General features: G+C 45.3%; 483 protein-coding genes, 7 pseudogenes, 8 riboswitches and 2 other annotated features (2 of these 500 only partly in view). Of the genes and pseudogenes, 222 read left to right on the forward strand and 268 right to left on the reverse strand.

The features are described from left to right. The 3 genes from LCM00_RS00265 to LCM00_RS00275 all read left to right on the forward strand — a co-directional run. Positions 1 to 163 carry the 3' portion of a helix-turn-helix transcriptional regulator gene (locus LCM00_RS00265; protein ID WP_101547618.1) on the forward strand. Its footprint begins 53 nt before the window's first position, so 163 of the gene's 216 nt are visible here — the last part of the coding sequence; its start codon lies beyond the left edge, outside the window; its stop codon occupies positions 161 to 163. Continuing rightward, positions 132 to 542 (forward strand): permease, encoded by a 411-nt coding sequence (locus tag LCM00_RS00270; protein ID WP_318247583.1) that lies wholly within the window; start codon positions 132 to 134, stop codon positions 540 to 542. The genes LCM00_RS00265 and LCM00_RS00270 overlap by 32 nt, the downstream gene beginning before the upstream one ends. An 85-nt stretch (positions 543 to 627) precedes the next feature. Further along, on the forward strand, positions 628 to 1263 hold the full coding sequence (locus LCM00_RS00275; RefSeq protein ID WP_224896750.1) for an FMN-dependent NADH-azoreductase: 636 nt from the start codon (positions 628 to 630) through the stop codon (positions 1261 to 1263). A gap of 47 nt (positions 1264 to 1310) precedes the next feature. Here the strand turns inward: LCM00_RS00275 and LCM00_RS00280 are convergent, their stop codons facing one another. Continuing rightward, entirely contained in the window at positions 1311 to 1937 is a 627-nt protein-coding gene (locus tag LCM00_RS00280) for an FMN-dependent NADH-azoreductase (protein WP_224896751.1), read from the reverse strand. Between the two features lie 703 nt (positions 1938 to 2640). On the opposite strand from LCM00_RS00280, the pseudogene LCM00_RS24815 reads away from it, so the two are divergent. From LCM00_RS24815 to LCM00_RS00375, 19 genes and pseudogenes are all read left to right on the forward strand, one after another. Then, positions 2641 to 3033, forward strand: a pseudogene (locus LCM00_RS24815) (PAS domain-containing protein); the annotation flags it as partial. Between the two features lie 48 nt (positions 3034 to 3081). Continuing rightward, positions 3082 to 3576, forward strand: coding sequence for a methyl-accepting chemotaxis protein (locus LCM00_RS24820; RefSeq protein ID WP_263623246.1), 495 nt, complete (start codon positions 3082 to 3084; stop codon positions 3574 to 3576). Positions 3577 to 3799: 223 nt separating this feature from the next. After that, complete coding sequence (locus LCM00_RS00300) at positions 3800 to 4456, forward strand: helix-turn-helix transcriptional regulator (protein ID WP_224896752.1); 657 nt, start codon at positions 3800 to 3802, stop codon at positions 4454 to 4456. A gap of 39 nt (positions 4457 to 4495) precedes the next feature. Continuing rightward, positions 4496 to 5572, forward strand: coding sequence for a PTS sugar transporter subunit IIC (locus LCM00_RS00305; RefSeq protein WP_224896753.1), 1077 nt, complete (start codon positions 4496 to 4498; stop codon positions 5570 to 5572). Continuing rightward, positions 5569 to 6228 carry an L-serine ammonia-lyase, iron-sulfur-dependent subunit beta gene (gene sdaAB, locus LCM00_RS00310; protein ID WP_224896754.1) on the forward strand — a complete coding sequence of 220 codons (660 nt, stop codon included), beginning with the start codon at positions 5569 to 5571 and terminating at the stop codon, positions 6226 to 6228. The genes LCM00_RS00305 and sdaAB overlap by 4 nt, the downstream gene beginning before the upstream one ends. Before the next feature lie 26 nt (positions 6229 to 6254). Then, positions 6255 to 7127 (forward strand): L-serine ammonia-lyase, iron-sulfur-dependent, subunit alpha, encoded by an 873-nt coding sequence (gene sdaAA, locus LCM00_RS00315; RefSeq protein ID WP_224896755.1) that lies wholly within the window; start codon positions 6255 to 6257, stop codon positions 7125 to 7127. A 253-nt stretch (positions 7128 to 7380) separates the two neighbouring features. Beyond that, the gene (locus LCM00_RS00320; RefSeq protein WP_224896756.1) at positions 7381 to 8433 is read left to right on the forward strand and encodes a hypothetical protein; all 1053 of its coding nucleotides are present in this window, start codon (positions 7381 to 7383) and stop codon (positions 8431 to 8433) included. 13 nt (positions 8434 to 8446) lie between these two features. Continuing rightward, the gene (locus LCM00_RS00325) at positions 8447 to 9163 is read left to right on the forward strand and encodes a class I SAM-dependent methyltransferase (protein ID WP_224896757.1); all 717 of its coding nucleotides are present in this window, start codon (positions 8447 to 8449) and stop codon (positions 9161 to 9163) included. Between the two features lie 10 nt (positions 9164 to 9173). Further along, positions 9174 to 10064, forward strand: coding sequence for a phosphotransferase family protein (locus LCM00_RS00330; protein ID WP_224896759.1), 891 nt, complete (start codon positions 9174 to 9176; stop codon positions 10062 to 10064). A gap of 109 nt (positions 10065 to 10173) precedes the next feature. Then, positions 10174 to 11121, forward strand: coding sequence for a Gfo/Idh/MocA family protein (locus LCM00_RS00335; protein ID WP_224896762.1), 948 nt, complete (start codon positions 10174 to 10176; stop codon positions 11119 to 11121). Positions 11122 to 11144: 23 nt separating this feature from the next. Next, positions 11145 to 11273 (forward strand): hypothetical protein, encoded by a 129-nt coding sequence (locus LCM00_RS24560; protein WP_263623177.1) that lies wholly within the window; start codon positions 11145 to 11147, stop codon positions 11271 to 11273. 58 nt (positions 11274 to 11331) lie between these two features. Next, positions 11332 to 12255 carry an aminoglycoside phosphotransferase family protein gene (locus LCM00_RS00340; RefSeq protein WP_224896764.1) on the forward strand — a complete coding sequence of 308 codons (924 nt, stop codon included), beginning with the start codon at positions 11332 to 11334 and terminating at the stop codon, positions 12253 to 12255. Continuing rightward, entirely contained in the window at positions 12255 to 12701 is a 447-nt protein-coding gene (locus LCM00_RS00345; protein ID WP_224896765.1) for a GNAT family N-acetyltransferase, read from the forward strand. The genes LCM00_RS00340 and LCM00_RS00345 overlap by 1 nt, the downstream gene beginning before the upstream one ends. A gap of 150 nt (positions 12702 to 12851) precedes the next feature. Continuing rightward, positions 12852 to 13253, forward strand: coding sequence for a GNAT family N-acetyltransferase (locus LCM00_RS00350; RefSeq protein ID WP_224896767.1), 402 nt, complete (start codon positions 12852 to 12854; stop codon positions 13251 to 13253). A 59-nt stretch (positions 13254 to 13312) separates the two neighbouring features. After that, a complete protein-coding gene (locus LCM00_RS00355) occupies positions 13313 to 14554 on the forward strand; it encodes an MFS transporter (protein WP_224896769.1) in 1242 nt (413 codons plus the stop codon). 60 nt (positions 14555 to 14614) lie between these two features. Then, entirely contained in the window at positions 14615 to 15094 is a 480-nt protein-coding gene (locus LCM00_RS00360; RefSeq protein ID WP_224896771.1) for an NUDIX hydrolase, read from the forward strand. A gap of 16 nt (positions 15095 to 15110) precedes the next feature. Continuing rightward, positions 15111 to 15605, forward strand: coding sequence for an NUDIX hydrolase (locus tag LCM00_RS00365; protein ID WP_224896773.1), 495 nt, complete (start codon positions 15111 to 15113; stop codon positions 15603 to 15605). A gap of 62 nt (positions 15606 to 15667) precedes the next feature. Continuing rightward, positions 15668 to 16036, forward strand: coding sequence for a hypothetical protein (locus LCM00_RS00370; protein WP_224896775.1), 369 nt, complete (start codon positions 15668 to 15670; stop codon positions 16034 to 16036). Between the two features lie 235 nt (positions 16037 to 16271). After that, a complete protein-coding gene (locus LCM00_RS00375) occupies positions 16272 to 16733 on the forward strand; it encodes an SRPBCC family protein (RefSeq protein WP_224896777.1) in 462 nt (153 codons plus the stop codon). A 770-nt stretch (positions 16734 to 17503) separates the two neighbouring features. Here the strand turns inward: LCM00_RS00375 and LCM00_RS00380 are convergent. The 3 genes from LCM00_RS00380 to LCM00_RS00390 all read right to left on the reverse strand — a co-directional run bounded on the left by LCM00_RS00380 (position 17504) and on the right by LCM00_RS00390 (position 20642). After that, on the reverse strand, positions 17504 to 18421 hold the full coding sequence (locus LCM00_RS00380) for a nuclease-related domain-containing protein (protein ID WP_224896779.1): 918 nt from the start codon (positions 18419 to 18421) through the stop codon (positions 17504 to 17506). A gap of 74 nt (positions 18422 to 18495) precedes the next feature. After that, positions 18496 to 20070, reverse strand: a complete 1575-nt coding sequence (locus LCM00_RS00385) for a histidine kinase N-terminal 7TM domain-containing diguanylate cyclase (protein ID WP_224896781.1) — start codon at positions 20068 to 20070, stop codon at positions 18496 to 18498. A 146-nt stretch (positions 20071 to 20216) separates the two neighbouring features. Further along, a complete protein-coding gene (locus LCM00_RS00390) occupies positions 20217 to 20642 on the reverse strand; it encodes a VOC family protein (protein ID WP_224896783.1) in 426 nt (141 codons plus the stop codon). A 154-nt stretch (positions 20643 to 20796) separates the two neighbouring features. On the opposite strand from LCM00_RS00390, the gene LCM00_RS00395 reads away from it, so the two are divergent. The 10 genes from LCM00_RS00395 to LCM00_RS00440 all read left to right on the forward strand — a co-directional run bounded on the left by LCM00_RS00395 (position 20797) and on the right by LCM00_RS00440 (position 31636). Then, positions 20797 to 22083, forward strand: coding sequence for an MFS transporter (locus LCM00_RS00395; protein WP_224896785.1), 1287 nt, complete (start codon positions 20797 to 20799; stop codon positions 22081 to 22083). Between the two features lie 389 nt (positions 22084 to 22472). Continuing rightward, positions 22473 to 22868, forward strand: a complete 396-nt coding sequence (locus LCM00_RS00400) for a MarR family winged helix-turn-helix transcriptional regulator (protein WP_224896787.1) — start codon at positions 22473 to 22475, stop codon at positions 22866 to 22868. Between the two features lie 31 nt (positions 22869 to 22899). Continuing rightward, entirely contained in the window at positions 22900 to 24498 is a 1599-nt protein-coding gene (locus LCM00_RS00405) for an MDR family MFS transporter (RefSeq protein ID WP_224896790.1), read from the forward strand. A gap of 117 nt (positions 24499 to 24615) precedes the next feature. Continuing rightward, a complete protein-coding gene (kynU, locus tag LCM00_RS00410; RefSeq protein WP_224896791.1) occupies positions 24616 to 25887 on the forward strand; it encodes a kynureninase in 1272 nt (423 codons plus the stop codon). Positions 25888 to 25900: 13 nt separating this feature from the next. Further along, the gene (gene kynB, locus LCM00_RS00415; protein WP_224896793.1) at positions 25901 to 26524 is read left to right on the forward strand and encodes an arylformamidase; all 624 of its coding nucleotides are present in this window, start codon (positions 25901 to 25903) and stop codon (positions 26522 to 26524) included. A 15-nt stretch (positions 26525 to 26539) separates the two neighbouring features. Next, positions 26540 to 27238 (forward strand): tryptophan 2,3-dioxygenase family protein, encoded by a 699-nt coding sequence (locus tag LCM00_RS00420; protein WP_224896795.1) that lies wholly within the window; start codon positions 26540 to 26542, stop codon positions 27236 to 27238. Positions 27239 to 27324: 86 nt separating this feature from the next. Beyond that, positions 27325 to 28350 (forward strand): serine hydrolase domain-containing protein, encoded by a 1026-nt coding sequence (locus tag LCM00_RS00425; protein ID WP_224896798.1) that lies wholly within the window; start codon positions 27325 to 27327, stop codon positions 28348 to 28350. Positions 28351 to 28583: 233 nt separating this feature from the next. Then, complete coding sequence (helD, locus tag LCM00_RS00430; RefSeq protein WP_224896800.1) at positions 28584 to 30905, forward strand: RNA polymerase recycling motor HelD; 2322 nt, start codon at positions 28584 to 28586, stop codon at positions 30903 to 30905. A 123-nt stretch (positions 30906 to 31028) separates the two neighbouring features. Next, entirely contained in the window at positions 31029 to 31376 is a 348-nt protein-coding gene (locus LCM00_RS00435; protein WP_224896802.1) for a hypothetical protein, read from the forward strand. Between the two features lie 68 nt (positions 31377 to 31444). Beyond that, complete coding sequence (locus LCM00_RS00440; RefSeq protein ID WP_224896804.1) at positions 31445 to 31636, forward strand: hypothetical protein; 192 nt, start codon at positions 31445 to 31447, stop codon at positions 31634 to 31636. A gap of 35 nt (positions 31637 to 31671) precedes the next feature. On the opposite strand, the gene LCM00_RS00445 is transcribed toward LCM00_RS00440, so the two are convergent. Beyond that, positions 31672 to 33048 carry a dipeptidase gene (locus LCM00_RS00445; RefSeq protein WP_224896806.1) on the reverse strand — a complete coding sequence of 459 codons (1377 nt, stop codon included), beginning with the start codon at positions 33046 to 33048 and terminating at the stop codon, positions 31672 to 31674. A 222-nt stretch (positions 33049 to 33270) separates the two neighbouring features. On the opposite strand from LCM00_RS00445, the gene LCM00_RS00450 reads away from it, so the two are divergent. The 13 genes from LCM00_RS00450 to paaX all read left to right on the forward strand — a co-directional run bounded on the left by LCM00_RS00450 (position 33271) and on the right by paaX (position 47024). Further along, positions 33271 to 36684, forward strand: a complete 3414-nt coding sequence (locus tag LCM00_RS00450; protein ID WP_224896808.1) for a hypothetical protein — start codon at positions 33271 to 33273, stop codon at positions 36682 to 36684. A 145-nt stretch (positions 36685 to 36829) separates the two neighbouring features. Then, positions 36830 to 37585 carry a TraR/DksA C4-type zinc finger protein gene (locus tag LCM00_RS00455; RefSeq protein WP_224896810.1) on the forward strand — a complete coding sequence of 252 codons (756 nt, stop codon included), beginning with the start codon at positions 36830 to 36832 and terminating at the stop codon, positions 37583 to 37585. A 488-nt stretch (positions 37586 to 38073) separates the two neighbouring features. Then, entirely contained in the window at positions 38074 to 38502 is a 429-nt protein-coding gene (locus LCM00_RS00460; RefSeq protein WP_224896812.1) for a hypothetical protein, read from the forward strand. A 253-nt stretch (positions 38503 to 38755) separates the two neighbouring features. Next, entirely contained in the window at positions 38756 to 40090 is a 1335-nt protein-coding gene (locus LCM00_RS00465; protein WP_224896814.1) for a phenylacetate--CoA ligase family protein, read from the forward strand. Between the two features lie 18 nt (positions 40091 to 40108). Then, a complete protein-coding gene (gene paaA, locus LCM00_RS00470) occupies positions 40109 to 41065 on the forward strand; it encodes a 1,2-phenylacetyl-CoA epoxidase subunit PaaA (protein WP_224896816.1) in 957 nt (318 codons plus the stop codon). 15 nt (positions 41066 to 41080) lie between these two features. Continuing rightward, positions 41081 to 41446, forward strand: coding sequence for a 1,2-phenylacetyl-CoA epoxidase subunit PaaB (gene paaB / locus LCM00_RS00475; RefSeq protein WP_224896818.1), 366 nt, complete (start codon positions 41081 to 41083; stop codon positions 41444 to 41446). Further along, positions 41385 to 42242, forward strand: a complete 858-nt coding sequence (gene paaC / locus LCM00_RS00480) for a 1,2-phenylacetyl-CoA epoxidase subunit PaaC (protein WP_224896820.1) — start codon at positions 41385 to 41387, stop codon at positions 42240 to 42242. The genes paaB and paaC overlap by 62 nt, the downstream gene beginning before the upstream one ends. 16 nt (positions 42243 to 42258) lie before the next feature. Further along, positions 42259 to 42759 (forward strand): 1,2-phenylacetyl-CoA epoxidase subunit PaaD, encoded by a 501-nt coding sequence (gene paaD / locus LCM00_RS00485; protein ID WP_224896822.1) that lies wholly within the window; start codon positions 42259 to 42261, stop codon positions 42757 to 42759. A 36-nt stretch (positions 42760 to 42795) separates the two neighbouring features. Then, positions 42796 to 43104: an EthD family reductase gene (locus LCM00_RS00490; RefSeq protein ID WP_224896824.1), complete on the forward strand. Its 309-nt coding sequence runs from the start codon at positions 42796 to 42798 to the stop codon at positions 43102 to 43104. A 13-nt stretch (positions 43105 to 43117) separates the two neighbouring features. After that, positions 43118 to 43891 (forward strand): enoyl-CoA hydratase/isomerase family protein, encoded by a 774-nt coding sequence (locus LCM00_RS00495; protein ID WP_224896826.1) that lies wholly within the window; start codon positions 43118 to 43120, stop codon positions 43889 to 43891. A 71-nt stretch (positions 43892 to 43962) separates the two neighbouring features. Beyond that, positions 43963 to 44826, forward strand: a complete 864-nt coding sequence (locus LCM00_RS00500) for a 3-hydroxyacyl-CoA dehydrogenase (protein WP_224896828.1) — start codon at positions 43963 to 43965, stop codon at positions 44824 to 44826. Further along, entirely contained in the window at positions 44823 to 46022 is a 1200-nt protein-coding gene (locus LCM00_RS00505; protein WP_224896830.1) for an acetyl-CoA C-acyltransferase, read from the forward strand. Before LCM00_RS00500 ends, LCM00_RS00505 begins: the two co-directional genes overlap by 4 nt. A gap of 126 nt (positions 46023 to 46148) precedes the next feature. Beyond that, positions 46149 to 47024 (forward strand): phenylacetic acid degradation operon negative regulatory protein PaaX, encoded by an 876-nt coding sequence (gene paaX / locus LCM00_RS00510; RefSeq protein WP_224896832.1) that lies wholly within the window; start codon positions 46149 to 46151, stop codon positions 47022 to 47024. Between the two features lie 177 nt (positions 47025 to 47201). Here the strand turns inward: paaX and LCM00_RS00515 are convergent, their stop codons facing one another. Continuing rightward, positions 47202 to 48713, reverse strand: a complete 1512-nt coding sequence (locus tag LCM00_RS00515) for a glycine betaine uptake BCCT transporter (RefSeq protein WP_224896834.1) — start codon at positions 48711 to 48713, stop codon at positions 47202 to 47204. A 536-nt stretch (positions 48714 to 49249) separates the two neighbouring features. Here LCM00_RS00515 and LCM00_RS00520 point away from each other — a divergent pair. From LCM00_RS00520 to LCM00_RS00590, 15 genes are all read left to right on the forward strand, one after another. Then, the gene (locus LCM00_RS00520; protein WP_224896836.1) at positions 49250 to 50239 is read left to right on the forward strand and encodes an NAD(P)H-dependent flavin oxidoreductase; all 990 of its coding nucleotides are present in this window, start codon (positions 49250 to 49252) and stop codon (positions 50237 to 50239) included. Between the two features lie 175 nt (positions 50240 to 50414). Further along, entirely contained in the window at positions 50415 to 51422 is a 1008-nt protein-coding gene (locus LCM00_RS00525) for an ABC transporter substrate-binding protein (RefSeq protein WP_224896838.1), read from the forward strand. 19 nt (positions 51423 to 51441) lie between these two features. Beyond that, positions 51442 to 52464: an ABC transporter permease gene (locus LCM00_RS00530; RefSeq protein ID WP_224896840.1), complete on the forward strand. Its 1023-nt coding sequence runs from the start codon at positions 51442 to 51444 to the stop codon at positions 52462 to 52464. Next, the gene (locus LCM00_RS00535) at positions 52448 to 53242 is read left to right on the forward strand and encodes an ABC transporter ATP-binding protein (RefSeq protein ID WP_224896841.1); all 795 of its coding nucleotides are present in this window, start codon (positions 52448 to 52450) and stop codon (positions 53240 to 53242) included. Before LCM00_RS00530 ends, LCM00_RS00535 begins: the two co-directional genes overlap by 17 nt. 161 nt (positions 53243 to 53403) lie before the next feature. Beyond that, positions 53404 to 53802: a thioesterase family protein gene (locus tag LCM00_RS00540; RefSeq protein ID WP_224896843.1), complete on the forward strand. Its 399-nt coding sequence runs from the start codon at positions 53404 to 53406 to the stop codon at positions 53800 to 53802. 55 nt (positions 53803 to 53857) lie between these two features. After that, on the forward strand, positions 53858 to 54964 hold the full coding sequence (locus LCM00_RS00545; RefSeq protein WP_224896845.1) for a Leu/Phe/Val dehydrogenase: 1107 nt from the start codon (positions 53858 to 53860) through the stop codon (positions 54962 to 54964). A 34-nt stretch (positions 54965 to 54998) separates the two neighbouring features. After that, positions 54999 to 56063 carry a pyruvate dehydrogenase (acetyl-transferring) E1 component subunit alpha gene (pdhA, locus tag LCM00_RS00550; RefSeq protein WP_224896847.1) on the forward strand — a complete coding sequence of 355 codons (1065 nt, stop codon included), beginning with the start codon at positions 54999 to 55001 and terminating at the stop codon, positions 56061 to 56063. A 2-nt stretch (positions 56064 to 56065) separates the two neighbouring features. Next, positions 56066 to 57061, forward strand: coding sequence for an alpha-ketoacid dehydrogenase subunit beta (locus LCM00_RS00555; RefSeq protein ID WP_224896849.1), 996 nt, complete (start codon positions 56066 to 56068; stop codon positions 57059 to 57061). A 39-nt stretch (positions 57062 to 57100) separates the two neighbouring features. Beyond that, on the forward strand, positions 57101 to 58267 hold the full coding sequence (locus LCM00_RS00560) for a dihydrolipoamide acetyltransferase family protein (protein WP_224896851.1): 1167 nt from the start codon (positions 57101 to 57103) through the stop codon (positions 58265 to 58267). After that, a complete protein-coding gene (gene lpdA, locus LCM00_RS00565) occupies positions 58267 to 59697 on the forward strand; it encodes a dihydrolipoyl dehydrogenase (RefSeq protein WP_224896854.1) in 1431 nt (476 codons plus the stop codon). Before LCM00_RS00560 ends, lpdA begins: the two co-directional genes overlap by 1 nt. Positions 59698 to 59798: 101 nt before the next feature. Continuing rightward, positions 59799 to 60914, forward strand: a complete 1116-nt coding sequence (gene hppD, locus LCM00_RS00570) for a 4-hydroxyphenylpyruvate dioxygenase (protein WP_224896856.1) — start codon at positions 59799 to 59801, stop codon at positions 60912 to 60914. A 28-nt stretch (positions 60915 to 60942) separates the two neighbouring features. Further along, positions 60943 to 62034 carry a histidinol-phosphate transaminase gene (hisC, locus tag LCM00_RS00575; RefSeq protein ID WP_224896858.1) on the forward strand — a complete coding sequence of 364 codons (1092 nt, stop codon included), beginning with the start codon at positions 60943 to 60945 and terminating at the stop codon, positions 62032 to 62034. Between the two features lie 3 nt (positions 62035 to 62037). Next, positions 62038 to 62658, forward strand: a complete 621-nt coding sequence (locus LCM00_RS00580) for a flavin reductase family protein (RefSeq protein ID WP_224896860.1) — start codon at positions 62038 to 62040, stop codon at positions 62656 to 62658. A 4-nt stretch (positions 62659 to 62662) separates the two neighbouring features. Further along, entirely contained in the window at positions 62663 to 63580 is a 918-nt protein-coding gene (locus tag LCM00_RS00585) for a fumarylacetoacetate hydrolase family protein (protein WP_224896863.1), read from the forward strand. 29 nt (positions 63581 to 63609) lie between these two features. After that, positions 63610 to 64746 carry a homogentisate 1,2-dioxygenase gene (locus LCM00_RS00590; protein WP_224898110.1) on the forward strand — a complete coding sequence of 379 codons (1137 nt, stop codon included), beginning with the start codon at positions 63610 to 63612 and terminating at the stop codon, positions 64744 to 64746. Positions 64747 to 65161: 415 nt separating this feature from the next. Here the strand turns inward: LCM00_RS00590 and LCM00_RS00595 are convergent, their stop codons facing one another. Next, the gene (locus LCM00_RS00595; RefSeq protein ID WP_224896865.1) at positions 65162 to 65908 is read right to left on the reverse strand and encodes a metallophosphoesterase family protein; all 747 of its coding nucleotides are present in this window, start codon (positions 65906 to 65908) and stop codon (positions 65162 to 65164) included. Between the two features lie 101 nt (positions 65909 to 66009). Next, positions 66010 to 66861: a DegV family protein gene (locus LCM00_RS00600; RefSeq protein WP_224896867.1), complete on the reverse strand. Its 852-nt coding sequence runs from the start codon at positions 66859 to 66861 to the stop codon at positions 66010 to 66012. A gap of 211 nt (positions 66862 to 67072) precedes the next feature. Between LCM00_RS00600 and LCM00_RS00605 the strand changes: the two genes are divergently transcribed. From LCM00_RS00605 to LCM00_RS00620, 4 genes are read left to right on the forward strand one after another with little or no spacing between them, the layout of a single operon-like run. Next, entirely contained in the window at positions 67073 to 67840 is a 768-nt protein-coding gene (locus LCM00_RS00605; RefSeq protein WP_224896869.1) for a 3-hydroxyacyl-CoA dehydrogenase, read from the forward strand. Between the two features lie 46 nt (positions 67841 to 67886). After that, entirely contained in the window at positions 67887 to 69038 is a 1152-nt protein-coding gene (locus LCM00_RS00610; protein ID WP_224896871.1) for an acyl-CoA dehydrogenase family protein, read from the forward strand. A 28-nt stretch (positions 69039 to 69066) separates the two neighbouring features. After that, positions 69067 to 70215, forward strand: a complete 1149-nt coding sequence (locus LCM00_RS00615; protein ID WP_224896873.1) for a thiolase family protein — start codon at positions 69067 to 69069, stop codon at positions 70213 to 70215. Between the two features lie 41 nt (positions 70216 to 70256). After that, positions 70257 to 71816 carry a fatty acid--CoA ligase gene (locus LCM00_RS00620; RefSeq protein WP_224896875.1) on the forward strand — a complete coding sequence of 520 codons (1560 nt, stop codon included), beginning with the start codon at positions 70257 to 70259 and terminating at the stop codon, positions 71814 to 71816. Between the two features lie 39 nt (positions 71817 to 71855). Here the strand turns inward: LCM00_RS00620 and LCM00_RS00625 are convergent, their stop codons facing one another. The 4 genes and pseudogenes from LCM00_RS00625 to LCM00_RS00640 form a co-directional block, all read right to left on the reverse strand. Then, entirely contained in the window at positions 71856 to 72560 is a 705-nt protein-coding gene (locus LCM00_RS00625; protein WP_224896877.1) for a DUF421 domain-containing protein, read from the reverse strand. Between the two features lie 53 nt (positions 72561 to 72613). Next, positions 72614 to 73504, reverse strand: coding sequence for a manganese catalase family protein (locus LCM00_RS00630; protein ID WP_101547681.1), 891 nt, complete (start codon positions 73502 to 73504; stop codon positions 72614 to 72616). Positions 73505 to 73525: 21 nt separating this feature from the next. Then, entirely contained in the window at positions 73526 to 73741 is a 216-nt protein-coding gene (locus LCM00_RS00635; RefSeq protein ID WP_224896879.1) for a YuzF family protein, read from the reverse strand. Positions 73742 to 73914: 173 nt separating this feature from the next. Beyond that, positions 73915 to 74183: pseudogene (locus tag LCM00_RS00640) on the reverse strand (ATP-binding cassette domain-containing protein); the annotation flags it as partial. 243 nt (positions 74184 to 74426) lie between these two features. Here LCM00_RS00640 and trhO point away from each other — a divergent pair. Next, positions 74427 to 75392, forward strand: a complete 966-nt coding sequence (gene trhO / locus LCM00_RS00645; RefSeq protein ID WP_224896881.1) for an oxygen-dependent tRNA uridine(34) hydroxylase TrhO — start codon at positions 74427 to 74429, stop codon at positions 75390 to 75392. Positions 75393 to 75469: 77 nt separating this feature from the next. On the opposite strand, the gene LCM00_RS00650 is transcribed toward trhO, so the two are convergent. Further along, positions 75470 to 76018 carry a pyridoxamine 5'-phosphate oxidase family protein gene (locus LCM00_RS00650; RefSeq protein ID WP_318247585.1) on the reverse strand — a complete coding sequence of 183 codons (549 nt, stop codon included), beginning with the start codon at positions 76016 to 76018 and terminating at the stop codon, positions 75470 to 75472. 106 nt (positions 76019 to 76124) lie between these two features. Here LCM00_RS00650 and pdxR point away from each other — a divergent pair, with 106 nt between their 5' ends. Continuing rightward, positions 76125 to 77501: a MocR-like pyridoxine biosynthesis transcription factor PdxR gene (pdxR, locus tag LCM00_RS00655; RefSeq protein WP_224896885.1), complete on the forward strand. Its 1377-nt coding sequence runs from the start codon at positions 76125 to 76127 to the stop codon at positions 77499 to 77501. Positions 77502 to 77532: 31 nt separating this feature from the next. Here pdxR and arcA read toward each other — a convergent pair whose 3' ends face one another. Beyond that, positions 77533 to 78762 carry an arginine deiminase gene (gene arcA / locus LCM00_RS00660; RefSeq protein ID WP_224896888.1) on the reverse strand — a complete coding sequence of 410 codons (1230 nt, stop codon included), beginning with the start codon at positions 78760 to 78762 and terminating at the stop codon, positions 77533 to 77535. A 430-nt stretch (positions 78763 to 79192) separates the two neighbouring features. Here arcA and LCM00_RS00665 point away from each other — a divergent pair, with 430 nt between their 5' ends. From LCM00_RS00665 to LCM00_RS00680, 4 genes are all read left to right on the forward strand, one after another. Continuing rightward, positions 79193 to 80047: an HD domain-containing phosphohydrolase gene (locus tag LCM00_RS00665; protein ID WP_224898112.1), complete on the forward strand. Its 855-nt coding sequence runs from the start codon at positions 79193 to 79195 to the stop codon at positions 80045 to 80047. Between the two features lie 15 nt (positions 80048 to 80062). After that, positions 80063 to 80383 (forward strand): 8-amino-7-oxononanoate synthase, encoded by a 321-nt coding sequence (locus tag LCM00_RS00670; RefSeq protein ID WP_224896889.1) that lies wholly within the window; start codon positions 80063 to 80065, stop codon positions 80381 to 80383. Between the two features lie 623 nt (positions 80384 to 81006). Beyond that, positions 81007 to 82197: a glycine C-acetyltransferase gene (locus LCM00_RS00675; protein WP_101547689.1), complete on the forward strand. Its 1191-nt coding sequence runs from the start codon at positions 81007 to 81009 to the stop codon at positions 82195 to 82197. Between the two features lie 46 nt (positions 82198 to 82243). Continuing rightward, complete coding sequence (locus LCM00_RS00680; RefSeq protein WP_224896891.1) at positions 82244 to 83191, forward strand: L-threonine 3-dehydrogenase; 948 nt, start codon at positions 82244 to 82246, stop codon at positions 83189 to 83191. A gap of 57 nt (positions 83192 to 83248) precedes the next feature. Here LCM00_RS00680 and LCM00_RS00685 read toward each other — a convergent pair whose 3' ends face one another. After that, complete coding sequence (locus LCM00_RS00685) at positions 83249 to 83989, reverse strand: arylamine N-acetyltransferase family protein (protein WP_224896893.1); 741 nt, start codon at positions 83987 to 83989, stop codon at positions 83249 to 83251. Positions 83990 to 84325: 336 nt separating this feature from the next. Between LCM00_RS00685 and LCM00_RS00690 the strand changes: the two are divergent. Next, positions 84326 to 84505 (forward strand): annotated as a pseudogene (locus LCM00_RS00690) (Rdx family protein); the annotation flags it as partial. A 67-nt stretch (positions 84506 to 84572) separates the two neighbouring features. Here LCM00_RS00690 and LCM00_RS00695 read toward each other — a convergent pair. Continuing rightward, positions 84573 to 84944 carry an Hsp20/alpha crystallin family protein gene (locus LCM00_RS00695; protein WP_224896895.1) on the reverse strand — a complete coding sequence of 124 codons (372 nt, stop codon included), beginning with the start codon at positions 84942 to 84944 and terminating at the stop codon, positions 84573 to 84575. A gap of 96 nt (positions 84945 to 85040) precedes the next feature. Here LCM00_RS00695 and selA point away from each other — a divergent pair, with 96 nt between their 5' ends. After that, entirely contained in the window at positions 85041 to 86465 is a 1425-nt protein-coding gene (gene selA, locus LCM00_RS00700) for an L-seryl-tRNA(Sec) selenium transferase (protein WP_224896896.1), read from the forward strand. A 23-nt stretch (positions 86466 to 86488) separates the two neighbouring features. Here the strand turns inward: selA and LCM00_RS00705 are convergent, their stop codons facing one another. Then, entirely contained in the window at positions 86489 to 86632 is a 144-nt protein-coding gene (locus LCM00_RS00705; RefSeq protein ID WP_101547694.1) for a small acid-soluble spore protein P, read from the reverse strand. Positions 86633 to 86742: 110 nt separating this feature from the next. On the opposite strand from LCM00_RS00705, the gene LCM00_RS00710 reads away from it, so the two are divergent. Beyond that, positions 86743 to 87003 (forward strand): hypothetical protein, encoded by a 261-nt coding sequence (locus LCM00_RS00710; protein ID WP_224896898.1) that lies wholly within the window; start codon positions 86743 to 86745, stop codon positions 87001 to 87003. Positions 87004 to 87075: 72 nt separating this feature from the next. Here the strand turns inward: LCM00_RS00710 and sspO are convergent, their stop codons facing one another. Then, entirely contained in the window at positions 87076 to 87225 is a 150-nt protein-coding gene (gene sspO / locus LCM00_RS00715) for a small acid-soluble spore protein O (RefSeq protein WP_101547696.1), read from the reverse strand. A 331-nt stretch (positions 87226 to 87556) separates the two neighbouring features. Here sspO and acnA point away from each other — a divergent pair, with 331 nt between their 5' ends. From acnA to LCM00_RS00765, 10 genes are all read left to right on the forward strand, one after another. Then, positions 87557 to 90265: an aconitate hydratase AcnA gene (gene acnA / locus LCM00_RS00720; RefSeq protein WP_224896901.1), complete on the forward strand. Its 2709-nt coding sequence runs from the start codon at positions 87557 to 87559 to the stop codon at positions 90263 to 90265. Between the two features lie 132 nt (positions 90266 to 90397). Then, positions 90398 to 91447 carry an S-methyl-5-thioribose-1-phosphate isomerase gene (mtnA, locus tag LCM00_RS00725; RefSeq protein ID WP_224896903.1) on the forward strand — a complete coding sequence of 350 codons (1050 nt, stop codon included), beginning with the start codon at positions 90398 to 90400 and terminating at the stop codon, positions 91445 to 91447. Between the two features lie 84 nt (positions 91448 to 91531). Then, complete coding sequence (locus LCM00_RS00730; protein WP_224896905.1) at positions 91532 to 91948, forward strand: hypothetical protein; 417 nt, start codon at positions 91532 to 91534, stop codon at positions 91946 to 91948. A gap of 24 nt (positions 91949 to 91972) precedes the next feature. Then, the gene (locus LCM00_RS00735; RefSeq protein ID WP_224896907.1) at positions 91973 to 92485 is read left to right on the forward strand and encodes a peroxiredoxin family protein; all 513 of its coding nucleotides are present in this window, start codon (positions 91973 to 91975) and stop codon (positions 92483 to 92485) included. Between the two features lie 136 nt (positions 92486 to 92621). Further along, positions 92622 to 92753 (forward strand): FbpB family small basic protein, encoded by a 132-nt coding sequence (locus LCM00_RS00740; protein ID WP_022543828.1) that lies wholly within the window; start codon positions 92622 to 92624, stop codon positions 92751 to 92753. Between the two features lie 56 nt (positions 92754 to 92809). Next, entirely contained in the window at positions 92810 to 92953 is a 144-nt protein-coding gene (locus tag LCM00_RS00745) for an acid-soluble spore protein N (protein WP_009790921.1), read from the forward strand. Positions 92954 to 93125: 172 nt separating this feature from the next. After that, on the forward strand, positions 93126 to 93362 hold the full coding sequence (tlp, locus tag LCM00_RS00750; RefSeq protein ID WP_224896909.1) for a small acid-soluble spore protein Tlp: 237 nt from the start codon (positions 93126 to 93128) through the stop codon (positions 93360 to 93362). 157 nt (positions 93363 to 93519) lie between these two features. Next, positions 93520 to 95883, forward strand: a complete 2364-nt coding sequence (locus tag LCM00_RS00755; RefSeq protein ID WP_224896911.1) for an AAA family ATPase — start codon at positions 93520 to 93522, stop codon at positions 95881 to 95883. Further along, the gene (locus LCM00_RS00760; protein ID WP_101547703.1) at positions 95858 to 96292 is read left to right on the forward strand and encodes an acyl-CoA thioesterase; all 435 of its coding nucleotides are present in this window, start codon (positions 95858 to 95860) and stop codon (positions 96290 to 96292) included. The genes LCM00_RS00755 and LCM00_RS00760 overlap by 26 nt, the downstream gene beginning before the upstream one ends. 8 nt (positions 96293 to 96300) lie before the next feature. Continuing rightward, positions 96301 to 96591, forward strand: coding sequence for a hypothetical protein (locus tag LCM00_RS00765; RefSeq protein ID WP_224896913.1), 291 nt, complete (start codon positions 96301 to 96303; stop codon positions 96589 to 96591). A 40-nt stretch (positions 96592 to 96631) separates the two neighbouring features. Here LCM00_RS00765 and LCM00_RS00770 read toward each other — a convergent pair whose 3' ends face one another. Beyond that, a complete protein-coding gene (locus LCM00_RS00770) occupies positions 96632 to 96922 on the reverse strand; it encodes a HesB/YadR/YfhF family protein (RefSeq protein ID WP_101547705.1) in 291 nt (96 codons plus the stop codon). Between the two features lie 236 nt (positions 96923 to 97158). On the opposite strand from LCM00_RS00770, the gene LCM00_RS00775 reads away from it, so the two are divergent. Continuing rightward, complete coding sequence (locus LCM00_RS00775; RefSeq protein WP_224896915.1) at positions 97159 to 97419, forward strand: hypothetical protein; 261 nt, start codon at positions 97159 to 97161, stop codon at positions 97417 to 97419. A 720-nt stretch (positions 97420 to 98139) separates the two neighbouring features. Beyond that, on the forward strand, positions 98140 to 98724 hold the full coding sequence (locus LCM00_RS00780) for a GNAT family N-acetyltransferase (protein WP_224896917.1): 585 nt from the start codon (positions 98140 to 98142) through the stop codon (positions 98722 to 98724). A gap of 247 nt (positions 98725 to 98971) precedes the next feature. On the opposite strand, the gene LCM00_RS24745 is transcribed toward LCM00_RS00780, so the two are convergent. After that, on the reverse strand, positions 98972 to 100108 hold the full coding sequence (locus LCM00_RS24745) for a two-component system sensor histidine kinase NtrB (protein WP_224896919.1): 1137 nt from the start codon (positions 100106 to 100108) through the stop codon (positions 98972 to 98974). Between the two features lie 318 nt (positions 100109 to 100426). Further along, positions 100427 to 101014, reverse strand: a complete 588-nt coding sequence (gene plsY / locus LCM00_RS00790) for a glycerol-3-phosphate 1-O-acyltransferase PlsY (protein WP_224896921.1) — start codon at positions 101012 to 101014, stop codon at positions 100427 to 100429. Positions 101015 to 101274: 260 nt separating this feature from the next. On the opposite strand from plsY, the gene LCM00_RS00795 reads away from it, so the two are divergent. After that, positions 101275 to 101532, forward strand: coding sequence for a type B 50S ribosomal protein L31 (locus LCM00_RS00795; protein ID WP_224896923.1), 258 nt, complete (start codon positions 101275 to 101277; stop codon positions 101530 to 101532). 58 nt (positions 101533 to 101590) lie between these two features. Here LCM00_RS00795 and LCM00_RS00800 read toward each other — a convergent pair whose 3' ends face one another. Continuing rightward, positions 101591 to 102070: a DinB family protein gene (locus LCM00_RS00800; protein ID WP_224896925.1), complete on the reverse strand. Its 480-nt coding sequence runs from the start codon at positions 102068 to 102070 to the stop codon at positions 101591 to 101593. Between the two features lie 198 nt (positions 102071 to 102268). Between LCM00_RS00800 and LCM00_RS00805 the strand changes: the two genes are divergently transcribed. From LCM00_RS00805 to LCM00_RS00855, 11 genes are all read left to right on the forward strand, one after another. Continuing rightward, complete coding sequence (locus tag LCM00_RS00805) at positions 102269 to 102589, forward strand: DUF3243 domain-containing protein (protein ID WP_009790936.1); 321 nt, start codon at positions 102269 to 102271, stop codon at positions 102587 to 102589. Between the two features lie 226 nt (positions 102590 to 102815). Continuing rightward, entirely contained in the window at positions 102816 to 104249 is a 1434-nt protein-coding gene (locus tag LCM00_RS00810; RefSeq protein ID WP_224896926.1) for a phospholipase D family protein, read from the forward strand. A 210-nt stretch (positions 104250 to 104459) separates the two neighbouring features. Continuing rightward, the gene (locus tag LCM00_RS00815; RefSeq protein WP_224896928.1) at positions 104460 to 106175 is read left to right on the forward strand and encodes a glycosyl hydrolase family 18 protein; all 1716 of its coding nucleotides are present in this window, start codon (positions 104460 to 104462) and stop codon (positions 106173 to 106175) included. A 96-nt stretch (positions 106176 to 106271) separates the two neighbouring features. Beyond that, positions 106272 to 107573: a purine/pyrimidine permease gene (locus LCM00_RS00820; protein WP_224896930.1), complete on the forward strand. Its 1302-nt coding sequence runs from the start codon at positions 106272 to 106274 to the stop codon at positions 107571 to 107573. A gap of 125 nt (positions 107574 to 107698) precedes the next feature. Beyond that, a complete protein-coding gene (locus tag LCM00_RS00825) occupies positions 107699 to 108550 on the forward strand; it encodes a GNAT family N-acetyltransferase (protein ID WP_224896932.1) in 852 nt (283 codons plus the stop codon). A 209-nt stretch (positions 108551 to 108759) separates the two neighbouring features. Then, positions 108760 to 109173 carry a CoA-binding protein gene (locus LCM00_RS00830; protein ID WP_224896935.1) on the forward strand — a complete coding sequence of 138 codons (414 nt, stop codon included), beginning with the start codon at positions 108760 to 108762 and terminating at the stop codon, positions 109171 to 109173. 350 nt (positions 109174 to 109523) lie between these two features. Then, positions 109524 to 111503, forward strand: a complete 1980-nt coding sequence (gene parE / locus LCM00_RS00835; protein ID WP_311224397.1) for a DNA topoisomerase IV subunit B — start codon at positions 109524 to 109526, stop codon at positions 111501 to 111503. Further along, entirely contained in the window at positions 111500 to 113935 is a 2436-nt protein-coding gene (gene parC / locus LCM00_RS00840) for a DNA topoisomerase IV subunit A (RefSeq protein WP_224896939.1), read from the forward strand. The genes parE and parC overlap by 4 nt, the downstream gene beginning before the upstream one ends. A 238-nt stretch (positions 113936 to 114173) precedes the next feature. Further along, positions 114174 to 115619 carry an alanine/glycine:cation symporter family protein gene (locus tag LCM00_RS00845; RefSeq protein WP_224896941.1) on the forward strand — a complete coding sequence of 482 codons (1446 nt, stop codon included), beginning with the start codon at positions 114174 to 114176 and terminating at the stop codon, positions 115617 to 115619. A gap of 368 nt (positions 115620 to 115987) precedes the next feature. Next, positions 115988 to 116758: a hypothetical protein gene (locus LCM00_RS00850; protein WP_224896943.1), complete on the forward strand. Its 771-nt coding sequence runs from the start codon at positions 115988 to 115990 to the stop codon at positions 116756 to 116758. A 77-nt stretch (positions 116759 to 116835) separates the two neighbouring features. Continuing rightward, a complete protein-coding gene (locus LCM00_RS00855) occupies positions 116836 to 117312 on the forward strand; it encodes a staygreen family protein (RefSeq protein ID WP_224896945.1) in 477 nt (158 codons plus the stop codon). Positions 117313 to 117845: 533 nt separating this feature from the next. Here the strand turns inward: LCM00_RS00855 and LCM00_RS00860 are convergent. After that, on the reverse strand, positions 117846 to 118217 hold the full coding sequence (locus tag LCM00_RS00860) for an rRNA methyltransferase (RefSeq protein ID WP_224896947.1): 372 nt from the start codon (positions 118215 to 118217) through the stop codon (positions 117846 to 117848). Positions 118218 to 118511: 294 nt separating this feature from the next. Then, the gene (gene htpG, locus LCM00_RS00865) at positions 118512 to 120383 is read right to left on the reverse strand and encodes a molecular chaperone HtpG (RefSeq protein ID WP_224896949.1); all 1872 of its coding nucleotides are present in this window, start codon (positions 120381 to 120383) and stop codon (positions 118512 to 118514) included. Positions 120384 to 120629: 246 nt separating this feature from the next. Between htpG and LCM00_RS00870 the strand changes: the two genes are divergently transcribed. The 6 genes from LCM00_RS00870 to LCM00_RS00895 all read left to right on the forward strand — a co-directional run bounded on the left by LCM00_RS00870 (position 120630) and on the right by LCM00_RS00895 (position 125967). Beyond that, the gene (locus LCM00_RS00870) at positions 120630 to 121625 is read left to right on the forward strand and encodes a glycosyltransferase family 4 protein (protein ID WP_224896951.1); all 996 of its coding nucleotides are present in this window, start codon (positions 120630 to 120632) and stop codon (positions 121623 to 121625) included. A 46-nt stretch (positions 121626 to 121671) separates the two neighbouring features. After that, complete coding sequence (selD, locus tag LCM00_RS00875; RefSeq protein ID WP_224896953.1) at positions 121672 to 122721, forward strand: selenide, water dikinase SelD; 1050 nt, start codon at positions 121672 to 121674, stop codon at positions 122719 to 122721. Between the two features lie 119 nt (positions 122722 to 122840). Then, positions 122841 to 123746 (forward strand): phosphate/phosphite/phosphonate ABC transporter substrate-binding protein, encoded by a 906-nt coding sequence (phnD, locus tag LCM00_RS00880; RefSeq protein ID WP_224896955.1) that lies wholly within the window; start codon positions 122841 to 122843, stop codon positions 123744 to 123746. Positions 123747 to 123757: 11 nt separating this feature from the next. Next, a complete protein-coding gene (phnE, locus tag LCM00_RS00885; RefSeq protein WP_224896957.1) occupies positions 123758 to 124513 on the forward strand; it encodes a phosphonate ABC transporter, permease protein PhnE in 756 nt (251 codons plus the stop codon). A gap of 15 nt (positions 124514 to 124528) precedes the next feature. Further along, a complete protein-coding gene (gene phnC / locus LCM00_RS00890) occupies positions 124529 to 125281 on the forward strand; it encodes a phosphonate ABC transporter ATP-binding protein (RefSeq protein ID WP_224896959.1) in 753 nt (250 codons plus the stop codon). Between the two features lie 38 nt (positions 125282 to 125319). After that, positions 125320 to 125967, forward strand: coding sequence for a polysaccharide deacetylase family protein (locus tag LCM00_RS00895; protein WP_224896962.1), 648 nt, complete (start codon positions 125320 to 125322; stop codon positions 125965 to 125967). A 21-nt stretch (positions 125968 to 125988) separates the two neighbouring features. Here LCM00_RS00895 and LCM00_RS00900 read toward each other — a convergent pair whose 3' ends face one another. The 7 genes from LCM00_RS00900 to LCM00_RS00930 all read right to left on the reverse strand — a co-directional run bounded on the left by LCM00_RS00900 (position 125989) and on the right by LCM00_RS00930 (position 133800). Further along, positions 125989 to 126504, reverse strand: coding sequence for an NUDIX hydrolase (locus LCM00_RS00900; RefSeq protein WP_224896964.1), 516 nt, complete (start codon positions 126502 to 126504; stop codon positions 125989 to 125991). A 98-nt stretch (positions 126505 to 126602) separates the two neighbouring features. Next, the gene (gene mnmH, locus LCM00_RS00905) at positions 126603 to 127649 is read right to left on the reverse strand and encodes a tRNA 2-selenouridine(34) synthase MnmH (RefSeq protein ID WP_224898114.1); all 1047 of its coding nucleotides are present in this window, start codon (positions 127647 to 127649) and stop codon (positions 126603 to 126605) included. 216 nt (positions 127650 to 127865) lie between these two features. After that, positions 127866 to 129287 (reverse strand): FAD-binding domain-containing protein, encoded by a 1422-nt coding sequence (locus tag LCM00_RS00910; RefSeq protein ID WP_224896967.1) that lies wholly within the window; start codon positions 129285 to 129287, stop codon positions 127866 to 127868. A gap of 292 nt (positions 129288 to 129579) precedes the next feature. After that, on the reverse strand, positions 129580 to 130674 hold the full coding sequence (locus LCM00_RS00915; RefSeq protein WP_224896970.1) for a branched-chain amino acid aminotransferase: 1095 nt from the start codon (positions 130672 to 130674) through the stop codon (positions 129580 to 129582). 187 nt (positions 130675 to 130861) lie between these two features. Continuing rightward, positions 130862 to 131458 (reverse strand): branched-chain amino acid aminotransferase, encoded by a 597-nt coding sequence (locus tag LCM00_RS00920; protein ID WP_224896972.1) that lies wholly within the window; start codon positions 131456 to 131458, stop codon positions 130862 to 130864. 158 nt (positions 131459 to 131616) lie between these two features. Next, positions 131617 to 133011, reverse strand: a complete 1395-nt coding sequence (locus LCM00_RS00925; RefSeq protein ID WP_224896974.1) for a flavin monoamine oxidase family protein — start codon at positions 133009 to 133011, stop codon at positions 131617 to 131619. 162 nt (positions 133012 to 133173) lie between these two features. Then, positions 133174 to 133800, reverse strand: a complete 627-nt coding sequence (locus LCM00_RS00930) for a flavodoxin family protein (protein WP_263623179.1) — start codon at positions 133798 to 133800, stop codon at positions 133174 to 133176. 241 nt (positions 133801 to 134041) lie between these two features. Between LCM00_RS00930 and LCM00_RS00935 the strand changes: the two genes are divergently transcribed. Next, the gene (locus LCM00_RS00935; RefSeq protein ID WP_224896976.1) at positions 134042 to 134578 is read left to right on the forward strand and encodes a ribonuclease H-like YkuK family protein; all 537 of its coding nucleotides are present in this window, start codon (positions 134042 to 134044) and stop codon (positions 134576 to 134578) included. Between the two features lie 4 nt (positions 134579 to 134582). Here LCM00_RS00935 and LCM00_RS00940 read toward each other — a convergent pair whose 3' ends face one another. The 11 genes from LCM00_RS00940 to LCM00_RS00990 all read right to left on the reverse strand — a co-directional run bounded on the left by LCM00_RS00940 (position 134583) and on the right by LCM00_RS00990 (position 147524). After that, a complete protein-coding gene (locus LCM00_RS00940; protein WP_224896978.1) occupies positions 134583 to 135047 on the reverse strand; it encodes a CoxG family protein in 465 nt (154 codons plus the stop codon). A 79-nt stretch (positions 135048 to 135126) separates the two neighbouring features. Continuing rightward, a complete protein-coding gene (locus LCM00_RS00945) occupies positions 135127 to 136482 on the reverse strand; it encodes an aspartate aminotransferase family protein (RefSeq protein WP_224896980.1) in 1356 nt (451 codons plus the stop codon). A 31-nt stretch (positions 136483 to 136513) separates the two neighbouring features. Next, entirely contained in the window at positions 136514 to 137977 is a 1464-nt protein-coding gene (locus LCM00_RS00950) for a CoA-acylating methylmalonate-semialdehyde dehydrogenase (protein ID WP_224896982.1), read from the reverse strand. A 129-nt stretch (positions 137978 to 138106) separates the two neighbouring features. Further along, positions 138107 to 138334, reverse strand: coding sequence for a hypothetical protein (locus tag LCM00_RS00955; RefSeq protein WP_224896984.1), 228 nt, complete (start codon positions 138332 to 138334; stop codon positions 138107 to 138109). A gap of 24 nt (positions 138335 to 138358) precedes the next feature. Further along, entirely contained in the window at positions 138359 to 139813 is a 1455-nt protein-coding gene (locus LCM00_RS00960; protein WP_224896986.1) for an NCS1 family transporter, read from the reverse strand. Positions 139814 to 139957: 144 nt separating this feature from the next. After that, positions 139958 to 141370, reverse strand: a complete 1413-nt coding sequence (gene hydA / locus LCM00_RS00965; RefSeq protein WP_224896988.1) for a dihydropyrimidinase — start codon at positions 141368 to 141370, stop codon at positions 139958 to 139960. A gap of 30 nt (positions 141371 to 141400) precedes the next feature. Continuing rightward, positions 141401 to 142672: an NAD-dependent dihydropyrimidine dehydrogenase subunit PreA gene (gene preA, locus LCM00_RS00970; RefSeq protein ID WP_224896990.1), complete on the reverse strand. Its 1272-nt coding sequence runs from the start codon at positions 142670 to 142672 to the stop codon at positions 141401 to 141403. After that, positions 142665 to 144044 carry an NAD(P)-dependent oxidoreductase gene (locus tag LCM00_RS00975; protein ID WP_224896992.1) on the reverse strand — a complete coding sequence of 460 codons (1380 nt, stop codon included), beginning with the start codon at positions 144042 to 144044 and terminating at the stop codon, positions 142665 to 142667. Before LCM00_RS00975 ends, preA begins: the two co-directional genes overlap by 8 nt. 70 nt (positions 144045 to 144114) lie before the next feature. Continuing rightward, positions 144115 to 145005, reverse strand: coding sequence for a nitrilase-related carbon-nitrogen hydrolase (locus LCM00_RS00980; protein ID WP_224896994.1), 891 nt, complete (start codon positions 145003 to 145005; stop codon positions 144115 to 144117). A 298-nt stretch (positions 145006 to 145303) separates the two neighbouring features. Next, positions 145304 to 146119 (reverse strand): adenosylmethionine decarboxylase, encoded by an 816-nt coding sequence (gene speD, locus LCM00_RS00985; protein ID WP_224896996.1) that lies wholly within the window; start codon positions 146117 to 146119, stop codon positions 145304 to 145306. 226 nt (positions 146120 to 146345) lie between these two features. Then, entirely contained in the window at positions 146346 to 147524 is a 1179-nt protein-coding gene (locus LCM00_RS00990; RefSeq protein ID WP_224896998.1) for a M20 family metallopeptidase, read from the reverse strand. A 156-nt stretch (positions 147525 to 147680) separates the two neighbouring features. Between LCM00_RS00990 and LCM00_RS00995 the strand changes: the two genes are divergently transcribed. Then, positions 147681 to 149090, forward strand: a complete 1410-nt coding sequence (locus tag LCM00_RS00995; RefSeq protein ID WP_224897000.1) for an aldehyde dehydrogenase — start codon at positions 147681 to 147683, stop codon at positions 149088 to 149090. 638 nt (positions 149091 to 149728) lie between these two features. On the opposite strand, the gene LCM00_RS01000 is transcribed toward LCM00_RS00995, so the two are convergent. The 4 genes from LCM00_RS01000 to LCM00_RS01015 all read right to left on the reverse strand — a co-directional run bounded on the left by LCM00_RS01000 (position 149729) and on the right by LCM00_RS01015 (position 155032). Then, positions 149729 to 150721, reverse strand: a complete 993-nt coding sequence (locus tag LCM00_RS01000) for an LLM class flavin-dependent oxidoreductase (protein ID WP_224897002.1) — start codon at positions 150719 to 150721, stop codon at positions 149729 to 149731. Between the two features lie 55 nt (positions 150722 to 150776). After that, positions 150777 to 151745, reverse strand: a complete 969-nt coding sequence (locus LCM00_RS01005) for an LLM class flavin-dependent oxidoreductase (protein ID WP_224897004.1) — start codon at positions 151743 to 151745, stop codon at positions 150777 to 150779. Between the two features lie 43 nt (positions 151746 to 151788). Then, positions 151789 to 152172, reverse strand: coding sequence for an IDEAL domain-containing protein (locus LCM00_RS01010; protein WP_224897006.1), 384 nt, complete (start codon positions 152170 to 152172; stop codon positions 151789 to 151791). A 277-nt stretch (positions 152173 to 152449) separates the two neighbouring features. After that, positions 152450 to 155032, reverse strand: coding sequence for a DEAD/DEAH box helicase (locus tag LCM00_RS01015; RefSeq protein ID WP_224897008.1), 2583 nt, complete (start codon positions 155030 to 155032; stop codon positions 152450 to 152452). 187 nt (positions 155033 to 155219) lie between these two features. On the opposite strand from LCM00_RS01015, the gene LCM00_RS01020 reads away from it, so the two are divergent. Next, positions 155220 to 155477 carry a YpbS family protein gene (locus LCM00_RS01020; RefSeq protein ID WP_224897010.1) on the forward strand — a complete coding sequence of 86 codons (258 nt, stop codon included), beginning with the start codon at positions 155220 to 155222 and terminating at the stop codon, positions 155475 to 155477. A gap of 65 nt (positions 155478 to 155542) precedes the next feature. Here the strand turns inward: LCM00_RS01020 and dacB are convergent, their stop codons facing one another. The 22 genes and pseudogenes from dacB to LCM00_RS01125 form a co-directional block, all read right to left on the reverse strand. Continuing rightward, positions 155543 to 157027 carry a D-alanyl-D-alanine carboxypeptidase/D-alanyl-D-alanine endopeptidase gene (gene dacB, locus LCM00_RS01025; protein WP_404802130.1) on the reverse strand — a complete coding sequence of 495 codons (1485 nt, stop codon included), beginning with the start codon at positions 157025 to 157027 and terminating at the stop codon, positions 155543 to 155545. Between the two features lie 167 nt (positions 157028 to 157194). Then, the gene (gene ileS / locus LCM00_RS01030; protein ID WP_224897014.1) at positions 157195 to 160260 is read right to left on the reverse strand and encodes an isoleucine--tRNA ligase; all 3066 of its coding nucleotides are present in this window, start codon (positions 160258 to 160260) and stop codon (positions 157195 to 157197) included. 59 nt (positions 160261 to 160319) lie between these two features. After that, positions 160320 to 160556 (reverse strand) — a binding site (T-box leader). 22 nt (positions 160557 to 160578) lie between these two features. Next, a complete protein-coding gene (locus tag LCM00_RS01035; RefSeq protein ID WP_224897016.1) occupies positions 160579 to 160908 on the reverse strand; it encodes an MGMT family protein in 330 nt (109 codons plus the stop codon). A 29-nt stretch (positions 160909 to 160937) separates the two neighbouring features. Continuing rightward, positions 160938 to 161747: an endonuclease I family protein gene (locus LCM00_RS01040; RefSeq protein WP_224897018.1), complete on the reverse strand. Its 810-nt coding sequence runs from the start codon at positions 161745 to 161747 to the stop codon at positions 160938 to 160940. Then, on the reverse strand, positions 161744 to 162706 hold the full coding sequence (locus tag LCM00_RS01045) for a S8 family peptidase (protein ID WP_224897021.1): 963 nt from the start codon (positions 162704 to 162706) through the stop codon (positions 161744 to 161746). The genes LCM00_RS01040 and LCM00_RS01045 overlap by 4 nt, the downstream gene beginning before the upstream one ends. A gap of 145 nt (positions 162707 to 162851) precedes the next feature. Further along, positions 162852 to 163925, reverse strand: a complete 1074-nt coding sequence (locus LCM00_RS01050) for an undecaprenyldiphospho-muramoylpentapeptide beta-N-acetylglucosaminyltransferase (protein ID WP_224897023.1) — start codon at positions 163923 to 163925, stop codon at positions 162852 to 162854. Between the two features lie 110 nt (positions 163926 to 164035). After that, positions 164036 to 164791: an exodeoxyribonuclease III gene (locus LCM00_RS01055; protein ID WP_224897025.1), complete on the reverse strand. Its 756-nt coding sequence runs from the start codon at positions 164789 to 164791 to the stop codon at positions 164036 to 164038. 24 nt (positions 164792 to 164815) lie between these two features. Next, positions 164816 to 165352: a G/U mismatch-specific DNA glycosylase gene (gene mug, locus LCM00_RS01060; protein ID WP_224897028.1), complete on the reverse strand. Its 537-nt coding sequence runs from the start codon at positions 165350 to 165352 to the stop codon at positions 164816 to 164818. Positions 165353 to 165456: 104 nt separating this feature from the next. Continuing rightward, positions 165457 to 165894, reverse strand: a complete 438-nt coding sequence (locus tag LCM00_RS01065; RefSeq protein ID WP_224897030.1) for a peptidylprolyl isomerase — start codon at positions 165892 to 165894, stop codon at positions 165457 to 165459. Positions 165895 to 166262: 368 nt separating this feature from the next. Next, positions 166263 to 166733 (reverse strand): annotated as a pseudogene (locus LCM00_RS24825) (methyl-accepting chemotaxis protein); the annotation flags it as partial. A gap of 294 nt (positions 166734 to 167027) precedes the next feature. After that, a pseudogene (locus tag LCM00_RS24830) lies at positions 167028 to 167567 on the reverse strand (protoglobin domain-containing protein); the annotation flags it as partial. A 188-nt stretch (positions 167568 to 167755) separates the two neighbouring features. Then, positions 167756 to 168274, reverse strand: coding sequence for an HD domain-containing protein (locus LCM00_RS01075; RefSeq protein ID WP_129612220.1), 519 nt, complete (start codon positions 168272 to 168274; stop codon positions 167756 to 167758). 119 nt (positions 168275 to 168393) lie between these two features. After that, positions 168394 to 168591 carry a hypothetical protein gene (locus LCM00_RS01080; RefSeq protein ID WP_224897034.1) on the reverse strand — a complete coding sequence of 66 codons (198 nt, stop codon included), beginning with the start codon at positions 168589 to 168591 and terminating at the stop codon, positions 168394 to 168396. Between the two features lie 207 nt (positions 168592 to 168798). Beyond that, complete coding sequence (locus tag LCM00_RS01085; RefSeq protein ID WP_224897036.1) at positions 168799 to 170868, reverse strand: transglycosylase domain-containing protein; 2070 nt, start codon at positions 170866 to 170868, stop codon at positions 168799 to 168801. 92 nt (positions 170869 to 170960) lie between these two features. Next, complete coding sequence (locus LCM00_RS01090) at positions 170961 to 171701, reverse strand: STAS domain-containing protein (protein WP_224897038.1); 741 nt, start codon at positions 171699 to 171701, stop codon at positions 170961 to 170963. A gap of 157 nt (positions 171702 to 171858) precedes the next feature. Then, positions 171859 to 172839, reverse strand: a complete 981-nt coding sequence (locus LCM00_RS01095) for a ring-cleaving dioxygenase (RefSeq protein ID WP_129612216.1) — start codon at positions 172837 to 172839, stop codon at positions 171859 to 171861. Positions 172840 to 173182: 343 nt separating this feature from the next. After that, on the reverse strand, positions 173183 to 175420 hold the full coding sequence (locus tag LCM00_RS01100; protein ID WP_224897040.1) for an AAA domain-containing protein: 2238 nt from the start codon (positions 175418 to 175420) through the stop codon (positions 173183 to 173185). 114 nt (positions 175421 to 175534) lie between these two features. Continuing rightward, positions 175535 to 176755 (reverse strand): MFS transporter, encoded by a 1221-nt coding sequence (locus LCM00_RS01105; RefSeq protein ID WP_224897042.1) that lies wholly within the window; start codon positions 176753 to 176755, stop codon positions 175535 to 175537. A gap of 115 nt (positions 176756 to 176870) precedes the next feature. Beyond that, positions 176871 to 177803 (reverse strand): CAP domain-containing protein, encoded by a 933-nt coding sequence (locus LCM00_RS01110; protein ID WP_318247586.1) that lies wholly within the window; start codon positions 177801 to 177803, stop codon positions 176871 to 176873. A gap of 102 nt (positions 177804 to 177905) precedes the next feature. Continuing rightward, positions 177906 to 179177, reverse strand: a complete 1272-nt coding sequence (locus LCM00_RS01115; protein WP_224897044.1) for a LysM peptidoglycan-binding domain-containing protein — start codon at positions 179175 to 179177, stop codon at positions 177906 to 177908. A 135-nt stretch (positions 179178 to 179312) separates the two neighbouring features. Next, positions 179313 to 179585 (reverse strand): hypothetical protein, encoded by a 273-nt coding sequence (locus tag LCM00_RS01120; protein WP_224897047.1) that lies wholly within the window; start codon positions 179583 to 179585, stop codon positions 179313 to 179315. A 47-nt stretch (positions 179586 to 179632) separates the two neighbouring features. Then, positions 179633 to 180064, reverse strand: a complete 432-nt coding sequence (locus LCM00_RS01125) for a hypothetical protein (RefSeq protein WP_224897049.1) — start codon at positions 180062 to 180064, stop codon at positions 179633 to 179635. Positions 180065 to 180382: 318 nt separating this feature from the next. Between LCM00_RS01125 and LCM00_RS01130 the strand changes: the two genes are divergently transcribed. Then, complete coding sequence (locus LCM00_RS01130; protein ID WP_224897052.1) at positions 180383 to 181345, forward strand: 3'-5' exonuclease; 963 nt, start codon at positions 180383 to 180385, stop codon at positions 181343 to 181345. Between the two features lie 53 nt (positions 181346 to 181398). Continuing rightward, on the forward strand, positions 181399 to 182301 hold the full coding sequence (locus tag LCM00_RS01135; RefSeq protein WP_224897055.1) for an aldo/keto reductase: 903 nt from the start codon (positions 181399 to 181401) through the stop codon (positions 182299 to 182301). Positions 182302 to 182369: 68 nt separating this feature from the next. Here the strand turns inward: LCM00_RS01135 and LCM00_RS01140 are convergent, their stop codons facing one another. The 3 genes from LCM00_RS01140 to LCM00_RS01150 form a co-directional block, all read right to left on the reverse strand. Further along, the gene (locus tag LCM00_RS01140; RefSeq protein ID WP_224897057.1) at positions 182370 to 182867 is read right to left on the reverse strand and encodes a hypothetical protein; all 498 of its coding nucleotides are present in this window, start codon (positions 182865 to 182867) and stop codon (positions 182370 to 182372) included. A 209-nt stretch (positions 182868 to 183076) separates the two neighbouring features. After that, positions 183077 to 183223 carry a lmo0937 family membrane protein gene (locus LCM00_RS01145; protein WP_224897059.1) on the reverse strand — a complete coding sequence of 49 codons (147 nt, stop codon included), beginning with the start codon at positions 183221 to 183223 and terminating at the stop codon, positions 183077 to 183079. Between the two features lie 72 nt (positions 183224 to 183295). Continuing rightward, on the reverse strand, positions 183296 to 183442 hold the full coding sequence (locus LCM00_RS01150) for a hypothetical protein (RefSeq protein WP_224898175.1): 147 nt from the start codon (positions 183440 to 183442) through the stop codon (positions 183296 to 183298). Positions 183443 to 183556: 114 nt separating this feature from the next. On the opposite strand from LCM00_RS01150, the gene LCM00_RS01155 reads away from it, so the two are divergent. Beyond that, positions 183557 to 183760, forward strand: a complete 204-nt coding sequence (locus LCM00_RS01155) for a DUF2188 domain-containing protein (RefSeq protein WP_263623181.1) — start codon at positions 183557 to 183559, stop codon at positions 183758 to 183760. 30 nt (positions 183761 to 183790) lie between these two features. On the opposite strand, the gene LCM00_RS01160 is transcribed toward LCM00_RS01155, so the two are convergent. Next, a complete protein-coding gene (locus tag LCM00_RS01160) occupies positions 183791 to 184210 on the reverse strand; it encodes a hypothetical protein (RefSeq protein ID WP_224897061.1) in 420 nt (139 codons plus the stop codon). A 132-nt stretch (positions 184211 to 184342) separates the two neighbouring features. Here LCM00_RS01160 and LCM00_RS01165 point away from each other — a divergent pair, with 132 nt between their 5' ends. Further along, complete coding sequence (locus LCM00_RS01165; RefSeq protein ID WP_224897064.1) at positions 184343 to 185017, forward strand: hypothetical protein; 675 nt, start codon at positions 184343 to 184345, stop codon at positions 185015 to 185017. A gap of 48 nt (positions 185018 to 185065) precedes the next feature. On the opposite strand, the gene LCM00_RS01170 is transcribed toward LCM00_RS01165, so the two are convergent. Next, complete coding sequence (locus LCM00_RS01170; protein ID WP_224897066.1) at positions 185066 to 185911, reverse strand: LysM peptidoglycan-binding domain-containing protein; 846 nt, start codon at positions 185909 to 185911, stop codon at positions 185066 to 185068. 274 nt (positions 185912 to 186185) lie between these two features. Between LCM00_RS01170 and yhfH the strand changes: the two genes are divergently transcribed. Both yhfH and pepF read left to right on the forward strand, forming a co-directional pair. Continuing rightward, complete coding sequence (yhfH, locus tag LCM00_RS01175; RefSeq protein ID WP_224897068.1) at positions 186186 to 186320, forward strand: protein YhfH; 135 nt, start codon at positions 186186 to 186188, stop codon at positions 186318 to 186320. 147 nt (positions 186321 to 186467) lie between these two features. Further along, positions 186468 to 188285: an oligoendopeptidase F gene (pepF, locus tag LCM00_RS01180; RefSeq protein WP_224897071.1), complete on the forward strand. Its 1818-nt coding sequence runs from the start codon at positions 186468 to 186470 to the stop codon at positions 188283 to 188285. A 35-nt stretch (positions 188286 to 188320) separates the two neighbouring features. Here the strand turns inward: pepF and LCM00_RS01185 are convergent, their stop codons facing one another. Beyond that, a complete protein-coding gene (locus LCM00_RS01185; protein ID WP_224897073.1) occupies positions 188321 to 189571 on the reverse strand; it encodes an erythromycin esterase family protein in 1251 nt (416 codons plus the stop codon). A 148-nt stretch (positions 189572 to 189719) separates the two neighbouring features. Here LCM00_RS01185 and LCM00_RS01190 point away from each other — a divergent pair, with 148 nt between their 5' ends. Together LCM00_RS01190 and LCM00_RS01195 are read left to right on the forward strand one after the other, a co-directional pair. Then, on the forward strand, positions 189720 to 189911 hold the full coding sequence (locus tag LCM00_RS01190) for a hypothetical protein (protein ID WP_224897075.1): 192 nt from the start codon (positions 189720 to 189722) through the stop codon (positions 189909 to 189911). A 14-nt stretch (positions 189912 to 189925) separates the two neighbouring features. Then, entirely contained in the window at positions 189926 to 190162 is a 237-nt protein-coding gene (locus LCM00_RS01195) for a transcriptional regulator SplA domain-containing protein (RefSeq protein WP_224897076.1), read from the forward strand. Between the two features lie 544 nt (positions 190163 to 190706). Here the strand turns inward: LCM00_RS01195 and LCM00_RS24835 are convergent. Then, positions 190707 to 191012 carry a cold-inducible protein YdjO-related protein gene (locus LCM00_RS24835; protein ID WP_404802136.1) on the reverse strand — a complete coding sequence of 102 codons (306 nt, stop codon included), beginning with the start codon at positions 191010 to 191012 and terminating at the stop codon, positions 190707 to 190709. On the opposite strand from LCM00_RS24835, the gene LCM00_RS24570 reads away from it, so the two are divergent. Continuing rightward, entirely contained in the window at positions 190974 to 191108 is a 135-nt protein-coding gene (locus tag LCM00_RS24570) for a hypothetical protein (protein WP_257990973.1), read from the forward strand. The genes LCM00_RS24835 and LCM00_RS24570 overlap by 39 nt on opposite strands. A 190-nt stretch (positions 191109 to 191298) precedes the next feature. On the opposite strand, the gene LCM00_RS01205 is transcribed toward LCM00_RS24570, so the two are convergent. Further along, positions 191299 to 192132 carry a manganese catalase family protein gene (locus LCM00_RS01205; RefSeq protein ID WP_224897078.1) on the reverse strand — a complete coding sequence of 278 codons (834 nt, stop codon included), beginning with the start codon at positions 192130 to 192132 and terminating at the stop codon, positions 191299 to 191301. Between the two features lie 294 nt (positions 192133 to 192426). On the opposite strand from LCM00_RS01205, the gene LCM00_RS01210 reads away from it, so the two are divergent. Continuing rightward, positions 192427 to 193653 (forward strand): MFS transporter, encoded by a 1227-nt coding sequence (locus tag LCM00_RS01210; protein ID WP_224897080.1) that lies wholly within the window; start codon positions 192427 to 192429, stop codon positions 193651 to 193653. A gap of 242 nt (positions 193654 to 193895) precedes the next feature. After that, entirely contained in the window at positions 193896 to 194936 is a 1041-nt protein-coding gene (locus LCM00_RS01215) for a class I SAM-dependent methyltransferase (RefSeq protein WP_224897083.1), read from the forward strand. Positions 194937 to 194975: 39 nt separating this feature from the next. Here LCM00_RS01215 and LCM00_RS01220 read toward each other — a convergent pair whose 3' ends face one another. From LCM00_RS01220 to LCM00_RS01235, 4 genes are all read right to left on the reverse strand, one after another. After that, positions 194976 to 195134, reverse strand: coding sequence for a hypothetical protein (locus LCM00_RS01220; protein ID WP_224897085.1), 159 nt, complete (start codon positions 195132 to 195134; stop codon positions 194976 to 194978). Between the two features lie 152 nt (positions 195135 to 195286). Continuing rightward, on the reverse strand, positions 195287 to 195394 hold the full coding sequence (locus LCM00_RS01225) for a YjcZ family sporulation protein (protein ID WP_224897087.1): 108 nt from the start codon (positions 195392 to 195394) through the stop codon (positions 195287 to 195289). Between the two features lie 94 nt (positions 195395 to 195488). Then, the gene (locus tag LCM00_RS01230) at positions 195489 to 195770 is read right to left on the reverse strand and encodes a hypothetical protein (RefSeq protein ID WP_224897090.1); all 282 of its coding nucleotides are present in this window, start codon (positions 195768 to 195770) and stop codon (positions 195489 to 195491) included. Between the two features lie 157 nt (positions 195771 to 195927). Then, a complete protein-coding gene (locus LCM00_RS01235) occupies positions 195928 to 196581 on the reverse strand; it encodes a phospholipid phosphatase (protein ID WP_224897092.1) in 654 nt (217 codons plus the stop codon). A gap of 275 nt (positions 196582 to 196856) precedes the next feature. Here LCM00_RS01235 and LCM00_RS01240 point away from each other — a divergent pair, with 275 nt between their 5' ends. Further along, the gene (locus tag LCM00_RS01240) at positions 196857 to 198074 is read left to right on the forward strand and encodes a NupC/NupG family nucleoside CNT transporter (RefSeq protein ID WP_224897094.1); all 1218 of its coding nucleotides are present in this window, start codon (positions 196857 to 196859) and stop codon (positions 198072 to 198074) included. Between the two features lie 49 nt (positions 198075 to 198123). On the opposite strand, the gene LCM00_RS01245 is transcribed toward LCM00_RS01240, so the two are convergent. Then, entirely contained in the window at positions 198124 to 200052 is a 1929-nt protein-coding gene (locus LCM00_RS01245) for an endonuclease MutS2 (RefSeq protein ID WP_224897096.1), read from the reverse strand. A 533-nt stretch (positions 200053 to 200585) separates the two neighbouring features. Between LCM00_RS01245 and LCM00_RS01250 the strand changes: the two genes are divergently transcribed. Together LCM00_RS01250 and LCM00_RS01255 are read left to right on the forward strand one after the other, a co-directional pair. Further along, the gene (locus LCM00_RS01250; RefSeq protein WP_224897098.1) at positions 200586 to 202070 is read left to right on the forward strand and encodes an aldehyde dehydrogenase family protein; all 1485 of its coding nucleotides are present in this window, start codon (positions 200586 to 200588) and stop codon (positions 202068 to 202070) included. 197 nt (positions 202071 to 202267) lie between these two features. Next, the gene (locus LCM00_RS01255; protein ID WP_224897101.1) at positions 202268 to 202867 is read left to right on the forward strand and encodes an SCO family protein; all 600 of its coding nucleotides are present in this window, start codon (positions 202268 to 202270) and stop codon (positions 202865 to 202867) included. Between the two features lie 166 nt (positions 202868 to 203033). Here the strand turns inward: LCM00_RS01255 and LCM00_RS24575 are convergent, their stop codons facing one another. Next, on the reverse strand, positions 203034 to 203168 hold the full coding sequence (locus LCM00_RS24575; RefSeq protein WP_009793811.1) for a hypothetical protein: 135 nt from the start codon (positions 203166 to 203168) through the stop codon (positions 203034 to 203036). Positions 203169 to 203477: 309 nt separating this feature from the next. On the opposite strand from LCM00_RS24575, the gene LCM00_RS01260 reads away from it, so the two are divergent. After that, a complete protein-coding gene (locus tag LCM00_RS01260; protein ID WP_224897104.1) occupies positions 203478 to 205097 on the forward strand; it encodes an ABC-F family ATP-binding cassette domain-containing protein in 1620 nt (539 codons plus the stop codon). A gap of 108 nt (positions 205098 to 205205) precedes the next feature. Here the strand turns inward: LCM00_RS01260 and LCM00_RS01265 are convergent, their stop codons facing one another. Next, complete coding sequence (locus LCM00_RS01265; RefSeq protein ID WP_224897106.1) at positions 205206 to 205343, reverse strand: YuzL family protein; 138 nt, start codon at positions 205341 to 205343, stop codon at positions 205206 to 205208. A 104-nt stretch (positions 205344 to 205447) separates the two neighbouring features. On the opposite strand from LCM00_RS01265, the gene LCM00_RS01270 reads away from it, so the two are divergent. Next, positions 205448 to 205693, forward strand: a complete 246-nt coding sequence (locus LCM00_RS01270) for a YkuS family protein (RefSeq protein ID WP_094769008.1) — start codon at positions 205448 to 205450, stop codon at positions 205691 to 205693. Positions 205694 to 205761: 68 nt separating this feature from the next. On the opposite strand, the gene LCM00_RS01275 is transcribed toward LCM00_RS01270, so the two are convergent. The 3 genes from LCM00_RS01275 to LCM00_RS01285 form a co-directional block, all read right to left on the reverse strand. Beyond that, complete coding sequence (locus LCM00_RS01275) at positions 205762 to 206925, reverse strand: D-alanyl-D-alanine carboxypeptidase family protein (RefSeq protein WP_224897109.1); 1164 nt, start codon at positions 206923 to 206925, stop codon at positions 205762 to 205764. A 248-nt stretch (positions 206926 to 207173) separates the two neighbouring features. After that, positions 207174 to 208160 carry a glycine-rich domain-containing protein gene (locus LCM00_RS01280; RefSeq protein ID WP_224897111.1) on the reverse strand — a complete coding sequence of 329 codons (987 nt, stop codon included), beginning with the start codon at positions 208158 to 208160 and terminating at the stop codon, positions 207174 to 207176. A gap of 76 nt (positions 208161 to 208236) precedes the next feature. Beyond that, positions 208237 to 209454, reverse strand: a complete 1218-nt coding sequence (locus LCM00_RS01285) for a DHH family phosphoesterase (RefSeq protein WP_224897113.1) — start codon at positions 209452 to 209454, stop codon at positions 208237 to 208239. 167 nt (positions 209455 to 209621) lie between these two features. Here LCM00_RS01285 and LCM00_RS01290 point away from each other — a divergent pair, with 167 nt between their 5' ends. After that, positions 209622 to 210077, forward strand: a complete 456-nt coding sequence (locus LCM00_RS01290; protein WP_224897116.1) for a cupredoxin domain-containing protein — start codon at positions 209622 to 209624, stop codon at positions 210075 to 210077. Positions 210078 to 210473: 396 nt separating this feature from the next. Here the strand turns inward: LCM00_RS01290 and safA are convergent, their stop codons facing one another. Further along, complete coding sequence (gene safA, locus LCM00_RS01295; protein ID WP_224897118.1) at positions 210474 to 211097, reverse strand: SafA/ExsA family spore coat assembly protein; 624 nt, start codon at positions 211095 to 211097, stop codon at positions 210474 to 210476. Between the two features lie 184 nt (positions 211098 to 211281). Between safA and LCM00_RS01300 the strand changes: the two genes are divergently transcribed. Further along, on the forward strand, positions 211282 to 212331 hold the full coding sequence (locus LCM00_RS01300; RefSeq protein WP_224897120.1) for a hypothetical protein: 1050 nt from the start codon (positions 211282 to 211284) through the stop codon (positions 212329 to 212331). A 77-nt stretch (positions 212332 to 212408) separates the two neighbouring features. Here LCM00_RS01300 and nadE read toward each other — a convergent pair whose 3' ends face one another. The 3 genes from nadE to LCM00_RS01315 are packed head-to-tail and all read right to left on the reverse strand — an operon-like array spanning position 212409 to position 215273. Then, positions 212409 to 213233 (reverse strand): ammonia-dependent NAD(+) synthetase, encoded by an 825-nt coding sequence (nadE, locus tag LCM00_RS01305; protein WP_224897123.1) that lies wholly within the window; start codon positions 213231 to 213233, stop codon positions 212409 to 212411. A 14-nt stretch (positions 213234 to 213247) separates the two neighbouring features. Then, positions 213248 to 214711: a nicotinate phosphoribosyltransferase gene (locus tag LCM00_RS01310; RefSeq protein WP_224897125.1), complete on the reverse strand. Its 1464-nt coding sequence runs from the start codon at positions 214709 to 214711 to the stop codon at positions 213248 to 213250. 16 nt (positions 214712 to 214727) lie between these two features. After that, positions 214728 to 215273, reverse strand: coding sequence for a cysteine hydrolase family protein (locus LCM00_RS01315; protein ID WP_224897127.1), 546 nt, complete (start codon positions 215271 to 215273; stop codon positions 214728 to 214730). Positions 215274 to 215492: 219 nt separating this feature from the next. Here LCM00_RS01315 and LCM00_RS01320 point away from each other — a divergent pair, with 219 nt between their 5' ends. Then, positions 215493 to 216269: a glycoside hydrolase domain-containing protein gene (locus LCM00_RS01320; protein ID WP_224897129.1), complete on the forward strand. Its 777-nt coding sequence runs from the start codon at positions 215493 to 215495 to the stop codon at positions 216267 to 216269. A 144-nt stretch (positions 216270 to 216413) separates the two neighbouring features. Then, positions 216414 to 216992 carry a biotin transporter BioY gene (locus LCM00_RS01325; protein WP_224897131.1) on the forward strand — a complete coding sequence of 193 codons (579 nt, stop codon included), beginning with the start codon at positions 216414 to 216416 and terminating at the stop codon, positions 216990 to 216992. A gap of 42 nt (positions 216993 to 217034) precedes the next feature. Here the strand turns inward: LCM00_RS01325 and LCM00_RS01330 are convergent, their stop codons facing one another. After that, positions 217035 to 217931, reverse strand: a complete 897-nt coding sequence (locus tag LCM00_RS01330; RefSeq protein ID WP_224897133.1) for a lysylphosphatidylglycerol synthase domain-containing protein — start codon at positions 217929 to 217931, stop codon at positions 217035 to 217037. Positions 217932 to 218102: 171 nt separating this feature from the next. Between LCM00_RS01330 and LCM00_RS01335 the strand changes: the two genes are divergently transcribed. From LCM00_RS01335 to LCM00_RS01345, 3 genes are all read left to right on the forward strand, one after another. After that, positions 218103 to 218405, forward strand: a complete 303-nt coding sequence (locus tag LCM00_RS01335; RefSeq protein WP_224897135.1) for a hypothetical protein — start codon at positions 218103 to 218105, stop codon at positions 218403 to 218405. A 25-nt stretch (positions 218406 to 218430) separates the two neighbouring features. Then, positions 218431 to 219219, forward strand: a complete 789-nt coding sequence (yidC, locus tag LCM00_RS01340) for a membrane protein insertase YidC (RefSeq protein ID WP_224897137.1) — start codon at positions 218431 to 218433, stop codon at positions 219217 to 219219. Between the two features lie 116 nt (positions 219220 to 219335). Beyond that, positions 219336 to 219878 (forward strand): YhcN/YlaJ family sporulation lipoprotein, encoded by a 543-nt coding sequence (locus LCM00_RS01345; protein WP_224897139.1) that lies wholly within the window; start codon positions 219336 to 219338, stop codon positions 219876 to 219878. On the opposite strand, the gene LCM00_RS01350 is transcribed toward LCM00_RS01345, so the two are convergent. The 9 genes and pseudogenes from LCM00_RS01350 to LCM00_RS01390 form a co-directional block, all read right to left on the reverse strand. Continuing rightward, positions 219871 to 220473, reverse strand: a complete 603-nt coding sequence (locus LCM00_RS01350; RefSeq protein WP_224897141.1) for a GNAT family N-acetyltransferase — start codon at positions 220471 to 220473, stop codon at positions 219871 to 219873. The genes LCM00_RS01345 and LCM00_RS01350 overlap by 8 nt on opposite strands. 106 nt (positions 220474 to 220579) lie before the next feature. Beyond that, complete coding sequence (locus LCM00_RS01355; RefSeq protein WP_224897143.1) at positions 220580 to 220783, reverse strand: DUF6501 family protein; 204 nt, start codon at positions 220781 to 220783, stop codon at positions 220580 to 220582. 51 nt (positions 220784 to 220834) lie between these two features. Next, positions 220835 to 221062: a hypothetical protein gene (locus LCM00_RS01360; RefSeq protein ID WP_224897145.1), complete on the reverse strand. Its 228-nt coding sequence runs from the start codon at positions 221060 to 221062 to the stop codon at positions 220835 to 220837. A gap of 90 nt (positions 221063 to 221152) precedes the next feature. Continuing rightward, positions 221153 to 222031 (reverse strand): gamma-glutamylcyclotransferase, encoded by an 879-nt coding sequence (locus LCM00_RS01365; RefSeq protein ID WP_224897147.1) that lies wholly within the window; start codon positions 222029 to 222031, stop codon positions 221153 to 221155. A 390-nt stretch (positions 222032 to 222421) separates the two neighbouring features. Next, a pseudogene (locus LCM00_RS01370) lies at positions 222422 to 224085 on the reverse strand (AMP-binding protein). A 117-nt stretch (positions 224086 to 224202) separates the two neighbouring features. Beyond that, positions 224203 to 224937 carry a class I SAM-dependent methyltransferase gene (locus tag LCM00_RS01375; protein WP_224897149.1) on the reverse strand — a complete coding sequence of 245 codons (735 nt, stop codon included), beginning with the start codon at positions 224935 to 224937 and terminating at the stop codon, positions 224203 to 224205. Positions 224938 to 225020: 83 nt separating this feature from the next. Beyond that, a complete protein-coding gene (locus tag LCM00_RS01380; protein ID WP_224897151.1) occupies positions 225021 to 225434 on the reverse strand; it encodes a secondary thiamine-phosphate synthase enzyme YjbQ in 414 nt (137 codons plus the stop codon). Positions 225435 to 225450: 16 nt separating this feature from the next. After that, complete coding sequence (locus LCM00_RS01385) at positions 225451 to 226230, reverse strand: VOC family protein (RefSeq protein ID WP_224897153.1); 780 nt, start codon at positions 226228 to 226230, stop codon at positions 225451 to 225453. Further along, a complete protein-coding gene (locus LCM00_RS01390) occupies positions 226214 to 227044 on the reverse strand; it encodes an aminoglycoside N(3)-acetyltransferase (RefSeq protein WP_224897156.1) in 831 nt (276 codons plus the stop codon). The genes LCM00_RS01385 and LCM00_RS01390 overlap by 17 nt, the downstream gene beginning before the upstream one ends. Positions 227045 to 227321: 277 nt before the next feature. On the opposite strand from LCM00_RS01390, the gene sda reads away from it, so the two are divergent. After that, the gene (sda, locus tag LCM00_RS01395) at positions 227322 to 227444 is read left to right on the forward strand and encodes a sporulation histidine kinase inhibitor Sda (protein WP_346992573.1); all 123 of its coding nucleotides are present in this window, start codon (positions 227322 to 227324) and stop codon (positions 227442 to 227444) included. 110 nt (positions 227445 to 227554) lie between these two features. On the opposite strand, the gene LCM00_RS24580 is transcribed toward sda, so the two are convergent. The 4 genes from LCM00_RS24580 to LCM00_RS01410 form a co-directional block, all read right to left on the reverse strand. After that, positions 227555 to 227677, reverse strand: coding sequence for a hypothetical protein (locus LCM00_RS24580; protein ID WP_263623186.1), 123 nt, complete (start codon positions 227675 to 227677; stop codon positions 227555 to 227557). 115 nt (positions 227678 to 227792) lie between these two features. Continuing rightward, entirely contained in the window at positions 227793 to 229058 is a 1266-nt protein-coding gene (gene odhB, locus LCM00_RS01400) for a 2-oxoglutarate dehydrogenase complex dihydrolipoyllysine-residue succinyltransferase (protein ID WP_224897157.1), read from the reverse strand. A 1-nt stretch (position 229059) separates the two neighbouring features. Continuing rightward, complete coding sequence (sucA, locus tag LCM00_RS01405) at positions 229060 to 231900, reverse strand: 2-oxoglutarate dehydrogenase E1 component (RefSeq protein WP_224897159.1); 2841 nt, start codon at positions 231898 to 231900, stop codon at positions 229060 to 229062. 464 nt (positions 231901 to 232364) lie between these two features. Beyond that, entirely contained in the window at positions 232365 to 232574 is a 210-nt protein-coding gene (locus LCM00_RS01410; protein WP_224897162.1) for a hypothetical protein, read from the reverse strand. 152 nt (positions 232575 to 232726) lie between these two features. On the opposite strand from LCM00_RS01410, the gene LCM00_RS01415 reads away from it, so the two are divergent. From LCM00_RS01415 to LCM00_RS01455, 9 genes are all read left to right on the forward strand, one after another. Next, a complete protein-coding gene (locus LCM00_RS01415) occupies positions 232727 to 232906 on the forward strand; it encodes an H-type small acid-soluble spore protein (RefSeq protein WP_224897164.1) in 180 nt (59 codons plus the stop codon). 83 nt (positions 232907 to 232989) lie between these two features. Next, positions 232990 to 233103: riboswitch (SAM riboswitch) on the forward strand. A gap of 110 nt (positions 233104 to 233213) precedes the next feature. Next, a complete protein-coding gene (locus tag LCM00_RS01420; RefSeq protein WP_224898124.1) occupies positions 233214 to 234329 on the forward strand; it encodes a methionine biosynthesis PLP-dependent protein in 1116 nt (371 codons plus the stop codon). Then, positions 234326 to 235513, forward strand: coding sequence for a cystathionine beta-lyase (gene metC / locus LCM00_RS01425; RefSeq protein ID WP_224897166.1), 1188 nt, complete (start codon positions 234326 to 234328; stop codon positions 235511 to 235513). Before LCM00_RS01420 ends, metC begins: the two co-directional genes overlap by 4 nt. After that, positions 235510 to 237375, forward strand: a complete 1866-nt coding sequence (locus LCM00_RS01430; RefSeq protein WP_224897168.1) for a bifunctional homocysteine S-methyltransferase/methylenetetrahydrofolate reductase — start codon at positions 235510 to 235512, stop codon at positions 237373 to 237375. The genes metC and LCM00_RS01430 overlap by 4 nt, the downstream gene beginning before the upstream one ends. Beyond that, the gene (metH, locus tag LCM00_RS01435; RefSeq protein WP_224897170.1) at positions 237353 to 240802 is read left to right on the forward strand and encodes a methionine synthase; all 3450 of its coding nucleotides are present in this window, start codon (positions 237353 to 237355) and stop codon (positions 240800 to 240802) included. Before LCM00_RS01430 ends, metH begins: the two co-directional genes overlap by 23 nt. 460 nt (positions 240803 to 241262) lie before the next feature. After that, positions 241263 to 241766: a CBO0543 family protein gene (locus tag LCM00_RS01440; RefSeq protein WP_224897172.1), complete on the forward strand. Its 504-nt coding sequence runs from the start codon at positions 241263 to 241265 to the stop codon at positions 241764 to 241766. Positions 241767 to 241839: 73 nt separating this feature from the next. Continuing rightward, positions 241840 to 242541: a 5-oxoprolinase subunit PxpB gene (gene pxpB, locus LCM00_RS01445; RefSeq protein ID WP_224897174.1), complete on the forward strand. Its 702-nt coding sequence runs from the start codon at positions 241840 to 241842 to the stop codon at positions 242539 to 242541. After that, on the forward strand, positions 242532 to 243509 hold the full coding sequence (locus tag LCM00_RS01450; RefSeq protein WP_224897177.1) for a 5-oxoprolinase subunit C family protein: 978 nt from the start codon (positions 242532 to 242534) through the stop codon (positions 243507 to 243509). The genes pxpB and LCM00_RS01450 overlap by 10 nt, the downstream gene beginning before the upstream one ends. After that, positions 243496 to 244254 carry a LamB/YcsF family protein gene (locus LCM00_RS01455; protein WP_224897178.1) on the forward strand — a complete coding sequence of 253 codons (759 nt, stop codon included), beginning with the start codon at positions 243496 to 243498 and terminating at the stop codon, positions 244252 to 244254. Before LCM00_RS01450 ends, LCM00_RS01455 begins: the two co-directional genes overlap by 14 nt. 21 nt (positions 244255 to 244275) lie before the next feature. Here the strand turns inward: LCM00_RS01455 and LCM00_RS24585 are convergent, their stop codons facing one another. Then, a complete protein-coding gene (locus LCM00_RS24585) occupies positions 244276 to 244410 on the reverse strand; it encodes a hypothetical protein (protein WP_263623187.1) in 135 nt (44 codons plus the stop codon). 263 nt (positions 244411 to 244673) lie between these two features. Here LCM00_RS24585 and LCM00_RS01460 point away from each other — a divergent pair, with 263 nt between their 5' ends. Both LCM00_RS01460 and LCM00_RS01465 read left to right on the forward strand, forming a co-directional pair. Further along, positions 244674 to 244994 (forward strand): AbrB/MazE/SpoVT family DNA-binding domain-containing protein, encoded by a 321-nt coding sequence (locus LCM00_RS01460; RefSeq protein ID WP_224897180.1) that lies wholly within the window; start codon positions 244674 to 244676, stop codon positions 244992 to 244994. 132 nt (positions 244995 to 245126) lie between these two features. Next, entirely contained in the window at positions 245127 to 245336 is a 210-nt protein-coding gene (locus LCM00_RS01465) for a hypothetical protein (RefSeq protein ID WP_224897182.1), read from the forward strand. Positions 245337 to 245389: 53 nt separating this feature from the next. Here the strand turns inward: LCM00_RS01465 and LCM00_RS01470 are convergent, their stop codons facing one another. From LCM00_RS01470 to LCM00_RS01480, 3 genes are all read right to left on the reverse strand, one after another. Continuing rightward, positions 245390 to 245686 carry a hypothetical protein gene (locus LCM00_RS01470; protein ID WP_224897184.1) on the reverse strand — a complete coding sequence of 99 codons (297 nt, stop codon included), beginning with the start codon at positions 245684 to 245686 and terminating at the stop codon, positions 245390 to 245392. 67 nt (positions 245687 to 245753) lie between these two features. Beyond that, positions 245754 to 246602 carry an MBL fold metallo-hydrolase gene (locus tag LCM00_RS01475; RefSeq protein WP_404802131.1) on the reverse strand — a complete coding sequence of 283 codons (849 nt, stop codon included), beginning with the start codon at positions 246600 to 246602 and terminating at the stop codon, positions 245754 to 245756. Positions 246603 to 246717: 115 nt separating this feature from the next. After that, the gene (locus tag LCM00_RS01480) at positions 246718 to 247005 is read right to left on the reverse strand and encodes a hypothetical protein (RefSeq protein WP_224897186.1); all 288 of its coding nucleotides are present in this window, start codon (positions 247003 to 247005) and stop codon (positions 246718 to 246720) included. Between the two features lie 348 nt (positions 247006 to 247353). Here LCM00_RS01480 and LCM00_RS01485 point away from each other — a divergent pair, with 348 nt between their 5' ends. Continuing rightward, complete coding sequence (locus LCM00_RS01485) at positions 247354 to 247797, forward strand: MerR family transcriptional regulator (protein ID WP_224897188.1); 444 nt, start codon at positions 247354 to 247356, stop codon at positions 247795 to 247797. A 74-nt stretch (positions 247798 to 247871) separates the two neighbouring features. After that, a complete protein-coding gene (locus LCM00_RS01490; protein ID WP_224897190.1) occupies positions 247872 to 249188 on the forward strand; it encodes a hemolysin family protein in 1317 nt (438 codons plus the stop codon). Positions 249189 to 249219: 31 nt separating this feature from the next. On the opposite strand, the gene LCM00_RS01495 is transcribed toward LCM00_RS01490, so the two are convergent. Then, positions 249220 to 249801, reverse strand: a complete 582-nt coding sequence (locus LCM00_RS01495; RefSeq protein ID WP_224897192.1) for a YitT family protein — start codon at positions 249799 to 249801, stop codon at positions 249220 to 249222. Between the two features lie 128 nt (positions 249802 to 249929). Between LCM00_RS01495 and LCM00_RS01500 the strand changes: the two genes are divergently transcribed. The 3 genes from LCM00_RS01500 to LCM00_RS01515 all read left to right on the forward strand — a co-directional run bounded on the left by LCM00_RS01500 (position 249930) and on the right by LCM00_RS01515 (position 252511). After that, positions 249930 to 250799 (forward strand): dimethylarginine dimethylaminohydrolase family protein, encoded by an 870-nt coding sequence (locus LCM00_RS01500; protein WP_224897193.1) that lies wholly within the window; start codon positions 249930 to 249932, stop codon positions 250797 to 250799. Between the two features lie 66 nt (positions 250800 to 250865). Then, on the forward strand, positions 250866 to 251033 hold the full coding sequence (locus LCM00_RS01505) for a hypothetical protein (RefSeq protein WP_224897195.1): 168 nt from the start codon (positions 250866 to 250868) through the stop codon (positions 251031 to 251033). Positions 251034 to 251401: 368 nt separating this feature from the next. Then, the gene (locus LCM00_RS01515) at positions 251402 to 252511 is read left to right on the forward strand and encodes an AI-2E family transporter (RefSeq protein WP_224897199.1); all 1110 of its coding nucleotides are present in this window, start codon (positions 251402 to 251404) and stop codon (positions 252509 to 252511) included. A 54-nt stretch (positions 252512 to 252565) separates the two neighbouring features. Here the strand turns inward: LCM00_RS01515 and LCM00_RS01520 are convergent, their stop codons facing one another. Beyond that, a complete protein-coding gene (locus LCM00_RS01520) occupies positions 252566 to 253132 on the reverse strand; it encodes a GNAT family N-acetyltransferase (RefSeq protein ID WP_224897201.1) in 567 nt (188 codons plus the stop codon). Between the two features lie 119 nt (positions 253133 to 253251). Between LCM00_RS01520 and LCM00_RS01525 the strand changes: the two genes are divergently transcribed. From LCM00_RS01525 to LCM00_RS01540, 4 genes are all read left to right on the forward strand, one after another. Further along, positions 253252 to 253596 (forward strand): hypothetical protein, encoded by a 345-nt coding sequence (locus LCM00_RS01525; protein WP_224897204.1) that lies wholly within the window; start codon positions 253252 to 253254, stop codon positions 253594 to 253596. An 84-nt stretch (positions 253597 to 253680) separates the two neighbouring features. Beyond that, positions 253681 to 254160 carry a YusW family protein gene (locus LCM00_RS01530; RefSeq protein ID WP_224897206.1) on the forward strand — a complete coding sequence of 160 codons (480 nt, stop codon included), beginning with the start codon at positions 253681 to 253683 and terminating at the stop codon, positions 254158 to 254160. 195 nt (positions 254161 to 254355) lie between these two features. After that, positions 254356 to 255471, forward strand: a complete 1116-nt coding sequence (locus LCM00_RS01535; protein WP_224897208.1) for a metallophosphoesterase — start codon at positions 254356 to 254358, stop codon at positions 255469 to 255471. Between the two features lie 96 nt (positions 255472 to 255567). Next, positions 255568 to 255705: a hypothetical protein gene (locus tag LCM00_RS01540; RefSeq protein WP_009793745.1), complete on the forward strand. Its 138-nt coding sequence runs from the start codon at positions 255568 to 255570 to the stop codon at positions 255703 to 255705. Between the two features lie 495 nt (positions 255706 to 256200). Here LCM00_RS01540 and LCM00_RS01545 read toward each other — a convergent pair whose 3' ends face one another. From LCM00_RS01545 to LCM00_RS01570, 6 genes are all read right to left on the reverse strand, one after another. Beyond that, a complete protein-coding gene (locus LCM00_RS01545) occupies positions 256201 to 257130 on the reverse strand; it encodes a ketopantoate reductase family protein (RefSeq protein ID WP_224897210.1) in 930 nt (309 codons plus the stop codon). 144 nt (positions 257131 to 257274) lie between these two features. Further along, positions 257275 to 258720: a carbon starvation CstA family protein gene (locus LCM00_RS01550; protein ID WP_224897212.1), complete on the reverse strand. Its 1446-nt coding sequence runs from the start codon at positions 258718 to 258720 to the stop codon at positions 257275 to 257277. A 148-nt stretch (positions 258721 to 258868) separates the two neighbouring features. Beyond that, complete coding sequence (locus LCM00_RS01555) at positions 258869 to 259603, reverse strand: LytR/AlgR family response regulator transcription factor (protein ID WP_224897214.1); 735 nt, start codon at positions 259601 to 259603, stop codon at positions 258869 to 258871. 1 nt (position 259604) lies between these two features. Continuing rightward, positions 259605 to 261341, reverse strand: a complete 1737-nt coding sequence (locus LCM00_RS01560) for a sensor histidine kinase (RefSeq protein ID WP_224897216.1) — start codon at positions 261339 to 261341, stop codon at positions 259605 to 259607. A 121-nt stretch (positions 261342 to 261462) separates the two neighbouring features. Further along, complete coding sequence (locus tag LCM00_RS01565; protein WP_224897218.1) at positions 261463 to 261699, reverse strand: hypothetical protein; 237 nt, start codon at positions 261697 to 261699, stop codon at positions 261463 to 261465. After that, positions 261671 to 262108, reverse strand: coding sequence for an NUDIX hydrolase (locus LCM00_RS01570; RefSeq protein ID WP_224897220.1), 438 nt, complete (start codon positions 262106 to 262108; stop codon positions 261671 to 261673). The genes LCM00_RS01565 and LCM00_RS01570 overlap by 29 nt, the downstream gene beginning before the upstream one ends. Positions 262109 to 262214: 106 nt before the next feature. Here LCM00_RS01570 and LCM00_RS01575 point away from each other — a divergent pair, with 106 nt between their 5' ends. After that, positions 262215 to 262811 (forward strand): biotin transporter BioY, encoded by a 597-nt coding sequence (locus LCM00_RS01575; protein ID WP_224897222.1) that lies wholly within the window; start codon positions 262215 to 262217, stop codon positions 262809 to 262811. Positions 262812 to 262934: 123 nt separating this feature from the next. Continuing rightward, on the forward strand, positions 262935 to 263207 hold the full coding sequence (locus LCM00_RS01580; protein WP_224897223.1) for a YqhV family protein: 273 nt from the start codon (positions 262935 to 262937) through the stop codon (positions 263205 to 263207). A 392-nt stretch (positions 263208 to 263599) separates the two neighbouring features. On the opposite strand, the gene LCM00_RS01585 is transcribed toward LCM00_RS01580, so the two are convergent. Next, the gene (locus LCM00_RS01585; protein ID WP_224897225.1) at positions 263600 to 264943 is read right to left on the reverse strand and encodes a S8 family peptidase; all 1344 of its coding nucleotides are present in this window, start codon (positions 264941 to 264943) and stop codon (positions 263600 to 263602) included. Positions 264944 to 265111: 168 nt separating this feature from the next. On the opposite strand from LCM00_RS01585, the gene LCM00_RS01590 reads away from it, so the two are divergent. Beyond that, positions 265112 to 265702, forward strand: a complete 591-nt coding sequence (locus LCM00_RS01590; protein WP_224897227.1) for a YkoP family protein — start codon at positions 265112 to 265114, stop codon at positions 265700 to 265702. 86 nt (positions 265703 to 265788) lie between these two features. On the opposite strand, the gene LCM00_RS01595 is transcribed toward LCM00_RS01590, so the two are convergent. From LCM00_RS01595 to LCM00_RS01620, 6 genes are all read right to left on the reverse strand, one after another. Next, on the reverse strand, positions 265789 to 266745 hold the full coding sequence (locus tag LCM00_RS01595) for a cation diffusion facilitator family transporter (RefSeq protein WP_224897229.1): 957 nt from the start codon (positions 266743 to 266745) through the stop codon (positions 265789 to 265791). A 90-nt stretch (positions 266746 to 266835) separates the two neighbouring features. Further along, on the reverse strand, positions 266836 to 267939 hold the full coding sequence (locus LCM00_RS01600) for a Ger(x)C family spore germination protein (RefSeq protein WP_224897230.1): 1104 nt from the start codon (positions 267937 to 267939) through the stop codon (positions 266836 to 266838). Further along, the gene (locus LCM00_RS01605; RefSeq protein ID WP_224897233.1) at positions 267936 to 269030 is read right to left on the reverse strand and encodes a GerAB/ArcD/ProY family transporter; all 1095 of its coding nucleotides are present in this window, start codon (positions 269028 to 269030) and stop codon (positions 267936 to 267938) included. The genes LCM00_RS01600 and LCM00_RS01605 overlap by 4 nt, the downstream gene beginning before the upstream one ends. Continuing rightward, the gene (locus LCM00_RS01610) at positions 269008 to 270522 is read right to left on the reverse strand and encodes a spore germination protein (RefSeq protein ID WP_224897235.1); all 1515 of its coding nucleotides are present in this window, start codon (positions 270520 to 270522) and stop codon (positions 269008 to 269010) included. Before LCM00_RS01610 ends, LCM00_RS01605 begins: the two co-directional genes overlap by 23 nt. 120 nt (positions 270523 to 270642) lie before the next feature. Next, positions 270643 to 271818: an acyl-CoA dehydrogenase family protein gene (locus tag LCM00_RS01615; protein WP_224897237.1), complete on the reverse strand. Its 1176-nt coding sequence runs from the start codon at positions 271816 to 271818 to the stop codon at positions 270643 to 270645. Between the two features lie 833 nt (positions 271819 to 272651). Further along, complete coding sequence (locus LCM00_RS01620; RefSeq protein WP_318247587.1) at positions 272652 to 272930, reverse strand: late competence development ComFB family protein; 279 nt, start codon at positions 272928 to 272930, stop codon at positions 272652 to 272654. A 140-nt stretch (positions 272931 to 273070) separates the two neighbouring features. Between LCM00_RS01620 and LCM00_RS01625 the strand changes: the two genes are divergently transcribed. Beyond that, positions 273071 to 273406 carry a YqzG/YhdC family protein gene (locus tag LCM00_RS01625; RefSeq protein WP_224897239.1) on the forward strand — a complete coding sequence of 112 codons (336 nt, stop codon included), beginning with the start codon at positions 273071 to 273073 and terminating at the stop codon, positions 273404 to 273406. Positions 273407 to 273585: 179 nt separating this feature from the next. Next, positions 273586 to 273879, forward strand: coding sequence for an ArsR/SmtB family transcription factor (locus LCM00_RS01630; RefSeq protein WP_224898130.1), 294 nt, complete (start codon positions 273586 to 273588; stop codon positions 273877 to 273879). Here LCM00_RS01630 and LCM00_RS01635 read toward each other — a convergent pair. Then, positions 273876 to 274799: a cation diffusion facilitator family transporter gene (locus LCM00_RS01635; protein ID WP_224897241.1), complete on the reverse strand. Its 924-nt coding sequence runs from the start codon at positions 274797 to 274799 to the stop codon at positions 273876 to 273878. The two genes, LCM00_RS01630 and LCM00_RS01635, sit on opposite strands and share 4 nt — an antisense overlap. A 441-nt stretch (positions 274800 to 275240) precedes the next feature. Here LCM00_RS01635 and LCM00_RS01640 point away from each other — a divergent pair, with 441 nt between their 5' ends. Then, on the forward strand, positions 275241 to 275570 hold the full coding sequence (locus LCM00_RS01640; RefSeq protein ID WP_224897243.1) for a hypothetical protein: 330 nt from the start codon (positions 275241 to 275243) through the stop codon (positions 275568 to 275570). 113 nt (positions 275571 to 275683) lie between these two features. Here LCM00_RS01640 and LCM00_RS01645 read toward each other — a convergent pair whose 3' ends face one another. Continuing rightward, the gene (locus LCM00_RS01645; RefSeq protein ID WP_224897245.1) at positions 275684 to 276517 is read right to left on the reverse strand and encodes an STAS domain-containing protein; all 834 of its coding nucleotides are present in this window, start codon (positions 276515 to 276517) and stop codon (positions 275684 to 275686) included. Positions 276518 to 276748: 231 nt separating this feature from the next. Then, positions 276749 to 277000, forward strand: a binding site (T-box leader). A gap of 77 nt (positions 277001 to 277077) precedes the next feature. On the opposite strand from LCM00_RS01645, the gene metG reads away from it, so the two are divergent. Then, positions 277078 to 278715: a methionine--tRNA ligase gene (gene metG / locus LCM00_RS01650; protein WP_224897247.1), complete on the forward strand. Its 1638-nt coding sequence runs from the start codon at positions 277078 to 277080 to the stop codon at positions 278713 to 278715. Positions 278716 to 278798: 83 nt separating this feature from the next. Here the strand turns inward: metG and LCM00_RS01655 are convergent, their stop codons facing one another. The 7 genes from LCM00_RS01655 to LCM00_RS01685 form a co-directional block, all read right to left on the reverse strand. Next, positions 278799 to 279062, reverse strand: a complete 264-nt coding sequence (locus tag LCM00_RS01655) for a hypothetical protein (protein WP_224897249.1) — start codon at positions 279060 to 279062, stop codon at positions 278799 to 278801. A 98-nt stretch (positions 279063 to 279160) separates the two neighbouring features. Beyond that, positions 279161 to 280234 carry an ABC transporter substrate-binding protein gene (locus LCM00_RS01660; RefSeq protein WP_224897251.1) on the reverse strand — a complete coding sequence of 358 codons (1074 nt, stop codon included), beginning with the start codon at positions 280232 to 280234 and terminating at the stop codon, positions 279161 to 279163. Then, the gene (locus LCM00_RS01665; protein WP_148975120.1) at positions 280231 to 281034 is read right to left on the reverse strand and encodes an ABC transporter permease; all 804 of its coding nucleotides are present in this window, start codon (positions 281032 to 281034) and stop codon (positions 280231 to 280233) included. Before LCM00_RS01665 ends, LCM00_RS01660 begins: the two co-directional genes overlap by 4 nt. Position 281035: 1 nt before the next feature. Continuing rightward, positions 281036 to 281839 (reverse strand): ABC transporter permease, encoded by an 804-nt coding sequence (locus LCM00_RS01670; protein ID WP_224897254.1) that lies wholly within the window; start codon positions 281837 to 281839, stop codon positions 281036 to 281038. Continuing rightward, positions 281829 to 282935, reverse strand: a complete 1107-nt coding sequence (locus tag LCM00_RS01675; RefSeq protein WP_224897256.1) for an ABC transporter ATP-binding protein — start codon at positions 282933 to 282935, stop codon at positions 281829 to 281831. Before LCM00_RS01675 ends, LCM00_RS01670 begins: the two co-directional genes overlap by 11 nt. A gap of 219 nt (positions 282936 to 283154) precedes the next feature. Then, on the reverse strand, positions 283155 to 283757 hold the full coding sequence (gene thiT / locus LCM00_RS01680) for an energy-coupled thiamine transporter ThiT (protein WP_224897258.1): 603 nt from the start codon (positions 283755 to 283757) through the stop codon (positions 283155 to 283157). Positions 283758 to 283828: 71 nt separating this feature from the next. Next, positions 283829 to 283927, reverse strand: a riboswitch (TPP riboswitch). Between the two features lie 63 nt (positions 283928 to 283990). Further along, positions 283991 to 284251, reverse strand: coding sequence for a hypothetical protein (locus LCM00_RS01685; protein WP_224897260.1), 261 nt, complete (start codon positions 284249 to 284251; stop codon positions 283991 to 283993). Between the two features lie 224 nt (positions 284252 to 284475). On the opposite strand from LCM00_RS01685, the gene LCM00_RS01690 reads away from it, so the two are divergent. Both LCM00_RS01690 and LCM00_RS01695 read left to right on the forward strand, forming a co-directional pair. Beyond that, positions 284476 to 284721, forward strand: coding sequence for a hypothetical protein (locus LCM00_RS01690; protein ID WP_224897262.1), 246 nt, complete (start codon positions 284476 to 284478; stop codon positions 284719 to 284721). Between the two features lie 111 nt (positions 284722 to 284832). Next, positions 284833 to 285069, forward strand: a complete 237-nt coding sequence (locus LCM00_RS01695) for a helix-turn-helix transcriptional regulator (RefSeq protein WP_224897264.1) — start codon at positions 284833 to 284835, stop codon at positions 285067 to 285069. Between the two features lie 174 nt (positions 285070 to 285243). On the opposite strand, the gene dnaN is transcribed toward LCM00_RS01695, so the two are convergent. The 5 genes from dnaN to LCM00_RS01720 form a co-directional block, all read right to left on the reverse strand. Then, positions 285244 to 286425: a DNA polymerase III subunit beta gene (gene dnaN, locus LCM00_RS01700; protein ID WP_224897266.1), complete on the reverse strand. Its 1182-nt coding sequence runs from the start codon at positions 286423 to 286425 to the stop codon at positions 285244 to 285246. A gap of 43 nt (positions 286426 to 286468) precedes the next feature. Next, entirely contained in the window at positions 286469 to 286927 is a 459-nt protein-coding gene (locus LCM00_RS01705) for an NUDIX hydrolase (RefSeq protein ID WP_224897268.1), read from the reverse strand. A gap of 227 nt (positions 286928 to 287154) precedes the next feature. Continuing rightward, complete coding sequence (locus LCM00_RS01710) at positions 287155 to 287577, reverse strand: GtrA family protein (protein WP_224897271.1); 423 nt, start codon at positions 287575 to 287577, stop codon at positions 287155 to 287157. Next, on the reverse strand, positions 287531 to 288568 hold the full coding sequence (locus LCM00_RS01715) for a glycosyltransferase family 2 protein (protein ID WP_224897273.1): 1038 nt from the start codon (positions 288566 to 288568) through the stop codon (positions 287531 to 287533). The genes LCM00_RS01710 and LCM00_RS01715 overlap by 47 nt, the downstream gene beginning before the upstream one ends. Positions 288569 to 288587: 19 nt before the next feature. Beyond that, positions 288588 to 290261: a DUF6044 family protein gene (locus tag LCM00_RS01720; protein ID WP_263623188.1), complete on the reverse strand. Its 1674-nt coding sequence runs from the start codon at positions 290259 to 290261 to the stop codon at positions 288588 to 288590. A 161-nt stretch (positions 290262 to 290422) separates the two neighbouring features. Between LCM00_RS01720 and galU the strand changes: the two genes are divergently transcribed. Next, complete coding sequence (gene galU, locus LCM00_RS01725) at positions 290423 to 291304, forward strand: UTP--glucose-1-phosphate uridylyltransferase GalU (protein ID WP_224897277.1); 882 nt, start codon at positions 290423 to 290425, stop codon at positions 291302 to 291304. A 384-nt stretch (positions 291305 to 291688) separates the two neighbouring features. On the opposite strand, the gene LCM00_RS01730 is transcribed toward galU, so the two are convergent. Both LCM00_RS01730 and LCM00_RS01735 read right to left on the reverse strand, forming a co-directional pair. Beyond that, on the reverse strand, positions 291689 to 291892 hold the full coding sequence (locus tag LCM00_RS01730; protein WP_224897279.1) for a hypothetical protein: 204 nt from the start codon (positions 291890 to 291892) through the stop codon (positions 291689 to 291691). Positions 291893 to 292116: 224 nt separating this feature from the next. Next, positions 292117 to 293457: an MATE family efflux transporter gene (locus LCM00_RS01735; RefSeq protein ID WP_224897281.1), complete on the reverse strand. Its 1341-nt coding sequence runs from the start codon at positions 293455 to 293457 to the stop codon at positions 292117 to 292119. A gap of 174 nt (positions 293458 to 293631) precedes the next feature. Here LCM00_RS01735 and LCM00_RS01740 point away from each other — a divergent pair, with 174 nt between their 5' ends. Further along, positions 293632 to 294171, forward strand: a complete 540-nt coding sequence (locus tag LCM00_RS01740; RefSeq protein WP_224897283.1) for an STM3941 family protein — start codon at positions 293632 to 293634, stop codon at positions 294169 to 294171. A 35-nt stretch (positions 294172 to 294206) separates the two neighbouring features. Here LCM00_RS01740 and LCM00_RS01745 read toward each other — a convergent pair whose 3' ends face one another. Beyond that, positions 294207 to 294764, reverse strand: a complete 558-nt coding sequence (locus tag LCM00_RS01745; protein WP_224897285.1) for a hypothetical protein — start codon at positions 294762 to 294764, stop codon at positions 294207 to 294209. 116 nt (positions 294765 to 294880) lie between these two features. Between LCM00_RS01745 and LCM00_RS01750 the strand changes: the two genes are divergently transcribed. Next, the gene (locus LCM00_RS01750; protein WP_224897287.1) at positions 294881 to 295462 is read left to right on the forward strand and encodes a TetR/AcrR family transcriptional regulator; all 582 of its coding nucleotides are present in this window, start codon (positions 294881 to 294883) and stop codon (positions 295460 to 295462) included. A gap of 52 nt (positions 295463 to 295514) precedes the next feature. On the opposite strand, the gene LCM00_RS01755 is transcribed toward LCM00_RS01750, so the two are convergent. The 3 genes from LCM00_RS01755 to LCM00_RS01765 form a co-directional block, all read right to left on the reverse strand. Next, positions 295515 to 296321: an alpha/beta hydrolase gene (locus tag LCM00_RS01755; protein ID WP_224897289.1), complete on the reverse strand. Its 807-nt coding sequence runs from the start codon at positions 296319 to 296321 to the stop codon at positions 295515 to 295517. Further along, a complete protein-coding gene (locus LCM00_RS01760; protein ID WP_224897291.1) occupies positions 296305 to 296502 on the reverse strand; it encodes a Fur-regulated basic protein FbpA in 198 nt (65 codons plus the stop codon). The genes LCM00_RS01755 and LCM00_RS01760 overlap by 17 nt, the downstream gene beginning before the upstream one ends. A gap of 67 nt (positions 296503 to 296569) precedes the next feature. Further along, positions 296570 to 296674: riboswitch (SAM riboswitch) on the reverse strand. A 34-nt stretch (positions 296675 to 296708) separates the two neighbouring features. Further along, the gene (locus tag LCM00_RS01765; protein WP_224897293.1) at positions 296709 to 297674 is read right to left on the reverse strand and encodes a phosphotransferase enzyme family protein; all 966 of its coding nucleotides are present in this window, start codon (positions 297672 to 297674) and stop codon (positions 296709 to 296711) included. Between the two features lie 254 nt (positions 297675 to 297928). Between LCM00_RS01765 and LCM00_RS01770 the strand changes: the two genes are divergently transcribed. The 3 genes from LCM00_RS01770 to LCM00_RS01780 all read left to right on the forward strand — a co-directional run bounded on the left by LCM00_RS01770 (position 297929) and on the right by LCM00_RS01780 (position 301204). Beyond that, entirely contained in the window at positions 297929 to 298852 is a 924-nt protein-coding gene (locus LCM00_RS01770) for a DMT family transporter (protein WP_224897295.1), read from the forward strand. A 108-nt stretch (positions 298853 to 298960) separates the two neighbouring features. Further along, complete coding sequence (locus LCM00_RS01775) at positions 298961 to 300700, forward strand: AAA family ATPase (RefSeq protein ID WP_224897297.1); 1740 nt, start codon at positions 298961 to 298963, stop codon at positions 300698 to 300700. A gap of 213 nt (positions 300701 to 300913) precedes the next feature. Beyond that, positions 300914 to 301204 (forward strand): hypothetical protein, encoded by a 291-nt coding sequence (locus LCM00_RS01780; protein WP_224897299.1) that lies wholly within the window; start codon positions 300914 to 300916, stop codon positions 301202 to 301204. A gap of 43 nt (positions 301205 to 301247) precedes the next feature. Here LCM00_RS01780 and def read toward each other — a convergent pair whose 3' ends face one another. Next, the gene (gene def / locus LCM00_RS01785; RefSeq protein WP_224897301.1) at positions 301248 to 301826 is read right to left on the reverse strand and encodes a peptide deformylase; all 579 of its coding nucleotides are present in this window, start codon (positions 301824 to 301826) and stop codon (positions 301248 to 301250) included. A gap of 175 nt (positions 301827 to 302001) precedes the next feature. Between def and LCM00_RS01790 the strand changes: the two genes are divergently transcribed. Further along, a complete protein-coding gene (locus LCM00_RS01790; RefSeq protein ID WP_224897303.1) occupies positions 302002 to 303225 on the forward strand; it encodes an ATP-binding protein in 1224 nt (407 codons plus the stop codon). Positions 303226 to 303261: 36 nt separating this feature from the next. On the opposite strand, the gene LCM00_RS01795 is transcribed toward LCM00_RS01790, so the two are convergent. Further along, positions 303262 to 303720 (reverse strand): hypothetical protein, encoded by a 459-nt coding sequence (locus LCM00_RS01795; protein ID WP_224897305.1) that lies wholly within the window; start codon positions 303718 to 303720, stop codon positions 303262 to 303264. 234 nt (positions 303721 to 303954) lie between these two features. Here LCM00_RS01795 and LCM00_RS01800 point away from each other — a divergent pair, with 234 nt between their 5' ends. After that, on the forward strand, positions 303955 to 304599 hold the full coding sequence (locus LCM00_RS01800) for an SDR family oxidoreductase (protein ID WP_224897307.1): 645 nt from the start codon (positions 303955 to 303957) through the stop codon (positions 304597 to 304599). Positions 304600 to 304976: 377 nt separating this feature from the next. Here LCM00_RS01800 and queE read toward each other — a convergent pair whose 3' ends face one another. From queE to queC, 3 genes are read right to left on the reverse strand one after another with little or no spacing between them, the layout of a single operon-like run. Beyond that, positions 304977 to 305702 (reverse strand): 7-carboxy-7-deazaguanine synthase QueE, encoded by a 726-nt coding sequence (gene queE / locus LCM00_RS01805; RefSeq protein WP_224897309.1) that lies wholly within the window; start codon positions 305700 to 305702, stop codon positions 304977 to 304979. Continuing rightward, positions 305695 to 306168 (reverse strand): 6-carboxytetrahydropterin synthase QueD, encoded by a 474-nt coding sequence (gene queD / locus LCM00_RS01810; protein ID WP_224898132.1) that lies wholly within the window; start codon positions 306166 to 306168, stop codon positions 305695 to 305697. Before queD ends, queE begins: the two co-directional genes overlap by 8 nt. Before the next feature lies 1 nt (position 306169). Beyond that, on the reverse strand, positions 306170 to 306826 hold the full coding sequence (gene queC / locus LCM00_RS01815) for a 7-cyano-7-deazaguanine synthase QueC (protein ID WP_224897311.1): 657 nt from the start codon (positions 306824 to 306826) through the stop codon (positions 306170 to 306172). A gap of 50 nt (positions 306827 to 306876) precedes the next feature. Next, a riboswitch (PreQ1 riboswitch) is annotated at positions 306877 to 306919 on the reverse strand. Between the two features lie 807 nt (positions 306920 to 307726). Here queC and LCM00_RS01820 point away from each other — a divergent pair. Then, on the forward strand, positions 307727 to 308512 hold the full coding sequence (locus LCM00_RS01820) for an HAD family hydrolase (RefSeq protein ID WP_224897313.1): 786 nt from the start codon (positions 307727 to 307729) through the stop codon (positions 308510 to 308512). A gap of 15 nt (positions 308513 to 308527) precedes the next feature. On the opposite strand, the gene LCM00_RS01825 is transcribed toward LCM00_RS01820, so the two are convergent. From LCM00_RS01825 to LCM00_RS01850, 6 genes are all read right to left on the reverse strand, one after another. Continuing rightward, a complete protein-coding gene (locus LCM00_RS01825; RefSeq protein WP_224897315.1) occupies positions 308528 to 309139 on the reverse strand; it encodes a lysophospholipid acyltransferase family protein in 612 nt (203 codons plus the stop codon). Between the two features lie 116 nt (positions 309140 to 309255). Beyond that, entirely contained in the window at positions 309256 to 309978 is a 723-nt protein-coding gene (locus LCM00_RS01830) for a CBS domain-containing protein (protein WP_224897317.1), read from the reverse strand. 102 nt (positions 309979 to 310080) lie between these two features. Beyond that, positions 310081 to 311004 (reverse strand): class F sortase, encoded by a 924-nt coding sequence (locus LCM00_RS01835; protein WP_224897319.1) that lies wholly within the window; start codon positions 311002 to 311004, stop codon positions 310081 to 310083. A gap of 72 nt (positions 311005 to 311076) precedes the next feature. Continuing rightward, positions 311077 to 312420 carry a copper amine oxidase gene (locus tag LCM00_RS01840; protein WP_224897321.1) on the reverse strand — a complete coding sequence of 448 codons (1344 nt, stop codon included), beginning with the start codon at positions 312418 to 312420 and terminating at the stop codon, positions 311077 to 311079. A 237-nt stretch (positions 312421 to 312657) separates the two neighbouring features. Continuing rightward, positions 312658 to 313389, reverse strand: coding sequence for an anti-sigma factor (locus LCM00_RS01845; RefSeq protein ID WP_224897322.1), 732 nt, complete (start codon positions 313387 to 313389; stop codon positions 312658 to 312660). Beyond that, positions 313386 to 313946, reverse strand: coding sequence for an RNA polymerase sigma factor (locus LCM00_RS01850; RefSeq protein ID WP_224897324.1), 561 nt, complete (start codon positions 313944 to 313946; stop codon positions 313386 to 313388). The genes LCM00_RS01845 and LCM00_RS01850 overlap by 4 nt, the downstream gene beginning before the upstream one ends. A gap of 540 nt (positions 313947 to 314486) precedes the next feature. Here LCM00_RS01850 and LCM00_RS01855 point away from each other — a divergent pair. After that, entirely contained in the window at positions 314487 to 315395 is a 909-nt protein-coding gene (locus LCM00_RS01855) for a YitT family protein (RefSeq protein ID WP_224898134.1), read from the forward strand. Positions 315396 to 315511: 116 nt separating this feature from the next. After that, positions 315512 to 316276 carry a CPBP family intramembrane glutamic endopeptidase gene (locus tag LCM00_RS01860; protein ID WP_224897327.1) on the forward strand — a complete coding sequence of 255 codons (765 nt, stop codon included), beginning with the start codon at positions 315512 to 315514 and terminating at the stop codon, positions 316274 to 316276. 53 nt (positions 316277 to 316329) lie between these two features. Here the strand turns inward: LCM00_RS01860 and LCM00_RS01865 are convergent, their stop codons facing one another. Continuing rightward, the gene (locus LCM00_RS01865; protein WP_224897329.1) at positions 316330 to 316584 is read right to left on the reverse strand and encodes a hypothetical protein; all 255 of its coding nucleotides are present in this window, start codon (positions 316582 to 316584) and stop codon (positions 316330 to 316332) included. Between the two features lie 100 nt (positions 316585 to 316684). On the opposite strand from LCM00_RS01865, the gene LCM00_RS01870 reads away from it, so the two are divergent. Together LCM00_RS01870 and LCM00_RS01875 are read left to right on the forward strand one after the other, a co-directional pair. Beyond that, entirely contained in the window at positions 316685 to 317134 is a 450-nt protein-coding gene (locus LCM00_RS01870) for a GNAT family N-acetyltransferase (protein WP_224897330.1), read from the forward strand. A 79-nt stretch (positions 317135 to 317213) separates the two neighbouring features. Continuing rightward, complete coding sequence (locus tag LCM00_RS01875) at positions 317214 to 317636, forward strand: organic hydroperoxide resistance protein (RefSeq protein WP_224897332.1); 423 nt, start codon at positions 317214 to 317216, stop codon at positions 317634 to 317636. A 44-nt stretch (positions 317637 to 317680) separates the two neighbouring features. On the opposite strand, the gene map is transcribed toward LCM00_RS01875, so the two are convergent. Continuing rightward, positions 317681 to 318427 carry a type I methionyl aminopeptidase gene (gene map, locus LCM00_RS01880; RefSeq protein ID WP_224897334.1) on the reverse strand — a complete coding sequence of 249 codons (747 nt, stop codon included), beginning with the start codon at positions 318425 to 318427 and terminating at the stop codon, positions 317681 to 317683. 385 nt (positions 318428 to 318812) lie between these two features. Here map and LCM00_RS01885 point away from each other — a divergent pair, with 385 nt between their 5' ends. Then, positions 318813 to 319028, forward strand: a complete 216-nt coding sequence (locus LCM00_RS01885) for a methionine aminopeptidase (RefSeq protein WP_224897336.1) — start codon at positions 318813 to 318815, stop codon at positions 319026 to 319028. Positions 319029 to 319176: 148 nt separating this feature from the next. On the opposite strand, the gene LCM00_RS01890 is transcribed toward LCM00_RS01885, so the two are convergent. After that, positions 319177 to 319500 (reverse strand): winged helix-turn-helix transcriptional regulator, encoded by a 324-nt coding sequence (locus LCM00_RS01890; RefSeq protein WP_224897338.1) that lies wholly within the window; start codon positions 319498 to 319500, stop codon positions 319177 to 319179. 145 nt (positions 319501 to 319645) lie between these two features. On the opposite strand from LCM00_RS01890, the gene LCM00_RS01895 reads away from it, so the two are divergent. After that, complete coding sequence (locus tag LCM00_RS01895; protein ID WP_224897341.1) at positions 319646 to 320500, forward strand: VOC family protein; 855 nt, start codon at positions 319646 to 319648, stop codon at positions 320498 to 320500. An 81-nt stretch (positions 320501 to 320581) separates the two neighbouring features. Further along, positions 320582 to 320998, forward strand: a complete 417-nt coding sequence (locus tag LCM00_RS01900) for a VOC family protein (RefSeq protein ID WP_224897343.1) — start codon at positions 320582 to 320584, stop codon at positions 320996 to 320998. Positions 320999 to 321052: 54 nt separating this feature from the next. Here LCM00_RS01900 and LCM00_RS01905 read toward each other — a convergent pair whose 3' ends face one another. Continuing rightward, positions 321053 to 321904, reverse strand: coding sequence for an SDR family oxidoreductase (locus LCM00_RS01905; RefSeq protein ID WP_224897345.1), 852 nt, complete (start codon positions 321902 to 321904; stop codon positions 321053 to 321055). Between the two features lie 82 nt (positions 321905 to 321986). Then, positions 321987 to 322805 carry a squalene/phytoene synthase family protein gene (locus tag LCM00_RS01910; RefSeq protein WP_224898136.1) on the reverse strand — a complete coding sequence of 273 codons (819 nt, stop codon included), beginning with the start codon at positions 322803 to 322805 and terminating at the stop codon, positions 321987 to 321989. A 395-nt stretch (positions 322806 to 323200) separates the two neighbouring features. Here LCM00_RS01910 and katA point away from each other — a divergent pair, with 395 nt between their 5' ends. Continuing rightward, positions 323201 to 324652, forward strand: coding sequence for a catalase KatA (gene katA / locus LCM00_RS01915; protein WP_224897347.1), 1452 nt, complete (start codon positions 323201 to 323203; stop codon positions 324650 to 324652). A 239-nt stretch (positions 324653 to 324891) separates the two neighbouring features. After that, entirely contained in the window at positions 324892 to 325215 is a 324-nt protein-coding gene (locus tag LCM00_RS01920; protein ID WP_224897349.1) for a hypothetical protein, read from the forward strand. 164 nt (positions 325216 to 325379) lie between these two features. Here LCM00_RS01920 and LCM00_RS01925 read toward each other — a convergent pair whose 3' ends face one another. The 6 genes from LCM00_RS01925 to LCM00_RS01950 form a co-directional block, all read right to left on the reverse strand. Further along, positions 325380 to 326387, reverse strand: coding sequence for a DUF3231 family protein (locus tag LCM00_RS01925; RefSeq protein WP_224897351.1), 1008 nt, complete (start codon positions 326385 to 326387; stop codon positions 325380 to 325382). Positions 326388 to 326724: 337 nt separating this feature from the next. Then, positions 326725 to 327315, reverse strand: a complete 591-nt coding sequence (locus LCM00_RS01930) for a hypothetical protein (protein ID WP_224897353.1) — start codon at positions 327313 to 327315, stop codon at positions 326725 to 326727. A gap of 21 nt (positions 327316 to 327336) precedes the next feature. Next, positions 327337 to 327669: an aminoacyl-tRNA hydrolase gene (locus tag LCM00_RS01935; RefSeq protein ID WP_224897355.1), complete on the reverse strand. Its 333-nt coding sequence runs from the start codon at positions 327667 to 327669 to the stop codon at positions 327337 to 327339. Positions 327670 to 327695: 26 nt separating this feature from the next. Then, positions 327696 to 327971 carry a hypothetical protein gene (locus LCM00_RS01940; RefSeq protein ID WP_224897357.1) on the reverse strand — a complete coding sequence of 92 codons (276 nt, stop codon included), beginning with the start codon at positions 327969 to 327971 and terminating at the stop codon, positions 327696 to 327698. 112 nt (positions 327972 to 328083) lie between these two features. Continuing rightward, a complete protein-coding gene (locus tag LCM00_RS01945; protein ID WP_224897359.1) occupies positions 328084 to 328764 on the reverse strand; it encodes a M50 family metallopeptidase in 681 nt (226 codons plus the stop codon). A gap of 85 nt (positions 328765 to 328849) precedes the next feature. Beyond that, positions 328850 to 329002 (reverse strand): hypothetical protein, encoded by a 153-nt coding sequence (locus tag LCM00_RS01950; RefSeq protein WP_224897361.1) that lies wholly within the window; start codon positions 329000 to 329002, stop codon positions 328850 to 328852. A 293-nt stretch (positions 329003 to 329295) separates the two neighbouring features. On the opposite strand from LCM00_RS01950, the gene LCM00_RS01955 reads away from it, so the two are divergent. Further along, positions 329296 to 330273, forward strand: coding sequence for a quinone oxidoreductase family protein (locus LCM00_RS01955; protein WP_224897363.1), 978 nt, complete (start codon positions 329296 to 329298; stop codon positions 330271 to 330273). A gap of 38 nt (positions 330274 to 330311) precedes the next feature. Here LCM00_RS01955 and thiE read toward each other — a convergent pair whose 3' ends face one another. From thiE to LCM00_RS01975, 4 genes are all read right to left on the reverse strand, one after another. After that, a complete protein-coding gene (thiE, locus tag LCM00_RS01960) occupies positions 330312 to 330965 on the reverse strand; it encodes a thiamine phosphate synthase (protein ID WP_224897365.1) in 654 nt (217 codons plus the stop codon). Continuing rightward, positions 330952 to 331785, reverse strand: a complete 834-nt coding sequence (gene thiD / locus LCM00_RS01965) for a bifunctional hydroxymethylpyrimidine kinase/phosphomethylpyrimidine kinase (protein ID WP_224897367.1) — start codon at positions 331783 to 331785, stop codon at positions 330952 to 330954. The genes thiE and thiD overlap by 14 nt, the downstream gene beginning before the upstream one ends. Further along, positions 331775 to 332602, reverse strand: a complete 828-nt coding sequence (gene thiM / locus LCM00_RS01970; RefSeq protein WP_224897369.1) for a hydroxyethylthiazole kinase — start codon at positions 332600 to 332602, stop codon at positions 331775 to 331777. Before thiM ends, thiD begins: the two co-directional genes overlap by 11 nt. Before the next feature lie 76 nt (positions 332603 to 332678). Further along, a riboswitch (TPP riboswitch) is annotated at positions 332679 to 332792 on the reverse strand. A 60-nt stretch (positions 332793 to 332852) separates the two neighbouring features. Then, positions 332853 to 338027 carry an ATP-binding sensor histidine kinase gene (locus tag LCM00_RS01975; protein ID WP_224897371.1) on the reverse strand — a complete coding sequence of 1725 codons (5175 nt, stop codon included), beginning with the start codon at positions 338025 to 338027 and terminating at the stop codon, positions 332853 to 332855. Positions 338028 to 338133: 106 nt separating this feature from the next. Between LCM00_RS01975 and sinI the strand changes: the two genes are divergently transcribed. Beyond that, positions 338134 to 338277 carry a DNA-binding anti-repressor SinI gene (gene sinI, locus LCM00_RS01980; protein ID WP_224897373.1) on the forward strand — a complete coding sequence of 48 codons (144 nt, stop codon included), beginning with the start codon at positions 338134 to 338136 and terminating at the stop codon, positions 338275 to 338277. On the opposite strand, the gene LCM00_RS01985 is transcribed toward sinI, so the two are convergent. After that, complete coding sequence (locus LCM00_RS01985) at positions 338264 to 338965, reverse strand: response regulator transcription factor (protein WP_224897375.1); 702 nt, start codon at positions 338963 to 338965, stop codon at positions 338264 to 338266. The genes sinI and LCM00_RS01985 overlap by 14 nt on opposite strands. Before the next feature lie 462 nt (positions 338966 to 339427). Between LCM00_RS01985 and LCM00_RS01990 the strand changes: the two genes are divergently transcribed. After that, a complete protein-coding gene (locus LCM00_RS01990) occupies positions 339428 to 340516 on the forward strand; it encodes an AbrB family transcriptional regulator (protein WP_224897377.1) in 1089 nt (362 codons plus the stop codon). A 678-nt stretch (positions 340517 to 341194) separates the two neighbouring features. On the opposite strand, the gene LCM00_RS01995 is transcribed toward LCM00_RS01990, so the two are convergent. Then, the gene (locus LCM00_RS01995) at positions 341195 to 341941 is read right to left on the reverse strand and encodes a C39 family peptidase (RefSeq protein WP_224897379.1); all 747 of its coding nucleotides are present in this window, start codon (positions 341939 to 341941) and stop codon (positions 341195 to 341197) included. Positions 341942 to 342300: 359 nt separating this feature from the next. Between LCM00_RS01995 and LCM00_RS02000 the strand changes: the two genes are divergently transcribed. Together LCM00_RS02000 and LCM00_RS02005 are read left to right on the forward strand one after the other, a co-directional pair. Continuing rightward, entirely contained in the window at positions 342301 to 343224 is a 924-nt protein-coding gene (locus LCM00_RS02000) for a MerR family transcriptional regulator (protein ID WP_224897381.1), read from the forward strand. Between the two features lie 135 nt (positions 343225 to 343359). Then, on the forward strand, positions 343360 to 344568 hold the full coding sequence (locus tag LCM00_RS02005) for a cytochrome P450 family protein (RefSeq protein WP_224897383.1): 1209 nt from the start codon (positions 343360 to 343362) through the stop codon (positions 344566 to 344568). 34 nt (positions 344569 to 344602) lie between these two features. Here LCM00_RS02005 and LCM00_RS02010 read toward each other — a convergent pair whose 3' ends face one another. The 10 genes from LCM00_RS02010 to LCM00_RS02055 form a co-directional block, all read right to left on the reverse strand. Then, entirely contained in the window at positions 344603 to 345043 is a 441-nt protein-coding gene (locus tag LCM00_RS02010; protein ID WP_224898138.1) for an isochorismatase family protein, read from the reverse strand. Between the two features lie 58 nt (positions 345044 to 345101). Next, on the reverse strand, positions 345102 to 345269 hold the full coding sequence (locus LCM00_RS02015; RefSeq protein WP_009793635.1) for a hypothetical protein: 168 nt from the start codon (positions 345267 to 345269) through the stop codon (positions 345102 to 345104). Positions 345270 to 345308: 39 nt separating this feature from the next. Continuing rightward, on the reverse strand, positions 345309 to 345545 hold the full coding sequence (locus LCM00_RS02020) for a hypothetical protein (RefSeq protein ID WP_224897386.1): 237 nt from the start codon (positions 345543 to 345545) through the stop codon (positions 345309 to 345311). Between the two features lie 60 nt (positions 345546 to 345605). After that, positions 345606 to 345926 carry a hypothetical protein gene (locus LCM00_RS02025; protein WP_224897388.1) on the reverse strand — a complete coding sequence of 107 codons (321 nt, stop codon included), beginning with the start codon at positions 345924 to 345926 and terminating at the stop codon, positions 345606 to 345608. Next, positions 345919 to 346443 (reverse strand): sigma-70 family RNA polymerase sigma factor, encoded by a 525-nt coding sequence (locus LCM00_RS02030; RefSeq protein WP_224897390.1) that lies wholly within the window; start codon positions 346441 to 346443, stop codon positions 345919 to 345921. Before LCM00_RS02030 ends, LCM00_RS02025 begins: the two co-directional genes overlap by 8 nt. Positions 346444 to 346787: 344 nt before the next feature. After that, a complete protein-coding gene (locus tag LCM00_RS02035; RefSeq protein ID WP_224898141.1) occupies positions 346788 to 348362 on the reverse strand; it encodes a DEAD/DEAH box helicase in 1575 nt (524 codons plus the stop codon). Positions 348363 to 348678: 316 nt separating this feature from the next. Continuing rightward, positions 348679 to 349140: an NUDIX hydrolase gene (locus LCM00_RS02040; protein ID WP_224897392.1), complete on the reverse strand. Its 462-nt coding sequence runs from the start codon at positions 349138 to 349140 to the stop codon at positions 348679 to 348681. A 45-nt stretch (positions 349141 to 349185) separates the two neighbouring features. Further along, positions 349186 to 350001 (reverse strand): lipid II flippase Amj family protein, encoded by an 816-nt coding sequence (locus LCM00_RS02045; protein ID WP_224897394.1) that lies wholly within the window; start codon positions 349999 to 350001, stop codon positions 349186 to 349188. A 54-nt stretch (positions 350002 to 350055) separates the two neighbouring features. Then, entirely contained in the window at positions 350056 to 350499 is a 444-nt protein-coding gene (locus LCM00_RS02050; protein ID WP_224897396.1) for a GNAT family N-acetyltransferase, read from the reverse strand. A 74-nt stretch (positions 350500 to 350573) separates the two neighbouring features. Beyond that, positions 350574 to 351953, reverse strand: coding sequence for an amino acid permease (locus tag LCM00_RS02055; protein ID WP_224897398.1), 1380 nt, complete (start codon positions 351951 to 351953; stop codon positions 350574 to 350576). A gap of 126 nt (positions 351954 to 352079) precedes the next feature. Between LCM00_RS02055 and LCM00_RS02060 the strand changes: the two genes are divergently transcribed. Then, positions 352080 to 352229, forward strand: a complete 150-nt coding sequence (locus tag LCM00_RS02060; protein ID WP_224897400.1) for a hypothetical protein — start codon at positions 352080 to 352082, stop codon at positions 352227 to 352229. 519 nt (positions 352230 to 352748) lie between these two features. Here LCM00_RS02060 and LCM00_RS02065 read toward each other — a convergent pair. From LCM00_RS02065 to LCM00_RS02080, 4 genes are read right to left on the reverse strand one after another with little or no spacing between them, the layout of a single operon-like run. Further along, on the reverse strand, positions 352749 to 353501 hold the full coding sequence (locus LCM00_RS02065) for a DUF2161 domain-containing phosphodiesterase (protein WP_224897402.1): 753 nt from the start codon (positions 353499 to 353501) through the stop codon (positions 352749 to 352751). A 17-nt stretch (positions 353502 to 353518) separates the two neighbouring features. After that, entirely contained in the window at positions 353519 to 353713 is a 195-nt protein-coding gene (locus LCM00_RS02070) for a hypothetical protein (RefSeq protein ID WP_101547829.1), read from the reverse strand. Positions 353714 to 353733: 20 nt separating this feature from the next. After that, positions 353734 to 354702, reverse strand: coding sequence for a bile acid:sodium symporter family protein (locus LCM00_RS02075; protein ID WP_224897404.1), 969 nt, complete (start codon positions 354700 to 354702; stop codon positions 353734 to 353736). A gap of 46 nt (positions 354703 to 354748) precedes the next feature. Further along, positions 354749 to 355339, reverse strand: a complete 591-nt coding sequence (locus LCM00_RS02080; RefSeq protein WP_224897406.1) for a DUF1836 domain-containing protein — start codon at positions 355337 to 355339, stop codon at positions 354749 to 354751. A 144-nt stretch (positions 355340 to 355483) separates the two neighbouring features. Here LCM00_RS02080 and trhA point away from each other — a divergent pair, with 144 nt between their 5' ends. The 6 genes from trhA to LCM00_RS02110 all read left to right on the forward strand — a co-directional run bounded on the left by trhA (position 355484) and on the right by LCM00_RS02110 (position 358820). Continuing rightward, positions 355484 to 356131: a PAQR family membrane homeostasis protein TrhA gene (trhA, locus tag LCM00_RS02085; RefSeq protein WP_224897408.1), complete on the forward strand. Its 648-nt coding sequence runs from the start codon at positions 355484 to 355486 to the stop codon at positions 356129 to 356131. A gap of 120 nt (positions 356132 to 356251) precedes the next feature. Next, positions 356252 to 356521 carry a spore germination protein gene (locus tag LCM00_RS02090; RefSeq protein WP_224897409.1) on the forward strand — a complete coding sequence of 90 codons (270 nt, stop codon included), beginning with the start codon at positions 356252 to 356254 and terminating at the stop codon, positions 356519 to 356521. Positions 356522 to 356563: 42 nt separating this feature from the next. After that, positions 356564 to 357019: an Hsp20/alpha crystallin family protein gene (locus LCM00_RS02095; RefSeq protein WP_224897411.1), complete on the forward strand. Its 456-nt coding sequence runs from the start codon at positions 356564 to 356566 to the stop codon at positions 357017 to 357019. 194 nt (positions 357020 to 357213) lie between these two features. Continuing rightward, the gene (locus tag LCM00_RS02100) at positions 357214 to 357462 is read left to right on the forward strand and encodes a spore germination protein (protein ID WP_224897413.1); all 249 of its coding nucleotides are present in this window, start codon (positions 357214 to 357216) and stop codon (positions 357460 to 357462) included. Positions 357463 to 357479: 17 nt separating this feature from the next. Then, positions 357480 to 357722, forward strand: coding sequence for a spore germination protein (locus LCM00_RS02105; RefSeq protein ID WP_224897415.1), 243 nt, complete (start codon positions 357480 to 357482; stop codon positions 357720 to 357722). A 126-nt stretch (positions 357723 to 357848) separates the two neighbouring features. Then, complete coding sequence (locus tag LCM00_RS02110; RefSeq protein ID WP_224897417.1) at positions 357849 to 358820, forward strand: DMT family transporter; 972 nt, start codon at positions 357849 to 357851, stop codon at positions 358818 to 358820. Between the two features lie 21 nt (positions 358821 to 358841). On the opposite strand, the gene LCM00_RS02115 is transcribed toward LCM00_RS02110, so the two are convergent. Beyond that, the gene (locus tag LCM00_RS02115; RefSeq protein WP_224897419.1) at positions 358842 to 359624 is read right to left on the reverse strand and encodes a YqcI/YcgG family protein; all 783 of its coding nucleotides are present in this window, start codon (positions 359622 to 359624) and stop codon (positions 358842 to 358844) included. Positions 359625 to 359781: 157 nt separating this feature from the next. Between LCM00_RS02115 and LCM00_RS02120 the strand changes: the two genes are divergently transcribed. The 3 genes from LCM00_RS02120 to LCM00_RS02130 are packed head-to-tail and all read left to right on the forward strand — an operon-like array spanning position 359782 to position 362393. Then, entirely contained in the window at positions 359782 to 361218 is a 1437-nt protein-coding gene (locus LCM00_RS02120; protein ID WP_224897421.1) for a PQQ-dependent sugar dehydrogenase, read from the forward strand. A gap of 14 nt (positions 361219 to 361232) precedes the next feature. Beyond that, positions 361233 to 361784: a hypothetical protein gene (locus LCM00_RS02125; protein WP_224897423.1), complete on the forward strand. Its 552-nt coding sequence runs from the start codon at positions 361233 to 361235 to the stop codon at positions 361782 to 361784. A gap of 39 nt (positions 361785 to 361823) precedes the next feature. Beyond that, positions 361824 to 362393 (forward strand): hypothetical protein, encoded by a 570-nt coding sequence (locus LCM00_RS02130; protein WP_224897425.1) that lies wholly within the window; start codon positions 361824 to 361826, stop codon positions 362391 to 362393. A gap of 13 nt (positions 362394 to 362406) precedes the next feature. On the opposite strand, the gene LCM00_RS02135 is transcribed toward LCM00_RS02130, so the two are convergent. After that, positions 362407 to 362883, reverse strand: coding sequence for an RrF2 family transcriptional regulator (locus LCM00_RS02135; RefSeq protein ID WP_224897427.1), 477 nt, complete (start codon positions 362881 to 362883; stop codon positions 362407 to 362409). Positions 362884 to 363054: 171 nt separating this feature from the next. Between LCM00_RS02135 and hmpA the strand changes: the two genes are divergently transcribed. Beyond that, positions 363055 to 364269: an NO-inducible flavohemoprotein gene (hmpA, locus tag LCM00_RS02140; RefSeq protein WP_224897429.1), complete on the forward strand. Its 1215-nt coding sequence runs from the start codon at positions 363055 to 363057 to the stop codon at positions 364267 to 364269. A gap of 454 nt (positions 364270 to 364723) precedes the next feature. Here hmpA and LCM00_RS02145 read toward each other — a convergent pair whose 3' ends face one another. The 11 genes from LCM00_RS02145 to LCM00_RS02195 form a co-directional block, all read right to left on the reverse strand. After that, positions 364724 to 365362, reverse strand: a complete 639-nt coding sequence (locus LCM00_RS02145; protein WP_224897432.1) for a precorrin-2 dehydrogenase/sirohydrochlorin ferrochelatase family protein — start codon at positions 365360 to 365362, stop codon at positions 364724 to 364726. Further along, the gene (locus LCM00_RS02150; RefSeq protein ID WP_224897434.1) at positions 365343 to 366092 is read right to left on the reverse strand and encodes a sirohydrochlorin chelatase; all 750 of its coding nucleotides are present in this window, start codon (positions 366090 to 366092) and stop codon (positions 365343 to 365345) included. Before LCM00_RS02150 ends, LCM00_RS02145 begins: the two co-directional genes overlap by 20 nt. A gap of 12 nt (positions 366093 to 366104) precedes the next feature. Next, positions 366105 to 366884, reverse strand: a complete 780-nt coding sequence (gene cobA / locus LCM00_RS02155) for a uroporphyrinogen-III C-methyltransferase (RefSeq protein WP_224897436.1) — start codon at positions 366882 to 366884, stop codon at positions 366105 to 366107. Positions 366885 to 366886: 2 nt separating this feature from the next. Further along, positions 366887 to 367105 carry a DUF3906 family protein gene (locus tag LCM00_RS02160; RefSeq protein ID WP_101547842.1) on the reverse strand — a complete coding sequence of 73 codons (219 nt, stop codon included), beginning with the start codon at positions 367103 to 367105 and terminating at the stop codon, positions 366887 to 366889. Beyond that, positions 367089 to 368720 carry a nitrite/sulfite reductase gene (locus tag LCM00_RS02165; protein WP_224897439.1) on the reverse strand — a complete coding sequence of 544 codons (1632 nt, stop codon included), beginning with the start codon at positions 368718 to 368720 and terminating at the stop codon, positions 367089 to 367091. The genes LCM00_RS02160 and LCM00_RS02165 overlap by 17 nt, the downstream gene beginning before the upstream one ends. A 12-nt stretch (positions 368721 to 368732) precedes the next feature. Beyond that, positions 368733 to 369335, reverse strand: a complete 603-nt coding sequence (gene cysC / locus LCM00_RS02170) for an adenylyl-sulfate kinase (RefSeq protein ID WP_224897441.1) — start codon at positions 369333 to 369335, stop codon at positions 368733 to 368735. Between the two features lie 13 nt (positions 369336 to 369348). Beyond that, positions 369349 to 370494 carry a sulfate adenylyltransferase gene (gene sat / locus LCM00_RS02175; RefSeq protein WP_224897443.1) on the reverse strand — a complete coding sequence of 382 codons (1146 nt, stop codon included), beginning with the start codon at positions 370492 to 370494 and terminating at the stop codon, positions 369349 to 369351. Between the two features lie 5 nt (positions 370495 to 370499). After that, positions 370500 to 371579: an inorganic phosphate transporter gene (locus LCM00_RS02180; RefSeq protein ID WP_224897445.1), complete on the reverse strand. Its 1080-nt coding sequence runs from the start codon at positions 371577 to 371579 to the stop codon at positions 370500 to 370502. 15 nt (positions 371580 to 371594) lie between these two features. Continuing rightward, complete coding sequence (locus tag LCM00_RS02185; protein WP_224897447.1) at positions 371595 to 372305, reverse strand: phosphoadenylyl-sulfate reductase; 711 nt, start codon at positions 372303 to 372305, stop codon at positions 371595 to 371597. Between the two features lie 107 nt (positions 372306 to 372412). Continuing rightward, the gene (locus LCM00_RS02190; RefSeq protein ID WP_009793599.1) at positions 372413 to 372544 is read right to left on the reverse strand and encodes a YezD family protein; all 132 of its coding nucleotides are present in this window, start codon (positions 372542 to 372544) and stop codon (positions 372413 to 372415) included. Between the two features lie 119 nt (positions 372545 to 372663). Beyond that, positions 372664 to 372767: riboswitch (SAM riboswitch) on the reverse strand. A gap of 120 nt (positions 372768 to 372887) precedes the next feature. Then, positions 372888 to 373700 carry an RDD family protein gene (locus tag LCM00_RS02195; RefSeq protein ID WP_224897449.1) on the reverse strand — a complete coding sequence of 271 codons (813 nt, stop codon included), beginning with the start codon at positions 373698 to 373700 and terminating at the stop codon, positions 372888 to 372890. Positions 373701 to 373796: 96 nt separating this feature from the next. Between LCM00_RS02195 and LCM00_RS02200 the strand changes: the two genes are divergently transcribed. Next, on the forward strand, positions 373797 to 374777 hold the full coding sequence (locus LCM00_RS02200; protein WP_224897451.1) for a stage II sporulation protein M: 981 nt from the start codon (positions 373797 to 373799) through the stop codon (positions 374775 to 374777). 22 nt (positions 374778 to 374799) lie between these two features. Here LCM00_RS02200 and LCM00_RS02205 read toward each other — a convergent pair whose 3' ends face one another. From LCM00_RS02205 to LCM00_RS02270, 14 genes are all read right to left on the reverse strand, one after another. After that, positions 374800 to 376143 (reverse strand): DUF58 domain-containing protein, encoded by a 1344-nt coding sequence (locus tag LCM00_RS02205; RefSeq protein WP_224897453.1) that lies wholly within the window; start codon positions 376141 to 376143, stop codon positions 374800 to 374802. Continuing rightward, a complete protein-coding gene (locus LCM00_RS02210) occupies positions 376109 to 377038 on the reverse strand; it encodes an AAA family ATPase (protein ID WP_224897455.1) in 930 nt (309 codons plus the stop codon). Before LCM00_RS02210 ends, LCM00_RS02205 begins: the two co-directional genes overlap by 35 nt. After that, entirely contained in the window at positions 377035 to 378162 is a 1128-nt protein-coding gene (locus LCM00_RS02215; protein ID WP_224897457.1) for a DUF4350 domain-containing protein, read from the reverse strand. The genes LCM00_RS02210 and LCM00_RS02215 overlap by 4 nt, the downstream gene beginning before the upstream one ends. After that, on the reverse strand, positions 378143 to 378802 hold the full coding sequence (locus LCM00_RS02220) for a DUF4129 domain-containing protein (protein WP_224897459.1): 660 nt from the start codon (positions 378800 to 378802) through the stop codon (positions 378143 to 378145). The genes LCM00_RS02215 and LCM00_RS02220 overlap by 20 nt, the downstream gene beginning before the upstream one ends. 36 nt (positions 378803 to 378838) lie before the next feature. Further along, positions 378839 to 379765, reverse strand: coding sequence for a hypothetical protein (locus LCM00_RS02225; protein WP_224897461.1), 927 nt, complete (start codon positions 379763 to 379765; stop codon positions 378839 to 378841). Positions 379766 to 379931: 166 nt separating this feature from the next. After that, the gene (locus LCM00_RS02230) at positions 379932 to 380432 is read right to left on the reverse strand and encodes a GNAT family N-acetyltransferase (RefSeq protein ID WP_224897463.1); all 501 of its coding nucleotides are present in this window, start codon (positions 380430 to 380432) and stop codon (positions 379932 to 379934) included. Positions 380433 to 380531: 99 nt separating this feature from the next. Next, on the reverse strand, positions 380532 to 382619 hold the full coding sequence (locus LCM00_RS02235) for a peptidoglycan D,D-transpeptidase FtsI family protein (RefSeq protein ID WP_224897465.1): 2088 nt from the start codon (positions 382617 to 382619) through the stop codon (positions 380532 to 380534). 16 nt (positions 382620 to 382635) lie between these two features. Next, entirely contained in the window at positions 382636 to 383739 is a 1104-nt protein-coding gene (locus tag LCM00_RS02240; protein ID WP_224897467.1) for a hypothetical protein, read from the reverse strand. Beyond that, positions 383723 to 384277, reverse strand: coding sequence for a sigma-70 family RNA polymerase sigma factor (locus tag LCM00_RS02245; protein ID WP_101547856.1), 555 nt, complete (start codon positions 384275 to 384277; stop codon positions 383723 to 383725). Before LCM00_RS02245 ends, LCM00_RS02240 begins: the two co-directional genes overlap by 17 nt. A 355-nt stretch (positions 384278 to 384632) precedes the next feature. After that, positions 384633 to 385229: a response regulator transcription factor gene (locus tag LCM00_RS02250; protein ID WP_224897469.1), complete on the reverse strand. Its 597-nt coding sequence runs from the start codon at positions 385227 to 385229 to the stop codon at positions 384633 to 384635. Next, entirely contained in the window at positions 385226 to 386362 is a 1137-nt protein-coding gene (locus tag LCM00_RS02255; RefSeq protein ID WP_224897471.1) for a sensor histidine kinase, read from the reverse strand. Before LCM00_RS02255 ends, LCM00_RS02250 begins: the two co-directional genes overlap by 4 nt. A 290-nt stretch (positions 386363 to 386652) precedes the next feature. Then, complete coding sequence (locus LCM00_RS02260) at positions 386653 to 387687, reverse strand: fatty acid desaturase (protein WP_224897474.1); 1035 nt, start codon at positions 387685 to 387687, stop codon at positions 386653 to 386655. Between the two features lie 409 nt (positions 387688 to 388096). Then, positions 388097 to 388882: a glucose-1-dehydrogenase gene (locus LCM00_RS02265; RefSeq protein WP_224897476.1), complete on the reverse strand. Its 786-nt coding sequence runs from the start codon at positions 388880 to 388882 to the stop codon at positions 388097 to 388099. 16 nt (positions 388883 to 388898) lie between these two features. After that, a complete protein-coding gene (locus LCM00_RS02270; RefSeq protein ID WP_224897479.1) occupies positions 388899 to 389753 on the reverse strand; it encodes a GRP family sugar transporter in 855 nt (284 codons plus the stop codon). 186 nt (positions 389754 to 389939) lie between these two features. Between LCM00_RS02270 and LCM00_RS02275 the strand changes: the two genes are divergently transcribed. Further along, complete coding sequence (locus LCM00_RS02275; RefSeq protein ID WP_224897480.1) at positions 389940 to 390140, forward strand: hypothetical protein; 201 nt, start codon at positions 389940 to 389942, stop codon at positions 390138 to 390140. A 148-nt stretch (positions 390141 to 390288) separates the two neighbouring features. On the opposite strand, the gene LCM00_RS02280 is transcribed toward LCM00_RS02275, so the two are convergent. Further along, entirely contained in the window at positions 390289 to 390948 is a 660-nt protein-coding gene (locus tag LCM00_RS02280; protein WP_224897482.1) for a TetR/AcrR family transcriptional regulator, read from the reverse strand. A gap of 200 nt (positions 390949 to 391148) precedes the next feature. Here LCM00_RS02280 and LCM00_RS02285 point away from each other — a divergent pair, with 200 nt between their 5' ends. Together LCM00_RS02285 and LCM00_RS02290 are read left to right on the forward strand one after the other, a co-directional pair. Then, on the forward strand, positions 391149 to 391325 hold the full coding sequence (locus LCM00_RS02285; protein ID WP_101547864.1) for a DUF2187 family protein: 177 nt from the start codon (positions 391149 to 391151) through the stop codon (positions 391323 to 391325). A 168-nt stretch (positions 391326 to 391493) separates the two neighbouring features. Then, on the forward strand, positions 391494 to 391649 hold the full coding sequence (locus LCM00_RS02290) for a hypothetical protein (protein ID WP_009793575.1): 156 nt from the start codon (positions 391494 to 391496) through the stop codon (positions 391647 to 391649). 62 nt (positions 391650 to 391711) lie between these two features. On the opposite strand, the gene LCM00_RS02295 is transcribed toward LCM00_RS02290, so the two are convergent. Beyond that, positions 391712 to 393334, reverse strand: a complete 1623-nt coding sequence (locus LCM00_RS02295) for a peptide ABC transporter substrate-binding protein (RefSeq protein WP_224897484.1) — start codon at positions 393332 to 393334, stop codon at positions 391712 to 391714. A 171-nt stretch (positions 393335 to 393505) separates the two neighbouring features. Beyond that, a riboswitch (SAM riboswitch) is annotated at positions 393506 to 393604 on the reverse strand. Between the two features lie 77 nt (positions 393605 to 393681). Then, positions 393682 to 393785: riboswitch (SAM riboswitch) on the reverse strand. A gap of 191 nt (positions 393786 to 393976) precedes the next feature. On the opposite strand from LCM00_RS02295, the gene LCM00_RS02300 reads away from it, so the two are divergent. From LCM00_RS02300 to LCM00_RS02325, 6 genes are all read left to right on the forward strand, one after another. Beyond that, positions 393977 to 394990 (forward strand): DUF3231 family protein, encoded by a 1014-nt coding sequence (locus LCM00_RS02300; protein ID WP_224897486.1) that lies wholly within the window; start codon positions 393977 to 393979, stop codon positions 394988 to 394990. A 262-nt stretch (positions 394991 to 395252) separates the two neighbouring features. Further along, complete coding sequence (locus tag LCM00_RS02305) at positions 395253 to 395378, forward strand: DUF6254 family protein (protein WP_224897488.1); 126 nt, start codon at positions 395253 to 395255, stop codon at positions 395376 to 395378. A gap of 584 nt (positions 395379 to 395962) precedes the next feature. Beyond that, complete coding sequence (locus tag LCM00_RS02310) at positions 395963 to 397195, forward strand: ATP-binding protein (RefSeq protein ID WP_224898144.1); 1233 nt, start codon at positions 395963 to 395965, stop codon at positions 397193 to 397195. Positions 397196 to 397275: 80 nt separating this feature from the next. After that, positions 397276 to 397596, forward strand: a complete 321-nt coding sequence (locus LCM00_RS02315; protein WP_224897490.1) for a hypothetical protein — start codon at positions 397276 to 397278, stop codon at positions 397594 to 397596. Between the two features lie 135 nt (positions 397597 to 397731). Beyond that, positions 397732 to 398244: a CBO0543 family protein gene (locus tag LCM00_RS02320; RefSeq protein ID WP_224897492.1), complete on the forward strand. Its 513-nt coding sequence runs from the start codon at positions 397732 to 397734 to the stop codon at positions 398242 to 398244. A gap of 95 nt (positions 398245 to 398339) precedes the next feature. Further along, complete coding sequence (locus LCM00_RS02325) at positions 398340 to 398516, forward strand: hypothetical protein (RefSeq protein WP_224897494.1); 177 nt, start codon at positions 398340 to 398342, stop codon at positions 398514 to 398516. A gap of 228 nt (positions 398517 to 398744) precedes the next feature. Here LCM00_RS02325 and LCM00_RS02330 read toward each other — a convergent pair whose 3' ends face one another. Then, positions 398745 to 400346, reverse strand: coding sequence for an ABC transporter permease (locus LCM00_RS02330; RefSeq protein ID WP_224897496.1), 1602 nt, complete (start codon positions 400344 to 400346; stop codon positions 398745 to 398747). Next, positions 400347 to 401246, reverse strand: coding sequence for an ABC transporter ATP-binding protein (locus LCM00_RS02335; RefSeq protein WP_224897498.1), 900 nt, complete (start codon positions 401244 to 401246; stop codon positions 400347 to 400349). A 164-nt stretch (positions 401247 to 401410) separates the two neighbouring features. Between LCM00_RS02335 and LCM00_RS02340 the strand changes: the two genes are divergently transcribed. Both LCM00_RS02340 and LCM00_RS02345 read left to right on the forward strand, forming a co-directional pair. Beyond that, complete coding sequence (locus LCM00_RS02340) at positions 401411 to 402001, forward strand: TetR/AcrR family transcriptional regulator (RefSeq protein WP_224897500.1); 591 nt, start codon at positions 401411 to 401413, stop codon at positions 401999 to 402001. Between the two features lie 125 nt (positions 402002 to 402126). Next, entirely contained in the window at positions 402127 to 403152 is a 1026-nt protein-coding gene (locus LCM00_RS02345) for a DUF1646 family protein (protein WP_224898146.1), read from the forward strand. Between the two features lie 30 nt (positions 403153 to 403182). Here LCM00_RS02345 and LCM00_RS02350 read toward each other — a convergent pair whose 3' ends face one another. From LCM00_RS02350 to LCM00_RS02370, 5 genes are all read right to left on the reverse strand, one after another. Next, complete coding sequence (locus LCM00_RS02350) at positions 403183 to 403605, reverse strand: hypothetical protein (RefSeq protein ID WP_224897502.1); 423 nt, start codon at positions 403603 to 403605, stop codon at positions 403183 to 403185. Positions 403606 to 403680: 75 nt separating this feature from the next. Next, the gene (locus LCM00_RS02355) at positions 403681 to 404196 is read right to left on the reverse strand and encodes an AAA family ATPase (protein WP_224897504.1); all 516 of its coding nucleotides are present in this window, start codon (positions 404194 to 404196) and stop codon (positions 403681 to 403683) included. Positions 404197 to 404215: 19 nt separating this feature from the next. Beyond that, the gene (locus tag LCM00_RS02360; RefSeq protein ID WP_224897506.1) at positions 404216 to 404623 is read right to left on the reverse strand and encodes an NUDIX domain-containing protein; all 408 of its coding nucleotides are present in this window, start codon (positions 404621 to 404623) and stop codon (positions 404216 to 404218) included. A 121-nt stretch (positions 404624 to 404744) separates the two neighbouring features. Next, positions 404745 to 405140 carry a VOC family protein gene (locus LCM00_RS02365; protein ID WP_224897507.1) on the reverse strand — a complete coding sequence of 132 codons (396 nt, stop codon included), beginning with the start codon at positions 405138 to 405140 and terminating at the stop codon, positions 404745 to 404747. A gap of 185 nt (positions 405141 to 405325) precedes the next feature. Beyond that, a complete protein-coding gene (locus LCM00_RS02370) occupies positions 405326 to 405625 on the reverse strand; it encodes a hypothetical protein (protein WP_224897510.1) in 300 nt (99 codons plus the stop codon). Between the two features lie 361 nt (positions 405626 to 405986). Here LCM00_RS02370 and LCM00_RS02375 point away from each other — a divergent pair, with 361 nt between their 5' ends. Further along, complete coding sequence (locus tag LCM00_RS02375) at positions 405987 to 407018, forward strand: AI-2E family transporter (RefSeq protein WP_224897511.1); 1032 nt, start codon at positions 405987 to 405989, stop codon at positions 407016 to 407018. Positions 407019 to 407075: 57 nt separating this feature from the next. On the opposite strand, the gene LCM00_RS02380 is transcribed toward LCM00_RS02375, so the two are convergent. After that, the gene (locus tag LCM00_RS02380) at positions 407076 to 408368 is read right to left on the reverse strand and encodes a hemolysin family protein (RefSeq protein WP_224897514.1); all 1293 of its coding nucleotides are present in this window, start codon (positions 408366 to 408368) and stop codon (positions 407076 to 407078) included. Positions 408369 to 408854: 486 nt separating this feature from the next. Here LCM00_RS02380 and LCM00_RS02385 point away from each other — a divergent pair, with 486 nt between their 5' ends. Beyond that, the gene (locus tag LCM00_RS02385) at positions 408855 to 409817 is read left to right on the forward strand and encodes a cation diffusion facilitator family transporter (protein ID WP_101547882.1); all 963 of its coding nucleotides are present in this window, start codon (positions 408855 to 408857) and stop codon (positions 409815 to 409817) included. Positions 409818 to 409845: 28 nt separating this feature from the next. Here the strand turns inward: LCM00_RS02385 and LCM00_RS02390 are convergent, their stop codons facing one another. The 12 genes from LCM00_RS02390 to LCM00_RS02445 all read right to left on the reverse strand — a co-directional run bounded on the left by LCM00_RS02390 (position 409846) and on the right by LCM00_RS02445 (position 417155). Continuing rightward, positions 409846 to 410199, reverse strand: coding sequence for a GIY-YIG nuclease family protein (locus tag LCM00_RS02390; RefSeq protein ID WP_224897516.1), 354 nt, complete (start codon positions 410197 to 410199; stop codon positions 409846 to 409848). A gap of 18 nt (positions 410200 to 410217) precedes the next feature. Further along, positions 410218 to 410976, reverse strand: a complete 759-nt coding sequence (locus LCM00_RS02395) for a DUF2087 domain-containing protein (protein ID WP_224897517.1) — start codon at positions 410974 to 410976, stop codon at positions 410218 to 410220. A 136-nt stretch (positions 410977 to 411112) separates the two neighbouring features. Beyond that, complete coding sequence (gene crcB, locus LCM00_RS02400; protein WP_224897519.1) at positions 411113 to 411475, reverse strand: fluoride efflux transporter CrcB; 363 nt, start codon at positions 411473 to 411475, stop codon at positions 411113 to 411115. Further along, positions 411472 to 411846: a fluoride efflux transporter CrcB gene (gene crcB / locus LCM00_RS02405; protein ID WP_224897521.1), complete on the reverse strand. Its 375-nt coding sequence runs from the start codon at positions 411844 to 411846 to the stop codon at positions 411472 to 411474. Before crcB (LCM00_RS02405) ends, crcB (LCM00_RS02400) begins: the two co-directional genes overlap by 4 nt. Before the next feature lie 121 nt (positions 411847 to 411967). Continuing rightward, positions 411968 to 412504 carry an NADPH-dependent FMN reductase gene (locus LCM00_RS02410; protein ID WP_224897523.1) on the reverse strand — a complete coding sequence of 179 codons (537 nt, stop codon included), beginning with the start codon at positions 412502 to 412504 and terminating at the stop codon, positions 411968 to 411970. A 29-nt stretch (positions 412505 to 412533) separates the two neighbouring features. Then, entirely contained in the window at positions 412534 to 412773 is a 240-nt protein-coding gene (locus LCM00_RS02415) for a DUF1450 domain-containing protein (protein ID WP_224897524.1), read from the reverse strand. Between the two features lie 30 nt (positions 412774 to 412803). Further along, positions 412804 to 413742 carry a UDP-N-acetylmuramate dehydrogenase gene (gene murB / locus LCM00_RS02420; protein ID WP_224897525.1) on the reverse strand — a complete coding sequence of 313 codons (939 nt, stop codon included), beginning with the start codon at positions 413740 to 413742 and terminating at the stop codon, positions 412804 to 412806. Positions 413743 to 413754: 12 nt separating this feature from the next. Further along, positions 413755 to 414624: a pirin family protein gene (locus LCM00_RS02425; protein WP_224897526.1), complete on the reverse strand. Its 870-nt coding sequence runs from the start codon at positions 414622 to 414624 to the stop codon at positions 413755 to 413757. Positions 414625 to 414709: 85 nt separating this feature from the next. Continuing rightward, positions 414710 to 415054: a hypothetical protein gene (locus LCM00_RS02430; protein WP_224897527.1), complete on the reverse strand. Its 345-nt coding sequence runs from the start codon at positions 415052 to 415054 to the stop codon at positions 414710 to 414712. 618 nt (positions 415055 to 415672) lie between these two features. Next, on the reverse strand, positions 415673 to 415870 hold the full coding sequence (locus LCM00_RS02435) for a hypothetical protein (protein WP_224897528.1): 198 nt from the start codon (positions 415868 to 415870) through the stop codon (positions 415673 to 415675). A 115-nt stretch (positions 415871 to 415985) separates the two neighbouring features. Then, the gene (locus LCM00_RS02440; RefSeq protein ID WP_224897529.1) at positions 415986 to 416291 is read right to left on the reverse strand and encodes a hypothetical protein; all 306 of its coding nucleotides are present in this window, start codon (positions 416289 to 416291) and stop codon (positions 415986 to 415988) included. 18 nt (positions 416292 to 416309) lie between these two features. Further along, positions 416310 to 417155: a YwqG family protein gene (locus LCM00_RS02445; protein ID WP_224897532.1), complete on the reverse strand. Its 846-nt coding sequence runs from the start codon at positions 417153 to 417155 to the stop codon at positions 416310 to 416312. 235 nt (positions 417156 to 417390) lie between these two features. Here LCM00_RS02445 and LCM00_RS02450 point away from each other — a divergent pair, with 235 nt between their 5' ends. Then, positions 417391 to 418854, forward strand: a complete 1464-nt coding sequence (locus tag LCM00_RS02450) for a M20 family peptidase (RefSeq protein ID WP_224897534.1) — start codon at positions 417391 to 417393, stop codon at positions 418852 to 418854. 129 nt (positions 418855 to 418983) lie between these two features. Then, positions 418984 to 419580 carry a VanZ family protein gene (locus LCM00_RS02455; protein ID WP_224897535.1) on the forward strand — a complete coding sequence of 199 codons (597 nt, stop codon included), beginning with the start codon at positions 418984 to 418986 and terminating at the stop codon, positions 419578 to 419580. Positions 419581 to 419633: 53 nt separating this feature from the next. Here the strand turns inward: LCM00_RS02455 and LCM00_RS02460 are convergent, their stop codons facing one another. After that, entirely contained in the window at positions 419634 to 420521 is an 888-nt protein-coding gene (locus LCM00_RS02460) for an SDR family oxidoreductase (RefSeq protein ID WP_224897537.1), read from the reverse strand. 611 nt (positions 420522 to 421132) lie between these two features. Next, positions 421133 to 421261, reverse strand: coding sequence for a hypothetical protein (locus LCM00_RS24590; RefSeq protein ID WP_263623201.1), 129 nt, complete (start codon positions 421259 to 421261; stop codon positions 421133 to 421135). Positions 421262 to 421403: 142 nt separating this feature from the next. Here LCM00_RS24590 and LCM00_RS02465 point away from each other — a divergent pair, with 142 nt between their 5' ends. Together LCM00_RS02465 and LCM00_RS02470 are read left to right on the forward strand one after the other, a co-directional pair. Next, a complete protein-coding gene (locus LCM00_RS02465; RefSeq protein WP_224897539.1) occupies positions 421404 to 422003 on the forward strand; it encodes a TetR/AcrR family transcriptional regulator in 600 nt (199 codons plus the stop codon). An 18-nt stretch (positions 422004 to 422021) separates the two neighbouring features. Continuing rightward, on the forward strand, positions 422022 to 422216 hold the full coding sequence (locus LCM00_RS02470) for an anti-repressor SinI family protein (RefSeq protein WP_224897541.1): 195 nt from the start codon (positions 422022 to 422024) through the stop codon (positions 422214 to 422216). A gap of 222 nt (positions 422217 to 422438) precedes the next feature. On the opposite strand, the gene LCM00_RS02475 is transcribed toward LCM00_RS02470, so the two are convergent. The 3 genes from LCM00_RS02475 to LCM00_RS02485 form a co-directional block, all read right to left on the reverse strand. Continuing rightward, entirely contained in the window at positions 422439 to 422876 is a 438-nt protein-coding gene (locus LCM00_RS02475; protein WP_224897543.1) for a GNAT family N-acetyltransferase, read from the reverse strand. 190 nt (positions 422877 to 423066) lie between these two features. After that, a complete protein-coding gene (locus tag LCM00_RS02480; RefSeq protein WP_224897546.1) occupies positions 423067 to 423600 on the reverse strand; it encodes a GNAT family N-acetyltransferase in 534 nt (177 codons plus the stop codon). A gap of 101 nt (positions 423601 to 423701) precedes the next feature. After that, positions 423702 to 423992, reverse strand: a complete 291-nt coding sequence (locus tag LCM00_RS02485) for a DUF5316 family protein (RefSeq protein WP_224897547.1) — start codon at positions 423990 to 423992, stop codon at positions 423702 to 423704. Positions 423993 to 424218: 226 nt separating this feature from the next. Here LCM00_RS02485 and LCM00_RS02490 point away from each other — a divergent pair, with 226 nt between their 5' ends. Then, on the forward strand, positions 424219 to 424998 hold the full coding sequence (locus tag LCM00_RS02490; protein ID WP_224897550.1) for a Cof-type HAD-IIB family hydrolase: 780 nt from the start codon (positions 424219 to 424221) through the stop codon (positions 424996 to 424998). Between the two features lie 141 nt (positions 424999 to 425139). Here LCM00_RS02490 and LCM00_RS02495 read toward each other — a convergent pair whose 3' ends face one another. From LCM00_RS02495 to LCM00_RS02525, 7 genes are all read right to left on the reverse strand, one after another. Then, positions 425140 to 425319, reverse strand: coding sequence for a hypothetical protein (locus LCM00_RS02495; RefSeq protein ID WP_224897552.1), 180 nt, complete (start codon positions 425317 to 425319; stop codon positions 425140 to 425142). After that, positions 425316 to 425900, reverse strand: coding sequence for a hypothetical protein (locus LCM00_RS02500; RefSeq protein ID WP_224897554.1), 585 nt, complete (start codon positions 425898 to 425900; stop codon positions 425316 to 425318). Before LCM00_RS02500 ends, LCM00_RS02495 begins: the two co-directional genes overlap by 4 nt. A 59-nt stretch (positions 425901 to 425959) precedes the next feature. Next, entirely contained in the window at positions 425960 to 426196 is a 237-nt protein-coding gene (locus tag LCM00_RS02505; RefSeq protein ID WP_224897556.1) for a hypothetical protein, read from the reverse strand. A 288-nt stretch (positions 426197 to 426484) separates the two neighbouring features. Beyond that, a complete protein-coding gene (locus LCM00_RS02510; RefSeq protein WP_224897558.1) occupies positions 426485 to 428062 on the reverse strand; it encodes a DUF4179 domain-containing protein in 1578 nt (525 codons plus the stop codon). Next, complete coding sequence (locus LCM00_RS02515) at positions 428031 to 428564, reverse strand: RNA polymerase sigma factor (RefSeq protein ID WP_224897560.1); 534 nt, start codon at positions 428562 to 428564, stop codon at positions 428031 to 428033. The genes LCM00_RS02510 and LCM00_RS02515 overlap by 32 nt, the downstream gene beginning before the upstream one ends. 138 nt (positions 428565 to 428702) lie before the next feature. Next, positions 428703 to 428888: a hypothetical protein gene (locus LCM00_RS02520; protein ID WP_224897562.1), complete on the reverse strand. Its 186-nt coding sequence runs from the start codon at positions 428886 to 428888 to the stop codon at positions 428703 to 428705. 18 nt (positions 428889 to 428906) lie between these two features. After that, a complete protein-coding gene (locus LCM00_RS02525; protein ID WP_224897564.1) occupies positions 428907 to 429545 on the reverse strand; it encodes a pyridoxamine 5'-phosphate oxidase family protein in 639 nt (212 codons plus the stop codon). Between the two features lie 102 nt (positions 429546 to 429647). Here LCM00_RS02525 and LCM00_RS02530 point away from each other — a divergent pair, with 102 nt between their 5' ends. Beyond that, complete coding sequence (locus LCM00_RS02530; RefSeq protein WP_224897565.1) at positions 429648 to 430109, forward strand: hypothetical protein; 462 nt, start codon at positions 429648 to 429650, stop codon at positions 430107 to 430109. A gap of 144 nt (positions 430110 to 430253) precedes the next feature. Here LCM00_RS02530 and LCM00_RS02535 read toward each other — a convergent pair whose 3' ends face one another. Further along, the gene (locus tag LCM00_RS02535; protein ID WP_224897566.1) at positions 430254 to 431021 is read right to left on the reverse strand and encodes an STAS domain-containing protein; all 768 of its coding nucleotides are present in this window, start codon (positions 431019 to 431021) and stop codon (positions 430254 to 430256) included. 238 nt (positions 431022 to 431259) lie between these two features. Between LCM00_RS02535 and LCM00_RS02540 the strand changes: the two genes are divergently transcribed. Genes LCM00_RS02540 through LCM00_RS24595 form a run of 3 tightly spaced genes read left to right on the forward strand, consistent with a single transcriptional unit; the run spans position 431260 to position 431757 of the window. After that, positions 431260 to 431445, forward strand: coding sequence for a hypothetical protein (locus tag LCM00_RS02540; protein WP_224897567.1), 186 nt, complete (start codon positions 431260 to 431262; stop codon positions 431443 to 431445). Then, positions 431402 to 431626 (forward strand): NUDIX domain-containing protein, encoded by a 225-nt coding sequence (locus LCM00_RS24840; protein ID WP_404802132.1) that lies wholly within the window; start codon positions 431402 to 431404, stop codon positions 431624 to 431626. The genes LCM00_RS02540 and LCM00_RS24840 overlap by 44 nt, the downstream gene beginning before the upstream one ends. A gap of 2 nt (positions 431627 to 431628) precedes the next feature. Beyond that, positions 431629 to 431757, forward strand: coding sequence for a hypothetical protein (locus LCM00_RS24595; protein WP_263623203.1), 129 nt, complete (start codon positions 431629 to 431631; stop codon positions 431755 to 431757). Positions 431758 to 431794: 37 nt separating this feature from the next. On the opposite strand, the gene LCM00_RS02545 is transcribed toward LCM00_RS24595, so the two are convergent. The 10 genes from LCM00_RS02545 to LCM00_RS02590 all read right to left on the reverse strand — a co-directional run bounded on the left by LCM00_RS02545 (position 431795) and on the right by LCM00_RS02590 (position 440435). Further along, positions 431795 to 432367 carry a histidine phosphatase family protein gene (locus tag LCM00_RS02545; protein ID WP_224897568.1) on the reverse strand — a complete coding sequence of 191 codons (573 nt, stop codon included), beginning with the start codon at positions 432365 to 432367 and terminating at the stop codon, positions 431795 to 431797. 121 nt (positions 432368 to 432488) lie between these two features. Next, positions 432489 to 432683 carry a hypothetical protein gene (locus LCM00_RS02550; protein ID WP_224897569.1) on the reverse strand — a complete coding sequence of 65 codons (195 nt, stop codon included), beginning with the start codon at positions 432681 to 432683 and terminating at the stop codon, positions 432489 to 432491. A 54-nt stretch (positions 432684 to 432737) separates the two neighbouring features. After that, a complete protein-coding gene (locus LCM00_RS02555; RefSeq protein WP_224897570.1) occupies positions 432738 to 433229 on the reverse strand; it encodes a GNAT family N-acetyltransferase in 492 nt (163 codons plus the stop codon). A gap of 232 nt (positions 433230 to 433461) precedes the next feature. Beyond that, complete coding sequence (locus LCM00_RS02560; RefSeq protein WP_224897571.1) at positions 433462 to 433986, reverse strand: GNAT family N-acetyltransferase; 525 nt, start codon at positions 433984 to 433986, stop codon at positions 433462 to 433464. Positions 433987 to 434004: 18 nt separating this feature from the next. Next, the gene (locus LCM00_RS02565; RefSeq protein ID WP_101547946.1) at positions 434005 to 434190 is read right to left on the reverse strand and encodes a zinc ribbon domain-containing protein; all 186 of its coding nucleotides are present in this window, start codon (positions 434188 to 434190) and stop codon (positions 434005 to 434007) included. A 32-nt stretch (positions 434191 to 434222) separates the two neighbouring features. After that, positions 434223 to 435317: a threonine aldolase family protein gene (locus LCM00_RS02570; RefSeq protein ID WP_224897572.1), complete on the reverse strand. Its 1095-nt coding sequence runs from the start codon at positions 435315 to 435317 to the stop codon at positions 434223 to 434225. Positions 435318 to 435434: 117 nt separating this feature from the next. Beyond that, positions 435435 to 435689: a DUF3949 domain-containing protein gene (locus tag LCM00_RS02575; RefSeq protein WP_224897573.1), complete on the reverse strand. Its 255-nt coding sequence runs from the start codon at positions 435687 to 435689 to the stop codon at positions 435435 to 435437. 660 nt (positions 435690 to 436349) lie between these two features. Continuing rightward, positions 436350 to 438122, reverse strand: a complete 1773-nt coding sequence (locus LCM00_RS02580) for an ABC transporter ATP-binding protein (RefSeq protein WP_224898148.1) — start codon at positions 438120 to 438122, stop codon at positions 436350 to 436352. 49 nt (positions 438123 to 438171) lie between these two features. After that, the gene (locus LCM00_RS02585; RefSeq protein ID WP_224897575.1) at positions 438172 to 439929 is read right to left on the reverse strand and encodes an ABC transporter ATP-binding protein; all 1758 of its coding nucleotides are present in this window, start codon (positions 439927 to 439929) and stop codon (positions 438172 to 438174) included. Between the two features lie 80 nt (positions 439930 to 440009). Then, complete coding sequence (locus LCM00_RS02590; RefSeq protein WP_101547960.1) at positions 440010 to 440435, reverse strand: MarR family winged helix-turn-helix transcriptional regulator; 426 nt, start codon at positions 440433 to 440435, stop codon at positions 440010 to 440012. Positions 440436 to 440588: 153 nt separating this feature from the next. Between LCM00_RS02590 and LCM00_RS02595 the strand changes: the two genes are divergently transcribed. The 3 genes from LCM00_RS02595 (at position 440589) to LCM00_RS02605 (ending at position 442108) form a co-directional block, all read left to right on the forward strand. Continuing rightward, entirely contained in the window at positions 440589 to 440729 is a 141-nt protein-coding gene (locus LCM00_RS02595) for a hypothetical protein (RefSeq protein ID WP_180827263.1), read from the forward strand. A 315-nt stretch (positions 440730 to 441044) separates the two neighbouring features. After that, a complete protein-coding gene (locus tag LCM00_RS02600) occupies positions 441045 to 441284 on the forward strand; it encodes a hypothetical protein (protein WP_224897577.1) in 240 nt (79 codons plus the stop codon). A gap of 95 nt (positions 441285 to 441379) precedes the next feature. Beyond that, positions 441380 to 442108, forward strand: a complete 729-nt coding sequence (locus tag LCM00_RS02605; RefSeq protein WP_224897579.1) for a ZIP family metal transporter — start codon at positions 441380 to 441382, stop codon at positions 442106 to 442108. Between the two features lie 141 nt (positions 442109 to 442249). Here the strand turns inward: LCM00_RS02605 and LCM00_RS02610 are convergent, their stop codons facing one another. From LCM00_RS02610 to LCM00_RS02620, 3 genes are read right to left on the reverse strand one after another with little or no spacing between them, the layout of a single operon-like run. Continuing rightward, complete coding sequence (locus tag LCM00_RS02610) at positions 442250 to 442447, reverse strand: hypothetical protein (protein ID WP_101547965.1); 198 nt, start codon at positions 442445 to 442447, stop codon at positions 442250 to 442252. 9 nt (positions 442448 to 442456) lie between these two features. Next, on the reverse strand, positions 442457 to 442909 hold the full coding sequence (locus LCM00_RS02615; protein ID WP_224897581.1) for a hypothetical protein: 453 nt from the start codon (positions 442907 to 442909) through the stop codon (positions 442457 to 442459). Continuing rightward, positions 442906 to 443457, reverse strand: a complete 552-nt coding sequence (locus tag LCM00_RS02620; protein WP_224897583.1) for a DinB family protein — start codon at positions 443455 to 443457, stop codon at positions 442906 to 442908. The genes LCM00_RS02615 and LCM00_RS02620 overlap by 4 nt, the downstream gene beginning before the upstream one ends. 150 nt (positions 443458 to 443607) lie before the next feature. On the opposite strand from LCM00_RS02620, the gene LCM00_RS02625 reads away from it, so the two are divergent. Further along, positions 443608 to 443853, forward strand: a complete 246-nt coding sequence (locus tag LCM00_RS02625; RefSeq protein WP_224897585.1) for a DUF2164 domain-containing protein — start codon at positions 443608 to 443610, stop codon at positions 443851 to 443853. Between the two features lie 33 nt (positions 443854 to 443886). Here LCM00_RS02625 and LCM00_RS02630 read toward each other — a convergent pair whose 3' ends face one another. The 3 genes from LCM00_RS02630 to brnQ form a co-directional block, all read right to left on the reverse strand. Then, positions 443887 to 444360, reverse strand: a complete 474-nt coding sequence (locus LCM00_RS02630) for a GyrI-like domain-containing protein (protein WP_224897587.1) — start codon at positions 444358 to 444360, stop codon at positions 443887 to 443889. Between the two features lie 124 nt (positions 444361 to 444484). Continuing rightward, complete coding sequence (locus tag LCM00_RS02635) at positions 444485 to 445330, reverse strand: aldo/keto reductase (protein ID WP_224897590.1); 846 nt, start codon at positions 445328 to 445330, stop codon at positions 444485 to 444487. Between the two features lie 740 nt (positions 445331 to 446070). Continuing rightward, positions 446071 to 447411, reverse strand: coding sequence for a branched-chain amino acid transport system II carrier protein (gene brnQ, locus LCM00_RS02640; RefSeq protein ID WP_224897592.1), 1341 nt, complete (start codon positions 447409 to 447411; stop codon positions 446071 to 446073). 269 nt (positions 447412 to 447680) lie between these two features. Here brnQ and LCM00_RS02645 point away from each other — a divergent pair, with 269 nt between their 5' ends. Beyond that, complete coding sequence (locus LCM00_RS02645; RefSeq protein WP_101547980.1) at positions 447681 to 448337, forward strand: GntR family transcriptional regulator; 657 nt, start codon at positions 447681 to 447683, stop codon at positions 448335 to 448337. 38 nt (positions 448338 to 448375) lie between these two features. Here LCM00_RS02645 and LCM00_RS02650 read toward each other — a convergent pair whose 3' ends face one another. From LCM00_RS02650 to LCM00_RS02660, 3 genes and pseudogenes are all read right to left on the reverse strand, one after another. After that, positions 448376 to 448945, reverse strand: a complete 570-nt coding sequence (locus tag LCM00_RS02650) for a hypothetical protein (RefSeq protein ID WP_224897594.1) — start codon at positions 448943 to 448945, stop codon at positions 448376 to 448378. A gap of 242 nt (positions 448946 to 449187) precedes the next feature. Beyond that, entirely contained in the window at positions 449188 to 450645 is a 1458-nt protein-coding gene (locus tag LCM00_RS02655) for a CoA-acylating methylmalonate-semialdehyde dehydrogenase (protein WP_224897596.1), read from the reverse strand. A gap of 36 nt (positions 450646 to 450681) precedes the next feature. Beyond that, positions 450682 to 451877, reverse strand: a pseudogene (locus LCM00_RS02660) (iron-containing alcohol dehydrogenase). A 326-nt stretch (positions 451878 to 452203) separates the two neighbouring features. Between LCM00_RS02660 and wrbA the strand changes: the two are divergent. Beyond that, complete coding sequence (gene wrbA / locus LCM00_RS02665; protein ID WP_224897598.1) at positions 452204 to 452827, forward strand: NAD(P)H:quinone oxidoreductase type IV; 624 nt, start codon at positions 452204 to 452206, stop codon at positions 452825 to 452827. A 119-nt stretch (positions 452828 to 452946) separates the two neighbouring features. On the opposite strand, the gene LCM00_RS02670 is transcribed toward wrbA, so the two are convergent. Beyond that, on the reverse strand, positions 452947 to 453936 hold the full coding sequence (locus tag LCM00_RS02670) for an RNA polymerase sigma factor (protein WP_224897600.1): 990 nt from the start codon (positions 453934 to 453936) through the stop codon (positions 452947 to 452949). A gap of 79 nt (positions 453937 to 454015) precedes the next feature. After that, positions 454016 to 454240, reverse strand: partial view of a MerR family transcriptional regulator gene (locus LCM00_RS02675; protein ID WP_224897602.1) — the final stretch only. Its footprint extends 537 nt past the window's final position; the window shows 225 of its 762 coding nt (coding positions 538-762); its start codon lies off the right edge, out of view; it ends in the stop codon at positions 454016 to 454018.

A 454240-nucleotide genomic window follows, 5' to 3' on the forward strand; every position in this document is an offset into this window, starting at 1 on the left:
GCTTGCGGCCAGGCTGGGTGTCTCAAGGCAGACGATCATCAGCATTGAAAAAGGAAAATATTCACCTTCTCTTCCGCTTGCATTTCAAATTGCGAAGACCTTTGATACAACGATTGAACATATTTTTATCTATGAAGAAGAAACAAACAAGAAAGGAGAATGAACGGATGGAATCAAGACTGATTTTCTATATATGCGGGGGCTTATTTTTAATCATTACCCTCTTTATGGCCGTAATCGGCATATCGGCAGGGGAAAGCATCCTGCCGCAGACATGGACACTTCTTTCGATGACAGTTATGAGCTTTTCAATGGGATACCTTTATCCTCAGTTCAAGCAAAAGGACGAAAGAATGAAGCTGATCCGGCAGAAAGGCCTCTTTTACGCTTATTTTGCTCTCATTGTTTATTTCTTCATCTTTTTTCTGCTGCTTGGTCTTGGAATTATTGATATTTCTGCGCTTGAACTGCTGCAAATTTTATCAGGCCTGACAATCAGCACGGTCTTTTTGTCCATGGTATACGTTTCTAAAAGGATTTGACAGGGACGGCGGAATTTAACAGAACTGAAATCCTGCCATTTTGAGAAAGCTAAAAGGGTAAATCTCAATAAAAGGCGGGTATTCTATGGCAACTTTATTATATATCACTGCACATCCCCATGATGAAACACAATCCTTCAGCATGGCTGCCGGAACGGCATTTATTGAATCCTACCGTGAATCCAATCCGGGGGATGAAGTCATAAGGCTTGATCTGTATAAAGAGCATATTCCCCAGATTGATGCAGATGTATTCAGCGGATGGGGCAAGCTTCGCACGGGCAGCTCTTTTGATGACTTGTCTCAGGAAGAAAAAGAAAAAGTGAACAGGCTTTCAGAACTGACTGAGCAATTTGTATCTGCAGATAAATATGTTTTTGTTACTCCTTTGTGGAACTTCTCCTTTCCTCCAGTGATGAAGGCATATCTTGATTCTGTGTGTACAGCAGGGAAGACATTTAAATATACAGAACAGGGGCCGGTAGGTCTTCTTCCTGATAAAAAGGCCATTCATATCCAGGCGCGAGGCGGAATCTATTCCGAAGGTCCGGCCGCAGAAATGGAAATGGGGCACCGTTATATCGGGATCATTATGCAGTTCTTTGGGATTCCTTCTTTTGAAGGCATTTTTATTGAAGGCCACAACCAATTCCCGGACCGCGCCCAGCAAATTAAAGAAGAAGGCGTGGCAAAGGCGAAAGAGAAAGCCAAAACCTTTTAAGCATGCAAAAAAAGAGATTTCTGCCCGGCAGAAATCTCTTCTTGTATTTAAAATTTTGCAGCTGTATCAGCAGCCTGCTTGATGCCTTCAAAAATGATTTCTTCCGCTTTATCAGGGAACTGGTTGTGCCCCTCGGTCACGATGGAAGTGACGTCCTGGACTCCGAAGAAAGCCAGAAGTGTACTTACATATTTCTCAGACATTTCGACCTCTGCAGCAGGGCCTTCTGAATAAACTCCGCCCCTTGCATTCAAGAGAGCGACTTTTTTATCAGTAAGAAGACCTACAGCGCCGTTTTCAGTGTATTTGAATGTTTTGCCGGCTTGTGCCAGGTAGTCAAAGTATGTGTGAAGGACAGCTGGGACCGTAAAGTTCCAGAGCGGGAATGCGAACACAGCTTTATCCGCCTCAAGGAATTGGTTCAAATACTTTGTGATGCGGGCTGCAGCAGCTTCTTCTTCTGCATTCAGCTCCATGCCCTGGCCCTGCTTGTACATTGCTGTAATATGAAGATTATCATAATAAGGAAGATTTTCTTCAAACAAATCCAGTTCAGTGATTGTATCTTCCGGGTGGTTCTCCTTATAGCTGCTAAGGAAAGCATCGTACATTTGCACGCTGACTGCCTGGTCGGCAGGACGGGAGTTTGCTTTGATGAATAATACGTTTGACATTAGAATAATTCCTCCGTTAGTTACTAAGAAGTTTTCCGCAGGTTAATTATTTTTAATTCAAGATAATAAGCGGATATTGGCTATTATAGCTAGTCAGGCTGGAAGGGTCAAAGCATCTGCTTATACAAAAACATTAAAGGCAGCTTCCATTCCTGAAGCTGTCAATAAAAAAAGAAGGCGCCGGTCTCCCAGTCCAGCTTCCTTCCCTTACTCACAACTATGATGAGGCTTTTAACTGGCGCGCTTTCCTTTTCCCCCACATTTTTTTCACGATCGGATAGGCTATAGGAGCCCATTTAATGATGTTTTTCACCAATTTCTTCATAGCGGGATACCTCCTGGATTTATTTCCATTCCTATTCCCTTTCAGTGCCGGGGACAAACCTGCAGAAGATAAGAGGCAGTCCTGCTTAGAAAGGCGAAAACCAAATTTTGAGATCTGAGAATTGTTTTTGAACATGGTATGTCAAATCTAGATGTGTAGCTGTTTTGTTACATTCTATGGAACACTCCTGGTTGTTTACTGCTTCCACTGGCTAGTACAATAGTCTTATGTATGTGGAGGCGTGGAATTTACATGAGTTTCGGCGCTTCCATGAGCAGGAGCCGGCAGTGCAGCCGGCCTGCAGGATCAGGCTGATATGCTTCCTCGGTGACTTTGCCGCAGAAGCGCCGGCCTAAATATAAGGAGAAGAGGAAAAGCATGACATTGACTGTCCCAGCTAACAATATTCCAAGCACTTCACAGGTTCTGGATGAGCGAGCCATTTTGGCTGCCATTGAAAGATCACATGCGATGATTGAGTTCAGCCCGCAAGGCACTGTGCTATGGGCAAATCATAATTTTGCAAGTACCATGGAATATGATGTAAATGAAATGAAGGGCATGCATCACCGGAGATTTTGTACCGATGAATTTGCCAGCAGCCCCGCTTATTCTGTATTATGGAAAAACTTGAGGAGCGGCAAAAGCTTTCAGGAAAAAATCCAGCGGGTGACGAAGAGAGGAAACCTGATTTGGCTTGAAGCTACATATACCCCAGTGAGGGATGAAGAAGGAAATGTCATTGCCGTAGTAAAACTGGCTACAAATATAAATGAAAGAGAAAGCAATACGGTTGCGATTGCAAACGAACTGCAAAACATGGCAGGGGAGCTGCTGAACCGGGCCGAGCTCGGAATAACCAGAAGCGAAGAAGCTGCGGAAGCATCCGAGAAGCTTGCTGGAGATTCAAGAGAGAATCTGAAAATGCTGGATACTCTTAAAACTCAGGCACTGTCCATTGGCGACATTGTAAAAACAATCCGCGAAATAGCTGCCCAGACAAATCTTCTTGCATTAAATGCAGCTATCGAGGCAGCACGTGCCGGCGAGCATGGGAGAGGATTCAATGTTGTTGCCGGCGAGGTCAGAAAGCTTGCCACCAGGGTCCAGGAATCCATTGGTGAAGTGAACGCCCATATTGAAGGCATTTCAGGCGAGGTAAAAAATATCAGCGAAGCCACCAGGCAATCTAGGGACGGCATTGAAAAAAGCAGGCTGCTGAACGAACAGGCGATGGAGGAATTCAAGGGAATAGAGAGTGCAGCCCGATCGCTTGATAGCAGGGCAAAGGCTTTCAAGGACATTTTGAAGTAAGTGATTTAACGGAAAGAAGACCGGCTGCCTGCTGACAGGCAGCTGTTTTTAGCTGCCGAGAGTTTCTCGACAGCCTGAGAATCTCCATTGATGGAGATTCTTTTTCTTTTGAATGTTACAATTTTTTTGTAACGGTTAAAAAATTATTTTAACTTTATAGAATCTATGATATTATGAACCTGCGATAATTTGAAAGCGATTACATGAATTGAGGTGCAATGATGTGAAGGAGTCTGCTAAGCCTGTATTTGATTTAGCCTCGAGAACAGCAGACATGCTGGTTTCCATGTTCGGGAAGCGCTGTGAAGTAGCCGTCCATGATTTTTCGAGCCTGAAGAACTCGCTTGTGTATATAGCAGGCGACCTGACAGGCCGTCAGATCGGATCGCCTATTACAGATCTGGTGTTGAATGAATTGGCAAAGAAAAAAGATAAAGTTGATGACATCCCAAACTACCGCACACAGACAAAGAACGGGGCGATTTTAAAATCCTCTACCATTTTCCTGAGAGATGGGGAGAATCATGTGGTCGGCGCCCTTTGCATCAATTACGACATTAGTCTATTCATGCAATTTGGCGGGGAAATAGAAGATTTTATTTCTATCCATTCGGGCGAAACAAAAGAAGAGAATTTCTATTCATCTGTACAGGATGTAATCCATGGGATGGTAGAACAGGTGCTTAACGGGTTTAAGAAATCTCCCTCTATCATGCAGCTGGAAGAAAAAGTAGAATGCGTCCGGCAGCTTGAGGAAAAAGGGGCCTTTTTAATAAAAGGAGCAACAGATTATGTAGCGAATGTATTGGGAGTTTCAAAGTTCACGGTCTACAACTATCTGCAGAAAATCCGCACCGAAAGTGAATTTCAAAAGCAGTGAACAGCAGCAGGAATATGACAGCTTAGAGGAGTGTTTGCAATGGAAATCATAAAAGGAACGGTCTTATTATTAATTGTATTAGCCTTCTTTTCACTATTCAGCTTTAAAGCACCTAAAGGGATGAAAGCGATGGGGGCTCTTGCCAGTGCTGCAGTAGCTGCATTTCTGGTAGAAGCTTTTCAGCGATATGTTGGGGGCGATCTCCTCGGGATTGCTTTTCTGGGGGAAGTAGGGGATGCAGCAGGGAGCATGGGCGGAGTTGCAGCTGCAGCACTCGTGGCGCTTGCAATCGGCGTCTCTCCGGTGTATGCTTTAATGCTTGGGGTATCTTGTGCCGGGCTCGGACTATTGCCTGGATTTATTGCAGGATATCTGGTAGCGTTTATTGTGAAAAAGATAGAAGAAAAAGTGCCTGCGGGCTTTGACTTAATTGTGACCATCATTGTGGCGGCGCCTTTAGTTAGGCTGATTGCCGTATATCTAAAGCCTGTTGTAGATGCTACACTATTGAATATCGGCGGTATCATCACAGAAACAGCAAGCAGCAGCCCGATTCTTATGGGCATCATACTTGGAGGAGTCATTACTGTCGTGGCAACAGCACCATTAAGCTCCATGGCGCTTACAGCCATGCTGGGGCTGACCGGGGTTCCCATGGCCATCGGGGCACTTGCAGTGTTCGGCTCATCTTTCATGAACTATGTGCTGTTCAGCCGCTTAAAATTCGGTGACCGCAAGACAACGATTTCCGTAGCCATCGAGCCACTGACACAGGCACATATCATTTCAGCTAACCCAATTCCGGTGTATGTGACAAATTTCATTGGAGGCGCTGCTGCCGGCGTTATTGTTGCCTTGTCAGGCATGATCAATAATGCGACAGGAACAGCGACTCCAATTGCCGGCCTGGCTGTTATGTTTGGTTTTAATGACCCTGTAAAAGTGACAATCATTGCCCTATCATGTGCGGCTGCCGGAGCAGTCAGCGGCCTTGTTGGGTCAATCTTGTTTAAAAATTATAAAATAAGAACAGTAGCTGAACTAAAAGAAGAAAAAAACCAAAGTGTTCAGGAAGTTGCCAGAAAATCATCAATTATTGCGAGGGTTGCAAAATGAAATATAGATCTGCGTTTGATATTATTGGTCCGGTCATGATTGGTCCATCGAGCTCACATACTGCCGGTGCTGCACGCATCGGAAGAGTGGCAAGGACCCTTTTTGGAAATATGCCAAACAAAGCGGTCATTTCCCTGTATGGTTCGTTCGCCAAAACATATAAGGGGCATGGAACCGATGTGGCCATTGTAGGAGGCCTTCTCGACTTCGACACATTCGATGAAAGGATACCGCAGTCTTTGGGCCTGGCGGAGGAAGCCGGCCTTGACATTGAATTCAGGATAGAAGACACTGTCATGGACCATCCGAATACAGTATCCATTCACCTGACTGACGGAAAGCAGGAGCTGGACCTGACAGGCATCTCCATCGGCGGGGGCACCATAGAAATTACTGAATTGAACTCGTTCAAACTCAAGCTTTCTGGAAATCCTGCCATACTGGTCATCCATAATGACCAATTCGGCGCCATATCCGCTGTCACTCATGTACTGGCCATGCATCGGATCAATATCGGCCATATGGAAGTTTCCCGCAAGGAAAAGGGCCAAATGGCAATGATGGTCATTGAAGTGGACCAGCGCATCGATCTGGATGTGATCAGAGAATTGGAACAGCTTCCTAATATCACACAAATCATCAGAATGGCAGAATAGAAGATTAGGAGCCGGGAGGGAATACGATGTTATTTCGCAATGTAGCAGAATTAGTCGAACTTGCCGAAAGCAAGGGCGTGAAAATAGCTGAAATCATGATTCAGCAGGAAATAGAAGTATCAGGGCGGACACGCGAGGAAATCATAGCCCAGATGGACCGCAACCTGACAGTGATGGAAGAAGCGGTCGAACGCGGCCTGAAAGGCGTCAAATCGGTTTCCGGCCTTACAGGCGGAGACGCGGTACTCTTGCAGAATTATATCAAAAGCGGAAAAGCTTTATCCGGCAACCTGCTGCTTGATGCCGTCAGCAAGGCAGTTGCCACCAATGAAGTCAATGCCGCAATGGGCGTTATCTGCGCCACACCTACAGCAGGGTCGGCTGGTGTGGTGCCTGGCACACTGTTTGCAGTCAAAGAAAAGCTTAATCCGACAAGGCAGGAAATGATTGAATTCCTGTTCACCTCAGCAGCCTTTGGATTTGTTGTCGCCAACAATGCTTCCATTTCCGGAGCTGCCGGCGGGTGCCAGGCTGAAGTGGGCTCAGCGAGCGGAATGGCGGCCGCAGCCATTGTCGAGCTGGCGGGAGGGACTCCTTCCCAGGCTGCAGAGGCTATGGCCATCACCTTAAAGAATATGCTCGGCCTCGTCTGCGATCCTGTAGCAGGGCTGGTTGAAGTCCCTTGCGTAAAAAGGAATGCAATGGGTGCATCAAATGCCATGACGGCTGCAGATATGGCTCTTGCCGGCATCACCAGCCGGATACCATGCGACGAAGTCATCATTGCCATGTATAAAATTGGACTGACAATGCCATCTGCCCTGCGCGAAACTGCAGAAGGCGGGCTTGCCGCCACTCCAACCGGAAAGAGGCTGCAGGCTGAGATATTCGGAAAATAGAATGCTGGAGGATCCCCTGCTTTTACAAGCGGGGGATTTTTTATGCTTCCATCTTAAAAGGAGTTTCCAGACAATTAAAAATCAACCGGAGGGGGGGCAGATACCTCATAGAAACTTGCGAAAACTGCAGTGTTTGCTGCGAACAGATAAATTTTTCTGAAAAATCAAGATAAAAGGTACAGAATATGTTATTATGGAGTTACGTAATAACGTAAAATAGAAACTGCCAAACAAAGGAGGCTTTACTCCAAATATGCCATTCAAGGAAGATCTGAATGTTATTAAACGCCAGCTGGAGGTTCTTATCAAGCAAGCAGAAAAAATGGAAGCAGCCTCGCTGGACCAGCACAGTAAAGAAGAGAATCAGTTTACCACTATCTCCTATAGCGGCACAATTGCAGCCCGGGAAGGAAGGCGCAGTTGGAAACCCGCGTCTAAAACGATCGAAGAGGTGCTGGCGCCAGACAGCGGCAGCCTTGCGAATATACTTTCCTCACTTGGCCACATACAAAGGATAGAAATGATCAAGTCACTTATGCAGGAGCCGAAGAATGCAGCTGAATTGGTCAAGGAACTTGGGATGGGGACGACCGGACAGCTCTACCACCATATGAAGCCGCTGCTGCACGCCGGCATCATTGAACAGAAGGAACGGGGAGGCAGCTATTCAATTGCAGCAGATAAAATTCTCCCAATACTTCTCCAGCTTGCAGGGGCAGCAGAAATGTTTGAGAGCAGCCGCTATTTGGCACTGGAAGCACTGAGGGAAGAACCAGAAAAAGTGGACATGAAAACTGAAGGAGATTTTGATGCAAACATTTTGCTGTTTTCACTCATCCATCATGCAGTCCAGGAGCATGAAGCCGGCCATGCATCCAAAATAAATATATACCTGCATAGTGATGGAAGTGCGACTGTTTCAGATGATGGCCGCGGCATCCCGGTTTCCCTGCTGGAAGGAACCAGCTTGAGCAGGCTCCAGGACGTGCTGACAGATGTTGAGAAAAACTATCTGGAAGATTCATCGGATCAAAAAGCCGGTATTCCTGTTGCGGCAATAAACGCTTTTTCAGAAAAGCTGACAGTCCTGATTAAAAAGGATCATCGGATCTACAGGCAGGAATATCAGTATGGAAAAGCTCTTGCACAGGTGGTTCCCATAGGGGAAACGAATGAAACGGGAACGAGCATCAGCTTTCTGCCTGATAAGAAAGTGTTTAAGACCGGATTTCATTCTGCAAAGCTGGAGGAAAAAATAAAGGAATTGCAGGGACTATACCCCGATTTATCACTGTCTTTGCAATAAAGGAGGAAGAAAGATGGCTGGCTTAGAAACGATTAGAACCGCAGAAGATGTAATGATCATGCTGGATTTCCTGCTGAAAGAAGAGTCTTCATTTCAATGGGATCAATTTTACGAAAAAAGGGGAAATCATGTCCCATTTTTCAGGAATGTTCCTGATGAGAATCTGGCTGCTTATTTCAATAATGGGCAGGTGACAGCAGGCAGGGTGCTGGAACTCGGCTGCGGACCAGGCAGGAATGCCATTTACATGGCAGGAAAAGGGTGCACGGTGGATGCCGTAGATTCTTCTAAAGAAGCGCTGAATTGGGCAAGGGAGAGAGTGGTGGGAAATGATGCGGATATACGTTTCGTTGAAGCTGATATCTTCCAGCTGGACCAAAGCTTTGCCGGATACGATTTTATTTACGATTCAGGCTGCTTTCACCATATACCGCCGCACCGGAGAGCAGATTACTTTGCCATCCTGCGAGACAGGCTGAAGCCAAATGGCTTGTTTGCACTAACATGCTTTGAAGAAAACGGTGAGCTGGGCGGCTCGGCTCAATCAGATTGGGATGTTTATAGAGAACGCAGCATGAAGGGCGGCCTCGGCTTCACAGAGGAAAAGCTTCTGAAGTTATTCTGTGATTTAAGAGCGGTTGAAATCAGACCGATGAAAAAGAAGAACAGAGATGAAACAGAGTTCGGTGTTTCCGGTTTCCTGACAGCACTTTTTCAAAAGAAGGAATAGGGGATCTGCAATGGATGATAGAATAAAAGAATTATTAAAGAATGTACAGGAAGAATGCCAAGGAAGAATCAACATTTCAGATATTGAACCATTTGCCTTTGGGGTAGAAAATTGTGTGTTCAAGGGCTATTCCCCTGAATGGGGCCAGGTGGCCATCCGGACTCCCTGGTCCCGGCAGATTGACAGGGAAACGGATACCATCACAGATTCAAGGCTTGGGCTGCTGAAAGAACATGCTTTGACAGGCCACAGCAGAAGGCATGGCCTGCCGGTGCCGGCCATCTTTCATCTGCACCTTGGCGAAACAGCAGATTTTCTGGTTCAGCAATTTGTAGAGGGAGATCAGAGTTCCTCCATTGAAGAAATAGGAAGAATTGCAAAAGAGCTGCACAGCATTGAAGCTTTGCCGGAGACTGGCATCTCTGAGCAGGATGTGCACCAGTCATTGGCTGACAGGATTGCCATTAGGGCAAAAGCAGCTGAAAAGGTTCTGAATTGCCGTCTGCCGCTGCCTGATTCGGAAGATATTCAAGGGCTATTATCTTCGTACAAGCAGAAAAAGCGGCTGCTTCACATGGATCTGCGGCCGGAAAATCTTATTTTTCAAGAAGGAAAGGCGGCTGCCGTCATTGACTGGACAAATGCGCTGATTGGAGATCCGGTCCTGGAGCTTATGAGAATAAAAGATTATGGGCTTCTGACAGATGAATTTATCCTGGGATATGCAGGGGCGGAGTTGGAAATAGCAAGGGTTCCAGAGGCTGTTCAGTATCTTTATCAGTTTGATACAGCCGCGATGCTTGCCGTGTTATTTCATACCGAAAGCATCGATCCCGCACAGGGTGAAGCAGCTGGGATAAGAGTAAGGGAGCTTCATAGAAAAATAGTTAACTTGTTGTAGTTTATAATAATATTATGTAAACTAAACTAGATTATACATTCGAATCCCCATTTCCGCCCCAATAAGCTATAATAGAAATTGTCAAAAGATTAGAAATAGGAGTGTTAGCATGTCTAAAAACGTGGGAATCATTGGCCTGGGTGCCATCGGAGAGAGAGTGCTGAGAAATTTTCAATATAATGAAGGAACAAGGGTAGCAGCACTTTGCGATACGAATGAAACCCGGCTCGAGGCACTAAAAAGCGAACTGGGGGAAGTTTCCCTTTACAGCAACTATGAGGAACTTTTAAATAATGAAGAAATCGAACTGGTATACATAGCCGTGCCGCCAAAGTTCCACCATCAGATCGCTTTGGATGCGATCAAAAAAGGAAAACATATTCTTTGTGAAAAGCCGCTCGCCAATTCAATTGAGGAGGCAAGGGAAATGGCAGAGGCTGCAGAGGCAGCCGGCATCGTCAATGCAATCAATTTCCCAATGATGTACAGCAATGTGTTCCGTCTTTTTAAGGAAAAAGCAGAGGATGGGACGCTCGGTGAAATCAAACGGGTTGAGGTGAATCTGCATTTCACTGAATGGCCAAGAAAATGGCAGAAGAATAATTGGATCGCTGGCAGGGAGCAGGGCGGATTCATCCGCGAAGTCGGCCCGCACTATATCCAGATGATCATGGACGTTTTCGGCGATATAAAGGATGTCCGTTCCTTTGTCGACTATCCTGAGGACCCTGAATTATGCGAGACAGGATTTACGGCAGTGATGACAGCTGGAGATAACATTCCTGTCGTTTTCAACGGGGCCAGCGGGATTGGCCAGCAGGAAAAGATTTCTTTCAAGATTTTTGGAGAAAAAGGAACCATCGATCTGCTGAACTGGAGCCAGCTTGCTGAAAGCACGATTGACGCTGAAGCCGAAATGCTGCCGCTCGAGCGTGAAAATGACTTGGAACTTGTCAGCGAAATCTGCCACAGCATTGATGGGGGAAAAGCAAGGATCGTCAGCTTTAAACAAGGATACAAAGTGCAAGAGGTCCTTGAGCAGCTGCTGAATACATAATCAAAGGACTTGGGGGCAGGAAAATGGGTCTGCGTTTTACGGTATATGAAAATCCGCAGGAATTTCTGCAGAAAACAGAAGGGTTCCTGCTTAAACACCAGGAAATCGGCTATAAACCGGCAGCCGATTCTGTCATGCTGAAGTGGGTATAAATTGAAAAAGCAAGGCCAAATCATGATGATTTGGCCTTTTATCTTCGGAGGGGATAGGATGCTGGAATGGTTGGCAGAGGAAATACCGCTGCTGAAGAAAAGCACTGGTATTGTCATTATACAAAAAGGATTTTCACAAGATGAGAAGTATATAATTTCATTGAAGGATCAAAGCAAATTAGTCCTGAAGCTCTTTGATCTATCAGGACTAGCTTCAAAAAGGCAAGAGTTCGATATTTTAAAAAAAATGCAGGATTATCGCATCCTTTGCTCCCAGCCTATTGAGATGGGCGAGGCAGGAGGAAAAGGATACATGATCACCTCGTTTATCGAGGGTAAGGATGCGGAGGAAGAAATAAGGCGCCTCACTGAGCAGGATCAGTATGCAATAGGTGCAGCTGCCGGAAGACAATTGAGGAAAATGCATCAGCTTCACGCACCACGTGGCACTCCTTCCTGGTATAAAAGGAAAACAGAGAAGCACAGGAAGTATTTGGAGGCATATTCTTCATGCGGAGTAAAGATCAAGCATGATGATAAAATCATCCATTTTATTGAAGAAAATCTTCACAGGATGAAAAATCGTCCCAGCTTTTTTCAGCATGACGACTTTCACCCTGGTAATCTGATCATTCAAAATAACAGACTGGCAGGCATTATTGATTTTAACCGTTTTGACTGGGGAGATCCGATACATGAATTTCTGAAACTCGGCATCTTCAGCCGCAATGTGAGCATTCCTTTTTCCATCGGCCAAATAAAAGGCTACTTTGACCAGGAAGAACCAGGGGAGGAATTTTGGACTTTATATTCCGTTTATCTGGCGATGTGTGTGTTTTCCACTGTAATCTGGACACTGAAACACACCCCCGAAAACCTTGAGGGAATGATGGAAAAAGTGAATCTGTTTTTGGAGGACCATGAATATTTCTCAAGAATGAGTCCTAAGTGGTACGATTTGCAGCAGGGGGGAAAGCGGTAGTGGACGTAGTCTATCATATTTCTGATGAAATGCCAAAACAGGAAGTGCTGAACAAAATCCTTACATTACATGCTGCCATTTTCGGGGAAACGGATCAGCTGGAAAAAAAGATGGCGGATAAGCCTAAGCGTCTTGTTGCATCTGCGATTTATCAAGATCAGGTGATTGGGTATAAGGTTGGCTATGAAATGGAAGAAAACAAGTTCTACAGCTGGCTTGGCGGCGTGGATGCAAAGTACCGCGGGAAAGGAATTGCCTCCAGGCTGATGGAGATGCAGCATGAATATATCAAGGGGTGCGGGTATCGGGTAATCCAGACTAAAACAATGAACAAGTGGCGGCATATGCTGATTCTGAATATAAAGCACGGATTTGATGTACTGGAAACATATATAGATGAAAAAGGAAGGCATAAAATCATCCTCGAGAAAAAACTGCGGGACTAGCAAAAAAATAGATGGAAGAAAAAGGATTTTTGAGGTTTTTGTCGAAATATTCCTTATTATACTTATCGGAGGTATGCAGGTGTTTCTATTATTTTATTGAGGTCAAGGAAATCAACATAACCTAAATAAATGACAGGAGTTGAATTTCTTATGATCTATACATCTTCATTAAATGGCATCTCGTCTGACATGCTGACTGGTTTTTTCGTAGATTGGCCGAATCCTCCATCACCGGAGACTCATATGAAATTGCTGGAAAACAGCTTCAAGGTGATTCTCGCCATCGATGAAAAAAAGGGGCAGGCAGCCGGCTTCATCACTGCCATCAGTGATAATGTACTATCTGCGTATATTCCATTGCTCGAAGTCCTTCCAGAATATCAAAACCAAGGAATAGGAAAAGAGCTGGTAAATAGAATGCTGGAAGAACTGAATGGCCTCTATATGATCGATCTGCTTTGTGATGATTACCTGGCTCCATTCTATGAGAAGGCAGGAATGTCTAAAGCAGGCGGCATGGTAATCAGAAATTACGAAAAGCAATCAGGTTAAAATAGTTTAAGCACAGGGACTTTCTCTGTGCTTTTTTCCAGAAGGGCAAAGGAGCATATATGAAACAATTTTTATCATTTGATGAAAACATCCGAATTAGAATGCTATTAAAATTTTTCACCGTGCTGTTTCATACGATGGTTATGCCTTACACAGTTGTCTATTTTGCTGCGAAAATTGGCCCTTCTTTAACCACTGTGATGATTATCATCATTGGAATTATTAGTATCATAGGATACCTTTTAGGCGGACGTGCAGCTGACAGGTTCGGGCGGAAAAGAGTCATCATCACTAGTGAAATGATGGCCGGAATCGGCTTTGTGCTTGTGGGCTGTTTTGATTCGCTCCCTCACTTTTACGCCATCCCCATAGTTATTGCATTCAGCTTTATTTATTTCTTTGAAAGCGCATCAAATCCTGCTTATTCTGCCCTGATCATAGATGCGAGCAATGAAAAGGACAGAAAGATCATCTATACATATTTCATGTGGATTTCGAGTACCGCGTTTGCCGGCGGAAGCTTATTGGGAGGGTTCTTTTTCGAAAATCATTCGTCGATCCTGTTCTTTATAGTTGGACTTACTTCCATATTATCCGCTGTATTGACCTCGCTGCTGATAAAAGACATTCCTCTTAAAGCTGCTGATGCAATCACTGAGCTGCCAGCCGCACCGGCAAAGAAACTAAGTATTTTTGCCTCACAATTATTTCTTTTCTTATGCATAGGACAGCTGCTGATCAATATATTGAAAGAACAATTTCCCAATTATTTAAGCATCAGGATCGTGTCAAAATATCCTGTTGGTGATTTCGATGTTTCAGGATACAAGATGATCGGCTATCTGAATCTCGAAGAAACGATCATCATTACAACAGCAGCCGGCATCATTTTCAAGCTCACTAAACGGCTCTCGGAAAAAATATCCCTCTTGCTGGGCTTGCTGCTGTTTGTTCTCGGCTATGTCTGCCTAAGCTATTTCATACATCCAGTCTTCTTAATGCTGGGAATGCTATTCATTTCTGCCGGGGGGCTCATCTATCTGCCAACCCTGCAGGCCATCACCGCCAAATCGCTTCCTGCACATTCCAGAGGAAAGCATTTATCGATCCTTGGACTCGTAGGGGCGGCCGGTGGGATGATTTCCAGCTTATTCATCTGGGCAATGGAATTTATACCGGAGACAGGGATTACTTTTATATTTATTGGTATGGGGATTTTTTTGATGGGGGTTTATTGGAGGGTTTATTATTTTTCACAAGAAGCTTATGAGAATCAACTTAGGATGAGTAAGGTTGGCTAGCTTCCTGCGAAATTACTTAAGGTAAATTAAAAGCTAACATATTTTTCGGAGGTAATAGCTATGTCAGAAGTTCCAATAAGGTGTACAGGCATTGCTGCAATCTTGATTAACAAGCTCGAGAAGGAAAGCAAGGTATTACTTTTAAAAAGAGCCGGAACTGTGCTGCCGGATGCCTGGTGCTATATTGGCGGCAGCATAGAGGAAGGGGAAACCGCCTGGGATGCGCCATTACGAGAGATAAAAGAAGAAACAGGAATCTCGCTTCCATATCTTTATGTATCCAACCAATATGATCAGATTTATTCTGCGAAAGACAACTATATTTACATGGCGCCTGTTTTTGTTGGCTATGTCGAAGAGCATCAGGAAGTTATCTTAAATCATGAACATTCAGCTTATAGATGGATGTCTTTTGCGGAAGCAATTGAAACCGCCGCATTGCCGGGGAATGATGCGGTTTTGATGAGTGTGGAAAGACACTTTGCTAAAAAGAGTCCTTCTGACTTTTTACGTGCAGGCAAACTGGAGGAAGCTCGCTGATAAAAAGAGGGACTGTATGGAATATCATCCAAAAATGCACCGGGCTTTTGGAGTATATGGCTTCTTTTTCGAGAAAAACAGACTCCTGGTAATAAACAAAAAAGGCGGCTCATACACCAATCACTATGATCTGCCGGGAGGAAGCCTTGAGGATTCGGAAAGCCTGCCTAATGCTTTGAGGAGAGAGTTCCTTGAAGAAACGGGCATGAAGTTAGAAATCATCCGAAATATCGGCGTTATTGATTTCATACTTCCTTGGGACTGGAAGGAATATACCCATGTGCATCATATCTGTGTCTTTTATGAAGTTGAAGGCACCGGAGGGCTGACTCAGCCGATGCAGTTTGAAGGCCAGGATTCACTGGGTGCCCTATGGATTTCAGAACATGAAGCCACTTTTGATAACGCTTCACCTTTAGTGGTGAAAGCATTTGAATGGCTAAAGACTGAAAAGCTGGGTATTGATGCGGAGTGCTATGAACATTGGAAAGTGAAGGGCTTAATTTTATGAAAAATAAAACCGGGAGTAACCTCTCGAGTGGAAAAACGTCTAACCAGTAAGAGGTGAGATTTTTGAAAAAATGGCTCCTGATTATTTTGTCTGCCTTAGTCCTTTTGGCCGGCTGGGAATTGTGGCCTGAGAAGGTTAAGAAAGTGGAAGTGTATAAAATGCATGCATCAGCAGGTGAAAAGTCCATCACAATTTCAGACTACAAATCAGTCCAGATATTCAGAAATGCCTTCAGAAACGCTAAGAAACAATCAGGTATCGTTGATATGGCGGAGCCGGAGTACAAAGTAGCAATGGGGAATAAGATTTATTTTCTCTGGATTGATGAAGAGCATGGGACAATTATGAATATGGAAGATACACATAGAATCTATACGCTTTCCCGCTTGTCGGCTATTAAGATTGGGAGAGTGTTAAGCAGGCAGGAGTAAGCTCTTAATTTTTTGCTTAGTACAAACAGATATAGCTGCTTTTAGGTTAGTACATCCTGTATTAGATAAAGCTTTTAGAGACCATGCAAGTAATATCTATACAACTTATTAAGTAGAAGAGCTATCTAGTACTATAGAATATCCTAAACTGGAAAGGACAGTCCTCTTTGGATGGCTGTCCTTATTGTGTTGTTGAGTTAAAATAGTATTAATGAAAAAATGAGGAGTCTCCATTATGCCAACCATCAGACATTCACAATTCATCAAAGCACCAATTGAAGTTTGTTTTGATCTTGCCAGAAGCGTTGAAGTACATACACAAACAACATCAAGAACACAGGAAAGGGCAGTTGGGGGAGTGACCAGCGGATTGCTTGAAAAAGGCGATATGGTAACTTGGGAGGCCGTGCATTTCGGTATCAGGCAGAAGCTGACTGCCAAAGTGACCGTTATGGAAAAACCTTTTCGATTTGTCGACATCATGGTAAAAGGTGCTTTCAAGTCGTTTGTCCATACCCATGAATTTTTGGAGGAAGCTGAAGGAACGGTTATGATTGATACATTTAAATATGAATCGCCTATGGGACTGCTGGGAATTGCAGCTGATAAGCTGTTTTTGGAGCGATATATGCGGGAGTTTATAGTGTTTCGGGCTGAGGGGTTGAGAGAGTTGGCTGAGAAGGAGGGAGGGCAGTGATTAGAGAGGGAGCAGCTAGAACCACTATTCTGTGAAAAATCCAAAATAGTGGTTCCAGCCGAAGAAGCTAGAACCACTATTCTGCGAAAAACCAAAAATATTGGTTCCGGCCGGGGAAGCTAGAACCACTATTCTGCTAAAAAACCAAAATAGTGGTTCCAGCCGAAGAAGTTAGAACCGATATTCTGTGAAAAAGCCAAAATAGTGGTTCCAGCCGGAGAAGCTAGAACCACTATTTTGCGAAAAACCAAAAATAGTGGTTCCAGCCGGGGAAGCTAGAACCACTATATCGAGAAAAACCAAAAATAGTGGTTCCAGCCAGAGAAGCTAGAACCACTACTTTGCGAAAAACCAAAAATAGTGGTTCCAGCCAGAGAAGCTAGAACCACTATTCTGTGAAAAAGCCAAAATAGTGGTTCCAGCCGAAGAAGCTAGAACCACTATTCTGTGAAAAAACCAAAATAGTGGTTCCAGCCGAAGAAGCTAGAACCGCTATTCCGTGAAAAAGCCAAAATAGTGGTTCCAGCCGAAGAAGCTAGAACCACTATTCTGCTAAAAAACCAAAAATAGTGGTTCCAGCCGAAGAAGCTAGAACCACTATTCTGCGAAAAACCAAAAATAGTGGTTCCAGCCGGGGAAGCTAGAACCACTATTCTGTGAAAAAGCCAAAATAATGGTTCCAGCCGTGAAAACTAGAACCGCTATTTCATGAAAAGCCAATGATAGAGGCTCCAACCTTATTACCCATTGGCTACTGCCGCCCCGCTTTCTTAAGTTCGATCAACATAGTGGGTAGAAACATTATGCCCTTTCCGATCGTAGTGGCTGGAGAGTGCTTTTTTTACGGTCTTTTTGTTTTGAATAATCTCACACCATTCGTGTATTATGTTCGTGGTTATTTTTGCATCTGGAAAAAGCAGTTTATATTCCTTACTGGCTCTAATGATAGCATCCGTATAGTTTTCTATTCTCCCACAGGTTTTACATACTAGTGTTTTTTTATTGGCATGTTCATAAAACCTCCCGCACCCCCTACACCCAATCCCCTTCCTCAACCCCTCCCACCCATACTCTGGCACAGATGAAAAAGGTGATTTATCTAGATGAGCAGCGGCCAGTCTGTCTGCCAGTTTGGTGTGCACGGATGACAGTTTAAGTGATGTATCCTTCTTAATAGGAACAGCAAAGCGGTTGAGCTGCGGGTGGAATACGGCAGGGAGGTTGAGAGGGGCTTGATAAAGATGGAATTCCGGGTTGATGAAGATGAGGTGGGATTGGATTTTGGTTTTGCAGCCAAGTTCCTGGAGGAGCCGGCGGAACAGCTGCTCGTTTCTTTTAAGCTGCAATAGGGGATTTTTAATTTCTTTTCTGGAGGAGGTGAACCATTGGTCTCCTTCTGCTGCAAAGTCGCCTTCAAAGTTTTTTACTTCAAAGAGGTAAACGAACTGTGCGGTTATCAGCACTGAGTCTAGCTGAAATAGTGTATTATTCATTTCCAGCAGCAAATCGTTTAAGATTAAGCCTCCTTCTACAACTGATTCCAGCCATTCATCAAATAAGATCTCGCCCTGGTAGCCTTTCTCTAAATTAGAATAGTAAGTCTCATCTTTAGGTGACAAATCCATACGGGAATTCAATGCCCTGAACACACTCAGCTCGCGGGATTCTGTCCGTGTTTTTACAATCAATCATCATCACTCCTTTTGTCATATTTTAACATAGCCAAAAAGAACAGGCGCACATAATACCTGCCTGTTCCCGCTTAAACTTCTGTCAACTCTGTTTCCCTCACAAACCGCTGAACATTATTTCTTCCATTCCTTTTGGCAGCATACAAAGCCTGATCTGCTTCTCTCATCAGAAATTGAATAGGATCATCCAAAATCTGCGGAAAAAGAAACATATGTGAAACTCCTAAACTAAGTGTTGCATGCACATAAACCTGGCCCGCCTTAGTGTACTGTCCTGACACATTCAGCCGAATCACTTCAGCTAAATCACAGGCTTCGTCAAAAGAAGTATCCGGCAGCAGGATGATAAATTCTTCCCCTCCGTATCTGCCTATCACATCAGTAGCGCGAATGCTCGCTTTGGCAACACCCGCAACGTGGGCGAGGACAAAATCCCCAGTCTCATGGCCGTATTCATCATTAATCTTTTTAAAATGATCGATGTCAAACATGATTAAGGAGACGCTCCTCCCATTGGGACTGATTGCCTCAAGTGATTCCAGCGATTTCTTCATAAAATAAGTCCGGGTGTAAACCTGTGTCAGGCCGTCAATAGAAGCGAGTATCTTCAGTTGTTCCTGGATCAGAATTTTTTCAGTGATGTTAACGAATGAAATAATCCGCCCGATTTGATGGCCGTTTTTATCCTCGACATCTGACATTTGCACCTGGTGGTGGATTTTTTTATCATCCTGAATCCATTCATAATCGCAGTCCATGCCATTCTCAATGATTTCACCGAGCGTGCCAGAGCCGGAGAATGCCTCTTTGAAAGGCTTTCCGATTACTGAAGGCTTGAGGAAGGGCATGATCGGACGCATCGCCGAATTGTAGTCAAGGATGGTCCCCTTTGTATTCAAAACAATGACGCCTTCTTTCATTCTGTCAAAAACCGTATCTCTCAATATGGGTGTCACATCAAACATTTTGAAAGACATTAAAGCGGCCCAGTGAAATAGGTAAGATAAGCTCATGGAAACGGGACCGAGATCAATCCCATAGGGGCTCAGGTCATTCAAATAAAAGTAGTTGGCCAGTATAGGGAACACGAGGCCTGCTGCCATGGCCAGTAATTGAAATCTGAATAAGAGGGATGCACCCCTAAGCTGAAGAAGCAGGGTCATCACACTTACTGAAAGGCAGATGAACATATAAAAAGCATGAACATAAAAGAAAGGGCCGTATTCCAGGTCGGCAATCGGGAAGGGTGCTTCATCTCTCAGCTCAACAGCCGTATAGTACAGGTGGTGAAGGCCATTTGTTGCATGCATGAAGATGGTTACGCCGGGAAAAAGAAAAAGAATATAATGGACCCAGGGCTTCAGTTTTTGCCCTGCATATTCAGCACACATCAAGAAGAGAAAAGCAGGTATAAAGGGCATAACCAGGTATTCAGCGCTAAGCCACAATAGGATGCCCTTTAATGTTGAACTGGACAATTCAAATACATAGAAAAAGGAAAAGAGCGACGATAAGATGGTCGCAATGATATATGGTTTAACACCTGGAGCGCCTTTTAGCTTAAAGAAGGCAAATAGGCATAAACATAAGCTTAAAACTCCTGAAAAAGCGACTAGCGATTTATATAAAATCAATTCATTGGTCATGTCATGTTCTCCAGTAGCATAAATCTTTTGATAGATTATTAATCATATAAAGTATACTGTAAGACCTATAGGACAGGAAAGGACTTTTGTCATTTAAAGGATGAAAAAGAAAAATCCGCCTTCCAATTTAGAGAAGGCGGTTTTGCTTATTCATTTACGATCCCTGGATAATCACAATACTCAATGATTGTTCCTTCTGTATCAGCAGGATTCAGGTACACGAGCCTCCTGCCGTGCTTGTTCGTCCTGAGGGAATCCTCCAGAATCCGGATTCCGCTGGTTTCCAGGTCAGCGATTGCAGCCATTAAATCAGGCACCCGGTAGGCGATATGGTGGACGCCTTTTCCTTTTTGCTTGATGAACCGGGCAATAGGGGAGGTTGTATTATTTGTCGGTGCCAGAAGTTCGATCCGGTCGCCATTGACCTCTAATATGCAGACTTCGCTTTCGACTCCGGGCGCTTCACTTACGTATCTGTCAATCAGTTCAGCATCCAGTATGTTTGTGTAAAATTCGAGGGTGCTGTCTATATCCCGTACGGCGATGCCAATATGATCCATAATTTTTTCCACAAATATTGCTCCTTTCGTTCCCTAACAGTTTAAAGGAAGGAAGGGAGGTTTACAATCCATCTGCAGCCGGCAGTGAAAAATTCACAAAAAATGTATAAAAAGCACTTGCAACGGTTTAACTGAGAGACTATGATAGCTAAGGTAATTATTGTTTATGAAAAATTCTACAATGAAAGAAGATGTATATATGGCCCGACCGGCTTCGGCTGCCGATGCAAATGAGAAGCTCAGCATCCGCAACGGGATTGCTACTACTGTCATTTTGAACATCAGCACCAATTATTTTCCTCTGTTTGCGATCAGTGTACTTGGCGTTTCAAACTACCAGGTAGGACTGATCAGTTCCCTTCCCCAGTTTATCGGAATTTTTGCCATGGTGATCGGCTCCCTGCTCATTGGCAGGATGGAAGAAAAGAAGCGGCTTACCGCTTACTCCTTCCTGGCGGCCCGTTTTTTCCTTTTAGCGATGTTTATGCTTGTCTATCTGCCTGAGGGGATGAGAGGGTGGATATTCGTCCTCCTTGTCGGCCTGATGAATTTTCCAGGGTCGATTGCCAATCTGAGCTGGCAGTCCTTCATAGGGGATCTGATACCGGACAGCCGCAGGAGCGGTTTTTTCAGCGAAAGAAACAGGGTCATGACCCTTGTGGGAATGCTTTCGACCTTTGCCATTGGGATTCTCCTGCAGCAGTTTGACCAGTCCAATGCCCTGCCGTTCCAGGTTTTATTTATGGCTGCTTTTTTGATCGGGCTTGCGGAAGTGTATTATCTGTTCAAGCATGAAGAGCCAAAGTCCAGCAGGAAAGCGGAGAAAAAATTAAGCATCGGCCTTCATGTTTTCAGGCACAAGCCTTTCTTGTATTTTATCATCTGCAGCCTTTTCTTTAATTTCGGCTGGCAGATGGCCTGGTCGCTTTTCAGCATCTATCAGATCAAAATTGCCGGCGCCACTGCTCTCTGGATCAGCCTTTTCACTGTTGCGAATCAGCTTGCCCAGATTGTCAGCTTTAAATGGTGGGGGAGGATGGCTGATAAACACTCTAATGCGAAAATGATGATCCTTGTCTCGTTAGGCATGGCATCGGCACCAGTGCTGACGATACTCTCCCCGAATATGGTGTACCTTGTTATCGTCAATTTCTTTTCCGGGCTGTTCGTCTCAGGAACTGTTCTTCTTCTTTTCAATCAGCTGCTCGAGGTAACGGAAGAAGAAACGCGCAGCTTATGCATTTCCAACTATAATATATTGCTGGCGCTCGTCGCCTTCATTGCACCGCAATTCGGGGTATTCCTCCTTGAAGCGGCTGGGATGGATTCTGCGATGATTGTTTCTTCGGTCCTTCGTGGAGCAGGTGCGATCTTCTTTTTCTCCCTGTTCATCTATCTCAGGAAGTCAAAGGGCCATCCTTTATCAGTAAAACTGGCCAGGAATACAATATAAAAAATATAAACCAAAAGCCTGAAAAGCTTTTGGTTTTTTTTTGTCGGTTTGAAAATTATAAATGGTAAATGTTGGGGGTGGTTTCCAATTTTTAATCAACGTCCAGCTACAGCGCCTGCCCGCTCGAGGCCACAAGCCAAACCACCCAAAAGGCAAAGAACGCCTTTCCGGGTGGTTCGTCATGAGGCCCCGGGATAAGGGTCATACAGACTTTGCCACAGGACGTGGCGTTCTTAGTCTGCGTTCCTTAAGTGATCAAGGCGCTTACGCTTTTGTTCTCTTGACAAAAAGAAAGCATAGGATTATAGTTGCTTAAGTTAATAGTTCATAAAGTTAATTATTTATCTGGTAAATGGAAGCAGGGGTGAATACAAATCAGCAGGAATAGATTGATTTACGACCTGATTGCAGCAATGAGAGGAACGGTTAAAAGATCAAAAGCAGATTTTCATGGCCTGTTTGACGGGTATATCCCTTTTAATGAATTCCTTGTTCTCAGGAGGCTGACAAAAGGTGAAAGCAAGGTTTCCCAGCTGGCTGGAGCGCTCGGCGTCTCAAGCAGCCATATTACGGCAGTCAGTGAAAAGCTGCTTGCCAAAGGACTGATCGTGCGGGCTGGAAGCGAACAGGACAGAAGGATTGTATATTTGTCCCTGACTGATGAGGGAAGAAAGATGGCAGCAGAGCTGGAGCGCGTTTTCGAGGATTATTTTGAAGAAAAACTCCGGGACTTATCGGATGAAGAGCTCGCTCTGACAAGCAGCCTGCTGGGAAGGATCCACTAAAAAGAGACATCATTAAGAGGTGAAACAAAGAATGGAACATTTGAGCCAAAAAGAAAAAATTACGATAATGATCGCTATCATTGCCGCTATGTTCTTTGCAGCGGTAAATCAGACTATCGTAGGGAATGCCCTTCCAAAAATCATATCTGAATTGGGAGGACTTGATTATTACAGCTGGGTTTTCACGATTTATATGCTGACCAGCGCTATTACAACGATCCTTGTCGGAAAACTGTCTGATATTTATGGACGGAAACCGTTTATTTTAATTGGAATCATCATATTTTCTATCGGCGCCTTTTTATCAGGAACATCCTCTGATATTTTTGATTTAATCACATACCGCGGAATCCAGGGCTTTGGTGCCGGGATGATCATGTCAACCGCGTTCACAGCAGTAGGGGACCTGTTTGCTCCGCGCGAAAGAGGGAAGTGGCAGGGAGCAATGAGCGCTGTGTTCGGGATCTCCAGTGTCTTTGGCCCGACACTCGGCGGATATATTGTCGATAATTTAGAGTGGAAATGGGTATTCTGGGTATTCCTGCCGCTTGGCATTGTCGCACTTGCATTGATTTGGAAGCTGTTTCCGTCACAGGAAAAGAAAAAAGGGGAAAGCGTCGATTATGTTGGGGCAGTATTCCTGACAGCGACCATCGTTCTCACTTTATTAGGCTTTTCCTGGGCGGGAACGAAATATGACTGGGGTTCATCACAGATCATCATGCTGTTCGGCGGCGCTGTGATTGCGCTCATCCTTTTCATCATAATCGAAAGAAAGGTCAAAACACCGATTCTGCCGCTATTTCTATTTAAAAACGGCATTTTTACAATCTCTAATATCATTGGCTTCGTCATCGGGGTGTCCATGTTTGGCGGCGTCATGTATGTGCCTTATTTCATCCAGGGAGTCCTTGGATATTCAGCCACTCACTCGAGCTTCCTGACGATGGCGATGACTCTGGGACTGGTTTTCGCCAGTGCTCTTGGCGGCCAGATCATCTCGAAGACAGGCAAGTATAAGCTCCAGGCAATCATCGGATTATGCATTTCTGCCGTAGGATTGTATTTATTATCACGGATGGATGCAGATACTTCTCAATACGCACTTGTCGGGTTCCTTATTCTTGTAGGTTTCGGGATCGGAATCGGGATGACGGTGTTTACACTGACAGTCCAAAATGCGGTTGAGCAAAAATTCCTCGGGGTTGCTACGGCGACTTCACAGCTGTTCCGGTCTGTCGGCGGAACAGTGGGTGTGGCCATTATGGGAACCCTGCTGAATAACCGAATGGAAGACAAAATGACCACCATGTCACAGAACCAGAATACCAATAATATGGCTGCTTCTCCTGAGCTTGCAGGGAAACTGGAAGCACTGAAGAATCCTCAGCTTCTCCTGGATCATGAGAAACTGGCGCAGGTTAAGGCTTCGCTGCCTGCAGAAGCGGCTTCCCTGTTCGAGCACATTATATCAATGCTCAGGGAGGCCCTCAGCTATGCATTGTCAGGAGTGTTCTTATTTGTTACTATCACCATGCTGGTGGCAGTCATTCTTACCTTCTTCCTGAAGGAAATTCCTCTCAGGAGTGCAGCAGATGCAAAGGCACCTGAGCCTGCAAAAGGCGAATAAATAGAAGGATAGGGACCTGGCTTAGCCAGGTTCTTTTTCCGTTTAGCAGGTTAATTCAGAATATTGACAATACCCTTTTTCTGGCTTACCTTTTAAGGAGAGCAGGGAGGGAATAGCTTGGATCAATTAAGAGAGAGAGCGGATTATTTGGATAGCCAGGATCCGCTCCGCAAGTTTGCAGAAGAATTCTACATAAAAGACAAGATGATTTATCTGGATGGCAATTCACTGGGACTTTTATCCACAAGGGCAGAAAAAACACTGCACGACATGCTAGACTCATGGAAAAACTTAGGAATAGACGGATGGATGAGCGGCAAAAGCCCTTGGTATTATTTATCCGAAAACCTGGGACAGCAGTCAGCGGCATTGGTTGGAGGAGAGCCTGAGGAAGTGATTGCAACCGCTTCCACCACAACGAATCTCCACCAGCTTGCAGCAACCTTTTTCAAGCCGGAAGGCAAGCGGACCAAAATATTGGCCGACGAATTGAATTTCCCATCGGATATTTATGCTTTGCAGTCACAGTTAAAATTAAAGGGGCTGCCGCCTGAAGAGCATCTCGTACAGGTAAAGAGCAGGGATGGCAGGACCATCAGCGAGGAAGATATTATAGAGGCGATGACAGATGAAATCTGCCTGATCATCCTTCCTACTGTTCTTTATAGAAGCGGACAGCTTCTTGATATTGAACGGCTGACAAAGGAAGCCCATAAGAGGGGCATCCTTATCGGTTTCGATGCCTGCCACTCTGCCGGCGCGGTTCCGCACCATTTTTCAGAATGGGGCACGGATTTTGCTTATTGGTGCAGCTATAAATATATGAACAGCGGGCCTGGGGGTATAGGAGGCCTTTATGTGAATAAAAAGCATTTTGGCAAAATGCCGGGCTTATCCGGCTGGTTCGGGTCTGATAAAAGCAGGCAGTTCGATATGGAGCATACTTTCACACCAGCTCATGATGCAGGCGCTTTTCAAATTGGGACGCCTCATATTTTAAGTGCCGCTCCGCTCTTAGGTTCACTCGAGATGTTTGAGGAAGCCGGCATCGATAGAATCAGAGAGAAATCCTTGAAAGCTACCGGCTACCTGATGGAATTGGCAGATGCTTATCTGTCCGGTTATGGGCTTACACTCGGAACGCCGAGAGAAGATATGCGGCGGGGAGGGCATGTTGCTCTTGAACATCATGATGCTGCAAGAATCTGCAAAGCATTGAAAGAAAAAGGCGTCATACCGGATTTCCGTGCTCCGAATATTATCAGGCTCGCACCGGCAGCCTTTTATACCTCTTTCAATGATATCTGGAGGGCAGTGTCCATTCTAAGGGATATCATGGAAAACAGAACCTATGAAAAATATGAAAACAAGCGCGAAATCATCGCATAAGGAGTCACAAAAGATGATCATTGATATTTCGAGAAAGCTTCACATAGGGATGCCTGTCTGGCCGGGAGACACCCCTTTTGCCTATGAAGTGAACTGGCCGAAGGAAGAGAGCGGTTCGGTTAATGTCGGGAAGCTTACAATGAGCATACACACCGGCACTCATGTGGATTCCCCTTTCCATTTTGACTCAGAAGGGTACCGGATGACAGATATTCCGCTTGAAGTGTATATAGGGAAAGCGCTGGTTGCCGATCTTGCAGGCGCAGCAAGCATTGGGAAAAGAGAGCTTGAAGGAATTGATCTTCATGGTGCTGAGAGGATTCTATTAAGAACGGCGTCATGGAAGGAAGCTTCTGTGTTTCCGGAAGAAATCACCTTTTTAAATCCTGACATTGGGCCGTTTTTAGCTGAAAAAGGCGTCAAGCTTATTGGTGTCGATGTACCGTCCGTTGATAGGCTGGACAGCAAGGAGCTTCCCGCCCATCATGAGCTCCAGCGATGCGGGATCCATATTCTCGAGGGGCTGGATTTAAGTGAAGCAGAGCCGGGGGTCTACGAATTGATCGCACTTCCCCTTCCGATTGAATATGCCGATGGAAGCCCGGTGCGCGCAGTGCTCAGAAAATATCCTGATTGAAATGGGAGTGATACTGTGAAAGAGGAAAGCAAACAGCCTACGGACTATGAAAAATACATCCGCACACAAGAACTGCTCAGCCTTCAGAAGGAAGAAGAAGAGCTCTGCTGTGAGGATGAGCTTACTTTCCAGACAGTCCACCAGATTGCGGAGCTGCACTTCAAGCTGATCCTTCAATATCTGGACCGGTCATGCAAGAGCATGCAAAAAGGAGATGCCGAAGGGGCGAGCCTTATGCTTGACCGGGTTATTGAGCATCTGCGCCAGCTCCCGCAGGTTTTCGATCTCGTAAAATCCATCACACCTGCCGATTATCATACGATCAGGCTGTTCCTTGGAAGGGGCAGCGGCCAGGATTCTCCTGGATTTAACAGCATCCTGAAGGAAGGCCCGAAGCTTTGGGAACCGTTCGAGCAGCTGTTAAATAAAGAAAACAGGACGGTGCTGCAGCTCCTTGAAAAACCGGACAGCAATCGGATGCTCTACCGTCTCTTGAAGAATCTGCTCACATTTGACGAGTATTTCCAGACCTTCCGCCATTCCCACATCCAGCTGGTCAGACGGATGATCGGCCTGCGGACGAAAAGCTTGAAGGGAATTCCTGCACAGGCCCTTGAACGAGGTGCAAAGCATGAGTTTTATCCGCTTGCATGGGATGCTGTCTGCGAGCTGACGGACCTTACCGGATCCAGCTATGATCCTAAGCCATTATAGAAAGTGAAATAATGAGGGGCTCCTGTTTTTATGCAGGAGCCCAGGCATCTAACTGAAGTTTTCATTGGAAAAGAGAGAGGTAGACTATGGAAGAAATACTTAGAAAGCATTATTCATTAAAAACAAATCAGGTAGCAGCTGCAGGAGTTACTCAAAATGGTAAAAGAACGGTTATAGGAATTACAGACAATGGAGTGATACACGATATAGGCGATGCTGTGTTTGAAATTGGATCTGTTACAAAAGTATTCACAACAACTTTATTCGCTCACTTTGCAGAATTGGGAAAGGTGGGCCTCCACGATCCCCTTCACAAATATATACCTGCAATGAAAGATAAAAGCATTACACTATATCAGCTGGCCACCCATACTTCCGGACTGCCGAGAGATGCGAATAATATGAAAATGAAATGGAAGGACCGCCATAATCCTTTTAAAAATTTTCAATTGACTGATGCCTATCATTTCATCGAGAATTATACTGCGAAAAAGCAGCCGCCTCACAGCCCGTCTTATTCCAATATCGGGATGGCCATGCTTGGAAATGTTCTATCTTCCATCGAGGGAGAGAGCTATGAAAACCTATTGAAAAAGTATATCTTCGAACCTTTTAAAATGCATAATAGTTTTATTACTTTTGAGGACAGCATGAATAAAGAAGAAATCAAATCTCCACTCGGCAAAAAAGGTTTTTACCCTCGCTTTGAGTTATACGGAGATGCTCCTTCAGGCGCAGTAAAATCAACCTTGAATGACTTATTGTCATTTCTGGAAGCAAATATGGGTGTGCTCGATAACAATCTGCTGGAAGCAATGCAATCAACCCATCAGGATCAGGGGTTAAAGCCTTTGAATAAGGATGTCAGCATGGGAATCGGCTGGATGAAGGCAGATTATACGGGGCGAAAAATAAATATAAACACACATGGCGGCACAACGCCGGGATTCAATACCCATATTGGCTTTACTGAAGACCACAAAACAGGAGTCGTTGTGTTTGATAATATTCATTTAGAGCTTTTTGATATTTTATCGATGGCAGTTAAAAAAGAATACACGAAAGTTGAAAAAGCGGCAGAATCTCTCTATGAAGAATTACTGATTAAATAAGCTGGCAAGGCCTTGGGCCTTAATACTGACTAGACACCAAATTAAAAACACAAAAAAAACAAGACCGGCTAAAAACAGCGGTCTTGTTTAATATATGTATTAGTGTTACAATGAAGAGCGGTCTAAAAAAACCATTTGAAAATATATATTATTATCTAATTAAATATTAACACAGAAACACAAGTGGTGTCAACTGATAGCGGCCGTAATTTTTTCCGGGGAGTGTTTTTTTTATGAGCAAACCAGGCGATAGCCAAGAAATGGAACAGCATCGGGTAAAAGAGATCGTTAAGATTGCAGACAGCAAGATGCACAAGCTTTTGGATAAAGGGTCTGCAGCAGGCTCAGATGTGCTTGAACTCAAAAAAACATTCTGGGAAGATGTTACAGTCAATCTGGATGAACCAGATGATGTAATTGAGACGTTTACGAGCATCAAGCAGCAGGCTGAGCTTTTGTCTGAAAGAGAAAGGACCAAAAGCCAGCTTGACCGGCAGCTGAGTACATTGGCAAAAATCAAGAACTCTCCCTATTTCGGAAGAATCGATTTCCATGAGGAAGGAGAAAAAGAGGAGGATGTCATCTATCTAGGGATATCCTCTCTTATGGATGAAGAGGATGAAAATTTCCTCGTCTATGATTGGCGGGCTCCGATTTCAAGCATGTATTATGATTATGCTCCCGGCCCTGCCCATTACAATACGCCGGAAGGAACCATTGAAGGAGAAATGCTGCTGAAGCGGCAGTTCATCATCAGAGGCGGGAAGATTGGAGGGATGTTTGATACAGGGCTGACGATTGGGGACCAGCTCCTCCAGGAAGTTCTCGGCAATAAGGCGAGCACCCAAATGAAGTCGATTGTAGCGACTATCCAAAAAGAACAGAATGAGATCATCCGCAATGAAAACAGCAAGGTGCTCATTGTACAGGGTGTTGCCGGAAGCGGGAAAACATCGGCTGCCCTCCAGCGTGTGGCCTATCTGCTTTACAGGCACAGAGGCACCCTTCAGGCGGACAATATTATGCTGTTTTCTCCGAATTCCCTTTTTAACAGCTATGTTTCAACCGTCCTTCCTGAACTTGGCGAGGAAAATATGTCACAGGCAACCTATCAGGAGTATATAACGCGAAGCCTGGGCAGGGAGCTTGGTGTAGAAGATCCTTTTGATCAGCTGGAATCTATCCTTTCAGAAGAAGAGTCTCCTGAAAAAGAGATGAGGAAGAAGGCAATCAGGTTCAAGTCTGATACCGGATTTGTCGAAATGATTAATGCATATGCAGCGAAGCTCTCGGAGGAAGGGCTGCAATTTGAAGATCTGCACTTCCGCGGAGAAACTCTTTTTTCCCATGAAGAGATCAGCCAGTATTTTTACTCACTGGATAAATCCATCTCCATCCCAAACCGGATGCAGCTGACGAAAGACTGGCTGCTGCAGGAGCTCCGGAAAATCCAAAAAGCAGAGCGGAAAAAAGAATGGGTGGAAGAGGAAATTCAGCTTCTCGATAAAATGGATTATCTGGAAGCCTTTAAAAAGGCACAGCAGAAGCAAAATAAAAACGGTGAGAACTTTGACGAATTTGAACAAGAACAGAAGTTCCTTGAGAACATGGTGGTCAATAAAAGATTCAAAGGACTGAAAAGCAGGGTGAAGAACTTAAAGTTCCTTGATGTATTTGCCACATATGAACAGCTTTTCCGCAAAGATCATCTAATGGATGAATCTCTTTTACCGGAAAACTGGAATGCTGTCTGCACGATTACCACAGCAAATCTGAACAGGGGAAAAATCCCATACGACGATGCCACGCCATACTTATATCTGCAGCATCTCCTGGAAGGGAGGAAGCAGGATACGGGCATCAGGCATGTGTTCATTGATGAAGCCCAGGATTATTCTCCTTTCCAGTTTGCTTATATTAAAGAGCTGTTTCCATACAGCAGGCTCACTCTCTTAGGCGATGTGAACCAGGCGGTTTATACTCATTCCATTGGTGCTACTACTCTGTACCACGGCCACGAGGAAGAAGCAAAGACCATCGTGCTGACGAAAAGCTACCGCTCTTCCAGGCCAATTGTAGAATTTACAAGATCTTTTATCAGCGGCGGGGATCTTGTTGAGCCATTTAATCGGGAAGGCAGGCTTCCTGCTGTAATATTTGAAGAAAACAGGGAAGCTCTCCATGCCAAAATTGCCGAAACAGTGGAAAGGCAGCTTAAAGATGCTCATAAATCAATCAGCATTATCTGCAGGACAGCAAAAGAGAGCAAGGCAGCATTTGATGGATTGAAGGAACTGCTGCCTGATGTGCGGCTGATTGAAAAGGGAACGATCTCTTATGAAAAAGGCGTCACCATCATTCCTGCTTATCTGGCAAAGGGCATTGAGTTTGACACCGTCATTATTTATGATGCTTCTGCCTATAAGAATGAAAGTGACCGGACCATATTCTATACTGCCTGCACAAGGGCCATGCATGAGCTTGATATTCTATATACAGGCAGGAAAAATGATTTTATCCTTGAAGTGGATCCAAAACTGTATACGACTATGTAATTTCTTGAAGGCATTGAGCACAGACTCAATGCCTTTTTCCATGTTTTGCAGAATAAAAAGAGGTTTTGGACGTATCCATTAGGGAAAAATCGAAAGAGATGCCGGAAGGAGTGAAGATACATAATGGCTGAATCAAAAGTGGCTGGCGTGTTTTCCTCTGCAGATGAAATCATCCGGAAAGCAGCGGATGAGTCTTCCGCAGAAAGCTATATAGTGGTGTGCAGGGATAGTGAAGAGGGTGACAAGCTGAAAGAGAAAACAGGATTGCAAGTTGAAATGGTTAAACATTCACCTTCAAATGATGGTCCGGTCTTCCGGAATCTTGCTACAGCGTTTGAACAGGATGGAGAAGATCCAGCTCTTTCCAGTGTTCTTGGGAGGCTTTCAGACCTTGGCCTGTCAGACCTGGATGCCCGGGAAGTCCTGGGGTATGCCGAAGATGGTCTGCTTGTACTCTTAAGAACAAACTGATCTATCGCGGTTTGGAACCTTCCTTCCGGTGAAGGCAATCATATAAAATAAATGAGGAGATGTTAACTATGGAAAATTTTAAAATTGTTTACACATTTGAAAAAGGCCTGGAGGTCACTGAGGAAATTGAGGCTGAAAGCCGGTCAGAGGTTATTGGGAGGATCAAGGATCTCGAAGGCTTCATTGAATTTACCGATAAAGAGGAAAATTATCACCGTTTCAGCTTTGATGATGTAAAACTGGTTTCAATTAAGAAATAAAGAAAAGGCGCTGAGAAGCGCCTTTTCCTATGGTTTCAGAATTGTTCTTCCGCAAGATCCTGCCAGTAATGGCAGAGTGTCTGCAATCCTTTATCAAAGTTCTCAAGGTGAAAATGCTCATTGGGAGCATGGAAGTTTTCATCCGGCAGACCGAAGCCCATCAGGACGACTGGCAGCTCCAGGAGCTGGTCGAAAACGGACACAATCGGAATGGAACCTCCTCCGCGGGTGAACGCCGCCGGCACACCATATACTTTTTCATAAGCTTTTCCGGCAGTCTGGATGGCCGGGTGGTCGAACGGAGTAACATAAGGTGCACCTTTGTCGAATAAAGTGACGCTCAGTTCAACTCCAGGAGGTGTCTGCTTTTTGATATGCTCCTCAAGCAGGCGGGCAATTTCATCCGGGTCCTGGTTTGGGACAAGCCGGCACGTAATTTTGGCTGATGCCCGGGAAGGAATGACCGTTTTGATTCCTTCACCCTGGAAGCCTCCCCCGATGCCGTTCACTTCCAGCGTCGGCCTTACCCAAAGCCTCTCAACAGTTGAGTACCCTGGTTCCCCAAACAGCTCCTTTACTCCGGCCTGTGATCTAAAGCTGTCATCCTCTAAGCCAAGTGCTTCATAAGCCTCTTTTTCCTGCTCAGTCAATGTTTCCACCTGATCATAAAAGCCGTCGACCAGTATTTTTCCGTCAAAATCATGGAAGGAAGACACAATCCCGGCTAAAGCATGTATCGGATTTTGCACCGCGCCTCCATATAATCCGGAATGCAAATCGGCATTTGCTCCTTTCAAATCAATCTGAAGCCCGCAGAGCCCCCTTAGTCCATAGCAGATGGAGGGCCTGCCTTTTTCCATCATGCTGGTATCCGAAATCACTGCTGCATCTGCAGAAAGGAGTGATTTATGCTCCTGAGCAAATTTAGGCAGATTTGGACTTCCGACTTCTTCTTCACCTTCTATACAGAACTTAAAATTTACAGGCGCAGTCCCATTCACCTTCAACAGCGCTTCAAAAGCCTTGATATGCATGAACACTTGACCTTTATCATCACTCGCTCCCCTGGCAAAGATTTTTTCGTCCCTGATTTCGGGATCGAAAGGCGCACTTTGCCAGAGCTCGAGCGGATCGGCTGGCTGAACATCATAATGTCCATAAATCAGGACGGTCGGCTTGCTCTCATCTTTTATGTAGTCACCATATACAACCGGATGGCCTGATGTAGCAAAAATTTCAACATTTTCTGCGCCTGCTTTTTCAAGCGCCTTCGCAGTCCATTCAGCTGCTATTCTGACATCTTCCTTATGATCAGGCAGGGCACTGATGCTTGGAATGGATAAAAACTCCTTCAGCTCCTGAAGGTGGGTGTCACGTTCTTTTTTCAAATAATCGAATACATCGTTTAGCATAGCTGCAGCCTCCTATTTCTCTGTACGGACCGGGTCTGCTCCCGCAGCCGGCAGAGCTTTCGCAAATAAATACTTTATATTCTTCAAAGCTGCTGAGAAAACCTCCCTCTTGCAAAAATTCTGCTGGATTTTTTAAAAATAGTTTCAATAAAGATTCTTTTGGTGTAATATTACACCAAAAGAATATAGTGGGATTTTAATCCATAGAGGGGGGCTATATCCTTGAGTTCTATTACCAAAGAGCATGAAAAGCAAATTTTCCAAAAAGAACTGTATAAACTGAAAAAGAAGGAATTAATCGGCCCGGACGATTATGATAGGGTACTTGGAGCCCATTTTGCCTACTATCAGTCACACGGATTGGCTGAAGTGGAATCGAATAAGGCGGAGGTTCCGGAAAAAGTAGAAAAGGTGATCAAAACACCTTTGCCTGCATCTGTACCTGAAAAGCCTTCTGCTGAACCAAAAACCCTGAGCCCCGAGGAAATGCGGGAACGGAATATATCGATGACGCTGAATCTCGGTGTCGTGTTGCTCCTGGTTGGAGGTCTTTTTGTTGCAACAAGCAATTGGGATGAAATGAGCGACTGGATGAAGAGCGGTTCCATTGCACTTGTTTCATTATTGTTCTTCGGTATATCCCTGGCAGCCGGGAAGCTTCTCGGAATACATAAGACTGCTTTCGCCTTCAATGTGCTGGGGAGCCTGTTCCTGCCCATCTTTCTGCTGTCTGTAAGCTGGTTCGGTCTAATGGGCCCGTATTTATCTTTTTATGGTGAAGGAAATTATTTTTATGCTGCTGCAGGAGCATTGATCCTGGCTCCATTTTATGGTTTCCTTGCCCGGAAAATGGATTCAGGGCTTTTTGTCTGGTTTGCTTTCTCAGCATTAACATCGGCTGCAGGTTTTTTGCTGCTTGCACTGGGGGCGAGGCAGGATACCTTTTATTTAGGCATGATGATTTATAATGCGGGACTGATTGGCCTGTTCCTGAAGGGGCGGAAAAGGAGTTCTTCTCTCCTGTTTTTTGGGGAACTGGCTTATATAATCCAGGCGAGCCTGATTTTGTCGACTGTTTTGATGCTTGCTTTTTATCAGAATACTTTTAGTATTGGCGTCAATATGCTTCTTGCAGCTGTCCTTTTTATGGCGAGTGTGTATGTTTCCGGCAAAAAGGAATACCACTTCGCGTTTACACTGCTTGTTGTGATGGGGGTTTACCAGCTGACGGAAAATTCACTGCTGGAGCTTTTCAGCCCGGCAGTTTATGCGGCTGCCGGTGCAGGATTTATGTTCCTGCCAAAACTGCTCAGGGAAGGGGAGAGCTGGGAGAAGATATTCAATTGGACGAGTGCAGCTGTGTCTCTTTTGGTCTTTTTACTAATCAGTGCAGAGGCAGTGCTGGCAGGATTGAATGATCCGTCCCTCGCCATGCTCCTCGCTTACCTGATTCTTTCAGGTCAGTTCTTGTTTCTGGCTGGAGGGAAAAATGGCTTATTCGCTTATTTAAGCCCTGTTTTCTTATTCGCAGCAGCATGGGAGCTTCTGTTATGGGCTGATGCGTTTTTCTCATTCAATAATTTTCTATTGCCTGTATTCCTGTCCGGTGCTGCTATATATGTCATATTCGGCATCCTTAAAACACGGGTATGCTTTCGTGTTATCAGGCAAAGTTCACGTGATATCGGACTGGCTGTAATGGGCATCTGCATGCTGCTGTCAGCAAGCTTTGCCTATTGGGGCAAGCTTGGCGTTATGCTGATGCTGCTCAGCCTTCTTTTATGGATGTCCCGGACTGCTGAAAAAAGGCAGGAATTCAAAGAAGTTTTGTCATGGGCAGTTCCTTTGTCATTTGCACTTGCCTTCTTCTCCTGGGGGGAATGGCTGCGGACCAGCTGGCCATTTTACAGGGAGACACTCGGATTTGCGATGAATGGTATCCTGGCTGCGGCCAGCTTGGCGGCAGGCAGGATGCTAAATAGGAAAATTGAGCCTGCAATGAGAAGATATATGTTTTTTATTTCCCAGGCCCTTTATTCCGCAGCCGTTTTATCTGCGATCTTCCTCCCGCTGAATGAGTGGACCAGGGCTGCTGTATTGATTTGCGGTATAGGGATTTACTACAGACTTCATAAAGCTGTGAAAAATAGGCAATCCTCATACCTGATGCCGGCAATCGTATTTGCAGCTTATTTTGCTATTTTAACTGCCATCAGCAGGGCTGTTTTCTTGCCTGAAATAGTCCGCTGGACAGAGATTGTCATGCCGGGTATTATCCTTGCCGGAATTTCCGGCTTTTTAAAGAATAAAGAACAAATGCTTTGCCGTTCCTTTGCCTGGTCAGCCCATACTTATCTTCCCTTTGCTTTGGCTTTGACCTGGCTGATTCATACTGAGCATGCTTTTATCAGCTTGGCTGCTGCAGGTGCTGTGTATTGGATCAGTTCCCGGCAATCCCATCGTGAGTGGCAAAAGAAAGCCTTTTTGTACAGTGCTTGTTTTTCACTGTTTTTGTTCTTCTATTCGCTTGACCTTTTGATTTTTGAGGGAAGCAGCAGGCAGTATGTTTTTATGCTCTCAAGCTTTGTGATCTATGGGCTATCACGCCTTATGACGGGGGACGAACAAAAGAGGCTGCCTTATTATCTTGTTCCCTTTTCTTTGATCGGACTTGCATCCTCGATGCTGGTGTATCCTTTTGGATTGACTGATTTCTCCTTCACGGTTATGTACGGGGCTGCTGTCTTATATTATCTCCACAGCAGGAATTGGGAGTTCCTGAATGGCGTTCCGCTGGTGCTCATCTGGCTTGCATCATTGATGTATATGACAGCATCTGGAATGGAACCTGTACTCTGGCTGCTTGTTATGGGCGGAATGGGAGCAGCTTTGATCGTTTTCGGCCATTTTCTTTACAAACAGCTTTATGAAACAGCGGAACGGGGATATAGGTTTGACAGCTATACACCGGCCGGCCTGCTTTTTTTCGCAGGAATGTATCCAGTGGAAGGCGGCATTTTGACGGAAGTGCTGCCAGGCCTTCTTATCTCGCTGGCATTATGGTCTCAAGGGAAGCGGAAGCCGCAGGGATGGGAGTGGATCCCGCCTGCTGCTGGTGCTGTGTTTTTGCTTCAGCCATACTTTGCCCTTATAAATTATATGCAGATCCCTCAAGTATTCATCAGGGAGGCATATGTTCTTCCTTTCATTGCAGAAATCATTCTAATAAGACTCATCCTGAAGGGGCGTTTTGCAGACCTTATCAGCAAGGTACAATGGGCAGTACTTGCTGTGTCAGCGATCCTTCTAGTGGAGGACGCTCTTGCAGGCTCAACCATTCAGGATGCATTGATCATTGGGATGTTATCACTGCTGTCCATTTTTGGCGGACTGATCTGGAAGATAAAGTCCTATTTCTTTACAGGCTTTGCCGTTCTTTTGCTTAATGTTTTGATGCAGACCAGGCCATTTTGGGGCAATCTGCCTTGGTGGGCTTACCTGCTGATCGCCGGAAGCCTTTTGATTGCAGCTGCAAGCTATTATGAATGGAATAAGCAGAAAACTGTTAAAGGGGAGACTGGCATACTGGCACGTTTCCGGAAAAGGATCATTCAGGGTCTCAAAAATTGGAAATAAACAAAGGGAGGGTCTATTGCCCTTTCCTTTTTTTATTGGATCGGGTTTTTAGGGAAGCGTTCATTTAACACTATTTAACACTCATGAGATTGCACTGTACATCCCAAAATATAGGTAGAACAAAACAGAAGGGAGAGATGGAATCTTGCTTACTAAAGACGAAATAGCAGCGTTCCGTTCCCAGCTATTGCATGAAAAAAAAGATCTCGAAGAAAGATTTCGATCTAATGATAATTTCGACCTGACAAGGGACCATCCGCATGAATCAGTCGGGGAGCTGTCCAGCTATGATAACCATCCTGGTGACGAAGGAACTGAGCTGTACGAACGTGAGAAAGACCTCGCACTGAACGAGCACTATAAGCTTGAACTGAGCAATATCCTGAAAGCGCTGCAGGCAATCGACAAGGGAACCTATGGCATCTGTGAAGTATGCCATAAAGAAATTCCAAAAGAACGCCTTGAAGCGCTGCCCAATACAACATACTGCAAGGAGCACAGCCCTGACCAGGTTACTTCGCATGATCGGCCGGTTGAAGAAGGTGTGCTGATGCCGCCTTTCGGCAAATTCGATATGGACGGGCAGGATGAGAATGTTTCGTTTGATGCGGAGGATGCCTGGCAGGAAGTCGAAAGCTGGGGGAACTCCGAAACACCATCCGACTTTATTGTTCCGCATGACCATTATAATGATACCAATATTGAAGCAGAGGAAAATCACGGCTATGTCGAGGATTACGAAAACTTCATTGGTACAGATATTGAAGGCAAGAACATTACGGTATACCCGAATGCACAGCATGAAAGGTATGAAGAGGCGCTCGATGAAGAAGGCATCATGACAACCTTCGGCGACCTTCCTGCCTATGAACATGATCCATATGTCGAAGACGAAAGCTGACTCTTAGGAGTTGGCTTTTTTACTTTTTGAAAGGGCTGCATTGCATTTTCAGTTGAGAGAAATTCTTTAGAAGGACTGTAATTTAGTTCAGTAAAAATTGTTTTGTTATTCTTTGTGGCTCAACAGATACGCCTCAACTACTGAAAATGATGGTTAATGATTTGGCATGCTATTTTTTCAAGGATATAATAAAACTAATCATAATGGATGAAAAGGCACTTTTTACTCAGGTGAATGATGGAAATTTAGAGCGAGCGGACTGGAACCTTTTAAATCTGAAAAACCAAACCAGAGTGTCTCAGGTGAGCAATCTGAAACCCTCATATTAAAAAAAAGAAAGCTTCCATCCATGCAGGCAACTTTGTAAGATAGGTATTCAAACAAAAATATATATACAAAAACGATATTTTTAAATAAAAGGGGAGGTACTTACAGACCAGTACTGCGATGTTTAAATGAAGTATACAAAGCCGGGAGAATAAAACTATATGAGCAAATTAAGTGATATCGATTTTTCGCATTTTGAAAAGCAATCTATTGTCAATGTCATTATTGGCTCAAATTCTCTGCTTGAGGTGGAGTTCACAGCAGGTGGGCTTGTCGCTGAATGTCCTTGGAGGCTCCAGCGTAAAAATAAAATTATGGCTGGAAGCAGCGATTCACGCGATGTTCCTGCAAATGTACAGCTCAAAGAGTCACTCATTGGCTGCCGGGTAAGTGAAGTAAACTTTATGGAAGAAGTTAAAATGCTGCGCATCACTTTTTCCGGCTCAATTGTTCTGGATTTATTTCATGACAGCTGCCAATTTGAGGGGTGGGAATTATACAGTGAGGATGGATTTACATTTATTTCGCTGCCCGAAGGGGACTTTTCTCTCCAGGAATTATGCACACTACAGGGCCAATGCAGGGAATAGTAGGTTTAATAAACTAGCCGGCAGGAGATAAAATTCTCCTGCCGGTTTTTTATCATTCTTTACAGGAGCGAGCATCGAATATTTACCGGAGATTTCGAAAGTAAATTCTTCCATTCAGCAATTTATACAGGATTGAATTTTCTGAAAAATAAATTGACAACGTTTTTTATTCGGGTTATCTTAATGATATAACATTTAGTTAACGAAACGAATTTTTAACGTTATATGAACAAACGGGAATAGGGGGTGTCCTTTGATTCTTCATAGCATTGAAAATGCGAGCAGAGAAAGTATTGATATGGTCCAGCTGGCAGGGCTTAAGAGTACAGCTGCAAGAGTTTTTCGCGAAGTGCCATTTTACAGGCAAAGATTTTCCGAAGCTAACCTATTACCCCAGGACATTCAGACACTTGAAGATCTGCAAAAACTGCCATTTACAGAGAAAGCCGATCTAAGGAGCCAGTATCCGTTTGGCCTTTTTGCTGTTCCGTTGGATAAAGTGGTCCGTCTGCATGCATCTTCTGGGACGAGCGGGAAGCCGACAGTGGTCGGGTATACAAAGAAGGATATTAGTATTTGGACAGAGCTTGTCGCCCGTGCCATTGCGCTGGGCGGCGGACAGGCTGGCGAACGCCTGCATAATGCCTATGGCTATGGACTTTTTACCGGGGGCCTTGGCTTGCATTATGGCAGCGAACATCTCGGAATGGCCACTGTCCCAGTTTCAGGCGGCAACACAGAACGGCAGATTATGCTCATCCAGGATTTTAAACCTTCAGTTATATGCGGAACTCCTTCTTATATTCTGAATCTTGCTGAGAAGATGGAGGAAATGGGGATAGATCCTGCAAGTACTTCGCTGAAATACAGCATATTCGGAGCAGAGGCCTGGTCGGAAGAAATGCGTGAGGTTCTGGAGAGGAAGCTTGCCATTAAAGCCTGCGACATATACGGCTTAAGCGAGGTTATGGGTCCTGGCATCAGCATGGAATGCCATGAGGCACAGGATGGGCTGCATATCGCAGAGGATCATTTCATTGCGGAGGTGATCGACCCGGAAACTTTGAAAGCGCTTCCTTTTGGGAGTGAAGGGGAGCTGGTCTTTACAAGCATTTCAAAAGAAGCCTTTCCAGTTATCCGCTATCGAACCGGTGACATTGCCAGCCTGTCAAAGGAAACGTGCAAGTGCGGAAGGACCACTGCCAGGATGTCGAGAGTAAAGGGCAGGATCGACGATATGCTGAACATCAATGGCGTGAATGTTTTTCCTTCCCAGATAGAAAGCTGTCTGGTTGGCCAGGAAGATATCTCCCCCCACTATCAGATTGCACTTCATTCCGGCAAGGCTCTCAAATCACTTGTCCTGCATCTTGAATTGGAGGAAAGGTCCTATTCAAAGATGGGCGGCGATTTACAGTCCGATTATGCGGAAGCTATCCGAATGAGGCTTAAAAACCATTTAAAATCTCAATGCTATATTTCCATTTCCGTTGAACTTCATCCGCCGAAAAGCATTCCCCGGTCCGAGGGGAAAGCTGTGAGAATAATTAATAACAAAAATGCCCCTGAAGCAATAAGCGGGATTTAATAGAAGGAGGATGACAATATGGCAGGACAGCTGTATTCTTCTTTAACCGAAGAAGAGAAGCTGGAAAACTTCATGCACAGGATTTCTCATGGGGAAAAAATAGAAGCGGATGACTGGATGCCCGATGATTACAGGCTCACACTCATCAAGCTGATCAGCATGCACGGAATTAGCGAAATCATGGGTGCCCTGCCTGAAAAGGAATGGGTCCCTAAAGCGCCGACACTAAAAAGAAAGCTGGGCATTATGGCCAAGGTCCAGGATGAAATGGGCCATGGACAGCTTTTGCTTCGGGTGGCAGAGGATCTGATGCTGCCGCTTGGGAAAAGCAGGGAAGATATAATGGAAGATCTTTTTACAGGAAAGCTGAAATTCCATAATGTTTTTCATATGGAGGCTCCGACATGGGGGGACGCCGGGCTTATAGGCTGGCTTGTGGACGGTGCAGCCATCATCACCCAAACGAATATGCTGGGTTCATCTTATGGTCCTTATGCAAGAGCATTAAAACGAATCTGCGCTGAAGAGGTTTTCCATGCCCAGCATGGCGAGGCGATCATCATGGCATTGGCAGAGGGGACAGAAAAGCAGAGAGAGCTGGTCCAGGATGCGGTCAATCGCTGGTGGGAAGCATTGCTGATGTTTTTCGGACCGGCAGATGCCCGGGCGACCGGCACGTCCAAGCAGGATATTACGATTAAGTACAAAATCAGGACGAAAACAAATGAAGAGCTGCGCCAGGATTTCTTTTCAAAGTATGTGCCAAGGATTCTCTCACTGGGATTGACCATACCGGATCCGACCCTGGGATACAGTGAAGATACAGGATGGACATATAAACAGCCTGACTGGAGCCGCTTTAAGGAAATTATCAGCAACAGCGGGCCCAAATCGGCTGAAAGGCTGAGTCTGCGCCAGGATGCCTATCGGTCCTCCCAATGGGTCCGGGATGCACTGAGTGTGCAGGCTAATTAAGAAAGGAGGGAGCATGTGCCTGCTTCTGAATTTTACAGTGAATACGAAGTGTTCAGCAAAAAAACGGATACGTCACCAATGCAGCATCAGTTTTCGCTGCTGGCGCCAAATGAAGAGCTTGCCCTTGTTTTTGCACAGGAAAATTTCATGAGAAGAGAGCAGGTGGCCGACATCTGGGTCGTCAAGCGTTCACAGATACGCAAGATGGATCCGGAGGAGAGGCTCACACTGCAGCGGCTCGATAACAAGGATTACAGGACTGCTAGAGGATACGGATATTTAAAAAAGAAATGGCGCCAGTACGAACAGGATATGCTGGATGAAAAAGAAATTCTTTCTTGGGGAGGGAACGGGAACATTGACAGGCGAACTGAAGGCTGAGCAGCCCGGGAATAAAGCTTCCAGGGCTGCCATTGAACTATTATACCAGCTCGCGGATGATGATTTCATCCTTTCATACCGAGGATCAGAGTGGCTCGGCCTTGCCCCGCATATTGAAGAGGATGTTGCTTTTTCCTCTATCAGCCAGGACACAATGGGGCATGCCGCTATGTTTTATCAGATCCTGGAGGAAGCGGGCGAAGGAAACCCAGACGATCTGGCCCATTTAAGAAAGGCTGAAGAAAGAAGGAACAGCATACTCGCCGAAAGAGCGAATGGGCCAGGCCATTATCTGCAGAATCCGCAGTATGACTGGGCTTTTGCTGTTGTACGCAATTTTCTCTATATACAGGCGAAAAAAGTGAAAATGGAATCGCTGAAAACTTCCTCCTTTCTTCCGCTCCGTACAGCTGCCGTGAAAATAAGCATGGAGCTGCACTACCATCTCCTTCATTGGAAAACCTGGTTCTTGCAGCTGATGCAGGCCGGCGGGGAGGCCAGGAGGCGCATGGAGGAAGCGGCATCCAGCATCTATACCATGATGGGGGACCTCCTGAATCTGGGTCCGCTCGCAGAAGAAATGCAGGCCGAGAATCTGATAGCCGGTGAAGAACAGCTATTGAAAAATCTGGAAGCTAACCTGTCATCTGTATTTGAAGCAGCCGGCTCTCTTCTTCCGCGCCAATTTGGGCTCGAACTTGGGAATGGGAGAGAAGGCCAGCATACAAAAGACTTAACAGAAGCTTTGGACACACTTTCTGAAGTGTACAGAAGCGACCCGGCAGCATGCTGGTGAAAAAGGAAGTGCATATATGGACAAAGCCAGAAGCGAGATCGAGCTATCAATTCTCGGAGCGTTAGATCTAGTCAAAGATCCGGAAATTCCCGCTGTCTCCATTATTGAACTTGGAATGGTTGAAAAAGTGCAGGCGGAAAAAGAAAGAATAGTGATTGACCTTCTGCCCACTTTTCTGGGATGCCCTGCCCTTGAAATGATTCAGAGGAGCGTTGAAGAAAAACTCGGGGATTTGAAACTCGAACAGTCCTTGGAAGTGCGTTTCATCTATGACCCTCCCTGGACTTCTGACCGTATTTCCGAGAAAGGCAAAAGGCATCTGAAGGAATTTGGCATCTCGCCGGCTCCGGAAAGAATGGAAGAAACCGGAGAATGGAAGGTGGATTGCCCTTACTGCGGCTCTCCTTACACCACGCTTGAAAATATATTCGGGCCGACTGCCTGCAGGAGCCTTCTGTACTGCCGTGCATGCAGGAATCCTTTTGAAGCAATGAAGCCGGTATCCAGCCTTTTATAGGCATAAATAAACTTATAGATTGAAAGGATGATAGAAATGGTAAAATTGATCGCACTTTACAAGCACCCGGAAAATAAGGAAGCCTTCGATGCACATTATTTTCAAACGCATGTACCCCTCACAGCCAAGATCCCGGGGCTTCGGGAAATGAAGGTTACCAGAATAACCGGCAGTCCCATGGGCGGGGAAGGCAAGTATTATCTTATGTGTGAAATGTTTTATGACAGTCATGAAGCACTTAAGGCTGCCATGAAAACGGATGAAGGAAAAGCCTCAGGGAAAGATGCCATGTCTTTTGCCGGAGATATCATCACCCTGATGATCGGCGAAGAAACAGAAGAATAAGGGGGCGCGTCCCATGTATCAGACTATCATTTATGAAGCTGAAGGTAAGATTGCCTCGATCAGACTTAACAGGCCGGAAAAGCTGAATGCTTTTACGGCAGATCTCAACAGTGAAGTCGGGCAGGCTTTGCGGGAGGCGGGGTCTGACCCCAGGATAAGAGCGATTGTCATAACCGGAGAAGGCAGGGCTTTCTGTTCAGGCGAGGATCTGGCTAGTGTCAGCGAAAACACAGACCATGGAGAAATTCTGCGGAAAAGATACAACCCGATGGTCATGGAGCTGTATCAATGCGAAAAACCTGTCATTGCAGCAGTAAATGGTGTGGCCGCGGGAGCCGGGATGAGCCTGGCGCTCGCCTGCGATTTCCGGCTTGTCTCCGATAAAGCAAGCTTCATCCAATCATTTATACATGTAGGCCTGATTCCTGACGCAGGCAATATGTTTTTCCTGCCCAGGCTGATTGGCCAGGCAAAAGCGCTTGAGCTTGCCCTGCTGGGGGAAAAAGTGACTGCCGAAGAAGCTTTGCGGCTTGGTCTGGCGACCAGGGTGATTCCCCACGAAAGCTGGGAGGAGGGTGTAAGACTGTTCGCTGATAAAGCAGCCGCCCTCCCGACAGCAGCCGCAGGCTTGATTAAAAAGCAGCTGAAGGATTGCTGGGAACTGAACCTTGCCGACTACCTGGAAGAGGATGCAAAAGGACAGCGGGTGGCCGGGCTTACGAGAGACCATCAGGAAGGTGTTCAGGCTTTTCTCGAGAAGAGGAAGGCAGCTTTTATAGGCATGTAGCTTCACACTTAAAATTTTAGCACTCGCTCCTGGGTGCTTTTTCTATTCAATTCGCGTACGGGGGGATAAGAATGAAAAAGATTGTGGTCATCGGCTCCGGGGTCATGGGCAGGGGCATTGCTTATGTCAGTGCATCCAGCGGTTTTCAGACTGTCCTGGTTGACATCAGCGATTCCCAGCTCAAGGATGCTGAAAATGAAATTTCAACAATCATGCATAAGGGTGTGCAGAGAGGGAAGCTGACAGAAAAAGAGGTATCTGGTACCTGGGAGAAGCTGCATTTTTCTGTAAGCCTTGCAGCTAATGCTGCCGAGGCCGACCTCATCATTGAGGCTGTCCCTGAAAGGCTTGAGATTAAGAGGAATATATTCGAGGTGATTGATCAGCATGCGCCGCCGCACTGCATCTTTGCAAGCAATACCAGCACAATGAGTCCAACGGAAATCGGTTCATTTACCGGCAGGCCGGACAGGGTGCTGGCCATGCACTTTTTTAATCCGGTTCACAGGATGCCGCTTGTGGAGATTGTAAAAGGGCTTGAGACGAGCGATGAGTGTGTTGAATATATACGGCAGACTGCAGCAGAAATGGGCAAAGAGACCGTCATTATCAATGAATTTCCAGGGTTTGTTACCAGCCGCATCAGCGCTCTTGTCGGCAACGAAGCTTTCTATATGCTTCAGGAAGGGGTAGGGACTCCTGAGGAAATCGACAAAGCGGTAAAGTTGGGGCTCAATTATCCGATGGGCCCATTTGAACTGGGGGACTTGGTAGGTCTTGATACAAGGCTGAACAATCTCAAATATCTTCATGAAAAGCTTGGTGAAAAATACAGGCCGGCACCTCTTCTTGAGCAGTACGTTAAAGCAGGCCGGCTTGGAAGGAAGTCAGGCCGCGGCGTTTATGAGTACGGGATAAAGGAGCTGAAGCAATGAGGGAAGCGGTCATCATTGATGCTGTACGCACTCCGATAGGCAGGTATAAAGGGCTTCTGAAATCTGTCCGCCCGGATGATCTTGCAGCTGTTGCCATAAAAGGATTGCTGGCAAGAAATCCACAGGTACAGCCTGGGGACATTGAGGAAGTCGTGTTCGGAAATGCCAACCAGGCCGGTGAAGATAACCGGAATGTGGCCAGGATGGCAGCGCTTCTGGCAGGGCTGCCGGTCGAAACAGCCGGTACAACAGTTAATCGGCTTTGCGGTTCAGGTCTGGATGCGGTCAATTATGCGGCAAGGGCTATATTGGCTGGGGAAGGTGATATTTTTATTGCAGGAGGGACAGAAAGCATGACAAGAGCTCCCTTTGTCATGGGCAAGCCGGAAAATGAGTTCCAGAGGGGGAACATGCAACTATATGACACCACAATCGGCTGGCGTTTTACAAACCCTGCATTAATGGAGATGTATGGAGCGGAATCGATGCCGGAAACTGCTGAAAATGTAGCAAAGAAGTTCGGGATAACCAGGGAAAAGCAGGATCTCTTCGCTTTTGAAAGCCAGATGAAAGCGAAGGCAGCGATAGCGGAGGGAAGGCTGACAGATGAAATAATCCCGGTAAGCTTAAACAAAGGTGAGGCAAAAACCGTCTCGGCTGATGAGCATCCCCGCCCAAATACTACCTTTGAGAAGCTGGGCCAGCTGAAGCCGCTGTTTTCCGGGGGAACAGTAACCGCAGGAAATTCATCCGGCATCAATGATGGGGCATCTGCCCTCTTGCTGATGAGTGCGGACAAAGCGCTGGCATTAGGGCTCAGGCCGCTGGCAAAATACACAGCTTCGGCTGTTGCAGGAGTTGAGCCTTCAATCATGGGAATCGGCCCTGTGCCGGCTGCCAGAAAGGCCATTGAACGGGCTGGCATTTCAATTAATGAGATAGATCTCATTGAGTTGAACGAAGCTTTTGCAGCCCAGTCGATTGCCTGCATTGAACAGCTTGTCCTTGATCCTGCCCGCGTTAACGTAAATGGGGGCGCCATCGCGTTTGGCCATCCCCTTGGAGCAAGCGGGGCAAGGATTTTAACTTCACTTGTCCATGAAATGAAAAGAAGGAACAGCCGCTATGCCATGGCGGCGATGTGTGTCGGTGTAGGGCAGGGGATTGCGTCGATCCTGGAGCGGTGGGAACAATAAGATCCCTCTGTTTCAAAAATAAGAATTTTCATGTAATATATATATGTTGCACAAAAGAGGCCGGGCCATCCGTCTCTGCAGCATGGCACAGCATATGGCAGAAGGAAAGAAAAGGATGAAGAAGCTTTGAATACAAGATCAATGATATTTACATTGTATGGAGATTATGTCTCCCACTACGGAAGCAAAATCTGGATAGGCAGCCTGATCAGGCTTTTAAGTGAATTCGGGCATAATGACCAGTCGGTGAGGGCAGCTATTTCCAGGATGAATAAGCAAGGCTGGGTGCAAGCCGAAAAGGCAGGCAATAAGAGCTATTATTCTCTGACTGAGCGGGGCCGGAAAAGAATAGAAGAGGCCGGGAAACGGATTTTCAAGCTGAAGCCGGAAGAATGGGACGGCAAATGGCGCATGCTTATGTACACGATACCGGAGGAAATCAGATCTGTCAGGGATGAACTGAGAAAAGAGCTGGTCTGGAGCGGATTCGGCTCTTTTTCCAGCAGCTGCTGGATTTCAGCGAATAACCTGGAGAAGCAGGTTTCCGATCTGATTGATAAATATAAAATTGAAGAATATGTGGACTTTTTCATCGCTGAATATGAAGGTCCGCATGAGAACAGAAGAATTGTCGGAAAAAGCTGGGACCTGAACGAAATCAATGGGAAATACCAGAATTTCATCAGTGAATACAGCGAGAAATACATTATCGCAAAGAGCAGGATCCAGAAAGGGCTTATGACAGATGGAGACTGTTTCGTGGAAAGGACAAAGCTGGTCCATGAATACAGGAAGTTCCTCTTCGTCGATCCCGGACTGCCTGCCGAGCTTCTTCCGGATCAGTGGCTCGGAGCCCATGCAGCTTCGCTGTTTAGCGACTATTATAAAGAACTCGCAGAACCTGCATCCCGTTTTTTTGAAGCTGTATTCAAAGACGGCAATGAAATCGGCAGCAGGGAAGATGATTATGATGTTTTGGATCATCCCTATATACTTGAATAAAAAAAGAGACCCGCAAAGGTCTCTTTTTTTATGAGAGCAAGCGCCCTCCACTTTTTATTGTCCAGCTCCGGCTCCTAGGTGCTCGAGTCATAAGCCAATCAGGCCAGAAGGTTAAAGAACAACCTTCCGTCCTGCTCGTCTTATGCTTGTCGCACCTAAACAGTCGCCTCCGCATTTCTACTGTTTCCGTCTTTTAATCTGACCGATCCCCAGTTCTTTGGATTCCTTGTACAATGCTTTGATAAGGGATATTGTCATAAGGGCCATGATGACCGAGAACGGCAGGGCGGCGATAATCATGGTATTTTGAAGTGCCTGCAGCCCGCCGCTGTACAGTAGTACAAGAGAAATGACGGCAAGCAGGATGCCCCATGTAAGTTTTATTCTGTTGCCTGGAGTATGGGACCCATTGGTTGTCATCATGCCTAGGACATAGGTGCCGGAGTCAGCTGACGTAATGAAGAATGTACTGACAAGAATAATGGCAATGATCGAAAGGACCATTCCAAGCGGAAAGTTTGAGAAAACAGCGAAAAGGGTTTCCTCAGTTGCCAGTCCCGAAATTGAAATATTCTTCACATGCTCAAGATACATGGCCGAGCCGCCGAATGTGGAAAACCACAGAAAACCGATGACAGTCGGCACGAGAAGGACGCCAAATACAAACTCCCTGATGCTGCGCCCCTTCGATACGCGAGCAATGAATATGCCGACGAAAGGCGACCAGGCAATCCACCAGGCCCAATAAAAGATTGTCCATCCGTTGATCCATTCCCGTGTGCCGGGATCCAATGGCGCAATCCGGAAGCTCATCTGAAGGAGAGACTGCAGATAGGTCCCGATTGTATTGGTGAACAGGTTCAGGATGAACAGGGTAGGGCCAATGAAAAACATGAGTACGAATAAGACAAGGGCGAGACCCATGTTCGCGTTACTGAGAATCTTGATGCCTTTTCCAAGTCCTGACCAGGCGGAAATCATGAAAAGTACTGTCACGATGGATATGATGATCAGCTGCACAACGAAATTGGAAGGGATGTCAAAAAGGAAGGACAAGCCTCCATTTATCTGGACAGCTCCAAAACCAAGGGTGGTGGCTACACCGATCACGGTAGCAAGGACAGCGACAACATCGATGACCTTGCCCAGCGGGCCTTTAACAGCATCGCCGAAAATAGGCTTCAGAGTTGCGCTGATCAGTCCGGGTTCGCCATGCCTGAAATTAAAATAGGCAAGTACGAGTGCGACAATCCCGTAAATAGCCCAGGCGTGGATTCCCCAATGGAAGTAGGTAAACCTCATAGAATCTTTCAGTGCTGCTGCAGTGCCTGTTTCTCCGGTTGGCGAGCTGACTGCGTAATGGGAAAGAGGTTCTGCCGCTCCCCAGAAGACCAATCCTATCCCCATCCCTGCGCTGAACAGCATGGCAAGCCAGGTAACCCTAGAAAACTCAGGCTTGTCCTCAGGTTTTCCAAGCTTCAGCCTTCCAATCGGGCTGATCAGGAAGTAGAGGCAGACAATGACCAGCAGTGTAACCAGAATGAGATAATACCATCCGAAAGCGTTGCTGATGAAGTCCTGGAGTCCGGCAGTAGCATTTTCAAGCTGATTTGGTGCAAAAATTCCAACAAGCACAAGTACAAGTAATAAGAGCACGGATATGTAGAATACCGCGAGTTTTTGCTTCAAAATTCATTCTCCCTTCTTTCACAGATGAACAGGCCTTCTTCATCAGTCGAGCATATGTATATTGTTTTCGAACGCTGATGGATTATGTAATAAAGAAAGGCCCTCATCTAAAGTATTTTAGCAAAGCACCCTGAAAAATAAAAGGAAGGGGCTTTTCAGCTGCAGGCAAGTTAGGCAGCGTCGTTTCTTGATACCCTCCAATAGAACTGCAAAAACCTCTCGGCGCCTGATTATGTAGGGAAGAGATTTTGCGGTCCTGAGTCTTGCCCTGCAGGAGAATGTGCAGCGGCCGATAAACCGATTAATCGCGGGTCCTTCTTGATCTTGCACCAATCATCCTTGCACATTACAAAAAGCCCTAAAACAGCGCAGAGATGAAGCTGAGGCTGTCAAAATATAATGAAACTGATGCATCGTTTCGTTGCCCTATCTTGGGAACACAGGCCCACTCAGCAACAGGGCAGGCTATTGCGATTTTAAGAGCATTATGATAATTTTCAAAATAGTACAGTTATTCGAGAGAAAGGGGTATATGGTTGAATAGATTGACTGAGATTTTGAATATCCGCTATCCAATTATTCAAGGAGGCATGGGGAATATCAGCAGCAGCCGGCTTGCTGCCGCCGTTTCCGATGCCGGAGGGCTGGGCACCATCGGTATAGGGACTATGCACCCAAAAGAAATTGAGGCAAAGCTCTTTGCGCTGAAGAACCTTACCAGCATGCCTTTCGCTGTCAATATTCCCATCAGTGTGTCTCCCTTTGCGGAAGAGGCGATGGAGCTGGCTGAAAAATATGGGGCAGCAGCGGTGTCGCTGTCTGCCGGGAACCCCGCACCATATATAAGACGGCTGAAAACAAAAGGAATTAAAACGATAGTTGTCAGTGCATCAGTCAGACAGGCAGAAAAGGCAGAAGCATTAGGAGCGGACATTATAACTGCTGAAGGCTATGAAGCAGCAGGCATCAATTCCAGGCTGGAAACGACAACGCTTTCTCTTATCCCTCAAATCTGCAGCAGGGTCAATATTCCGGTGGCAGCTGCAGGGGGGATCAGTGATGGCAGGGGAATGGCATCTGTATTCATGCTGGGTGCAAGCGGTGTGCAGATCGGCACGCGCCTCATTGCAGTCAAAGAGGCCCCTTTCCACCGGAATTATAAAAAAGCGCTGCTCGAAGCCAGTGATTCAAGCACGGTCATAGTTGGAAGAAGCGCAGGGCAAATCCGAAGAATACTGCATACCGAATATGCCGATTTTCTGCTTCAGAAAGAAACAGAAAATCCTGCTGAATTCAGCCGTTTTACTCATGAAGATTATCATAAAAAAGGGGCTCTTGAAGGAGACGCGGCAAATGGATTCATGAATGCCGGACAGGCCGCCGGGCTTATTGCAGATGTTCCCGCGGTTGCCGATCTGTTTAAGCGGATGATGGAAGAGGCAAAAGAAGCTATCGAAAAAACAGCATGCCAGTTCAGATCGTTTTCAATCGAGCCAGGCTTTCATAAAGAGGACGAAAATCACTAGTTTTAATTGACTAAATCTTTCGAATATTATTGACATTTTTCAAAACCGGGTGATAATATAACGTTGTAAAAACGCTGGCGAGATAATTTATTATATTTTTATGTAAGCGATTACATAAAGCTGTGTGAGAGAAAGTCAGTGTGAAGTGCCAACAAATCTTGCGAGGGGGATTGTCATGAAAAAATCGATCAAAGCTGCTTCTTTACTGCTGGCAGGAAGCATGCTCCTGGCTGGCTGCGGGAGCGATGAGGCTTCAGGCGGTGATGGAAAAGGCGGGGACAAGAAGGTGTATCAGATTGGAATGACTCAATTTGCCGAGCATCCTTCACTGGATGCAGCAACAGAAGGCTTCAAAAAGGCGCTTGAGGAAGCTGGCTTCAAAGAAGGCGATAATGTGGAATATGACTTCCAGAATGCCCAGGCAGATATGAATAACACTCAAACCATTGCCAATAATTTCGCAGGGGACCAGGTGGACCTTATTTTTGCCAATGCCACGCCAAGTGCGGTCAGTGCATTGAATGCGACAAAGGATATTCCCATCGTATTTACCTCTGTTACAGACCCTGTCGGTGCCGGGCTTGTTAAGTCATTCGATGAGCCGGGCGAAAATATTACCGGAACGACAGATAATCATCCTGATGCTACCGGCAAAACGATCGATTTCATGACAAAGGAAGCAGGTGCCAAAAAGATTGGCGTCATTTTCAATGCCGGAGAGCAGAACTCTGAAGTTCAGGTCGAAAAAGTCAAAGAACTGGCAGAAAAAAATGGGGCCGAGGTGGTAGAGGCGTCCGTATCCACTTCAGCAGAAGTAAAGCAGGCTGCGGAGTCTTTAGTAGGAAGGGCAGATGCCATATATGTCCCGACAGATAATACGGTCGTTTCCGCACTTGAATCTGTTATAGCTGTAGCACAAAGCAAGAAAATTCCTCTCTTCGTAGGGGAACTTGATTCCCTGAAGCGCGGCGGGGTAGCGGCGAGCGGATTTGATTATTTCGAAATCGGCTATCAGACTGGCAAAATGGCAGCAGCCATCCTTAAGGGCGATAAGAAGCCAAGTGAAATTCCGGTAGGTCTTCCTGAAAATATTAAACTAGTGTTTAATCCAAAAGCTGCAGAAGAACAGGGACTTGAGATCAAGGAAGAATGGAAGGACTTAGCCGAATTTTATGAAGAATAGCAAAGGGCGTGGTCTCTAGATGTTTACAGCAATCTTCGGAGCATTCGAGTCGGGCATCATCTATAGCATCATGGCGCTCGGTGTCTATCTTTCTTTTAGAGTGCTGGATTTTCCGGATCTTACGGTAGACGGCAGCTTTGTGACGGGTGCTGCAGTTGCGGCGACCCTGATCGTGAGCGGGGCCAATCCCTTCCTTGCTACAGGTGCTGCCCTCATCGCAGGCTTTGCCGCCGGCTGCCTTACCGGAATCCTGCATGCTTATGGAAAAATAAACAGCCTGCTTTCCGGTATCCTGATGATGATTGCCTTGTATTCCATCAATTTGAGGATCATGGGGAAGTCCAATGTACCGCTTCTGAATACAGAGACAGCAATGACAAGCATCAGGGATGTTTGGGAAAAAACAGGGATCGACGGGATGCTGAATAGCCTCCTTGCAGCCGTTGGGCTTGGGGACAGCCTTCCAAGGACATGGGGGATCCTTGTATTGATGCTGTTTACTGCATTTGCCATTAAGCTTTTGGCGGATCAGTTCCTGAAAACGGAGATCGGCCTTGCTTTAAGGGCAACCGGCGACAATAAAAGAATGATTAGAAGCCTGTCAGCCGATACGAATCTGATGGTTATACTCGGCCTCGGGCTTTCTAACAGCCTTGTCGCTTTCTCCGGCGCCCTGATAGCCCAGCAGGGCGGATTTGCAGATGTGGGGATGGGGATCGGGATGATCATAATTGGACTGGCATCTGTCATCATCGGGGAAGCTTTATTTGGCACAAAGACCATTGCGAGAACTACTCTTGCCGTGATTGGCGGCGCAATCATCTACCGGATCGTCGTCACCCTTGCCCTGCGTGTCGATTTTCTTCAACCGGGGGACATGAAGCTCATTACAGCGGTGATTGTCATCATTGCCCTGATCATGCCTAAAACACTTGATCGGGTAAGAGAAGGGAGAAGAAAGGCCAAGAGACTCCGCGCTCAGCCTGGTGAAGGCTATCTTTCAGGAGAAAGGGAGGAGGATCAGCGTGCTGCAGCTAAATAATATCAGCAAAATCTTCAATGAAGGGACGCCTGATGAAAAAAATGCTCTTGACAGTGTGAACCTTTCTTTAACTGCCGGCGATTTTGTCACTGTCATTGGTTCAAACGGGGCGGGTAAGTCGACACTTATGAATATTATTTCAGGCGTGATGATTCCAGATGCCGGCAGCGTAAAGATCAATGGGAAAAACGTGGCCATGATGCCGGAGCATAAAAGGTCATTTCTGATTGGGAGGGTCTTTCAGGATCCAATGGCAGGAACTGCACCAAGTATGACGATAGAAGAAAATCTGGCCATGGCCTATTCCAGGAATAAAAGCAGGACTCTTAAACGGGGAGTCACCAAAAAGCGCCGGGAAAATTTCAGGGATGTCCTAGAGACCCTTCATCTGGGGCTGGAAAATAGGCTGAATGCAAAGGTCGGTCTCTTATCAGGGGGAGAAAGACAGGCTTTATCCCTGCTTATGGCAACCTTTACGGAGCCTTCCATCCTTTTGCTTGATGAACACACTGCCGCTCTTGATCCTGCAAGGGCAGAGCTGATCACCCGCCTTACAAAGGAAATTGTCAGCAATTACAAGCTGACCACCATTATGGTCACCCATAATATGCAGCAGGCCCTGGATCTCGGGAACCGGCTTATCATGATGGATAAAGGACAAATCATCCTGGAAATTGAAGAAGACAAAAAGAAAAAATTAGGGATTGAAGATTTGCTCAGCGAGTTTCAGCGGATCCGCGGCCGGCAGCTGGCAAGCGACAGGGCTCTTCTCTCGTAGCGATATGATGAAAAAGGATTAAGGGGCGGCAATATGCCTTAAGTTAATCCTTTTTCTTTTGCTGGATAAATTAAGAATATTTTCAATTGATTGACTATTAATTTGTCAAAATGTTATTATAACGTTAAAAATACGTCATACATATTTAAGGGTGTTGTTTAGTGAAGCAGGGTTTAAATAAAGGAGCGGCTGCATCCATCCAGCTGACAGTCGGACATGAAATGTTTGCACAATTTGGCGGTGAGGTTGTCCACCCGCTCTTTTCCACAGCCAGCATGGTCTATTATATGGAGTGGGCATCAAGAAAAGTAATCCTCCCCTTCTTAGAAGAAGATGAAGAAGGGATGGGGACAGGCGTTTCAATCAGACATCTTGCACCGGCTGCAGAAGGAAGCCTGCTGAATATTGCTGCGGAGGTCATCAGGCTGGAACGGAATTTAATTTGCACATCCGTCAAGGCTTTACATGGTAATGAAGTGATTGGCGAGGGGGAAGTCACACAGGCAATCCTTCCGCGAAGCAGGATTAAAAGATTTTCAGAGAAGATCCAGCTGGACTAAAGCTTTTATGCATCATTAAATGAAAGCGCTAACATTAAGAGGGGGATGAGAGACGATGGATATGTTTAATACGATCCGCGAGCACGAACAGGTGGTGTTCTGCAATGACGAAGCAACAGGACTTAAGGCAATCATTGCAATCCATAGCACAAGGCTCGGCCCGGCCCTGGGGGGCTGCAGGATGTTTCCCTATCCTTCTGCAGACGCAGCACTCGAAGATGTACTGCGTCTGTCCAAGGGGATGACCTATAAGTGCGCTGCAGCAGACGTCGATTTTGGCGGAGGGAAGGCGGTCATCATCGGCGATCCTTCAAAGGATAAAACGCCAGAGCTTTTCAGGGCATTTGGACAGTTCGTTGAATCTTTGAATGGAAGGTTCTACACAGGCACAGATATGGGAACCACTCCTGAAGACTTTGTCCACGCAATGAAGGAAACCAATTGCATTGTCGGTGCAGACGAAGAATATGGGGGAAGCGGGGACTCTTCTGTTCCAACTGCCCAAGGAGTAATCTATGGGCTTAAAGCCACAAACCAGGTTCTTTATGGAACATCAGCCCTTGGCGGACGGTCCTACAGCATTCAGGGACTCGGCAAGGTAGGGTTCAAAGTGGCTGAAAAGCTGCTGGAGGAAGGCGCTGATCTATATGTTGCAGATATCAATGAGAAAGCCATCAATGAGCTGATGGTAAAAGCGGGAAAAATGGGGGCGGGCCTTAAAGCTGTCAGCAGTAATGACATTTATCGAGCAGATGCAGATGTCTTTGTACCCTGTGCTTTGGGAGGTATCCTAAACGATGAGACGATTGAGCGGCTGCGGGTCAGGGCGGTTGCCGGATCAGCCAACAATCAGCTGCTTGAATTAAGGCATGGCGGCATGCTCCAGCAAAAAGGGATCCTTTATGCACCGGACTATATTGTTAATGCAGGCGGCCTTATCCAGGTGGCAGATGAGCTGTATTCTCCAAATAAAGAAAGGGTCCTCCGGAAAACGAAGGCGATATATAGTGCGCTGCTTAATGTGTACGACTATTCTGCAGCAGAAGGTATCACGACCATTGAGGCTGCCAACCAGTTCTGTGAGCAGCGGATTGAAGCAAGAACAAGGAGGAACAGCTTTTTTTCCCATATGAAGCGCCCGAAATGGGCAGTCCGGACATAACTGTATTAATGACTTTATTGCAAAGGGTGAGAGGATGGAGAGCCAATTTCCAATCAATAGGATAATTGATGAAAACGGAAACGAAATATCCGGTACTGCAGGGATCACCCCGGACCACAAGCTTGCTCTGGAGTTCTACAGGCAGCTTGTCCGGATCAGGATCTTTGACCGGAAAGCGGTCAGCCTGCAGCGCCAGGGAAGGATAGGGACATATGCCCCGTTTGAAGGCCAGGAAGCTGCCCAGATAGGGAGCGCGATGGCGCTCGAAGAATCGGATTGGATGTTCCCTACCTATCGGGACCATGGTGCAGCTTTGGCTTTCGGGCATTCAATGAGAAACGTGCTGCTATTCTGGAACGGACGAAATGAAGGGTGCATCCCTCCTGAAGGAAAGAATATCTTCCCTCCAGCAATTCCGATCGCCACTCAGATTCCCCATGCAGCCGGGGCGGCATATGCGGAAAAACTTAAAGGAACGAAAAAAGCGGCTATTGTTTATTTTGGTGACGGGGCGACGTCTGAAGGAGATTTTCATGAGGGTCTCAATTTTGCCAGCATCGTTAAGGCGCCTGTCGTCTTTTTCAATCAAAACAATCACTATGCGATTTCCGTTCCGCTCTCAAAGCAGATGAATACTAAGACAATTGCCCAGAAAAGCCTGGCATATGATATCCCAGGCGTTCGGGTTGATGGAAATGATGTATTTGCTGTCTACAATGAAACAAAAAAAGCACTTGAGAGGGCCAGGGAAGGCGGAGGGCCGACTCTGATAGAGGCGGTAACATGGAGATACGGGGCCCATACTACAGCAGATGATCCTGCCAAATACAGGGACCAGCAGGAAAGCAGCTCTTTGAGAGAAAAAATCGATCCTATCCTGAGACTTGAACGGTGGATGAAAAATCAGGGGCTGTATGAGGAAAGCCGGACAAAGAGAATAGAAGAGGAAGCTTCCGCTGAAATTGATGAGGCCATTGCAGAAATGGAGGCGTTCAAGCCTGCAGATCCCGCTGATATTTTTGACCATGTGTTTGCTGAGCTGATATGGCCGCTTAAGGAACAGAAGGAAAAATATCTATCTCAGCTTGGGGGTGTTTAATCATGGAAACTGCAGTCAAGACCAATACCAAGACACTTGTACAGGCGGTCAATGAAGCTCTTGATATCATGCTGGCAGAAAATGATGACGTTCTGGTGCTTGGAGAGGATATCGGGAAAAATGGAGGGGTGTTCCGGGCAACGGAAGGCCTTCAGGAAAAGTATGGGGAAGAGAGGGTTATGGATACCCCGCTCAGTGAAGCAGGATTCATCGGCGCAAGCATCGGGATGGCCGTCAACGGATTCAGGCCCGTGGCAGAAATTCAGTTTCTGGGCTTTATCTATCCTGCCTTTGAGCAAATCATGACACATGCTTCCCGGCTCCGCATGAGGACGATGGGGCATTATACCGTCCCTCTCGTGATAAGGGCCCCTTATGGTGCAGGAGTCAGGGCCCCGGAAATCCACTGCGACAGCACAGAGGCGCTTTTCACCCATATGCCCGGCATCAAAGTCGTCTGTCCGTCCAACCCGGCTGATGCTAAAGGGCTTTTGATTGCCGCAATCGAGGATCCTGACCCAGTCCTGTTTTTAGAGCCGATGAAAAGCTATCGGTCACTGCGTGCTGAGGTTCCGGAGGGAAGGTATACCATCGAAATCGGCAAAGGCAATAAATTGATGGACGGAGATGATGTGACTGTCATCGCCTGGGGAGCCATGGTGCCGATTGCCTTGAAGGCGGCTGAGGCAATGAGGGAAAAAGATATTTCATGTGACGTACTTGACCTCCGCACCCTGTATCCGCTGGATAAGGATATTATTGCGGAATCGGTGCAAAAAACAGGACGCACGGTCATCGTCCAGGAGGCTCATGCTTCAACCTCAGTCGGCAAAGATGTTCTGGCGATTATCAATGATACCTCCTTTTTATACCAAAAAGCACCTGCCGAATTGGTTGCCGGATTTGATGCTCCTGTTCCATATTTCGGTTTTGAAGACCATTATCTGCCGACGTCTGACCGGGTCTGCAGGGCGATTGAAAAAGTCTGGACCTTCTAAGCGATCAACTGAACTTTTATGAGGAGGTGTTTTAATAAGATGGAAGTGAAGCTCTATGATATCGGGGAAGGGATGTCAGAAGCAGAAATCAATTGTTTCCTTGTAAAACAGGGTGATTTTGTGCGGGAGGATGATCCCCTGGTCGAGGTCCAGACCGATAAAATGACAGCTGAAATACCTGCGCCGAGAGCCGGCATTGTACGTGAGTTCATCGTAAAACCAGGGGAAACGGTAGCGGTTGGAGCTGTCCTGCTTCTGCTGGAGCCTGATACCAGCCAGGGAGCAGGAAAGAATAACAGGAAAATGCCGAAAAGAATTCTTGCCTCCCCTTACACAAGGAAGCTGGCAAGAGAGAATGATATAAATATAGAAGATATTGAAGGATCAGGTCCTGGCGGAAGAGTGGTTGACGAGGATATTTTCAGGATGGCAGGGCAGGGAAATAAAAGTTTCAGAGAAGAAGCTTCTCCTCAAGAGATTAAAAAAGATACAGAGAACCTTACAGCCGCCAACAGTACTAGCATCTCTTACACAGGAAGACGGAAAAAGACCGCCGAGAAAATGGTTCAGTCGCTTTCCCTTATTCCCCACTGCACCCATTTTGAGGACGTGGATGTAACAGAGCTTTCCGTTTTCCGGGAACAGCTTAAAAAGAAAGAAAAGCAAGTGACAGCCACAGCTTTTTATATAAAAGCTTTATCAATGGCTCTTAAACGCTTCCCTGTTTTTAACAGCAGGCTTGATGAGAAGGCTGAACTGATCCATTTGCTGCCCGAGCACCATATTGGTGCTGCCGTCAATGCTCAGGAAGGGCTGGTCGTGCCTGTCATAAGGAATGTGGAGGAAAAGACGATTGCCGAAATTGCTTTGGATCTGCAGCATTTGACGAGGAAGGCGCTGGATGGCAGCCTGATGCCAAAGGAAACGGCCGGAGGCACTTTCACAGTAAGCAATGTCGGGCCGCTGAACGGCAGCACCGGCGCAACACCGATCATCCTCCACCCGCAGACAAGCATTATATCCTTGCATAAGACGAAGAAAATGCCGGTGGTTGATAATGACGATCAGATTGTCATCCGCTCCATCATGAAGCTTTCCATGTCATTTGATCACAGGATAGCAGATGGCGCTAGTGCTGTCGGTTTTACGAACCATTTTTCAGAACTGATCGAAAATCCAAAACTGATGCTACTGGAGCTGGTCTAATGGTTGTAGGGGAACTGGCATATGAGAAGGACGTTGTTATCATTGGAGGGGGACCTGGCGGCTATCAGGCAGCTATCAGGGCGGCACAGCTTGGCAGAAAGGTGACACTGATTGAAAAAGCGGATCTTGGCGGTGTTTGCCTGTATAAGGGATGCATTCCTTCTAAGCTATATACCGAAGCGGCTGATCGGATCAGGAAGATAAAGGCTGCGGGTGAATACGGGATAGAACTGTCTTTTTCCGCTTTTCAGCTGGAAAAGCTCATTCATGAAAAAAACCGGAAAACAGCGCAGCTGAAAAAAGGAGTTGAAGAGCTGTGCAAAAGCAATGAGATAGAGCTTGTGAGAGGGAATGCCTTTTTTCTTTCATCTGACCGGGTGGGCATTGAAAATGGAGAATCGTATCAGGTATTCCGTTTCAAACACTGCCTTATAGCAACAGGAAGCACACCAGTATGGCCATCCGGAATCTCACCGCGTTCAGAAAAGCTTTTGGACTGCTGGTCTGTATTTTCAATGGAGAAGCTTCCTGATGAGTTCATCATTTACGGGAGCGGCTATATAGCCTTGGAGCTGGCTATGAGCTTTCAGGCCTTCGGTGCCAAGGCATCGATTATGCTGGATCAGGAAAAAGAGGACTTTGGATTTGATGAGAGCATAAATAGGGAGCTCAGCAGAATTTTAAAGAAAAATAGAATCAAAGTCTACCGCGGGGCAAAGCTGCTGTCTGCGGAAGAGAACCAGTCGGGGGTCAGGATTATCTATGAGGCGGGCGGAGAAATTAACCAGCTGGAAGGAAGCTGTTTCTTAGCATCAGCCGGATTCCGGCCCAATACTGCGAACCTGGGGCTTGAAAGAGCGGGGGTGGAGATAGACTCAGCCGGTTTTATTAAGATAGACCAGCAAGGGAAAACATCTGTCAGCCATATCTTTGCTGCAGGGGACGTCGTGGATGGACCGCTTCTCGCTTCAAAGGCGATCAGACAGGGAAAGGCAGCAGCTGAAATAATTGCAGGCTTGAAAACGGAAGCTGATTTCCGCTTCGCCCCTGCTGTCGTCCATACCCAGCCTCCTATTGCTTATACAGGCCTGACCGAGCAAGAGGCACTGGAAGCGGGTTATAAAATAGAAGCAGGAACCTTTCCTTTTTCTTCTTTGGGCTATGCAAGTGTGAAGGGGAGCAGGGAAGGAATGGCCAAAGTAATTTTTGAAAAGGAAACCGGCTTTCTTTTAGGGGTCCATATGATAGGGGAAGGTGCACAGGAACTGATACATGCCGGCGTCTCGCTGCTTGAAATGGCTGCAAGGGAAGAAGATATGCTGTTCCCCGTGTATGCCCATCCAAGCTCAGCCGAAGCCCTGCTGGAAGCGGTGGAGTCTGTTAAAGCGAGAAGCATCCATCTCCCTGCGAGGGAAAAAGCGAAAACATAAGAGCTGCTTTACAGCAGCAGAGCTTCACACTGCGCTCTTGCTAGGAGGAAAAGAAATATTTTAAGATAAGTCTGAAAATTAAAATATTTGGAGGGGTTAATATGGAACAAAGAACTGTTTCGCCATCACAAAAGGCAGAGGAAATTTTTCCGGTCAAGGAAGTCGATTATCTTGAAATCTATACAGGGAATGCCAAACAGGCCAGCCATTATCTCTGCACATGCTTTGGGTTCAAGCCTGTCGCTTATTCCGGACTTGAGACAGGAAACAGGGAAACGGTGTCGTATGTACTGCAGCAGCGTAAAATCAGGCTGGTAGTGACTGGGTCGCTAACAGAGGAAACAAAGGTGGCTGCATTTGTGAAGAAGCATGGTGACGGTGTCAAGGATATCGCCCTTGCGGTTGATGATGTTGAAAGTGCTTACAAAGGTGCGGTAGAGCGAGGGGCAGTAGAACTGATTCCGCCATTTGAGCTGGAGGATGAACACGGCAAGCTGAAGAAGGCGGTAATCGGTACATATGGAGATACCATACACACACTGGTGGAACGGAGTGATTATAAGGGTGCCTTTATGCCGGGATATGAGCCCTACGAAACAAAGGCCCCATTTGAGGATGCAGGATTCATTGGCATCGATCATGTAGTCGGAAATGTGGAAGAAATGGAAGAATGGGTGAACTATTACGCCAATGTCATGGGGTTCAAGGAAATGAAGCATTTCACCGATTCTGATATCAGCACAGAATATTCCGCACTCATGTCTAAAGTGATGCATAACGGCGGAAGAATCAAGTTCCCGATCAATGAACCGGCGGAAGGCAAGAGGAAATCGCAAATCCAGGAGTTCCTGGAATTCTATAATGGGGCAGGCGTGCAGCATCTCGCCATCCTGACAGAGGATATTGTCCAGACGGTTTCTATCCTCAGAAAAAATGGAGTAGAGTTCCTTGACACTCCTTCTTCCTATTATGAAATGCTGTCTGAGAGGGTCGGCAAAATAGACGAAGAGATTGATAAGCTGAAAGAGCTGAGCATTCTTGTAGACAGGGATGATGAAGGCTATCTCTTGCAGATTTTTACAAAGCCGATCGTCGACAGGCCGACTTTATTCATCGAAATCATCCAGCGCAAAGGAGCAAGAGGGTTTGGAGAAGGCAATTTCAAGGCGCTGTTCGAGTCGATTGAAAGAGAGCAGGAAAGACGCGGAAACCTATAAACCGCATACACAGAAAGGGGGTTCTCCTGTGGAACGGATAATAACGAAGGAAAGCATCAGGGGGATTACTCCTTACCCTTTGGGGATGACTGCAGAACAGGTAAAGGAAAAATATAAGCTCTCCTTCGTCAGAAGTCTCGCAGACAATGAAAATGCCTATGGATGCTCAAAACTTGTCGGCCGCGCTTTAACGGAACAGTCCGGGAACCTCTCCCGCTACCCTGATGGTTCATGTTCAGCAATCAAACGGACATTGGGCAAATTCCTCAAGCTTCCTCCTGAGTATATTGCAATAGGAAACGGTTCAGAGGAAATCATCAGGCTTCTGGCAAGAGCCTATATCCACGCAGGCGATGAAGCGATCATGGCAGACCTTACCTTTCCGAGATATAAGGCAAATGTAGTGATTGAAGGCGGAAAGGCTGTTGAAGTCCCGCTCAAGGATGGAGTACATGATCTTGTGGAGATGGCAGGCCGCATAGGCCCCAGCACCAAAATGATCTTTATCTGTAATCCGAACAACCCGACCGGTACAGCAGTAAGCACAAAGGCTATCCAGCAATTCATCGCTTCTGTACCGGCACACATACTTATCGTACTGGATGAAGCCTATTATGAATATATGAACCATGAAAAAAGGACTGAGGCAGAAAAGCTGCTGACCTTCCACGATAACCTTGCAATATTGAGGACATTTTCAAAAGCATACGGACTTGCAGGGCTCCGGGCAGGATATGGGATGATGCATCCATCGATTATAGAAGAGCTGGACAAAGTGCGGGAGGTATTCAATGTGAATGCCCTATCCCAGGCCGCAGCCATTGCAGCGCTGGAGGACCAGTGTTTTGTTCAGATGAGTGCAGAAAAGAATAGAACGGAAAGGGAAAGAATGCGCGCCCGGATTGAAGAGCTGGGATTCAAGTGTTTTGCCTCTGAATCCAATTTTCTTTTTATTCTAGGGCCGCTTGCTGAAATGCTTCTGGAGTCAGGCATCATCGTCAGGAAATTTTCTCATAAAAGCTTTCCAGAAGAGGCTATCAGACTAACAATCGGTACGGAGGAAGATAATGATGCAGTCCTGGAAGCTATCGGCCAGGCCGTGAGCGGAAAGAGGGTGTAAAAAATGGAAATCCCTGTGTCTTCCCTTTCCTGGCAGGAGGGGTATAAAATCCTGTCAGGCTCCATTCTTCCCCGTCCAATTGCCTTTGTGACCACCATGGATCATAGCGGTAACGTCAATGCAGCACCATTCAGCTTTTTTACAGCCATATGTGCGGATCCGCTTCTCATTTGCTTTTCACCTATGCGAAAGGGGACTGACGGAAAAAAGAAAGATACACTTCTTAACATTGAAGAAACCGGGGAGTTTGTCATCAATATCGTAAGCAGAAGCATGGCGGAGAAAATGAATATATGTGCAGCCGATTATGCCCGTGAAGTAAATGAACTGGAACAGGCGGGGCTGGAGCAGGAAAAAAGCACATATGTTAAGCCGCCGAGAATCAAGCGTTCCCAAGTCCATCTAGAATGCACAGTCCATCAGCTCCTGCACTTTGGAGACGGTCCGGGGTCCGGGAGCCTGGTGATTGGCAGGGTTGAGCATGTGCAGGTGAATGATGATTTGTATCATAATGGGAAAATCGATACTGAAAAGCTGGATCCGGTTGGAAGGCTGGCGGGGCATATGTATACTGGCCCGCTTGCAGATGTTTTCGAGATTATTAGAAAATCAGATCCGGGGTGATGGAATGAAGTTCATAACCTTTCAAAAGCAGGATGGATCGGTCCGGTCCGGCTGGCTGGAGGGCACTGCTGCAATAGATATGTATGAAGCTTCAAAGGGAATCCTGCCAAAAACATTATTGGCATTTATAGAAAATCATCAATTTTTCATGGAGCAGATCGAGTCTCATCATGAATGGAAAGAATCAGGCAGCGGTGCGTACCCTATAGAGGAAGTAACACTGAAGGCCCCGCTTCCTAATCCAAAAAGCTTTCGCGACTTTTATGCTTTTGAGGAGCATGTCAAAACAGCCCGGGAAAACAGGGGCCTGGAAATGATAAAAGAATGGTATGAGCTGCCGGTCTTCTATTTTTCCAATCATCTATCCATAAAAGGGACAGGTGAGCCCATTCATTTGCCTGCCGGCTGCAGCAAGCTGGACTATGAACTCGAAATTGCCTGCATCATCGGCAAAGAAGGCCAAAATATTTCTGCCAAAGAGGCGGACGGATATATTTTTGGCTACTGCATCTTAAATGACTGGAGTGCCAGGGATATTCAAAGAAAAGAAATGAAGGTCGGCCTTGGACCGGCAAAAGGAAAGGATTTTGCCACCTCGATCGGCCCTTATATTGTGACAAAGGATGAGCTGGAGAGCTATCGGGTGGAAAATGGCTATGATTTGGATATGACAGCAAAAGTGAACGGCGTCCTGCTGTCAGACGGCAATCTTAAGGATATCTATTATTCATTCAATGAAATGATAGAGAAAGCTTCAGAGAATACCACACTTTACCCGGGAGAACTGATCGGTTCAGGTACAGTGGGGACCGGCTGCATCCTTGAGCTCGGGGAAGATGTCCACCGCTGGCTGAAGCCAGGCGACAAGGTAGAGCTGGAAATAACGGGTCTTGGAAAGCTGTTCAATACGATCACAGACTGAAAGGGGGAGCAGGCTTGTACTACAGGCAAATGGGGAGGATTCCGCACAAACGCCACACGATGTTCAAGAAAGCAGACGGGTCCTTGTTCAGGGAGCAAGTCATGGGAACAAAGGGCTTTTCGGGGACACAGTCGATTTTATATCATCATTATATGCCGACAGAGACAGAAGAGGTTACCCTCTCAGGCAGCTATCTGCCTGAATATGAGGAGATGGCTGCGCTTACACACCGGCATCTGCTTACAGAGAACATTAATCACAGAGGAGATGCCCTTCAAGCCAGGGAATATCTGCTTGGAAATGAAGATCTGCTGATTGCCTCGGCCAATATTTCAGAAAACATGCAGGATTATTACCGGAACAGCGATGGAGATGAGATGTACTACATCCATTACGGAACCGGCCGGTTTGAAACAATGTTCGGCACAGTCAGCTATGTGCCAGGGGATTACATCGTCCTTCCGATCGGCACGATTTTCAGGATTCTTCCGGAAAAAGAAACTAAGGCTCTTATTGTGGAATCATTCAGCCAGATTACGACTCCAAAAAGGTACCGAAATGAGTATGGACAGCTGCTTGAGCACAGCCCGTTCTGTGAGCGGGATATACGCGGCCCTGAAAAATTGGAGACCCATACAGATAGAGGACCCCATAAGGTAGTCACAAAAACGAGGGGCCATCTTCATGATCATATTCTTGCCCATCATCCGCTTGATGTTGAGGGGTGGGACGGGTATCTTTACCCCTGGGCCTTCAATATTTCCGATTTTGAACCGATCACCGGCCGGGTCCACCAGCCGCCGCCAGTCCATCAGACATTTGAAGGGCATAATTTTGTTGTCTGCTCATTCGTCCCGCGGTTGTATGACTATCATCCGGAAAGCATCCCGGCACCCTATTATCACAGCAATGTAAATAGTGATGAGCTCTTGTATTATGTCGAAGGGAACTTTATGAGCCGAAAAGGGATCAAGGAAGGATCCATCACCCTTCACCCCGGTGGAATACCGCATGGGCCGCACCCGGGGAAGACAGAGGCAAGCATCGGCAAAAAAGAAACACTGGAGCTGGCTGTCATGATAGATACTTTCAGGCCATTGAAGGTTGTGAAGAAAGCGCGGGACTATGAGGATGAGAATTATATGTATACCTGGCTGGAGAGGTGAAGGGACTAGCAATGTGTTCTTGATAATAAAGGAAGTTAGCGAAAAGGAAAAAGAATATCAAAATTAATGAAAACATTTCAATTACTTTAAAAATTATTGTATCCTTCTTTAGTTAGACTGGTTTTCCGCGAATAAACTTTAAAAACCCTGTTGCTTGGAGTGGAAGGCACGCAGACTCCTGCGGGATTGCAGCGGCAAAGCTGAGACCCCGCAGGAGGTACGACGAGGAGGCTCAGCGCCGCCCCGCGGAAAGCGAAGTGCCTGGAACGCAAAGCAACAGCCCCATCCTATAATAAAAACAGGTTCATTATTCACACATTAATAGTTCTTCCTATAGTGCCAACAAGGCAGTTAATTACTTAAGTCCTCGTTAAAAGAATAATTTCCCTTAATTCAAAAAAAGTCCAAATCTTATTTAAACCTTCTGCCTGCCTCTATAAATAGCCTCCCTCAGTTCCAGCGCATAGGGTTCGAGGTTTGGCATGCCCATTTCGCGGGCCATGCTGATTTCTTTTTCTATATCATAAGGAAGGCGGACCATTTCGATTGAAAAAGGTGCAGGCTCTTCTGAAAGATATGTACCGTGCAGGATAACAAAAGAGGCTTCCGGCACATCAAGCGGATTGCCGACGCTTCCAGTGTTGAATAAGACCTTTTTAGGATCAATCGGCTCCAGCATGGCCGCGTGGATATCCCCATACCCGACTACATCAGGAATGATTCCCCTTTTTTCTTCATCAATGAATTCACTTGGCCCGAACATAGCCTCTCGTTCTTCAATTGGATGGCGCATCGGCACCACCCGGTGGTAGATGCTTTTTGCAGAAGCGTGAAAAAGCCTTACATACTTTCCGCTCATTTTAAAGTCATGGTGAAATGGCAGGGTGCTTAAATAGTCCATTCCTTCCTGGCCAATCTGTTCCTGATGCCACAGCAGTTCAGCGAAGTCGGCCGGCTTCTGGATAAAGTCATCCCAATTTCCGCGAACAACTACCTCACAATTTTCTTTCACCCGCTCTATTGCTTTCTTTGAATTCGGCCCTTTGCCGACGAGATCGCCAAGACAGAAGATCCTGTCAATTTGCCGCTCCTCTAAATAATCAAGCACCTGATCGAGTGCAGTGATATTTCCGTGAATGTCTGAAATTACTGCAATGCTCATCTCGTTCATCTCCCTTTGCTGCAAATCATACTAATACTTTCGCTTCTTATACAAAAAAAACCTTCCGGAACAAGCAGATTCCCGCTGGAAGGTTTTTGTGTTTATTCAAAATGCCAGACGACTGCGACCGTGCCTTCCCCGGCATGCACAGCAATTGTTGAGCTGATTTCGCCGATGAAGGTGCCCATTTGAGGAAACCTGGATAAAATTTCTTTTTCAATGTCCTTTGCCTTTTCAAGGACATTCCCATGCATGATCTGTACCTGCTCTATCCTGTGTTTCTCTGCAGATTCTTCAAGAAGCTCCATCATCCGCCTTATGGCTTTTTTCTCCGAACGCACCTTATCAAAAAGCTGGAATTCTCCATTCCGGTCAACATGGATGATCGGCTTTACCTTTAATATGCTTCCCAGGAGATACTGAGTTCCGGACATTCTTCCGCCCTTATAGAATTGGTCAAGATTCCCCAGCAGGATATAATTCTCATACTGATTGGCTTCAAGCCTCAGTGTACGGGCGATTTCTTTCCAGTCCATATCTTTGGATTGGAGCCCGATCCCCGTATTCAGCAGTCCGGTAATGATGTAAGACATCATTTTTGAGTCTACTGTTTCGACTGGAAAGCCTGCAATCTCTGCGCCCTGCATGCAGCTGTTCAGAGTTCCGCTCAATTTGGAAGAGATGTGGACAGCGATTGCGCAGTCATAATCAGCTTTTAATTTTTCAAACAGCTCGGCGAATTTGCCGACAGATGGCTGTGAGGTTTTCGGAACTTCTTTTTCAGCTTTTAGTTTCATATATAAATCATCAGAGGATAAATCGATTCCATCCTCATAGGTGCCCGATGAAAATGCAATGGTCAGAGGCATTACATAAACATCCTTATGCTGCTCAAGCTCCTTGGTGATAAATGCTGTGCTGTCTGTAATCCAAGCTATTCGTTTATTGGTCATTTAGCCTATCCTTTTCAGAAAGTTTGTAATGATGGTGTAAGCCATTTCATTATACACGAACTTCTCTATGAATGTTTCAAAAGTTTTGTGAACGGCCTTTGGTAACTTTAAACAGAGGAAACGGCAATATTTTAAATGAAGAAAAAGGAGAAAGCAGCAGGGAGCTAGAAATATATATTCAGAATATTCTTTTAAAAAAGGGAGGGGTTGTATGCAGATGGAAAATATTTGTGCCCTTGTGACTGGCGGAGCATCGGGCCTTGGGGAGGCGGCTGCAAGAAGAATACTGGATAGGGGCGGCAGGGTCTGCATCGTTGACATGGACGAGGAAAAGGGAACTAATATTCAAAAAGAGCTTGGCAGCAGCTCCCTTTTTGTGCAAGCAGATATAACTGATGCCCGGCAGGCTTCCGACGCGGTCAATTTGGCCTTTGAGAAACTGGGTTTCATTAATGTGTGCATCAATTGTGCGGGAATTGCTGCTGCCCAAAAGGTGCTTGGCAAAAAAGGGGTGCACGAACTCGATTTATTTTCTAAAGTCATATCAGTTAACTTGACAGGCACCTTCAATATGATCCGGCTGGCGGCAGAGAAAATGAAGGATAATGAACCAAATGAACAAGGGGAAAGAGGAGTTATCATCAGTACCTCATCTGTTGCTGCCTTTGAAGGGCAGATCGGGCAGGCAGCCTACAGCGCTTCCAAAGGAGGCGTGGCAAGCATGACCCTTCCGATTGCCAGGGAACTGGCTGAATACGGCGTCAGGGTGATGGCGATTGCTCCTGGCCTTTTTCATACCCCTATGTTTGATTCTTTGCCTGCGGAAGCAAAGTCTGCACTTGGAAATACAGTTCCCTTTCCCCGCCGTCTTGGCTTTCCAGAAGAATTTGCAATGCTGGTACAAAGCATCATAGAAAACCCGATGCTCAATGGAGAGACCATCAGGCTTGACGGGGCAATCCGCATGCAGCCAAAGTGAAATAAAATTATTTTTGTAAGCGTTTTCTAAAAAGGGAGGAAGGGGCATGGAAAAAACAACAGGATTTCTTAAAGAGGAACATCAGATTTTTCGAAAGGCGCTAAAAAAATTTCTGGAGAGGGAGGCCTATCCCTTTTACAGTCAATGGGAGCAAGAGCGGCTTATACCAAGGGATTTTTGGAGGAAGATGGGGAAGCAGGGGTTTCTGTGCCCTGATGTAGATGAGGTATACGGAGGAAGCGGTACTGACTGGGGCTTCTCCGTCATTATAAATGAAGAATTGGAAAGAGTAGGTTCAGGGCTGGTTGGCATCGGGCTGCATAATGACATAGCTGTTCCATATCTTTCTGAATTTGGTTCTGAAAAACAGAAAAACCGGTGGCTCTCCAAGTGTGCTGCCGGAGATATCATTACAGCGATTGCGATGACAGAGCCTGGTGCAGGTTCCGACCTTGCAGGCATTAGTACAACAGCGGTGGACGAAGGAGACTATTATCGTCTCAACGGGCAAAAAACATTCATTACTAACGGGATGCACGCCGATCTGGTCATTGTTGCCTGCAAGACGGATACTCATGCGGTCCCCAAACATAAGGGAATCAGCCTGCTTGCGGTTGAAAGGGGATGCGAAGGTTTTTCCAGAGGAAGAAAGCTGGATAAAATCGGCCTTCACTGCCAGGATACTGCCGAGCTTATTTTTGAAGACTGTCTTGTGCCTAAAGGAAATCTGATCGGAGAAGAGGGGCAAGGGTTTCAATATATGATGAAAAAGCTGCAGCAGGAAAGGCTTGTAGTTGCTATAGCAGCACAAGCTGCTTCAGAAGTTATGCTGGAGCATACCTTATCTTACGTAAAAAGCAGGGAGGCCTTCGGCAGGCCGGTCGGACAATTTCAGAATACCCAATTTAAAATGGCAGAAATGGCCACTGATATCGAAATGGGCAGAAGCTTTCTGGACACCCTGAATATGGAGCATATGGAAGGCAAAGATATCACCCAAAAAGTTTCAATGGCTAAATGGAAGCTCACCGATAATGCCAGAAGAATAGCTTCTGAATGTCTTCAGCTTCATGGCGGCTATGGGTATATGGAGGAATATGAGATTGCGAGAAGGTACAGGGATATCCCGGTTGCGAGCATTTATGCCGGTACCAATGAAATCATGAAATCAATCATAGCCAAAGGGCTTGGCCTTTAGAAACACGAGAAAGAAAGGTGATGGGCGGATGAGGGAAGCTGTTATCATAGAAGCTGTGCGGACGCCGATAGGAAAGAGAAACGGCATATTGAAGAATATCAGGCCAGATGAGCTGGCTGCTTTCATATTGAATAAGCTGACTGAGAGGGCGGGCCTCGATCCTTCTTTTGTTGATGATGTTATTATGGGCTGTGTCAGCCAAACCGGGGAGCAGGCCGGTGATATAGCGAGGATTGCCTCTTTGATTGCCGGATTCCCTGTTGAGGTGCCCGGTGTTTCCATTGACAGGCAGTGCGGTTCAAGCCAGCAGGCAGTCCATTTTGCAGCACAGGCCATATTAGCGGGAGATATGGATATCGTCATAGCCGGCGGAGTGGAGAGCATGTCCCGTGTTCCGATTGGCTCGAGCTTTCAGGGAGCCAAATTAAGTGAAAATCTTAAAAGGAAGCATGAGATGATCCACCAGGGCCTTTCAGCAGAGAGAATCGCAGAAAAATACGGATTCTCCCGGCAGCAGCTTGATGAATATTCTCTCAAAAGCCACGAGAAAGCGCTGAAAGCACAGGCAGAGGGCAGATTTGAAAGTGAGATTGCACCAATCGAGGCGGTGCAGGATGATGGGACAATGCTTGTTGCATCAGAGGATTCCGGCCCGCGGAGGGACACATCGCTTGAGCTGCTGGGAACCTTGAAGCCGGCATTCATGGAGAACGGCAGGATCCACGCAGGCAATTCCAGCCAGATAAGCGATGGGGCAGCGGCCCTCTTGATCATGTCAAGGGAGAGGGCAGAAAGCCTGGGGCTTCGACCAAGGTTCCGCATCCTGACAAGAACGGTTGTAGGGTCAGATCCGACACTTATGCTGACTGGTCCGATTCCTGCAACGGAAAAGGCGCTGCAAAAAGCAGGGCTCTCAATCCGGGATATTGATATTTTCGAAGTGAATGAAGCCTTTGCTTCAGTGCCTCTTGCGTGGCTGAAGGAGACTGGAGCCGATCCTGCTAAGCTGAATCCAAATGGAGGAGCCATTGCACTCGGCCATCCGCTCGGGGCAAGCGGCGCCAGGATCATGGCAGGACTGATCTTTGAACTGGAAAGGACAGGAGGAAGGTACGGGCTGCAGACAATGTGCGAAGGCTATGGAATGGCAAATGCGACCATCATAGAACGATTGTGACAGACGGGGAAGGTTCTGAAAAAAAGTTCAGGAGGTACGCCATGACAGTGACGATAGGAAGGATTTTAGATCTTGCTGTAATGAAATATCCGGCAAAAGAGGCCGTATACGATGTCAGGAGTAACAGACGTTACACTTATAGTGAATGGAATATGCGCATCAACCGCGTCGCACATGCGCTAGCTGCTGAAGGTGTCAGCAAGGGAGACAGGGTTTCTGTATTTTTATATAACACAGAGGAATTGGCGGCAGTCTTTTTCGCCTGTGCTAAAATCGGGGCCGTTTTTAATCCAATCAATTTCCGCCTCCAGGCTGAAGAAACAGCATATATCCTAAGAGATGCACGCCCGAAGGTTCTTGTTTTTGAGAAGGCTCTTGAAAGCGTAGTTTCCACTATTGAAGAACAATTTCCTGCAACTGCTTTCTGGTATATTGATGACGAACCGCCTTCCTATGCGGCCTCCTTTGATAAAAAAGTCTCTCAAGCCTCTGACAGCCCTGTTTTTGCTGATGTCAGCGAAAATGATGATTATGCAATCATGTATACAAGCGGAACGACCGGCCGGCCTAAAGGAGTGATCCATACACACAGGCATATGGCTGAACAGAGCATGACAGTGGTCGCAGCAACAAAGCTTGAACCATCCGATAAAGGGCTGGTCACAGCACCGATGTTTCATTGTGCAGAGCTGCATTGCGCCTTTCTTCCCCGCATCCATGTCGGGGCTGGAAATGTCATCCTTCATCAGTTTAATCCGAAAAAGGTGCTTCAGCTGATTGAGGAGGAGGGGGTCACTAAATTTTTTGCCGCCCCTACAATGTGGAATATGCTATTGCAGGAAGATCTGCTGGCTTACTGCCTGGACAGCCTGAAGCTTGGCCTTTATGGGGCGGCCCCGATGGCCCCTGCACTTGTTAAGCTGTGCAGGGAAAAGCTTGGGATCTTATTGGTCCAGGCTTACGGAATGACAGAGATGGGGCCGGCCATCACCTTCCTTTCTGAGCATGATCAGCTTTCTAAAGCAGGCTCTGCCGGGCAGGCATGCCTGAATCATGAAATCAGGATTGTCAGGCCGAACGATAATGGGCCATCAGATCCTGAAGATATCCTCCCGGCAGGAGAGTCAGGGGAAATTATCGTGAGGGGCCCAAGCATGATGAAAGGCTATTACAATATGGAAGAAGAGACAGAAAAAGCTTTATATAAAGGATGGTACCATTCAGGCGACATCGGTGCCATGGATGAAGAAGGCTACCTATGGGTAAGGGACAGGGTGGATGATATGATCATCAGCGGCGGTGAAAATATCTACCCGAGGGAAATTGAGGATGTGCTGTTTGAACATAGCGGAGTCTTGGATGCAGCAGTCATCGGCCAGCCGGATGACAGGTGGGGAGAGACTGTGACGGCATTCGTTGTAAAAAAAGATCCTTCAGTAACAGAGGAAGAATTGGACAGCTGGTGCAAGGAAAGCAGCAGGATCGCCAATTATAAGCGGCCGAGAAAATATATCTTCTGTGAAAGCCTGCCGCGTAATGCCAGCGGAAAGCTGCAGAAATTCGTGTTGAGGAGTGAATTGTCCCAATCAGCACAATCATGAAAATAGGAGCTGCCTGTAAAAAGGCGGCTCCTTTACTTGTCAGCGGTGATTCTTAATCGTTAGTTTGCCTTTTCCTCTTTTATTGACAATCAGGGTCTTTGTCTTCTGATTTACAAAAGCATAGAGGATCTCTTTAGCTGAAAGGCTGTTTTCATCCAGCTTTTTTGTCAGCCATTCTTTTGTAAGATGCAGCAGCTTTAAATTTCTGAGCTGGATCTTTCCGTCGACTATGACAGAAATAGGAAGGCCTTCATCCTGAATATTAATATTGAGATGCTCGACAGTAACAGGGGTGTTTGCCGTTTTAGGAATAACGCTGATTTCCCCGATAGGTTCCAGTACAGCATATTCGACATCAGATACTTTTGGAAATCCTTTGCTCCGGAGGATTGATAGAACCTGTGAGACTGACAAATGCGCTTTTTCCAGCTGATCCTCAATGATTTCTCCATCCTTAATCAGGATAGAAGGCTCACCCAGAAAGAACCTGTTCCCGATTTGATTCAGGGTTAAGTAAGAAAAGCAGATATGAAGCACAACCAGGATGGCCAGGGAACCGAGGGTAGGCCAGAATTCTGTGCTGATCAAGGGTTCGGAGGCGACCGTGCCGACAATGATAATGGCTACAAGGTCGTAAGGGGTCATCTGGACAATGGAAGACTTCCCCATCAGCCGCATGATTGCGATCGTTACAAGGTATAATACCAGAATTTTTATAAACAGGAACAAAATGACCTCTCCCAACGCTAAAAAAAGATAATGTCAGTTTTCCCAGTTTTAATCTGTTTAAGCCTTTTTTACAGTCCCTCCAGCAGCCGTTTGGCGATCCTTTCATAGTCATCCTTTGTAATGCCAGGTGCAAATTCTTCCGGAAGCTCATCAAGGTCAGGGACCGGGCCGCCCTCAGGCGTGCCGTATATAACCTTCAATGGCTCTCCGTTTTCCGGGTTCGTCCCTTTCCATATCTGTCCTATTCCCTTGAAATCCGTGTCGCTCCATGTATAGAGGACATTGCTGAGCCCTTTTTCTTCAAACTTGCGCGCCGCATCAAAACGGGAGTTGTTTAAATCGGGAATTGGCAGCATCTTTGTTAAGTCGACGCCTGTCGCGATATCGAGCGCCTTTGCGTAGGCTAATATGTGCGTACCTCCCCTTACCAGCAGATAGCCGATCATTTCTCTGGCAACAGGATGGTCTGTCATTTCATACACCCGCATTTTATGGGTTCTGGCACCAACCTCCAGGAAAAAATTATGAAGAAGATCCAGCACGAGATTGCCGCTGCTGAACACATTATCCCCGGTCCATGCCCTTCCCATTGAATCGCCGGGAAGACCTGTCTGGGCAGAGGCGATAAAATGATAGGTGTTCCGTGCATCTTTCCCGTTCTGCAGAGGTGCAATATCCGGATCACCAGGAAAGGTATTTCCTTTCGAGAGCAGATTAATTGCATTTGTCACAAGCTCCACATGGCCAAATTCTTCTGCGGTGATGCTGGCGACCAGATCGTAGAATGGCTTCAGCTTCTTTTTACTCCGGAAGTTAAAGGATTGAAACATATAGTTATTGAGAGTAGACATTTCCCCAAACTTGCCCCCGAGCAGCTCCTGGACGGCAGCTGCAGCATTCATGTCACCATGAGACGGCTCAGGGAGTTCGATCGCCAGCCTGTTTATTCTTTTGAACATATTTTTCCTCCCACTGGGTTGTTAGCCTGGAAATATCCAGACAATCTGCTGAATGCGGATATAGAATGGTGTATCGGCAGACTCGACTACCAGATGGTCCGGCAGCGCATTAATCAAGACGCCCCTTACGGATCCATGAGTTGTCTGCACCGTTATAGAATCTCCTATCAAAGAAAGGGCGGCCTGATATACATATGGATCAAAGCTTGAATTAAAAGAGACAGCTGTACCGTCCATCTTTTCAGCTCCTTTTCGCCAAAATCTATCATAAGTCTATGAACGTAAAAGAAGTTTCAGAATATGTCCGTGAAAGAAGGACAGGAGGGCGGAGGTTTTATTGAAATATAATTTGTGTGAAACAAAAGACAGTTGAGGAAAAAAAATCCCCATGCCTTTCAGCAGGGGGGATAAAGGAATGCATCCTTCAGCAAATCGCTCATGGTCCTGCCAGGAGTAAGGATTGTATGCTGGTCCAAATAGCCGTAATGCACATTTGGAGTCCATTCCACTTTGCCGCTGTCATGGATCAGCTGATTGGTTATGATATTCATAAGAGTCGATTTTCCGGCTCCGTTTGCGCCAACAAGTCTGACATGGTCTTCCTGCAGAAGGACACATCTTTGAATAAAGTTCTATCGCCAAAAGTATGGCTTAAAAGATCTGCATTTAATAAACTCATCGTTTATATTCCTCGCTTTGCATGTATAATCCATCTTTACATCATACTAAAAAACAATAGTGTAAACCAGGTGTTTTAGATGCCGATTATCATTCGAGGCAGTCCATTTTTCCCGGCTAAGGGGAAACAATGTTTTTGACACCCTTTATATGGCTGTTATAATAGAATGTGTTGAAAAATCCGGTATAGGGCTGCCTGCCGGAACAGAATCTTGCATTTGGTCTGGAAAGGAAAGAAAAAATCATGGATACACAATCATATAGAATTTTGCTTTATTACAAATATGTTCATATAGAAGATCCTGCGGCACAAAGGGAAGAGCACTTGAATTTCTGCAATGGCATTGGCCTTAAGGGACGCGTGCTGATTTCTGAAGAGGGCATCAACGGCACTGTGTCAGGCACAGTGGAGCAGACACAGGCCTATATCGACATGATGGACAATCATCCTTTATTCGAAGGCACAGTTTTCAAGATTGATGAAGCAGAAGGGCATGCATTCAGAAAAATGCGCGTCAGAGTGAGAAAAGAACTCGTGAACCTGAGCCTTGAAGATGATATCGATCCATTAAAGCTGACAGGGACACACTTAGAACCAAAAGAATTTTTCGAAAAGATGCAGGACCCTGATACTGTCGTCCTTGATGCACGAAATGACTATGAATACGACCTTGGACATTTCAAGGGGGCGATTAAGCCGGATATCCAAAATTTCCGCGATCTTCCTGAATGGATCAAGGAAAATAAAGATAAGTTTGAAGGCAAGAAGATCCTGACTTATTGTACTGGAGGCGTCCGCTGCGAAAAGTTCTCAGGATGGCTTCTAAAAGAAGGTTTTGAGGACGTCGGCCAGCTGCACGGAGGAATCGTGACGTATGGTAAAGATCCTGAGGTGCGCGGCAAGCTGTGGGACGGCCAATGCTATGTGTTCGATGACCGGATCAGCGTTCCTGTCAATCAGGAGGAGCATGTCATCGTCGGCCGTGATTATTACACAAACGAACCTTGCGAGAGGTATGTAAGATGCGCAAACCCTGAATGCAACAAGCAAATTCTGACCTCTGAAGAAAATGAGCATAAGTATCTGCGCAGCTGCAGCCATGAATGCCGGGTGCATCCGCGCAACCGCTATATCAGTGAACACGGCCTTACAGAAGAGGAAGTGTCTGAGAGAATGAAGAAGCTTGAAGAAGAAGCTGTTCAATCTTGAAAAAAGACGTGCAGGAGGCTGCACGTCTTTTTTATATGGAATTTTTGACTGAAATCCCCCGAATGTTTTAATATTCTTCACCTAAGGTCGACAGCCGCTGTTTTGCCTGGATAGTACTTTTTTTCATTTTCAGCTGCATTTTCTTTCGCAGTTATAATGTCAGGAATGATTTTAATGACGGCCGTCCTGCTTCCAAGCGAGGAGCGGTATTTTTCTAGATGGGCTTTTGGCAGAGGTGACTGGAAGTAGGTGGGTACATACTTGTCCAGCATGTTCTGCATAACCCTAGTTGCTTCATCTACATTGGCTAGCACAAATGCTTTCCCAAAAACCATTACACTCATATAAGCTGTATCTGTTTTTGCGGGGACGGGGTCGGGCAGTGTGCCAAAATCTTCGCTTACTGTAAAGCAGACATGAGGCCTATTATTCAGCAGCTCCATTTTCCTTCCTTCTGAGGCTCCATGAAAATAGATACAATCATCCTGCCAAATATAATTAAGAGGCACCACATAAGGGTAAGAACTGTCATTGAGTCCAAGATATCCTGTTCTGGCCTGCTTAAGGAAGGTGCTGATTTTTTCAGGATCTTTGACTTCTAGCATTGATTGGCGCATTGGAAACATATACTCCACTCCTTAGATATTTATGGTATATTCAGATTAATATCAATGTGACCATCTTTATAGTGACAGTTCCATATAATCTTAAAGGGTCAGATGGGAGTGTACGATGACGCCGTTTTTAGACAGGGAAAGCCAGCTGCCTTTATATGTGCAGCTATATCAGTATATCAAGTCGGAAATCGAGTCAGGAAAAATGAAGCCAGGGGAAAAGCTTCCTTCCATCCGCAAGTTTTCGCGATTTCTGGACGTAAGCAAAAATACAGTAGAAGAGGCGTATCACCAGCTGATTGCAGAAGGGTATGCCGAGAGCAGGCCGAAGAGCGGAATCGTTGTAAACAAAATAGATGAATTTCCCTTGAAACAGGTTAAAGAACAATTGCCTGTTATTTTAAAAGAAGAGCAGGCAAAACCAAAAATTGATTTTCAATATGGCCATATTGATGCAATTGCTTTCCCAGCCAGGAGATGGAAAAACGCCCTGTCTGAAGCAGCATTCGATCTCTCTTTTCTGCAATATGGAGACAGGCAAGGCCAATTGTCCCTGAGGACCGAGCTGACAGGGTATTTGTACAGATCAAGGGGGATAGAGTGCACTACAGAACAAATCATCATCACTTCAGGAACGCAAAATAGCATTTCAGTGATTATGAGTATACTCGAGCTTCGCGGAGAAGTGATAGCGATGGAAAACCCAGGCTATGATGGGGTGAGGAAAGTACTGATGCATCAGGGAGGAAAAGTAGAACCCGTCTCTGTGGAGGAAGATGGGATCAGTGTTGAAGAGCTTGCAGAAAAGAGCGCAAAAGCGGTTTATGTGACACCTTCCCATCAATTTCCGCTCGGTATGGTCCTATCAATCAATAAACGGCTGAAGCTGCTGAAATGGGCTGAGGAAACTGGCGGTTATATTGTGGAGGATGATTATGACAGCGAGTTCAGATATCAGGGACAGCCGATTCCGCCGCTTAAAAGTCTCGATCAAAATGATCGCGTCATTTACCTTGGGACTTTTTCAAAATCCTTTCTTCCTGCAGCCAGACTGAGCTTCATGGTTTTGCCGCCGGCCCTTATAGCTGGCTATAAAAGGGACTTCAGCCTGTACAGCCAGCCAGTCTCTCCCATAATGCAAGAAGCTGCAGCACGCTTCTTGAAGGAAGGAGACTTTGACCAGCATATCCGGAAAATGCGTGTCCTTTATCAGGCAAAGCATAAAATGCTGCTGGAGTCGGTAAGTTCTATGATGGGAAATAAAGCGGCTGTGATTGGACAAAAGGCAGGGCTTCATATCCTCATAAAGCTGGAAGGAAGGAAAAGTGAAGAGCTTGCTGCCAGGGCTGCCAAAAATGGTGTGAAAGTGTATTCTGCGAACCAGTATTGGGCAAATGGAGATGGTGATGATTCGATCATGCTGGGATTTGGAGGACTTTCTGCCGAAGAAATTGCAGAAGGGATAAAGACTCTTACCGAGGCGTGGTTTGAATAAAGAGCAAAAGAAAAGGGCCATCCAGGCCCTTTTACAGTTCTCCTCTGACAATCGGCATACTCATACAGCGCGGGCCGCCTCTGCCGCGTGAAAGTTCAGAGCTCATGATCTCGAGCACCTCGATTCCATTTTGCCTCATCATATCATTGGAAACATAGTTGCGGTCATAGGTAACTACTACTCCAGGGGCGATTGCCAGGGTATTGGAGCCGTCATTCCACTGCTCCCTGGCTGCTGCAATGACATCTCCGCCGCCGCATGGCAGGAGGACCAGTTCAGGAAGATTCAGGACTTCCTTCAGGGTTTCCACAAGGCTGTCCTTTTCTGTGATTTTCAGTTCACCAGAATGCCCCTGCTCGAGAATATAAATTTTCATTTTCCCGTCGCTGTTCTCAATCGCAGGATGGTAGGTGAATTTATCATGATCAATCATTGTAAACACAGTATCCAGATGCATGAAGGCCCGGGATTTAGGAATCTCGACAGCTACTACTTTCTTAATTTCCTCCTGGCGGGCAAACAATTCCCTTGCCAGCTTTTCAATTCCCTGTGCAGATGTCCTGGCACTGACACCTATAGCAGCAACTTCTCTGCTCAGCACCAGCTCATCTCCGCCTTCGAGTGTATAATGTTCATCCCGATTAAAGAAAACGGGAATATCATGCTCTTTAAAGCGGGGGTGGTGCTTGATGATATAATCCATGAAAATTGATTCGCGCCTTCTCGCCGGTTCATTCATATTGTTAATGGTTATGCCTTTGCCGATGACAGCTGCAGGATCTCTTGTAAAATATAAATTTGGCATTGGATCAAGGAAGAAAGGGTAAGAATCCGCCATGATTTCATGAAGGTGCACTTTTTCCTTTAAATCAATTTCATTCTTCCGTACCCCGGCCATCACTTTCCTAACCAGTTCATCAGCCGGCAATGAATTCAAGTACTCAGAGACCGCCTCAAAAGAGCCATTCACATTGGACTGGCTTTCCATCAGGATCTGTTCCGTGAACCGGCTGCGGATTTCAGGCTGTGCAAGCGTCTCTGTCATAAGCTTATCAAGATAAAGAACTTCAATGCCCCGATTGCTCAAAACTCCAGCAAAATAATCATGTTCTTTTTGAATCGCCGGCAAATAGGGGATATCATCAAATAACAGCCTCTTTAAGTATTGAGGGGTAAGGTTTTCTACCTCCTTGCCGGGTCTGTGCAGAAGAACCGACTTTAATTCCCCTATCTCCGAAGTAACATTTAACGGATGCTTCATTTAAATAACCTCCAAATATGTATACGAGCCAGTTTTGTCTGTTTTCATGTCTACTGTTCATTTTCCTTTAAAGCAATGTGAGTAAACTAATCATTTTTTTGTATGTTTATTCAATGAATTTTAAGCGAAAAGCCAAGATAACAGCGAAAATACTGCTTCTTTTGGTACCTGCTGCAGCAAAGATTGGCAGTTTAATGTCTGCTGTTGCGCTATTTATAGGACTTTCTCATTATTTACCAAAAAAAATATGTAAATTCTTGTTTATTTTTCTAATTCTCTATATTACTATTTAACTTTATGTATTATAATGTTGGAGAATAGAAGAAATTTGACAATCTTTTCTTCTTGATTCGACAGCAATCTTAGAAATAGAAATGAGGGTAATACAGTGGGCATTATAAATGAAGATCGTTTCATTGAAACAGTCCACATGAAAGGCTTGCAGATTTCCCTGATCGCATCTGGCGATGGTACAGAGGTTATATATCATAAATTGCATGCCGATACGAGATGGGGCCTTGAACCACAGGAAGATTGGAATGCTATGGAATTTATACATATTCTTTCAGGAGAGCTGATTCTCCAATCAGATAATCCTAAGAAATCGTATAAAGCTGGAGATTCCTTTTATAAAACTCCTGTCAAGGAGCATTATTACTTTCAGGCTGAAGAAACGACAGAATTCTTATATGTTACATCCCAGCCGGTTTTCCACCATTACAGCATGATAACTAAAAACCTGATGGATCTGGCTGTATCAATAGAAGAAAAAGATGGATACACCGTTGACCACTGCAGCAGGATTAATAAGCTGTCTATGTTGTTTGGTGAGTATTTGGGTTTTAATTCCAAACAGCTGATGAGTCTAAATATAGCCTCCTTTCTGCATGATGTTGGCAAGTTGAAAATACCTCTTGAGATCTTGAGAAAGCCAGGGAAATTGACTAATGAGGAATGGGAAATCATGAAAAAACATTCCGAGTTCGGGAAAGAAATTCTTGAGCAGACTGGCCTGCCAATCTTAATTCAGGCAGGAAAGATAGTAGAGCAGCATCATGAAAGACATGATGGCAAGGGCTATCCATACGGACTAAAAGGCGAAGAAATTTCCATTGAGGCTTCTATTATAGCAGTTGTAGATTCCTATGATGCCATTATAAGCGATAGAGTCTATCGAAAAGGAAAAACAAAAGATGAGGCATTACAAGAAATACTCAGATGCAAAGGAACTATGTACAATCCGTACATTGTTGATATTTTCCTTAAAATGAAAGACAAAATTTAAAAAGGGGGAAAAATAATGAAAAAGATCAGCGTTTTGGTCATGGCACTATTAATTGGTGCAGTTTTCAGCATTAAGCCTGCAGAAGCAGCTTATCTGCCTGAGTACGACAAATATGTAGAGGTATCTTATGATGAAGCAAGAGCGATTGCTGATATGCTAGGATTACAAGGTGTCGAGCTTGGAGAAGAAACAGCGCAAATTACTTTTGAAGCTCAAGAGAAAATTATCAAGAAGCTTGAAAAACTACTTAAAACTGAAATTGACCATTATTATGTATGGCTGACAGTTGATGGTGAAAAAGTTTTAGGATTCGATCCTCCAGTACCACAATACTAAGAAGAAACTTGCCTGATTTCAGGCAAGTTTTTTTAATATAAAATTAACAATTTAAAGAGACAATAAAACTAACAGTTGAAATGAAAGATATATCTAATACAAAAATCATCAATTAGGTCAGGTAGAATTATTCATTCAAAGGGCAGTTTCCTAATCAAAAGAAATTTGGTTTTACATAGAATAAATGTCATTAAACCCTGTTGATTGTAGTGGAAGGCACTCAGACTCCTGCGGGAAATAGCGGCAAAGCTGAGACCCCGCATGAGCAAAGCGAAGAGGAGGCTCAGCGCCGCCCCGCGGAAAGCGAAGTGCCTGTAACGAAAATCAGCAGCCCCATTTTTCAGCCAAAATTGAAGACAAATGGCATTTTGATCTGTCTACAATTCAGAGGTAGCTTGAAGGTTTCCTCTTTAATTTACAACTAAGATTAATTCCTATTGGGAAAAATAAAAGCACCTTCAATGTTGTCCTTTTCATGTGTACAATTCAATCAAATATGTTAAAGTAATTAGTAAGGAACTCCTTGATATATAAGTCTTTTTCGAATGTCGAAATGTCTTTGTGAGGAGTACAGATGTATATTTACAGATGACATTAAATTCTATATAAAGAGAGGGATTATTATGTCCAGCAAAACCTTGGATAGCTTTTTAAATGAAAATCTCGAGGATCTGAAAAGCAGGGGCCTTTATAATGTAATTGATCCGCTTGAAAGCCCGAACGGTCCAATGATCAAAATCAATGGAAGAGAATTGATAAATTTATCCTCAAATAATTACCTTGGCCTTGCTACAAGCGACAGGCTCAAAAATAGTGCCAAAAAGGCAATTGATACATACGGTGTAGGAGCAGGTGCTGTCAGGACAATCAACGGCACAATGGATATCCATATCAAATTGGAAGAAAAACTGGCAGAATTCAAGCATACAGAAGCAGCCATTGCTTACCAATCAGGCTTTAACTGTAATATGGCTGCCATCTCTGCAGTCATGGACAAAAATGATGCTATTCTTTCCGATGAACTGAACCACGCTTCCATCATTGACGGCTGCAGGCTGTCCCGTGCGAAAATCATCCGCTTCAACCACTCTGATATGGAAGATCTGCGTGCGAAAGCAAAGGAAGCGACAGAGTCCGGACAATATAATAAAGTCATGGTCATCACCGATGGAGTATTCTCCATGGATGGAGATATTGCGAAGCTACCTGAAATCGTGGAAATAGCAGAAGAGTTCGACCTGATCACATATGTAGATGATGCACATGGATCTGGTGTACTCGGCAAAGGCGCAGGTACAGTTAAGCATTTTGGGTTATCCGATAAAGTGGACTTCCAAATCGGTACGCTCTCCAAGGCCATTGGTGTTGTCGGCGGATATGTGGCCGGGAAGAAACAGCTGATTGACTGGCTGAAAGTCAGAAGCCGCCCATTCTTATTTTCAACGTCCCTTACACCTGCAGATGTAGCTGCTTGCATCGAATCTATCAGCATCCTTATGGAAAGCACTGAACTGAACGAGAAGCTTTGGGAAAATGCCGATTATCTGAAAAAGGGGCTTAAGGAGCTCGGCTTCAATATTGGAGACAGTGAAACGCCTATCACTCCTTGCATTATCGGGGATGAAGTGGCTACCCAGGAATTCAGCAAACGATTAAATGACGAAGGCGTTTATGCTAAATCAATCGTGTTCCCAACTGTTCCGCGGGGCACCGGGCGTGTCCGCAATATGCCGACAGCTGCACATACGAAGGATATGCTGGACCAGGCACTTTCGATCTACAAAAAGGTCGGCAAGGAAATGGGTATCATTTAAGAATCAAATATAGATATGAAACGACGCATTTAGGTGGAGGAAAACGATGAAAAAGATCTTTATTACAGGTGCTCTTGGCCAGATCGGTTCAGAGCTGACTGTCAAGCTTAGAAATATATATGGTACCGATAATGTCATTGCAACTGATATCCGCAGGAATGATTCTGAGGCGGCCCAGTCCGGCCCTTTTGAAATCGTGGATGTTACGGATGCTAAATCTATGTTTGATACAGCAAAGAAGCATAATGCTGATACAGTCATTCATATGGCAGCATTGCTGTCTGCGACGGCTGAGGCAAACCCGGTTTTTGCATGGAACCTTAATATGGGCGGCCTGATGAATGCACTGGAAGCTGCACGGGAACTGAACAGCCAGTTCTTTACGCCAAGCTCAATCGGCGCTTTCGGTCCATCTACTCCAAAGGATTCTACTCCGCAGGATACCATTCAGCGTCCAACGACAATGTACGGGGTCAATAAAGTTGCCGGGGAGCTCCTTTGCGATTATTATTTTCATAAATTCGGCCTGGATACGAGAGGCTTGCGCTTCCCAGGCCTGATCTCTTATGTGACTCCTCCAGGCGGCGGTACTACCGACTATGCTGTGGAAATTTATTATAAAGCGATTGAAGAAGGCAAGTATACCTCTTATATCGATAAAGGGACATATATGGATATGATGTATATGCCGGATGCCCTTGATGCTATTATCAATTTGATGGAAGCTGATGCAGGCCGGCTCAAGCACCGCAACTCATTCAATGTTGCGGCAATGAGCTTTGAGCCTGAAGAGATTGCTGAAGCCATCCGCCAGCATATTCCTTCATTTGAACTTAGCTATGAAGTGGATCCAGTCCGCCAGGCAATTGCTGACAGCTGGCCGAATTCAATCGATTGCACAGCAGCAAAAGAAGAATGGGGCTTTAAGGCTGAATACGATCTTGCTAAAATGACGGCAGATATGCTGGAAAAGCTGAAAGTTACAACCGTTTAATAAGGTGAAAAAAGCTGGCAGGAGACCATCTCCGCCAGCTTTTTCTATATGAAGCAATTATTCCGCTGCTATTCCAAAGAACTCTTTTAGCGCCACCAGTTTTGAAGTCTTGTCTAAATCTGTTTTAGACTTTTCCCCGTTCTCTGTTTTTACCAGTGTGTGCCCTGATAGCGTGATTCTTCCGTTTACTGTTGCAATCGTTATAATATCATCTTTGGTGAATGGCGATTCTGCTGACGTTTGATTAAAGCCGCAGGAATCCTGGAAAAAATCCAAGTCTCTTTTTTCATCATTAAACCGGTACTTAATGACCCATTCCCCGCTTGCATAATGCATCAAATCGTAGCAGCCGCCTCCCAGACTCCTGACTTTATATTTACCGCTAGCATCCTCCATCACAGTGCCATCAAGCGGTATAGGCTGCCTGGCAGAGTCCCCGAAGCCTACATCTGTCAAATACGGCTGGTCTAGAAAGACCAGTATGGCAGCATGGCTGTTTTCCCTGGCCCATCCGCCCGGTGTTTTGACTGTACCGGAGATAAGGGCTGAACTGTAGCCCATCTCGGAAAGAAGGGTTTGGAAGAGGCCGTTCAGCTCATAGCAAAAACCGCCCCTGCTGTTTTCCACTATTTTTTTGTAAAACTGATCCCTGTCCAAACTGATCGGGACCTTCCTGATAACATCCAGATTTTCAAAAGGTATGCTTAGCATATGCCTTTTTTGCAGATATGCCAGCGCTTCAGGTCCCGGCTCCTTTATATCTGCGTGAATCCTGGCTAGATATCGGTCAATATTCATATATTTTCACCTTCTATGCTAAAAAGAATTAGATTTATACTCTATCGGGCTGGTCCCTATTACTATTCTAACATGCTGTCCGATATAAGGATCGTATACTGCCTGCTGCCTGTTTAGCCTTTAAAAATCTAACAGCTCATGTTCTAAAAAAGTATGCTGTATTTCGAATGAGCGAAGCCCATATTCCTCAAAAATGAAAATGAGAGAAAGACAGCACGGTTGCAGGCCCCGGGATGCTTGTACTACAATTAATACAAACTTGGCAGGAGAGGAGGATAATTGATGGCAAAGTATGAAGTGAAGGTAGAATTCTGCATGATGTGAAACTACGCACCAAAAGCCGCGAGTTTCGCGGAGGACCTATTTAATCATTTCCGGTCTGAAGTAGGAAAAATGGAGCTGGTCCCCAGTTCAGGCGGCGCCTTTGAAGTGACAGTGAATGGAAGCAAAATCTATTCAAAGCTTGAGACAGGCGTCTTTCCTAAAAGCCAGGAAATCATTGATAAAATGATATGACAATAGGAACAGCCCCGCCTTCTTTTTGGAGCGGGGCTTCCGTTATATTTAACCTCTAAATGGCCGGTTATTGTACAGGCACCTTGCGATCTTTGCCGGAGCCTTTACTGGTTTTGGAAATGAATACTTCGAGTATGCCGCAGGAAAATCGGGAGGTAACCTGTTTTTCTGTTATAAGAAATGGAAAATCGACTTCCCGGCTGACTGCCTCTTTATCCTTTTCTGCCCTGATGATCAGCTCATGGCCGTTTAATATGACGGAAAGCATCGCAGCTGTGAAATCTGTCAGCAAGGCTTCCACAATATATTCCGCATCCGTCTCATATATGTCGATCCGGAAAGCTGATTGATCAAGATAAGAAGTCAGCGGATCAAGAAAGAAATGCTCCATCCATTTTTCCATTTCCATGAATGGATTATCTTCGCTGTTCTTTCCCATAATAATGCCCCCTTGTTGCGACCATTATATTCATTAGAACCGCACAGGGTGAAAATGGTATAATACTTCTAATTAATATGCTGGAGGATTAAAAAAGTGAACAATATTCTCAGACAGATCCCCCCTGTACACGAGATGCAGAGGGATGAAAGGGCACTTAGCCTGCAGGAAAGGCTGGGGCTTGAGCACAGCCGTTTTGCCGAGCTGATCAAGGAGGCGCTTGACTCAGTAAGACAGGCGATCCTGTCAGGGAACTACAGCGGTCCCGAGCCGGGAAGCAAGGAATTTCTGATCCGTTTATTCAATAATATCGAAGCTGCCGCTGAGCAAAAATACAGCTTTGCGTTACAAAAAGTGATCAATGCAACAGGCACCATTCTTCACACCAATCTGGGAAGGGCAAGGCTTTCAGAGGCTGCTGTTAAACATATGTCCAGCATTGCCAGTAGTTACTCTAATCTTGAATACAATTTGGAAAAAGGCAGCAGGGGGTCCCGCCATGATCTCGTTGAAGGTTTGGTTAAGGAGATCACGGGTGCAGAAGCGGCAATGATCGTCAATAACAATGCGGCTGCCGTATTCCTCGTGCTGAGAGCGCTGGCTTCTGGCAGCGAGGTCATTGTTTCCCGGGGAGAGCTGGTTGAAATTGGCGGTTCTTTTCGGATTTCTTCCATTATGCAGGAATCCGGGGCCAGGCTGGTAGAAGTGGGAACGACGAATAAAACCCATCTCCGTGATTATAAGGAAGCAGTAACAGAGGATACGGCGATGCTGATGAAGGTACATACGAGCAACTTCAAGATCGTCGGCTTTACCAAAAGTGTTCCTGCCACTGAACTGGCAGAAGAAGCTGCAAAGAGCGGGCTTATCTATTACGAAGATCTCGGAAGCGGGGTGCTGTATGATTACAGCAAGCATGGGATTGGGGAAGAGCCTGTGGTAAGCGAGGTGCTGAAAGCCGGCGCGAGCATTGTGTCTTTCAGCGGTGATAAGCTGCTCGGAGGTCCCCAGGCAGGAATCATCGCAGGACAGAAAGATTTAATCGATAAGCTGAAAAAGCACCAGCTGGCAAGAGTGCTAAGAGTGGATAAGATGACCTTGGCTGCTTTGGAAGCAACGCTTTCAGCATATGTAAAAGATGAGAAAGCATTAATGGAGATTCCTGTCATCCGCGATATGCTTGCCGGCAAGGATGACCTTAAGAAGAGGGCAGAAGCATTCGCTGCTGAAGTACGTTTAGGCTGCCCTGAATCCGAGGTGAGGGTGATGGAAAGCACGAGCATGGTCGGAGGGGGGACGATGCCGGATGTTGAGCTGCCGACCTTTGCAGCGGCGGTCAGGATGCCAGGCATTACTGCAGTTGAGCTTGCCGTAAAACTAAGGGAGCAGGATGGGGTGCCGATCATAGCAAGAATACGCCAGGAAGAAACGATATTTGATCTCCGGACCGTTTCTGAAGAAGAGGCAGGAATCATTGCTGCCTGCCTGAGCAAAATTGAAAAAGGCTTGTCTCCAGAGTAAGGGACAAGCCTCTTTGCCATGTTCTACATATCGTGCCCGGAATTATGCTTTTGTCTTGTATGGTTGCGGTTTTTCACTTTCTTGGAGCCGCTTAAAGGTTCAGGCTGACCTGTATTGTCCCCTTTTGGGGCATTTTTGTGCATATCTTTGCTGTCGTTTTTGTTCATTTGCCATCCCTCCTAACATTAGGATGTTTTTTGCAGTTGTTTTTATACCGAATATTTTCCCGGCCGACTGCACAATTTAACACTACATCTTGATTAACAGGAGTGAAAACATGCCCTACCATAAAGACAAACAGCAGGCTTTTCAGGCGGCAGAGCAAGGATTCGCCGAAGCCAGCGGCTTATATAATGAAATCGTGCGCGACAGCGCAAGCTACGGCCATCAGCTGAAGCACCTGCAAAATGAGGTCAATGAAGCATTTGCCCAAATCGAAAATGCCCTTGAAACAGCGAGTGAACATCAACGCGGCCAGCTTGAGCAATTTCAGCGCGATTTGTCGAGGATCATCCAGGAAGTCAATACTGTTGACTAATCGTCACGCAAAAACCCCTTTACAAGGGGTTTTTTTGTTGTAATATTTCGGGGAACAAGCCATTAGGTGATGTTACTGGTTTTTCTTGCGTTTTTTATTGTTTTGTTTCTGGGCTTCTGTCAATGGCTCATTTGAATATTCCTCGTTAAAGCCGGCTCCCTGCCCCTGGCTTTTAGCTGCGTTCATGCCTGGACGTACATGGTTTGCTTTTCGTTTCGCCAAAATTCTCACCTCCGCATTCATATCTTTTGCCTGTAAACCAGCCCTCATTCGGTAAAAAATTGCTTTTTTGCAATAATATTTGTTTAAAAAAACCCCTAAAAGGTATATAGAAATTGACTCTGTTAGCTGTCCAATCACGCCAAAATTAATTGTAATCAAAAATATAATAAGTAAAACTTATCAAAAACAATAACTTTCTTGTTATTTACTTATATAAACGGTTGTATTAAGATAAGAATTGTGAGAAAAGTGGCGATGAAAATGACAATTCAAACTTTTCGACAATTATTATAATTTTGGTATATGATTATCATTAGAGGGGGTAATACATATGTCTAAAAATGATGTTTTTAATTCAAGGAAATCATTTGAACTAGACGGTAAACGCTATCATTACTATCAATTAGCAGCTTTGGAAGAAGCAGGAATCGGCAATGTATCAAGGTTGCCTTATTCCATTAAAGTATTGCTTGAGTCTGTCCTGCGCCAGTTTGACGGACGCGTTATTACACAGGAGCATGTAGAGAACCTGGCAAAATGGGGATCTGACCAAGTGAAGGAAGTAGACGTTCCATTCAAGCCTTCGCGCGTCATCCTTCAGGATTTCACAGGCGTTCCTGCGGTTGTTGACCTTGCTTCATTAAGGAAAGCAATGGCTGACATGGGCGGAGATCCTGACAAAATCAATCCGGAGAAGCCAGTTGACCTGGTTATCGACCACTCAGTACAGGTTGATAAGTATGGTACTCCTGATTCCCTGGAAGCAAATATGGTTCTTGAATTTGAACGAAATGCCGAGCGTTACCAGTTCCTTAGCTGGGCTCAGAAAGCATTTGACAACTACCGTGCTGTTCCGCCGGCAACAGGAATCGTTCACCAGGTTAACCTGGAATTCCTTGCAAACGTGGTTCAGGCAGTTGAAACGCCGGATGGCGATTTCGAAGCTTTCCCTGATTCACTTGTAGGTACAGATTCCCATACCACGATGATCAACGGAATCGGCGTACTTGGCTGGGGTGTAGGCGGAATTGAAGCTGAAGCAGGAATGCTTGGCCAGCCTTCATATTTCCCAGTGCCTGAAGTAGTAGGTGTCAAGCTGACTGGAGAGCTTCCAAACGGGGCTACAGCAACAGACCTTGCGCTTAAGGTGACACAGGTTCTCCGCCAGCAGGGCGTTGTCGGAAAATTTGTCGAGTTCTTTGGATCAGGTGTAACGGCACTGCCGCTTGCTGACCGTGCGACAATTGCCAACATGGCTCCTGAATATGGTGCAACCTGCGGATTCTTCCCGGTTGATTCAGAATCACTTAACTATATGCGTCTGACAGGCAGATCTGAAGAGCAGATCAAGCTTGTTGAAAAGTACTGCAGAGAGAATGGATTGTTCTTCGACCCTTCACTTGAACCAGTATACACTGAAGTAGTTGAAATCAACCTTGCTGAAATTGAAGCAAACCTTTCCGGCCCTAAACGCCCTCAGGATCTGATTCCTCTTTCTGCCATGAAAGAAGAATTCAATCAGGCGCTTACGGCTCCTCAAGGGAACCAGGGCTTCGGCTTAAGCAAGAAAGAAATCAATAAAGAAGTAACCGTTGATTTCCAAAACGGAGATTCAACAAAAATGAAAACCGGTGCTATCGCTATTGCCGCGATCACCAGCTGTACAAATACCTCAAATCCATACGTGCTTGTCGGCGCCGGCCTTGTGGCAAAGAAAGCGGTCGAGCTTGGCCTTGAAGTGCCTAAATATGTAAAAACTTCACTTGCGCCTGGATCTAAGGTAGTTACAGGCTATCTGCGTGATTCCGGATTGCTTCCATACCTTGAGCAGATCGGCTTCAACCTTGTCGGTTACGGCTGCACAACCTGCATCGGGAATTCCGGACCGCTGAGAGAGGAAATCGAGAAGGCAGTAGCTGACAGCGATCTTCTTGTCACTTCCGTCCTTTCAGGAAACAGGAACTTTGAAGGCCGTATCCATCCGCTTGTAAAAGGAAACTACCTGGCTTCACCGCCGCTTGTAGTCGCTTATGCACTGGCTGGAACTGTCGACATCGATCTTCAAAATGAATCGCTCGGAAAAGATAAAGATGGAAACGATGTATTCTTCAAGGATATCTGGCCATCTACTGCTGAAGTGAACGAAGTTGTCAGCAGGACTGTAACACCTGAACTGTTCAAGAAAGAATACGAGCATGTATTCAGCGATAACGAGCGCTGGAATGAAATCCAGACCAGCAATGAACCATTATATTCTTTCGATGAAAACTCAACTTACATCCAAAACCCGCCATTCTTTGAAGGACTTACGCCTAATGCGGATGAAGTAAAGCCGCTTAACGGACTGCGTGTAGTCGGTAAATTCGGCGACTCTGTTACAACTGACCATATCTCACCTGCAGGCGCGATCGGCAAGGATACACCAGCAGGCAGATATCTGCGCGAAAATGGCGTTGAGCCGCGCGATTTCAACTCTTATGGCTCACGCCGCGGTAACCATGAAGTTATGATGCGCGGAACATTCGCGAATATCCGCATCCGCAACCAGGTTGCCCCTGGCACTGAAGGCGGCTTCACGACTTACTGGCCTACTGGCGAAGTAACAAGCATCTATGATGCTTGCATGAAGTACAAGGAAGACGGAACTGGCCTTGCAGTTCTTGCAGGCAAGGACTATGGTATGGGCTCTTCCCGTGACTGGGCTGCCAAAGGTACAAATCTTCTGGGCATCAAGACCGTCATCGCTGAGAGCTATGAGCGTATCCACCGTTCCAATCTTGTGCTTATGGGTGTTCTTCCGCTTCAATTTAAAGCAGGAGAAAATGCAGAGGTCCTTGGCCTGACTGGCAAGGAAACATTCGATGTCCAAATCGATGAAAATGTAAGGCCTCGCGATTTTGTTAAGGTAACAGCAACAGACGAAGATGGAAACAAGCTTACTTTTGAAGTGCTTGTCCGTTTTGACTCTGAAGTTGAAATCGACTACTACCGCCATGGCGGAATCCTGCAGATGGTTCTGCGCGAAAGACTTAAAAACTAATAAAAGTATAGGCGCCGCGGCATTGCTGCGGCGCTTTTTTCTGTAAAAAAAATATATGCTTCATACATAAATCTTGCTACAATAGCTTGTAGCATCAGAAAAATTTGAATAGTCTTCGAGAGGGGAACAAAAATGGAACAGACATTCCTTCAATCCGTTACATATGATAATGGCACATTATATATATTGGATCAGACCCTGCTGCCATCTGTCACAGAATTTCTTGAAATCACCAAGGTGGAGGATGCCTGGGACGCGATCAAGCAGCTGAAAGTCAGAGGGGCTCCGGCCATTGGGATTGCCGCTGCTTACGGACTTGTACTGGCCGCCAACAAGGCTCCTGAGGGAGATTTCTCATCATTTTACAAAGAATTCAAAGAAAATCTTGAGTACCTGGCAAGCTCCCGTCCTACTGCCGTTAATCTTTTCTGGGCGTTACAGAGAATGGATGAGCGTGCATTAGCGGAAAAAGACCAGCCAGTAGCTATGATAAAGAAAAGGCTTGAGGAAGAAGCACATCTGATCAGAAAAGAGGATGAGGAAGTATGCCGCATGATCGGGATCAACGGGCTTGCCCTTTTGAAAGACGGGATGGGTGTGCTGACACATTGCAATGCAGGCGGCATTGCCACTGCAAGGTACGGGACGGCGCTGGCGCCTTTCTATCTTGCAAAGGAAAAAGGCTGGGAAATTAAGGTATATGCAGATGAAACGCGGCCGCTTCTTCAAGGTGCAAGGCTTACAGCATGGGAACTCCAGCAGGCAGGCATTGATGTGACTCTTATCACTGACAGCATGGCTGCCATGGTCATGCAACAAGGCATGGCTGAAGCTGTCTTTGTCGGCTGTGACCGGGTGGCCGCCAATGGGGACACTGCCAATAAGATTGGGACATACGGGCTTGCCCTGCTTGCCAAGGCACATAATATCCCGTTTTACGTAGCAGCGCCTACATCTACCATTGACATGAAGACAGAATCAGGAGAGGCTATCCCGATTGAAATGAGAGGCTCCGAAGAACTTACGCATGGGTTCGGCAAAGCCACTGCACCGGAAGGAGTCAAGGTTTTCAATCCGGCTTTTGATGTAACACCTGCTGAGCTGATAACAGCCATCATCACCGAAAAAGGGATCATTCAAGGGAATCATCCTGAAGAGTTAAAGAAGCTGTTTCATTCATAATTTCAAGAAAGCAAGCAGCAATGCTTGCTTTTTGTCTGTGAGCTCTTTCTGCTCATATATTTTTCTGACGGGGGCAACGTAATAATGGATACAATTGAAATAGGGTCCTTAAATCTCAAGGTTGACTTGCTGGTTTCCCTTCTTTCACTGCTGATCGTCCATCTGTTTTTCCTCTTTCATCTTAAAAATAGACAAGAGTTTCGAAAAAACTTCGAGGACAAGCTTTTTACGGCAGTGCTGTTTTGGTTTCTTATATATAAATTTGGCAGGCTGCTTTTCCAGCCGTCACTTTTATGGACTAATCCCCTGGGCTTGCTTTATTTCAATGGAGGAATAAAAGAAGCTGTTCTCGGTTTACTCGGTGCCGCTCTTTATTTTGCCGGACAGTGCAGGAAGCATGGCTGGGCCGGCAGGGAAGCGGTCTATTTGATTATCTATGCGCTGCTCACTTTTTTATGCGGATTTTGGCTGTTAAGCATTCTTTACTTTTTTATCAAATAAGCTTTTTAAGGAGGGATATTAGCTATGGGCAGAAAAGTAATGCAGCTGATGGCCTTCTTGGTTTTGTTGCATATATCAGGCATATTGCCGCTCGATGCTGCTAAAGCGGACTTGCCTGGTCTTGCCGCGGGTACTGAGGCACCTGATTTTCAGCTGAAGGATCTTCAGGGGAATATTGTTAAGCTCTCAGATTTCCGCGGAAAAAAGGTCATGCTGAATTTTTGGGCTCCATGGTGCCCTCCCTGCAAACAGGAGATGCCTGAGATGCAAAAATTCCATGAAGCAGCCGGGAATGAGATCAGCATCCTGGCTGTCAATATCGATCCGCAATATAACTCGGCGAAATTTATTGAGAAGATGGGAATCAACTTTCCAATCCTGCTGGATGTCAAGGATGAGGTTAATACCCAGTATAAAGTCATGACGGTACCTGCTACTTATTTCATTGATGATAAAGGTATAATTCGGGATAAATATTTATCAGCGATGGAAGCAGAAACCATGTGGGAAATGACTGAAAAAATGAAGCAAAAATGAGCATCCTGATGGGGTGCTTTTTTATTTAGGTATAGGATTTTTTACTGTCCTGATTAAATTTTCAAAAAGTTGTAATAATTGCAGGAATTTTTGGGCATATTAACTGTTAGAATAGGAAATAAGGAAGGTGAAAGAAATGAGAAAACCGAGAAAACAGACATTTGCAGAGCTTGTCCTTGAAAACAAGCGCCAGCTTCTGAAAGATCAGGCTGCTATAGATCGCATTGAAGTAAGGCTTGAAGAAAAACGTATGGGCAAAGCTGAATAAATTCCCATTCGTAACTCCCCCTCTTAAGGAGATATTAAAAGGGAGGAGGGATAAGCATGGGCAATCCGAAAAAAGACAGCAGCCAGTTTGTGCCGAACCACATAGGAACTAAATCAAGAGGATTCGGCGGCAACAAAGGCAAGAAAATGCAGGATACATCAGGCAAGCATGCTCAGGTTATTCAAACAAAAGGCGAATAAATGATAAATCACAGCCGTCCCTTATCGGGCCGGCTGTTTGTATGACCAGATATTTTTTCCTTATGTGCATATGCCAGGCCACCCTTTTACCCACTCATTTCCAACATGAAAAAACAACATATTCCGCAAACTAATCAGGCAACAATCCACTACCGCCAAGGAGGGTTCCGTTATGGCACACAACAGGCCAAATCCAGATGACAGAAGCGATAACGTTGAGAAGCTTCAATCGATGATAGTCCATACAATTGAGAATATGCAGGAAGCAGAGGCTTCGATGGAGTTTGCAAACGAAGAAGACAAAAAGCGGATCGAAGCTAAGAACGAGCGCCGCCGGGACAGCCTGGACGCTTTCCGTTCAGAGGTTAAGGACGAATATCGCGCACAGCAGGATAACGGAATAGAATAATGAAGCCATTGGCCCGGGATATTCATCAGAACCCGGGCCATTTTCATACTCTGGCCAGTGCGGCAGATTACTTAGTACATACAAGAATATATGGTAAAATGATAGCGGACGCGTAAGCGGAGAGTAAATAATTTTTGTAAAAGAAGATGTGATAGTGATGAATCAAAGGAAACAAAATGCTTCCCCAAACTCTGCCCGTATTGCGGAATGGGAAAAAGAGTACAGCGAGAACGGATATATATCCAATGAGGGCAGACTGTTAAGCCTGCTGAAGGAAATAAACAGTGATGAAGATCCCGGATCTGTTTCAGCCATCCTTACGCTTGCCGCTCTTTCAAGGCTTGGCAGAAATAAAGACGACAGCCTTGCCGCTGCCTGGATGGACAAAGCTTTAGAGCTGGATCCGCAAAATGGTCAGGCACGGAGATTTATGGCCCAGAGGGATTGGAAGAAGCATCGTGAGCTTCTTGATATGCTTGTCTTTCCCTCTATCAGGGAAACAGACAACCGGACAGCAAAGCGTAAAATCGCCGAGCAGTATATCAGCATTTGCCGCAGCTTCCTGGATGCATCTGAAGAAGAGAAGGAAAGGCTATCAGGCAAGAGGGAAGTGTCAGAGGAACTGACAGACAAGAAGTTTGAAGATATATATTCCAGCCTGATCAGCCTGCTCGATTCTGCTGTTGATGAAACAGCTTTGCTTCTGAAGGCTGCTGAAGAATATGAAGAGTCAATTTCAGGGGTTTTCCATACAGCAACCCATGTGAATGACATGAAAAAGCATATTGACCAGATTGCCGGACTGAAAGAAGAGTGGCATGCTTTATTCCAGACTGAAGAAGAGGAAACCGAAGAGATCAGTGCACTTGATAGTCTTAACAGTATGATCGGCATGGAAAAGGTAAAAAGCCGGGTCAATGATTTCTATAAATTCCTGAAGTACCAGAAAAAAAGAAAGCAGCTCGGGTTCCAGATCAAAGATGAAATGAGCCTCCATATGATTTTGACAGGCAACCCGGGAACAGGAAAAACGACACTCGCAAGGCTGCTTGCAAAAATTTATCATGAACTTGGCGTCCTGCCGCGGGAAGAAGTGGTGGAAGCAGACCGCTCCCAGCTTGTAGGAGCATATGTCGGCCAGACAGAGGAAAACGTCCGCTCGGCTGTTGAGAGAGCGCTCGGCGGCGTTCTTTTCATTGACGAAGCATACAGCCTGAAACGGGAAGGCCAGACAGGGAATGATTATGGCCAGACAGCAATTGATACTTTAGTATCAATGATGACCGGGGCGGAATATGGCGGCAAGTTTGCAGTGATTCTGGCAGGCTATCCGGAAGAAATGCGGCAGTTCCTTGACGCCAATCCAGGTCTCAGGAGCCGCTTCCCTCAATCCAACCAGCTCCATCTTCCGGATTATACAGAAGATGAACTTGTGGAAATTGCTGATAGAATAGCGAAGGACAATGATTATATCCTTACTGATGAAGCAAAATCAGAGCTTAAAGGCAGGCTTGAGAAGGAAAAAGTGGATGACACTTTCGGAAATGCGCGGACAGCCAAAAATATCGTCCTCGAAGCCATTTTTGAAAAAGGGGCGCAAACCGAAGCCACTGATCACCTGCTTCCTTATACACTGCTCGAAAAAGAGGACTTCATCCTTCACCAGGATGGTGGGAAACGAAGTAACCCTGAGAAGCAGCTGGAAAGGCTTGTCGGACTTGAAAACATCAAAGAAGAAGTAGAGTCGCTGATTTCTTTTGTAAAAATGCAGCAGTACCGCCGCGAACAGGATCTCCCATCAGTGCCTGTACAGCTTCATTCCGTATTTACCGGCAATCCCGGCACAGGAAAGACGACAGTGGCGAAGATTTATGCAGAGCTGCTTCATAAATGCGGGATGCTGAAAAGAGGACATCTCATCATTGCCGGCCGTTCAGATCTTGTTGCAGGCTATGTAGGCCAAACAGCGATCAAGACGAAGAAAATCATCAGGGAAGCATTGGGCGGTGTTCTTTTTATAGACGAAGCTTACTCCCTTTTAAGTGAATCGCCTGGGGATTTTGGCAAAGAAGCCATCGACACACTGGTTGATGAAATGACAAAGCATAATGAAAATCTGGTTGTCGTCCTTGCGGGCTATTCCAATGAAATGGAAAGACTGCTTCAGAGCAACCCTGGCCTGAAATCCCGCTTTAAGAAGTTCTTTCATTTTAAAGACTATAATACAGAAGAACTTATCCAGATCATCAAGAATTACGCCGCTCAATATAAGTATGATTTGACTGCAGGAGCAATTGCTTATTTGGATGAAGCATTGCCCGGCATAAAGGCCGGAGGCAACGGGCGCCTTGCAGCCAATCTGGCTGATGAATCCATCCAGTTCCAAGCCTTCAGGCTCATGGAAGGCGATGAAAATCAATTGAAGGAGAATGCATCCCTTCTAGAGAAAGAGGATTTTGAGAAGGCGGTAAAGAAAATCACAAAGGGGAATAAAGATGCTGATATCAACGAAAGAAATTGAAGTCCGATATGCTGAAACCGATCAAATGGGTGTGGTATACCATGCCAATTATCTGGTCTGGATGGAGCTTGGCCGCACCAGGCTGATCGAGGAGCTTGGCTTCAATTATGCAGAGCTTGAAAAAGACGGAATCATTTCTCCTGTAATCGATATTGCCGCTTCCTATAAAAAGCCTGTCAGATATGGTGAAAAAGCTGTCATCAAGACTTGGATTGAAGAATATGACGGATTCCGTGTCACATATGGCTATGAAATATTGACAGAGGCCGGCGAATTGTCAGTTGAAGGCATATCCAAGCATGTTTGTGTGAAAAAGGAAAATTTCCGCCCCATTTCAATCAAGCGGAAATATCCTGATTGGCACGAAGCCTATGAAAAAGCGAAAAAAGCTCCTGAAGCGGCTGAGTAGGTGATCCAGTGGCATTTGGGATTGGAAAAAAAGAATTGAAAGAATGGAAAGATAAAATTGATAAAGGGGAAATTGCTTTCCTGACTCATTACTGGCTGGATGACCGCTTCCCCGGCTGCAAAACAGTGACAAAGGCAGGCTGCAATGATTTGGAAAAGCTGAAAAAGTGGGGGATTTCCCATGGCCTAAAGCCGGAATGGATTGATATTAGAAAAGACGGCTATTCTCATTTTGATTTGCTGGGAGACAGGCAGAAACAGATTCTTGCCAAAGAAGGAATCCGCAATCCCCTGGACTGAATTGAAATAGAAAAAAGCAGCCGCTTAGAAAGGCGGCTGCTTACTCTTCATATTTGAATACAGGCTCATTGGCCTTGTGATTCATTTCTACATACAGGTTTTGGTCATTAAAAAACCAAAGATCTTTTTCTTCAATAAAGAATAAGATGCCGTTTTTTTCTGTTACTGCACCTGCATTGACCGGCTCTTCATTGGCAACCCCGAGAGAGAATCCCTGCTGGACAGTGCTGCAGCCCCCGTAGCGGGCAAAGAAACGGAGATGGTCACCTTTTTCCAGTGAAAGCTCATCTTTATACCATTGTGCGGCATCGTCATTTATATGTATGTTCATGAGAAGTCTCCTTTCCCGCAATCTGTTTTCCATAATCATTATAAAGGACTATGCGGTGTAAAGCGAATAATTGAATCAGGCTGCATTAGTGAAACAGGCCTATTTATACTTTATGTTTTATTTGCAAAAAATACCCCTTATCAGGGTGATTTTCACAAGCTCTGCGATTCCTGCCAGGCCGTTTAACATGCTGGATGGGCAGGGTAAAGAAAAAATAAAGTGAAGGATGTGTCAGCTTGACTCAATATCGGTTAATGAATATGATCGGCATCTTTATTTTCGGCGGAATAGCGCTTCTTGTCGTCCTGCAGACAGATAAAGCAGAGAAGGCCATTGAAGCAGGTGCTTTTGCCGCTGTCATGGCTGTTATTTATTTTGTTCTTGCTGCAATCCGCGAGAAAAACCGGAGCATTTTTATACCAGTTATCGGTGTGCTGGCAGTCTTGGCGGTCAGCATGATTTTTCTGCAGGGATACTTCTTCGGATCGCATCACTAGAAGAAAACCGATACATTCAGATTATTGTAAAAGGGGGTGGCCCGATGTTTAAAATGACTGGAGCTGCAGCCGATAAACTGCTTGAGGCAGTTGAAAAGGAAAGAAAGACTGAGGAAGAGAAGCTGTATGTACGACTTTCAATGGGGATCGGCTGAGGCGGCCCACAGCTAAAGCTGTCTCTGGAAGAGCAGCCTATTACCGATGATAAAACCTTTGAATTCGGCGATCTTTCTGTTTTGATCCATAATAAGGATTTTGTCTATTTTGATCATACTAAACTTGATTATGTAAAAGATGTATTTGGAAATGCAAAGTTTCAATTGATTAAGTTATAGCTCTATAAGGGAAAAAAGCGCGTGTCTCCACCAGTAAACAGTCCGATCATGTGGAAAAACAAAAAAATAGCATTAGAAATCGAGCATAAAATCGCAAAGGATTTATGCTCGATTTTTTATTGACAGGTAAGTGTTATTCCTGTTTTAATTACCAGGTTAACAAGTGAAATAGCCTATTAATCAGCATGACAATAGCTATCTTCATCCTATTGATCAGGGTTTCATTAAGATTGTATTATTGCTAATAAAGAACAAGAGGATTAAAAACTTAATGTTAAAATATTTTTCAGCAACAAAGTAGGTCAAGTTTCATAAAGAGCAGGTTATTGGACTAAGGCTACTTTTCAAAGGATTAATAAAAATTGGAATTTAAAGGGGAAAAGTTATGAAGCAAAAGGCGTCAGAGGAATTATTTAGAATAGATTGTGAAGATATTTATCTTCAAGAGTTTTCAATTGAAGATGCAATTCATATATACAGAATATCAAATCAGCCAGAAATATTTAAGTTCCTGCCTGACTGGAAATCAACCAAGGAACAAAGGATAGATTGGGTCACCAATTACGAGATGCCAGCAAATAAAGCATTTCTTGATGCAGCTAAAAGAACTGCCAACATTGAAGGTCGCTTTTTAAAACTAGGGGTATTTATTAAGGAAACGAATGAATTGATTGGGTGGTGCTGTACGGGTATTAAAGATGAGCTTCCTGTACCAAATAGAGAAATTATGTACGCCATTTCAAATGACTATCAAAGGAAGGGTTACGCAACCAAAGCGTCTATAGGTTTGATTGACTATTTGTTTACAAATACGAATGTAGAGATCCTTAATGCAGTAGCTTTAATTAATAACGTCCCATCAGATAAAGTAATTGAAAAATGTAAATTTACCTATCAAGGTCAACTGACGATAGAAAATGAACGTTATAATCACTATATATTGAGTAAGTCAATGTGGAAGAAACATTAAGTAAGTGTTTGCTCTAAATTTATAGAGAGCTGCAATCGAAACATGTTCATAAAAAAAGACTAGCCCGGAGCAGTATGCTCTGAGCTATTTCCTTGCTGTCTATTGTATAATTTAACCTGAAGCTTTGATATTTTTGTTTTCTCCACCATAACGGAACTGCTCTCTCCAGGAAGCATCTGCTTTATCTAGTCTTAATCTTAATACTCCATTGCGCCGGCAATTCTCATGGTTTGATTTGCGGCTGGGTTTATTTGCGACTCTCCAAATTAGCTTCAGGCTTCACCTCTTTATCCTTATCTGCAGTATCTGCAGGAAGAATAAGCTTCACCATTGTCCCTTCTCCCGGTCTGCTTGATATTTCAATGCTTCCGCCCAGTTCCTCGACAATTTTCTTGCAGACCGACATGCCGATGCCAGTGCCGGTTTCTTTTGTCGTATAAAACGGCTCAAAAATCCTTTGCAGTGTTTCTTCCGACATGCCGCATCCATTATCCTGAATCGTAATGACAGCATGCTGGCTGCTGCATTCGACCTTTGCCTGGACAGAGCCGGCCGTGCTCTCGATTGTCATTGCTTCCATTGCATTTTTGAACAGATTGGAAAGCACCTGCTTCAGCTCACCGGGAACAGCCGCCAATGTGGGATCATCGGGGGAAGGTTCGAATAAAAGCAGGCTTCCCCTTAAAACGGCTTCGCTTTCGTAAAGCATTACAATTTCTCTGACAATCTGATTGATATGCACTTTTTTTATTTTGTTCTCGGAAGGTTTATTGGCATTCAGGAAACTGCCGATAATTTCATTTGCCCGGCTGATTTCCCCTAAAGCAATATTGGCATATTCCTCTTTCCCGATCTCCCTGAGCTGAGGCTTAAGCAGCTGGAGGAAGCCCTTGACTGTAGTAAGCGGATTGCGGATTTCGTGAGCGATGCCTGCAGCCAGCTTTCCTAGATTCGCCTGAAATTCATAGGCGACTGCCATTTCCTGCACCTGTTCTGCGGTCTGAACAAGCTTTTCCTTTTTTTTCTGCAGTGCTTTGGAAAAAACAGCCGCTTTTTCCTCGAACTGGGCCAGAACTTGATCAATTTCCGCTGCCAATGGTTCAATAGGAAAGCAGAATATATGGATCGTTTCGTTTTCGGGCCCATCAGCCCGGTAAATGCGGAACCAGCCTTCTTTAAAATGAAAATCAAGATATTCTGCATTCCTTCCAAAAAGGAATGCCTGGAGCTCCTGCACGTTCCGGCCGTCGGCAAGAAGTTCCGAAATATGTTTTTGGCAATGATGCTGCTGGTTACCTGAGGCCGAGATGATGTATAAATCATGGGTTAAAATAAAATAAGGAAAAGGAAACGATTCTTGAGATAAAGAGTTTACGGGTATCACAATATACCCTCCTTAAAACGAGTAATGTGTGCGTATTTTATCTTTTTTAAGCCGCCCGGCAGTCAGGGGCCTCACCGTAATATATGAATCTTTTTCCGTATTATGTGCGGAATTTGATAAAAAAGAAAGTTTTAAGTCGAAAAAGTGGGTAATTATGACTTTTATACTATTATACAAAACTGGTATGTACACTACAATAACGCACAATATTTTTCTTTTGCAGAACAGATTTATTAGGGTGTTATTAGCATGTATAGCATTTGCTGAAGGAGCTGGGAGGAAAAAAATAAACGGCTTTCCAGCCGTTTATTTTTTGTTCTAAAGCCAGGAGATTTTTGGCTCTGTTTTATCTTTTATGCGTTTAATATTGGCCCTGTGCCTGTAAATGACAAAGAAGGCAAGGATGGATACAACTATAGTCAGCAGCGGATCCCATTCACCTACAAAAAGGGAATAGATTACAGCCGAAACAGCTGCCAGCATAGATGAAAGGGATACATATTTGGTTATGTATAAGCTGAGGAAGAAAATTACCACGATTACTGCAAACATAAGCGGTGCACATGCCAGCAGTACTCCTCCGGATGTTGCGACTGCCTTTCCTCCTCGGAAGCCGGCAAAAACAGGATACATATGGCCAATTACAGCAAATATGCCTGCCACAAGCCAATTGAAATCCGATCCAAGGAAATAGGGAAGGAGGGCTGCAAGGGTCCCTTTTAATATGTCTGCACTTGTAACGATGATGCCTGCCTTAACGCCAAGCGTCCTGAATGTATTGGTTCCGCCCAGATTGCCGCTGCCATGCTGGCGGATGTCTGTCCCGTAAAATGCCTTTCCGATCCAGAGCCCGGAAGGAATGGATCCGAGCAAATAAGCCAGTACAATGATAATGCCTGCTGTCATAACTTCTCTCCTTTATTCAAAATCCGCGATTCCCCACGTTATTTGACTGGAATCTGATTGTCTGTTCTGGTATCAATTCAAAGAGGATTAGCCAGGTCTTTATATTGTACCATGGGAGGACAACTTAGCACCAGGTACTAATTTATGTTTATAGATGCTTTACCCGGGAAAATGATCTATACATAAGAGTTGAGCATTATTGTTGATAATCGGAATCGTTTCGATTAAAATAAGATTATCTTATAAAAGAGGTGACTAGAATGAGACAGGATATTCATCCGGATTACAGGCAGGTAGTATTTATGGACGTAAACAGCGGCTATAAATTTTTAAGCGGCTCTACGAAAAAGACGAACGAAACGATAGAATGGGAAGACGGCAACACTTATCCGCTGTTAAAGGTCGAAGTAAGCTCTGACACACATCCTTTTTATACCGGCAAACAGAAATTCGCCGATAAAGGCGGCCGTGTCGACCGTTTTATGAAGAAATACAATATGGATAACAAAGAAAAATAAAAAGCAGCAGCCCGCCGGCTTCCCAGCCTGGCGGGCTTTTCTTATAAAAGCATAGTCCTCAGACTTTCTCTTTCTTATAGATCTGGTAGATCTTTTTAATTGCTTCCATATGGAGAGCTTCATGGTAAAAACTGAATAGAAAGGCTTCCCCTGCTGTATGGAAGGTTATGCCGGCTTTATTGGTGAAAGGTTCAGGCAGCGTTTCTTCCAGGCGGCCAGGCATAAATTGGAGGATCCTGTCCTTTTGGTCAGCCATGATGCCGGCAATTTCCCTCAGGCTCGGCGGCTCCTGCTTCCATGTTCGCGGACTGGTGCCAGCACTGAAAAGCTCTTCATAAGATGCCGGCAGTCCTGATTTTTCCTTCAGCAGCAAGAATGCTATTTTTTCCTGTATGTAGACAATATGTCCGAAATTCCAGCGGATGCTGTTATTGAAGCCGTCTGGAATAAAATCAGCTGCTTCCTCTGGTATGCGCTTGAGCGATTTTTCTGTAATATCCTTCACCGTCTCCATATGCTTGAAAATCAGATGCTCCATATAAGTAAGAACCCCCTATGTTTTTTGAGGCTGAGCCGGAAGCTGATGCCGGCCGGCCCATTCTATCAATTAATATACGCTTTGTTGTAAATATATTTCAAGAATCTTTCAATATGCTTTTCAGTGTTTGGCCTGGACCAAATCGGGTATCTATAGAACAGAAGCAACAATCACTTTACTTTAAAGGAGAGATTATCAATGGAACATACAAATGGTTCAGCAGAAACAAACAGCAAAGTAGAAAACAAACTGGAGAACATGGGATCTGAGAAGAAAGACGAAATTCTATCAAGCTTTGAAGGCTTTAAGGATTATTTAGGAGGCAAGGTCTCACTCGGCAAGAAAATGGGATTGAATGAAGAGCAGCTGGCTAATGCTGCGCAGAAGGTAGGCGACTATCTGGCGAAGAAGGAAGAGCCTCGCAACAGGGAGGAAAAGCTGCTTCAGGAGCTTTGGAAGTCCGGCAACGAAGAAGAGCAGCATGCTCTTTCCCATCTGCTGGTGAAGCTGGTAGGCTAATCTTAAAAATAATCAGGAGCAAAGCTATCTATGCTTTGCTCTTTTTTTCTGTATGGGTTTAAAATTGCAGACGTTGCCCCGTGACGTGGCATTCTTAGTCTGCGTTCCTTAAGGTGATCAAGGCGCTTGCGCTTTTGTTCTGAATGGCCACATGGTTTCTATTTTTAAAAAAAGGGTTATTATATAGGCATTCATCTGCTTGGCAGGAAAAATGGGAGGAACAAATATGGGGCCATTAAAAAAGAAAAAAGTATGGGTTCCGGCTGTGCTGCTGCTTTTGATCATATACAGCGTTACAGTCATTTACCATACAAATAAAAAGCTGCCTGAGGGATTGTCCTATGAAGGTAAAGTCCATCAGACTGAGGAATTGCAGCTGCTGACGGATTTATCTTACGAAGACAAAAAAGGAAAAAGGCAGCATGATCAGGAAATTTTTGAAAGGATGCAGGAGGCGATCGAAGAAGCAGAGGAGTTTATCGTTATGGATATGTTCCTATATAGCGGCTATTACGACAAGGAGGAGAAGTTCCCTCCGCTCAGCCAGAATATAACTGACAGGCTGATCAGAAAGAAGAAGCAGAATCCCGAGATGCCCATTATTGTCATTACAGATAAAATCAATACTACATATGGCTCCCATGAAGCACCTGAACTGGAGGAGCTGAAGAAGAGCGGCATTGAGGTGGTCATGACGAAATTAGAGCCGCTGCGTGATTCAAACCCGCTTTATTCTGGTTTCTGGCGGATGTTTCTGCAGTGGTTCGGCCAGGATGGCAAAGGCTGGCTGCCCAATCCGCTTGCCAATACTGCACCTGATGTCACAGCGAGGTCCTATCTTGAACTGCTTAACATCAAGGCCAATCACCGCAAGGTCTTCGTGTCTGAGAAAACAGCCATCGTTTCTTCAGGGAACCCCCATGATGCAAGCGGCTACCATTCCAACATCGCTTTTGAAGGAAGCGGCGGTCTCATAGCGGATTTGCTCAAAACAGAACAGGCTGTCATTGATTATTCCGGCTATGATATTCAGCTGCCAATGTACCGGCAAAATGCAAAGGAAGGCGGACCTATCAGCCTGCAGGTTTTGACAGAAGGAAAGATTCTCAAACATATACTTCAAGAAATAGATGATAGCCGGAAAGGAGATATCATATGGCTTGGCATGTTCTATCTTGCCGAGCGGGATGTCATTGGCGGCCTGGAGGAAGCGGCAGACCGCGGAGTGCAGATCAATCTCATATTCGACCCGAACCAGAATGCCTTTGGCTCGGAAAAGACAGGTCTCCCGAATATTCCGGTTGCTTCTGAACTTGAAAAGCTCGGTAAAGAAAACATTTCCATCCGCTGGTACAATACAGATGAGGAGCAGTATCATCCGAAGCTGATGTTCATTCAAAAGGAAGCTGATAGCGTTTTGATCGGCGGTTCAGCCAATTTTACAAAAAGGAATCTGGATGATTTGAATCTCGAAACGGATGTTAAGATAGCAGCCTCCAATGACACAGAGGTCATAAAGGATGCTGATACCTACTTTCAAAGGATATGGCAGAATAAAGATGGCATCTATACGCTTGACTATGGTACCCAGGAAGAGCTTCCGGTGTTCAGATATATCGTCTACAGCCTCCAAAGGATGCTTGGTTTTACCACTTATTAATATATTTTCCAGCAAAAAAACCTTCCGGCACTCCCTTGCCTGGAAGGTTTTTTGCGGTGCCTTTAAGTGGAATGCTTTGAAACTTTTTACGTTTCCCAATCGTTAATATTAGAGAGTGCTGCAAGAAAAAACAGGCAGGATATGCTAGAAGATTCGTCCTTCCCTTTGCTGCATAGATTCGTTACGATAGTATCCGGGAGGAATTATTTTATGGCCAATATACAATTAAATCAAAAGCCTGCAAAGAAAAGGGGCCTCGCTGCAGGAGTTGTTCTCGTGCTGCTGGCTGTTATTTCCGGCATCCTGTTTTGGCTCTACCCCTTTGCATCACCCGTTAAAGAAGAGTATTTCTCAGGAGAGAACCCGATCATCTTTGAAGGAAGGCAGGAAGGAAATGCCTGGACTGATAACGGAAATATCTATCTGCCGCTGTCTTTGCTCCAGGAAAAGCTGGATGATTCCATCGTGTTTGATGAGAGTTCTCAATCTATTATTCTGACTACCAAAAATAAAGTCGTCCAAATGCCGACGGATGCTTTGTCATATTATGTGAACAGCAAGCCTGTCGAACTGCAGCTGCCTGCCGCAAGGAATCAGTCAGGCGTCCTCTTTATTTCGCTCGATGAAATCAGGCGTTATTATCCTCTCGCTTATACAGTGCTTGAAGGCACAGGGGCAATATGGATCCAAAAGGACGGCGAGACGGTGCAGAAGGCAATCATCCGTGATCAGGACATCAGCAAGGAAAGGCTGCGGTTAAGGACTGATCCTGATCTCCAGTCACCTTATACAGCTGATGCCGAAGCGAATGAGGAACTGTATATCGAAGAAGAAAAAGGAGAATACTATTTTACAAGAAAGAGTGACGGAACTGCTGGATATATAAAAAAAGAGTATGTCATTAAAGGAGATCAAATAGAAGTGTCCGCCAAAGTAGAAGGATACAAGCCTGAATTGAAGAAGATCGATGGCCCGATCCATCTGACATGGGAAGCTGTTTATTCGCAAAATCCGGATCATGCTGCAATCCCATCGATGCCGGGCGTTAATGTCGTCTCCCCTACATGGTTTGAGCTTGCAGGTGAGGATGGCTCAGTAAAAAACCTCGGTTCGGCTGATTATGTAAAATGGGCGCATGGAAGGGGTTATCAGGTATGGGGCCTGTTTTCCAATGCATTCGACCCGGAATTGACGCATCAGACATTTAAAGATTTTGAAACAAGGCAAAAGATTATCCGCTCCCTCCTGCATTACAGCCAGATTTATAAGCTGGATGGCATCAATCTCGACATTGAGAATGTGAATCAGGAGGATGGGCCGCTTGTGACTCAGTTTGTACGGGAAGCGACACCGTATTTTCATCAGGCAGGACTGACGGTTTCAATGGATATTACATTCATTTCAAGCGGGAATTGGTCGGCGTTTTATGAAAGAGATAAGCTTGCCGGAATGGTCGATTATTTAGCAGTAATGGCATACGATGAACACTGGGCTACTTCGCCCGTTGCCGGAAGTGTTGCAAGCCTTCCCTGGGTGGAAAGCAATCTTCAGGCACTGCTTGAAGTGGTGCCTGAAGAAAAGCTTATACTGGGCGTTCCCCTGTATGCCAGGCTATGGGAGGAAAAGGATGAAGGCGGGATTTCCTCAAAGGCGCTGTCCATGAAGGAAGTGAAAGAGTGGCTCAATGAAACAGGAGCCGTGCCGGCTTATGATAAGGCATCCGGGCAAAACTATGCAGAATATTATTCTGAGAAAGATAAGGCAACCTATAAAATCTGGCTGGAGGATGAAATGTCCTTGAGGAAAAGAGCAGAGATAGCGGATCGTCATGGACTGGCCGGTGTCGGCAGCTGGTCCAGATATTTTGCGGATCAGTCAGCATGGGTGGCCCTTTCACCAGGTAAGGGCCAGGCTGCCAAAAAGTAAGAAGTCTCCAAAAACAGCATTCTATCCTTTATAATAGGAAATGGCCGAAAAAGGGCCATTTTCTTTTTTAATTTCATTACGATTGGAGTCTTTTACATGAAAGTTGGTTTTTCAGCGCTGCAGTGGATGGCATTCATGGTTGCCGGGACGATTGTCGCACCCATCGCCATTGCCGATCTATTCGGATTGAATCCAGCCGAGGCAGCGGGCCTCGTCCAGCGCACCATTTTTGTACTGGGGATATCAAGCCTCCTTCAGGGTTTCTTCGGGCACAGGCTGCCCATAAATGAAGGGCCTGCTGGTCTCTGGTGGGGTGTGTTTGCCATATACGCAGGGCTCAGCGCCTCATTGTTCTCTTCAGCAGGTGACACTCTGCAGGCATTGGAGGGAGCGATGCTTGTCTCAGGCGCTGTCTTCATCCTCCTAAGCATTTTTAAGCTCATCGACCGGCTTGCCCTGCTGTTTACACCGGTTGTATCGGGAGTCTATCTGCTGCTGCTGATCCTTCAGCTCAGCGGTTCCTTTTTTAATGGCATGCTCGGAATCGGCTATCGCAAGGATGGCGTCGACATGCCTGTATTCTTTTTCTGTCTGGCTCTTGTCATTGCTGCGTTTTACTTGTCCAAACACAGGATCAGGGCGGTCAGCCAATATTCCATTCTGATCAGCCTTGCTGGCGGCTGGCTGCTGTTTTTTCTTTTCGGCCTGTCAAAGGAAGTGTCTATATCAGGAGGCAGGGTGATCTCCATGCCGGAACTGTTCGCTTTCGGACCGCCGAAATTTGATGCAGGAATGACCGTGACTGCCGTCTTTGTGACACTGCTTTTACTGACAAATATGATCGCAAGCATCCGGGTAGCAGACGAGGTGCTGAAGAAAGAAGGCGAAAAAACACCTACTCCGCGGTTCAAGGCTTCCGGCTTTGTGTCAGGAGTCAACCAGCTTCTTGGAGGTGTTTTCTCAGCAATCGGACCTGTGCCGATATCAGGCTCAGCCGGGTTCATTGCTACGACAAAGATCACTAAGCTCCTCCCATTCATAATTGGGTCGGCAATCATCACGGCAGCGAGCTTCTTCCCTGCCCTGATGTCTTTCTTTGCTTCACTGCCGGCTCCTGTAGGATATTCTGTCACTTTTGTGGTGTTTGCCAATATGGCAGGAATTGCATTCGGTGAGCTTGACAAAGAAAAAGAAACGGGCCGGATACGCCTTGTGGCGGGCATTTCCCTCCTTGCAGGTGTAGGCGCTATGTTCGTGCCGCCTGAGGCATTTGAAGGGGTATCGCCGCTGATTACGTCATTTTTAAATAATGGACTAATATTCGGTTCTGTTATAGCAATAACAGCCGATCAGATTACAAAAAAGGTTTACGGCCGGCAGACTGCGGAAAGCCGCTGATAGCCATGATGGCGGGTGCTTCTCAGGCACCTGCCATTTTTTTCTTCATATCATGGACTTTATTTTTTGAATAATGATAAAATTATAGCAAATATACATAAGGAATTGATTCTATGCTAAAAACTATGCTAACGAAAGAGGATATACTTGAGCTTGCTGATTACGCGGCGGCAAAGAACAGGCAGCCGGATTCATTTGTTGGCTATTTGGGTACAGAGGCGCCGGATATTGCTGAAGATCTGGCAGACCTTTCTAAAGATGAAGATTCCGCCTGTTTTATTCATAGAGAGGACTCCACTAAAATCGCCGGTTTCCTCGGAGTGGATGCCGATTTGGAAAGAGGAGTCGGAGAATTGTGGGGACCATTTGCAGATCCCGGCAGCTGGGATGACTCTGCTGCATATCTGCTGTCCTTAGCGGAAGAATATTTTGGGAACAGGCTGAACCAATGGCATCTCTTTATCGGCCGGAAAAATGAACGATGCAAATCGCTTGCTGAGAAGAAGGGCTTCAAGCTTGCTTCATCTCAGATGTTCATGGAGCTTACCCTTGAAAATACAGTTGGCGGGGAAGAGCCATCTCTTTTAACAAAGGAGTTCTTTGCCGATTTTACCCATCTTCATGATTCACTGTTTCCAGCTACCTATTATTCCGGCAGCGAGATGCTCGAAAAACTCGATGATGGCCATCTTCTCTTTGCCATAACAAAGAATAACGGATTGTCAGGCTATCTCTATGCAGAACTGGACTCAGAAGAGAAGGCTGCGAGTATAGAATTTATGGGTGTTTCCCCTATTGAGAGAAGAAAAGGCACGGGGGCCAGGCTTATTCTTATGGCGGCCAAGAAGCTGAGGGAAAGCGGGATTGAGAGGATAAAATTATGCGTTGACAGTGCAAATGAAAATGCCATTTCGCTCTACATGAAAATGGATTTTAAAGAAACAAACACCCTTCTGTTTTATAAGAGGCTTTGTTAGTGTTCCATGCTGATTCAATTCATTTAGGTGAAACTCTTGTTTAACATCAGACATATAAAAAGCAGGTAATCCATGATGAAATGAAGCAGGATGCATTTCCTGCAGGATTATGCCGTAAAGCCACTGAAAGGTTTCAGACTCATCCCTTCAGGTTATAGGAATACTGGCGTATATAAAAATAATATGAAATAATAAGGAGTGGTGAAATCATGTCAATTGAAAATCCGGGCCGGGAAGAAATCGGCAAAATACTGAAAAAAGCGAAAAGGGTTGCTGTTGTCGGCCTGAGCGGGAATCCGGACAGGACCTCTTATATGGTATCAAAAGCCATGCAGGATGCAGGCTATACCATCATCCCGGTAAACCCGGGCGAGGAAGAGATCCTTGGTGAAAAGGCTGTCGGGTCACTGAAGGAAATAGAGGGGCATATAGATATTGTAAATATCTTCAGGCGTTCTGAATATCTGCCTGAACTTGCAAGGGAATTTGATGAAATAGATGCGGATGTTTTTTGGGCCCAGCTGGGTGTTGCTAATCAGGAAGCCTATGACTTTTTGAAGGAAAAAGGCTATACAGTCATTATGGATCGCTGTATCAAAGTAGAGCATGCAATGACAAAATGACGAGAAATGGAACCTAAAGCACACTAATACATCTGCTATTAGTGTGCTTTCATTTGCCGGGAAAGAAGGCTTAAAAAGGATTCGGCTCCTCTTTATCAGCACCTGTGTCATTAATTCTTAATCTAAAAAAATTCAGAACTCATTTGCCAAAACCAAATAAATAGATACAATTAAGCATAGACGTCTTTTGAAAATATGGTAAACTTAAACATAGAACACTTGTTCTTATACCGGTATTTCTGCGCCGTGGACAAGGATTATCATGTGAAAAGGCGAATACTTATAGTGATGTTCGACAACATAGATACAAAGGCAAGACGGTTGTGTGCAGCAATGAAAGGGGTATGTTTGTGGCAACAAATCAGCAGGCATTTGATTATAATGATGATGCCATACAAGTACTAGAAGGGCTGGAAGCAGTTAGAAAACGCCCTGGTATGTACATTGGAAGCACCGATGCGAGAGGTTTGCACCATCTCGTATATGAAATAGTAGATAACTCAGTGGATGAAGCACTAGCAGGCTATGGAGACCATATTATCGTCAAAATACATAAAGATAACTCCATCAGCGTGCAGGATAAAGGCCGGGGCATGCCAACAGGAATGCATAAGCTCGGCAAACCGACTCCTGAAATCATTTTGACTGTGCTGCATGCAGGAGGCAAGTTCGGCCAGGGAGGCTATAAGACGAGCGGCGGGCTCCACGGAGTCGGCGCCTCAGTCGTGAACGCGCTATCAGAGTGGCTCGTAGTCAAAATCCGGAGAAATGGGTTTGTTTATGAGCAGCGGTTCGAGAATGGCGGCAAGCCCGCAACTACGCTCGAGAAGGTCGGAAAAACGAACCAGTCTGGAACAGTGATCCATTTTAAGCCTGATCCGGCGATCTTTTCAACGACTGTCTATAACTACGAGACGCTTTGCGAACGCCTTCGGGAGTCCGCGTTCCTGATGAAAGGCATGAAAATCGAACTGATTGATGAAAGGCATGATGCCCGTGACCTGTTCCATTTCGAAACAGGCATCGAAGCTTTTGTTGAGTATCTGAATGAGGAAAAAGACGTTCTGCATCCTGTTGTCAGCTTCGAAGGAGAGCATAACCAAATAGAAGTTGACTTTGCCTTCCAATTTAATGACGGATATTCCGAGAATGTTCTCTCCTTCGTCAACAATGTCCGTACAAAGGATGGCGGAACACACGAAGCCGGAAGCAAAACAGCCATGACAAGGGTCTTCAATGAATACGCACGCAAGGTTGCACTGCTGAAGGAAAAAGACAAAAATCTGGACGGCTCTGATATACGGGAAGGCTTTTCTGCGATCATTTCCGTAAGGGTGCCGGAAGAACTCCTGCAGTTTGAAGGACAGACAAAAGGGAAGCTGGGCACCAGTGAAGCACGCTCAGCCGTTGATGCAGTCGTGAGTGAGCATCTGTCGTATTTCCTTGAGGAAAATCCCAATATAAGCTCCCTGCTCATTAAAAAAGCCATCAAAGCCTACCAGGCAAGAGAAGCGGCGCGGAAGGCAAGGGAAGAAGCGCGGGGCGGCAAGAAAAGGAAGCGTTCGGAAGCGGTCCTTTCCGGAAAGCTGACGCCTGCGCAGTCACGCAATCCGCAAAAGAATGAACTGTACCTTGTAGAGGGAGACTCTGCCGGCGGCTCAGCAAAGCAAGGCCGTGACAGGCGCTTTCAGGCAGTCCTGCCGCTGAGGGGTAAAGTCATCAATACAGAAAAGGCAAAGCTTCAGGACATTTTTAAGAATGAGGAAATCAACACGATCATCCATGCCATAGGCGCAGGGGTAGGAGCGGATTTCAATGTGGAGGATGTCAACTATGAGAAGGTTGTGATCATGACTGATGCCGATACGGATGGCGCCCATATCCAGGTGCTGCTGCTTACGTTCTTCTATCGGTATATGAAGCCTCTCATCGAAGCCGGCAAGGTTTTCATTGCCCTGCCTCCTCTGTACAAAGTGAGCAAAGGGATTGGTAAAAAAGAAAAGATCGAGTACGCCTGGAGCGATGATGAGCTGCAGGGTGCCATGAAAAAGATCGGCAAAGGCTATATGATCCAGCGCTACAAGGGTCTTGGTGAAATGAATGCTGACCAGCTGTGGGAAACAACCATGGATCCGGAATCAAGGACGCTGATCAGGGTCAGGATCGATGACGCTGCAAGAGCGGAAAGAAGGGTTACGACCTTGATGGGTGATAAGGTTGAACCAAGAAGAAAGTGGATTGAAACAAATGTTGCCTTCGGCCTTGAAGAAGATGGGAGCATCCTTGAAAATGAAAACATCTCGGTTGCAGAGGAGGCGTCTGATCTATGAGTTCTTCTGAAAAATTCAGGGATCTTCCGCTAGAGGATGTTCTCGGCGACCGATTTGGGCGTTACAGCAAATATATTATCCAGGACAGGGCCCTTCCTGATGTCAGGGATGGGCTGAAGCCTGTACAGCGGCGGATTCTTTATGCGATGCATGTAGAAGGCAATACAAATGAAAAGGGCTTCAGGAAATCTGCCAAGACGGTAGGGAATGTTATCGGCAATTATCATCCGCACGGAGATTCTTCCGTATACGATGCAATGGTGCGGATGAGCCAGGACTGGAAGGTAAGAAATTTCCTTGTTGAAATGCACGGAAATAATGGAAGCATTGACGGAGACCCTCCAGCAGCCATGCGTTATACAGAAGCAAGGCTGTCGGCAATATCATCAGAGCTTCTGCGGGATATTGAAAAGCATACCGTCGACTTCATCCCGAACTTTGATGATACTTCCAGTGAACCGACTGTACTTCCAGCCATGTTCCCGAACCTGCTGGTCAATGGATCGACAGGGATTTCAGCAGGTTATGCTACTGAAATCCCCCCGCATCATCTTGGGGAGATCATAGACGGCGTCATCCTGCGCATGGACAAGCCGGATTGTACGGTAGATGAGCTTATGGAGGTTATCAAAGGGCCGGATTTCCCGACGGGCGGAACCATCCAGGGGGCCGAAGGGATTAAGAAGGCCTATGAGACCGGGAAAGGCAAGATCATCATCCGCGGCAAATCTGAGGTGGAGGACATCCGCGGCGGCAGGCAGCAGATCGTTATCACAGAGATTCCGTTTGAAGTAAACAAAGCGAATCTGGTCAAGAAGATTGACGAGCTTAAGATGGACAGGAAAGTTGAAGGCATCAGCGAAGTCAGGGATGAAACCGACCGGACAGGCCTGAGGATCGTGATTGAGCTTAAGAAGGATGCAGACGCTGCAGGTGTCTTAAACTATCTTTATAAAAATACGGATCTTCAAATTCCATACAACTTCAATATGGTTGCGATTTCAAACCGCCATCCAAAGCTGCTCGGGCTGCGTGAAATGCTTGATGCCTATATCGGACATCAGAAGGAAGTTGTCACCCGAAGGTCTCAGTATGAGCTGAAAAAGGCGCAGGACCGCCAGCATATCGTAGAAGGCCTCATGAAGGCACTGTCTATACTTGATGAAGTCATCGCCGCTATCCGCGCTTCAAAGGATAAACGTGATGCAAAGGATAATCTGATCAGCCAGTTCGGTTTCACAGAGCCTCAGGCAGAAGCGATTGTATCCCTCCAGCTGTACCGATTGACCAATACAGATATTACGGCGCTGAGGGCGGAAGCGGAAGAGCTTGCCCAAAAGGTAGCAGAGCTGCTTAGCATCCTTCAGAGCGAGAAAAAGCTTCTGAGCGTGATTAAAAAGGATCTTAAAGATGTGAAGAAGAGATTTGCGGACGCGCGCCGTTCTGTTATCGAAGCCGAAATCGAAGAGATTAAAATCAATCTTGAAGTGCTGATTGCCAGTGAAGATGTGATCGTTACCGTTACAAACGAAGGCTATGTCAAAAGGACAAGCCAGCGTTCCCATGCGGCATCAAACGGACAGGATTTCGGCATGAAGGATTCTGACAGGCTTATGTCAAAACTTGATATGAACACAACAGATGTCCTGCTTGTCTTTACGGACAAAGGAAGCTATATGTATCTTCCTGTCCATGAACTTCCGGATATTCGCTGGAAAGATCTCGGGCAGCATGTCGCAAATTTAGTGCCGATAGACCGGACTGAGTCTATCATTGGCGCAATTCCGGTTAAAGATTTTGAGGCCGATGCTTATTTAATGTTTGTCACAAAGAATGGCATGGTAAAGAAATCAGAGCTGAAAAATTACAAAGCACAGCGATATTCAAAGCCGCTTGTGGCCGTTAATCTTAAAAATGACGATATCGTAACAGATGTTTTCCTGACTGATGGCAAGCAGGATCTAATGCTTGCAACTTCTATGGGATATGCCCTGTGGTTCCCGGAAGAAGAAGTCAGTGTTGTTGGAGCGCGTGCTGCCGGTGTGAAGGGCATCAATCTGAAGGACGGCGATTATGTGGTAAGCGGAAAGCTTGTCAGCAATGTCAAAGAGGAAGCTGTTGTCATTGCAACCCAGCGCGGGGCGATCAAAAAGATGAAGCTCGCTGAGTTTGAAAGGACTTCCAGAGCCAAACGCGGACTGGTTATGCTGCGGGAACTTAAAGCCAACCCGCACAGAGTGGTCGGTATGGTGCTGGCAAAAAATCATGACAAGATTTTTATCGAATCAGAAAAAGGCGTTATCGAGCAAGTGACAGCGTCTGACCTGCGTTTTAATGACCGCTATTCAAACGGATCGTTCATCCTCGACGAATCTGAAAGCGGAAAAGCGAAAAAGCTGTGGCAAGAGGCAGCCGAGATAACGGCTGATTAATGAAAAGCCCCTGTTGAACAGACAGGGGCTTTTTGCTGTGAAGAAAAATAAAAGTGAGCGAAAAGACCTGTTTTGCTATTTTACTATAAGGGTATAAAGATTACGTTTACATAAATTAGTCTGTCAGCAGGGGCATGAAAGCATTTTCACCTTGTCCGCCAGCGAAACTTCTGATAAATTTAAGGGAGTTACTATTTCAAGATAACAATTTGCTGACAGACAGCCAAGGGGGAAACGAATGGAGACTTTTGTGAACGAGTTCCAGGAATATGTTGGCCTGGTAAATGATTTTGTATGGACTTATATTTTAATAGCAGGATTGATTCTGCTGGGATTGTATTTCAGCTTTAAGACTAAATTTGTACAGCTGAGATACTTTAAGGAAATGTTCAGGATCCTCGGCGATAAGTCGATGGTTTCTGCTGAAGGCAAGAGGGGGATCTCCTCATTCCAGGCGTTCAGCATCAGTGCTGCTTCGCGCATTGGCACAGGCAATATGGCCGGCGTCGCTACAGCCATTGCAGGGGGAGGACCGGGAGCCGTATTCTGGATGTGGCTCATCGCCTTCCTTGGAGCGGCTTCCAGCTTTGTTGAAAGCACGCTTGCCCAGATTTATAAAGTAAAAGATAAAGACGGATTCCGCGGTGGTCCTGCCTACTATATGGAAAGAGGCTTAAATAAACGCTGGATGGGGATATTGTTTGCGGTTATCATTACCTTCTGTTTCGGGCTGGTATTCAACTCTGTCCAGTCCAATACCATCTCGCTCGCGTTTAATCAGTCCTTCGGGATCAGCAGATTGTGGATCGGCATAGTGCTGGCAATCTTCACGGCTGTCATTATCTTTGGAGGGGTCAAGCGGATTGCCCATGTATCACAGGTGCTTGTGCCTGTCATGGCTGTTCTCTACCTGATTCTTGCTATTGTTATCCTGATTATGAATGTTACTGAAATACCGGCTATGTTCGGTTTGATCATTGAGAGTGCATTCGGCTTCAGGGAAGCAGCCGGGGGTGCCATGGGCGCTGCCGTCATGATGGGGATCAAGCGGGGGCTCTTCTCCAATGAAGCGGGTATGGGGAGCGCGCCGAATGCTGCTGCTACAGCCGCTGTTACACATCCGGCAAAGCAGGGTCTTATCCAGACTCTTGGTGTATTCGTGGATACAATCCTGATTTGTTCAGCAACTGCTTTTATCATCCTTTTGTCAGGCGATTATGCAGGAACGAACCTGACTGGGATTGAGCTTACACAATCAGCCCTGGCAACTCATATAGGCCCATGGGCAAGCTATTTTGTGGCAATCGCGATCCTTTTGTTCGCATTCAGCTCTGTTATCGGCAACTATTATTACGGTGAGACGAATATAGAATTCATTAAAGAAAGCAAGACGGCTCTCTTCATCTACCGCCTGGCAGTGATCGGAATGGTCATTTTTGGTGCAGCAGTCGATCTTGAAGTTGTATGGGGACTTGCCGATCTGTTTATGGGGATCATGGCCATCATCAACCTGATTGCCATCACCATGCTTGGCAAAATAGCATTTGCTGCACTGAAGGACTACAAAACTCAGCGCAGGGAAGGAAAAGATCCTGTCTTTTATTCTGACAGCATCCCGGGATTAAAAAACATAGAATACTGGGAAACGAAAGAGCAGGCACTAAAGAAGAAAAAACTGAACTAAGGAAAATGGTTTCCCTGAGCAGGGAGGCCATTTTTTTATAGGCGGAGAATCTTTTTGCAGTATAGAGGAAAAATTATCGCCTGAACCATCTTTTATAAAAAACCTAGTAAGAGAGACAGCAAAAATTCCCATAGCTCTGTTGATCGGAATGGAAGGCACACAGACTCCTGCGGGAAAGCAGCGGCAATGCTGAGACCCCACAGCGCGTAAGTGCGAGGAGGTCAGCGCCGCCCCGCGGAAAGCGAAGTGCCTGGAGTGCAGATCAACACCTCAGTTAAAAAGCAAAAAACTATTATCTTTGAACAGGTACATAGATTTCCCAAATCTGGACATAATACGAATAAAATTGTTCGGAAAGGGCGGTTTTTATGAGAAGGGAACTATTGTTCGCATTTGCAGCGTTTTTCTTTATGTCAGTTTCAGCCATAACAGGTGCCTATGCAGTTGAACAGGCTGACAAGGCAGAAACGGTCGAAAAGAAGAAAGAAGATATAACCGGGGATGGAGAAAAAGATACTATTTATATAAAAGGAATTCCATATGAAGAAGGGGCCGCTTTTTTAAAGGAAGTCTATGTGATCATTGAGGCTTCAAATGGCCAGACATACCGGATTGATTTAGAAGGTGGATATGAACCTTCTGTAAAGTTCAGCGATTTGAACCATGATGGAGTAAAGGATCTATTCGCAACAGTTCCCACTGGGGGCAGCGGCGGACTCTCCAACTACTACCTGTATACCTTAAAAGACTTCAAACTTGAAAATTTGACAGTTCCGGAACCTTTAGTCATCGACAGTGAATTTCTGGACGGCTATAAAGCCTCTGTTTCCATTCCTGCGACAGGCCAATCTTATACTTTTGATTTGGCAGAGAGAAAAGATGACTATGAACGCCTGGGACTCTATCATAACGGCAAACTGAATGAACCGGCTGAACTGATGGTCGACCCTTTTGGGACACTCATCCCCATCATGCTTGGGGAAGGAAAAATCGGCTTAAAGGGTGTACAGCAGATCAGCGGGGCATATCACGCTGATTCGATAGCATTTGCTGAATCTTCATGGATATATGAAAATGGCAGCTGGAAAGTGCTTGAAACCAAGCTGTATGAGACAGGGAGGGGGCATAAAAAGAGATAGGCCTTTGTCACCCTTATATGACTAACTTCATATGTTATAGCAGGAATAACTTCTTTCCGAAGGGAGAGCAGCTTGCTATGAGTCAATTTAATCCTCAGAAACTAAGCGTCAGGTACCTGGCTCCGGCAACAGAGCAAAAGCCTGTCGATGCCAGGAAATACACGCTTACACATTCAGATGAGACCGGTGACCTGTTTCTTAGCATTGGTTGCGTTTATGATTACAGCACCGTCAATAATAAATTCAGGGATGAAGTTCTGGCTGAGTGGCTTCCTCAGATGGGGCAATATGTACTTAAGGCAGCAGTATATGTGAGCGGGGGAGAGTTTGACGAAAAATTTTCAAAGGTGCGGTTTATGATCTTTCAGCGGGAAATGGATTTAGCGCTGAAAGCGATCATATATGGAGACAGGAGCTTTTTCTCAAGCTATCCGTGGCTCCTGGATTCACCGATATACGTGCAGTTTGATTCCGTATTTCAGCAATTCAGCAAGATCATTTACTATGGAACACCAAGGCAGTATTTGAATAGCTTACAGCAGCCGGTATCCTAAAAATGACAAGAGAACAAGCTCCTGGCAATGACAGGGGCTTTTTTACATAAGCTGAGACAGGCATGGTAGTAAGTGGAATATAAATATATTATGTAAACTAAATGAGTTTTTCTAAAGCAGAGGCGATGCTGAGCGAAAGAACCACTAAATAAGTTTATAAAACAAAAAGAAACTAATAATGAGGAAAAATAAACAACCGATATACAAACGGCTGCTGTAAGTATATAGAGATTGATATGTATGATTGTAAGTATTCTGGAAGCCACAAGCAAAGAAATTAGGATATTGAATAATAGATAACCTTTATAGTGAACCAAAAATCATAAATAAAGATTTTCATATAAAAAATATAAAAATCCCAGCAAATTGCCCAAAAACTCAAATACAGTCTAAATCATATAAAATTTTTATTCTGTCTCACTATCTTAAGTATACTTAACTATTGAGACTAGATATTCATATGTTTGTATGACTTCCTATAATATATATTATGTTCGGGGCGTTGTTTTAAAAAACTAGACAGCGTCAGCTGCCTACTCTATCCGGTGTTTATGTCCGCTGTCTTTTACTGAATCAATATCTATGTAGCCTGCACTATATTCTATCACGTCATTTATGAATACATCATGCTTTTTGGCGAATGCTTTAACCTGTTCAATCAGACCGCTGTCATAAGTGGTTTTATACTGGATTCTGTCTTTAGGCCGATTTTTCTTATTGAATTCTATAAAATTCTGCTCAAGGACTTTTTTGAGCCCTGTTTCCAGTAAATAATTCACATGTGTATCATGTTCATATGCCAGATCATTCAGCCGTTCAATCAATGCTTTGCTGATATTTGTCCTGAACTTAACCCTTGATTCATCTGTTAATTGAACTAATTTTCCGTTTACATTTTTCCACATTATAATCACCTTTCTAATGAGTTTTCCTGTATAAAACATTATATCATTTAATGATCCTTATAATAGGAACAAATGTTCCTGTGTGGAAAAATGGACACTTTGGCAGCTTAGATTACATTTTAGCATCTATTTATTAAACAAAAAGGTCGATTACTGAGACTAAGCAGCAGCCTATATTATCAAAAGAATGTGCGGATAGGCATCTTCCCATAAGCAAGAGCTGACTTTAAGTATAAAAAAACGAACTCTCCTGGAATATGGAAGTTCGTTTTTTCATAAAAGCAAGGTTGAAGATTACTTCATAACCTTGCAGATATCATTCGTAAACTCGACAGGATCGCTGATCGGCAACCCTTCAATGAGTAATGCCTGATTGTATAAAAGATTGGTATATAAAGCAAGTTTTTCTTTGTCGTTATCAAATGCACTTTGCAGAGAAGCGAATACTTCGTGATTAGGATTGATCTCCAGGATTTTCTCCGCTTTTACATTTTGGCTGTCCGGCATGCTGTTGAGGATCTTCTCCATTTCGATTGTCAGATCTCCTTCTGCTGCCAGGCAGACCGGATGGCTTTTCAGCCTCTTGGAAGCACGGACTTCCTTTACCTTGCCTGCCAGCACATCCTTCATGCTTGTGAACATTTCCTGAAAGGCTTTTTCTTCGCTCTTATCATTTTCCTCAGCTTCTATCCCCAAGTCTGAGCTGGACACAGACTTGAATTCCTTCTCTTTGTAGTTCAACAGCATCTTGATGGCGAATTCATCGATATCTTCGGTAAAGTACAATATTTCGTAACCTTTGTCGGCGACAAGCTCTGTCTGCGGGAGCTTTTCAATCCGGCTGATGGATTCCCCGGCAGCATAATAAATATACTTCTGGTCCTCGGGCATTCTAGAAATATATTCATCCAGTGTGACTAGCTTGTTTTCTTTTGAAGAATGGAACATCAGCAGATCCTGTAGCATCTCCTTATTGCTGCCAAAGTCACTGTACACTCCGTATTTCAGCTGTCTGCCAAAAGTATCATAGAATGCTTCGTACTTATCCCTCTCGTTCTTCAGCATGGACTGCAATTCGCTTTTAATTTTTTTGCCGAGATTCTTTGCAATCAGTTTCAGCTGGCGGTCCTGCTGGAGGATTTCGCGCGAGATATTCAGGGACAGGTCTTCTGAGTCGACAATCCCTTTCACGAAGCTGAAATAATCAGGCAGGAGCTCGCCGCACTTATTCATGATAAGGACTCCATTTGAATATAGCTCAAGCCCCTTTTCGTATTCTTTAGAATAATAATCGAACGGAATTTTCTCTGGAATAAAGAGCACCGCATTATAGCGGATGGTACCGTCAACATTGATATGGATGGATTTCAGCGGCTTATCAAAACCGAAGTGCTTTTCAGCATAAAACTTTTCGTAGTCTTCTTCTGTGAGCTCGCTTTTATTTTTTCGCCAGATCGGCACCATGCTGTTGATGGTCTGTTCTTCACTGTATTCTTCAAACTCACCATCTTCGCCTTCCTTCGGTCGCCTGCCGGACACATCCATTAGAATCGGATAGCGGATAAAGTCGGAATATTTCTTGATGATGCTCTTTAATGAATATTCTTCAAGAAATTCATCATAGTTTTCTTCTTCGGTATTTTCCTTTATTTTCAAGATGATCTCTGTTCCTGTCTCTTCCTTGACGGCAGGCTCAATAGAGAAGCCTTCAGCCCCCTCTGATTCCCATTTGTATGCTTCTGTGCTTCCCTGGGCCCTGCTGATGACAGTTACGGAGTCGGCAGCCATGAAGGCCGCATAAAAGCCGACGCCGAATTGGCCTATGATATCATAGCCGTCTTTCAGCTCTGTATTGGATTTGAAATTCAATGAGCCGCTCTTGGCGATGACGCCTAAATTATCTTCAAGTTCTTCCCTGGTCATCCCGATCCCGGTATCTTTGATCCGAAGGGTCCGCGATTCTTTGTCAGGGGTAATTTTTATGTAATAGTCTTCTTTATTGAAGCTGATCGAATCATCTGTCAGCGCTTTGTAGTACAGCTTGTCAATGGCATCGCTGCTGTTTGAGATCAGCTCTCTCAAAAATACTTCCTTCTTGGAATAAATGGAATGGATCATCATCTCCAGAAGTCTTTTAGACTCTGCTTTGAATTGCTGCTTTACCATCTTTATTTTTCCCTCCCGAAAAGTTGAAGTGTTATTAGCACTCTCTGACAAAGAGTGCTAATTGTTAAATATCACAACTTCTTTTGTTCTGTCAACTCAATTTCAAAAAAAAGGGCAGTTCTCTTGATTTCAAGAGGTATTCCGGTATAATTTTGAGGGTATGACTATACTGGCCTGAAATATGATTTTCCGGATTATAAAGTTAATAGTTCCCACAGCTGAGAATGAACATAAAGGAGTGAATGGATGAAGGTTATATTGGCTTCTCCCAATTTCCATCAGGAACGTGGAAATACAATCACCGTAAAAAGGATCTCAGAAGGCCTGCGCAGGTTAGGAACAGATACGGTAATCGTTTCTTCGACTGAAATCCCGGCTTCCCCCCTTCCCGAAGGAGATATCGTCCATGGTTTTCACGCCTACCGCTTTTTTCTTTATAAGGAAAAGCTGGATGTCCCGATAGATTGCTATATTATCACGATGACTGGCACGGATCTAAATCAGGATCTTTTTGAACACGAAAGGCGGCCGGCTGTGATCAGGACGCTTCGCGAAGCAAAAGCCGTTACGGTCTTTAACGAACAGGCAAAGCAGCTTCTCATTCGTGAAGTTCCTGATGCTGCAGCAAAGGTCTATGTCATTCCACAGGGAAGAAGTCTCTTCGAATCTATGGAGCCTGTTTTTAAGAAAGAGGAAGATACATTTGTTTTCCTGCTTCCTGCCGGGATCAGGAAAATCAAAAATATCCCGTTCGCAATCAGATCCTTAAAGAAACTTCATGACAGATACCCCCGCATCCGTTTAGTGATTTCAGGGCCTGTCTTAGAAGAAGAAGAAGGATCATACGTGAAAAAGCTGGCGGAACAGGAAGATTGGGTCAGCTATACGGGCCAGATTTCCCACAGCAGGATGGGAAGCCTTTACGAATATGCAGATGCCCTGCTGAACACTTCTATTTCCGAGGGACAGCCGGCAGCCATCATAGAAGCGATGGACTACGGATTGCCTGTATTAGTTTCGGCCAATGAAGGAAATATAAGTATTGTAAAGGACGGGATCACGGGCTTTGTTTACCATAATGAAGTCGAATTTCTTGCTTATGCCGAGCGGTTGATCAATAATTACGAGATAAGAAAAAAACTTGGAGCTGCTGCTAAAAATTACATAGCAGAACACCACTCTAATGTTTCTGAGGCCGAAAGTCTGCTGAAGATTTACAGCAGGGTGCTTTCCCCTTCCTGAACAGCTTGTTTGGGACAGCCCTTGTTTAATGAAAGGAGAGGAAATCATGTCCAGAGAAGAAATCATCAAATTGACTTCACTATCAACTAAAGGCGGCTGAGGATGCAAAATTGGTCCTGAGGACCTGGCGCAGGTTCTGCGTCATTTGCCAAAAGCTGTACCTGATCCAAATCTGCTTGTCGGGCTTGATACCTCTGATGATGCAGGAGTATATAAAATAAGCGACGATGTTGCATTAGTGCAGACGCTCGACTTTTTCACCCCGATTGTGGATGATCCTTATATGTTCGGCCAGATTGCTGCTGCGAACTCATTAAGCGATGTCTATGCAATGGGCGGAAAACCGATCACAGTCATGAATATAGTCGGCTTCCCTATCAGTATCCTAGATAAGAGCATCCTTGCTGACATCCTGGCAGGAGCATCTGATAAAGTCATGGAGTCAGGGGCTGCCCTTGTCGGCGGACACTCGATCGATGATCAGGAGCCTAAATTCGGACTCTCGGTCACAGGTGTGGTCCATCCGGATAAAATCAGGGCCAATGCCGGCGCTAAGCCTGGCGACCGTTTGATTTTGACCAAGCCGATCGGTGTCGGCATCCTTACGACAGCGATCAAGCGGGACCTTCTCGATAAGGAAGATATTGATCTTGTCATGAACGTGATGGCTGCACTTAATAAAGATGCCGCAGAAGCTATGGAAAGCTTCCAGGTGAACGCCTGTACCGATGTGACCGGCTTCGGCCTTCTCGGCCATGCGATCGAGCTTGCTGAAGGCAGCAATGCCGGTGTTATCATCAACAGCGGAAGTGTACCTGTCCTCCCCAGGACACGCGAGCTAGCCGAACAGAATATCATTCCCGGCGGTTCTAGGAAAAACCACAAATGGCTGTCAGGGCGGATTGAGTACAGCCCTGATATTGATGAAACAACCCAGCTGATCCTGTGTGATGCCATCACATCAGGAGGTCTTTTGATCTCAGTGCCTGAGGCGGAAGCTGAAGCACTGCAGCAGGCTCTTGAAGAGAGAAATGTCACTTCTGCTATCATTGGGGAAGTAACAGACCAAACTCCTGGAAAGATTAAAGTATTGTGAAAGGACTCGATTAGAGTCCTTTTTTAAGGGTATGGGGTGTCAGGCAGATTCTGAGGCGGATATGGCCGCTGCTGCCTCCCGCCCATTCCAGTCAATTATATTAAAGAGGTGTTTTTTTGATGAAAAAATGGCTAATGACTGCAGCTGTCTTTACTCTGATCATGATTCTTGCCGCATGCGGATCAGAGGAAGAAGGCACAGAACAAAAAGGAAACAGTACTAATAATGAAGAAGCTTTTACGATTGGCGTCATACCGGTACAAACAGAAGGTGCAATGGAAACGGCTATGGATAAGCTTCAGTCGATTCTTGAAAAAGAGCTGGACCGGAAAGTGGATGTTGAGGTTTACCCCGATTATAACGGCGTAGTCGAAGCGATGAACTACGATAAAATCGATATGGCTTATTTTGGACCGCTTACATATGTGGTTGCACATGAAAAAAGCGGCGCTGAAGCAATCATCACCCAGCTGATAGATGGAGAGCCTTTCTATCATTCTTATATCATCACCCATAAAGACAGCCCGTACAATAACATGGAAGACCTTGTAGCTGATGCAGGAGAAATTGATTTTGCCTTCGGCGATATCAATTCGACTTCCGGCTCCCTTATCCCTTCCATCGAACTGCAGGATCAGGGTGTTTATACATCAGAGGATGAAAATAAGTTCAAATCAGTCAGATTCACAGGGTCCCATGATGCAACAGCCCTGGCTGTCCAAAACAAGCAAGTGGATGCCGGTGCGATTGACAGCGCCATCTATAACCAGCTTGTAGAGTCCGGAAAAATCGATGGAGATCAGTTCAAGACAATCTGGGAATCCGAGAAACTTTTCCAATATCCTTGGGCAGTCCATAAAGATACAGATAAAGAAACAATAGAAAAGCTACAGGAAACATTCCTGGCTATCGATGATAAAGAAGTGCTTGATGCGTTTGGCGCAACAGGTTTTACCGAGGCTTCCAATGAACAGTATGAAAGCATCAGGGAAGCAGCTGTCAAACAGGGAATCATAAACGAATAGAGCTGATCATTGTGTGGTTTAAAAAGCGTAGTATTTTTACTGTTATTCTGCTGGCACTGGCTGTAATAGCCAGTGCCCGTCTTACAGAATTCGATCTTTCGAAATTCCGGGACTTCCGGAATATGATCGATTTTTTATCGCAGTGGTTTCCAATGGATTTCTCGCTGCTGCCCCGGATGCTCCAGGACAGCATGGAAACTTTGGCGATGGCATTTCTGGGGAGCTTCCTCGGTCTATTGGCGGCATTGCCGCTCAGTTTCCTGGCCGCAAGGAACACTTCCCCATCGAAAGCAGTCTATCATGTAACAAGGCTTGTCCTCAGTTTCGTCCGCTCAGTGCCGGAGATCGTATTTGGGCTGATCCTTCTTACAGCCCTCGGCCTTGGGCCTTTCCCTGCTGTACTGGCTATTCTGTTCCATAATGCAGGTGTGCTTGGAAAGCTGGTATCAGAACTGATTGAGTCTTCAGAGCGCGGACCCCAGGAAGCCATGCGGGCAGTCGGCGCCAAAAGCTGGTTTGCCTCCCTGTTCAGCATCCTGCCGCAAATCTGGCCGAATGTGCTGTCCCAGTTTTTCTACCGGTTCGAGGTAGCAATCCGCACCTCTCTTATTCTTGGCTTTATCGGCGGAGGCGGAATAGGACAGAGATTGTTCAATGATTTCAAGACCTTCCACTATTCGGCCGTTTCTCTCGATGTGCTGATCATTATGATCATTGTAGTGATCGTCGATTTGTTTGGAAGCTTTGTCAGAAATAAAGTGATTTAAAAGGAGGCTGGGCTTATGATCAAGCTGGAGAATGTTACCGTACGTTATCCAAAGGCTGACTCCCCTGCCCTGCATAACATAAACCTTGAACTGAACCAAGGCGAATTCATATGTGTACTTGGAAAAAGCGGTGCCGGGAAGTCTACACTTATCCGCTGCATGAATGGGCTCCAGAAGTCTTCTGCCGGGGAAGTATACTTCCAGGGCAAGCCGGTATCCGGCAAATCTGCCGAGGAAGAACGGCTTGTACGGAGGGAAATGGGCATGATCTTTCAGCATTATAATCTCATCCCCCGTCTGACAGTCATGCAAAATGTCCTTACAGGAATGTTTGGCTACAGAAACACTTTCAAGAATCTGGTAGGTGCTTTTTCAAGAAAAGAAATTGGACTTGCCCGCAGTGTGATGGAAGATGTCGGCCTGAGTGAGTTTGCCGGAAGGAAAGTTGAACAATTGAGCGGCGGACAGAAGCAGCGCGTCGGCATAGCAAGGGCCCTGCTGCAGTCTCCCAAGGTGTTTCTTGGTGATGAACCTGTGGCAAGCCTTGATCCCGGGACATCAGAGAGGATTTTCTCGCTTCTTCAGTCCCTTCACAGAGAGCATTGCCTTCTGACCATCATTAATGTTCACGATGTTTCCCTCGCAAAGCGCTATGCAACACGCATTCTTGCCTTAAAAGATGGCAGCCTCATCTTTGACGGGAAACCGGATGAATTCACAGATGAATTGTATAAACAGACCTATGGGGCTGAATTTATTCCGGTCTGATCCGGGGAAGGAGAATACTTATGACAAAAAGTCCTTGAGTGGTTGATGAGACAAGGGTCGTGTACGACTCAGCAGACAATGAAGTGATATCAAAATTACAGCCCAGTGAAAAGCCGTCAGTTGTTTTAACCTTTGATGATGGACCTGGCAGGCACTTGCATTCCATTTTGGACAGCCTGGCAAAGGAAAATGCAAAAGCCGCTTTTTTCTGGCAGACACGGCTTCTGTATCCTGAAAGGCCATGGGAAAGAGTGCTCGATGAAGGGCATATCATTGGAACTCATTCATCCCGCCACAAAAATATGGCTGCTCTTTCCTGTGAGGATCAATATAAGGACCTGGAAACCAGCAAAGAGAAGATCCGCCAGGTTACCGGAAAGGCGCCGGTATTCTTCCGTCCGCCTTTTGGCCAGTATAATGAAGCTACCCTTAAGGCGGCCAATGAACTCGAATTGATTCCTGTAATGTGGCGCATTGCATCCCTCGATTGGGAGCTTAAAGGAAACCCGGAGAAAATCATTTGCAATGTAACTGATCATCTGGAAGATGGAGCCATTATCCTCCTGCATGAACTAAAGCAGACTGCTGATATCCTGCCTGAGCTTTTAAAGGAAATCAAGCTGAAAGGTTACAGCTTTGCCTCACTCCAGCCAGGAAAGAGCGAGCGTAAAGCGCCCGGAGCATAAACCTCCGGGTGCTTTTTGCTTTTAGCGGTTGATTAGCATAATCTTAAGCTCTTCGAGTACAAAATTTTCCCTTTTTAGCCAAGTGTGATTTACTATTTTACCGATGGCTTTCTTATTTTCTTCTATTGCTTCATCAATGGCCACCCATTTGGGCATGAATCCCAGCTCTGCTTCATATGTATCCAACTGCTGCGCTGCCAAAGAGAAATCATTTAATTCACAGATATAGAAATGCGAGTTCATTTGAAAAATGAAGCGGTCATCATATTCGTCGATACGCCTTTCGACGACCTCCCCAGCTTTTCCTTTAACCTTGCAGCTTGTATAGCCGGTCTCCTCTGCTACTTCCCTGACCAAGGCTTCCGTGAAGGTTTCTCCTTCCTCCACCCCTCCTCCGGGAAATTTATAGCTCCCTGTAATTGTCTGCAGAAGAAGGATCAGATCATTTTGTATAATGATTGCCCTGGCCGCTTCCCGTATTCTAATTTCCCTGTCTATGTTTGTATGGGATAGGCCCAAAAGCTTGTGAAAAGCCAATCATACCCCCACCTTATCATCTTATTGGGTTGATTTTACCATAATAAGCAAAAATAAATAGGACTGCATGGCAGCATGCAGTCCTATTTATACAAGATTTATTGCGCAACCGGTGATTGTGAAAGTACGTACTCTTCTATCTTTTGGGCAGCATCCTCGATATTTGCGGCTTGAATGGTGACGATCATGTCTTCCGGATACATTTTAGCTGTATGCGTATAACGGGGATCATAATAATATTCAAGGAGCAGCGCAACCGCCGGCCCATACTCTTCATCAATGAGATTCTGTTCTATTTCGGCAGCAATCGGTGTGTGGATCCTGTTTTTGATATGGCTGAAAGCATTAAAACATGCCTCAGGATGATCCCATGGCTTATAATCCTCCAGGATATGGCGCACCCTCTCTTCCATTGGCATTTCTATGAACAGCTGGATCCCCTGTTCTTTCTTTTCAATGATAGATTCAGGGAGCACGACCTTCCCGACTCTCTTGCTTTCTGCTTCAAAAAAGACAAAAGGAGCTTCCTGCACCTCAAGCACCTTTCTAAGCAGCCTGGCGTCGAACATTTTCTGATTGCTCGGCTGAAGGCCGATATGGCCGAAGATGGAGCCTCGGTGCCTTGCAAGGCCCTCTAGGTCGATTACGCTATAGTCCTTTTCTGCCAGCTTCTCAAGAATGGCCGTTTTTCCTGAGCCGGTATAGCCGTTCAAAACGAATGCTTTCGGCTTCAGCTTGAGATTTTCAAGCGTTTCGACGACCCATCTGCGATGCGCCCTTACACCGCCCTCAAGCCGGTATGTGCGTATACCCATCAAATCAAGGAGAGTGGCAGAGGTTCTGCTCCGCATTCCGCCTCTCCAGCAGAATACTGCTTTGTCGCCTTCGACAGCATTGAATTCCCGGATAAAATCCGGAAGTTTGGCCGATACGATTTCCAGGCCGCGTTCTTTGGCAGCTTCAACGCTCACCTGTTTGTAAATTGTGCCGATTTCAGCCCGCTCTTCATCATTGAACAAGGGAATATTGAGGCTTCCCGGTATCGTGCTATCCTTATATTCAGAAGGAGATCTTACATCCACCAGCACAAGTTTTCGTTTATCCTTCAGTTCTAATAGTTTCTCAATTCCTACATCCTGGAACAATTTTATTCCGCCTTTCCTGCTGTTGCATTCTAAGCTTATCTTCTCTGCTATCATATAGAAAAGCTGATCACTCGCGGGGAGGATCAGCTGGAAGAACATCTTCTTCAACCGAGGGGCTTCAGCGGATGAACATCCTGCCCTTTACCCATTATAAAACATTTCAAAGGTAAAAGCATATTTTCAGATTTCTCACTGGCCACTGTCCGGTTCCCGGCTTCAATCGAAATCCCAGGTAAGCTGTTCTTCACTTCCCTGAGCTGCGGTTTTATTTTTCTGTATGTCTTTAGGTTTTTGGTCTTTCTTTAAGGCTATCTGTCTTTTTGCTTGCTTAATTGCTTTCCGTACATCACAGATAGGAGCAGGGTATCCAAGCTGAAAGAATCCAGGGTAAAGCCAAGGTTCGTGTATATATGCCACATCGACATCCTTCAGCTCAGGTACATAGCGGCGGATAAAGCTTCCATCAGTATCAAGATCTTTTCCCCATTTTACCGGGTCAATGATCTTGACGGTTTTCGAGCCGCACGCCCCCGCAAGTATGCCCATCTGCTTTATATGAACAGCAGGCTCGTGGTCAAGGAACAAAAGGGCGAGCTCCCTTGCAGCCTTCTCCCAATCCAATAACAGTATATTGCAGGCAAAGCTTGCCAGCATTCTTCTGCTGCTGTAATTGAGCCATCCGGTTTTGTGCAGGCAGCGCATACTGGCATCGATTGAAGGGATACCTGTATGCCCTGTCCGCCAGGCTTCAAAGTGATTTTCATCATGAGTCCGGACAAGTTTGTTTTCAATTACCTCTGCTTGTGATTCATTTTCATACCATTGTAGGGTTTCGCACCGTTCAAGCAGTTTGGATTGAAAAAGGCTGAGCTGCTGCTTCTCGGCTTCAGTACATTCTTCAGCTTTCTTTGCTGCTTCCTGGTAGGCCATCCTGACTGATATATTTCCAAAAGCCAGGTAAGGGGAAAGCCTGCTGGAAGAGAAAGAAGAAGCGAGCGGCTTTTGATAATTTTTTTCATAATTGGCGAGCTGCTCCCCGAGGAAAAATTCGAGCGTTTCGATTCCCCTTTTTTCTCCGCCGTTCTGTCCAAACCGGATAGCATCTCCCTTAACTTTCATGCTAAGTGCCTTTTGGATAGAAAGATTCAGAAAATCCGGCACCTTATCCGGCACCCTGACAGCAGCAGGGGGACTTGTCAGTTCCTCGAGCATTGATTCCTGCCAAAGCTTTCTGAAGGCTCCCTTGCTTTTGGGTCTCTCCAGCTGGCCGGGAGGATGGAAAGGATAGAATGGCAGTCCTTTGGATTCCATCCACTCTGCGGCCAGTCTGTCAGTTTCCGAATCGTACTCCCTGTGAAAGAACAGGGAGAATTCACCGTGTGTGTTCAGTAGCTCTTCAAGAATATCGATGATGGTCCCTTGAGCGGCAAATAATCTTCCTCCAAGTTCCCTGAGACTTTCATCAAGCTGCTCCAGCCCTTCGGCAGCAAACTGGATATGGCGCTTTGAGACTTCCTTCCGGCTTATAAGCGGCCCTGCTATATATAAAGGGATAACCTCTTCCGCTGAAGCACATGCCTCTGCGAGCGGCCGATGGTCATGTATCCTTAAATCTTTCCTGAACCATACAATATTCATAACAAATCACTCCGAAACTAGTATAGCGTCTCTTTCTATTATACTGAAATAAGAGGGAAAAAGCTGGGTAAAAGAAAAGCGGAAGCGGCTTGGTCAGAGCCGACAGCATAAGACTCACAGGAATAAAAGGCGTTCTTTGCCCTAAATTCCTGTGAGTCTTATGACTCGAGGCTCTAGACGCTGGAGCTGGACAAAGAAAAGCGGAAGCTGTTCTCCTTTAATTTCAATCAGCCAACAGAAAAAAGCCCGGCAAATGCCGGGCCTTTCAAGCAGCAGGATCAAAAATTCAATTTCACACCTTAGCAGGGGCAGGTTTCTCCACTTTCACCGTCCATCCGAAAGGATCAGCGACTCTGCCATACTGGATGCCAGTCAATGTATCATACAGTTTCCGGCTCAGCGCCCCGGTTTCTCCATTGTTGATGACAAGTTTTTCATCCTGCCACAGAAATTCGCCGATCGGGGAAATGACAGCTGCCGTCCCTGTGCCAAATGCTTCCTCCAGCTCACCATTCCTGTAAGCCTGCACCAGCTCCTCGATGGAGATTCTTTTTTCCGTAACCCTGTGTCCCCATTTTTCAAGCAGTGCAATGATTGAATTCCTTGTAACACCTTCGAGTATGCTTCCATTTAAAGAAGGCGTGATGATTTCTCCGTTCACTTTGAAAAACACATTCATGCTTCCTACTTCTTCAATATACTTTTTCTCTTTTCCATCCAGCCATAATACCTGGGCATAGCCGCCTTTGCCGGCACCCTGCTGGGCTTTCAGGCTTCCGGCATAATTGCCTCCTGTCTTGGCATTGCCGGTGCCGCCCGGCACGGCCCTGACGAATTCCCGTTCTACAGCAATCTTTACGGGATTGATCCCTTCCTTATAATAGGCACCCACAGGGGAAAGGATGATGATGAACTGGTAGCTTGCAGATGGAGCCACTCCCAAATATGGTTCTGTGGAGATGACAAACGGCCGTATATAAAGGGAAGTGCCTTCAGCAGAAGGAACCCACTCTTCTTCGACCACCAGCAGTTTTTTGAGGACTTCAAGCGCCAGCTCCTCGTCGATGGGCGGAATGCAAAGCCTGCTGTTGGATCTGTTAAGCCTCTGGAGGTTTTGTTCCGGCCTGAATAAAAGGATATCCTGATCCTTTGTCCGGTATGCTTTCAGCCCTTCAAAGACGCTTTGGCCGTAATGGAAAATCATGGCTGCCGGATCCAATGTGATAGGCTGATAGGGAATGATGCGGGGATCATGCCAGCCGAACCCTTCCTTATAGTCCATCACAAACATATGGTCAGTGAAATTTCTGCCAAATTCCAGTGCAGCAGCTTCCGGCTTGACCTTTTTCTCTTCCCTTAAAGTTGCGCTGATCTGGCAATCTGTCATTTTTGAAAAACTCCTTTTCTGCTATTATGCTTTGAAGTGTTGAAGGGAATGGGTGAAAAAGAGGCAAATGATGTGAAGGCGATACCGCACCTGACCATTTGCACCCTCCCTTGCTTATTTTTCCATTAATCAATCTTTAATAATATTCTTAATATTATGGCAACCCTTCAATTAAATGTCAAGAACTTTATCCTTGCTGACTTTGTGCACCCTCAGCAAGATCGAAAAGGAATCCATATACAAGACTGTATGCATCCCCGACTGACAAATCACCATGAAAACCAGGAAGTGCATCAAGGGAAAAATTCAAATTCCAGATGCCTTCACCTGAATCAAACATCAGATCATAAGCGTCCCCGTCCCCATTAAGCCCCTTATCAAGGCTGTCTTTCAAGTATTTCTGAAATTTCTTCTGAAGCTTTAATCCAAGCATAATATCGTAATTGCCGAACACATCATCCACCTCAAGAGAGACAGCATCTGCACCAATGACATCAAACCATTTGGACTCCATGTATACAAACTCGCGTTTATGATCACGGAAATAGGAAATCGGCTTTTTCAGAAATTCCGGCGATTCTTCATCAAGAATTTCTTCCGTTTCCTTATCGCCTCTTTCCAAATAAGCCTCACGGAAGCGGTCTCCCTCATTGCCGAATGTAAATGCTTCAGCTGAATCAGCGTCTGTCATTCCGAGATATTCTTTTTCTTTTTCAAATATCAGAGCTGTCCCTTTCTCTTTTTGTTCTTTTTCTATGTATGAAGCAAGATTTTCTTTTAGCATAAGTCTTCTCCTTTTTCAGCGGTTTGCAGATTTCATTCCCGGAATATTTCACCGGCTTATAAGCAGTATACCATTCCTTTCAGGCTTCACATAACACTAGAATCCGGGGCAGGGCAGGGACCCCGGGGAATATTGCTTTATGAAGAGCCGGTTTGCGGTTATTCCAATAGGTCCATCTGCACTTCCAGTGCTGCCCTGCTCCCGCTTTCCACTGCTCCATTCATATAGCCCTGATAAAGGATGGAGGTATGCTCCCCGGCAAAATAGCAGCTTCCCTCCTTCTCCATCTCCACTCCTGCAAAGCCTGTATGCTGGCCGACCTTCCTGAAGGAATACGACCCCCCGGTCCAGCTGCCGGCAATCCAGTAGGAAACCAGATCCCTGCCATTATATTCTTCTGCTGCACCTGTGAACAGCCGTGATAAGTCCTGCAGGAATTTCTCCCTATGCTTTATCTTGCCTTCTTTCATTAAGCGGACGGCTTCCTTTCCGCCTGCATAATGCACAAGGATCCCGGCATCCCCCTTTTGTGCCCGGGTAGCTTCAAAGGCGGATTGAAACATATTATTGGTATAGATCGTGCCGGTGCTGGCAAACTTCTCCCATAATCTGCTGCTGAATTGAAAATGTGCTTTAAAATTATGGCCCATGCCAAGCTCTTCTATTGCTTTTGTTTTTAGAGGACTGAATCCGCTCTCTGTGTAATCCACGGTATGTCTTAAAACAGTAAAAGGAATGGCCATCACGACTTTGCCCGCATAAATTTCCTTTCTTTTTCCTGCTGATTGAAACGCGAGGAAATACCCGCCCTGCCCGCAGGCTTTGATGCTTGTAAGCTGGTGGTCATAAAAGATAGATCCGTTAAGTTTCTCCTTTAATTTTTCAATGATGAGGTCGTTCCCGCCCCTCACTCTGTATCTTTCATCAGAGGTGCCGAACACATTGAAATGTGAGCCATTCAGCCCTCCTACAAGGCTGATGAGGTTAAGGGCGCTCTGTTCTGCGCAATCTGCCCCATATTCAATTGTATATGCATCGCATAAAAGCTGGCCAAACTCAGAGTCTGTCCCTCCCTCTATATTTTGATCTATCCAGTCAACGATCGACATGCTGTCAAGCTCTTTCGCACGCTTTGAATGCCGGCTGTACAATGGAGGGAATTCACAATGCCTGTATTCTTCTGTGACAGAGTCAGCTATCCGGCTGTAGAGATCCTCGATCTTCTCCCCGGGGATGCTTTTTCCATTAATAAGATAAAGCGGCTTCCCCCCTTCTTTTTCGAAGCTGGTCAGGTCATCTGTCTGCAAACCGAGTTCGGAGATCAGGCCAAGTATTTCTTTATGGTTAGAATCAATGAACTCTCCTCCGCATTCAGCAAACTGCCCTTCCGCAAAAAAAGTCCGGTTTGTACGGCATCTGCCGCCTGCGTCTGCCTGTGCTTCAAAAACCACAGCTTCGATTCCTGCCTGCTTCAGCCGGTAAGCGCAGGTAAGTCCTGCGAGTCCTGCACCAATGATGGCGATAGCCTGCTGTTTTATTTCAACCCTGTCCATAATGTCACTCCTGTGCCAACTTGAAATTGCAAAATATAGCATTCCCTCAATGCCTGTTCTTGAATCCTTAATATATAAGGGATTAAATGTATAAAGTCCTTCTTTGAAATAAAAAGAAACAGAGCAGCCTATGGGGAGCTCTGCTCTGTTTCGTCCTAACAGTTATTCTTCAATCACATTGCCTTCTGCAGGGATGGGATGGTTTTTCAGCATGCTGGCAAAATGGTATAAATTATAGGCCAGAATTTTTGCATGCTGCTTGGTGAAGCTGTTTTTATAGCCTTCCGCCTCGATGAATGAGGGTCCCGGGCCTGCTTCCCCGACCCAATAGGCATCCACATTCGGCGGGATGGTAAAGCCGATGTGTGATAAGCCGTAAATGATGGATTTGGAAGCGTCCTTGGCTCCATCCTCATTGCCTGTTACAACGGCTCCGCCTACTTTATTATAATAAAGATATTGCCCCTTATCATTTGTCATGCTGCTCGCACCGTAGAGCCTCTCGATTGCCAGAGTGGCAATGCTGCTCTTTTCCCCGAGCCAGATCGGCGTCCCAATGACCAGGATATCCGCTTCTTTAACCTTCTCAAAGATTTCCGGCCACTCATCTCCTTCGCCTTCATCAGCGGAAATTCCATAGGAAATGTTGAAATCAGCAAGCCTGATTGTTTCTGATTCTACTCCAAGGGTGTCAAAATGACCGATTACCTCATCCATCAGCCGCTGGGTATTTGAGGGCTCTGCCCCTGCTTTTAAACTGCAATTAAGGAATAAACTCTTGATTTTCATACGATAGCCTCCTTACGTTCTCTCCTGTTATATATCCTCAGAGAAATCCCGCAAACATGGAGATGTGCACAAAAGGCCTTTTGAAAAAAAGAACAACTTCCCTTGATTTCATTAATATAATGTATTACAGCACCGATTATTTTTAGGCATTTTCCTTCGTCCCTGTGCTCCATCAAAAGACCCGGTATGCTCCATTTGCGCGGGTTCTTTCCATAAACCAACTGAAAAGCGGTGATAAAGAGTGAAAACCGATTCGCTTTCTTCTTTCAGCTTTCAGAATCTGCAGGAGAGCAGTCTTACCTTTGAACAGGTTTTTGAACGCATCCTGCGCTTTATGTCCCGGCAGCCTTCAGGCAACTACAGGCTGATGGTCGGTACAGATTCACAGGTTCATCCCGAGTCGACCCGTTTTATAACGGGTATTGTTATCCAGAATGAAGGAAAGGGAGCCTGGGCCTGTATAAGGAAAACGACTGTCCCCCGGCAGATGCAGCAGCTGCACGAACGTATTTCGTTTGAAACCTCCCTGACCGAGGAAGTTGTAGCCCTCTTCGATGATGGGAAAAAGAACAGGATGATTGATTTGGTTCTGCCTCATGTCTACAAAGGAGCGACTTTTACGATAGAAGGGCATATCGATATCGGAGCGGGACCAAGGAATAAAACAAGGGAATATGTAAATGAAATGGTTGCAAGGCTTGAGTCTATGGGTCTTGAGCCAAAAATAAAGCCGGACGCCTTTGTGGCATCCAGCTATGCAAACCGTTTTACTAAATAAGCAATTATAGAGGGGTCTTGATCCTTTTGTTATAATTCTCTTCAGCTTTCCGGGCAACCGCCTCTGTCAGTTCCACTGTGATGGAGGGGAGGGATGAACTCAAAATGCTGTTGGCCATCTTTGCCATCAGGCCCTCGGCCCTAATGGTCAGGCAGCCGGTCATGATATTGGTCCGGTTCTCTTTTTTTGCCCAAAAATAGCCTTCACCAGTAATCTTTTCGTTGATCCCATCAAGGTTGAAAGTCACTTTTTCCGGCTCCTGCCAGGTGACTATCTCCACCTTCAGCTGAATTTTCTTCTTCATGATGCCCACATCTGTGTAAAAGCTCCAAGTTGATTCGCGGTCATTGATGATCTTATGGTCAATATATCCGGGCACAAGCGGGGCCCACCGGTCAATATTGCTGACGAACTCCCACAAAGATTCAATCGGTATATTTACTTCCGCCTGGTGGCTGCAGCTGGCCATATATCAAACTCCCTTTTCTAAATAGGTTTATTCAATATCTTATTCTTATCCATTTTTCATTATGCTTGAATGCAGCCGTTCACAGGATACTTTCCAAGCTCTCCTTAAGGGTATTGATAACCAGGCCGGCATCTTCTTCTTTGATGTTGAGAGGCGGCGACAGTGCCAGGACGTTATTGAAGCCTGCCACGGTTGCTCCATTTTTCCCGATCAGCACTCCCTTCTCCCGGCAGGAGGCTATGACTTTATTGACAAGGCTGGCGTCTAGGGGTTCTTTCGTCTGTTTGCTGCTGACGAGCTCTATCCCGATCAAAAGCCCTTTCCCCCTGACATCGCCAACAAAAGGATGATCCGCAAGACGTGAGGCAAGCTCCTTTTTCATCTTCTCTCCAAGATCAGCGGAACGTTTATACAGGTTTTCCTCTTCAAGAATTTCAAGATTTTTGAGCGCCAGTGCACAGGCAGCCGGATTTCCGCCGAATGTATTGATATGCCGGAAATAGTCGTATTCCCCGCTCCCCTTGAACGCTTCATAGATCTCTTTCTTCACAGCAGTGGCTGACAGCGGGAGATAAGCGCTCGTGATTCCCTTTGCCATTGTGATAATGTCCGGCCTGACACCGTCATGCATAAAGCCAAAAGGCTTTCCTGTCCGCCCGAAGCCGCAGATCACCTCATCAGAGATCAAAAGGGCTCCATGCTTTTCGCACACCTCTTTGACAGCCTTCATATATCCTTCCTGCGGGGTGATGATTCCGCCGCCGGTGATGATTGGCTCCATGATCATCGCGGCAATGGTCTCGCTCAGCTCCCATGTCATTGCCTGGTCTAGCGCTTTGACTGCAGGCAGTTCAGCAGGGCTGACATTGTGGACTTCATCTCTGTAAGAGTCTGGGGGCTGTACATGTATGAAGCCTGGAGAGAGCGGTTCATATTTGTATTTTCTTTGTGCCTGCCCTGTCGCAGCGAGCGATCCCATGGTATTGCCATGATATGAACGGTAGCGTGACACAATTTTATAGCGCCCCGATTCTCCGCGCTGCTGATGATATTGCCTGGCGATTTTAAAGGCAGTTTCATTGGCTTCCGAGCCGCTGTTGGAAAAGAAAATAACATAGTCCCCGCCAAGCAGATCATTCAGCTTTTCAGCAAGTCTGATAGCTGGGCCATGGCTTTGGGTAAGCGGGAAATAAGGCATTTCCTTCAGCTGTTCATATGCCGCCTCCGCAAGTTCCTTCCTGCCATATCCGGCATTAACGCACCAAAGGCCCGCCATCGCATCCAAATAGCGTTTTCCGTCACTGGCAGTAATCCACGAGCCCTCAGCCTTTTCCGCGACAATGGTCGACTGCGGGCTGTAAGGCTTCATTGAATGCCAAACATATTGATCATCCTGTTCAAGCAATGTTTTATTTCCATTCACTGATTGTGCCACCCGATCTCCTCCTCATTGCAATTGAGTATTTTCAGAGTTCAAACCGAGATGTGATCATTTTCTTCCTGGTATAAAAATTCAAGCCATCTTTGCCGTTGACATGAAGGTCTCCATAGAAGGAATCCTTCCAGCCTGAAAAAGGGAAAAATGCCATAGTAGCCGGAACGCCCACATTGATGCCGAGCATCCCTGCATCCGCCTCTTCACGGAATTGCCTGATGCTTCTCGCATCGTTTGTATAGATGGTTGCTCCATTCCCGTATCTCGACCGGCGGATAAAATCCAATGCTTCGTCAAGACCGCCTGCACGTAGAAGGCTCAGTACAGGGGCGAAAAGCTCTTCCTTTGCGATGGTCATATCGCATGTCACTTTATCAAAGATCGTGGCACCAAGGAAGTTCCCGGCTGGATGCCGCTCCATTTCAAGACGTCCGTCCCTGATCAGCTCAGCTCCTTCTTCTTCTCCTTTTTCAATAAGCCTGAGAACCTTTTCAAGGTGCTCCCTCCGGATGACGGGCGTCAGGAGGGCATCTTCTTCCATCCCGCTGCCAACCTTCAGCTCATCTGCTTTTTTCTTAAGTTCTTTTATAAAGATGTCGTTTTCTCCGATTACGACAACGGCACTGCATGCCATGCACCTCTGGCCGGCACTGCCGAATGAGGAGCTGATGATATGCTGGGCCGCCTTCTCTGCATCAGCATCAGGCATGACAATATGGTGATTTTTTGCACCAGAAAGCGCCTGCACCCGCTTGCCTTCTGCGGCTGCACGTTCATACACATATTTTGCAACCCGCTGAGAGCCGACAAATGAGATGGCGGCAACCTTTTTATCCTCCAGAAGTGCATTGACAACATCATGTGCACCATGCACGATGTTCAAGACACCGGGAGGGGCTCCTGCCTCAGAGAAAATTTCTGCCAGGCGCGCTGCCAGAATCGGCGTCCTTTCAGACGGCTTCAGTACAAATGTATTGCCGCAGGCAACTGCAAGAGGAAACATCCATAACGGCACCATCATCGGGAAATTAAAAGGAGTGATCCCCGCAACCACGCCAAGCGGGTACCTGAACATCTCGGAATCAATATCCTCAGCGATGCCGGACAGCGACTCCCCCATCATCAAGGTCGGTGCACCAGCCGCAAATTCCACACACTCGATGCCTCTTTGAACTTCGCCGTATGCTTCTTTAAAGGACTTTCCATTCTCCTTTACAATCAGTTCGGCAAGCTGATCATGATGCTGTGAAAGCAGATTATGGTATTTGAACAGCAATCGTGCTCTCTTTGGAACAGGCACTTTCCTCCACGAAACAAATGCCTTGCCTGCCGCCTGGACAGCAAGGCTGACATCTTTTGCCCCAGAGGCGGGTACCTTTACGATCACTTCATCAGTGGCAGGGTTAGTCACATCAAAAGTATCTGCAGAGGAAGCTCCAACCCATTTACCATCAATAAAGTTTTTCAAAACCTCTGTATCATTCCGGACAGCCATCTGCTACATCTCCTTCATATGATAAATATCCATTACAGGCCTTTTTCATGACTCAATAAAAGAGCTCCATATTAAAGGCGAAGGATCGGCCGCACTGTACTGCATGCGGAATCCTTCGCTCAGCCAATGCTATACCTGCCCGGCAGATTGCTCTTTCTGCCGGATCAGAAGCCCGCTGAAATACTTTCGAGCATCTGCAGTACCGATCTGGATTGATTCCTGGATGCCGCTGACCGGATTGTCAAACAGGATGACAGCTCCATCCAAATCTTCCTTCACCTGCAGAATGCGAAACCCTTTTTCGATATAAAAATCTATTTTGTCTTTTTCATGCAAAAAGAATTGGTAGTCTGACATACTTTCCGGCCTCCTGTTAATGAATCAATACTTAGCAGAACGGGCGGCATTCTCCTGGTCATCTTCCAGAATCCAGTCCCTGCCGACACTGATCCCGAGATATTTGCTGTCATCGGGGTCAATGATCTCGGCCTGCTGATATTTGCGGAACCACCAGTATCGGGCAAGGAGATAATAGCAGCCTGCCCCGGCAAGGAATCCGGCGAGAAAGCTGTAGTTGGGAAGCCAGTATGCAACAGCTGCACCAATGACCCAGCTGATGAATCCTGCCAGGTTGAACCCGCCCCAATACCTGAATTGTCCCTTGTCTTCATATAATGCAGGTACATTCACACGCCTTTTTCGCAGCAGATAATAATCAGCAAAAAGGATGCCGACAATTGCAGACAGGATCCCTCCTACAAAAAGGAGAACTGGGATGATCACTCCAAAGAGATTCCATGGCTGTACCACTGTTCCGACAATGCCTGCTGTAATAACTCCTGCCCAGAAAGGGAACTTTGGGCCGCCTGCATTTGAAAAAATCGTTGCTGCCGGGACAACATTTGCCGCTGTGTTGGTGGACCATTGCGCCAGGACGATCATCACAAGGAGGATGCACAGGACCAATCCGCCCGCCGCTTTCTGAAGGGCAATGACGGGATCGTAATTCAGGACGGCAATATAGGCGATCCCGCCGATGATGATCATAAATGTCTGGGTCAGCGGCATGGCGACCAGATTGCCGATCAGTGCCCCTTTATTGCGCCTGAACCAGTTTTTTTCGTTCACCGGCGCTTTGATGAACCGGGAAATGGAAGGAATATCAGCACTCAAAGTCGCCCAGAAGCCCATATTGCTGAAAATTACGACAAGGAAACTAGTGAATGCATCTACCCCTGCTGCCGGATTTTCCGCCCAGGTCCATATATTCCGTCCAGCTACTTCTGCGGTTTCCGATAGAGATAGATACATCCAAATGGAAATCAGTATTATGACTGGAGCTGCCATGTCGGCAAAGCGCTCTATCGCTTTTATCCCAAGGCAGGTATTGATCAGCTGTACAGCTGCAAAAATAATAAAGCAGATAAACCAGTTATCGAAACCGAATAAAATATCCATGATGCCATTCATCGCAGTGGCGCCGAAATAGGTATTGATCCCGAACCACATAGAGGCGGTGATGCCCCTTGTGACCGAGGGGATATGAGTACCGATTGTGCCGAAAGGGGCGCGCATATAGACCGGGAAGGAAAGGCCGTGTTCAATCCCGATGTCTGCAATCAAACTGATGAACAAGCCGATTCCAAGGCAGCCGATCACCGTTGCAATAATGACCAGCGGCAATGGGAGACTCATGACCCCGGAGCCTCCGATGGCAAAGGTGGCGAGTACGACCACCATGCCCACCCACATGAATGAATAGCCGAGCGAGGTGATATTCCTGTCCTTTTGCTGGATCGGATAAAGGTCAGGGGATTTCAGATGGCTTTTTTTCATACGCGTACACATCCTGTCCGGTTAATTTTGTCACGCCAAGAAGCTGTTTAAAACCGAAAAGCTGGCTTGATGTATGCCATCATCCATATTCAGGGTATCCAGAGCCGGGAACATCGGACATACCCTGCTAACCCTATCAGACTGCTAAACAGGCAGCCCGCTATCCGCAGTTTTGTGCTTATGATATCTTGCTCTTTTTAAGTACTTTCCACTGCCCGCTTTTCCTGCGAATTGACGGTCTTTGATCACATATTCTCCTCTTACCAGTACGGTGACTGGTTCGCCTTTTACAGCCATCCCTTCAAATGCGCTGTAATCAACAGCCAAATGATGGGCAGCGGCAGAAAGTGTCCGTTCCTTCTCAGGGTCAAAAAGGACTATGTCGGCATCTGAACCTACAGCAATCGTCCCTTTCTGCGGATATAGTCCGAATAGCTTTGCTGCCCGCGTTGAGGTGATATCGACAAATTGGTTGAGCGTGATTCTTCCTTTTGCCGCACCTTCTGAATAAAGGATCGAGAACCGGTCTTCAATGGTCGGGCCTCCATTAGGAATCTTAGTGAAATCCTCCCGGCCGAGATCTTTCTGCCCCTTGAAATCAAAGGAGCATTGATCAGAGCCGATCGTCTGCAGCTGCCCGCTTTTGAGGGCATTCCATAATACATCCTGGTTCCATTTTTCTCGCAGCGGCGGGGACCACACATATTTGGCGCCTTCAAAATCCGGCTTTTCAAGGCTGGTCTGATCAAGTACAAGATACTGCGGGCAGGTTTCACCCCAGACATCAATGCCCCTTGAGCGGGCTGCAGCAATCTTTTCTGCAGCTTCTGCACAGGATACATGGACAACATACAGCTGGGAGCCTGCGAGACCAGCCAATTCAGCTGCACGCCCTGTTGCTTCCCCTTCCAGCTCCGGCGGCCTGGTCAGGGCATGGTAGATCGGTTCTGTATGTCCTTCCTCCAGCGCCTGTTTCGTTAGATAATCAATCACATCTCCATTTTCAGCATGCACCATCACAAGTGCCCCCAGATCCCTTGCGGCAATCAGTGTTTTAAATAGCGTTTCATCATCAGCCTGAAAGACATTTTTATAGGCCATGAAGACTTTGAATGAAGTAATTCCCTCGGAATCTATCACGTTTGGCAGCTCCGCCAGCACTTTATCATTGATTTCCCCGATCATCAGATGGAAGCTGTAATCGATGGCAGCCTTGTCTTTTGATTTTTGATGCCATTCATCAATGCTTTCCTGGAGAGGCCTTCCTTTAGAGGTCAGGCAAAAGTCTATGATGGTCGTGGTTCCGCCAAAGGCTGCTGCCATGGTCCCTGACTCGAAGTCATCCTTTGTCACAGTCCCGCCGAACGGCATATCGAGGTGAGTATGGGGATCAATGCCGCCCGGAAAGACATATTGGCCCTCAGCATTGATGATCTCTGCTCCTGAATCTTGAAGGTCCCTGCCAATCAGGGCGATTTTCCCATCTTCTATTAAAATATCAGCCTGAAAAGTATCAGAAGCTGTCACTACAGTGCCGTTCTTTATTATTTTCTTCATATTCAGCACTCCTTTAACGTTTAGATAAATTCATTTCGCAGCCTTGCCCCCGGCTAACGCAGCCTGCCGTTCGTTCCAGGTCATGGGCGGCTGTGTGTGCGGAAGCTCTATCATAGAAATCGCACCCTCCTCCGGACAGACAATGGAGCAGAGATTGCAGCCGACACAGTCTTCTTCACGGACTTTTAGATACTCTTTTCCATTTTCATCAATCAGCATATCGATGCATTGATGCGAAGTGTCCTCACATGCTATATGGCATTTATTGCAGTTGATGCAGATATTGGGATCGATCCTTGCTGCAATATTGTAGTTAAGGTCAAGATTGCCCCAATCAGAATATCTTGGTACAGATTTTCCAATGATCTCCCTGACTGATCTGATGCCTCTTTCGTCCAGATAATTATTCAGGCCATCCAGCAGGTCTTCAATGATCCTGAAGCCATGGTGCATGGCAGCAGTACAGATCTGCACGCCTGAAGCGCCCATCAGCATGAATTCAACAGAATTCTGCCAGTTTGATATTCCGCCCATCCCGGAAATCGGGACAGATATGGCCGGATTCCTGGCACATTCTGCGACCATGTTCAGTGCAATCGGTTTGACTGCCGGGCCGCAATATCCACCATGTGCCCCCTTGCCCCCGACATGCGGAATGGTATTCCAGGTATCAAGGTCCACCCCGGCGAGGCTGTTGATGGTATTGATCATACTGACAGCATCGGCTCCGCCTTTTACCGCTGCTTCTGCTGTTGCTGTAATATCAGTTATATTTGGGGTGAGTTTTACAATGACCGGAGTCCTTGCTGCTTCCTTTACCCAGTACGTCTGTTTCTCGACCAGCTCCGGCACCTGCCCGGAGGCAGAGCCCATGCCCCTTTCCGCCATGCCGTGCGGGCAGCCGAAGTTGAGCTCAAGCCCGTCAACTCCAATGGCTTCTACCCGCTTGACGATCTCATGCCACTTTTCTTGCTTAGGTTCCACCATCAGCGACGCAATGATTGTATTTTTGGGAAACTTCTTTTTGGTTTCATAGATTTCCTTCAGGTTGACTTCCAGCGGCCTGTCTGTAATCAGCTCAATGTTATTAAAGCCTGCAACCCGCTGGCCATTGAAGCTGACAGCAGCAAAACGGGAAGAAACATTTAAAATCGGCTCTCCCAGCGTCTTCCAAACCGCTCCTCCCCATCCTGCCTCGAATGCCCGCTGAACCTGATAGCCGGAATTGGTGGGCGGTGCAGACGCAAGCCAGAAAGGGTTGGGTGACTGGATGCCTGCCAAATCTATGCTTAAATCAGCCATTTGCTTTTCTCCTTTCTTCCTTCTGCATCAGCTTATGGATCGAATGGGCAGCTTGTTTACCCTGCTGGGCAGCGGTCACCACCATGGCTTCCCCTTTTCCTTTCCCGAAGACAATATCCCCGCAGGCAAATACTTTAGGGTTCGAGGTCTGGAACGTTTCCGTATCAATCAGAACTACCCCTTTTTTGTGTTCAAGGCCGAATTGGGCAATCAGGCTACCGTGCCTCTGCTGCCCGATTGCTTTAATAATGATGTCAGCAGGGAGAACGTGCTCAGACCCTTCAATGGGCACTGGCCTCCTCCGGCCGTCCTGATCCGGCTCGCCCAGCATCATCTGGATGCATTCAATCCCTGCAGCTTCACCCCGGTCATTGCTGATAATCCTTCTAGGCGCTGTCAGCCACCGAAACTCCACTCCATCCTGTTTGGCAAATTCATACTCAAAATCGTAGGCAGTCATTTCCTCCTGTGTCCGCCTGTAAAGGATCTTCACATTCTCCGCAGCTAGCCTAGCCGCACAGGTGGCAGCATCAATCGCCGTATTGCCGGCGCCGATTACTACTGCCCTTTTGCCGGCTATATCACTTCTCAGGTCTGCAGTCTTTGTCTGCTTTACAAATTCAATCGCATCCAAAACCCCTTCAAGCTCTTCCCCCTCAATCCCAAGGTCAGGCACTTTGGACATGCCTGCTGCAAGGACGATGCAGTCATATTCGGCCAGCAGCTCTTCAGCTGTCACATCCCGGCCAACCTTCGTACTCGTTCTGATGTCTACATTCATCCGCCTGATTTGCTCTGCTTCCCAATGGGCAATCGCCTTCGGGAGGCGAAATGAAACAATTCCGTAAGTATTCAGGCCCCCTGCTTCTGCCTCTGCTTCATAGATGACAGCCTTATAGCCAAGACGTGCAAGCTCCCTTGCAGCCGATAGTCCTGCTGGGCCGCTTCCAATGATCGCTGTTTTTTTGCCGTTGGCTGTGCCTGGGGAAAATAAGTCTTTCCCGCTTTTTATAGCCCAGTCTGTCGCATGCCTCTGAAGTTTGCCAATCAAAATAGGACTTCCAGATGAATTCAATACACAGGCCCCTTCACAAAGCTCTTCAGTCGGGCAGACTCTTGAGCAGCTGGCGCCGGCAGGATTGGCCTCCATTATGGTTTTGGCCGATCCCAGCATATTTCCTGTGCTGATTTTCTTTATGAAAGAAGGAATATTGATCCCGGTTGGACAGGCCTTAATACATGGGGCATCATAACAATAAAGGCAGCGGTTAGCTTCCTGGACGGCATCCCTTTCTGAAAGTGCAGGCTCCACTTCCCTGAAATTCTGTTCCAGGTCGGTGCGCGAAATCCGCTTTTGCTTTATATCTATCACAGCGTTCCCTCCTTTCCTGCCTTTCCCGGGCAGGCAATTGTAGAGTTAATCTTTTGCATAGAGAAGTTTCTTAAGGAAGAAGGGATGTCATTTCACTATACGTCTCAGGCCTGCGGTCGCGGTAGAACTGCCAGGTATCCCTGACCTCCCTGATCAGCTTCTTGTTCATTTCGCCAATGATCACTTCATCTTTATCCCGGCTGGCGGCTGCAACAAAGCTTCCTTTAGGATCCACCAGATAGGACTGTCCATAGAACTCTCCCATATTCCATGGCCCCTCATATCCGACCCTGTTGATGGCGCCCACATAATAACCATTAGCCACTGCATGGGCAGGCTGCTCAAGCTTCCATAAGTATTCTGACAGGCCGGCGACTGTCGCAGAGGGATTGAAGACGATTTCTGCGCCATTCAGCCCCAGAAGCCTTGCCCCTTCAGGGAAATGCCGGTCATAACAGATATACACGCCGATTTTGGCAAAAGCGGTATCAAAAACCGGATAGCCCAGATTTCCCGGCTTAAAATAATATTTTTCCCAGAATCCGCAGCCGTTTCCTCCTGCTGCGACATGCGGGATATGCTGCTTCCGGTACTTTCCCAGATATGTTCCGTCTGCGTCCAGCACAGCGGCTGTATTATAATAGGTGGCTATTCCTTCCCGTTCATAAATCGGAAGAACAATAACGATCCCCAGCTCCCTGGCCAGCTCCTGAAAGAGCTTTGTTGTAGGGCCGTCCGGTATTTCCTCTGCAGCATCATACCATTTAGTGTTTTGCTCAGAACAAAAATAGGGACCGTAGAAGATTTCCTGCAGGCACACAATCTGTGCCCCTTTTTCTGCCGCTTCCCTTACAAGCTTTATATGCTTTTCGATCGCCTTCTCCTTATGAACCGCAACCGGCTCGCTGCCGTCCACATCATGAGAAGCCTGAATCAAGCCGATTTTCACATTGTCTGCCATTTCTACTCCCCCTCTAAAATAAAAAGAATCATCCTTTACAGAACCAGGCTGTTAGCACCAGGGCATCCAGCAGCATGGTTCGGAATGTTCCGTTAATCTAACATACGCAGAAAGGGCAAGTTGTAAAACTTAATTTATAGAGAGCACAAAAAAAGGATAGAAAGAAAACAATGAAAACAGTGTTTTCTTCTACCACATGCACAGTTCAAAGGGAGCCGGCATATAAAAAAGACTGCAGTTATCCTCCATACATACTTAGTGGATAACTGCAGTCTGCTGTTTTATATAGGTATAATTATCAGTTTTGCGAAGAAATATTAGTGCCATAGAAGATTTCATCCATTTCTGTCTTCAGGCGGTCAGTAATTTCTTCCGCTTCTTCTGAATCCAGCTTCTCCTTTGTATAGCCAAACAGATAATTATTCAGGTCGAATTCCTTCAGTTTGCATTTTGTGTGGAAAATTTTTTCCTGATAGATATTCACATCAATCATATCATACAGGCCTTTTGCTTCATCAGGTATATAGTTCTGTATAGAGTTAATATCATGGTCGATATATAGCTTTTCACCGTTGATGTCCCGTGTAAACCCTCTGACGCGGTAATCGATGGTCATCACATCCGTTTCAAAGGAGTGAATCAAATAATTCAGGGCTTTAAGAGGGGAAATTTCCCCGCATGTGGAAACATCGATATCTGCCCTGAAGGTGCTGATCCCTTCTGTCGGATGGAACTCAGGGTAGGTGTGGACTGTAATATGGCTTTTATCCAGCTGCAGGACGACATTGTCAGGCAGCGGTCCTGGGGATTCCTCCAGTGATTCCTCAGGCACCTCCACTACAGGGCCTTCTGATACGAGCATCGTGACACTGGCCCCCTGCGGTACATAGTCCTGCTGGGCGACATTAAGTACATGTGCCCCGATAATATCGGACACATTAGTCAGGATTTTTGTGAGTCTTTCAGCACTATACTGTTCATCGATATAATCAATATAAGCTTCCCGTTCTTCTTTTGTTTTTGTATAGCAGATATCATACATATTAAAGCTTAAAGTTTTAGTCAGATTATTAAAGCCGTGCAGCTCAATCCGTTGCTCTGGTGTCAGTTTCATTTGCAAGATCCCCTTTAACTCTGTTAGTCTGTTGCCTTTTTCACCAGTCATGCCCACTTCTATTTGCGAGCTCCCCAGAGAGCAGTCCATGCTGGTTAAGGCTGATTACTATCTAGAGTACCCTTTATAAAAGGCAAAAAAACGGATTTTTCCTAAATGTGTCCTGCCATGGGTAAATCTAAAAAAGCCTATCCTCTTTGGATAAGCTTTTTTTGAGAATAATTCATTAAGCATTAACGAGTTTTTTCTTTTTGAATTCTTCCTTGATGGATTGAAGCAGTTCTTCGCTTGCGAGGATTTCATAACCCGTCAAAGCCATTGCCTTTGCCCCCAAGATCATTGCCTCCTGTGCCTGGCTGCTCATGGCTGCTTCGCGGAACTCATGGGTATGGCAGGCGAAATCTTCGTTGCAGATTTTAATATAAGGATGAATCGAAGGGACAGCCTGGCTGACATTCCCCATATCGAGCGATCCTGATCCATCGCGGTCTTCATGAATTTCGCCGGGATCGATGCCTAACCCGATCAGCTCCTTAGTGAATGCATCTGATAAATGCTGGTTTGTCTGCATATCGTCATACGAAAATTCATAAAAAGAAGCTTTCATTTCTGCGCCCGTCTGAAGCGCGGCACCCTGGGCGCATGCTTTAACTTTTTCAACCAATTCATTCACATAGGAGCGGCTTGATGCCCTCACATAGAACTGGGCAGAAGCATAGTCAGGCACTACATTGGCCGCTTTTCCTCCTTCAGGGATGATGCCATGGATCCTTGCATCAGAAGTAATATGCTGTCTGAGGGCATTTATGCTGTTGAAAGTTTGAAGCACGGCGTCAAGGGCATTGATTCCTTTTTCCGGACTGGCTGCCGCATGTGCACTTTTCCCGAAGAATTCAAATTGGATCGCATCCATGGCAAGTGATCTGCCGCTTTTCAAATACTTGGATAAAGGATGGACCATCATGGCAACATCCAGCTCGTCGAAAATCCCATTCTCCGCCATGGTTACCTTTCCGCCCTTTGTTTCTTCAGCTGGAGTTCCATACACAATCACTTTTCCGCCAGTTTCTCCAACAGCCTTGCTCAGGCCGATCCCGGCTGCAATGGCCATAGTGCCGATGAGGTTGTGCCCGCAAGCATGTCCAACCTCCGGAAGGGCATCATACTCAGCCATAAGCCCGATTGCTGCACCAGCTATGCCGCTGTCATAAACAGCACGAAAAGCAGTCGGTAGTCCGCAGGTTCCCTTTTCTACAGAAAATCCGTGCTTTTCCAAGGTTTCAATTAAAATAGCCGAAGACTTGAACTCTTCATGCCCGAGCTCAGGATTTTCGCCTATGTACGTGCTGATATTGATAAATTCCTGCTTGTTCTTCTCTATTTCGTTCTGAATGATCTGTTTCATTGTATAACCATCCTTAAATGTGAATTTTTATTCCTTTTTTCTAGAATAACAAATAATTCGGTATTCGAAAATAATTATTTTTCAGTTCTTGCTGTTTGCCTATTACAGTGGGAAAAGGTATGCTCAATTTAATTTATAGTATCCAGCTGAAAGCAGGTGATTGGATTGCAGAAAAACATCGTAACAGAGGCATCAGCAGACGAAATTAAAAGGCTGCTTGCCGCACAGAAGGATTTTTTTGAGCGTCAGGTGACAAAGCCGGCCGGATTCAGGCTCGCACAGCTGCTGGAGCTCAAAAATAGCATCAAAAAAAATGAACAGCAGCTGATTTCAGCATTAAGAGAAGATCTTGGCAAATCTGAACTTGAAGCCTATTCCACCGAAATCGGGATTTTATATGAGGAAATCGGCTATACCTTGAAGCATCTGAAAAAATGGATGAAAGCAAAGAAGGTGAAGACGGCAATGACTCATATCGGCTCAAAGGGTTATATTATTCCGGAGCCATATGGATCGGCCCTCATTATCGCGCCATGGAATTACCCGGTCCAGCTGGCCCTTTCCCCGCTCATCGGGGCGATTGCTGCCGGAAATACGGCTGTTATCAAGCCCTCGGAGCTGACTCCGAATGTATCCCGTGTGCTGTCTGCGCTGATTAAGGATGCCTATCCGGAAGAATATATTTCAACTGTTGAAGGCGGTGTGGAGACCAGCCAGCAGCTGCTAGGGCAGCCTTTTGATTATATCTTCTTTACAGGAAGCGTCCCTGTCGGCAAGCTTGTGATGGAGGCAGCATCAAAGAGGCTGATTCCTGTTACCCTCGAGCTTGGCGGAAAAAGCCCAGTCATCGTCCATGAGGATGCAAATATCAGCCTGGCGGCAAAGCGGATTGTTTTCGGCAAATTTACAAATGCCGGACAGACGTGCATTGCCCCTGATTACATGTTTGTCCATGAAAAAGTCAAACAGCCGCTGCTGGAGGAAATGAAGAAGTATATTAAGGAATTTTATAGTGATAGTCCTCTTGATAATGAGGATTATTCGAAGATCGTCAATAGCCGCCATTTCAGCAGGCTTGAAGCGTATTTGAGTGATGGACAAATCCTCTCTGGCGGAAGGCTGGATAGGGAGCTTAGGAAAATGGAGCCGACGCTGATTGATACGCCCTCTTTTGATTCGCCTGTTATGCAGGATGAAATTTTCGGCCCGATTTTGCCGGTTTATGGGTATGCCAATCTCGATGAAGCCATCTCCTTTATCCAGTCGCGCCCGAAGCCGCTTGCTTTGTATTTGTTTACGGGAAGCCAGGAAATAGAAAATAAGGTTAATGGTAAGGTTTCGTTTGGAGGCGGGTGCATTAATGATACTTTGATGCATATCGCGACGCCTTATCTTCCTTTTGGAGGGGTCGGGGAGAGCGGGATTGGGAGTTATCATGGGATGAGCAGCTTTGGGACGTTTTCGCACTATAAAAGTGTGCTGAAGCAGACTACGCTGTTTGATTTTTCGTTTCGTTATCCTTCTGCTGAGAATGGGTTGAAGCTGATTCGGAAGCTGATGAAGTGATGGCAGCCTGGACCGGTTTTTGGTTCAGGCATTTGTTTTTTGTAAGTTAATTATTTTTACTAACTGAGTTTAGCGTTATTATGTAGGCTGCTGATCTGCACTGCAGGCACTTCGCTTTCCGCGGGGCGGAGTTGAGCCTCCTCGCGCTTGCGCGCTGCGGGGTCTCAACATTTCCGCTGCAATCCCGCAGGAGTCTTCGTGCCTTCCGTTCCGATCAGCAGGGCTTTGATTCATAGTTCAGCTCCATGAATAATGCTTAAAGAGTAATTAGAAACAGATTGAAAAATAAGTGGAGAAATTCCCTCTAATTTCAAAAATGCTTTAAAAATAACCCAAATAAGCGGAGAAATTCCTACTATAACCTTAAAAACCAGGAAAATGGGCAACTTCGCTTCGCATTACAGGAAATTCTCCGCTTATTTACCCCCACCCTTGCCGCTTTCAGCAGTCTAAGAGGAAAATCTCCGCTTATTTTGAGGCTTGCTGGTCAATCGGATAAGAAAAAATTTCTTCCTTTACTCCAAAAAGCCTTCCATCACTAAAAAGCCCCGTTAACTGAATTAGCCTCTCATATATAATAACCTAAATGTAAAATGTCCCTTTTTATATTCAAAAACACAATCTTTACGAAAAAAGCTTTATAAAAACAATTCAGCCAATAATTCCAGATTCCTCGCTCTGTCTTTGAAACTATAGGTATTATTGATGACCATGATTTCGTCGGTACCGTATTTTTCACTGATCTTGAGGAGCTGATTTCTCACTTCTTGAGGGTTTCCTATGACCATTCGGCTTCGGTTGTGTTTGATCTTTTCTTTTTGTGCTGCTGTTAAGGTCCTTTGCTGGGCTTCTTCCGGTGACATGATTCTTGTGTCGGTTCCTTTTTCAATATCCAGGAGCCAGTGGTCCTGGCTGGCAGCGAGGTGTTCGGCTTCTTCGTTAGTTGGGGCACAGACGACGAATACACAGACATTTGCCGAAGGCTCTTTCAGCATGGCAGAGGGCTGGAAGTGACGGTAATAGTATTGGAATGCTTTTTCACCGTTTGCCGGAGTAATGAAGTGGCCATATGTGAAGCGCATCCCGTTTTCAGCTGCCGTTCTTGCTCCCCGTTCGGTAATACCCAATAGCCATAATTCCGGCAGAGTACGTAAATCCGGGTACGCTTTTACCTCCTTAAAAGGATGGTTATCCGGCAGTGAGTTGGTTAAAAAGCCCTTGAGATCCCTCAGCTGGCCGGGGAATTCGTTCATGCTCCTCCTAATGCCGTCTGTCAGTGCCAGTCTTGTGTCTGCACCGCCGCCAGGTGATCTGCCGACACCGAGGTCAATTCTGCCCGGATACAGGGCTTCCATGACTTTAAAGTTTTCCGCTACTTTATACGGGCTGTATTGGGGAAGGAGAACCCCGCCGGAGCCGACCCGTATCCTGTTGGTGACTGCCGCAATATGCGAGATCAGGACATCTGGTGAAGAACCGGCCATTCCATTGGAATTATGATGCTCAGCGGTCCAAAAGCGGGTATACCCCAAGTCATCGGCAATCTGGGCCAATTGGGCGGTTTGCTTGAGTGCATCTCCGGGTGAATCTCCTTTTCGAATGACAGCTTGATCCAGCACACTTAGTTTCATATTCAATTACCCCCTTCTAAAAGAAAAATCCGCTGCATCCATCCACAGCGGATTCTTATAACATCTGTTCAGCGATTAGTCTGTAAGATAGCAGCCTGTCTTCATAGTCCGTTGTCAGAGTAATGATCATAAGCTCATCAGCCCCTATCCTGCTGGCCAGGCCTTCAAGCTGTTCGGCAGCCTGAACAGGATTCCCAATGATCATTTTTTTCTTCATGTCCTTTAAGAGTTCTTCTTTATTGGAGGAATTTAGCGTCTCCTGCAGACCTTCTTCCCCACTCAACCGATTCCTCCAGGTACGGCTTTTTAAGGCCAGTTCTTCTGCCTGTTCTTCCGTTTCAGCACAAATAGCATTGACAGCGGCTATGCAGTATGGGTAAGACGCATTTTTCGAAGGAGTGAAAGAATCCTTATAAAGTGAAACAATTTCTTCCGGCTCCTGATCGCTCATAAAATGTCCGAAGCAATAGGCTATTCCCTTCTCTGCAGCCTGCAAGGCGCTTTTGCGGCTTGTTCCCAGTATCCAGGGCAGCGGGGCTGCATTAGGCACAGGAGCCGGTGCCACTTTTGAAAACATTTCACCTTCAGGGTGGCTTTGATGCAGGAAGTTCAAAAGCTCAGTAATCTTGTCAGGCATTTCAGCGACACCCTTCAAGAAATTGTCCGATAAAGCCATGGACGTTTCCGCAGATCCGCCCGGAGCCCTTCCAATCCCTAAATCAATTCTTCCGGGAAAAAGTGTGGCAAGCATATTATAGGTTTCAGCCACTTTGTAGGGCTTGTAATAAGGAAGAAGAACGGCTCCGCTGCCAATTTTTATATGTGCAGTCTGGGCACCGATATAGGGAAGCATCACTTCAGGGGCAGAGCAGGCAAGCCCCGGCATATTATGGTGTTCTGCAATCCAATAGCGGCTGTAACCGAGTCTTTCTGCTTCCTGCGCAAGCTCCAGTGAGGCTGTTAGCGCCTCCTGAGCGGTTCTCCCTTCCGTAACAGGAGATTGATCAAGTATACCGAGCTTCATCTTCCTGCCTTCTTTCTTTTGTTTCGATATTGGAATAGGTTCATTATCTATTATTCATTCTGCCTTCGCTGACAGAAATTGATCCGCTGCCGGCTGCTATTTCTTTGTTTCCAGTGCCGGCCTGTTCAAGATGTTTCAATGCCTCAGAAAGCTCCATAAACCATTCCTTATCCCTGGTGAGCAAAGCTGTGTCGATAAGGGAGCGGATACCATCGGCTGAAGGAGTATAATGGCTCTTCATCTTCTCGGCCTTCTTCTTTTCAATATGGACCTTTCTGCCGATAACGTCCGGATTATCGCTGTCAACAACAAAAACTGTCACAAAATCCCGCTCAGGCACTGCGGCTTCCACGAAGCCCTGAACAAGCTCCCCATTTCGTGATTTCCCTGTGATCCATCCACCCATAATAATGTCTTGATTGTTCATATCATAGCACCGCCTTCAGTAGATTATTTATTTGTAAATAAACCAATTCAATTCAGATCTAATATCATTTTTGTATTCAGTCCATTTGTCTGGGCGTATATTTAATCAATACCCGTAATTCCTGTGCGATAACGCAAACTCCATGGATGCTCAGTAAGGTATATCATCATGCGCCTGAACATAGAAGCTGTTGCCTGTTCATACTGTAATAATAAAAGATACAGTTTAATATGTCAATGAAAGTGGCAGGCAGCTCCGGGCTGCCTGCCCCTTTTCATCATCTCTTAAAATAAGAGGGTTTCCTCCTGGCCCTGAACCCGCCCTCATGGCATTCATCACAAATGGGATAAGGATGCTCCCATGAAAGCTTCTTGCCGCATCTGCGGCATTTTTTGGTCATTTTCTGTACATCTGTTTTCAGCTTTTCATGGACCATTGTCCCCAGTTCATCGCGGACCCGTTCCCAGTATAATGCTTCTGTCCTCTGGTCAAGCCGGTAAAGGAACAGCAGATGGAGCCCGACAGATTTATACGTGAGCTCCAGGTCCTCAAGTGTCCTTTTTCGGATTGAAGGTTCGGGAAGGTCTTCGTTATGCACCGACGCCATCACCGACATTCTCCATTGCCTGACCAGTTCCGGCTCCCTGGCTGAAAAAGGAAGGTGCAGGAATCCATACAGGTCCCCAAGGCTGAGCCTGGCTTCCATTTCGGTTCCCTGTACGAGCTCATAAAGCTCCTTCTCTTCGGCAAGGGACGCTTTCACTGTTCCAGGGGGACTTTCGAATTTGTCCCAAAGTTCAAAGAAAGTTCCCAGATCATGATAATATTTTTGAAAGCGGTCAAACACTCCGCTCGTTGGCGCGATTGAAAATGTATGGACAGGATCATCTTCCTGTTCCAGCAGTGAACCCATTTCCTTGATGTTTTCCATGAATGCGACCCGGCCTGTATTGTAGAGGCCTTTTCTGCCCGCCCTTCCGGCAATCTGTTTGACCTCCTGGGAGGTAAGCTGCCTTCTGCTGACTCCATCGAATTTTTCATTTTCTAGAAATACGACCCTGCGGATTGGAAGGTTCAGCCCCATGCCGATTGCATCAGTACTCACTATTATATTGGTCTCGCCGTCAATGAAGCGCTGCACCTGTTTTTTCCTTGTTTCAGGCGGCATGCTTCCATATATCATGCTGACTGTGCGTCCGTCATTCTGAAGCCGGGAAGCTGTTTCCAGCACTCTTTTCCTTGAAAAGCAGATCAGGGCATCGCCTTTTCTGCTATGCTTCAGCCTGAATTCGTTAGGTTCGACGATAAGCGGTGTATCTCTATGGTATTCATGGATTTCCAGATCAGTCCCGTCCAAAAGCTGAAGAAGGATCGACTGGGAGCTTTTGCTGCCAATGATATGGACTTCGCTTGCATTTGCCTTCGTTATGGCCTTATACCATGAGAATCCGCGGTCTTTGTCAGTGATCATCTGTGCTTCATCGATGACTGCTATATCAAAACGCTCCTTCTCACTGAACATTTCGACAGTGGAAGCAATATGGCTTGCCCCGGGAGTCACTTTTTCTTCCTCCCCAGTCTTAAGTGTACAGGGGATGTTTTCCCCGTTCAGTTTATCGTATACCTCGAGTGCCAAAAGCCTTAAAGGGGCCAGGTAAATTCCAGAGTCCGCTTTTTTCATGCTTTCTAGTGCATGAAAGGTCTTGCCCGTATTCGTATCGCCGATATGAAGGACGTATTTGACGCTCCTGTCCACAGAAGGGCTGTATTCCCGGCCAAAGATCTCATCGAGGATCCTGGCTTCCTCCTGCTTTCTCCGCTCCTCTTCTGCTCTCGCTTCTGCTTCTTTCCGCTCCCGGTCCTCGAGATCAGCCCGGAATATTTCAAGATGAACGGCTGGTTCCCAAGGGAAAGAACTGAGGCGGAGCAAGTCTTCCAGGAATTCATTTTCAATTTCCTCCAGGAATTCTTTTGCGAGTTCCTCTGACGGCCATTCAGTCATGGAATGGATGGCTGCTTCCGGGTCATTTTCCGGATGGAGCGATTTATATTGTTCAAGCATGGCAGGATCCATTAATTCGATTACAGTCTCAGGGACGATATCCTTCATGCATTCCATCAAAAGCTTTTCATATTTAAAATAATAGGTTTCGTATTCAAAATACTGCCTGCCCCAATGGTTTGTTGAGTGGATGCCGCCAGTAAGCTCTTCAAAGAAATCGGCAGCCAGTGTATAATGCTCAGGGTTGAAATGTCCCTCCGGCCTGAGCTTTTCCTCGAGGGCAAATGTATCAACCTGCCCGTATTTGGTGCCGCTGCTGAAGTCCTTCTTCAACTGCCGGGCAGCCTCATATCTTGCCTTTAAATAAAACAGCCGGGTATGTTTCCTCATAATTTTTCCGGCTGACTTATCGAGCGCTGTGTAAGCCTTGGCAATACGATCGGCATTCTCCTCATGCTGCTGCTGGAGCAGATAGCTTTCCCTTGCATCCCTGTATTTCTGTTCCCATTTACCGGCATCATTGGTATATAGGGAATGCAGCCATTTCTCTGCATTCCATGGTGAATAGTTCCTTACTTCGGATCGGAAAAGGCTGTTGATGACCTTCTTGTCGATTCCCTCTGTTGAAAATCCCTTTTCCTGAAGATATTCCTTTTTTAATTTGCGCGCCACTTTATTGTTGGTCATATTAAGCCAGACATTTATCCAGATCTGTTCATAATACTGCTTCCTGTCCTGAAGATATTCTTCAAAATCGGGAAGGGATTCTTTCGTTGATAAATAATAGTGAATATCCTCTAATATCTTTGCTTTAGCTTGTTCTACTGCAAGAGGATAGAGAGTTTCCAATGCTTCCATGGAAATTCCCCCCTTTAAAAATATTAATCGGCGCCTTTAAAAGAGCCTGTATATTATATTATCATGTATTGGCCGGCCGCCTATCCTTTAAAGTTCGTTGAGACCGCTGACAGAGCAAAAGTTTTTCTTAACGAAATGGAGGTTAGTTGATAATATTATATTAGCCTTTTGAATTAGGAGTGAAACGATGAGTGTACATCATGCTTTAACCGAACATGCCAGGAAATTAAACACAAGAATCACCCGCTTTCTTGAGCTTGACGCAAAAAGAGAAGCGTTTATTGAAGAAGCCTTATCTCTGTCTAAAGCAGGAAAAGCATTTTCTACTGTGAAAATCAATGAAGTGACAGAGGAAATCAACCAGCTAGCCAGACAGGGGATTGTTCCCTCCAGGAAGCTTGTGACAGCTGAAATGGTTGAGGAGTATGCAGGACGTATGAATTAAACGATTTTCAACTAAAAAAAAGCAGGCAGACTTCCTAGTGAAAGGAATCTGCCTGCTTCTTGGCTTTATGGCTGTTCTGCCAGCAGGATTGCGATCTTATCCTCGATTATTTTTGCCTTGCTGTCATCCTTCAGATTATTGAGGACAATGCTGAAGACAAGCTTTTCACCGCTTTGGGTCTGTGCATATCCGGAAAGGGAGCTTACGGTGGATATTGAACCTGTCTTGGCTTTAATCTTTCCTTCTGCTGCCGAGTTTTTCATTCTGTTGCGGAGTGTGCCTCCTATTAACCTGTCCTGCGCCCCTGCAAGCGGGAGTGATTTTTCAAATGAGGGATACCATTTCTCAGACTGGACGCTGAATAAAAGCTGCGATAACTCATTAGGCGGTATAAGGCTGACATGGGATATGCCCGACCCGTCACGGAGGATTAGCGTGTCTTTATTGACTCCCCAGCGTGCAAGCTGGTCTGAAACAACTTCAAGGCCTTTTTCCCAGCTTCCTTCATTCTTCACCTTTTTGCCCATTTCTTTGACCAATACTTCAGCATGGCTGTTATTGCTGAGTTTCATAAAAGGAATCAGCAATTCCTTCAATGCGATGGATTGATGTGCCAGCAGCAGAGAGCTCTTCTCAGGGGCTTTCCCCTGCTCCATTTTTCCGGTTACGCGTATCCCATATTCCTTCAATGACTGACTGAACAGATCAAGCGCATACCCGGCCGGCTCCCACACGGCAATCCATTCCCTGGACCTGCTTGACTCTTCGGGTATAGTCCCGGTAATGCGGATGGTGTTTGTGCCATGGTCCCGCTCAATGGTAATGTCCTTTTTGCCATCCGCCGGGACGGTCGCTGCCTCGTTAATGATTTTTACATAGCCTGTTTCTGGGGTCAGGGAGACTGCAGGTTGTTGCCCTGCAGATTCTCCGGGATTTACTTCGACAATGACCGTGCCTGCATCATAATCTTCATTTGGTGACGCAGTGAGTGCCGATACCTGGCCGCCGTAATAATAGGATTCGTCGCTCCAGGGCAGATCTCTTGAAAGCCTTATGTCATCATACCAGCTGGCATCAGCAATGAGGCTGCCATGAATCGTTTTAATGCCTTTTTGCTTTAATTCGGCAGCCATCTTGTCAAAGTCGCTCTTTAACAGGGTCGGGTCGCCTTTGCCTTTCAAATATAGATTTCCATGCAGATTGCCCTTTTTGTGGAGTCCGTCTGTCAGAACTTCAGTGGTAAACCGGTATTCTTCGCCAAGAACCTGAAGGGAAGCGGCGGATGTGAGCAGCTTCATATTGGATGCCGGCCTGAGGCGGATCCCGCCGATATGGTCATACAGCAGTTCGCCTGTATCTGCATTCCTGATGCTTACCCCGGCCAGCGCTCCAGAGAGGATGGGATCATTATTCAGAAGCTGATTCAGGTCTGCCGTCAGTCCTCCCTCTTCAACCGCCTCAGCCTGGCGGGATAGTTCATAAGCGTACGGCGAGGCTGAAATGAATAATACAGCTGTTATAAGGATGACAATCTTCCACTTTCTCAACAAGCAGCAGCACCTTCCCGGGGCAAAACTTAAATTCAGATCCAAAATTAGAAGTTAAGCCTTGCCAGATTTAAAAGTATTAACAGTTACTTCGCTTTGAATGCTGCATTTCCTTTATTTTCATTGTGAGGAAAAAGTAGTGTTTTTAAAAGGTGCCGGGCAGCCAGTGGTTATGTCAATGAGACAGCTATCAATTCCCCGCCAAGCCTTACATCAAGCATCGGGGCTTTCACAGGCTTGAAAGCAATCCCTTCAAGAACGATACTGGTGTATAAAAGATCCTCAAATTCACGCAGTATTCCTTCTGCTTCAGAGGTTGTATCGATATGCAGCATAACTCTCTTATCGATAGGAAGCTCAAGCTTTTTCCTTAGATCCTGTATTCCTCTGATAAAATCCCTCACATAGCCTTCCCTTTTCAATTCCTCAGTCAATTCTGTTTTCAAAAGGACTGTCATATTTCGGCCGCTGCTTTCCGCGTAGCCTTTCTTTGGGAGTCTTTCCACAGTTATATCTCTGGCTTCGACCTCCAGCTTTTCATCGCCTGCCTGCAGGACAAGGCTCCCTGTCTCCAGCAGCTGGCGGATATCTGATTCAGGGAGCTGCTGCAGCGACTGATTAATTAGATTGGCTTTCTTTCCATACTTCCTCCCTGCTGCTTTGAAATTCAGCTTCAGCCGGCAGCTGTATTTATCCGTCCAGCTATCACCCCAGGAAATCTCTTTTACATTCAGCTCTTCCTTAATGATCCTGCTGAAGGCATTTAATTGTCTTTCCTTTTCCTTGCTGCATTGAACAAGTATTTCAGCCAGCGGCTGCTTTGTCTTCAGCTGCTGTGAGTGGCGGATGCTTCTGCCCAGCTCCACCAGTTCAATGACTTCAGCCATGCTTTCTTCCAGTTCCCTGTCAATCAAGGCGGTATCAGCCTCTGGGTAGTCTTCAAGGTGAACGCTTCTGCCTGTCAGATCCAAATAGACGCTTTCAGCTATAAAAGGCACGAATGGGGCCAGCATGCGGGAGATATTGTCCAATAAAGTATACAGTGTCTGGAATGCAGAAATTTTATCCTCTTCCATGCCCTTCGCCCAGAATCTTTCCCTGTTTCTTCTGATATACCAATTGCTGACCTCTTCAATCAGTGTGCCTGCTGCCCTGCTGGCATTGGTTGCCTGGTAGCTGTCCATCTCCCTGTTTACCGTTTCAATGACACTATGCAGACGTGAAAGGATCCACCGGTCCATTAGGCTGCCGGAAGATTGACAGCTGCCTGGTACAAATTGATCAATCCTGCTGTAGAGGCTGTAAAAATGATGAATGCTTGCAAGCGAGTCGACCAGCTTTGATTTTGCGTCTGCCGCATTCCTTCCCGAAAACTTCTTGGGCTTCCATGGACTGCTGTCCTCCACCAGTGCCCACCTTAAAGCATCTGCTCCATATTCCGTGATCAGCTCTCCCGGATCAAGGGCATTTCCTTTGCTTTTAGACATTTTCTGCCCATTTTCATCAAGGACATGCTCAAGGGCGAGGACATTTTTATAAGGCAATTCGCCCTTGTACAAGACTGAAACGGCCAGCAATGAATAAAACCATCCTCTGGTCTGATCCACACCCTCTATGACTGCATCGGCCGGAAATTGCCTTGAAAATTTCTCTGTATGTTCAAAAGGGTAATGATGCTGGGCATACGGCATGCTTCCGGAGTCAAACCAGACATCGATGACCTCCGGGATCCGTGCCATTTTACCATCGCAGTCCGGGCAAGGGATATTCACTTCATCAACATAAGGCTTATGATAATCAGCAAGCTTTCCATTGGCTTTTGACAGCACTTGCAGCTCCTGAAAGCTTTTTGGTGCTTTCTCCGCACCGCAAGCTTCGCAGACCCAGACATTGAGCGGAGTGCCCCAATAGCGGCTCCTGCTGATATTCCAATCCACCAGCCCTTCAAGAAAATTGCCGAAGCGGCCGTTCTTCATGTGGCTTGGATGCCATTCAGCCTGGCTGTTGAGCTCAAGGAATTTCTCCTTCAGCGAAGATGTTTTGATGAACCAGCTGTCAGCTGCGTAATAAAGGAGCGGAGAATCGCACCGCCAGCAAAATGGATAGCTGTGTTCATACTTCTCTTTATGGAACAACAAGTCCTTGTTTCCCAGCATTTTTAAGATGTCCACATCACAGTCTTTGACAAACCTCCCTGCGAGCGGCGGAAATTCATCGGTATAACAGCCTTTAGAATCAACGATATTGATGAAAGGGAGCCCATTTTCCTTTATCGCCCGGTAATCGTCTTCACCATAAGCGGGAGCAAGATGAACGATTCCTGTACCGCTGTTTTCAGTGACAAATTCAGCGGCAATGACTCTGTGTGCACCTTCAAGCCCATCGGCCTGAAATGGGGGCTCATATTCCCATCCCGCGATCTCTTTTCCTTCCAGCGTTTCAAGGATTTTATCAAAGCTTTGGAAAAGATCTGCCACCCGGTTTTCTGCAGCGATATAAATCTTGTCTCCGTTCTTTACTCTTGCATAACGTACCTGGGGATGGACAGCCAGCGCCACATTGGCCGGAAGTGTCCATGGTGTCGTCGTCCAGCCGAGGAGATATTCATTCTCCCTTCCTTTCAGCCTGAAAGTGACGGTTGAACTTAAATCTTTTACATCCTTGTAGCCCTGTGCAGTTTCATGGGAACTCAAGGAAGTCTGGCAGCTTGGACAGTAGGGGGATACACGATGGCCTTTGTAAAGCAGCCCCTTTTCATGGATTGTCCCGAGAATATGCCATACCGACTCGATATATTCATTGCTTAAAGTCATATAAGGCTCATCCATGTCTGTCCAGTATCCAAGCTGCTCTGTGAATTCCCTCCACTGCTTTTCATATTGGAAGACACTTTCACGGCACTTTTCAATGAACGCTCCTACACCATATTCCTCGATTTCCTTCTTTCCTGATATGCCGAGTGCTTTCTCCACTCCCAGCTCAACCGGAAGTCCATGTGTATCCCAGCCGGCTTTCCTGATTACCTGCCTCCCTTTCATCGTCCAGTAGCGGGCTGTCAAATCCTTGTATGTCCTGCCGAGGGCATGGCCGGCATGCGGCAGGCCGTTGGCGGTCGGAGGCCCTTCATAAAAAACGAAAGGGGTTTTGCCTGCACGATTGGAAACGGATCTGGCAAAAATATTCTCTGCCCTCCAATACTCCCTGATTCTGTTTTCTCTTGCCTGAGTGCTTTCCATTTCAGTACCTGCCTTCCTTTTTGAATTTTTTTTAGGTAAATAAAAAACACCCGCCCCTGTAAAGGGACGAGTGTTATACCCGCGTTACCACCCAAATTCTATTGCAGATGCAATAGCGCTCATCAACGTACCATCATACGCGTTCCTTTTAACGGCGGACACCCGTCAGGACTTACTGGATTCAGACCTGCATCTCAGAGATGATGTTTCAGAAAGATCGTTTCCGCTGGCTCTCACCATACCCAGCTCGCTGAAGGAACATTCCCTTTCCTACTTGTTCTCGTCATAGAATTTAAGATTTTTAATATCATATCAAAATCAGGTATTATTATCCAGCCCTTTTTTTGGCTTGTGCAGAAAATTTTCCAGAAGGATTGTTCCTTTGCCGTCTACAGTGATGCCTTCCGCTTCAAGGAGAAATCTCTGTTCCTCCTGAGCCAAAGGATCCTTCATGCTGATTTTACCCATTTTGCTGATGACCCTGTGCCAGGGAAGATTCTCCTGCCTGCTCAGCGAATGAAGAATCCGGACGACCTGCCTGGCTGCGCGGGGGCTGCCGGCAAGTTCTGCTATCTGGCCGTATGTCATCACCTTTCCGGCAGGTATTTCTTTAATGATTTTTATCGTTCTTTGAGTAAAAGGCTGCATAAAGCTAAAATCATAACCTCCATAGTTTGTTAAAAAGTGTTAATCATTTTCCCGGCAAGGTCCGGAAAATCAATGAATGGATTGCGATTGCCCTGCAGCTCCTCGATTGCCGAATTTCTGTGCTTTTCATAGAGTGATGCAGGGAATTCAAGATGCCATTTATGAAGGAGCCCGCAGTTGATTCCGTGATCATCAGGCTTGAAATGCTTATACCTCAGGAAAAAGTAAAAGCATGCCCGGGCTGCGATTCCTTTGCCGTACTCCGGTTCAAACTTACCTTCTTCAGCCATGCCGCAGCCGCCTCTTATACCGAAAGCAGAAGCTTCCGGTTTATAGGAAGGAAAGTCTTCATAAGGAAAATTGCTCCTCATGCTGTTGCAGGCAGGCTCACAGGCGAACAGATGATGGAGATCCCCCTTCATCGGCTGCTGTTCACTGAACCAGGACTGCGGAATCACATGCTCGCAATTCAGCTTTCCTTGCGTGTCTCCAGTCCGGTTTCGATTCATCCATATTTCCGCATCATGCTTAATGCTCTCAGCCGGATCCATCCTGCCGCCTGAATAGAGGCTTTTGAGAGCAAAGTTCTCCTGCAGATCCACCCAGGGATATAAATAGAGATGAGGGGAATATTTCAGAACGGTCTTATGGGTTTCCACCACAAGCTTCCGAAGGTCTTCTATGGCCTCCGCTGACTCAAAATCGAGGGAAGCATAATAAGCATGGCATTTCTTACGGTCTGCAGCTTCATCATAATAGATACGCTCCGCGCTTTGGGCCAGAAGGCTCGCTAGTGCAGCCTCCTTTTCAGCAGCGAGCTGTTCTGCCAGGCTGTTCATGATTTAACGACCATCGGCAGTACTTTAGGAGTGAAAATATCTGACAGATGCTCAAGCAAAGTCAAATAAACCAGGCCATTGCCTTCAAGTTTAGGTGAATTGCCGAGCGGAACGGTGCGCCTGATAAGCTGGGCGAACAGCTCTGCCTCAGACAGCTTCCTGTCAAAGCTTTTGCTGGCAGAATTTTTAATAAGGGCCATTGCGCCGGATACATGCGGTGCGGCCATGGAGGTGCCGCTCAATGTGGCATACTTGCCATTCGGGAAGGTTGATTGTATTTCTTCACCTGGTGCAACAAGGTCGATTTCATTATGTGAATTGGTAAATTGCGAAGAATTTCTCTCCAAATCGATTGCGCCTACACTGATTACTTCATTATAGCAGCCAGGATAGGCAAACTCATCCGTCGAATCTTTTCCGTCTCCTTCATTGCCGGCTGCACATACAACAGCTATGTTGCTCCGGACGGCTTCCTTTATAATTTCATGGAGCTCAGGCATGTCATTCGGGCCGCCGAGCGACATGGATATGATATCGGCTTTTTGGTCAATAGCGTAGCGGATTCCTTCAATGATCCAGTCATATTGGCCTGAGCCGTTTCTATCCAGCACTTTGACGATGAGCAGCTTTGCACCTGGCGCAACGCCAGATATGCCCGGCTCTTTGCCTTCTGCTGCAATGGTTCCCGCGACATGGGTACCATGCCCGTTATAATCTTTATAAATATCCGGATTTCCGGAATCGTCCCCAGTAAAATTCCTGCCTCCGATGATTTGATTCTTCAGATCAGGGTGGCTGATGTCACAGCCGGTATCGAGTACAGCGATTGTAATGCCTTCTCCCCTTGTTTCTTCCCAGATTTTTGGCGCCTGGATCAATCCGATGCCTTCCGGGATGCCTGACACCGCCTCTGATTGTTCAATTACCTGATACGGGATCACTCGGACACATTCTTTCATAATATTCCCTCCTTCAGAGTAATTCAGGATGCAGAAACAAGATGTATCTCCATTATAACAAAGTAGAAGGAATATTCAGATAAGCAGATAGGCTTGATTTTCCATTTTAGAACCGAACAAAAAAGCGAACAAAGACCCAGAAGGCCTAATTTTGCTGCAATTTGTCCCTAATGTCACCAGCCATGACGGATAAAGCATCCTGCATTCCGGACTGCATCATTTTTTTTACTATGCTTTCCCTCTGACTATTCAGGAGGCCGATATGCTCTGCCAGGGATACAGCTGTCAGTTCTTCTTCCTGCAGGGTCAGTGAATAGCCTTTTTCCTCAAAGCTTCCAGCATTCAGGATCTGATCGCCCCTGCTTTGTTTCTTGCTCAAAGGAATGATAAGCATCGGGATGCGGAGTGCGAGAAATTCAAAAATAGCATTAGAACCGCCTCTGGTAATCATCATATCTGTACAGGCAAGTACATCTGAAAGTTCACTGTTCAGGAATTCAAACTGCCTGTATCCTGGCCGGCCTTCCAATGCAGGATCAAGATTTCCTTTTCCGCAAAGATGCACGATCTGAAACTGGCCGCCAATTTGATCAAGCTCCTGCCGCACTGCTTCGTTGATCTTCTTTGCACCGAGGCTGCCTCCCATGATGGCCAGAACCGGCCTGGACTTGTTAAAACCGAGGAATTCCAGCCCCTTCTCCTTGATGCCAGAGAGGATTTCCCTTCTGATCGGGGAGCCGATTGCCTGTGCTTTTCCAGTTGGGAGGTACTGCAGAGTTTCTTCAAATGAAGTATAAATCTTTGAGGCAAAGTTTTTTGAAATCCTGTTAGCCAGTCCCGGTGTAAGATCGCTTTCATGGATGAAGATTGGAATCCTGAGCAGCTTTGCTGCCATTATGACTGGTACCGATACAAACCCTCCTTTAGAAAAAATGAGGGCAGGCTTGAGTTTTTTCAGAATCAGAAGTGCTTCGCTGCATCCTTTTGCCACCCTGAACATATCTTTCACATTTTCAAAGTCAGCGTACCTCCTTAGCTTCCCGCTTGAAATTGAATGATAGGGAATGGAAAGTCCGCTGATCAGCTCTTTTTCAATGCCTTCTCTGCTGCCTATATAATGGATGTCTACATCTTCCCCCTCCAGCTCTTTAATCAAAGCCATATTTGGGGTGACATGGCCTGCTGAGCCCCCGCCCGTCAAAACAAGTGTCTTTTTCATAAATCCTTCCTGTCACGGCTGTTCAGGCAGGCACACACATATGCCTCCTTCACTGGCGCCTATATTTTATTTGCTGATTCCATTATATACAAAAAAAGACCCTTTATCATCTAAAGGGTCATTTCGAGCATGATCGGGCAGTGGTCGCTGCCCATGATATCACAATATATCTTTGAGTCTAGTATATGTTCTTTCAGTGTGTCAGAAACTATGAAATAATCAATGCGCCATCCGATATTCCGCTCCCTCACCTTTGCCATATAGGACCACCATGTATAGGCGCCTTCCTTGTCTGGATAAAGGAATCTGAAAGAGTCTGTAAAGCCTTCTGACAGAAGAGATGTCATTTTTCCCCGCTCTTCATCCGTGAATCCTGAGTTGCCTCTGTTGGACCGGGCATTTTTCAGGTCTATGTCCTGATGGGCCACATTCAGGTCACCGCAGAGAATGACAGGCTTCCTTTGTTCAAGCTCAAGGATATATTCCCGAATCTCATCCTCCCATTCAAGCCGGTATGGAAGCCTTGCCAGGTCTCTCTTGGAATTAGGTGTATATACATTCAGAAGGTAAAAATTTTCAAACTCAAGAGTCAGGCTCCGCCCTTCTGGCTCTGATTCCCTTCCGGCTATCCCATAAGATACATGGAGAGGCTTTTCTTTTGTAAAAACTGCGGTACCGGAATAGCCTTTTTTCTCGGCATAATTCCAGTACTGGTGATAGCCTTCCAGTTCCAGTTCAATCTGTCCCTCCTGAAGCTTTGATTCCTGGATGCAGAATATATCTGCATCTTCTTCCCTGAAAAAATCCATAAACCCTTTTTTGACGCAGGCCCGGATTCCGTTTACGTTCCAAGATACTAATTTCATTCTGGATTCCCCCGTGTTCTTCGTTTAGCTTTCCTCACCCTGGGAGGATGCCTGTCCATATAGAATGGCAGGCAGTTCTTTATAAATGCCGATCACTTCCTCCAGTTTCATCCGCACTAACCCGCTTGATGAAGGGGCTGCAAATTCAATGACCCCTGAAACGACAGGAGTTTCCTGGAGGCCCCATGGTGCTTTTTTACGGCCGCTGTACTCCAGGTAAACTCCTTTGCCTACGAAACAGATTGCCTTAGGCTTCAGCTCGGTTATAATTCGGATAAGTCTTTCTCTGCCTTCTTTATATTCTTCCCTGGTAATTTCGTCTGCTGCTTTGGTGGGCCTTGGGACAATGTTAGTCAGGCCCATATTCAGATCCAGGAGCAGGCTGTCTTCTTGAGGGAGAAATTTTTTAGGGGTGAAACCCGCTTCATGAAGGATTTTCCAAAACCGGTTATTCGGATTGGCAAAATGGTGTCCGGTCTCTGCCGACCGGATGCTGGGGTTAAAGCCGACAAAAATGATATCCAAGCCAGGCTTGAGATGGTCTTTTATTGGTTTTAGCATACCTGCTCCTTTCTTTGATCAAAAATGACCCGCTTTTTCTTATAGTCCCAGCCTGCAGAGCAGCTAATTGAAAATAAAAAAGAGCCAGAGGCTCTTTTTTATTATTAGGCGTCGTAAACTTCTACTTTTTCCATTACATCGCCGTTTTTCATCGCTTTTGCCGCTTCCAGGCCTGATGTTACTTTACCGAAGACAGTGTGGACTCCGTTCAGGTGAGGCTGAGGGTCATGTACGATGAAGAACTGGCTTCCGCCTGTGTTTCTGCCGGCATGTGCCATAGAAAGAGATCCTGCTTCATGCTTATGCGGGTTTCCTTCTGTTTCACAATTGATTGTGTAGCCAGGTCCGCCAGTTCCAGTTCCATTCGGGCAGCCGCCTTGGCTCACGAATCCGGGAATTACGCGGTGGAAGTTCAAACCGTTGTAAAAGCCTTCGTTTGCAAGCTTTTCAAAGTTTGCTACTGTGCCGGGCGCTTCGTTGGGATATAATTCAAACTCGATTTTCTCGCCGTCTTTCATTTGTATGTATCCTTTTTTTGCCATTGAAATCATCTCCTTGGATTAATGGCCAGCTGTATCCAGATTAAGTTCTGTACCGGCTGATGTGCCGTGGAACCAGCTTTGATCTTCAGCAGGGCCAATATTTAAAAATCATTGATTATCATATCATTTTTTTCGAAGGAAATAAAATAACTTGGCTTTTTTCCCTCTTTTGATTTTCTCTATCGGATATGTTAAGCTTAAAAAGCCCTTTCCGGACATTCGCTTGTTGCGGGACACTTAACCAATGTACGGACGGAGAGGGCTGGCGGCTGCTTTTGCAGCCGCCATTTTCATTTCCGCTATTTCAGCTGTTTGTATAAAACGAGTGAGCGTAAAGATCAACATGAAAACACTGACAGAGCCTTCCCTTATAAAGTCAGAGTCAATCCGGAAAGCATATCAGATGATGCTGCTACCTGGCCTGAGGCCTCCCCGATATCGTCAAACACTTTATTCAGATCCTCCATTTCCTTCACGATGGCCAGGTTCTTTTCTTTTACCTGCCTCATCGATTCAAGGATGAGAGAGAAGTATTCGTTAACTGCCTTAGACTGAACCGAGCTTGATTTGATATTTACGCTGGCCTCTTCGATGGATTTGGCCATGATGCTTGAACGGGTTTCCATTTCACCGATCAATCCTGAAACTTCCGAGACAGCATTTTTCGTATTCTCCGCCAGCTTTCTCACCTCATCAGCCACTACTGCAAAGCCTTTTCCATGTTCTCCTGCCCTGGCAGCTTCTATTGCTGCATTGAGAGCCAGCAGGTTCGTCTGATCGGCAATAGAAGTAACAATCGCAGCAATCTGCTCGATTTGTTTAGAGCTGTCAATCAGCTGCTCCATGTTCTGGCTGATGCTGCTGATTTTGTCCTCGGCCTGTCCTAAAGTACTGCCAAGCCCTATGAGCTTTTTCATTCCTTCTTCTGATTTCTCCTCGGCAACAACAGCTATGTCAGAGCCAGACTTTGTATCAGCCCTAATGTCCTCTGTTCTTCCGGCTGCCTGCTGGATTGCGGCGCTTGTCTGTTCGCTGATGGCCGCCAGCTCTCCAGCTGCTTCTGTAACCTGATGCTTCAGCTGCTCTTTATAGCTTTCAGACTCTTTCCTGATGCGGCTTATTTCCTGTTCATAAGCTTCAAGTACTATCTGCTGCTCAAGGCTGATGATCTTTGAAACAGCCAGCATCGCCTCAGTACATGGGCCCTTTTCAGAGATTGTATCTATGATCATGCTGCATAAGGACAAATAAAGATCCTGGAAAGCACACATATACCATTTAGGCTGCAGCCCGATTTTCACATGGACATGAGCAATGACAAAACGCTGCTGAATAAATCCCTTATCTATCTTTCCGCTGAACATCTCATAGATATGGGCGCTTAATGTATTTTTCAGTCTCTCTATGGAACTATTATCATTGATAATCTTCGTCAGTGTTCTTTCGTTTTCTAAATTTTTATAGAATTGGTCTATGATAGCAGGGAGCTTTTCCTTCACATACGGCTGCAGGTAGTGTATATAGTTCAGGTCACTGTCCTGAAGGCCTATCATATCAATTTGCCTTAATACCTCACCGCTAAGAGACTGATCGATTCCTATATTTCCATGACTATTAAGTTTGAAAGTATACTCTTGCTTGTTCCTGCCCTTTTTAAATAAAGTGATTTCCATGCCGATTCTCCTATCGGAATATTTTTACATAGCTTTATATTTTAGTTTAAAAGATTCTGCGGAGGCTCACAATCTATTCATGGAGAAAGTAATGGGTATAAAGAACTATAAATAGATTTTTTATACAATATATTAAGATTTAAGGGTTCAAGAGAAAAAAAAAGGATCCGCTTTTTTAGCGAATTCCTTTATTCAGCCTCCATAAGACTGTCGATTTTCTTATCAAGCCTTCGAAGGCTTTCAATGGCCCTATCTTCATCCATTTTTCTGTAATGGTGGGCTCCGCCAGGTTCTTCATCAAATTCGTCGGCCATTTTTACAATTGTTTGAAGCGGCGTGCGGATGACTTCTCCTCCAGGAAGAAAGGAATCTGTATGAAAAAGAATAGCAAGAGCAATTTCCTTTGCTTTAACAGGGTTTTCACCAAGCCTGATCAATAGTTTATGGGCCCTCTCGGCTCCTTTTATTGCATGTATATCATTCTTTCTGTAGAGATCGTAATCCCACTTTCCATTTTTGTACCAAGTGTAATGCCCCATATCATGCAGAAGCCCTGCTTTTGCAGCTGTGTCAGGGTCAACGCCTCTTTCTGCCGCAAGCTTAAAGCTATGATTAGATACGGCAACTGCATGGGCTACTCCAGATCGTGTAAGATACTTTTGAGCAATTCTGTGTTTGAAAACCTGTTCTAAAGTGACATCTCTCAATAAAACCATTCCTTTAATAAATTCTTTGAGGTATTTGCCTGTATTCAGCAAACGGACTGCATGGAGAAGTTGTAATTATTTTTTCCAGTTAAAAGCAGTTCAAAACATTTAGTTGCCTTTTAGAATTTACGGGCATTGATGGATTTTTGCTTCTTCATTACTTCATATGATTTTTCAATGATATCAGCAAGCACATCTGCTTTATATATTCGGCCTAGCTTAGTGTTTTCCTGATAATACTCTACAATTTCATCCAGCATCTGCAATGTTTCTTTCTGCAGCCGGACATTTAATTGTGTTCTTGGTTCATTTTGCAATAATAGCACCTCCTATCTATAAGATAACACACAGATACCAATTAGCTAATAATTTGCTAGCAGTTTGCTATACTCCTTGGTGCGAAAGGTTTCGAAGGTTGTCGAATAAAATCCTGTTACATAAAATTTGCCGCGCAGAAAAAGGAAAACATGCCATGATGTTTTCCTTTTGAGTCAAAATATTGGTTATTTAATGAATGAAACCGGCTAACTCCCAATTTTGTCCCAAATTCCATTCAGTTTTTCTTCTGTTTTGTCGAGCAGCTCCCGGGCATCCTGCCATTTTTCTTTCCATTTCGGCAATTCTTCCTTCAGTCGCTCGCTGAATTCCTCAGCCTGCTCCTGAAGATCGATATCAGGTTCAGCTTCTTCAGCAAGCTGATCATTAACTGACTCTGTTCCGAAATCTTTCTGTTCCGTATAAGGAAGCACCTGCTCCATGATGCTCCTGAATATTGGAACGACTGTTTCGGAGCTGCTGGTAGACAGATAATGGTCCCGGTCTGTTTTATCATAGCCAAGCCATACAGCACCTACCAATGAAGGTGTATAGCCTACGAACCATTGATCCTTCGTGCCGTCGATATCATTGTAAGGCAGCTGTGTAGACCCGGTTTTGCCCGCTATCTGGACATCCGGGATATTTGTCCTTTGACCGGTTCCGCTTTCAACGACATTAAGAAGCATGGATGTCATCTCCCTTGCCGCTGCTTTGGAAGTAACTTTTACAGTTTTCTCCTTTCTTTCTGCAATAACATTTCCTGTTGGTCCGACTATCTTGGTGATAAAGTGGGCATCATGCCTTTTTCCCTCATTAGGAAAGGCTGAATATGCTTCTGCGAGCTTCAGCGGAGAGATTCCTTTTCTCATTCCGCCAAGGGCAATGCCGAGCGCTCTGTCTTCCTTCTCGGTTGGGATTCCAAAACGCTTTAAAGAGTCCATGCCTTTATCAATCCCAATTTCGTTGAGCAGCCAGACTGCAGGAATGTTCAGCGATTCTTCAACTGCTTTATACATCGGCACTTCGCCGGCATATGTCCGAGAGAAATTTTCCGGCTTATAATTCCCGAATGTCATCGGCTCATCCTTCAGGATAGAGGAAGCATCATAGCCTTCTTCTATAGCAGGTGTATAGACTGAGAGCGGCTTTAAGGTAGAACCTGGCTGGGCCTTTATATGTGTCCCTCTGTTAAAGCCCCTGAACACATGCTCACCCCGGCCGCCCACAATCGCACGGACCCCGCCGGTAGACGGATCTAAAAGGACTGATCCGCTCTGCACCAGCTGTCCTCCTCTGCCTGCAGGGAAAAGGGAATCTCTTTCATATACCTTTTCAAGGCCGGCTTGTACGTTTTGATCCAGTTCTGTATAAATGGTATAGCCTCTTGTAAAAATTTCCTCCTGGGTAAGGCCGTACTTGCTTGTTGCCTCATCCAGGACAGCATCTACATAATAGGGATACTTTCTTGCTTCTGTATCTGTACTTCCATCTTCCAGGACGATTTTCTCCCCGATAGCCTTTTCATACTCATCCTTTGAGATGTATCCCAGTTCATGCATCTTTCCAAGCACCGTGTCGCGCCTGCTGATGCTCCTGTCATAATGCTGATAAGGATCCAATGCTGATGGAGACTGAAGCAGCCCTGCCAGCAGTGCTGCTTCGCTGATTGTAACCCTGCTTATCGGTTTATTGAAATAGGTTCTTGCGGCCTGATCAATGCCCCATGCCCCGCTTCCAAAATAAACCTGGTTCAGGTACATCAAAAGGATTTCCTCTTTTTTGTAATTCTTTTCTATTTCGACCGCAAGGAAAATCTCCTCGGCTTTTCTTCTGTATGTTTGTTCAGGCGACAGCAGTGCATTCTTGGCGAGCTGCTGGGTGATAGTGCTGCCGCCGCCAGTGATCCTTCCTGCAAACAAATTACTGAAAAAGGCCCTTGCAATCCCTTTTATATCAAAGCCATTATGCTTGTAAAAACGCTCGTCTTCAATACTGACGACAGCTTCCTTCATATGTTCAGGCAAATCTTCTATTTCTGCTCCGCCGGTCCTGTTCGCGGCAAGCTTTCCGGCCTCATCTCCGTCTTTATCATAGAGGACGGTCGACTGCTTCAGGCCATCCTTCAAGGATTGGACATTGGCCGTGGCTGCCAGGTAGGCAAAAAACAATATGGCGAGCAGCAGGGCCGTCAGGGCGGCAAGCAGCAGGATCTGTGTGATATGCTTTCTTTTCCAAAAGCGTTTGATATATTCCCAGACCTGTTTGAGTCTTTCCATTTGTGCTTTCTCCTTAAATAACATATTTCATAGTATATTTTAACCAACTTATACAGAAAAAAGGAAGGAAAATGAAATTTTCCTTCCTTCTGCTAATACTTTTCTTTTAAATGCCTGATCGCTGTATCAAGCTGAGGAAAGGTTTCGACTCCCTCCAGCCGGATTCCGGCCTGTACTGACTGGACGGCAATATCCGGCCGTATGCCCGCAAATACAACTTCAATGCCTATCATCCTGAACCCCTGCATAAGCTCCACAAACCCCACTGCATTTGCAAGCAATTTAATGGTGAACAATTTTGACATATCCAAAATCAGAGCCCTGATCTTTTTTTGGCTGGCAGATTGCATTGCTTTTGCAGCAAGGTCTGCCATTTTGGCCGGTGACACATCATATGGCAGCGCATGGAGGGAAAGCATGCCAATCTTGTCATCTACAAGAATGATGTTTACTGTGCTTTCCTCAATGAAGTTTTTATACTGCTCCTCCATCTTGTGCCGCTCTGTAATGTCTTCGAATTCAACCATAGCACCTTTTATGTTATTATTATCGTCCTTGAGCAGGGTGGAACGCTGGCTCAGTGTCAACTCATACTTGCCCCATGTATATGGGAACACATCGTATCTGAAATTCTTTCCCTGCTCAAGTGTGTGCTGAACGGTCCTGGTAAATTCAGGCGGATGGCCAAAAAATTCGTCGATATTTTGCCCGATCGCTTCCTCAGGATCTATCCCCAGTATTTCTTTGCACCTTTTATTCGCTACTTTAATGGTAAAATGTTCGTCAATCGCCATGACAGCCACCGACAAATGGTCCAAAACAATAGAATCCATTAGTTATCTCCCTATGCTTGTTAACTTCATCTTAACATAGCAGAAAAGAAAAGGTGAAACTAATTTCAGGAAAGAAATTGCGGCAACTTCTGGATGCCGCAAGGCTGGTTGACCTGTGCTTGAGTATTAAATAAATCACAAAGCTGGCACATGCCTCCTATCGGCCTGTATCGAGAGACTTCAATTTAGCTTCTATCTCTTCTCTCCGGTCCTCAAAATAGGGAGGCAGAGCAAGATTTTGACCCAGCTCCTCAAATGGCTCGTCACTCTCGAAGCCGGGTCCGTCGGTGGCCAGTTCGAAGAGAATGCCATTCGGCTCCCTAAAGTATAATGATTTAAAATAATAGCGCTCTACAAACCCGGAGCTGGGGATTCTTTTTTCTTTCAGAAGGGCAACCCATTTATGCAGTTCTTCCTCATTTTCGACACGGAACGCTACATGATGAACGCTTCCGCGCCCGGGCCTTTCCTTTGGCAGGTCATTCCGTACCAGAATGTGTACCTCGGTCCCTGGCCCTCCCTGTCCTGTTTCGTACACATGTGCCATATGGCCGCCAAGCGCAGATGCGGAATAGGAATCTTTCTTTCGGAATCCCAAAAGGCTGACAAGGGTATCTTCTGTCCTGTTCAGTTCGGCTACAGTCAGGAAAACGGGTCCAAGACCTATGATTCCGTGCTCGGCGGGGACTGGGCTATGCTTCCATGGGCGCCCGCCTTCTTCCCCAGAGTTCCCTTCATCAGAAATAAGTGCAAGTCTTTGATCTTCAAAATCGGTAAAAAACAGCATATTTCTTCCGCTCTCAGAAGCAATGGATGAATATTCAACCCCGTGTTCGTCAAACCGGTCCTGCCAATATTCAAGGGACCGGTCACTCGGAACTCTTAAGGAAGTGAGGCTGATGCTGTTGGTGCCGGGGTAGGTGTGCCCTGCATTCGGTATTTCAAAAAAGGTTAAGTCAGTTCCCGGGTTTCCCCTCTCATCTGCATAAAACAAATGGTAAACAGAAGTGTCGTCCTGGTTTACCGTCTTCTTTACGAGCCTCATGCCCAGGGTGTCAGTGTAAAAATCATAGTTCTTTTTTGCGTTTGCTGTGAGGGCAGAAACATGGTGGATGCCTTTCAATGGCAGCCTGTTCATAATATGCACTTCCTTTTCGAGAAAATATCCTTACTTCGAGATAATTTTACTTCTTTTTCAGTTTTTATGGAACCTATATGATTGTATATTATACCGCCTGGAAAAATTTAATCTTGCATCTATGGTTTTTTGGTGATATATTTAGTGAGCGATGAGCTAATTGAATAAGCCGGCGGGCGCTCCTTTAATGGAAATGCACGATGTGGCGTGCAGCCTGCCGCCTCAATACGCAAGACCCCCTGTTTCAGGGGGTCTTTTTATGTTTCCTGTTTTCCTATTAAAAGTTAATCTTTCTCACTTTTCCTGTATGTGGAAAATGGTTTTTCATTAGATCAAGGCTCACTCACAGGAATTGCGATTCAATATACCCGGCAATGCTTTCTGATTGGAATCTGACAGCAATATAAGGAGGCCTGATGCCTTTATGGCTGTAAAAAGGCATTCCCAGCCATAAAGTGCGGCTGTCAATGCTTATAAAAGGAAACGGTACATCTTTCTGAATGAACGCAGCGTGCTTCAGCGCCTCATGCCTTTTGTCTGAAATCAGCGTGACACTCGCTCTTCCAGGAACTCCGTTCACTATTCTGGTCCATTCCCCGTCCAATGCATGGGTAGCTGGCAGCGCAATGACAATGGATGATCTTGCCTGGTATATATCATTTTCAACTTTGCCGGTTTTTCTGCTATGTGTCCATTGAAGCGCAGGATGCTGATTTTTGATCCATTTGCCGATGCTTGAAGGCGATACAGCATGCCCCATTTTCAGCTGATGCTCTGCCAGCTTTCGCCATGTTTTTCCTGCATATACTTTTTCCTTGATAAACTGGGTATCCCCTACCTGGATGAACTTTCCCCTAGTCCTGGTGACAGCTACATTTATCAGTCTTTCACTGTCTTTTCCTGTCATAAGCATACCTGCTTTTTCAAAAGGAAAGCTGTCAACAGTGTCAAAGACCATAACATCCCTCTCGCTTCCCTGAAACCGGTGTACAGTCGCTGCAACAATGCCTGCAGCTGCAGTTTCAGAGCTGTATACCTCCTCCATGAACTGTTCCATCAATGAAGCCTGGATTCTGTATGGAGCAGCATATCCGATTGATCTTGCCCCACCCAGATATGCCTCATGAATCAGCTGGAAAGATAGGGCAAGATGAAGAAGATTGCTCCTTGAGCCGCTGTTATTGTCCTTCAGGCCATACCTTCCCATTTCTGAGCTGTCAACCATTACCGATGCCATATCCTTGAAAGGCTTGAGTCCGGATATCCCCTCCCTCAGTTCTTCAGTACCTTCAAAGTCTGTGACAAGTGAATGGTAGATATGTTTATTGGTAAAAGCAGAAATAGCCGGATGCATCCTTCTTTGTTCTTTCAGCAAAAACAAATGGGGATGCAGCTGTCCATTCCCGACTGCAGAGGCTACACCTGAGTGGTGGAATATGTCCTCTTTCAGCCATTTGCCAGCCAGTTCGCTTCTGGAAGCGGCGATTGGCGGGAGCTGCTTGAAGTCCCCGCATATAATGATCCTTTTCCCCAGGGAAGCTGCAAGTGCAGCCTGCGGGACATATGCCATGCTGGCTTCATCCACAATGACAAGATCATAAATGCTCTCATAAATTGCAGGATCTCCTGCTGCCCTGGCAAGTGTGGTCCCGATAATCCCGGCATCCTTCACATATTCAATTTCCTTTTTCCTGATCTTCTCCAATACAGCTGCAAGCTTTGTTTCAATTTCGACCAGTTTTTCGGAATCTCTTTTGCTGAAAGAACGCCTCAAATCAGATTTTAACAGCCTTTTTTCTTCCATCAGCTGAGATTTCTTATCCGCCAGGTCTGGGTGGTGTTTTTCAATGAGCCTGTCGGCGTGAAAAAGTCCCCCTGCATTAGCTTCGCTGCTGCTTCTTGTTCCATACCTGAGGATATCTCCGTCCTTAGGTTTCGATTTGCGGGACGAGAAGGCGGCGATTTCGGCCATCAGTACATCTACGGCCTGGTTGCTGTGTGAGAGAACGAGAACCTTCTGCTTTTTGAAATACTTATTAGCTGCTGTCCTGGCAAGCGTATATGTTTTACCTGTCCCCGGAGGCCCCCAGACAAATGTAACCGGGTTATACTTGGATCTCAAAATGAGTTCATGGACAGGCGATCTAGCCTTACCTGCCGGATGGGCTGCCGGCATGGATGGGTCCATCAGTTTTTTGATCCGCAGCCTCTTGGTTTTGCTTTTATTTATATCATCCAGCCGCTGGATGAGCTGGTCGATCAGCTCCCAGGGATCATGATGCAGGGTAGCAAATTGCAGCTCATCACCCAAATACTGTTCGGATGCAACAATGATGTTCCTGCCTTCAGAAGACAGAATCCTTCCTTCCGCTTTTCTATGCCCCCAGCTGATTTTCACCCGTGAACCAATAGGCACAAGCAGTGCAGATTCTGTTTCGAAAAAATAAACAAACCCTTCATGGCTTGATATCAGAATGCCATTGTGAAGGGAATATTTACTGCTTCCGTAATTTTTCATATGCTGTATTTCTGATTGAAGGGCCTTTTGCCATTCTGCTATATATCTTTTTGTGCTGCTCATCCTATTTCTTCCTTTACTCAACAATCACCATTGCTTCTCATTTAGAAGGAGCTCGGCCATTTTAATGAAAGATAATATAACACGGCCTTAGCCAAAAATCCAATCTGCCCTTTATTAAGCACTCCCAGCTTCCTGCTGGTTTTTAGTCCTGGCGGTAATGAATGTACGCACCATAATCAGCAGGGTGATCAGGATCAGAGTTCCATGAAAGAATGCAGCAAGCACCGGCAGGCCGGTCTTGTCAAGGACAGCCGGAGCCAGAATAAATCCGCATGCGAAACCGAGCGATTTCAGAAGCATGCCTACCCCAAATATCCTGCCCCTTATATGATTGTCCGATTTTTGGAGAATGGTTGCGTGCAGGGTGGTAAAAGCTGCGTCAAAAATACCGGTAAGAAAGGCAACCAGTAATATTACAGGGATATAGCTGCTTGATAAAAAGATGATGAATCCTGATGACATCAGAATCGCAGAAATGAAGCATGCAAGATAGACCCTGCTTCCCCTTGCCCATTTGAGCCTGGGCAGCAGGAAGGCTGACAGTATGGATCCGATTCCCCATGTACTCCAAATCATTCCATAATAAAAGCTTTGTCTGTAAGGATTAAGCGCTTCGGCTAAAATCGGAATCCCTAGATTATGGGAGCTTCCGGCAAAAGAGCCTGCAAGAAAGACAATGTTGACGAGCATGAGCATCGGTGCGAGCTTTAAATAAGCATAAACCTCTTTTATATCAGATGAAATGGAAGCGAGCTTCCCTTGAAGGGTTGATTGAACGACAGATTTCCTGCCAGGTGCCGATTTCCATTTAAGCAGCATCAGTACAGCGGCAGACAGGAAATAGGTAGCTGAATCAATAATCAGTGTAATATGGTAGCCTAAAATATCTGTCAAGATGCCAGCCGCCAGAAATCCGGCGACCAGACTGGCGGATGTGAGCCTTGAAATGAGCGCATTCGTCTCAAGCACCTTATTCTCTCCAAAGATCTGGGGGATTTCCGCATTGAAGCTGACCATAAAGCTGCTGTTGGAAAAACCGATAGCAAAGGATACGAGTATAATCATATAGGGTGTTGGAAAAGGAATCAGCGACAAAATTAAAATGCCCCTTGCCAGGTCGCTGATAATCATGATCTTCCTTCTGTCGAACCGGTCTGCCAGTATGCCTGAAAAGATACTCGAAAACACGCCGCCAGCTGTCCTGAATGCCATTGCGGCAGCCATCCACCCGGTGCTTCCTGTTGTGGCATATATGATGACATTCAGAACAATTGTATCCATAAATGTGCCAAAATCTGAAAAAGCTTTTACATATAACAATATTTTTCTGTTCATTGCTTTACTCCAGTGCAGTTTTTGTCTATTTTATCCGGTAACTGAAAGTTTCGCAATACGAAATTTCCAGGCAAATAAAAAAGAAGTGCTCTTGAGAAGCACTTCTTTTCTCCTTCTATTTTCCAATGAACATTTGTGTCCAGTAATTTCCTTCACCTGTATGGCCAACCCCTATGTGTGTAAAATTGCTGCTGAGAATATTTTTACGGTGCCCTTCACTCTTCATCCAGGCATCGACGACTTCCTCAGCAGATCTTTGGCCCATGGCAATGTTTTCGCCTGCTGTGGAGTACTCAACTCCAAAGTCCCTCATCATATCAAAGGGGGAGCCATAAGTCGGACTGGTATGGGAAAAATAATTCTTCGCCTGCATATCATCCGATTTTTCCTGTGCGACGCCGCTCAGTGAATTGTCTGCCTTCAGTGCAGAAAGCCCATTCTTCGTTCTTTCTGCGTTAGTCAGCTCAATAACCTTTGATTCCATATCGCTGATGCTTTGGTCAGTGTTTCCAGCCTTTTGCTGTCCCTGTTCCCCAGCAGCATTCTGCCCTTGATCAGGCTGTCCGGCGCCACCCTGGCCGCCAGGCGCTGTTCCCTGGCCTGCTCCATACTGTGTGCCAGGGTCCATGCCTGTTCCTTGGCCTGCTCCATACTGTGCGCCGGGATCGATGCCTGCACCCTGACCTGCTTCGTTCTGGCCTGGAGCCGCCGGCTGTCCTTCCTGACCTCTTTCTTCACCCGTATAAAAACGGAACATGCCATTTCCCTGCTGTTCTCCATGAGGGAAGTCTTTGCTTGGCATGCCTGTGCTATAACTATTCGGATCAATCGTAATATAGCCATTGTTGACTTCCTGAAGGCTTTCCATCATTCCGTTTTGCTGGCTGCTGCGGTCATTTAAAAAGTTTGATTGCCCCTGTCTGCCATTCCCGGCATTAAGTGTGTTAAGGCCGCCCTGCCTGTCATCCGCCGCATTATTAGAGGCGCAGCCAGACACCATGATTACTGCAATAGCCGCTGGCAAAAAGCTGAATTTCATTTTGCTCACTCTGTTAACCCCATTTCATAATAATTTAACGGTCTTATTTTGCACTGCAGGACCGATTTATTATGAATGGTATTATTTTCAGCAGAGTAACTAAGAAGCCTCCTATTCCTGCCGCACGACATAATAGTTGTCATATAGGGCGAGCCAGCTTTGAGGGGCACGGAGGCTGATTTGCCAGAAAGTTGTGCCCAGGAGCTGATACCGGTCCATAAGCAGGTATTTCTGCATATAGCTGCGGATATCATCGAACCAGACTATATGAAGCTGCCCATCATCATAATAATTGAAGGATGGTGCTGCCTTTTTGCTGTCATATTGGATATTTGCCCCTTTTTCTATCGCGCGGTTCTGTGCCTGGAGAACTGCCAGAGAAACAGTCCTGTTGTCAGGTCCGGATTTATCATATCCATATAGGGGCAGGGCAATCTGCAGTTTTCCGGGAGGGATCTTGGTAATGGCGTACTTGACGACATCTTCCATCCAAGGCAGCGGTGAAACGGGTTCAGGCGGGCCGCCTGGATAACCGTAATCGATTGTCATTACGGCAACAATATCTGCGGCAGCACTGATTGCCTCATAATCATAGGCGCCTATGATCCTGTTTGCAGGAATATCCTCTGTTTTTGCATGAACATTGACATGCAGAATCAAATTTCCAAGGGCGTCCTTCAGCTCAGCAAGAAATCTTGAAAAGCTGTTTCTTTGCGGAGGGGGTATGAATTCAAAATCGATGCTGACACCGCTGTACCCCTTTTCTTTAGCCAGGCTGGCAATACTGCTGATCAGATTGGCTGTATACCGTCTGTCTCCCAGCACTCTTCCGGCCAGTTCAGGATCAAAGTTGCCATTCTGATAATTGCGGATCATGAGCAGCGGGAGGATGCCCAGCTCTTTGCTTTTATTGATCATAGAGTTGTCATCAAGGAGCTTGTAGGCTGTCCCGTCTGCCTGAAATGAATAGGCAGTAATGGCAAGATAGGTAAGCAGTGGTGAGATTCCTTCCAATATAGGGAAAAGAGCCTCGGCATTATAAGGCAAAATAAAACCAAGTGTCTGAATGCCGTATTTAAGCGGTGAAGGAATGAAAATGCTCTGTCCTGGCTGAAGATTATATGGATTCAAGCCGGGATTGGCTTTGAGGATGGAATCAATTCGTGTCTGATAGAAAAGGGAGAGCTTGTAAACAGTGTCTCCCTCCCTTATTATATGTGAGCGGACAGGCAGATTGTCCAGAGGAATATACAGTGCCAGCCCGGGCACTATTTCATTGGCATCATTCAATCCATTAAGAAGTAATATGTCGGCTGGGGAAACAGAATATGCATTGGCGATCTGCCATAAGGTGTCACCGTATGATACAACATGGATTCCCATTGCAGCACCTCAGATAGGTTTTTAATACCATCATATGGAGCTCCCTTATATAATAGAATGTAAGATAGCTTAAAAGGTCCAGATCTCCTTTTAAAAGAAAAAACAGGGCATTCAGCGCCCTGTTTCAATATCTCATTAATTTTTGCTGTAGTCATCTGTATCCGGTGAAACCATTCCTCCGGCCCCTGAAGTATTAACATCCGGATCAACGCCTTCAGGCTGGGAAGGAAGCTTATGGTGTTTATATTCTTTATTGTTTTCATCCGCCAAGGGGGTCTGGCTGTGGTTTTTCTCATCTATGGAAAGAATCTCAAACTCAGTGCCCTGCAAATACCCCTCAAGCTTTGTCCTCATATCATTATTATCTATCTTTCCTTCATAACGAAGCTGAGCATTGACAGTTATCATAAACAATCCGTCCTTTCACTTTTTAATAAGTCCTTTTATGCTTACGGTCAAGAAGATGTACCAGGGGTTGCTTCGCCCTTTAGTGTTTCTTTTGCTTCTTCAATCGTTGTAAATACCAATACGTCTGTTACCTCCTGCCCGTCATGTGATACTGCAAGGAAGCCGTCTGCAAGCTGAAGGATATCTGCCAGGGTCCCTTCCTCGCCGCCGTCAAGCTTGACCGATTCTTTAAAGTCCAGCTGCCCTTTTTCAGCCCATGACTGAACTTCGGCTGAATAGGTCCCATAGTCCATTCCTTCAGTAATCCGGTCATCAAGCTCACCTGCACTGAGCTTTTTCTCTTCTCCTTCTGTATTAGTCTGTTCGTTATACCCTTCTGTCGTATTTTCCTCATCTGATACGGTTTCTTTGTCATCCTCGGCACCGCAGCCTGAAAGCATTAGGGCTGCAGCGGCTGCCAGGGTGTATATCTTTTTCACCGGAATCCACTCCTCTGCAATTGGTTTTGTTACAATGTTAATACCCGTTTATCCAAAGAACATTCATCTTAAATGCGGTTCTTCACAGCAGAACATTAATTAAACTCTTTTTGTGCTATGTGCTGATTCTGTATTTCAGTGAATTACTGTTACACACTCGTCCAGCTGTGCTTAAGTCTGGCTGATTGTACCTGTAATCAACAGAGGAGAGTAGCATACAGCCTAAAAATTAGAATTCGTGCTGCATATGGAAAAAAATTGCCTTTCCTAAAACCGTGAATTCAACTATAATGAACTGTTAGGAAAGGAGGGTGTAAAATGGCTGAACTGACGCAATATGTTTTTTTTGACTTTGAGATGCTCTGTTCGAACAAAGGGATGCTGTTTGAAGATATGGAGGCAATCAGGCTTGGTGCAGTAAAATATGATCTGCTTACAGAGGAGCTTTCATTTTTCGATGAATATATAAAGCCGGAAAATCATAAGCCGCTCAGTATGTTCTGCAAAAGGCTGACTGGCATTGAAGATAAGGATCTTCGGGATGCAGACGGATTTGCTGATGTATTTACCACCTTTCTTTACTGGGTGAATGGAGTAAAGAAAACCAGATTTTATTCTTGGTCAAAAAGCGATCTGTCCCGCCTGAATGCTGATGCAGACAGACATGGGATCCCGGCTGCCACGATTGAAAAAATTAATGCCAGATATGTCGACTTCCAGGAAGTGTTCTCAAACCGTGCTGCTAATAATACACCCTCTGTTGAAAATGCCCTGGGACTGTATGGACTGGATTTTGTAGGTGAAACGCATAACCCGATGTTCGACTCCTACAATACATTGCGCATATTTTTTGCTTTTGAGCGGAATCCCCAGCTCACTGAAAAAATTATGGCTGAAAGATTCATTCTGCCGGGGAGAACACTCAGCATAGATCAGATCAATGTTGAGGTGAAAAGCCAGTTTGCCAGGGATATAGAAGAGTTTTTTTCCAGTCTGCAATGGATCTACAAAATGAAGGAAGCGCAGCAGCTTGTCAAAAAAGCGAAAAGAATATGCAAGAGATATAAAAATGTCGCTGGCAGCACTTCCGGCATCTTTGATGAAGAACTTCGGAAAGATGCTAATGATTTTATCCTTTTTTACGAAGGTCTTAAGAAAAATTACCTGGAGCATATCACCTATTCGTCCAGAATCCTGATTCTGGATGAAGAGAATTTTTCCTACAGGAAGCTCCTTTTGGCGCGGGCCTCCGTGGATGGGCAAGACCGGCAAGCCGTTTAAGGCTTACCGATACATATTGATTAATTTAACTTCATGATGAGGAGCTGTATAGGATGGAAAGAATAAAACTTAGCGAGGATCTGTCATTTTCCAGGATTATCCATGGGTTATGGAGGCTTGCTGACTGGAATCAGACAGACGAAGAGACGCTGTCGTTAATTGAATACTGCCTGGAGATGGGCATCACTACCTTTGACCATGCCGATATTTATGGTGGCTACACATGCGAGAATCTGTTTGGGAGAGCGCTGGCTCTAAAGCCTGAATTAAGAGAAAAGATGGAGCTTGTATCTAAATGCGGAATTGTCCTCCAATCACCCAATAAGCCGCATCATAAGTCCCACCACTATAATACAAGCCGTGAGCATATCCTGGAGTCGGTCGATCATTCCTTAAAGAATTTAGGGACAGACTATCTGGATGCATTGCTTATACATCGTCCTGATCCTTTCATGGATCCTGAACAGACCGCACAGGCGTTCATCGAACTGAAGAATGCGGGAAAGGTCAGGAATTTTGGCGTTTCCAACTTTAAAAATCACCAATTCGATATGCTTCAATCTTACCTGCCATTTAAGCTGGTCACAAACCAGATTGAGCTTTCAGCTTATCACCTTGAAAATTTTGAAGACGGTACACTTAATCATTGCCAGGAAAAAAGGGTTGCACCTATGGCCTGGTCACCTCTAGCCGGAGGAAAAATCTTCTCGGTTCAGGATGAAAGGGCACAAAGGCTTCAGGATACCCTGAAAAATATAGCAGGGGAAATAGGAGCCAGTGATATTGATGAAGTCCTCTATGCCTGGCTTCTGAACCATCCGGCGCAGATTATGCCGATCATTGGGTCCGGCAAAAAACACAGAATAGAAAAAGCAATCAACAGCCTGAAACTGAAGCTGGATAACCATCAATGGTTTGAAATTCTTCAAAGCTCCATGGGTCATGATGTGCCATAACTAACAGACATAAAGGCCGGCCACAAGAGTGGACCGGCCTTTAAGATGCTGCAAAAATATCAATATGTTTATTGGAACATACCTTTGAAAGCTGGAGTGGAAATATCAACACCCTCAAAAACCTTTGTCATGCCAGTGATATAATCTTCTTTAAAGGTCTCTGCTTCAGCCATGTCCTCTGAACCGGCCTTAAGAAGTTCGCCTTTTTTTGTGAAGTATTGAACGAGGTTTTCAGATGCACCTTCGATATCCGCAGAATAGTCGCTCAACTCTTCCGGAATTTCGATTCCGTCCAGGCCAGGTTCAAAAGCAGAAGCTGCTTCTGCCGGATCTTTGCCCTCTTCTGCAAAAGATGCCTCAGTACTGCGGATAAGCTTTGTGACTTCTGATTGATAGCTTAGAAGCGCAGATTTTTGTTCTTTGCTGCCGTCAGCCTGATCAGCTGCTTCAGTCTCAGCTGCTGAAGTATCCTTTTCGGTATCAGCCTCTTTAGACGTGTCTTCAGAACACGCTGCCAAGCCCGCAGTCATAAGCGAAGCCATTAATAATGCCATAAACTTTTTCATTTCTCTCTCTCCTTTTTCTGTTGACCCTTTTTTAAAAATTAACTTATTTACTGACAATTTATAATTTAACTAGTTTTCATAATTTTTTCAACCCCTTTTCGTTCGAAAGTCGAAACAAAAAGATATTTTTGAATAATTTTTAAATATTATGAATAGGCAAAATATTTAATTTTTAACACAAAAAAAAAGACCTCCTCCTGGAGGTCAAGCTAGCTGGTTTTTCTTCCTTTAATGAGATTGATGACGAGCAGTACTGCAGCAACAACGAGTAGAATGTGGATGATTCCTCCTGCAATTTTAAAAATGAAGCCAAGCAGCCACAGCAATAATAATGCCCCTATGATAAATTTCAGCATGTTTATCTTCCTTTCAATTCATGGTAGCATTCAAATACCCTTTGATACTCTAGCATAAACACACACGATATATCAGCTGGGATCCGCTTCTTCCTGAATCAATGTTGTAACGTTGGTATATTCGCCTTTCTGCCTTTCCTGTGATGAGGCATCCTGGTTCAGCTCCTCATTGTCATCAATACCCGGTGCCATTGTCGGTTCTTTCTTATCTTCAGGCAATTTAATCACTCCCTTTTTAATGTTACTATCTCCTTTAAAAGAGATCATATTCCCGGTTTAGCATAGTTCGGAAAGGGAAAAAAACTATTAAGAAAATGAAAGGAGTTTTTTTATATGATAAAAGAATACTCAGTTGTACCTAATAAGGATGAAAACCTCTGGCTGGTAAAACTTGAAGATGCAGCACCTGCAGCCCAGTTCGGCAGCCGCTCGGCAGCAGTGGAAGAAGCTGAAAAGATGGCTAAAGATAATAAGCCGAGCAAGGTGACCATTATGGACGATAATCATGAGGTCATCGACGAAAAGTTATTTCAATAAAATATAAAAGCCCGGCCTGTACAGGCTGGGCTACCTTTTGCTGTTTAAACCCTCTTCGATCAGGGACTCCAGAAGTATCCGGTAAGAGCTGCAGAGCTCTACCCCTTCTGTGTCTCCAGCTTCTCCGCAATACTCCCTGAATGTGTCCATTTCCGTATAGACTAAGTTGAGCAGCCCTTCGTCAAGCTTCAGATTCATTTTCAGACCTCCTGCATCATTCCAGGGCAGCTGCATCAAAAGCTGCTGATAAAGATCATGGAAGATGCTGTACTCCCTTTTCAGCTGTTCCCTCTCGCCAATAAGAATATCATCTCTGGTTTGGATCACTTCCCCTCTCCAGTGGATATTGAAGGTGCAAAAAGCCAGCCAGAAAGAGCTTTCTTTCGGTGAAATCATTATGGTTCCTGCAATGTCTGCCTTACTGCCCTCATCAAACGAAAATATGTCCATATTTGCCTCCCGGTCTGTTCTTCCCCTTCTGTGTCACCTGCCTATTATTTGCAGCTTTTCTGCAATCATTACATAGAATAACGCAAAACCAGAAAGGAGCTGTGCCCTATCAGCACCGATCATAATTCAGGAATGCCCCCCATCTTATTCACTGAGAACCTGAAAAATTCGGCCCACGGGAATCAGGCCATTTACAAAGACAGTTTATTCAGAGAGGCTGTCACACGATCAATAGAATCTGTTAAAAAAGATATGCTCGCTGCAGCAGAACGGCATTCGGAGCATCTTGTTGAGTTTGAGGCAGCTTATGTAAAAAAGCTGAAAGAAAGTATGATGAAGCAGGAGGAAGCTGGCTCGAGGATTCTACAGCGGCTGGATATGATGGAAAATCATCAACTGCAGCTGACAGAAATAGTGGAGCAAAAAGCGGCTGGCCAGGAAGAATGGAATGATCAGCAAATCATACAGGAGGCGATGATGCTGGAACTATCCCGAAAGATGGATAATTTGCTTCCGCCTCATGGACTTTTAGAAGAACAGGAAGATTTGAAGAATAAAGTGGATTCTCTCGCAAATTTGCATGAAATGACCCATAAGACCATTATGGAACGTCTTGATAAGCAGGAAGATCTGCTTCAGAAACTTGGCAGGCATTACGAAGAGCTGCGTTCAGTCATGCAGGATCGATTTGCGGCTGTCAGCAGTTTTCTTGAAGACCGTTTTTATAAACTGACACAGCCTGTACAGCGTTTAGTGATCAAAGATAAACAGATGGAAAAAGAGGAAGATGAAAGAACAATTGTATAAAGGAAAAGAGGCCGAATGGTATATCGGCCTCTTTTTTCAGTCCCTATATCAATCAAGTATCCTGACTGTCAATGTCTGTCTGCCAAACTTGATTGCTTCTTCTTTGGTCGGGATAAAGACATCAATTTTATTACCTTTAATGCTGCCCCCTGTATCTCCGGCAATCGCATTGCCGTACCCTTCAACATATACCTTTGAGCCTAGAGGAATGACATTGGGATCTACCGATATGACTTTCTGATCGGGATTTGCATTTAAATCAATTCCCGTAGCTGTGACGCCTGAACAGCCTTCACAGCTGGCAGTATAGGCGGTTGCTGTAACGGTGATTTCCTTGCCAGTCTCTTCCTGCTTGACAGGTGCACTGGCTTCAGGAGCGGGCTGGGCATTTACAGATGCTTTGCTTTCAGCTGGCTTAGACTCAGCAGGAGCTGTTTTCTCAGGAGCAGGAGACTTTTCGGCAGCTTTTACGGCCTGCTGTTTTTCAGGCTGTACCTGTTCTTTAAGCTCTGATGCTGCCGGTTTTTCCTCTTTGCTTCCTTTTGGATGGATGACCAGGACCTGATCAGGATAGATCAAGTCTGAAGACAGATTGTTCCAGTGCATCAAATCGCTGACGGAAACACTGTAATTCCTGCTGATATTCCACAGCGTATCCCCGGATTTAATTATGTATTTTTTTTCTGGAAAAATAGAAAGAGTGGTTTCTGCTCTGATCACGTCTGAAGATAAATCATTCCACTGCTTAATATCGTTTATTGTTACTTCATATTTTTGGGAAAGCCCCCAAAGGGTATCTCCCTTTTTTACGGAAATTTCATCTGCTTGTGCATTGGCTCCGGCAGATCCGGCCATGGCTGCTGCCGCTACTAAAGATAAGATTTGTTTTTTCATTCTGATAACCTCCTGATAGCTATTTCTCGCTAACGGAATCTATCATAGCATGAAAAAATCCGAGAAAAAGAACAGGCATATAATAATTCCTTTACGTTCATGACAAGCATTTAACAGCAATATTTCGCTTCTCGAATTTTCTTCTAATTTTTGTAGAATGTGGAAAATTCTAAAATTATTTGATAATTCCCTTCACAAATAACGTAACTGAATGTATACTGTACTATAACAGAAATAAATAAATTTAATTGTATTATAAAAGGAGGAGTTATCAATGATTAAGAACCCGGTTGAATTTTTCAGGAACCTTCCGAAGAAGGAATGTCCGGAATGCGGCGAGTATATGGAAGAGCAGGCAGAATCTTATTTGCTGGAATGCGACAGATGCCTGGCTAAAAAACATGAATAGCAGTCGGAAACGGGCTGAGCCCGTTTTTTTTTTTTGGAAAAGATTAAAAATATTTAGATAAATGATATGAAAATGCCTTCCGATGAAGTATAATTTCCTTAGGGTACCGAAACATTTTCCCGATTTACCTAAAGGAGGTCTTTATAAATGCCTGAAAAAACACTTGTTAAAAGACTCGCACGCTCAGAAGTCCCTGAGGCTATTACATGGGATTTGAATGATTTGTTTTCATCTGAAGAAAACTGGAAGAGTGAGCTTAAAAGCCTGGAAGCGGACCTGTCCCAGTTTGATTCATACAAAGGCAGGCTTGCCGGCGACTCTGCTGTCCTGAAGGAATGCCTGCTGGCACAGGAAGCTTATTCAATCCGGATGGTCCAGGCCGGAACCTATGCTTCCCTCCGCCAATCTGAAGATGGATCAGATCCTGACAATCAGTCCAACGCTTCCCTGGCAGCTTCGCTCCGGGCAAAAGTAAATTCCGCCCTTTCCTTCATTGAATCGGAAATCCTGGCTTTTGAAGACGGGATGCTTGAGAAGTACATAAAAGAACAGCCGGAGCTGGAAGCATTCAGAAAGAGTCTTGAAGAGCTTCTTGAAACAAAAAAACATAAGCTCAGCCCAGAGACTGAGGAAGTCCTTGCCTCACTTGGCGAGGTTCATGCATCTCCATATCAGGTTTATCAGAACAGCAAGCTGGCAGATATGCAGTTCGCTTCATTTGAGGACAAGGAGGGCAATGTACTCCCAAATTCTTTTGCCCTGTTTGAAGACCGTTATGAATTTTCGCCTGATACACATACAAGAAGAGCAGCTTATGAATCTTTCACTGATACGCTGAAGCAGTATAAGAACACGTTTGCTGCCGCCTATTCGGCGGAAGTGAAAAGGCAGGTGGTTCTGTCCCGGGCTAGAAAGTATGAATCTGCAACAGAAATGCTGCTGGAGCCTCAGCAGGTTACAGAGGAAATGTACCATAACCAGCTTGATATCATCGGGGAAGAATTGGCCCCTATCATGCGCAAATATGCTGAACTGAAAAAGACGGTACTTGGCCTTGATAAGATGACATTTGCTGACCTAAAGGCGCCGCTTGACCCTGAATTCAACCCGGCCACCACCTATGATTCTGCAAGTGAAGTCATCCTGGAAGCTCTTCAGGTGATGGGGCCTGAGTATACAGAAATCATGAAAAAAGGCCTTGAGGACAGATGGGTCGACCTTGCTGACAATATCGGCAAATCGACAGGTGCGTTCTGCTCAAGCCCTTACGGTTCTCACCCTTATATCCTGATCACATGGACAGATACAATGCGCGGAGCATTCGTACTGGCCCATGAATTAGGCCATGCCGGCCATTTCTACCTGGCAAATAAAAATCAGCGGATCATGAATACCCGTCCCTCTACCTATTTTGTAGAAGCGCCATCGACGATCAATGAGCTTTTGCTGGGCCAGCATCTTCTGGAAGGTACAGAAGATCCGCGGATGAAACGCTGGGTCATCCTGCAGCTCCTTGGAACCTATTATCATAATTTTGTTACGCACCTGCTGGAAGGAAGGTATCAGAGAAGGGTCTATGCTTTGGCTGAGCAAGGGGTTCCCCTGACGGCTGCTGTATTATCCAAGGAGAAGAAACAGGTGCTCGAAGACTTCTGGGGCAGTTCAGTTGAAATTGACGAAGGTGCAAGCCTGACATGGATGAGGCAGCCTCATTACTACATGGGTCTGTATCCTTATACTTACTCTGCAGGATTAACTGTATCAACTGCTGTAGCACAGAGGATCAAGGAAGAAGGAAAGCCTGCAGTTGACCAGTGGATCAATGTACTGAAAGCCGGAGGCACGAAAAAGCCGCTTGAGCTGATCAAGGATGCGGGCGTTGATATGAGCAAGCCGGATTCAATACGGAAAGCTGTTTCTTTTGTCGGTTCTCTTGTTGATGAATTGGCAGACAGCTACCAATAATAAATGAGGGTGAGCCTGATTCAGGCTCACCCTCTTTAGTCAAGGGGTCTTAAAGCAGAAGTGCGGTCAATGAAAAGAAACCCATCATACCGGTCAGAAATTTGTGAAGGAACATAATTTCCATTTAGTTCAAATTCGGGATTATACACGACCCCAATCGCTCTGTGTCCGATCGTTTCTTGAAAAAGGCTGCGATTTTCGCTGTTAAAGAGAATCAGCTTATTATGAGCACCAGCCCGGTGCAGCAAATCCTCCCAGCTCCCTTCTGCTGCAGGAGGCAGAAGCATCACTTCCCTTCTCTCCCCCCAGCTGCGTCCGGCAATCACGGTCCCATCGTATGTTCCCAGACCGAGCGCAAATACTTTGCCGGCATACCTCTCCCTGAGAATCTGGCCGACATTTGTCATACCATGCATTTCCATATCAGTCGCTCTTGCATCACCGATATGCGTATTATGCTCCCAGATGACAACCTTTGTATCTTTACCATTATATTTAATGATTTCCTCAATTGCGCTGACCATATGCCTGTCCCTAATGTTCCAGTCCTCAGATCCGCCTTTTACCATTGACCGGTAATAACTTTCCGCATGAAGGGCAACAAGGCTATTGACTGAAAGATTAAGCGCCATTTCATTTTGGGGAGGGTAATTTGTCATGTTTCTGCGGATGTTAAGCAGCAGCTCCATTACTTCTTCCTCGCAAGATTCTCCATAAAAGCCTGACGACACCGCATAATCCTCAGGATTCCTGTAATAAGGCTCAAAACATGAAAAAGCTTTTTTGGCAGCTTTTGCATCATTGGAGCTGTCTTTTTCAAGATGCTGGATGATTTCCTCCATTGATTCCCACAAACTGTAGACATCCAAACCGTAAAAGCCAATCATATCTTCTTTTGCCTGCTCATTATAATTCCTGAGCCATAAGATAAAATCCTGGATCTCCTGATTGGCCCACATCCACTCAGGCCATCTGTTAAATGCTGCTTTCAATACATCCTGAGGGAGGCGCTGATTATACGACTTAATATAGCTGTTGATCTCGAAACAGGAGGGCCAGTCCCCTTCTGCACAGACAGCCTTGAAGCCATATTGTCCGATAAGCTTCTTTGTAAGCTCTGCCCTCCAGATATAAAATTCTGATGTTCCATGGGAAGCTTCCCCCAGAAGGACGAATTGGGCGCTGCCGGCAGCTTCTGCTGCTGCATCCAAGTCATTGAAATCATCGATCCTAATACTGTGCGCCTGGATATCTGAGATTAATCTTTCTGCATTGTTTTTAAACATTTCCGGCCTCCTCTTTTTTCTATCTGTTATGCGTTTTCCCGGCTGCACACATCCTAAAGCCTCTGCTTTAATTTGGTCGTAATGCATAGTGGAGATGCATCAGGAGAAACTTTTAAATAGAAGGTTCGAAAAAAAGGAGGGGATATACTTGCAGGAGAAAAAAACAGAAGACCCTAAGAATTTTGCACCTTCCGAGCCTGAAATGACAATAGACACTGATGCCCGCGGAATTAACGAAAGAAATACGCCAGGAGACTCAGTCAATGAGCATGAATCACTGGAAACAGCCAATAGCATGATAGCTGCAGGCGAAATCGGACAGCAAAACGAGAACTTATAAAGGAGAATGCCAATATGGATATGATCAATCCTAGAGAAGTAAAAGCCGGAGATGAGGTATTTGTCATATATAACAACCCCCATACCCCTACCGTCTCAAATATCCGGGCAGCAGAAATCGTCCAGCATCCAAAAGATCCAAACGCTTATGCCCTATTCCTAAACGAAACCTTTCACGTAATCGAAGACGACGACGCCCTATTCACCTCACAAGCCGCCGCAGAAAAAGCATTTGAAGAACATTATGAATAGAAAAGCGGAAAAGCCTTGTTCAGACCCGACAAGCATAAGGCGCTTAGGAATAGAAGGCGTTCTTTGCCTTCAATTCCTAAGTGACTTATGACTCGAGGGTCTAGGCTTTGGAGCTGGACAATAGAAAAGCGGAGGGCGCTTGCTCAGCCCTGACAAGCATAAGACGAGCAGGACGGAAGGTTGTTCTTTAACCTTCTGGCCTGATTGGCTTATGACTCGAAGGGCTAGCGCCCGGAGCTGGACAATAGAAAAGCGGAGGCGACTGTTCAGAATCAAGGAACGCAGGCTAAAGACGCCACGTCCTGTGGCAACGCCTGCATTACCCGCGTCCTGCGGGCCCAGCATAAGACGCTTTGGAATTGAAGGCGTTCTTTGCCTTTAATCCTTGCGTGGCTTATGACTCGAGGCTCTAGCCGCCGGAGCTGGACAATAGAAAAGCGGAGAAGCCATGCTCAGATTAAGGAACGCAGGCTAAGAAATACGTGCTATGCCAACAAAAAGAAGCCTGATAAGGTTCAGGCTTCTTCCTATTAAGCGTGCAGCATCAAATCTTTGGGAGCTCTCTTACTTCAGCAGTCATGCCTGTTCCGCAAAGGGGGCATAATAGGTCATCGGATGCGAAATCCTTCCTCATCCACCCATTGCAGGATTCGCCGGCGCAGGAGTATACTTCAGTATCCATCAAGATGTCTTCTGGCTTTTCTTCTTGTGCTCTCTTGTTGAAAAAAATAGGAACCGCCTCCTTTTTTTCTAGTATGTGCAGGTTCTGCCTTTTTAACCTGTAAAATAAAAAGAACTGGAGGGAATATGCTTGGAGTCTAAAAAAAGATATACTGCTGCAGGAACTGATATTGAAGAAGTAAAGAAGAAAAACGCAGCCTCAGGACTGTCCTACAACGAAGTCAAAAGGCAGCTGGCAGAAAAGCACCAGAGCAGGAAAAGATAACGCCGCATTTTGCGGGCTGTTATTTTTCAATCCGGCATCCACAGCAAAATGCAGGCGGTACGGCTCGGAATAATAGGTGTTTCTGCGGCTGAGCCTTTAAGCTCAGGCGGAAAAAAAGGAGTCACTGTTCTCCTGCCTTTCGCCTGCAAAAAAGCCCGAAGCTGGCTGCTCCGGGCCCATGATTCTTTCGTTATTGATTTTTCAGGTCTTCCGGCATGGTATTATGGAGGCTTTTAGGAGCCGGGTTCAGGAACGGTTTTTCTGCATTCGGTTTTGGATCTGCAACATATTCATATTCTCCCTGGCCATCAAGTGCAGGTCCGCTTGCCCAGCGTCCTGCGCCGCTTTCCTGGCCTTCAGAAAGATTATATAGCTTATAAGCAATATCCTTTTTCTCGAGCTCGCGAGGGAATGTGCTTGGTGTAATGATGCCTTCTTTTTCCTCCAGTTCAGCAATCGCTGCCATCCATTGATTCTGATGGTAAGAATCGCGGGCAATGAGGGTAGAAAGCAAATCTTTAACTCCTGCGTCATCAGACATTTCATATAGACGTACTGCCTGCAGGCGTCCCTGGGATTCAGCATTCAGGTTGGCCCTGAAGTCAGCCAGCAGGTTGCCGCTCGCAATGGTATAGCTGCCCATCCACGGATTGCCGACACTGTCGCTCGGGCGGGCACCAAGTCCGCTTACAATCGCGTGCTGTGGATTCATTCCTCCGAGGACCGCACCAATTACAGGATCTTTTGCTGCATCTTCCTGATCCTTGACAGGTGCGTTATCGAGCAGGCGTGCAACCATGGTCGCAAGCATTTCAACATGGCCGATTTCTTCTGTCCCTATATCCAAAAGCAGGTCCCGGTACTTTTCATTTCCGCGGGTAGCCCATCCCTGGAACATATATTGCATGGCCACGGTCATTTCTCCATACTGCCCGCCGATCAGCTCTTGCAGCTTCTTGGCAAACAACGGATCTGGCCGTTCCGGCCTTGCTTCGAATTGCAGTTCTTTAACATGATAAAACATAAAATTCCTCCTCAACAGGTGTAATTTAGTTTGGCTGGATAAGCCTTCCTAAAATTAGTACCCCTGTTCAAAAAAGGTAAACTATAGATGAAAACGGGAAAGATTTAATCTGTATAGTTAATTAGTCCTATTCATTATGTTAGTTAAGACATGCTGCAAAAGTCCTCCGTTAGGTCTATGTTCTCAATCGAGAAGGTCCCACCTTCTACCCTTTTTATGCCAAATGTATTGTTTTTTGAGAAACGAAAGCATACAATCCATTTCGGCAAAGAAAAAATAAAGGGAGATTAAGAATTGAAATATACGCAAAATGAAAAGCTGAGCATCTATAATGGCCTGGCTTCTACTATATCTACCAATGCGGTGAACGGCTATATCCCTCTCCTGGCAATCAGTGTGCTTGGGGCAACAAATCAGCAGATGGGACTGATCAGTTCCCTGCCATCTATTATCGGGCTTCTGGCCATCATTCCCGGAGCAATATGGATCAATCGTTCTCCGAGCAAAAAAAGGGTTGCCGTTGCCTCAACATTTGCAACAAGATTCCTTTTTATGCTGATTTTATTTATACCGTTTCTGCCAAAGGAATTTGCGCCCTGGTTCCTTGTTGGGCTCATTGGTCTCCTCAACTTCCCGGGAGCTGTTTCCGGCCTGTCCTGGCAGTCTATGATCGGAGACCTGGTCCCTGAAAAAAGACGCGGTGAATTTTTTAGCACACGCAACCGCCTTAATACAATTGCTGCAATGTTGATAACTTTCGGGACCGGATTTTTCCTGCAGCAGTATGATCAAAGTTCCCCTTTTCCGTATCAATGTCTCTTTGTGATTGGATTCCTCTTTGCGCTGCTTGAAGTTTATTACCTCTTTAAACATAAAGAAAGCCCTGTGATAAATGAAAAGCAGCAAGAGGGTATTAAGACAAAGAACCTATCGTTAGCAGTATTCAGGCACAGGCCTTTCCTTTCATTTGTTGTCTGCGGTCTTTTATTCAATTTTGGTGCACAGATGGCATGGTCCATTTTCAGCATATATCAAATAAAAGAAGCGGGAGCTACTGCGCTGTGGCTGTCCCTGTTCTCTGTGACCAACCAGCTGGCCCAGATTGCCAGCATGAAATGGTGGGCAAAAGCGGCAGACAGGAAAGGCAATAGCTTTATCCTGTTCATCGCCGCAGCAGGCATGGCAACGGCTCCGCTTCTAACAGTCGCTTCAGCCAATCTTGTTTATTTGACGTTAATCAATTTATGGATCGGCCTTTTTGTCTCAGGAACCAATCTGCTCCTGTTCAATCAGCTTCTTAATGCTTCGCCGGAAAAAAATCGGACCAGCTATATTGCCAATTATAACTTCTTACTGTCCCTTGTCGGTTTCATCGCCCCTCAATTCGGAGTATTCCTTCTTGATCATTTAGGTATGCTGTCGGCTATGGGCATTACTTCAGCCGTCCGTTTTGCAGCTGCACTTTCCTTCCTGTTTGCGGCTATAACATGGGAAAGGAAAAAAGCGGCGGCAGCACTTTGAGAGCAGGATATCCTGCTCTTTTATCTTTAGGCTTATATTGCTTCTGATTAAAGATCATACGTGTGAAACAAAGATTTTACGCACCTTTAACACAGCTGTAAGGGCAGGACTATTATCCGGCAAAATCCATACATAAGTATGGAGAGCTGACGGGACCCATATATAAGTCATTTATTTTCCGCGTATTAAAGGGATTGAAATTTGCTGTGTTGAATAAATATTGATAACGCTTACAAACAGGGGTGGTATTTTTGCTTGAAACCGAATTGGGAGCAGATGAGATTCAGGAGGAAACTTCTCTCCTTCCCTCATATAGAAGGGATATACGCGAGTATACGGAAAAGCAGGCCGGCAGATTCATTAAGATGAACACAGTAAGGGACTGGTCCTTGCTTTCATGGAAAGACATCGGGAAGCCGTACGAAGTGACATCGTTTGCAAAAGAAAAGCATGACTGGGAAAGCGAGCATAAAAAGGAACTTCCCGTCCATACTTCGTGGGAAATGTTCAATCGTTCCTTTCATCAGTGGTTTATCAAGGATGTCCCCGCCGAAATGGACAGGGCTAAAAAGGATTTCTTCAAGAATGCAGCTATGATAAAGCCCCGTGCAGCGAAAACAGCTTTGGGCGAGCTAGTAAGGCTGTCACTATGGAATTATGTTCACAGGATTCAGGATGGAATTTGGGATCCGCGCGGAAAAAGAGGCCTTTTTGCCAACCTGGACCTTGATAAGCCCCGTATTCTTTTCTTGGGTGCCGCAGAAGGCTATGAAGCAATGCAGCTGTCCGCCATGTATCCAGGGGGAGAAGCTGTTCTGGTCGATTATGATCCGTTTTGCAGGGATGCACGTTTTGAAGAATTTCCCGATTCATATCCCTTCCTGGGCTTGAATAAACAAACAGGAGGCAGAAAAGCTTTTTACAAAAATGATTTCCAAATTGACTATGTAGTGGATGATATCAGAAATCTTCCTTTTGGGAAGGAATTTGATATTGTTTTGAGTGTCGGCCTGCTGGAGCATTTCCCTGATAAATTAAAGCCCGAGGTGATTGATTGGCACAGAAGATTTGTGAAGCCTTCAGGTTATATTATCATGACGACCCCAAGAGCGCAGCTCAGGTCAAAGCTTTATTATGAAATAATGGCCGATGTCATGAACCATACGTACCGGGAGCTCATGACAGTCGAACAGATGGGCCTTTATATGTTTGAAAACGGACTGGAAATTCTTCAGCACGGCTATATAAAAGTGCACAATGGCATTGTAGCAAGGGCAAGATAAAGGGATGGAATCAAGCTGCATAGCGCAGCCTGGTTCCAGCTAATTCTTATAGTCTGCCCTCTTGCCCACTTCAGCTTCTCCGCCAGTCTGATTGCCTGTTGTAGCGGTATAGCCGACCTGGTAGGATGAATTGCGCTGTTTCTTTAATGCATTTGGCATTTTGTATTGTGACAAGTCATCCTGTGCTTCTTTTGGCATGAGAAATCCCTCCTTGTTGCTGTCATTATATTGTTATCCTTTTCAGGATTTTCATTCAAAGATCGTCCCTGGCAGCAAGACTTGTCTCAGGGGGAACGCAAAAAGGAATCTGTTCAGAAACAGATTCCTTTTTGCTCTTGATGCAGAAAGGATTAGTAGCCTCCCCCCACATAAGCAGCGCCAACGATAATCAAAAGGATGAAAAGCACGACGATAAGGGCAAACCCGCCGCCGTAGCCGTATCCAGCTCCACCGCTCATTTATTGCACCCCCTTTATGCACGACCTAGGGTATTGTATGAGAAGGATGACTGTTTTGAATGGGCTAAAAGTATCTTTGTGCTTAATTGAGTTATTACCACAGGAATGGGACAAAAGCTAAAGCGGCAATGGCTCCAAACGCAATGCCGATGCCAAAGCCTCCCCAGCCCCAGCCGTAGCCGTAAGGGTAAGCAAATCCATCAAACTCCCCATATCCGTAGCCGCCATAATTTCTGCCTCCGCCTGCAGGTCTGATGAAAACTTTTGAAGGTGTAACACGTTCAATAACTCCGACATGCTCTCTCCCATGCACAGTCCGGATCCGCACCATTCGGCCAACACCGCCTCTGCACTGATTGTAATAGCTTCTTGACATTTCAATCACCTCCGATATGCTGTCCGCTAACATCATATGCAGGAGGGCCTGTCAGATAATGGACAAACGTCCGGGGGCAAATGCGGATATTATCCAAAAGCTGGAGAGGATATTCCTGAAGACAAAAAAGCGCGGAGCAATTTCTGCCCCGCATTCTTCATTGTCCATCCCTATCCAAATGTCTTTTGGTCAAAAGCAGGCTCGCAATCAAGATTAGCTCAAACAGATTCGTAACTGCTGCACTGCCTGGATCAAAGGGTATGGCACTTCCTGCAGCCATAATAGCAATTCCGGCAAACATCCAGAACCAGCCTGTTTTTTTCCAGACAATAACTCCGGATATCAAGAGAAAGACCGATACACCGATCACCATTATTGGAGGACCGTGAGCATGCAATGGTACATATTTCAGCACCCCGTATTCAGTTACTGCCTCAAGCTGAAGATTCCTGATGGCAAAGAATTCTATAGACATTAAGACAATGGTTATGATCCAGGCAATCCCCAGGCTTTTCTTTTTATCAAGGACTCTTGTACCCGATTCTTTTGCAGCATACCAGGCAAAGAGAACAAGCAGAGGTGTTGCGGCGGCATGTAAAATAAATCGCATTCTATTGAGAGACAGAAGCATGTCAGATTCTCCGGCTATCCGTCCTGCCGCGAGGATGCTGTTATCATAAATCAGGCCAGCAATAATCACTAGCAGCACATCTCCATAAGAGGCTCTTCCCTTTTTAATCAATAGAGAAATTCCCCAAACCAGCAGCATGGTGTAAATGAAAGCAAAAATACCGAAAAAATAAGGATCCATCAAAACCCACCTTTGTTTTTTCTTCTGTTTCCCTGAACCTGGTTAGACTAATCATTTCTGATCGTCTGCAATGAAGATATGGAAAATGTTATCCATGTATTAATTTTCTAAACAATTTTATTAAACAAAATACTGGACTGTAAACGGATTCATGTTAAAATGAAACAGGTTAATTAGTTGGATGTCTGACGTCTGTTCTCGTACAGCATTTGGAAGACGTTTATGTGGATTTTTCTAAGCTAAAGATTACTATTAGTTTTTAAGGGGTGGAACTGATGAATTTACTTTGGGGACTATTTGGGATTGCAGTCGTTCTTGGAATCGCTCTTCTCTTCTCTTCAAACAGAAAAGCGATCAATCTTAGGACGATTGCTGGAGGACTTGCCATACAGCTTATCTTTGCTTTTGCCGTCCTGAAATGGAATGCAGGGAAAAAGGCACTCGAGATGCTCACTGAAAAGGTGAACAATATCGTAGGATATGCGAACGAAGGAATCAACTTCCTGTTTGGCGGACTGTTTGCCGATGGAACGAATATCGGGATGGTATTTGCTTTCCAGGTTCTGCCGACTGTCATATTCTTCTCTTCTTTAATTTCTGTACTTTATTATGTTGGCATCATGCAGTGGGTTATCAAGATTATCGGCGGCGGCCTTTCTAAGCTGCTTGGGACAAGCAAGGCAGAATCTATTTCTGCAGCAGCTAATATTTTTGTAGGACAGACAGAAGCTCCTCTCATTGTCCGTCCATTTATCAGCAAGATGACCCGGTCCGAATTATTTGCCGTCATGACGGGCGGACTTGCCTCAGTTGCAGGTTCAGTACTGATCGGCTATTCCCTGCTGGGCGTGCCGCTGGAATATCTCCTGGCCGCTAGCTTCATGGCTGCTCCTGCAGGCTTGGTACTGGCAAAGATTATGATTCCGGAAACAGAACAATCACAGACAGATAAAGAGATTACTATTGAGAAAGATACAGAGTCTGTCAATGTAGTGGATGCAGCCGCAAAAGGCGCCAGTGTCGGCCTTCAGCTTGCATTGAATATCGGTGCCATGCTTTTGGCGTTCATAGCGCTTGTTGCTATGATTAACGGATTGATCGGCTTTGCCGGCGGGCTATTCGGTGCAGACAATCTGTCTCTTGAAATGATTCTCGGCTATGTATTCTCGCCAATTGCATTTGCGGTTGGTGTTCCGTGGTCAGAAGCGGTTCAGGCTGGGGGATATATCGGTCAAAAGCTTGTTCTGAATGAATTTGTGGCCTATTCTTCCTTTGCCCCTGAAATCGGGAATCTGTCTGAAAAAACTTCAGCCATCATCAGCTTCGCTTTATGCGGATTTGCCAATATTTCATCCATGGCCATCCTTCTTGGCGGTCTTGGAAACCTGGCTCCCGACCGGAGAGGCGATATCGCTAAACTCGGATTCAAAGCAGTCGTAGCAGGTGCGCTGGCTTCATTGCTGAGCGCAGCAATTGCAGGTATGCTTTTGTAAGTATGCAGAAGGAAAGAAGCACTTCGCTTCTTTCCTTTCTTTTTATATGTTAATCATCAGCATCTGCACTTAAACCTTTTACATGCTTCTTACCCATCTGCTTCAGAACTTTCCGATTCTCTTTTGTATCGAATATGATGGAAAAATCATATTCTTCCGGATATAGCTCCTCTGCCTTAATATACAGCTTGAGTCTTTTAGAGTTGATCTCCTTTTTCTCTCCTTTAATTTGCACAATATATTGATCCCGGCTGTCAGGTCCTTTATAGATAATCCCCAGTTCACCTGTACTTGTATAGAGTACATTGTCACCTTTTTTAAAGGCGGCAGGCTTTTCTATTTTTGCTGTCTTCTCTCTTTTCTTTTCGTGCTTCTGAACAAATATTTGCCTCTCCATCTTTTTCTTTGCTGTATCATCTGAAAGTTCCTGTGGATAGCTCTTCTCTATCCCGTATGAATAGTAATGGGCCCTTTCAATCAGCTTCGGATGGATTCCAAGCTTTAAAGCGATGGCAAATGCCTGGCTTTCCCCTGACTCTCCTATTTTCAGCCTATATGTTGGCTTTAAGGTGGCGAGATCAAATTCCATGCTTCCATTTATAAAGCCTTCATGATGCTCTGCAAAAGATTTGATCTCTTTATAGTGCGTTGTTGCCAGGATAGCAGCTCCTTTCCTGTGCAGCTGCTCCAGAATAGCTGCTGCCAGGCCCATTCCCTCCCCCGGGTCAGTGCCTGAGCCAAGTTCATCCAGAAGCACCAGGGAGTCAGCAGTGGATTCTTCTAAGATTTCGCCTATATTTTTTATCCGGGAGCTGAAGGTGCTTAAGTTTTCTTCAATGCTTTGGCCGTCCCCTATATCAACCAGGATCTTCTGGAATATGCCCATTGAGCTTCCCTGGGAAACCGGGAGAAGCAGGCCGCATTGAGCCATCAGGGCGAGCAGGCCGACCGTTTTGATGGCAACTGTTTTGCCTCCTGTATTCGGTCCCGTTATCACAAGGGCTGTAGTTCCGCCCTGTCCAAGCTCTATTGTTAAAGGGACTGCTGAGCTCCCCAGCGAAGGATGTCTGGCATCAAGGAGGCGGAAAGACTGATCATCCTGAAAACAAACTGGGATGCCCTCAATCGCCAGCCCGTATTTTCCCTTTGCAAAAACGATATCATAATGGATCATTGTCTCGGCCGCCAGCTTGATTTCTTCATGCTTATCCTCCGCCAGCCCTGTCAAGTACAAGAGAATGTTCAGGATTTCCGACTCTTCATCTGAATGCAGCCAATTCAGCTGGTCCTGGTGTGCTCCGATTTCTTCAGGTTCAATAAAAAGGGTTAAACCTGAAGCACTTCTGTCCAGCACTGACCCTTTGATCTTATACCTGTATTCCTTCTTTACCGGCACCACATACCGGCCATTCCTCTGGCTGATTACCCCCTCCTGCAAAACCTCTTTATATTTAGCTGATTTCAGGATCTGGTTCAATTTTTCCTTAAGCCTTTCTTCCTGGATAGCAATCTGTTTGCGGATCTTCAGGAGGTCCTTGCTGGCATGGTCATCTATCCCCCCATTCCGGATGCAGCGCATTAGTTCTTCTGCAAGGAAAGGCATCTCGTCAACAGAGAGTATATAGGAAGATATTCTTGGAGCAAGGTTAGATTTGTCTTTCATGTACTTCTTAAGCTTCTTGCAGGATTGCAGAAATTCATATAGCCTGCTAAGCTGTTCTACCCGCAGCACAATTCCTTTGTGGAATGATGACAGCAGGGCTTCAACCCCTTTCATACTGCCGATGGGAACACTGCTTCCGGTTTTAAGAATTGCAGCTGCCTCAGCAGTTTCGTCTGCCAGTGCTTCGATCTGGCCTTTTAGAAAGGATGGCTCCATGCTGAGTATCTTTTTTCTTCCTCCTTCCGTCAAAGCGAATTGAGCCGCATTTTCTTTTACCACATGGAAATCTAAAGACTCATAAGTGTGTGAATTCAATTTTTTTCCTCCTTTTTATCAATACAAAAAGCCGCAATGAACTATATCATTGCGGCTCCCAAAATAGGATTCAGCATATATCAGTATTCAAAAAAGCTGTGCTCAAAGAACACAGCTTTCCACTGATTGAAAATGCTGCAGGCTATGACCGAGTTCTTAACTCTATTCCATGGGCACACTTAAATAAAAGTTCCCTTCCTTAATCTTTTAAGAAAGAGCCCCGGAATGACCGTATCTGATTAACGGTTTAGTTAAGAACGGCACCTAACATACAACATACCCCTTTTGCTGAACAAATTATTTAATACAATATAATCATATACAAGGGAGACCACAGAAGTAAATAGAATTTTTCTTTTTATCAGAAATTTGAAGGGATAGACTAAAAGCGCAGAAGAATATTGTCGAAAATTATCTGAAAATTTGTTCTCTTTTTATTTGAATAATAGATTCTGTAAATGCTAACATAGTTTATGGAAGCGCTATCAAAATAGGCTTTTGGCTACATAAATTAATTTCAGGGAGGAATCGCAATGACCCAATTAACAATTAATTTGAAGGAAAAAGTAGAAAAGTTCCTGGCCGGAAAGAAAAAGCTTTTCATTAATGGAGAATTCGTGGAAAGCGCCTCTCAGAAAACATTTGAAAGCTATAACCCTGCCACCGGTGAAGTACTGGCGACGCTGTATGAAGCAGGTCCTGAAGATATTGATAGAGCCGTGCTAGCTGCAAGGAAGGCATTTGATGAAGGAAAATGGTCCAAGATGGGCAGTGCCAAGAGAAGCAGGCTTATGTATAAACTCGCAGATTTGATGGAAGAAAACAAAGAAGAGCTGGCCCAGCTTGAAACTCTTGACAATGGAAAGCCTATCAGGGAAACCTCTGCAGCTGATATCCCGCTTGCTGTTGAGCACATGCGCTATTATGCAGGCTGGACGACAAAGATCGTCGGACAGACGATCCCGGTAAACGGGCCTTTCTTTAACTATACTCGCCACGAGGCTGTAGGAGTGGTCGGGCAGATCATCCCTTGGAACTTCCCTCTCCTCATGGCAATGTGGAAGCTTGGGGCTGCACTCGCCACAGGATGTACGGTTGTCCTCAAGCCGGCAGAGCAGACACCTCTCTCCGCCCTTTATCTGGCAGAATTAATCCAGGAAGCGGGCTTCCCTGAAGGAGTCGTGAATATTGTCCCCGGTTTTGGTGAGACAGCAGGCCAGCCGCTGGTAGATCATCCTCAGGTCGATAAGATTGCGTTCACCGGTTCAACAGAGGTCGGAAAAATGATCATGCAAAGGGCTTCTAAGACGCTGAAGCGTGTCACGCTGGAACTTGGCGGGAAGTCCCCGAATATCATCCTTCCTGATGCGGATATGACAAAGGCCATTCCCGGCGCATTAAACGGAGTCATGTTCAACCAGGGCCAGGTATGCTGTGCAGGATCGCGTGTATTCATCCAGAAAAAGCAGTTTGATAATGTAGTGTCCGATATGGTCGATCATGCCAAGAAGATTAAACAGGGTGCAGGCCTTCATGCTGATACGCAGATCGGCCCTCTCGTTTCAACAGAACAGCAGAACAGGGTCCTGGGATATATTGAAAAAGGCGTCAGCGAAGGAGCAGAACTGCTTGTGGGCGGAAATAAGCCGTATGAAGAAGGCTACTTCGTCTCCCCTACTATCTTTGCGGATGTCCGTGATGAGATGACGATTGCCAAAGAAGAGATCTTTGGCCCTGTCATCTCGGCTATGCCGTATGAAGATCTTGATGAACTGATTGCCAGGGCAAATAACAGCGAATATGGCCTGGCGGCGGGCGTCTGGACGAAGGATGTCTCCAAAGCCCATTATATCGCCAGCCAGCTCAGGGCAGGGACCGTATGGGTCAACTGCTATAATGCCTTTGACGCAGCCTCCCCATTCGGCGGCTATAAGCAGTCTGGCATGGGCCGTGAAATGGGATCCTACGCTTTGAATAACTACACAGAAGTGAAGAGCGTCTGGATCGGAATGAACTGATTCTTTCATCAAAAAAGGGGCCTGCGGGCTCCTTTTTTCCATTTGAAACCCGATGCCAAAAATTCTTAATCATCCAGATAGCGCGTTCCTTAAGACACGGAGCCGGAAGAAGTTTTTAGCACTTGCTTCTAAAATTTCACATAATATCCATGTCATTTTTTCATTCTCTTCCCTATTCTTAAGTGGGAGGGAATGAAATGAAGAGACTTTATTGGATCAGCTCTATCCTTATTATTGCAGGGATTGCTGCAGGGATTGCTTTTTTTGTCATCAGGGATCATTCAGCAGAAATTCCGGATGATATATCATTGATTACTGAAAATGGTAAAGACTATGATTTCAGTGAGGGTGGAGAGACCCTAACATTAGTTGAATTTATTTATACCCATTGTCCTGATATCTGTCCTACGACAACACAAAAAATGAACATGCTCAGAAGCGATCTCGAGAATAATCAAGTATTTGGTAATAAAGTGAAATTCATGACAATAACCATCGACCCTTATCGCGACACACCTGAAGTACTGAGTAAGTATATGGACAATTTCGATATTAAAAAAGACGGAAACTGGGTGTTCCTGACTGGAGATAAAGACAGCATGAAAGAAGACCAGAAGGAAATTCAGGAGCTGGCCAATGCCTTCCAGTTTCAGTACCGTGATCCCGGGGACGGCTTTTATGTGCACAGTACCTATGTTTATCTCCTGGATAAAGACAATAAATATATTAAAAAGTTCCCAATGGGTGAAAGTTTTGATAGAAAAGAAGTATATGAGAATATCTTGAAGGAGCTTTGAGAATCTAACTGCCGGCCGGGATATGGATTTTTGCACGAAAAAGGCTGACTGCCGGGGAGGCAGATCAGCCTTTTGTATGTATATTCATTCGAATTTTTTTCAAGTTCTTCAGGCTGCACAGCAGGAGACAGCTGTATATGTGCCTGTCTCCTGTACCACTTTAGTCTCAATTCGTGGAGGAAGATATCTTTCCGGCCTGGTTGATGTGCAGCAGGTAGTCAGATTTTGGCTTAGTGAAGCTTATCTTTATGCCGGATTTTTTCAAGCGGTTAACTAAATCGACGAGCTGCTTTTTAGCCATGTCAAAAAACTCCTTTGTTTTGCCTGTATGATTTCATTTTACATGAAAAATATGAAAAAACTATGACAATCGGCAAATTAAATGTGAATAATTTTTGATAATTTTATTTATAAAACTGTCAAGCATTCTGAGTCAGCTGATTTACTCTATCTATTTCCCATTTCTTCTCAGCTGAAACTTTTTCCTCTTGCCTTTCATCTTTTTTTTACATTTGTCATTCCATTGGCACCTGTCGGAAAGATTCGCTCTTGGACGCTGAAAGTGTTATAATTCTTACGATATTGTTTTTTTTGGAGGAATCAAACCTATATGATAACTGTGAGCAACGTAGGTCTTCGTTACGGCGATAGGAAGCTGTTCGAAGATGTTAATATTAAATTCAATCCCGGGAACTGCTATGGCCTTATCGGCGCCAATGGTGCCGGTAAGTCGACATTCCTGAAAATCCTCTCTGGAGAAATCGAGTCACAGACAGGTAATGTATCACTCGGCCCTGGCGAACGCCTCGCGGTATTAAAGCAAAACCATTATGAATATGAGGAGCATGAAGTCCTGACTACGGTCATCATGGGGCATGCCCGTTTATACCAGGTTATGCAGGAAAAAGACGCTATCTATATGAAAGCTGATTTCACTGATGAAGATGGAATGAAGGCAGCTGAGCTTGAAGGCGAATTTGCTGAGCTGAACGGCTGGGAAGCTGAGTCTGAAGCAGCCATCCTTCTTAAAGGCCTTGGCATTGGCGAGGAGCTTCATAATAAGAAGATGGAAGATCTTACAGGGTCGGATAAGGTAAAAGTCCTGCTTGCACAGGCTCTATTCGGCAAACCTGATGTCCTGCTGCTCGATGAGCCTACGAACCATTTGGACATCAAGGCGATCCGCTGGCTTGAGGAGTTCCTGATCAACTTCGAAAACACAGTCATCGTTGTTTCCCATGACAGGCATTTCCTCAATAAAGTTTGTACGCATATTGCCGATCTGGACTTCGGAAAAATTCAGGTTTATGTCGGGAACTATGATTTCTGGTATGAATCAAGCCAGCTGGCTTCCAGGATGGCATCTGATGCAAACAAGAAAAAAGAAGAAAAAATTAAAGAGCTGCAAAGCTTTATTGCCCGTTTCAGCGCTAACGCATCAAAATCCAAACAGGCAACTTCTCGGAAAAAGCTGCTCGATAAGATCTCCCTTGATGATATCAAGCCTTCTTCCCGCCGTTATCCTTATGTTGGATTCACGCCGGAGCGCGAGATCGGAAATGATCTTTTAAGGGTAGATAGCATCAGCAAGACAATCGACGGTGTCAAGGTGCTCGACAATGTCAGCTTCATCATGAATAAAGACGATAAGATCGCCCTTGTCGGAACAGATGAAATTGCAAAAACGGCATTGTTCAAAATCCTTACCGGAGAAATGGAACCGGACAGCGGTTCGTTCAAATGGGGCATTACAACTTCCCAGGCGTATTTCCCGAAAGACAACTCGCAGTATTTTGAAAACAGCGAGCTGAACCTTGTTGACTGGCTGCGCCAATTCTCTCCTCAAGATGAGAGTGAAAGCTTCCTGCGCGGATTCCTTGGCAGAATGCTGTTCTCAGGCGAAGAAGTGCTGAAAAAAGCAAGCGTGCTTTCCGGTGGAGAAAAAGTCCGCTGCATGCTTTCCAAAATGATGCTCAGCGGTGCGAATGTGCTCCTTCTTGATGAGCCTACAAACCACTTGGATCTTGAGTCCATCACTGCTTTGAATAATGGATTGACAAGCTATAAAGGGTCCATGATCTTCTCTTCTCATGACCATCAGTTCATTCAGACAATTGCAAACCGGATTATTGAAATCACTCCGAATGGCGTTGTAGATAAGCAAATGACTTATGATGAATACCTGGAAAACGCTGACCTGCAAAAACAGGTTGCTGAAATGTATAAGTAAAAATGAACCAGGAAAGCCCGGCTTTCCTGGTTTTTCTTATTCCCGATTCATGAACATCCAGCTGCGCTCCTTTAGGATCAGGCTGTTTGCGCTCTTGTTCTTCAGGTGTCAGACATCTTGTTTTTTTGTCTTCTTTCTTGCTGAATCAGCTTTGAATCTGCCTGTTTCACTATTGGTCGTGCCCTGTCCCTCAACATCAGGCGAGCTTAAGCCGGTTTTGGAAGGATCTTTTTTGTGCTTGGCCATTTAAACACCTCCGATTATTAATTTTAGCTCCCAAGCCCTATCTCATTCATGGGAATAAGACGCCGCTCTTTCAGGCATCATAACCTTCAGAGGAGGTGTAAGTTATGGCGAAACGTATTGCGGTAGAACAATCTCTTACCAATATCCAGGAGGCACTCCGTGCGAAAGGCTATGATGTAATTGACATGAAAACTCAGGAGGATGCCCAGAATTGCTCCTGCTGTGTAGTGACGGGACTGGACTCCAATGTAATGGGGATGCAGGATACTTTCACTCAATCTTCAGTCATCGAGGCTAACGGATTATCGGCAGATGAAGTTTGCCGGCAGGTTGAATCAAGGCTTCAATAAATGGCGCAGAAGACTAAAGGTTACTCTTTAGTCTTTTCTTTTATAAAAAAGGCATTGAATCAGCTGATTCAATGCCTCTGTTTTATTCTCCAGTATATTTTTCTCGACAAAATGTATAGAGAAGCGAGTATCAGCACAAATACCATATAAAAGACCCCTGATTGTAATGGCGTTTCTTTAATTTCTGCTGCTTCGGCTGCTTCACTTGGACCTGCAGCTTTTACAGCCTCTGGCTCAAGGGGGAATATTTGGATCAATTTTCCGCTATCATCGACTATTTTCAGAAGACCTTCTTCTGTGACGATTTTTTCAAAATGGTTCAGCGGAATAGTCACGAAGCGGTCTTTACCGCTAAAATAGAGCTGGTCCCCTTTTTGAAAAGAAGTTTCTTTACTGATCATCGAAGATTTGAAATGGCTGAAGCCGTAATCAAGCAAGTTCTTTGTGTCATTATAGATATCTCTTTTGAAATCCGCTTTCATGACGATGGCAGTCAGCTGGATTTTTCCATTTTCTGCAGATGTCGCCAGCGTCTGTTTGCTTTCGTTCACAAATCCGGTCTTTCCGCCGGTTATCCCGGTGTATGGCACTTCGCCTTTTAGCATGCGGTGGTGGGTAAATATCGTTGTGTCCCAGCTTTCTCCATCCCATGCGAGCTCTTTTGTCCCATAAATCGCTCTGAAAGTGCTATCTTTCAAGGCATAGCTGGTGATAAGCGCCATGTCTTCAGCTGTTGTATAATGATTTTCATCAAACAAGCCGTGCGGGTTTGTGAAATGGGTGTTATGGACATGCACTTCTTTTTCCAGGAATGTGTTAACGTTTTTTTCATACTCTTCCATGTTTCCGTCAAGATGCTCGGCAATTGCAGCTGCAGCATCATTCCCTGAGTTTACCAGCATCCCCTCGATCAGGTGCCTGAGCGTTGTCTTCTCGCCTTCTTCTAAATAAACCTTAGTCCCTTCTGTTTCAACAGCATTCCTGCTGATGGTCACGATATCACGGAGGCCGCCTTTTTTTATCGCATAAATAGCAGTGGCGATCTTTGTCAGGCTGGCTGGATACATCCGGTCAGATCCATTTTTGTTGTATAAAATAGCCTTGGATTGCGAATCAATTAAAACCGCAGCCTCACTCACTATGGCGGGTTCCTTTTCATCTTTTGCGATAGCGCTCTGACCGCCGTGTACACAAAACACGAGAATCATTAAAGCGGATATTAATTTTTTCATCTGTCAATCTCCATTTGCTGATTTTGATAGTGCTAAATTCCCTAATTTTGATTGTACCAAAATATTTTGCGGCAAATGGGCTTGTTTATGAATTGTTACAAAAATGAAAAATAACACGTTTCGTTAATGGGTAATTTGGGAATGTATTTGGTCAAAATGAAAAGCCATCTAACAAGATGGCTTCATTCAGTGTTCTTTTTAAGAAGAAATGCAAAGTAGGCTGCATTTTTATCCTGGGCAGCAAATACCTAGCTTCCCCCGCAGCCGCCTCCTCCTCCGCAGCTCGAGCAGCTGGATCCGCCTGAACAGTTCGAACCCCCTGAACAGCTGCCTGAATCTGAATCATGATCCGTGCTGCACGCAAATCCGGAACAGGAGGTGGCTCCTGCATACCCGCTCTTCATCATTTCCACAGGAAGCACTTCTTCAATATGTGATGAGTAATCATCATGCTCATACATCGAGAAAAATACGGCTGCCGGAAGAAGCAGGCTCATATCATGTGAAGAAGAAATCCGTGTGAACGGTTTTTTTTCATTTTTGCTGAAAGTCATTTCTGCTTCCCTGATGTCCGTCTTGAGCTGCCGGATCAGATAAAGCTGAACTTCTCTTGCATCTTCACCATCCCTGAAGTACTTTGCGAGAAGCTCCCCTTCAGATCTGGTTCTGAAATCATTCAAAATGCTCTGCTCAATGGGTGTTTTTAAAAATTCTCCCCAAATCAAGCGGCTGTTTCTTGCCGGGGAAAAGACCTGAAGGTAGACCCAGTCGAAAAAGGCTCTTTCCCCCGGGATTGGAACAATCTCCATATTAGGTGTGTGGTGCAAAAAGCTGCTGTAAAACTTTTTTGAGAAATCTTCATAATCTCTTGTGAACATAAGCATCTCATGCCAGACCGCATCCACTTTCCCGCTGAACATAGGCACCGATTTTAAAATGCTGCTTAGTACAAAGAACCTTTTAAGCTCAAAGAATACCCAGTCAAAATGCTTTTCCGACCAGGAAGGATGCTCCTTCAGCATTCTGTTTTTTATATTGGACTGATATCCTTCAGATAGGGCTTTTTCTAAATGCTGTGCAAGCGGTTTGGCTGCATCATTTTCAATGCCAAGCCCTTCAGGCAATTCATCCGCATACAGTCTCGGACGCCTCTTTCCTTTATTGCCGCTGATGATAGAAACCGCCATTCCTAAGATGAATATAAAAACGATGACAAATACAATGAAACCTGCCATTCTTCCCCTCCTTATGACTGATAATACCATTATATTCTGTCATGCACGTTTTTTACAGGAAAAAACCGCCAAATGATCAATGGCGGTTTCCCTTGCTGGAATTCAGTTTTGCTTCAAGGAAGAAATCTTTTAAATATTCGATGTAACTTTCGTCTCTGGCCAGCCAGGCGGAATGACTCCTTTTCAGGTCGTGTTCTGCAGCAGTAAAACTCTCATATTCTTCCCCTGCCGTGCAGCCATTCATATCGATTCTCCATGCATGATGGTCCTTAAAGATGAGAAAATGATCTCCCTTTCTGTTCTCATAAAGAGAGCCTGTCTCGGATTCTTTGTGGTTATGTTCATTTTTAAAGGCGTCACTCTTAATGGGATCATCGGAAAAAACATCTTTCACAAAGAGGGAAAATGCCTCTTCGGTCATGCTGCTCCCTGATGCCTTGGCATGTCCCCCTCCACCGAACCTTCCGGCTATTTCGGATACATCAATATGATCATGGATAGTCCTGTAGCTTATTCTTTTTCCGCCTATGCTGAGCAGGGCGATATAGTCCAGGTGGGGAAATTCCTTCCCAAGCTCATTGCCAAGCTCGGAATGGTATGATTCCGCGTGGACAATACCCGCACAATGCTCCCCTATAAAAGCCTGGACGATTTCCCGCTTCTTTCTTCTTATATAACGTTCAATCTTGTCTTCTTCCATTTCGAGAAGTTTTTTCTCAAATTCATCAAACTCGAATGACGTGGTTTCTTTGAGCCGGTCCAGCATTTTTTCTTCAAATTCTTCAATGGAAAGAAGGAAAAAAAGGTCATTCAGCTGTTTTGCCTTCATGTTCCCATTCTGGTCCCACTCCCACGTATCATATTGCCTGACGAGCTCTACAAATTCTTTAAGTGCTTCTGTTGGGGTAATATGATTTTCTTTTATCAGATAATCGAAGAATAGGGACGTGGCAGAAGCCAGCCTTCCATCATCATATTCCACGGTAACGCTCGCCCAGCTGCTGCTGTTCAGATGCAGTGCCGACTTATGATGGTCAATCAGCTGTACGGTCCCGCCATCCTTTTGCAGCTGGGTTAATCGCTGTTCATTTTCTTCATTAACAGATAAATCTGTGATCAGCAGTGTATCCTGTTTCTTTTCTTTGTTTTTCAGACGGTCCAGATGACGGCTGATCTGAATATCCAATCCGGAGACCGAATTATAGCGGACCTCTGCCTTGTCACCATATGCAAGCTTCGCTAAAATCCCGCAGCCAATCCCGTCCAAATCGTTATGTGTAAATAAACGGTACATACTACACCTCGCCAAAATTGTTGTCCTGAATAGTGTGGTGAAACTTTCCTATTTTATGCCTTTTACCCAGCTGAAACAAAATTTAAAAATTTTTCTTGGAATAAGACAAGTTCCCCCTTCCCCCTGGCATATCTTTAAAATAGATCAATTCAAAGGGGGATCTGTATATGCCTTTTTTAGTTTTAAAAAGAAGTACCGTTATATTTGCACTCGTTCTGCTGGCAGCTGTCGTGTCGGCAACAGGATGGTTTCTGCTTGGGAAAGACAGCTTAAGTGTATTCAGCCAGGATAAGGCAGCGAAGGCACCAAGAGAAATACACATGGTCACAGGCGAATTCAAAGCGACGCTGCCAGATGGAAAGGAAATCGAAGCATACCGCTGGGATCCTGGTACAATTTTTATCAAGGAAGGCGAGGAAGTTGTTTTAAAAATCTCCGGCATCAACGGCATGGAGCATCCATTCATCATCGAGGGAACTGATATAAAAGGAATCGTCAAAAAAGGCGGGGAAACATCAGTACCGGTCAAAATCGACAAAGAAGGCATTTACCGCCTGGTCTGCCTCACCCATCCAGATAGAGACAGCAACGGGCCGATGATCGGGTATATTGTTGTGGATTGAATGAGGAGGGCACTAGTTCAGCCGACTAAAACACTTTGGCATATTTTTCTCAGATCAGAAGGTTCTAGATTAGCTGACTAAGACCCTCTGGTATGCATTCCGCTATTCAGAGGGCGCTAAAACAGCCGGCTGAGCCTCTCTCTATACCCAATCAATTTTGCAAAAAGAATTTTCAACTCAATGATTAAAACTCTGTTATGTTTCCTGCTCAATGAATAAAAAAGGGTTCCAGCGCATCAGGCTGAACCCTTTTTTCTATATTAATGAGATACAATTTGCTGTTCAGTATATCCAGGAGCCTTACTGAGGGCCGCTAGAATGAATATAACCCGCATGGTCCCGTAATGAGAGGTTTGGCCTTATATTCGTTCGCCTATAAAAGCGGTCTATGCTTTCCTATCTCCCAATAAACATCTGTGTCCAGTAATGTCCGTAGCTGCCTCCTTTGGCGTATCCGACGCCGATTTCGGTGAAGCTGCTGCTGAGGATGTTTTTGCGGTGGCCTTCACTGTTCATCCAGGCGGTTACTACTGCCTGTGGCGTGGTTTGGCCGGCAGCGATATTTTCTCCTGCTGTCCTGTAGGAAATTCCAAAGCTCTTCATCATATCAAATGGCGTACCATAGGTTGGAGAGTTGTGATCAAAGTAGTTTCTGTTGATCATATCCTGAGATTTGTACCTTGCAGTCCTTGAGAGCTCCCAGTTGGATTTAAGAGGCTTAAGGCCGTATTTCGCCCTTTCTTTGTTTACCAGCTGGACTACCTGTTCTTCGGCAGATTGTTCGGCAGCTGCTGAAGGAATGGTGAGCCTCTGGCCCGGATAAATGAAATTAGGGTTTGTGATATGGGAATTCAGATTGATGATTTCTGTGATGCCCGCCTGGTACTGCTGGGCTATTTTCCACATCGTATCCCCTTTTTGTACAGTATGTACGGTTGAAGCGTCCGCAGTTAAGCGTGTTCCAAAGACAAAGGTGACAGAAAGCAATAAAATGAGTGAATATTTCAGTAATGTTTTCATAATGCTATTTAACCAGATAGATAGCCTCAGAGCCAGCGGTAAATCTTGCCCATTTATGCTGGATTTGCATCGCCTGAAGAATCATGGAAAGAAAGTAAATTAGTCATAAAAATTTCACAGAAGCACTCTTTAAGACCTTTTTACCCACGTTAATTTTCTATATAATGGAAATGAGGTGAGGTCTATGCTAATGGCTCTTAAACGGTATGATAAAAGTATTTTTGCATTACTTGCAGGAATGGTTATCGCAGCAAACTGCCTGCTTTATCGGACATCTTTTTTGGCTCCTGTCCCAAAAGGTGTATATTGGGGCACTGTGGTGGATTTGTTTATTGTCCTGCCAGCTTTGGGTTATTATTTCCTTTTAAGGAAAAAACGTTCTATTCTATACTTAAGCCCTGTCCTTCTTAGTACTTATGGGCTTTCACATGTGATTATCCCGGAAGGACTGCTGCAGTCAGCCAATATTCCGCGGTTGATGCTTGTTCTGGGAGAAATCCTTATCCTCTCGGCAGCAATTCTGGTAAACAAAGAAAAAATATTGCAATTTTATAAAGAACTTAAAGATCGCAACCGGCATAATTCTTTTCTGAAATATAATCTGGACAAAACTGCAGCAAGGTACTTTTCAGAATCAGCTGCTCTCAGGCTTTTAGCGTCTGAAATTGCCCTTTTCCAGTATTCCTTATTCTCCTGGAAAAGAAAGCCCGTGGCAGACACTGGCGCTATATTTACCTATCATAAAAAGAAAAGCTCATCGGCCGTTTACATCATGCTGATACATGCAACAGTACTTGAATCGGTTGGACTGCATTTCTTTCTTCATCAATGGAATGCGGCAGTTTCTTATATTCTTCTTATTCTGAATGTGTATGCGGTTCTATATTTCATTGCAGAGCTGCATGCGATGCGGCTGACTCCTTATCTCCTGACAAAAGAAGTCCTCTTGCTGCAAACAGGGCTTTCCAAAAGCATGGAAGTAGAGCTCTGCAATATTGAAAGCATTTCTTTCTACGAAGGTCCCGAAAAGTTTACGAAAAAAGAACTGCAAACTCTCTATGATGCACGGGCCATCGATTTTATGCAGGAAAAGCCGCAGATTGAGATCAGGCTTAAAGAGCCGGGGAAAGTACTGATGCCCTTTGGCATTGTCCAGCAGGCTGACCGGATTGTTCTGGATCTTGATGATCCGCAGGCATTTGCAGCCGAACTGAAATCCATGCTGCCAGAGTAAAAAGAAGCCGTCCACCTGAATGGACGGCTTTGCATTCTTATTTGCTGGCTGAGGCAATTTTGCCATTGGCCGGTTTTTTATTTTTTCCACCAGCTGTCGAACATGGAAGCAGGCAGCTGCCTTTTATGTTCGGTAATCAGGTATCTCTTTTCAATCTTTTCGGCTGTTTCAGGTGAAACCTCTTTTCCTTCCAGGTAATCATCCAGCTCATCATAGCTGATCCCAAGCTCCGTCTCGTCAGCCTGTCCCGGCTTATTATCAAGAAGGTCGGCAGTGGGAGTTTTGAGGTAGAGGCGTTCTACTGCACCCATTTCCTTTAGGAGAGCCTTCCCCTGGCGTTTCGTGAGTCCTGTGAGAGGAAGAACATCTGCTCCGCCGTCGCCGTATTTCGTAAAGAAACCGGTAACTGCCTCTGCTGCATGATCTGTGCCGATGACCAGCAGGCCTTCCTGGCCGCCAACTGCATATTGGGCAATCATGCGCATCCTGGCTTTTACATTGCCCTTATGATAATCAGACAAAGGTTCGCCTTTTGTGATGATATCAAATTCTTCTTTGACGGCATCTACAGCATTTTTCACGTTGAACGAGTATTCAGTGTCGGCTTTAATGAATGAAAGAGCAAGCTGGGCATCATCCTCATCCTGCTGCACTCCATACGGAAGGCGGACGGCTATAAAGCGTACCTCATGCCCTTCACTCCTCAATTCCTCCACTGCCATCTGAGCCAGCCTGCCGGCAAGGGTTGAGTCCTGGCCGCCGCTGATTCCGAGCACATATCCTTTTGCCTTGGAGGCTACAAGGTAATCCTTCAAGAATTGGACTCTATTTCTGATTTCTTCAGAAGGATTGATTTCCGGTTTAATATTCAACTCTTCCATAATTCTCTTTTGCAGATTCATTTGTTTCTCCTCCTCTATTGATTCCTTTTTACCTTTTCTCTAACTTGCTCAATATTGCGCATTTTATTTTCCCAGCATAATGTGCTCAAATCGACTGGATATTCCTCAGGATTGAGGGAGCGCTTATATTCATCCCAGAGCACATGCAGATTGCTCTTTGCAAAAGCTTGAATTTTGTTGAGTTCAGGGGTTTCATACACAAGCTTCCCATCAAGGAAAATATCATGGTGCAGCTCCTGGGCCTTAAAGCTGGTGATGAATTTGCTGATAAAGGTATGGACAGGATGGAACATTTTCAGCCTCTCTTCTTCCTCAGGCCGTTCATGTTCCATGGCAATATAATCGCCCTCTGATTTTTGGTTAGCCGTATTGATGATCCTGTAAACCTTTTTAAGGCCCGGGGTAGTGACCTTTTCAGGATTGCCGCTGATTTTGATGGTGTCTTTCATGGTACCTTCTTCATCCTCAATGGATACAAGTTTATAAACAGCGCCAAGGGCTGGCTGCTCATATGCAGTGATAAGCTTTGTCCCAATGCCCCATGTGTCTATTTTTGCTCCCTGGGCTTTCAGGTTCATGATTGTGTATTCATCGAGGTCATTCGATGCCACGATCTTTGCATTCGGAAATCCTGCTTCATCCAGCATCCTTCTTGCTTCTTTTGAAAGATAAGCAAGGTCGCCGCTGTCCAGCCTTATCCCTATAAAATTAATTTTATCGCCAAGTTCCTTCGCTACCTTAATGGCGTTTGGAACCCCGGATTTGAGGGTGTCATAGGTATCTACCAGGAATACACAGTCTTTATGCCTGCGTGCATACTTGTGGAAGGCTGTATATTCATCCCGGTAAGCCTGTACAAGCGCATGTGCATGTGTACCTGATACAGGGATGCCGAACAGCTTGCCGGCCCGCACATTTGATGTTGCATTGAATCCGCCTATATAGGCAGCTCTTGTTCCCCAAATCGCAGCATCCATTTCCTGTGCTCTTCTTGTTCCGAATTCCATTGCAGTTTCCTCGCCGACCACCTGCTTGATCCGGGAAGCCTTGGTGGCAATAAGGGTCTGGTAATTGACAATATTCAGAAGCGCCGTTTCAATCAATTGCGCCTGGGCAAGCGGCGCTTCAATCCTCATGATCGGCTCGTTTCCGAAAACAAGCTCACCTTCTGCCATTGAACGGACAGATCCGGTGAATCGCAATTCTGCCAGATACTCCAGGAAATCTTCCCTATAGTGAAGCTCATCCCTTAAATAAGCAATATCTGATTCTGTAAAACGGAAATCTTCCAGATAGCTTATCACCCTTTCAAGGCCGGCAAAAATACCATAGCCGTTCCCAAACGGAAGTTTACGGAAAAATAATTCAAAAACCGCTTTACGGTTATGTACACCATCCTCCCAGTAAGTTTCAGCCATATTGATTTGATATAAGTCAGTATGAAGAGTCATACTGTCGTCCATATACTTTCCTGTCATGTCCTACCTCCAAAGATTACTGTATTAACGAAGCATTCAGGCTGCCTTTGAAATGTTCCAGGGCCCAGCTGTGGCCTGCCTGGCTAAAGCTTGCGACCGCCTTCTCATGCACGATGATTTTAAAGCCTTTATTATAAGCATCTACAGCTGTATGAAGAACACAGATATCGGTACAGACACCTGCCAGGTGAAGTTCTTCTATCCCCCGCTCCCGCAGCTTAAGCTCGAGATCGGTTCCTGCAAAGGCGCTATAGCGCGTTTTGTCCATCCAGTAGACATTTTCCTTATCCTTATGCTCTGTAAACACATTTTTAAGGCTGCCATACAGTTCACGCCCTTTTGTCCCTTCTATATTGTGGGGCGGATAGAGCTCTGTTTCAGGATGGTAAGGGTCGCCTTTTTTATGAAGATCAATGGCAAAAACGGTATAATGCCCTTCCTTAATGAAAGTCTCGGTCAGGTCTGTTATGTATTCTTCGATTTCCTGGGCAGGCTTGCCGCACGGCAGGGCACCGATTACAAAATCATAGGTGTAATCAATATTGATCAATGCTTTTTTCATACAAAAATCCTCCCTCGCTTTAAGAATAAATCTATTATAAGCCAATTCATGGAAGGAATCATCCTGAAGCTTCCTTAAATATGGTTCATCTTTTACGATGATACCCCAACTTTAAGCTATTTACTCTTATAAAGCCCTGCGTCAGGATCAGAATCTCCAATAGCCCAGGCACACTCCCAGTCCGGAGAATATCATGTACCAAAGAAGGAGTGTGAACAGATGATCAATTGGAAGCAGTTCTTTGCTATACTGATCCCGGTCTTACTGATAGCGGCCATTCCTTTTATTATATTCCACTGGGGTCCTTCAAAGGAAAATGACAGCGGCAGAAACCAGACCGATCCAGAATCTGTGGTGTGGGGTGTCGATTCCGCCAGCCTTACAGCCGAATCACTATTTTCCTGTGTGAGAGAGAACTTCGGTAACCCTAAGATCTGGGGAAGGTATCTGGGTACAAAAGAAGGTGTTTCACAAGGACTGACAAAAGAGGAAGCGGCCTTTCTGCAAGCCAATAATGCCGGCATACTGCTGATCAATAACCAATTTACAGATGCTGCAGGCATTGACAATGGAACTGAAGCAGGGAATCTGGGGATTCAGCTCGCCAGTGAACTGGGCGTTCCGGAGGGGACAGCCATTTTTGCTGATATAGAACCGAACTATCCGGTTGACTCTGACTTTATTAGAGGTTATTACAGCGCAATGAGTGAATCTCCATACGAGGCAGGGATTTATGGTGTTTTTTCCGGCAGCAGCGCTCTGTATGCCGCTTATAAAAATGCAGCCGCAAATACAGCTGGATTAAAGGAGAATTTAATTCTGTGGACAGCTTATCCTCAAGCAGGAGTCACAACTGAGGGAGAGGCACCTGCCTATAGCCCGGAAGCACCGGAAGGGTCAGCTGTATTGGGCTGGCAATATGGACTTGATGCCGAAGCCTGCAATATCGATACCAATCTATTTAAGGGGCTCATGCTTGAATATATATGGCAGTAGCAGCATCTTCAGCCTGGCTTAATACAGCCGGGCTTTGCGTCTAAGTTAACCGAAAAAAATTTTGGTTGACAATAAATACTGTAAGGTTTACATTTTAATTGTTAACATACATAGTATTATAGTTTACAGAAAAGGAGAATCTTCATGACTAAAGATCAGTTAAAACTCAGGTCAATGATTGTGACTGCATTATTTGCAGCGATCATCGGGGTGCTGGCACAGATTACTGTCCCGCTGCCTCTCGTGCCCATTACTGGCCAGACGCTGGCAATCGGGCTGGCAGCTACCATCCTTGGCTCCCGTTACGGAACTTTATCAGTTATTCTTTATCTGATTATCGGAGCTGCCGGTGTTCCTGTTTTCGCTGAATTTTCAGGAGGGATTTCTAAGCTCGCCGGTCCGACGGGAGGATATCTTGTCGGCTTTATTCCTGCTGCTTTTATTACTGGACTGTATATTGAGAAAATGGGTTTCACCTTCAAGCATGCTTTAGTGGCCAATATAATCGGAATGTTCGTTACCCTGATATTTGGAACTGCCTGGCTTAAGATTGCTGCGGGTCTTGGCTGGGGTGCTGCAATTGCGGGAGGATTCACACCTTTCCTTGCTGTAGGGGTCATTAAAGCAGCTTTGGCTGCATGGGCTGGTATTATTGTAAGGCGCAGGCTTGTAAGTGCAAGGCTCCTTTTCACCTCAGGAGGTGCAGTGAAAGAGTCGGCTTAATATAATAATATTCGGAGGCTGTCCATCTTGAGGACAGCCTTTTTATTTTCCCAGCATTTTTTTTATTATAAACGGAGTTCCCAGCAGGACTGGAAACAGATAATAGCTGAGCCTGTACAAAAACAGAATGAGCATGGCAGCTTCACCTGCTACCCCCTCCCTCTGCATCATTAAGAGGAAGATCAGATCAAAGGATCCCGCTCCGCCCGGAATCATGCTGATAATTCCTGTACACAGAGCAGCGATGACGATTGGGAACAGCTGAAAAAAGGATATATTCACCCCGATGGTATGGGAAATCCCCCATATGCAAAGTACAATAAACAGCCATTCAAAGATTGAAATGGCAACCAGTTCTGATACAAAGCCTTTCCGGTTTCCGGGAATATCCCAAAAAGGCTGCCGTCGCCAGTAAAGAACCAAAAAAAGCGGATTGTAAAGTGCAATCGCCCATAAGGGCACACCCTCCCAGCCATCCAGCGGACCTGCAGAAACGGCCAGGACAGCAATTGCAAAAAAAGAAAGCCCGGTTAAAAAGAAAAAAGAGAGCTTGGCAGCCGTCCGGACCAGCGGGCTATCCTTCGGCATATACTTCTTATAGAAATATGTCCTTAGTGTGGCCCCTGCTATCCCGCCCAGACCCACAATATTTGAATATGCGTTTGCTGACAGTGAATAAAAGAATAATTTTGTTCTCGGTAAATGGACAGAAAAAAGCTGGAGCAGGACAACATCGTAAAAATACATAGGAGAAAGGGCGGCAATCCCAAGAGCAAAAATATAAAGCAAGTCCAAGCAAGAAAGGCTGCGGGCCAATCCGGCAGAAGCATCCCAGTCCAATTTGGAGAGCATGCCTTTTGCCTCATAACCTAAAACAATGAGAAATAATATTGGCAGGGAGATTTTCAGAAGAAAGATATATCTATTTTTTATTGCCACCCTTGTCCTCCTTTCCTATTGATCAGCTATAACTTATCCTATTCATTCTTTCCTGCAAAAAGAATCTGCAGCCTGGCCGGCATCTGTTGGTCCACCGGCGGGCAAGATTGCCTTTAAAGATGGAATAGCTTATAATTACAGTATTGGCCTACTAATTTATGGGGTGAATGAATGTTTGATCTGTTAATGGATTTTACAAATATTCCGGCTGAATATACATTGTATGCGAGTTTTATGCTCGGTCTTACAGTCAAGTCCTTCTTGGCATGGAATATTGAATACTCTTTCATGGAATCTACCTGCAAGCCAGCCGAGCTGGGCGCCGGTTCCGGAAGCCTTAAGCTTTACGAAGCCTGCGGCAGGCCCTTCAGCCCGCTTCTCCGCTGGATTGCCAAATATATACGCGCCAAAGAAGGATCGGGCAGCGACTCCGAGGATGCAGACTCCTCCATTATGCTTAAATTTGCTATCTAAAATTTAAACTAATGGAGGAATTTAATTGAAATCGAAAAAAAATCTTGCTGCATTTCTTGTTCTATCTTTAACAGCTATCCTTCTTTCCGCATGCCAGGCATCACAGCCCGGCCAGCAGAGTGATGGCTTTTTCAACACCTATCTGGTCCAGCCTTTTGCAAGTGCCATCCATATGGTCGCTGAATTATTTAATGGCAATTTCGGTTTATCCATCATCCTTATTACGCTGATCATCCGCCTGGCCCTTATGCCGCTCATGCTTAAGCAGTACAAAAGGCAGCAGGATATGAAAGGCAAAATGGATGTGCTGAAGCCGGAAATGGACAAGATCCAGGCCCAGTTGAAAAAGACGAAAGATCAAAAAGAACAGCAAAAGCTGCAGCAGGAAATGTTTGCTCTTTATCGCAAGCATGGTGTAAACCCGCTTAATGTGGGCTGTCTGCCAATCCTGATTCAAATGCCTATTCTGATGGGCTTCTACTATGCCATCAGGAGTTCACATGAAATTGCTGCGCATTCTTTTTTGTGGTTCAATCTTGGACAGCCTGACCTGCTCATTACAGCAGCAGCGGGTATAGTCTATTATCTGCAGTTTAAAGTGACCCAGGCCAATATGCCGGTCCAGCAGCAGAACCAGATGAAATTTATGGGACTGCTGTCGCCGATCATGATTGTTGTCTTCTCTTTCAGCGCTCCTGCAGCCCTCCCTTTGTATTGGACAGTGGGAGGAACGTTCCTTATTCTGCAGACCCTGATTGGCCGCAGGCTTTATCAGACAGCACCTGCAGCCAAAGAAGCTGAAATATCCAGATAATATTGAAAGAAGCATGAGGGATTCCCTCATGCTTCTTTTTTGTATAGATGGCAGCACGCTTTTGCATAAATGGGCTGGAACTCTGAAATAATGAAGAATAGAAAGGATGTGGGAATTTGATCAGCAAAAAGCTATTTCTAGCCGGCTTTGCAGCCCTCTCTGTTCTGCCTGGCTGCGGGATTAATGAAAAAGATACATATGATGATACTGCTATCAGGGATATGGGAAGCAAACAGACAGAAAATCTCGTCAGCACTTCGAAGGAAGACAGTGAAACAAACACAAAGCTGACGGATCCTACCAGGACATCTTATGAAGGGAAAAATGAAGCGCCCAGGCTGATCCTGGATGAAACAGCTTCGAAAAGAATCAGCAGTATGGACATGACCAATGATGCTATCGTTATTAAAACGAATAACCGCACGTTTGTTGCAGTAAAGCCAGCTAAGGAATATCGGCTTGCCGGGAACTCCAGGCAGGAAATCAAACAGGCACTGCCTGCAGAAAACTCTGCAAAAGCTGTATATATAACAGATGATGCAGAGTTTTATAAGCATGTAAAAACCTATCAGGATGCAATCATTGCCGGAAAGCCCGTAGATCAGCTTTACCAGGAGTTTATAAAGCTCGCAGAAAAAACATTCCCGGATTCTAAATAGGATAAATATTCTTCAGTTTCTGTATAAGCCTTTCTTTTACTTGCGGCCATTCTTCTTTTAGAATGCTGTAATAAACAGTATTTCTGGCGAATCCATCAGCTATGATCCGGTCTTTCCGGAGAATGCCCTCTTTGACTGCACCCAGCCTTTCTATTGCCTTCTGGGATCTGATATTCCTGCTGTCCGTTTTTAGCTGGACCCTGTTCATATCCCATATTTCAAAAGCGTGCCTGAGAAGGAGAAATTTGCATTCCGTATTCACAGATGTTCTCCAGACCTCTGGCGTATACCATGTTGAGCCGATTTCAAGCGTTTTATTTTCCGGCAGGATGTCCAGATACCTGGTGCTGCCCACAAGCCTGCCGGATTCCTTCAAGCCCACCGAAAAAGCCAGTTGTTTCCCTTCTTTCACTAAATCCGCCGCTTTCCGGGTATCTGCCTTCATTTCTTCAAGACTAAAGATCTTTGATGCAGTAAATTCCCAGATCTCCTTATACGCAGCAGCCTCCCACAGCAAACTGCTTTGATCTTCACGGATCGGGCTAAGCCTGACGGACTTTCCTTCAAGAATGGGCGGTTCTATCCATAATGCCATAAAGTTCTCCTCCTGTTCTGCTAAGAAACTCTATATTCGACAAAAAGGAGAAAAATCCTTTTCAAGCAAAAACAAAAGCCCCAGGCACATGCCTGGAGCTCTCTTCTTAAGCTTCCTGAAAGTAATCTTTATAAAACCCGCTCACTTTTCCGGAATTGTCTACGACAAAATAAAACTCTTCTGTCTCATTTTTAACTTCATACTCTTTGCCTTCAGTAAGCGCCCTGTTCACAATATACTTGGCTGCATTCGTATGGATGCATTTTACTGTTTTTAATGTTGGCCGTTCATGCCAGTCTAAATGGATCATCTTTTGCCACTCCTTCAGCTTTTTCACCTTTTAGTATAAAGAATCAGGAGCCTATATAGCAACTGGATTTTCCTCTTCATCCGGTTTTGGCTGGATATTGGTGATGATATTATCAATATATTCTTCTTCAAACGTATACATTTCGCCTGTCACAATATTTTTGCATGTCACATATGTCTTTTGGCAGATGTTATCCAGCCGGATAAATTCTAAGTATTGATAAAGCTTCTTCTTATAGATTACTTCAATCAGCAAGCCATTATCCATATTCATATTCATATGCTGACCCTCTTTCTGTGATGATGGCAAAGGTTATTTACCACCTGGAGAGCCAGTATTAAACCTATGGATAGGCTATTGCAGAAATTTTTATTCCTTTTTGGCGGCTGCAGGGCTTTGGGTACGGAGAGCAGCGATGTTTCCTTCCAGCTTCTTGAAATATTCCCTGCTAAGCCTTCCCTTTGCACCACGCAGGATTTCTGCAGCATAATGGTCAGGAGGTGCAAGCTCCTCCCGTTTATTATATACATGAAAGGAAAGGACATTTTTATACAAAATGCCTTCTGAGTTAATATCAAGGAATACCGGCCTGTACAATCCTCCATGGAAGCCCTCACGGATAAACAGGTATTCCACTGCGTCATATGGCAGTCTGTAAAGAATCCCTTCTGTTACTCCGCCATCCTCAATGATATCGCCCCTGCCCCCGTCCGGCCTCTCCAGGAGATATTTCATTGAGTATCCTTCTAAAGTGCCAGGGCCAATGATCTGCTGAAAAAAGTGATCGACTTTTGCCAGTCTGAAGCGTTCATCGTCCATGCAGGAACCGTAAGCAAAATATAGTACGGCGGGAGGGCGAGCTTCCATAAGCCTGTAAAGCTTCCAATCTCCATGAAGGATCGGCTTTACCAAAAGATCATCTCTGCTGGATATATATACAAACCCGCTGAAGGATCCAGTATCCGTGTGGATGTCCTGCTCCACCCTGTCATAGAGATTATCCTTCCGCCCGGGTATATAATCCTCCAGTTCATCAAGGTCCTTGAATTGATCCAAGTGCACTTCATATAATTCTCCGTATACTTTCTGATCGGCTGAGGCCTTCATCGAAGGATATCCCAGCCCTGTATCATAAAGTTCCCCGTAAACCCATGCCTGCTCTGCCAGGCACCTGCCGGCTTCCAGCAGATAATGATTCTCTTCATGATGCCTCAAAGTTCCGTATACAAACAGCTTTACGTAAGACAATGTCAAACCTCCATAATGAAAAAATGAAATGTTAATTCCGTCAGTTCCTGCCTTACGGCTATTATACAGAAAATGAAAAGCAGGGGCTAATGAAGACCCTGCTTTACCTGTCTACAGATTAAGCTGGATGCAATGGCATGCCGGCCTATTCTTAAATAAAGAAAAGTGACAGTAAAAAGGATATTTTTCTTGTTTTCCCTTCTCTAAAAAGGGTTTGCTTTCCAGTTCCTTTTCCCTGTATTGGCTGAGCTTCTCACATACATAAGTCTCTTCATACATTCTGCTGCGCCTCCCGCTTTTTGATATCCTTATTGTAAACTGCAGGGAATTTTGCAGCATTGGCGGGAAGCTGGAACAGCACTCAGACTTTTGATTGAAAAAGGAACTATATTATTTATGGCGGGACAGGATTTCCTGTTCTTTTTCTGCAATCTCTCTTGCTTTTTCCCTTAATTTAAACTTTTGGATTTTCCCCGAGGCTGTCATCGGATATTCTTTGACAAACTCAAAATACCGGGGAATTTTGTGCCGGGAGATTTTTCCTTTGCAGAATGAGCTGAGCTCTTCTTTTCCGGCAGTTTCCCCTTCCTTCAGGATGATCCATGCCATCAGTTCTTCTCCGAAAACCGGGTCAGGGACCCCGGTGACCTGCACGTCCAGTACCTTTGGATGCGTATATAGGAATTCTTCAATTTCACGGGGATAAATATTTTCTCCTCCCCTGATCACCATGTCCTTCAGGCGGCCGGTGATGCTGCAATAGCCATTCGCATCCATCACAGCAAGGTCCCCGGTATGAAGCCAGCCTTCACTGTCAATGGCCTCTTTAGTTGCATCAGGATTATTGTAATAGCCTTTCATCACATGATAGCCTCTTGTGCATAATTCCCCCTGTGTTCCCCTGGGAACTTCATTTGAAGTCCCGGGAGTTACAATCTTGACTTCAACATGCGGCAGCGCCTTCCCAACTGATTCTACCCGGAGTTCAATGGGATCGTCGGTCCTTGTCTGTGTGATGACTGGAGATGATTCTGTTTGTCCGTAAGCGATCGTGATTTCAGCCGCTCCCATTTTTTCAATAACAGCTTTCATTACCTCAATCGGACAATTGGAGCCTGCCATAATCCCTGTCCTCAGTGAAGAGAGGTCATATTCGCCAAAGGAGGGGTCATTAAGCTCGGCAATGACATCGTCGGAACACCATGGAGGCCGGTGCACTTTTCGTTCTGGACAGTCAGCAGCACCTCTTTCGGGCTGAATTCCTGGACAGGGAGCATAGTAGCTCCGACAGAGACGCAGGCGAGGGTGCCAAGCACGCATCCAAAGCAGTGGAAAAAAGGGACAGGGATGCAGAGCCGGTCCTCTTTGCCCAGTTTCATGCAGCCAGCGATATGATAGGCGTTATTGATGATATTGGAATGTGTCAGCATGACCCCTTTAGGGAAGCCGGTTGTACCGGATGTATATTGCATGTTGATAACATCATCCGGTTCAAGGGATTCCATCCTGCTGTCGAGGTCTCTGTCTTCAACTTCTTCAGACAGCTGGATAATATCTTCCCAGCAGTAGGCTCCAGGATGCCTGCTGCTGCTCATGATTATAATATTCTTCAAAAAGGGAAGCTTCTTGCTCTTCAGATGGCCGGGCTCAGAGTCCCTCAGCTCAGGTACAATCTCATAAAGCATGTCTATGTAAGAAGAACCCCGGTAATTCTCCTGGAGGATTAAAGTGGACGACTCTGACTGCTGAAGCAGATATTCCAGCTCTGCAGCCTGGTAATTCGTATTCACTGTGACAAGGACAGCGCCCATCTTGCCTGTGGCAAATTGACAGGCAAGCCATTCTGGTGTATTGGCTGCCCAAACAGCAAGGTTTTCTCCTTTTTCAATGCCCAGCTTCATAAGGCCTTTTGCTGCCTTCCGGCAATAATGGTCAAATTCCCGGTATGTCATCCGCAGCCCTTTTGTATGATAAACGACAGCTTCATGCCCCGGGTGCAGCCGGGCTTTCTCTTCCAATAATTTTCCGACTGTAGTATTCAGCAATCCCTGCATAATCCCCACTCCTTTTATTAAGTTGAAAAGGCTTACAAACATGTTATCATATTTTACAGAATATTCAATTATCAGAAACGGTAAAAAACCCCGCATCCCTGCAGGGCCCATCAATATCTATGGCTTCCTGCAGGAAAACAGCAGGAATAAGGGTATCCTTCTTCTTCGTTCATACTCCGATTTATCCTTAAAGAATCTTTCCTCGGGAACTGCCTCTTTCAAGCCTTCAATAGCCAGTCCAGCCTGCTGGAGGAGTGTGAAATAATCCTCTACAGTTCTGTGGTATTTTACTACTAAGCCGCCAATCCAGGGCTCTTCCCTTTTTCCGGTCAGAAAATAGTCGTCAACAATCCAGTCCTCTTTTTTTACATCCTTGCCCATACTTTTGAAAGAAGATGTTAAAAGGGGATGCTGAAGGCTGATGACAAGCCTGCCACCGGGCTTCAGGGCAGAGTAGATATGGGAAAAAACCTGTCCAAGGTCTTCTATGTAATGAAGGACCAGCCTGGATAAGATCAAATCGTATTTTTCCTGTTCCCACTCATAATCCTCGATCCGGCTGTGAATCACCGTTCCATTTGAATTTTCCAGCCGCTTTTGTGCAAGTCTGGCCATATTCTGCGACCCTTCAATTCCAGTATAAGAAGCACATTCCGCTTCTAGCAGGCTGGAAGCGTATGAGCCATCACCGCAGCCAATTTCGAGAATCTCCTTGCCTGCAGGGCTCCCGGCCAAAGAATAAAAAGCAGGCTCCTCCATTGTGTGATTAGGACTCTCTGCCCGATTTCTCCTGAAAAGATAGCTGCTGAAAAAACCTTCATCATCATAAGCTTCTGGTCCCTTGAATGGCATCATTCCACCACTTTCTGAATAAAGTCAAATATTTTGAATTTTACCATAAAACCCCAAAATAAAAAAGGCGCCTAAGCGCCTGCCTATTCTTCTGCACGATTATGAATAGCCTTAAGATAAAATGTTCTTTCCCTGGGACCATCAAACTCGCAGAAATAGATGCCCTGCCATACACCAAGCAGCAGACGGCCGCCAGTTACAATGACATGCTGTGAAGCTCCCATGGTTGAAGCCTTCAGATGTGCGGCCGTATTCCCTTCCTCATGACGGTCCTTTAAGTGATTCCATGGAAAGGTTTCATCAAGCCGGTTAATCATATCAGTTTTTACATCCGGATCTGCATTTTCATTAATAGTCAGGCCTGCCGTGGTATGAGGGCAATATATAAGGACTGCTCCATCGGAAAGCTCCTGCTCTGCGGCAAACTCCCTTACAGTCTCGGTGATCTCTGTAAATTCATCCCGCATCGAGGTGGATATCGCATATTTTTTCAGCACAAACATCCTCCTTTTTTTATTGATAGATACCGCCAAAGACATGAATACCGTTCTCTTTCAGCGGCGGGTTATAAGTGATTTTCCAAATGGTTTCGCCAAACTCAGAGAAGATGCTTTCGGTTTCCCCGCTGTAAGGTTCACTAAATTCAATCCGGCATCCTCCTGCCTGGACAATTACCGGTTCACCCTCTGTCATTTGCTTAACCGGGTAGGGACATCCCAAAAGCTTCGCCCAGGATTCTGCTGTTTCAATCTTATTTTCAGTCAATATCTTAATTGTCTTCACAGCATGTAACTCCTGGCTGGGCAATAAGAGACCCAGATTCCTTAATTCATCAAACCTTTCTTCATCCTCCTGTTCCCACTGGATGAAAAAAGGATATGGCAAGCCGCCTTCCCCTTCAGCAAAGAGCATTTTCCATTCAATCAATTTACCATCTTGCCTTATTCTTCTTCCTTCATGGATGACTGTATTGATGCCAATACTGGCCATTTGCTCCTGCAGCTTGCCGATATGCTCGGTCCTGAAGCAGAGCTGTCCAATTCTTTCCCCTCTTTTTACCCCTTTTGTGAGCTGCTGAATCAAGGGATTTTCAGAAGAAGCAGCAATTTCCGGTTCCTCTACTGCCAGGAATTCTATGTATGAAGAATGGAAGTAAATTACACTGTTATAGGTTCCCCAGACCGGATGCTGCCCGCCCATACACGCTTCCAGTCCCTCCTGTTTCAGTTTATCCACTGCTTCAGCAGGATGCCTGTCTATAAAGTGCACAATATGATCAAGCTTCAGATTCATTTGTCCCGCCTCCTTTTTCTTTTTGCAGCCATTTTACCGTAAAATCAACAATTTCCCTTTGATCCATCATCAGACAGTCTGCCTGCCCCACCTTCCCTTTCATGACTGAATGCTCTTTTTCAAAAGCCCGTCCGATTTCAGGGAAGCGGTCTGAATCAACCTCTGCCTCAGTATAAGTTTTCCAAATCCTATTCCCTTCCTCAATCATGGCAGAACTTTGTTTATAGGTTCTCAGGCCGCCTGCTCTGTACTCTCCCAAATGCATGCTTGTGCTGTTGTCGTAACCCACCCCAATCAGAAGGACCATGCTGCCGTATTCATACAGCTTTGCCAGCGGAGATTCTTCCCCGAATGGAAAATCGGTTGAGTGAATCTTTGTGATTTCCTCTGCCAGGCGGCCGATGGCTGAAAATGAAACGGTCGGATGGGCGCTCCTTCTAGCTTCAGGAAATGTCCTGAAAAGCTCGGCAACCCTTCCCATCCCCCTTGTCGGAGTAGTGCTTGGATCATAAGCTGGCATGCCTGCCCTTATTCCATCCCACCATTCTTCCGGTACAGCAGGGTTCTGCCAATATTTTGGGTCACTGTTTCCCAGTGACTGAGCTGGCATGACGATTGTGCCCCGTTCCCCGACGGAGCTAAGCAATGCCTGAATGACCGCCTGTTCTGCACCGCACACCCAGCCGATTGAACTGAGGCTTGAATGTACAATCAAAGTCATCCCTTCAGCCACACCGAGACTTTCAAGATCATTCTTGAGCGTCTCTGCTGTTATAAGGCTTGCGCTTCTGCTTACTGCCAGTTCTTCACTCATTGTGTTCTCACTGCTCCCTTATATTGTATGTCTCTCACAGTCTATTTTACTTTCATTTAATAACTAGCGTCTATATTCCGACAATGGTAAATCTCTATATATACCCTATGTTGAAAGAAATAATCGCATGATGATGAAATATGCTGAAAAAAGGTACTTATGGACCGATTGTAAATATTTTTCCCTTATTGCTTTTCAAAACGATCACAATCATTTACAATAAGTTAATAGTAAGAATATTCAATTCTTTTTCTAGGAGGAATGCAAAATGAAAATTATGAGTAATGAACAACTTGTCGTCTCGTATCGTGATGCATTGAAGACTGGTATGGAAAAAGAATGGATCAACATACTTAAAGGTGAAATTCAGCGAAGAGGGCTTAGGCCATTTAAAAACTAATGAAGCGCTTTACCCGTTTAGAGAAATCTAAACGGGTTTTTATTTTACATCTCCTTTTCTTCAGTTGGCTTCAGAACAAAAGTCCCTGCAAAAAATTATGGTTCCTGTGTTTACCCGCTGCTTCTCTTCTGCCAGCATCCCTCAATAATCTTTTGATATTCTTCTTCACTGATGATCCCTGCTTTTTTCATTAAAGCTGAATAGCAGTATATCTTCTTCAAAATTCTTCCCACTTTCCTCACTCCTGCTTTTTATATAGCTTATTCAAGAAGGATGAAATGTTTCCTGTGGTAAACATTTTTAGATGAATAAAAAAACAGAGCCATTTATGGCTCTGCTTCCTAACTATTAAGCTTCAAAAAGCAATGATTCCGGATCTTCGACCAGCTCTTTTACACGCTTCAGGAAGGTAACTGCTTCTTTTCCGTCAACGATGCGGTGGTCGTATGATAAAGCTATATACATCATTGGGCGGTTTTCCATCTTCTCGGCGTCGATGGCAACCGGGCGCATCTGGATACTGTGCATTCCCAGGATTCCCACCTGCGGGCCATTCAGGATAGGTGTTGACAGCAGTGAACCAAATACTCCGCCATTTGTGATTGTGAATGTTCCTCCCTGCAGGTCATTCAAAGAAAGTTTATTGTTTCTTGCTTTATCGGCAAGATCCATGATGTCGCCTTCGATCTCTGCAAAGTTCTTCCGGTCGGCGTCCCGTACGACAGGAACAACCAGTCCTTCTATTGCAGAAACAGCGATCCCGATATCATAGAATTTCTTGAGCACCAGCTCGTCACCCTGGATTTCAGCATTCAATAAAGGATTCTTCTTCAGTGCAGCAACAACAGCTTTTGTGAAGAATGACATGAAGCCCAGCTTGACGTCATTTTCTTCAAAGAACTTGTCCTTGCGGCGCTTGCGCAGATTCATTACATTGGTCATATCGACTTCATTGAAGGTTGTCAGCATGGCAGCATTCTGCTGAACCTCCACAAGGCGATTGGCAATCGTCTGTCTGCGGCGGGACATGCGGACACGTTCAACAGGCTTGCTGTCCTGTGCCGGTGAAGCAGCAGGTGCCGGTGAAGCAGCTGCCGGCTTTGATTCTTGCTTAGCAGCCTGCGGATTGTATCCGGAAACATCCTGGGCCCTAACGCGGCCAAGAGGGTCGGCTGTCGGTACCTGGCTGAGGTCAATGCCTTTTTCCCTGGCCATTTTGCGGGCTGCAGGAGAAGCGATCGGACGCTGCTTCTTTTCCTGTTCTTCTTCTGTCTGAGGCTTAGCTTCGTTTGTTACAGGCTCTTTAGGGGCAGCTGGCGGCTCAGTCGCCTGCGGAGCTTTTTCAGCTGGTGCTTCTGCAGATGCTCCGCCTTCTGTAGCTTCTGTATCAACCGTCGCAATCGTTTCGCCCACCTGGACAGTATCGCCCTCTTGTGCGCCGAGATCCTTGATGACTCCGCTGTATTCGGAAATGATCTCTACATTTACTTTGTCAGTTTCGAGCTCTACCACATAATCCCCTTTATTGACAAAGTCGCCCGGCTGTTTCAGCCACTGTGCCACCGTACCTTCTGTAATTGATTCCGCCAATTCTGGAACTTTAATTTCTGCCACTTTAAAATCCTCCCTCTTCCGTACGTGTTAAGACTTCATTAATAATGCGCGCTTGTTCTTTTTTATGGACGTTCGGGTCGCCTTCCGCAGGGCTTGAACGGCGGCGTCTGCCGGAATAGGAGACTTTTGCACCGGCTGGAGCCAATTCTGACAGGCGCGGCTCAACAAAATTCCAGGCACCCATATTCTTCGGTTCTTCCTGTACCCATACGATTTCCTCAACGTTAGGATATTGATCAAGGATGCTTCTGATTTTCTTCATCGGGAAAGGATAAATCTCTTCAACCCTTAAAATATGAAGCCATTCAAGGCCAGCTGCATCCTCAATATTTTCATGAAGGTCGATCATGATTTTTCCTGTACCAAATACAATTCTCTTCACCTGGTCTTTTGCCTGCCCCAATCCAGGCTGCTCGATGATTGGCTGGAAAGTGCCTTCGCTGAGCTCAAGCCCGTTGGAAGCAACATTCGGATTGCGCAGCAGGCTCTTAGGCGACATGAGGACAAGAGGTCTTACTTCTTCCCTGTTCAGGATGGCAGCCTGTCTCCTCAGAATATGGAAATACTGGGCAGATGAAGTCAGGTTGGCAACTGTCCAGTTGTTTTCAGCAGCTAAAGTCAGGAATCTTTCAACCCTGCCGCTGGAGTGCTCCGGCCCCTGGCCTTCATAACCATGAGGAAGAAGCATGACAAGACCGGATTTCTGGCCCCATTTCGCTCTTCCAGCTGAAATGAATTGGTCGAACATGACCTGTGCCGCATTGGAGAAGTCACCGTATTGCGCTTCCCACAGCACTAAAGTTTCAGGAGCAAATACATTGTAGCCGTATTCAAAGCCGACCACAGCCATTTCTGACAAAGGGCTGTTGTGGACTGCAAATGATGCTTTTGAAGATGAAAGCATATGCAAAGGCGAATAAGCTTTTCCTGAACTGCTGTCATGAAGGACAACGTTTCTCTGGGCAAACGTGCCGCGTTCAGAATCCTGCCCGGACAGGCGGATTGGCGTACCATCCTTCAGGATGGAGGCGAATGCCAATGTTTCTGCAAGGCCCCAGTCAATTTTTCCTTTTCCTTCGAGTGCTTCAGTCCTGCGCTTCAGGATCTTGTCCAGTTTATTGAAGACCTTGAAATCTTCAGGCCATGTCAGCAGCTCTTCATTTATTTGCTTTAATGCCTTCAGGTCGACAGCTGTTGCTAATTCAGGAATGCCTTTTTCCACCGTTTCAGGCGGATTGGTTTCCTCAACTTCCTTTTTCTTATCTGGAACTTTGTTATAGGCCTCCTTGAGCTTATCAAGGACCTCAGCACCCATCCCTTCCAGGCTTTCCCTTGAAAGAGTGCCGTTTGCTACCAGCTGTTCACTGTAAAGAGATTTGATGGTCGGGCGCTTATGTATAATATTGTACATAAGCGGATTTGTCGTCATAGGCTCATCCATTTCGTTGTGTCCGAAACGTCTGTAGCCGATCAGATCAATCAGAAAATCTTTATTGAACTTCGCTCTGTATTCACAGGCGAGCTGGGCAGCAGCTACGACAGCTTCAGGATCATCAGCATTCACATGCAGGATTGGTATTTCATAGCCCTTTGCAAGATCGCTTGCATATCGGGTAGATCTGGAATCCTGGGATTCTGTTGTAAATCCGATTGTATTATTGGCGATGATATGAATAGTTCCGCCAGTCCGGTAACCAGTAAGCTGGCTAAGATTCAATGTTTCCGCCACGGTTCCCTGACCCGGGAATGCCGCGTCGCCATGAATCAGGATTGCCATAGCCGAGCTTGGGTCCTCCTTTGGATAGCCGGATGCACTTCTGTCATCCTGTGCAGCCCTGGTGAAGCCTTCAACTACCGCGCCTACGAATTCAAGGTGGCTAGGGTTGTTTGCAAGCGTCAGTCTGGCTTTAGTCGTGTTTTCTTTCTTGATCTGCCTGTCCAGTCCGAGGTGATATTTCACATCGCCTGTCCAGCCGTAGTTGATGCCGATAGAACCTTCTGAAGGTACGAGCTCTTTATTCGGTGCATGCTGGAATTCAGCGAAGATCATTTCATACGGCTTTCCAAGTACATGGGCAAGCACGTTCAGGCGGCCGCGGTGAGCCATTCCGATATTGATCGTCTTCGCGCCGTCGACAACAGATTCTGCAACCAGCTCGTCCAACAGCGGCACAAGCGTATCAAGTCCTTCGATTGAAAAGCGTTTTTGCCCGACAAATGTGCGGTGAAGGAATTTTTCAAACTCCTCAACCTCCATCAGCCTTTTCAGGACTCCCAGTTTCTTTTCATTTGAAGGTTCAGCAAGCAGTGTGCCTGTTTCCACCTTATTCCGAAGCCAATTCTTTTCGTTCACATCGTATACATGATGAAACTCAAAAGCTATTGTTTGGGTATATACATTCTTAAGATGCTCTATTGCTTCAAATCCATTGCGGACATGTGAAGGGGCATCTGAACAAATGATCGATGCCGGCAGCTGCTCCAGATCATTCCGGGATAATCCATATTGCTCCAGCGCAAGGATGTCTTTCTCCGGCTTATTGTTTTTTAATGGGTATATATCAGCCGAGATATGGCCGTAAGCCCTGATATTATCCGCGAGCCGGATAGCTGCCAGCGTTTTTTCCAGCTGTCCGGGAGCAGCAGCCTGGACAGGTTTATCATTTTCATAGGTGTCAATCTGAGTTTGTTCAGGAGATCCCCACTTTTCAAAGTACTCTCTCATTTCAGCGTCTACTGATTGAGGGTCCTCCAGGAATCTTTCATATAATTCAATAACATAGCCAAGGTTTGGTCCATGAAACCCCTGTAAAGGTCCCTCGCCGTTGGATGGCGTTTTCATGAAAATTACCTCCGAGTGTTTTTTTAAGAAAACATTTAGTTTCCGGCATTTTATCCCGTAAATTTTTACCCTAAAATATTAGATAGTAACGCAAAATTGTATGAATAATAATTTTATTCAGAGGATAAAACGTTTTCAATGACATTTTACCATGCAAATCCCTATCGTACAAAGGATTTAAACTGAAAATTAGAAGAAAAATGCAATTTTTTTTCATCACCTTAAAATCTATATTAAAAAAATGATTTTTCTATTTTTTTTCGCTACACAATGAATATAGTAGTGTTATAATAGGTAGATATCTAACTTTAAGGCTGTAAAGGATTAAGGAATTCTACTGAATAAACAGTGATTATTATTCTAATAGTAAAAAATAAAACCGGGAAAGATTCCCGGTTTTATTTTTTACTTATGATTTGATCTAGTGCTTTGCCCGCCCCGGCGTTATTCGGTGTATTCCCCCATTATATTCTTTCTATATTAATGCCAAGCTGTTTTGTTTTCCTGCTCTTTAAACTGTGCAGGCATTCCTGTCTTCTGTCCAGCGGAAAGTCATATGGCCCCTTTACCAGGATGTCCGCATGCAGGAACGGCATATTGCCTGCCTCTTCAATCAGCTCTCCGCTCTGAATGCAATCATACAATAAGCAGCGATTTTTAATATGTTTTTGCATGGACTCACCTTCACTTTCCTTTTCTTGCTTCTATTTTAAAACAAAAGTACTGAATTTTCACAAATTATTATTTACCACTTTTTCCTTTCTTCCGCATAAATTTCTCCTCGCTGTACAAAAAATATAAAGATACTTTTTAAGGAGGAATGAACATGAACATCGGCCGGGCAAAAGAAATTCTCGGGTCTGCTGATCCAATTAAAGTAAGCTATGAAGGCGAAGCAGTGATTATCCAGCATGTAGATGAAAAGACAAGAACAGCCCGAATCTACTCCAAGACTAATCCTGAAAAAGAATTGGATGTTTCTGTGCTGAACCTGATTGAAGGATAAGGATGAATTTTTAAAATTTTTTGAAAGTTTGTTGACTTTCATTGGTTTAATGTTGTAAAGTATAGAAAATTCAATACCTGTATTTCTTATCAAGAGAGGCAGAGGGTATGGCCCTGTGAAGCCTCAGCAACCTTCAATGGATAACATTGAAAAGGTGCTAATTCCTGCAAGTCCTTCATGGGCTTGAAAGATAAGAAGAATGACAAGTGCTGCATCCAAAAAGTCTTCTTCTTATAGAAGACTTTTTTTATTTTACATGGAGCATGAAGGCATCCGGCGAAGCATTAAGCAAAAAGGAGTGAAAGCACTGGTGAAAACAGAAACGTTATTGGCGCAGCTTGGCAATCGCAGTGATCAGCATACAGGAACCGTCAACCCTCCGGTTTATTTTTCTACAGCTTACCGTCATGAAGGAATCGGCAAATCCAACGGCTATGATTATGTCAGGACGGGAAATCCCACGAGGGAAATCCTTGAGCAGGCAATTGCCTCCCTGGAACAAGCAGATCAAGGATATGCATGCAGCTCAGGCATGAGCGCCATATCGACCGTTTTATCTTTATTCCGTTCAGGTGATGAGCTGGTGGTGTCAAAGGATATTTATGGAGGCACCTACAGGCTGCTTGAGCAGGGTTTTGCCAAATGGGGGCTTGTTTCAAAATACGCTGACACCTCTGATATCGATGCGGTAAGCAGGCAGATTACCACTCAAACGAAAGCGATATTTCTGGAAACGCCAACCAACCCGCTCATGCAGCAGGCCGATATTGAGGCTTTGGCGGCAATTGCCCGCCAGCATGGCATTCTATTGATCGTCGACAATACATTTTATACGCCGGTCCTTCAGCAGCCGATCAGGCTGGGAGCCGATATCGTTATTCACAGTGCTACAAAATATCTGGGCGGCCATAACGATGTTCTCGCCGGCCTCATCGCCGCACGCGGAGAGGAATTATGCGCCTCCCTTGCCCTTCACCATAATGCGGGAGGAGCAGTATTAAGCCCGTTTGATTCCTGGCTTCTGATGAGAGGGATGAAAACCCTTGCCCTCAGGATGAAAAAGCATGAAAGCAATGCTGGTAAACTGGCTGAATACTTGAGCAGCCATGAATGTGTCGAGGAAGTGCTTTATCCCGGAAAAGGCGGAATGCTTTCCTTCAGGGTCTGTAAAGAAAAATGGGCGGGCCTATTCCTGCAGAATCTGAACCTTATTACTTTTGCTGAAAGTCTTGGCGGAACTGAAAGCTTCATTACCTATCCTGCCACACAGACCCACGCCGACATCCCTGAAGAGACCCGGTTAGCCAACGGAATCTGCGGCAAGCTCCTAAGATTTTCGGTTGGCATTGAGGATCCGTGCGATTTGATGGAAGATTTGGAAAAGGCCTTCAGTGCCTGTATGGAAGGAGTGAATATAAGATGAAGGAAGACTGTTATCGATTCGAAACAAAGCTATTGCACAATAAACATAAAACAGACCCGTTCACAGGGGCTGTAAGCGTCCCGATTCATCATGCCTCCACTTTCCATCAAAAGGATCTTGAGTCTTTTGGCAAATACGACTACTCCCGGAGCCTCAACCCGACAAGAGAGGCGCTCGAAGATGTAATTGCCGGACTTGAGCGCGGAACTAAAGGGTTTGCCTTCTCTTCCGGGATGGCGGCCATCTCCACTTGCTTTCTTCTTCTGTCACAGGGAGACCATGTCGTTATTTCAGAGGACGTATATGGAGGCACCTACAGGATGGTCACCGAGGTCCTCTCGCGCTATGGAATCGATTACACTTTCGCAGATATGACTAATATAGAGGAAATAAAAGAGGCTGCCCTTCCACATACAAAACTTTTCTATGTTGAAACACCTTCCAATCCCCTCTTGAAGGTTGCCGATATCAAAAGCATTGCTGAGATTGCCAAGGGAAATGATGCTTATACCTTCGTTGATAATACGTTCATGACCCCCCAGCTGCAAAAGCCGCTGGACCTTGGGGCAGATATAGTCCTTCACAGTGCGACGAAATTTATCTCCGGACACAGTGATGTCGTTGCCGGCCTCTGTGCAGTAAAAAATCCAGAGCTGGCTGAAAAAGTGGCCTTTCTGCAGAATTCCTTTGGGGCTGTCCTTGGTGTGCAGGATTGCTGGCTTGTGCTGAGGGGCTTGAAAACCCTTCATGTCAGACTGCAGCAGTCAATGAAAACAGCACAGAAAATAGCTCTTTTCCTTGAGAATCACCCACTTGTGAAAAAAGTGCATTACCCGGGGCTTGAGAGCCATCCGCAGTATAAGCTGCAGAGAGAACAGGCTGCCGGGCCGGGAGCGGTGCTTTCTTTTGAGCTTGAGGACGAAGATGCACTGCGGAAATTCTCTGATGCCCTGGAAATCCCGGTATTTGCAGTAAGCCTGGGGGCCGTCGAGTCCATACTCTCATGGCCAGCCAGGATGTCCCATGCTTCCATGCCCTCTTCCGAAAGAAACAGACGGGGAATATCCGACTCGCTTCTCCGCCTTTCAGCAGGTCTCGAAAATCCGGATGATCTAATACATGATTTAAGCAGTGCACTTGCTGCTGCAGAGAGAACATGCGCTGCAGCGAGGGTAAAACTATGAACCTGCTGGATAAAATGGAAAAAGAGATCATTATAGCAGATGGAGCGATGGGCACCCTCCTCTATTCCTATGGTACTGATTTCTGCTTTGAAGAACTCAATGTATCACAGCCCGGCCAAATTCAAAATATCCATCAAGCTTATATTGATGCCGGTGCAACTTTGATTCAGACAAACACATATGCAGCCAATTATCTCAAGCTGCAGCGCTACGGACTTGAGGACCATGTAAAGGAGATCAACAGTGCTGCTGTCGCGGTTGCGAGGAAGGCTGCGGGAAAAAAAGCCTTTGTTGCGGGAACGATTGGCGGCAGCCGCGGGATTAAACCTCACTCCATATCTATAGAAGAGATAAAAAGAAGCTTCAGGGAGCAGCTCTACTGCCTGCTGATGGAAGGGGTAGATGCGATCCTTCTTGAGACGTATTACGATCTCAAGGAACTGGAAACTGTCCTTTCGATCGCGAGGAAAGAAACAGCCCTGCCTCTCATTGCGCAGGTGTCACTGCAGGAAACAGGTATCCTGCAGGATCATACGCCCATAAGGGAAGCATTGTCCAGGCTGGAAGCGCTCGGGGCGGATATCGTTGGACTCAATTGCCGGCTTGGCCCCCATCATATGCTGCTGACACTTGAGGAGGTGCCACTCCCCAAGAGTGCTTATCTGTCCGCATATCCGAATGCCAGCCTGCCTGCATACACGGACGGAAAATTCCATTACGAAGGAGATGCAGACTATTTCAGGCAGTCTGCCAAAGCTTTCAGGAACCAGGGAGTCCGGCTGCTTGGAGGCTGCTGCGGCACCACTCCAGCTCACATCCATGCATTTTCGGAGGAATTAAAAGGATCACCTCCCATCGGGAAAAAGGAAGTTAGGGAACCAAAGGCTAAAATTCAAGTCTTGCCTAAAGAGGCAAAAAGAGATCTCCCCCCTCTACAAAATCTTGTGAAGGAAAAACAGTCGGTCATCGTGGAATTGGATCCGCCCAGGAAATTGGATACAGACAATTTTTTTGCGGGTGCCAAGGCACTGCAAGCCGCAGGAATAGATGCCATCACACTTGCTGATAATTCTCTTGCATCGCCCCGGATCTCAAATGAAGCACTCGGCTATCTGGCAAAGACCCGGCTGGGGCTTCGGCCGCTCATTCATCTAACATGCCGGGACAGGAATATCATTGGGATGCAGTCCCATTTAATGGGCCTTCATACTCTGGGGCTGCATGATATTCTTGCCATTACTGGAGATCCGGCAAGGGTCGGTGATTTTCCCGGCGCCTCCTCCGTTTATGATATGTCCTCCTTCGAGCTGATCCAGATGATCAAGCAGCTGAATGATGGCCGCTCGATTTCAGGGAAGGATCTTGGACAAAAGGCTGCATTCTCTGTTGCTGGTGCCTTTAACCCAAATGTCCGCTCTCTCGAGAAGGCAGTTCAGAGGCTCGAAAAAAAGGCGGCGTACGGAGCGGATTATTTTATTACCCAGCCTGTATTTTCGGAAGAGAAACTGCTGGAAATATATGAAGCTACCAAACATCTGGAACAGCCGATTTATATAGGCCTGATGCCTCTGACAAGCAGCAGGAATGCCGATTTCCTTCATAATGAAGTGCCGGGCATCAAAATATCAAGCAAAATCAGAGAACGTATGAATAGCTTGAAAGATGACCCCATCCAGTCTGTACGCGAAGGAATAAGCATATGCAAGGAACTGATTGATGCAGCTGCAGAGCTGTTTAATGGCATCTATTTAATCACCCCGTTCATGAAGTATGAACTGACAGCGGAACTTGCCGAATATGCCCGCAGCGTGGAGCTGATAACAGCCAGGAGGAGCAGTAATGCCAAAAATATCTCTATCTGAAAGAATGAATCATAAAATTTTGATCATGGATGGCGCCATGGGAACGATGCTGCAGAGAGCTGATCTTTCTGCTGAAGATTTTGGCGGTGAACAGTTTGACGGCTGCAATGAATACCTGAATCTTACAGCACCGGGGTTGATTCAGGAAATCCATCTTGCCTATCTTAAAGCTGGTGCCGATATTATCGAAACCAATACTTTCGGTGCCACAAGCATAGTACTTGATGAGTACAGCATTGGAGATAAAGCCTATGAAATCAACAGGACAGCTTCCTTGATTGCAAGAAGAGCGGCTGATCAGATCAGTACTCCTTCCTGGCCGCGTTTTGTTGCCGGATCTATGGGTCCGACTACAAAAACACTTAGTGTGACAGGGGGGACGACATTTGAAGAGCTGGCATTGTCATATGAGGAGCAAGCCTGCGGACTAATTGATGGCAAAGCAGACCTGCTTATCCTTGAGACCAGCCAGGATATGCTCAACGTAAAAGCGGGATACTTAGGGATTCAAAATGCCTTCAAAAAAACCGGCATCATTCTCCCCCTTATTGTTTCAGGCACAATAGAACCTATGGGGACGACACTTGCGGGCCAGTCAATTGAAGCTTTCTATATTTCTCTCGAGCATATGAAGCCGCTGGCTGTCGGCCTTAATTGCGCTACAGGCCCAGAATTCATGCAGGAGCATATCAGGTCTTTATCTTCCCTTGCTGATGCTGCTGTCAGCTGCTATCCAAACGCCGGGCTGCCTGATGAAGAAGGACGCTACCATGAAACCCCGGAATCGCTCGCAGAGAAGCTTGCAGGGTTTGCATCCCAAGGCTGGCTGAACATCGCCGGCGGGTGCTGCGGAACTACACCGGAGCATATCAAGGCGATTGCAGATAAAATGGAGCATTTTGAACCGCGGAAGATCTCTGCAGCATCCGTCCATAAAGTATCAGGCATTGAGCCGCTTATCTATGATGATCCAACCCTCCGGCCCATCATGGTCGGCGAGCGGACAAACGTCATAGGATCCAGGAAGTTCAAAAGATTGATTGCCGAGGGCAAGTTTGAAGAAGCTTCAGAAGTCGCGAGGGCACAGGTAAAGAACGGCGCCCATGTTATTGATATATGCCTTGCTGACCCGGATCGCGATGAACTGGAAGACATGGAAAACTTCATCAGGGAAGTGACTAAAAAAGTAAAAGCTCCGGTTGTAATAGATTCTACGGATGAGAAAGTAATAGAAAAAGCCCTTATATACCTGCAGGGTAAATCTGTGATTAATTCTATAAATCTGGAGGATGGCGAAGAAAGGTTCGAGGCTATTGCCCCTCTAATACGCCTGTACGGAGCAGCAGTGGTAGTCGGAACCATAGATGAGAAAGGCATGGGAGTGAGTGCAGATAGAAAGCTTGAAATCGCTTCCCGCTCCTACACCCTTCTTGTTGAGAAATATGGGATACCTGCAGAGGATATCATATTTGATCCGCTGGTCTTCCCGGTCGGGACTGGTGATGAACAATACATCGGCTCAGCAAGAGCTACTGTTGAGGGTATCCGGCTGATAAAAGAACGCTTTCCAAAGACACAGACGATTCTTGGCATCAGCAATGTTTCTTTTGGCCTGCCTCCTGCAGGAAGGGAAATCCTTAATTCTGTGTTCCTCTACCACTGTACACAGGCAGGACTGGACTATGCAATAGTGAATACAGAAAAGCTTGAGCGTTTTGCCAGTATAGCCAGGGAGGAAACAGCTTTGGCAGAAAAGCTGTTATTTGAAACCACAGATGAAACACTGGCACAGTTCACAGAATTCTACAGGGGCAGGAAAAAGGAAGAAAAAAGTCTCCTCCCTGATATGAGCCTGGCTGAACGCCTTGCCTGCTATATTATAGAAGGAACTAAAGAAGGCCTGCTGGATGACCTTAAAGGAGCCTTACTCGAGTACAATTCCCCTCTTGAAATTATCAATGGTCCCCTGATGGATGGGATGAAAGAGGTCGGCCGCCTGTTCAACGACAACCAGCTGATAGTCGCCGAAGTGCTTCAGAGTGCAGAAGTAATGAAAGCTTCTGTTTCATTTCTTGAGCCTTTTATGGAAAAAGGAAATTCCTCAGGCAAAGGGAAGATCATTCTTGCCACTGTAAAAGGAGATGTCCATGATATCGGCAAAAATCTTGTTGATATTATTCTCAGCAATAACGGCTACCAGGTAATCGACTTAGGCATTAAAGTATCGCCTTCTGAGCTTGTTAACGCAGTAAAAAAGGAAAAGCCGGACATGGTTGGACTTTCAGGCCTGCTTGTTAAATCCGCCCAGCAGATGGTCATCACTGCTTCTGATATGAAACAGGCAGGCATTGATATCCCTATCCTTGTCGGAGGTGCGGCACTTTCAAGGAAGTTTACGGATACAAAGATTTCAAGGGAATATGACGGCCTTGTCATGTATGCCAAAGATGCAATGAATGGATTATCAATCGCCGATCAGCTCCGGCATGAACCGGAATACAAAAGGCTCCTTGCCGAGCAAAAGGCAAAGCAGTCCCTCCCCCTCCCCGCTGCTTTAACAGATAGAAAAGCAGGTGCTCTTGCAGCAGTTAAGGTGCGGCCCGCTGTCCGGTCTGATGTACCGGTTTATGTTCCGCAGGATTTGGAGCGGCATGTCCTGAAATCCTATACTCTTGGGCATATAGAGCCTTATATCAACCGGCAGATGCTCTTGGGGCATCACTTGGGGCTTAAGGGCAATATCAGCCGTCTCATTGAGTCAGGAGATGAGAAGGCTTTGAAATTGAATGATACTGTTGATTCCCTTATCGTTCAGGCAAAAACTGAGGGCTGGATTATGCCGGGAGCTGTGTATCAATTTTTTCCGGCTCAATCTGACGGTAACAAGGTCATCATTTACGATAAAAATGATCACAGCAGGATATTGGAGTCATTTGATTTTCCACGCCAGCAGACTGAACCATTTTTGTGTCTTGCCGATTATCTAAAGCCTGCTGATGGGGGGGAAATGGATTATGTAGCCTTATTCTCTGTTACAGCCGGCAATGCTGTCAGGGAAACTGCCGAAAAACTTAAAAAGGAAGGCCGCTTCCTTGAAAACCATGCTCTGCAGGCTTTGGCGCTTGAAACGGCAGAAGGCTTTGCAGAACTTGTCCACAGGCAGATACGTGACCGCTGGGGCTTCCCGGATCCAGTAGACTTTACTATGAAAGAGAGGTTTTCAGCAAAATATCAGGGACAGCGCTTTTCATTCGGCTATCCCGCATGCCCGGAGCTTGAAGATCAGCGGAAGCTTTTTGATTTGATCAGGCCGGAGGAAATTGGCATAGAACTGACGGAAGGATTCATGATGGAGCCTGAAGCTTCAGTTTCAGCCATGGTTTTTGCCCATCCGGAAGCACGGTATTTTAATGTTTTGAAAAACTGATGCGAGGGCCTGCCAATGACGGCAGGCTTTTTTGCTGTTTAATAATTTATAAACTCCAGCTAGGCTTAAAATAAGCGGAGATTTTCCGGTTAGGCTGCTGATATGGCACAAGTGGGTGTAAATAAGCGGAGAAATTCCCGCTGAGTGAAGCGAAGTTGCCCATTTTCCTGTTTAAAGGATCTTTAGTCGGAATTTCTCCGTCTATTTGAGCAATTTTTGAGTTTTTTTATTAGCGGGAATTTTTCCGCATATTTTTCAACTTGTCACTGATTCCCTCATTCAGGCCGGGGAAGGTCAGGGGGATCTACTCTTTTATGGCTGGCGGGGATTGCTCTTAAATAAGGATAGCAAAAAAGCAACAATTACTGCGAAAAGAGCCTTTTGTATAAACCATTAATATTGGTGTATTTTTTACAATAAAAGTAAATTATAAAATGATACTCCTATTGAGGTGCAGAAGATGAATATTACATTATCCATTATCCTGGCTGTTTGCGCTGGCTATTTGAAAGCATGGAAAAACTGGCGTGTCTTTCACCCTACAATGCTTTATACCTCTGTATTGGTGCTTTTGTACAATTTTATCTGCAAAGATCATCTATTATGGAAGCACAAAAGCATTCCTTTCGAATCGCATTTTGCAGGAGAGCTGCTTCATGCATTCGCCATACTCCCTGCCATAACGGTATTATACCTGACATTCTACCCGGAAAAGGGTGGCAGACTCCGGTATATAATACTTTGGAGTATTCTTTCCTTTGCGGCAGAATTCCCTTTTGCTGCAACAGGGATGATTGTTTTTGAGAATGGATATCAATATTGGATGGAGCTTCTCTTTTACCCGGTGATGTACATAATGATCAGGCTGCATTATACGAGGCCCTTAGCGGCTTACGGCCTTTCATGTGTAATCATCCTTTTGCTGGTCTGGCTTTTCAAAGTGCCGGTTCAGCTTGCCTTTTAAATCATGCACCTATCTTGTACAATAGTCAGTATACTTGTTTGTTTCTGACTACTTAGAGAAAGCTGGTGCAAATATGCCTTATCGTACATATGCTGCAGGCGACAGCTGCATCATCCTTGAGTTCGGAAGCAGCATCGACCCGGAAAGCAATCAAAAAGTCCGGAAAGCGGCTTCCCTGCTATCAAAAAAACCTTTCAGGGGCATGATTGAATGCGTCCCTGCCTTTCATACACTGGCTGTCCATTATGATCCCTATGCCGTCGGCACTTTTTTTCCCTTTGAGACAGCCTCTTCCTTGATTGATGAAAAGCTCGGAGAAGAAATACATTTGGATGGTGTTAAACCGCGGCTTTTGGAAATCCCCGTCTGCTATGAAGGAGCACATGCCCCTGACCTGGCATTTGTAGCCCGTTCAAATGGATTGTCTGAAGAAGAAGTTATAGAGATGCATAGTAAACAAGACTACGAAATTTACTTTCTTGGCTTCTCTCCCGGCTTCCCTTTTCTTGGCGGGATGGATCCGCGCATAGCGGCTCCGCGTAAAACTACCCCCAGATTGAAGATTCCCTCTGGCTCGGTGGGCATTGCTGGCAGGCAGACAGGGATATACCCTGACGAGACTCCTGGAGGCTGGCAGATTATCGGAAGGACACCGATAAAGTTATTTAATGCAAAAAGGGAAGAACCCAGCTTGCTTAAACCCGGGGACCGTTTGCGTTTCTTTCCGATTGGAGAAGCAGAATTTCAGTCAGGGGGCGGCAGTCTATGGGAATAAAAGTACTTAAGCCGGGACTAATGACGACGATTCAGGATGCAGGCAGAAAAGGATTTCAAAATATCGGAGTATCGCCATCAGGTGCGATGGATCTTTTCTCCTATACACTTGCCAATCTGGCAGCAGGCAATTTCAATAATGAAGCAGTTCTTGAAATTACGTTGATTGGTCCCAGGCTGCTCTTCGAAAAGGATAGCATCTTCAGCTTCTTTGGCGCTGAAACAGAAGCAAAGCTGAACGGCATCATTGTCCAATCAGGCAAGCCGATCACTGCAAAAAAAGGAGATGTTCTTTCTTTTGGCAGAATGAAGGAGGGCTGCCGTACATATTTGGCCTTCCATGGCGGCATTTTGGTGCCCGCTCAGATGGGAAGCAGGAGCACATATCTAAAAGGAGGATTTGGCGGCCTAGAGGGCAGAACATTAGAAAATAACGATGTCCTCCCTATCAGACAATCCACCGGCCGATTCAGCAGAAGCTGGGCCCTCTCCCCCTCGCTCACATCTTATCTAAAGCATGATAAGATCAGGGTGATGCCCGGCAGGCAGTCTGACTGGTTTTCTCCTGATGCTATTAAGCAGTTTTCAGAGCAGGAATTTACTATTTCAGCGGATTCTGACAGAATGGGATACAGGCTGAAGGGCCCTTCGCTCACAAAAGCCAGGGAAATTGAAATGATTACAGAGCCAGTATCATCCGGGACAGTCCAGGTGCCTGCTGACGGCAATCCCATCATCCTGATGGCTGAGAGGCAGACAACAGGCGGATACCCGAAAATCGCCCAGGTCCTGTCCGCAGACATTCCAATACTTGCACAAAAAAAACCGGGAGATAAGATCAGGTTTGCTGCTGCCACCTTGGAAGAAGCACAAACAGCTTATATGAATCGTGCAAAAACAATAGGATACATGACAAAAATTGTGAAAGAAAAATGGGAGAAAGAGGTGCGCTTAAATGAAGAAAATTGATTTGAACTGTGATCTCGGTGAAAGCTTTGGAAGCTTCAAGATCGGATCTGATGAGGAAATCATGGCTTATATCACATCCGCGAATATTGCCTGCGGCTTCCATGCAGGAGATCCTGGGACAATGCGCAGAACAGTGAAGCTTGCCCTTCAGCATGGGACGGCCATAGGTGCTCACCCGGGTTTGCCTGACCTCCAGGGATTTGGCCGAAGAAAAATGGATATTGATCCTGAAGAAGCCTACGATCTGGTGCTGTATCAAATCGGCGCACTCTCTGCTTTTGTTAAAGCGGAAGGCGGCAGACTCAGCCACGTAAAACCTCATGGGGCGCTTTATAATATGTGTGCAGTTGATAAACGGCTTGCAGAGGCGGTGGCAAAGGCTGTACAGAGTGCGGACGAAGAACTCGTCCTTTTTGGGCTTCATAACAGCGAAAGCACCAGGGCAGCGGAAAGGATCGGAATCAGAGCTGCGCATGAGGTATTTGCGGACAGAAGATATGAGGATGACGGAACGCTTGTTTCAAGATCAAACAGCGTTGCCCTGATCACTGCTGCAGAAGAAGCAGTCCGCCAGGTGCTGAGAATGGTACTGGAAAATAAAGCCGTCAGCCGGAATGGAAATGAGATTGATATCAAAGCGGATACAATATGCCTCCATGGCGATGGTCTCCATGCGCTGGAGTTTGCGGCAATGCTTCATGCCGCCCTGAAGGACAGAGGCATTGAGGTGGCTTCTTACAGATAAAAAAGGGGGTGCTCCCCCCTCTTACCTTTCAGCCTCCTGCTCTTCCCTGGACCTTTCTTCTTCTTCATCTACAAGAATGTAAGCGATCTGCTCTTCCATTACATGATGGAGAGCATCAAGCTCCTCCTCGCTCATCAGCTTCTTTTCATCCTTCATATTTCTTCCTCCTTTTAGATATGCTTTTGTCAGGCTGCAGCCCTTTTGTACTTTCTCCTTATTTTTCCCTGGTTAAACTTAAGCTGGAATACAACTATTCTTATTCTTCCAGAGAAACGGGCTCTGTATGATAAAAAAAGTCCCTTTTCCCTCCCTCGTATGCAATATGAGGTTTTCTTCCCTCCTTCAAGTGCTATGTAGTAAGTAAGCTCGAAAACGTGATTCAGCAGAGAGTCAGTAAAATAATTCGGGGAAGTGTTATGATGCAAAGCGTCTATAAATGCAAAAATTTTACTAAGACCGGAAAAGTCCTGCTGCCAAGTCCCTGGAGGAAAAAATTCGACCTTCTCCCAGGCCGGCTAGCCGACCTGGAGTTCGAAGATGAAGACAAGAAAATTTTAATCAGAAAAGCAGATCCAAGAAGTACTGAAAACAAAAGACTTGTTTCTGATAATGGGTCCATCCATATTCCAATGGAGCTGAGAAATCTGCTTGACCTGAAGGATCAGGAGGAATATTGCCTCTTCATTGATGAACAGGCCAAGCAATTCATTTTGCAGATCATGCCGGACAAGACAGGTTAGTGTCCCTTTACCGGTCATTTTTCCGGTGCTGCCGCAGCAGCTTGGCCACAATGGAACTGTTTTTCTATTTTCCACCGCTTTCCTGGATAGCGCGTTCCTGCCGGCAGCAACCTAATGTCAGGAGGTGGAAGCATGGATCCCATTAAGCCGGGAAATGAAAAAATGCCTGATTTCAGGGAGCTGGATGACAGGCTTATTGCACAGCATTCTTCAGAGCCTTTCCTCGTCATTAAAACCAATTTGGATCCTGAGAACTCAACATTAGAAAACCCATATTTTAAAAATGAAAAACTGACAGACCGGATTGCCTTTGAGAGTTATTTTGATGAAGATCAACAGTAAGAAAAGCCCTGGATGCCCAGGGCTTTTCTGCTGTTATCAGCTTAAAAAGCCTGTCAGTAATATTCATAGCCGCAGCTAGCATGGTCCCCATACAGCATTGAGATCATTTTTTCTGAATCTTCCTCTGAAACCTGCCTGTAATCATGGGCAAATGCCTTTAATGTGTCGCAGAACCCAACATTATTTTCGCCGACACTTTCAGCCCAGCTGGCAAAATTACGGTAATCCTCCAGGGGGTCATAAGATTCAAATTCGGCCACTTTATCATTGGAGCCCAGTGTGGTCACTTCAATCCCTTTATATGAATTGGGATCATGTTCTTCATACTTCACGCATGCATAGAAAATCATGATATACAGCCCCTTTTTTTCTCTAGTTTGGGCGGGGCAGAAGATTTTATGCACACAAAAGGTCCTATCAGCTATTCCCGTCGACATATTTGCCATGGTCCGGCACCGCCAAATCGCCAAAATGATCTGCAAGCCTCTGCAATCCTTCTGCCAATCCAGGGCCTGACATCGGACGGCCATGCCCAGTTCCAGCCGCCGAAGGGTTCAATGCAGCCAGCTTTAAGACAGATTCTTCTGCGGCCTTCCAGTCCGTAGTCAAGTAACGGGGCGGCCCGTTCACCTCTTCTTCCTGGACAAGGACTTTATAAAGTGAATCCTGCCTTACCGTCACAAAAGCATCTCCGGCAATAAGCAGGCTGTCTGCCTCCCTGAACAGGGAAACATGGCCCGGGGAATGTCCGGGTGTGTGGATCCATTTCCATCCCGGCAATGCAGGAACAGACCCATCAGAAGGAAGCGGATGGATATATTCACTTATATCGATTCCTTCATGCGGAAACAGCGGCGACATCTTGGCAATCATCCCGCCCTCGACACTGGCGTCAGGCTTAGGATAATCCTTCATCCCTGTTAAATATGGGAGCTCGAGCTCATGTGCATAAACTGGCACTTTCCAGGTTTCAAGCAGTCCGATTATCCCTCCAATATGATCGAAATGCCCATGAGTCAGGATGATTGCTTTTGGTGCAGCTCCTTCACCGAAGAGATCTTCAGCAGCTTCAATAATTTTTCCTGCCGATTTAGGCATACCTGCATCAATCAGCACCCAATCATTAGAACCGTCATTTAACTCAGCAAAAAAGACATTGACAATTTGAATTGGCAGACAATGGACGTCAGGGGTGATATTGTTCATATCTCCGCTTGTTGCTGAAGCAACCGGGAGAAAACGGTTGGATGATGAACTCTCTTTCATGCAATCAGCTCCTCTGCTTTTCTGCCTATCTTTACCCTTCTTGAACTGAAATAGTCGCTCTCAGGTTCTGTTTCAACCGAAAAAAGCATCCATCAAGGATGCTTTTGCCAGCCTTTTAAAAGGCCTTGCCCGCAGCTATGCGGTATTGCCTGATGAAATGCTCAGGGCTGATATAAACCTTATATGGATAGAGGCCGTGGTTTGTATGCAAGTACAAAAAACCGAAGGAAGACTGTTCCCGGTAGGAGACATCATATATATCAGCCAGCCTGAATTCGCGGTCTTCTGCGACGACCCGGTCGTCATACAGGTGGAGGTGGCACTCGGTTTCTATCACTTTTTGTTCATTCCATTCCACTTTTCTGCTGAATATACGATAAGGATGCGAACAGCGGTGTGCCAAATCAGTCAGTTTCCCCCTTTATTTTATATAGAGACAGGTTTGCCATGATCTCTGTTATGTACTATGTTAATTGAAGCTGCCCCGCTATTTCAACTAAAATGGGACCCGGCTTATTGCCGGGCCATGCCAGGCTAACGCCTGCTCTTGCTTTTTCGGTAGACCAGAAAGGCGACCACAATCGCAGCAATAATAATAAGCGGCAAGAATGAAAGCACAGTCTGCCAAAACGGATGTGTAGAGTCCATAAGAAAATTCCTCCCTATCCTTTTTATAGGTTTTACCCTATCCTGATAAGAAAATTCCATTCCCGCCAAAACTTAATGATTGTGATTTTAAATAAATAGGATTATGATTTTCACTATAACTAAAACGTTCTGCTGGGGAGGCGATGAGTTTGGGGCAGAGAAACTGAAAATCGGGGAAATTGCAAAAAGGGCGAATGTAACGAAGCGGACGGTAGATTATTACACACAAATCGGTCTTATCAAAGCAAGGCGTACTGCTTCCAATTACCGCTACTATGATGCAGAAGCTCTTGATACCCTCAAATATATCGAACAGTGCAAAAGGAATAGCTTTTCACTGGAAGAAATAAAGAACAGACTGAAGGAAAAAGAATCAGATCTTACCGATTATGAAACACTTAAAGTAAAGATATCCGGTTTGGATAAGGAGCTTTCCGAGCTGCTCCAAAATCTGGAGGATAAAGGACTGAAGAAGGAAGCTCTTAAAAAGCATCTTTCTGCCGAGAGCATATCGCTCATGCAGACCATTCTCCTGTTATTGATGTAGCCCTCCTGCCGGAACTTACAGCAGACTTTTTTACTCATCCAGGAGGTGTAAGCCTTACTATGTAAGGCGATTCGTTGGACATATTTATCAACTTGATATTAGTTGCACTTTTAATTGCTTTAACCGCTTTTTTTGTATCAGCAGAATTTGCAATTGTGAAAGTCAGAAGTTCGAGGATTGACCAGCTGATTGAAGAAAATAAACCGGGAGCCCAGGCGGCCAGGCATGTTATCACCCATATGGATGAATACCTTTCAGCCTGCCAGCTGGGAATAACTATCACAGCGCTCGGCCTTGGCTGGCTTGGGGAACCGACGGTCGAAAAGCTGCTTCATCCTCTTTTCGAGAGTTTGGAGCTTAATCCATCGCTCACCCATCTTTTATCTTTCGGGATTGCCTTTGCTTCCATTACATTTCTGCATGTTGTGGTCGGCGAATTGGCTCCTAAGACCATGGCCATCCAGCTGTCAGAAAGAATCACCCTTTTATTTGCGAAGCCGCTGATTATGTTTTATAAGCTGATGTTTCCTTTCATTTGGGCGCTCAATGGTTCAGCAAGGATACTTACCGGCCTGTTCGGTCTCAAGCCTGCTTCAGAAAATGATCTGGCACATTCTGAAGAAGAGCTCCGGATCATCCTTTCTGAAAGCTATGAGAGCGGTGAAATCAATAAATCAGAGCTGACATATGTAAATAATATCTTTGAATTCGATAACAGGCTGGCCAAGGAAATCATGGTGCCTCGGACGGAAATCGTCAGCCTTTCCATCGATGACAGTGTGGAGGATATCCTCGGTACCATCCGTGAGGAGAAGTACACACGCTATCCGGTCATAAATGGAGATAAGGACAATATTGAAGGAATCGTCAACATTAAGGACATCCTGACTGCCACCGTAAAAAGGGAAACGCTGACAGGTGCTCCCATCACCGCTTTTTTGAAGCCTGCCATCAGGGTCATTGAGACGATACCGATCCATGATCTTCTCCTAAAAATGCAGAAGGAGCGGACCCATATGGCCCTGCTGCTGGATGAATACGGCGGGACAGCAGGACTTGTGACAGTAGAAGATATCATCGAAGAAATCGTCGGTGAGATCCGGGATGAATTTGATGCAGATGAAATTTCTGATATCCGCAAATTGGCTGAAGGCCATTATATCATCAGCGGCAAGGTCCTTATCGAAGATGTCAATGACCTCCTTGGCACGAACCTGCCCGAAGAGGATGTTGATACATTTGGCGGCTGGTTCCTTTCCCAGCGGTATGATGTAGTCCAGGGGGAAGAAATCATTGAGGAAAACTACTCCTTTACTGTAAAAGAACTGGAAGGACATCATATTGTTTTTATAGAGGTCAGGAGACTGGCTGAAGAAGAAAGCCCTGAGTAAGGGCTTTTTTTGGTACCAAATGCAACCTCCCCTACCCTTTTGCGGTCCGATAGGTGCATAGGCTTGTGACCAGCCCTACTGTCAGGACCGTGATAAGGGAAAGCATGAAGGTGTCCCCTGAAACAAGCAGTCCTCCGATAGAGATGACAAGGCAATCAATCAATAAGATCACTATCCCCACATTCATTCCTGAAAGATCCGCGATAAATTGAGCCAATAGGTCTGTCCCACCTGTGCTCGTGCCATAGCGGAGCATCAGGCCTATGCCCAGGCCGACAAGCGCCCCTCCGGCAATTGAACCGATGGCAGGGTCGATAGATGGAAGAGACCTGCTGACTGGGTTCAGGATATCGATTAAGATGGAGGACAGCAGCAAACCGTGCAGGCTGTTGAAAAAATAACCTCTATCCTTGAACCAGGCAAGAGCGAATATCGGAATGCTCATCAGGAGAATGGACAATCCTGCTTCAAATCCCCATAAGTAATTGCAGATTAAACCGAGGCCGATGACACCGCCGTCAAGAACCTTGTTAGGAATTAGAAAACCGTTTATCCCCAGAGAAAGAAGAAGGCATCCGGTAAGGATGATAGCCGATTTTTTAAAAATCATCATTGAACACTCCTGGCTGCTGCATGTCCTCTAGTATATGAAGCCAGTCCCACGGATAGTATGAGCTTTTTTCATAACTGGCCTGGTTTAGGTGAATAGTAAGGAAAGTAACCTGATTTTAGGAGGATATTATGGTAAAACAAACGCCAGATATGCCGGCATATGTGGGAAGCGAATATGACCGGCTGAAAAAAGTGGTTCTCTGTGAACCGGAGCATATGACCATCAAAGATGTGATCAACGAGACCCAGCGGCATTTTCTGAAAGAAGGCATTGATATTGAAAAGGCATTGGAGCAGCACCGCAATTTTGTTAAAACACTAGAGCAATACGGTGTGGAGGTTTCCCTCCTCCCTGCCCGGGGCAAATATCCTGAACAGGTCTTCACGAGGGATATCGGTTTCACCCTCGGCCAGACCGTGTTTGTGGCAGAAATGGCGAGCAGGGTCAGGCAGGGCGAGGAAGATGTGTTCAAAGAATGGCTGGAAAAGGAGCGGACTTCCTATTTCAACCTGATTGGCGAAAAAATTGAAGGCGGAGATATCGTCATAGACCGCAATACTGTTTATGTCGGCTTAAGTGACAGGACGAATGAGAAAGCTGCAGCACATTTGAAATCGCTTCTGCCAGATCATGAAGTGATTACAGTCCCTTTTACAGATAAATTCCTTCATCTCGATTGTGTCTTCAATGTCATTTCTGAAGACGAGGCCTTGATTTATCCTGGAGAAATCGACCCAAAAGCACTGGAATACATTAAATCCAGATATCACCTGATAGAAGTATCCAAAGAAGAACAATTTTCCCTGGGAACGAACGTATTATGCATAGGGGACAAGAGGATCTTCAGCCTGACGGTTAATGAAAATGTCAACAGGCAGCTGAAAGAAAGAGGCTTCGAAGTAATTGAAGTGGATATAACGGAAATCATTAAGTCCGGTGGAGCCTTCCGCTGCTGCACCCTTCCTGTATTGAGAGAAAGCCCCGGTCTAAGAGGATAAAATGATCATTATGCCTCCCTTCCTTTCATATGCTTTATATATGACTGGTTTTGGGAGGCATGATGCTTGATGAATCTTTTTGCTGCAGTCATCACTGTTTTATTATTGCTTATTCTTATTGAAGAATCTTTCATATACGGAATCTGCCGCTATATGAATGGACCAGGAAAATTTGAAAGGGCAATGGCCGCCAAATTTAAGCAGGCAAAGCAGAAGCTTGAAGAAAAAATTTAGCTTCCCTGTCTTAGAACCCATTGTCTGAGTGACCCGGATATTATAAAATAAATACATTCCATAAGGACAGGAGTGTAGATGTGATGGCCAGATCCAAGGCAAAGAAGCTGCGCGCTAAAATGGTGCGTGAAGGAAAAAGAAACCCGGAAAGCAAAAGGAGCCCTTATGCGTTACTTGATATGTCTGAAAGAAAGACAAAAACAAAGAAAGATCTTTTATACAAATCCAAACATAAGGGCCAATCTGGGTCTTTTTATTTTGCCGCTTGAATGGTGATGCCCGCTTTATAAACATAACATCGTAAATTTCAGGAAAATTATTCTGACATCTGTTATACTTTTACAGGAAGAAAGTGAAAGGTGAATTCTGTGACAAAAAAAAATATCCAATTCTGGTCTCTTCAGATTCTTCTGATAGTGGCCATCATTTACGTATCATCCAAAATATCCTTTTTGTTTGAACCAATCGGAATCTTTGTGTCTACCTTGTTTTTCCCGATTATCATCTCAGGCTTCCTCTATTTCCTGCTTAATCCGGTCGTCAATTTCCTTCAGGCAAGAAAACTGCCGAGGACCCTTGCCATTGTGATCATTTACCTGATTATCATCGGCCTCATCGTCCTGGTGATCGGCAGCCTTGTTCCTATCATCTCAAAGCAGGTCACAGCCTTATTCAATGATCTGCCGACATATGCACAAAGAACAAGAATCTACATAGAAAATCTCTCAAGCTCGCAGCAGTTCAAATGGGTAATGAGTCAAGATTATGTCCCGATTGAAAATCTGGAAAGGTCATTGATGGAGTTTGCCAACACGATCCCTGACCGGGTGACAAACGGTATTTCCAATGTATTCAGCCTTGTCGCCAATATTACAGTCACAATTGTAACAGTTCCCTTCCTGCTTTTTTATATGTTCAAGGATGGCGGAAGGTTTCCGGCTGCCATATCCAAATTCCTCCCGCTTTCTTATCGGAGCGAAGGTTTAAAGACGCTGAAGGAGACAGGAGAAACCCTGGCAGCTTACATACAGGGACAGGTAACCGTGGCTTTATTCGTCGGGACTCTGGCCTTCATCGGCTATATGATCATTGACCTGCCATATGCACTCGTTCTGGCGCTTATAGTCGCTGTCACGAACATCATTCCTTATGTCGGTCCATTTCTCGGCGGTGCGCCTGCTGTATTGATCGCGCTGTTCGATTCCCCGGCAAAGGCCATCCTGGCGATCATCGTCATTGCCGTTGCCCAGCAGGTTGAAGGGAATATCCTTTCTCCTCTCATCCTTGGAAAAAGGCTGGACACTCACCCTGCCACTATCATCATTCTGCTGCTTGTGGCAGGAAACCTTGCAGGTATCTTGGGGATGATCCTTGCTATTCCAACGTATGCAGTTGTAAAAACAATCGTTATGAACTTTGTACGGTTCCTGCGGGCAAGAAGAGAAAGTGTTGCCTCTGGCTCTGATACTGTCCTTTAAAAAAGGGAAGCAAACTCAGCTGAGTTTGCTTCCTTTTTTGCTGATTTTTCAATATTAATTTTCCTTACAAGTGTTTCCCGCTTTTTTATCATATTCCATCAGCCAGGCATCTCTCCATTCTCCTTCATGGTATTCATTTTTCGGGAGAAGCTTTCTTTTTTGCATTCCGCAGCTCTCATAGCAGGCAATTGCCCTTTCATTCCATGTCTGGGGATCCATGACTACCAGGTCTGCTCCCTTTTCTATGATCAGATAGTCGATCATAGACTGGACGAGCAGCTTTCCGATCCCTTTTCCCCAGAATTTTGGTTCCCCGATGAACTGATCTGTCCCATAGACAGAAATTCCCGGATCGTATCCGTATTTCTCCCTTTCTTCTTCATCAAGCGGATAAAACTGGATATACCCCAGTTCTGTTTCTTCCCATTCAAAAATACAGGCAGCCACATGACGATCCTGTTTATAAAAATGTTCATCGACCATTTGCAGTGAATGAGGATTGTCCCTTCCTTCGTAATATTTCAGCACAGACGGATCCTGCAGCCATCGGACAAGGTGGAATTTATCCCTGTCTTTCAGTGCTCTTACTTTCAGGCTGCCATTTTCAATTAATACACTCATAGTAAGCCTCCGAATTAATATTCTCTTTATTATAACAATTCCATAAACTTCAATCCTTTCCTGTATGTATCCGGCTATTTCTGTCAATAGTGATAGAAAAACAGGAACGGGGATCATATATGAAAAAAGGAATTTATTTTATCAATGAAAAACTGACAGCCGGAGATTATGAGCCAGAAAGTATTCATGAAATCCAAAAGAAGGCAGCGCAGGATTATATGAAAATAAACCGAATATCTTCAGTTAGGCTGAACCCCTGGCAGCTTAATGATCATTATGAAAACCTGCATGCCCTTTATTATGACTTGAAGGAAGGCAAAATGATGCTGGACTGCCTCGTGTGTTTTAATGAACAGTCTGCCTCTGACTTCGCTGCTGCTTATCCAGCCAGATGGCTGCTCCTGAAAAGCTTTTTCCATGAGATATGCTTTTCAGAGGAAAAAGCACTGCCTGCTGCAGAGTAGATAAGAACAGAAAACCTCTCTCATGCGTTTTTTATATAGCGAAATAGGAAATATACATACTATAAAAACGATAGGAGGTTCGTCATGAAAAAATCAAAATTATTGAATCCACTAGCAGCCGCCCTTCTCATGCTTCCGCTTGCTGCCTGTGGAAATGATGAAGATGAAGTACAGTATCCGCCCCCTAGCGCCCCAAGCCAGGAAGATGATTTGAATACGGATAATAAACAGCCGGTTGAGGATTTCTCCCGGATCAATTTTACAGATTTTGAGCTTGATGCTGAGTATCCGGATATGAAATCATATGAAGTTGACTATGAATATGACAGAAATAATACGATGGAAGCTGAGATCAAAGATGGTGTAAATGATGAAGAATTCAACGGAGACGAAGCGCTGGACAAGCTGCTGGAAGCATTCAAGCAATTCACTTTTGATGAAGAATCCTCAGAAGATGAAGTGCTGATACAAGTCATACAAGGTCTTGACCTTAATGAAGATTATGAAAATATTGAAGTTGAAGTGACTTTTACGGATGGTACCGAGAAAACTTATTCAAAATAAAACGGAATCTGAAGGGACAGCTGGTTCATGCCCTTCAGGTTTTTTTGCTGTGTTCCTGAATCAGCATTAAAAGCTGCTGAAAATGTTGTTCTTGACCCTCCTTCCTTAGTATGCAGAATTTTCCACCGCATAACTTTCTGGCATGATTCTCTGTGTTTGAGACACAATAACAGAATCACGGGAAGGCGGTGAGCAATGTTGAGAAAAAGATCATTTTTTATGACAGTGTTTGCTTTATTAACTATGCTCCTCTGTGTTCCTTCCGGTTCAGCTATATACCAGGGACACCATCCCGGCTTGCAGCTCAGGATCATGGAGACGACGGACCTTCACTCTTACATAATGAATTACGAGTATAAAACCGGCAAAAAAGTCAAGAGCTTTGGGTTTGTGAAAACCGTAAGCTTAATAAAGAAAGCGCGCAGTGAGAAAGCTAATACCCTTCTCTTTGACAATGGCGATCTGATCCAGGGCAGTGCCCTGGGAGATTATATTCATGAACATCCAGGCCAGCTCCATCCGATTATCAGCATTATGAACGAGCTGCAGTACGATGCCGCAGCACCCGGCAATCATGAATTCAATTATGGGCTGGGTTATCTTAATAAAAAGCTGAAAGAAGCAGCCTTTCCTTATGTCAACAGCAATCTCTTTATCCAGGGTACAGAATCTTTCCAGGAAGAGCTTCCCTATTTTTCCCCTTATGTCATTCTTCACCGCATCTTCACGGGGGATGATGGCAGAAAATATCCTGTTAAAATCGGTGTGATCGGTTTTATTACACCCGTTGTCCTTAAATGGGATGCAGAACATTTAAAAGGGAAGCTAATCAATAAATCAATTGTCGAATCAGCTGAGCATTATATTCCAATCATGAGGGAAAAAGGCGCCGATGTCGTCATTGCACTGGCACATGCAGGTCTCGAAGCTGATGAACAGGTTAAGGATAAAAGCTTGAACTCAGTGCTCGGGCTGAGCAAGGTTCCTGGAATTGATGCCATTATGTACGGGCATACCCACCAGGTCTTTCCGTCCCCAAAACCATGGCACGGCAGCAGGCTGGTTGATATGGAAGCAGGCACAATCAATGGAATTCCGGCTGTACAGGCAGGTTCTTGGGGAAGCCATTTAGGGATTATAGATCTGAATCTGGCTTTAAAAGAAGGAAAGTGGAAAGTTGTATCCACTGACACAGATGTCCGTCCCGTCTTTCTCCCTGGTGCCCCGGGCCTTTCAGGCGGGATCGAAAATGATCAGAGAGCAAAACAGCTCGCTGAAGATGTTCATCTGAAAGCTAAAAAGCATAAATAAGGACACTGCAGACAATATTGCTTTACTTCCATTCTCTGCTTATTTATACTAAATTGTATGAAATTAGACCTATTTCGATAGTAGGGGTGACTATTTATGCTGAAAGACAGCGAATATTTGCTTTTTATTAGGGAAATTGGCAGATTGATCACTGACTTTGAAAAATGCAAAGAGCCTGATATCCAGCAAAAAATCCTTCAGGATATTAAACTGCTGGGGTTTGCTCTTCAATAATATTAAGAGATTAATTCAGAGAGGGCCTCATTTGAGGACCGCTGGAGCCATCTGATTGTAGAAAGTAAATCAGAGGGTCTTAGTCAAAGCCATTGAGACCCTCTGACAAGAGATAAGCGAATCAGAGGGTCTTAGTCAGAGCCATTGAGACCCTCTGACAAGAGAAAAGTGAATCAGAGGGTCTTAGTTAGAGCCATTGAGACCCTCTGACAAGAGAAAAGTGAATTAGAGGGTCATAGTCAGAGCCATTGAGACCTCTGGCCACCAAAAAGCGAATCAGACGGTCTTAGTCAGGGCCGCTAAAGCCCTCTTTCTTATAGAAAACAGAAGAGTTTCCCCCACACCTCACCAATCCTGCCTATCTATGCGCCATTTGAATCATCGTCAGGAATTTCATATTGCTAATTTTCAATGTTAATAGGGCCACTTCCAAAGAAACGGATAGGCCGCTGCCTCTTGTGCGTCTATTTTACTTTTCTCCGGGCTATTTTGCGCTTAGCCCATCTCTTCTCTCCCTTTTTCATACACCTGCAGATTCATGAAAATGGTATTCAGGATGGGGGCCGGCAAACGCTTGCCTTCTGCAGCATCCAGCAGGTATTTAAAAAAGTGGGCTGACTCAGTCTGCAAGCCTTTTTCCATATCACGCTGCATGGAAGATTTCATCATGTATCCGACTGCATTGATTTTTTTGATGATAATTTCTTTGGCATCATCCGGAAGATTCGCTCCCATGCTTTTCATGGCAGGCAGGATTTCCAGAGCGAGCCCCTCTATGATGCTTCTCCCCTCTGCTGTATCCCTGATAGGACCGATTGGCGAACGTGTCAATGTTGTAAGCCCGGACATCATGCTGATAAATAGATACTTGGTCCACATTTCACTCACGATCTCACTGCTGTACCGGAAAGATGCCTTTGTTCCGGCAAGCGATTCCTGTATCCGTGAAATCCTCTCTGTCTCCCTCCCGTCAATTTCGCCAAAAACAACCTCCTGCATATCACTTTTCTGAACGATTTCGCCCTTTTCATTCAATGTAGATTCGATGAAGCAAAGACCTCCAAGGAGCCTCTCCTTTCCAAAAGCCCTTTCAAGTATGTCCATATGTGCAATGCCATTCAAAAGCGGAAGGATGCATGTACCTTCTCCAGCAAAAGGCTTGATATTTTCGATGGCTTCCTTAAGGTGATAGGCTTTCACAGAAAGCAGGATCAAATCAAAGTTCTCTTCTGAAGGAACTCCTGTTCTCAGAAGCTTTGGTTTCAGCTTTGCATCTCCATGTACACTGTTGATGACCAGGCCGTTATGCTGAAGCTGATCGTATTTCTTTTCCCTTACTAGAAAGGTAACGTCTTCTCCTTTTTCATGGAGCCTGCCTCCGAAATAGCCTCCTACTGCTCCTGCCCCTGCAATCAATATCCGCATAACATGACCATCCTTTCTCAAGATACGGCTGCAAAATAACCCCTGCATCATTCCGTTTATTTCCATTATTACTTCTCATTCTAGCACAGCATCTAAACAGAAGAGCCTGGAATTGCTCATCCAGGCCCTTATGCATCATTAATCTTAAGCTACTCTTCCTGTAATATCTTCTTCGAGTGCGATATTGTTCTTTCTTGCCTTTCCTGCTGCGTTGTAGAAAAGAACAGTGATAATAACCGTGGCAATCGCAGCCCCTAAATACGATATATTCATTGAAAGCCCAAACCCGATTTTGGCGTTAAGAATATAAGTAACGGTGGCCATTGTCATGAAAATGCCCGGGATCATTGCAATCCAATAATTTTTTCTGGCAATGAAAAGATACATGCTTGCTACCCAAAGGGCGATGACAGCAGTAGACTGGTTTGCCCAAGAAAAGTATCTCCACAGAATCTCAAAGTCTATCTTTGTCAGTGCAAAAGAAATGACAAACAGCGGCAGGGCGATAACCAGGCGGTTGCCCAGCTTCTGCTGCCCAAAGCGGATATAATCGGCAATGATCATCCGAGCGCTTCGGAAAGCTGTGTCACCTGATGTGATAGGAAGGACAATTACCCCCAGCACGGCCAGTGTTCCGCCGACAGCACCAAGAGTCAGTTTTGAAGCTTCACTAACAACGGCTGCAGGACCGCCGGCTGCAAGCAGTTCGTTTAAGCCTGCAGAGCCATTGAAAAGGCTCATAGCAGCTGCAGCCCAGATCATGGCAATAACACCTTCTGCAATCATCATGCCATAGAAAATCTTTCTGCCCTGATCCTCATTTTCTGTTGTCCTGGAAATGATTGGCGTCTGGGTCGCATGGAATCCGGATAAAGCCCCGCAGGAAATCGTCAGGAACAGGAGCGGGAAGATTGGTGCATTGTCAGGATGCATATTTGTCAGATTAATCTCAGGGATAGGTGCACCGCTGATGATGAGTGAAGCCCCTACTCCAAGAGCACTGATCAGCAGCAATGCTCCAAAAATGGGATAAAAGCGCCCAATGATTTTGTCAATCGGCAATAATGTCGCCAAAATATAGTAGATAAAAATGGCACCAAGAATAAGGCCCATGCTCATCCACCCGTTCATCAGATTGTGAAGCAGCCCTGCAGGGGAAGTGACAAATACAGTCCCCACGAGAAGCAGCAGCAGTATAGCGAATGCGTTTACAACATGCTTCATGAAGCTGCCGAGAAATTTTCCAGCCAGTTCAGGCAAGTGTGCGCCCCTGTTGCGGATTGAAATCATCCCTGTCAGATAATCATGGACAGCTCCGGCGAAAATACAGCCGAGCACAATCCAAAGAAAAGCAACCGGTCCATATAAAGCACCCATGATCGGTCCAAAGATCGGCCCTACACCTGCTATATTAAGCAGCTGGATAAGAGAGTTTTTCTTCGTGTTCATCGGCAGATAATCAACGCCGTCTTTGTGTGTATATGCCGGGGTCTGCCTCTCTTTTTTAACGCCGAATACCTTTTCAACAAATTTCCCGTAAGTGAAATAACCTACTATAAGTAAAATGATGCCTGCTATAAAAGAATACAATTGAAATGCCTCCTTTTGTAATCGCTTACAGAAAGTATAAGGCATAGAGAAGAAATATGGCGGAATTGCAGCCAACATGTCAATAAACTGTCTTAAGATGCATGATTCCAAAGCTGAAATGCATCTGCAAGATTTAAATCCTGCATCACTAAATTTCCAGTCTGCTCCTTAATCCTTTGGCATAATTCCGGCTGACAGATAATATTTCCTCAGACCCCTCCACTTTCAGCTGGTAGGCGCCGTTGAACCATGGAGTCAGCCTTGATACATATGGCAGATGGACGATTGTGCTTTTATGTATGCGGAAGAAAGGAAAATGCTGAAGTCTGCTTTCCAGCTCCTTTAAAGGAGTTTTGACAGAGTAGCTTCCGTTTTTCGCAACAATCCTGGAGACTTTATCTTCACGGGATATATAAAGGATGGATGATGGGTCTATATAAGAAATATTGCCATCCTCCTCCACTGCTAGTTTCCCAGGGTTCACGGCTGCGGCTGTGCTGCCGCCTTCTTCTGCAAAAAGCTTCCTTAGCCTTAATACTGTTTCTTTAAGCAGGGTTTCGTCAAAAGGCTTCAGCAGATAATCAACCGCTTCGTAGCGGAAAGCTTCTGCCGCAAACTGCGGGTAAGCTGTCGCAAAGATGATTTTCGGCACTTTTTTTAAATCATTCAGCGACCTGGCAGCTTCCATGCCATTCATTTTTGGCATTTCAATATCCAAAAATACAGCATCCGGCTGCAGCTGCAGGCACTGGATGACGGCCTGTTCACCTGATTCTGCTTCTCCCACTACCTGCAGGTCTTCATATTCTTTCAGCAGGTGAACCAGCTCCTGCCTGCTGTACGGCTCATCGTCTGCAATCAATATGCTGATTTTTCTTTCCATGCTATTCTTCTCCTTTGTCCGGCAGCGTAAAGGAGACTGTGGTCCCTTCATTCAGCCTGCTGTCAAAAATCAGTCCGGCTTTTTCCCCAAAAAGCATTGCCAGCCTTCTGTTTACATTATATATACCAAGTCCGGTCCCTGTCAGGGAAGGTACGTGGCCCCTTGCCAGCTCATGCAGGCGTTCTGTGCCGATTCCCGCTCCATTGTCAGAAACAGATACTTCTGTCCCTTCTTCTTTTACGGCAGCATAAATGATGATCCTGCAGTCAGCTTCCTTATCCTTGATGCCATGCTTGACTGCATTCTCTACAAGCGGCTGGAGTGTCAGCGGCGGGATTTGAGCAGAAAGTGCTTCCTCTTCTATCCGGAATTCTGTTTTAAGCCTGTCAGAAAATCTTGCTTCTTCTATTTCCAAGTAGGCTTGTACATGCTTTAATTCTTCCTTCAAAGTCGTTCGTTCCAAAGTTGTCCCCGTAAGATTCTGCCTCAGGAAATGGGATAGCGACAAGAGCAGCTTGCGGGCTTTCTTTGGATCAATCCGAATCAGGGAAACGATTACATTCAAAGTATTAAACAAAAAGTGCGGGCTGATTTGTGCCTGCAGAGCCTTGATTTCTGCCTCCTTCGCAAGCTGGAATGCTTTTTCGCCCCTTGCAGCATCGAGCTGATTGCTAAGGAGCATGCTCAGGCCGGATATCAATTCAATCACGACATTTGTGATTTCTTTTTCTGACTTAAAATAGAATTTCAAGGTGCCGATGGTCTGTCCCCTTTCCTTCAGCGGAGCAATGGCGGCAGCACCAAGCGGGCATGACGGACTGCTGCAGCTGATATCATTCCTGCCGGCAATGATCAAGGCTCCTTTGGCAAGCACCTTCCTGGTTATATCTGTTTGGATCAGATGTCCTGATTTGTGATGGTCATCAGCTGTGCCAATATGAGACAGGATGCGTTCATCATCTGTAATCGACACGGCGCTTGCATTGACTTCGTGGTAAAGGATCCGGCATACCTCTTCTGCCGCATCGATGGTCATCCCTTTTCGCAGATGCTTCAAAGTCTGGCGTGCCAGCCGCAGGGATTTCTGCGCCTGGATGGCTGCAGCTTTTTCCTCTTCATTCACTACGCTTTTAATGATCAGCAGGAAAATGGCACAGCCGACTCCATTGGCGAGAATCATGGGCAGACCGATGGTTTCGACCAAAGCAGAAGCTTTGCTGTAAGGCCTTGAGAGAAGAAGGATGATAAGCATCTGCACACTTTCGGCCATGGCTCCGATAAAAAACGCTGTCGATAGCTTCACATGCCTGTTTTTCTTATGCAGGATGCTTGCAATGATCCCAGCAAAGATTGAAGCCAAGCCGCAGGAAAAAGCCGTAAAGCCGCCCAATGTAAAACGGTGGATTCCTGCCACCAGTCCGGCGCCAATCCCTACCCTGTATCCGCCGAATAGTCCGGCAAGAACCACGCCGATCACCCTGGAGTTTGCAATGGCTTCATCTGAAGAAAGCTCTGAAGCCCAGCGGCTGAACTGCAGGGTATCCGTGTCAAAACTGACACCGGTATAGGTGCCGAATATACCGAAGAATCCAAAAAAAAGAACAGCGACCCACCGCTGTTTTGCCGTTAATGATTCCTGGTATATCATTTCGCGGAAAAAACGGAATCTGGTCAAAATGAAGGCAATGGTAACAATCAGGCCAAGCCTCTCGAGCATTGTCAGCAGCAGCTCGAACATATGGACACCTTCTTCCTTCCAGTAGATTGCCCCTATTTTACTATAATTTCTGAAGCTTTACTATTATCCAGGAAAAGAGACTGCAAAAAAGCACCTGCCGGCAAGGCAGGTGCTTCACTATTCAGGCTAATATTAAAAGCGCAACCATGACAACAGATGGGAGGCCGTAGTAGAGAGCATTTCTGAATAAAATCTCATTAGTATCCTGGTTCTCCCACCCTTTGTATTCTGGACGCCTGCGGGTATACCATTCGCCATATGTCTGCATGATTTTCACCCTTTCTTTTATCTGTTCTATACCCGTGCAGGCAGAAGAGTACACATTTAAACTATAAGTAACGGTTAAGATAACTTTCAAGTCCGGCTGGGAAAAGTATTTCCCTCTTTTCTATAAAAGATATAACCGGTATCCATTTTGCTTCCGAATTTCTCCCGTTTTCGTTGACTGGAATGGAATCTTCTTCGTATAGTGACTCATTCACAAGCTCTGCCTCATAAAGCTGTGTCAATTCATGTCTTGTAATCCCGTTGAGGGAGTAAATGTTTTCCACGCAGGCAATATAATTCACTATATTGATCTCTGCTCCTATCTCTTCCATGAACTCTCTTTTCAAAGCATCTATCGAGGTCTCCCCAAGTTCTATCGTTCCTCCGAGCGGGCGGTAAAAGACCCCCTCACCCTTTGAATGTTTACCGCTGAGCTTTTCGACCAGGATGCGGCCGTCCTTATAAATAATGCCCAATGTATTCGCTCTTGGCCTTTCCACTATCTTCAGCACCTCTTTTGTAAACCTGATTAAATTTTAGTTGACATATAGTCGTTTTCCATCTTATTCTTATTTTAGTATAAAACTTTGCTGGGAGGCATATTTCATGAAAAAGAAATTGACACCGCTCCATCTTTCTTTGGCCGGTATGTTTACCGCGCTAATGGCGATTGGAGCAAATATCACATCATTCGTCCCATTTATGGTGATCGGAGGGGTCCCTATCACCCTGCAGACATTCATCGCCATCCTGTCCGGCGCCATCCTTGGCAGCAGGCTGTCAGCCATCGCCATGACTGTATATGCCTTGGTTGGAATCGCAGGTGTCCCTGTGTTTGCAAAATTCGGATCCGGCTTTGCGACTGTCATCAGCCCGACCTTCGGCTTCATCCTTACATATATTCTTGCAGCTTATGCAACAGGGAAGATAATTGAAAAGAATTCCAGCAAAGCATCTTATATCACAGCTGCGCTGGTGGGACTGGCCATCAATTATATACTGGGGACAAACTATATGTATTTTGCTTATAAACTGTGGTTTGCAGCCCCGGAAGGCTTCACCTATGCAATGGCGTGGATCTGGATGCTGGTTCCGCTGCCAAAGGATATTATCCTTTCCGTACTGGCAGGCCTTCTTGCTTTAAGGCTGAATCGAAATGCGCTTTCTGGCAGCCGCTTGAACAAACTGAAACAATCAGCATGATAATGGCCAAAAAGATTCTGTCCGGATGGGCAGAATCTTTTGCTTCAGCAGGCATTGGAAATGTTTGTCCTTCCCGGCAGCTCGGCTGCATATACTATACCAAACTGCTTTTGGGAGGTACTTATGTTTCAGCTTTTGGAAAAGACCATAATCATGATGGCTTCACTGAGGATTTTTTCGGGAAGCCTTGAAATTTTGGCGGCATTTCTGATCATCAAATACAATGATGTTGAAAAAGCTCTCGTATTGAACAGTTCCCTCGCCCTCGTTGGCCCGCTCATCTTAATAGCAACAACCACCATAGGGCTCATTGGCCTTGCCGACAAGGTATCGTTCACAAAGATGCTTTGGGTATTCGCCGGTGTCGGCTGCATTTTGTATGGTGTAAAGAGCTGAGTGCTGGCTCCTTGACTAAGCTTATTTATGAATTGGACCTTATTTGCTAGCTTAATTAAATTTTTTTCACTTCCCCTATTTATAGCTTTCAGTTGGAATGTGGCTATTGATTTCCGTTCCAGGCACTTCACTTTCAGTAGAACGGCACTGAGCCTTCACGCTTGCGCATTGCGGGGGGTCTCAGCTCTGCCGCTGCTTTCCCACTAGAGTCTGCGCTACTTCCATTCCAATCAACAGATGTTTAATCATTCTTTGGGATTTTTTCTGAGAATATCAAGGGTTTATAAGGACACTAGCATTTTTTTATTATGAAAAAGCATCACACTGGGAGAAAATATTCTCCACAAAGAAAAGGACCTGCCCACTTTTACAGCGGCTGGCCCTTTTTTCTATTATTCAGCTGCTGCTGCAAGTGCAGCATTGATATCAATCAGGCCATTCCCGAAGTAGGCATCTCTGCCTTTTTCCCCAATATCCCTCGCTGTACCTTTAATTATATTCATGACCTGCCTGTTTGACAGATCTGGATTGACTGAAAGAATGAGCCCTGCAAGTCCTGCTACATGCGGGCTTGCCATGGATGTGCCTGATAGGGCTGCATACTGATTTTTAAAATAGGTGCTTGGAATATACACACCTGGTGCTGTTACATCAATATAATAACCATAATTAGAGAAATCAGCTTTATCTCCAGTATAGCTCACAGCCGACACACTGAGCACTTCCGGAAAGGCAGCCGGAAATGAAGGCTGTTCAGAGTTGTCATTCCCTGCGGCTGAAATGAGGACCGCTCCCTTGTCATAAGCATACCGGATTGCTTCCTCGAGGAATGCAGACGGCTGGTAATTGCCTAGGCTCAGGTTAATGACATCCGCTCCATGATCCGCTGCCCAGATAATCCCCTTGGCGATATCGAATGTATAACCGTAGCCCTTGCTGCCCATTGCCTTTACCGGCATAATTCTATTGTTCCAGGTAATTCCTGCAATTCCTTCGCCATTGTTCGTTTCAGAGGCTATGATGCCTGCAACGTGGGTGCCATGGCCATTGTCGTCGTCAAAATTGCTGCTGTTCTCCATGACATTATAGCCTTTCATCAGACGTCTCCTGAGATCGGGATGATCCATATCCACCCCTGTATCGACAACGGCAATGATGATATCTTCGTCTCCCTTTGAGATATCCCAGGCTTTTTCAATATCGATGGCAGGCAGGTTCCATTGATAGTTTTCTCTATAAAGCAGGTCATTCGGCAGCTGAGTTTCATTTTGCATCAAAATGAAGTTAGGCTCTGCATATACGACATCAGGCCGCTGCCTGAAAAACTGCAGAAGATCCGCAGTTGTCATACTGTCAGACTGAAAAACAAAGATGGAATCCATATGCCGGAAAAATTCTGCATCTAGTCCGGCCGCAAGACTGTCAAGCTCATCATCGTCAGGAGGACCGGAAAATTTCACTGTAGCTTCATGCTCTTTATAGTGGCTCTTATCCTTTGGGTTATGATGGATGATCTTCACATCTTCATCCCCGTTGAGGAGTGATTTAATTTTTTCACCCTGTTCTATTGCATTAATATTCAGCAGGCGGCTTGAGCTTTGCTGAAAAGGTTGTGTATGCCCGGAAAGGCCCCCTTCATCAGTCCTATCCTGGTTGTTCCCCGGCAGCCGGAATAACATCATAACAGCCGCAAACAGCGCTGCAGCACTGATGAGGGCTGCGATCATTCTTTTCATAAAAGTGCACCTCTGATTGTCAGTTTCCTTTTAGCGTGCTCATGAATGCAGATAATCATGATGGTAAACATTCACATGGGGGCATGGCCTGATGTTTAAATACAGGGAGTATACAATAGCTTCTTTTATAAAAAGCTAACAATAAAATTAACGGCAAAGGAGACTGGAATGATCATTCGTATCTGGCTGATTTACTTATGGGATTTCCTTGATCCTGTTTATTATTGCTGCACAAGATTGTTTCATTTGAAGCTGGAGGAAAAGTACAGCGTATTCCGTGTCAGAAAGACGAAATATAGAGGGCCTGATATCATCCTATCAGACGGTTCGTCCCTTAAAAAGAATGATATCGTCATTAAAATCCATCTTCATAATTCAAGGCTTCTCAAGCAGCTAGTCCATATAAAAAGCCCGGTATCGAGAGGCAGAGCTTTAATCAGGATTGTAGGGGAATCCATGCCCTGTCTGGCCCTCCATCTCGAACATCATCCTGACAGCGACTCCATCAAGGGGATCATCGGCATTACCATGATAAGCAAAGGCTACCAGATTCTTGGCTTTGAAAGACATCCTCTGGCACATAGGGGTTACATTCTCCTTAAACAGCTGATGCAGGCACCGATTTATTTTCTGTCCCAGCCCAAAGCTAAATGGAAGGATTTAAAGGAGGCTGCTCCTGCGTATCTTGTCATGACAAAGGAACAGCTTACAGCCAAGTATCTCCAATCCCTTTCTACAGCAATAAAAGCCGGATCGTAGATTTTTAACCATTTACTGTACAGGCATTTACAGCCTGCTGCTGCATAGAAAAGGCACACTTCTTTTGGAAGTGTGCCTCATTATGTCTATTCCCTTTTCCAGGTAGTGATATTATCGGTTTCAAGGATTCCCATCCTGACGTCGCCGACATCTGGATCTTTGAAAAGCTTATCCCGGACCCTGTAAATAATATCATCGGCAATAGCCAGGGAAAGGCCGGCTTTCAGCTCAATATAGCTTTCAATATGATACTTCCTTCCTTCCTGGAGGATGCGCATATCTTTAATATCGACTACGTCCGGATCTGATAGGATGGTGTCTGCCACCCGGTCTTCAATTTCCTTCGGTGCTGCAACACCAATCAGTCCAAGCGTGTTTTCATAGCCGATTTTGATGGCAATTCCCACCAGCAGGAATCCAATCAGGATCGTACCTACCCCATCCAGGAAATAGAAGCCTGTCAGATGGGCAAGGATGATCGAAATAAGTGCCAGCAGAGCTCCGAATGTCGCGATGATATCTTCATAAAAGACAAGCCTTGTGGGCGGTGCAGCAAGGCGGACATTCTTAAAGGATGTCGTAAATACGCTAAACCCCTTCGCCCCGCTTTTTGTTTCATGGGCAATCTCTTTCATTGCCTTCACCAGGACTCCCCCATCCGTCAGGACGGCAAGAATCATAATGATGATATTCAGCCATAAATCAGATGATGCTTTGGGATGGACAATTAGATCCCACCCTTTATGGATGGTTTCGTAAGCCATAATTGAAATCACAATGACTGCGACCAGTACGAATAAATTGACTACACGGCCAAAGCCGCTCGGAAATCTTTTTGTTGCTTCTTTCTCGGATATGGCGCTTCCGAAGAAAACGAATCCCTGGTTCAATGCATCAGCAACCGAATGAAGGGTCGTAGCAAACATGGCACCGCTGCCGCTTATCGCTGCTGCCACTCCTTTGGCAATGGCTAAAGCCGTATTCCCTACAGCGGCAATCCCTGAAGACTTATTCCCTCTTTTTAAAAATGCAAGCAGTGACATCACCCTCTATCTTTATAATCTTTGTATTTATATTTATTTACCATGATAAAGCGAAAGGCAAACCTCAAAAATAATAAAGGCTGGCAAGTATCAATTGATGATGCCATTTCCGGAGATATGGATGCGCACTTCCGGTTTCACATCCACCTTTGCATAATACTCACTTCCCTTTATGTTTTCCCATATATCGGGGCGAAAAGCGATCAATTCTCTTCCAAGGCCCAGTACATCCGCTTTTTCTTCTTTAAGAATACTGAAAATTTCCTTTGCATCATCAGACATTTTTTGCGAGATTTTTCTGGAAAGCTCCTCGGAAATCTTTTTTTCGTGCAGATGATCAAGGGGATATTCTTCAATATCAATGTCGATCGACAGGCCGGCCTTGAATACCGCCCTTCCGTAGCTATAGGTGTAATTAAGCTCCCTTTTAACTTTGTTTACAGCAAAAGTGACCGTTTCTCCTTTTGACAGATTATAAACGAACCTGCATTCCTTGTTCATCCTGTCCATGAACAGCAGCAAAAGGCTGCTTTGCTCAGGGGTGATGACCTTTCCGGTAAAAATTCTTTCATGAAACAATGCACTCCCGCTTACTTCAATTTTTTTATTGGTCTCATTATTTTTTATATAAGGAACCATAAAGTCCTTTCCCTCGTCGAATAGGATGGTGCAGATATTCTGCACTGTCAGCTCCTGGATTTCAGTGCTTTCTTCACTGTTAAGAAGCAATTCATACAAGAATTCACCGAGCAAGGGTTGATTTTTATGATTCTCAGCAAGCAGAGAACCTGCACTCCCTTCAGCCACTGCCACTTTGGCAACAATGGGTGTCCTCGGAATGCGGTAGACGATATCAAGGACATCATAGATATCCCTTTTGGCCAGCTCTTCCCCAAGAATCAGCACCTTGCTTTTGGAAGGGTCGAATTCCCCTGCGAGTGAGCGGTTGATTGCAAGCCTGGTGTCCTGTATATTCAGCCCCTCTCCCTTTGCAATTTCATTGGTTGCCTCCTGCTGGGGATTAGGAACCTTCGTTGTATTGCGGATGATCGAAGTACTTTCATATTTGCCGCCCTTTGTCAGATCGAAGGCGGAAATATAAACAAGGCGGGAATTTTTCAAGAGCCTTTCATCCCAGCAGCCGCCAAGGATGAGCACGATAATAAGCAGCCATGCAAGCTTAAAGGTTCTCACACGCCGGCATCCCCTTTCTTTAAAAGTGCCGCTGCGATATACATTGTTAAAGGAAGGCCGGTACTGAAAATAAGGCCGGCCAGGGACACCGCCCTGCCAATGCTGTTTATCTCCATTTGTCCCTGCGGTATAAAGGTAAGGATGAATATAAAGCCAGTGGATACAAGGATGGCCTTTTTGTGCTTGATTTTCAGCAGCTTGGAAAGGCCCATTCCTGCAAGGTAGGTATAACTTATGATCGTTGTAGCCGCTGCCGTCATCCAGACGGTTATGAAGACAAGATCAAGCCTTTCTATGATCTTAAAGGTAATTGCTTTTAGCATGTACAGGACTGGCTCCGGGATGAGGACGATCTCCTTCGGGCTGAACATGATAATGCTTGCAATAAATAGATATAAATAAAAAACACTGATAACTGCCTGGGCCCATAATGCGCCCTTTACTGCCCCTTTTTTTTCCGGCTCACGGACAAAAGCCAGAAAAAAAAGTGCCGTTTCTGCGCCGAGAAAACCATAAATGGCTTCTTTAGCACCCTTTAAGATTGGGATAGCCCCATGGGAAGCAACAGGAAATATATAACGGTAATCAACTTCAGGTTCCTTAAAAATGAATAGAGAAAGGATGAAAAGAAAGAAAATGAATATAGATGTGAATGAAAACAGAGAGACAATGCTGCTAAAAGACCCGCTGCAAGCAGAAACGGCTATGATCATCAGCAGCATAATAAGGAGCCAGCGCGGTGTATCAAGGAGGACCCACCGGCCGATGATATCGGCAAAGTTCAAGTAAACCAGCAGAGCCGTAGATATAAAATAGCTTATATACCCAATGTTTATTAGAGCCCCGCCCCATTTTCCAAACAACTTCCCTGAAAAATCATACAGAGTCTGATGGGGAAAGCACCGGCAAAGCAGCCAATAGAAAAATAGCAAAGTGAAAATAGCGGTGCTTGCCAGCAATAAAGATATCCATCCGTCATTTTTTGCCGCCGTATAAAGTGAATATGGCATGGACAGGATTCCTGCCCCTATTTGTGTCTGCAGCAGGAGGAAAAATAAATCCTGCTGGTCAATACGTGTCTTCACTCTCATTTCTCTTCCACCCCCTCGAGCTGCCCTGTTTTGTTAAAGAAGCTGCCATTGAATCCTTAGGCCTTTTTTTCATAAGCCATACAGGAACCCTTATAAATGTGTCCTTCAGCTCCTTCAGCCTGAGAGGTGCAAAAGGGCTGAAATACGGTACACCGAATGATTTGAGCTGGGCTAAATGGATCACAAGCAAAAGCATGCCGAATACGATGCCAATGAAGCCGAATATGCTTGCCAGAAGCATAAGCGGAAACCCGACAAACCTCAGGGTATTGCTCATTTCAATAGATGGAATAACAAACGATGCGATTGCGGTCAAAGCTACTACTATAATCATGACATTGGAAACGAGCCCTGCTTCCACCACTGCTGTACCGATAACAAGTCCGCCGACTATGCCAATGGTCTGTGCAATCGGCTGGGGCAGCCGTACTGCCGCTTCCCTCAGGAGTTCAAGGGCCAGCTGCATAAACATTGCTTCTATGACTGGAGGGACCGGCACAAAATTCAATGAAGCCTGAAGCGTATAAACAAGATCAACAGGGACGATTTCATGGTGATAGGAAATGACCGCCACATAAAAAGCAGGCAGAATCAGCGATAAGATAAAAGAAATAAGCCGCAAAAACCTGAAAAAAGAGCCCAGGTACCATCTGTTGTTATAATCTTCCGGGGACTGAAAGAACGCAAAAAATGTAACTGGCATGATCATCACAGAAGGGCTGCCATCCGTAATGAGTACGGCCCTTCCTTCCATCAAATGTGCTGCTGCCCTGTCCGGCCTTTCTGTGTTCAAAATCTGTGGAAACGGAGAAAAAGGATGGTCCTCGATGCAATCCTGAATAAATCCGGGGTTTTGAATGCTGTCCATAGATATGCTGTCGAGCCTTCTTATAATCTCGGTTATCAGGTTTTCAGAGGTAAGGTTTCCTATGTAAATAAGTGCAGAAGCAGTATTGGTGGTTTTGCCAAACGTCATATATTTTACTTTTAAATTGGGATTCTCTATGCGCTTTCTGATCAAAAGGAGGTTCTTGCCGATGTTCTCAATGAAACCTTCGTGAGAGCCCTGGATAATATGCTCATTGGCCGGGTCAGATATCTCTCTGGAAAGGCTGGAAGCTGCAGAAAGAAGCACACCCTCATATGAATCATGCTCCATGGCAAAGCAATAACCGGTAAGGATCCCCTTTAATGCATCAGTCAGGTTTGAAGTGCGCAGAACATCCTGTGTTTGCGCCTGTTTCTCTATAAGATTTCCTGCTGATAGTGAAAGCGGCTTGATGATCCTTTCCTCAAGCTTTGAATCATCCACCATGCTGGATAAAAAAAAGAGATAAAAAGTTCTCCCCTCTGCTTCAATGATTCTTTCCTTGAAGTCATCAGAGCCTTCCATCCTCTTCCGGATCTGATCAGCGGATACCAGCTCTTCAGTCATCTCTTCAGGCTGCCATTGATACCTTTTTTTAGTTGAGTTTTTCTTTTTAAAAGCCACTGCACACACCCCGGTTAGACTCTTTCTAAAATATTGGATGTTTATATTATGCAGATTTGCCGGCAAATTACTCGTGGACTATTCCCATAAAAAAAAGAATGGGCTTCCCCATTCTTTGTTTCAATCAAGCCTTGATAAAGCGTTCCGGGCAAGCAGCGAAATGGTCATATCATCCATAGGAGGATTATGAAGCCCAGCCCTGATATCCAGATAATATTGCTGCAAGGGATTCTGTTCAGACAGGCTTCTTGCGCCAACGACCCGTATTGCAAGGTCAGCAACTGCTAATGCTGCATTGGTTACAGCCAGCTTTACAGCACCAAGAAGAGGCTGCATGGACTCTCTTTCATTTGCATCGGCCCTGTCCCATCTGTCTGCCGCGGCATAGAGAAACTCTCTTGCCCGCATCAGTTCAAGCTCCATCTCACCTATTTTCTGCTGGACAGAAGGAATATCGCTTATGGTCCCTTCAATGCTGTTTGGAGAATAATTTTTAGCAAAGCCGGCTGCATAATCCTGGGCTGCCTGAGCAATGCCAAGATACACCGCCGGAATATGGAGAAGCCAGCCATTCGCCTTTTTATCATTTCCCAATGTTTCTGCAAGAAATGATTTTTCAATGGAAACCTCATCAAGCACAAGATCATGGCTGCCGGTCCCTCTCATGCTGACACTGTCCCATGTCTCCTCGATCGACAAACCTTCTGTCTTTCTGGGAACAAGGAAATTCCCTGTTTTGTCTTCACTTGGAATAAAGGCGCTGACAATGAAATAATCCAGTGCGGGAGCCATCGTTGTAAAGGTCTTTCTTCCGCTGATTACCCATTTCCCATTCTTGAGCACTGCTTCAGTCTGCGGCCGGCCGCCCCGTGCCGGGCTGCCCGTCTGCCTTTCCGTTGCAGCACTGTTTATCAGCTTCCCTTCCAGGATTTCACGGCAAAGAAAGGAAAAAAGGTTATCATCCCACTTCCTTTTCTCTCCCAGATTTTTCGTAATCCCCATATGCCACCCGATTGCAAGTGCAGTAGAACCATCTCCTTCTGCGAGCTTTTCCTGCAGCCTGATCATTTCGAGCAATGAGATATCCTTTCCACCCTGGTCTGCCGGAACGGTAAGGGATGTGTAGCCGGATGCTTTTAGGTCTAAAATATTTTTATGGGGGAAGCTCCCTCTATTTTCCTGTGATCGGCTCCGCTCGTTGAAGATGGCGGAAAGCTTTTTCATCAGTTCATATCTGTCTGCTTCACCCGCGGCTTTGATAAAGTCGCTCACATTATTCCTCCTTAACTTTTCCATTCAATTCACGTTACTACTATTATTAATCAGATGGGGTTAGTGTGCAATTAATGTGTATTAAAATTTGGGGCAAGATGTGCTGGGATCACTTGCGGAGGAGCTGGGGCCACTATCGTGAAGAAAAACGAAAATAGTGGTTCCAGCCGGAGGAGCTGGGACCACTATCGTGAAGGAAAATGAAAATAGTGGCTCCAGCCGGAGGAGCGGGACCACTATCGTGAAGAAAAATGAAAATAGTGGCTCCAGCCCGAGGAGCTGGGACCACTATCGTGAAGGAAAATGAAAATAGTGGCTCCAGCCGGAGGAACTGGGACCACTATCTTGAAGAAAAACGAAAATAGTGGCTCCAGCCCGAAGAGCTGGGACCACTATCCTGAAGGAAAATGAAAATAGTGGCTCCAGCCGGAGGAGCTGGGACCACTATCCTGAGGAAAAATGAAAATAGTGGCTCCAGCCGGAAGAGCTGGGACCACTATCCTGAAGAAAAATGAAAATAGTGGCTCCAGCCGGAGGAGCTGGGACCACTATCCTGAAGAAAAATGAAAATAGTGGCTCCAGCCCGAAGAGTTGGGAACACTATCCCGAAGAAAAATGAAAATAGTGGCTCCAGCCGGAGGAGCTGGGACCACTATCCTGAAGAAAAATGAAAATAGTGGCTCCAGCCCGAGGAGCTGGGACCACTATCTTGAAGAAAAATGAAAATAGTGGCTCCAGCCATAGCACCTGGGACCACTATCCTCAAGAAAAAAATGTGGTTCGAGTAAGATTTGCCGGAACCAATCACAATTCCATTTTAAAAAGAAATGCGATCTATATCCCCGCTTCACTAACCGCTAATGCTTCGGATATTTACTCACCACATGAATCGCATTAATGATCCTTTTATTGATCCATTTCCGGTTTTCCTCGGTGTTCAGCTGTTCAAATACCATTTTCCTGCCTTCTTCTGTAGTTACATAATGGTTTGGCAGGTTATTGAGGCTGATGGCAATAATATCGGCGCGGCACTTCACGCATTGGCAGAAGGTTTGATAATCCGGGCTCAGCATAGAGACTTTTACGAGTGCTGCGACAATTTCTTCCATAACATTAACGTATTCCGGTTGTTTCAATCAATTTCCCGCCTTTTACAAGATGTCTGATGTAACGATAATTAAGTAAATAGCTAATAAGGGCATAGACTGCACCTTTATTTTCAATACTAATACACAATATGATGACAGGCTAATTAATCATAAAGGAAGTGAGCGGTTTGAAAAAGTTAATACTGATTATATTATTGGTATGTTTCGCTGCCCTGCTTTCCCCTTCTATTGCGAACATAAAGCATATTTCAGCGGCACAGCAGACGCCTGCATATGCTAAATGGGGGAAGATTGCGATGACCAATACGAAAGTAAAGTATCCTGGTGCAAGAATCCTTGACTATCTTCATGTAGGCAGAACGACCCAGGGGTCCAACTGTACAGAAACCTTCAAGCTTTGGCTTTCCAAGGATAATCGGGAATTCGGTGTTTTTGTCCGTATTACTTTTGATGAAAAAACGGAAAAAATCCGGGCAATCACCTTTCAGGAGACGCCAAGATAAGCGTGAGGAAAAATGCTGATAAGCATTAATTTATACCTATATTGCCTGAAAAGCAAGAAGCACGAAGAAAAATCCCGATTAAAATTCTTTGGGATTTTTCTTCGTGCATTTTTTCTTTATAATGATATAAAAAGGAGGCTGAATCAATGGCAGAAGACGAAAAGACACAGCCGCACATTATGCAGGAACTGGATGAAGAAACCTTATTCATTGTATCACAGACATTTAAGGCTTTATCCGATCCTACCAGGCTCAGAATATTGAACCTCCTGTTTCAGGGAGAGCATTCAGTGAACGAAATTGCGGAAAAACTTTCTTTGCTTCAATCGACTGTCTCCCACCAGCTGCGGTTTTTAAAGAATCTCAGGCTGGTTAAATTCAGGCGTGAGGGCACTACCTTATATTATTCCCATGATGATGAACATGTAATGGGAATACTAAAACAAACAATCGAGCATGCCAGCCATCATTAATTGCATGTTCCGTGCGCACTTGGGCAGCCTTTTTCATATCTTTCCACCTGGATGGTGCTGTGGTCGATTCCGAACTGGTTATGAAGAGCAGTCTGTGCTTCTCTTAAGACTTCATCGTGATGTCCTTCCTCTGTGATGGCGATATGGCAGCTAAGCATCGGTACTCCTGAAGTGATCGACCAGATATGGAGATCATGGATGTCTTTTACAGAAGTGATGCCTTCCAGAGAACTGCGGATGCTGGAGGCGTCAATCTGTTCAGGGGCTCCTTCCATCAGGATATGAAAAGAATCCTTTGTAACCCTCCATCCGCTTACAATGATCAGAATGGCAACGATGACACTCGCAATCGGATCTGCTATCCCCCAATTAAAGAAATAAATCAGCAATGCTGCGGTGATGGCGCCTACAGAGCCCAGCATATCGCCAAGTACATGGAGAAAGGCGCTTCTTACATTCAGGTTTTCATCTTTGTCGCCCTTCATCAATATCCAGGCTGCAATAATGTTGACAATCAGGCCCAGAACCGAGATAGTCAGCATTCCCATGCTTTGGACTTCCGGCGGGTCCATAATCCTTTGGACCGCCTCGTAAAAGATGTAAATGGAAATCGCGATCAAAGTCAGCCCATTCAGTGCAGCTGCTATAATTTCAAATCGTTTATAGCCATAAGATTTTTCTAAAGTTGCCTGCTTCTCTCCAAGCTTTATAGCAAAAAAGCTCAGCCCCAGGGCGGCAGCGTCGCTAAGCATATGGCCGGCATCTGATAAAAGGGCAAGGCTGTTTGTTAAGATGCCCCCTATAACTTCAACGACCATAAACAAAGTGATTAATATAAATGAAAGAAAGAGCGCCCGTTTGTTGCTTGTGTGGCCGTGAGAATGTCCGTGTCCGTGATTATGGTGATGTCCCATTTCCATTCCCTCCTTATATGAGTATATGTACATATATTATGCTATAAGTAAGAAGGATGTTCAAATATTTTCTGTAACTTCCATTTATTTTCCCTGCTTTTTACCTCATTTAAACGGTTTTTTCTTCTGTATTGAAACAATGTTTAAATTAGCGCACAAAAAAGACGCCTGTGTCCTCCAGGCGTCCAGTCAGCTGTCTATATTATGTAATTGATTCTATACGCCTGCTCTTCACTGCCGTACCGTTCCCCTCATACCGGAGGGTTCCTGTATACTCCACAAAATCAGCAGAAGCATTTTATCATATGACAATCTGTTTTCCCCTGACCATCTTTACGCTCGTATTTTCAAGATGCAACTTTTCACCTTCTATTAACATTTTGAATATTTTAATATTTGGTGAAACATTTTTTGCTCTTTCATCGTATAGATGACGAGGTGATAGTTATGAGCAGGAATACGATTGTCTTTATAGCTGCTTTAACAGCTGAAGCGCTGGCCGCATGGGGAGTGGCAGCATATTTTTCTGTAAGGTTGATTGAAGTTCTTTTCTTCATTGGTGCAGCATTTGCTGCAGTCACTTTTATTTTTTCAACAAGCGGCGGTTCGCCCCAGAGGCATATCAACAGCATGGTGAGCGCCCAAACAGGGATCATCCAGAAAGATGAACCCTTCTTCTTTAGAAAAGGCCCGGTCTTTTTTGCATCACTCGTCCTTGCTGTCATCGGCTTGATCTTCTTCGTCCTTCTTATTGCAGGCATCATACCGCCAGCCTAGAAAGCGATCCAAGCCGATAAAAGCCTTAACGGCTTGCCTGCCGGTATTCATTGAATTCGATGCATAAAAAAAAGCACCTCAGGCTTAAAACCCAGGGGTGCATTTTCCGTTTATCATTCAGCTTTCATGCTCAGCCCCATTTTCGCTAAGGCATTTTTCAATGTGCTGTGTGTGTTGATTTTGCTGAAGTCGATTCCAAGCTGGATAGATGTCATGGCAACTTCGGGGCGGATGCCAGATATGGTCGTCTTGATGCCAAGCAAATCCAGCGTCTGGACAATATGATAGATTTGCTGCGCTACCATTGTATCTACAATCGGTACACCAGACAGGTCGATAAACAAATAGGTAAGCTTTGCTTCTGTGCACTGGAGGGGCACGCTTTCAAGAATTGCTTTTGCCCTCTCTGTATCAATATCGCCTATCAAGGGAAGAACGCCGATGGATCCGATAATCGGGATAATGGGCGCACCAAGCTGATGGATGAGATCCTGCTGTGCTTTCAGCCTGTTTCTAGTAATTTTGTAATACTGTTCGGCAAATTTCTGCGCGAGAATGTCAAAAGCTGAATGAATGACCAGACTCCACTGGAGGATATCCTCCTTGGCAATCTCATCGTTCTCTCTCGCAAATTCTTCTACAAAGCTCCAGTATGTATCTCTCACCTTGCTTAAAGCTGAAATCACCTCATAAATAGGAGTATCGGTATCTGCCCTGCTTTCAGCTACTGTGCTCGCCCATTCCTGGACCAATTTTTCAAATAATGACCGGTCATCCAATAGAATGGTCGAAACTGTCTTATTAGTGAAGGCATTTTGGTCACGAAGCATCGTTTCAATCTTTTTATCTGCTTCCGAAGAATAGATCGATCCTTTTTCTTTTGCCCTGGTGCTCAGCCATTTGTCAGTAATTCTTTGAGAATTATTGCTGAGGTATTCAAATAACATTTGGTTTTTCTGCATAATCAGCCTTCCCTTTGTCTGGACTATTCTATATGAACATTTTAATTATCTGCCTTTTGTATGATAAAGGTTTGCCTTTAAACAGTCAAATATTTGCAGTTGGCATCATGCTCCTGCAGCAGGACTTTCCCTTTTGCTGTTAAAATTCTGCTGGACATTCACGATGTTAGTGCATATAATAATTTTTAATTCATTGGCAAGTTTTAACTGATTATAAATAAGGCATTGAAGAGAAAAAGTAGGACAGATCCGTTTTTCCCAGAGAGCTTCGGCAGGTGAAAAGAAGCAAAAGCGGCTGTTTGAACAATGGTCTCCGAGCCCCGTCCCGAACGCATATTTCGTCAGTAGGCTGCGGCAAGTAGTGGTACTTGTTATCAAACCCACAGTATAAGGGCATCTTTATGCCCCGTACTTGCAGAGGCCAAAAGGCGAATAAAGGTGGTACCGCGGGCAAGCCCCGTCCTTTTCTATATATCCATAGAGAAGGACGGGGCTTTTTTGTTTAATATAAAAATTTGCCGATGAAAAAAAGGAGGAGATCGATAATGGCTATATTTATTGGCGGGGCATGGCCCTACGCAAACGGTTCCCTTCATCTCGGGCACATTGCAAGTCTGCTGCCCGGAGATATTCTTGCAAGATATTACAGAATGAAGGGCGAAGAAGTCCTGTATGTGTCCGGGAGCGACTGCAATGGAACACCCATAGCGATCAGGGCAAAAAATGAAGGCAAATCACCAAAAGAAATAGCTGACCGCTATCACAGCGAATTCACAGCGGGTTTTAAACAGCTGGGTTTTACTTACGATTTTTATACAAGGACAGATGCCCCGCATCATCATCAGACTGTACAGGAGGTATTTCTGACGCTCCTGGAAAATGGCTATCTTGTTCCAAAAATGATTGAACAGACTTTTTGCCGGACATGTGACCAGTTTCTTCCTGACAGGTATGTCGAGGGAACCTGCCCTTCCTGCGGCAGCCATGCACGCGGTGATCAATGCGATGCCTGCTCTGCCATACTTGAGCCGGCCGACCTTCTGGAAAAATCCTGTAAAATATGCGGGACACCGCCGGAAATGAAAGAAACTGCACATTATTATTTCAGGCTGAGCCATTTTCAGGGGGAGCTTGAAGAGCTGTCCGAGAAGGCACGCTCCCGCCATTTGTGGAGGGACAACAGCATCAGCCTGACAAGAAGATATTTAACTGAGGGGCTGCAGGACCGGGCGGCAACTAGAGATTTGGATGTTGGGGTGCCAGTTCCTGTTGAAGGAATGGAGAAGAAAAAAATATATGTATGGATTGAAGCGGTGATTGGCTATCTTTCAGCCAGCAGGGAATGGGCCCGCCAGCAGGGCAAGGATGGCAGCAAGTTCTGGGATAGTAATGTTATATCTCATTATGTGCATGGGAAAGACAATATCCCTTTCCATACCATCATCTGGCCGGCTATTCAAATGGGGATAGGGCTGCCTGGGGAACCAGCGCGGATGGTTTCCAGCGAATATCTTACCCTTGAGAAAAAGAAGCTTTCAACAAGCAGGAATTATGCAGTCTGGGTCCCTGACATACTTGAAAGATATGAACCGGATTCTATCCGGTATTTCCTTGCTGTCAATGCTCCTGAGAACAGGGATGCTGACTTTTCCTGGCGGGAATTCATTTACAGCCATAACAGCGAGCTGCTTGGGGCATATGGCAATCTGGTCAACAGGACTTTTAAGTTTATCGAAAAATATTATGACAGCATGATACCGGAAGGAAAATTAAGTGAAGCTGTACAGGAGGATATTTTGCATTTATATGATAGTACCGGAGAAAAGATCGAAGGCGCAAAGCTCAAAGAAGCGCTTGAAGAGATATTCGCCTTCGTACGCTCGGCCAATAAATATTTTGACAGTGAACAGCCCTGGAAAACGATTAAAAGCGACCCGCAAAAATGTGCAGATGCAATGCAGACATGTGTGTACATCATCAAAAATCTGGCGAGGCTTCTGAACCCCTTCCTCCCTTTCTCCAGCAGGAAGATAAATAACATGCTGCAGGTGAATACACATATTCTGGAATGGAAAGAGTCTGGGGTTGCAGAGAAAAGACTCGGCCCTATCGCCCCTCTTTTCAGCCGCATAGAAGAAGGAAGGATTTCAGAGGAGCTGGAAAGGCTTCAAAACAGACAGTAGCCTTATTGCTTTATATGATGCCTTTCCCGGACAGATGCCTCTTACGCTGCGGCCTTTATCGGCCGCTTTCTGATGTCAGCTCTTTAAAAGTGGGATTTAATCCTTTCAAGGTCAAGTATCAGACTATTGATTTCTTCGGATGAGATGCGCAGAGGCATCTGGTCATTTAAAGTGATAACCTGGCCTCCCTCCTCGTCTTTATGTCTGTAGAGGTAGTCAAGAAGCTGTATAGCCTGATTTTTAGTCAAAATGGATTGGGTCTTAAAGTGTTTAATCATGCTGATGGAAAACTGTTCTGTCTGGTCATCATATTCTCCTGAAACGATGTTTCCGCTGATATAATACATGACTGCCCCCTTCTGTTTTTAAAAGTAGGATTCCCCTCATGGGCAGCGTTCATGCTGAAATGCAGAAAAGCGGCTGGAGATTCCTCCAGCCGCTGCTATTATTTACTGTGCATTTTGAATTCCAAAAACAGTTCATTATAATGTGCGAGCATTTTTTTCCCAAGGTTCTCGTAAACTTCCAGCTTTTTGGTCATTTCCGGGTCCGGATAGAAGCGCTTGTCACTGACAATTTCTTCTGGCAAGTAATTCAGCGCCTCTTTATTCGGCGTAGAATAGCCAACATATTCGGTGTTCTGGGCAGCCACTTCAGGATCAAGCATGAAGTTCATGAACTGGTGGGCGGCATCCACATTTTTAGCCGTTTTCGGAATGACCATATTATCAAACCACAGGTTAGTCCCTTCCTCAGGGAGTACATACTCAATATTGTCCTTCTTCCACATCAGCTCTGAAGCAGTCCCTGACCAGACAACACCTATGGCTGCTTCATCGTTTTCAAGCAGCATCCTGATTTCATCCCCGACAATGGCTTTGATATTCGGTGTAAGGGAATCAAGTTTTTCCTTAGCTTCCCTTAGATGCTTATTATTTTGATCATTAAGGGAATAATTGAGGGAATTCAAGCCCATTCCCATCACTTCTCTTGCACCGTCAATAAGGAGTATTTGATTTCGCAGATCTTCATCCCAGAGATCATTCCAGCTGGTGATTTCTTTGTCGCCAAGCAGATCTGTATTATACGCTATACCGACCGTTCCCCAGAAATAAGGGATAGAGTATTCATTGTCAGGATCGAATGCCAAGTCCATGAACCTGGGATCGATATATTTCAGGTTTGGAATTTTTGAATGATCCACTGGCAAAAGCAAATCTTCTTCTTTCATTTTTTCAATTGCATATTCAGACGGAACGGCAATATCATAGGCTGTCCCTCCTTGTTCAATCTTGGTCATCATGGCTTCATTGCTGTCAAAGGTTTCATAGATTACCTTGATGCCTGTTTCTTGTTCAAAGCGGTCCACGAGCTCTGCATCAATATAGTCTCCCCAGTTAAAGACGGTCAGCGTATTCCCGCTGGAATAGCCCTGTGAAGAATTTAGTTTAGAGACTCCATACAGCAGAAGTGCAGAAATGACGGCAATGACCAGCAGGGCTTTTCCGAGCTGTTTCATTTTTTGACCCCCATTCCATTCGGCTTCGCATTTTTCTGGGTGATGAAATAATAGCCAATCACGAGTATAAGTGTGAACAGGAACAGCAGCGTGGACAGTGCATTGATGTTCAACGACACCCCGCGCCGGGCAAGTGAGTAGATTTCAACCGATAATGTGGTGAAACCATTCCCCGTTACAAAGAAAGTGACCGCAAAATCATCGAGTGAATAGGTCAGTGCCATGAAAAATCCGGCAAAAATGCCTGGCGTGATATATGGCAGAACAACCTTCGACAGGACATCGAAACGGCTTGCCCCCAGATCCCTTGCCGCATCCACAAGTGTAGGGCTCATTTCCTGGATTTTCGGCAGCACCATGATAACGACGATAGGAACACAGAAAGCGATGTGAGAGAGCAGGACCGATGTGAATCCGAGCTTAATCCCGATCATCGTAAACAAAATTAGGAAGGAAGCACCTATGATGACATCAGGGCTGACAATCAAAATATTGTTCAATGATAAAAGTGTGCTCTTGACCTGCCGCTTTCTTACATAAAAAATGGCCAGTGCACCGGCCACTCCGATGATCGTTGATATGGCAGCCGACAGCAGGGCGATGATGATCGTGTTCAGCACGATGATCAATAGCCTTGCATCAGCAAAAAGCTCTTTATACCAGTCAAGCGTGAAGCCTTCAAAATGCGACATTGTCCCGCCGCTGTTGAAAGAATAAAACATTAGATAAAATATTGGCGCATAAAGAACAAAAAATACAAGGATCAGATAAAGTGATGACCATTTAGATAATTTCCCCATGCTATGCCCCCCTCCTGCGATTTCCGGTCATAAGCATGATAATCACCATCGTAAGGATCAGGAATACGGCAATGGTGGAGCCCATCCCCCAATCCTGTGTGACAAGGAAATGCTGTTCTATGGCAGTGCCCAGGGTGATTACCCTGTTCCCTGCAATCAGGCGGGTAAGCATGAAGAGGGAAAGCGCAGGGATGAAAACTACCTGGCAGCCTGATTTAACTCCATCAAGCGTTAACGGGAAAATGACCCGGGTAAAAGTTGTCCAGGACGATGCACCAAGATCATTGGATGCATCGATGAGGGACGAATTCAATTCATTAAGCGAATTGAAAATCGGCAATATCATGAAAGGCAGGAAAATGTATACTGATACAAAAACAAAACTGAAATCGGTAAACAGTATTTGCCTTGAGCCTATTCCGATTACTTCAAGGAAGCTGTTGGCTGCCCCGTAAGTCCCGAAGATGCCAAGAAAGGCATAAGCCTTGAGCAGCAGATTGATCCAGGAAGGAATAATGATCATTAAAAGCCAGAGCTGCTTATGCCTGGTCTTTGTAAGCAGGTAGGCAGTAGGATAGGCAATCAGTAAAGAAAAGGCGGTAATCAGGAACGCATACCAGAAAGAGCTCAAAGTCATTTTCAGATAAACGGGTGTGAAGAATTTCTGGTAGTTACCGAATGTGAATTGCCCTTCTATATCAAAGAATGAATAATACAGCACCAAAAACAAAGGTGTTACGACAAATAGAATGATCCACAGCAAATATGGGATCAGGTAGAGGTTGCGGGTCTGATTATTTCTCATGGCTTTCCTCTTGATAAGCCTCCAGCCTGCGGTCAAATTCTTCCTCAGATTCCCCGGGCCTCATGACATGGATGGCTTCCGGATCAAAGTGAAGGCCGATTTCATCCCCTACCCGCGCTTTGCGTGTTGAATGGACAAGCCACTCATTTCCATCTTTGTCAAAGCAGGAAATTTCGTAATGGACACCACGGAAAAGCTGGGAATCCACACGGACCTGCAGTTTGCCCTGCTCGCTCGGCGTAATTTCCATATCCTCCGGCCTGATGACCACTTCGACCCTTTCATTCAGATCAAATCCGGCGTCGACACACTCAAATTTCCTGCCTGTAAATTCAACCTGATAATCGGTAAGCATGGTCCCCACGACGATGTTAGACTCACCGATGAAGTCGGCCACAAAACGGTTGACTGGCTCATCATAAATATCAGTAGGTGTTCCGCTCTGCTCAATCCGGCCTTTATTCAGCACAAATATTTCATCAGAAAGGGCAAGCGCCTCTTCCTGGTCATGTGTGACAAAGATAAAGGTAATGCCAAGCCTTCTCTGCAGCTCACGCAGCTCATACTGCATTTCCGTCCTCAGCTTCAGGTCAAGTGCAGAAAGAGGCTCATCCAGGAGGATGACTTCCGGTTTATTGACTATTGCCCTCGCAATCGCGACACGCTGCCTCTGTCCGCCTGACATTTCTTTGATTTCCCTCTGTTCGTAGCCTTCCAGGTTGACGAACTTGAGCGCCTCTTTCACCTGCTCATTGATTTCCTGGTTTTTCATTTTTTTGATGCGTAATCCGAATGCCACATTTTCAAATACATTTAAATGAGGGAAAAGTGCATAATCCTGGAATACGGTATTTACCTGCCTCCTGTTGGCAGGAACTTTATTGATTTTTTGCCCATTGAAGAAAATAGATCCTTCTGTCGGCTCGATGAATCCGGCAATCAGGCGCAGGATCGTCGTTTTTCCGCAGCCTGAAGGACCGAGGAGCGTGTAGAACTTTCCCCTTTCTATATCAAAGCTGACACCGTCCAGGACAGGACTGTCATTGTCATATTGTTTTGTGACATTTTCAAAGCGGATAATAAACTTATCTGTCATCTCAATCTCCTTTACTATAAATATAGTTGGCGTATTGTCCAGTTTGTTATGCCTCATAGGCCAGTTTATCACTTTAGTATAATAGCGTAACTTATTATATACCAAATTTTGTCGAATGAAAGCATTTTTCAGCAATTCTCTTCAATTTCCCGTTCCAGAAGACAAAAGCAATCCCTTCTGGCTGATTCGCCAGAAGGGACCGCTTTGTGCAGATGGTTATCAGTTTGCCAATTTATGCTCTTCGGCTGCATAATACCCCTGTTTCCTTTGTATCAGGCGCGGTGCAGCAGAAAGCAGGAGCCACAATACGGCTGTACATAAGATCGCTGAACCGAGCATCGTTATCCCATTGATCATGAGGGAATATACAAAAGGAGACATCCCCTCAGGTGCATAGCTTCCAAAGAAAATCATACCTGCAAGAAAGTGCCAGAAATATCTCCCCGCACTGCCAAGGAAAACTGCTGCGGCAGCCCACCCAAGAGCCTGCCCCTTCTTACCTTCAGCCAGGCTCTTCTGGACGGTAAGAGCAAAGAAGCCAGCACAGCCAATAAAGGCGAAAGCAACGAAGTATTCAATGAAGGTCTGCAGGGGCGTCACCATCCAGGCGTCACCCATGACAATCTGGAGAATTCCCCATAAAAATCCTGAAATGAAGCCCGCTTTCCATCCCCATCTTAACGAAAGAATGAAGATGGGCACCATTGCAATGGATATGGATATTGCAGGTGTCAGTTTAATAGAAGGAAGCAGATCAAGAATGACAGCGAAAGCCGCAAAAAAAGATGCTTCAATCAAGGCAACCAGCCCTAATTTTCTCATAAAAAATTCTCCCCTTTTGTCAGAATTAACGCAAACCTCAAGGGAGAACTGATCAGGAAGCGGGTATACAAACACCCATCCATCCACATCCCTGCGCTAGAATTATCTAACAGGTTCAAAGGGTCAGAACATAAGTTCACTCTCAGCATTGCGCTCCCCTTGTGGTTACGTTATGTAATTAGTACTATAGTGCATTATATATCATTCCACCTGTCAGGAAAAGAGGATATTTCTTAACAATCGGAATTGCCATGCTGTTCCCCCTTGCTGAACTTTTTTTCAAGCCTCTTATAAAGCTCAAGGCTTCTGCTGCTGAGATATTCCAGAAGTTTTGGATGCTGTCTGAAATAGTCGAAGAATTCCCTTTGTTCTCTTTCCTGGAATTTCCGCACCTGATCATAATGCTTGCTGCAATAATAATTCGTCCGCTCTCTGTTCCACTCTTTGAGGGGAAAGAGATTCCCGGCTGCCTGGCAGTAAAGGCATTTTTTCATGTGATCCTTCCCCTATGTACAGATTCATTTTCCTGCAGGGAATTTTCTTTGCCCTGACTATACTTTAGTATATTTCAGAACGCATGTTCTATTCAAACCATCAGCTTTCCTGGTTTTTATATTCTCTAACCGGGTATGCATTTAATAAAATAATGCAGTATTTGTCATATTATTTAAATTTTCAAAAATATCACTTAATAAATGGACTGAAAGGAGGCTTTAAGATGAAGAATATCCTTGATATTAAAGGCAAGCTTAATCCATATTGGTTCAATAAAGTCATTTTCAAAGTATATATAGCTGACGCAGTGGACGAGAAAACAGTGGAATTGGAAGGTCAGAAGCTTGTAGTGGTAAATGAAAGTGAAAAATTGAAGCCTGGCGAAAAGCTCAAAGTCGAGTTTTTGAACAGGTGGTTTGTCTATAGCCGGATACCATGCGGAGATCAGCCAGCCAAGCATCTGCTTTAACTCAAAAGCCGTTTTTTTCTTTTCCTTCCTTCTTTTATTTTTATATTTCACTAGTGAAGTTCTTCACTTTCTTTTATAATATGAAAATAAAAGAAAAAAGGAGATTTAACTTTGGATAAAGAAATCATTAAATTTATCAGAAAGAACTATAATCTTTCACAGCGTGAATTTGCCAAAATGATTAATTGCAGCTTTTCATTGGTTGCTTTAATTGAAATCGGAAAACGGAATGTTTCAGACAATATAGAAAAAAAGATTAAAAATGCATTTGGACTTGAAACCCAGGATATTGAATCCATTACCAGCATTATTAAGGAAATCGGCCGCGGCATGCCTCCTTTCAGCTGAAAAAGCCTGGATGGGAGGAAATATACCTCCTGCTTCCCTCCCCGCTTTGGCCGTTTTCCAGCTGGCTTCCTTTATACAGCCTGCCAACTGGATACAGTCCAATCCCTCTTTTGATAAAATTCTTCTTTTTCTGTTTGCTGATCCCCCTAAGAGAGATTTTATAATCTTTCAGCTTTAGTACTGCTTTTGCATCTGTCTGTTCTCAAGGAACATCCCGGATGCAGTCCTGACAGGAGAAATGAGCTGAAAATAGTTGGCCTCAGCAGAAGAAGATATAAGGATTGGCTTCATTGTTCCATAAAGCCTTATTATTATATATTCTGAATCTGTCCCTTTCAGTGCATCCGCGAGATAACTCCCATTTATGACTGCTGAAGCCCCTGTTTCTCCGCTGATGCTCCTCAGTTCCTGCACCTCCTCAATCATGCCCATTTCAGATTTTGGAGAAGACATGATGATGGTGTTTTCATCCTTTGCAAATATGGAAACAAGAGAGTTCCTTCTTACTCCTGCAAATATCATCGACCGCTCTACTCCTTGAAGCAGTTGCTTCCTATTGATAACTAACTCTGTTTTGCATCCTTCCGGCATCAGATTCTCCGAAGAGGGAAATCTGCCAATCAGAAGCGAAGAACAGAACCGGAACGTTGAGGTGGTGAATGCTGCCTGTGAATCGGATATATAAATTGCTGCTTCTCCGCTTGGTGACTTTCCTATCAATTTGAGCAATTCTGCTGCATTCCTTGCCGGCAGGGTGAATGACTTGCTGAATCCGGCAGATCCGGCAGCCTTCCACATGGCAAGCCGGCTTGAATCCGTCGCCGTGAATGTCAGCCCATCCTCATCAAATGCCAGGTTAATGCCTTCCAGTATTGGCCTTGTACTTGTATTTGCCGCACATGCAGCTGTATTCTTCAATCCTGCAGCAAGATCTGATGTTTCCAATTTATAAATATAAGGAAACTCACCATATGCGAAATCAGGAAGCTGTTCTAAAGGGAAACCTGCAATCGTTGCAGAAATCTGCCCGTCTGTTGAACTTATGGAGATTTTATGTGAAGTTGAAGCTTTGATGCTTAAACGGCCAGGTATTTTCCTGATGACTTCAGAAAGCATTCTTCCATCAGCTGCGAGCTTTCCATGTACCAGTATATTCAGGCCGGAATCCCTGCCGTTTATTAATGGTAGCTCAAAAACTACAGACCGGTCCCCGCTACCGGAAGAGACAGAAAGACCCCCGCTGTGCGCTTCTATCATAACCAGTCTGCCAGCAGTTTCACCATGGCTTCCCTCAGCGATCCTTGCCGCCTCACTAATGCTATCAATCAAATGCTCACCATTTACGTTGAATTCCATTTAGGTGCACCTCCTTTTTGTTTAAAATAGCCCTCCTTCACTGCTAAACCGTCCTGCCTGTGTCTGCTCGTTGCCTCCTTTTATCTAAGAGATCTTCTGCAGCTGCAATGCTCCCCGTCAGCCATACAGGCGCATCCGGCTGCTCAAGAATTTCTCTGCTGCTCATCCACATCACTTCTTCGTTTTCATCAGGACAGACCGGACTGGCTTCCCCGCTTTCGTATTCACACAGAAAAACAATGTCAATCACATGGCATCCATCATCCGTTATGAAAGAACTGCTGCATACATACTCCATTTCGTCTTTTATCAGTACTCCAGTTTCCTCAAGGATTTCTCTTTTTACTGTTCTTTCTAAAATATCTTTTGAGTGGCCTTCCCTCTCCGCCTTGCCTCCGATCAGAGCCAGCATTCCCCCCGCGTGGCTTTCCTGGCTGCTTCTTTTTCCGATCAGCCATTTTCCTTCTTTGTGGACTGCTCCTTCAACATTTACTATAAACATCGCTTTCACGCCTCTACTTTATGTTAAATTTTCTACTAAACCAAATCTGCTATATAGTTTTTCAACCGGCCGGATCATATGTTTCAGCAGATAGAAAGAATTCATACTCTGTTCCATATCCATAAAGGACCGCGGCTCCTCCTTTCACTCACCTAATATTACCATAATTATCAAAACATTCAGCAATTTAAAAAGGAAATAAAAGTAGACAGCTTAATGGAAGCTGCCTACCTTTTAAACACAATATATTTCTGTCCCAAATAATTCAACACTGTATATAATAAGGTTCCAAATAGGACTGCCGCCGTTTCAGGATAGAATGGCAGATGGCTGTCCAAAATCAATGCCAGCTTCTTTGCCAGGCTGTAGGAAATAAAATAGCAGCTTGCAGCAAGGCTCGCAAAGAGAAGACTGCTTTTTATAAAAGGCTGTGAGCTTTTAAATGTATAAGCTTTATTAAGAAAATAGCTTGTCACAGCACCAGCAGCATTTCCCAGGAACGTGGAGAGCCAGTACCCAGCCCCTGCCCACAATAGAATATAAATGCTGCCGAGCCCGATCAGCGTATTGATTAGGCCGACCAGCAGGAACCTGATAATTGTATCAGTTGGTTTCAGGAAGCTGGCGATACTTGATGCTGTATCCTTCATCCTGCTCCATCTCCCTGTTTTTCAGCTGAAGTGACGCAGGCAGTGTATAGGTATCGATTTCAACGATGAATCTGGGACGCCTTTTCGTTTCTTTATAGATTTTGCCTATATATTCACCAATCATCCCGATAGCGGTAAGCTGCACCCCGCCTATGAGCCAGATGGAAGAAATGAGGGATGTCCACCCTGCTTCAGTGCTTCCTGTAAATTTAAGAAAAAGAAAATAAGTCCCGAAAAGGACGCTGATCACCGATGAAACGATGCCTGCCATTAAGACCAGCCGGATCGGCGTCACTGAAAAAGAAGTTAATCCGTCGAGGGCGAAGGAAATCATTTTTTTCAGCGGATATTTCGTCTCTCCTGCCATCCGCTCTTTCCGCTCATATAATACCTGGGCAGAGCGGAAGCCAATAAGTGGGATGATTCCCCTCAGGAACATATTGGTTTCTCCATACTGTGCCAGCTCCTCTGCAGCGCGCCTGCTTAAGAGGCGAAAATCGGCATGATTGTAGATCAGGCTGGCACCAAGCTTGGCCATCATTTTATAGAAACCCTGTGCGGTGGCCCGTTTGAAAAAGGTATCTTCTTCCCGCTTGCTCCTCACTCCATAGACAATATCACAGCCTTCATGATATTTTTTCAGGAATTCCCTTATAGCCCCGGGATCATCCTGCAGATCAGCATCGATTGTAACAATGCAATCAGATGATTTCATGCTGGTGAATATTCCTGCAAGAAGGGCATTTTGGTGCCCTGAGTTCCTGGACAGCTTAAGCCCTGTCACCCGTTCTGATTTCAGGCTTTCTTTATGGATGAGATTCCATGTCCTGTCCCTGCTTCCGTCATCAACAAACAAAAGCTTGCTCGAGCTGGAAATCAGCCCTTCAGTTTCAAGGTCCTCCAGCAGCCTGCCAAGTTCCGCCATCGTATATGCCAGCATCTCTTCTTCGTTATAGCAGGGTACAACGATAGTCAATATGGTTTCAGTCATTCTGCTTCCTCCTAGATGTCTATATTGCCTTATACAGATAAATCTTCCAGGCAGCATCCCCTGTTGTGAATTCTCTCTCCAGCTCAAGCCCATTTTCCATGCTGTTTAAAATCGGCACGGCAGAAAAAATATATTGTCCGCCCATTTCTTTGAAGACAGCGGTATCCAATTCGAGATTTTTAAGCTTCTTATTTGAATTTTTTTTGAACATATAATGCTTCCCCAGTTCCGCTGTAAAGATATAGCATCTTCCTCCCCACTCATCAAAATAGCGGCGTATAGTCTTATTTTTTGCCAATTCCTCCGCAATTATTTTCCTGAACCTGTGCTTATAGGTGAGCGGGTAGAAATTATTATACGTATCAAGGGTATAAAAGCCGTTATACTGGGCGATTGCCGGATGGATGCCTATGCTTGCGACCCGGTAATCCTCCTTTGGCCTGTCTATGTATTTTCCTATCTCCAAGAATAAATTTTCTGCGTAGAATTCTTTAACCGATGGCTTCCTGCTGTAAATGATTTCTTCATTGAAGGCTCCAAGCAAAATAATTTGAGCGATAATGACGGCAAGGATGCTCTTTCGGGTTTTCGAAGATGTCCAGACAACCCTTAAAGCGAGCGCGAATCCCATATAAATGATAAGCGGCCGCAAAAAATGGAACCTGGCAAAATTGAAGGTGTCCATAAAATGAAATCGCTCTGTCAACGGAAGCCATCCTTTATAAAACCAGAAAGCATACCAGAAGGACAGAAGAAAATTAAAGGCAAATAAAAATACATAAACTCTCTCCTGACGCCAGCTTTTATTCTTCAAGACCAGGAATAAAGCATAAAGAGTGACAGGCAGGATAATCAGGCCATGAACTGTCATGACATGGGTATGGCCCAAAACGAAGTTCTTAAAGGCGAGCCTGATGCAATGGGCAAATGTCAGCCGAGCATGAAAATATTCATCACGGCTGTTGTCTTCTTCCAGGAAAAGAAAGGAGTGGACAAGGCGGTACTCAACCAGCAGATATAAAAGTGTCATGCCGGCAATAGCCGCAAAGAACCGCAGATTAAGGCCTTTTCCCCTGAACAGGTCAAACAGCCATAAGCCACCCATTGCAGCAAGGAAGAAGAAAAATCCGAGAACAAAGCTGGAGTAAAAAGGAAGCAGCGCGAGCGCTAGATAGCTTTTCCAGTCCGCCTTCCCCTTCCTTATATTCAAAAAAGCCCATAAGGCAAGGGGCATACCAAGCGTGCTCAGCATTCCTGATGGCCAAAATGGAGTCAGCGCGAATGCAAGCGCTGTGCCTACCCTGATGGCAGACCATTCAGGATCCTTGATAAAATGACTTTTCAGCAAAAGGTACATGCCCATGAAGGCGGCACATCTTGTAAAAAGCTGATTGAGGGCATAGGCTATCATGGTCGGAAAAATAGAAAATAGCCAGACGATGCCGCTGAGTTCAGTTCCGAAGGCATTGCGCGGCAGGCCGTTGATGACCTGCGGGACGACAGCCTCTGCTGTTCCAAAAGTCTGCCCGCTTTCTCTGAGGACTTTATACCAGGCCAGATTAGAATCCAGGTTGTCATGGACGCGTATATGCGCATCTTCCCCTAGAATGAATAATGGGCTTACATACAAGGCAATGACAGCGAGCGCCATGACAATATTTTTTCTGTCTTTCAGGAATAGATTTCCGGTCAATTCATACACCCCGCCAACTCTTGCATTGATATTAAATTGTGCGGGCTTCAGGAGAACTATTCCTTTTTTTCCTGATTAAAAGGTGCATATCCCGTTTGTCCCTGTTCATATGTTCAGATGAGTGCACTTAGCTTCGTATAATCAGCTGGGAGGTATTAAGCATGATCAGAAAAGCGGTCATTCCGGCAGCCGGCCTTGGCACCCGTTTTCTGCCCGCCACAAAAGCCCAGCCAAAGGAAATGCTGCCGGTTGCCGACAAACCTGCCATCCAATACATCGTAGAGGAAGCCATCGCTTCCGGCATTGAGGATATCATCATTATTACCGGGAGGAATAAACGCGCTATTGAAGACCATTTCGATAAGTCGGTCGAACTTGAGCTGATGCTGAAGAAAACCGGCAAAACCGAACTCTTAAAGAGAGTGGAAGCGGCTTCGAATCTCGCTTCCATCCATTATGTACGGCAAAAGGAGCCTTTGGGGCTCGGGCACGCGGTTCTTTGTGCAAAACAATTTATAGGGAATGAACCTTTTGCTGTCCTCCTCGGTGATGACCTGGTCGATTCAGGTACCCCTGCCCTCCTGCAGATGATCAGCCAATTCAAGGAAACTGGAGCCTGCATGGTCGGCGCAAAAGAAATCCCGTGGGAAGATGTTTCCAAATACGGGATCATCGATTATTCATTTAAAGCAGGCAATCTTTGTAAAATTGAACGGCTGGTCGAAAAGCCTCCGAAGCAATCAGCCCCGACCAACCAGGCAATCATCGGGCGCTATGTCCTGACACCTGAGGTATTTCCTATTTTGGAGACCCTTCAGCCTGATCCTTCTGGAGAAATCCAGCTGACTGAAGCACTGTCGCAGCTCCTGAAAAAAGGGCCCATGTATTCATGTCTGATAGAAGGCAATCGCTATGATACCGGTGATAAATTCGGTTTTCTGCAGGCTTCAATTGAATTTGCATTAAAAAACGAAGAAATCAAAGAAAAGCTGGAGCAATATTTGTATAGCTTGCGGGAGAGTGAGAAGCGATCGGAGAGCTGAAAAGAGACACTCTTTGGTGGAGTGTCTCAGCATGAACTAAGTGGAAATATAGTAAAAGCTGTAAAACTAAAGGACAACTCTTTTTAGGAAAAGATGAAGGTGAGTTTTCTATATAAAAAAGAGGTAACTTTTGAAAATAGTAAATGACAAGCAGCTTGCAGCCGAGTCATGTATCCAGATCTCCAATGGATACATGAGTTCCTTTTAATATCCGCACTCGTGTATCTCAGGAGCTTGATGGGATACATGACTTCCCTTTTTTTCCGCACTCATGTATCCCAGGAGCATGTTGGTATACATGACTTCCCTTTTTTCTCCGCACTCATGTATCCCAGGAGCTTGATGGGATACATGACTTCCCTTTTTTCTCCGGACTTATGTATCTCAGGAGCCTGTTGGGATACATGACTTCCCTTTTTCCTCCGCACTCATGTATCTCAGGAGCTTGATGGGATACATGACTTCTTTTTTCTCCGGACTCATGTATCTCAGGAGCCAGTTGGGATACATGACTTCCCTTTTTTCTCCGCACTCATGTATCCCAGAAGCCTGTTGGGATACATGACTTCCTTTTTTCTCCGTACTCATGTATCTCAGGAGCCTGTTGGGATACATGACTTCCCTTTTTTCTCCGGACTCATGTATCCCAGGAGCCTGTTGGGATACATGACTTCCCTTTTTTCTCCGCCCTCATGTATCCCAGGAGCCTGGTGGTATACATGACTTCCCTTTTTTCTCAACACTCATGTATCCCAGGAGCCTGTTGGGATACATGACTTCCCTTTTTTCTCCGCACTCATGTATCCCAGGAGTTAATTTTCAGGTGAAAACAGCCTTTTCCGGTCCCATCGACCGAATTTATAGTACGAAAAAGCAATTACACTGCTGATAACAAAGCTTGTTCCCATTCCGTATGCAATCCCCTCTTCCCCTATCCACTGTGCGAACAGGTAGGTCAAAGGGTACCTCAGCACCCAAAATGAGATGATATTGAGCACAAGCACCTGGAACATGGCCCCTGCTGCCCTTACTATGCCATTTAATACGAAATTGAGTCCGAGGAACGGATAGAAGAAAGCGATTGATGCAAGATAGCCTGTACCAAACTCAACGGCTCCCGGATCGGAAATGAACAGTGATATCCCCGCTTTTGCCAATAGCACAGCCGCTCCGGCAATCATAAGCATGATGACTAAATTATAAAGTGATCCATACAGCGCTATTTTATGAACCCTTTTCCATTGACCTGCCCCAATATTCTGCCCTGCCATGCTGTTGACGGCCGTGCCGAGCGCCGAAGCCGGCAGCATGATCAGGCTGTCAATCCTCTGCGCTGCCCCAAAGCCTGCAACCGTGTCAGTCCCGAAGGAATTCACCACACTCATTATGGCCATAACACCAGCTGAGATCACCATCATCTGTAGACCTGACGGTATGCCTAATTTGAGAATAGTCCACACTTCAGCCTTCTGCGGCATGAATGGCAGTGAGAATGGGGCGAGCTTTCTTTTCAGGACAATATACATGCCAGAAATGAATGCGGCACCTTGAGCTACAAGAGTGGCATATGCAGCTCCATCGATTCCCCAGCCGAGGGCCGAAATGAATATTGGGTCCAACACACTGTTAAGAGCTACTGCAACCAGCACAAAAATCAGCGGCGTCCTGCTGTCCCCCAGGGAACGAAGGATTGTGCCGATAAAATTGTATCCAAATAAAAAAAGGATGCCGAGAAAATTGATTTTTAAATATGAGTCTGCTTCCGCGATCATTGCCTCAGGTGTATCGAGCCATTGAAGGATAGGCTTTGAAGCCAGATATCCTGCTGCACCCAGAGCCAGCGAAAGCAGGGTGAGGATGATCACAAAACTATTGAGATATTGCCTCAGCCCTTTTTCATCATCTCCTCCCTTTTGCTGTGACAGAATTGTCAAAGCGGCATTGTTGATTCCAATAATGAATGACAGAACCGTGAATATGATTGTGCTGGAAACGGCAATGCTGCCGAGGGAAGAAGCACCGAGCAGATTCCCCACCCAAAGGCTGTCTACGAACTGGTAGGAAACCTGCAGCAGGTTCGTCAGCATGATGGGAGTAGAAAAAATGAACATTTGCTTCAGGATATTCCCTTGTGTAAAGTCTTGCTGGGACATAAAAAACCACACCTTAAATTATGATTGCTTCTATTATTTCTCTTTTTATATTTAAATTCTACTCAAACGTTTCGAATTTCGAATTATTGCTTTAGTATGTATTTTTTGGGTTTACATTTCAGAAAAAGGGGTATTTTTCCATTTGGAACCAATAAATGAATGAGGGGGAACAAGATGGAAAAACGATTTTATGCGGCTAAAGTAAAGTTCCTTCTGTTTATGCTGATTGTATTGGCTGCTGGTGTATTTTTTGCCTGGCTGGCTGCCGATATGGTTTTAAATGGGGAAAACAGGGAGCTGTTTATGCTGATTATCTATTCTCTTTTTGCTGTTCTGTTATTCGGGTGTGCCCTGCTTTTTGCAAGAATGATTTTTGATAAAGCCCCATTGGTTACTTTCAGCACAGAGGGTCTGGAAGTCAATGGACCAGGCGGCCCTGGGCTGATTGTCTGGGAAGATTTTGAGGGTATCTTTCCATATGAGGTCCATGGCAGTGCTTTCCTCGGGGTTATCGTGAAGGATGAAGAAAAGTACATAGAAAGGCTTCCTGCCAGAAAGAAAAGATTGGTGAAGATCAATCAAGGAACCGGATTTCCTCCTTTTAATATCAGCATGAATTCGCTTAAACATAGGAAGGAATTCATTGAAGAGCTGGAGAAGAGGGAGATACCTGTTCTGGTTGTTGAGGAAGAACTGAAAAAAGAGAACATATGAATATCCCGCCTTGAAGATAGAGGCGGAATATTCTGTCATATATTCATCTCTTTGTTCTTTTGAGGGGCCTTAGGCCAGATAAAAAAACTGATAGAATAAATCAAATCTGCTGCAAGAACAACCGACCATATTTTCACAGCTCCGGATAGAGCTTCCGTTCTTCCCGGATCATCTGCGATAAGCACAGTTCCCATCAGCAATGCAGCTCCGATGAGATATGCAGCCGCATGTTTCGCAAAACCTTTTATATTGTGCCTTGCATGATCCCAGCCATATCTTTTTTCCGGCCGTTTGCCCTTTTTGGCGATGTAATATAAAAACCTTTCGTCAGCCCACTGGATCATACTTTTTCCAAAAGCAATCGACACACCGATATATACGGCAGCCAATGCATGTGCCTGTGTTGCTTCTGAGCCTCTGTATAAATCCAATGCCGCTGCTGCCAGCAGAATCAGATCCACTGCAGGAGTCATTGCGAGCAGGATGAGACCGGTTTTCTTTTTTCCGAAAAGATAACGCATAGAAAGGCCGGCCAATATTAAAACCCAAAAGCCGGCTTCACACCCGATGATAACCCACAGTATCCAGTTCATAACTTCCCCTTCCAGTATTCTTGAATTGTTTAAACTCATCATAACATCATAATTTTGGCAGTACAAGTGTATTATTTAAAATTGAAACCTTTGTTATGGTCTGTTAAACTGAAACCATGCCTAAAATAGTTGATCATGAACAAAGGAAAAAAAGAATTGCCCGAGCCACCTGGCAGGTTATTCTGGATAAAGGAATGGAAGGTGCGTCTGTCCGCAATATCGCAGCAGAGGCCGGTGTTTCTCTTGGCGCCCTGCGCCACTACTTTTCCACACAAGATGAACTGCTTGTCTATGCCATGAAGCTGGTAAATGAAAATGTGATAAACAGGGTTTCGGAGATCGCATCAAAGGATTTGCCGCCAAGGGAAAAGGTTCACAAAATCCTGCTTGAAATCATTCCAACCACAGATGAGAAAATGGCAGAAATGGAGGTCTGGTTTGCGTTCATTGCTTACAGCAGGCAAAAGGAAGAATTCCGCAGCCTGATGCAGGGGATTCATACGGGGATTGTTCAAATGATAGACTTCCTAAAGTCCAATGGCGAGCTGAAGGATGGCCTGGATCTGGACCTTGAGACTGAAATGTTATACAGTTTCATTGACGGTCTAGCCCTGCACAGCATGCTCGAACCTGAACGTCTGAAACCGGGCAGAATAGAAAAAACTCTCCGCCGCTACCTGGATAGAATCCTAAAATGACCAGAAAGGACCGGATTTTTTAAATCCCGGTCCTTTTCAGCGTTTCTTCCGTTTATAGGTATGCATATGACTGCTGCTCCCTGAAAGCATTGAGCCATTCCGAGGTGATATCGATCAGCTCTGTAAAGCTGCGGCCTGCTGAATAGGTGTGGCAGGCTCCTTCTACATAATGCAGGGAACATGATCCTTCCTTCCGCTTACTGAATTCTTCTGCATACCGTCGTGAGTGGGATACGGGGATATCCCGATCTGCTGTTCCATGCACAATCAGGACATCGCTCCGGTATGCCGCAAGCTCTTCCAATGGTTCATATTTTTTCAGTGAAGAAAAATATTTTTCCGTTAATTGATAGCCCAAATAATCCAGTGAAGTTTCCTTGTCCAGTGCCTTTACCTTTTCGCTGCCGACAATGGAAGCGATATCTTGATATGGCTTTGCAGAAGCCGACCATATGATTAGCTTCCGGATGCGGTCATCCTTTGCTGCAGCCAGAACGGCAACGGCGCCGCCGAGGCTGTGGCCAATGAGAGAAAGCGAATGAGGATCTGCATATTTAAGCTTCCCTGCAAAATCGACGGCAGATAAAGTCTGCTCCAGCAATTCGGGAAGACCTGATTCACCATACTCACCCGGGCTTTCCCCGCAGCCCTCATAGTCAAAGCGGAGGACAAGATACCCATCGGCAGTGAGCCGGTTGGAAGCTTTTACGAATAGCCTGTCGACGCCAATACGGCTGCCTGTAAACCCATGGCAGATAATGACCAGGGGATAGCGGCGGTTTTTTCTGAATCCTGCCGGAAAATCCACCGATCCGCACAGGTGCTTATCCTTCCAAGGTATTTTAATGCTTTCTGACATATATAGTCCCTTCCCTCTTTTCATTCTTGTAAGATCTGTTTTCCTGATAAAGTTTTAGAAGTTCTTCATACGGCACCTGAAACAGCTGCCGGCCTTTTTGTTTGTATATACCCATGGACAGCAGTTCTGAAATCAGCTGATCCTTTTTATCTTCTTTTGTCATTGTTAATTTTTCCTTCAATAAAAAAACCCCTTCTGTCCGGTGGCCCGGAAGCAGAAGGGGCTTTATGCACGAATGGCTGCCGCTCCTCTCATCTTCCAAGCTTCCGCTTGTTGGATTTGGCACAGTTCTCACTAAGAGTCTGCTGCCGAGGCTTCATAGGGCCAATTCCCTCCGCCTCTCTGGATAAGAGTATTCCTATAAGTTTTGTTGGAATTAAATATACGCTACTTATTTTCGATTGTCAAGATATACTGCCGCAATTTTCTATTCAGCTTTTCATTAAGCTGATATAGCCAATGGGACTCCTGCCCTGAAGTAAAATTTATATCGCGAGCCCTGCTCACTGCAGCATGAGTATATAAATCGTGCCACCTCTGGAACATCGGAATCCAGGACAGTTCTTCTTCAGATATGTCCATATGGCGTCTGTACCCTTCTATGAAGCAATCGTATCCCCTTCTCCCTATAGGCAAATCCCTTAAAGCAAAAGCAATATCAGCAGCAAACCAGGAATATGAAAAACTTTCAAAATCAATTGGATGGATTTTTTCCCCATCCCAGATCATGTTGTCGAGTTCAAAATCGAAATGAATGATCCCCTCTCTTCCCTCTGCAGAATGGAGATTCATCATCCAATCGGAAACAGCCTCAAATTCTCTCCTTACTGCCTTATTGCTGTTTTTCAGGGTTATATCAATCCACTCAAGCTTTTGAAGCAAAGTTTCAGCCTCTTTAATAATACTTTCATGAAAGCCTTGTGAAGCAAGGTGGAATTTACCCAGGGCCGACCCCCAATTCTCCAGCTGGCTGCTGTCCAGAACACTGGCCTCATATAGCTCTCCATGAATGAATGGAAATACAGCAGCTGTCAGTTTGCCGATTGGCCGGTAGTCTGCCGTTTTTGTGATTGAACCGTCCCTTGCTGACAAAGGGTAAAAAGAATAATCATATTTATTATGCAATTCCTGCAGAAAATCCATTTCGGTCTTTATTCTTTCTGCGGAAGCATTGGGCGTAAGCCGCAGGATCCGGTCTTCCCCTTTCTCATGAAAACGGAAAATGAAATTGCTGCTTGCCCTGACCAATTGTATTGATTTTTCATCAAATTCCCAGCTATGCAGTAGGTCCTTAATAATCCTGCCTGCTTCTTCATCTTCCAGGAATACTTTCATTTCAGATAATTTCATCATGCCAATTCCTCCATCCGGGAACAAACTGTTAGGATGGGCCGATTCAGCATACTGTCATCTTGCTATTCTGACACCTGCCCTATTTGTCCGCAGCGATTAATTTGATAGATTTTCACAAAACCACTCTCCTTTGGCATAAATTTCCTAACACTATCAATTTATGACTTTCTGACTTATCTGTCAATTACATCCTCCATTCTATTTTCCCTGCCTATTGAATAAAGATAATGGAAGGCTGATGGGAGGCGGGAATAATGCAGGGCAATCGAGTTCTATCTTTATGGTACGCACTTATGGCAATTGCGTTCTGGGGAGTTTCTTTTGTTTCAGTCAAATGGCTGGTAGATTATTTGGCACCTGGTGCCCTGGTTTCCTTAAGATTTATGATTGCTGCCATCTTCCTGGGCTGCCTTCTCACAATATTCAAAGAATCCTTTTATATAAAAAAAGAGCATTTCGCCCATGTTTTTATTCTTTCGGTGCTGGGGGTGTTCATCCATCAAATGGTACAGGCTTCGGCCATGCTGACGCTGGATGCCTCTGCTGCTGGCTGGATGATTTCTTTCACGCCTGTATTTACTAGTCTGCTTTCCTTCCTCTTTTTATCTGAAAAGCTTTCTTTCCTTAAAATTGGGGGAATGATGATTGCCATTACAGGGGTTTTGGCCATTTCGGCGGAAAATTCAGGGGGAACACTTCAGTTCAGGCCTGGCCTTGGTTATTTCCTCCTGCTTTTCAGCACCTTTAATTGGGCGGTATATTCCATCTTGTCCAAGAAATTTGCATTACCTTATTCTTCTCTTGCAGTCACCTTTTGGACAAGCCTGATAGGCGGCTTGGCGACTCTGCCATTTCTTTTAAGAAATCAGGAATATCAGGTTCTGTATACCCTCCCTATCGATGGATGGCTGCACCTGCTGTTTCTTGCTATTTTTGTTTCAGCTCTGGGCTACTGGTATTGGGGAAAGGCGCTTGAGGTGCTCGAGGCGACACAGGTTTCGGTCATCATGTACCTGGAACCGCTGTTTACACTGCTGGCAGCAATCTTTATACTGGGAGAGAAAATTCCATTATTCAGCAGCATCGGCGGAATTCTTATTATTTTGGGAGTATCGGCTGTTAACAAGCCAGTCCTCGACTTCTTCGTTAAGAAGCTTTTTAAATACCCTGTAAAATAGAGACTAAAACCTTTTACCAATAATTACATGTTTTTTCCTATGCATAAATCTATACAGTCCGAACAAGTTTTCCTATAATGGAGATAGATTCATTTAGGAGGGAAATTGTTGAAATCCACTTTCAGAAAAATTTCGAAACCTGTCCCCCTTATTTCATTGGCCATTCTAATAGCTGCTGCTGCGCTGTGGTTCAGTTTATCCGGCAGCAAAGAAGTTACCATTCCCTTTTCTTCCATAGAAAATATCATTCAGGATCACCAAAGTGAAACTGTCATTTTAAAAGAAATGAAAAACGGCACCCTCCATTTGACCGCAGGTACAGCTGAGTATGTGTCTCAGGTGCCTCCAAACAGCCAAATGGTTGCCAAACTGATCGAAAATTATAATATCCAGTACACCTATTCTTCTGCAAATCCGTATACGTTCTGGATTTTGGGTGGAACGCTGATCCTTTTTGCAGGGATCGGCCTTTATCTCCAAAAATCAGGTAAAGGAATATCTACCGCCAATTCTATGAAAAACAGCGCCAGCAAGGCAAAGCCTCTTCCTTCCATCACGATGGATGATATCGGGGGCCTTCAGGAGGAAATGAAGGAGGAAATTCTCCAGACACTTTCCATCATTAAAGACCGGGAAGCATCCATCCAGCTTGGTGTGAAGCCGCCAAAGGGAATTCTGCTCTATGGACCTCCTGGTACAGGCAAGACGCTGCTTGCACAGGCGATTGCCAAGGAAATCGGCGCTTCATTCTTTTCAACCAGCGGATCTTCATTTAATGAAATGTTTGTAGGCGTAGGCGCCTCTAGGGTCAGGAGCTTATTCCAGAATGCCAGGAAGCATTCCCCTGCAGTCGTCTTTATTGACGAAGTCGATGCTCTTGCCGGCAAGCGGAAGCAGCATGGCGGGGACGAAAGCGAGAAAACATTGACTGAGCTGCTTGTCCAGCTTGACGGCGGCCACTCAAATGATGGCATTTTATTCATTGCCGCTACCAACCGAAAGGATATGCTTGATGATGCATTCCTCCGTCCAGGCAGGATTGACTTCTCTTTCCTTGTTCCGCTTCCAGATACTAAAGGAAGGCAGGAAATCATCAGCATCCACACAAAAGGCAAGCATCTTGCAGAAGATGTGGCAGCTTCCCTGCCGGCACTGGCCGAAAGCACTTCCGGCTTCTCAGGAGCGGATATCAGCTCTCTCTTTGAGACAGCAAGCAGAAGGGCCATCCGGAATGGGAAAGAAAAAATAGATAAAGAAGATCTTGATTTTGCCATCGACCGAACGGTGCTTGGAAGCACAACACGTCCGCTTCAGGACCCTGAGACGAAAAAGAGGGTTGCCATCCATGAAGCTGGGCATGCCTTGATTGCCGCCATCACCAAGCCTGGCTCAGTAAGAAAAGCTACAATCATTCCACGCGGTCAGGCACTGGGATATGTAGCTCCTATTCCGAAGGAGCTTCATCTGTCAACCAGCAGTGAGCTCCTGGACCAGGTCAGCATGATACTGGCTGGCGGAGTGGCTGAAAGGCTTTACCTCGGGGAGCACAGCATCGGGGTCAGCGGCGATGTCCAGCAGGCCAAGCATATCCTTGAGCAGATGGTAGAAATCGGCTTATTCCAGGACGGTTTCAAGCTGACCTTTGTCAAGTCGGAAAAAGAAGCCAAGATGCAAGAGCTGTTCCAGCAGGCTTTGGAGAAAACAGAAATGCTTATCAAAACCCATGAATACGAATTTGAGTGCCTGGTTGCAGCCCTTCTGAAGAAGGAAACACTAGAAGGTGCAGAGGTTCAGGAAATTGTTGGCGAACCATCGAATCTGCAGGAAGCAGGACTTGTAACAGTATAAGATAAGCAGAAAGCAGCCCAATCGGCTGCTTTTTTTGTCTTGAAAAAAGATTGTATAAAGCCATAGAGAACAGCCAAACTAGCGGTGTAGGAATTGAGAAGGTTTGTCAGGAGAATGGACGCTCCTGCTGTGTGCAGCCTCTGTAAATCAAGTCTATTCCCTGCATAGCTAGAAAAACTGTCACGATTTTAAGTCTGATAGGGAGAATCCAATATGAAAGAACAATTAGAGCATATTAAACAGCTGCTGGAGGAAAATTTTGATCATCCTGAGTCCCAGGATCTGGATTCATGCATCGATGAGCTTGAAGTACTAAAGGAAACAGCCGGGGATAAAAAGATTATGATCCAGGATCTCATCAACAGTCTGACACATGTCCGAAACAGCAGTAAAGAGCTTCTGAATGAAGGGACCCCTTCCTCGTCAGCAGCCTTCGGCCAGGCGTACCGGGCAATTGAACAGGCCATCTCTTCGGTTTCTTTCACAGATAACGACCCATATTAAAAAAAGGAGCGATTCGCTCCTTTTTTACCTGTTTTTTATTTTATTAAAACAACTCAGCAGCTGCTGCACCGTCAGGCAGCTCGAAAGGATTGTCTTTGTTGATGCGGTCATAAAACATGATGCCGTTCAGATGATCAATTTCATGCTGGACAATGACAGATGCAATCCCTTTTAGGCGCATCTCCACCTTCTCCCCTTTTTCATCTGAATATCTAATCTTAATTCTTTCATAGCGGGGAACAAAGCCTTTAACCTCCCTGTCGACAGAAAGACAGCCCTCCCCTTCTGGAAGATAGACCATTGCCGCAGAATGGCTGACGATTTTAGGGTTGAAGACCCTCAGTTCTTTTACATCCCCTTTTTCATCCCTGAAGAAGGCAGCAAACATTCTTTTATCTTCCCCAATCTGGTTTGCAGAGAGACCGACTCCAGGTCTTAGCTGATATTTTGAGGCCAATTCAGGATTCTGGCTGTTTTTTAAGTATTCTATCATCATTTCCATGATATCATGGTCTTCCTGATTGAGAGGGACCGTCACTTCAGCTGTTTTTTTCCGTAAAATGGGGTCTCCTTCCCTAACGATATCTTTCATTCTGATCATTTTCCTGTCTTGATTGTCCATAACTACCATTCCTTTGATTTTTTATTGGCTTATTTATACAGTCCTTTGCAGGCTTCTAAAATGCCGCCTATTCATTTTCAAAATATTTGCTATAATGTTTTTGATAGGACTTTTAGAGTGGAGGCTGATGAAGTTGCGGGAGTTTGCTGAGAATCTGTTTCTTCATTTTTTTATCATGTTGATTATCCCGCTTATGCACAACATAAGCTTGAAGCATGAAAAAAGAGAATGGCTCATGTTTTTGGCTGCCGCTGCCTCCTTGATGCTGACTCTGGCATTTCCTGTTAGAATGGCCAATGGCCTTGAATTTGATATGAAATTCATACCTGTATTTTTTTGCTTTTTCTATCTTGGACCTTTGGGAGGGTATTTGTCAATCGCCGCCCTTCTGATATTCATGGCCCTTTTTAATGCAGATAATCTTTATGTTACTCTCATAAATTATTTTATTATATCGTTGCCGATGCTGTTTATACGGAAAAAATATCAGAAAATGAACATTCTGGGTAAATCCATCGTTGCTTTTGCTTTTTATTTTTTTATCACGCTTACCAGGCTGATTTATTTCCTGCAGACCGGGCATATTCAGAATGCAGTGAACCTTGGCCTTTTCTTTCTTTTATCTTTTATCAGTCTATGTGCTGCCATTTATATTATGGAAATGTACCGTTTGCACTCAGAGATGGCTGAAAAGCTTCAAACAGCAGACAAATCCAATGCCATCAGCCAGCTGGCAGCCTCTGTTGCACATGAAATAAGAAATCCCATGACGACAATCAGAGGATTTCTGCAGCTCATGAAGGATGAACATAACCTGACAGACGGCCAACGGTCATATGTAGCAACTTCACTTCAAGAACTTGACAGGGCAAATCATATTATTTCGGACTTCCTCTCGCTGGCCAAGCCTTCGATATCCTCAAAGGAAAAGCTGCCTGTAACAGATCTTGTAAGGGAAATTTCCGAATTCATCAAGCCTTTTGCGCTTTTATCCCAAACAGAAATCAGCTGCCGTGCCCAGGAAGATCTATATATATATGGGAATGCAAATGAATTTAAGCAGCTGCTGATCAATCTAATAAAAAACGGGGTTGAATCGATGCCGGACGGAGGTTCTATCATTGTCACCGCAGAGCAGAATCAGAAAGAAGTATCCATAAAAATAAAAGATGAGGGCTCAGGTCTTTCACCTGGACAGCTCAAACAGCTGGGCAATCCCTATTATTCAACAAAAACGAAAGGCACCGGCCTGGGTTTGCTTATTTCATTTGATATTATTAAACGGCTTGATGGGCACTACAAAATCATCAGTGATAAGAATAAAGGGACTGAATTTATACTGATTTTCCCTGCAGCTGAAAGAGAATTCAGCGGACACCAGCCAAATCAGCCAATGTAATCAAGGGAACACTGCCTGTAAAGGCAGCGTTCCTTTTTAGATTAATGCATCCTCAAAGGGAGCGAAAAAGACTCCCTTTGGACCCAGCATATCTGTTTCCGAATCTCTTTTTTCTCCTTGTACCTCATACTCACCTTCAGGGAAATAATCGAACAATCCGCTTGATTTATGAAGCTCTATAAAACAGTCATGAAGCTCACACATTAATGTCTGGTACTCTTTATTGTCTAAGGGGTCTCCGTATTCATCCAGCTTAAAATTGGCCTTTACCAGCTCTTCGAACTCGAGATTTCCTGAGGAGGCAACATACAGGTCTACATCACTGCAGTCAATGCAGAGCAGCATCGGATCGTCCTTGATGTCCAGATACGCCTTTTCCACCATCTTTTTCAGCATTTCCTCTATATCATCTGCATTTATAAGTGTTTTGGCTGTTTGCAGCATGAATTTAACACCTCCAAAACCGAAACCATTCAATAGAAAATGTAGTTTCATCTGTGTTCTATTATATCAAACTGCTCCCAATAAGTCGTCTTTCGAGCTGATGCGTCATAATACGCCAGCAGGCTTAGTTTTTCGGTAAAAAAAGCGCAAGCATGTCAGATTATGCGCTTTCCCAAGAAATATTCCTTATTTCCTGTTAAGGGGATATGCTGCAGGCGGAATGTTTTGGGTCTATCAGGGTAGATTGTTATTATACAATTATGTACTTGGAAAGGAGAATGAAATATGAATATCCTGATAGTTGGAGCAAATGGACAAATAGGCAGACATCTGATTGAAAAACTCGCAGAAACGGAACACAAGTCAGTTGCCATGGTTCGTAAAGAAGAGCAGGTTAAAGAACTGAGAGACCTTGGTGCTGATAAAGTGGTCATCGGTGATTTGGAAAAAAACTTCTCACACGCTTTTGAAGGGGTGGACAGTGTTATATTCACTGCAGGGTCCGGCGGCCACACTGGTGCAGACAAGACCATCCTCATCGACCTTTGGGGTGCAATCAAGACGATTGATCAGGCGAAAGAGCATAATATCACCCGCTTTCTTCTTGTCAGCAGCATGAATGCTGACACTCCAGATACGGGGATAGAATCGATGAAGCATTATTTTGTGGCTAAGAAACTAGCCGATGATCATCTGCGCTCATCTGGGCTGGATTATACAATCGTACGTCCGGGCGGACTTCTTAATGAGCCTGCGACGGGAAAAATTCTGCTGGAAGAAAAAATACAGGACTACGGCTCAAGGGAAATAACCCGTGAAGATGTCGCTGCTGTACTGGCAGAAGCAGTTGACCTTGAGAATACTTATAAGAAAACATTTGAAATCCTGAACGGGGAAACACCGATTAAGGAAGCATTGAAGCAGGTTTAAGTAAGAAAGCCAAAAGCAGGGTTGCTGCTTTTGGCTTTTTATATTTGTGTGAGATAAGATTTAGAAAAAGAATCTTTAGCCTTTATCAATACTCCACATTGGAATGATATAGTTCGTTGAAGATAAGATACCTGGTAAAAAAAGCCAGTGTAGTCTGTTTCTATTTTAATTTACCAGTAATTGTGGTGTTGATTTCCGTTCCAGGCACTTCGCTTTCCGCGGGGCGGCGCTGAGCCTCCTCTTCGCTCCGCTCCTGCGGGGTCTCAGCCTTGCCGCTATCTCCCGCAGGAGTCTACGTGCCTTGCACTGCAATCAACTATCTCTATAATTTTTCTCAATACTTCTAACCCATCACGGCTGTCCTATAACCGCAGTAATCATACCCCTCTCATATTCCCCCACACAAATGTATGCAGCTGGGGCAGGACCCTGACTTCTTTCAATTCGTCATCAAGCATAGCTTTTTCGATCAGCCAGCTGTATTTTTTCAGTTGTTCAGTCAGAAATTCATCATTGTTTGCAGCAGATAAATTTTCGTTTCCTGCCTGCAGGTAAAATGGAATTCCGGGATATCTTTTCATAACCTCTTTACTGTATTCAAAATCATTTTCGTCAAAGATAACCACTTTCAAGCTCACCTGGTGTGTAAATCGGTCTGCCAGTCTTTTGAAAATATCATCTAGAATTTCGAAGTCTGTTTTCATGCCGGAGCTTGGAGGCTTCGGTGAGATCGTCAGCTCATCTATGGAATAGAACCAGTCCTGCCAGCGGCTGCCCTGTGTTTCCAGGCAGAGTTTGATATTTTCTTTTTTCAAAAGGGCAATCAGTTTGCCGAGATTTTTAAGGAGGGCCGGATTGCCTCCGGAAATCGTTACAAATGAGAAGCCTTCCCCTCCGATTGCCTTAAGCTCTTTCCAGATTTCCTCTGCATCCATCAGCCTGATTTGTTCCTTGCCTGTTCCATCCCATGTGAAGGAGGAATCGCACCATGAGCATGAATAGTCGCAGCCGGCGGTTCTGACAAACATTGTCTTCTGGCCGATGACCATCCCTTCACCTTGAATGGTAGGTCCGAAGATCTCCATGACTGGAATCTTACTCATTCTCCATCCACTCCCTCCGTGCCTCTGCAAAGCTGGTAGGAGTTTCATACAATCTCACAAATTCTACCCTTGCATCCTGCTGCGGCGAGTAACCCTTTAGGGATTCAGACATTTTCTCATAAATCCAGACAGCCATATTTTCAGCAGTGGTATTCATGGGAGGTAGCGTTTCATTCAGATATCTATGATCAAGATGGACTTCAATTTCAGTTTTCCATATTTCCTTAATATCTCCAAAATCTATCAAAAGGCCGATTTCATTAACATAACCGCTGATTCCAAAGATCACCTTGTAGGTGTGTCCGTGAAGGTTTTTACATTTGCCTTCATAGCAGTGGAGATGGTGGGCAGCATCAAAAGTGAACTCCTTGCTCACTAATACTCTTTTTGTATGATATTTCAGCTGATTTTGCTTTATATCTTCATTTATCTTCTGAAGCTTGTCGACGATCCGGAAGCCATACATGTCAGACTCCCTGCCTTTCAGCAAGATAATCTTCCAGTCCGCGTTTCCGCAGCCTGCAGGCAGGACATACCCCGCAGCCGTCAGCAATGATGCCTTCATAGCAAGTCAAAGTTTGCTCTTTTACATAATCAAGCGCCCCAAGTTCGTCAGCCAGCTTCCATGTTTCCGCCTTATTCAGCCACATGAGCGGTGTGTGAATGACAAATTGGCTATCCATTGAAAGATTCAGTGTGACATTAAGCGATTTTACAAACTGGTCGCGGCAGTCAGGATAGCCGCTGAAATCCGTTTCGCAAACTCCTGTTATGATATGCTTCGCTGCAACCTGGCTGGCAAGCACTCCAGCAAAAGATAAAAACAGCAGGTTCCGGCCTGGGACGAAGGTTGAAGGAAGCTCCCCCTCCTTCTCCTCTACCTTGATATCCTTCCTTGTCAAAGCGTTTGGCGCCAGCTGATTTAAAAGGCTCATGTCAAGGATATGATGCTTGATAGCTAGGTCAGCTGCAATTCTTCTGGCGCAATCCAGCTCGGCGATATGCCTTTGTCCGTAATCGAAGGTGACTGCCTCCACCTCTTTAAAGTTCTTTTTTGCCCAAAAAAGGCAGGTCGTGCTGTCCTGGCCGCCGCTGAATACGACGATTGCTTTTTCGTTTTTCACGTTTTTATCTCCTTTAACAGAAAAACAGCACCACTAAGAAAGCGGTGCTGTTTTCCTTAGTTTTTTTGAGAGGGTAGCTAGAACCTCTACCGTTTCAGGAACGGATTTTTATAAAGTTGTCGAAAATGACAGGTTTTATTTTACCACAAGTATATGTGTCTATAAAAGTTTGATTCTCTTTTTTCAATGGCTTTGTTAAACATTGCTGTTGATATCCGGCTGCATTCCAGCTGTGCTGAAATGCGTGTGAAACAGAGTTTCACACGAATGAGCCCAAAATCAACAAGGTACACTAACACAGCCTTTTCAATAAAAATGTTTGAAGCCATCACAAGGTGGTATATAAATAGTGCAAGCCAAAATATTAAAGGAGGGACTGGAAGCGATGGATCGCAGAACAGCGACTTCAAGATTGGTATTTGGCGTTGCACAAGAGGAAACTTTTACAGACAGGTCAATTGGGACCCTTGTCCTGAATCGATATACGTAAACATCGATTCGGCTCCGATGTATGGTTTCCATAATCCTTTCTGAGGATTGAGAAAAAGCGCCTATTCAAGGAATTGGCGCTTTTTCTCGTTAATGGCGATTCTTATGCTGCCTTTGTTTTTAATCCCCTGCCTCTTTGGTATAGAGGCAAGGCCAAAACTAATCAGGAGGGACTGCTATCGATGATTCGGTTAACAGCGACTTCACGTTTATCGTTTGGCATTGAGGGAAAGACCAATTTTGCTTACCGGTCTAAGGGTCCGCAGTTTTATGGCCGCTATATGATTATCCGGTAAGGAGCAAAAAGCGCGGGCAGGAGCCGGCGCTTTTTGCTGTCTGCCGGAATAATGGATTTCTCCCTTTATTTGTGCTAGAATCCCCTTTAAATAACCAGCCACAAGGAGTATCGACATGACAACTTATCAAATTATCTTTTTGGATATTGACGGCACCATCCTGCTTCCAAATGATACCATACAGGAATCGACAAGGCGTGCAGTCGCACAGGCAAAAGAAAAAGGCATCGAAGTGTTCCTTGCCACCGGCAGGCCATTGCATGAAATAGCAGAAATCGGAGAAGAACTGAACATTTCATCTTTTATCGGATATAATGGGGCCTTTGCCATACACAAAGGCAAAACGGTCCTGGATAAGCCTATGGACCGGCAAGTGATCGAAGAATATTTGCAAACGGCAAAAGAACACAAGCATGAGGCAGTGCTTTATTCGAGTGAACAGAACTTATTGACCGATAAAGATGCCGGTAAGATGAAAGACTTCCTCGCTAAGTTCCTTCTTAACAAAAACGCGCTGATTAAGCCTCGACACTTCGATCAGATCCTCGGAATGACAATCCTCTCACTCAAAGAAGGTGAACAGCACCTCTATGAAAAGGATGGAATCCATCTTTCACAGGTTAATGTTGAGGGAATGCGTGACTGTTACGACGTAATCCGTGATACGGTCAATAAGGGTTATGCTCTGGAGGTTGTTATGAAAGAGCTTGGCATTCCCCGGGAAGCTTCAATCGCTTTTGGCGACGGGATGAACGATAAAGAAATGCTGAAATATGCCGGGACAGGAATCGCAATGGGAAATGCACATCCGGACCTGTTTGAGTATGCAGACAAAAAGACAACCGCTGTGACTGATTCTGGCATATTTAACGGGCTGAGAGAGCTTGGAATTGTAAACTGAATCTGCAGCCGGAAATCATTTCCGGCTGCTTATTTTATTGGATTTGAGCTCTTCTTCCAAAGCCAGCATCGTTTCAGAAAGCTGTACCGTAATTTTTGAGAGTTCATCTTTATCTTTTTTGCCGCTGCTCAGGTCGATGGGCTGTCCGATTTTAAGCAGTATGGGCTTGCCTGACAGCAATGCCTTGACGCTTTCAGGTCCAAAAAAGGCAGCAGGCACGATCACAGTCTTTGCCATGCTTGCTATTGTGACGGCTCCCCGCTTCAGGGATGCCTCCTCGCTCGACCTTGTGCCTGACGGGAAAATCCCGACTGTGTTCCCTTTTCTCAGGAGCTGGAGAGGAACCTTCAATGTGCTTGTGCCAGGATTTTCCCTATTAACAGGGAAAGCATTTATGCTGGTTAGAAACCTGCCTGCCAAACTCTTCTCAAACAATTCTTTTTTGGCCATAAAGTGAATCTGCTCCGGGAAAACTCCTGCACCCAGTGCGACTACATCGACCCAGCTCCTGTGTGTACAAGCAATCACATACCCTTTTTCATCCGGCAGATTTTCCTTGCCTTCTATAATAAACTTCCCTCTTGATTTAAAAATCGCAATAGCCAGCCGGGCGAAAAAATTATACATTCTGCTGCCCCTCCCCCGTTGAAATGATCTATTATAATATTTTAACACCAATTATTAGTATCTGGTACTAATTTTTGTAAAAAAAAGGACGGGCCAATTAAGAGCCCGTCCCTTTATCATTCGAATGATTCAACTTCAAGGAGATCCCAGGAAGTGATGAAGCCTTGCGGTTTTTCATTATAGCCGCCATGCTCTGTTACAATGATTCCTTCCAGCTTTTCATTCTTTGCATGATGCTCCTCGAACATATTTTCTATTTCAAAGATGTCCATGTCAGCTGGAGCAAAGGCGATTTGATGCTTGAATTTCTTGTTATAAAGTTCCTTGATTTTCACTTCCTTCAGGCTGACAGTGTCCTCAGTGAAATGCTCAGACATCCATTTGACGATTTCTGCTGAAGTAAGGAGCCAGCTGTATTCTTCTTTTTCGTTATAAATCGGGAATTGTGAATGCGAGAAACTGTTGATGACCGAAAGCACATCTGAAAGCTTCCCTTCTTCATAAAAATAAAAGACCGGCTTAGCTGCTACCGAGATCGCAGTTTTAGGCTTTTCAAAATAATCGGCAATTTTTTCGATCTTTTCAACTGTTTCCAGATGAGGCTCTGCAATATAATAGCCAAGATCTATTTTTTCATGTACGATTGCGTTTCTCAGCTTGGCGAATTGGAAAAGATCAACCTCGTAACTTCTTACAAGTGAATGGCTTTTCCCCAAATCGACCAGCTTATGGAATTTGTCGGTGCGCGCGTTTTTAACTGATTGCTTTAATGCTTTGTGAATACGATTGAACGCGGCTTCAAAGCGCTCAGACAGGTTTTTCTCTGCTGTTTCTGCCATTATAATCTCTCCCAGGAATAAAATCTTTCGTTCATTTATTCCCTGATTCGCTGAAAAACTAACATCTGATAAGAAAGTATCAGGATATACACTGAATGGATACTATTTTGTGATAATTTCAGAAGGTTTAGATTCATTGCCCGATGAGCTGACTGCTGTAATATAGAAGGATGTTGCTTCTTCATTATCAATAACCAAACTCTTTCTTTCATGGGACGAAATACTGGCTGCATGGAAGAAGTCTCCATTTTCTGTGCTGCTGTAAATGCGGTATCCGGAAATATCACCGCTTCTGACTGCATGCCAGGTAAGCAGGCCCCCGCTTATTTTTACATGATCCGGCGCCGGCGGTTCTACGAAGGTTTCTGCTCTGTCTTCCTGTCCTGACTTCAATACTGTGTAAACAACAAGCCTTTCTTCATGCGTGTTTTTTTCACGATTGTAAGTGCCTGTGCACGTTATAAGGTTAAGTCTCCGTTCGTCTGAAGGACCGAACACATCGCTGATGGGTGCGCGGTCATAAGGATAGCTTTTTAATTCCTGAACCTCAAACGTATAGCTTAGTCCATCCTGGGCTGTTACAATCACTGTATCACCTTTTGCAAGATCTTTTAAATAGAAAAAAACTGCGGGACCTGCTTTACTGTCTACATGTCCAGCTATGACACTGCTTCCTTTTTCTCCAGGTTTTATTCCCGGTTCAAACCATCCGGCGGTTTCGTTGTCATCAGGAACCCCCATTGCGCCATTCTCCAGGATGCCTACCTTGCCGACCGGTGCCTCGATTCCCAGAGAAGGGATTTTTAATGATACGGGTACTATTCCTTTCAGATCCTTAATTTCCTTGGTTTCAGCTTTCTTTTCGACAATATGGAATTCTTCTTTAATCTCAGCCTTTTTTATAGACTGCTCCTGCTTTTGTTTAATAATCGGGGGGTCTTCCAATTCATTGCTGTCCTTATTGCTAAAGCCTCCGATGATAAAACAGATCAGGCTGCCGGCAAGCAATACGGCCGGTTTTTTCATGGATTCACCTCCCTGCCCTGCTGTTAAATCAAAACCGGGAAGAGACCAAAGCCCTTCCCAATTTTGCTGCAATTATTTTACTGCCTTTTTTCTGAGAGAATATACTCCTCCGGCTGCAAGCATCGCACCAAGTGCAATCCACAGAACCGAAGCTGAATCCACAGGACTGCTTGCTCCTCCGAAGCCTGTTTTAGGCATTGATTCCGGCATGGCTGTTCCTGCAAATTTCTCAGGCATCTGTGTGACAATTGCATTCCCCAGTACTTCCCCGATCGTGAACATAGCAGCAAATCCTTCACGGAAAGTTCCTGCTGACTCCTCATAATTGCCGGCTTTATATTGGTCAAAAGCCAAGAGGACCTGGTTTTCATGGGCTTTTACAGCCGCTTCAGCATCAGCTGCAGGAAGATTGCCATCTGTTGCGGCACCGAGGAATTCGCCGAAATCTTCTGCAAATTTGTCAAGCTGTGCCCTGGCTGCTTCTGCAGCCTCTTTATCTCCTTCAAGCTCTGCTGCCGCTATTTTGCCTTGAGCATTAATGTGATCAGTCTGCCATATTTTTTCAAATTGCTGTGCGCCTGCATCACCGTAAACGCTGCCTATAGCTGCCTTGAAGTCTGCAGTGTTGGCATTTTCTGCCCAAGTGATGAAATCATAATCCTCTGACTGAGCGTATCCTTTTTCCATTCCCATGACTGCCAATGCAAAGTGCTCAGAAGCGAGGCTATTAAGGGCTGACCTCAAATCGGCCGCTGGCGTGTCAGAAGAAGAATTTGCAAACTTTTCCGGCATTTGAGCTGTGATGGCTGATGAAAGTGCTTTGCTGATGGAGAACATATGCTTGTACCCTTCACGGAAGCTTTGGTATGCTTCCTCGTATTCACCATCAACATAATGATCAAAGGTTTCAATGACTTGGTCTTCGTGGAGGCTGACTGCTTCTGCAGCGGTTTCTGCCGGCAGCTTCCCTTCTGTTGCCTTGCCTAGGAAGGTGGAAAATTCTTCAACAAATTCGTCCACTTCTTTTTCTGCTTCCTGCCTGGCAGCTTCATCATTATTCTTAGCTGCTTGCACGAAGGTGTCTGCATAGCCGTTATGTCCCCGGAAAATCCTTTCAAACTCAGCAGCTCCTTCCTCACCGTATATGGAGGCAATTGCCGGTGTCATGTCGAGTGCATTCTGGTCAAGCGCTTTTGTAAGTGCTTCCGCATCCTTGGCACCTTCAAATGATTTGGTCATGGACGAAACCGCAAGGATATAATGCTCTGATAAAAGCTGATCAAGTGTTGCCCTTAGATCGGCTGCTGGTGTTTTTACCGTTGGGGTCTGTTCTGCGGCAGATCCTGCAGAAGGAAATAGTAGTGAAAGCCCCAGTACAGGAATAATCATTTTTTTCAGGTTTTGTTTCAAATTCATGTGATGCACTCTCCTTTTCGTCAGTTATTTTTTTGATTACATCTACTAAACGCAGCGGATTTTCTTTTGGATCACATTATAGAGACATTTTTTGATATTTTCTCAATATGAAAACATGCAGGAAGTTTTTATAGAGCCATTAACACTTCATTTCTATCTAAGAAGCCGGATGCTTCAACCTGCCCACCGGCATATAAAGAAAGCCGGCTCCCTATTCGGAAAGCCGGCCTTTTGTTGCTATAATTCAGAGCTTAAGACGATCTGCCCCTCTGGAAGGGAGTTGCCTGCTCTTGGCTCCAATGTCACTGCTATGGTATCCCAGTTTTCACTCATGCTGTCTGCTGCTTGATAGAAGGCCGTACCTTCACTGGTGCTGTCTGGTTTAAATGAACCTGCTGGAACAGGATTGCCGCCTTTGATCAGCCACACCTGGTATACTTGTTCTCCCTCAGTCTGTTCTAGCCCGACTGCATTAACTATGACTTTTAAGCCATTACTTTCCTGTATGAGATAGGCTTCAGCATTGCCGTCAAAGTTTTCCCCAGGCTGAAGGGCAATAGAGGAAATTTTTTCTTCCGCCCTATGTTCAGGCTCTTTCTCGGAGAGCTTTATTAATGCATAGCCATTTCCAATGACAGATAGAAGGAGTGCCGCAGCTAATGCTGGCATCTGCCATTTTCTCTTCTGTTTTGCAGTCAGCACTGCCGGCTCATCAACTTTATCTTCCTTAACTGCTGCCTGCTTTTCTTCATCTTGGAAAATTTCTTTAAATATACGGTCTTTCATGCCCTTTGGAGGCTGGACTTCCTCTGACAGGAAGGGAAGATGGCCGGATAGCATTTTCAGATCCTCCATTTCTGCCCTGCATTCTTCGCAAGTCAGCAGATGCTGTTCGAATGCCTGTTTTTCTTCCTGTGAGAGTGTGCCATTAAAGTAGTCAATTGATAGTTCGCAATAATCTTTGTTCATGCCTTCTCCCTCCCTTCAGCAGAATCAAGAAATTTTCGGAGATTCTTTAGTGCCAGCCTTGCCCTGCTTTTGACAGTTCCAAGTGGAATATTGCAGGATTCAGAAATTTTCTGCTGTGTGAAACCTTTAAAATAAATAAGATCAATAATCCCTTTTTGGTCTTCAGACAATTTTGAGACTGCACTATGTACCTTCATTCTTTCTTCTTTCCACTCTGTCTGCTCTTCCGCCGAGCTTTCCAGGCTGGCGGCCGGCTGAATTTCGTCAATGGGAACAGGACCCTTCTCCTTTTTCCGGATGATATCAATAGCTGTATTACGCGCCATTGTAAACAGCCATGAACTGAATTTTCCTTTGTCTTCGGTATAATGTCCCTTGCCTCGCCAGATCTTTAAGAACACTTCTTGAAGGGCTTCCTCTGACAAATCTCTGTCTTCTGTCATTTTATATAAGAAAGAGAATAGGATTTTCTCGTATTTGTCATACAGATCCTCTAGTGCCTGCTTATCTTTACGAAGTATCTTTTCATAAAGCAAGCTGTCATTGCTTCTGCTCATCGTATTCCTCCTTCTTTTCAGGTTAGCTCTATTATTATATCGGAAAGTGCTGTGCAGGAAGTAAATCCAATCTGCACGCTTATGCAAAAAAAACGAAAAGAAAAGGAATTTGGATCAGTTAAGATTATATTTTTTCATATTCCTGGCTTGGTCTTAAAAGGGGCATAATTTTTGCATATCTTCCCGCAGCAATGATCATGCGGATGCAGGCCGCCTGCTTTTCCCCTTTTTAATAAGGCCCGGCCTCTTTATCTTTGCTAACGGGATATTGAGGCGGGCAAGCAAATGAATACCTCCCTTATCCTTCTGTTTAGGATTTTCCCTTCCGGCTGAAAAGCCGGGCATTTTTGTGATTGGACTGGAAGATAAATAGTGTGAATATTACGCCAATGAGGATATAATAAATGCAGGCGATTAGAATTCTATTTATTATTCTGCTGAAAGGTTTTAGGTTAAACACAATTGAATATACTGTTTAAGATATGAGTGTATAATCCTGCAGCCGGCAGTACTGCCAGCTGCCAGGCAAGAAAAGGAGGGATGCGGGTGACGGAATTGGAAATTGGACAGCAGACAGTTCTGCTGAAAGAATCACATCAAAAAATGACAAAAGGAAAGATCTTTAAAAGAGCTCTGCTCATTACAATTGGAGCCATCCTGATGGGAGTCGGGCTGGAAATTTTCCTTGTTCCCAACCAGGTCATTGACGGCGGTATCGTAGGAATCTCAATCATGCTTTCCCATCTGACAGGAATCAAGCTTGGACTGATTATCTTTCTGCTCAACATCCCCTTTTTCTTTATCGGCTACAAGCAAATTGGAAAAACCTTCGCGATTTCCACACTGTATGGCATATTCATCCTTTCTGTAACAACAGCCCTCCTTCATCCTGTGCCTGCATTCACCCAGGATATTCTGCTGGCATCGGTGTTCGGCGGGATCGTACTCGGCATTGGGGTTGGCATAGTCATCCGGTACGGGGGTTCTCTGGATGGAAGTGAGGTTCTGGCCATACTGGCCAATAAGAAACTTCCATTTTCTGTAGGCGAAATCATTATGTTCATCAATCTATTCATTCTGGGAAGTGCAGGGTTTGTCTTTACATGGGACCGGGCTATGTATTCTCTCATTGCTTATTTTGTTGCTTTCAAAACCATTGATATTACAATTACAGGACTGGAAGAATCCAAATCGGTATGGGTCATCAGCGACAATTACAGGCAGATTGGGGATAGCATCAACAGCCGCCTTGGCCGGGGAGTAACCTATCTGTCTGGAGAAGGCGCCTATTCCGGTGATGATAAAAAAGTGATATTTTGTGTCATTAACAGGCTGGAAGAAGCAAAGCTGAAAGAAATAGTAGAGGGGCTTGATCCTTCTGCTTTCCTTGCCGTCGGAGACATTGCTGAGGTCCGTGGAGGAAGATTCAAGAAGCAAGATATCCATTGAGGGGATTCCAAGGAAGGGTATACTCTTATTTTTTGGCAGGATTTTTAAAATTTATGAACGAATTCTGTTTTGAATCGTCTTATCATTGTTTTTATAAATCATAAGAGGTGTTCATAATGACAGAATTTTATATCTTCTGGCTGGCTTCGGTACTTGGAGCCATACTTGTTATTCCTTATCAGACAAAAATCCTGCATGGCCGCATGCAGGAAGCTGCAGAAAGGCAGCCGAAAAAGAAGCTGCCTCCCCTCCCGGTGCTTGCCCTGATTGGAGCAGTACAGACTGGAGTCCTCCTGGGGGCAGCTGCTTTTATAGGCACCTATCTGGCTCCCAGAACCGATTTGCATTGGCCGCTGCTTGACCATTATTTAAATGGCACTGGTATATCTTTTTCAATATGGCCTGCTATTCTTCTCAGTATGCTTGGCGGTGCAGCATCCGCCTTGGTCATCCTGCTGCTGGACAGGATATTCAGTAAAAAAATGCCTCCAGCTGAAGCGGAAACACCGACAAGAAAACAGGCTTTTCTTGCTTCCTTTTACGGCGGTATATCTGAAGAAGTGCTTATGAGGCTTTTTCTGATGACTTTAGTTGTCTATCTGCTTTCATTTTTGTCAGATGGAGGCTGGATTTACTGGACAGGAATAATCTTGGCTGCCTTCGTATTCGGTGCAGGCCATCTTCCTGCAAGCTATCAGATTTACGGGAAGTCAGCCATAGTGACGGTGCGGACCATTCTCCTCAATATGGTGCCCGGCATCTTTTTTGGTTATTTATATTGGAAGTATGGGATAGAAATGGCCATGCTGGCGCATTTTAGTGCAGATATCGTCCTTCATGTCATCCTTGCACCGCTTGCCGCAAATGCAAGGAAGCAATAAGTTGTTTCAGATGGCTAACCTAATGACCCGGTGAGACAGCGACTAAGAAGTATTCAGAGTTCTTGCCGCGGCATATACTCTTTCATCCAATCAGCAGATTTTCCTCCTGCTGTAAATCCAGCCGCTTCCTGAAAGCTTGGCGGGTATGGCCTATTCCGCACATGCTGGGAGACATGCTGGAGAACATCTTCATAAACAAGCGCATTACATTGTCTGAACCATTGTTCGACCGTTTCATTTTTAAAGCGGCATAATGGATAGCTGCTTTCAATTAACAATAGAATTTTAAAGACGTCTGTTTTTTCCATGCTTTCTCACCTGCTTTCTGCCTGATATCATCTTGGCAATAAAAGGAGAAAGCTAATCAAAATCAAAATCATTTTTTAACCCGCAGAGAAAGGTGATAAGATGCCTGCTATAAAAAAAATGGAGGAACAGCCTCCGCTTGACTTGCTGCTGCTGGCAGATCCTTCTCCTGAAGCTGTCAGGGACTATGCTGCAAAAGGGATTTGCTGGGGAGCTTACGAGGGGGAGGAACTGGCAGGAATCTGCGTCCTCCTTCTTACCCGGCCACAAACAGCAGAAATTATCAATTTGGCTGTATATGAGCATGCCCAGAGCCGTGGAATTGGTACTCAGCTGCTGAAGCATGCGATTGAATATACAAAGGCATCCGGATTTCATACCCTGGAAATTGGCACAGGTAATTCAAGCATACAGCAGCTTGCTTTATATCAGAAGCATGGATTCCGGATAACAGGCATTGAATTTGATTATTTCACCCGGCATTATCCCGAAGAAATATATGAAAACGGAATTATCTGCCGGGACATGATCAGGCTCAGCTTGCACTTTTGAACCTCAATATGTTTCCCCGGTTTCGCCTTTCGTAATTAGGGAACAATATAGTGTAAGAAAATGGACAGGAGTGTGGAACATGGATAAATTGTATACAGCAAAAGCAACGGCTGAAGGCGGACGGAGCGGAAAGGTTCGTACAGATGATGGCAATCTTGATTTTAACCTTGCCATGCCAAAGTCTTTAGGCGGAAAAGGAACTGAAAATGGGACGAATCCTGAGCAGCTTTTCGCAGCTGGCTATGCATCCTGCTTTGATGGTGCCCTCAATCTTGTTGCAAGGCAGGAACGCAAGAAAATAGAATCGAAGGTAACAGCTGAAGTGACAATCGGGAAGGAAAGCGATGGCGGCCTTGCCCTGGCAGTTGTCCTGAATGCAGCAGTCAGCGGCGTTTCCCTTGAGGAAGCGAAAGAGCTGACGGAAAAGGCACATGGCGTCTGCCCTTATTCCAGAGCTACAAGAGGAAATATAGAAGTTACTGTAAACACAGAAACCTATTAAGCGCGAAGAATCCCCCGGATGATCCGGGGGATTTTCCTGTTATTCTATAATGTAACAATGACCGGGCCTTCTTTGGTCACTATAAGGGTATGCTCGATTTGAGCGACATAGCTTTTTTCTTCAGTAACGTAAGTCCATCCATCACCAAGCTCCACTACTTCCTCAGCTGCTGTTGAAATGAACGGCTCAAACGCAATGACCATCCCCTCCCTGAGAAGCCCTGTATCCCATGAATCATAATAATTAAGGACATGGTCAGGCTTTTCATGCAAAGAACGGCCGATTCCATGGCCGGTAAGGTTCATGATGACCGTATAACCTTCATTGACAGCTGTCTGGTGGACAGCCTTTCCAATACCGTTCAGCTTTTTTCCCGGCCTGATTTTTTTCAGGCCTGCATCAAATGCCAGCTGGGCTGTCCTGCATAGCCTTGTCAATTTGTCATCAGCTTTGTCTCCTGCCACAAAAGAAAGGCCTGTATCCGCAAAATAGCCGTTCTTTGATCCCGAAACATCAATATTGACCAGATCACCTTCCTTGATGATGCGGCTGCCAGGAATTCCGTGAGCAACCTCCTCATTCACACTGATGCATGTGTAGCCGGGAAAATCATATTCTCCCTTTGGTCCGGATATGGCTCCATATTGCTCAAAAAGCCTTCCGGCATGCTCGTCAAGTTCTTTTGTAGTAATGCCAGGAATCGTTTTCTCAATCAGTTCATCGCGGATTTTTGCAACGATGCTGCCTATCTCCTTAATTCCAATTATATCTTCTTCTGTTTTCACTATCATCCTTGTTGTTTCCCTTCTCTATAAGATCTCCATATTAGATTAACACAATTTATTTCTAATCAAAAACCTTTGCAATCAAAGAAAAAAACAGCCCTGTGAAAGGCTGCCGCATCGTATTCAGAAAATCTTTATCCTAAAAAGAGGAGCCATGCTGGGTATATAGCTCCTCCTATTAGGGATTAAACAAGATTGGGTATCCAATCCCTATCAGCATCCTAACTCCTTTTTCTGACAGGTGCAAAAATGAATGTGCTGACATGAATTTTTTTCTGTAAATACAGAAACACCCTTAACATTTCACAATATTCTGAATATAATATAGAAAAATAAGGTATAAAAACACACTGCTATTATAACACTATATATGGAAAAGGAGGTGAACAGCATGGGTCTTCTAAAATCCTTCCAGGACTGGCTGGCTGCACGGGAAGAGAACCGGATTGCCGGGATGCGGGCGGTTGACAAATGCCCTGATTGCTTTGGACGGGGGTTCAATGCGTTTCATGCCAATGAATATGTGTACTATACCAATTCACTTGAGTGCCCTGGCTGCAGCGGAAGCGGGCTTTATTCAGCCTGGGAGGAAAACAGGCAGTTTTAGCGGTCTAGCTGAAATTTGGACAGGCATCCTCATGCCTGAGCCAAGCTTCTCCTCTCTTCTGCTGCTGAAGGATAGAAACAGCCAAATGCTGAGTTTTTATGAATTATACTCCATTAGCAAATAAAAGCCATGCTGTCATGCATGGCTTTTATTTGCTGTCGGTTTTCTCTATCCAGTTCTGAGACCATTGTTCAATTTCATAGAGTACCGGTTTGAGCGCCTCCCCTTTTTCGGTCAGCGAATATTCAATCCTGACGGGCGTTTCCGGAAATACCTGACGAAGGACGATGCCTTGCTTTTCCAAATCCTTCAGCCGCTCGGACAAAACTCTTCCGCTGATAGAAATGGAAGATTCTATAGTGCAGAATCGCTGCGGACCGTTCGAAAGCTGATAAATGATCAGTCCTGTCCACCTCTGGCTGAGTATGCTCATTGCCTTTTCAAATTTCGGGCAAATCTTTGAAGCATTCATCTAAATTCACTCCTATAGTTATAGTATACATAAAGTTTCGTATTTATAAAATTTCTGATCTTTGTTGTTTTATTCTTGACGGAATGAAGTTATTTTCATAAACTAACTTACATAAAGTAAGTAAATTACTAAAGGGGATAATATTATGAGCTTTCATGAAGCACCTTTAAGCTACGCTTCCGAAATAACAATCAAAGTCAGTGACCTTGAGAGATCAATTCTTTTTTATAAACAAATAATCGGTTTAAAAGTGATGCGCCTGGATGCAGGAAGGGCAGAACTTACTGCTGATGGTAAAACAGTTCTGATTGGACTGGTGCAGCCGCCAGCCATTGAAACAAAAGCGGCCAGGTCTGCGGGCCTTTACCATTTCGCTCTCCTGCTCCCGAACCGCCCTGCACTCGCGTCAGCACTTGCACATCTGATCCAGACCGGCTGGCCTCTCCAGGGTGCTTCCGACCATCTTGTCAGTGAAGCGATTTATCTTGCCGATCCTGACGGAAACGGGATAGAGATATATGCAGACCGGCCTTCAGAATCCTGGAGCTGGGACGGTGGGATGGTCAGGATGGACACTGCTGCATTGCAGGTTGGGGAGCTTCTTGCCCTGGGAGAAAAGCTGCCCTGGAAAGGAATGCCGAGGGATGCCATTATGGGCCATATTCACCTGCATGTGTCTGATTTGAAGGCAGCTGAAGAGTTTTATGTAAAGGGGCTGGGCTTTAATATTGCCGCAGAATATGGCGGGCAGGCTCTCTTTCTTTCCACTGGGAACTATCATCATCATATTGGCATTAATACATGGAATGGGGTTGGTGCACCGCCTGCCCGGGAAAATGCACCCGGAATGAAGGATTATAAATTAATCTATCCAGATTCCCAATCAATCAGTGCAGCAGCAGAAAGGATCAGGAAGCTGGGCATAAATGCCGAAATTCTAGGAGATTCGGTTTTAACTGCAGATCCTTCTGGGAATAAGATAATATTATCCCTAAAATAGGATTGGAAAATCGAAAAAATATTGATAGCCTGCGTTTCTTCTTCACTCAGCTCTTATCCCAATGATTAGGAGGAAGCTGGAATGATTTATGAGATGATAGCAGAGATCAAAATTCCTAAACTTCATGACGGTATCGATTGGTATAGTCCTTTGTTCAATAGAAAGCCGGATCTGCTGCAGGATGGAGACTTTGCTGAATGGTCGGTTGCTCCCGGTTGCTGTTTCCGGCTTGTCCAGGGACAGCCGGATTCAGAGAGCGGCCTGCTACGGTTCGGTGTATCCAGTCTGGAAACTGAACTAAAACGCCTGAGGAAAGAAATCGGCATTGAGGTTGACGATATTCAGATTAGAACCGAGCAAAGCATGCAAACCCGCTGGTGCATCCTAAATGATCCTTGGACGAACACAATTGGGTTATATGAATATTTAAACGAAAAACATACAAGCCAGGTGATTCTTTCTTTACAGAACGATTGGAATGCAGCCGGCCCAGCCTAGATGAATAGGTGGGCCGGCCATTCAGCAAGTTTACATAATGATTTTCCAGTTAACTTATTTTTTGTTAGACAATATGCGCCAGAACAGCCTTTCCCAATTCCGCCAGCCTATGGTATTTTTCAGCTTCAGCATCAAAGCTGTCCCCTTCCCGACTGGGTATCTCAGCCGTGTTTTCTTTTTTTCGGCAATTCTTCCGCACAGCTCAGCCACTTCAATGGGATCTCCATATTTTTCAGAGCTTCTGCCTAAATAATTTTCCAGCTGAGAATAGTATGTATAATAAGGCGAATCAGGCTGCAGAGATCGGTTCGCAACCTTTTTCCCCGTTGACCAGATTCCTGTGTTGTATGAACCCGGTTCAATAAGGACAACATCCACATTAAAAGGCTTCATTTCAAGACGGAGGCTTTCGCTCCAACCTTCTACCGCATGCTTGGAGGCAACATAGGGAGACAATCCTGGAAAACCTATCTTCCCGCTGATGCTGCTGATATTAATGATCCTTCCTCTTTTTTGTTTGCGCATATAAGGAAGAACTGCCTGAGTAACCGCAAAAACGCCGAATACATTGGTCTCAAACTGCCTCCTGTAATCTGCAAGGTCAACTTCCTCTGCAAATCCGGCACCGGCAAAGCCGGCATTATTAACAAGGAGATCAACTGAGCCAAGATTGTGGAGGAAACTGCGAAAACTAAAAATAGATTCCTCTGAAGCTACATCGAGCTCTAACAAGGTAATCTTATCCCCTGCCCCTGACTCTTCTGCCATTTTCAGCAATTCAGCAGAGCTGGACTTGTCCCTCATTGCAGCTGTCACGCTATAGCCCCTTTTGGCGAGCTCTATGGAAATTAGAAGCCCGAATCCCCTGGATACCCCTGTTACAATGGCATGCTTTTTCCCATTCATTCTCTCCCATCCTTTCCCTCGATACACTTAGATTAGAAACACAGAAAAAAATCCGGCCAAGCCGGCCGGATTCTCCTATAGTCTATTCTGCAACAACTTGTTTTACCGTTGCATTTACACTGTCACGATTCATTTTTTCCTTGCCTTCTGACAAGGCAGAAAGGGTTCCGTGGGCAAGTGCAAGCGGAATCCTGCAGAAATTCAGGATCGGGGCAGAAGTTATATCTTTTATATAAGCATCTGCAAGCGCAAGATTCCTCCGGGCGTAACTGAACATCTGGTCATTGTCCCAGCCATCGGGATAAAAGCTTACCCCCCGCTCTTTATCTTCTATTTTATTGCGGAGGATATTGACAGATTGGAGACCTCGGCCAAAAGCAATCGCCAAGTCCTTTTTTGTCTCTGTATTATCATGCCATTTCCAGATGTCGGAAAGCATGACGCCGACAAGTCCCGCCACATAAAAGGTATAATCATCCAGATCTTTTTCGTCCCTGATGTTCCAGCCCTTCAACGTCCAGTCAGCCATGCCTTTTGCCATCGTGCTGGTAGAATCGAGAACCTTTTCTTTGATGGCTGCAGGACAGAGTCTGATCCAGTCATACAGGCGCAGCGTCACCTCAGGCAGCTTGGATTTGTAAGGATTGAAAAGGGATTTTATATCCTCGGGATTTACGGGCTTCTTAAGCAGTTCACTGATTGAACGCAAAAGATGGTCCTTTGACTCCGCTTCAAGTTCGGGGTGGTCTTCAATCTCATCTATCGCCCTCATGCATAAATAAGCGGATGAAACGGTTTCCTTCAAGCCCGGGGAAAGATAACTGATCGGGATCAAAAAGGTCCGGCTTGTTTCTTTCAGCATTTCATAGGCTTCTTCATGTAGCTTGGCAGTGTCATTCATATCCAATGTTCCCTTCATAATAGAAATATCTATCTTAAATCCTACCATAAAATCATCGTTTTGTTATGTAATAATACTTCCCAATCACAATATTGGGTGAAAGGCAGGAAATATATCATGTATTCCTGACTATTACCCCTTTAAGCAGGATGATAATCCATATTTGATATAGGAAGAAACGGGTGAAGAAAGACTGCACAGTAATGAACTTTTCCATTATGGCATAGAGATATTTTTAAGCCGCAAGTATAATTTGTGAAAATATTTTAACTCCTATTTCTTTAAACCGCTTACTTATTAATAATTATTATAAAAAAGTATTGATTTTTTATTGATAAGTGATATCATTGGTTACATGGAACAAGCAATCTATTAAACTAAGAGGTGATCTGCAGATGACAAATAATAAACTGACTACAAGCTGGGGCGCTCCTGTAGGAGACAATCAAAATTCGATGACGGCTGGATCCCGCGGGCCGACCTTGATCCAGGATGTCCATCTTCTTGAAAAACTGGCCCATTTTAACCGTGAACGCGTCCCTGAGCGTGTCGTCCATGCCAAAGGGGCAGGAGCCCATGGCTATTTTGAAGTCACAAATGACCTGACTACATATACGAAGGCTGCATTCCTCTCTGAAGTCGGCAAGCGCACTCCGCTTTTCATCCGCTTCTCCACTGTAGCGGGAGAGCTGGGTTCAGCTGATACAGTACGCGACCCGCGCGGTTTTGCTGTGAAGTTTTATACAGAGGAAGGCAATTATGACATCGTCGGCAATAACACACCTGTATTTTTTATCCGCGATGCCATTAAATTCCCTGATTTCATCCATACGCAAAAGCGCCACCCTCAGACACACCTGAAGAATCCGAATGCTGTCTGGGATTTCTGGTCCCTTTCACCAGAATCCCTTCATCAGGTAACCATCCTGATGTCTGACCGCGGAATTCCTGCCACATTGCGGCATATGCACGGTTTCGGAAGCCATACCTTCAAATGGGTCAACCAGGAAGGCGAAGGTGTCTGGATCAAATATCACTTCAAGACTGAGCAGGGTGTAAAAAACCTGGCGCCTGAAGCAGCTGCCAAAATAGCCGGGGAAAACCCCGACTACCATACAGAAGACCTTTTCAATGCGATTGAAAATGGTGAATATCCTTCATGGAAGCTATGCGTGCAGATCATGCCGGAAAGAGATGCGGAAACATACCGGTTTGATCCGTTTGACGTGACGAAAGTATGGTCCCAGAAGGATTATCCGCTTATCGAGGTTGGCCGGATGGTATTGAACAAAAATCCTGAAAACTATTTTGCGGAAGTAGAGCAGGCAACCTTCTCTCCTGGCACGCTTGTACCAGGCGTTGATGTCTCTCCCGATAAAATGCTGCAGGGACGGCTGTTTGCTTACCATGATGCACACCGCTACCGTGTCGGTGCAAACCATCAGGCACTGCCGATCAACCGTGCCCGCAATGAAGTGAATAATTATCAGCGGGACGGCCAAATGCGTTTTGACTCAAATGGCGGCGGATCAGTCTACTATGAGCCAAACAGCTTCGGAGGGCCTAAAGAAACACCGGAAAATAAGCCTGCTTCTTTTGCAGTAACAGGTGCCGCGGACAGCGTTCCTTACGATCATAATGATCATTACACACAAGCCGGAGATCTTTACCGCCTTATGAGTGCAGAAGAGCGCTCCCGCCTCGTGCAAAATATCGTCGGTGCCATGAAGCCGGTTGAGAGCGATGAAATCAAGCTGCGCCAAATTGAGCATTTTTATAAAGCAGATCCTGAATACGGAACAAAAGTAGCACAAGGACTGGGCCTTCAGGTACCGGTAAAAGCATAAATCCTTGTCTGAATCTGCCCTTCTCTATTCTCAATAATCGACAAAATTCTCAATTACAGGCACCTGCTTCGGCTGGTGCCTGTTATAAATTGCTTGAAAAGCGCATGTTCCCGATTACGGTTGCCGGCATGGACAGCTTCTTCCCTGCCTGAAATACTGAGAATCACTCTGCAAAAGAATTTCCATTATTAAACATCTAATGAAGCATGATAACCATACTACAGCAAATGTAATCCACGATGAACTTTAAGGGGACGAGCATTAAGGCAGTCTATAACAAATTGAAATTGTATATGATGTTGAAGAATTTGAACGAACTTCCCCCGGAACCGGTCAGTGCTGAAGGCAAATTGAGGATTCCGCCAGACCACCAAACATTAACATATGGAACCCTGCGGAATCTGAAAGGAATGTGCAGAGGCTTCTGCCTTATAATAATTTTTCTGAATGAGAAGGTGAAAATAATGAATAAGAAGATATGCCCTAAATGCCAAACTGCAGAAAAACAATTAAAGCACAGCATTATCTGCAAATGCGGAAGCCGGCTGAGGGCAAAAAATTAAAAGTGATATACGGATGGAGTGTGGTGTTTTGCTATGATCATAAAACGTTTCCTGAGTTTCGGGCCAGCTGCTGGAGAAGCATTAGTCGAGTGCTTCTTCAGCAGCTGGCTAATTTTATGTACTTTACTGACGATACCTTTAAAGAAATATAAAACACCAGTCTGTCATTTCCCGGCAAGTTCTTCTCTTTCCGGACATTGCGGCGGCTGCTCAAACCATTTGTTTTGTATGAGGAGGTCAAGTCCATCCTCTGAATAGGCAGTAGTGTCAGCAAAGCATCTCATATAATAGGAAGCAACATCCCTCCGAAGCGTCATGGACAGTGCCTGTCCATAACGGGCCACTCCCAAAGCATTCAGAGTAGAAACTAAAAACAGCATCAATTCATCTGAATATGGTGCATCAGTTGATTTTGTCACTTTTGAATCCCAGGTCATCCCATTTGGCACCAGGTCCTCTCCCAGCAGGACTTGCACCTTAGAAACAAAATCTGCAGCGAGTCCTCTGCCCCTAAAGAAATAATCTTTTATTTGCGGATCTCTGACGGTCTGGATAAATCCTGTCAGCAGTTCCTTGCCCATCTGGTTAGTAATGCCATTGTCAAACAGCTGTGCTGCTTCAATGGCAAGCAAGGGCCTTCTTTTTCCCATCCATCCCCTGAGAAAACTTTGTTTTTCTACGATATCACGCTTATCCGGATATGGGATATAAGGAGGGCGGACAAATATCCCCTTTCCTTTCATGGTATCAAGAATTTCTTTCAGTACAATGTTAGCTTCTTCATTGAATTCTGAATAGAGTATGTAAACATCTTCCCTTGATGAAATGTTTAAGCCCATTGTATGGGAAAGGACTGCAAACCTGGCCGCATTGAGCATAAAATCGCAATAAAACATATCTGTAAATAGACGGTCGGCATTAAGATTAACATGCTGGTCAGCCGGAAAGGCACGGGGCAGCGGAATATTTTCCCTGTCAAAAAGCTGTCCTACCCTTTCCATATGGCTTTCCGCCAATTTAATTGTATGCTCCAGGCAAACCTTGATATCCTGATCGTCCACTCTCTGGTTAAAATGATAAATCATACAGAGGGTTGCACTGTCATCCATATACGTGTTCCATAAGTAAGCTATCTCAGCACTGGTGAGCCTTGGTTCATGATGAAATTCCATCTTCCGATCCTCCTTTGTTAATAGTAGTATGCGCGAATCGTTTAAAGAAATAACAATGACATGGAATTAATATGGGAATTATACAAGCATAGTGAATGATTTATTTTACTTCACAAAGGAATAAGCCCCAGCAGACGTGAAAAAACGCCCGGCAAAACTCGGGCGCTGCTTTCCTTCAAGATTTTATTTAAGAATCAGTCAAAAAATCTCTGTTTTTCCGGTACAACATGGAAAACGCCATGCCCGCTTTCCTCGAATGAGACCAGCTGTGTGCCAAAAAATATAAGTTTTCCTACTCAAACTCTTAAGGGAATTTTGAGGAATCATTCTCACAGCCTTAGGTTGATTTTCTTGCTGGGTGTTTTCTTGATAAGTAAGTGATTGCGAGCAGCAGAAAAATAAAAACCAGTGCCGTTAATATCCCGCTTTCTCTAAGGATATTTTCAGCAAGCCTTTTTATTTTATGAATGAGAGGCTCTTCTGCTGCTTCCTCACGCTCTGTCATATAATGCACATGCATGACAGATGAACCGGATATGACAGGCTCCCATCCATCGTTGCCTTTCTCTAGCCAAATCTCTATTATATCTCCCTTTGCGATATCCATCCGGGCAGGACCTGTAAATTCTTCAGCCATCCAGGATGGAATATAATGATAATAAACCTCTACTGCTGTTTCATGATCAAAGCTGCCGGGCGCTTTTATTACTTTTGAGGGTAAAATGGTCATTTTCCTGACATGGAGATATTCTTGGTCCGGCAAATCATGAAAGAACTCATCTTTTTGCACCTTGCCAACCATATGCAATGGGGCCTGGAGCTTCATTTCTTCCACTTCAGCCGGATCGGGTGCAGAGAGAGCTTCAAGTCCTTCCTGAAACGTGAATAGAGCAAGAAGAACGATTATGGCCCGGCAGATGGTTTTCATAGGAACCTCCCTTATTTCTGCTTATTTATACAGCCGAAGATGCCCGACAATCATTTTGGCTTCTTCTTTATCCATCGGCGGCAGGGCTGCTGCTGTAAGGCTTCCTGGTGCAACCTCTGTCCTTCCGGCGTCTTTGATCGTTACATAGCCTTTTTCTTCAAGCTTCTTGAGCTCTGATTCGCGGCCGGAGAGCATGATTTTGGTTTGGCCGCTCATTAGCCATTCTCTGAAAAGTGGTTCCTCCATGTATGTGAGTACACTAATGGCTGCTGCATGGGCAGCCTGGGCAGCAGCTTTCCCGGCTGACATTTTTAAGTCAGAATTGATCACATAATATTGTACGATTTGTTTCATATTGACCCTCATTTATTTTCATATAGTTATACTCCTGCCCAAAACACGTCCATTATCAAAGAGAGTGCCACGGGTCCAAGGATAAGAGCGATGATCAGCCAGACGCCGGTTTCCATGCGTATTTCCTTTTTGTCCAGAGACAGCTTTTTCAGAGTATTGTCGGTTAACAGCAGGATGAGCCCGATGGAAACGAAGACGGCTAAGGACTTCAGGGAATGCGGCTGGATATTTTCATAAGCAAAAGAAGCGGCCATCCCCGTCGCAATAAGGATGGCAGGATTAATCACAGTCGTCAGTTTCATAGATCCTCCGCAGTTTTTATAGTTGGGCTTTAACTGGTTGATTCTGTAAATTCCCTTGTTTTCTCATAGTAATGCATGTGTAAAATTCTGTCCAGATAATAAATTCTTTTTATTAGCGGCTTAATTTATATATGCCTTTTTTTACGGACAAATAACAGAACCAAATCGCCTGCAGGAAGAACAAGGTCCCAAATACTTGTGCAGGAAGCAAAAGAGAAGCGGACAGATTGGCTGCATCCCCTGCTGTCTGAGGAGACATGAAGCTCAGCAGCATAATCTCGAAGGCACTTGTGACTGATTCAACGAGCATGATGGATGCGATCAGGAGCAGGACATTTTGTACGAGCGAAGGGCTCCCTTTCTTTAATAGAACAGCAAAGCCGGCACCAAATGAAATCAGCCAGAAGATCCCGTAAGCATTCCGCACCCAAAAAACCAGGTTAAGAATGATAAAGCAGAGGAGAATCAAGATCAGCACTTTGTCCTTTTTCTTCCCAAGCAGCCAAAAGGCAATGAAAGCCATAAAAGAAGAAAAAACGTACCCCGCGGCTCCAGTAAACACTCCCCCGAACCAGTTTGAATGTCTTGTGTATGTAACACCTTCTGTATTGGCAAAAAGGGAAATATGGTGGACTTCTCCCCCAAACAGGGCGAAAAGCGCATGGCCGGATTCATGGATGAGCGTATTGATGATGCCGGAATAGTCGCCGATGACCGGCATTCTAGTAATAAGGACGGCCAGTATTAAAAAAATAAAAAACCGCCAGCTGAATTTACTGCGAATAAAATTCATCCTTTGTCCTCTTTTCTGTATTCTTAAAGAAAATTATACCGGATATGACTTTAAAAAGCTTTTGTGGCTATTACTTTTTAAGTCTCTAAGAAATGCTAACTATATAAACAACTTTGCCGGCAGCCTTATTATAAGTCTGCTTTTCCATGCAGGCTGCTGATTTCCGTTCCAGGCACTTCGCTTTCCGCGGGGCAACGCTGAGCCTCCTCTTCGCTACGCTCATGCGGGGTCTCAGCATTGCCGCTACCTCCCGCAGGAGTCTGCGTGCCTTCCACTGCAATCAACAGGGTTAGATAATTTTGTTGGCTATTTTTCAGTTATAAACTGGTTAGTTCCTCCACAGCTGGATTGGCTGTACTGAAAATATTTCACTAACTTCTAAAAGGAAATAATTAATTTTCCCCGAAATCCCTTCATTTTGTCATCTAATCACATAAGTTTTTCTTATGATTGATTATAATATTCTGGTCATTCCTCACTTTCTTTTCAAAAGTTAAAATAGATAATAGCAGATACATAAGGAGGCTTATTATGAAGGCGATACATGTTATGGAGTATGGCGGTTCAGAAAATATGATTCTGGCAGAAGCTGAAAGGCCGGTGCCTGCTGCAGGGGAAGTTCTGATTAAAGTGAAGGCGGCCAGTGTGAATTTTGCCGATATTAAGGCCAGGTACGGCAAAAAAGGGGGCGGTCCTCTTCCTTATATTCCTGGTATAGACTGTACCGGCACGATAGAAGCTTTAGGTAACGGTGTGAAGGGCCTTATTCCAGGGCAGCGGGTCATTGCGTTTCCTTCCAAAGGATCTTATGCGGAACATGCTGTCGCCCCAGCCATGCTTACCTTCCCTATCCCGGAAAACATCTCAGATATACAGGCAGCGGCACTTCCGATTGCCGGAATAACATCGCTCAAGCTGCTTGAAGAAGTCGCGCGAATTCAGCATGGAGAAACCGTACTTATTCATGCAGGCGCGGGCGGTGTCGGCACCACTGCCATTCAGCTTGCCAGGATACTTGGTGCAGGGAAAGTGATTGCCACGGCTGGTTCACCTGATAAAACAGCATACGCAATGGAAGCAGGAGCCGATTATGCAGCCTGTTATACAAAGGAAGATTTTCAGGTAAAAGTAATGGATTGGACAGAAGGAAAAGGTGCTGATGTTGTCCTTGATTCTGTTGCCGGTGCAGTGACGGAAAAAAGTCTGGATTGCCTTGCACCTTTTGGAAGGCTCGTCAATTTCGGCAATGCTTCCGGAAAAGCTGGAACTGTACAGACAAGTGATCTCCACAGCAGCTGCCGCTCCCTCCTCGGCTTCAGCTTTGGTATGGTGCGCAAGAAAAAGCCGCATCTTGTAAAAGCTTCTGCCGAAAAGATCATCGGTTTACTGGAAACAGGCCGGCTAAGCATGAAAATCGGAAAAACTTTCAGCTTGGCAGAGGCAGCTGAGGCCCATAACTGGATAGAGAGCAGGCAGAGCATGGGGAAAACTATCCTGATCATAGACTAAAGAGAAGAGCCTGCACCTGTATGGAGGCTCTGAATCGTCTATATGGTCACACTTCTTCTCAGACTTTCAGCGGCTTCCTTTATATCTTCAGCCTGACTGATGCTTGTTATGACAGAAACGCCATCTGCCCCGGCCTGAACTACTGCACGTGCATTGCGTGGCGTGATCCCGCCTATTCCTACAATTGGTATTGTGATGGCAGACTCCCTCAATTCCTGAATAAGAGCCATTCCCTGAACTGCCTTGGCATCTGCTTTTGTTGACGTCGGGTAAATGGGGCCAAGACCCAGATAATCTGCTCCCGCCCTGATGGCTTCATTAGCTTCCACAATCGAATGGGCGGATACCCCAAGAATCTTATCCCCTATTTTCTCCCGCACTGCTTCGGCTGGCTCGTCGTCCTGCCCGATATGGACGCCGTCTGCGCCGATTTCACATGCCAGTTCTATGTCATCATTGACGATAAAAGGGATGCCGCTGGTTCTGCATAATAGCTGGAGCTGTTCTGCCAACAAATATTTTTCTTGGCTGCCAAGACAGCCGGCCCCTTTTTCTCTGTACTGAAACAGGGAGATTCCGCCTTTAATCGCCTCTTTCATAACCATCTCCGGATTTTTAAGGCAGTTGGTGCTGCCCATGATAAAATAGACCTTCAACAGCTCTTTCATTGTTTGACAGTCAATTCGCGCCATATGCCAGATCCTCTGCTTTCTGTCTATTTTTATAAGCCCAGTGGTTTGTCGGGCCATGGCCGCTTCCAATCAGCAGATCATCTTCGATGGCTGCCTGAATAAAGTCTTTTCCAAGCCGGACGCTGTCCTTTACGGTAAGCCCCTTCGCCAGGCCTGCCGTAATGGCTGCTGAAAAGGTGCATCCGGTCCCATGGGTATTGACTGTATCCACCCTCCTTCCTTCAAACACCTCAAAGCTGCTTCCATCAAAAAGCAGATCAGCAGCAGCTTCTGGGTTTCCTGCATCATGCCCCCCTTTTATGACTACATTGCCGGCGCCAAGCCCGCATAATTTCCTGGCCGCTTCTTTCCGTTCGGCTAATGTAGAGATTTTCATGCCGGTTATTGCTTCTGCTTCAGGAATATTAGGGGTGATGATGTGGGCCAGCGGCAGCAAATGAGCTTTCAGGGCGGCCATGGCGCTTTCCTGGAGGAGGCTTGCCCCTCCCTTGGCAATCATCACAGGGTCGACAACCAGCTTGGTCCATTTATAATGGCAGATTACCTCAGAAACAGCTTTAATAATGTCTGCATCAAAAAGCATCCCTGTTTTTAAAGCATCCGTCCCCATATCGCTTCCAATACTCTCTATCTGTTTACTGACAGCTTCTGCCGTCATCGGGAAGACCGCCTGCACGCCAGTAGTGTTCTGAGCGGTTATCGCTGTCAGAGCTGACGTTCCATAGACACCGAGTTCCTGGAAGGTCTTAAGGTCAGCCTGGATTCCGGCTCCGCCTCCACTGTCTGAACCTGCAATCGTCAATGCTTTCTTAATTGCCATTCTGCAGTTCTCCTTTCAGGACGGTTATGCCGGTCCTTTTTTCAAGATCATCCGCCTTGACCAGCGCAAGGCAGTTAAGCAGCTCGATTTGGAACGTTCCAGGGCCCTTGCTTCCAGCAGCTTCTGCAGCCATTTCTGCAGATGCAGAATATACAGCCAGTGCAGCCGCCGCGGCTTTCAGTGAATCCGATTCGATTGCATGGAAAGCGCCTATGACAGAAGACAGCAGGCAGCCGGTTCCTGTAACCTTCGTGAGAAGGCTGCTTCCGCCTGTAATGCGGACAATAGTTTTTCCATTAGATACGATGTCCTCTTTCCCTGTAACAACAGTTACAGTATTGAACAGTTTTGCAGCAAGTTCAGCAATATGCTCAGGATTGCCGGCTTCTCCGCCATCAACCCCTTTTATTTCTCCTCCTTTTCCGGCAAGATGGGATATTTCAGCCGCATTGCCCCGCAAAATGGAGACCGGCAGCTCTTCAAGAAGGCTTCTGCCTGTTTCGGTCCTGTAAGCTGTTGCTCCTGCCCCAACCGGATCCAGGATGATCGGCACCGAGTTTCTTCCCGCTGATAATCCCGCAAGTTTCATAGATTCCACCACAGGAGAAGTAAGTGTGCCGATGTTAAGGACCAGCGCCCCTGCAATGCTGGCCATATCGGCAGCTTCTTCTGCAGCATGAGCCATGACCGGCGAGGCCCCTAGAGCCAGCAGGCCGTTAGCGGTAAAATTGGTGACAACCATATTGGTGATATTATGTACAAGCGGCTTTTCGGCCCTCAGCTTTTCCAGCATCCCAGCTATGTCTAATGTGTTCATTCCTTATTCTCCTTTCAAAACAAAAAAGCCACGCCCCTGAAAGGACCTGGCATTTGTGCATAAAAATTTAGCAAATTGTTTCTCTTCGCTACTTTCCTACGCTGGCATCATCCAGATCAGGTGCAAAGGGTTAAAAAACGGGCCAGTTTTTCTCTCAGCCTGCTTTCCGCAGGCACCCCCAGTAGTTGCTTATTAGTTTGACAATTACATAGTAACTTTTTTTCTGTCCCGCGTAAAGCGAAAAACATTTTTAAACCATCTCTGCTGAAAAGCGGTAGACCGGCAGTTCAATGAAGATGGATGTGCCCTCTCCTTCACTGCTTTCTGCCCAGATTTTCCCGTTATGCCTTGCAATGATTTCCCTGGTGATTGAAAGGCCGATGCCATTCCCGGCCGCCCTGCTGTTTTTGCTTGTTTGTGTATAGTTTCTGTCAAATATGAATGGAAGCCTGGCATCAGGGATGCCGCTGCCGGTATCTGACAGACAGATCCTGACCCGGCCGCCCTTGCCGGCCAGCCTGGCACTCAGGATCAAACCGCCGGACTCCGTATGTTTGATGCTGTTTGAGATAAGATTTGAGAAGGCCTGAAGCAGCCTGGCGGGATCGGCTTCCACCATCGGCACATCTTCAGCATCAGTTTTCTCCAGGTCCAGGACAAAAGAAAGTCCTTTCCTTTCAGCTTCGAATTCAAATTGGTTCCATATACGGGTGAGCACCTGGCCAAGAGGCAGATAGTCCATCTCAAACCGGATTTGGCCAGCCTCCATCCTGGATAAATCGAATAAATCATGGATCAGGACATTCAGTTCATTCAGGCGGCTTACACTCCGCCGCAGAAATTCTTCTTTTTGCTCTTCTGAATCGGCAATCCCATCCTGCACAGCTTCTATATAGCCCTTGATGGCAGCAAGGGGAGATCTCAAGTCATGTGAAATATCAGATAATATGGTGTTCTTTGCCTGCCTGGCGCGGTCAAGTTCTTTATTGGCCAGCTCCAGCCGGGTATTTGCTTCATTCAGTTCTTCGGTCCTCCGGGCAACCCTTGCTTCTATCCTCTCATACAGATCGGCATTTTCCAAAGAAATGGCTGCCTGAGAAGCAATCAATTCAAGAACCCGAAGATTCTCTTTTGTAAATGCATCGGAAATCTGGTTGTTTTCCAGATACATTATCCCTTTTACTTCACCCTTATTCAGAATCGGCAAGCAAAGAAGCGACTTCAGCAGCATTCTTTTGACATATGGATCTCCTGAAATCAGGCTGTTTTCGCAGGCGTGACCAAGAATGATCCCTTCTCTGCTCAGCTCTGCAAGTTCTATTGCCCGCTCGGACAGCATTTCTCTTCCATGTACCGGCTCAAAGCGTCCTGGCCGTTCACCCTCACCAGCATATTTTCCGATGGTCCAAATATCATCCCGCTTAAAGAGGAGAATCCCCCTGTCTGCCCCGCTGTAATGCATGGTGACCTCCAGAAGCCGGGACAGCAGATTCTCAAGCACCACTTCCCTTGATATGCTCTGGGCGGCGGAAACAAGAGCATACTCATCAAACTGAATGGAATGCCCGCTTTCCGGCTCCTTCAGTAAGGAAATTTTAGTCTCTTGCCGCAGCTTATCTGCCTTGGCTTCTGCCCCCCAAAGAAGGTATCCTTTAAACGCTTCCGAGAAAAACGAGCTTGCCATCCTGCTATATCCCTGTGCAGAGAAATAGCGGCCTGCACATTCATTTGCCAGTGCAGCATCCTGCAGGAAGCCGTTCTTTTCCGCCTCTTGGATGCTTTCATCATATATGTTAAAAAGATTGGAATCTCTCTTGGCAATCCTTCGGTATTCAGCTTTCAAAAGCAAATACTTATGCCGGAAATTTGAAGGGGAAAGAGCTGCCCAGCGTTTCATTTTCGAAATAGAATCCTTCAGTTTAACGAGATGGGAAGCTTTGTTTTTTTTCAATTTTTCCTGTTCATAAAAACGGACAAGCCATAAACCATGATAGAAATGGTATTCAGGAACAATGACCAGCGTCAGCCTTTTGCTGACAAGCGGTGCCAGTTTCTGAATAAGCTCCTCGGCATACGCAGTTCTCTGAAAAAGATAGCTCATCTGCAGCCGGATCGTATAATGGATGATTTTTGCAGAGTCATCATCAAGCACGGGAGTGAAGGTCCAATCATGACTCTCTTTTTCTTTCTTTAAATAGAGGACCCATTCCTCCATCTCCGTCAAAAAACCGATTGAAATCGGATACTGAATCCTATTGACGAACCTGATCTGATTCCGGATCCCGTCCAGCGCCTCTTCGAGCGGCGATCCTTTCATAAATATTGTGATGACTATGAATGAACTATTAGCACCGGCAAGATGAATATTTCCTGCATCCAGGCAGTATCTCTGTGAATCTGTGAGGTGGTGCAGATTGTCTGAAATCGGGTTTCTCCAATGGCTGACAAAGCTTCCAAAGACAAACTGCACCCGTCCTTTAATGCCGGTGGCACCAAAATGCTGAGACAGTTTGATTGCCAGCCTCCCGTAGTCGTAACTGCCCTTGAAATCATTGAATCCTGCGCTTAATATCAGGCTGTAATTATTGAATACCAGGGCGCTTAAGTCTGTCAATCCGTTGTTAAGTGTGTAGTTCAGTGCCTTCAGCATCAGCATTGTGGCAAGATTCTGATCTGCATGGTAGGATGGAGCGTTCAGGTTGATGAGCGTCTGCAGGATTTGCCTTTTGTCCCGGTCCGTCATTACAGGGAGAGAAATGATATCCTCTTGGGATTTGCCCCGCAAAGTAAATCTTGCACGAAGAAATTCCAGCACAATGGCACGTTTGCCGATACTTGGTGCAAAAGTGATCCCGTAGAGTTTAAGTCCTTCTATTCCTGAGTTGACCGCTTCTTTTACTCTGTGCATATGGGTGAATAAAGTGATCTGCAGATTATAGATTGATAATTTCTCATAGTTAGTCTTTGCATTTTCAAGCACTATACTAAAGGTTTTTTCAGCTTCATCCAATTTTCCTGTCAGGTAAAAGCATTCACCAAGGCCCTTGAATATTCGGAAGGTCAGTTCATATTTTTCGTTCCAATCTTCCCCTGACAGCTCAAGTGCAGCCTGGAAATAAGAGAGTGCTTCCCGAAAGGCAGCGGCATCCTTGGCCAATTCCCCGGCAGCGGCATTCCATTCCGCCAGTGGGTGCCTTTCTTTCACTTCAAGCAGTTCACTGCAGGAATTCAAATGGTGGACAATCTGGAAAATGCGGGCATGTGAATCCTCCTTCATGCTGACAAGCAGCCTGCCGATCCTCAAATGTGAGGCATTCTGTTCTTCCATGTTCATAGACTGATAGACTGCCTGCTGGACGGTATCGTGAAGGAAGCTGTACTCTGTTGGCATAGCATCCACATAGCCGCTGGAATGAATATATTTGTATAAAGGATCTTTAGGGAGGATAAAGCCTGATTCAAGTGCCATCCAGAGAGATTCAGCGAGCCAGCCCGGCCGGTCTTCGAACAGGAGTGAAAGAGTTTTGAAATCAAACCTGTTTCCAAAACAGGAGGCAGCCTTTAGAATCTCTTTAGCTTTTTCAGGCAGCTTCTGAAAACGCTCTTCCATAAAGCCGGATATTCCGTCATTTATTGGCCTGTCCATTATTTTTCCCATATCAGCTCTCCATTTTCTTTCTTCCGGATTGCTAGTGATAAAGCCATCCTCAAAATAGGAAAGAAGGAGCTGGCTGATGAACAGCGGGTTCCCCCCGGTAATCCTGTGCAAAAGCCCTCCCAGTTCTAATGCTGTTTCCCCATTATCTCTCAGGGCATTACCTACCCATTCATGAACCTCCCCTTGGCTGAGAGTGCGGACCGGGATGTGATGGATGGCAGCTTCTCCTTCCCCCAGCTTGGCAAGTGTCATTCTTACTGGATGGCCGGGTCCTGTTTCATTGTCCCTGTATGCACAGATAAGCATAAAATGGGGAATCATCCCCTTCAGCAGGAGGTATTCAATCAGCTCCAGCGAAGCAATATCTGCCCACTGAAGATCATCCAGAAAGAGCACAAGCGGATGCTTTTCATCGGCAAACAAGCATACAAGCTGGTGGATATGAAACAAAAATTGCTGATGTGCGTCTGCCCCATTCGGCTCTTCTTCTGCAGCCTGCTCTCCCATAAGCATGCCCAGCTCAGGTATAACTGAGAAAAGGGCGGCATAATTGCCGGTAAAGCCTTCCTTCAATTTAGTTGCCCATTTTTCTTTGCGGCTTCCGCTTTCCAGCATTACCTGGAGAACGAGAGAACGGAATGCCGCAATGATAGGGGCATAAGGCATCTGCCTTTGCAGCATGTCATATTTTCCAGAAACAAAATAGCCTTTTTCCCGGATAAGCGGCTTTTGGATCTCGTGTACAAGAGCGGTCTTTCCCATCCCGGGAGAACCTGGCAGGAACACGGCGCATGAACTCCCGCGGCTAACCTCCTCAAAAACATTAAGTATTTCTCTTTTTTCAATTTCCCGTCCATACAGCTTCCTTCCGGTTTCAAACAGCATACTGTCATCGTCTGTACCAAGTGGATATACTTCCTGCTGCCTGCCGGACTTCAGATTTTCCGCGGCGCGGAGAAGATCGGCGCGCATACCGAAAGCACTGCTGTATCGATTTTCAGGCATTTTTTCAAGCAGCTTCATGATAATTGAGTTAATTACAGGCGGAATGTCAGGATTTGAGTCACAGGGATCCTTTACACTTTTTGCCAGATGCTCGTACACAAGCTCAAGCGGTTCCTTAGCCTTGAAAGGCAATTCACCGGTAAATAATTCATAGAATACACTTCCTGCTGAGTAGAAATCTGAACGGTAATCAACGAGCCTGTTCAATCTTCCAGTTTGTTCAGGGGATATGTAAGGCAAATGGGCCAAATTAGCCAGACTGGCAGCGTTCAAGGAGGGGTGCTCTTCCTTTAAAAGCGTTGACTGTCCGAAACCGGTAATTTTCAGCTTGCCATCAATGGGGTTTAATAGAATATTTCCTGGATTAACCGATTTATGGATAATATGCTGCTGGTGTACCTGCAGGATTGCCCCTGCAAGTTTGGCAGAAATGTCCAGCATCTCTGTCAGGTCGGCATTATTTGTGCTGCAGAACTCCCTTAAGGTTATACAAGGAAAGTACCTGCAGACCATATATGGCTTTTTTAAATGCAGGATTAACTCTTCGGCTTTTAGGATGCTGTCTTCTTCCATTTCCTTTGTGAGATGGAATTCATGGACAAGAGCGGCGATCTCCATATCTGACAGCACATCGTTTTTATATGTCTTAATCAGCACCTGCTCCCTGCCTTTGAGTGAGTAGCCTTTCAGAAACATGAATTCTTCATTTTCGGTTTCTGCGGCAATCAGCCTGTATCCAGGAAGATTGATATTCTCTATCATAATGGTCACCCTCTTATTTAAGCGAAACTTTAATACGGCTTTAATAAAACTTTAACTTTCCATTTTATAATGTAGTCAAAGAGAAGAATAGTCTGGAGGAATGGGCATGAAGAAGGAAGAGAAAGCACTCTCTTATGAACATGATTTGTATGAATGGATAAGTTTAATGGAAGAAGCAATAAAGCTTGGCATGACGGCTGATGAAGTCAGGGAATTCTTTAAAGCCGCCAAAAAGCTTAACCTCCATTGAATTTATAGCCTATGCCCCTGACTGTGGTGATATATTCCGGACGGGCTGGGTCCTGTTCGATTTTCTTGCGTAGATTGCTGATATGGACCATGACAGTCCTTATATCCCCTAAGCTTTCTTTTCCCCAAATAGAATCGAATAGATGCTCGGCACTGAATACACGGCCGGCGTTTTCAGCGAAGCAGCAGAGCAGCTGATATTCCTTTGCAGCCAGAGAGATTGGCTTTCCTTCCCTCGTCACCTCACAGCTGGCCCTGTCAATTGCCAGCTTCCCAAATATTAATGCCTGCCCATAATTAGCCTTTGGACTTTCTGACAGCTCTTTGAATCTTCTAATATGGCTCTTTACCTTAGCCACGAGCACTGGAGGGCTGAACGGTTTCGTTACATAGTCATCCCCGCCTATCCTGTGTCCGATTATCTGGTCTATATCATCTTCCCTTCCGCTAAGGAAAAGGATTGGAACCTTTGTTATCGTTCTGAGGATACGGCAAACCTCAAATCCATCCATATCCGGCAAAGCCACATCAAGGATGATCAAATGCGGCTCCAGGCTTTCTGCCAGATGCACCGCCTCAGTCCCTGTTGCTGCAAAGGCAAGCCTGAAGCCTTCTTTATATAAATATGCCTTTTGAATATCCTGTATATCAGGATCATCATCAACCAGCAGAATCAATTCACCAGTCATAGTAAGCTTCCCCCTTTTTAACATACAAGGAAAAAATTAACACTACTGATATATTATAGCATCCTAAATAGCTTTTTATTGAATAAATCTTCTGACAGAGGTATTTAAATGTTTTATGATCAAGGCGTAGGGTAAAGAAAAAAGGCAAGCCAATTTATCGAAGGGACTGATAAACGATGAATCGATTAGCAGCGACTTCTGATTTTGGCATCATAATGGAAGGTTCCTTTGTTTTCCGTTCACAAGGAACCCTGGTGCTTAATCGGTGGACTTAGAACCGATTCGGCCGCAAAGCTGAACCTTCCGTGTCCCCTTTAGGGGAAATTAGCTGCTTATGCAGCAGAAAGCGCAGGCCTTATGGCTTGCGCTTTTTCTATGTGAAGAAGCTGCACTTCTTGGGGTATCAGCAAAAAAATGGTAATATATATTTAGGAAAACTAAATAAACAAAGAAGGTTACATCATGAAAATCATTTTAAATAACAAGGGGTTCCTGGCTGCTTTTTTCATTGCTCTAGCCGGCGGTATGATCTTTACTGTCCTCCAGCTGCCGATTCCCTGGCTGCTTGGCAGTCTGACGGCCATACTTGCTGCCAGCAGGTTCATTCCCTTCAAGCTGGAATGGCCAAGAAAGCTGAGGGACGCAGGAATCTTGATGGTCGGATACAGCATTGGTTTGTCATTCACAAAGGATGCTGTCATCCAGATGTCAGGCAAGCTGCCAAGTATGCTTGCCATGACCTTGCTTACCATTGCGTTTTCGGTCCTCCTTGCCATCATCGTTTCCCGCATTTCCGGTATTGATTTTCCAACGGTCCTTACAGGCAGCATACCTGGCGGGCTTTCGCAAATGCTTGTTTTTGCAGAAGAATCAGAAGGGATTGACTTGACGACAGTAACCTTTCTGCAGGTTGCAAGACTGCTGATGATTGTGTTCTTTGTCCCTTTTTTAGTATTAGGTCCGCTTTTATCAGGAGAAGCGGGGCCAGCTTCCATCATGAAGGAAGAAATACCAGGATGGAGTGCCCTTTTTCCCGATGTCATCCCCTTTGTCGCCGCATCACTGACAGGTGCATATCTAGGGAGAAAATTAAGGCTGCCGACACCTTATCTGCTCGGCCCGATTGTCTCAACCGCTCTTATCGGGATATTTTATGCGAGAGGGCCTGCGCTTCCTCCTTCCCTGCTGGATCTGTCCCAATTTTTCATCGGCGCCCATATCGGCCTCCTCATGAGGCCGGAAAAGCTCCATCACAAAACCAAAACCATCTCGCTTGCCCTTTTAAGCGGCGCTCTGCTTATCGGAATATCCCTGTTATTGAGTACCCTGCTGGCATTCGAGTATAATCTTTCTTCTGCCACCAGCTTTCTTAGCCTGGCTCCAGGAGGAATGGACCAAATGGGAATCCTGGCACACGAGGTTCATGCAGATCTGGCCACAGTCACCGGATATCAGCTTTTCAGGATCTTTTTTATCTTTTTCGCCGTCCCTCCTGCACTGCGCTGGTATTTCCGCCGGAGGACATACAGGAGAACGGTAAAAAGGGCCTGACTCTGAGTTCTGTTAATTTTGGAAAAAACTTATAATCACAGCCCTAATAACATGCGTTATCGTTATGTAAATAGCAGGGTTAACAAACCAAAAAAGCCTGGGATGTCCCAGGCTTTTTATTTTTGAATATGTTGATCTTATTCCATAAACGCACTCAAAGCTGAATAGTTAAACAACCGGTTTCCCGTTTACCTTATTCATTCTCAAACAATGATACATGTTCCCTGCTATTGGAGATTTTTAGAGGGGAAAATTTCCCTTATTTTGAAAAAAGTACTGAAAATAGCTTAAATAGAGGGAGAAATTTCCCTTATGAGAGTCGAAAGCGTGAAGATAGATTTCTTTTATTCGCATAGAGGGAAAAACTCCTCTTATTTTGCCCAAAAACCACCTCTGATCAGCATTTAAGAGTAAAATTTCCCCTTATTATCTATCACTTGTTACTCACTTTTCAGCCTCCCATCTGTTGTATCTGCTGAGAACATTATTTCTTAGAGCAGATGCACGATGGCAATCTTTATTGCCAATGTGTTGGAGTGCTAGTTGCTGAGCTATTTTAGTATTTCTGTCTTATCAACAACCATTTGTTTTATGTGTAGAAAGGTATGCGGACTCATATGCCATTTACAGTGCTTCTCCAAGAAAACTATTACAGGCCCTCTTTATTATTTATTTTGTTTAATTAATAGTTACAGCGTGGCTGCCCATTATCTTCCATGCCTTTATGAAAGCTTCTTTTTCCGCCTTCCTGTCTTTTGTGCCATAAGGATCGTTTACATAGATATGTTCATCATCATAGCCAGTGACCACGACGCTGTGCATGTTGAATGTGACCTCTACCGCCCCCTCGGGCGTATCCCATTTTTCAAAGGAAGCAGCCGGGGTTAAACTGGCTGTTGTTATGATCCATACAGGCGAGCCTTCACTAACCTTTTTAAGGATTTCATCAAAGCTCTTCCCTGTCAGGTTTTCCGCTTTATCGCCGGCATAAGACTGGGCCAGCTTGAAAATTGGTCCACTGTAGACGCCAAGCCCTGGCCCGTTGGCCATGTCACCCACAAACCCGGCGTTCGGGCTTCCGTAGCTTCCGTCACTATAGCGGAGCGGGACGGTTTCAATCTTATCCGCCAATTCATTTTTCGTTACCTTATAGCCTTGATAATTCAGCAGCATGGCGAGGCTTGTCACCTCACAGCCGTTATACAGCCGGGGTGTATCCATCTGGTTGAACAATGGGACATCCAGCATCACTTCCTCCTTTATGATTTCATTCTTCAGTATCGGCGCATTCTTTGCTTTACTATGTAATTCCGCTGCCAGGGCCATTCCCGGCTCCTCATTTTCTGCTTCCATCCAATGGTAGCCTACCAGAGTAATAGAAAGACCCAATGCTCCGGCAATAGCGATTCCCCAAGCTTTTTTCATCTGCAAATTCTCCTTAGCTGCATACATTCTAGTAATTTTATTATTAAGTCAGATGGGGGCACTTTCAAGAAATTTGCCTCAAAATTAAAGATAACTTAATCTTTCCGACACATTCCCTCCCTTCTTTTCCAGTCAAGGATAGATATGGGTCCCTCAGCTATTGCCATCCTCCTCCCTTTTTTCCCCCAGTTTCGTGCTATTTCCCTTTCTATGAAGGATTCCGTCTAGTTTTGTGAGCTTTTGTCAGCCGGCAGGAATAAAGACAGCCTTGCGGAATATAACAGGCAATGATAAAACCGGCTCTGATCCGTTTTGCAAAATCATATTTTTATTCAATATATTTGAAAGGGTGTTTTTTTATGGAGACTCAATTTATGAAAGCTTACACGATTAAAGAAGTTTCGAAGAAGATAGGGGTTCCTTCCGGGACACTTAGGCAGTGGGAAAAAGATTTAAATGGCCTTCTTGTTATTCCCCGTTCCAAGCAGGGGGTGCGGTTCTTTACTGATACAGAAATTGAGCTATTGGGAAAAATTAAAGAGATGCGCGAGAAAAATCTCAGCAAGGAAATGATCCGCCATCTTATGCAGATACACCTGGACGGGCGCCGCGAAGAAGAAGCCGGACCAATGCCGGCATCGCCCCCAGCCGTAACAAGAAGCCTGGAGGCCAATCCTGTAAATGATATGGAACTCTTTATGGAAGCCCTTGATAGCTACAAAGAAAGCTTCCTTGCTGATATCCGTTCAGAAATCAGGAATGGCATCCGAAAGGAAGTGCTTGAAGAAGTAAAAAAAGAGATTTCCAGGGGATCGGTGCATACAGTCAAAACAATATCCGATTCTATTTATAAAACAGCTGAAGGTACGAAATCCCAGCTTAAAAGCCTGTCTCACAAAATCGACCAGGCTTCGGAAGAAACCTCCGAAACATTCGGAGCCTTTTCTGAAGAAGTTGCGAGGGCTTCGGAAGGCACTTCTGAGCAGATCCGCCAATTGACGGCCCGTGTGTCGGATTCCTCGGAAGCGTCTTCTGAAGAATTCAAAACGATGATCCACTATATTTCAAAATCTGCCGAAATTACTAATCATGAGATTACCAGCCTCATTGATACACTGAATAAGGACCGTGATGCCTATCTTCATGCCATGAATGAGGAGAGAGAGCAATATCGGGTGGATATCAAACAGCGGGAAGATATCTTCCAGGATTTTGTCGTCGGCTTCCGCCAGGCAGCTGCTGCAGAGGAAAAGGCAAAAAAAGGCTGGAAATTCTGGAAATGAGCCCATATTCCTGAATGATTATCTGAGACATTGGCACGAAATTTCAGCAGCCTGATGGTTTTTGTTATATTTTAACATCCTCTTTATGCTACGCTTATTTTATGCATTAGACGTATCAGCAAAGGAGCGATTAGCGTGTTTATCGGAAACCATCAAGACAACCCGGAAGCATACAGGATCTTTTCAAAAGAGTTTATCCAAAACCCTTATCCAGGCTACCGGAAGCTCAGAGAAGAGCAGCCGGTTTATAAAACCGTCATGCCTGATGGACAGACAGGCTGGGTCATTACGAGATATGAAGACGCAGTTGCAGCATTGAAGGACAAGCGCTTCATCAAGGACTTTTCAAAACTTTACGGCGGCCAGATGGATCATGAGAGCATCTTTACAGAGAATATGCTCTTCTCTGATCCTCCTGACCACAAACGGCTGCGCGGCCTGGTTCAGAAAGCATTCACTCCCAGGATGATAGAAAACATGCGCGGCAGGATCAAGGAAATAGCGGACCAGCTTTTGGACAGGATGGAAAAAAAGGAAGAAATCAGCCTGATCGATGATTATGCTTTCCCCCTTCCGATCATTGTCATTTCGGAAATCCTTGGTGTCCCAACAGAAGACCAGGACAAATTCAGGATCTGGTCCAACTCTTTGATAGAAGGGTCAAATGGCGAGAATTGGAATGAAATCCAGCAGCATATGAATGAATTTGTCCAGTATCTGGGCGAATGGTTTGCATTTTTGCGCGAAAATCCGCGTGATGACCTGATCAGCCAGCTTATCAATGCTGAAGAAGGCGGGGATAAGCTGACAGAAAAGGAATTGTATGGCGTCGTCTCCCTGCTGATTATTGCGGGCCATGAAACCACCGTCAACCTGATTGGAAACGGGATCCTCTCCCTGCTTGAAAATCCTGACCAGCTAAAGCTTCTGAGGGAGAAGCCGGAACTCATCCATAATGCCGTAGAAGAGCTTCTGCGCTACAATGGGCCTGTAGAATACAGCACATCGCGCTGGGCAATAGAGGATGTCGAATTCCAGGGGCAAACGATCAGAAAAGGCGAGCTGGTCATTGCTGCACTGAATTCCGCCAATCGCGATGATGAGAAATTTGCGGATCCGGACGTACTGGACATCACTCGAGAGAGAAGCCCCCATCTCGCTTTTGGCAAGGGCATCCACCTGTGCCTCGGTGCACCACTGGCTCGTTTAGAAGGCGAGATAGCCATTCTAGCCCTGCTGGAAAGGTTCCCGGAAATCGGGCTGAATGCTTCACCGGATGAGCTGGAGTGGCGTCCAGGCATGATTGTCAGAGGCGTTAAAGAGCTTCCTTTGAAGGTCAGATAACTGAAAAGCAGCCCTGTTTGGGGGCTGCTTCACTTTAAGATTCTGCCATTTTCAAATAAACTTCTTCATATTCGTCAAAATCCAGCACCTCTATCACTTCAGACCAATGAAGGACTGTCCCGATGAAATCCCTGATATCAAGTCCGGGCATTTCATATGTTTCATCATTATTTACAGTGCCTGTAGCATCTTCGATGAAAGTTACCTTATAGCCCCTGTCATAGGCGCTGATGCTTGTGAAGAGACAGCAAAACTCTGTATTGAAGCCGGTTATCACCAGCCTTTCGACATCCAATTTCTGCAGCAGCTCTGCCAGATGAGTCCCCAAAAAGGCACTCGGAGTCCTCTTTTCCATCACATAATCGGGATAAACGGAAAACTCCGCGATGATCTCAGCTCCTTCACCTTTTTCATATAGCGGGCTTTCTTCAACTCCATCCAGATGCCTTTTTACACTCCCGGAACATAGCCCCATCCCTCCTCTTTCTTTCAATGAAAAAAACCGGATGAATCTCATCCGGCAGATATCTGGACTAGCGGCTTTTTTCTTTCAGAAAGAAGCTTCCCAAAGTGGTTATGCTGGAAACCAGCATGAAGAAAAATGCAGTACCGGCAAGCCAGGAGCCTTGAAAAATTAAACATATGGCCAAGGCACTGAAAAAAATGATCAGGCTGAGATCCATCAGACCTTCCTTTGTCATAGAATTACCTGCCTTTCGTTATTCAGTAACTCTTTGTTGTCATCTTTTCCGCTCAGACGGCCTTTTTAAACATATTGCTGAAATAATGCCACATAGCACTAGCAGGATTCCAGCTGCAAGAAAGGCTGAAGCAGCTTTTGGAATGTTCTGTTCGGAAAGGCTATCATCCAGTTCAATGCCCAGGAAATGCATGCCGATCCCGTCTCCATCAACATCTGTCCCGAGATGCATAAGTTCTATGCCTTTACAGGACAATGCCATGCCTAAAATAGTCATGAAGATCAGCAGGACAGCTTTCAATTACAGCACTCCCTTTTTTAAAAGCAGTTTGTCTCACTATTCGGGCTGAGGCATGCTATTCCCTCCTTTTTGGCAAGAGAAATAGGTATCTGCATCCAAAATTCTGTTATAGTTCTCTTCATAGGCTGTTTGTTCAGTTTTTTCAGCGTTCCAAAGGAAAAAGAATAGAAATATAAGTGCGGCCAGGACAAATATTGCACCGTACATTAGATAATGCATCACAATGAATAGGGTCCTGTTATGTTTGGGAAGGCGGTATAAAGTGAAGTGTATTTGTTGTTTGACAGAGTGCGGCAGATATGACGGCTCATTTTGCAGGATTCTCTTCAGCTGCTCATCCTTGCATTTCTCATGCATTGCCGATCCCCCTTTCCTCAGAAAGATAAACAGACAATTTGGCCCTCGCCCGGTTCAGCCTTGATTTCACCGTTCCTATGCTGATTTCCAGCAGCTCGGCAATTTCCTTGACGGAGAAATCCTCATAATAGTAAAGGATGACCGGTGCACGGTGTTTTTCATCCAGCTCACCGATCGCTTCGCTTATGCTCTGTGCCGGATCGCCGAGAAACCGGTCTGATAGATAATATTCTATATCCTCCACAGGCACGACTGTTTGTTTTTTTCTCAGGATGTTATGGCACTCATTGATGAGGATGCGCGTGATCCAGGTTTTAAAATATTTTGGCTGCTTCAGTTTGCGGATGCTGCGGAAGCTTTTCAGGATCGTTTCCTGAATCGCATCTGCACAATCACTATCATTGGACAATAGGCCGCGTGCCACCCGGTAAAGCGATAGCTCGCAAGATTCGATCAGTCTGACAAAAGACTCCTCATTTCCTTTTTTGGCAAGAATAATGTCTTTTTCTGAAAACACATTTATCTTCCTCCCTTTGCACATTAGACATTTTTTCGAATGCAAAGGTTCCATATTTTATCTAAATTGGGCTTAATTACTTATGGAAAATGGAGAAAAAAGGAGCTTTTTGGGCAATTGGTATTCCTGATTTCTAAACAATCCCGAGCCCAGGATGGCAGGTGATTCAGCCGCTGAAGAGAAAGATGTTGAGAGCATTATTTGAGCAATTAATTAAGTTTATGATGAGAATGAAAGAATCCTTAAAATAAACGTTTATGATTCCTGGAGCCATACAAGACCATTAAAGAAAAATGATTGCCGATTAGCACAAAAAAAGAAGGCCAAATTTCGGCCTTCTATCATTACCTCCTGCCGCGGCCGGGGCCACGGCTTCCTCTTGAAGCAGGACCTTGTTCTCTCCGTCCGCCTGTTCCATCTGATCTACTGGATCGCTGTCCGTCACGGGCCCGCCCGCCGCTTGAGCGTGTCCCATCAGACTTTGAATATCTATCAGCAGATCGTTCTCCTGAAAGCCTCCGGCCATCTCTATGAGAGTGCCTGTCCCCGGGTCGGCTGCGATTCTCTATCCGCTCATCATTTGAAGGGCTGCGTCTGTCGCCAGTTGCTCTTCGTCCTTCATTCGACCGTATGCCCCTGTCGCCTGAACGGCTGCTGCGGTCTTCCCGGCTCCCCCGCCCGTCCGTCCTGCCTCCAGTCCGTCTCCGTGATTCATCACCGCCAGCCCTGCGGTTTCGGTCAGAACGATTTTTTGGTTTGTCTCCGCTGCTCCTATTTTCGCCATCCGCTGTTGAATTGGCAGTCGCAGCGCTTTCTTCTTTAGGCAGTCTTATATTCAGCTCCTGCTCGATCGCTTTTAAAGCCGCTTCGTCTTTTTCAGCGTAGAAGGTGACAGCAAGGCCGTCTTTGCCTGCCCGCCCTGTTCGGCCGATGCGGTGGACATAGCTTTCGCTGTCCTGGGGAATGTCGTAGTTGTACACATGTGTCACGCCCTCCACATCAAGGCCCCTAGCCGCTACATCAGTTGCAATCAGAAACTGGATTTCAGCTTCACGGAACTTCTTCATCACTTTTTCACGTTTCGCCTGGGTAAGGTCTCCGTGAAGTTCTTCGCATGAAAAGCGCTGTGCCTTCAAGGCATCGTATAATTTTGTGGCCCTGCGGATCGTCCGGCAGAATATAATTGCCATGAATGGCCTGTCTTCCCGGATCCTGCTGATAAGGGCATTCTGCTTGGCCCTGTCGGTCGTAAATATGGCCAGCTGCTCGATGGCTTTTTCGGGAACAAATGTTTTTTCAATGCGGACACTTTCCGGCTCCTTCAGATGCTTTTTAGATAATTTCCTGATATCGTCAGGCATTGTGGCTGAAAACAGCATCGTCTGCCTGGTAGCAGGGGTCTGGCTTATGATCAGTTCCATCTCGTTCAGAAAACCGATATGCAGCATCTGATCTGCTTCATCAAGGACAAGGAACGAAACCTCTCCCAGCTGGACAGTCCCCCTCCTGAGATGATCAAGTAGGCGGCCAGGCGTGGCCACCACAATCTGGGTCTGTTTTTGCAGCTTATGCAGCTGCTTTTCGACATCCTGGCCCCCGTACACGGCAAGCACATTCAAATCCGGCATCCCTTCGATCAGCTTTTTCACTTCAGATGTAATTTGCAGGGCGAGCTCTCTTGTCGGTGTGACAATCAATGCCTGCGTGCTTCCATTAGACGGATCCATTTTTTCGAGGATCGGAAGAATGAACGCCAGCGTTTTTCCTGTGCCTGTCTGTGCCTGGGCAATGATATCCCTGCCTTCCAATACAATAGGAATTGCTTTTTCCTGGACAGCAGTCGGTTCATCGATTCCCTGGGCCGCCAGTTTATGTATAAGAGGATCCGAGATCCCAAGATGTTTAAAATTCAATCTAATCCCTGCTTTCTTTTGGACAATACTCCTATTATCTGCGATAGCTTCATCAAATAGCAACCTTTATTGGACCGTGAATGAAAAAAAGAGACCCGGGAGGGATATACTTGACAGATTGGGCTATGGGAGAGTTCTTTAACCAATGTTAAACTCACACAAAGTATAAAAAACCCTGTTAATTGGAGTGCAAGGCACGTAGACTCCTGCGGGAATGAAGCGGCAATGCTGAGACCCCGCAAGAGCTTGCTCTGAGGAGGCTCAGCGTCGCCCCGCGGAAAGCGAAGTGGCTGGAACGGAAATTAACAGCCCCATCAATTGCCTATTTCATAGCAAGCTTTGTTTCAAGTAAGTCTTTTATGACAATTTTATCTGGAGGGCTGATATTTTCAGGCAGCTGCTCCAGCGGGAAAAACTCCAACTTCACTGCTTCCTCAGCATCAGGTTCAGCAGTTCCATGGTATTCCTTGCAAATATAAGCGGCAATGACATTAAAAACTTCGTCGCCATGGGGATACTTATAATATAACTCCTCGCCGGAATATACTTTGAAGAATGAAAGGTCATCTGCATGAAAGCCTGTCTCTTCCTTCAGCTCCCGTAGTGCGGTGCTTTCGAGCGATTCACCCGGCTCAAGCGATCCGCCTGGAAGGCCCCAGCAGCCGTTGTCCTTTCGCAGCTGCAAGAGCAGTCTGTCCGTGTCATCCAATAGCAGGACACAGCTTCCAGCAGCAATAAGCGGCCGCGTCCCTACCACCTTTCTTAAATCCATTATGTATCCCATAATTTTTTCCCCCTATAATAGTTTGGCAGGCTATGAACATCTGGTTTAAATCCATTTCGAAAACCAGGCAACATAATAAGCTGCCGGTATGAATAATGCCTGTGCGAACAGCGTCCCGGCGAATTTGCTTGTCACCATGGTTAATGAATAGCTTTTTAAATACACATAGCCGGCCTTTTTATTTGCGACCCTGTCGGCAAGAATAGACGCTTTAGGGTCAACAAAAAGAGTCAACAGTATTGTTGCAAAGCCATTGATAATACCGGATGACATCATAGCTGCCCCCTTGTACTCGGGAGCGAGCGCCGAAGCATACAATGCAGCAAGAATGCCTACTGTGTATATCCCGGATATCACGACATTGACGGCAAACAAGCGCTTGGGGACGGTCTGATAGGTGATTCCATTAAGATAAGAGAGCCTTGGCAGGCGGAAGCAGGCAGCTGCTTTTTTTAGGCTTGCTGCAGTAAGCGCCTTTTTTAAAACCTGGAAATACGATCCTTTTTCCTCTGACAGCTGGACAATGGTCCTCGAAAAGATGCCGATAAAGGTAGGAAAAAGCAATATGCCTAAAACGACCCCAGCAGAAGATACAAACAAAAGGAAGCGGTATTGGTCCTCCAGGAAACCAAGCTTGTCTCCCTCTGGAGCTAAATCAGCGAGCTTTGCTGTCATCGGCTGCTGAAACAGAGTAGAAAACCTGGATATGAGGACGATCGAGCTGAAAAGGGACAAAGCGGTGGCAATTAGGCCGACCCTTGCCCCTGACAGCCTGGCCGAATAAGCCAGTGTTTCAACAGCCGTGATGATCAGCAGAAGCAGGGCTATGAAAAGCAGTTTTCCCGTAATGAAGACAGCCATGCTACTCCCTCCTTTTTGTTTTATTCTAAACCAAAAGGAAGATGATGGGAAATATTATCTTTGAAAGTTAATTTCCATCACTGTGGATATATCATGGAAGCCGAGATCCTCGTACATCTTCTTGGCGGGATTTCCCTGAAAAACATTCAGCTGCACTTTTTCATATCCCTCCTGCCTGAACACTTCCACCGCATGGGACATCAGCATCCTTCCAACCCCTAACTTCCTGTAGGGCGGGAACACATAAAGTGAATACAAAAATGCAGCATTATTTCCATTTACAGGATTCGTGTCCCTTCCTGCCATCAGCCAGCCGAGGATTTTGTAATCATGGACTGCTACATAAAAGAATGCCCCACTCTGCAGCGCCGGAATAAATGCACCTAATCCTTTTTGAGGATCATTCTGGAGATGCCCCATTGAGCTTTCCTCCATCACATGCACGGTTGTATAAAGCAGCTGTTGTGTTTCAGCCTGATTTGCTTTACGTATAAACAAAAGGCAGCACCCCGTTCATTTGCTTTCAGCATAATATATGCCGTACAAATGCCCATGGTGCCGCCCATCTTATTTCAGCCTGTATTTTCGCTCGGATTGGCATCCCAGACCTTTTTCTTCATTATAAACACCGCAATGGCGATTATAGCGATGATGCCCAGGCTAACGAAAAATCCGGGACGGATATTCTTTTCAAGGAGAGTGCCGCTGACGGCTGCGAGTATCAGCAGCAGTGCCGCCGAACCCATCAATTTGCTCCAAAACTTTGCTTCTAGAAGCTTAAACGATGAAATGACGATAAAAAACCAGTTATACAGGAGAAGAATCCCGGCAGCTGTGGTGATATACTCATAAATCTTACCCGGCAAAATCAGGGCGGTGATAATGGATAACAGCAGCCCAACAGATGCAAGTCCCAGGGATGGCAGGGGCAAATCCTTCATTTTCTTGATTTTTTTTCCGAAGAAAGCCGGTGCATCCCCATCCTTAGCCAGTGTCACAAGAAGATTGGTCACTCCGAAGAGCGAAGCGGTCATGGTTGAAAAGCCGGCAATGATGATTGCCCCGTTAAATACATGCGGAAAGAATGGCAGATTATTTTTCGACAAGGCCGTAATGAACGGGCTTTCTTTCTCATGGAAAGCATCAATCGGCACCATTGCAACAGCAAGCCCCAGGGAGATTACATAAATGGATGCCAGGAGGATCAGCATCACACTCCCAGCCTTTGGTGCATCCTCCTTCTTTTTCAGCTGCATGGCCATCAGCCCGATGACTTCAATCCCGCCATACGCATAGAAAGCATAAATAAGGGAAGACCAGAAGCCTTTAAAGCCATCTTCGAAAAAAGCACCAGCAGAGTCTGGAATGCCCGGCCGGTCTGCATGGCTGTGCAGCCAGCCGAACATGGCTGCTGCCGCCAAAATAATAAACATGACGATGGCTGCCGTTTTGACGACTGCCAGGATGTCTTCTATCTTATCAAAGCCCTTTGTACCGGTCAGTACAACAAGGATGGACAAAATGGCATAACCGGCAGCAAATACCCATAAAGGCACATCCGGGAACCAGAATCGCGACAAAATGGACAAAGCAGTCAGCTGGCTGCCCATGATCAGGATATTCGAGGTCCAATAATTCCAGCCGCAGCTGAAGCCGGCCCATTTTCCATAAGCCTTTCCGGCATAATAGCAGAATGAACCTTCCTGCGGGTCTTTTGCCGTCATCTTTGCAAGCAGGTTAAAAACAATATAAGTTCCAAGTGCAGCCAGAATGAACGAAAAGACGATAGATGGGCCAGTAATCTTGATGCCGATGGCAGAGGCCAGGAAATACCCGGTCCCGATCGTACAGCCCACCCCTGTCAAGGACAGCTGCCACCATTTCAGATTTCCTTCCTTTCCTCCTTTGCTTCCCTTTCCTGAACTGCTTGGATCACAGCTAGCACTGCTCATTTTCTGCCTCCCTCTTAGAGAAAAATGAATCACTGTCTTATATCCGACAAACACTATACAAGATTATCGTTTCTAATCGGCGGCCAGAAAATCCAGTGAAATAAATGGAATCAGGGAGGTGTGTTTGTGTTCGGTAATAAAAACAGAAAAATGATAAGTGCAGGAGCCATTCTTTCAAGCTTTTTCAGCCTGGTCATCATCGGAATGACCATTTATCATCATCTGCGGATTGAGGAATTGATTATGAGGATTCAGAACGGGCAAAAGTTGAAATAAAGGCATGTTTTTCTTTTTAGTGTGGCTGGAGGAGGGGTGACGTATATGGGGGAAGTCTGGAATTAGGGCTGAATGGGGTACATGACTTCCCTCTTGGCAGCCGGGTCATGTATACCAGGTGTCCCATGGGGTACATGACTTCCCTCTTGGCAGCCGGGTCATGTATACCAGGTGCCCCATGGGGTACATGACTTCCCTCTTGGCAGCCGGGTCGTGTATACCAGGTGTCCCATGGGGTACATGACTCCCCTTTTGGCAGCCAGGTCGTGCATACCAGGTGCTCGTTGGAGTACATGACTCCCCTTTTGGCAGCCGGGTCGTGTATACCAGGAGCCCCATGGAATACATGACTTCCGTATCTGAAGGCAAGTCATGTACCTCAGCAGCCCGCTATAATACATGGTCCCCCCGTTTGAATGGCAAGTCATGGACAAGCATCCTGATTGCCCCTCCCTTCTCATACCACCGTCAAGTCCATTAATAGCTATTGATCCAAACAAAAAAAGCCACAGCTCCCGGCTATGGCAAATCAGGTCTTTCCTCACTTACTAAACTGAGCCCTTCAGAATAATACCCTGCTACATCGGAATGATTTTCAAGCTCTTCCCTCCCTTTTGATGTGAGGGAATAGGTTCCGCGGCTGATTCTTTCAAACCAGCTGTAGTAGTTTTTATGGAGGATTGATTGGGTTTTATCACCGGTGCCCATTTCGCGGAGCTTCTTTGGCGACAAGGGGCCAAAGCGCTTCAGGCAGCATGCGATGTGAATGCAATTTTCTTTGTAGGCAGTCATAATCTTTGTCTGGGTGACTCCGCCCACATTATAGTCTCCGTTCCGCCCGCTGATTTCGGAAAGCATTTTATCTTTCCTTTTCTTGTTTAGACGGGAGCTTTTTTTTCGGTCGAATGTTCCCGGTTCCATCAGGACTTCCATTCTGGCGGAACCCGCCCCGAAAGAAACTATGATAAGGCCAAGCTCAAGCCTCCGGATAAGATGGCTTATATCATTCCACTTTTTCGAGCGGAGCCTGTATTTCGGCTTTGGGATCGCGATATATACCTGGTCGGAGAGCTTTTGCCTTTTGGCAGCCTGTACCAGCAGCTCGACTGTCAGATTGAGCTTCAGCTCAACAATGATGAGCTCCTCTTCTTTCACAGCCACAACATCACAATCATGAACCTCTCCATAAACCTCGTAGCCGAGTGCAGAAAAATGCTTTTGTATTGGCCTGTATAAATCCGCTTCATATCTTTTTACATTTGTGTTTTTCATTGCTGCTGCCTTTCTGACTAATTGTTTCTTTTAAAGAAGTTCGAGGCCGCTATAAGGAGGATTCCTCCTATAATAACAGGTATGGACAGATTGCTTACAGCGGCTGGCACATCCCCGATATCAAGAAGCGGATTGACGGCAAAACCAGCTGCAAAAAGGGCCATACCCAGGAAATATAGTGTCTTGCCTGTTTTCGAAAGGCGGTTGATCATTATTATTTGCCTCCTTTATATTAAACGGCTTTGGTAACCGGCATCTCCCTCTGTTGGTGATTCATGCGGTTAAGGAGGGTGCCGGCCGAAGCAGCCAGAATTTGCTGAAACAGCATGCCCATGATGACCGGGACTGCAACCGGGGCCGGAAAGTAGGCGATGGCCAGCACGGCACCTGCACTGATATTTCTCATCCCGCTGTTGTAGGTGAGCGAAATGATGCCAGCTGTTTCTTCTTTCATGAACCTCCCTGCGAGAAAACCCAAAAGGTAAGCAGTGATAGACAGGATAAGTACAGCAGCTGCTATTCCCCATAGCTTGCTGGAAAGTGTCTTAATATACGGGGCAATGGCTGAACTGTTGATGGCGACCACCACACCGATGCCAATTTTCGAAAAAGGTGATAAGAACGGATTCAATTTTTTAGGTGCTGTCCCTTTCGAAAGCTGATTGGCTGCCATTCCCGCAATGGACGGCAGCACAATCATCCAAATCAGCCCTCCCATCATATCAGCCGCATTCATCACAACCGATGCCCCTGCAAAGAGGTGCAGAATGAATGGCACTGCAAACGGGGCGATCATAGTGTCAACAAGAATGATGCATAAAGTCAAGAAGGTCTTGCCTTTATAAAGCGCCACCCAGACGAGGCTGGTGATGCCGGTTGGAATAACAAAGGAAAGGATCAGCCCCGTCCTCGTATAGGCATCATCCGGGAAAAAAAGCCTGCCTGTGCCATATGCAGCAGCGGGCATCACCAGATGAAGGAGCACCAGGCAGATGATGATCGGAAGCGGATGCAAAATGACCTTCTTCAGATCACTGAAGCTTGAGCCGACGCTTCCGGAAAATGTCATGAAGGCAAATAGCCATGGCACGATAAAGACGAGATTATGAAGCTGATCTGCAAATGTGATGCCGAGAAGAACAGCCAGCGGTGTCATGAACGGCATAAATTTCTGTAAAAATCGGTTTAGATTATCCAGCATTGTTTCTCCTCCGGCCTTTGTGGTTTAAAAAGAAGGTGAACGGGTATTACCCTTTTGGGGCTGGAGGATTTCCGCCTAGTTCATCGATCAGCCTTTCAGCTGTCCTTCTATACATATTGCCCATATGGACGAGCGAGAGGATCAGGAGGATCTGTTCAAGCTCGCTGCTGCCTGCTTCCAGCTCTTCTGCCTGTTCGCGTGCCAGGCGGCCGCGGAGCGGGACATCTTCTTTAAAGCCGGCCAGATTCTGTTCTGCCAGCTGGAGATAGCTGCTGTAAAACTCCTCGATCCGGAGATTGCCTTTCAATGCCTTATTATTCGCCCCATCCAGGGTCAGTTTGATATCCTGGATGGACAGGGACCCTTTAAGCTGATAGATGAGGCTGATCATCATGAGCTGTTCACGGGAATATTTTTTATTTTTGACCGGGGTGAACAGCTTTCCTTTGGCATAATTGTTGATCATCGTTTTGGTGAGGACCTTTTCCCCTTCATTGCGGGTGGCTGAACCAAATGTGTTCTCAAAAAGCTGGATCACCTGATCCATATACAAATCGATGCCTGGAAGCTCTTCAGGCAAAAGCTGCCTTTCAAAGCCAAGGGATTCGATCAGTTCTGTCATATTGTTTTTATCCATATTGTTTTACCCTCTAGCTTTCTATGTAGTGCGCTTCCTTTATTTTACCATAAGTGAGAACTATTTGTTGACGGGAAGGGATAATCGTTATATTATGATAAGTAGTTATCAATACTACGTATCGTTATGTAAGGGGGAATTGTCTTGAATTCTTATATCCGCGAGCCAATCAACGGGCTCACACATCTTGCTGGCGCCATCCTGTCGTTCATCGGCCTGCTGGCAATGGTCATCAAAGCCTCGATGGTAACTTCATCTGCCGTCGCAATCGCCTCATCAATTGCTTTTGGCGTCAGCATGATCCTTCTGTATTCTGCTTCTGCCACGTACCATATGGTGATTGCAAAGGATAGGGTAATCGCTTTCCTGCGCAGGCTTGACCACTCAATGATTTTCGTTCTGATTGCCGGATCTTATACTCCCTTCTGCCTTGTGAGCCTGAATGGCACTACAGGCTGGGTCATTTTTTCCATTGTCACCCTTGTAGCCGTCTGCGGCGTCATTTTCAAAATGGTGTGGTTCAATTGCCCAAGATGGCTTTCAACTGTCCTGTATATTGCGATGGGCTGGATCATTGTATTGGCTTTCTCACCGCTTTCAGATGCAATGTCCTTCCACGGAGTGTTCCTTCTGTTGCTTGGTGGAATCTTCTACACGGTCGGCGGCATCATCTATGCAGTCAAACCCAGATTCCTGGAGTTCAAACATATGGGCTTCCACGAAATCTTCCATGTATTCATCATGATGGGCAGCATGGCCCACTTCCTCAGTGTTTATCTTTATGTGCTGTAACCGAAGCTGAACGGATTACCCGTCAGCTTTTTTTGTGGGCAAAAGGCCCTTGGTGCGTGATAGGAACCCATAAAGCTGTTACGCATATAGTAAAGGAAACAATAACCGAGGAGAGGTTCTATGCCTTTAATTATTAATATGTACTGCATGAAGGTGAATAGCATCTCGGGCAATGGCTCTGTCACCGTTGGAGAAGCCACTCACAACAGCCACTCAAGCAAATCGAAGTCCCAGGGAATTACGTCATCCTATGGCGATACGTCCCCTGTAGAAGCCTTTATGGAAAATATATATATTGATCCGGATGTAAATGACCAGACAGATATCGGCACTTCTGATAACGCCTATGTTGGGGCACGTGCAGGCGGGCCGCCGCCTTCCCTCTATTAGTTGCATAATCCACTGGATTTAATGGATTGAAGGAGGTTTCCCATGAACATTGATAAAATGACGAAATGGCTTGAACTGACCAATAAATATCAAAAAAATGATTTCTGGCAAAATATTTTTGATCAGGAAAAGCCATTGGCCGAAGCAGTAGATGATGATTTTGAAACAGAGCAGGCATTTGTCCCGCTGCACGATATTTACCAAAATGAGAGCCACATCTGTGTTCTGGTCGAAGCTCCAGGCGTCAGCAAAAAAGATATTAAGATCTCGCTCCAATCACGGTCAAAACTCTGCCTGAAGGGCTATATCCATCCCCCCTACCCTTCAGAAATGCTTTTAAGCAAAGAAAGGCATTACGGTGAATTCCTGAGGGAGATTCCGCTCCCTGAGCCGGCTGAATCCAAAGATATACAGGTGAAATTTTCTGATGGCCTCATTTATGTTTTTTACCCTAGAGTGGCAGAATCGATTGTTATCTATGATGAAAGCGGCCATTGATACGCCCTATAAGAAAAAGTGTTTAGGAGCCTGTCCGTAAATCAGGTCCAGTTGCCGTCATTTCTACCAGGGATCTCTGTACATTTATTTATATAAAGATGGCTATCCAATCCTGTTGCGCCGCTGCAGCCTTAACTCACCTATATGGAACTATTGCATATAGATAGCAATAAAAGTGATAAAGGAGAATTGAGTTGGCAAATAATTATGTTTTCGGTCAAGTTGTTGTAAATGGAGTCATTCAAAATGGGAATATTGATATTGGCAATAACCTTCAGAACAGTCATACTGCTAACTCCAAATATGTTGGTGCCTGCTTTGCCATCGGAGATTGTACGACTGTAAATGGATCGGGAATTAATGCGGTGCAAGACCCGGATATTTCTGACCAGGGCCAGATTGATAATCCTTCTGATCCTCAGGCAGTGTCCATTTCAAAATAGGAAAGGAGCCGTTCAATATGCCTTATGCAATCAATATCTTTAATATAAAGACAAATGGAGTCACACAAAACGGAAACCTGGATATTGGCCCCACGGTCCATAACTCCCATACCGCCAATTCGAAAATGGTAGGAGTCTGCTTTACCCTTGGTGATATCTCTTGCGCCAATTCCCTTGGGGTAAGCAATTATATTGATCCGGATGTAAGCGACCAGGATCAGATTGCAAACCCATCAGCACCAATTTCAAATCAATTATAGAATTTCTGAAGCTTCTTTGTAATCAAGGGGCTTTTTTTTGTGTGACAGGATGAACCGATTTACACTTCTACCCATTTGACTTATAATTAGTTAAAATATTCAGAAAACAGGAAGTGTTCGACGTCAATGAAAGAAATTATGATAGGCATTCTCGCATCCTTATTTTTTGCGGTCACCTTCATCCTCAACAGAACAATGGAGCTTGCAGGGGGAAGCTGGCTTTGGAGCTCTTCCTTAAGATTTATTTTCATGGTTCCTTTTCTTGTCGTCATTGTAGCTTTGCGTGGAAATGGGAAGCAGCTATTGGCAGAAATGAAAAAACATCCTTTCTGGTGGCTGTTGTGGAGCTTTTTTGGATTCGTCCTTTTTTATGCCCCGATCACATACGCGGCTAGCTATGGACCCGGCTGGCTTGTTGCCGGCTCCTGGCAGCTGACGATAGTGGCCGGCACCCTTCTTGCCCCTTTGTTTACTTCTGGAGGCATTGATGGAAAAAGAAATAAAATTCCCTTTAGGGCCCTTTGCTTTTCGCTTATCATTCTGGCAGGAGTCATCCTTATCCAGCTTCAAAAAGCAGACGCTTTGTCTCCCGCTGAAATGGCTGCAGGGATCCTGCCTGTAGTGGTGGCTGCCTTTGCTTATCCGCTCGGAAACCGGAAAATGATGGAGCTTTGCGGTGGCAGGCTTGATACCTTCCAAAGAGTGCTGGGGATGACAATCGCCAGCCTCCCTTTCTGGCTCATTATCGCAGCTGCAGGCTACGCAAATGCCGGCCTTCCTTCCTCAAGCCAGCTCTTGCAGACCTTCATTGTCGCCATTTCATCCGGTGTCATAGCGACAACCTTGTTTTTCATTGCAACTGACCGCGCGCGCCATGACCAGTCAAGGCTCGCCGCAGTGGAGGCGACACAGTCGACACAGGTGCTGTTTGTGATGGCAGGTGAAGTTCTCCTATTTTCGGTTCAGGCACCTGACACCCTTTCTTCTGCAGGACTGCTGGTCATTGTAATCGGAATGGTGCTGCACAGCCGGTTCTCGCAATCCAAAGCTAAACCCTCAATGGCAATTCCGGCTGCACCTGTTAATAAACAGGCTTGAAATTACAAAGGACGAGACATTTCAATTGTCTCGTCCTTTTTCCATGCCCAAAAATTCTTTGCTTTTATTCTCTGCAAGCATCCGGTGGAAAGGACATTTGCTAAGTGCACTGTCATCGTCCCTCAGGAAATATTGCTGCCACTCATAATTATTCTCGCTTCCATAACTGTTTAAATGGGGATGGGCCCCGATACTGTCGTAAGCTTCCAGCCGGTCGCGTATTTTGCTTTTTACCTTTGCAGCACGTTCGGGGGCCGAATTGAACTCTTCCAGCACCCAGCGCGGTGTGATTGCCAGCATGAAATAAGGAAAATATCTGCTTTGCCTGTTTACGTGCGCAGGTGTGGCGCAATACATGAAATACTGTTCACCATGGCTGCAGAACTCCCAAAGCGGATCGTGCGGGTCCTCTGGTATATGCGCTGGCCATTTTTCCCTGTCCCTCCCGGCTAAAAGATTCAACTGCTGCCAGAAAAGTTCTTCAAACTCCTCCACCGTTCCATGCTCCGCCAGCTGTTCATTTGTTTCAAAAAAGACAATGAGCGAAGTATAGCTGCCAAAGCTCCTTGAAACTGCTGTATACTCCCTTATCATTTCTGCCAATTCGCCTGCTGAAGAAATACTCCGCGGATCTCCGGCAAATCCATAGCGAAGCTGCTGAAGGGCATATCCCTGGGTCGCCGGGATACATGGGAATCGATGTTTTTTATTGCCCAGCTTTGACTGGAATGCCCTTAGTGCATCTTCTTCCCAGCAGTCAGTTTTTTTCAAGCCGGATATGTCGCTGATTAAATGCATGATCATCCCTGCCTCCTGTTTGCTCTTTCATCATATTCAGGATGGTCTGTAAATGGGTTTGTACAGCAAAAAACCGGGCTCATACGCCGGCAAATTGAATACCCTTTTTCCTGTAGGACTATACTGATAAGGTTTTTTACTAACTAAAATCAAGGAGATCATAATGGAACATATCGCTTACACCCACTCTACCGAAAAAGTTTTGAAGCTCCCTATAACTGCACGGCCACTGGTGAATCCCGATGATGTCTGGGTCCCTGAAGGGTACAAAGTGGAAGTGGCCGCTGCCGGCCTGTCCTTTCCGACCGGGATGGGATTTGCGGAGGACGGCACCCTTTACATATTAGAAGGAGGAAGCACCTGGCCGACAAGGCCTGCCCTCCCGCCAAGGATTTTAAGCCTGGATCCTGATGGGATGCTCGAGGTTTTTGCGATTGAGACATTGGGCGGACCGCGCGGAGTCGTCTGCAGGGACGGCAAACTTTATGTTTCCTGTAAAGGCGGCTATCTCGCCCGGATAGTGGCATATGACAGAAAAACGAAGGAGCGCACTGTCCTTCATGAAAAAATACCGAGCGGCGGCTGGCATGAACCTGGGGGACCCGTTTTTGGGCCGCATGACGGGTTATTGTATTTTGCCAATGGATCAGTTTCCCAAAACGGCGTCTGCCTCCCTGCAGGCTTTACGGTCGATCTGGCAAAACATCCTGAAGCCCATGATGTTCCCGGAGCGGATATTACCTTGACAGGGCATAATGTTACATCCCGAAACCCTCTCATGCCCTTCCCTTTCTTAACAGAGACAGGCGCTTTCAAGCCATTCGGAACATCAGCGCAGAAAGGAGAAAAAGTCAAAGGGGAATTATGGTGCTCAACGGGCCTCTGGAGATCCAAACCGGATGGAAGTGAACCAGAATTGCTGGCCTGGGGACTCAGAAACCCATATGGACTGGCTTTCAGTGAAGATGGCGAATTATATGCCTCAGATAACTGCCTGGAGGAAAAAGGCGAACGGTCGATCGCCGGAGACCCTGATAGAATCTGGCACATCCGCAATGCCAAAACAAAGCATGGATCAGTAAAAACGCCGGACTGGTACGGTTTTCCAGACTACCGGGCAGATGGCGTGCCTGTATGGGATGAACGCTGCAAGCCGGCAAAAGGGAAAGCAGCTGAGCAGCTGATTGAGAATCCACCTGAATGGGCCGGCCCTCCGGTTTACCTGGAGAAGCCTCATTCGGCTATGACAAAAATGGAATTTTGCACTTCCGATTTCTTCGGTCACCGCGGGAAGCTGTTTGTAACAGAATGGGGTACCTATGCTCCCCTCAACACCCCGCACGAGAAAGACCTGAATAACGGATTCAGGGTGGCGATGGTTGATGTTAAAACAGGAACTTCTGAGGTATTCCTCCGCAACCGGGCCCCGGGAGCTGCTTCCTATTCAGGCACAGGCGGAATTGAAAGGCCGGTTGACTGCAAATTTCACCCGGACGGAAAAAGCTTGTATGTACTTGATTTCGGCTACTCCCCTGTGACAAAAGGATACATCCAGGCATATGGCCATACGGGAGTTTTATGGAAAATTACAAAGGAATGAACGGAGGGAACGATATGCACGAACATAAAACCATTCTTATTGAGCTGGGTGAAGATTATATTGAAATGCAGAAGAATGAAATGGAAAAATGGTTTGAACATATCCTCACAGCCCAAACCGCTCTTGAGGTTATGCTGGCAAAAGCAGTGCCCTCTATCCGGGAGCCCCACATCAGGGAAGCTATTGAAAAAATACAGAAGTCGCAGCAGCATCATGGGGAAAGTGCGGAAAACCTTTTTAGCATTATAGGCCGCACAGCCGATGACCGTAAAGACCGGATTCTCGGCACGGTGATCGGCAAAGTGGAGGAAGCTTTACTGTCTTTTCAGGACTTCCTCGCTGGTGCAAAAGGATCATGGCAATCCTTGCATCACCTCCTCCTGTTAAACCAGCAGGCAATGGGCGCTTTTGCCGTTGGCGAACAGCTCGGCCTTTCAGTCGGGAGCAGGGAAGTTGCTGACGCCTGTTTCCTGATTGTCCATGATAAAACGATGCACCAGCTGCTGCTGCAGGAATATATGCTGGAAATGGCTCCCATCTCAATTTTATATAAAGAACAGGTATAAACCCGCACAGGAGCGCATTGCCTATAAGGGGGTGGAAAAATGATCAGAAAATGGTTTTTGGGATTATCAGCGGCAGAGGAGATGTCCCGTCATTCTAATACGGTCAAAATGGTGATGGGTGCGATCCTGGGAGGCTTGGCGGCAATATTTCAATCAGCCGGGCTTTTTGGCGGTGCAGGCTATGCGCTCAGCATCCTGACCACATGGCCCATCATTATAGCCTGCTTTCTATCAGTGCGGATCGGCCTGCTTACGTATTTGCTCACAATTATGATGCTTGCTGTCCTCCAGCCTTCTGAACTTTTCGTATTCCCATTTACCACCGGCTTGCTTGGCATCAGCATCGGCATTGCCCTTAATAGGCTGAAACGGCCTCTGGCTGCCATCTTATTTGGAGGTGCATCCCTGACAGCCGGCATCTTATTCCTTTTGTATGTGATTGGTTTTCCGATACTTGGCCCTTCCCTTTCAGGATACTCCGCATTGCTGACGGGCGGACCCATATTCCTGTTTGGCCTTGCCTACAGCAGCATATGGCTCTGGCTATCCCTCGCCACAATGAAGGCGCTCAACCGGACAGTTCGGAAGAAATCACCGGAGATGACATGAAAAAGGCTGCCGTTTAAGGCAGCCTTTGAACATGGACTTCATCTTGTCCTTCTTCAGTTTTGCGGGCAAAATATTCTTTCAGCATGGCTTTGTTTTCAACAATATCTTCAAGTGTATACTGATCCAGCACCTTTAAAAAACTTTCAAGCGCGTGATTTAAAATATGCTTCAAGGAACAGACAGGTGTAATCACACAATTATTGTTATGGTCAAAGCATTCAACAAGATAAAAATCTTCCTCTGTCTTCCGGACTATTTCCCCGATATTTATATCGGCCGGGCTTTTTGCGAGCCTGAAACCCCCGTTGCGACCTCGGACAGTTTGGATATAGCCCATTTTCCCAAGATTATAAATGATTTTCATTAAATGGTTTTTTGAAATATCGTAAGCTTCAGCGATTTCCTTTATGTTGACGAGCTTGTCATTTTGATGTGAAGCGAGATATATTAATACTCTTATTGAATAATCCGAATAGGTTGTCAGCCTCATGATTTTCCCTCACATTCTGTTCTTTCCCCATCTTATCACAATTGTGAACAAATCTTAAACTTTGCTGTTCTGCTCTTTAAAAGATGTATTTAAAATATTGCTTTTTAGTTATCCGGCTACTAAAATAAAGAAGTATTTAAAATACTACTTAAGCAAAGAAGGGATTCAGCAATGCTATCTCAAAAGACCATTGACACTATCGTATCAACCGTTCCTGTATTAGAAGTAAAAGGAACGGAAATAACAACCGTCTTCTACCGAAACTTATTCTCAAGTCATCCGGAATTATTGAATATCTTTAATCATGCCAACCAGCAAAGGGGCAGACAGCAGACTGCACTTGCCAATACCATTCTTGCAGCAGCGGTTTATATCGATAAGCTTGAAGTCATTATCCCTGCAGTGAAGCAAATAGCCCACAAGCACAGAAGCCTTGGGGTCAAGCCTGAACATTATCCTATTGTAGGAGAACATCTTTTGGGAGCAATCAAAGAAGTGCTAGGCGATGAGGCAACTGATGAAATCATCGGAGCATGGGCAGATGCCTATGGCGTAATTGCCGACGCCTTTATCGGAATCGAGAAGGAAATGTATGAAGAAGCAGCCAGCCAGCCTGCAGGGTGGATTGATTTCAAGGAGTTTACAGTCACTGATAAAGTGAAAGAAAGCGATGTTATTACCAGCTTCTACTTAAAGCCGTCAGACGGTTCAACTGTACCGGCCTTCTTGCCTGGACAGTATATTACCTTACGCATTGGCATTCCTGGTGAAGAATATCTGATGAACAGGCAGTACAGTCTTTCAGCAGCACCTGGCCAAGATTATTTCCGGATTTCTGTCAAACGGGAAGCAGAAAGAAATACACCTGAAGGCAAGGTCTCCAATTATCTTCATGATGCTGTTGAAACAGGCAGCATTATAGAAGTGACGGCCCCAGCCGGTGACTTTGTACTTGCAGCTGATGCTGATGAACCGGTTGTGTTCCTTAGCGGCGGTGTCGGAATTACTCCTTTCATGAGCATGATCAATTCTATTGCTGAGCGAAACCCGCGACGCAAGGTAGAGTTCATCCATGCCTCCAGAAGCAGCAGCCACCAGCCGTTCAAAGAGGAACTGTCCTCAGTTGAAGCTAAACTTGAAAACAGCACGCTTCTGTATGTATACGAAAAAGCTCAGGACACTGACCGCCAGGATGCCCGCTTTGCTAAAGAAGGCTATATAGATGCGGACTTCCTCCGCGAAATCCTGATTGATGGTGCACACTATTATGTATGCGGGCCGGTTCCGTTCCTTCGTGCCATTGTCAAAGGATTAAAAGAACTTAATGTAGAAGAATCCCAGATTCACTTTGAATTCTTCGGACCGGCTTTGAATCTGGAAGAATAGGAATTTATGACAAAAAAGAAGCTGGCGGTCCTTTACGGGTTCGTCAGCTTCTTTTTTGTAGTGTTTGGGAACAGGTGTGGTGTGGCTTGGTTGATCTCCGGGTGAAAATGATAATGTGCGGCTGTTTTGGTGATTTTCAGGGGAATTCCGGCCGTTATTATCAGCAGTTAAAACATTATAGGAATTTTATTGAGTATACAGCCGTGATTGCTGGCTGTCTGGTATGGCTGGCCCTTATAAACAGCGGTCAATTTCTGTTCTTTTTATCAAAGTTCGGATTATTTCATTCATTTGCGGGATTATTTTAATCAATTCGCCCGATAAGATAATCAATTGGCCCATTAATCTACTATTTCAAGAATACCAGAGCTCATGCGGCGGTTCTGATAAGTCCCTCGAACTAACCCGTATGCCTTAAACGATTCTAACGCCGACCTTGCCAGGTTCAGTATCATCAAACCGCTTTGCCATCTTCCCCCACTCTCTCCGCCATCATCCTGATTTCCGCCACCTTTTCCTCCTGCTTGCTCTCGCTCAATCGGTATTCATCCTCCAGCAGGCTCCAGAGCAGCCGGTCTTTTTCATCGGCGGTAAGACCAAGCCTCTTGATTTCCACCCGGCATCTTCCAAGGAAATCTGTATAAGCTGCCCAAGACTCGTCAAAAAATCCCTCTAAATCTTTTTTCAGCTTCCGTGTCAGCTTGGGGCTGGTGCCGCCTGAAGTCACAGCGATCTGAAGACCGCCCCTCCGGACTCTTGCAGGGAAAGTGACATTGCCGGTTTCAAATTCGTCAACTACACAGACGAGCTGATTGGCCGGAAGACCCTTCTGCAGCTCATCATTGGCACTCCGGTCATTTGTGGCCAGTATTGCAAGAAAGGCATCAGCGAAATCTGCAGCCTCCGCCTTACGTTCAATAAGAGCATACCCTTTACTATCAGCCATCAATAAAGCTTCCCCCGAAAATGAAGGGGCAATGAAAGTGATGTCAGCCCCCTCCCCGTCAAGGACACGAGCTTTCCTGGCCGCAATCCTGCCGCCTCCGGCAATGACGACTTTTTTCCCTCTTAGATCAATGAACAGGGGCTGCATCCTTCTCCTCCTTTCCTGCTGCACGGGCAATGACGATTTCCTCTATTGCAGAATGCCTGCTCAATGAGCCGGTATGTATGATCTGCATGCCCTGCTTTTTCCTTTTCCTTACCGCGTTCTCAATTTCACTAAGAAGGAGCCCGCCGAATAATAAATAAGGAACTGCTATGATTCTTCCCCGGCTATCGGCACAAACACCCTCAAGCCCTTCATCGATAGTTGGAGAAGCCGCAGCCAGAAAACAAACCTTCACCCTGGCACCAGTCTTATCAGCGACGCCCCTTCTAATCTCTTCAAACGCTTCAAGAACAGAAGGATCACTGCTCCCCCTCCCAACAAGCAAAACAGAATCCTCTTTGGAAAGCACCATTGCTTCCTGAAATATCAAATCACATACTGCATCAATAATCGTCTGCTGGACACCAAAGGGATCGGCCACTTCAACAGGTATGTCAGGAAAATTATTTTTTAACTCTTTCAGAATATCCGGGATATCTTCTTTTATATGCCCCGCTGATAAAAGAAAGATCGGAACCACTCTGATGGAGGAGGCCCCCCGGCGAATACATTTTTCGTAAGCTTCGCCAATCGACGGTTCTGCAAGCTCCAAAAAGCTGATTTCCTGGATCCGTGAAGAAGATTTGCTGATAATCCTATTCAAAAAGTCCCTTGCCTCCTGTGCCCCCTTTTTCGAGCGGGTGCCATGCCCTATATAAAGGATCGCTTCCATGTTCCTCCTCCTTTATATTCCCTGGATGACCGGGAGCTGGGGTGCAATTTCTTCTTCAAACCAATGAAGCTTTTTGTGCAGCTTGACGACTTCCCCGATAACAATCATGCTTGGGTTGCTGATGCCGGACCGTTCAACAAGCGGCACAATCGTCTCAAATGTCCCAGCTACAGTCTGCTGGCCAGAAAGCGTGCCCCAGTGCACGAGGGCAATGGGCGTATCCTTTTCCTTTCCGTTTTCGAGGAGCTTGGCAACGATATTAGAAAGATGTGATACTCCCATATACACACAGATGGTGTCTACTGCCCTGGCGAGATGGGCCCATTGATGCTCTGCTTCCATGTCTCCAGCCTGATGGCCTGTCACAAAGGCGAAGCTTTTGCTGAGGGTGCGGTGCGTGACAGGGATCCCTGCGTAGGCGGCGGCCCCGATGCCAGCCGTTATCCCGGGAACTATTTCAAAGGGGATGTCATTATTGGCGCATTCCTCCGCCTCTTCCCCTCCACGGCCGAACACGAAGGGATCTCCGCCTTTCAATCTGACAACATTCAGTCCCTTTTTGGCAAATTTCACAAGGAACCGGCTGATTGTTTCCTGTTTCATTGTATGATAATGGGGGAGCTTGCCGCAGTAAATCAGCTGGGCGCCTTCTTTCGCGTGCTCAAGCAGCTCCGGATTCACCAGCCGGTCATAAAGGATGACATCCGCTCCCTGGATGCAGCGAAGCCCCTTAACGGTAATCAGCTCGGCTTCCCCCGGACCTGCCCCGACCAAATATACTTTTCCTGGCATCACTACCACCCTTTCTCATCTTCATCAAATATATATCCTGCATTTTTTGCAGCGCGTTTCTTCTCTCTTAAGGCCACTTCCTGTACACCGGGTTCTTTCAGATAAAATTTCTCAAGCTCAACATCCAATTGACGGAAAGCCGCCTCGTCATTTTCAGCGAGGATGACAGCGGCAATCTCCTTCTCCTCCAGCTGCACACTGAATCTATAAAGATAGGCCATGGGCTTCTTTTCCCAATATGATGTCAAGCTGCTGCTGGAAAAGCTCCAGACCGGCCCTGCCGACGAAATCGAAGAAGGATTCCCCGGCTGCCTTCTCTTTTTTGAAAAATTGCAGCAATTCCTCGAGTACATCTGCCAGCTTTTCCGCTTCTACTTTTCCCTTTAGCTTTTCATTGAATTTGCCACCGGCATTCAGGGTTCCTCCTACATAAATCTCGTAAGCTTCCACCATTTCTTTTTTTTCATTCCGCACCTTCATCCCCTGCAGGCCAATATCGGCAATCTGCCTTTGACCGCAGGAGTTCGGACAGCCTACCATATGGATCCTGACCGGCACATCGAGGGCGATCCGGTTATCCAGCTCTTCAGCTATCACGCGCATCCTTTCTTTTGTTTCAACAAGTGCCAGATTGCAATATTCAATCCCGGTGCAGGAAACCGCGTGCCCGATAAAAGAATTGGGATTGATGGTGATGCGGCTGAAAATCGGCTCTTGTAGCAGTGCTTCAACGTTTTCCTCAGCTATATTGGGAATGATCAGATTCTGCGAATTGCACGTCCTTATTTCTCCGTTCCCATATTGGGCAGAAATGCGTGAAAGCTCGAACACTTCATCAGACGACAGGCGCCCCACCGGCACATTGAATCCAAGGAACTTCAGGCCGGGCTGTTTCTGGTCATGGACACCGTAAAAATAGCCGGCATTCCAGCCTGCTGCAGGCTCTGTTCCTTTTTCAGGAAGAGGGCCTGTGAACTCCAGCAGCTTTTCCTTGAATTTCTCTGGACCCCAGTCTGCCATAAGGAATTTTAGTCTGGCAAGATGCCTTTTTTCCCGGTAGCCGTAGTCCCTGAAAATCGTTGTTACGGCAATTGCTGTTTCCAGTGTGCGCTCAGGCTCGATAAATACATCCAGTGTTTCTGCCAGATACGGTCGTGAAGAAAGTCCGCCGCCAACCTTGAGGTGGAACCCTTTTCTCTGCTCGCCATCAATCACCTTGACCGCCGGGGTAAAGGATACACAGTTGATTTCCGCATTAGAAGCATTATGCAGATTAGCTGAAATTGACATTTTATATTTTCTCGGCAGATTGGAGAAATCTTCATTCTTCTGAAAATAGGTATATACATCCTTGACAATTTCAGTGGTATCAAACAGTTCATGCGGATCAAGCCCGGCAATAGGGTTGCCGACAATTGTTCTTGTGATGTCACCGCATGCCCCTGCACTCGAAAGGCCGACAGCCTCCAGCCTGTTGAAAATATCAGGGATCTGCCCGATTTCAAGCCAGTGGAATTGGATTGCCTGCCTTGTTGTAATATCAAAGACGCCGCGCCCGTAGTCCCGGGCAATTCCTGCCAGTGCATCAACCTGCGGCTTCGTCAGGATGCCGGAGGGGACGTTCACCCTTATCATGAAATAGCCATCCTCCTTCGGGCGCTGCAGATACAAGCCTGCCCATTTGAACAGGTCCCATTGATCCTTTGGAATGGATTCAAAGCCGTTTGCTGCATAATAGGGAATATCATTAAGAATTTCGAGTCCGTCTTTTTCCAGCTTTGCTTTTTCCGTTTTGTTCAGCTTTTCATTATCAGCCCAATGCTTTACATATGCCATTCTTGCCCCTCCTTAAATGATACCCTGCTCTTTTAAATAGATTAATATCTTTTCAGCCGCCTCTTCTGGAGAAAGCTGGTCAGTCCGAATGATAATCTCCGGTTCTTCCGGTTCTTCGTAAGGAGCGTCGATTCCTGTAAATCCCTTGATTTCTCCGCGCCGTGCTTTTTGGTACAGCCGCTTGGGATCCCGCTTTTCGCATTCTTCCAAAGGGCAGTCAATGAAGACTTCAATGAATTCCCCTTTTTCAGGAAAAAGGCTCCGCACCAGCTCCCTGTCCTTCCGATAAGGTGAAATGAATGCTGTACAGACAATCTGGCCGCTGTCTGTAAACAGCTTTGCCACCTCACCGATGCGGCGGATATTTTCATTTCTGTCCTGCTCTGAGAATCCGAGGTCGCGATTGAGTCCATGGCGGATATTATCGCCATCCAGGACATATTCAGCGATGCCATCCTTGAAAAGCCGGTGGCTGACGATATTTGCGATCGTTGATTTTCCTGATCCGGACAGGCCGGTAAACCAGAGTACACAGCTGGCATGGCCGTTCTGCGCTCTCCGTTCTTCCTTTGTGACTGCAGTTTCATGCCAGGTCAGATTCAGTGATTGTGCCATGTTAGCGTCCCCCTTAAACCGTTTCTTTTTCCCGAAGGCCTTCAATCAGTACCTCTATCACTTCTTTCCTGCTGAAAGAGGAAGGCGGGATCTCTCCTGCACGGAGCATTTCCCTGACCTTTGTGCCTGAAAGAACCACCCTGTCATCTGCTGTGTGCGGGCAGGTCTTGTCGGAAGCCATGCCTTCGCACACATTGCAATAGAAGCTATGTTCAAAAAATAACGGCTTGATTCCCAGCTCCTCTTCGGTAAATTCGCTGAATATATGCTGGGCATCATAGGTTCCGTAATAATTTCCTACTCCGGCATGATCGCGCCCGACAATAAAATGGGTGCAGCCGAAGTTCTTTCTGGCGATGCTGTGAAATATAGCCTCCCTCGGCCCCGCATACCTCATGGCTGCTGGATAGACTGCCAGCTGAACACGGGATTCAGGATAATAATGCTCCAGCAGCACCCGATAGCTTTTCAGACGGACATCTGCCGGTATATCATCCTCCTTCGTATATCCGACGAGAGGGTTGAGGAAAAGGCCGTCGACTGTTTCCAGGGCAGCTTTCTGGATATATTCATGGGCCCGGTGCACCGGGTTGCGCGTCTGGAAGCCCACAACCGTTTTCCAGCCTTTTTCGGCAAATAATGACCGTGTTTCTTTTGGTGTCAGCCAGACATCTGCGAACTCTCCTTTATCAGGATTTTTAATCAATGTAATTTTTCCTGCAGCATAGGTGCCGCCTCGTTCAAAAAGCTTTTTAACCCCGGGGTGCGCCCGGTCAGTTGTCCGGTAGACAGATAGTGCCTCTTTTTCAAGATCAGGCTGATAAAGCTCTGAAAGTTCAAGAATCCCATAGGTTTCTCCTTTATGATTCAGCCTGCAGGTATCGCCTCTTTGAAGCTCTTCTGCTTTATCCGGGGTGACTGGCAGTGTGACCGGTATCGGCCATACTGTCCCGTCTGCAAGGCGCATCCTTCCAACAACAGATTCATAGTCTTCTTTTCCCAGAAAACCTGCCAGCGGGCTGAAAAGGCCGCAGGCGATCAGCTCCAGGTCGCTTAATGCAACTGAGTCTATTTCTATCTCCTTATTCGTGTTCTGGACGGGATAATTTGGATTAAATGCTTCAATGAGTTTGCCTCCATGAGGCATAGGTAGTGACATTTTCATCAGCCTTTCCTTGCTAATTTGTAAGTTTCATTTTCCGGCAGGGCCGCGGTCTGCCTTCCCATCAGGAAACGGACACCGAATACAGAAATGAGGACCCCAGCCATGGCAACAATCGGATAAAAGTCGTGCTTGATCATGATCTGGATCAAGGTATAGCTCAGGACCATCGATAGGACTGGCGACACAAGCCATACACCGAGCAGCCTGACGACGATTTCTTTCTGGAAAACAGAGCGCCCCTGGCCGGCAAAGCCGATTCCGATGATGGAGCTTGTCGTGATCTGGGTCAAAGGGACGGGAATCCCGAACAAGGATGCTGCAGTGACAATGCCTGCCCCCGTACCAGAGATAATGCATCCTTCCTCAAGTTGGATATCAGTTATTTTCTTTCCGTTTGTCTCCAGCACTTTGCTCCCGAGAAAAATTGCCCCGGCAGCAACGAATATGCCGCCCCAGAAGATTCCTGCCCCTGAAGAGAGAATGTCAGCGCCAACAAGGGGGCCGACCGCATTGGCAACATTGTTCATGCCGGCCGAAAAGGCTTCAAACAATCCCATGAGAGCGACCAGAATGCCAAGGAAGCGGATGGTGCCCGGCTTTTTGGCTTGCTTGGACAAGCGGAACATCCTGAGCAGCTTCGCGGCAATGACAGCAATGATAAAGGCTGCCAGCGGCGTTAGAAGCCAAAAGGAAATGATCCACAAGAGCTTGGAAGCAAATAAGGATTGATAAGCAATCCCTGCTCCGACAACCGATCCGACCGTCACCTCACTCGTCGAAAGCGGGATGCCGAAAATATTGGCCAGGAATAGCGACAGTGCTGCCGAAGCAAGGACTATCAGGGCAATGCTCACCGTGAAAGTGCTTTTCGGCACAATCCCGCTTCCCATCGTTTTGACAACCTCGCCCCCTCCGAGCCAGGCGCCAAGGAATACGGCTGCCCCGCAAAGCAGCAGGGCAGTTTTTCTGTTTTTAATCGACCCGGATCCGTAGGCGATCCCCATCGAGGCTGCTGCCCCGCTTGCTCCTATATTCATGGCAAAGAATAGTCCAACAGTCATTGCTATTGCTGCAAGCATGGTCGTGCCCCCCTTTCACCCGGAATGCAGGCCGCATTCCGTCTTGCCGGTCCCGGCCCACCTGCCTGCCCTGCTGTCCCCGCCATCTCCTGCAGCCCTTGTACAGGGAAAGCAGCCAATGCTTGGATACCCATTGTCATGGAGGCTATTATAGGGGAGATCTTTTTTTCGGATATGCTCCCACACATCCTCCCAAGTCCAGTGGATTAGCGGACAGATTTTCACATTATGGAATTTGCTGTCCTTGTTTAAAAATTCCGCCCCTGCCCTGGAGGCAGACTGTTCCCTCCTCAGCCCGGAAATCCAGGCCATTTTGCCTTTCATGGCCTCCTGGAGCGGGATGATCTTCCGGATGCTGCAGCAGCGGTCCGGCTCTTTTTTCCACAGTGCCGGTCCATAGGCTACCCGCTGATCATCCAAAGTAAGGGCCGGCAGCTTCCTTTCAATATTCAGCTCAGGAAAACGCTCCTGCACCCTTTCGATGACTGCATAAGTTTCCGGAAAATGAAGCCCGGTATCCAGGAAAATTATATGGGCATCAGGCTTTATTGCCTGGATCAGATCAATCAGCACAATCGCCTCTGCCCCGAAGCTTGATGCATAACTTATTTCCTGCGGGCTGTAATGGCTGAACGCCCATTCCAGCACATTTTTTGCCCCTTTGAATCCATCATCTTCAGGGAATGACGGCGGTTCCCAGTGTGTGTACGTTAAGGTGGTGCTCATTTCAGTGCTCCTTTCATGATGCCTTCTGCTTTTGGCCTGCTTTTTAACAAGAAAAAAAGGCAGCCTTCCTCCCGCTTCGGGAGAAAGACCGCCTCTAGTTTGTCTAGTCAGCGCGCTTTATTAGATTGAAGGCGAACCTTTTCATTCTTCTCGATTTGAATGACCTTGCCATCCTGCACTACAAGTGTGATGCTTCCAAACTTAACAGACTGCAGCATCCTTTGCAGATGTGCTGCCACTTCCTCCCAATCAGCATGCTTCAGATCGGCTCGCCTCCTTTTTGAATGGCTGGGATGGGCACAAGGAGGAATAAGAAAACGCCTTTTCCAACAGGAAAAGGCGCATTTCACATACTTGCACCTTATCTCCCAAAATGCTGGACATTTTGCTGGAATTGGCACCTTGCTTTTAGCAGGTTGCCGGGCTTCGATGGGCCAGTCCCTCAGCCACTCTAGATAAGTGATATAATCAGGAGCGTTTGCTCTGATTTATTTTGTTGAAATTAATCCTACCATACCCATATGATTTGTCAACGAGTTAGCAGGAAGTTTTCTAATTATTTTTTCAATTAGGAAAATCTGCTCATTTTATCTGATTCTCAAACTCCCACTCTTCTTTGCCGATTAAATAAAGAACCAGCAGGATGTCTTCCAGCTGCCTGAATGATTTCCGTTCTGGATCGATATCGAGCTTTGGCAGGAGCGTATAAGATAGTTTCTTTGTGAGCTCTTCTCTTTTGCCTATAGGGAGCTGGAGCAGTCTTTCGCTATAGGTTTTTAAAAGCTTCCATTCCTCGGCGCCAATTTTCCTGACAGTCCATTCGTCCATATATAAATCTTCCTTTTTCAGGCCTCTTTCCCGGATTTCTTTTTCAATCCCGGTCACTTTACCCGGCTTCTTCTTTTTCCTTTCATGCACGACCACAGTACCTGCAGCCAGATCGCCGACCCGTTTATGCCTGGAATGAAAAAACACCATCAGGATGCCAAGCAGATAGTACACCGGCAGGGAGTCGATGATTCGCAGGAGATTGCGGATAAAGCTTGAAAGCAAAGTGATGCTCTGCCCGTTATCCTGGATGACCCGGATGCCCATGATTTTTTTCCCCGGTGTCCTTCCCGCCCAAAAAAATTCAAATACAAAAAAATAGCCCCAGTTGACCAGAAAAAGGCATATAAGTATAATGGCGAATGGCCATGAAAGGAAAGTATCATCTAGAAAGAACGCAGCAGCACTGGAAGCATAAAAAATAAATAACAGAATGCTGGCCAGATTGAAGACCATGAGAATCAGCTGATCGATGATGATGGCTCCAGCCCTGCTGCCAAGTCCGGCAGTCTGGAATTGAAGCGATACATATTCAGGTGTTTTGACAAGGATTGTTTCTGTTTGCATGATGCACCCCATTTCCTGGAAGTTTTGCCTGTATCTCTCTCTCCCTATGACTTATAATGGAGATACAACTTTTATGGTTACAGGCAGGTGATTAGTTTGAATAGTAAACAGTTCATCAAGCAGCATCGGGAAAACTGGCAGGAGCTGGAGGAGCTGCTCGCCAGGATGCAAAGAAGGAAAGCTGCAGGAACTGATCTGGCCCGGTTTGACAGGCTGTATCAGAAAGCAGCACAAAATCTTTCATTCTCCCGGACTTTCTTTCCTGACGAAGAAGTGACTTTTTATTTAAATGATCTTGTCGCAAAGACGCATAATCTTTTATATAAAAGCCAATCCTCCAGCATGGCTCAGCTGAAAGATTTCTTCCAGATCAAGTTTGTAAGGCTGCTGTTCGAGCAATGGAAATTTGTAGTTGCCAGCATGCTTCTTTTCACTTTAGGCGGTCTGGGCAGCTTCTTCGCTGTCATCAATGATCCGCTTTCGATCCATTCGATTCTCCCCGCCGAGATGTCAGGGGCGATAGACCCCCAGAGGCTCGGCGAGAATGAAGGTGCGGTAGATTCTGCCGTCATGTCAGCAAGCATCATGACCAATAATATCCGTGTCGCGATCCTGGCATTCGCCGGCGGCATCACCTTCGGCATTTTGACCGTCTATCTTATGATTTATAATGGCATCATTTTAGGCGCCATTGCCGGCCTGTTCTGGTCGCATGGCAAATCTTATGAATTCTGGGCCTATATTGTCCCTCATGGAATGATAGAGCTTACCGCTATATTCATAGCGGGAGGCGCCGGCCTGCTGATGGGCTACAAGCTTCTTGTCCCCGGCAGATACTCCCGTGGCTACCAGCTGAAAACCCAGGCGAAAAGGTCGGTGCAGCTGCTGTTGGGAACTATTCCGCTCTTTATCTTCGCCGGGTTGATCGAAGGGTTTATCACACCTTCTCCTCTTCCGCTCGAAATGAAGTATGCGGCCGCCTTCCTGACGGTACTTGGACTTTTGTTTTATGCATGGTCAGGCTGGCTACTGGATCAAAAACGAAAACGCCTCGAACATCCCCTGCAAGCTCGATGAGACCTTGCAGGAGGATGCTTCTTTAAAGAAGACCCCGGTTCAACACACTGATATAATGGGACACAGCAGCTGCGGCGAGCCTTCCTTCAGGAGCTTCCGCCATTTGCAGGCCCTGCTTTTCCCACTTCAGCTTTTCCCGCTTAACCATAAGGATCTGCTGCTGCGCCATGCTTTTCAGCATAGCGCTTTTTATATCCTCCGGCCGCGCTTTGGCATGTGCTGCCCGGATATTGTCTTCTATTCCCAGCATAAAGAACAGGTGCCTCTGCCGGATCCTTTTCAGGTAAACAAGCGCACTTTCCTCCAGGATGAAAGTCTTTACGTCAGAAAAGAGAAGCAATAAGCTCCTTTTATTCTGGACAGTCTGCAAATATTGAAAGGCACCGCTATAGTTGGATTCTGCAGCATCCGCCTGGATCGCATATAAGGCTTTCAGGATGAAGTTTAAGTGCTGCATCCCTTTTGCAGGCGGTATATAAGATTTAATGTCTTTTGAAAAAGCGAGCATGGAAACATAATCACCGTTTTTGAGAGCAGCCGCTGCCGTAGTCATCGCCGCCTCCAAAGCCTTTTCAAGCCGGTTGCCGGTTTCCAGCTCCGCACCCATGATCCTGCCGCAGTCAATCATAATAGTGACATATTTTCCGTGCTCAGGCTCATGGACATTGGCCATGACCTCCTGAAGCTTGGCAGTCTGCCTCCAATTGATTTTCCGGGGATCATCGCCTGCCGCGTATGCCCGGATCTTTGAAAATTCCCCCGCTCCGCTCTGCTGCCTCCGGATCTTTTCTCCTTCATACAGCAAATAGGATTGAGCATTTTCAAGATAACGCCGGGTTTCGGTCAAATCAGGAATCACCTTTACTTGGCTTTCCGCCTCTTTCACCATCTGTTTCTCCCATAGGCCAAGGATACTGCTGCAGCGGATATAAATCCTGTTCAGCTTATAATGCCCCCTTGTACCAGCCTTGGTTTCATATTGCACTGCTCCCCTCGTGAATCCTGCAATCTTGCGCTTAAGCGGAAAAGGCCTGGCAAAGGAGTCGGAAAGATCATCAATGATCCTTAACGTTAAAGGCTGCCGTGAATGGTTTTCTATTTCAATGCCAATTTCAAATGGAAGCCCTCTTTCCATTTCTTCCGGTACACTCCGCTTCACCATGATCTGCGAACTTTTAGGCAATAGAGCCAGATCCGTGAAGGAAAGCAGCAAAAAACCGATATTGAGCCCTGCTGCCAGCTTCCATGGCACTCCCCAGAATGCTGCCGCCGCCAGGACCAGTGAAAGAATAAGCATGCCGATAAGGAGCCGTTTTCCAGGCAGTATGCCTCTATCTCGGAACAGGAACCGATCCCACAAGCTCATCGATGGTCTGGTCAACAGTCCTTCCCTCCAATTCTGCATTTGGTGATAATTGGATCCTATGCCTTAAAGCCGGCTTGGAAACCATCTTGATGTCATCAGGGGTCACATAATCGCGGCCAGCCAGATAGGCCCATGCCCTTCCGGCCTTTCCGATAGAGATGGCCGCCCTTGTACTGGCACCGAACCTGATGGACTCCGCTTCACGCGTTTTCCTGACAATCTTCATGATATAATCCAGAATGTCATTGCTTAAAGCGACCCTCTCAATATCCTTTCGTATGGACAAAAAGTCATCAAGTGAAAGTGCCTGCATGATCGACCCGGTTTCCATCCGTCCTTCCAGCACAGACTGAAGGACAAGCTTTTCTTCATCAAATTCAGGAAAAGCGATGATCAGTTTAAAAAGGAAACGGTCCTGCTGGGCCTCAGGCAAAGGATAAGTCCCTTCAAATTCTATCGGATTCTGGGTTGCCGCAACAAAAAATGCTTCCGGGAGCTGATAGGTCTCCCCCTGTATAGTCACTTGCTTCTCTTCCATCGCTTCCAAAAGAGCAGCCTGTGTCTTCGCAGGTGTCCTGTTGATTTCGTCGGCGAGCAGGACATTAGTAAAAATCGGCCCTTTCAGCGTCTGGAAAGAGCCTTCCTTCATGTTATAGATCATGCTTCCGGTTATATCGCTCGGGAGCAGGTCAGGTGTGAACTGGATCCGGCTGAAATCGCCGCCGAGAAGCCCGGCCAGCGTCTTGACCATCTGTGTTTTCCCAGTGCCCGGCACCCCTTCGATCAGTACATGCCCCCCGGAGAGGATAGCGGCTAGCAGAAGCCGCAGGTTCAGCCCCTGTCCTTTTATCCGTCCCTCATACTGCTGCAGAAGTGCTGATGTATCTTGATTCAATTTTTCTCCACCTCTTTCCTTAAATCATCCAGTTTTGCAGACCAGCGCAAATAATCTTTTTTATGCAAATTCTCTTCTTTTAATATAGAAGATATCCCTTCAGTAAGTGAATCCACCTCTTTTTCAGTCAAGGATGATGCTTTTGCCAGTATGGATTCCCCAGCTTCTTCCCAGCCGCGGCTGTATGGGATGCCCCATTTTTCCTGCAGCAGCTCTTTCGTATAATCAGCCTGGATCCTGAGCGAGTCCTGGTAGCGTCTTCCCCTTATGTGCCAGGCAGACAAAGCAGCAATCTTTTCATCGGTAAAACGGACAGTTTCCTCCCTTGGCCAGTCGACAGGGCCAAACCTTTTGCCTTTATAGAATATCCATAATAAGGCGAGCAGGGCACCCTGGATAAGAATAACGAGGAACCATTGGGGATATGCACCCACGCCTGAAGATGATTCCTGCCCATGCAAAAATTCATCTATAAAAATATCCCGGGCAGCTGCTACGTCCATTAACGCCAGGATGAGCTCAAAATGGTTCTCATCCAATATCATTCCATTTGTGAGCCAGGAAGGGGAATTGACGGCAATCAGGCTGCCTTTGCCAATCGCCCTTTTGACTGCCACCGCTCCCAGTTCATCGGAAAGCAAAATTTCATCTTCAGGCTCTTCTGTAATCCTGAACGGAGAGAATACGGCAGCACTGTGCTTTCCCCCTTCCTTATCGGCAACCATGACGGCGCTTTCCGCTTCAGAGGCAAATTGCTCTGTTTCTATTCCAAACATAGGTGCCGGATTTTCCTTGAATAGCAAAATTGTATGGCCATTCTCCAAAAATCTCGTATAAGCGGCCATCTCCTCTCTGTCAGGGACAGAACTCGGCTCTGCCATGACCAGAAGGATGGGCTCTTCAGGGTTTGGAAGCAGACCGGGATCCCTGCTCCATTTTCTGATGCTGGAGCCGTTTTGCTCCAAATATGTATACAGTCCCTTGATGCCTGTCGGGGAAGGGGATTTGGACAGATAAGGAGGATAGCCGGCAGGCGCGTCTCCGGCCAGGAAATAACTGGCCATAATAAACAGCAGAAGCGGAACTATCCAGTAAAAAGCCTTCTTAATCAGCTGAGTCCGCAATTGCCGGTTCCCTCCCTTCCTTCAGGTTTGAACTATTGTCCATAAGTCTTAATGTTTCTTTCTTGTATTGCTGGAACTCACCGGGCTTTATGCTTTGCCCCCCATAGGCAGCCCTGTCGAAAAGCGCTGACAGAGAAAAGAAAATCTCAGCGGTTTTGCTGTCTGTTTTTTTGAGCTCCTCATAATAATCCCAGTTTGTTTTCCATATTTTAGCCTTCAGCCACCCGTGTTCATCGAACCACAATAAAAGGGCAAGGAATATATGCCGCGCTCCCTTTGTCAGATCCCCTGCTTCCTCATGCTTTCCGGCTTCCTCAAGATGCTTCTTATAGGACCAGCTGATCTCAGAGGCCCTGTCGAGTGGCTGATGCTCCTGCAGGATCTTCTGCCTTTTGGCAGCCCTTGATGCCGCAAACACGACTATTCCAATGAATAGGACTCCCGCCAGGACCATGATGAACGGAAAGGAGCCTGAAGATCCGCTGGAAAATTCTATCTGCGGGAACAGCCCTTCAAGCCACGTGAAGAATTTTTCCCTCAGCTTCTCAAGAAAGCTCTCCCCCTGATCCTGGTAGACGGTATATTCCCTGTCTTCCAATATCTCAGATAGTTCTTTTCTTGCTTGCTTTGCATTCTTCAACGTCTCCACCTCTTGCCAATATTCTCAACACTCATTCTACTGCACCCGGCTGTAGTCCTCTATCATGCTGTTAAGGTCATCGCCGCCCTGCCTTCCTTTCAGATCAAAATACATCACAGAAAACCCGACATAATACAAACATGTTGTGACAAGGGTTGCCAGGTTCAGGATGATATCAAACAGTACACTGCCTCCAAGGAGCAGGCCGGCCGTCATCTCGATCGCAAAAGATACTATCCCGATGATCAAAAACAGCAGGGCATAAATAAGGAGCATATGCCAGGAGCGCCCCTGGGTCAATGTCCAGCTTTCTGAGAAACCCGGCGCTTTCTTTTCCAGAACGGTATATCCAAAGTAAAAGCTCCACCTCGTCAGGAGGTAGCCTACTCCAACGGCAAAAGCGAGTAAAAACAGCCCGGCAAAAATGAAGCCGATCACAGGATGGACCATGGACCCGAATATACCAGTGATTGATACGAATACAATCGGCAGGATAACGATGGCGAAGGTGATTAAGCTAAAAAGGATACTTGTTCCCAGAATCGGCCAGAACCGCCTGAAAGCCTTCTTGATCACCATTCCCGGGGTAAACTCCTTTCCTTTTCTCACCTGGTCTACCGCTATAAGGACAGCCGCCCCCGCCACAGGGATCATTAAAGCTGACAGAAGGCCGGCAAATACCAGGCCCAGATCGGCAAAAAGCGAACCCGGTGCGTAAATACCTGCTCCCGTGGTGTCTGTTTCAAAGCTTGAAGCAATTTGTTCAAACCAGCTCCCCCCGGCATTAATGTCCCTGAAAAAGCTTTGTCCCGCGGCCAGGCTGAACAGTGCCTGGAGAAGATAAACCGGCCCTACCAGAATGAGAAAGATAGCAGTAAAAGAACCAAATCTGTTCCTGGCCAGGCTGAAGGTAAGGTCAAGAATCTGGCCGATGCCTTTTGGCTTGTTTAATAGTGAATTCATGTTTCTGCCTCCTAAATGAATGGAGAGCGCTCCCGGATAATTATCCGAATTTCAGTGATGCGTCTCCCGGATGAAAAATTTGTCAATCTATTGTATTTTAACATTTTTCTTCCAGAACCGGGGAGTAAAAGCGTAAACCCTGGCAGTTTCCCAATATAGCAGGATATTAAGATAGGAGTTTGTGATGGAAGACGGTAGTGTGGAGGGTGCCGTCTTCCGAGCGGGCATAGCAGGGAATCATGCCTGATACTGTATAACCCAGGGAACGATAAAGCAGGTTGGAAGGATCTCCCTCCCTTGTATCGAGCACAATCAGGGAAATTCCGCCTTCCACTGCCCGTTTCTCGGCGGACACCATCAGCCGGCGGCCAATCCCTTTGCGGCGGAAGTTTGTATGTGTCATCAGCTTGCCTATTTCAGCACGGTGGCTGCCGTTGTCTTTTGTGCAAAATTGAAGCTGGACAGCCCCTGCTATAGTTCCTTTTTCTTCTGCTATCAATAGGGCAGTATCATTCAGCTGCAGTTCCTTCCAGTAGGAATATGCGGCTGCTTCATCCATCGGCGGCAGAAATCCAATCGACGCTCCGCTGTTGACTGCATCAGCCAACAGCACGGACAGCTGTTTCAGTTCTTTTTCTCCCAAGCTCTTAAGCTCTCTGATTATCATTTAAAAATCCCCCTTTAAGTTAGTTTTAGATTACAGTTGATCATTTCAGCCATGGAAAAAGGGGCCCATTCATGGCCCCTTACTTTCGCCTTTTCCATTTTATTCGGTGTCCTCAGCTATTTTTCCTTTTTTTAAGTCATAATAAGCCTTCATAATGCCCTGGCCGATTTTTTTATTGATGGTGTTTTTATCAGAAGACACATAAGGCACAACAATCGAGAAGGCAACCTCGGGATCACGTGAAGGCGAATATCCCGCCAGTGTGAGATTATAGGTTGGTGTGTCTTTGTATAGCTTTTTCTCTTCCATACTATAATAAAACGACTGTGCTGTGCCGGTCTTTCCTGCCAGGTCATACTCCCGGTAAGGGCTCCCGCTGAAATAGCTTGCTGCAGTCCCGCCCTGTTCCTGGAATACCTTCTTGAAGCCGGCCTGAACCTGCTGGATTTCCCGCTCGCTCATATCGATGCGGTTCAGTGTAACCGGCTCGAAGCCCTTATAGACAGGGCCCAGCTCTTTTGCCGGTGATGGTTCCCTGATTTCCCTGACAAGCTGGAGCTTCATGCGGTTGCCGTCATTGGCAATCGTCGATATATATTGTGCGAGCTGAAGGGCTGTATATGTATCATACTGTCCGATTGACAAGTCGAGCAGAAGCCCGGGCCTGTAATCGGTGCCCGGCAGGCCGCTGGATTCGTTCGGAAGGTCGATCCCCGTCTTGACACCAAGGCCGAACTGATTGAAATAATAGCGGAACTTTTCAAATGCGCCTGGATCATACGGCAGCTTCATCCCGGGGGTATATTCCTTGCCTAGCGCCCGGATCGCCGTTTTAAACATATAAACGTTCGATGATTTCTTCAGTGCCTCAATATCATTCGGCGAACCGAGCGATAGGCTGTATGATTTTTTCACTGGAGTTTCATACAGATTAAGAGGCTCATCCTTAAATCTGGTTCCGAGCTGCAGGACGCCCATCTCATAGCCGGCAAGTACAGTCGCCCCCTTGACGGCGGACCCGACTTCATACGATGAAGTGAAAGCCCCAAGTGCATAGTCATCCACCTTATAGCCGCCATTTTCGTATTTAAGTTTCTTGCCTGATATAGCCAGGACTTCACCTGTCCTTGGATTGGTCATGACAACGAATGCACTGTCGAGAAACCTGCCGCCGCCGCTTGCTTTAGCAGCTTTCAGCTCGCGTTCGATGACTTCCTCCACCTTCTCCTGCAGCTCAAGATCAATGGTCAGGATCAGATCCTTTCCGCTTTTTCCGGGAGATATTACCTCTGCTTCCTTCACTTTTCCGCTTTTGTCCACTTTGTATTCTGTTTTCGTCTTTTCACCAGCGAGCACATCTTCATACTGATATTCAATCTGGCTTTTCCCGACCCGGTCATTCAGACTGTAGCCGCGTGAAGTGAAATATTCCAGCCGATCCTGAGGAAGGCCTTCATCGCTTGAACTGATATTCCCAAGGATCGAGCGGAACGTATCGCCGTTCGGATATTCACGCTTCCAGTCCGTGAAAACATCGACACCTGGCATGTCCTGAAGATGCTCACTAACGAGAGCGGCTTCTTTACTGGTTACATTTTCATTTTTGACGATCTGCGGTGTGAGCGCATAGCCTTTTGCCATTTCCCTGAAGATAGCGGCCACCTTTTTATCCTGAGGCGTCATTTCCGCAAGGTGCTTTTCCGGATTAATTCTTTTTAGCTGAAGCTTATAAAGGTCTTTAAATGTCAGCTTTTCATTTTCCAGCTCTTCCTCAGTCAGCAGTGCCTTTGCCTCTTCTTCATGGGTCAGGATCCAGAAATCCTTCAGATCTCTTTCTGTCAGCTTATCTGTGCTCATTTCAATATATTTGGCAAGCTCTGCAGCAACATCCTTGATTTCCTCTTGCTTCGTGTTCTGGTCCTTTATATAGGAAATGGCATTCTGCCCGATATTGTCGACAATAAGCCGGCCATCCCTGTCAAAAATTTTCCCCCTTGGAACAGATTCTTTGATGACGAGGTTTTCGGTCCGGTTCAGCTCGTTCACGAAATCCTCACCTTTGACAATCTGGACCACGCCCAGCCGCACAATCAGCAGGCTGAAGCATACGAAAACAAAGAAAAAAAGCAGGTTGAGCCGGAATGGCAGCTTATTTTTTGACTTTTTTTTCTCTTTTTCCACTTCCACTTTTAAGACCCCCCTTTTATTTTCTGAATTGAAAAGGCCTGGATACAGACATGTCCGCCATATCGCCCTCTGCCTGTACAATCAAAAAGAACTCACTCCCGCCTTCAAGGATGCGGACTGGGTTAGCCATCGACACCTCAAGCCTGCCGTCAGCAGAAGGGATGAAATAAATTTCATCCTCAATCGACCCTTCAGCTATTTCTATATTTTCAGCCGGTCCGAACACAACGCCAGCACTTGCGGAAGACTTCAGTGTAATCGTATACCGGCGGCCGGGATTGAGATTTTCAAGCGAAATTCCGCAGATGAACCTCTGTGTGCTGTCGATTGAAATGGAAGCCTTCCCTTTACCTTTTTCCATAGGAACAGCTGTTTTCCCTTCCTTTTTTATGGAGATTACCGGTGAATTTTTTACAATTGATTTTATCCTCGCAGTATTGTTTGAATCCGATGGGGCAAAGCGGATGGTATAGGTGTCTATGACGACTTGCATCTTTCCGCCTTCTTCTGCAGCCGTTTTTATTTTTTCTGAGAAGTCTTCTTGATTTTCAAAAATAATCCAGCTTTCCCTTGTGTCTCCCTTAAAACGCGGCAGGAGAGCTGCAGAATCTGCATCAGGCTTAAAGTAGAATTGGCCTTCTAGGAAACCGGTGGAGCCGCCGAAACTTTGGACTGTGCCGCTTAAAAGCTTTTCTCCCTTGAATTCTGCATACACTGTCTGGAATGCTCCATGCCTGCCTTCACTATCAAGCTGGGATAAACCCATTCCCGCTACCATATCGCCCGCCACTGCTTTCTCAGGGTCAAAAATGTTTCGGCCATCGTCGATTGGGACGATTTCTTTAACTGTTTCCTGCTGTTTTAAACTCTGTCCTTCTGTCTGCAGGAGGCCCAGCTGATATCCGGCAAAACCGCCCGCAGACAGAAAAAATACACCTGCTGTGAGCCATGCGGCAGCCCTGGGGATAAAGGTTGAGTAACGTGCCGCTTTCTTTTCCTTCGCTGCCGCAATCTTTTGCCTGATCAGCCTTTTATCTTTCTCTGTAAAAACCGGGTCCTTAGAAATATAGGAATCAAATTGCCGCTTCAAATCTTCCAGCCTGTCATCCACTGAATTCATTCCCTTCTTCTTCAGAATAAAAGACTTTCAACTTATCCCGGCCCCTTCTGATCCTCGTTTTAACCGTTTCAATATGAAGATCCAGAATCTCGGCAATCTCAGGCATTGAAAATTCCTTCACATAGTAAAGGAGGATGCTCTCCCTGTATTTGACCGGCAACCCCAAAATATTTTCCATCAGGCGTTCCTGTCCATCTTTTTCAACCAGCTCATCCTCAGCCGATTTCTCCCTTCTGTCAAACCAGAATAGTTTGTCAGTAAGCTGGAGATGGAGGTAATGCCAGCTTCTTAGATGATCTTTGCATTTATTTGCGGCAATCCTGTAAATCCATGTTTTAAAAGACGATTCACCTTTAAAGTTTTCCAGATTCATATAAACACTCAGGAACACTTCCTGAAGCACATCTTCAGTCTGTGACCAGCTTTTCGTATATGTATAAATAAACCGCTTCAATTTCTCGCCATACAAATCCATGGCATATTCTATGGCTTCTTCCTTTGCAAGCTTCTGCCAATCTTTGTCTCTGTCAGGGTTCAATCGCCCCCCTCCTAGCTGCTCAAAAAGCCGTTTGTAATATAGACGCAACACAGATGTAAAAAGGGGCAAAAAACAGGGAAATTTTTCTGATGATCATATAATTTCTGGCTGGACTCTGCCGAATTGGGGATTACTGCCTTAATTTGGATGTGATGAGGCATATCCTTAGTGGTGAAGAAGGGATTCTACATAGAAATTTAGTTTTTATGCCTGAATTTTTAGTTTTTATACTTGAAATGTGAAGGATTCTACCTAGAATTCCTTTTATTCAACCCAGAATCAGAGATAATTTTTCTATTTAGAAAATATTGCCAATACACAAAGAAAAGAGCCGGAGTCCATCCAGCTCTTCTCATTATTTAAACCAGCCCTTTTCACGGGAACGTGTGATAGCTTCAATTCGATTCTGTACTTCAAGTTTCTCCATGATTGCGGACACATAATTCCGCACTGTCCCGGTTTTAATGGACAGCTCTGCTGCAATTTCGTTTGTGTTCTTGCCGTCTGCGACCAGTTCAAGTACTGCCTTTTCCCTTTCGGTCAGGGGATTTTCTTCGGCGTACATATCGTCCATCAGCTCCGGGGCGTAAATGCGGCGGCCTGCCATGACACTGCGGATGCTGCCTGCCAGTTCTTCGCTCGGGCTGTCTTTAAGAAGGTAGCCGCTGACGCCGGCTTTGATAGCTGACTGGAAATAACCTGTTCTGGCGAAGGTCGTCAGAATAATGACCTTGCACATGCCCTTCAGCTCTTCCGCTGCCTCAAGGCCGGTCTTCAGCGGCATCTCAATATCCATGATGCAGACATCCGGCTTATGTTTATGGACCAGGGATACAGCCTCGGCGCCGTTTCCAGCCTTGCCGACAACCTCCATATCATCTTCAAGGCTCAGCAGCGAACCAAGTGCACCGAGCATCATACGCTGATCTTCTGCTATGACAATCCGAATCATTGCAGCTCCTCCTTTTGTCTGATCTTCACAACATTCGGCACCCGGACAATCAGTGTGGTTCCCTCGTCCTGGTACACCTCCATAGTGCCATTGACAAATTCAGCACGCTCCCTGATTCCGAGCAGGCCGCTTCCTTTGCCAATGTCCCGGTCAGGGTCTATGCCTGCGCCATTATCCCTCACTGTGACTGCGGTTTCGTCATTGGCCTGCATGATTTCCACGATGACTTCACTGGCATTGGAGTGCTTCACCACATTATTCACTGCCTCCTTCAGGCACATGCTGAGGATATTTTCCACAAATAGTGAGACATTGACAAGCTGCCGCTCCTGCTTAAGCACAAATGAAATCCCTGCCGCGTCTAGTATTTGTTCTATCAGGACTACCTCTTCCTTCAGCCGGATCCCCCTCATCTGGGAGACCATCTTCCTGACCTCATTCAGGGCGGTCCTGGCTGTCTGCTGCACATCCTTCAGCTCAGAACGGGCCTGCTCAGGATCTTTATAGACGAGTTTACCCGCCAGATCACTCTTAAGGCCGATGAGTGAAAGCTTCTGGCCTAGCGTATCATGCAGATCCCTGGCTATCCGCTGCCTCTCCTCCATTTTTACGAGCTCTGAGATCCGTTTATTGGCATCTTCCAGCTGCGACTCCAGCCTGCCCCGCATGTTGCGGTTCTTGATGCTGAATGGCAGGAGGATGACACTGAGCCAGCTGATAATAATGAATGGAATCTGCTTCAGAAATAAAGGATCCTGCAATACAAACTGATAGTTAATCGCTGCAGAAGCGCCGACCAGGTGAAGGATATAAAGAACGGCAAAAGCGGCCTTTCCAGTAATATTGCCGATAAAATAAGCAATGAAAAACGAAAAATACACATAGCCGAATAGTGTGGTCATTGCAGATGAAATCCCGATCAGCACGACTGCCCAGATATAGACTGTCCATCCCCTCGAAAGGAATGCCAGCCGGAAGCATAAATAAAAGATGACAGTTAAAATGATGCCGGCAACGATTTCCGCTGTTGATGAAGACTGGAAAATGAAATAGAAAGGCAGTATCGTCAAAATCGCCCAAATATATGGGGATATCCCGGTGCTGCTGTTAAAGACAAGCAATTTTTTCTTCATTATACAACTCCAATATCTTTGTATCCTTATTTTACATAAAAATGTCTTTTCAAAAGGCTCTTTTCTTAAACTTTGTTGTTTTCTAAAAAAAAATTTACAGATATCACCCTGCTTACCATGAAATATCATGATAGGAAAAGAGCTGCTCTCTTTTTTCAAAGAGAAAGTTTTTGTATGAAGGGAAAAATCCGGCTCTTGGGATTTTTTCGAAAGCAACAATCTATACGAGAACAGTCTTTCAAAAAAGGACAGAGCCATGATTTCCGGGCTCCGTCCTTTGAATAGGCTTTTTAAACTGAAACACTTTTCTTCTTCTGTGCTTTCAGCAGGTGATGGATATCCCTGAAAGTAACAAAGCTGCGGCTCTGTTCATCCCATAATCGGTATTTCAGCGACTTCAAACTAGTTGATAGTGTGATTGTCTGGACATTTTTGAGCAACGGCTCTTTATTATGGGCATCTTCCAGATAATAGTTCGGAACCCTTGGGCTGAGATGATGGACATGGTGGAAGCCGATATTGCCGGTCAGCCACTGCAGGAGTTTCGGAAGCTTATAAAAGGAGCTTCCATCAACAGCTGCCCTGACAAATTCCCATTCTTTATCGTATTCGAAATAAGTATCCTCGAATTGGTGCTGCACATAAAACAGCCAGATGCCAAGCGCACCGGAAATATAGAAAATCGGTCCCTGGATCAGAAGGAAGGCCTTCCAGCCTACCAGCCAGCACATAAGCCCAATTACCAGGACAATCAGAATGTTTGTGACATAAGTGTTCATTTTTTCCTTAGGCCGTGCTCCCTTTCGGTTGAAGCGCTGGGCAATGAGGAACTCATAAATCGGTCCGAGGCCGAACATCACAAGCGGATTGCGGTAAGCCCGATACTGCACGCGCTGCCATAAGCTGGCGTCCATGTATTCATCAACCGTCATGACCCATATGTCCCCCGTGCCCCTTTTATTAAGGTTACCGCTGGTTGCATGGTGGACAGAATGGCTGTGCCTCCACTGATGGAAAGGAAAGAGTGTCATTACTCCGGTGATCATGCCAAGCACTTCATTCGCCTTCTTGCTTTTGAAAAAAGAATTATGGCAGCAGTCATGGAAAATGATGAAGATCCGCACCAGGAATCCTGCATTAACAACAGTCAGAATCAAGGTGATCAGATAGGATATTTGCATGGTTTCATAGGCCAGATACCAAATGAGAAAGAATGGCACCAGCGTGTTTATTAGTTGGACAATACTGCTCTTTGTATCTGCTTTTTCATAAGGAGAGATATTTTTCCTCGATAATTTGCCAGGTTTTGACGTTTTTTTATCCATACAGTTAATCCTCCTCGTACTTGCTAATTCCATTATGTAATATAGAGAGAGGTGATGTAAGACATACATGTCATATGATGGACATGATAAACGTCATGGTTGGGTTTAGAATCTTAATTATTCTCCAAAATACAAAAAGATCTTCGACCTGGTTATACAGCTACTGGCTGATGATTTGCATTCCTAACATTTCGCTTTACCCGGGGCAAAGCTGAACCTCCACAATGCAGGCCACTGCCGGGCATAAGCAATTTCCTGCAATGAGCGGGTCTGAAACGATGGTCATCAGGGTTTACATAATTTTTTACAAAATCAGACCACATTAAGTAAATTTCTTAGATAAAGCCCAAAAAAAGAGCACGGAATATTTTTCTCCGAACCCTCTTTTCACATGTATTAAAACCCCAATTTAGCCCTTCCCTGCCTGGAACCCCGGATATTGCGTCATTCCTCCGTCAGCGAAGAGTGTGAGCCCGGTAACGTAGCTTGCTTCTTTTGATGCCAGCCAGACGGCACAGGCTGCGATTTCTTCAGGCTTTCCGATATACCCCATCGGAATGAGCTCCAGAACGCCTTTTTCCAGTTCAGGATCCGAGAATTTTTCTGCATTGATCGGTGTATCGATGGCCCCGGGTGCAATGCAGTTGACCCGTATTCCTTTAGGGGCGAATTCAAGCGCGAGTGTCTCGGTCATCAGCTTTACGCCGCCCTTGCTGGCAGCATAGTGGACGAAATGCGGCCAGGGAATACGCTGGTGCACGGATGACATATTGATGATAGAACCTTTTATTTCGTTCTCCAGCATATAATTAATCGCCTCTCTGGAGCCAAGGAACTGACCCGTCAGGTTTGTGTTGATGACTTTATTCCAATCGTCCAATGAAAGTTCCTGTGATGGGACTTCATTTTCAATCCCTGCATTATTGACCATAACATCAAGAGAACCAAAGGTATGCACTGCATGTTCAATGATCCGCTTAATATCTTCTTCACTGCCGACATCACCCTGGATGCTGGTAGCCTTTCCTCCCGCATTTTCAATCTTTTCAATGATTTCATCAATATTATCATCACTGCTGTGGTAATTGATGACGACATTCGATTTTTCTGCTCCGAATCTTTCGGCCATCGCCCGGCCAAGTCCTGAGTTTCCTCCTGTTATCACAACTGTTTTTCCTTCAAGGTCTTTATACATATCCATTCTCCTTTGCTTATCCTTTTGTAAACCCAATCAGCACGCCGCCTGCAATGATGAGCAGGCACCCTGTGATGATAAGGATGGTTTGCTTTTTGGACGTTTTCTCGCCGAGAAGGAAAATTCCTCCGAGGGTAGAGATGACAATTCCGGTCTGGGAAAGCGAGAAGCTTGTCGCCACCCCGATTTTCGGAAGCGACAGCAGCAGCGTCAGATTTCCGGTTGCCCAGATCAGCCCCGTCACTAGATTACGAAGGGCATATTTATTGAACGGCTTATTTTTAATGGTCAAGGCCGTTCCGCCAATGACCATACCGAGCGCCTGCGGAAGGAGGGCAGACCATCCGTCGATTTCCAGCCAGTTGATGATGACAACATATCCGACAAAACCGACAGTCGATATTAGCAGGGTGACAAGCCCTTTTTTTAAACTCTTTGATTCGTCATTCCCTTCCTTCTGTCCCCAGGAAGTCATGACTGCTCCGCCGATGATAAGGACAAGGGCGATGATGCCGAGTGTAATCTGAAGCCCTGTTGACCATTCATTGAAAACAACAATCCCGAAAAAGCTTGTCCCGATAAGCTGAAGGCCGGTCGATAGCGGAGTAGTCTTTGCGACTCCAAGATATTTCACGGCCCCAAACTGATTTTTTTGTCCCAGGGACCAAAGTGCCCCCGAAGCAAGCCCGGCTCCCCATACCAGCGGCGAAAGTTCTGGTCTGACAAAGAGAAATACCGCTCCTGCGAAAATAAGTGCGCCGATGGTCGTCCCAAGGGTCTGGCTATTGTCATCTCCTCCAAGTTTATTGCTGACCAAGATGATGCTGCCCCAGCACGCTGCTGTTATGACAGCCAGTAAAATTCCTGACATATATGCGGTCCCCTTTCTCGCTGAAAAAATCAAGATGCTGATATTAGCTTTTCCCTGATTGAGCAGGAATTGAAACCTTGAGTTAAAAAGCACATTAACAGGAAGATTTTTGCATCAGGAAGATCCAGGAATTGGACGAATCTTTACAGACATATGATAAAAGATCAGTCTGGGAAGGTGAGCGAAATGAGAGCAGGTAGCCGGTTTATCTTCTTTGTAATAGAAGCGTCTTCCATCAGAAAATTCCTTGCTTTGGAAATGGGTTTTGGTACGGCCTTCTATTATGGGGCAAAGCTCATTTTCACCAATGAGATTGCATCAGTTTGTACCAGCATTGTGGCTGTGGAGGCTCTGAAAAAAGGGGTGAAACAGCTTGAGAGGAAATAAAATAATACAGTTTATGGGTGCATGGAAAGGTGAATGATTTATTCAGGCTTCAGAAAGACTCTATAGCTTAAACTATCCTTGTGAGATGATCCAGCTTGCCATCACACCAGTTTCAATAAAAGAAGGCCCGGCACAATGCCAGGGCCTTCTATTCCATATTTTCGGCATCATTCTTCACATTGCGGCTGATTGCCTCAGGGGGGAAAATCATCCTGCAGATAATGCGGGCTGCTTCCAGTGTATTGAGCGGCGAAGAGCTCTGCTCCTCTTTGGCGGGGCCATTTTCTGCCAAGATAAGGGCAGACCATGCGGCTGTGTCAAGATCTATGTCCTTCCAGGTCAACCCTTTTTGCCTCGCCAGTTCTAAACCCTGCACGATCTGCATATGTATATTTCTCCGAGCCTCCTGTAAAATACCGGCCAATTCAGAATCCTTGGGCAGCAGTTCAGGCAGCACCCGATGGATGCCGACAGCCTCAAGCCTTTTATAGTGCTCATCCAGCATACGGGCAAGCAGGAGAACCGGGTCTTCACTGAGCCAGTCGGGCTCCGGAATCATCAGAAAATCGATTTTATCCTGAAGAAGTGCCATAAGCAGCTGGCGTTTATCTGAGAAATAGCGGTAAAAGGTGCCTGTGGCCACATCGGCTGCGGCTGCTATGTCTTTTGCTGTTGTCAACTCGTAGCCTTTTTCTATGAATAGCCGCCGCCCGCTTTCCAGCAGTGCCTTCCGCTTCTGCAGCGCTCTTTCCTGTTTAGGCAGGGAAGGGAATTCTCCCGGAAACGGGCCGGCATTTTTATCCGCCATACGCTCACCTCCTAACTCATCATATCATATAAAGAACATCATAGAGAGCTAAAATCAGGCGATAAAAAACCTGAACTGAAGTTCACCTTTTTGATTGACAGTGGTTTCTTATGGTGCAATAATGAATTTAATTTCAGCAGGATAGTCCTTACGTCATAGTTTTTAATGGTTGAAAAATTTAACGATAAGGGGTCGCGAAGATGGCAAAAGAGGGAGATACAATCAGATTTAAAAGACATGATCTTTCCATAACCGGAACAGTCGTGAAGGTCAAAGAAGAAAGCGTTCTTGTCCAAATCAGCGATGAGGATGCAATGCTTTTAAAAATTGATACTCCAATCACGGTCGTATCGCATAAAAATTACAAGATTGTCTGAATACACGATATGTAAAATGGCGGCTTAAGATATTAATAGAAGAAAGCTGCTGAGGATAATTGCTTTTGTGTGAAAAATACGCAGGATTTCAGCGATAAAGGTAGAATTGATTTATATGTTTATCCATTCTGCCGATTTATCAAAATTTATACCTGGGAGGATTCTGGCATGGAAATCAGCAAAGATTCAAAGAAATTAGCGGTAGATTCACCTGTTTTGCTAAAAGGCATTGTTAAGGCTATATACAAAGATACCGTCCATATCCAGATCGGCGGCAAAATCATTGCTCTGCCGGCTTCCAATATGCCCGCCGCTTCCTCTTAAACTGCAGCCTGAAAAAGGCTGTTTGTAAAAGGAGCCGGCATGCCGGCTCCTTTCGGATTTACTTATTCAGAAATTTTTTCAGCATAGCGGAAATCCGGATTGTTGAGAGGGCTGAACCGGATTCCTTTAATATATTCTTTCACGACAGCATTTTGAGAAGAAAAGTAGATAGGGATGATCGGCATTTCATCCATCAGGACAGCTTCAGCCTGATGCAGCAGATCAAATCTCTTTGCTTCATCCTGCTCAATCAGCGACTGGTCGAGCAACTCATCAAATTCAGGATTGGACCAGTTTGTAAAGTTGCTGGAACTGCCTGAGCTGTATAGATCCAGAACAGGGTACGGATCCAGGAAGTCCCCTACCCAGCCCATACGCGCAGCCTGGAAGTTTTTCTGCTTGAAAGTATCTATGAATGTTTTCCATTCCTGGTTCTCAAGCTTCACTTCCACACCAAGGTTAACCTTGAACATTTCCTGCAGAGCTTCAGCAATCTTTTTATGGCTGCCTTCTGAATTATACTTCAGGGTGACAGCAGGAAGCTCCTTCCAGCCTTCTTCCTTCATTCCCTCAGCAAGCAATTTTTTTGCTCCGTCAGCATCAAAAAAGTAGTAAGGATCTTTTTCATCCCGGAAGTCCTTTCCAGACGGCCCTTCTACACCAAATCCCACATAGCCGTATGCAGGCTCTTCTCCGCCTTTCGAAATGTTTTTTGCGATAGCCTCACGGTCGATTGCCATGCTGAATGCTTTCCGGATTTTACTGTTATTGAAAGGCTTTTCATTTACATTGAATGTATAGGTATAGACACTGAATTGAGGCGAGTTGATAAACTCCTTGCCTCCCTTTTCCATATCTATCGCATCGGATGCAAGATTTTTGATCAAATCAATATCTCCGGATTTATACATCTGATACTCGGTGTTGGCATCAGCCACCATTTTAAAGTTTACGGCGTCCATCGTAATGTCTTCGCTGTTCCAGTATTTGCTGTTCTTTTTCAGGGTAAGAAGATTATTATGTTCCCATTCCCCGAGTGTATAAGGGCCATTGGTAACGATTGTTTCCGGCCCTGCCGCCCAGTTTTCGTTTGCTTCGACTGTTTTCTGATTCACCGGCATGAAGCCCTGGCCCATCAGAACTTTAGGGAAAAACTTGATCGGTGTGTTAAGCTCGACCTTCAGGGTACTTTTGTCCACTGCGGTAATTCCTACATCTTCCACAGCGCCATTTTCCCTGTTATATTCTTCAGCCCCTTTTATGTAAAAAAAGCTGGATGGATCATAGGCGCCTGTTTCGGGATTCAGAACCCTTTTCCATGCAAACTCGAAATCCTTTGCTGTCAGCGGATCTCCATTGGACCATTTCTGCCCTTCCCTGATTGTAAAGGTGTATACTTTACCGTCTTCTGAAACATCAACCTTGCTTGCTGCCCCTTCCACAGCATTTCCATCTTTATCATAGCGGTACAAACCTTCATAAAGATTATCGATCACCCAGAAGGAAGTTGTATCAGATGCAAAAGCAGGATCAAGGGTATAGGGCTCCCCTCCAAGATTGGCATTTAATACTTGTTCAACATCATTTTCTCCGGTTGGTGAAGCTGCTTCATCATTGCTGCATCCTGTCAGTGCAGCCAATGCAAACAGCAGGATGGCAAGCGTTACAAGCGATACTTTTTTCAAGTCATGATTCCCCCTTCAATTCATTGCTTTAAAGCGATTTAACTCATTAAAATACTAAGAATTGCATTTGCAATCTCCCCGCCCTCACATGTTTATTCCGAAAATGTTCTTTACTTCTTTAACCTACTAAAAATCCTCCCAGCAAAGACAAGCTGAGAGGACTTTGTTCTCCGCTTATCTTTCCGGTAAACCCGGTGGAATTGGCACAGTGTCAACAGACCTGCTGCCGAGGCTTCATCGGGCCAGTCCCTCCGCCTCTCTGGATAAGTGATATAAGATTTTAGCTGGCTGAAATAAAAAATCCCCTTCTGCAGATAGAAGAGGACAGTATGTATGAACAAAATCCCTTCTTATCTGCCAGGCTTCTGCCTGATGGAATTGGCACAGTGTCCGAATGAACCTGCTGCCGAGACTTCATCGGGCCATACCCCTCCGTCTCTCTGGATAAGAAATTATAGATATATAATTTTTTCGGTGCACTTAGAATAACCAATTTAGAAAATTTCGTCAACAAAAAAGATAAAAGTCTAACTTTTCTATCTTTTTAGGCAATTGAAATACTATGGGCTTTTCAGTTTACTGCCTTATAATTCCTTTCTCAAATGCAAACACTATCTGCATACTGATTGAAGGAGTCTTACCATGGAAAAGAAAACACCCCTTACATCGGCAGAAATCGCAATGCTCTGGACCACTTATATGAATGACAGCATGTCAAAATGTGTTCTTGGCTATATGATTTCTCATACCTCAGAAGCTGAAATTAGCACAGCCCTTCAATTTGCCATTGATCTTTCGACCAGCCACCTGCAATACCTGGAACCTCTTTTCAAGGAGGAAAAAATGGCTGTTCCCAATGGCTTCAGCGGCGGCGATGTCAATCTGGATGCTCCCGGGCTTTTTTCTGAAACCTTCTGCCTGGCATATATTAATCATATGGCAAAAGCAGGAATGCTTGCTTACAGCGGCATGCTAGCTATGTGTGCCAGAAATGATATAAGGAAATTCTTTACCGAAGGATTGGCAGAAACAGCCTCGCTCTACAATAAGACAACAAACCTGATGCTTGAAAAAGGGATTTACATAAGAGCTCCTTATATCTCTTATCCGCATGAAACGGATTATGTGGATACAAAGAAATATTTAAGCGGCCTCAATCCCTTTGCGACTAAAAGGCCGTTAAACGCGGTGGAAATTTCTCATTTGACCATGAATATACAGACAAATTCCATCGGCCTGCAGATTGCCGCAGCCTTTGCACAAACAGCGCGGCTGAAAGAAGTTCAGGAATTTATGCTTAGAGGAAAAGAAATTTCTCAAAAGCATGTCGGCATTTTTACGAAGATCCTCCTGGAAAGCAATATACAGGCCGTGGGTTCACCTAATATAGCCGTGTACGATACAACGATGCAGGTATTTTCCGATAAGCTGATGATGTTTCATATGTCTCTGTTAAGTGCAACCGGGTCCGGAAATTATGCTACAGCAAGTGTTGCAAGCCAGCGTACTGATGTAGCTGCCAGCTACCAGCGGCTTGCCGTTGAGATTGCACTATATGCTAAAAGCGGAGCAGACATTATGATTAAGCATGGCTGGCTGGAGCAGCCTCCCGGAACGACAGACCGTGATGCATTGGCCAAAAAAGGAACACCCTGACCCTTCTGGACCAGGGTGGTGATATGCTGCTTGATTTACTATTTTGCTGTTTAAAATCTGTATTTATGTTCTTATATATGGAGCGAGGATTCATATATTTCATTTTGCCCCCTCTCATTTTTAAAAGTAACCAAAAAATATCGATCAATAATGACTTTAATCCTCCATTGCTTAAGGTTGCAGCTGGGAGAAAATTTTTGGACTGAAAAAGGGCCGTCAGGTAAATCTAAGAAGGACACCAAAATAAGGAGGGGCTCTTCATATGACACAGTCAAAAAAGCAGGAAGAAAGACAGTGGCGGCAAAGAAAGGAAACACAGCATCCGCACGGCAAAGTTAAATCATTTGATCAGCTGGCTGATGACACCGGCAAAGGCGGACGCTCCTGATAGAAAGGCCCTGGACTATGTCCCGGGCCTTTGTTCTGATTTAAATTTCCTTACGGATTGGGAAAGCTGCTAATAACGCCTGCACTCCCAAAAGCGCATGTGCCGAAATAACCTGCCAAAATCCAAATCTTCTTCCATTCCCCCCGCCTTTCAAATGTTTTTCAGAAAATAAGCCATGAAATTCAGCTGGATCTAAAGCATCGTCTCCCCTAAATGCTTCTTTTATAAGGCAAACAGCCGAATCGATTCATCATGGTGCCTAAAAAATATTTTTGTGCAAACAATATCCACTGTCCTTTTTTTGCTTCTTTACTCATTAAGGATCCTCTGCCCTGCCTTTCTTCAAATAATAATTACTTGCCAAAGCAGAAATTCTTTCATTCATTCCACTTCCCTAAAGGTTTTCTGAAATATGTACAAAAAAAGCTGAGGCTTTTCCTGCAAAAAAACAGGAATTTTGTACAATTTCCCCGCAGACAAGAATATGCGAGTATAATAAGGATGGCAGTTTGCAACGCTGTCTTATAAAGGTCATTTTTGGGGGATCACATTTGATTATTTTGCTAAAAACGCTTTTGATAAATATGACGATACTTTTCTCATTTACATTTAATGCAAATTTATTTTTTCCTTTTCAAGTGAAGGAACTGCTTTCCTTTAAGCATAAGCTTACTTATGGGCTGATTGGGTCACTGGGAGCAGTTTTTTGCATGCTGTACCCTATTGAGACGCTTGGAGAAACTCATTTTGATTTCAGAATGATCGCGATAATGATCATTTCCCTCTATGCCGGACCTATACCAGGCCTCATCGTTGTACTTGTCGTCTCCCTGATAAGAATGGCTATTGGCGGACCATTTATGCTTACCGGTGTTGTGGTTTCGCTTCTCGCCATGGTAATCGGGCTTGCTTTCAGGAAAAAGTATATTGAAACTTCATATAAATTGCTCGTAAGCTCTGCAGCTTTTGCTGTTTATGCATTCCTTTACATCCTGGTCATTTATTTTAATATCAGGTTTTTGGATGCATCGTTTTATCTCATGTATTTTACAGCCTTTTATATTACTTTTGGCAGTATAATACTGATTATTGAAAGACTTATTAAGACGAATAAGCAGATAGAAGAGGTTGTATATCTGGACAAGCTGACGATGGTTGGACAGATGGCCGCTGCCATTGCCCATGAAATACGGAATCCGCTTACCACCGTCAGGGGATTCATTCAGTATTTGAGCGAAAAAACTACGGATGATCAAGTTAAGACCTTTTCCCCTCTAATATTAGAAGAATTGGACAGAACCAACAAAATCATTACCGATTATTTGAAAATCGCCAAACCAGAACAATTCAATCTTACTGTTATGAACCTTGAAAAAGTCATCAGGGATAGTGTGGACCTGCTCCGTCCGCTGGCGAATTATATCAATACTTCTATACTTTTTGAGGAACATGAGCCTCATTTTGTCCGGGGTGATGAGCACCACCTTAAGCAGGCAATCATGAATGTAATCAAAAATGCCATAGAATCAACGGAGACTGACGGTATTATCCAAATCACCATCCAGCCCAATCAGCTGGCGAATACAGTTTCCCTTAAGGTTTCTGACAATGGAATCGGTATGACAGAGGAACAGCTGAGGAAAATAGGCCTTCCTTTTTACACAACAAAGTCGAAAGGAACCGGGCTTGGCAGTATGGTGACAAATAAGATTATCAGGGAAATGGATGGGAAGATTGAATATGAAAGCGAAGTGAACAAGGGTACTACAGTAACGATCATCCTGCCGCTTCAGCTGATACCTCAACAAGTACAATAATGTGTCTTTTCAGACACATATGGTACAGGAAAAAAATAACGTGTATAGTTAAGAGATAATCCATGAACGGGAGATTTATGATGCTGAATAACTTGTATGATCCGGAATTTATCCGTTTTTGTGAAACAGCCACCCCTTTAGAAATGGTCACAAGGCTTACGGGAGGAAAAGTGCGCGGACTGGAAAATTTGGCCATCAGGTCCCTGAGCAGCCGAAAGCAGCTGCCAAAGGAAGCTGTCAATGTCCTGCTTGTTTACTTTTATGACGCATTTGCCCATCAGGTATATGATCGGAATAGTCTTGCACGGCTATATGATTATTGGGCGACTAAGAATGTCCGCTCTTTTGCTGCTGCGCGCGATATGACTAAAATCGATATCAAAACTATCCTGAATAAATAAGAACAGCCCTCAAAGCGGCTGTTTTTTTTGTTTCTCAATTTACTGTATCAACTTTCATAAATAAACGCCAACTGCACATCCTATAGTTAGGCCTCTTAGTCGTGGCCTATATTGCTTAGAAGGGATTGAAGAGTGATGAAACGGAGCAAATCAGACAAGAAAATATTATGGGCATTGTCCTTTCTCTCTATTGGCGTCCTCTTTTTTACCCTCAGGAAACCCCCAATCAAAGATTGTCTGCTGGCCTATCTTTTCAATGCTTATACCAATGCAATTATAGACAAATATGTTGTTGCAAAGCAGTATGTTACTTACCCGGTTAGATTCCTGCCAAAATTGAGTGATGTCAACATATTATTTGACTACCTCTTCTACCCGACTGCCTCCCTGCTTGCCAACCTGGTCACAAATAAAGACAAAGGTCTTTTACTGGCCATTAAAATGATCGGCATTACCTTTACTATATTCCGTATCGAATCATGGGCAGAGCGCAATACTAAACTTGTTAAATGGCAAAAAGGATGGACAGGATATCATTCTTTCGCAACTATCACCCTAAAATCATTTCTGAACCGCTATATTATTGAGATTGTACGGAAGATTGACAAGCATCAGCAAGAGAAAATCTTGGGTAAAGCCAGTGACTAGACCGCATTTATTTCATTATATAAGTTTAATACCTGTCCTTCTGGGTATAAATTAGTGTATTGAAAAATTAAGGAGGAGTTGAATCAGCCATGTCCATGATCGAAAATCCATTCAAGGCAGAAACTGATGCAGCCGCCATTCGGTCAGGTGAAGTTGAGCCCAAAAAAATGGTTATCAGCCTAACAGGAAGCAGTTCTGTCGTCCCTCCTTCTACAAAAGGAACAGCTCCCGAATTTGATATTTTCGGGACAGGATTGAATGATTACCGCTAATACATTATTTACTCCCCCCAGCCTTCAATTAGAAGGCTTTTTTTTATATTTTTAACTAAAAAATAATAGACGATAAAATCATTATGTAAATTAAAAGATTAAGCTGCTGCCTATCCCTCTCTTCCCTGTTTAAGCCCTTCCCATTCTCCCCAGCTTGTACATTGCCAGTGGTTTTTATACAAACAAAACGGATGGCAGCTATTTAGCCATCCGTTTCTCCACTCTATTTCAGCCAAGGTCCCTGTTTCGATAGCCGGTAAAACCGGCAAGCGCCGAAACAGCAGCTGCACCTATCAGCAAAAGCAAAGGTCCCAAATTAAATTCTTCTGCAGGCAGGGACGGAACATATCCAAATGGTGACAGCTTCTCAAGCCACTCGGGAAATTGAAGCAAGCTTCCTAAATATACGATAACAAAAGAATAGCCAAGTATGATCCATATAAGCCCTGTAAGCTTTGGGAGGTATCCCAGCAGAAAGACCGCGGCGCCTGCCATCAGCCAGACAGCAGGCAAATATACAATTCCGGCACCCAGCATCCTTTCATATGGAATCGGATCCTCCATTACGGACACAGCCGCCAGCCAAAGCCCAAAAATAGCAAGAATCTGCATCATTACGCTGGAAACCAGGGATATGCAGAAATAGCTTCCTGCCAGCCTAAGGCGTGAAATAGGTTTTGACAGCAGAATATCGATTCTGCCGTTTTTCTCCTCGCTCTTAAGCCTTAAAAAGAAGATCAGCGGCGGGATACAAGTGATCATAGAAATGACGGACATCAGCATGGACATGAATTGTTCTGTCAGTGATATACCGCTTGAAGGGTCAATCATATTCTTGAGCAATTCATTTTGGGTAAAAAAAGACTCCAGATCTCCAAATACAGATCCATAGGAAACCCCAAGAATAAACATACCTGCTGCCCATGAAATAATGGCAGTCCGCTGCAGCCGGAAAGCCATTGCAAATGGGCTGGATAGCAGCGGAGAGGCATTTTTCTTCCCCGGTCTTGATGGCAGAAGCCCGGAATCAATATCGCGTTTCAGATTGAAATAAAATGCGGCTGCTGTTATCAGGATGCCCGCAATGACTGTAAGGATGACAGGGAACCAAAAGTCATTTACGTATACTTCAGTGAACACTACCCAGCCGAGCGGCGAAAACCAGGAAAGGCTGCCTCCGCTTATATCCCCTATAGCGCGGATCAAGTAGGCGAAGCCCAGAACAGCAAGGGACAAGCCGGCTGTTCCCCTTGCATTATCTGAAAGCTGGGCGAACAAAGCAGTGACTCCTGCAAAAAAGATGCCTGCTGCACCGATTGCAGCTCCATAAAGCATTGAACCTTCAAGCCCAATCCCCTCGATTTGCAGGCTGTAAAGTCCTAAACCGGTGACAATGGCCAAAACAATATTCACAGCAAATAAAACAAGGACTGCTGCTGTAAGATTGGCCATTCTGCCGACAGGCAATGAACGGATCAGCTCAATCCTTCCCTCTTCTTCATCATTGCGTGTATGCCTCGCCATCAGAAGGATGCTCATAATGGCTGCAGCGATGCTTGTGAACAGGAGCATCTGATGGGCCATCATCGGGCCGGCAGTATAGTTTTCCAGCCCAAAGCCCGGTCCTACCATTGCAGTCATAGCCGGATTCTTCATCGTTTCTGCAATGGCCTGGCGTTCTGCATCTGTCTTGTATAAATCAGTAAAAGCTGAAGCAGTCGCTACGGTCAGCCCTGCAAGCGCTAAAACCCAGACGGCTGCCCTGACCCTGTCCCTCCTGAGCAGGAATTTGATTAAAAGCCCGGTCCTGCTGAATAGTCCCTTTACCATTCAGTTCCCCTCCTGCTTCGGTGCAGCTTTATAATGGCGCATGAACAATTCCTCTAATGTCGGCGGCATGCTTTCCAGCTTGTTAATGCCAAACTGGCTGATATATTGAAGAATTTCACCGAGTTCTTCAGCATCTGCCTTCAGTGAAATACTTCCTCCATCGGCCTTAAGTTCATGAACCCCTTTCAGGCTGTCAAGACCGGGTACAACTTTGCTGGTTTGAAAAATCAAATGTGTGCGGGTCAGGTGGCGGAGCTTGGCAAGTGAACCCGTTTCAATGATTTCTCCCTGTCTTATGATGCCGACCCGGTCGCACAGCTTTTCCACCTCAGAAAGAATATGGCTTGATAAAAGAATGCTTTTCCCCTGATTTTTTGCTTCAATAACGCATTCCTGAAAGACGATTTCCATCAATGGGTCAAGTCCTGAAGTCGGTTCATCCAGGATAAACAGCTCTGCGTCTGAAGAAAAGGCTGACACAAGAGCGACTTTTTGGCGATTGCCTTTTGAATAGGTCCTGCTTTTTTTGGAAGGATCAAGGTTGAATTTTTCCAGCAATTCATTTGTCCGTTTTATATCGCGAGCTCCCCTTAGCCTTGCAAATAAGTCTATTGCCTCTCCTCCTGTAAGATTTGGCCATAAATTGACATCTCCAGGTACATAGGCAATCTTTTTATGAATATCGACAGCATCTTTCCAGGCATCCCTTCCAAACAGTCTTGCTTCCCCAGAGGTTGCCTTCAGGATACCAAGCAATATTTTAATCGTGGTGGACTTCCCGGCTCCGTTCGGTCCAATGAAGCCGTAAACTTCCCCCTCATTCACATCAATATTGATCTCATTCAAGGCTGTAAACTTTCCAAACCTTTTTACAAGGCTGTTTGTTTCTATAATGGCCATTTTCATTCCCCCTTGCTTCTGTTCTTATTGCTACATGAAGATATGAATTATTTTTATTGATTGAGTTCATAATACATATAAATTTTAGTTCTTACAAGAGTTTATGAACTTTTTTATTTGTTATATTACATAAATTTAATTACAATAATAATGAGGTGAAGAAATTGGACGGTTTTCAGCGCAGAAAAGAACAAAAACAGCGCCACATACTTGAGGCATCCCTTAAACTGTTTATGGCCTCAGGAATTCATAAGGTCTCCATATCAGAAATTGCGAAGGAAGCTCATGTATCACAAGTGACCATTTATAATTATTTTGAAAGCAAGCATCAGCTTATCCATGAGGTATTCCTCTATTATGTTGACAAAGCTACCAGTGAATTTGAGCAGCTAATCAGCAGTGCAGCAGCATTCCCTGAGAAAGTGAAAAAAATCATTTTCAATAAAAAGGAAAATGCCAATGGTATCCATGAAGAGTTTTATCATTACTTAATGAAGGAGTATTCCGGGGAAGGCAATTATATAGAAAAAATCTACGAGGAAAAAGCCATCCCCCTTTTCAATGAACTGTTCAAGCAAGGGCGTGAACAAGGATATATCAATCCTGATCTTTCGTTTGAAAGCATGCTGTTCTATGTACAGATGATGAAGGATTATTTTCAGCGTGAAGATGTATACAGCAAGGCTTTGCCGCTGACTGAGGATATTACAAATATTTTTTTCTATGGAATCATAGGGAAAAAGGAAGCCCGCTAAAGCTGTCTTCCTTTTTCAATTGGTTCCGGCTGATTTGCCTTTATCATGAAAGTTTGTCCTTCCAGCTGCATATATATAGGCTGTTCCTTCTTTTAAGGGACAATCTAAACAAGAATGGGCAGATGATTATGACCGGTTTAATTTTAATCTTTCTTCTTGTTCTGCTGCTGCCATTTACGCTGAAAGCTGTGGAGCACAATCTGGAGATTTTCCTATTTGCGATGGGAATTCTTGCGGCTTTTATAAGCGGGATATTCAATGGGGAGTTATTCCTTAAGGCTGCCTGGGATCCAATTAAAATTACCGCGGCTGTTCTGGCTGCAGGTCTGCTGTTCAAATGGCTCAAGAGGCCGCTAGAGAGAATCATCATGGGGATAAGCAGAAAAATGCCATTCAGGCTGTTTTCCGCTTTGACGGTTGTCGTGCTTGGACTTGTTTCCAGCATTATCACTGCGATAATTGCCGCGCTGGTACTGGTTCTGATTGTCGGTGCCCTCCGTCTTGAACGGCAGGCAGAGGTTCGCTTCACGGTGCTGTCCTGCTTTTCCATCGGCCTGGGGGCTGCCCTTACGCCGATTGGAGAACCTTTGTCGACCATAGCCATTTCAAAGTTGAATGAGGACTTTTTTTTCCTGGTAGAGCTGATTGGGCCGGAGGTAATCGCAGCCCTCCTTGCATTAGCGATTATGGCCATGCTCCTTATCCAGCCTCCTGAAAAACGGCCCGGAAGCTTCCGCAAAGAATCCGGAAGTGAAACATATGAAGAAATATTGGCAAGAAGCATGAAAGTCTACCTGTTTGTCATGGGGCTGACCTTCCTTGGCGCAGGCTTTGAGCCGCTGATCAAGCATTATCTGATCGGCCAGAGCCCATTTCTTCTTTATTGGGTCAACATGATATCTGCCATCCTTGACAACGCCACACTTGCAGCAGCAGAAATCAGCCCTTCCATGGACCATTTTACGATTCAGTCCATCCTTCTCGGGCTTCTGATTTCCGGCGGCATGCTGATTCCCGGGAATATACCTAACATCATCTCTGCCGGGAAGCTGAAAATCACCAGCAAGGAATGGGCACGGTTCGGGGTCCCGGTCGGACTGCTTACCATGTTTGCCTACTATCTGGCCATTATGTGGCTGGAACATAGTTAAGAATCCCTTTATGCTGGGATTCTTCTTTTTTTATTCTCCAATTAATAGCTTTTTTAAATCTTCGCTGCCATTTTCTAACCTGCCAAAGCCCTCCCGCTTGTCATTGCTGAGTATTTCTGCATTCTTGCCATTTAACCATATGAAGTATGTGGTTATAGTTTCAGGTTCATCATTGTCCTCTGTAAAAAGAAAATCTGCCTCGGCATCCGGTTCTCTTTCCATTTCAGGCTTCATGTTCGGAACCCATTCTATCTGGGACATTTTCTCCTCTATGCTGTTCATCAATTCTTCATCCACCAAGGTGTGTTCCTGTTCCTTTCCCTTCTCAAAAATATCGATCCGTGTCAGCTCACCATATTTCTGATCATGACAGCCTGTCAGCAGCAAGAGAGCATAGCCCCGGATGATATTCCTGAAAGCATCCCTCTTCTTCACCATCTCTTTAGTGATCATCTGAGCCTTCAATCTTGCCCCAATAATACAGAAAGCCTGCGGAAGACAGCATTGTCAGCAGAATCAGCATCAGATTCATATCAACCCCTCCATTATTTCAGGCATTTTCTTATCCTCCTCCAAAACATGCAGCTTTTCCTCATATGGTTTTAGCAGTTCAACTATTTCCGGCTTGCTTACTGTTTCGAAATACCGGTTCCATCTGAACATTTTTCCGAACATTTTAATTGTCGGCTTGTAGTTTGCTTTTTCCAGATGAAGCTTCTGCTTAATGAATCGTTTAAAGATCCTATAGGTTCTTTGGCTATAAGGGGGATCAAGCAGAATAATCTGGTCTGCCTGTCTAAGGCTTTCCATGATCCAGGTGTGGTGCACCCCTTCAATGATCCAGCTGTCAGAGGCAATAATTTCCTGCAAAAGAGCATCCCTTTCCTTTTCATTCCTTCGCCTGTCACCATGCGGCCCTCTTTCCCATACTACATTGTCCAGTTCATAATGGGGTATTCCCAGCTGGGCAGATAACTTTCTGGCCAAGGTTGTTTTGCCGCTTCCAACAGAGCCGATAACATGGATTTTTCTATTCACTTTCATCGGGCCTCTCTCTCTCTTTCTATACCTCTTCCAGGAGTTCTTGCTTCCCAAACAGCTTAAGCAGAAACTCCCTGTCCTCAGGAAAAGAAAGCGGAATCCTCTCAAGCTCTTCTGCGCCAATCCAGGATATATCATAAATAAGTCCATCAGGGTCCTGGATAACAGGGCTGCCGCCGGCTATTTTAATTTCAAAATAACTGACTTCGGAAAGTTCAGTCTCTTTCACGAACAAAGGACGGATGATTTTTGCCAAATATCCTGTCTCCTCCAGCACTTCCCTGATACAGCATTCCTCACTGCGCTCTCCCTGCTCCTGCCCGCCCGAGGGAACTGACCAGCGTTTTTCTTCATCAGGGGTTCCCTGCAGGACCATCAGCAGTTTACCATTTTCAATACAAACACCAGCTGAACCAATCCACTTCTTCATTTTCCTTCCTTGTACCTCCCATATACCGCTATATCATTATGCATTTCGATAATGAAGGTAGAAGTCCTTCTTTTTTGATGAAAAAAGAGCAAAGAAAAAAACAGAGGATATTCACTCTGTCTTATACCATAAGTCCCCATATTTCTTGCAGGCGAATCTTTTCTTCTGATTTATCCAGATATTCAAAAAGGCCCAGCATATTTCCCCAGGGATCCGTAAAAGTGCCCCATTTTACAGGTACCCCGCTGCGCGACTGTATTAAAAAGGGCTCTGTCTTTAATTCATCCATCAGCCGCTGTCTTTCTGCTTCAATATTCTTGACTCCGAGGCGGATTGGCCCGCTTCCTTCTGCAGTCTTCCCTGAGGCCAGCTGCAGCCAGCTGCCAGGGACAAGCTCCCACTCGGCAAAACCTTCATGCGGAATAAAGTCAGGAGCTCTGTTGAGAAAGATGGTATACCAAGCCTCACCTCTTTTAAAGTCTGCCACTCGCAGCTGAGTGGTCATTTCAATGTACATATTGAACCTCCTCCTGGCGTTTTATTCAGTGTATCGGATAATATTTGGGAGGAGTTCTTCCCGATTGCTGTTTTTTTCGATCTAACTAAGAACTATTGGCTTGATTAATCAATGGTTTAACTGCTGAATATGAATTATTGTATTTTTTGACTCCACTTCTCTATGAATCAATTGCAGACCATCTGCTAAAAAGAATGGCAGCAATAAAAACAGCGATTGGCATTTGTAAAATACCGGTCAAGTATTTTGACAGTTCCGTGAAGGTTCCTTTGTTTTGCAATTGATGCAGTCAGTTCTTTACGAATCTCCATGAGTTTATCAAGCGGTATACTTTCAGAAAGCAGAAAGTCCTCGATGCTTTCAGTCAGCCATCCTGCCGTTTTACCCTGGACTGGCAAGGAAAGTATCTTGCTTAATAGCCTTCTTTTTTGTACAGTCCCGCGGGAACAGCAAGGACAGACTATTTTCTGCGAAATTTCTTCCAAGAGCCGATCCCCCTTCTCTTTTATATACGAATAGCTTATATGCTTTTGATAAAGATTTCTGTATGCTTAACGGAGGATTTTTTACATTTATGTTACAAATTTTCCTAGTTCTATTGTACGAGCCGGGCTTTCTTATACATACAGATAACAGCTTATTGTTAATTTTATAGATGGTGAATGAACGTATAATCCAGTGCGTATCTTTTATTAGATAGATATCCCTTCAAATTTAAAAAATAGTTTTCTGCAAAGTCTGGAAAGCTAGTATTGGAGAGTTTAAATGCTATAATTGAATAGTAATATCACTTTATAATTCTTATATAACAGCTGATGTTTAATAAGAATCAGAGGGAGCACATGAATGGAAAACTGGAGAAATATTTGGGTTAAGACTGGTGCAAAGCGGATTATCATTTTTGCAATCATCCTCTTGCTCCTTATATCACTGCACAGCATGATCAATATCATCCTGCTGACCTTTATTTTTTCCTTTTTAATGGACCGGCTGACCACCCTGCTTACAGACAAGTGGAACCTTAACCGGCCCCTGGTGGTAATGTTTTTATACCTCGTTTTAATTGGAGGATTGACGCTCGCGGCCATAAATTATCTGCCTGTCATATCACGGGAAGTAACACAATTGATTGCCCAGCTGCAGGCGTTTTATCTGCACCCCCATGAAAATGGATTCATCAATTATATTGTATTGTTCATTGAACAAAATGATATCAACAAATATCTTGAGCAAGGATTTACGTTTTTGCTGAAATATTTTACCGATATAAGTAAAATCGGCATGCAAGTACTGATATCACTGCTGCTCAGCCTGTTTTTCCTTCTTGAAAAGAAGAAACTGATAGATTTCACCTTAAAATTCAAGACGAGCAAAGTCGCTGCTTTCTATGATGAAATCGAATATTTCTCGAGGAAATTCTCCATGACATTCGGAAAAGTCATTGAAGCTCAGTTTGTTATCGCCATCGTTAACTGCCTCCTGACGACATTGGCTCTATGGATCATGGACTTCCCGCAGCTGGTAGCCCTTTCTTTGATGGTATTAGTCCTGGGGCTCATCCCTGTGGCAGGTGTCATTATCTCTATGATTCCGCTGATCATTATAGCTTATTCAATAGGCGGATTCATGCTCGTCGGCTATATCATCCTGGTAGTCATGGTCATTCATGCTATTGAAGCTTATATCCTTAACCCGAAGCTTATGTCATCCAAAACAGAACTTCCGGTTTTTTATACCTTCATTGTACTCATCTTCTCAGAGCATTTCTTCGGAATTTGGGGTCTGATCGTCGGCATACCTGTATTTATGTTTCTGCTGGATATACTGGGCGTCAAAGAAATTGCCCCAAAACAAACAAAGCAGGCCCGCGTCAGCTGACCTGCTTTTTCTCTGGACAAAAAGGATGCACCTTTAGGCTGCATCCTTTTTAACATGCTATGAAACTCTCTTTACTTCAATATACAGGACCTGGTGCCCGTCTTTTTCTGTAATTTTGAAAATAAACCCTTCTGCTTCCACTTGTGTTCCAACTTCAGCATCGAAATCCTGTGAAAGGACCCAGCCGCCAATCGTATCGATATCATCACTTAACAGTTCAATTCCGAGAAGGTCGTTCACGTCCTCAAGCAGCATTTTGGCATCAAGGATGTATTCATCTTCCTTCACCTTCCGGATTTCAGGTATTTCATCGTCATCAAATTCATCCCTGATTTCTCCAACGATTTCCTCAAGGATATCTTCTACCGTAACGAGTCCTGATGTTCCGCCATACTCATCCATAATGATTGCAATATGGGTCCGTTCTTTCTGCATCTTTACGAGCAGATCATGAATCGGTATATTCTCAATCACATGCATGACAGGCTTTACGAACTCTGACAATTCGTGGATCATACCGTCATCCAGTATTTTTGCAGTGAGAAATTCCTTTACGTTAACATAGCCGATGATATGATCTTTATCTCCATTGACAACAGGATAGCGGGTATAATTCTCCTCTTCCACCGTTAGCATAATTTCTTCAAAATTATCTTCAATACTGATCGTAATCATTTCGGTGCGCGGCACCATGATCTCTTTTGCAACTCTTTCATCGAATTCGAAGATATTGTTAACGTATTTCAGTTCGTTCTGGTTGATTTCCCCGCTCTTATAGCTTTCTGACAAAAGCAGGCGAAGTTCTTCCTCTGAATGGGCAAGCTCATGCTCGGATGCCGGTTTCAGGCCAAAAAGACCGACTAGCAAACGAGCAGACCCGTTCAGGAACCAGATGAAAGGATACATCAGGCGGTAAAACCAGATGATGGGCCTCGCAAAGAGCAATGTGATTTTTTCAGCCTTTTGTATGGCAAGAGTCTTTGGTGCAAGCTCCCCTACGACAACATGCAGGAAAGTGGCAATAGCAAATGCAAATGCCAGAGTCAGAATATGGGAAAGCGATTCGCTTACTTGGAAATATTCAAGCACAGGGTGCAGGATAACTTCAAATGTCGATTCCCCTACCCACCCGATGCCCAGTGCTGTCACGGTAATGCCGAGCTGGCAGGCAGAAAGATACTCATCAAGATGTGTCACGACTTTTTTTGCAGCCAGTGACCCGTTTTTCCCTTCTGCAATAAGCTGGTCAATCTTAGAAGATCTTACTTTAACGATTGCAAATTCCGTCGCTACGAAAAAGGCGGTCAATGCAATTAAAATAGCAAAAATGATCAAGTTAATAGTGGTCAATGAATAGCCTTACAAAGTAAGGCGTACACCTCCTGGAAAATTAGGGTCATGACCGCTGCTAATCCCCTGGCAGTTGATCAGGCAAGTCAGGAGAAATATTTTTTACTCATGTTTATTTAAGACTAGTAAGGCGCTGGTGTCGGCAGCAGCCTTTAATCCATTACTTAAGCCGAATCCCGGCCAGGCTGCAGCGGCAATTCAATTTAGAACGTACAGGTTTCAGCAAACTAAATTTGGTGTAATAGTTTACAGAACCCCTTGCATCATAGGTTGCTGTTGAAAAGCCAAGCTGCTTTAATTGCTCGTTCCCAAATGAATCACCCCCTTACCGGCACGTTATAGTTAGTTCTTATTTTACTGTCATTTTTGGCCGGTGGCAATCTATTAGCCCTTCTGTCCATTAAATGTTCAAAAATGATAAATCAAAGCCAGATGGTTAAGCTAAATATTGGACAAACCATTTGGAAAAAATGGAGAGGTGAAAAGATGTCTTTTATCCAATTATTGAAAAAAGGAAACAAATCATCCGGCATTGCTGCGATCGGCAATACTGTGCTTACAATTGCCAAAGGGATTGCTGCTGCCATAAGCGGCAGCGGTACAATGCTTGCAACCACGCTGCACTCTGCAGCAGACGCCCTCAATCAGGGCTTTGTATTCATTGGCAGTGCCCTTGCTGAAAAGGAGCCGACGAAAAGATTCCCGACCGGCTTTGGGCGTGTTGTCAACCTGTTTGTGCTCGTTGCTGTGATCGTCATCGCAATTATGGCCTATGAAACAATCCACAAAGGCTGGGAGCTGATCCAGCACCCAAAGGAGTCCACCAATATCCTGCTTAATATTGCCATCATGCTTCTCGCTATAGGGGTTGACGGCTTCATTCTATTAAAGGCGATGAAGGAAATTAATCATGAAACCCGCAGTGAGGCCAAAGGCTTTGCCATTGTTACGACTGCTTTCAAGAATAATGGACTGGCATCACCGCCGACCAGACTTGTGTTTTATGAAGACCTGATTGCCACATTTGGCGCACTGCTTGCCCTTGTTTCCATCCTGCTTGCTCACTTTACCGGTTTTTATTTTCTGGATGGGGTCGGAACGATACTGATCGGCTTACTGCTCACAGGGATTGCTGTTAAAATCGGCTATGAAAATACCATCGGACTGATCGGGGTAGCCGCCCCGAAAGTCGTTGAGGACCGAGTAGCAGATATGATCCTTTCCGACCCTGATGTGGTGGATATCATGGATATGCGCATCCTGCAGGAAGGCAGGCGCTTCCATGTAGAAAGCTACATTGAGCTTAGGGCTGGCCTCTCACTGGCAGATGCTGATGATATCAAATTCAGAGTCCGCGACCTGCTGCTGACAGATACCGATATCGGCGATGCCACACTTGGTATACTGGAAACAGACAATGTCCAGACCTGGAAAGATGAAGACGAATAAATAAAGAAGAGGGACACCTCTTCTTTATTTATTTGGGCAGGGTGTGATACCCTTTTTCGCCATAAGGCTGGAAATGCTCATGCCATTTCTTCTCAAGCTCTGCGAGTGCTTCCTTTTCACTGTAATACGGGTCGTCAATCGGCTTTAGAACCTCAAGCACCGAGATTTCGAAAGCATCCTTCCCAGATTTCCTCCAATCTTCCTGAAGAGGCTTATTAACATAGGACCCTGTTTCCAGACTGAATCTCAGACCGTTCAATGTCTTAATATTTCTGGTGCTTCCAATAAACATTTTTTTGCTGTGTTTGTTTTTTATTTGAAAGACACCTGCTTCCACTGGCACTTCCATGAATTGATTTTTCAGTTCCTTTTTCCGGTCCATGATTCTTTCCCCCATCTTTTATTTTTTCAGCCAATAGGCGCTTCCATCGGCCTTTCTGTCCAGCAGGCCATATTCAATTAAATATCTTCTGATCAGAGCATAGTCTTCATAAATGCCCTCTATAATGCTGTTTAACTCTTTTTCCCTGTACACTTTGCCAGCCTCCAGAAACTTGCTGATCTCTCTTATCACTGCCAGCCGCTGTTTTTCTTTTGGCGGAAATTTTTCAAGGCCGCCTGCAATGCCTCCGGGAAAGAATTTATCGACGATTTTCTGCTGTTCTTCCTTTGTAATGGCATATCTGTCATCAACCATTGATGCATGTTTATGAGGTGGTACAAAAGCCGGCGCATACTGGTCCTTTTCTCGCAAGAGCTCCATGATTGCAAGGAATGTTTTCGCCTGCCTCTCTTTTTCCTTTAGAGCAAAACGATGATGCCTAATGGTAGAAGCGCTTCCGATGCCCATTTCGGCCTGCACCTCTTTATCCGCCATTCCCTTATAGAACAATTTCAAAAGCTGGCTCTGATGCTCTGTCAGCCCGGTCCATTTCTTGTCAAGACCCAGCAAATAGTCAAACACCGAGGAATGTGATCTCTCGATATGAAGCCGCGTATATCTCTCTGCTTCATACAAGCGGTCTTCATATGGATAAACTACACCCTTTTCAATTTTCTCACCGCATAACAAGCAAAGAAAGCTATCTTCTTCTTCTCTGTATCCTTTTTTTATTTCCTCAAGACTTGCCTCCCAAAGGCTTGCAGATGTATCACGCATTAAAATACCTCCAATGACCCGCAGGTTTATTAATAAACAATTATAAATTTAGTTGATTATTATACAAACAATATATAATTTTGTTTGTAATTAGTCAATTAAAAAACGGCTATCCTTTTTGGATAGCCGAAGATCATTAAATATTATTCCCTGTCAGATAGCCTAGAAAGGCGAGGGAAATTCCGAAAACATATGTAATGCCAATGTACAGGAAGAGTGCTTTTTTCTTTTGTCCGATATGCAGCTGGATGGTTTCTAGCTTAAGTGTAGAAAAGGTTGTAAAAGCACCCATAAACCCGGTGCCGGCGAATAAAAGATAACTCTGATCCAGATGAGCTCCTGTCAGCAGGCCAAGCAAGAAGGCACCAGACAGATTGACGATGATCGTTCCAATAGGAAGGGTTTTCTTTTTGCTGTTATATTTCCGGCTTATGGCAAACCGGGCAATGCTCCCGAAAAATCCGCCAATGCCTACCAGTGCAAAGTGGAAAATACTCATATGGCTCCCTCCTCCTTAGCTATCCTGAATCCAAGCCGGCTGAAAAAAAGTCCGCCGATCATGCTGAAGATGATATAAAGGATTCCGAGGTATGCATGTCCCTTGTTAAATAAATCGACAGTTTCCACACTTAAAGTTGAGAAAGTCGTGAATGCTCCGACAAAACCCGTGCCAATAGCGGCCATAAGCTCAGGAGTGACTTTCATTTTTTTAAATACACTGGTTGTCAGCCAGGCAAGCAAAAAGCTGCCGGCCAGATTGCAGGCCAATGTGCCGTACGGAAAAACATTCTCCACGAACAGGCTGATCCCTATCCAGTATCTCAGCATGCTGCCTAACATTCCGGCCAGTCCGACATACATATAAATCATGATGATTGCTCCTTTATTACTAATAATCTTTAATCGCACCTTTTAGTATAGCACCTTTCTTGATGCCCTTTAAAATCAAGAAAAAACTCCTGCCATTTATGGGAGGAGTTCTTCTGAGTTCTTATTTGTCCAAGGATTCCTGGAGAGTGATCAGTTCCCTTGCCAGCTTTTCAATTCTCTCAAGGACAATGGGTGCTGCAATTTCATTGTCCTCATTAAAATCATTGCTGTGAACAAAAACTGAGCTGGCTGGGATAGTTCCCTTTAAGTAGGAAATGATCGGCTTAAGCTGATATTCCGCAACAAGAAAATGCTTGTCGGATCCCCCTGTTGTTAAAACACCGACTGCTTTTGATTTAAAAACATCTACAGCAAGATGATCAAATAGATTTTTCAGCGCTCCTGTAATGGAGGCCTGATATATCGGCGTGCCTATAACGAGGAAGTCGGCTTCAGTTATAGTCTGCACAACCTTCCATGTGTCGCTGTTATAATAAGTCAGCGGCTTGCCTGTAACAAACTCAACGTCATAGTCCTTTAAGTCAAGCAGCTCTGTCTGGATAGATGGAGACAAGCGCTTTGCCGCAGCGAGTACTTCATGTACAGCCTTTGATGTTTTCGATCCGGTCAGGGATCCTGAAATGCCGACAAGTTTCACAACCGATTCCTCCCAATGTCAGTTCTTTTTTAAACAGCAAATTCCTTCAATTCATTATCAATATGCTCTTTTATCAATTGAAGACACTCTTCTGCCGTCCTTGCAAATATGCGCTTCCCATTCACTATAGCATAAGGCCGCCTGGCGCACATGCCGCAAAAGGATAGGCAGCTGCTCTCAATAACGGCTACTTCACGATATTGCGCTTCAAGGAGTCCTTCAAGGTCCAGTTCTGCAATCAGGCTGCCGTCGCAAATCTCCACTACCACTATCCCAAAAGCGGCTCACCTCCCTGCTTTTTAAGCATGACGCCCTTTGTAAAATTCCTCACCAAGGGTAATAACTTCGGTTTCAAGCTCGACGCCTTGCCTTTCCTTCACAATTTTCCTGACATATTCTATAAGTGCCAGATAATCCTTTGCCGTACAATTATCTTTATTAATGATGAAGCCGGCATGCTTGCGGGAGACTTCTGCCCCGCCGATATTTTTTCCTTGAAGGCCGCTGTCCTGGATCAGCTTTCCTGCATAATGGCCTGGCGGACGCTTGAACACACTCCCGCAGGACGGGAATTCAAGCGGCTGCTTGCTTTCCCTCGCTACCGTGTTTTCTTTCATCCTGGCTGAAATATCCTCTTGGCGATCAATGGACAGATTAAATTCTGCCTTCAGGACAATGAATTTTTTTTCAGCAATGATGCTTTTCCGATAGCTCAGCAGAAGCTCCTCTTGCTCCAGTTCCAGGAGGCTTCCTTCCTCTGTGAGAACTACTGTTTTTTGAAGGACATCAGAGATTTGTCCGCCGTAGGCACCTGCATTCATGTAAAGTGCCCCTCCAGTCGTCCCTGGGATCCCGCACGCAAATTCCAGCCCTGAAAGGCTGTGCTCCAATGCTTTGCGGGAAACATCGATGATCCGGCTGCCAGCCTCGGCAATGACTGTATCTCCAGTGACCGAAATCTTATTCATTTTTGACAATGAGAGAACGAGCCCCCTGATTCCTCCATCCCTGATGATAATATTGGAACCATTGCCTATCAGAGTCACAGGCACCCCATGCCGCTTTGCCTGCTTTAGGATATATGCTGCATCCTCCGGGCATACCGATTCAGCGTAAATATCTGCCGGTCCGCCAAGCTTTGTATAAGCATGCTCCTTTAAGGGTTCATTAAGTCTGAAAGAAGAGTCCGGCAATTTTGAAGAAAGCAATTCATACAGATTTTTTAGCATATGATTCATGAAACCAGCTCCTTAAACAGCAGGCGGGCCAAATTTGCCATTATGGAAATCCCTGTATGCCTCCCTGATTTCTTCCATTGTGTTCATCACGAATGGACCATAGGTAACAATTTCTTCCTTAATCGGTGCACCGGAGTATACAAGCACCTTCGATTTTCTGCTCTTCGCCTTTATGGCAAGTTCGCTGCCTTTATTGATATCTCCCCCGTCCTTGTATGAAAGGGTCGCGACTCCATGCTTTTTGAGATTCACTTCATTTTCTCCAAAATCCATATCCCCTGAGAGGACATACAAAAATGCATTATGATTCTCAGGTATGGTCAGTGTATATTCTGATCCCTTAGTTAAGCTGATCTCAGAAAGAGTAATTGGGACAGCAGAACTGAGCGGCCCCTTGACACCTGCTATCTCTCCGGAAAATACTTTGATTGATCCTCCTTGAAAATCGACGGACGGTGCATCCTCACCGTAAACATTCTGATAGCTTGTTTCAGACTTTTTCAATTCCTTCGGCAGGTTCAGCCAAAGCTGCAGCGTGTGGGCAATGTCATTTTCCACGCCCTCCTCTGCATGGCGCGCTGCCCAGCCGGCATTCATATACTGCACGTCGCCAGGCTCAAGAATGTCCCGGCCGCCTGCATTGTCGATATGCTCCAGCCTGCCATCCACAACATATGTGACTGTCTGGAACCCCCTGTGCGGATGGTCTGAGAAAGCGCCCCTCTTAAACCAGTCCTCCGCCATCAGGATGAATGGATCAAAATCCATGAACCGGTCAGCCGGCAGTACCCAGCCCTTCTGGATGAACGGGAAGCCCGCTTCTTCATACTCTACATACCAATGGTCTTTGACACTTCTTTTAAAAAGGCTCTTTTCTTCCATTCTATCCATCTCCTTCTTCGTTCAAATCGTTGTCATTATCCCTATTTGCCTTCATTAGAACACATATTAGTTGTTGCATCAACTATTAAGGCTTTCTTCGTGAGCACGCTTTTTTTATCAGATGAAGCACACAGTCAGGAGGTGTATATACATTAAAAAAATCTGCATTATATATATGCAGCCAATCCACCAGCTCGGAAAACTCCTTGGAGCGGCTGTAAAAAATGAGAGAATGACTGCCTATAAAATAGGTAAGCTGCTGAATGTCCAGCAATGAATCTATATCCATGATCACAACATCTGTATCATCTGGTATGCTGAAGGGCTCATTATCATCCAGAAAGAAAACCTCCAGTTCTGGATATGCCTGAAGCAGCATCATTAAGCTCTTCCTGACAGGTTTATTCCCCGTAACGATTACTGCCTTCATTACCTCAGCCCCCTCTTTGCTCTTCTTTTATAATATAGCGGAAGACAGAAGACTTTCCTTCCGTCATACTGGTGAAAAGACTATGCTGCTTTTGGCTGAGTGGACTAAGACTAAAGTTTCATGGAGGTCTCCTGCGGGTGGAGCTAACTTGCTATGCAGGAGGATCCCTTTTAAAGTGAGGGGCATGTATTGATTAGATTGTTTTCTATGCATGAGTTTCCTTTTCAAGTGTGGGGCATGCATTGATTAGACTGTTTTCTATGCATGAGTTTCCTTTTCAAGTGTGGGGCATGCATTGATTAGACTGTTTTCTATGCATGAGTTTCCTTTTCAAGTGAGGGTCTTGCATTGATTAGACTGTTTCCTATGCATGAAGCACCTTTTCAAGTGAGAGTCTTGCATTGATTAGACTGTTTTCTATGCATGAGTTTCCTTTTTAAATGAAGGTCATGTATCGATTAGACTGTTTTCTATGCATGAAGCACCTTTTCAAGTGTGGGTCATGTACTGTTTTGACTGTTCCTATGCATGCGCTCTCTTTTTCTGCACGTTCCAAGCATTCATCAGATTCTTTTTTAAACATAAAAAAACCCTTCCTTGAAAGAAGGGTTCCTCTGGTCATACGCCCATTTTCCTGCGGGTATTGCTCGCCTTTTTAGTCATCTGGCTTTTCATCACCTGATTTTTAGCCGCTGACTTGGCGCCTTGTTTTCCATTTCCCTGCGCCTGTTTCTTTTTCTCGAGCTGCTGCTTCATCAATTCCTGAAGACTTACTTTTTTCTTTTCGCCGTTTTGAGTATTTTCCTGATTGGACATATTGTTTCTCCTTCAGATCGTATTTCTTTTATTATAATACAAGCGGAAGATAATTTCTTTCATTTATTAAAAGATCATAACCAAGCTGCCTTCTTTGTATGATAGCAGCTCTCCCTCACTCAGGCATTTTCAGTCTTGGAAAACAAAGATAGAGCATCAATCCCCCAGTCCCGGTCATGAAAAGGAATCCCAGTATGCTGCCTTCCGCTATGGCAAAAAAACCAAACACCAGAAAAATGATCGACAGCCATGTAAGAAAGGAATTAATCGTATAATCATAAATTGCACTTATAAAGGTCAGGGTCTTCCCGAGGAACTGCCCTTCGTTTCCTGCCCTTTTTGCCTGAATCGCTGCAAGCACCGTACTCCAGAGGAGTAAAGCAGGCAGCCCCCATAAGAAAATCCACCCAAAAAGACTCATATAATCCTCCCCGCCAGATCAGCAGCAGTCCCAGTTAAACAGCACCCGGTCAAACCGGCGTGCCTTCAGGTCGCTTTCGCTGATAAAAAAATTACAGATGCCAACATCTCCCCAAATGACCGCGTATTTTTCACTTGCCTTGTCATAATCGCTGTCCAGCTGGAACAGCAGGGTATCATATCTGCTCCCGCCCTCTCGTGGATCCATTTGTGTGAAATAAGGATAGCCGCCCATCTGATGGTGTACTGCTCCTTCAGGATTGCTGTAGTCATTGTAAAGGTCGTCAACCTCTTCATATCCTTCAGGCATTTCTTCCTCTGCCAGCCTTTCGAAATAATCAAGGCTTGATTCCCCGATCACTTCATCAAACCGGTAATCACCTGCCGCTATATACATACTTGAAGCTTTTCCTTTAATCAAATACTCCCCGCCCTCGAGGACATCATATTCACAATTGGAACGGTGTTCATCTATAGCGGAAAAATCTGTCACCAGATATTCTTCATTTTCCTCCACATCCTCAAAAAATAGGACCCGGAATCCTGACTGGTCATCCTGCTGATCAAAATTCATCCCAAAAACATCGTCATTTAAATCGATGTAAAAAGATAGAATGCCTTTATCCGGAAAATCCGGCAGTTTAGGGAGTTTATCCAAATTAAGCTGCGCAAGCAAATGAAGGGGCTGCCCTGCTTGATTAAGCGGATAATCGATGCCTTTTGGCAGGTAGGGGTGTCCCCCAGCCTTGCTGTCCCAAAGCCGAAGCTCAGCGTCAGGTTTCACAAGTTCAAGATGCACAAACTCTTTCCTCGTTTTTTCAAATGCTTCCCGGTCATTCCGGCGTATTAATTTTTCCTGCTTCATCAAGCATTCCTCCTGATTTTCAAAAACATAGTCTCATATATTTCCCGGCGACGTATAATACGATGCTGTATGCATATAGTTCCTAGTGCTTTTTTCCTTTTTTCATAGAAAGTAAACAGCTCACCCCCTCCCGTAAATAGAATACTGTTCCTAAATGTATTTGCAAAATATTATTCCGAAAATTCAACTAACTATTTTATAATATAAGCAGATGAAAAATTAAGGGGGAAATATATTGCGTAAATGGAGAATCATTCTTTTGATCTTCGGAGGTTTGCTTCTGCTGTTTTTGGCAGTGACCGGTTTCAATACACTGATGATCCAATCCCGGCAGCCCGAACCTAAGGAAGCATCCCTGGAAATCAATGAGGATCAGGCTGTCGGGCATTTATCAGAAGCAGTTACATACAAAACGGTTTCTTACCAGGACAGAAGCAAATTTGACTGGAAGGAGTTTGACAGATTCATTTCTTTTCTGGAACAAAGCTATCCGCTCGTCCATGAGAATCTGGAGCTTGAAAAAATAAATTCTTATGCGCTCGTTTACAGATGGAAAGGAAATACCGGGAAAAATCCAATTGGCCTGACTAGCCATTATGATGTGGTTCCAGTCCTTTCAGGAACGGAAAATAATTGGGAACAAGGCCCTTTCAGCGGGAAGGTGGAAGGAAAGAAAATATGGGGGCGCGGAACCCTGGATGATAAGATCGGGGTCATCAGCATTCTTGAAGCGGTCGAGCACCTCCTATCTGAAGACTATCAGCCTGAAAGGGATATCTATTTAATGTTCGGATTCGATGAAGAAATCGGCGGAGACGAAGGGGCCTTAGCCATTGCTGAAACCATTAAAGACCGGGGTATTGAGTTTGAATTCGTCCTTGACGAAGGCGGTGCCATCGTGGATGGGATGGTACCGGGCATCAGCCAGCCTGTCGGAGTCGTAGGGATTTCTGAGAAAGGCTCGGCCACAGCCGTCCTGTCGATTGAAGGCAGCGGAGGACATTCTTCCCAGCCGAAGGACCATACTAATATCGGCCGCATATCGAGCGCGATAGCAAAGCTTGAGGATAAACAGTTCAAGGGCGATCTGAGAGGCCCTGGAGAGGATCTATTCGATTTCACCGCACCGGAAATGAGTTTTCCGATGAAATACGTTTTTGCCAACAAAATGATCTTTGAGCCTGTCATTGAGAGGATTCTACTGCAGCAGCCTGCATCAGCCGCCCTAATCCGCACCACGATCGCGCCGACCATCTTTCAGGCCGGGGAACAATATAATGCCCTGCCGGAAAAAGCAGAAGCAATCATCAACCTGAGAGTCATGCCGGGAGACACACTTGATTCCATCCAAACCTTCATAGAAGATACAGTCGGAGATGATGAGATTAAGGTCACCGTCACTGGCAGCGAAGCTTCCAAGGTTTCCAGCATTGACAGCTGGCAGTTCAGGACAGTGCAGCAGGCGGCAAGGAATGTCTACAAAGATGCCATTATTGCTCCATATCTGATGTTCGCCGGCTCTGACGCCAAGCATTATGACTCTGTCTCCAAAAACACATACCGGTTCCTGCCTGTCCACATCACCTCAGAAGACCTGAACCGGATGCACGGAACAGATGAGCATATTTCAATTGAAAATTATCTGAATGCGATCGCCTTTTATGCAGAAATCATGAAAGAGGCGGATGCAGCAGAATAGTTGTATATATCCCTTGATGCCCATTCGCTGTGCCTGGCACAGTTCATGGGCATTTTTCATTTGTTCTGTTCATTTTAAGAGTGTATGATTCTCTTATCTGAAAAAATATTAAAAAAGGTGAATCTGTTTATGTTCTGTACAATTGTCCGCAGTGCCGCCGCTGCACAGCTTTTCTTTCTCCTGTCTCTGCCCTTTATAAGCAATCTTATCAAATATCTGCATCCGCTCGCTTTAATTGTCGTATGGGCCTGTATTACCAGCTTCACGATTACAGCAGGTCTGCTTTTCCGCGGTGAAAAGCTGCCATTGAAAAAATATCTTGTCCAGCTCGGTTTTGCACTATATAGCGCTTCCCTCCTCGTCCTGCTTTTTTTCAGGCCTGGCGATAATGCTTATGCAAACTATAACTTAATCCCCTTCAGAACGATTGAATTTTATTTAGCCGGACGGGTGGACTTTCTGGTTGCATTTTATAATTTAGCTGCGAATATTATATTGTTCATTCCATATGGGCTATTCTTGATTCTCCTTATGAAAAAGAAGTCTATTTTTACTCTATTGGTTATTCCGATTGTGTCTATATCAGCAATTGAAATAACCCAATTCCTGAGCAGGCGCGGCAGTCTTGATATTGATGATCTAATCCTTAACCTGCTAGGCGTATTTTTAGGATACGCATTCTCGCCTCTGTTGCAGAGAGTTTATGTCATTAAGGAGTCTCTTTGAAAATTTTGCAATCAAAAACCCAACCAGACTGAGTGGCTGGTTGGGTTTTTAAATTAAGCTAGCTCAATGCCTCCAGTGACACCATATACCTGTGCGGTCACATAGCTAGATTCTTCAGAAGCAAGGAATACGTATACGCTTGATAGTTCGACCGGCTGTCCAGCACGCTTAAGCGGTGTGTCCTGGCCAAAAGTCGGGATGACTTCTTGTGGCTGTCCTCCGGAAATCTGCAGCGGCGTCCAGATTGGCCCTGGTGCTACAGAATTAACACGGATTCCTTTTGAAGCTACCTGTTTAGCCAGTCCGCGCGTAAAACCGTTAATGGCAAACTTTGTTGCGGCATAATCCAGCAGGTTCGGACTCGGATTATATCCCTGCACAGAAGAAGTTGTAATGATAGAAGCTCCTTCAGGCAGATGCGGAAGTGCCGCTTGAACGGTCCAGTAAAGGGAGAAAACATTGATCTCAAACGTTTTGCGGAGCTGTTCGCTCGAAAGGTCTTCAATATTTTCTACTGCCTGCTGCTTGCCGGCAACAAGGGCAAGAACATCAAGGCCTCCCAATTCTGATTGGGCCTGCCCGACCATGTCCCTGCAAAATGACTCATCGCTCAAATCACCAGGAATAAGAACAGCTTTGCGGCCTTCTGCTTCAATCAGCTCTTTTACCTCTTCAGCATCTTTCTGCTCCTCTGGCAGATAATTGATTGCCACATCGGCACCTTCGCGGGCATATGCAATGGCTGCAGCACGGCCAATCCCGGAATCACCGCCGGTCACCAGCGCTTTCCTTCCTTTCAGGCGCCCAGTTCCTTTATAGCTCTTCTCACCGCAGTCAGGCTGAGGATCCTTCATCTCGTTCTGGACTCCAGGCGGCTCCTGATACTGCTTCGGGAAGTCTCCATTAAAGAATTGTTTGAGCGGATTTTCAGGGTTTGACATTGTTCAGCACTCCTTTTTGAAAAAAATAGTCTCAATACATATAAAGCCTGCCGCTTAGATTGTGCAGCTCTTCACTATGTATCCGTACTAATACATTCCCTTTTCTGGTAGCGATAAACTAGCAGCGGGAACTTTGAATGAGAGTGATTTTTGTAAATATATGTAATTTATGTAGAATTATTCGTTTTTTATGTAGAATCCTAGTATTTTTAAGTAGAATACATAAATTTTTAGGTGAAATTTTGCTGATTTTATGTAGAATTATTAATCTTTACGCAAAAATCCCGACTTTATGATGGCGGGAAACAAAAGATTTAGGCTGAAAGCTGCCAATCTACTATATAAGGTTTGCTACACTTCTTTATATCGAGCAGATTACTGAAAAACAGTCTAAAATCATTTATTTAAAAGGCTTTTCAAGAAGGTTTGCCTTGTTTAGGCATCAGCAGGCATCTCCTTAAAAATTGTTATACACCAGCCTGTGTGAAATCTATGCACGCGCTCCCGCTTAATCACAATAGTAATATTTACTGCAGCGGCGATCTCATTGTTGGGTAAAGGCTTCAATAGCTTGTAAAATAAGCCGGGATTCCTGTTCCCGGCTTTTCTGTTTACTTTTTCTTTACATTGTCATTCGGTGAATCTCCTGTTGCATGAATGCCTTTATTATTTTTTGAACCAAATGTCTGGCCGTCATTTGTGACTTTGGCTCCTTCAAGAAAATTGTCCTTTGTTTTCATATTCGTCACCCCTTTTGCTTATTGTTTCACTGCAAAGTTATATTATTCTTTAACAAATGGTTAAATTTTCATAAAACATTGACTATTTATGGTATATTATAGATAATACTTAGAAGTAATATAATCTGCAGGAGACAAAACTATGCCAAATCGAGGACGCAAGAAAGGTTCCATCGGAGAAAACAGCAGGAATCTGCTTTTGAATATTGCAGCTGAGGAGTTTGCTGAGAAGGGATTTCACGATGCCAAGATCAGCAGCATTGTTAAAAAGGCAGGATTGACCCAGCCTTCATTTTATCTGTATTTTCCAAGCAAAGAAGCGATCTTTCATGAGTTGATCATGGCATTTCAGCACAGGCTCTCTCATTTAACAGATGCGAGCCGAATAGAGCCAGGTGTAGAATTGCCACAGCTTCCAATAAGGATTAAATCAGGACTATATGCCATTTTTAGTTTTTTCCATGAAAATCAAATGCTTGCCAAGATCGGTTTTTATATTAATCCAGATGCTGAAACCATAAAATCACAAATGGCCGCCCAAATCCACCATAACCTTCTTTCCGAACAAAGAGCAGGCTACTTCCGGGAAGAGGCAAACATGGAACTGGCAGCGGCAAGCCTTGTGGGTGCCATTGAAAGGCTGTCAGTCACGCAGATATTTACGGGTAAGAAAACACCCGATATACTGGCAGAGGAAATTGTGGATATCTTCCTTTACGGACTAATCAACAATAAGAAGTAAATTATAGGGGGCTATAGAATGGAGGAAAAAGTAAAAATTGATCCTGAATGGAGAATGTTGATTCTAAAAGCCAGACACTTAGGACTGTCAAAGGACGATGTGCGCCGCTTTATTAACGGTGCGTACACTAGTCAAGATTCTTATAAAAAACAGGAATCCAGAAAAGTGAAACAAGAAGGAGAAAAAATAAAAGAAAATCACCCCCAGCAGTAAAGGTAACCTTAATTATGAATTGTTTGAAAATAGGGAAAGGGCTTTAGTTCGTTGTTTCCATTTTGTCCCCAACGAAACGAAAGATTAGCTTTGAACACAATTCTGCAATTATACATAATAAAAAGTTCAATCATAAGTCGAAATGCATAAGGCATTCATGAACGTTTCACCTTCTGGAAAAAATGATTCTAAAAAAAAGGAAGCCCATTTAGGCCTCCTATCTTAAAGTTCCTTTACAACAGCCATCTCCCTGCCGAATCTATCTCCCTTATCAATAAATTCAAGGCTTGCATACAAGTTATGTGCAGCCAGATTGTCAGGATGATAGCCCACAGCTACCTTTTTGGCACCTGGCAGCTGCGCTATTTTCTCAATCATCAGGAGCGTGGCTGCTTTGCCGATTCCTTGCCCTTGCATGCTGGAATCAATCATAATCCTGTAAATCCAGAAAGATTCCAATTCTTCCGGAACAGTATTGTACATTAATAAGCCTGCCATTCTTCCATCATATAAGATGGCATATGCTCTTAAGCTCTGTTCATATTGAGACTGCAGGATCGAAATTGCATTAGGCTCCATATAAGCCTCCTGATCACTGGCTAGTTTCAGCTGGCAGCATTCATACCAATTTTTCTCATTGATTTCTTCTAATATAATCATTTATTATCCCCTTTCATCATACAGGGATATGCTGGACTATTTGTAAAGTGCCGCAATCCCCTCTGTGCTGTTATGCTGTCTTTCCTTCTTTTGCATAATGAACGCCTCCTTTAACAAAATGGTCCAAATATTTACTGGAATCCTTATAATAGCAGAATTTTCTATCATCGTATATATTTCTATAATATGATTAACGCTTTTCTTTTAAGAGAGAATAAAGATATGTATCATTTGGCTTTCCTTCCTGATACATATACCCCCTCAGCACACCTTCCTTTTCAAAGCCCAGCCTCGAAAGGAGCTTATTTGAAGCGTCGTTCTCCAGGAAAACGACCGCCCCAATCCTGTACAGATCCATTTTTTTAAACCCATAAGCAATTACCTTTTCGGCCGCCTCTGAAGCATACCCTTTCCCCCAATAGCCAGGGTGGAGCTCATAGCCTATTTCAGCTCGATGGTGCTTTGGGATCCACGCATTATATCCAATGGTGCCAATCAGCTGATTAGTTCCTTTTAATTCGATGCCCCAGCGGACTCCTCTTTTTTCGTTAAAGATCTTTTGGAAAAAACGGATCATTTCTTCCGCCTGTTCCACCCGCTGGAATGCATCCTGTCCGTAATGGCGCACAACATCACTTCTCGAAAAATTAGCAAACAGGCTTGCAGCATCCTCCGCAACAATCTTCCTGAGCGTTAACCTCTCTGTCTCGAGTTCCTTAAACATCTAATCTCCCCTTCTGAATGTCATTTACTAATAAGAGGAACATGCGTGTAATCAGAAAAGTCATCCATGAAAGATGAAAAGGACCTTCACCAAAGATCCTTTCATCTGGCCATATAAAGAAGCAGTGCTGCTGCAATATTCGGGAGTCCAATTAAAATAGAGGCAGCAGCTGTCCTTCTGCGCTTTTTTCTCTGCTCGGGCGGTTCTTCCACATGCAGATCGGCTTTCATTCGATGGGGTCCCATTATGACGCCTGAAATAAGAACGGAGGCACCCCAGAACAGCAGGCCAATGGCTCCGGTAACCAAATGTGCATATTCTAGAACCCCTGTTAATAGAGAAGCTACTATACCAAAGATGGATATTGCAAATCCTATCAGAATATATTTCAAGTAGTTTCCCACTTTCCCATATCTATTTTACGAAGCAGGTATCCATTTGGTTTCAAGACCAGAAAAAATTCTGAAAAATCAACCTTTTTTCAGATTACCTTGAGAGCAGAGTTGTTGAAGATGTTATAATATTTTATAAAAACATCTTAATAGTGATCGCGATAATATTTCGGGTCATTCCTATATAAAATTAATAAACTGAAAACAATTGTCGCCGGAGGTCCTTATGAGCTATAAAATTGTATTTTTTGATGTGGATGGGACGATCACCCATCATGAAGATGGCAGCATTTCAGATCAGACGAAGGAGATGATCATTAAGCTGAAAGAGAAAGGGATCAAGGTTGCAGCTGCCACCGGCAGGCCCTTGTCCTTGTGCAGGGAGCTTGAGGAGCTTGGCATTGATACTTTTGTGACTGCGAACGGCGGTTATGCTAAGCATCGTGATCAAGTCATCCATAAAGTCACGCTTGATCCGCAGGTTATCCGTGATGTTGCTGCTTTTTCTAAAGCTGAAAATCATGGTTTATCCTTTTTCACTGAAGAATTCAGCACTAACGGCGTTCAGAGTGAAGAAATACTGCAGATATTGAAGGAAACACTGGCCTTCACCGATTACCCGCCATTTTATGCTGATATCCATGAACATGAAGTTTTTTTGATGTGCCTGTACGCAAACGAGGAAATGATGGAAAAATATATCCATGCTTTTCCCCATCTTTCTTTTCAAAGATGGCATCCGTTTATAGCAAATGTGCTCCAAGATGAAGTATCCAAGTCTTTGGCCATTATGAAAGTGCTGGAATTCTTTGAAATTGAGCCATCAGAGATGATTGCTTTCGGGGATGGAAATAATGATATTGATATGCTTGAACTGGCCGGACTTGGGATTGCGATGGGGAATGGAACTGATGAGCTGAAAGCAATGGCCGATTTTGTCACCCGTAAATCCAGTGAGGATGGCATAGAATTTGCCTTAAAGAAATTTGGAATAATCCAAAATTAGAATGTGTTCAATTCCTAGTTGAGCAGGTACTGAAAGCTGCGCCCTTTTTTAACAGCGGCAGCGGCCTATACCATAGGATAATAGCCATTGTCCTCAATGCCGCCGCTGTCCTGTATTGCAAAGCCTTTCCAATGCAGCATATTAAGTGTTAGAGCCGCCATGATCCCTGTTATCTCCCATCATATAATTTGAATCATCGCCAGGCTTGGCATGAGGATGTGTGATATTCGGGGGATTATTATTGATCTTCTTCCTCCGCCAGTCGATCAGAAAGGCAAATCCAAGGACAAGGAAAATAAAAATAAATAGAAACCAAATCATGATTCTCCTCCTTTTCCATAGTACTCCAATGGGATCTTTAACTCGCCAATTATCAGTGTATTTCCCTCTTCCACTTCATATGACATAATTATAAATTCACTCTGGCTCTTTTCAGCGAGTATGGAGTCATCCCTGAATTCTTTTCCCTCCTGATAAACATATGGCAAGATCCTTCTATATACCTTTACGGCCACGCCATCATATTCTTTCTGTGGAATTTCATAGCTAAATCCGGTGACAGCAAAATCAGTACTCTCAATGATTGTATAATTTTCTGCCAGCATAAGCCTTGGCAGTATGGAAACAAGAATGATGAGCAGCAGGAATACCGCAGCCATCCCAGGTATGCTTTTGTTCTTAAAATATATTCCCGAAGCCAGTGTGAACACAAAGACCATCAATATGTCGGGAACCAATGCTGCCATCTGCAGATCCTGCCCTTCTGATCCGATAAGAGCGAAGCCTGCAGCCGAAATAATAATCATGGCCAGTCTAATGAGAAAATATATTCCGGTAATTCCCAATAATGTTACACAAAAAATAGAGCGGATAAAATACACAGGACGTCCTCTGGTATACATCATAAGACCTTCTTTTATCAGTTTCTCCAGGTACAAGGGCTGCAGAATGAGGTAGGCATTCAAAGCAGCGAGGCAAGCAGCAGCTCATTCTCTCTGATGAATTTCCTATGCTTTTCTGCTCCCCTCTTCTGCCCCCAGCCTGCAGAACAAAATGCAAATGCATCGAAAAACTTATAAAAAGGCAGGATGCTGTCGAGATCAATCATCGGCCTAATGGTTTCATACCCTTTTATATAAGCCTCCCTGGCACCTTCATACTGTTCCCGAACATCACGGTTTATTTTTGAAAAGTCCATTTCAGGAGATCCGGGACGGGCACTTTCAAAATCTATATTTGTCTTCTGATACTGCAGCTAATGTATAATGATCAGCAAGCGGATGAATTTTCCTGAACCGCTTTTCCATACTATTAATGGTTGTGGGGTACCCGAGCTGTTCCATTAAATCAGCAGCTCCCGAATATCTTCAAATCTTGCCTCCCTAATCTCCTTTTTTACCTCCATGTTGTTCTTCTCCTCTTTTTATCTTCGACTTGAATTAAAAATAACCTTTAAAATAGTAATAAAATGTAAAAAAAAGCAGGGTCAGTGCCCTGCTTTTCCATCCAGTTCAATCTTTATGTTTTTGCTGCTGAATGTGGTATAGCTGAATCCCTCAATCTCCAGACGCTCAGGAATCACTTCCCGGCTGCCATCCCCACTTAGATTAATAGTATGCTTTGTTGTATAAAGTCGCGGTTCGTGTAGTTCTGCTGTACGCATAAAGTATTCATCTGCCTTGTATCTTTGGCCGTTTTTGTCAATAAAATAACCGTCCGAATTGATGCCTGTTGAGGTCCTGCCTTTGGCAGCAATTGAAAATCGCAGTTTTTCATATGCACGGTTTTCCGGCAATTCCTCAGTAAAGACTACTTTAGCCGGTTTGCCGGGTTCTATGCTGTCAATTGAGAGGCTGTTTCCTTTATACTCAGCCTTAATGGGAAGATCCTTCCCCTTTAAATCAATGCTTTTTGGTTCTTCTACTGAATATTGCAAAGCACCAAGATGTATTTTAATATGCTTTGGCTTTTCCCCGTATATAGAATCGAAGGAAGATGTCACTGTATTCCACCCATTGCCTGATGAGCCGCCCCCAGGGCCGAACAGCTGGCTGCTGACAAGGCCATTCTCTGTTTCGATACTGTCGATTGCGATAAAATCAAGGTTTTTATCATTATGAGTGTTTTGATATCTGTAGGTAAGCATGGTCGCTGTCGGAGCAATGACGAGCTTCTCAAAGATGATTGGATTCCCGTCTGTCTCTGTTTCGGCAGACAAAGGATATTCTATGCTGGGGTGTTTCACCACCGGAACCTCAAATGACCATTCACCTTTCAACGTTTCATGTACCTCATCCTGTTCTGACGCTTCACTAAATTTCTCCAGCTGCAGGATCTTCAGTTCAATGTTTCCTTCTGGATGGTCCATTGGCGCCACTGACAGTTTCCCCCTGAAGGTATTTTGTTTATCGGAATAAAGGTTCATCTGGCTTCTGATGGGCGAAAATAAGGGTTCATCCTGATCGCTCCAATACTTAGCAGCATTCAAGACTTCAATTCGATCATAATCAAGCATAAATAGATCTTCACTCTTCAAATTTTCAACTTCATAATAAATCAGTGTCTGGATATCATCAGCCGCCACACTTGTTATCCTGATTTTGATCCCGCTGCTTTCTGCTTCCAGATCCAGCTTTTCGCCAAGTCCGGACTGGATGTATTGCTGCTCCTGCTCGCTTTCCCCGGTACTGAAATTCTGCCACCAATCCTTAAATGCAGTAAATCCGCCATTGGCAGCTGCGGTACCGGCAAATAAGGCAAGACAGACAGCGGCAGCCAAACCGCCGATCCTGCCGGCTTTGCCCTTCTTCTTCCTTTTCGATTCTGTCTGCCGGACCCTCTTTCCCACATTCAGCATAAAATCTTCCGGCATTTCAATTTCTTGCGATTTTACGGCCAATGCTGCCGTTATTTCCTGGAGCTGAATCATTTCATCTTCACATTTTATGCAGTTTTCCAGGTGCTCAATCAATTTTATCTCGTCTCCAGGCTGCAGTCGTCCTTCCAGACTATCCAGCATCAAGTTTTGTATTTCACTGCATGTCATGGCTGCCAGCACCTCCATATTCTTTGCGAAGAATCAGCAGTCCTCTATAAATACGGCTTTTAACAGTGCCAAGCGGAAGCCCGAGAATGCCTGCGATTTCTTCCTGAGAGAATCCTTGTATATATTTCAGCAGAATTGGCTCCCTGAATTTCTCATCAACCTGTTCCAGTGCATCCAGCACATCCAGCCTGTCAGAGGGATGCTGTCCGGCCTCATTTCCTTCTATAGCAGCTTCCTGCTGCCTGCGCTTATTCCTCCTGTAAAGGTCCCTGCACTCATTAATGAAAATAGAAGTGACCCATGTTTCAAAATAACGGTCCTGCTTCAGTTTATCAATATGGTCATGGACCTTAAGGATCGTATTATGAAATACATCCTCCACATCATGATGATTCTTTAAATAAGCCCAGCCGATTTTGTAAAACTTCGATTTTCGTGCCTCAAACCAGCTTAAGACAGCATCAATATCCTTTTCCTTGATTTTTTTCAGCATAATCGAATCCTTTATCGCTTTAATCACACTCTTCTCCCGGCCCCTTCCTGCTGTCTGTTTGTTAATTAGAGGAATGCAGGGTGCAAAAAGTTCCCATTTATTTTTTTTCAATAAAAAAAAGAGCTGCAAAGCAGCCCTCATCCAGATAGTCACCATTTCACTCGTCTAGTGAATATGATTGCTATAAGGATCAAAAACCCCTGATAATAAAAGCACACAAATACCAAGAATGATAAAGCCCCCAGCCAATAATACTGCAGCAGCCTTATTGGTTTGTTTAATAATCGAAAATCCTGTTATCAGGAGTCCAGCAGCTATGAACAGCAGTATGATGCCCGCACCTATATTCATAAGAAAATCCCCCCGAAATCAATAAAGCCGCTGCACATAGCCTTCATGGAGTTCCCGTTCAACCTGCTCAGCCGAGACATTCGGTATCTTTGTATGAGCGACGATCATTTTAGCTGCAGATGGCAGATCCTCTTTATCTGCCCATGTGTCCGGCTTCCACAGCCCTGATCTGATAAAAGCTTTGGCACAATGGGTATAGCATTCCTTCACTTGCACCCCAATGCCGAATAAAGGCAGCTTCCCGTTTACCGCACTCTCTTCCAGAAGCTCAGGATCACGCACGATAAATGCTTTTCCATTGATCCTTAATGTCTCTCCCAGTCCTGGAATGAAAAAGACCAGTCCAACGTGAGGATTTTCCAAAATATTTTGGACAGAGTCCAGCCTTTTATTGCCGGGCCTTTCCGGGATGAACAAATGTTTTTCATCCAAAACGGACACAAACCCCGGCATATCCCCCCTTGGGGAAACATCACATTCGCCGGCGCCATTCGAAGTAGCCATTGTTAAAAACGGCGCCATACGGATGAACTCCCGGCAGTGTTCGTCCAGAATGGGAATCACCTTTCTAGAGGCTCTTTCACTCGGAGATCCGACAACAGCACGGAAATTATCAAAATCTTCTTTGGTTAAGATATATTTGAATATTGCTTTCATATAACATCACCTTTTCTTTCTAAAGCTTCTGCTTAACGTCAATCTTATTCAGCGTATAGAAGGTTTGTTTTCAGCCAAAATAAATCAAGGAGGTCGGAACTCATGGTTAATATTTATAGGGCAGCGGGATTTCTGCTTTCTTGGATAAGCATCCTACTGCTGCCAGGCAGATCTTTCAAGAAATTTGTGCCAGTTACACTCTTCTCAGCGCTGCTTCTCTTTACAGAAACTTTGCTGGCTGACAGACTCGGATGGTGGAGGGTGAAAGGCGGGCGCAAGTATCTTTGGATCGATGCCCTGATATTTATATTTGGACCCTTTTTTGCAGCCAATATGTGGATTTTTCATTTGAGCAATAAAAAATTCCTCATTTATACACTAGTCAACTTGATTACTGATCTCTTTTTTGCCTTCCCTTTGAATAGATTTTTTCAAAAAGCAGGGTTTTACAGGCTAAAGAAGTTCAACTCATCTAAGCTTTTTGCAGTTGCATATGGACTTTCCTTTATCAACTATGGCTTTCAGAAAATATGGGAAAGGATGGCAGGGCAGCAGGCTGGCTGAACATCGGGAGAGATACTAGCTCCTTAGGATCCTATAAAAAGCTGAAAAATATATGTATTCTACTTAATAGACGGATTGGGATGGAAAAAGATTCACCTTTTTCTAAAAAAAGAGAAGCAGCCTGCTGCCTCCCCTGTAAAATATCTATAATACTTGATGCAGGCTGGAAGATACATGGATGTCATTAAGATTTACCTGGAGCTTTACGAAGGTTTGGGCGATTTCCGGCCGAATCCCCGTCAGTTTTACTGTCATTCCTGTAATCTTGATCGCTTTTACTACTCTTAGAAGCTCATGGGCAATGCGGGTATCAATGAATTCTACCCCAGACAAATCAATGACCATACAGTTCAATGACCGGCTTGCTCCGTACTGAAGAGCCTTTTCCATCAAATCATTCGTTCTTTTAGTATCCAAGTCCCCTACAAGTGATATTACTCCGATATCTTCTGATACCCTGATGATAGGAATAGACAGCATGCTGACCTTGGCTTCTGCTGCCAGCAAACGTGTTCGAAGAGCAGTGGACGATTTCTCGCTGGTCCAGCATATAATATCATCGGCCGTTTGGTGAAATTGACGATCCCATTGCTCATAAAGTTCATCGGCCCACTGTTTTTGCTTGGCTGTCAGCCTTAACTTTGCTGATGCATCCTCCCTGAAGGAACAAATCTCTTCTATTAAAAATTCAGGCGGAGTTCCTGCTGCCAGCAGCTGATTGAGATGGTGTTCCCAAGAGCCTATTGTAGCTTTTCTATACTCTTTGTCCGGATGGAATGCCTCGGCAAGCATATCAGCCAAATTATTTCTCCAATGAGTAAGGGTACTTTTCCACTCGGGAGGAAAATCATGAGGATCCTTCTCTACATAAACACTTTTGGTGATTTCTCTCATGGTATCAGTATATTTCATTTCTTTCTCTCCGTTCTTCATAGAATCCTATTATATTGCAGCGTACAACCTGATGAAGAAGGATTCAGCTATTATTCCCTCTGATCCTTCCTTTTCCAGTATGAGGGGAAATCAAACGGAAAAGGAAAATAAGAATGTGGCTGGTTTGACCCGGCAGTTTCAGAGTTTAAAAATTGACAGTCTTTAAATTTATTTCCAGTTTAATCCATACTATATTCAAAGGATAAGGAGTGATATCATGTCAGATGTTTTTGTATATTGGGGACACGCCAGGATTAAGCTTTCCTGGGTTAAAAGCAGTACTTTGCCGCCATTTAATCTGATAACAAGCATCCATAGTTATTGCTTTTATGAAGAACAATTACTGCTCGTCAATCTGAATGAACGCGGATGGAATTTCCCGGGGGCATTTAGAGGAAAATGAGACACCTGAAGAGTGCTGCAGACGTGAAGCCCTGGACGAGGGATATGCCGCAGGAGTTTCCACCCTTCTTGGATATATCACCGTCAGCCAGGGAAATCCGTTTTGGAATGAAAGCAGCCCTTATCCCAAGATAGGATTCCAGGTTATTTACTTTATGGAAAGAGCAGCTCCACCCTTTTGAAGGTGAAATATGAATCTGCAGAAATGATGCTTATTGATTCTGAAAAAGCCTCTCTATGGTATAAAGGCTGGAATTCGCTTTACGAAGATATACTAAATGATTCACTGGCCAGCCTGAAGCTTAGAGCCTGACCTGCAAATTTATAAAGGAGTCATTCGGGACACGAAGCTAAACATGCCAAAGCCTGGTAACACTTGAAAGCCTGAGATCCTCAAATTCCAATTTATATAAATCGGGCTTTGAGGAACTTAATAAAAATTCCAATCCATAATCTCTATTTAACTTACCCATCATAAGTGTCATAACCGCCCCATGCGTACCTATGGCAATTTTCCTGCCCTGATTTTTTTTAATCAGATTAAGCAGTACTCTTGATGCCCTATCTTGACAAGCTCTGTTAGACTCCCCGCCCGGCAAGGCATAATCAGGGTCGGAAAAAGACCGTTCCAGCAGCGTCAGCAATTTCTCTTTACTGATAATAGCTTCATCCGGCAAGAACACTCTTTCCTTCAGATCCTCAAAAACATGGATGTCCTTACTGAGCTGTGCTGCGGTCCCTTCCATTGTCTGGATCGCACGCTGATAAGGACTGGATGCGAACACCTCAATTCCTTCATCCAAAAGGCATTCACACACCTTCTGTGCATCTCTTTTTCCCTTTTCAGTCAGCCCTCTTAATCTTTCATTTTCATTTTCTTTAGGCGACTCTCCATGCCTCACCATGTATATGTATGTTTTCATAAGTTCTCCTTTGTCATTATATAGACGCGTCTTTACCCATATAAGCCCAGGCGGTCCAGGTATTAAAAAGGAAAGGTTGACATTCCTTTCCCTTTCAGGCACTTATACCACATACAAACGGTCACTTTCTTTTTCTTCCAAACAGAAAATAGAAAAAAAATCCGTAAGTTGCTGCTATAAGCAGCAAGTGGGGAACAAAATGGAATTCTGCCGGGACGACCCAAAACAATATGACTGCCACTGCTATAACCGGCAGCATGATCAGCAGCCACGCCCTGACAAGCTTATTATTCAGGCTAAAATCAAAGCGATCCATATGGACTCCTCCCTCTTTACGATTTTTGGGATACAAGGCTAAGACTTGAAGGCTTTAATTACCTGGCTGCAAAACCATGCGGATCGTCACTAATAAATGGCCCTCAAACTCCTCCTCAAACTCTTCGATATGCTCGAAACCTTTTGCAAGATAAAAATTCCTGCCAAGCTCATTATCTTTTTCTACATTTATATAAATCTCTTTCACACCAGCCAATTCCTCTATGCCTTTGTTGAGGAGAGAGGTTCCAATCCCTTTGCCCTGTGCTTCAGGGTAAAGATAGATGGCACCCAATTCTGCTTTCCCTTCCTTGTTTACAGGTGAAAAGTTAGCAAAGCCAACAATCTGCCCTTCTTCCTCGGCGACAAAAAGATGGGATCGCTCAATCCTTTGCAGCATTCTTTCACTGCTGTAAGCTGCAGCCAGAAACTGGTCCTGCACTTCCCTTGGAATGATGCCTTCATAGGTGGTGTGCCAGCTGGTCTTTGCTACGTTCTGTACCTGTTCAATATCGTGCGGTTCCATTTTTCGAATGATGGGTATCATCTTTATTCTCCTCTGTTAAAATGCTGACAGCTGTTATTTTTTCATTCTCCTGTATGCTGTTCCATTTATCATGAACATATGAAGAAGAAAAATATATAGTAAGAGCACTGCAGGGATGCTATGCAGCTGGCTGAAAAAACATCCTGACTGTATGACCACCTTGAGGCGGACCCCACGCTAAAGCCGGGAAAATCGTACCTGGTATCTTCATAACCGGTACATCCACGGGAATTTACAAAATTCTGCCCATAACCACCGTGCTATAATATTTACCGTCAGACAGCAGCTTATCCTTCCGCAATACACCCTCAATTTCAAAGCCATATCTTTTATAAAGCTGGATGGCATTTTTATTCGTTTCCAGAACCTGAAGGGTGATTTTTTTTATTTCAGCTCCTTCTGCCCATCGAATGGAATCAATCAGAAGCTGTTTACCGATTCCATTTCCCCAATAATCTTTAAGAACGCATACTCCGAACTCCACCTTATGGGAAGTTCTTCTTAAATTGGAGCCCTCGCAGCGGGAAAATCCGACCAGTTTGCCTTCCGCTTCAGCTACCAGGAAAAGATGGTTCTGCTGCTTGCTGTCATTTACAATGACTCTCTCGAATCCTTTTTCATCGATGAAATTTTCACCGCTCTCCCTGTCCATATTCTCTGTTTCGCCATCGATCTTCACCCTCAAATCCGAAAGGCTTTTAGCATCTTCTATCTTTGCTTCCCTTATTGAGAATATCTCTTTACCGCTCTGTACCAAACTAAATCTCTCCTTGATTTAAAGTATCTTCTCAGGATTTCTTACTTTGAAAAAGTGGACATACCCGCATTTCGCACAAAAAATGGCGTCAACCTCTGAATATTTCAGAACAGTTTTCTTCTTGAAAATTGACCCATAGCCTTTAAACTCGCCAGTTCCGCTTTCTGCTGAACCGCACTGAGGACAAACTTGTTCTTCGGTCATCTTTAATCTCCTCTCAGCAAGCTTTTACTAATTCAGGCAAACACATAGGCCATCTTCTCATTAAGAAGCAGGAAGGCCTTCTCCAACTGTTCTTTTGGCACCTCTCTATATATATCGCCAATACTGAGCTCAAAATAGCATGAATGACCCTCTTTATCTCTTAAGTTACCAGTAAACCCTACGCCTGTTTCTTCCTGGACTTCCGTCAGGATCGGCTCGATTTCCTCCTTCTGATGCTGGAAATAGACATGAAACATATTGGATACTGGTATTGTTGGCAAAGTAGAAACACCTTTGCTGCTGTTAAACATTTCTGCAAGCTCCTTAGCTTCCTCATAATAATCCGCCATTTTTTCTGAACGCCTGTCGAAATAAAAGTCTGCAGAAAGTATGTAAGGATAAAGACTGATCAAATCGCCTCCATGGCGGCGTTTCCATATCTTTGATTTTTCGGTGAACTCTCTGCCTCCAGCAAGAATGGCGCCGGCAATCCCGCCGATCCCTTTGTAGAGTGAGATATAAACACTATCAAACAGTGAACACACTTCTGCGGCTGTTTTTTCGTAAAACGGAAGCACTTCCAGCAATCGGGCACCGTCAAGCTGCAGCTTGATCCCTTTTTCCCGGCAATAGGCCGATATCTTCTCCAATGTCTCATAATCAGGAAGCTGTCCGCCGATTTCCCGCTGAGGCAATTCCAGCAGCAGGCAGGCAACCTCCTCTTCCATGCCGGTGACATCCTCTAATTCAATCACCCTTGTTTTGTCTGCGAGCAGAACAGTTTCAATATGGTGCAGCTTTTTCAACCCGTCTTCTTCATGGATTTCAAGATGGCTTAAAGGATGGTAAGCCACCTTCGCAATCCCCTTTTCGTCGCACCAGATGCGCAGAGCGATCTGCTGGGCCATTGTACCGCTTGGGAAAAAAACAGCTGCCTCCTTTCCGAGCAGCTTAGCCATTTTATCCTGGAACTCTTCGATTACCTTCCCCTTGCCGTACATTTCACTCTCAATGTCTCCGCTGATATGATCGAATGCCTTTTTCAATACCTTTACATTCCGCTTGCCATGGCCTGCGAGCGGATATTCAGCCAAGCTGTATGATTCCTGGAGCGATTTAGTATGCATATGTATTCTCCTGTCTTTTCAGAATAATAGAATTATATCCCAAAGCGTGCTGCCGGGTCTATGGCTGCGCCGCTTCCAGAAAAAAAGGGCCGCCGATAATGGTTGCCCTTCTTAGTCTTATCCCTTTTTGAGTTTGTAAAATAAAGAGGCAATCAGGTTCGCTCCCCAAAAGAGGAAACCTTGAGCATTATAATGCAGCAGCTGATTCTCAAAGGTCATGTCGTCATAAAACTCTCCCTGAGCTTTTCCTTGTGCTTTTCGTTCCTGATCCATTTTTTTCAGCTCTTTTATATATCCATATTGAACTGGAGCGAGAATGAACGAAAGCAGCAGATAGATGCCAAGGATCCATAAAAAAATCATCCGGTCCATTTTTGCAGCTCCTTTCCAGTGGTTTTCCTATATTTACGAATGGCAGCTTGGATAGGTTTCACTTTTTTCGAAATATTCCCTTTATTGTTAGTTTAGCCTTCTTTTTTGTTTGTAAACCAAAGGACTATTTTCATGGATCAGGATGATTTCTTTAGACCATAAACAAAAAAGCTGTCATTTTAGTCGACAGCCTGAATCATAGTGTTTTGATTTGAGATCATGGCAATTTGGGACTATCAGTTTGAATTTTTCGTTGTTTAGTTAGATCTTAGCCCTTGCTGGAACCCTCTATTTTACTTTTCAGTTTTCAGAGGGTCTTAGTTTGGATGACTAGAACCCTCTATCTCTTTTTTCAGCTTTCAGAGGGCTTTAGTTTGAATGACTAGAACCCTCTATCTCTCTTTTTAGCTTTCAGAGGGCTTTAGTTTGAATGACTAGAACCCTCTATCTCTTTTTTCAGCTTTCAGAGGGCTTTATTCGGTCCGCTGGAATCCTCTTTTTAATCTTACAAAGTTTGAGGGGTCTTAGATCAGCCGGCTGGATCCGTTAGTTTTTTACTATTATAAAAGCCTAATTCCGCCTGTGGTGTCATTATTCCAAAAGTTTATCAGTTATCAACTAAGTAATAGGAGATTGCCTTCTTCATGGCCAGGCATTCTTTTAAGAAGCATCCTCAAACTGGCTATTATACAAATCAGCATAAAAACCATTCTGCCCCAGCAGCTCCTCATGATTTCCGCTTTCGATAATGTCCCCGTCCTTCATGACGAGAATCAGGTCGGCATTTTTGATGGTGGATAGCCTGTGGGCGATGACAAATGACGTTTTGCCTGCTGTCAGCTTATCCATTGCCTCCTGGATCAACACTTCTGTGCGTGTGTCGACAGAGCTTGTCGCTTCATCCAGAATGAGGAGCGGCGCATCTTTTACCATCGCCCGTGCTATGGTGATTAACTGCTTCTGTCCAGCAGAAAGATTTGCTTTATCATCGAGGATGGTATCATAGCCCATAGGAAGCGTCTGGATAAAATGATGCAGTCCAACGGCTTTGGCTGCTTCCACTACCTCCTGATCACTCACCCCTTTTCTGGAATAGACGATGTTTTCACGAATGCTTCCTTCAAACAGCCAAGTATCCTGAAGCACCATGCAGAACAGGCTGCGCAATTTTTCACGGCTCAACGCATTTGTCGGCATACCATCAATCAGGATTTCTCCCCCGTTTACTTCATAAAAGCGCATCAGTAAATTGATGATGGTTGTCTTTCCTGCCCCTGTCGGTCCGACAATTGCCACTTTCTGCCCTGCTTTTGCGAGAGCAGAAAAATCATGGATAATCATTGTATCTTCACTGTAGCCAAAGCGGACATTCTTAAATTCAACTTCCCCTTTGACATCAGTGAGAACAGTTTTCTTATTATCTTCATTTTCCAGCTCATCTTCAGCCAGAAACTCAAAAACACGCTCACTTGCAGCGGCTGTCGCCTGTAGATTTGCCGCTGCCTGTGCAAGCTGGGAAAGCGGCTGGGTGAACAGTCTGATATAGATCATGAACGCGACGATTACGCCGAATGTAATTGAGCCGTTTACCGCCAGCACTGCGCCGACCACACAAACTACGACATACCCGAAATTGCCGACAAACATCATAATCGGCATCATCAGTCCTGAAAGGAACTGCGACTTCCATGCGCTTTCGTACAGCCTTGTATTGATTTCGTGGAAGGCTGCCTTTGCTTCCGGCTCTCCGTTATATACCTTGACAACACTGTGGCCTGAATATATTTCTTCAATATGGCCGTTAAGCCTTCCCAGCTCTGCCTGCTGCTGGGCAAAGTATTTCTGAGACTTGGATATTAAGAAACTCATAAACACAAAACCGACTAATGTTGAAAGAATGGCAGATACAGCCATGATCCAGTTTGTATAGAACATCATGACGAGCGAGCCGAGGAACATTGTGATGGCCGATACCAATGTGCTTAAGCTTTGATTCATCGTCTGCCCGATCAGGTCGACGTCATTTGTCACGCGGCTTAGCACATCTCCGGTGCTGCCTGAATCAAAGTATTTCAATGGCATCCGGTTCATTTTGGAGGATAAATCGCTCCTTAAGTTCTTGGATACCCGCTGGGTGACTGTTGCCATGATGAATCCTTGAATATAATTGAACAGAAAACCCAATCCGTATAAAAAGGCGAGGATGGAAGCAATACTTACTACTTCGTCCAAATCGATTTTCGCCATCAGTCCTTCTGCAATCAGGTCAGTGATCCTGCTGAGAAGGTCCGGGCCGATGATACTGAAGATTGATGCTGCCATTGCAAGAACAAGGGCAGTCACAATAAACGGCAGATAGGCCCTGCAATAGGAAACCAGCTTCTTAATAGTCTTTTTGAAATTCTTTGGCTTTTGCCCGCCTGCAGGCCCCATAGCCTCTTGCCTGCCTTTTTGCCCAGCCCTATTGCGGTTAGATTTTTTATTAGCCAATTTCCAGTTCCTCCTTTGACAGCTGAGAATAGGCAATCTCCTGATACACGCTGCAGCTGTCCAGCAATTCTTCATGCGTACCGATGCCGGTAATCTTTCCTTGATCCAGCACCACAATGCGGTCTGCATCTTTGATGGTTCCGATTCGCTGGGCAACAATCAGGGTTGTGCTGTCACTGGTTTCTTTTTTCAAAAGTGACCGCAGCCGCCTGTCTGTTTTATAATCAAGTGCCGAGAAGGAATCATCAAACAGATAAATTTCCGGCTGCTTATAAATGGCCCTGGCAATGGACAGCCTTTGCTTCTGGCCGCCTGAAAGATTGGTTCCTCCCTGGGAAATCGCGCCTTTATACTGGTCTTCCAACTTTTCAACAAATTCAGAGGCCTGCGCTATTTCTGCCGCTCTTTCTACCTTCTCTTCAGGTTCTGTCCTCCCGGTGCCGTAAGCGATATTCTCCGATACTGTGCCGCTGAACAATACAGCCTTTTGCGAAACATATCCAAGCTTATCGCGGAGATCTTCCTGCCTGTATTCTTTAACATTGATGCCGTCAACCAGCACCTCGCCATCTGTGGCATCATAAAAGCGGGGAATCAGGTTAAGCAAGGTGCTTTTTCCGCTGCCTGTTGATCCGATAAAAGCGACAGTCTCCCCTTTATGGGCAGTGAAGCTGATATTCTGAAGGATATAATCTGCCGCATCCGGGTATTTGAAGCTTACATTCCGGAACTCAATCTCCCCTGCAGCTTTTGCATCATTCCCTCTTAAGCTGCCGTCAAGGATTTTGGAATCTGTTTGAAGCACTTCATTGATCCTCTTTGCGGATACCGTCGCACGCGGCAGCATCACAAAGATAATCGAAAGCATCATGAATGCCATTATGACCTGCATGCTGTAAGAAGAGAACACGACCATATCAGAAAAAAGAGTCAGTTTGTCTGGCAAAGCTGCATTGTTGATGATAAAGGCACCAATCCAATAGATGGCAAGATTAATTCCCGACATAATCAATGTCATTACCGGCATCATGATCGCCATCGTCCTGCCTGTAAAAAGATTGGTCCTCATCAGCTCGCTGTTAGCCTTTTCAAACTTTTCTTCCTGGAATTCCTCAGCATTATAGGCCCTGACTACCCGGATTCCAGTGAGGTTTTCCCTTGTCACGCGATTCAGGTTGTCTGTTAAAGTCTGGATCACTTTGAATTTAGGGAGGGCAATGACAATGATGACAGCGAGCATCACCATAAGTACGGCAACAGCAATCCCGGTCGCTGCTGTCCACTGCCAGCTCTTGCCCATTATTTTTAAAATGGCCCATACAGCCAGTATCGGCGCCTTGACAATCGCCTGCAATCCAACAGCAATCAGCAGCTGGATTTGTGTTATGTCATTGGTCGAACGGGTAATCAGACTTGGAGTTGAAAACCCATTGATTTCCTCCATCGAAAACGACATTGTCTTTTCAAACACCATTCCGCGCAAGCGTACGGCAAACCCGGCAGCTACCTGTGCGGCAAAAAAGCCGACAATCATGGCAGCAGCCATACTGCCGATGGCACATAATAGCATGTAGCCGCCCTGAATAAGGACATCGCCCATGCTGCTGCCTTCAGTCTGGACCAGCATGGTGATTTCATGCATATATTCAGGCAGCTTTAAATCAAGCCAGACCTGGATAATGATAAATACGAGGCTGCACAGGACAAGCAGCCAATCTTTCCCCTTAAAATGCTTAAACATAGCAAGCATCCGCCAAATTCCCCCTTGATATTTCTTTATCTAACAGTATTAGATATCAATCCAGATATACCGCATTGAGCGGCTGAAGATCATTCCATTTCTTTATGGATTTCTTCAATGCGTTTCACAATGCGGACGAATTCTTTTGCATCATGTTCTCCAAGCTTCCTGAAGGTTTTTTCGACAATTCTTTTAGCTTCTTCATGCTCTTCCATCACAAAAGTCCTGCCGATTGGTGTAATCGAAACGATGACAAGCCGCTTGTCTTTATCATTCCTGCTTCGCTCGATATATCCCTTCTTTGCCAGGTTCTTTAATGCAGCAGCTATTCTTGGAGTCGAAAGGCACAGCTTTTCACTCAGTTCACCTGAAGTAACGTCATTATGAATAAATGTCAGGTAACCCAATATACTCCTTTCCCCATGGGAAAGATCATTGACCTTCTTTTGGAAAGGCATCTTCGGTGATTTGCTTATATTCTGGAAAAATTCATCTACTAAATCCTTATAATCCATAACCAGCACCTTTAAGTTTAATTTATCTAATACTATTAGATATCATATTCAGCAAAAAGTCAACGACTTGAAACAGCAGCTTAAAGCAGCCAGCATTGCACCAAAATAAAAACCTTTCAGATTGGTTATTTTATTTTTATGGAGGTGATTGGTATGGCGGAAAAAGAATTTCCCAATGTAAGCCTTGGAGGAAAGATTGCCAAGGAAAAGGGAGATGGCGGAGATCAGGTTCACGGGCATGAAAAAGAAAATACTAACGGAAGAATCAACACTAATCCTAAAACGAATATGTGACGGCTGTGTGCCGGCAAAGATAAGGAGCGGCCCGGACGGCTCTCCTTTTTTGCCGGATATTATAAATTGAAAAAATGACAGGTATTTCAGAAAATAAAATGGCTGCACTTATAGCGATTCCCTATATCACACCTTAAACATATCTGAAGTTGATAAAAAGGTGGCGATATAGCTAATATTGCATGGCGTTAGCCTTTGAGCAATATAATGAAGAACGCACCAGAAAAAACATACCCCAACACATCCAAACAGGAAACCCCACTCAACCTCTGCTATTCTTTTTATTAAAGCCATTCAAATGAAGGAGTCCTGAGATTGGAAGAAGACCACCTAAAAAATCTACTGGAATTACTGGAGAGATACCCGCAGACCGAAATTACCCTCACCCTTTCGAATCAGCAAAAAATTCCCTATGCCATCATTAAATACGAAAAGAAAGCTTTCATCCTTTTTGAGCTGGACACCGAAACGTCCTCTCATTTTACAGATATTTGGACTTTGTTGACTTCCTTGCATAGATACTGGAGCCGCAATAACACACTGGCCGGTGCCTAGTCATATTAAACAAAATTCTAATAGGCATGTTTAGCCTTCAACTGTGCACTCTATAAAGAGAATTAAGAGAGCTGCAATAACGGGGAGGGACCGGCATGTGGAATGCTTTGTTATGGGGAGGAATATCAGGATCTGCTGTCCTATTGGGGGCAATGGCATCAATGCTGCTGCAAATCCCTCAAAAGATCATCGGGCTGATCATGGCATTCGGGACAGGAGTCCTGATCGGTGCAGCATCTTATGAACTGATTGGAAATGCCGTCATTGAAGGTGGAATCCTCGCTACAAGCATAGGATTTCTCTCGGGCGCCCTCCTTTTTACCATCCTGGACAGCATTGTTTCCCGGAGAGGTGCAGATAAACGGAAACGGTCCAGCCATATGGCTGCGCGAAGCGGAGGAATGGCCATTTTTATCGGCACCGTAATTGACGCAATTCCTGAATCGATCATGATCGGAGCCAGTTTGATTGAGGGCCAGTCTGTCAGCTTCCTTTTAGTCGTCGCCATATTCATCAGCAATATTCCTGAAGGCCTCTCCAGTACCGCCGGCATGAAAAAAAGCGGCTATTCCTATGCAAAGATATTTCTGCTCTGGTTCACCGTCCTCGCTATCTCTGCCATTGCATCACTTTCAGGCTACAGCCTTCTTGCCGGGGCCCCTGCTGAAGTGATGGCAGGGATTGCTTCTTTTGCAGGGGGAGGCATCATCAGCATGATCGCTTCGACGATGTTGCCTGAAGCCTATGAAGACAGCGGTCCTGTTACAGGGCTTGTCGCCTCCCTTGGTCTGCTCGTTTCCATTATTTTGGATAATGCTTCTTAAGCATAAGAGGCAATTCAATTGCAGAAAATGTCTTAATAAGCTTTAGTTGACCAAACATTGACAGAACCATCCTTTAAAATTTCGTTTGCGGCAGCAGCCCTAATAATCGCAACTGCCTCAAAATCTAAGCTGCATGGTTGCCTATTTCAGTTTTTTAATTAGATCAATAACATAATACAAGAGTGCAATCAAAAAGGAACATAAGATCAGGTTAATGCAGCCAAAAGTCATTGCCGCGAATTCTCCCGGTGAACTGTCAGCAAAAAGGCTTGCAAAAATAAAAAACAAGATGATGCTGGACCCGATCCCCAGAAAAAAAATGCTGATATATTTAGCCATGGTCCCTCCTTATTTCTTAAGCCTTGTTTCTGCAATCACTGTACCCGCCATCAGCAGAACAAAAATAACAACAAGACCAGGGATAAGCAGCAGCTTTGAATTTTTTTCCTCATTTGCAAATGTATATTCTCCACTTCTGTCAGCTCTTGCATATGTCCCGCTCCCTGCTTCCACTGCAATCGATTCTTCGGTACTGACTCCTTTTATCGAGAAATATTTGCTTCCTTTCCGGAACTTATTGGAAAAATTACCGCTCAAAGGCTCCATATCAGAATAAGCTGTCACTTGCCCGATTTCTGACTCAATTTCACTTTTTTCTATATATTCTTCCTTTACTGTATACTGATAGCCTTCCCACACAACAAAGCTGCTCGCCCATTTCGTCGCACCAGCAATGCCTGGATATACTGCAATTATAAGAAATAGAAGGCTTGACGAAAAGAACAATCTTCGGATTCTCACTTTTCTTCTCCTGACCCGGCATCTCGGTTTCTGCTGAGTATACCCAGATACTCCACCCAAGGTCCGACATCCTCACGATATCTTTCTGCCATAACCCTTGTAATCTGTGAAAGATGGGTAAGATCATGCACTGCCCAGATGGAAATCAGTTCCCTAGCCTTCACGGCTCCCAATGCCGGATGCTTTCCTGCAGCTTCGAGTCTGTCTTCATTCCCCATTAGTTCCCTCAGAAGAGAAAGGTTTTCAGCTCTCATCTCTTTAAATTCTTTAAGCTTCCGGGCGACAGTCTGTTCCTCCTTTTCCAAGTGGGAAAAACGGTCAAAAGGAGGAAATGGCTCTTCTTCCCCTTTTTCCAGCATAAACCTGAGGCGAGGCACCCAGTTATGCTTTTCTCCCTCTATCAGGTGATCGACCACTTCGACAGGATTCCAGGTTCCTTCCCCTTCATTGGCCCCAAGCCATCCTGGAGACAGCCCTTCCAAAAAAAGTTCCAAGACCCGCGGTGTCCGCTCCAGCACTTCCATTGCTTCAATCAGCTTAAAATTCATTCCTCAACTCCCCCTTCTGTTTATAATCTCTAATATTCTATTCCAGGCATTTATCAATTACCTGCTGTACATAAATTTCAGGAAAATAACAGTCTTGGATTTGCTCCGTCACTTGTACTATAGTAAGTGCAGACCGAAGGAGTGATAAATATGTTCATTAAACTGACGAAAGAACAGCAGCAAACCATGATTTCCGATATACAGGAGTTTTTCCTGCAGGAGCGTGACGAAGATTTATCAGAATTTGCGGCTGAAAGGGTGCTCGATTTTGTAAAACAGACACTTGCCCCTCATTTTTATAATAGTGCCGTTTCAGATGCCAAAACCGTTGTGGAACAGCAATTTGCTTCAATGGAAGAAGAAATCCTGACGCTGCAGCGCCCGATAAAAAGATAAGATGGAATGGCCTGGAAATAATCCGGGCTTTCTTTATTTAATGGATTCCAATAGCTCCACGTCCACATTTTCAGTATTGTCAGGATCACTATTATGTTCATAAATCTCCAGATTCCAGCAGTCTTTGGCCCTTTCATATCCCTCTGCTTCCATCCACCTGTGCAATATTTCATAGCTCTGTCGGATATCGGTGTTCGGCCCATGATGATGGATGGCAGCATACCTTTGAGGCCGGACAGTCAGACTCGTCATTCCTTCTGGTACCGGATTGTTTCGGTCCGTTTCAACCCCGATCCAATAACCATCTTCATGCTCTGAAGCAGCTTCTGCTACAAATGCCCCAATCTGCCGTCCGCCATCCTTGACACCCTGGATTTCGGAGACCCTCTCCAGAAGCCTTTTAGCTGCCTTGGGGATTTCTTTTATGTATTGGCTCCCCTCACAAAGTACGCGAAAGCCGATAAGATGAACCTCCGCCATCTCAACTATCCTTTTTTTATGTTTCAAATTCGCCTGCATTCTGCCAGCTCCTTCCTTTTAACATCTTATTTCGACAAGGAAAGCAGGCATTCCCCCCAATTCACTAAAATTTGGGCATAAAAAAAATGAGCTGAAGCCAGCTCATCTTTGATTAAAATTCCTCATAATTGGCCGGATCCTGGTCATGCAGCCTGCCGCCAGGGTGGCTTAATCTTGAGATGGATGCCATATCCTGCCCGTCCAGTTCAAAATCAAATATAGAAATATTCTCTTTTTGTCTTTCAGCAGAAGATGATTTAGGAATGGAAACAGCTCCCAGCTGATAATGCCAGCGGAGAACCGCCTGGGCAATGGATTTCCCATGTTTTTCAGCAATCTTCTGGATATCTTCATTTCCGAGAAGATCGCTGCTGCGGCCAAGCGGGCTCCAAGACTCTGTCAGAATATCGTTCTTTTCATGATAGGCACGCTGTTCTTCCTGGTTGAAATAAGGATGCAATTCGACCTGGTTCATGCTCGGTTTAACTCCTGTCTCCTTCTCCAGCCTGTCCAGATGCTCCGGCAGGAAATTGCAGACACCGATTGAGCGGACATACCCTTTTTTCTTTGCTTCTATTAATGTTTGCCAGGCTTCAACATACAATTCTTTTTTAGGATTTGGCCAGTGAATCAAATAAATATCGTAATAATCCAGGCCTGCTCTGAAAAGGGATTCTTCAATCGCAATCATCCCTTTTGCTGATTCATGATAGCGTCCTGGGAGCTTTGAAGTGATGAGCAAATCCTCTCTGGAAACAGAGCTTCTTTTTACAGCTTCGCCGATTGTACCCTCATTTTCATAATTGTAGGCAGAATCCAGCAGGCGGTATCCTCCCTCATCAATCGCTTTACGGATCGACTCGGCACCTGCACTGCCCTTTAATTGATATGTACCCAGACCGATCGCGGGAATGGACAATCCATCATTAAGCTTTACTTGAGGTATCCCATTAACCATCTTTGCTCACTCCTTTTTCTGTCATACTATTACCTTACCATACTTTGGATTTTTTACCCTGCTGCGGGGTTTGGACTTTGCTGTTCTTTGTTTCAGAAACTACTATTCTCTTTTCTTCCTGAGATAGTGGTTCCAGCTCTCCCCTCTAGAACCACTATTCTCTCTTCTTCCTGGAATAGTGGTTCCAGCTCTCTCCTCTGGAACCGTTATTCTCTCTTCTTACTGAAATAGTGGTTCCAGCTCTCTCCTCTAGAACCACTATTCTCTCTTCTTACTGAAATAGTGGTTCCAGCTCTCTCCTCTAGAACCACTATTCTCTCTTCTTACTGAAATAGTGGTTCCAGCTCTCTCCTCTGGAACCACTATTCTCTCTTCTTCCTGAAATAGTGGTTCCAGCTCTCTCCTCTGGAACCATTATTCCCTCTTCTTCCTGAAATAGTGGTTCCAGTTCACTCCTCTGGAACCACTATTCTCTCTTCTTCCTGAAATAGTGGTTCCAGCTCTCTCCTCTGGAACCACTATTCTCTCTTCTTACTGAAATAGTGGTTCCAGCTCTCTCCTCTGGAACCACTATTCTCTCTTCTTACTGAAATAGTGGTTCCAGCTCTCTCCTCTGGAACCATTATTCCCTCTACTTCCTGAAATAGTGGTTCCAGCTATTCTCTCAACCTCGATTCGTTAACCATCCACAGCCCACCTAAAATCAAAAAAACCTCCCGCAAAGGAGGTCTTTCAATCTATCAAAGGCTTTCTTTCGCCTGCGTTACACCGCCGCTTCGAATGGCAGCAACAAAAAATCCTATCACTGCACCCACTGCAGCCGGCAAAATCCATCCAAGTCCAACATCATATAATGGCAGGATTGCACTGAATACCTCTTCAACCGGTCCAAAGCTTAGGCCGGCAGCCTTCAATCCATCGAATAAGCTGACGATGAAAGTGAGCAGCATGCTTACCTGGTAGACTTCCTTTTTTCCTTTGAAAAGAGGATGCAGGAAAGTAAGGAACATCAGGCAAATGGCTAAAGGATAGATTCCTGTAAGAACAGGGACGGAAATGCTGATCAGCTGGCTGAGTCCAATATTGGAGAATACAGCGCTGAATACAGACAGTATGACAACAAAAACTGGGTACGAAACAGAAGGGAACACCTTATGGAAATAAGACGAACAAGCCGTCACCAGCCCGATGCTCGTTGTCAGGCATGCCCCAAGAACAATGATGCTTAAAAGCAGTGCGCCGAATGAACCAAAGTAATATTCTGATGCACCGGACAGTACAGCTCCGCCATTATCAAGCCTGCCGAGCTCACCGACGCTCGATGCGCCAATATAAGACAGCGAGGTATAGATAATAGCAAGAAGTGCTGCCGCAATAAGGCCAGCTTTAGCTATTGAAAGCATGATTTCTTTTCTTGAACCGGCCCCTCTTTCTTTTACTGCATCCACAACAATGATCCCAAACACAAATGCGGCAAGTGCATCCATTGTCAGATAGCCTTCCTGGAATCCTTTAAAAAAGGTGCTGGCTAAATAATTTTCACCTGGTGATTGAAAAGAACCCATAGGATTGAAAAAAGCGGCAATGATCAAAATGCCCACTACAATCAACAGGATCGGCGTCAGGTATTTACCGACAATATCAACGATTTTTGAAGATTTTAAAGAAAAGAAGCCTGTAACCGCAAAAAACAGTACAGAAAAGATAATGAGTCCAATCGTGCTGTTACCAGTTAAAAACGGCTTTACGCCCATTTCAAATGAAACGGTTGCTGTCCGGGGAATGGCAAACAATGGCCCGATGGACAGATATAAAATCATCGTAAATACCGCACTGAATGCTGGATGCACCCTTCCTGCCAGCGACTGAAGATCGTTTTTGCCGGAAAAGCCAAGCGCCAATATCCCTAATAGCGGCAGCCCTACCCCAGTTACTATAAAGCCTGCATTGGCTGACCAGATACTGGTTCCTGCAGACTGTCCGAGCATCGCAGGGAAAATAAGATTACCTGCCCCAAAGAAAAGTGCAAACAACATAAAGCCTACGGCGACTACATAAGAAAACGGTATTTTAGATCCCATCCTATTCTCCTTTATGCTAAAGATTCTCGCTGCTTAGTTTTTTCTCAACTTGCAAATTTCTGAAAATGATAAAAGCAGTTTAGTTTAATAGTTACGTAATATATTGCATAACTCAAGATAACACACGATCCGACCGTATGCAATATATTGCATAAAGAAAATTTTCGAATTATGCAATATATTGAATTTTTCTTTCTAATTCTTTATACTAATTGTATAATCCAGTAAAAATTTATAGAAACCTATGAAAATACTAGAGGTGAAGATAGATGCCCATCCCTGCCAATTTTGCTTCTCCTGCACGCGTATCGGCCAAAGACCGCGCTTTCCTGCAAATCCAGGAATGGATCATTGACGGCACCTTAAAGCCGCAGGAAAAATTGAACGATGCCGACCTTGCCAAAGCGCTCGGCGTCAGCCGCACACCGATCAGGGAAGCGCTGCAGCTGCTCAGCGTCCAGGGATTCGTAGAAATGTTCCCAGGCGTCGGCACCCAGGTCACTACCGTCAATCCGGAAGATATCACAAAGATTCTTCCGCCGCTTGGATCCCTGCAGGCGCTTGCTGCAGAGCTTGCAGCACCATCCATGGACAGCGCGACGATTGAGAAATTAAGGTCCATCAACCGTTCCTTTGCGGATTCCCTCTTAAGGGGCGATACCTTTTCAGCACTGAAACAAGATGAACAATTGCACAATCTTATTATTGAAAAAGCGGACAATCCTTACATCACCAGCTATGTATCTTCCCTGCAGGCCCATGTAATGAGGCTTTATTATAATAAAACAATCATTTTGAAGCCCCGCTCAATTGATGAGCATGAGGAAATCATCAAAGCTTTTGAAGAAAAAAATACCCATAAAGCTTCGGATGTAGCACGAACCAATTGGCTGAGGGCCATTGATGAGTATTACGGGGAAAATTAATATTTGTAGAGGAAATGGCAGCTGCCCATTTCCTTTTTTTATTCTGCATCGGCTCCCAGTTGTGCTCTCCTCACCAGCCTTGTGCCAACATAAGCAATAAAAGCAATGCCAAGATCAATCAAAAACAAGTAAAACAAGTTCATTCCCTTATTCAGTTCGACCATGCCGAGCGCCTTCTCTATGGAAGCAAACACAAAAGAATACATTGCACTGAGAATAACGGTATACAGGATAAAACTTTTTCCATTCCTGGTGCAATACTGATAAATCAGCATAAATCCTGCAGGCAGCACTGACATCGTTATATTAAAAGCATGCGGGAAAATCGGCAACATATAGTATGTATGAATGAGCAAGGTATAATTACCGAGCACAATGTCTGTATATGTCCAAAGCGCGTGGACAATAAATCCAAAAAAGAACACCTCAAAGATCCTCTTGCGGTCGACTGTAAAATACAATAAAACAAGCGGCAGCACCAGAAGGACTGCTACAGCCCAGAACTGCCATGAACCAGGACCGGAATAGTTCTTCCAATAAGAATCAACCAAGGAAGTCATCTCTTCACTCAGCTGAAAAATTTTATCCCAATACTCGTTATAGCTCATCTGCAGCACTCCATGATATGAATTTCAAGCCCTATCTTTAGAGCTTTTCCTCTTATTGTCCGTAGAATTATCTATAATATACATATAATTTCCATGAATCAGTATCAGCAAGAAAGGCAAGCCAGCTCAATACATCATCTTAATAAATTTTCCCATTCTCGGCAGATCGCCTCCATTACTAAAGAGCATAAATAAAGACACCCATTATCTTTATGGGTGTCTTAAGAGAGCCATCATTCCGTTTACCAGCGGGCAGTCAGCATCTTTCTTCTGGTATAAAACTCGACTCCGTCAGAGCCGTTTGCATGAAGGTCTCCATAGAAAGAATTCTTCCAGCCGGAGAAAGGGAAAAAGGCCATAGGTGCAGGTACGCCGATATTGACGCCGAGCATTCCAACTTCAATGGTTTCTCTGAAATAGCGGACATTTGTTCCGCTGTCGGTGAACAGGCAGGCTCCATTGCCAAAATCCGATAGATTTGTCAGCTCAATCGCTTCCTCAAGGCTCTTAACCCTGACGATGGAGAGAACGGGAGCAAAGATTTCTTCTTTCCAGATCTTCATGGATGGATCAACGTGATCAAAGATGGTCGGTCCGATAAAATACCCATTTTCATGGTGAGCTTCATCCTTCCGCCCATCACGTATAAGGACTGCTCCTTCTTTTTCGCCGATTTCAATGTAGCTTTTTGTCCGTTCTTTATTTTCCTGGCGGATGACAGGGCCTAAGAAAATATCTTCATCCAACCCATTTCCCATTGTCAGGCTGTCTGCCTCCTCCTGCAGCTTTGCCACGAGTTCTTCAGCTATGGAGTCTACGGCCACCACAACAGAGCAGGCCATACACCTTTCCCCTGCTGACCCATATGCAGCACCAATAATTTCTTTAACAGCCACTTCAAGGTCCGCATCCGGCATCACAATCGAATGATTCTTTGCACCGGCCAGAGCCTGGACCCGCTTCCCCTTCGCAGAAGCGGATTTATATATATACTCGGCAACAGGCTGGGAGCCTACAAATGAAATGGCCGGTACATCCTGGTGGTCAATAAGGCTGTTTACGACTTCATGGGCGCCATGAACAATATTGAAAACGCCGCCCGGGAGGCCCGCTTCGGTAAATAACTCTGCCAGCCGGTTTGCGAGTATCGGAGTCCTTTCAGAAGGCTTCAGCACAAACGTGTTTCCGCAGGCAATTGCCAGCGGGAACATCCAGCAAGGGACCATCATTGGAAAGTTGAAAGGCGTGATGCCGCCGATGACGCCTACAGGATAGCGGTACATGCCGGATTCAATATTTGTCGCAATATCTGGCAGCTGCTTGCCCATCATAAGAGATGGGGCTCCAGCAGCATACTCCACACATTCGATACCCCGCTGAACCTCTCCATACGCTTCTTTGTAGTTTTTCCCGTTTTCCTGTGTGATCAGTTTTGCAAGTTCGTCCCAATTGTCTATTAAAAGCTGCTGATATTTAAATAGAATTCTTGCTCTTTTAGGGACAGGCGTTTTGCTCCATGTTTTATAGGCTTCCCTGGCTGCCTGTACGGCATCCTCCACATCTTCCTTGGTGGAAATCGGTGTGCGCGCCAGTTCCTCGCCGGTAGCAGGGTTGGGGACAGCTTCAAACCTTTTTGTTTTTGCATCCACCCACTCTCCATTTATAAAGTTTCTTAAAACATTTAGGGATGTCATTGCCATTAAAAAGCTCCTCTCAACATTAGTGACATTCTGCCTTTACACCTTCTCAGTTTCAGAGGAAAAATCATAGTCATAGCAAATATGATAGAGTTCCTCCAGTTCCAGCTGGCTGGGCACTTGGGGGTTATTAGCCGGGCTGCCGCTGTCAATAGCGTCTGCTGCCATTTTCCCAACGGCCTGCTTGAAGGCTTCCCCGTCGATCCCCCACTCCTTTAGGTTGGGTATATTTAATTTTCTGCATAACTCTTTTACAGATTGAACAGCTACTTCAGTTGCCTCCCCATTGGCACCCTTATTAATATCAGGCCTAAAGATTCTGCCTATATCAGCAAGACGTTCAACGCAAGCTCCTTGTGTGAATTCCAATACAGCAGGCAAAAGCATGGCATTTGAGATGCCATGCGGCACATGGAATAAGGCGCCGATCGGTCGGCTCATCCCATGTACAAGGCAGACTGAAGCATTTGAGAATGCCATTCCCGCCTGAAGTGAGCCAAGACTCATACTCTCTCGTGCATCTAGATTTCCGCCATCATTGTAAGCGGTTAAAATATTTTCCACAATGAGCTTCATGGCTGAGATGGCCATCGTGTCTGTCATGGGATGTGCTTTTTTAGATAAGTATGCTTCAATGCTATGGCTTAGAGCATCAATTCCTGTAGCCGCGGTGATATTCTTTGGCGAAGATACTGTCAGCAGGGGATCCACAATCGCGGCATCCGGCAAGAAAGCGGGCTGCTTGATCATCATTTTAACATTGCTGGATGTATTGGTGATTACGGTTACATCTGTTGCCTCTGAACTTGTACCGGCTGTAGTTGGAATAGCAATATGAGGGACAGGTGTTTGAAGAGCCAGTTTCTTTCCTCCCATATAATCGCCGATAAAGCCGCCATTTGCAGCAAGGACTGCTATTGCTTTTGCGGTATCGATACAGCTGCCGCCCCGATGGATATCACCAGGTCGCAATGCTCACTTTTAAAAAAATTCAATGCTTCTGACACATATTTATCGGTGGGCTCAGATGCAATACCCAGATAGACTGTGCTTTGAACACCTGCATCATTAAGCAAAGCTCTGCCTTCGGTCACATATCCAAGCTGATCCATTATTTTATCACTAATGATCAATGCCTTCTTCCCTTTAAGAGCCGCTTGCGATCCTATATTTTCAAAGGAGCCCCTCCCGTAAAAAATGGACTCTGGCACCCGGAATACCGCTGTTTTTTTCAATCTTTTACACCCCTTTTTTCAAAGACGGCCTTAATTCCATCCCAGGCACTATTTTACAAAAAATAGCTCCTCATTCAGCTGATCCTGGCTCTTTAGGTGAAAGGGCTGGAATAAACAGTCGTCAGAATAGTTAAATTATTAAAATTATATCATTAAAATAAGAATTTCCGTGAGCTATTATTCAAAATTTTTCCTCCTGAAAAAATAAGAAAACAAACCCACAAACCTAAGTTTCCCTATTGAAAATTGAAGGTATAATCTCTCAAAGAGGGGGTAAACAATGAAGGAAAATTATTTTAATTTAGCTTTGAATGGAGGATTTTTTTATGACTGTCAAACTAGCAATCGTCTATTACAGCTCAACCGGAACAAATTACCAGATGGCTCAGTGGGCTGCTGAGGGCGCAAAGGAAGCCGGCGCTGAAGCCACAATCTACAAAGTTCAAGAGCTTGCGCCAGAAAGCGTTATTGAAGGTGTTCCTGCATGGAAAGCCCATTTGGAAGAAACAAAGGATGTTCCTGTAGTTACGCCTGATGATATCGCTGAAGCGGATGCCATTATCTTCAGTACACCTACCCGTTTCGGAAATATGGCAGCCCAGATGAAGCAGTTCCTCGATACAACCGGCGGCATCTGGGGCTCGGGAAAAACAGTTAATAAGGTTGTCAGCGGCATGACTTCTGCACAAAACCCCCATGGCGGGCAGGAGGCAACCATCCTTTCATTCTATACAACCATGTACCATTGGGGTGCCATTGTCGTAACACCAGGATATTCAGATCAATCTTTATTCCCTGCTGGCGGCAATCCTTATGGAGCAAGCGTCACTGTCGACCAAAACAATGAAATAGTTGGCGATAAGGATGCTTATAAGGGCGCAATCAAATACCAGGCGAAACGCGTTATCGGGATTGCTGAATCCGTTAAGAATGGTGCAGGGCAGCAGTAAAGCAAATAAGCAATCAGCTCGCCGGCTGGTTGCTTTTTTTGCGTAAACCTAATGGTTGACTGTGCTGAATTTGTGTGAACAAGACAGCCTTGAACCTGCATCAAATAGGGATCTTCTGATTAAAAAGGTTCACGCTTTCCATAATCCGTGATCCTCTCCCATTCCTGTCCAAACAGGTCTTTCTCTGTATCAAGCTTTAATGAAAGTTCAGCCGCAGCCTCCTCCAGGAATTCCCGGCAAAAATAATAGCTTTTATGCCGGATGAGCTTTCCTTCTTCAATTTCCACTGTGGCAATGTCCCATAAAACAGGGCCTGAACCGGCATCTCTGGTATAGATGACTGTATACCGTCCCCATAAGACAGCAAGCTTTGCGGAAAGACCAGCTGTACTGCCGCCCCAGTCACCCATAGAGTTCTTCCGTATCTGTGTTTTCCCGATATCCATGCCCTGTCCGATCACTTCATTTGTCGCATACTCACCAAGAAGCTGGCCGATAGACTGGAAATCGCCCCTTACAAAATAGTCCATATACTGTTGGATGACTTGTTTTTTTTCATCTGTCAGCATTGCCTCTTGGAAAGGAAGGTTTGGCACCGCTCTCTGCCTTTTGAGATTAGCTCTTGCCCGGCTTAGCAAGGATTGGACACCTCCTTCTGTTGAACCGATGATCTCAGCGGTTTCCCGGATGGTGAAACGGTATACCTCTGCTAATAGAATGGCCGCTGCCTGCTTTGCCGGCAATTGATGAATCAGAATCTCAACACTTTCAAGCACTTCTGAATAAGACACGATATCGCCATCCGGAATTCTTTCCAGCTCCATATCAAGCAGCTCAGGCGATTTTTTCCTGAAATGGTCCATCCAAGTATTCGTCGCAATCCGGAACAGGTAGCTTTTTGCATTCGTCGCCTGCCCGACCCTTGATAAAGAAGAAAATGCCTTTAACAGTGTGTCCTGCAGCAAATCTTCCGCGTCCCACGGTGTTCCCGTCAGCTTCCGGCAATAATGCCACAGCTGATCCCTGTATGGCTGAACGATGTATTCAAATGAAGATGCTAGCTCCTCCATATCTTTACTGATGGAAGACAAATCATTATGTTTCTTCACAAAAATCCCCCTTTTTTGTCTATTCAATCTGTAAGACGGAATTGAATTATGAAAACATACGGGCGGCATAAAATTTAATTTATTTTTTTAGCGGAATGAGATAACTGAACGTCCGGCTTTCCGGGGATTCATATTTTTCCATTTTAATACCCTCTGCCTTGAATCCAAACCTCTGAATCTGCCACATAAAGTGGAAACAGGTGAAAGGATCATACACATTGCATTCCACGGCAGCAAATAAACTCGGGCCAGTCCGCTCAGTATACATGTCTCTATAACAGCCAATTTCTTTGCAGGGCTGGTT

The sequence above is a fragment of the Bacillus infantis genome, assembly GCF_020171945.1.
Lineage (GTDB): Bacteria > Bacillota > Bacilli > Bacillales > Cytobacillaceae > Bacillus_AB > Bacillus_AB infantis_A.

Bases quoted from the DNA above. Each gene is read 5' to 3' on its own strand.
- LCM00_RS00270 (WP_318247583.1), top strand. From the start codon at position 132: ATGAAGAAGAAACAAACAAGAAAGGAGAATGAACGGATGGAATCAAGA.
- LCM00_RS00275 (WP_224896750.1), top strand. From the start codon at position 628: ATGGCAACTTTATTATATATCACTGCACATCCCCATGATGAAACACAA.
- LCM00_RS00280 (WP_224896751.1), bottom strand. From the start codon at position 1,937: ATGTCAAACGTATTATTCATCAAAGCAAACTCCCGTCCTGCCGACCAG.
- LCM00_RS24820 (WP_263623246.1), top strand. From the start codon at position 3,082: ATGGCAGGGGAGCTGCTGAACCGGGCCGAGCTCGGAATAACCAGAAGC.
- LCM00_RS00305 (WP_224896753.1), top strand. From the start codon at position 4,496: ATGGAAATCATAAAAGGAACGGTCTTATTATTAATTGTATTAGCCTTC.
- sdaAB (WP_224896754.1), top strand. From the start codon at position 5,569: ATGAAATATAGATCTGCGTTTGATATTATTGGTCCGGTCATGATTGGT.
- sdaAA (WP_224896755.1), top strand. From the start codon at position 6,255: ATGTTATTTCGCAATGTAGCAGAATTAGTCGAACTTGCCGAAAGCAAG.
- LCM00_RS00320 (WP_224896756.1), top strand. From the start codon at position 7,381: ATGCCATTCAAGGAAGATCTGAATGTTATTAAACGCCAGCTGGAGGTT.
- LCM00_RS00325 (WP_224896757.1), top strand. From the start codon at position 8,447: ATGGCTGGCTTAGAAACGATTAGAACCGCAGAAGATGTAATGATCATG.
- LCM00_RS00330 (WP_224896759.1), top strand. From the start codon at position 9,174: ATGGATGATAGAATAAAAGAATTATTAAAGAATGTACAGGAAGAATGC.
- LCM00_RS00335 (WP_224896762.1), top strand. From the start codon at position 10,174: ATGTCTAAAAACGTGGGAATCATTGGCCTGGGTGCCATCGGAGAGAGA.
- LCM00_RS24560 (WP_263623177.1), top strand. From the start codon at position 11,145: ATGGGTCTGCGTTTTACGGTATATGAAAATCCGCAGGAATTTCTGCAG.
- LCM00_RS00340 (WP_224896764.1), top strand. From the start codon at position 11,332: ATGCTGGAATGGTTGGCAGAGGAAATACCGCTGCTGAAGAAAAGCACT.
- LCM00_RS00350 (WP_224896767.1), top strand. From the start codon at position 12,852: ATGATCTATACATCTTCATTAAATGGCATCTCGTCTGACATGCTGACT.
- LCM00_RS00355 (WP_224896769.1), top strand. From the start codon at position 13,313: ATGAAACAATTTTTATCATTTGATGAAAACATCCGAATTAGAATGCTA.
- LCM00_RS00360 (WP_224896771.1), top strand. From the start codon at position 14,615: ATGTCAGAAGTTCCAATAAGGTGTACAGGCATTGCTGCAATCTTGATT.
- LCM00_RS00365 (WP_224896773.1), top strand. From the start codon at position 15,111: ATGGAATATCATCCAAAAATGCACCGGGCTTTTGGAGTATATGGCTTC.
- LCM00_RS00375 (WP_224896777.1), top strand. From the start codon at position 16,272: ATGCCAACCATCAGACATTCACAATTCATCAAAGCACCAATTGAAGTT.
- LCM00_RS00385 (WP_224896781.1), bottom strand. From the start codon at position 20,070: ATGACCAATGAATTGATTTTATATAAATCGCTAGTCGCTTTTTCAGGA.
- LCM00_RS00395 (WP_224896785.1), top strand. From the start codon at position 20,797: ATGAAAAATTCTACAATGAAAGAAGATGTATATATGGCCCGACCGGCT.
- LCM00_RS00405 (WP_224896790.1), top strand. From the start codon at position 22,900: ATGGAACATTTGAGCCAAAAAGAAAAAATTACGATAATGATCGCTATC.
- kynB (WP_224896793.1), top strand. From the start codon at position 25,901: ATGATCATTGATATTTCGAGAAAGCTTCACATAGGGATGCCTGTCTGG.
- LCM00_RS00425 (WP_224896798.1), top strand. From the start codon at position 27,325: ATGGAAGAAATACTTAGAAAGCATTATTCATTAAAAACAAATCAGGTA.
- helD (WP_224896800.1), top strand. From the start codon at position 28,584: ATGAGCAAACCAGGCGATAGCCAAGAAATGGAACAGCATCGGGTAAAA.
- LCM00_RS00435 (WP_224896802.1), top strand. From the start codon at position 31,029: ATGGCTGAATCAAAAGTGGCTGGCGTGTTTTCCTCTGCAGATGAAATC.
- LCM00_RS00440 (WP_224896804.1), top strand. From the start codon at position 31,445: ATGGAAAATTTTAAAATTGTTTACACATTTGAAAAAGGCCTGGAGGTC.
- LCM00_RS00445 (WP_224896806.1), bottom strand. From the start codon at position 33,048: ATGCTAAACGATGTATTCGATTATTTGAAAAAAGAACGTGACACCCAC.
- LCM00_RS00460 (WP_224896812.1), top strand. From the start codon at position 38,074: ATGAGCAAATTAAGTGATATCGATTTTTCGCATTTTGAAAAGCAATCT.
- paaA (WP_224896816.1), top strand. From the start codon at position 40,109: ATGGCAGGACAGCTGTATTCTTCTTTAACCGAAGAAGAGAAGCTGGAA.
- paaC (WP_224896820.1), top strand. From the start codon at position 41,385: ATGAAAAAGAAATTCTTTCTTGGGGAGGGAACGGGAACATTGACAGGC.
- paaD (WP_224896822.1), top strand. From the start codon at position 42,259: ATGGACAAAGCCAGAAGCGAGATCGAGCTATCAATTCTCGGAGCGTTA.
- LCM00_RS00490 (WP_224896824.1), top strand. From the start codon at position 42,796: ATGGTAAAATTGATCGCACTTTACAAGCACCCGGAAAATAAGGAAGCC.
- LCM00_RS00495 (WP_224896826.1), top strand. From the start codon at position 43,118: ATGTATCAGACTATCATTTATGAAGCTGAAGGTAAGATTGCCTCGATC.
- LCM00_RS00500 (WP_224896828.1), top strand. From the start codon at position 43,963: ATGAAAAAGATTGTGGTCATCGGCTCCGGGGTCATGGGCAGGGGCATT.
- LCM00_RS00505 (WP_224896830.1), top strand. From the start codon at position 44,823: ATGAGGGAAGCGGTCATCATTGATGCTGTACGCACTCCGATAGGCAGG.
- LCM00_RS00525 (WP_224896838.1), top strand. From the start codon at position 50,415: ATGAAAAAATCGATCAAAGCTGCTTCTTTACTGCTGGCAGGAAGCATG.
- LCM00_RS00530 (WP_224896840.1), top strand. From the start codon at position 51,442: ATGTTTACAGCAATCTTCGGAGCATTCGAGTCGGGCATCATCTATAGC.
- LCM00_RS00545 (WP_224896845.1), top strand. From the start codon at position 53,858: ATGGATATGTTTAATACGATCCGCGAGCACGAACAGGTGGTGTTCTGC.
- pdhA (WP_224896847.1), top strand. From the start codon at position 54,999: ATGGAGAGCCAATTTCCAATCAATAGGATAATTGATGAAAACGGAAAC.
- LCM00_RS00555 (WP_224896849.1), top strand. From the start codon at position 56,066: ATGGAAACTGCAGTCAAGACCAATACCAAGACACTTGTACAGGCGGTC.
- LCM00_RS00560 (WP_224896851.1), top strand. From the start codon at position 57,101: ATGGAAGTGAAGCTCTATGATATCGGGGAAGGGATGTCAGAAGCAGAA.
- lpdA (WP_224896854.1), top strand. From the start codon at position 58,267: ATGGTTGTAGGGGAACTGGCATATGAGAAGGACGTTGTTATCATTGGA.
- hppD (WP_224896856.1), top strand. From the start codon at position 59,799: ATGGAACAAAGAACTGTTTCGCCATCACAAAAGGCAGAGGAAATTTTT.
- LCM00_RS00580 (WP_224896860.1), top strand. From the start codon at position 62,038: ATGGAAATCCCTGTGTCTTCCCTTTCCTGGCAGGAGGGGTATAAAATC.
- LCM00_RS00585 (WP_224896863.1), top strand. From the start codon at position 62,663: ATGAAGTTCATAACCTTTCAAAAGCAGGATGGATCGGTCCGGTCCGGC.
- LCM00_RS00590 (WP_224898110.1), top strand. From the start codon at position 63,610: ATGGGGAGGATTCCGCACAAACGCCACACGATGTTCAAGAAAGCAGAC.
- LCM00_RS00595 (WP_224896865.1), bottom strand. From the start codon at position 65,908: ATGAGCATTGCAGTAATTTCAGACATTCACGGAAATATCACTGCACTC.
- LCM00_RS00600 (WP_224896867.1), bottom strand. From the start codon at position 66,861: ATGACCAATAAACGAATAGCTTGGATTACAGACAGCACAGCATTTATC.
- LCM00_RS00605 (WP_224896869.1), top strand. From the start codon at position 67,073: ATGCAGATGGAAAATATTTGTGCCCTTGTGACTGGCGGAGCATCGGGC.
- LCM00_RS00610 (WP_224896871.1), top strand. From the start codon at position 67,887: ATGGAAAAAACAACAGGATTTCTTAAAGAGGAACATCAGATTTTTCGA.
- LCM00_RS00615 (WP_224896873.1), top strand. From the start codon at position 69,067: ATGAGGGAAGCTGTTATCATAGAAGCTGTGCGGACGCCGATAGGAAAG.
- LCM00_RS00620 (WP_224896875.1), top strand. From the start codon at position 70,257: ATGACAGTGACGATAGGAAGGATTTTAGATCTTGCTGTAATGAAATAT.
- LCM00_RS00630 (WP_101547681.1), bottom strand. From the start codon at position 73,504: ATGTTCAAAAGAATAAACAGGCTGGCGATCGAACTCCCTGAGCCGTCT.
- LCM00_RS00635 (WP_224896879.1), bottom strand. From the start codon at position 73,741: ATGGACGGTACAGCTGTCTCTTTTAATTCAAGCTTTGATCCATATGTA.
- trhO (WP_224896881.1), top strand. From the start codon at position 74,427: ATGGATACACAATCATATAGAATTTTGCTTTATTACAAATATGTTCAT.
- LCM00_RS00650 (WP_318247585.1), bottom strand. From the start codon at position 76,018: ATGTTTCCAATGCGCCAATCAATGCTAGAAGTCAAAGATCCTGAAAAA.
- pdxR (WP_224896885.1), top strand. From the start codon at position 76,125: ATGACGCCGTTTTTAGACAGGGAAAGCCAGCTGCCTTTATATGTGCAG.
- arcA (WP_224896888.1), bottom strand. From the start codon at position 78,762: ATGAAGCATCCGTTAAATGTTACTTCGGAGATAGGGGAATTAAAGTCG.
- LCM00_RS00665 (WP_224898112.1), top strand. From the start codon at position 79,193: ATGAAAGGCTTGCAGATTTCCCTGATCGCATCTGGCGATGGTACAGAG.
- LCM00_RS00670 (WP_224896889.1), top strand. From the start codon at position 80,063: ATGAAAAAGATCAGCGTTTTGGTCATGGCACTATTAATTGGTGCAGTT.
- LCM00_RS00675 (WP_101547689.1), top strand. From the start codon at position 81,007: ATGTCCAGCAAAACCTTGGATAGCTTTTTAAATGAAAATCTCGAGGAT.
- LCM00_RS00680 (WP_224896891.1), top strand. From the start codon at position 82,244: ATGAAAAAGATCTTTATTACAGGTGCTCTTGGCCAGATCGGTTCAGAG.
- LCM00_RS00685 (WP_224896893.1), bottom strand. From the start codon at position 83,989: ATGAATATTGACCGATATCTAGCCAGGATTCACGCAGATATAAAGGAG.
- LCM00_RS00695 (WP_224896895.1), bottom strand. From the start codon at position 84,944: ATGGGAAAGAACAGCGAAGATAATCCATTCATGGAAATGGAAAAATGG.
- LCM00_RS00705 (WP_101547694.1), bottom strand. From the start codon at position 86,632: ATGAACAAAAACGACAGCAAAGATATGCACAAAAATGCCCCAAAAGGG.
- LCM00_RS00710 (WP_224896898.1), top strand. From the start codon at position 86,743: ATGCCCTACCATAAAGACAAACAGCAGGCTTTTCAGGCGGCAGAGCAA.
- acnA (WP_224896901.1), top strand. From the start codon at position 87,557: ATGTCTAAAAATGATGTTTTTAATTCAAGGAAATCATTTGAACTAGAC.
- mtnA (WP_224896903.1), top strand. From the start codon at position 90,398: ATGGAACAGACATTCCTTCAATCCGTTACATATGATAATGGCACATTA.
- LCM00_RS00730 (WP_224896905.1), top strand. From the start codon at position 91,532: ATGGATACAATTGAAATAGGGTCCTTAAATCTCAAGGTTGACTTGCTG.
- LCM00_RS00735 (WP_224896907.1), top strand. From the start codon at position 91,973: ATGGGCAGAAAAGTAATGCAGCTGATGGCCTTCTTGGTTTTGTTGCAT.
- LCM00_RS00740 (WP_022543828.1), top strand. From the start codon at position 92,622: ATGAGAAAACCGAGAAAACAGACATTTGCAGAGCTTGTCCTTGAAAAC.
- LCM00_RS00745 (WP_009790921.1), top strand. From the start codon at position 92,810: ATGGGCAATCCGAAAAAAGACAGCAGCCAGTTTGTGCCGAACCACATA.
- tlp (WP_224896909.1), top strand. From the start codon at position 93,126: ATGGCACACAACAGGCCAAATCCAGATGACAGAAGCGATAACGTTGAG.
- LCM00_RS00755 (WP_224896911.1), top strand. From the start codon at position 93,520: ATGAATCAAAGGAAACAAAATGCTTCCCCAAACTCTGCCCGTATTGCG.
- LCM00_RS00760 (WP_101547703.1), top strand. From the start codon at position 95,858: ATGCTGATATCAACGAAAGAAATTGAAGTCCGATATGCTGAAACCGAT.
- LCM00_RS00770 (WP_101547705.1), bottom strand. From the start codon at position 96,922: ATGAACATACATATAAATGACGATGCCGCACAATGGTATAAAGATGAG.
- LCM00_RS00780 (WP_224896917.1), top strand. From the start codon at position 98,140: ATGAAGCAAAAGGCGTCAGAGGAATTATTTAGAATAGATTGTGAAGAT.
- plsY (WP_224896921.1), bottom strand. From the start codon at position 101,014: ATGACAGCAGGCATTATCATTGTACTGGCTTATTTGCTCGGATCCATT.
- LCM00_RS00795 (WP_224896923.1), top strand. From the start codon at position 101,275: ATGAGACAGGATATTCATCCGGATTACAGGCAGGTAGTATTTATGGAC.
- LCM00_RS00800 (WP_224896925.1), bottom strand. From the start codon at position 102,070: ATGGAGCATCTGATTTTCAAGCATATGGAGACGGTGAAGGATATTACA.
- LCM00_RS00805 (WP_009790936.1), top strand. From the start codon at position 102,269: ATGGAACATACAAATGGTTCAGCAGAAACAAACAGCAAAGTAGAAAAC.
- LCM00_RS00810 (WP_224896926.1), top strand. From the start codon at position 102,816: ATGGGGCCATTAAAAAAGAAAAAAGTATGGGTTCCGGCTGTGCTGCTG.
- LCM00_RS00815 (WP_224896928.1), top strand. From the start codon at position 104,460: ATGGCCAATATACAATTAAATCAAAAGCCTGCAAAGAAAAGGGGCCTC.
- LCM00_RS00820 (WP_224896930.1), top strand. From the start codon at position 106,272: ATGAAAGTTGGTTTTTCAGCGCTGCAGTGGATGGCATTCATGGTTGCC.
- LCM00_RS00825 (WP_224896932.1), top strand. From the start codon at position 107,699: ATGCTAACGAAAGAGGATATACTTGAGCTTGCTGATTACGCGGCGGCA.
- LCM00_RS00830 (WP_224896935.1), top strand. From the start codon at position 108,760: ATGTCAATTGAAAATCCGGGCCGGGAAGAAATCGGCAAAATACTGAAA.
- parC (WP_224896939.1), top strand. From the start codon at position 111,500: ATGAGTTCTTCTGAAAAATTCAGGGATCTTCCGCTAGAGGATGTTCTC.
- LCM00_RS00845 (WP_224896941.1), top strand. From the start codon at position 114,174: ATGGAGACTTTTGTGAACGAGTTCCAGGAATATGTTGGCCTGGTAAAT.
- LCM00_RS00850 (WP_224896943.1), top strand. From the start codon at position 115,988: ATGAGAAGGGAACTATTGTTCGCATTTGCAGCGTTTTTCTTTATGTCA.
- LCM00_RS00855 (WP_224896945.1), top strand. From the start codon at position 116,836: ATGAGTCAATTTAATCCTCAGAAACTAAGCGTCAGGTACCTGGCTCCG.
- LCM00_RS00860 (WP_224896947.1), bottom strand. From the start codon at position 118,217: ATGTGGAAAAATGTAAACGGAAAATTAGTTCAATTAACAGATGAATCA.
- htpG (WP_224896949.1), bottom strand. From the start codon at position 120,383: ATGGTAAAGCAGCAATTCAAAGCAGAGTCTAAAAGACTTCTGGAGATG.
- LCM00_RS00870 (WP_224896951.1), top strand. From the start codon at position 120,630: ATGAAGGTTATATTGGCTTCTCCCAATTTCCATCAGGAACGTGGAAAT.
- phnD (WP_224896955.1), top strand. From the start codon at position 122,841: ATGAAAAAATGGCTAATGACTGCAGCTGTCTTTACTCTGATCATGATT.
- phnC (WP_224896959.1), top strand. From the start codon at position 124,529: ATGATCAAGCTGGAGAATGTTACCGTACGTTATCCAAAGGCTGACTCC.
- LCM00_RS00910 (WP_224896967.1), bottom strand. From the start codon at position 129,287: ATGAATATTGTATGGTTCAGGAAAGATTTAAGGATACATGACCATCGG.
- LCM00_RS00915 (WP_224896970.1), bottom strand. From the start codon at position 130,674: ATGACAGATTGCCAGATCAGCGCAACTTTAAGGGAAGAGAAAAAGGTC.
- LCM00_RS00920 (WP_224896972.1), bottom strand. From the start codon at position 131,458: ATGCTAAAAGAAAATCTTGCTTCATACATAGAAAAAGAACAAAAAGAG.
- LCM00_RS00925 (WP_224896974.1), bottom strand. From the start codon at position 133,011: ATGGACAGGGTTGAAATAAAACAGCAGGCTATCGCCATCATTGGTGCA.
- LCM00_RS00930 (WP_263623179.1), bottom strand. From the start codon at position 133,800: ATGAAAATCAAGAGTTTATTCCTTAATTGCAGTTTAAAAGCAGGGGCA.
- LCM00_RS00940 (WP_224896978.1), bottom strand. From the start codon at position 135,047: ATGGCCAGCTGCAGCCACCAGGCGGAAGTAAATATACCGATTGAATCT.
- LCM00_RS00950 (WP_224896982.1), bottom strand. From the start codon at position 137,977: ATGGCTGTCCGGAATGATACAGAGGTTTTGAAAAACTTTATTGATGGT.
- LCM00_RS00955 (WP_224896984.1), bottom strand. From the start codon at position 138,334: ATGTCAGACTACCAATTCTTTTTGCATGAAAAAGACAAAATAGATTTT.
- LCM00_RS00960 (WP_224896986.1), bottom strand. From the start codon at position 139,813: ATGAAAAAAAGCCATCTGAAATCCCCTGACCTTTATCCGATCCAGCAA.
- hydA (WP_224896988.1), bottom strand. From the start codon at position 141,370: ATGAAGAAAATAATAAAGAACGGCACTGTAGTGACAGCTTCTGATACT.
- preA (WP_224896990.1), bottom strand. From the start codon at position 142,672: ATGGCTGATTTAAGCATAGATTTGGCAGGCATCCAGTCACCCAACCCT.
- LCM00_RS00980 (WP_224896994.1), bottom strand. From the start codon at position 145,005: ATGGCAGACAATGTGAAAATCGGCTTGATTCAGGCTTCTCATGATGTG.
- speD (WP_224896996.1), bottom strand. From the start codon at position 146,119: ATGAAACTGACACCAGAGCAACGGATTGAGCTGCACGGCTTTAATAAT.
- LCM00_RS00990 (WP_224896998.1), bottom strand. From the start codon at position 147,524: ATGAAACAGATCATTCAGAACGAAATAGAGAAGAACAAGCAGGAATTT.
- LCM00_RS01000 (WP_224897002.1), bottom strand. From the start codon at position 150,721: ATGAAACTAAGTGTGCTGGATCAAGCTGTCATTCGAAAAGGAGATTCA.
- LCM00_RS01005 (WP_224897004.1), bottom strand. From the start codon at position 151,745: ATGAAGCTCGGTATACTTGATCAATCTCCTGTTACGGAAGGGAGAACC.
- LCM00_RS01010 (WP_224897006.1), bottom strand. From the start codon at position 152,172: ATGAACAATCAAGACATTATTATGGGTGGATGGATCACAGGGAAATCA.
- LCM00_RS01015 (WP_224897008.1), bottom strand. From the start codon at position 155,032: ATGGAAGCATTGGAAACTCTCTATCCTCTTGCAGTAGAACAAGCTAAA.
- LCM00_RS01020 (WP_224897010.1), top strand. From the start codon at position 155,220: ATGAGTGTACATCATGCTTTAACCGAACATGCCAGGAAATTAAACACA.
- ileS (WP_224897014.1), bottom strand. From the start codon at position 160,260: ATGGAAAGCACTCAGGCAAGAGAAAACAGAATCAGGGAGTATTGGAGG.
- LCM00_RS01035 (WP_224897016.1), bottom strand. From the start codon at position 160,908: ATGCAGCCTTTTACTCAAAGAACGATAAAAATCATTAAAGAAATACCT.
- LCM00_RS01040 (WP_224897018.1), bottom strand. From the start codon at position 161,747: ATGAACAGCCTGGCAGAACAGCTCGCTGCTGAAAAGGAGGCTGCACTA.
- LCM00_RS01045 (WP_224897021.1), bottom strand. From the start codon at position 162,706: ATGAAAGAATGTGTCCGAGTGATCCCGTATCAGGTAATTGAACAATCA.
- LCM00_RS01050 (WP_224897023.1), bottom strand. From the start codon at position 163,925: ATGAAAAAGACACTTGTTTTGACGGGCGGGGGCTCAGCAGGCCATGTC.
- LCM00_RS01055 (WP_224897025.1), bottom strand. From the start codon at position 164,791: ATGAAATTAGTATCTTGGAACGTAAACGGAATCCGGGCCTGCGTCAAA.
- mug (WP_224897028.1), bottom strand. From the start codon at position 165,352: ATGCTAAAACCAATAAAAGACCATCTCAAGCCTGGCTTGGATATCATT.
- LCM00_RS01065 (WP_224897030.1), bottom strand. From the start codon at position 165,894: ATGGCAAAAAAAGGATACATACAAATGAAAGACGGCGAGAAAATCGAG.
- LCM00_RS01085 (WP_224897036.1), bottom strand. From the start codon at position 170,868: ATGGAAAGACTCAAACAGGTCTGGGAATATATCAAACGCTTTTGGAAA.
- LCM00_RS01090 (WP_224897038.1), bottom strand. From the start codon at position 171,701: ATGGATTCTATTGTTTTGGACCATTTGTCGGTGGCTGTCATGGCGATT.
- LCM00_RS01095 (WP_129612216.1), bottom strand. From the start codon at position 172,839: ATGAACAGGCTGCCATTGAAAGGCATCCACCATGTTTCTGCCCTCACA.
- LCM00_RS01100 (WP_224897040.1), bottom strand. From the start codon at position 175,420: ATGAGCAGCACAAAAAGATATATAGCAGAATGGCAAAAGGCCCTTCAA.
- LCM00_RS01105 (WP_224897042.1), bottom strand. From the start codon at position 176,755: ATGAACAGAAAAATATTGTTATATGTAAAAGCTTTTTCAGATTTTGGC.
- LCM00_RS01115 (WP_224897044.1), bottom strand. From the start codon at position 179,177: ATGGGAATCCATGTTGTATCATACGGTGACACCTTATGGCAGATCGCC.
- LCM00_RS01120 (WP_224897047.1), bottom strand. From the start codon at position 179,585: ATGATAACTGTCAATGCTCAGCTTCGTTATGAAGGAAAGATAGATAAT.
- LCM00_RS01130 (WP_224897052.1), top strand. From the start codon at position 180,383: ATGGCTGAACTGACGCAATATGTTTTTTTTGACTTTGAGATGCTCTGT.
- LCM00_RS01135 (WP_224897055.1), top strand. From the start codon at position 181,399: ATGGAAAGAATAAAACTTAGCGAGGATCTGTCATTTTCCAGGATTATC.
- LCM00_RS01140 (WP_224897057.1), bottom strand. From the start codon at position 182,867: ATGAAAAAGTTTATGGCATTATTAATGGCTTCGCTTATGACTGCGGGC.
- LCM00_RS01145 (WP_224897059.1), bottom strand. From the start codon at position 183,223: ATGCTGAAATTTATCATAGGGGCATTATTATTGCTGTGGCTGCTTGGC.
- LCM00_RS01155 (WP_263623181.1), top strand. From the start codon at position 183,557: ATGATAAAAGAATACTCAGTTGTACCTAATAAGGATGAAAACCTCTGG.
- LCM00_RS01160 (WP_224897061.1), bottom strand. From the start codon at position 184,210: ATGGACATATTTTCGTTTGATGAGGGCAGTAAGGCAGACATTGCAGGA.
- LCM00_RS01165 (WP_224897064.1), top strand. From the start codon at position 184,343: ATGCCCCCCATCTTATTCACTGAGAACCTGAAAAATTCGGCCCACGGG.
- LCM00_RS01170 (WP_224897066.1), bottom strand. From the start codon at position 185,911: ATGAAAAAACAAATCTTATCTTTAGTAGCGGCAGCAGCCATGGCCGGA.
- yhfH (WP_224897068.1), top strand. From the start codon at position 186,186: ATGATTAAGAACCCGGTTGAATTTTTCAGGAACCTTCCGAAGAAGGAA.
- pepF (WP_224897071.1), top strand. From the start codon at position 186,468: ATGCCTGAAAAAACACTTGTTAAAAGACTCGCACGCTCAGAAGTCCCT.
- LCM00_RS01185 (WP_224897073.1), bottom strand. From the start codon at position 189,571: ATGTTTAAAAACAATGCAGAAAGATTAATCTCAGATATCCAGGCGCAC.
- LCM00_RS01195 (WP_224897076.1), top strand. From the start codon at position 189,926: ATGGATATGATCAATCCTAGAGAAGTAAAAGCCGGAGATGAGGTATTT.
- LCM00_RS01205 (WP_224897078.1), bottom strand. From the start codon at position 192,132: ATGTTTTATCATGTTAAAGAACTGCAATTCGAAGCAAGGCCGGAACGG.
- LCM00_RS01220 (WP_224897085.1), bottom strand. From the start codon at position 195,134: ATGCCAAAAGAAGCACAGGATGACTTGTCACAATACAAAATGCCAAAT.
- LCM00_RS01225 (WP_224897087.1), bottom strand. From the start codon at position 195,394: ATGAGCGGTGGAGCTGGATACGGCTACGGCGGCGGGTTTGCCCTTATC.
- LCM00_RS01230 (WP_224897090.1), bottom strand. From the start codon at position 195,770: ATGTCAAGAAGCTATTACAATCAGTGCAGAGGCGGTGTTGGCCGAATG.
- LCM00_RS01235 (WP_224897092.1), bottom strand. From the start codon at position 196,581: ATGGATCCTTATTTTTTCGGTATTTTTGCTTTCATTTACACCATGCTG.
- LCM00_RS01240 (WP_224897094.1), top strand. From the start codon at position 196,857: ATGAATTTACTTTGGGGACTATTTGGGATTGCAGTCGTTCTTGGAATC.
- LCM00_RS01250 (WP_224897098.1), top strand. From the start codon at position 200,586: ATGACCCAATTAACAATTAATTTGAAGGAAAAAGTAGAAAAGTTCCTG.
- LCM00_RS01255 (WP_224897101.1), top strand. From the start codon at position 202,268: ATGAAGAGACTTTATTGGATCAGCTCTATCCTTATTATTGCAGGGATT.
- LCM00_RS24575 (WP_009793811.1), bottom strand. From the start codon at position 203,168: ATGGCTAAAAAGCAGCTCGTCGATTTAGTTAACCGCTTGAAAAAATCC.
- LCM00_RS01260 (WP_224897104.1), top strand. From the start codon at position 203,478: ATGATAACTGTGAGCAACGTAGGTCTTCGTTACGGCGATAGGAAGCTG.
- LCM00_RS01265 (WP_224897106.1), bottom strand. From the start codon at position 205,343: ATGGCCAAGCACAAAAAAGATCCTTCCAAAACCGGCTTAAGCTCGCCT.
- LCM00_RS01270 (WP_094769008.1), top strand. From the start codon at position 205,448: ATGGCGAAACGTATTGCGGTAGAACAATCTCTTACCAATATCCAGGAG.
- LCM00_RS01275 (WP_224897109.1), bottom strand. From the start codon at position 206,925: ATGAAAAAATTAATATCCGCTTTAATGATTCTCGTGTTTTGTGTACAC.
- LCM00_RS01280 (WP_224897111.1), bottom strand. From the start codon at position 208,160: ATGGCAGGTTTCATTGTATTTGTCATCGTTTTTATATTCATCTTAGGA.
- LCM00_RS01285 (WP_224897113.1), bottom strand. From the start codon at position 209,454: ATGTACCGTTTATTTACACATAACGATTTGGACGGGATTGGCTGCGGG.
- LCM00_RS01290 (WP_224897116.1), top strand. From the start codon at position 209,622: ATGCCTTTTTTAGTTTTAAAAAGAAGTACCGTTATATTTGCACTCGTT.
- safA (WP_224897118.1), bottom strand. From the start codon at position 211,097: ATGAAAACATTACTGAAATATTCACTCATTTTATTGCTTTCTGTCACC.
- LCM00_RS01300 (WP_224897120.1), top strand. From the start codon at position 211,282: ATGCTAATGGCTCTTAAACGGTATGATAAAAGTATTTTTGCATTACTT.
- nadE (WP_224897123.1), bottom strand. From the start codon at position 213,233: ATGAATCTGCAAAAGAGAATTATGGAAGAGTTGAATATTAAACCGGAA.
- LCM00_RS01310 (WP_224897125.1), bottom strand. From the start codon at position 214,711: ATGACAGGAAAGTATATGGACGACAGTATGACTCTTCATACTGACTTA.
- LCM00_RS01315 (WP_224897127.1), bottom strand. From the start codon at position 215,273: ATGAAAAAAGCATTGATCAATATTGATTACACCTATGATTTTGTAATC.
- LCM00_RS01320 (WP_224897129.1), top strand. From the start codon at position 215,493: ATGATCAATTGGAAGCAGTTCTTTGCTATACTGATCCCGGTCTTACTG.
- LCM00_RS01325 (WP_224897131.1), top strand. From the start codon at position 216,414: ATGACTAAAGATCAGTTAAAACTCAGGTCAATGATTGTGACTGCATTA.
- LCM00_RS01335 (WP_224897135.1), top strand. From the start codon at position 218,103: ATGTTTGATCTGTTAATGGATTTTACAAATATTCCGGCTGAATATACA.
- LCM00_RS01350 (WP_224897141.1), bottom strand. From the start codon at position 220,473: ATGGCATTATGGATAGAACCGCCCATTCTTGAAGGAAAGTCCGTCAGG.
- LCM00_RS01355 (WP_224897143.1), bottom strand. From the start codon at position 220,783: ATGATCCATTTAGACTGGCATGAACGGCCAACATTAAAAACAGTAAAA.
- LCM00_RS01360 (WP_224897145.1), bottom strand. From the start codon at position 221,062: ATGAATATGAATATGGATAATGGCTTGCTGATTGAAGTAATCTATAAG.
- LCM00_RS01375 (WP_224897149.1), bottom strand. From the start codon at position 224,937: ATGCCATTCAAGGGACCAGAAGCTTATGATGATGAAGGTTTTTTCAGC.
- LCM00_RS01385 (WP_224897153.1), bottom strand. From the start codon at position 226,230: ATGAATCTGAAGCTTGATCATATTGTGCACTTTATAGACAGGCATCCT.
- LCM00_RS01390 (WP_224897156.1), bottom strand. From the start codon at position 227,044: ATGAGTGAAGAACTGGCAGTAAGCAGAAGCGCAAGCCTTATAACAGCA.
- sda (WP_346992573.1), top strand. From the start codon at position 227,322: ATGAGTAATGAACAACTTGTCGTCTCGTATCGTGATGCATTGAAGACT.
- sucA (WP_224897159.1), bottom strand. From the start codon at position 231,900: ATGAAAACGCCATCCAACGGCGAGGGACCTTTACAGGGGTTTCATGGA.
- LCM00_RS01410 (WP_224897162.1), bottom strand. From the start codon at position 232,574: ATGCAAAAACATATTAAAAATCGCTGCTTATTGTATGATTGCATTCAG.
- LCM00_RS01415 (WP_224897164.1), top strand. From the start codon at position 232,727: ATGAACATCGGCCGGGCAAAAGAAATTCTCGGGTCTGCTGATCCAATT.
- metC (WP_224897166.1), top strand. From the start codon at position 234,326: ATGAAGGAAGACTGTTATCGATTCGAAACAAAGCTATTGCACAATAAA.
- LCM00_RS01430 (WP_224897168.1), top strand. From the start codon at position 235,510: ATGAACCTGCTGGATAAAATGGAAAAAGAGATCATTATAGCAGATGGA.
- metH (WP_224897170.1), top strand. From the start codon at position 237,353: ATGCCAAAAATATCTCTATCTGAAAGAATGAATCATAAAATTTTGATC.
- LCM00_RS01440 (WP_224897172.1), top strand. From the start codon at position 241,263: ATGAATATTACATTATCCATTATCCTGGCTGTTTGCGCTGGCTATTTG.
- pxpB (WP_224897174.1), top strand. From the start codon at position 241,840: ATGCCTTATCGTACATATGCTGCAGGCGACAGCTGCATCATCCTTGAG.
- LCM00_RS01450 (WP_224897177.1), top strand. From the start codon at position 242,532: ATGGGAATAAAAGTACTTAAGCCGGGACTAATGACGACGATTCAGGAT.
- LCM00_RS01455 (WP_224897178.1), top strand. From the start codon at position 243,496: ATGAAGAAAATTGATTTGAACTGTGATCTCGGTGAAAGCTTTGGAAGC.
- LCM00_RS24585 (WP_263623187.1), bottom strand. From the start codon at position 244,410: ATGAAGGATGAAAAGAAGCTGATGAGCGAGGAGGAGCTTGATGCTCTC.
- LCM00_RS01460 (WP_224897180.1), top strand. From the start codon at position 244,674: ATGCAAAGCGTCTATAAATGCAAAAATTTTACTAAGACCGGAAAAGTC.
- LCM00_RS01465 (WP_224897182.1), top strand. From the start codon at position 245,127: ATGGATCCCATTAAGCCGGGAAATGAAAAAATGCCTGATTTCAGGGAG.
- LCM00_RS01470 (WP_224897184.1), bottom strand. From the start codon at position 245,686: ATGATTTTCTATGCATGCGTGAAGTATGAAGAACATGATCCCAATTCA.
- LCM00_RS01475 (WP_404802131.1), bottom strand. From the start codon at position 246,602: ATGAAAGAGAGTTCATCATCCAACCGTTTTCTCCCGGTTGCTTCAGCA.
- LCM00_RS01485 (WP_224897188.1), top strand. From the start codon at position 247,354: ATGATTTTCACTATAACTAAAACGTTCTGCTGGGGAGGCGATGAGTTT.
- LCM00_RS01495 (WP_224897192.1), bottom strand. From the start codon at position 249,801: ATGATGATTTTTAAAAAATCGGCTATCATCCTTACCGGATGCCTTCTT.
- LCM00_RS01500 (WP_224897193.1), top strand. From the start codon at position 249,930: ATGGTAAAACAAACGCCAGATATGCCGGCATATGTGGGAAGCGAATAT.
- LCM00_RS01520 (WP_224897201.1), bottom strand. From the start codon at position 253,132: ATGAGTGTATTAATTGAAAATGGCAGCCTGAAAGTAAGAGCACTGAAA.
- LCM00_RS01525 (WP_224897204.1), top strand. From the start codon at position 253,252: ATGAAAAAAGGAATTTATTTTATCAATGAAAAACTGACAGCCGGAGAT.
- LCM00_RS01530 (WP_224897206.1), top strand. From the start codon at position 253,681: ATGAAAAAATCAAAATTATTGAATCCACTAGCAGCCGCCCTTCTCATG.
- LCM00_RS01535 (WP_224897208.1), top strand. From the start codon at position 254,356: ATGTTGAGAAAAAGATCATTTTTTATGACAGTGTTTGCTTTATTAACT.
- LCM00_RS01540 (WP_009793745.1), top strand. From the start codon at position 255,568: ATGCTGAAAGACAGCGAATATTTGCTTTTTATTAGGGAAATTGGCAGA.
- LCM00_RS01545 (WP_224897210.1), bottom strand. From the start codon at position 257,130: ATGCGGATATTGATTGCAGGGGCAGGAGCAGTAGGAGGCTATTTCGGA.
- LCM00_RS01555 (WP_224897214.1), bottom strand. From the start codon at position 259,603: ATGGAAAGAAAAATCAGCATATTGATTGCAGACGATGAGCCGTACAGC.
- LCM00_RS01560 (WP_224897216.1), bottom strand. From the start codon at position 261,341: ATGTTCGAGCTGCTGCTGACAATGCTCGAGAGGCTTGGCCTGATTGTT.
- LCM00_RS01575 (WP_224897222.1), top strand. From the start codon at position 262,215: ATGAAAAAGAAATTGACACCGCTCCATCTTTCTTTGGCCGGTATGTTT.
- LCM00_RS01580 (WP_224897223.1), top strand. From the start codon at position 262,935: ATGTTTCAGCTTTTGGAAAAGACCATAATCATGATGGCTTCACTGAGG.
- LCM00_RS01585 (WP_224897225.1), bottom strand. From the start codon at position 264,943: ATGAAAAGAATGATCGCAGCCCTCATCAGTGCTGCAGCGCTGTTTGCG.
- LCM00_RS01590 (WP_224897227.1), top strand. From the start codon at position 265,112: ATGATCATTCGTATCTGGCTGATTTACTTATGGGATTTCCTTGATCCT.
- LCM00_RS01595 (WP_224897229.1), bottom strand. From the start codon at position 266,745: ATGTCACTGCTTGCATTTTTAAAAAGAGGGAATAAGTCTTCAGGGATT.
- LCM00_RS01605 (WP_224897233.1), bottom strand. From the start codon at position 269,030: ATGAGAGTGAAGACACGTATTGACCAGCAGGATTTATTTTTCCTCCTG.
- LCM00_RS01615 (WP_224897237.1), bottom strand. From the start codon at position 271,818: ATGGAAAAGTTAAGGAGGAATAATGTGAGCGACTTTATCAAAGCCGCG.
- LCM00_RS01630 (WP_224898130.1), top strand. From the start codon at position 273,586: ATGCAGGAACTGGATGAAGAAACCTTATTCATTGTATCACAGACATTT.
- LCM00_RS01635 (WP_224897241.1), bottom strand. From the start codon at position 274,799: ATGGAAATGGGACATCACCATAATCACGGACACGGACATTCTCACGGC.
- LCM00_RS01640 (WP_224897243.1), top strand. From the start codon at position 275,241: ATGAGCAGGAATACGATTGTCTTTATAGCTGCTTTAACAGCTGAAGCG.
- LCM00_RS01645 (WP_224897245.1), bottom strand. From the start codon at position 276,517: ATGTTATTTGAATACCTCAGCAATAATTCTCAAAGAATTACTGACAAA.
- metG (WP_224897247.1), top strand. From the start codon at position 277,078: ATGGCTATATTTATTGGCGGGGCATGGCCCTACGCAAACGGTTCCCTT.
- LCM00_RS01655 (WP_224897249.1), bottom strand. From the start codon at position 279,062: ATGTATTATATCAGCGGAAACATCGTTTCAGGAGAATATGATGACCAG.
- LCM00_RS01660 (WP_224897251.1), bottom strand. From the start codon at position 280,234: ATGAAACAGCTCGGAAAAGCCCTGCTGGTCATTGCCGTCATTTCTGCA.
- LCM00_RS01665 (WP_148975120.1), bottom strand. From the start codon at position 281,034: ATGGGGAAATTATCTAAATGGTCATCACTTTATCTGATCCTTGTATTT.
- LCM00_RS01670 (WP_224897254.1), bottom strand. From the start codon at position 281,839: ATGAGAAATAATCAGACCCGCAACCTCTACCTGATCCCATATTTGCTG.
- LCM00_RS01675 (WP_224897256.1), bottom strand. From the start codon at position 282,935: ATGACAGATAAGTTTATTATCCGCTTTGAAAATGTCACAAAACAATAT.
- thiT (WP_224897258.1), bottom strand. From the start codon at position 283,757: ATGAGAAAATTAGGGCTGGTTGCCTTGATTGAAGCATCTTTTTTTGCG.
- LCM00_RS01685 (WP_224897260.1), bottom strand. From the start codon at position 284,251: ATGAAAAAATGCCTTTACTGCCAGGCAGCCGGGAATCTCTTTCCCCTC.
- LCM00_RS01690 (WP_224897262.1), top strand. From the start codon at position 284,476: ATGAAGAATATCCTTGATATTAAAGGCAAGCTTAATCCATATTGGTTC.
- dnaN (WP_224897266.1), bottom strand. From the start codon at position 286,425: ATGGAATTCAACGTAAATGGTGAGCATTTGATTGATAGCATTAGTGAG.
- LCM00_RS01705 (WP_224897268.1), bottom strand. From the start codon at position 286,927: ATGTTTATAGTAAATGTTGAAGGAGCAGTCCACAAAGAAGGAAAATGG.
- LCM00_RS01710 (WP_224897271.1), bottom strand. From the start codon at position 287,577: ATGAAGGATACAGCATCAAGTATCGCCAGCTTCCTGAAACCAACTGAT.
- LCM00_RS01715 (WP_224897273.1), bottom strand. From the start codon at position 288,568: ATGACTGAAACCATATTGACTATCGTTGTACCCTGCTATAACGAAGAA.
- galU (WP_224897277.1), top strand. From the start codon at position 290,423: ATGATCAGAAAAGCGGTCATTCCGGCAGCCGGCCTTGGCACCCGTTTT.
- LCM00_RS01730 (WP_224897279.1), bottom strand. From the start codon at position 291,892: ATGAGTACGGAGAAAAAAGGAAGTCATGTATCCCAACAGGCTTCTGGG.
- LCM00_RS01735 (WP_224897281.1), bottom strand. From the start codon at position 293,457: ATGTCCCAGCAAGACTTTACACAAGGGAATATCCTGAAGCAAATGTTC.
- LCM00_RS01740 (WP_224897283.1), top strand. From the start codon at position 293,632: ATGGAAAAACGATTTTATGCGGCTAAAGTAAAGTTCCTTCTGTTTATG.
- LCM00_RS01745 (WP_224897285.1), bottom strand. From the start codon at position 294,764: ATGAACTGGATACTGTGGGTTATCATCGGGTGTGAAGCCGGCTTTTGG.
- LCM00_RS01750 (WP_224897287.1), top strand. From the start codon at position 294,881: ATGCCTAAAATAGTTGATCATGAACAAAGGAAAAAAAGAATTGCCCGA.
- LCM00_RS01755 (WP_224897289.1), bottom strand. From the start codon at position 296,321: ATGTCAGAAAGCATTAAAATACCTTGGAAGGATAAGCACCTGTGCGGA.
- LCM00_RS01765 (WP_224897293.1), bottom strand. From the start codon at position 297,674: ATGATGAAATTATCTGAAATGAAAGTATTCCTGGAAGATGAAGAAGCA.
- LCM00_RS01770 (WP_224897295.1), top strand. From the start codon at position 297,929: ATGCAGGGCAATCGAGTTCTATCTTTATGGTACGCACTTATGGCAATT.
- LCM00_RS01780 (WP_224897299.1), top strand. From the start codon at position 300,914: ATGAAAGAACAATTAGAGCATATTAAACAGCTGCTGGAGGAAAATTTT.
- def (WP_224897301.1), bottom strand. From the start codon at position 301,826: ATGGACAATCAAGACAGGAAAATGATCAGAATGAAAGATATCGTTAGG.
- LCM00_RS01790 (WP_224897303.1), top strand. From the start codon at position 302,002: ATGTTGATTATCCCGCTTATGCACAACATAAGCTTGAAGCATGAAAAA.
- LCM00_RS01795 (WP_224897305.1), bottom strand. From the start codon at position 303,720: ATGAAACTACATTTTCTATTGAATGGTTTCGGTTTTGGAGGTGTTAAA.
- LCM00_RS01800 (WP_224897307.1), top strand. From the start codon at position 303,955: ATGAATATCCTGATAGTTGGAGCAAATGGACAAATAGGCAGACATCTG.
- queE (WP_224897309.1), bottom strand. From the start codon at position 305,702: ATGAGTAAGATTCCAGTCATGGAGATCTTCGGACCTACCATTCAAGGT.
- queD (WP_224898132.1), bottom strand. From the start codon at position 306,168: ATGTATGGCTTCCGGATCGTCGACAAGCTTCAGAAGATAAATGAAGAT.
- LCM00_RS01820 (WP_224897313.1), top strand. From the start codon at position 307,727: ATGACAACTTATCAAATTATCTTTTTGGATATTGACGGCACCATCCTG.
- LCM00_RS01825 (WP_224897315.1), bottom strand. From the start codon at position 309,139: ATGTATAATTTTTTCGCCCGGCTGGCTATTGCGATTTTTAAATCAAGA.
- LCM00_RS01830 (WP_224897317.1), bottom strand. From the start codon at position 309,978: ATGGCAGAAACAGCAGAGAAAAACCTGTCTGAGCGCTTTGAAGCCGCG.
- LCM00_RS01835 (WP_224897319.1), bottom strand. From the start codon at position 311,004: ATGAAAAAACCGGCCGTATTGCTTGCCGGCAGCCTGATCTGTTTTATC.
- LCM00_RS01840 (WP_224897321.1), bottom strand. From the start codon at position 312,420: ATGAATTTGAAACAAAACCTGAAAAAAATGATTATTCCTGTACTGGGG.
- LCM00_RS01845 (WP_224897322.1), bottom strand. From the start codon at position 313,389: ATGAACAAAGATTATTGCGAACTATCAATTGACTACTTTAATGGCACA.
- LCM00_RS01850 (WP_224897324.1), bottom strand. From the start codon at position 313,946: ATGAGCAGAAGCAATGACAGCTTGCTTTATGAAAAGATACTTCGTAAA.
- LCM00_RS01855 (WP_224898134.1), top strand. From the start codon at position 314,487: ATGCGGGTGACGGAATTGGAAATTGGACAGCAGACAGTTCTGCTGAAA.
- LCM00_RS01860 (WP_224897327.1), top strand. From the start codon at position 315,512: ATGACAGAATTTTATATCTTCTGGCTGGCTTCGGTACTTGGAGCCATA.
- LCM00_RS01865 (WP_224897329.1), bottom strand. From the start codon at position 316,584: ATGGAAAAAACAGACGTCTTTAAAATTCTATTGTTAATTGAAAGCAGC.
- LCM00_RS01870 (WP_224897330.1), top strand. From the start codon at position 316,685: ATGCCTGCTATAAAAAAAATGGAGGAACAGCCTCCGCTTGACTTGCTG.
- LCM00_RS01875 (WP_224897332.1), top strand. From the start codon at position 317,214: ATGGATAAATTGTATACAGCAAAAGCAACGGCTGAAGGCGGACGGAGC.
- map (WP_224897334.1), bottom strand. From the start codon at position 318,427: ATGATAGTGAAAACAGAAGAAGATATAATTGGAATTAAGGAGATAGGC.
- LCM00_RS01885 (WP_224897336.1), top strand. From the start codon at position 318,813: ATGGGTCTTCTAAAATCCTTCCAGGACTGGCTGGCTGCACGGGAAGAG.
- LCM00_RS01890 (WP_224897338.1), bottom strand. From the start codon at position 319,500: ATGAATGCTTCAAAGATTTGCCCGAAATTTGAAAAGGCAATGAGCATA.
- LCM00_RS01895 (WP_224897341.1), top strand. From the start codon at position 319,646: ATGAGCTTTCATGAAGCACCTTTAAGCTACGCTTCCGAAATAACAATC.
- LCM00_RS01900 (WP_224897343.1), top strand. From the start codon at position 320,582: ATGATTTATGAGATGATAGCAGAGATCAAAATTCCTAAACTTCATGAC.
- LCM00_RS01905 (WP_224897345.1), bottom strand. From the start codon at position 321,904: ATGAATGGGAAAAAGCATGCCATTGTAACAGGGGTATCCAGGGGATTC.
- LCM00_RS01910 (WP_224898136.1), bottom strand. From the start codon at position 322,805: ATGAATGACACTGCCAAGCTACATGAAGAAGCCTATGAAATGCTGAAA.
- katA (WP_224897347.1), top strand. From the start codon at position 323,201: ATGACAAATAATAAACTGACTACAAGCTGGGGCGCTCCTGTAGGAGAC.
- LCM00_RS01920 (WP_224897349.1), top strand. From the start codon at position 324,892: ATGAACTTTAAGGGGACGAGCATTAAGGCAGTCTATAACAAATTGAAA.
- LCM00_RS01925 (WP_224897351.1), bottom strand. From the start codon at position 326,387: ATGGAATTTCATCATGAACCAAGGCTCACCAGTGCTGAGATAGCTTAC.
- LCM00_RS01930 (WP_224897353.1), bottom strand. From the start codon at position 327,315: ATGAAAACCATCTGCCGGGCCATAATCGTTCTTCTTGCTCTATTCACG.
- LCM00_RS01935 (WP_224897355.1), bottom strand. From the start codon at position 327,669: ATGAAACAAATCGTACAATATTATGTGATCAATTCTGACTTAAAAATG.
- LCM00_RS01940 (WP_224897357.1), bottom strand. From the start codon at position 327,971: ATGAAACTGACGACTGTGATTAATCCTGCCATCCTTATTGCGACGGGG.
- LCM00_RS01945 (WP_224897359.1), bottom strand. From the start codon at position 328,764: ATGAATTTTATTCGCAGTAAATTCAGCTGGCGGTTTTTTATTTTTTTA.
- LCM00_RS01950 (WP_224897361.1), bottom strand. From the start codon at position 329,002: ATGCTGAGACCCCGCATGAGCGTAGCGAAGAGGAGGCTCAGCGTTGCC.
- LCM00_RS01955 (WP_224897363.1), top strand. From the start codon at position 329,296: ATGAAGGCGATACATGTTATGGAGTATGGCGGTTCAGAAAATATGATT.
- thiE (WP_224897365.1), bottom strand. From the start codon at position 330,965: ATGGCGCGAATTGACTGTCAAACAATGAAAGAGCTGTTGAAGGTCTAT.
- thiD (WP_224897367.1), bottom strand. From the start codon at position 331,785: ATGGCAATTAAGAAAGCATTGACGATTGCAGGTTCAGACAGTGGAGGC.
- thiM (WP_224897369.1), bottom strand. From the start codon at position 332,602: ATGAACACATTAGACATAGCTGGGATGCTGGAAAAGCTGAGGGCCGAA.
- LCM00_RS01975 (WP_224897371.1), bottom strand. From the start codon at position 338,027: ATGATAGAGAATATCAATCTTCCTGGATACAGGCTGATTGCCGCAGAA.
- sinI (WP_224897373.1), top strand. From the start codon at position 338,134: ATGAAGAAGGAAGAGAAAGCACTCTCTTATGAACATGATTTGTATGAA.
- LCM00_RS01985 (WP_224897375.1), bottom strand. From the start codon at position 338,965: ATGACTGGTGAATTGATTCTGCTGGTTGATGATGATCCTGATATACAG.
- LCM00_RS01990 (WP_224897377.1), top strand. From the start codon at position 339,428: ATGAAAATCATTTTAAATAACAAGGGGTTCCTGGCTGCTTTTTTCATT.
- LCM00_RS01995 (WP_224897379.1), bottom strand. From the start codon at position 341,941: ATGAAAAAAGCTTGGGGAATCGCTATTGCCGGAGCATTGGGTCTTTCT.
- LCM00_RS02000 (WP_224897381.1), top strand. From the start codon at position 342,301: ATGGAGACTCAATTTATGAAAGCTTACACGATTAAAGAAGTTTCGAAG.
- LCM00_RS02010 (WP_224898138.1), bottom strand. From the start codon at position 345,043: ATGGGGCTATGTTCCGGGAGTGTAAAAAGGCATCTGGATGGAGTTGAA.
- LCM00_RS02015 (WP_009793635.1), bottom strand. From the start codon at position 345,269: ATGACAAAGGAAGGTCTGATGGATCTCAGCCTGATCATTTTTTTCAGT.
- LCM00_RS02020 (WP_224897386.1), bottom strand. From the start codon at position 345,545: ATGACTATTTTAGGCATGGCATTGTCCTGTAAAGGCATAGAACTTATG.
- LCM00_RS02025 (WP_224897388.1), bottom strand. From the start codon at position 345,926: ATGCATGAGAAATGCAAGGATGAGCAGCTGAAGAGAATCCTGCAAAAT.
- LCM00_RS02040 (WP_224897392.1), bottom strand. From the start codon at position 349,140: ATGGGATACATAATGGATTTAAGAAAGGTGGTAGGGACGCGGCCGCTT.
- LCM00_RS02045 (WP_224897394.1), bottom strand. From the start codon at position 350,001: ATGGCTGTCTTCATTACGGGAAAACTGCTTTTCATAGCCCTGCTTCTG.
- LCM00_RS02055 (WP_224897398.1), bottom strand. From the start codon at position 351,953: ATGAGCAGTGCTAGCTGTGATCCAAGCAGTTCAGGAAAGGGAAGCAAA.
- LCM00_RS02065 (WP_224897402.1), bottom strand. From the start codon at position 353,501: ATGAAAAACACAAATGTAAAAAGATATGAAGCGGATTTATACAGGCCA.
- LCM00_RS02070 (WP_101547829.1), bottom strand. From the start codon at position 353,713: ATGATCAACCGCCTTTCGAAAACAGGCAAGACACTATATTTCCTGGGT.
- LCM00_RS02075 (WP_224897404.1), bottom strand. From the start codon at position 354,702: ATGCTGGATAATCTAAACCGATTTTTACAGAAATTTATGCCGTTCATG.
- LCM00_RS02080 (WP_224897406.1), bottom strand. From the start codon at position 355,339: ATGGATAAAAACAATATGACAGAACTGATCGAATCCCTTGGCTTTGAA.
- LCM00_RS02090 (WP_224897409.1), top strand. From the start codon at position 356,252: ATGCCTTTAATTATTAATATGTACTGCATGAAGGTGAATAGCATCTCG.
- LCM00_RS02095 (WP_224897411.1), top strand. From the start codon at position 356,564: ATGAACATTGATAAAATGACGAAATGGCTTGAACTGACCAATAAATAT.
- LCM00_RS02105 (WP_224897415.1), top strand. From the start codon at position 357,480: ATGCCTTATGCAATCAATATCTTTAATATAAAGACAAATGGAGTCACA.
- LCM00_RS02110 (WP_224897417.1), top strand. From the start codon at position 357,849: ATGAAAGAAATTATGATAGGCATTCTCGCATCCTTATTTTTTGCGGTC.
- LCM00_RS02115 (WP_224897419.1), bottom strand. From the start codon at position 359,624: ATGATCATGCATTTAATCAGCGACATATCCGGCTTGAAAAAAACTGAC.
- LCM00_RS02120 (WP_224897421.1), top strand. From the start codon at position 359,782: ATGGAACATATCGCTTACACCCACTCTACCGAAAAAGTTTTGAAGCTC.
- LCM00_RS02125 (WP_224897423.1), top strand. From the start codon at position 361,233: ATGCACGAACATAAAACCATTCTTATTGAGCTGGGTGAAGATTATATT.
- LCM00_RS02130 (WP_224897425.1), top strand. From the start codon at position 361,824: ATGATCAGAAAATGGTTTTTGGGATTATCAGCGGCAGAGGAGATGTCC.
- LCM00_RS02135 (WP_224897427.1), bottom strand. From the start codon at position 362,883: ATGAGGCTGACAACCTATTCGGATTATTCAATAAGAGTATTAATATAT.
- hmpA (WP_224897429.1), top strand. From the start codon at position 363,055: ATGCTATCTCAAAAGACCATTGACACTATCGTATCAACCGTTCCTGTA.
- LCM00_RS02145 (WP_224897432.1), bottom strand. From the start codon at position 365,362: ATGCAGCCCCTGTTCATTGATCTAAGAGGGAAAAAAGTCGTCATTGCC.
- LCM00_RS02150 (WP_224897434.1), bottom strand. From the start codon at position 366,092: ATGGAAGCGATCCTTTATATAGGGCATGGCACCCGCTCGAAAAAGGGG.
- cobA (WP_224897436.1), bottom strand. From the start codon at position 366,884: ATGCCAGGAAAAGTATATTTGGTCGGGGCAGGTCCGGGGGAAGCCGAG.
- LCM00_RS02160 (WP_101547842.1), bottom strand. From the start codon at position 367,105: ATGGCCTATCTTTATAGATTCAGTGTGCAGCTGGAGGAGAAGGAGATT.
- LCM00_RS02165 (WP_224897439.1), bottom strand. From the start codon at position 368,720: ATGGCATATGTAAAGCATTGGGCTGATAATGAAAAGCTGAACAAAACG.
- cysC (WP_224897441.1), bottom strand. From the start codon at position 369,335: ATGGCACAATCACTGAATCTGACCTGGCATGAAACTGCAGTCACAAAG.
- sat (WP_224897443.1), bottom strand. From the start codon at position 370,494: ATGTCACTACCTATGCCTCATGGAGGCAAACTCATTGAAGCATTTAAT.
- LCM00_RS02180 (WP_224897445.1), bottom strand. From the start codon at position 371,579: ATGCTTGCAGCAATAGCAATGACTGTTGGACTATTCTTTGCCATGAAT.
- LCM00_RS02185 (WP_224897447.1), bottom strand. From the start codon at position 372,305: ATGAGCACCACCTTAACGTACACACACTGGGAACCGCCGTCATTCCCT.
- LCM00_RS02195 (WP_224897449.1), bottom strand. From the start codon at position 373,700: ATGCAAACAGAAACAATCCTTGTCAAAACACCTGAATATGTATCGCTT.
- LCM00_RS02205 (WP_224897453.1), bottom strand. From the start codon at position 376,143: ATGAGCTTGTGGGATCGGTTCCTGTTCCGAGATAGAGGCATACTGCCT.
- LCM00_RS02225 (WP_224897461.1), bottom strand. From the start codon at position 379,765: ATGAATTCACTATTAAACAAGCCAAAAGGCATCGGCCAGATTCTTGAC.
- LCM00_RS02230 (WP_224897463.1), bottom strand. From the start codon at position 380,432: ATGATAATCAGAGAGCTTAAGAGCTTGGGAGAAAAAGAACTGAAACAG.
- LCM00_RS02240 (WP_224897467.1), bottom strand. From the start codon at position 383,739: ATGAATTCAGTGGATGACAGGCTGGAAGATTTGAAGCGGCAATTTGAT.
- LCM00_RS02250 (WP_224897469.1), bottom strand. From the start codon at position 385,229: ATGATTCGGATTGTCATAGCAGAAGATCAGCGTATGATGCTCGGTGCA.
- LCM00_RS02255 (WP_224897471.1), bottom strand. From the start codon at position 386,362: ATGAAGAAAAAATTGCTTGTCTTTAACAGCAGCACCGGGATATCCCCA.
- LCM00_RS02260 (WP_224897474.1), bottom strand. From the start codon at position 387,687: ATGGATAAAAAAACGTCAAAACCTGGCAAATTATCGAGGAAAAATATC.
- LCM00_RS02265 (WP_224897476.1), bottom strand. From the start codon at position 388,882: ATGTATAAAGACCTTGAAGGAAAAACAGTTGTGATAACAGGAGGAAAC.
- LCM00_RS02270 (WP_224897479.1), bottom strand. From the start codon at position 389,753: ATGTCAGGAATTTTACTGGCTGTCATAACAGCAGCGTGCTGGGGCAGC.
- LCM00_RS02275 (WP_224897480.1), top strand. From the start codon at position 389,940: ATGAGAGCAGGTAGCCGGTTTATCTTCTTTGTAATAGAAGCGTCTTCC.
- LCM00_RS02280 (WP_224897482.1), bottom strand. From the start codon at position 390,948: ATGGCGGATAAAAATGCCGGCCCGTTTCCGGGAGAATTCCCTTCCCTG.
- LCM00_RS02285 (WP_101547864.1), top strand. From the start codon at position 391,149: ATGGCAAAAGAGGGAGATACAATCAGATTTAAAAGACATGATCTTTCC.
- LCM00_RS02290 (WP_009793575.1), top strand. From the start codon at position 391,494: ATGGAAATCAGCAAAGATTCAAAGAAATTAGCGGTAGATTCACCTGTT.
- LCM00_RS02300 (WP_224897486.1), top strand. From the start codon at position 393,977: ATGGAAAAGAAAACACCCCTTACATCGGCAGAAATCGCAATGCTCTGG.
- LCM00_RS02305 (WP_224897488.1), top strand. From the start codon at position 395,253: ATGACACAGTCAAAAAAGCAGGAAGAAAGACAGTGGCGGCAAAGAAAG.
- LCM00_RS02310 (WP_224898144.1), top strand. From the start codon at position 395,963: ATGACGATACTTTTCTCATTTACATTTAATGCAAATTTATTTTTTCCT.
- LCM00_RS02315 (WP_224897490.1), top strand. From the start codon at position 397,276: ATGCTGAATAACTTGTATGATCCGGAATTTATCCGTTTTTGTGAAACA.
- LCM00_RS02320 (WP_224897492.1), top strand. From the start codon at position 397,732: ATGAAACGGAGCAAATCAGACAAGAAAATATTATGGGCATTGTCCTTT.
- LCM00_RS02325 (WP_224897494.1), top strand. From the start codon at position 398,340: ATGATCGAAAATCCATTCAAGGCAGAAACTGATGCAGCCGCCATTCGG.
- LCM00_RS02330 (WP_224897496.1), bottom strand. From the start codon at position 400,346: ATGGTAAAGGGACTATTCAGCAGGACCGGGCTTTTAATCAAATTCCTG.
- LCM00_RS02335 (WP_224897498.1), bottom strand. From the start codon at position 401,246: ATGGCCATTATAGAAACAAACAGCCTTGTAAAAAGGTTTGGAAAGTTT.
- LCM00_RS02350 (WP_224897502.1), bottom strand. From the start codon at position 403,605: ATGATCACTAAAGAGATGGTGAAGAAGAGGGATGCTTTCAGGAATATC.
- LCM00_RS02355 (WP_224897504.1), bottom strand. From the start codon at position 404,196: ATGAAAGTGAATAGAAAAATCCATGTTATCGGCTCTGTTGGAAGCGGC.
- LCM00_RS02360 (WP_224897506.1), bottom strand. From the start codon at position 404,623: ATGAAGAAGTGGATTGGTTCAGCTGGTGTTTGTATTGAAAATGGTAAA.
- LCM00_RS02365 (WP_224897507.1), bottom strand. From the start codon at position 405,140: ATGTACATTGAAATGACCACTCAGCTGCGAGTGGCAGACTTTAAAAGA.
- LCM00_RS02375 (WP_224897511.1), top strand. From the start codon at position 405,987: ATGGAAAACTGGAGAAATATTTGGGTTAAGACTGGTGCAAAGCGGATT.
- LCM00_RS02385 (WP_101547882.1), top strand. From the start codon at position 408,855: ATGTCTTTTATCCAATTATTGAAAAAAGGAAACAAATCATCCGGCATT.
- LCM00_RS02390 (WP_224897516.1), bottom strand. From the start codon at position 410,199: ATGGACCGGAAAAAGGAACTGAAAAATCAATTCATGGAAGTGCCAGTG.
- LCM00_RS02395 (WP_224897517.1), bottom strand. From the start codon at position 410,976: ATGCGTGATACATCTGCAAGCCTTTGGGAGGCAAGTCTTGAGGAAATA.
- crcB (WP_224897519.1), bottom strand. From the start codon at position 411,475: ATGAGTATTTTCCACTTTGCACTGGTAGGCATTGGCGGATTTTTCGGG.
- crcB (WP_224897521.1), bottom strand. From the start codon at position 411,846: ATGATTTATATGTATGTCGGACTGGCCGGAATGTTAGGCAGCATGCTG.
- murB (WP_224897525.1), bottom strand. From the start codon at position 413,742: ATGAATCATATGCTAAAAAATCTGTATGAATTGCTTTCTTCAAAATTG.
- LCM00_RS02425 (WP_224897526.1), bottom strand. From the start codon at position 414,624: ATGGAAGAAAAGAGCCTTTTTAAAAGAAGTGTCAAAGACCATTGGTAT.
- LCM00_RS02430 (WP_224897527.1), bottom strand. From the start codon at position 415,054: ATGAAGGCAGTAATCGTTACGGGGAATAAACCTGTCAGGAAGAGCTTA.
- LCM00_RS02435 (WP_224897528.1), bottom strand. From the start codon at position 415,870: ATGTCCAATCAGGAAAATACTCAAAACGGCGAAAAGAAAAAAGTAAGT.
- LCM00_RS02440 (WP_224897529.1), bottom strand. From the start codon at position 416,291: ATGAGTCTTTTTGGGTGGATTTTCTTATGGGGGCTGCCTGCTTTACTC.
- LCM00_RS02445 (WP_224897532.1), bottom strand. From the start codon at position 417,155: ATGAAGCAGGAAAAATTAATACGCCGGAATGACCGGGAAGCATTTGAA.
- LCM00_RS02455 (WP_224897535.1), top strand. From the start codon at position 418,984: ATGTTCTGTACAATTGTCCGCAGTGCCGCCGCTGCACAGCTTTTCTTT.
- LCM00_RS02460 (WP_224897537.1), bottom strand. From the start codon at position 420,521: ATGTCAAACCCTGAAAATCCGCTCAAACAATTCTTTAATGGAGACTTC.
- LCM00_RS24590 (WP_263623201.1), bottom strand. From the start codon at position 421,261: ATGAAAACAAAGGACAATTTTCTTGAAGGAGCCAAAGTCACAAATGAC.
- LCM00_RS02465 (WP_224897539.1), top strand. From the start codon at position 421,404: ATGCCAAATCGAGGACGCAAGAAAGGTTCCATCGGAGAAAACAGCAGG.
- LCM00_RS02470 (WP_224897541.1), top strand. From the start codon at position 422,022: ATGGAGGAAAAAGTAAAAATTGATCCTGAATGGAGAATGTTGATTCTA.
- LCM00_RS02475 (WP_224897543.1), bottom strand. From the start codon at position 422,876: ATGATTATATTAGAAGAAATCAATGAGAAAAATTGGTATGAATGCTGC.
- LCM00_RS02480 (WP_224897546.1), bottom strand. From the start codon at position 423,600: ATGTTTAAGGAACTCGAGACAGAGAGGTTAACGCTCAGGAAGATTGTT.
- LCM00_RS02490 (WP_224897550.1), top strand. From the start codon at position 424,219: ATGAGCTATAAAATTGTATTTTTTGATGTGGATGGGACGATCACCCAT.
- LCM00_RS02495 (WP_224897552.1), bottom strand. From the start codon at position 425,319: ATGATTTGGTTTCTATTTATTTTTATTTTCCTTGTCCTTGGATTTGCC.
- LCM00_RS02500 (WP_224897554.1), bottom strand. From the start codon at position 425,900: ATGTATACCAGAGGACGTCCTGTGTATTTTATCCGCTCTATTTTTTGT.
- LCM00_RS02505 (WP_224897556.1), bottom strand. From the start codon at position 426,196: ATGGACTTTTCAAAAATAAACCGTGATGTTCGGGAACAGTATGAAGGT.
- LCM00_RS02510 (WP_224897558.1), bottom strand. From the start codon at position 428,062: ATGGAGGTGCTGGCAGCCATGACATGCAGTGAAATACAAAACTTGATG.
- LCM00_RS02520 (WP_224897562.1), bottom strand. From the start codon at position 428,888: ATGAATATAGGTGCGGGCATCATACTGCTGTTCATAGCTGCTGGACTC.
- LCM00_RS02525 (WP_224897564.1), bottom strand. From the start codon at position 429,545: ATGAAAGCAATATTCAAATATATCTTAACCAAAGAAGATTTTGATAAT.
- LCM00_RS02530 (WP_224897565.1), top strand. From the start codon at position 429,648: ATGGTTAATATTTATAGGGCAGCGGGATTTCTGCTTTCTTGGATAAGC.
- LCM00_RS02535 (WP_224897566.1), bottom strand. From the start codon at position 431,021: ATGAAATATACTGATACCATGAGAGAAATCACCAAAAGTGTTTATGTA.
- LCM00_RS02540 (WP_224897567.1), top strand. From the start codon at position 431,260: ATGTCAGATGTTTTTGTATATTGGGGACACGCCAGGATTAAGCTTTCC.
- LCM00_RS24840 (WP_404802132.1), top strand. From the start codon at position 431,402: ATGAACGCGGATGGAATTTCCCGGGGGCATTTAGAGGAAAATGAGACA.
- LCM00_RS02545 (WP_224897568.1), bottom strand. From the start codon at position 432,367: ATGAAAACATACATATACATGGTGAGGCATGGAGAGTCGCCTAAAGAA.
- LCM00_RS02550 (WP_224897569.1), bottom strand. From the start codon at position 432,683: ATGGATCGCTTTGATTTTAGCCTGAATAATAAGCTTGTCAGGGCGTGG.
- LCM00_RS02555 (WP_224897570.1), bottom strand. From the start codon at position 433,229: ATGATACCCATCATTCGAAAAATGGAACCGCACGATATTGAACAGGTA.
- LCM00_RS02565 (WP_101547946.1), bottom strand. From the start codon at position 434,190: ATGACCGAAGAACAAGTTTGTCCTCAGTGCGGTTCAGCAGAAAGCGGA.
- LCM00_RS02570 (WP_224897572.1), bottom strand. From the start codon at position 435,317: ATGCATACTAAATCGCTCCAGGAATCATACAGCTTGGCTGAATATCCG.
- LCM00_RS02575 (WP_224897573.1), bottom strand. From the start codon at position 435,689: ATGGACCGGATGATTTTTTTATGGATCCTTGGCATCTATCTGCTGCTT.
- LCM00_RS02580 (WP_224898148.1), bottom strand. From the start codon at position 438,122: ATGGGGCCTGCAGGCGGGCAAAAGCCAAAGAATTTCAAAAAGACTATT.
- LCM00_RS02585 (WP_224897575.1), bottom strand. From the start codon at position 439,929: ATGCTTGCTATGTTTAAGCATTTTAAGGGGAAAGATTGGCTGCTTGTC.
- LCM00_RS02590 (WP_101547960.1), bottom strand. From the start codon at position 440,435: ATGGATTATAAGGATTTAGTAGATGAATTTTTCCAGAATATAAGCAAA.
- LCM00_RS02595 (WP_180827263.1), top strand. From the start codon at position 440,589: ATGGCGGAAAAAGAATTTCCCAATGTAAGCCTTGGAGGAAAGATTGCC.
- LCM00_RS02605 (WP_224897579.1), top strand. From the start codon at position 441,380: ATGTGGAATGCTTTGTTATGGGGAGGAATATCAGGATCTGCTGTCCTA.
- LCM00_RS02610 (WP_101547965.1), bottom strand. From the start codon at position 442,447: ATGGCTAAATATATCAGCATTTTTTTTCTGGGGATCGGGTCCAGCATC.
- LCM00_RS02620 (WP_224897583.1), bottom strand. From the start codon at position 443,457: ATGAATTTTAAGCTGATTGAAGCAATGGAAGTGCTGGAGCGGACACCG.
- LCM00_RS02625 (WP_224897585.1), top strand. From the start codon at position 443,608: ATGTTCATTAAACTGACGAAAGAACAGCAGCAAACCATGATTTCCGAT.
- LCM00_RS02635 (WP_224897590.1), bottom strand. From the start codon at position 445,330: ATGGTTAATGGGATACCTCAAGTAAAGCTTAATGATGGATTGTCCATT.
- brnQ (WP_224897592.1), bottom strand. From the start codon at position 447,411: ATGGGATCTAAAATACCGTTTTCTTATGTAGTCGCCGTAGGCTTTATG.
- LCM00_RS02645 (WP_101547980.1), top strand. From the start codon at position 447,681: ATGCCCATCCCTGCCAATTTTGCTTCTCCTGCACGCGTATCGGCCAAA.
- LCM00_RS02650 (WP_224897594.1), bottom strand. From the start codon at position 448,945: ATGAGCTATAACGAGTATTGGGATAAAATTTTTCAGCTGAGTGAAGAG.
- LCM00_RS02655 (WP_224897596.1), bottom strand. From the start codon at position 450,645: ATGGCAATGACATCCCTAAATGTTTTAAGAAACTTTATAAATGGAGAG.
- wrbA (WP_224897598.1), top strand. From the start codon at position 452,204: ATGACTGTCAAACTAGCAATCGTCTATTACAGCTCAACCGGAACAAAT.